Below are 426,707 nucleotides of genomic sequence, written 5' to 3' on the forward strand. Positions count from 1 at the left end.
TCCGGCGATGCCAGGTCCGGGACGGCATCCGGCACATGTTCAGCCGTCACAGGCCGGGAGACACGGGCATGTTCAGGCACAATCCCTCCTGTTATTTAACTGAAACAGCACGCTGATTTTTTAAGCGTAAATAAGGTTGTGCCAGTTGACAGCGACCAGCGGACGAAATCAGATATTTCATCTGATAATTGAAAATAATTAACGCAACCAGTCCCGGAAAAAAAAGAAAAAGAATGAACAGCAGGAATGAAGGAATTAAATAACAGCGCCATCATGATCGTTAATTTATTATTTTTTAATTTATGAGAATAGTGAGTAAATTTTATAAAAAACGAATAATAAGACACCCCGTGCGGTGATGAAAAAACGTGCTAAGAATACGCTCAGAAGCAATAAAACAAACATGCAAACAAAATATCATTTATAATGCCTGCGGTTTTAATACAGGTTCCATTATTATCAGGAGTAAGGTGATGAAAAAATCACCCCTAAATCTGCCCGCCGGTTATTTTGGTATCGTGCTGGGTATTATCGGGCTTGGCTTTTCCTGGCGCTTTGCCGCAACGATCTGGCCCGTCAGTGTTGTGCCCGCCACCACACTTATCCTCCTCGCCATCGTGATTTGGGCGGTACTGATGGTGGCCTTTCTTATCCGCCTGGTGCGCCATCGCCACACCCTGCGGGAAGAGATAACCCATCCGCTGAAAAGCAGCTTTGTGAGTCTGGCCCCGGCAACGTCTATGCTGGTGGCCATCGGCATTGTTCCGTGGAATTATCCCCTCGCATTCGCGCTTTTTGTAGTGGCCGTTACGGTACAACTCGCCTACTCCGCCTGGCAAACGGCCGGGTTGTGGCGCGGTAAACACCCGAAAGAAGCCACTACGCCAGGCTTGTATTTGCCGACGGTCGCCAACAATTTTATCAGCGCCATGGCCTGCGGCGCGCTGGGTTTCAACGATGTCGGGCTCCTGTTTCTTGGCGCGGGGCTGTTTTCCTGGCTGAGCCTGGAACCTGCAATTTTGAGCCGGATGCGCAATCTGGACGAGATGCCTCCCGCAGTGCGTACGTCGCTGGGCATTCAAATGGCGCCGGCGTTTGTCGCCTGTAGCGCCTGGTTAAGCGTCAATGGCGGCGAGGTGGATGTCTTCGCCAAACTGTTATTCGGTTATGGCCTGTTGCAAATGCTGTTTATGATCCGCCTGATCCCCTGGTACAGCGCGCAGGCGTTTAACCCGTCATTCTGGAGCTTCTCGTTCGGCGTCGCGTCGCTGGCCACCACCGCCATTAAAATGGGTCATGCCGCACCCGGCGGCGCGCTTTACTGGATGGCGTTCCCGCTGTTTATTGGCGCAAATCTGGTGATCGCGTTATTGATGGTGAAAACCTTTCTTCTGCTGATTCGCGGCAAGTTACTGGTTCGGGGATAACGACAGCGCGCCAGGTCTGTTCCGCCAGGCGCGCGGGTTTATTAAGGGCGGCGGAACAGCGCAATGCTGCGCCCTTCCAGTTCAAAATCGTGCTCGCTGGTGATAACGAACCCGTGTTTTGCCGTGTCCGCCGTGGTTAACTCCAGCAACCAGCCCCCTTCACCGATCTGCGGAATGCGAAACGGCACCGTCCCTTCGAAGGGATTAAACAGCATCAGCACGTCGTGCCAGATGCCCGGCGTCGTTTGCAGGTCAGGACGGCTGATGTAGACACCCAGCGTCGAGCCCTCATCCCACTGCTCGGGTAGCTGTTCGCCGCCGCCTGCGTTATACCACTGTATAACCAGACCATCGCGCCAGTTTGCCCGGCGCAGAAGCGGTTGCGACGCGCGAAGCGCAATCACCTGACGGGTAAATTCCAGCAGCAGTTCGCCATCCCCTTGCTGGGCATCCCAGTGGATCCAGGAAATGTCGCTGTCCTGGCAATAACCGTTATTGTTCCCCTGCTGGCTGCGACCAAACTCATCCCCGGCCAGCAACATCGGCGTCCCGTGGGAAAAGAACAACGTTGCGAGGAAATTGCGTTTTTGCCGCTCACGCACAACATGAATGCCGTCATCCTCCGTTATCCCTTCGGCACCGTAGTTGTACGAACGGTTATCATTGTGCCCGTCCTTATTCTCCTCGCCGTTGGCTTCATTGTGTTTTTCGTTGTACGACACCAGGTCGTTTAACGTAAAACCATCGTGCGCGGTGATAAAGTTGACGCTCGCCCACGGGCGACGCCCGCGCTGATCGTACAAGTCACCGGATCCCAGCAAACGGGCGGCGAAATCCGTCGATACGTTATCGCCTTTCCAGTATTCCCGCAGCGTGTCACGGTATTTGTCATTCCACTCCGCCCAGCCCGGCGGGAAGCCGCCCACCTGATAACCGCCCGGACCAATATCCCAGGGTTCACCAATCAGCTTCAGTTTCGACAACAGCGGATCCTGCGTCATGGCATCGAAAAAACCACCGCGCTGGTCAAACCCTTCCGGCTCACGACCGAGGATCGTGCCTAAATCAAAGCGGAAGCCGTCGATATGCATGGATTCAGCCCAGTAACGCAGCGAATCCATGATCATTTGCAACACTCTGGGGTGGGACGTATTGACCGTGTTGCCCGTACCGGTGTCATTGATGTAATAGCGGTGTTGATCGGGCAGCGTGCGGTAATAGGAGAAGTTGTCGATCCCTTTAAAGGAGAGCGTTGGCCCCAGTTCATTACCTTCCGCCGTATGGTTGTAAACCACGTCGAGGATCACTTCGATACCCGCGGCATGAAACGCCCGCACCATATCGCGTACCCCCTGAATCCCCCGTGGCCCGTAATAGCGCGTCGCCGGGGCGAAGAAACCGAGCGTGTTATAACCCCAGAAGTTGCGCAGACCTTTGTCCAGTAAATGCTGATCGTCCGGAAACCAGTGCACCGGCAACAACTCAACAGCGGTAATACCAAGGCTTTTGATGTAATCCACCGACGCCGGGTGCCCCATCCCGTCGAACGTGCCGCGAAGTTCTGCCGGCAACAAGGGGTTTAGCTGCGTAAATCCTTTTACATGCGTTTCGTATATCACGGCCTGTGGCCACGCAATGGCGGGTCGCGCCTGATCCTGCCAGTCAAAGGCGAAGGGATCGATAACCCGACAGCGGGGCGTAAACGGCGCGCTATCCTGCGTATCAAACGTCAGGTCTTTATCTTCATGCCCCAGTTCGTAGGCGTAATGGGCAGCGTTCCACTGAATGTCGCCGACAATCTCGCGGGCATAGGGGTCAATCAACAATTTGTGAGGGTTAAAGCGGTGCCCGTTTTGTGGATCAAACGGGCCATGCACCCGGTAACCGTAGAGCGCGCCAGGTTGCAGGCCGGGAACATAGCCGTGCCAAATCTCATGGGTGTTTTCCTGGAGATCCAGCCGGGCTATCTCGTTCTTACCGCTGGGATCATACAAACAGAGTTCCACGCGATGCGCATGGGCGGAAAACAGGGCGAAATTGACGCCTTCGCCGTCGAAGTTTGCACCAAGTTGTTGACCATGCCCTGCCGTGATGTAAAAGCGTTTATCGTCAGACATAGCGTCCTCTTTATCGCCTGTAAAGCCGCACCTGACGCAACAATTGCGAATCGCGCCTTTTTCTTTTATCCACGGACCGACACTGCGCAGCGCTGCGCCGTCACGAGAACAATCATAGACGATAATTCGACTGGCTTAAGGCAAGCCGCCCGACGCCATCACGCACGCCGGGCGGTAAGAGGGTTACTGCTGCTGTTTTTCTTCCGCCGCTTCGACTTCACGGTACCAGCGGGGATGGTGTTTCTTCGCCCAGCGTCGGCTGACTTTGCCTTCAATCATTCCTTTGATTGAACCTTTCACCCAGAACGCCATGTACATATGCACCAGAATAGCGAGTATCAGGACGATCGCCGATGTTGCATGCGCCAAAAGGCTCCAGCGGATCATCCAGATGGGGAAAAAGTGGGCAAAATAAGGCCGCCAGATAATCACGCCCGTCGCCAGTAGCAGCGAAATCATGCTCATAATGGTCCAGAACATCATTTTCTGCCCGGCGTTATATTTGCCGACATCCGCCACCTTGTGCTCATTGCCTTTCAGCACTTCGACAATGCCTTTGATCCACGGCAGATCCTGACGGTCAGGAATGTTGTGATGCACAAAGCGCACAAACATAAACATCAGGATCAGGAAGATAAGCACGCCGAAAAACGGGTGCAAAATCCGCCCCATCTGCGGCGTACCAAAGGTTTGCGTCAGCCATTGCAGCGTCGGGAAAAACAGCGCAATACCGGACAACGCCACCAGGAAGAAACAAATCACCACCGTCCAGTGGCATGCGCGATCAATAAACGTCGTGCGCAGGATCATCTTGCTCTTACTCTTACTCATGCGCATCCTCCTCGTCATCATCCGTCTCTTTATTCGGACCGATACCGATATAGTGGAACAACAGCCCGGCGAAAGTGGTCATGAAACCGACAGCGGCGAGCGGTTTCAGCACGCCTTTCCACAGATTAACCGGCACATCAATCTTCGGTTCAGCAGGCAGATTGTGGTACAGCTCCGGTTGATCGGCATGGTGCAGCACATACATCACATGCGTACCGCCCACACCCTGCGGGTTATACACGCCCGCATGCGGATAACCGCGCTTTTTCAGCTGCGCAACCCGCGCCTCGCCCAGCTCCAGCATCTCGGCTTTGGTACCAAAATGGATAGCGCCTGTCGGGCAGGTTTTTACGCAGGCCGGCTCCTGACCCACGCTGACGCGATCGACGCACAGCGTGCATTTATAGACCCGGTTATCCTCCGGGTTAAGACGCGGAATGTTAAACGGACACCCGGCAATGCAGTAACCGCAGCCAATGCAGTGTTCGGACTGAAAATCCACAATACCGTTGGCATACTGCACGATTGCCCCCGCAGACGGGCAGGCTTTCAGGCAACCCGGTTCAGCGCAGTGCATACAGCCATCTTTGCGGATCAGCCACTCCAGCTTGTCATTCTGCGTGGTTTCGCTAAAACGCATCACCGTCCAGGATTTGGCGCTCAAATCCAGCGGGTTGTCATACACCCCGGCGCAGTAGCCCACCTCATCGCGAATGTCGTTCCATTCTGAACAGGCCACCTGGCAGCCTTTGCAGCCGATACAGGTCGAGACGTCGATCAGTTTGGCGACTTCCGCGCGGAAGTCTCTCGCCTGCGGCGGCGGCGTCAGGCCGTTGGTCGCCGAGCGTTTGATAATGTCTTGTGATTGCATGGACATAATTTCGTTTCCTTACGCCTTCTCGACATTGACTAAAAACGCCTTATATTCCGGCGTTTGCGAGTTCGCATCCCCGACGGACGGTGTCAGCGTATTGGCGAGGAATCCTTTGCGCGTCGCGCCTTCAAACCCCCAGTGGCACGGAATACCGATGGTATTCACCTGACGCCCGTCGATGGTCAGCGTTTGCAGACGTTTGGTGACCACCGCTTTGGCTTTGATAAAGCCGCGTTTCGACATCACTTTCACGGTGTCTCCCGCCAGAATCCCCTTCTCCTGCGCCAGCGTTTCACCGATCTCGACAAACTGATCCGGTTGGGCGATGGCATTCAACCGCGCATGCTTGGTCCAGTGGCGGAACAGCTCGGTGATGGAGTACGTGGTGGCGACATACGGGAAGGCGTCTGCTTTGCCCATATTGGCGATATCATCCTGGAAGATGCGCGCCACCGGGCTTGAGATCACCGCCGGGTGCAGCGGGTTCGTTCCGATGGGTGATTCAATCGGTTCGTAGTGCTCCGGGAACGGGCCGTCGTTCATTTTGTCGATAGAGAACAGACGCGCGACCCCTTCCGGGTTCATGATAAACGGCCCGACATGGCTGTCCGGCGCGGCCTGGCTGTAATCGGCAACGTCCATCCCCGTCCAGCGCTGACCATCCCAGTGCAGCAATGCGCGTTTCGCGTCCCACGGTTTGCCCGACGGATCCGCTGAGGCACGGTTGTAGAGAATGCGGCGGTTGGCAGGCCATGACCATGCCCAGCCCGGCGTGCAACCCAGGCCATAGGGATCGCTGTTATCGCGGTTCGCCATCTGGTTGCCGCGCTCTGTCCAGCTTCCGCAATAGACCCAACAGAAACTGCTGGTAGAGCCGTCGGCGCGTAACTGGGCAAAGCTGCTGAGCTGTTCACCTTTTTTGGCAATCAGTACACCTTTGTCGTCGTACAGATCGCGCAGGGCGCGGCCATTGGCTTCACGGGCGATCTCTTCCGGGTGCGGGTCGCGCGGATCGTGATAATCCCAGGACATATTGAGCAACGGTGCCGGGTTCGCCCCGCCTTCCTGCTGGTAGAGTTCACGCAGGCGCATAAACAGACGACCGAGAATTTTGCCGTCATGCAGCGCTTCTCCCGGTGGTTCCGCCGCTGCCCAGTGCCACTGCAACCAGCGCCCGGAGTTGGCGATGGAGCCATCTTCTTCCGCAAAGCAGGAAGACGGCAAACGGAACACTTCGGTCTGGATGTCCGCCGGGTTAACGTCGTTCATCTCGCCGTGGTTCTGCCAGAAGGTGGAAGACTCCGTCACCAACGGATCAATAACCACCATGTATTTCAGCTTCGCTAACGCGCGGGAAGATTTGTTTTTGTCCGGGAACGCGGCCAGCGGGTTAAAGCCCTGCACGATATAACCGTTGATTTTCCCTTCCAGCATCAGCTCGGCCTGGGTCATCACGTCGTACAGACGGTCCCATTTTGGCAGCCAGTCGTAACCCCAGTTGTTCTCTGCGGTGGCGCGATCGCCCCAGAAACTCTTCATCATGCTGACAAAGAATTTGGGCGTGTTTTGCCAGTAGTTCACTTCATTGAGCCCCAGCGAAGGCGGCGTGATTTGTGAAATATAGGTCTGGTAGTCGGGCTGTTTTTCCGACGGCAGCGGCATATAGCCGGGCAGGTTCGTTGAGAGTAAACCTAAATCGGTATACCCCTGAATGTTGGAGTGACCGCGAAGGGCGTTCACCCCACCGCCCGCCATCCCGATATTCCCCAGCAGCAGTTGCAGCATCCCGGCGGCACGAATGATTTGCGCCCCTGCGGAGTGGTGCGTCCAGCCAAGCGCATAGAGAATGGTTGCCGTGCGATCCGGTACGCTGGTGCTGGCAAGCAGGCTGCACACATGGGTGAAATCTTTCACACTGGTGCCGCACAGACGGCTGACCATTTCCGGCGTATAACGCGCAACGTGGGCTTTCAACAGATTCCATACACAGCGTGGATGGCTCAGCGTGTCATCCCGCAGCGCATTGCCCTGGGCGTCGAGCTGATAGAACCAGCTTGCTTTGTCATACTGGCGTTTTGCCTTGTCGTAACCGCTGAACAACCCGTCATCAAAGGCGTAATCATCGCGGATAATCAGGCTGGCGTTGGTGTAATGACGCACGTACTCATGCTGGATCTGGTCGTGTTCAATCAGGTAACGAATCGCCCCCAGCAAAAAGGCGGTATCTGAACCGGCGCGGATCGGCGCGTAAAAATCCGCCACGGCGGCGCTGCGGTTAAAGCGCGGGTCAACCACCACCACCGTGGCGTCATTTTGGGTCTGGGCTTCAATCACCCATTTAAACCCGACCGGGTGCGCTTCGGCGGCGTTCCCGCCCATGATCAGCACCACGTTGGCGTTTTTGATGTCCACCCAGTTGTTGGTCATCGCACCGCGCCCGAAGGTCGGCGCCAGCGCCGCAACGGTGGGCCCGTGGCACAAACGCGCCTGGCAATCGATCGCCACCATCCCCAGCGCACGGGTAAATTTACCGTCGAGGATCCCCGTTTCGTTGCTGGCTGCGGAAGAGCACAGCATGCCGGTGGTGGTCCAGCGGTTGACCGTTACGCCCTGGGCATTTTTTTCAATAAAGTTGGCGTCACGATCCTGTTTCATTAAGCGGGCAATACGCTCAATGGCGTCATCCCAGCTAATACGCTGCCATTTATCCGATCCGGGTGCGCGATATTCCGGATACTGCAAACGGTTTTCGCTGTGAATATAATCAAGCACGCCTGCGCCTTTCGGGCACAGTGAACCACGGCTGACGGGATGATCGGCATCACCTTCAACGTGGTAAATACTTTCGCGGACATTTTTCGCATTATCGCCAAGACTGTACATCAGCATGCCGCAGCCCACTGAGCAGTAAGTACAGTTATTTCGCGTCTCTTTTGCTTTTAAGAGTTTGTATTGACGTGTTTCCGCCTGAACGGAAAAAGAAGATAAAAATCCGAGAGATGCAACAGTTGTTCCTGCCATACCGCCCGCGCAGATCCGAAAGAACTGTCTCCGGCTGAGATCCATTTAACCTCCAGCTTAAACTTAAGACGTGAAAAGGGACGGAGATTATAAGGATATTTATGCGGCTTAACCATTATCCATTTATGGTTATTTTTGCGGGTAATTCGGGGGAGAGGGTTATTTAACTTAAGTTAGCGGCAGAGGTTATCCTCTGCCGGTTTATTAACGCGTTGCATTAAATATTGCGGTACCGATTCGGGCAATGGCGTCATTACTTTGCGCCAGCGTTGCTTTGGTATCCGTTATATAAATCGTTACGATACGAGGTTTATTTTTGTGTGGCCAGACGATGCTGATAATAGAGCGCGAACCATTGGCGCCGGCTCCGGTTTTATCGCCAATCTCCCAGCCGGCTGGCAACACCGAGCGCAGCAGCGGGTTGGCCACTTTATCGTCGCGCATCCACTGCACCAGTTGCGCGCGGGAGCCCGGCGTTAACACATCCCCCAGCGCCAGCTTTTGCAGGGTCTGGCTCACCGCGAGCGGCGTGGTGGTATCGCGTAAATCGCCCGGAATAGAGCTGTTCAGCTCGGGTTCATAGCGATCCAGCCGCGTGACACTGTCACCCGAAGCCGCAATAAACTGCGTTATCGCCGCCGGGCCGCCGAGCTTTTTCGTCACCAGGTTGGCCGCCGTATTGTCACTGACACTGACGGCCGCGCTGCACAGCTGTTGCCAGCTCATGGTCGCTGGCGCGACGAATTTGTTGGTGACCGGTGAATACTCCACCAGCTCGCTTTGGCTGAACTGGGTGGTGTCATTCAGCGACAATTCACCTTTGTCGGCTTTACTCAACAACGCTCCACACAGCAGCGCTTTATAGGTGCTGTTCAGCGGGAAGCGTTCATTACCGCGATAGCTCACCGTTTCTCCGCTGGCGATATCCACCACCGCAATACCAATACGCGCACCTAAATGCGCTTCCTGCAAGCGGGCAACCGCCGTCAGCGTCGCGCTATCGATGGTGGCGGCATTCGCGGCGCAAACGCCAAACAACAGCAGAGAACAGAGGGATTTCTTCGGGAAAAACATAGGTATAATCCTTTACAGTGTTTAACGTTAGCGACCGGCATAACAGAGTGCAAAGCATGTACAACACCGCAATAGTGTACCGAAATTTTGGCGACCCATTGGTGCGTTTACAAAGTGAAACGCGCGACATGGAGCCACTGGCGGCAGAAAATATGCGCGTCAAAATGACGCTTGCGCCGGTGAATGCTTCCGATTTGATCCCGGTGACGGGCGCGTACCGCCACCGAATCACCTTGCCCGCGATTGCAGGCTATGAAGGCGTGGGCGTGGTCACGCAGGCACCGGCATCTGCGGCGCATTTAGTGGGGAAACGGGTATTGCCCCTACGCGGTGAAGGAACATGGCAGCAGTATGTTGATTGCCCGGCGGCCTTCGCCATTGCCGTGCCGGAGGAGATCGACGATACGCTTGCCGCCAGAGCATATATCAACCCGCTGGCGGCGCTGCTGATGCTGCAACACTATCCCCCCGTCGGCAAACATGTCGTCGTGACGGCGGCAGGGTCGGACTGCGCAGGTTTTCTCGCGCAGTGGGCCTTACAACAGGGCGCACTGAGCGTGACCGGCATTTATCGCTCGGCGATCCATGCTGACAGACTGGCGGCCAGCGGCATCAAACCGCTGGCGGAAACCGAAACCGCCGCCATTGCGCAGGCGGCCAGCAATGCGGAAGTGGTGTATGACGCCACCGGCGGCGCACTGGCGCAACACCTGCTGGACGCCATGCCGCATAGCGGGCAATTTATCAGCTACGGCCTGCTCTCCGGCCAGCCGTTCTCTCTTCGCCAGCGTTTGCCGGTGGTGCACTGGTTTCATGTCCGTCATTATCTTGACGCGCTTCCCGCGCCCCAGTGGCAGGAGACGTTCCGCACGCTCTGGGCGCACCTGCGCCACAGTCGCGTCAGCGACGCCGAACTGTTCGATCTGCACCAGTGGCAAGCGGCCGTGCGCTTCTACCAGACGCCCGGCAGAACCGCCAAACCGCTGCTGGCGATGCGCTAATCCCGATCGGCGGAGTAAGCCACCTCGCGCTGGCGTTCAATCTCCTGCCACCGTGCGGAAAGCGACGCCGTCAGATGGTGGTAAGCGAGGCTGCCAAGCGGCACTCTGAACGGTGGCTGTGGTATTTCCACCGCGCTGATCAGGGCGTCAACCGTGCGTTCAGCGTCGCCTTTAATATCAAATGCACCGCTGGCGATCGCCCGTCGCACCTCGCCCGCCGGTGTTTCATCGTAGACGGCAAGCGGGGGGGCATGATCCAGCCCCTGACCAAACCCGGTCGCTGTCGGGCCGGGTTCTGCGATCACAATATCGATGCCAAAAGGTTTCACTTCCTGGGCAACCGACTCCAGAAACCCTTCAATACCCCATTTACTGGCATGGTAAAGGCTAAAATTCGGGTAGGCCACCTGCCCGCCTTCCGAGGAGATCTGAACAATCCGCCCGCTGTTCTGCGCACGCAACCACGGCAATACTGCGCGCACCAGCTGAATCGACCCGGTCAGATTGGTGGCAATCTGCCGTTCGATTTGCGCATCGCTCACCTCTTCCGCCGCGCCAAACAGACCATAACCGGCATTGCTCACCACATAATCAATATGGCCGCAGGCGGTAAAGGCGGCCGTCAGCGCATCGCGCATGGTGGGCGTGTCCGTCATATCAAAACAGCACACGGTTAACCGTTCACCATAGCGCGCGTGCAGTTCGTCCAGCGACTGTGGGCGGCGAACGCACGCCACAACCTTATCACCCCGCGCTAACAGCTTGCGCGTCATCAACAATCCAAGACCGGAGGAGGCTCCGGTAATCAGCCAGCTTTTCATCGCATACCTCGTCGTTAACTCAACGTCCGTTAGCGTAAGCCGTCGCCGGTGCTATGATAAGCCACAACAATGCGCATGCTATGGTGAGAAACTTTCAACAATGAAACCGCCCGCTCTGAGTGATTTAAACGCCTTCGTGCTGGTTGCCCGGCATCGCAGTTTTCAGCGTGCCGCCAATGAACTGGGGGTTTCCCGTTCCGCACTCAGCCACGCGATGCGTTCGCTGGAAAGTCAGCTAAACGCCCGATTACTGCACCGCACCACCCGCAGCGTCTCGCTCACACAGCATGGCGCAGCGCTGTTGCAACGGTTACAACCGCTGTTGAACGAACTGGACGACGTGCTCGATGCCACGCGTCTTGGTGCGCAGACACTGAGCGGAACATTGCGGATCAATGCCAACGAAGGCGGCGCGCGCTGGTTGTTACAGCATGTCGTGGAAGGATTTCTGCATACGCATCCGCATGTGACGCTGGATCTGGTCACCGAAGGCCGGTTGGTGGACATTGTGGCGGAAGGGTTCGATGCGGGGGTGCGTCTGGCGGAAGCCGTACCTCAGGATATGATTGCCGTGCCGTTTGGCGGCCCGATTCGTTTTATTGCCATTGCCTCGCCGGGCTATCTCAGCCAGGCCGGAACACCGCAAACACCGCAGGATCTGCACCAGCACCGCTGCATTTGCCAGCGCCTTCCTGGCGGCAAGCGCTACCGCTGGGAATTTATGGACCATCACAAACCGCTGTTAGTGGATGTGCCCGGAAATCTGTGTCTGGATAACAGTGCGCTGATGGTTGAAGCGGCGGTCAAAAGCCTCGGCATTGCCTTTGTGCCGGAGCCTTACGCCCGCCAGGCCATCGCACAGGGAGACGCCGTGTGGGTGCTGGAGTCCTGGTGCCCTCCCATTGAAGGGCTGTGCCTTTACTACTCCAGCCACCGCCAGATCCCGGCAACGTTGCAGGCGTTTATTACGGCGCTACGCGAAGCGGGTTAGCCGCCTGTGGTTTACAGCGTGTGAGCGAACTGCAACCAGCCCAGAACAACCACGCCCGCCGCCGAGACGAACAATAACAGGTCTCTGAAACCCGGTCGGTTCTTACGCATGGTGTGCGCGAGCGTGTCGCAGTGCAGCGTATTCTCAGCAAGTTGTTGCTCCAGCGCGGCCAGTTTACGTTCTATCCCCTCCGCTCTGTTTTTTACCGCCGCCAGTTCGCTTTCGCACTGATTCACCTGCCGGGTATGCGTCTCGCTATTCGTTTCCAGTTCATCAAGTTGCTCAACCAGACGTTGATACAGGCGCTGCTGCTGCGCCAGATCGCGCTGAAAAGCACTGAGCTGATCATGGTGTGTTTCCAGCGTTCGGGCGTGCTCTTCAACCTGGTTTGCCTGCGCGAGCTTATCTTCGACCTGCTCTTTCAGATGCTCCAGCAGCAACGTGAAGTTTTCCCGCACGCTCAGATCAAAAGCGCTGTCGTTCGATTCCAGATCCTGCAATTTGTCCACAATTGCGGCATGAAACCCTTTCAGCGCCTGGTTTTTCTCTGCGTTGATCTGCAACAGGCAGCGCAACACTTCCTGCGTCACGCTGAGGCTACCGCCAAGGCTTGCAATCATACCGGCCAAATCGGTGTCATTTTGCGTCGTGATAGAGCCCGTCCAGCGACTAAAAAAACCGCGTTCATTAAAGGCGGCGACTTCGCCCTGCACATCTTTCGTCTTCTCGAACTCGTCGTTCAGACGCAGGAGCAACGCATCAATATTGTGACGAAAGTGGGCAACGGGATGCTGGCGCGCGGGAATGGCTGGCAATAAAGCAGTCACATTACTGTCCTTTTAATTTGGCTAAATCATCGGCAATGGAAAAACGCGTCAGTTTTACCACCCGCGACTGAAGTTGTTGCGTTTGCGCGCGCGTCTCATCAATAAACGCCACGGATGAACGGGCATATGCCGTGATTTCCGTCAGCAGGTTTTCATTGGCTTCCATATTTGCCAGCAACTGCTGATGTGTTTTACGCCCTGCCTCAATAAATTGCGGCTCGGTATTGGCGACCAGCGTTAAGACCTGCGGCACAAATGACGACAAATAGTGGCTGGTCACACCAAAGCCAATCGCGCACAGCAATGAAGAGATATAGGGCGCAAAAGGCGCAAGCGGTGCAAATAACCCCGTAATGCCGGACTCGATAATCGGCTCCAGCGCATCCCAGAAGATCAGAACGCCGCTGGTAATAATGATCTCGGAGGCTTTATCAATCATCTGCTGGCGCGTCATCGTTTTCGCGCCTTTTACCAATGCCATCGCCGACATGCCCAGTTCGTAGATATTTTTCGCCAACTGGTAGATTTTACCGATCGCCTGACTCAGCGCGTTAAGCACGAATTCAAAGATGCCTTTCAGAATCGACAGCGGGGCTTCGATGTACTGCTTAATGACACCCCAGACCGAATCAAGAAAGCGCGTTAATCGAACGCGAAGCAGCGCTTTTGAGGTGATAAACAGATCCACCATTTCATCTTTCAGCGCCTTGATCATGGTGGTGGCAAGCCGTTCGAACACGTCCCATCCGACATTCAGCACGGCTTCTTTCGCCGCGCCGACAGCAAGGGTAGCGGCGCTGTCCAGCTTGTCCTTCATTTTTTTCGCTTCAATGTTGGAACGGGTGCCCTGCTCGTTTTTCAGTTCCTCTTTTTTATTCACCGGCGGCATTTCCGTTTTCAGGATATGCGCTTCAATCGCCGCCGCCGTTTCAACCGAATCGACGCTGATAAATTTTACCGTGCACCCTTCGCTGAACTCGTCAGCCAGCTTATAGGGCGTTCCGTTTCGTTCGGCTTGTTTATTTTCATTTAAATGACCGGCAATCCAGCGCGTGCGTAATTTGGCCGCATCACCAATATATTGCGCCACGCCCTCTTTATTAAAAACGACATACACCCCCGGCGTGTCGGGAACATTTTTCAGCCCATCGGCCACACCGTTTGTGACGGTAAATTCACCATCAAATTTCATGGAGGCGATCGATGAAATACCGTGGCTGAATGTCTTAACAATTAGTTCTTTCCAGTTCACCCCACGGTTGGCGACTGCCAGTACGCTTTGCGCAGACGTTGCTTCCAGGGTGTCTGCCACGGTGACGGCTATTTTGGGGTTGTTCGCCCCCGGTTGAGAATTCCGTTTATTGCGGTAACCCGCCACCAGTTTTCGGGTGACATTATCGACGGTTTTATCAATGATCGCGTTGGCCAGAGGATCCAGCGTCTGTAATTGCGGATACGCTTCCTGAAGCGGTAATGAAGAGAGATCAGACATAGGCTGTGTGAACCTTTATTGTCATTCATGTGTAATCAATGTGCCGTTATGCAAATGGCATAACGAAAATAAGTCCTTCAGCTTACGCCATTTGTTCACGTAACACAGCTATCAGTTCCCGTAGCCCGTCTCCCCCGGATGACGCGTCACCCATCGAAGGAGACCGTTGCTGAAGGTATTATGCTTCCCCGTCCCAGTAATCCACGCCCTCGCCGTTAAAATCCACCCGGCGGAAGGTGTCGCGCCCGTCAACCCGGGCGCGGGCGAGAAATTTATCTGCATCGGGGTACTCGCAAATTTCCGGGCTTTCCAGGGTACTGATGGAGAGGTAACGCAGAAGCTGATCGGACGTATTAATGATCTGATGCGGCCAGTTTTTACCCGGCGGAATGCAGATAACGTCGCCCTCTTTAATGGCGCGGTGCTCATCGCCAATGCGCAAGGTGCCGCTACCGTTAAGCACGATAAACATCTCCTCCTGCGCATGGTGTAAATGGAACGGGCACGCGCGTTTGCCCGGCGGCAAAATATCTATTGATGCGCCAAGCTTGCTGGCAGCGGTGCCTTTGGTCAGCGATCCCCCGCGCGATTCGTACAACGGCGGGCGGACAAAGGTCTCCATCTCAATCTCGTTAAAATTGCGGATAACAAAGGGCGGCAGCGTTTTGTCGTTCATACAGGGTTCCTGAAAAAAGCGTTCCCTTCAGTATTGAAACACCCCATTCTGCCTGTCAATGTCCTCCGCCAGCATGGCGTGGAAGATTTTGGTCGCCAGCGACAGCGTGCGTTGACGCGGCAGACAGAGGTCCACTTTCACTTTTCCCATCAGCGGATCCGCCAACGGTACCGCAACAAAGTGTTCATACCCGGTGCTGTCGTTCACATTCCGTTGCGGCAGGATGATCAGCGCATTCCCCTGCAATGCCAGCGCTTTCTGCACTTCGAGCGAACTGGCGATATAACACAAGTCAAAATGCAGATTCTCCCGCCGGGCGGCAGACTCCAGCAGTTGCCGCACCGAATAGTTGGCCGGAGGGATCGCCAGCGGGTGGTGCACAATCTCTTTCAAGGTCAACGCGCTTTTACCCGCCAGGGGGTGGCGTGCCGACATCAGCACCTTATGTTGTAATTCGCAACTGTGAGTCACCTGCAATTCCGCACTGACCGGCATATAAAAGGTCAGCGCCAGATCCGCCTGCCCGGAGAGAAGCTGTTCAGCGACGTGCGGCGCACTGCCGATCTCGATTTCAAACGACACGCGCGGATGATGCTGGCGAAACCCGGCGATCGCCGGTGCGATAAACGCCGAAATCAGGCTTTCTGCGGCACAAATACGTACCGTGCCGGAGACGACGCTTTGCACCGTGGCGATACGCTCTTTTACCGAATCCAGCTCACGCAACGTCGCGTCCACCGCCTGAGCAAGAAATTCGCCCTCGCGCGTTAAGCGAATACCGCGGGGCGTACGCTCAATTAAGGGCGCGCCGTAGTGATGTTCCAGCAAATCAATTTGCCGCGTGACCGCACCCGGTGCGACAAATAATTTATCCGCCGCATCGCGTAATGACGTCGACTTCGCCACCTGGCTAAAATAGCGCAATGCACGTAATTGCATCCGGCGGCCCCCCCGAAATGTGGTCTCTGAGCGTTTTACCTTATTATGGGTCGCCCGGTTCTGACAATCGTTGCTCACTACGGTAGCAAAATCGATAAATATGCACTGCAATCAGGCATGGCTGACCATTATTGTGCAGACGGCCCTCCTCTTTTCTCGCCAGAAATATAAAACAGTTTATTTATCATCAGGATGTTTTTCGCCCCGCAACACATTATTTATGACATCTGAAACAGAGAAAGCACATTTTAAGTGCACGTCTGTCTGCTTTAATTACCCATAAAAATTACCAGTAAACATCAGGTAAAATAAAACAAATAAATATCAACAAGATAAAAACAAAGATATTATTTTCTTATTGTTCAACCCTTCGCGAAGTGCATACTTTTTTTACGCACCGCCCCCGGACAATTGTGATAGTGATTGCCCTTCCTGCTTGCTATATCTCTGGCTGTGTCTCTCACCGTTTAATTTGACTGAACAGCTTGAGGAAGACCTGAATATGGCAAATGAAACAGAATACAGCGCGCAGAAACCCAAAGCTTCGCGCAAAGAAGTGATTGCCGTTGTCCTTGGCGCGGCCGTGGAATTTTTTGACTTTAGCGCTTATGCCACCTTCGCGGTGATGATCGGTAATGTCTTTTTCCCGTCAGATAATCCCTTTACCCGGCTTTTATTATCGGTTTCCGTTTTTGGCATCGGTTTTATTGTGCGCCCGCTTGGCGCGATTTTTATTGGCAGCTATGCCGATCGCGTTGGGCGCAAACCGGCCATGTTATTGACCATGGTGTTTATGACCATCGGGACTGGCGGCCTGGTATTCCTGCCCGGCTATGAAACCATTGGCATCGCGGCCCCTGTTCTGCTGGTGCTGGTGCGCATGTTGCAGGGGCTGGCCTGGGGAGGTGAAGCCGGCCCGGCCACCACGTTTATTATGGAAGCCGCGCCGCAGGGTAAGCGGGCGTTCTATACCAGCTGGCAGATTGTGGCGCAGGGGCTGGCGGGCATCAGCGCGGGCGTGATTGGTTATACGTTGACGCAGGTGCTGTCGCCGGAACAGTTAGCCGCCTGGGGTTGGCGGATCCCCTTCGCCTTCGGTTTGCTGATCCTGCCGATTGCCATTTACCTGCGCCGCCACTTACGTGAAACGTACGCCTCGGAAAACACCACCGCAACGCAATCCACTGGCAGCCTGCTGGGAGAGGTCTTCAAAAATTACCGGGGGCTGGTGCTGGTGGGTATCTTTATTCTCTCCGGCAGCACTATCACTCAGTATTTCCTCAATTATATGACCACCTACGCACTCAATGAGCTGGCGTTCGCGCCCGGCAGCGCCATGGCGTCCACCATTCTGATTGGCGTCTGCGTGGTGGTGTTTTCACTGGTTGGCGGCTGGATGGCAGATCGTTTTGGGCGAAAAGTGACCATTATTGCACCCCGGCTGATTTTGCTGGTCTTGTTGCTGCCGGGACTGGAAATCATCAATACCTGGCGTAGCGAGGCGGTGTTTTACAGCGTGATCACCGTCTTTGCCGCGCTGCAATGCATCAGTGGTTCCGGCGTGCTGGTCGTGCTGTGCGAAAACTTCCCGAAATATGTCCGCTCCACCGGTTTCTCGATTGCCTTTGCCTTCGGCATCACCTTGTTTGGCGGCACCGCGCAAATCGTTTTCTCGTGGCTCATAAAATGGACCGGCGACCCTGTTTCACCGGGTTATTACCTTATCGCCGCCAATATTCTCTGCCTGTGCGCCACCGTGTTGCTGAAAGAGCGTAAAAAGATGCCGCAACCCGCACTCACGCGTCGCCGCTCCACCGTTCAGCCATAAGGAGGCACACATGACAACAGTAATGACATGGCGGGAATGGGCCGCCCATGATGCCACGGCACTGGCCGAACGCGTCAGCCAGGGCGATATCAGCGCGACAGAGCTGGCGCAGCAAGCGCAGGCGGCGGTAGAGAAAATCAACCCACACATCGGTTCGGTGGTCGAACTGTTTGATGATGCGATTGCCGCTCCCGAGACAGACGGTACCGCGCTGGAGGGCCCCTTCAGGGGCGTACCTTTCCTGATGAAAGATCTGGGCCCCGGCGTTAAACATCGCTTACAGGAACAAGGCTCGAAATTTCTGCAGGGTTATCGCGCCAGCGAAGACGCCTTCCTGACGTCGCAAATTCGCGCCGCCGGGCTGAACATTATTGGTCGCACCACCACGCCGGAGTTTGGCGTGTGCGGTTCCGTGGAAAACCCGGCGATCTACGTCACCCGTAACCCGTGGAACCCGCATTACACCACCTTTGGCTCCTCGGCAGGCGCCTGCGCCTCCGTCGCCGCTGGCGTGGTGCCGCTGGCGCATGCCACCGATGGCGGGGGATCAATTCGTATTCCGGCGGGTTCCCATGGCCTGATCGGCCTGAAAAGTTCCCGCGGCGTGTTGTCGATCGCCCCGGCGCTCTCCGATATCACCGGCTATGTCTCGACGCAGGGTTGCGTCAGCCGCAGCGTGCGCGACACCGCGCGGTTTATTGATAGCTGCCGCGGCGGTGCACCAGGGGAGTTTATGCCTTACTGGGAGAGCAAACAGCCCTACACGGAGATGATTAAGCGGGATCCGCAACCGCTGCGTATCGCCGTTTCCCATGAATGGGGCCAGTACCATGCCGATACGCATTTTGTCGGCGAACTGGAGCGCACAGTACGCTTGCTGGAAGAGCTGGGCCATCAGGTGGAATGGGTCACGCCGTCGGTGAATTTTGAGCAGGCCTTTACGGCACAAACCACCTGTTATATCAGTAACTTTGCCCAGTTCATTCAACGCATGCTGGAAAAAAGGGGACTGACTGCGCCGCCAGAGGATCAGATCGAGCCGATTAATCTCCGTATCTGGCAAAAAGGGGTGAATATGTCCTACAGCGAACGCTGGAAAATGCAGGATGCGTTTAACACTGTGTCGCGGGATTTGGGGCGATTCTTTCAGCAGTGGGATGTGATCCTCACGCCAACCTTCGCCAAACCCACGCCGCTGTTAGGCGAGAAAAAGTACCTCACGCTCAGCGACAACCCGGACGTTATGGACTGGTTTTACACCCTGTGGGCGATCTTCTCTTATACCCCGCTTGCCAGCCTGACCGGCACCGCCGGGATCTCTGTCCCGCTGGCCTGGCAATCTTCCGGCATTCCGCTGGGTATGCATTTCCAGACCCGTCAGGGTAACGACGGTATGTTGTTACAACTCGCCGCACAACTGGAACGCGCGCTGGGCGGCAGTTTTAACACGAACCGCGCGCCGCAGGTTCACGTGAGCGGTTAACCCGGGCATTCGCCGGATGGCGGCAGCGCCATCCGGCACGCAGTTTATTCTCCCGCCCGTCGCTGATACTGCGCAAAGCGCTGCTTCGCATCCTGTTCGGTTTGCTCAAACAGTTGCCCGGCAAGCTCAGGCGATGTCCGCGCCAGCGAGGCATAGCGCACTTCGCCCATCAGGAACTCACGGAAATCCTCTTCCGGCTCTTCAGAGTCGAGCATAAACGGATTCTTGCCCTTCGCTGCCAGTTGCGGATTGTATCGCCATAAGTGCCAGTAACCGGACTCCACCGCCCGTTTGGCTTCACGCATGCTGCACCCCATCCCGGCTTTCAGACCATGATTAATGCAGGCGGCATACGCGATCACCAGCGACGGCCCGGGCCAGGCTTCCGCTTCGGCAAGCGCCCGTAAGGTTTGCGCTTTATCCGCGCCCATGGCGATCTGCGCGACATACACATTGCCGTAGCTCACCGCCATCATGCCAAGATCCTTTTTGCGCGTGCGTTTGCCTTCTGCGGCAAATTTGGCAATCGCCGCCACCGGCGTCGCCTTCGACGACTGGCCGCCGGTATTGGAGTAAACCTCGGTATCAAACACCAGAATATTCACGTCCTCGCCGGAAGCGAGCACATGATCCAGTCCGCCAAAACCAATGTCGTACGCCCAGCCATCGCCGCCGAGGATCCACTGGGAACGCCGGGTGAAATAGTCGCGGTTTTGATACAGCCGGTTAAGCAGAGCGTTATCGCCTTTCTCCTGCGCCAGCAGCGCGCTCAGGTGTTCGCTACGCTCGCGGCTGCCCTCGCCACTCTCTTTATGCTCCAGCCATGCGCACAGCGCCTGCTGCAATCCGTTACTGACCGGCGCGGTCAGCGCTGCGGTCACGTCGCTGGCGATTTGCTCACGTATCGCCCGACCGCCCAGCATCATCCCTAAGCCAAATTCGGCATTATCTTCAAACAGCGAGTTGGCCCAGGCGGGCCCCTGGCCTTTGTGGTTGGTGGTCCACGGGATCGACGGCGCGCTCGCGCCCCAGATGGAGGAGCAGCCGGTGGCATTGGCGATCATCATCCGATCGCCAAACAACTGGGTGATCAGCCGGGCATACGGTGTCTCGCCGCAGCCTGCACACGCGCCGGAGAACTCCAGCAGCGGCGTTTCAAACTGGCTGCCCTTGACCGTGGTTTTGTTAAATGGATTGGCTTTTGGCGACAGTCCCAGCGCATGATCCCAGATAGCCGCCATATGCCGCTGGCTCTCCAGCGGCTGCATACTCAGCGCTTTGCCCTTCGCCGGGCAGATATCCGCGCAGTTGCCGCAGCCGGAGCAATCCAGCGGTGAAATCGCCAGATGGTATTCATACTCTTTCGCCCCCTGCGCGGGCTTACTCAGCAGCGCCGTCGGTGCAGATTCGCGTTCGTCCGTATCGAGCAGCGCCGGGCGCACCGCGGCATGCGGGCAGATAAACGCGCACTGATTACACTGGGTACAACCCTCCGGTTGCCAGACCGGCACTTGCAGGGCGATGCCGCGTTTCTCCCAGGCGGCGGTGCCGGGTGGAAAGGTGCCATCTTCCATGCCGATAAACGCGCTGACCGGCAGTGTGTCGCCATTCTGACGGTTCATTGGCTCGAGGATGTCGCGGATGAAATCCGGCAGCAGCCGGGTATCCGCAGGCCGTTCCTCCTCCAGCGTCGCCCAGCGTTCCGGCACCATCACTTCGTGAATCGCCTCCATCCCCAGATCGATGGCGGCGTTGTTCATCTCGACAACTTTTTGCCCTTTACGCCCGTACGATTTTTCTACCGCCTGTTTCAAATAATCTGAGGCGGTTTGCGGATCGATAATCCCCGCCAGCTTAAAAAATGCCGACTGCATCAGCATATTGAAGCGCCCGCCCAGCCCCAGTTTGCGCGCAATATCCACCGCATTCAGGGTGTAAAAACGGATGCCCTGGCGGGCAATATAACGCTTCATGCTGTTGGGCAGGTTCGCCTCCAGATCCTCGCCAAACCAGGTACAGTTCAGCAGAAAGGTTCCTCCGGGGTTTAACCCCTCCAGCAGGTCATATTTATCGACGTAGGATTGCTGTGAACAGGCGATAAAATCAGCTTTGTGGATCAGATACGGCGAGGTGATGGGACGCTCACCAAAGCGCAAATGGGAGACGGTAATGCCGCCGGATTTTTTCGAATCGTAGGCAAAGTAGGCCTGCGCATACATTGGCGTTTTATCGCCGATAATTTTGATGGCGCTTTTGTTGGCGCTGACCGTGCCGTCTGAACCCAGCCCCCAGAATTTACAGGCGGTGATCCCTTCGCGGGAGACCTGCACATCCTGCATGGGCAACGGCAACGAAGTGTGGGTGACGTCGTCGAAAATACCCACCGTAAAACCGTCCTTCGGCAGCGGTTTTTTCAGGTTTTCAAACACCGACACAATATGCCCCGGCAACACATCTTTGCCCCCCAGCGCATAACGGCCGCCCACAATCAGCGGCGCGTTGTCGTGGTGGTAAAAGGCGTTTTTGACATCCAGGCATAAGGGTTCGGCCTGCGCACCCGGCTCTTTCGTGCGATCGAGCACCGCAATACGCTTCACGCTCTGCGGGATGCTGGCAAAAAAGTGCGCCAGCGAAAACGGGCGAAACAGATGTACCGTCACCAGTCCGACTTTCTCTCCGCTGTCGATCAGCGCATCCACCACTTCAGAAATGGTGTCGCACACCGACCCCATAGCAATGATGATTTGTTCAGCGTCTTCCGCGCCGTAATAATCAAACAGGTGATATTCGCGCCCGGTGATGGCGGCGATCTCCGCCATATAACCTTCAACGATATCCGGCAGCGCCGCATAGTAGCGGTTGGCCGCTTCGCGCTCCTGAAAATAGATATCGGGGTTTTGCGCCGTACCGCGGATCACCGGGTGATCGGGGTTAAGGGCGTTGCGGCGAAAACGGTCCAGCGCTTCAGTATCCAGCAGCGGGGCCAGCTCGTCATACTCCAGAACCTCGATTTTCTGGATCTCATGAGAGGTGCGAAAACCGTCAAAGAAGTTGATAAACGGCACGCGACCTTTGATGGCCGCCAGATGCGCCACCGCCGAGAGATCCATCACCTGCTGCACATTGCTCTCCACCAGCATGGCGCAGCCCGTCTGGCGAACGGCCATCACATCCTGATGATCGCCAAAAATGTTCAGCGAATTGGCCGCCAGCGCCCGGGCGCTCACATGAAACACCCCCGGCAACAGTTCTCCGGCGATTTTATACAGATTGGGGATCATCAGCAGTAACCCTTGCGAGGCGGTATAGGTGCTGGTCAGCGCCCCGGCCTGTAACGCACCGTGCACCGCCCCGGCCGCCCCGGCTTCGGATTGCATCTCCATTAACCGTACCGGCTGACCAAACAGGTTTTTCTTACCGGCGGCGGCCCATTCATCCACGTTTTCCGCCATTGGCGTGGAGGGGGTGATGGGGTAAATCGCCGCGACATCGGTAAAGGCATAGGCGATCCATGCCGCCGCGGCGTTGCCATCCATTGTTTTCATCTTTCCGGACATTGCTCGTTCCTCGAATGTGAGAGGCCTGGTCAGCGGACTATTGCACAGCCTGTGCCAGCTCATTTATTCGTGGAAATACAAGCCATTACTGAGCATCCGACAAACGCGATTGCGTGGAATAAGACAGCGAAAGCGACATCCTGTTGAACAGCCGACAAAGTGTCGGGCAGCGGGCACACACCACCGCCGACAAACACGATTGTTCGGTTTCGTACAAATGGTCTGGCGATTGTTTACTCTTTGCCCTTCCCGCTCAGACATCGAAAAAACAAAAACCAATATAATCAGTTAATTAACAAATATGGCATGGCTGGTATGTTCCCTGCACAAGGGTATGTGGCAAACACACAACCCACAGGAGAGACACCATGACCATGCGTCAATGTGCGATTTACGGTAAAGGCGGTATTGGTAAATCCACTACCACACAAAACCTCGTTGCCGCCCTCGCGGAGATGGGCAAAAAAGTGATGATCGTTGGCTGCGACCCGAAAGCCGACTCCACCCGTTTGATCCTTCACGCCAAAGCGCAAAACACCATTATGGAGATGGCAGCAGAAGTCGGTTCCGTGGAAGACCTGGAACTGGAAGACGTGCTGCAAATCGGTTACGGCGGCGTGCGCTGTGCGGAATCCGGCGGCCCGGAGCCAGGCGTGGGCTGCGCGGGGCGCGGGGTGATCACCGCCATCAACTTCCTTGAAGAAGAAGGCGCGTATGTTCCCGACCTCGATTTCGTGTTTTACGACGTGCTCGGCGACGTGGTGTGCGGCGGTTTCGCCATGCCGATCCGTGAAAACAAGGCGCAGGAGATCTATATCGTCTGTTCCGGCGAAATGATGGCGATGTACGCCGCCAACAACATCTCCAAAGGTATTGTTAAATATGCCAAATCCGGCAAGGTGCGCCTCGGCGGGCTGATTTGTAACTCTCGCCAGACCGATCGTGAAGACGAGTTGATCATTGCTCTGGCGGAAAAACTCGGCACGCAAATGATCCACTTCGTGCCGCGCGACAACATTGTGCAGCGTGCCGAAATCCGCCGGATGACGGTGATTGAGTATGACCCCACCTGCAACCAGGCGAATGAATACCGCACGCTGGCCAGCAAAATCGTCAACAACACCAAAATGGTGGTCCCGACCCCCTGCACCATGGACGAACTGGAAGAGCTGCTGATGGAGTTCGGCATTATGGATGTGGAAGACACCAGCATCATCGGTAAAACCGCCGCCGAAGAGAACGCGGCCTGAGGCCTCCCGATCGAAGGAATAGCGCAATGAGCAATGCAACAGGCGAACGTAATCTGGACATCATCCAGGAGGTGCTGGAGGTTTTTCCGGAGAAGACGCGCAAAGAACGCAGAAAGCACATGATGGTCACCGATCCGGAGCAGGAAAGCGTCGGTAAGTGCATCATCTCCAACCGTAAGTCACAGCCCGGCGTGATGACCGTGCGCGGCTGTTCTTACGCCGGTTCTAAAGGGGTGGTGTTTGGGCCGATCAAAGATATGGCCCATATCTCCCACGGCCCGATCGGCTGCGGTCAGTACTCCCGCGCCGGTCGGCGTAACTACTACACCGGGGTCAGCGGCGTGGACAGCTTCGGCACGCTGAATTTCACCTCGGATTTTCAGGAGCGCGACATCGTGTTTGGCGGCGACAAAAAGCTGACCAAACTGATTGAAGAGATGGAAATGCTGTTCCCGCTGACCAAAGGCATCTCGATCCAGTCGGAGTGCCCGGTGGGCCTGATCGGTGACGATATCGAAGCCGTTGCCAACGCCAGCCGTAAAGCGCTGAACAAACCGGTGATCCCGGTGCGCTGCGAAGGGTTTCGCGGCGTGTCGCAGTCTCTCGGGCACCATATTGCCAATGACGTGATCCGCGATTGGGTGCTGGATAACCGCGAGGGCAAACCGTTCGAATCCACCCCGTATGATGTGGCGATCATCGGCGATTACAACATCGGCGGCGATGCCTGGGCGTCGCGTATTTTGCTCGAAGAGATGGGGTTGCGGGTGGTGGCGCAGTGGTCCGGCGACGGCACGCTGGTGGAGATGGAAAACACCCCGTTCGTGAAGCTCAACCTCGTGCACTGTTACCGCTCCATGAACTACATCTCCCGTCATATGGAGGAAAAACACGGCATTCCGTGGATGGAGTACAACTTCTTTGGCCCGACCAAAATCGCCGAGTCACTGCGGAAAATCGCCGATCAGTTTGACGACACCATTCGCGCCAATGCTGAAACGGTGATCGCCCGCTATCAGGCGCAAAACGACGCCATCATCGCCAAATACCGGCCGCGTCTTGAGGGACGCAAAGTGCTGCTCTATATGGGCGGTTTACGTCCGCGTCATGTGATAGGCGCTTATGAAGATCTGGGGATGGAGATCATCGCCGCAGGCTACGAGTTCGGCCATAACGACGATTACGATCGCACCCTGCCGGATCTGAAAGAAGGCACGCTGCTGTTTGATGACGCCAGCAGCTATGAACTGGAAGCGTTTGTTAAAGCCCTGAAACCGGACCTGATCGGCTCCGGCATCAAGGAGAAGTACATCTTCCAGAAAATGGGCGTGCCGTTTCGCCAGATGCACTCCTGGGATTACTCCGGCCCGTACCACGGCTATGACGGTTTCGCCATTTTCGCCCGTGATATGGATATGACGCTCAACAACCCCGCCTGGGGCCAGTTGACCGCGCCGTGGCTGAAATCCGCCTGACTTTTATCCTGCTATCCCGTCTGTTCACCGATTTGTGGCGCGGGAGGAGAACACCATGAGCCAAACTGTTGAGAAAATACATAACTGCCATCCGTTGTTCGAACAGGATGCCTACCAGACGTTGTTTCGCGGTAAACGGGGAATGGAAGAAGCGCACTCGCCGGAGCGGGTGCAGGAAGTGTTCCAGTGGACCACCACACCGGAATACGAAGCGCTGAACTTTACACGCGAAGCGCTGACCATCGATCCCGCCAAAGCCTGCCAGCCGTTGGGGGCGGTGCTCTGTTCGCTGGGTTTCGCCAATACCCTGCCCTATGTGCACGGTTCCCAGGGGTGCGTGGCGTATTTCCGCACCTATTTTAACCGTCACTTTAAAGAGCCGGTGGCCTGCGTATCAGACTCCATGACCGAAGATGCCGCCGTGTTCGGCGGCAATAATAACCTCAATACTGGCCTGCAAAACGCCAGCGCACTGTACAAACCGGAGATCATCGCCGTCTCCACCACCTGTATGGCGGAAGTGATCGGCGACGATTTACAGGCCTTTATCGCCAACGCCAAAAAAGACGGTTTTCTTGATGCCGCCATCCCGGTGCCGTACGCCCATACGCCGAGCTTTATCGGCAGCCATGTTACCGGCTGGGACAATATGTTCGAAGGTTTTGCCCGCGCCTTCACCGCCGATTATCAGGCGCAGCCGGGCACACTGCCGCGCATCAATCTGGTGACCGGTTTTGAAACCTATCTGGGTAATTTCCGCGTGCTGAAACGCATGATGGAACAGATGGAGGTGCCTTGTAGCCTGCTGTCGGACCCTTCAGAGGTGCTGGATACCCCGGCGGATGGCCATTACCACATGTATTCCGGCGGTACCACGCAACAGGAGATGCGCGAGGCGCCCGACGCCATCGACACGCTGCTGCTGCAACCCTGGCAACTGGTGAAAACCAAAAAAGTGGTGCAGGAGATGTGGAACCAGCCGGCGACAGACGTCACGACGCCGATTGGCCTGGCGGCCACCGATGCGCTGCTGATGACCATCAGCCAGCTTACCGGCAAGCCGATTGCCGATGCGCTGACGCTGGAGCGCGGCCGCCTGGTGGATATGATGCTCGACTCCCACACCTGGCTGCACGGCAAGAAATTCGGTCTGTTTGGCGACCCGGATTTTGTGATGGGGCTGACCCGTTTCCTGCTGGAGCTGGGCTGCGAGCCGACGGTGATCCTCAGTCATAACGGCAGTAAACGCTGGCAGAAAGCGATGAAGAAAATGCTCGACGACTCGCCGTATGGTCAGCAGAGCGAAGTCTTTATCAACTGCGATTTGTGGCATTTCCGTTCGCTGATGTTCACCCGCCAGCCGGATTTTATGATTGGCAACTCCTATGGCAAGTTCATTCAGCGCGACACCCTCGCCAAAGGTGAACAGTTTGAAGTCCCGCTGATCCGCCTGGGCTTCCCGCTGTTTGACCGCCACCACCTGCACCGCCAGACCACCTGGGGCTACGAAGGGGCGATGAGCATCCTGACGACGCTGGTTAACGCGGTGCTGGAGAAGGTGGACAAAGAGACCATCAAGCTTGGCAAAACCGACTACAGCTTCGACCTTATCCGTTAACCATCACAGCCCCGTCGTTGACGGGGCTCAGGGAGGCACTATGCCGGTCATTATCATTCGCCAGCGCGGCGACGATCTCTACTGCTATATCGCCAAACAGGATCTGGAAGCGCGGGTTCTGCACATTGAGCATGACACCCCACAACGCTGGGGCGGAGTGCTTTCTCTGGAGGGTGGACGCCGTTATTACGTGAATGAACAGCCGGGACGCCCTGCGTTTCCGGTCAGTTTGCGCGCCACCCGCGATGCGCTGGTGTAAGGAGGTGTTCCATGTCTGACAACGACAGACTTTTCTGGCGCATGCTGGCGCTGTTTCAGTCTCTGCCGGAGCTACAGCCTGCGCAGATTGTTGCCTGGCTGACCGACGAACGTGACGAGACGCTGACCCCGGATTATCTGGCGTCGCTGAATACGCAGCAACTGGAGGCACGATTCCCCTATGCGCATGCGCTGATGTCCAGAGGGCGCTGGAGCCGGGTAAGAGCGTGTCTGCGCGGCGAATTGCCTGCGCATCTCACGGTGCACACGCCACACGCGCGGCGTCCGCAGTTAATTGTCGCGTTTTGTTCGCAGGATGGTCTGACGATCAACGGCCATTTTGGTCAGGGTCGCCTGTTCTTTATCTACGCCTTTGATGAGCAGGGGTACTGGTTACATGACTTACGTCGCTACCCCGGCAGTCAGGAGGATAAAGAGCCGAATGAGAGCCGCGCGCGCTTACTGGACGATTGCCACCTGCTGTTCTGTGAAGCGATTGGCGGCCCGGCCGCGGCGCGCCTGATCCGCCACAATATTCACCCCATGAAAGTCGCACCGGGTTTTACCCTTCTTTCGCAGTGCGAGGCGCTCAAGACGCTGCTTGCCGGGCAGTTGCCCCCCTGGCTGGCTAAACGGATGGAGCGCGCCAACCCGCTGGAAGCGCGCGTGTTTTAACCCCTTCTCATCCCCCGTTCGCGGGGGATTTTTTTTGACGTCGGCATTACGTCAATTGTCCGTTTTGTCGCAAAGCCAACATAAATTTCCCCTTAAAAATCAATCACTCTCTTCTGGCCTGCGATTTGCAACACCGCCGGTAACCCAATCCATACATGAGGTCACTATGAAGGGGAATGAGATTCTCGCACTGCTTGATGAGCCTGCCTGCGAACACAACCATAAACAAAAAACCGGCTGTAGCGCGCCCAAACCCGGGGCAACTGCGGGCGGCTGCGCCTTTGATGGCGCACAGATCACCTTGTTACCGCTGTCCGATGTGGCGCATCTGGTGCACGGCCCGATCGGCTGTACCGGCAGCTCCTGGGACAATCGCGGCAGCCTGAGCTCTGGCCCGCGTATCAACCGACTGGGCTTTACCACCGATCTTAACGAGCAGGATGTGATCATGGGGCGCGGTGAGCGCCGTCTGTTTCATGCGGTGCGCCATATCGTCAACCGCTATCACCCGGCAGCAGTATTTGTCTACAACACCTGCGTACCGGCCATGGAGGGCGACGATATTGATGCCGTCTGCCAGGCAGCAGCGACCGCCACGGGCGTGCCGGTGATCGCCGTAGATGCAGCGGGTTTTTACGGCAGTAAAAATCTCGGCAACCGCCTGGCCGGCGAGGTGATGGTGAAGCAGGTGATCGGCAGTCGCGAACCGTCGCCCTGGCCGGACGATACCCCCTTTTCTCCGGCGCACCGCCACGATATCGGGCTGATTGGCGAGTTCAACATTGCCGGGGAGTTCTGGCATATCCAGCCGTTGCTCGATGAGCTGGGGATCCGTGTACTGGGGAGTCTTTCCGGCGACGGGCGATTTACCGACATTCAGACCCTGCACCGGGCGCAGGTCAATATGCTGGTCTGCTCGCGGGCACTGATTAACGTTGCCCGCGCGCTGGAACAACGTTATGGCACGCCGTGGTTTGAGGGCAGCTTTTACGGCGTGCGCGCCACCTCCGATGCCTTGCGCCAGTTGGCCGCGCTGACCGGTGATGAGGATCTGATCGCGCGAACAGCGGCGTTAATCGCCCGCGAAGAGCAGCGCGCAGAACAGGCGCTGGCCCCGTTGCGCGCGCGTTTACGCGGTCGCAAAGCGCTGCTGTACACCGGCGGCGTGAAGTCCTGGTCGGTGGTCTCCGCGTTACAGGATCTGGGGATGACCGTGGTCGCAACCGGTACCCGCAAGTCCACCGAAGAGGATCGGCAACGTATTCGCGAACTGATGGGCAACGAGGCCATCATGCTCGACGAGGGCAATGCCCGTACGCTGCTGGATGTGGTGTACCGCTACCAGGCGGACATGATGATCGCCGGTGGACGCAATATGTACACCGCCTACAAAGCGCGGTTGCCGTTTCTGGATATCAACCAGGAGCGCGAGCATGCCTTCGCTGGCTATCGCGGCATCGTCACGCTGGCCGAACAACTGTGTCAGACCCTGGAAAGCCCGGTCTGGCCGCAAACTCACGCGCGTGCGCCGTGGCAATAAGGAGTCGATGATGGCCGAAATCATGCGTAATAAAAAACCGCTGGCAGTTAGCCCCATAAAAAGCGGTCAGCCGTTGGGGGCGATCCTTGCCAGTATGGGGTTTGATCAGACCATTCCGCTGGTGCATGGCGCTCAGGGGTGCAGCGCTTTCGCAAAAGTCTTTTTTATCCAGCATTTTCACGATCCGATCCCCTTACAATCAACGGCGATGGACCCGACATCGACCATTATGGGCGCGGATGAAAACATTTTTACCGCGCTGAATATCCTCTGCCAGCGCAATAACCCCAAAGCGATTGTGCTGCTCAGCACCGGGCTTTCAGAAGCCCAGGGCAGCGACATTTCCCGCGTGGTGCGTCAGTTCCGCGATGATTTCCCGCGTCATAAAGGGGTGGCGATCCTCACCGTCAATACACCGGATTTTTACGGCACGCTGGAGAACGGCTACAGCGCAGTGCTGGAAAGCGTGATTGCGCAGTGGGTGGCGGAAAAACCGCTGCCGGGTCTGCGTAATCGCCGCGTTAACTTGCTGCTCAGCCATTTATTGACACCGGGGGATGTGGAACTGCTACGCAGCTATGTGGAGGCGTTTGGATTACAACCGGTCATGGTGCCGGATCTCTCGCTGTCGCTGGATGGTCATATGGCGAATGGCGACTTTTCGCCCGTCACCCAGGGCGGTGCGTCTCTGCGCATGATCGAGCAGATGGGGCAAAGCCTGTGTTCCTTTGCCATCGGCGTCTCCCTTTCCCGTGCAGCCACGCTGCTGGCGCAGCGCAGTCGCGGCGAGGTGATCGCCCTGCCGCATCTGATGACGCTTGGCAACTGCGACCAGTTTATTCACCACCTGCAACGCCTCTCCGGGCGCGAGGTTCCGGCCTGGATTGAGCGCCAGCGCGGGCAATTACAGGATGCGATGATCGATTGTCATATGTGGCTACAGGGGGCGCGCATGGCGCTGGCGGCGGAAGGCGACCTGCTGGCGGCATGGTGTGATTTCGCTCGCAGTCAGGGCATGGTTCCCGGCCCGGTTGTCGCACCGGTGAGTCAGCCGGGGTTGCAAAATCTGCCCGTTGACAGCGTGACCATTGGCGATCTGGAAGACTTACAGGACCTGTTGTGCGCCACCCCGGCGGATCTGCTGGTCGCCAACTCTCACGCGGCGGATCTGGCGGAGCAGTTCGCTATCACGCTGGTGCGCGCAGGTTTTCCTCTTTATGACCGGCTCGGCGAGTTTCGCCGCGTGCGCCAGGGCTACGCGGGCATGCGCGATACCCTGTTCGAACTGGCGAACACCCTGCGCGAGCGCCATCATCACCTGGCCACTTACCACTCCCCGTTGCGCCAGCACGTTAGCGAACCGCCGATTTCCGGAGGCAACTATGCACTATGTTAACCGCCAGTTCAGCACCATTTGCTCCGGCGTCTGGTCAATGAAAGTGGCCTTTGCCAGCTCCGACTATCACCATGTGGATCAGCATTTTGGCGCAACGCCGAGGCTGGTTATTTACGGTGTGAAGGAGAACGACGTGACGCTGTTGCGGGTGGTGGATTTTTCGGTGCTCGCCGGGCACCAGCAAGAGAAAATCACCAGCCGGATCGCGGCGCTGGAGGATTGCGTGACGCTCTACTGTGTGGCGATCGGCGAAAGCGTCTTTCGCCAGCTGCTGCAAATCGGCGTGCGCGCCGTCCGCGTTCCGGCAGAGACCACTATTGAGGGGCTGTTGCAGGAAATTCAGCACTACTGGTATGACAAAGAGCAGCGAAAAAATACGCGCAACCGCAATCCGCAGCGCTTTGCACAACTCCTGCAGGAGAACGACTGGCAGGATGACGAGGAGCGCTGACCGCCAACTGTGTCGGCTCTGTGACAAAACCAACATAAAACTGCGACACAGCGCGCAGTTTTATGTCAGGAACAAAACTTAACCCTCTGAAAATACGCCACTTTACCTTCTGGTACTGCTTTTGCTTGATACGTCTGACCCGCCGTTGATTGACGCGGTGAAATGCGCCCCGGCGCTTTCCGTCATACATCCTGGGAGCTGAGAGCATGTGGAATTACTCCGAGAAAGTGAAAGATCATTTTTTTAATCCCCGTAACGCCAGGGTGGTGGATAACGCCAACGCCGTTGGCGACGTGGGATCGTTAAGCTGCGGCGATGCGTTGCGGCTGATGTTACGAGTGGATCCGCAAAGTGAAACCATCCTTGAGGCCGGGTTTCAGACCTTTGGTTGCGGCAGCGCAATCGCCTCTTCGTCGGCGTTAACTGAGCTGATCATTGGCCGGACGCTGGCGCAGGCTGAACAGGTGACCAACCAGCAGATCGCCGACTATCTCGACGGCCTGCCGCCGCAAAAAATGCACTGCTCCGTGATGGGTCAGGAGGCACTGCGGGCGGCGATTGCCCACTATCGCGGCGAAACGCTGGAAGACGACCATGAAGAAGGTGCGTTGATCTGCAAATGTTTTGGCGTCGACGAAGGCCAGATCCGCCGCGCGGTGTTAAGCAACGGATTGACCACGCTTGAAGAGGTGATCAACTACACCAAAGCGGGCGGCGGCTGTACCGCGTGCCATGAAAAAATCGAACTGGCGCTGGCGGACATTCTGGCGCAGCACCCGCAGATTGCCGCCCCTGCCGCAGAACAGAAAGATCCGCACTGGCAGGAAGTGGTGGATGCCATCACCGAACTGCGTCCGCATATTCAGGCCGATGGCGGCGATATGACGCTGGTGAATGTCGCCGCGCATACCGTGACGGTCAGCCTGTCCGGCAGTTGCAGCGGCTGCATGATGACCGATATGACGCTGGCGTGGCTGCAACAAAAGCTGATGGAGCGTACCGGCTGTTATATGGACGTCGTGGCGGCCTGAAGCGCCGCTGGTCAACCGAGGGGAAATCACCATGAAACAGGTTTATCTGGACAATAACGCCACCACCCGCATCGATCCGATGGTGCTGGAAGCGATGATGCCGTTCCTGACTGAACATTACGGCAACCCGTCATCCATTCACGATTTTGGCGCACCGAGCCGCGTTGCCCTTGAGCGGGCGCGTCAACAGGTGGCCGACCTGCTCGGTGCGGAACACGCCAGCGAGATTATTTTTACCTCCTGCGCCACCGAAGCCACCTCTACCGCCCTGCATGCCGCAGTCGAACTGATGCCGGAACGGCGGGAGATCATCACAACTGCGGTGGAGCACCCGGCGACCCTGGCGGTATGCGAACATCTGGAGCGCCAGGGCTATCTTATCCACCGCATTGCGGTGAATACCGATGGCGTGCTGGATATGCAGCAGTACCGCCAGGCACTGAGCCCGCGCGTTGCGGTGGTCAGCGTTATGTGGGCCAACAATGAAACCGGCGTCCTGTTTCCGGTTGTGGAAATGGCGGCGATGGCGCACGACGTCGGCGCGTTGTTTCACTGCGACGCGGTACAGGTGGTGGGGAAAATGCCGCTGGATATCGGTCGGACAGCCATTGATATGCTCTCCTGCTCGGCGCATAAACTGCATGGCCCGAAAGGCGTCGGTTGCCTCTATTTACGCCGTGGTTCGCGCTTTCGTCCGCTGCTGCGCGGCGGGCATCAGGAGCGGGGCCGCCGGGCGGGCACTGAAAATATCGCCGGCATTGTCGGCATGGGCGCGGCATGTGAACTGGCGCAGGTGCACCTGCCGGGGATGAACACCATTGCTGCATTGCGCGATCGTCTTGAAAGCGAACTGGTCAGCCAGGTGCCCTCGGTGAGGGTGATGGGCGGCAATGCGCCGCGCGTTCCCGGCACCGTCAATCTGGCGTTTGAGTTTATCGAAGGCGAAGCGATCCTGTTGTTGCTCAACCAGGCCGGGATAGCGGCGTCCAGCGGCAGCGCCTGCACCTCGGGGTCGCTGGAGCCGTCGCATGTGATGCGCGCCATGCATATTCCCTATACCGCCGCGCATGGCAGTATTCGCTTTTCGCTCTCCCGGTATACCCGAGAGAAAGAGATAGAGTACGTCATTGATGCGCTGCCGCCCATCATCGCCCGCCTGCGCGCGCTGTCCCCCTACTGGCAGGACGGCAAACCGCGTCCGGCTGAAGCCATTTTCACACCGGTTTACGGTTAAGGCGGCGTCATGGCAAGCGTAGTGATTAACGATACGACGCTGCGGGACGGCGAACAGAGCCCCGGCGTGGCCTTTCGCGCCAGCGAGAAAGTGGCGCTGGCGCAGGCGCTGTATGAAGCTGGCGTCACCGCACTGGAAGTTGGCACACCCGCCATGGGCGACGAGGAGCGCACGCGCATGCAACTGGTGCGCCGCCACCTGCCCGCGGCCACGCTGATGGCCTGGTGCCGGATGAACCGCGACGAAATTCAGCAAAGCGCCGATCTGGGCATGGATTGGGTGGATATCTCCCTGCCCGCCTCCGACAAACTGCGGCAGTACAAGCTGCGTGAGCCGCTACCGCGTTTGCTGGAACGGCTGGCCACGCTGATTGAGCAGGCACAAGCGCTGGGTTTGCAGGTCTGCATCGGCTGTGAAGACGCCTCCCGCGCCAGCGATCTCACCCTACAGACCATCGCGGAAACTGCACAGCAGGCAGGCGCGCAGCGGCTGCGTTTTGCCGATACCCTCGGCGTGCTCGACCCGTTTACCACCGCCACCCGGATCGGTACGTTGCGACAACACTGGGCGGGCGAGATTGAAATGCATGCGCACAACGATCTGGGGCTGGCGACCGCCAATACCCTGGCGGCGGTACGCGCCGGGGCGACCAGCGTCAATACCACCGTGTTGGGGCTGGGCGAGCGGGCAGGCAATGCGGCGCTGGAGACGGTCGCCCTCGGGCTGCACCGCTGCCTGGGCATCGACTGCGGGGTGCACTTTGCCCGCTTGCCCGCCCTGTGCCAGCAAGTCGCCGATGCTGCCCTGCGCCCGATAGACGCCCAGCAACCGTTGGTGGGCGCACAGGTGTTTACCCACGAGTCCGGCGTGCATGTCGCCGCGCTGCTGCGCAATCGTGACAGTTACCAGGCAATTGACCCGGCACTGATGGGCCGTGAATACCGGCTGGTGCTCGGCAAACACTCCGGACGCCAGGCCGTGGACGGCGTGTTCGCCCGCATGGGCTACCGCCTTGACGCCCTGCAAATCGAGCAGTTGCTTCCGGCGATCCGTCGCTTTGCCGAGAGCTGGAAACGCACGCCCAAAGATTATGAACTGGTCGCCATTTACGATGAGCTGTGCGGCAGCGCAGCGCAACAGGCCGCAGGGAGTTGAGCATGGAGTGGTTTTATCGCATCCCCGGCGTGGATGAACTCGACAGCGCCGAATCCTTTTTTGAATTTTTCTGCGTGCCCTACGCATCACCGGCGTTGCACAGTTGCTGCCTGCGGGTACTGCGTGATTTTCATCAGCGCCTGCGCGACCACGTGCCGCTGCGGAATTTACTCGAAGAGGATCCCCGCGCCCCCTGGCTTCTCGCCCGGCGTCTGCTGGCGGAAAGTTATCAGCACTGCACTGCGGAGCATGGGCAATGACACAAAAATATGCCTTTGGCGAAGAGGTTCGCGTAACACGCGCGATCCGCAACGACGGCACCCTGTTCGGTTACCGGCGCGGCGACTTGCTGGTGCGTCGCGGCAGTACCGGGTTTGTGCGCGAATGGGGAACCTTTTTGATGGATCAGATTATCTACCAGATCCATTTTCTCGACAGCGATCTGATTGTCGGCTGCCGGGAAGAGGAGTTGCTCCCGGCCTCTGCGCCGTGGCACGCCGGCCAGTTTCAGTATGGCGACCACATCGTGTGCCGCTGTGCGTTAGCCATCAATGGCGACGTGGTGATTGCCGCTGGCGCACAGGGGCAAATCGCGGCAACCGGTCAGGGTGATAACGGCGAAAGTTACATTGTCACCTTTATGGCGCGTAGTTTTCAGGTACCTGCCAGCGCCATGATACTGGCGGAGGAACAATGAAAGAGCCTGCATGGGCGCGTTTTGCCAGGCAGCGTCTGGCGTTGTCGCGCTGGCACTGTGAGCCGGACGCCCTTCCCGCCGCACAGAAAGCCGCTTTCGAGGCGGCCTGTCTGCGCCAGCAACGGCTGGAAAGCGCGGTGGTGGAGGCCGCTGGCGGAGAAAACATTCCGGACGCGGTGCGCAGCGCCATCGCCGCCTCCCTGGCGCCTCAGCTTGATGAGGGGCAATTTTCCGCTGCGGACCGCCAGGCGGTGATCCGCCACCATGCGCTGATGGAGATGCAGCTCACCCGCATTGCCGCGTCAGCCCCCCAGCCCGATGACATTCAGGTGCGGGCCTGGTATCAGCAACATCAGGCGCAATTTATGCGCCCGGAGCAGCGCTTAACCTCGCATCTGCTGGTGACGGTCGATAACGATGGCGAAACGGTGCGACGCCAGGTGGCGCGTTTTCATCAGGAAATCGTTCGCGCCCGCACCGCATTCAGCCACCTGGCGCAGCGCTACTCGCACTGCCCCAGCGCGCTGGAAGGCGGTCGGCTGGGCTGGATCAGCCGGGGATTGCTCTACCCGCAGCTGGAACAGGCGCTGTTTGCGCTGAACGAGAATGACGTTAGCGCGCCCATTGAAACCGCGCTTGGCTGGCATTTAGTGTGGTGTGAGCACATCCGGGAGCCCGCGCCAATGGCGGAAAACGAGGCACTGGCAAAAGCGCGGGAACACCTGTACGCCCTCAATCAGCAACAGTGGCAACGCCGCTGGCTGGCGACACTGATTAACGAGGCATCGGCCTGACGCGTTTTTGCGCATCAGGCCGGATACCCGGCGGAGTGCGGTTACAGAATCGACGGTTTGAGGCTTTCCAGCCAGGCATCGACCCGTTCGTCGGTCAGGTCATACTGATTGTCCTGATCGATAACCAGACCCACGAACTTATCCGCTTCCAGCGCCGAGGAAGCGTTAAATGCGTAACCGTCGTTGGGCCACAGGCCAACCACCTGCGCACCGCAGTTTTTCAGCGTGTCATACAGCGGGCGCATACCGCTGACAAAATTATCCGGGTAACCGACCTGATCGCCCAGCCCGAATAACGCCACGGTTTTACCGCTCAGGCTGGTTCCGGCAAGCTGCGCCATAAATTCGCCCCAGGATTCGCTTTCACACCCCGCTTCCAGCCCCGGCAGTTGCCCGTCGCCCAGCGTCGGTGTGCCGAGTAGCAGCACCGGATAAGAGAGAAAGGTCGCCAGATCGGTACGGTTGATATTGACCGGCGCCGCCGCCGCCTCCCCCAGTTTTTGCTGGATCAGTTTGGCGATTTTGCGGGTCTTGCCGGTATCGGTGCCGAAAAAAATACCAATAGTAGCCATTGCATGCTCCTGTCAGGAAAAAGGATTAATCCGCCATCAAAAGGCGGGGATCAGACAGGATATTGCGAAGGCTGTGCCAGGTTTATCGGTGAGCAACCCCTGCACCAAACCGGGTGTGCACGCACCATCGTGATGCTTTTTTCGCCAGCATATTTCCCCGCCAGCGCCCGTCCGCAGGGCATCGACGCGATTAATGCCGTCGAATACCGATCTGGATCAATGTTAACGCCGGTTAATGCCGCAGAAGGTGCACTCTTTGCATGGTTAATTTACGCCCGACGCGTGCGGGTGAAAGTCGACAGGTGGCACAAATTGTCATAACTGCGACACAACCAATGCTGACCCCAGGAGTGCGTGATGACCCTGAATATGATGATGGATGCGACCGCGCCGGAAGAGATAGCCGGGGCGCTGACTCAACGGCATCCTGGCCTGTTTTTTACCATGGTCGAACAAGCGCCTGTGGCGATCTCGCTGACCGATCCCCACGCGCGGATCGTCTACGCTAACCCGGCGTTTTGCCACCAGACCGGTTATGACCTTGAACAGTTGTTACAGCAAAATCCGCGTCTGTTGTCGAGTAAGCAAACACCACGGGAAATTTACCAGCAGATGTGGCAGACGCTGCTGCAACGCCGGGCCTGGCGCGGACAACTGATTAACCGCCGCCAGGACGGTAGCCTCTATCTGGTGGAAATCGACATTACGCCGGTTATCAATCAGTTCGGTGTGCTGGAGCACTATCTGGCGATGCAGCGGGACATCAGCGCCAGCTATGCGCTGGAGCAGCGGTTGCGTAACCATATGACGCTAACCGAAGCGGTGCTTAACAATATTCCGGCGGCAGTCGTGGTGGTGGATGAGTACGATCGGGTGGTGATGGACAACCTGGTCTACAAAACGTTTTGCGCCGACTGCGGTGGTAAAGAGTTGCTCAGTGAACTGAATTTCTCCGCCCGCAAAGCGGAACTGGCCAACGGCCAGGTGTTACCCGTCGTGATCCGTGGCGTGGTGCGCTGGTTGTCGGTCACCTGTTGGGCGCTCCCCGGCGTCAGCGAAGAAGCCGGGCGTTACTTTATTGATAGTGCGCTCCCCCGCACGCTGGTGGTGATCACCGACGACACCCAACAACAGCAGCAACGGGAACAGGGGCGTCTCGATCGCCTGAAACAACAGATGACCACCGGCAAACTGCTGGCGGCGATTCGCGAGTCGCTGGATGCGGCACTGATTCAGCTTAATTGCCCTATCAATATGCTGGCGGCTGCGCGGCGTCTGAACGGCGATGATCACAATAATGTGGCGCTGGATGCCGCCTGGCGCGAAGGCGAAGAAGCGATGGCACGGCTGCAACGTTGCCGCCCGTCGTTGGAGCTGGAAAGCGCCGCCGTCTGGCCGTTGCAGCCCTTTTTTGACGATCTGCGCGCCCTCTATCACACCCGTTTTGATGAGGGTAAAAACCTGCACATCGAGCTCGACTCTCCGCAACTGGTCGGTTTTGGTCAGCGCACACAACTGCTTGCCTGCCTGAGCCTGTGGCTCGACAGGACGCTGGATATTGCCGCCGGCCTGCGCGATTTCACCGCGCAAACGCAAATTTTCGCCCGCGAAGAAAATGGCTGGCTCTCCGTGTATATCAACGACAATGTGCCGCTGATCCAGGTGCGTTACACCCACTCCCCCGACGCGTTAAATGCCCCGGGAAAAGGGATGGAGCTGCGCCTGATCCAGACGCTGGTGGCCCACCACCGCGGTGCGATAGAACTGACCTCACGCCCCGAAGGGGGGACCTGCCTGACCCTGCGTTTCCCGTTATTTCATTCACTGACCGGAGGCTCACAATGACCCAGCGAACCGAGTCGGGTAATCCCGTCTGGCGCTTCGACCTGTCCCAGCAGTTTACCGCGATGCAACGTATCAGCGTGGTGTTAAGCCGGGCGACAGAGATTGGTCAGACATTACAGGAAGTACTATGCGTGCTGCACAACGATGCGTTTATGCAACACGGGATGATCTGTCTGTACGACAATCAGCAATCCATCCTCAGTATTGAAGCCTTGCAGGAAGCCGATCAGGAGTTGATTCCCGGCAGTTCGCTGATCCGCTATCGGCCCGGAGAAGGACTGGTCGGCACGGTGCTGTCACAGGGGCAATCGCTGGTTCTGCCGCGTGTCGCCGACGATCAGCGTTTTCTCGATCGTCTGGGATTGTATGACTACAACCTGCCGTTTATCGCCGTGCCATTGATGGGGCTGCAATCACAACCGATGGGCGTGCTGGCGGCGCAGCCGATGGCACGTTTCGAGGAGCGGTTGCCCGCCTGTACGCGTTTTCTGGAAACGGTCGCCAACCTGGTGGCGCAAACGGTACGGCTGATGATGCGCCCCGCAGCCCCCTCTCCGCGTGCCACGGTGATGAACAGTGAACGCCCGCGCGGCTGTGCGACGGCACGCCCGTTTGGTTTTGAAAATATGGTCGGCAATAGCCCGGCGATGCGCCAGACCATGGAGATTATTCGCCAGGTTTCCCGCTGGGACACCACCGTGCTGGTACGGGGAGAAAGCGGCACCGGCAAGGAGCTGATCGCCAATGCTATCCATCACAACTCACCGCGCGCCGGTGCGCCGTTTGTGAAATTTAACTGCGCCGCACTGCCCGATACGCTGCTGGAAAGCGAGCTGTTCGGTCATGAGAAAGGCGCATTCACCGGTGCGGTGCGCCAGCGCAAAGGCCGCTTCGAACTGGCGGACGGCGGCACACTGTTTCTTGATGAGATTGGTGAAAGCAGCGCCTCGTTTCAGGCCAAACTGCTGCGGATTTTGCAGGAAGGCGAAATGGAGCGCGTCGGCGGTGACGAAACGCTACAGGTGAATGTTCGTATTATTGCGGCGACCAATCGCAATCTGGAAGAGGAGGTGCGGCTGGGAAATTTTCGTGAAGATCTCTACTACCGTCTCAATGTGATGCCGATCTCCCTGCCCCCGCTGCGCGAGCGGCAGGAGGACATTGCCGACCTGGCGCACTTTCTGGTGCGTAAAATCGCGCAGAACCAGAGCCGTACGCTGCGCATCAGCGATGGCGCTATCCGCCTGCTGATGAGCTACAACTGGCCCGGCAACGTGCGAGAACTGGAAAACTGCATTGAACGCTCGGCGGTGATGTCGGAGAGCGGTCTGATCGATCGCGACGTGATTCTGTTTAATCACCGGGAAAATACGCCGAAGCAGCCCCTGCTCAGCACGTCACGGGAAGATAGCTGGCTCGATCACTCGCTGGATGAACGTCAGCGGTTGATTGCCGCGCTGGAAAAAGCCGGCTGGGTGCAGGCGAAAGCGGCGCGTTTACTGGGGATGACCCCGCGCCAGGTGGCGTACCGCATTCAGACCATGGATATCACCCTGCCCAGAATGTGAATGTCGGATTTGTGGCATTCGGCACAATGTCAGCCAAATGCCACAACATTCACAACACAACGCCGACACGTGAAAATTAAATGTATTTTTTTCAATACGTTAAAAGTCCGGCACGCGGTACAGGATTTGCAGCAGGAGGTGATGACTCCGTAACGAAGGTATCCCCATGACTTCCTGCTCATCCGCCGTTGGCGGTTCACGCTGCCGGGCCGTTCAGCCTGAACCCTTATCTGATGTTGTGGCCAGCAAAGTGGCGTTGCATCCCTGCTACTCGCGCAGCGGTCACCACCGTTTTGCGCGCATGCACCTGCCCGTCGCCCCCGCCTGTAATCTGCAATGTCATTACTGCAACCGTAAATTTGATTGCAGCAATGAGTCCCGACCGGGGGTCTCTTCCTCGCTGCTAACGCCAGAACAGGCGGTCGCCAAAGTGCGCCACGTCGCAGCGGCTATTCCACAGTTATCGGTGGTGGGGATTGCCGGCCCTGGCGATCCACTGGCGAACATGAGCCGCACCTTTACCACCCTGGAACTGATCCGCGAGCACTTGCCGGATATGAAATTATGTCTGTCTACCAACGGGTTAATGCTGCCGGATGCGGTGGATCGCCTGGTCGACGTGGGCGTCGATCACGTTACAGTGACCATTAATACTCTCGACCCGGAGATTGCCGCGCAGATCTATGCATGGCTGTGGCTGGACGGCGAGCGTTACAGCGGGCGCGAAGCCGGTGAATTACTGATCGCCCGGCAATTAGCCGGGGTACGCCGCCTGACGGAGAAAGGCGTGCTGGTAAAAATCAACTCCGTGTTAATCCCCGGTATTAACGACCAGGCGCTGGCGGACGTCAGCCGCGAACTGCGTGCCAGCGGTGCGTTTATTCATAATATTATGCCGCTGATTGCCCGCCCCGAACACGGCACGGTGTTTGGTTTGAAGGGTCAGCCGGAGCCGGATGCCACGATGACAGCCCGCGTCCGGGAACAGTGCGGCGAGGTGATGCCGCAAATGACCCACTGCCAGCAGTGCCGCGCCGATGCCATCGGTATGCTGGGGGAAGATCGCAGCCAGCAGTTTGCGCTGATACCCGTCGATGAGTCGCCGCAACCCTGGCTGCCAACGCTCTACCGCCGCACGCAACTGCATGCCAGCATTCTGACCAAAGGCGAGGCTGACGAGAAAGATGCCTGCCTGGTCGCCGTGGCCTCGACCCACGGCGAGGTGATCGACGCGCATTTTGGTCATGCGGATCGCTTTCGCATCTACAGTTTGTCGGCAGCGGGCGCGGTGCTGGTCAATGAGCGATTTACGCCGAAATATTGCCGCGGAAGCGACGAATGTGACCCGCAGGAGGGTGATGCGCTCTTTGAGTTGCTGGCGGATGTGAAAGCGGTGTTTTGCGCGCGCATCGGTTACGCGCCGTGGCAAAAGCTGGAAGCGCGCGGCATTCAGCCCTGTGTGGACGATGCCTGGCAACCGGTCAATACCGCGCTACTGCGTTGGTGGCAACGCTGGCGTCAACAGTGCGCTGCAGAACAGCCTGACCAGGGGGTGGCCTGATGTTGACACGCAACTGGCTACAGCGTTTGTTATGGCTTTATGCCCATGGCGAGGGTTGCTATCCGTTAAAGATGGGGCTTGATGCCGCGCAATGGGCGACATTGCAGGCAGATTTTTCGCCTCCTGCGGGGCAGATCCCTGCGGATTGCCTGCTGCGGCAAACCGTGATGAGCGAACTGAACGCCACCCGAACGGAGGAGTGCCAGCAACTGGCGCAGTGGCTGGCGTACTATATGGCGCCTGATGCGGCGCCGATGCATCTGATCATTGCCAGCGTGTCGCTGGCATTTAATCATCTCTGGCAGGACCTGGGGCTGAGCTCGCGCGAAGAGTTGCGGGAGTTGATGAGCGACTGCTTTCCACGCCTGGTTGAGATGAATACCCAGAATATGCGCTGGAAAAAATTCTTCTATCGCCAGCGCTGTCTGCAAACCGACGGCGAACGGGTCTGCCGCTCCCCCAGTTGTGATGCCTGCTGCGAACGCGCGCACTGTTTTGAACCTGCCTGAATCCTTAACGTAAACAGGCCCGGCGGCGCTACGTTCATCGGGTCTGAATATCTGTGCATCCCCGCGCCGCTGTCCTATTATTTAAGAATAAAAGTAAAATATTTTGCCGCAATCACACGGTTCCGGTAGTCAGGGTGTTACTGTAGCCTATATATTTGGAAAACTTATACAAATGTACACAGGTGTGTGAGGTAGCGAATGTATTCTTTTGTGGCCAGACAGGCGATATTTGATAAACAATTAAACACCGTCGGTTACGAGCTTCTCTTCAGGGACAGTATGGATAACCGTTTCCCGGATATCTCTGCGGAACAAGCCACCACGCAATTAATTGAGGAACAATTTCTCAGCGCCCCTGTCGGACGCAAAAGTGACAACAGCACAGTATATGTTAATTTCCCCTATCAACTGCTGGTTGAAGGTCTGGCGGAAACGTTGCCAAAAGATCGCGTAGTCATTGAAATCCTTGAAGATGCTAACCCGGATGGCAAGCTACTGGAAACGGTAAAACGTTTACATAACGGCGGATTTCGCATCGCGCTGGATGATTTTGTTCCCGGTAGCGAATGGGATTCATTTATGCCGTATGTCAACGTGATTAAATTTGATATAAGGAATTGTTCGCGCGACGAAATAAGCCAGTTTATTCGTTCAAACCGTGATTCATTACGCCATACCGTTTTGCTGGCGGAAAAAGTGGAGACCTATGACGAATTTGAAAGTTATAAGAAAATGGGTTTCAATTTGTTTCAGGGTTATTTTTTCAGCAAGCCAGTGGTCACTAAGCGAAATAAACTGGTGCAAAACCGGGCATTCGCACTGAAATTGATGCAGGAAGTGAACGTAGAATCGCCTAATTTAAATAAAATTGAAGATCTGTTAAAACGCGACGTCTCACTCTCTTTCAAGATTATGCGTTATGCGCAGAATATTCTTTATAACACACGCGGCATCAGCGGGTTTCGCAATCAATCATTACGCGACGTGGTGGTCTACCTCGGGATTAGCGAAATGCGCCGTTTTGTGTTGGTCGCTTGCCTGACCTCGTTTGAAGAGGTGAGCAACACCGAGATCTATTATCTCAGTCTTATCCGCGCAAAATTCTGCGAACTGCTGGCGGCCCGCACCTCGGCAAATAACGCCATTAATGATGCATTTATGGTCGGTTTATTCTCTTTGCTCGATGTGATCCTTGGTCTGCCGCTTGACGAGTTGCTTGAGCAAATCACCGTCTCTCCGGAAGTGGCGAAAGCCCTGCAAAGCAACAGTGGTGAACTGTATCTTTATCTGCGTCTGGCGCGTCTCTATGAACAGCGGATCTGGAAAGAAGCCAACGAAGTGGCGGCGCAATTAGGTCTGTCGAACGCACTGGTCAGCGAGCTGATGAACCAGGCGACAAAATGGGCGGATGAACTGCCAATTAGCACATCGCGTTAATTCTTATTTCCGTTAAACGCGTCTTTGTAATCATTATTTTCAGTATTGAAAAACACTGAAACATTATTTCAATTGCATTTTGTACATTTCCTTCACATTTTTAACACCCCTCCCTACCCCTAATCAAAATTTATTTTTCGCCACGTGCCGTTGCACAAAAATCATAGCGTAATGTGATTAAGATCAGATAAAAAGATCAATATTTTCAGAAATATTGCCGTTATTAATAATACCTTTCTTTACATAGCGTAGGATTATGAAAAAAATAGCGCAGGCAACTGTTCTGACCAAACTGCTCATCGGCTTCTCCATCCTGATTGTGATGATGTTGCTGCTGGGCGTTGTGTCAATTTATCAGCTCAACACCAGTAATCACCATATTGATAAATTCCGCGAAAACCGCATGCCTGGTGTTCGCTATACCCTTGAAATGCGTGGCGTCTTATCCGAAATGCGCTTGCAGCAAGTTCAGTACATCGCCTCTACCACACCGGAATCGCTTGAGCAGCATCGGGGAGAATTGCTGCAAAACCAGGCCACATTCCTGAACGCGCAGCAGCAGTACGCCAAAACCTCCGCCGATGCGCCGCAAGAGATGCGCGCGCTGTTTGCGACGGTCGTCGATAACTTTAAAAACTTTGTCGACGTGAACGCCAAAGTGATCGATGCAGTAAGCAAAGGCAACACGGATGAAGCCTCTAAAATCAGCGGCGCCGTCTCCGCAAAATACCGTACCCAGTTAATGAAGGATCTGGCGACGCTGGTGGATATGGAACTGGCGCTGGGTGATAAAGCGGGTGAAGATTCGCAAGCAGGTTATAACCAGGCCTTATACATACTGAGCGGTTTACTGCTGCTGGCGCTGATTGCCACAGGTGTGATTGCCCTGTTTATCTCTCGCAATCTGGCGCGTCAGCTCGGCGGCGAACCGGCCTATGCGGTCTCGATCATGAAAGCGATTGCCGCCGGTAATCTGAGCGAGGATGTCACGCTACGCGATAACGACAGCCAAAGTTTGCTGGCGACCATTAAGTTTATGAACAGCAAACTGGCGGAGATCATTAACGGCATTATTAACGGCAGCGAATCCATCTCCCATGCCGCCAGTGAGATTGCCGAAGGCAACAACGATCTGTCGCAGCGTACCGAAGAACAGGCGGCGTCGCTGGTACAAACGTCGTCGAACATGCAGCAAATTACGGAGAACGTGAAGAGCAACGCCGAGAACGCCCGTAAAGCCAGCGATCTGGCGCGTGAAACGTCGCAAACCGCAGTTAAAGGGGGCAAAGAGGTGCATGACATGCTGAAACGTATGCATGAAATCTCCGATAGCTCACAGAAAATCGTCGATATTATCTCGGTAATTGAAGGGATTGCCTTCCAGACCAATATCCTGGCGCTTAACGCCGCGGTTGAAGCGGCACGCGCGGGCGAACAGGGTAAAGGCTTTGCGGTGGTCGCCGGTGAAGTGCGCAACCTGGCGCAGAAAAGCGCCGATGCGGCAAAAGAGATCAAACAGCTGATTGAAGGGACGGTGGAAAAAATCACCGATGGTTCACGCTTTGCCGATACCGCCAGCCGCGCGATGGAAGATATCGTGACGTCTGTGAACAAGGTGACCGATATCGTGGCGGAAATTTCCGCGGCCTCGACGGAACAGCACCAGGGGATCAAAGAAATTAGCGTGGCTATCGATCAGATGGACCAGGTGACTCAACAGAACGCCACGCTGGTGGAACAAGCGGCGGTTGCTGCCCAGTCCATGACCGAGCAAAGCGAAATCCTGCGCGATTCCGTACGCTTCTTCCAGTTGGCGCGTTAATGTCCCACAGGCCCGATGGTGCAGGATTGCCATCGGGCCTGTTCTTCCGTTACATAATGATGGTTTTCGGCTCCATAAACGCCGCTAATCCCCAACGCCCCATTTCCCGCCCGATGCCGGAGTGTTTAAACCCACCGAACGGCGCACCGGCCTCATGCGCCAGCGTGTTCACCTGTACACGCCCGGAGACAATTTGCGCCGCCACCCGCTGCGCACGTTCAACGTCGCTACCCAGCACCAGCGCACTCAATCCGTAATCCGTGTCATTGGCGATCGCCACCGCGTGCGCATCATCCTGATAACCGATCACCAATAACACCGGGCCAAAAATCTCTTCACGGGCAATGCGCATCGCGTTATCCACATCCGTGAACAGCGTCGGGCGGACAAACCACCCCTGCCCGCTATTTTCCGGCCGCCCTTCACCGCCGGCCAGTAGTCGCGCCCCTTCCTGCTGCCCAAGACGGATGTACGACTGCACGCGCTGCCACTGTTTCTCACTGACCATCGGGCCGATATCGTGAGACGGATCGTGTGGGTCGCCTGATTTAACCGCCGCGACCGCCTGCGCCAGCGCCGCCTCGTACTCGGCCTTACGTGAATTCGGCACCAGGATACGCGTACCGGCAATACAGGCCTGGCCGCTGTTGATAAACCCCGCCTGTATCGCTAAAGGCACGGCGGTGGCGGGATCGGCATCATCCAGGATCAGGGTTGGCGATTTACCGCCTAGCTCCAGGGTAACCCGTTTAAAGGTGTCAGCGGCATTACGCAGGATCGCTTTCCCCGTTACGGTTGAGCCGGTGAACGAAATTTTTGCGATATCCGGGTGGCGGCTCATCACCTCGCCCACCACCTCGCCGCGCCCGGTGACAATATTAAACACGCCAGGCGGCAGTTGCGCCTGGTGCAATGCACGGGTCACCACCTCGGTTTGCCATGCGCTCATCTCGCTGGGTTTGATCACCGCAGTACACCCCGTCGCCAACGCGGCGGCGAGCTTGCCGCAAATAAATCCCGCATTACTGTTCCAGGGGGTGATAAGCCCGGCCACACCCAGCGGCGTCATCTCCACACGTGCGTGGCCAACCTGTGAGGTAAAGGCAAACTGCTGCAGATCGCTTATCACCTGATCGATAACCGCCACAGGATAGCGCGCCATCCAGACCGCACGGGCGGCAGGCGCGCCATACTCCTGCACAATGGCCTGCAATAATTCCTCCTCGCACGCCGCTAATGCCTCGCGCATTCGCGTCAGCGCCGCGACGCGCTCCCCGACGCGGGTCTGCGACCAGGCCGGAAACGCGGCTTTCGCGGCGGCGATGGCGTTCAGCGCATCGGCTTCGTTTGCCAGACGCACCTGACCGGTGACGTCGCCGGTCGCCGGATTAAACAGGTCAAAACGTTCTGTGCCTTGCGGCGTCACCCATTCGCCGTTTATGGAAATATGTTCGACAGATTGCATGGAAACCTCCTCCTGTAACGTGGAGCCAGTGTGGCACAGCTTTATCGCGCCGATAATCCACGCTATGCTGCAAAGGTTGTTTCGATTTTCGGGATAATCTATGCATCGTTCAGGGTTGATTGAGCTGGAAGTGGTGATGGCGGTCATGCGCCAGGGCAGTTTTCGCGCCGCTGCCAGAGAGCTGGGTATGTCGGCAACTGCCGTCAGTAATGCCATTGCCGGGCTGGAAAGCCGCCTGGATGTGCGGCTGTTTCACCGTACCACCCGCAGTGTCGCGCTGACCGAGGCCGGGCAGCGTTTTGTGGCGCGAGTCGGCCCGGCGTTGCAGGAGATTCGTCATGCCACGGAAGAGATCCACAGCGTCGACGACGCGCCGTCCGGCACGCTGCGCATTAATGTGCCGCAGGCAGTAGGACAGCTTTTCCTTGATGATCTGCTGGTACGTTTTCTTGCCCGTTATCCATTGATGCGCCTCGAAATCGCCAGCGAAGCCCGGATGATCGACATCGTCGCCGAAGGGTATGATGCAGGCATCCGCCTGGCCGAGTCGATCCCGCAGGATATGATTGCCGTTCCCCTGACGCCGGATATCTGTATGCGGGTTGTGGCGACACCGGAATGGTTCGCTGCGCACGGTACACCGCAAACACCGGAGGAGTTGTATCAGCATCAGGGGATTTGCATGCGCATGTCGCACGGCGGAATTTACCGTTGGGAGTTATCGCGCCATGGTCAGCATTACGCGATTGCCGTTCCCGCCCGGCTGGCGACAACTGACCTGTTTACCTCGATCGCGGCGGTGCGCGCCGGGTTAGGCGTGGGTTTCTTGCCAGGGTTCTATATTGAAGACGATCTGCGCAGCGGGCGGCTGGTCAGCGTACTGGATGCGTGGACACAGCCCTTTAAAGGGCTGTGCCTGTATTATCCGGGACATCGCCATATCCCGATGGGGTTACAAGCGTTTATCGCCTTTATCCGCGAAGCGGTTTAATTACTCAAGATGCGCGCGATCCAGGCCGTAGGCTTTGTCCAGCGCACCGGGTAAGGTCTGTTGCAGCACCATTAACCGGTTCCAGCTATTAATGATAGCGATAGCGAATGCCAGTTCCGACACCTCCGCCTCACTGAAATGCTCACGCACTTCCCGGTACAGCGCATCACTGACGCCCTGTTCCCCGAGACGTGTTAACGCTTCGGTTAATGCCAGCGCCGCCCGCTCTTTTGCAGTAAACAGCGGCGACTCGCGCCAGACCGCAACATGATAAAGACGCAGTTCACGCTCGCCGTGCACTTTCGCCTGTTTGACATGCATATCGAGACAGAAGGTACAGCCGTTCAGTTGCGATGCGCGAACATCAACAAGATCTTTAATGGCGGTATCAAGGTTGCTGTTGTGCGACGCCTGACTGGCATCGCCCAGGGTTTTGATCAGTGAAGGTGCGGTCTGGAAGAGATTCACGCGGGTGCTCATAATCATTTGCCTCATTTATTGATTCAACAGCCGCTATACTACTGCTTTATGACATACTAAAAAGATGCAAAAAGCGAGAATCAAGGTAGGACATGAAACCCGGCTACAAAACCATTTACGAACAGTATCGCCACAGCATCACCCGCGGATTGCTGAAACCTGGCGATAAAGTCCCATCGGTGCGCGTGCTGGCAAGCGAATTAGGGGTGGCGCGTAAAACGGTGGAGACGGCGTGGGCAATACTGGTCGGTGAAGGCTATCTGGTCAGCCAGGGCGCACGCGGTACACGGGTTAACCCGGACTTGTCGCTCGGCGGTGAGAAAAAAACCGTGCCGACAGCGCAAAACGGGGATGCCCTCCTCAGTATGGCGGAGACGCTGCGCGATCAAGCAGGATTCTTGCGCCTCGGTATTCCGTCGCTGGATGCCTTTCCCTACAAGAAGTGGCTGCTGCTGAGCGGCAAGGCGGTGCGCTCAATGCAGCCTGTGGAAATGACCAACCCGCCGTTGATGGGCTATGCACCGCTGCGTGAAGCGATTGCCCATTACGTCAATATTTCGCGTGGGCTTTCCTGTTCAGCAGAGCAGATATTTATCACCAGCGGCTATAACCATAACCTGCGGTTGATCCTCAGCGCACTGGGCAGACCCGGCGACAAAGTGCTGTTTGAAGATCCCGGCTACTATTTCGGTCAGCAAACCCTTAAGCGTATCGCCAGCAATCTGCACTTTGCGCCGGTGGATAACCACGGGCTGAATGTCGATTACGTACAGCAGCATCACCGCGATGCGCGCTTTGTTTTTGTGACACCGTCACATCAAAGCCCGCTTGCGGTCACCCTTTCACTGCCGCGTAAACAGCAATTACTGGACTGGGCGCAGCAGAATGAAAGCTGGATTATCGAAGATGATTACGACGGCGAATTCCACTATACCCGCAAGGTCCTGCCTGCCTTAAAAAGCCTCGATACGCAGGATCGGGTAATTTATATGGGTACGTTCAGTAAAACGGTGATGCCGGCACTGCGCATCAGTTACCTGGTGATGCCCCGCGCTTGCGTGGCGCAGTTTCGCGAAACCGGAGAACTGACGGAAAGCGGCCAGCCGGTGCTGACGCAAAAAATCCTCGCCGCGTTTATGGGCGAAGGCCATTTTTTCCGCCACCTGAAAAAAATGCGCACGCTCTATTCGCAGCGCAGAAAAACCATGCTGGCTGCGCTGGAGCAGGTTTATCCGGGGATGTTTGACATTGAAGTGAGCGACGGCGGAATGCACATCATTGCGTTGTTGCGCACCAGCACACTGGACGTCCAGCTGGCGCAAGTCTGGCAGCAACACCAGTTGCAGGTCAGCCCGCTCTCGCGTTGGTATAACCAGACCCACAAGCGCTACGGTTTGATCATGGGGTATACCAATGTGCGATCGGCGCAAGAAGCGGTTGCGCTATTACAGCGCCCGGCGCAGGAAACGCGGGCGCTGCTCAGCGTTGAATAAAGATCATGGCAGGCAACTGACCAGGGATAAATCCCACGCGGTTGCCAGAAGAGATAAGCTGATAACCAGTGTCACCGCTAACGAGATCGTTTTATCTGACATTTCCATCGCATGTCCCTCTGTATGGTGGTATCGCCATTTAACAGGGAAGATCTTAATGATTTCTTACTCTCTCAGAAAAAGTTTAGGTTAGTTGATAGTTTTTGTCTGGTGTCATTTTGTGCGGAAGCACATCGGTATCGTTCATTTGCAGCAAATCGATCTCAATGGCATTGCAGATGGCATCCAGCGGCAGGTCGTTATCTTCTTCGCCAAACGGATCTTCCAGCTCTTCTGCCAGCGTATCCAGCGAAATAAAGGTGTAGGAGATAAGCACCGAAACAAACGGCGTCATAAAGTGCAAATCCACCACCAGCGCAAACGGCAGCATGATGCAAAACAGGTAAACCGTGCGGTGCAGAATCAGCGAATAGGCAAACGGCAGCGGCGTGGTAAAAATGCGTTCACACCCGGAAAGCACGGCGGACATATCGTGCAAGCGCTGCGTGATGCTGTGGAACAGAATGTCCGACAAGGTGCCCTTCGCCCGGCGTTCTCCCAGCCACTCCGCCATTAATAACAGAATGCGGTTAGCCGGTGAATGCGCGTTCAGCACCGTCTGCAGATCCTGCCCGCTCAGATAGTTTGCCAGCACGTCACCCTGCGGCTTGCGGCGCAACGTCATCCGCAGGCAATGCGCAAAAGCGATTTGTAAGCGGATAAAATGCGCCACGCCGTCGTCATCCGGCAGCGTGGTTTTCACCTCCCGCAGCAGCGAACGCGAGGCGATCATCAGTTGTCCCCATAACAACCGTGCTTCGCTATAGCGGGCAAAGCAGGCGTTGTTGCGAAAACCGAGGAAGATAGCAATCGCCACGCCAAGGATGCTGAACGGCGCGACCGTCAGTTTGATCCCCAACGAGGTGTACCAGGGAAGCATCCAGATCACGGCGATAGAGAGCAGGAAGTTCATCACCAGTCGGGATGAGATTTTCGGCAGCACCGAACCGTGCCAGACGAAAAGACGAGTAAGCCAGTGTTGTTCAGGTCGGACAATCATGTTGAGTCGTGTGCAAAGAGAGAGCTGCACTATTAAACGTGATCGCAATCACAGTTGCAAGGATGATAATGAATTGTGACAAATCAGCATGCCAGACGAGGATGTATGGCGCAGAAGTTGCTGAAACCTGTTATACAACTATATAAAAGTATGTTGTAACTAATGACGATAAAACCAACCCGAAACGCGAACGTAGCCGCTCAGAACGCATAAAAAACCCGACCGGAGTCGGGTTCTCGTTTACCTGCAAGCAGTACGCGGGATCAGCACAGCGGTTTCACGGCTTCACGCATGCCTTGCAGCAGGATGGCATCCAGATCCAGTGACACCTGCTCAACCAGACCGGCGACATTGGTCAGATCCTGCTCCCAATGGTCGCTCACCGACAGCACCGCTTTAACCAACTCGCTGGTGCTGATCTGGCGGTCACCATGCTGGCTCCACAGTTGCTGATAACGCTCAATCCAGTGCGCGTCATCCTGCACCGGATAAGCCTGCCCGTTACGCTCGCCGCGATAGAAAGCAATCAGCGCCGCCAGCGCAAACGTCAGGCGCGCAGGCAGTTTACCGGTGGCTTTCTGCCCCGCCAGCAGTTGCGGCAGAATGCGGGTACGGAACTTGGTCATACCGTTCAGCGCAATGGAGAGCAACTGGTGTTTGATGTACGGGTTACGGAAACGCCCGGTCACCGCGCTGGCAAACGATTCCAGCTCATCGCGCGGCAGATCCAGCACCGGGATAATCTCCTGGTAAATCGCTTTTTCGACAAACGCGCAAATTTCGTTGTCGTTCATTGCCTCGCCAACGGTGTCCAGCCCTGCCTGATACGCTACCGGCACCAGCGCCGTGTGCGCGCCGTTGAGGATCGCCACTTTACGCTCTTTGTACGGTTTAATATCGTCAACAATCAGCACGTTCAGCGGGAATTTGTCGAGGCGCAGTTCAGACGCCAGCGTTTTCGGCCCCTGGATCACAAACAGATAAAAGTGTTCCGCCGTGTCGAGGAAGCTATCCTGATAACCCAGTTCGGCTTCCAGTTTCGCCACTTCATCACGCGGATAACCAGTCACGATACGGTCAACCAGCGTCGAGCAGAAGGCGTTGGCTTTATCCAGCCACTGAATAAACTCAGCGCCCAGCGCCCACTCTTGCGCATAACGCAGCACCAGTTCGCGCAGCGCGTCGCCGTTATAATCAATCAGTTCACACGGGATGATCACCCAGCCTTTGTCGACTGCGCCAGAAAAATGGCTGAAACGTTCGAACAGCAGACGGGTCAGCTTCGCCGGGTAGCTCACCGCAGGCGCATCGGCGAATGTGTCGCCGGCATGATAGCTGATGCCCGCTTCCGTGGTGTTAGAGAACACGAAGCGGATATCCGGGTTGTGCGCCAGTTTCAGAAACTCGTCATACTGCGCATAGACGCTGATTTCGCGGTTAACGGAGCGGATCACGCGGGCATCACTCACCGCTTCGCCCTGCTCGTTCAGACCACGAATGATGGTGGTGTAGAGGCCATCCTGAGTGCTCAGGGAAGGCGGGAAATCACTCTGGATCGGGCGAACAACCACCACACCGGCGTTCAGGTCGGTGTGCTCGTTCAGCAGATCGATTTGCCAGTCGACAAAAGCGCGCAAAAAGTTCCCTTCACCGAACTGAATAATACGCTCAGGGTATTCAGCGCCGGGAAAGTTGCGACGGTTTAATGTGTTCACAGTGGGTTCCTTTTTTGATTAGTCATACAACCTGGGAAGATTGGTGTAATAACTTACCAGACTTTTCGACCATGAAACCCTGTTTTGATCAAAATGGGACGTCTTATTGGCGACAATTATAAGAACTTGTAAAAAAATGTCGTAGCCGTCACATTTCCTTGCGGCATAAGCGCATAACGCGGGATCTCCCCGACGCGCTGCCAGCCGCATTGCAGATAGAAATTCTCCGCCCCGCTGCCGGTTGCCGTGTCCAGCACCAGCACCGTTTTAGCGTTGGCCTGCGCTGCGGTCTCAAGGGCATCCATCAAGCGGCGCGCCAGGCCCTGACGCCGGGCTTTTTCGTGCACTAACAGTTTCGAGACATCAGCGCGATGGGGCTGGTTTTCCGGCTGATCGAGGATCAGCTGTACCGTACCGACAATATCGCCAGTCTCATCTTCCGCCACCAGCACAATGCGCTCGCCACGCGTGGTGCTGGCCGCCACGTTTGACCAGAAGCGGAGGGATTTTTCCCGCGAGAGCGGGTGCATAAAGCTCACCGATGCGCCGCCGGAAACACAGTTTTCCAGCACCTCGCACAGGGCATCAATACGTCGGGAAAGGTCATCGCCAGAGAGGGCGCGGATAGAATAAGTGGTCATTTTTCTTCCTTATAAAACAACCACTATCTGATTTACATAAAATTAACACAAGCGCCGCAGTGATAGGATCGGCTTATGGTTTAGCGGGCGCGGTTATTCTGCTGCTTCATCGCATACATTTTTTTATCCGCATCCTTCATCCACGGGTGCAGCTCACCGCTGCCATTATGATCGAATTCGCTCAGCCCCCAGGAAAATGCCAGCTTCCAGGGTTTACCGGAAGAGAGATTCCAGGCTTCAACCTGTTCGACCAGATGCTGCATGGCGATCCAGGCCCCCTGCTCATCGGTGTCGGAAAAGATGATCGCGAACTCATCACCGCCGTAGCGCACTTGCAGATCCGCCTCGCGCAAACTGGCGGTCATCACCGATGCCATCGATTTCAGGGCGTCATCCCCTTCCGCATGCCCCCAGGTGTCGTTAATCGCTTTGAAGTTATCGAGGTCGATCCACGCCAGCGTCAACGGCTCTGCCCGGCGGCGCGCGCCAAAAATGGCGAACTTCGCCAGGCTGTCAAACCCACGACGATTAAACAACCCCGTCAGTTCATCGGTGGTTGCCGCGCTCATGACCGCGAACTCATCTTCGACAATCATGGCGAAATCTTTCAGGCTGTCGAACTCCGCATCGCTGAAGCTACGCGGTTGTTTGTCAATCACACAGAACGCACCCACCACCGCCCCGTCCGGCAAACGCAGCGGATGGCCAGCATAAAAGCGGATGTGCGCATCGCCCGTGACCAGCGGGTTATCGGCAAAACGTTCATCGCGGGACGCATCTTCGATAATCAAAGGGTCAGCGCATAATATCGCATGGCCACAGAAGGAAATTTTGCGTGGCAGGGATTCTTTCGGATAGCCAGCCGCGGATTTGAAATGCAGCGTGGTTTCATCCACTAACGTAATCAATGCCCCAGGAACATTAAACATCCGTTTTGCCAGGCGGGTTAAGCGATCTAACCGATCGGTAACGCCACTCTCCAGGAGTCCCGAGTCGTGCAACGAGGCAAGACGTTTTTCCTCATCGGCGGGAATAGCAGGTATTTTCATAGAGTGCCTATCTCATCATTCTCAGGCTGTTTTTCGCAATGATATGAAAAAATATATCGTTCAACATACGATATACAGCATAAAGTTTAGTCTATAGCGAGCGATTGTCAGTGCGAGTAAATTTGGTTTTTGCCCAACCGCTTCGCCTGGTAGAGCGCGTCATCCGCCGCTTTTAACCATTCACTAACGGTATGCATACCCGGCAAAGCGCTGGCAATGCCAATACTTAGCGTACAGGTAAACGCGTATTCCTGCACGATGGGCATGATTGCCGCCTCATTCATAATCTGCGTCGCCACGACGTGCGCTTCATCAGGCGGTGTATCGGGTAGTAAAATGACAAACTCATCGCCGCCCAGCCGCGCTGGCGTGTCGTTTTTGCGGGTAGCGACATGCAAAATTTTCGACACCGTCACCAGCAACGCATCCCCGACTTTATGACCAAACCGGTCGTTCACCTCTTTAAAATTATCGATATCAATAAACATCAAAGAGGAGTGACCAGGGGTCGTGCGGAGTTTGTCCAGCTCATACTGAATGCGCTTTTCTAACAGACGCCGGTTGGCGATATCCAGCAACGGATCCATCATGGCAATACGCTCAAGCTCACGGCTTTTCACCCGCAGTTTGACGGCCATGCTGTCGGTCAGCACGCTCAGGGCCAGTAAATAGATCGCGATCAGCGGCAAAGTGGCGAACATTGTCCGCTGCGTCACCGCCAGCTCAACGGGCATCCCCTGCGCCAGCCAGGTCAGCAGGAAGATCCCCACCATGGTCAGACCCGCTTTGCGCATCAGGATAAAACCGCCTGCCGATAAACGGTCAGTAAGCAGGACAGTGGCAATCACCACGGAGGGTAGCGGATTGACCGCCATCAGCGCGATCCACAAGCCCCCTGCGCCTGCGTCAATCACCAGGTTTTGATGTTCAATGTTCAGCGGTGTACGGGCATGACGGGCGCGTAAAAAAGCGAAGGTCGGCCAGAGAAAAGCATTCGCAGAGAGCAGGATAATTGTCCATAACGGCCGCTGCAATTCCTGTAGCACGGAAAGAATAGGGAAAAAACAGAGCAACGTTCCGAGGATACGCATCAGGTACATGCGCCTGACAAAACGTCTGCCAGAGATCCGCTCGTTTTTATTCAAATTATCAGACCCGTTCATGGCGCGCTTTTTTCCCGCTACGTATAGCCAATAATAGTATTGACGTTAAAAATTAGTAGCAAGCAATTTAATAAGTTATCGATATTAACTGCGTCAAACATCAGCGGTGTGAATAACGCCAGGAACTATTGCCCCGAGGAAACCTGCGACGGCGCGTCGGCAAAAACGATATCTTTACTGGACGTAGTACAGTTGCGGCCCTGCTTTTTCGAGCGGTAGAGATTTTCATCCGCTTCCGCCAGCAGTTCATTGAACATTTCGGTCAACGCCCAGGCTTCCGTCCTGCCGCTGCTTAAGCCAATGCTCACCGTCAAATGCAGCGTTTGCTGCCGCCACTTGAAGGGGTAATTTTCGATGGAGTGACGCACGTTTTCCGCCAGCGTAAAGCCATCGTCCGGATCGGCGGTGATCGCCACGACCACAAACTCTTCGCCGCCCATTCGCGCCACAATGCCCCGCTCTCCCAGCGCTTCCTGCACTTTACGGGCGAAAGCAGCCAGCACCCTGTCGCCGCATTCGTGACCGTAATTATCATTCACGCTTTTGAAATAATCGATATCCATCAGCATCACCGTCACATGCTTGTCGGCGAATCGCTTATCGTCATTATTCAACGCTTCGTACAGCCCTGAACGGGAGTAGACACGGGTCAGGAAATCAAAATCAGCGCGCAGGGAGACCTGGCGAATCAGGCGGTTAATTTTCTCGACGCTGACGGAGACAATCACCGGGCAAATCGCCATAGTGGCGATGCCCATACGGGCGGAAAACATGTGCGGCATTTCCATGGGGGAACCCAGGAAAATATTGATTGTGCCATTGGCGACGAGCATGATTTCCACCCCGCCGGTCAGCAATGTCACCAGACTTGTCAACGGCAGCGGATAGCGTACGGCACACCAAATCAACGCCGGTAGCGGGAACGCCAGACTGCCTGCGCCGCCAATCACCACCGACGCCAGCACTGACACCATCACCGCACCTATCGGCAGCAGTTGCCGGGCTTTGAACTGCAACGGCTCACGTGGCCAGATCATCGTCAGCATGCAAGGCAGGATCAACACACCGGTGGAAAATTGCTCACTGAACCAGTCCGCCAGCAGCAGTAAAAAGCCTTGTCCGTTGATGCCTACCGAACCAATCGCGCCAAAAAACGCGCACAGCAGCGCGGCAAACATACAGTAGCCAAAGAGCCGGAGGGCATTTATCGGTTCCGGGGCTTTGATCATCTGGCTGCGTTCCCAGGTGATCAAATGGGCCATGGTGATAATAAACACCATATTGGAGAAGTTAATAATCAGCGACGCCGTGCCCCAGGAGGTGGTAATGGCGTCATAGGCCAGCATGGCGATGTAGCTAATCAGGTAATATTGCCAGCGATGCAGAAATGCGTAACGCGCAAAAACCCCCGCCATAACCGCATTCAGCGGCCAGAAAAGCGACAACTCTTCCACCAGACGCATCATCGCGCCCAGGAAATAAAACAGCGTTGTCAGGATAAAAATCACCGCAGCGTTATTCAGCGGTTTTTCTTCCTGAAATGGACGAAAAGGGGTTAAAAAAAATGATCGCATCACATCTTAATCCATATCACGCGCACGGTACTCTGTTCGATACACAGGGGAAATTCCTATAGCTTAGCATGCTTACCTTGCGCGCTTTCGTTCAGCGCGGTGCATTCATCTGCACGACCAGCCAATGGTAAATCACATCCACAATATACTGTTGTTGCATTTCTGTTAATGGATATCCATGAGGAATGTTGTGCCATTTTTCCAGACACCCGCGGCAACAGGTCGCGGTGGCATGCTGGGCGATAAACACCGGGTGCCCCCGCATCGGCGTCTGTTTACCGTCGTTTTGCGGCTGCGCAGGCGCCAGACGGCGGGCAACAAAATCCGCCGCGTGCGAGGCAATCACCTCTGCGCCTTTATCCAGACAATACTGCCGCTCTTTTACGCCAAGGCGAAAACGGGAACGGAACGCAGAGCGTGACAATCGGGTGAACAGCGGCGTTAAATCAGCCATCAGTACACCGACCTCCCCAGTTGTTGCGTTAAGGCCTCCAACACCGCGACGCCTGCCAGCGAATTCCCGGCCTCATCCAGTTCCGGGCTCCAGACCGCAATCGCCATTTCATGCGGCACAATCGCCACAATACCGCCACCGACGCCGGATTTTGCCGGCAGACCAACCCGCCAGGCAAACTCCCCGGCATTCTGGTACATGCCGCTGGTGGCCATCAGCGCATTCACCTGGCGCGCCTGCATCGGCGTAACAATGGGGGAGGAAATGTGCGCAGCGTGCCCTCCCTGCGCCAGAAAGAGAAACGTCTGCGCCAGCTCGACACAGCTCATTTTGAGTGCGCAATAGTGAAAATAGTTCTGCAACACGGTGGAAACATCGTTATGGAAGTTGCCAAACGACTTCATCAGCCAGGCAATGGCGGCATTACGGGCGGAGTGGTCAAATTCCGAGCGGGCGACGGCGCTGTCGTAGGCGATGTCCTGTACGCCGGAGAGTTTACGTACAATTTCCAGCATACGCTGGCGCGGCGCGCTGAGGCGGCTTTGCAGCATATCGCACACCACCAGCGCCCCGGCGTTAATAAAGGGGTTGCGCGGTTTGCCTTGCTCGATTTCCAGTTGCAGCAGTGAGTTAAAGGGCTGCCCGGAGGGATCTTTCCCCACGCGCTGCCAAATCTCCTCTTCGGCATAGTGGTTCATGGCGACCACCAGGCTGAGCACCTTAGAAATAGACTGGATGGAAAAACGTTCGCGGGCATCACCTGCGTAGCAATGTTCTCCCTGCACCGTACTGATAGCAATGCCCAGCTTATTGCCGCTCACCGAGGCCAGCGCGGGAATATAATCCGCCACTTTGCCCTGACCCAGCAGCGGACGTATCTGCGCAAGCACCGCGTCCAGTACGCCATTATCCATTGCCGTTGCCACACTCACCCCTTGCTCACAGGCCAAAAACGGCCTGCGAGTATAACAGAGACGAATGAATCACGTCAGGCCGGCAGGCGAAAACGGGCCACCGCCTGCAGTAACTGATGAGAGTCATTATGCAGTTGTTCAGACGCTTGTGTCGCCGTCGACACCAGTTCCCCGGTGCGCCGGGCGACCGTGTTGAGAGCGTGCAAACGCCGGGTCATCAGATGGATGCTCTCCCCCTGACTCAGGGTGGCGGCGGAGATCTCATTGAGCACGCCGCTTAAGTGTCCCACCAGCCCGGTCACTTTTTGCAGGTTGCTTTCAAGGCGGCTCACCGCCTGCGTACCGTCAGTGATCCCCTGCAAAGAGTGGTTAATCAACTGCTGAATGGTTTGCGTTGAGTGGCTACTCTTACGCGCCAGCAGCCCGACCTCTTTCGCCACCACCGCAAAGCCGCGCCCGTGATTCCCCGCATGTGCCGCTTCAATGGCGGCATTCAGCGCCAGAATATTCGTCTGAAACGCCACGCCATCAATCATATCGACGATGTTGCGCATCTCGGCCGAACGTTCGACGATCTCGCGCATCGACTGGTTAACCGTATCCATCATGCGATCGCCACCTGCCGCGATTTTTTGCGCCTCATCCGCCTGTTGACGGGCTTGCTGGGCGAAGCCAGTGCTGCCTTCAACGTGGGATTCCAGGGTGGCGATATGTTCGGTCACATCCGTCAGTTCCTGCGCCTGTTTCGTCGACTGCTGATAAAGCGACTGGTTACCTTCCGCAAGGTTGCTGATGGTGTTCACCATGGAGGCGGTTGCGTCACTGACCTGCATCACCAGTTGTTGCAGCCCCTGCTGCATGCTGTGAATGCTCAGGCTAAGCTGCTCCACCTCGCGGTTAAAACGCGGTACCGACGGCAGCGCTGTTCCCAGATCGCCCGCGGCGAGGATGTTGATGTGTGCAATCAGCCGACGCAGCGGCGTGATCACCCAGCGTGACATGGCAAACCACACCAGCACCGCAATCACCAGCAACAGCGCGGGCACCAGCACAAAGACATGCTGTAGTTGTCCAAGGTTGGACATTAACGCCTGACGGCCAGTTTCCGCACGGCTTTCGCTGGCCTGCTGGAAACGGGCATAGTTGTCGTTAAAATCCGCCTGGAACGCCTGTGCAGGCACCGCAAAGAAGGCGTCAATCGACTGGGTTTTCACCAGTCCATCCGCCTGCTCTTTCAGCGCGCCGTAAAACAGCTGATAACTGTTGATTAAGCCGTCGTCTTTCGGCGGATCGAGCGCCAGCCAGGCTTGCCAGGCTTTTTGCGACGCATCCAGCGCACTGCGGGTTTCATCCATCAGGCTGCGCCAGCTCCCTTCTGAACCGGTTTCTTTGTCCTGCATAAACCACACGCCTGCGCGGTTAAGCAGATCGCTTGCGGTCAGCAAGGCCACGCGGGCTTCATCCACGCGAACCTGTTGCAGGTGCGCCTGCTGGTTTAACTGTTCATTGTGCTGTGCTTCGCGTAATGACGCGGAAAGGAGAAAAGAGGAGGCGATTTGCAGCGCGGAGAACAGACCGATGATACAGAAAATACCGGCTAACAAACCAAACTGCTGAGGCGTAACACGCCGAACAATACGGCGAAAAATTTGCATTAAGTTCATGATATTCTTCTATAACCACAACGTTGCCGTGAGTCTACAAAAGGATCATGACACCCCCATGACAGCGAGGAGTGGCGCGCCCCACCGCGGCGCGCATGCGGTTACAGACGATCTTTCCATACGGTCTGGATATTGCAAAATTCATGCAAACCGAAGTGCGACAGCTCGCGGCCAAAACCGCTTTTCTTCACGCCGCCAAAGGCCACGCGGGCATCGCTGGCGCTGTAGCCGTTAATAAACACGCCACCGCACTCCAGGTGTTCGGCAAACCAGGCGGCCTGCGCATGATCGGCGGTAAAGACGGTGGCGGACAAACCAAAATCACTGTCATTCGCCAGTGCCAGCGCATGCTCCGCATCGCGGGCAAGGGTGATGGCGGCGACCGGGCCAAACAGCTCCTGGCGGAATGCGGTCATCTCCGGCGTCACGCCAGCCAGTACCGTCGCCGGGTAGTAGTTGCCCGCCCCCGGAACCTTTTCCCCACCGAGCAGCAGCGTAGCGCCCTGCTGGATGCTGGCCTGTACCTGCGCATGCAGCTCATCGCGCAGATCAAAACGTGCCATCGGCCCCAGATAGTGCTCTTCGTTGTCCGGCGCGCCCTGTTTCAGCGCGGCTGCGGCGGCAACAAACTTGTCGGTAAAGGCCTGCGCGATGCCGGATTCAACAATAAAACGTTTCGCGGCAGCGCAAACCTGCCCGGTATTTTGATAACGCCCGGCGACCGCCGCTTTCACCGCCAGATCCAGATCGGCGTCGTTCAGCACAATAAAGGGATCGGACCCCCCCAGTTCCAGTACGCATTTTTTCAGCGCTGCCCCGGCCTGTGCGCCAATAGCGGCACCCGCGCGCACGCTGCCGGTCACCGTGACAGCAGCAATCCGCGGGTCATTGATAGCCTGACTAACACCGTCGTTAGTGGCGTTCACCCAGCCAAATACCCCTTGCGGGATCCCGGCGCGGGTGAAAATCTCGCCCAACAGTGCCGCACACCCCAGCACATTGGGCGCATGCTTCAGTAAATAACTGTTACCGGCCAGCAGGATCGGCACCGCGCCGCGCATCACCTGCCACACCGGAAAGTTCCACGGCATCACCGCCAGAATCGCCCCCAGCGGCCGGTATTCAATGGTGGCGCGGTTATGCTCAACCTGGGTCGGCTCGCTGCCAAGCATTGCCGGACCGTTATCCGCATACCAGTCGCACAGGCTGGCGGATTTGTTCACCTCGGCCCGAGCCTGCAGGATCGGTTTCCCCATCTCCTGGCTGATCCGTTGCGCCATCTCTTCGCCCCGTTCACGCAGCGCCGCGCCGACATCGCGCAGTTTTTGCGCCCGCTCCGCCACGCTTAACACTCGCCACTGGCGATAGCCGTTAGCCGCCTGTTCGATGGCGGCATCCACGTCTGCAGGGCTGGCCCACGGTGTGGCGCTCAGGGTTTCCCCGGTGGCCGGGTTGATGGAAATAGCATGGGTTGTCGGGGTAATGGACATACGGGGTCTCCCTTAAATGTGGTCAGGACTTGCACCAGAGTGGCGGAATTTGTTATTTCTGAAAACTGAATAATATTAACGACACTATTCACAAAGAGAGAATGGTATGGATTTAACCCAGCTTGAGATGTTTAACGCCGTGGCGCAGACCGGCAGTATCACCCAGGCGGCGCAGAAGGTGCATCGCGTGCCGTCCAATCTCACGACCCGCATCCGCCAGCTGGAGTCCGATCTCGGCGTCGATCTGTTTATCCGCGAAAACCAGCGCCTGCGCCTCTCTCCGGCGGGGCACAGTTTTTTGCGTTACAGCCAGCAGATCCTGGCGCTGGTGGATGAAGCCCGCATGGTGGTTGCCGGAGACGAGCCGCAAGGCCTGTTCTCGCTGGGCGCGCTGGAAAGCACCGCGGCGGTGCGCATTCCCGCCACGCTGGCGCAGTACAACCAGCGTTATCCGCGTATTCAGTTTGACCTGTCCACCGGGCCTTCCGGCACCATGATCGACGGCGTGATGGAAGGAAAACTGAGCGCCGCTTTCGTCGACGGCCCGATCATGCACCCGGGTCTGGAAGGGATCCCGGTTTACCGTGAAGAGATGATGATTGTCGCGCCGCACGGTCACCCGCACATTGCGCGCGCGGCGCAGGTCAATGGCGCCAGCATCTACGCCTTTCGCGCTAACTGCTCCTACCGCCGCCATTTTGAGAGCTGGTTTAATGCCGATCGCGCCACACCCGGAAAAATTCACGAGATGGAGTCCTATCACGGCATGCTGGCCTGTGTGATCGCCGGAGCCGGACTGGCGCTGATCCCGCGCAGTATGCTGGAAAGTATGCCCGGTCATCACCAGGTGGAAGCCTGGCCGCTGGCAGAAAACTGGCGCTGGCTGACCACCTGGCTGGTGTGGCGACGCGGCGCGAAAACCCGGCATCTTGACGCGTTTATTGAACTGCTGCAGTAGCGTTAACGCGCGGTGGCGGTTTATTGCATGGCATAACGCAGGTCGGCGATAAGCGTTTTTTCCATAAAAATACTCAAGGGATCGTCGACATAGGGCGCAAAAGCGTGACAGGTCTGATAACCGCAGCGCTCATACAGCTTAACTGCCGCCAACTGCCTGATCCCGGTCTCCAGACGCAACGTATGGCAAAAACGGGCAACCGCCTCCTGCTCCAGCGCGGCAATCAGTTTTTCACCCAGTTGTTGCCCTCGATGCCGGGGATCGATAAACACCCGTTTCATCTCGCCGCTGCCATCGCCGTTCAGCACCACCGCGCCGCACCCCACGGTCGCCCCATCGGTATGGCGGATTTTTCGCAGGATCAGGGTCTGCGCAGGTAAAGCGGCCAGATCAAGCAGATGGTTACTCTCCGCCGGATAGAGCGCGCTCTGGTAGCGATCCAGTTCGTCAATCAGCGCAATCACATCCGGCTGGGAAGCGGTGGCATCGGTAATACTGTACATCGGACACTCCTTATTGTTACTCCCTTGTTAAATTAACCAGCCAGACCCGCATCAACGTCATACGATTAACCTATAGATGATGCAGGCCGTTGCGCAGCCGGGAGGACAGACGGTACCTTACGCGCAGAGCTAACCCTGATAACGGAACCAGAATGAATACGAAAGCCCGTAAGGTGATGATTATTGGCACTGGCAATGTGGGGGCGTCCGCCGCCTACGCCCTGCTGAACCAGACAATTTGCGAAGAGCTGATCCTCGTGGATTTGGACCAACAGCGCGTGGAGGGCCACGCTCAGGATCTGTCGGATGCCGCGGCGTATATGCCGGGCATGATGACCATTTCAACCCGTCCGGTTGACGCGTGTGCGGATGTCGACATTGCGGTGATCACTGTCTCCGGCGGCCCGTTAAAACCCGGCCAGACGCGTCTCGACGAACTGACCAACACTGCGCGGATCGTGCAAAAAATCGTACCGACAATGATGGCAAATGGTTTCAACGGCATTTTCCTTGTCGCCACCAACCCCTGCGACATCATTACCTGGCAGGTGTGGAAACTGTCCGGGTTACCGCGCAACCAGGTGATTGGTACCGGCGTGTGGCTTGATACCACCCGTCTGCGCCGTGCGCTGGCGCAGTCACTGGATATTGGCGCGCAGAGTATCGATGCGTTTATTCTCGGCGAACACGGTGATACCCAGTTTCCGGTGTGGTCGCATTCGTCGGTATACGGTTCGCCCATCGCCGAGGTCTACCGGCGCAAAACCGGCCAGACGCTGGATGTCGATGCACTGGCGGAGAAAGTTCGCCGCCACGGTTTTGAGATCTATGCCCGTAAAGGCTGCACTGAGTATGGTATTGCCGGCACCATTGCCGAGATCTGCCGGAATATTTTCACCGGCAGCCACCGCGCGCTGGCGATCTCCTGCATTCTTGACGGCGAGTATGGTGTGAAAGATGTGGCTATTGGGGTTCCCGCCGTGCTGGCGCAGAACGGTGTACAGCAGATTATTGAGTTACAACTGCGGGATGACGAAGTGGTGAAATTCAACCACTCCGTCGGGGTTATCAAGGCCAATATTGCCCGCCTGCCCTGACGATGCGCGGTTAACTGGCAATGGTTAACCGCCCCGGCAATGACTCAAGCTGCTGGCGGATATCCGCACTGAGCTGCGCATCGGTGATGATATCGGTCAGCGAATCCAGGGTTGCCACGTTAAACAGCGACCACGCACCATATTTGCTGCTGTCCGCCAGCAGGATCCGCCGCCTGGCATTGGCGATCAGATCGTGCTTAAGCGCGGCTTTCTCTTCCGTTGGCGCGGTGATCCCGCGCTCCAGCCCCCAGCCGTTACAGCTGACAAACGCCAGATCCGGCCAGATGTTTTGCAGCAGCTTGCGCCCGTGCTCGCCAATGCAGGACTGGCTGGAATCATCAATACGCCCACCGATAATCGTCACTTCAATCTGTTTAAATTCCGACAGAAACAGCGCAATGTGCAAATCGCTGGTGATCACCCGCAGCGGCAGATGCGTGAGCTGGCGAGCCAGCTCAATCATCGTGGTGCCCGCATCCAGCACAATTGCATCCCCGGCTTTCACCAGTGCAGCGGCGGCGCAGGCAATGGCGTGTTTTTCCGCCAGGTTGCGCTGCATTTTTTCGCTGGTGGTCGGCTGGGAGGGGATAAACCGGTTCAACGTTACGCCGCCGTGGGTGCGACTGATCACCCCTTCCTGATCGAGCTTGATCAGATCGCGGCGAATGGTGGCAGGCGAGGCATCCGTAGCCGCGACCAGTTGATCCACCGTCACCAGATTATGCCCTTTCAGGTAATCCATAATCTGCTCTAACCGGTTATATCCCTTCATATTATTCCCGTGTAATTTGCATTGCTAACTGGATGGATACCGCCATGCTCTCGGCTTTCGCCACACCACGCCAGGCGATATCAAATGCGGTGCCGTGATCCGCTGAGGTACGGATAAACGGTAGCCCGGCGGTGATATTAACGCCATCGTAAAAGCCCAGCAATTTTAACGGAATATGCCCCTGATCGTGGTACATCGCCACCACCATGTCATACATCCCTTCGTGGCACTGCATAAACACCGTATCCGGCGGGCACGGCCCGGTCACATTCACCCCTTCGGCTTTCATCGCCTGCACCGCCGGGCCGACAATGGTGATCTCTTCATCACCAAACAACCCGTTTTCGCCGGCATGTGGGTTGACCCCCGCTACCGCAATCCGCGGATTGTCATAGCCGACGCGTTTCAGGAATGTATCGGCAATACGCACCACTGTTTTCACGCGATCCTGATTCAGGGTGTCGAGGAATTTACGCAGGGCGATATGCGTCGTGATATGAATCACTTTCAGTTTATCGGTGTAGAGCACCATCGCGTAATCTTTGCTGTCGGTCAGTTGTGCCAGCAGCTCAGTGTGGCCCGGATAGTGATGCCCGGCCATAAAGAGCGCTTCTTTGTTCAGCGGCGCGGTGGCAATGGCTTTCACGTCTCCGCTCATCGCCAGTTCGGTGGCGCGTTTAATGCAGCGATAAGCCAGATCCCCGGCCTGCGCCTGCACCACACCAGGTTGCAGGGCATCGACATCCGCCAGCGGTTCGTCAATCACGTTGATAACGCCCGGCGCAAAACGCGCATCGGCAACGCGTTCAATAATGCGCAGTTCCGCACGCGGGGTGATATTCAGCCCAAGAATGCGCTGAAACGTCCGCGCACACCCGACCACCACCACCGGCGAACCGGCTAACTCTCCTTCGACCAGCGATTTGATAATGATTTCCGGGCCAATACCCGCCGGGTCGCCCATCGTTACAGCAATGATATTAGTCACTCGATTTCTCCTCGATAAAATGCAGAACCTTAAGCAAGGTAGTTTCGTCACCAAAGCCACCTGCTTTGGTCATCACCGGTCGTTGCCAAGGACAACCTGAAAAGTATCCCCACGGCACGCAGCCCGCAGCCCGCCCGCGGATGCTAAAACCTTTCGCCCCAAGCGCATGGGCCGCCGCAACCGCCACATCGCCGCCGGAAAGATAGAGCGCGTCCGGTTGCGCTTCGCGCAGAACATCCCGCGTCAACTCCCCTAAAAACGCGCAAATACGCTCACCCAGTTCGCTGCGGCTTACGCCCTGCTGTTCACACAGCGCGGCAATCTGGTGACGCGCCTGCGTATCCGGGCAGGTATGCACCAGACAGTGACGGCCGCTGACCAGGATGCGGACGATGTGTTGTCGGTACTCCGCCGCCGCCGGGGTGAATAACGTGTTGATATCAATAAACACCTGCTCCACGCGGGGATGTTTTGCCGCCCACGCCAGCTGTTGTTGAGCGATTTCGCTCATTGACCCCACCACCGCCAGTACCGTGCGCGGAACACACGGGTTCAGCCGACGCGCCAGCGCATCGCACAACCCTGCGGACCCCACCAACAGTGGGCGCGATGCCGCCGACTCGGCCTGGGCGACAATCTCATCCAGCTCGGCATCGCTTTGCGCATCCACCACCAGCAACAGGGGCGCACTCACCGATGCGTTCGCCAGCGCCGCCGCCACATCAGCGGCGTGCAGGTAACGGATTTCCGCGCGGCTGTGCGCCGCCAGCAACATACCGATGTCGGCGCTGGTGACGGGCGTTTTCGGATCGCTGGCGAACTCGGTGTCCGTCAGCAATCGCTCATGAACAAAGCACTGCCCGTTGCGGGTGATGCGACCCGCCGCCGGAAAAGCCGGCGCGATAATCGCGGCGGAGGCCTTGCAAGCCTGCAACATGGCGGCGACTTCGGCCCCCACATTGCCGCGCAGCGTGGAGTCGATCTTCTTAACCAGCCACTGCGGCGCGCCGTGCGCGACAATCTTTTGCGTCAGCACGGTAACCCGCTGCGCGGCATCGCTGGCGGTGAGCGCCCGGCTGTCGCTGTTATAAATACGGGCCTGCGCAGTGCTGACGTAGTTCGCGCTCAGCGCCACATCCACCGTCATTCCTCTCTGCGCCAGGCTGACACCCGCGTCATTCGCGCCGGTAAAGTCGTCGGCGAGGATGGCTATCTGTTTATCCGAGGTTGGCTCGTTCATCCCTTCTCCGGGTCATTATGCACTGGATATGATTATATTCAATCATGATTGATTATATGTGAGCAAGATCAACTTATTCAGTTTGCGAATAAATTATAAATTTAGGCCATGTAGTGACGGTGATTGACAAGTAATGATTGAACTCAATCACCATAACAGAGACAGGAGAAGGTTGTGGTAACGATTAATAGCACCCTGATAAGTGGCGCAGGCGCGATCCCGGCGATAGCCCCACTGCTTGCAGGTAAAGAGAAAATCTTACTGGTCAGCGATGGCAATGTAATTAAGCTTGCGCCGACGCAGCAGATCCGCGCCCTGCTGACGGCCAACGGTGCAGATCTGCAACTGATTGATAATGTGCCGCCAGAGCCGAGCCAGCATGACGTCGCCAACATTCTGCAAGGGCTGGGCGACAAGATATTTGACCTGGTGGTCGGTATTGGCGGCGGCAGCGTGCTGGATGTCGCCAAGCTGTTGTCCGTTCTCTGCCACCCGGCCTCCCCCGGTTTGCCTGCGCTGCTGAACGGCGACAAACCCACGGCACGCGTGACGTCGCTGTTGATCCCCGCCACCGCCGGAACCGGTTCGGAAGCCACGCCTAACGCGATTCTGGCGATCCCGGAGCAGGACACCAAAATTGGCATTATCTCCCCGGTGATGTTACCGGATTACGTGGCGTTACTGCCGGAGCTGACCACCAGCATGCCTGCGCATATCGCCTCGTCGACCGGCATCGATGCGCTGTGCCATCTGATTGAGTGCTTCACCGCCACCATTGCCAACCCGGTCAGCGACAACGTTGCGCTGATGGGCCTGCGCAAACTGCTGCGCAATATCGAAACCGCCGTCAATGAACCGCACAACCTGACCGCCCGGCTGGAGATGCTGTGGGCCTCGTATTACGGCGGCGCGGCCATTGCCCACGCCGGTACACACCTGGTGCACGCGCTCTCTTACCCGCTCGGCGGCAAATACCATCTGCCACATGGCGTGGCGAACGCCATTTTGCTGGCGCCGTGCATGAACGTGGTGCGTCCGCACGCCGTGGAGAAATTTGCCCAGGTCTGGGATCTGGTCCCTGACGCCGACACCACGCTGAGCAACGAACAGAAATCGCTGGCGCTGGTGGCGTGGTTCGCCGCGCTGGTTAAGCGGCTGAATCTGCCGGACAACCTCGAAGCGCTCGGTGTCCCCCGTGAAGATATCCCGGCGCTGAGTGACGCCGCGCTGAATGTTAAGCGCCTGATGAACAATGCCCCCTGCACCGTAGATCACGCACAGGTGCAGGCCATCTATCAGACGTTGTTTTAACCGTTTTTAACCGTCTGTCGGCCCGGTAAGCGCTGCGCCACCGGGACTAAACAGCGAATCAGGGACAAGTTATGAACAAGCACATTAAAGGCGTGTTGACCGCCATTGTTACACCTTTCGACGCCGACGGGGCTGTTAACCCGAACGCGCTCAAACAACAAATTAACCGCCAGATTGAGGCCGGTAACGGCATTTTTTGCGGCGGCACCAACGGGGAATTTTTCGTGCTGAACGAGCAGGAAAAGGTCGCCGTTACCGCCACCTGCGTAGAGGAAGTGGCCGGACGCTCGCCGGTAGTGGCGCACATCGGCGAAATCTCTACCCGTGAAACCATTCGTCTGGGGCGGCAAATCGAGAAACTGGGCGTGGATGCGGTGTCGGTGATCACCCCCTATTTCGTGCCGCTGAAACAAGATGAGCTGATTAACCACTACACCGCTGTCGCCGACGCGTTAAACGTGCCGGTATTTCTCTACAACATCCCGGCACGTACCGGCAATACGCTCGAACCACAGACGGTTCGTGCGCTGGCGGAACATCCGAACATTATCGGTATCAAGGACAGCGCCGGGAGCTATGAGAGCCTGAGCGGTTTCCTGAATGCGGTGAAAGATGTCGAGGGTTTCGATGTACTGAACGGCCCGGACTCGTTAATCCATCAGGGTTTTGTTGACGGCTGCTCCGCCTGTATTTCCGGGCTGGCGAACGTTGCACCGCAGGCCATTAACGCCATCTGGTCACGTTTCCAGGCGGGCGACATTGCAGGTTCACGCAGTGCGCAAGAGAGCGTCACCGGGTTACGTACCGATCTGTATAAAGTGGCCTTCTCGCCGGCCGCAGTAAAAAAAGCATTGCAAATCATGGGTTATGAGGTTGGCGACAGTCGTTACGCTGTCACGTTTAACCCACAGCAACTTCAACAGATCCGCCAGATAGTGTCGCAGTACCTTCACTAACGGCGGTGTCATTCGTCATAAGAAAACCGGGCGCATACCGCGCCCCGGATTCACACGCCCTGAAGAGAGGCAAAGATGAACACCTTTACATCTCAAGATACCCTGATCATTGTTGGCATTGTGGTGGCTTATATTCTGTTCACCACCTGGTTAACCTTCCGCTTACGCAGTAAAAACAGCGGCGATTTTATGGAAGGCTCGCGTGCGATGCCCGCCTTTATCGTCGGCATTCTGCTGATGTCTGAGTACATTGGCGCTAAATCGACCGTCGGCACCGCGCAGGCGGCGTTCGAAGACGGGTTTGCCGCCTCCTGGTCGGTGATTGGCGCAGCGATTGGCTTCCCGCTGTTCGGTCTGTTGCTGGTTAAACGCATCTATAACACCGGCAAAATCACCATCTCCGGCGCGATTGCCGAAAAATATGGCAACAGCACCAAAAATATCATCTCGATTATCATGATTTACGCCCTGCTGCTGGTGAACGTCGGCAACTACGTGAGCGGCGCAGCGGCCATCTCAACGGTACTGAAAGTGAACCTGCCGATCGCCGCGTTTATTACCGCTATCGTCAGTACCTTCTACTTCGCCTTTGGCGGTATGAAAGGCGTGGCATGGGTGACGTTGCTGCACAGCGCGCTGAAATATTTCGGCATTCTGGCGATCATGGGTTTTGCTCTGTCGAAGACCGGCGGTTTTACCCCGATGATCGAAAACATGCCGAAATACTACTGGACCTGGGACGGTAATTTTGGCCCCAGCACCATTTTTGCCTGGCTGATTGGCACCATCGGCTCCATCTTCTGCACCCAGTTTGTGATCCAGGCGATTTGCTCTACCAAAGATGTTCAGAGCGCCAAGCGTTCCACCTGGGTGGCCTTCTTCTTCTGCCTGCCGATTGCACTGGCGATTGCGGTCATTGGCGTTGCGGCAAAATACCTGCACCCGGAAATCAACAGCCTGTATGCCATGCCGATTTTCCTGCAGGATATGAACCCGTGGGTAGCTGGCTTGGTGACAACGTCACTTGTTGCGTCTATCTTTGTGAGCGTCAGTACCGTGGCGCTGGCGATTGCGTCGCTGGTGGTGAAAGATTTCTACGTGCCTTATCGCAACCCGACCCCGGAGCAGGAATTTAAAGCCACCCGCTGGCTGTCACTGCTGATTGGCTTCCTGCCGCTGATTTTTGTGCTGTTTGTTCCGGAAGTACTGAAACTCTCCTTCTTTACCCGCGCTATCCGCCTCTCTATCTCGGTGGTGGCGGTGATTGCCTTCTATGCACCGTTCTTTAAGAGCACCCGTGGCGCGAACGCCGGTTTGATTGGCGCCTGTGTGGTGACCTCGGTCTGGTATCTGCTGGGCGATCCGTTTGGTATTAACAATATGTATGTTGCGCTGGTGACACCGGCGGTGATCATGGTGCTTGACCGCCTGATCCCTAACAAAGCAGCGCCCAAAACCGTGAGCAACGCGCATACCCCTGTTCGAAATAATGGAGTTTGATATGTCTGTGACTGTAAATCGCGATGGGATGTTACGCCCACAACCGCAGGACGCCCGCGTCACCACGGCGATGCTGCCGTCGTCCTGCCCGCAAAACCACGCGGCGAACATTCTGCCGCTGCCCAACGGCGACTTATTGTGCGTCTGGTTTGGCGGCACACAGGAAGGGATTGCGGATATCTCCGTATGGAGTTCACGGCTGGCAGCCGGTGCACAGCAGTGGAGCGACGCGGTAAAACTGTCGGACGATCCGTCGCGCTCCGAGCAAAACCCGGTTTTGTTCCTCGCTCCGGATAACCTGCTGTGGCTGCTGTGGACGGCGCAAATTTCCGGTAACCAGGATACGGCTATCGTGCGCTACCGCCAGTCTGCGGATTTTGGTGCGAGCTGGGGCGAAACAGGCACGCTGTTGGATCAACCCGGTACCTTTATCCGCCAGCCCATCACCGTGCTGGATAACGGCAACTGGTTGCTGCCGGTGTTTTATTGCCGCACGCAACCGGGCGAGAAATGGGTGGGCAACGACGACATTAGCGCCGTCAAAATCTCTGCCGATCAGGGTAAAAGCTGGCGTGATGTTGTCGTACCGGAAAGCCTCGGCTGCGTACATATGAACATCACCGCACTGGCGAGTGGAACGCTGGTGGCGCTGTTCCGTAGCCGCTGGGCGGACAATATCTACTACAGCCAGTCTACCGATGGCGGTGAAAGCTGGTCAGTACCGGAACCCACGGTATTGCCGAACAATAACTCGTCCATTCAGGTCACCACGCTGGACGACGGCATGCTGGCACTGGTGTTTAACGCGATGAGCGCGGCGGGCGCAACAGAGCGGCGCGCATCGCTGTATGATGAGATTGATGATGGCGACGGACGCAAAGAACCCACGGCGTCCGGTGGACGCAGCGCCTTTTGGGGCGCGCCGCGCGCGCCGATGACGGTGGCGATTTCACCCGACGGCGGGAAAAGCTGGCCGTGGCAACGTAATCTCGACGAGGGCGACGGCTACTGCATGACCAACAATTCGCAGGAAAAACTCAACCGTGAGTTCTCCTACCCGAGCATTAAGCAAGGTGCCGATGGCAATCTGCATATCGCCTATACCTACTTCCGCCAGGCGATTAAATATGTGCGCGTCTCCCCGGCGTGGGTAAAGGAGTAGCCCATGATCCTCGGAAACCTTAACGCCCTGCCGCTGGCAGGGCTTCCCGCCGGGCTTCGGGCGATCCTCGATTTACCCCAGTGTTCACTGGCGGCGCTGCAGGCGCACGATGACGGACGCCTGCAACCGGAGCACGCAGCCTGGTTTTGTAATATCGGCCCGGCGAATACCCGGCCGCAGGCTGAGCGCCACACGGAATACCACCACAAGTGGGCGGATATTCAGGTGGTCCTGGCCGGTGAGGAAATCATTCATGCAGGCACGCAGTATGCGGCAAAGAGCACTGATGAAGAGCGGAAACCGGACCTGTTTATCGCCACCGGCGTCCAATTACCGGTGCGTGTGACGCTGCGCGCGGGTGATTTTGCCGTGTTCCTGCCGGGCGAGCCGCATCAGGCATTGTGCGCGGTTGACCAACCGATGACCGTGCGCAAAGCAGTGTTCAAAGTGCCGCGCGCACTGCTGGAGGAATAAGATGCCGATTGCTGTCGTCACCGGTGCCAGTTCCGGTATTGGCGAAGCCATTGTCAGCTGGCTGCTTGATCACGGCTGGCAGGTGGTCGGGCTTTCGCGTTCGCCGGTTCAGCGCAATACCACGGCCTTTCGCAGTTTGCAGGTCGATTTAAGCGATGACGCCGCCTTGCGCCAGGCGCTCAACGGGCTTGAAACGCCGCAGGCGGTGATCCATGCCGCTGGTATGATGGCCGCCGCCTCGCTTGGTGAACTGGATGCCGCCGCCAGTCAGCGTTTGTGGCGGCTGCATGTGCAGGCCGCAGAAACGCTGGCCAACCATTTTGCGCCTCAGATGCAGCCAGGCGGGCGGATTGTGGTGATTGGCAGCCGTACTTCGCGCGGCGCGGCCGGGCGTTCACAGTATGTGGCGACCAAAGCGGCGCTGGTGGGCATGGTGCGAAGCTGGGCAGCAGAACTGGCGCCGCGCGGCATTACCGCCAATGTGGTCGCGCCCGGCGCAACGCAAACACCGATGCTGAGCGCGCCAGGGCGGGAAAGCTCGCCGCCCAACGTGCCGCCCATTGGGCGTCTGATCACACCGCAGGAAGTGGCGGCACTGGTGGGGTTTGTGTTGTCGGCAGATGCCGCCGCCATCACCGGCCAGGAGTTGGTGATCTGCGGCGGCGCCTCGTTGAAGTGAGCGTGTGTCGGGTGTGTCTGTTGCAAAGGCGTCATCGCCATCCAACGACATGCCCGGCATTAACCGCCAGTGATATCACGTAAAAACACTTTCCCCATCAGGTATAACGTCGCCTGGCCGCCAATCAGCACGCGATCGCCCCGCCACTCGCAGCGCAGATCCCCACCCCGGGCGGAAACCTGTCGCGCCTGCATCACCTGTTTGCCCTGTTTTTCACCCCAGTACGGGATCAGCATGCTGTGGGCCGAACCCGTGACCGGATCTTCCGGTACCGATTCGCCAGGGCAGAAGAAGCGGCTGACAAAATCCACCGACTCGCCCGGCGCGGTCACACAGACCATTTTCCCCAGCGGGATCATGCCTGCGATATCCGGTTGCAGGGCTTCGACCTGCGCCTGGTTTTCCAGCACCACCAGATAGTCGCGCCCAACGCGCACCTCTTTCGCCGCTGCGATGCCGAGCGTGGTAAACAGCAGCGCAGGCGGATTCGCCACCGCGTCGGTGGACCATGCCGGGAAGTCGAGCGTTAACCAGTCACCATTACGCGTCACTTTCAGCTCACCCACAAAACGGGTGCTGAAGCGGATCGCGGTATCGGGGTAATCAAGATATTCGAAAATCACATGCGCAGCGGCAAGCGTGGCGTGCCCGCAGAGGTTAATTTCATATTGCGTGGTAAACCAGCGCAGCTCAAAGCCGCTGTCGTTACGCACAAAAAACGCGGTTTCGGACTGATTATGCTGCTGCGCCATCTTCAGCAGAACCTCATCCGGTAGCCACTCGGTCAGTGGACAAACGGCGGCGGCATTACCGCCAAAGGTGCGATCGCTGAAAGCGTCTACCATATAGAAGTCGATTGTTTGCATAGCATTTCCTCTTTTTTGTTCTCTGTTTTTGAACGCTATTGGATACCGATGCAATGGGTATTTTTCATGTCGCCACAAAATGAGATCTACATCACAAAACGGTTGTATTTTCGCCAGTAAAAGCCTTAAGATCGCCTCCTCTCCCTTTTTCCATCACCTGGCTAAACATTCTTATGACAACGAATACGGTTTCACGAAAAGTTGCGTGGCTACGGGTTGTAACGCTTGCCGTTGCCGCTTTTATTTTTAACACCACCGAATTCGTCCCCGTTGGGCTGCTGTCAGACATTGCGCAAAGCTTCGACATGGAGACCGCGCAGGTGGGGATCATGTTGACCATTTATGCATGGGTGGTGGCGCTGATGTCGCTGCCGTTTATGCTGCTGACCAGCCAGATTGAACGCCGTAAGCTGTTGATTGGCTTATTTGTGCTGTTTATTGCCAGCCATGTGCTCTCCTTCCTGGCGTGGAATTTCGAGGTGCTGGTGCTGAGCCGCATCGGCATTGCGTTTGCACATGCCATTTTCTGGTCGATCACCGCGTCGCTGGCCATTCGCCTCGCCCCGGCGGGCAAACGCGCACAGGCGCTGAGCCTGATCGCCACCGGTACCGCGCTGGCAATGGTGCTGGGTCTGCCGATTGGTCGCGTGGTCGGGCAATACTTCGGCTGGCGCACCACCTTTTTTGCCATCGGCATGGGGGCGTTAATCACGCTGGTGTGCCTGGTCAAATTGCTGCCAAAACTGCCGAGCGAACACTCCGGCTCGCTGAAAAGCCTGCCGCTGCTGTTCCGTCGCCCGGCGCTGATGTGCATTTACCTGCTGACCGTGGTGGTGGTCACCGCCCATTATACGGCGTACAGCTACATCGAACCGTTTGTGCAGAACGTCGCGGGCTTTAGCGCCAACTTCGCCACGGTGCTGTTGCTGCTGCTTGGCGGCGCGGGGATTATTGGCAGCGTGCTGTTTGGCAAGCTCGGCAATCAGCACGCCTCCGGGCTGGTCAGCAGCGCCATTGCGATGCTGGTCGCTTCGCTGGTGCTGATGCTGCCGGCATCCGGCAGTGAAACACATCTGGCGGTACTGAGCATTTTCTGGGGTATCGCCATCATGATTATCGGCCTGGGTATGCAGGTTAAAGTGCTGGCGCTGGCTCCGGATGCAACCGACGTGGCGATGTCGCTCTTTTCCGGCATTTTCAATATCGGCATTGGCGCAGGCGCGCTGGTGGGTAATCAGATAAGCCTGCACTGGTCGATGGATGCCATCGGCTACGCCGGGGCGATCCCGGCAATTGCCGCGCTGGTGTGGTCAGTGGTGATTTTCCGTCGCTGGCCGGTGAAACTGGAAGAACAGACCAGTCCCAGCCACCTGTAAGTCATTACAACGGCGGTGAAATAACCGAATCCATCACCGTGGTTTGCCAGTCAAACCACGGATTCCAGGTCAGCCGGGCGTGAATTTTGTCCGGCTCGACCAGCCCCCAGTCTGAATACCACACTTCGTCTCCCGCCAGACAACGTCTGGCTGCCGCTTCCGGCTGCCCGTTCGCGCACAGTACCACGCTGCCTTTGCGGCCATAGAGCGGGTTTTGCGGGGAGAAGAGTACCGACATATGGGAAAACTGGCTGATGCGTTCTTGCGGCAGCACGTCGGTTTTCACCAGAATTCGCGGCGCATTCGCCACTTCGGCCTGCGGCGCACCGTACCAAATGACCCGGCTCGCGGGGTGGGTAAAACTGCGGTCAAAATGATCGAGGATCCACCGGGTGTTCAGCACCGAATCGTGTTCAGTCAGCACCAGTAGCGCGGGTTTGTCCCAGGCTTTTTGCGCCAGCCACGCCTGCGCGCGCGCCGATGTCCGCCAGAACTGCGCAAAACCATTCGTCGGAACCCGTAAATAGCGCGTGGCGATCTGCTGGGGAAAAATGGCGCTCGGCGGGCGTAGCCAGTCGCGAAACAGCGCAACGGTCGGCGCGAGAAAATCATACCCGGTGCTGGACTTGAAGGCCGGGGAGAATAAGAGCAGCCCCTGCACGCTATCGTGATGCGCCATAGCATAATCCAGAGCCAGATTGCCGCCGGTAGAAAACCCACCAACCCACAGCGAATCCACCTCTTTCGCGAGAATATCCGCCTGCTCCTGCACCACTTCACGCCACTGATCGGCGCTGACATTCAGCAGATCGGCGGGGCGCGTACCGTGCCCTGGCAGCAGTACCGTGCGCACCAGAAAACCTTGTTTCGCCAGTTGCGGTGCAATATCCACAAACGAGCCAGGCCCATCTCCCAGCCCGTGGATCAGCAAAATGCCTTTGCGCGCTGGTAACGCAGGTCGCCACTCCTGCGGCGTGTTTAACTGCAATTCGGCATCTTTATCCAGCGTCTGAAAAGCGCGGTGTGCAGCAACAAACGCACGGGTCTGCTGCTGATAGCTGGCAAAGCTTTTTTGCCCGAGCGGCGCGTCAACTGCCGTACGTTGCTGGCAGCCCACCAGCAACAGAGTGAGCGCCATAATGGCAAACCCGATACGCGTTCCCATTATGCCCCTGCATGAAAGGTGGTGATGATTTCCAGCACCCCGTTAATGATAAATTGCACGCCCATACAGACCAGCAAAAAACCCATCAGCCGGGAGATAGCTTCAATACCGCCCTTGCCCACCAGCCGCATAATCGCGCCGGAACTGCGCAGGCTGACCCACAGGATAACCGCCACAATGGCAAAAATAAGCGGCGGCGCAACGGTGATAATCCACGCCGGGAACTCCGTGCCATGACGGATCGTCGAGGCGGAGCTGATGATCATCGCAATGGTGCCCGGCCCGGCGGTACTGGGCATCGCCAGCGGCACAAACGCGATATTGGCGCCGGGTTCATCTTCCAGCTCTTCAGATTTGGTTTTGGCTTCCGGCGACTCGTGCGGCTTTTGCTGCGGAAACAGCATGCGAAAACCAATAAAGGCGACAATCAACCCACCAGCGATGCGTAAGCCCGGGATCGAAATGCCGAAGGTGTTCATCACCAACTGCCCGGCGTAATAGGCCACCATCATAATGATGAAAACATAAACGGATGCCATCAGCGCCTGCTGGTTGCGCTGGGCGCTGTTCATATTCCCCGCCAGCCCTAAAAACAGCGCGACGGTGGTCAGCGGGTTCGCCAGCGGCAACAACACCACCAGCCCGAGGCCAATCACTTTCACTAATTCCAGCATAAGCACATCACTCCTTGAGGGGTCAAAACGTTCGCAGTATAGCCTTAACGCGGCGGCGATAGCAGGGCCTGCGGGTGGTCACAGCACCAAAAAATAAAGCTATTCAATTGTTTACTCAGGAAATTTTTAACATTTCTCCGTGTTTTAGCAAATAGTGGCATCGGTCAACTCATTCGGTTGACTTATATTTGCCTGAGCAATAATATCTGCCGTGACTAATCTACTTGCCGGGGCAACCATTGTGAAAAGCACGAATGATCTATTTAACGACATCATTCCTCTTGGCCGCTTGATCCACATGGTTAACCAAAAAAAAGATCGTTTACTGAACGACTATCTGTCGCCGCTGGATGTGACGGCCACCCAATTTAAGGTGCTCTGTTCTATTCGCTGCCAGGTATGCATTACCCCGGTAGAACTGAAAAAAGTGCTTTCTGTCGATCTCGGCGCCCTGACTCGCATGCTGGACAGACTGGTGTGTAAAGGCTGGATCGAACGTAATCCGAACCCGAATGACAAGCGTGGCGTACTGGTGCAGTTAACGGCCGACGGCGCAGCGCTGTGTGAGCAATGTCATCAACGGGTCGGGCAAAACCTGCATCAGGAATTAACAAAAAACTTAACGGCAGAAGAAGTGGCGACACTTGAGCATTTGCTTAAGAAAATATTGCCGTAAAACAAAGAGGTATGACGATGTCCAGACGCAATACTGACGCTATTACCATTCATAGCATTTTGGACTGGATCGAGGATAACCTGGAATCACCGCTGTCACTGGAAAAAGTGTCAGAACGTTCCGGTTACTCCAAGTGGCACCTGCAACGGATGTTTAAAAAAGAGACTGGTCATTCGCTGGGTCAATACATTCGCAGCCGCAAGCTGACGGAAATTGCGCAAAAGCTCAAGGAGAGCAACGAACCGATCCTCTATCTGGCGGAGCGTTATGGGTTTGAATCGCAACAAACCCTGACCCGCACGTTTAAGAACTATTTCGACGTGCCACCGCATAAATTCCGTGTCACGGATATGCCCGGAGAATCCCGGTATCTCCTGCCACTCAACCACTGTAGTTGCTAATCGCCTGTTTTAAAGACGTATCGAGGAAAGTATGAAACGTATCGCCTGTGCCGCCGTCACCCTGCTGGTGTTGGTTTCCGGCCAGAGTTATGCGGAGCAATTTAATCATCCCGCGCAGCAGAACGCCCGCGACGCGATGATGTTACCCGCCGCCCAACAAACATCGCCGTATGATTTTAACCATATGGGCGCGGGGAGCGACAAATCCGACGAATTAGGCGTGCCGTATTACAATCAGCGCGGCTAATCGTTTTGCCCCGCATTATGCGGGGCTTTTTTCTGTCCTATCCTGCCTGCACCGCACGACGCAAACGAAAACCAAACACATTGATGTACAGCCCCGCCATCACCAGTAACGCCCCGAGCAGTTGCAGCACCGACAGCATTTCGCCCAGCAGCAACGCCGCGCTCGCCATACCCACTACCGGCACCAGCAAAGACAACGGCGCCACACGCCAGGTTTCATAGCGCCCCAACAGGGAGCCCCAGATACCGTAACCGACAATGGTCGCGACAAACGCCAGATAGACCAGCGACAACAGCGTTGTCACATCAATACTCACCAGGCTTTGCAGGATCGCCGCCGGACCGTCGACGATGAGCGATGCCAGCATAAACGGCACTATCGGGATCAATGCGCTCCACACCACCAGTGACATCACCGCAGGCCGGGATGTGTGCTGCATGATTTTTTTATTGAAGATATTGCCGCAGGCCCAGCTAAATGCCCCGGCCAGAGTGAGGATAAAGCCAATCATCGGCACATGTTGCCCGGTGAGGCTCGACTCAATCAGCACCAGTACGCCGAGAATAGCCAGCGTTATCCCAACCAGTTGTTTCGCCTGTAAGCGTTCGCCAAATACGCCCGCACCAAGGATGATGGTAAAAAATGCCTGTGCCTGTAGAACCAGCGAAGCCAACCCGGCGGGCATACCAAACTTGATGGCGCAAAACAGAAAAGCAAATTGCCCAAAGCTGATGGTCAGTCCATACCCCAACAGTAAAGAGAGTGGGATTTTGGGACGCGCCACAAACAACAGCGCCGGGAACGCCACCAGTACAAAGCGCAAACCTGCCAGCATTAATGGCGGCATATTGTGCAGACCGACTTTGATGACCACAAAATTGAGTCCCCACGCAACCACCACCAGCATCGCCAGCAGGACATCTTTACGCGCCATTCTTCGCCCCTGTATTGTTTAAAATTTTGTAAAAAATTTACGTTAACGCAAAAAAATGTACAGCGACAGATCATTAAATCAGGTAGGTCAGTTAAGGCATTTCGCGACAAACATGCGGGTGTACTTCGCACTTTATGCATGTTATTGCTGTATACATCACAAAAAAATATAACAACACGCATGTCGGGTAAGTAAATGATCTCAACGCAAACACGTTCTACCGCCGCTTTGCTGGCTTCATCGTTGTTACTCACCATCGGGCGCGGCGCGACGTTGCCCTTTATGACCATTTATCTCAATCGCCAGTATGGCATGGCGGTCGATCAGGTCGGTTACGCCATGACCCTCGCGCTGACCATTGGCGTCGTCTTTAGCCTCGGTTTCGGTATGCTGGCGGATAAGTTCGATAAAAAACGCTATATGCTGCTGGCAATTACCGCGTTTATCGTCGGTTTTGCCGCTATCCCGCTGGTCGATCATGCAGGGCTGGTAGTGCTGTTTTTTGCCCTGATTAACTGCGCATACTCGGTGTTTTCTACCGTGCTGAAAGCCTATTTTGCCGATACGCTCACCCCGACGGCGAAGGCGAAGATCTTTTCGCTGAACTACACCGTGCTGAATATTGGCTGGACCGTCGGCCCGCCGCTCGGCACCCTGTTGGTGATGCAGAGCATTAATCTGCCGTTCTGGCTGGCGGCGGTGTGCGCCGCGTTCCCGCTGGTGTTTATTCAGTTCGCTGTCAGGCGTGTAGCACCAGGGGCAGGCACAGACGGCCCGGCAGTCTGGCAACCTTCGGTATTACTGAAAGACAAAGCGCTTGGCTGGTTTACGCTGTCGAACTTCCTCGCCTCGTTTGTTGCCGGTTCTTTCGCTTCCTGCCTCTCCCAGTATGTTATGGCGGTGGCAAGCAGTGATTTCGCCGAGCGTGTGGTCGCCGTGGTGCTGCCGGTTAACGCCGCTGTGGTGGTCACGCTCCAGTATGCCGTGGGGCGTAAACTCAACGCCGCCAACCTGCGCCCGCTGATGGCGACCGGCACGGTATGTTTCATGATTGGTCTGCTCGGCTTTATGTTTTCCGGCAATAACCTGTGGCTGTGGGGGCTTTCCGCCGCCGTCTTTACCCTGGGCGAGGTGATCTACGCGCCGGGTGAATACCTGCTGATCGACAACATTGCCCCCGCGGGGATGAAAGCCACCTACTTCTCGGCTCAGTCGCTGGGCTGGCTTGGTGCGGCAATGAACCCCTTAATCACCGGTATTATTCTGACTACGCAGCCAGCCTGGTCGCTGTTTATTATCTTAATGGTCACGATTGTGCTGGCCTGGCTGATGATGATCCGTGGGATGCAAATCCGCCCGTGGGGCGTGGTGCAAACGCAATAAAAAAACCGGCGCATCACGCGCCGGAGTCAAAGGCTTACCACACCTGATCGGCAATCTGCGTCACCAGGCGAACCTTGTCCCACTGTTGCGCTGGCGTCAGGGTGTTGCCCTCTTCCGTTGAGGCAAAACCGCACTGCGGACTGAGGCAGATCTGGTTGATGTCGACAAATTTCGCCGCTTCCTGAATACGCGCTTTAACGCCCTCCGGGTTTTCCAGTTCACCATTTTTGGTGGTGATCAGACCCAGCACCACTTGCTGTTTACCGGGGCGGACAAAACGCAGCGGCGCAAAGTCGCCGGAGCGGTCATTGTCATATTCGAGAAAGAAGGCATCAACATTGACGCTGCCAAACAGCACTTCCGCTACCGGCTCATAGCCACCTTCCGAAATCCATGTGGAGCGGAAGTTACCGCGACAAACATGCAGTCCGATGGTCAAATCCTCCGGCTTGCCTTCCAGCGCTTTGTTAATCACCTGGGCGTAAATACGCGCCAGTGCATCCGGATCGTCGCCACGCTCGCGGATTTGACGGCGCTGATCGTCAGAGCACAGGTAGGCCCAGACGGTGTCATCCAGTTGCAAATAGCGGCAACCCGCAGCATAAAACGCATGGATCGCGTCGCGCCAGGTGGTCGCCAGGTCGTCAAAATAGGCATCCAGATGCGGGTAGACTGTCGCGTCGATGTCTTTCCGCCCGCCGCGGAAATGCAGCACACTCGGGCTGGGAATGGTCATTTTCGGCTGTGCATTACCGCTGATGCTTTTCAGGTAGCGAAAATCCGCCAGCATCGGGTGATCGCCGAAGCGCAGCTTGTCGGTCACGCGTACGCCGTGCGCTTTGGTTTGCACGCCATTAAATTGAATGCCTTTGTCAGCATCGTAGCGCTCCACCCCTTCCAGACCGTCGAAGAAGTCAAAATGCCACCATGCACGGCGGAACTCACCGTCGGTAACCACATGCAGACCACAGGCGCACTGTTGTTCAACAACATGGCGAATGGCGTCATCTTCCACGCTGCGCAGTTGCTGCGCGGTGATTTCGCCCTGGGCGAACTGCTGACGCGCCTGCTTGATGGCGTCCGGACGCAAAAAACTGCCGACTACGTCAGCGCGGAATGGGGCCTGATGTCGTTGCATACTGCTTCTCCTCGTGCGCCAGGGCAGATGGTTACCCGGCGTGATAATTCATTATTTGAATTTTTAGACTTCTGGATGGCTAAATGTCCAAATAAAATGTCACACCGGACCACTGACAGCAAACGAGAAAAATTCACGGGACATGAAGAAATTTCATCTTCAGTCAATGAAGATGAAAATATCGCCCTTAACCCGCGTCAGCGCCTTCCCCTCGGGCAAAGGTGAAGCCTTCATCTTCCCAGCCGGTGATCCCACCGAGCATGATTTTCACCGCCAGCCCCATCCGCGCCAGTTTCAGCGCTGCGCGATCGGCACCGTTACAGTGCGGCCCGGCGCAATAGACAACAAACAACGTGTCTGCTGGCCACTGCGCCATACGCTCCGGCGTCATCTGGCTGTGCGGTAAATGCAGCGCGCCGGGAAGATGGCGACGGGCAAACGCTTCCGGGCTGCCCACCACATGCAACAACACAAAATCCTGTTCCTGCTGGCTGATGGCGTGGTGCACATCCGCGCAGTCGGTTTCCACGCTCAGGCGGTGCATAAAGTGGCTGGCGGCTTCTTCCGGCGAAGCGGCGGGAATATCGGTCACATAGCTCATAGTGCTTTCTCCGTGTTTGTGTTAACACTACTCTAACCAAAACAACACAACCTCACTGCCCGTCTCTATGCCAGATAACACCAGGATAATGACAACTTTACGACGTACTGAATCGCGCCATCGCGTTATTGCCCTCGCCTACGATGGCCTGTGCACCTTTGAGTTTGGCGTGGCGGTGGAGATTTTCGGTCTGCCGCGCCCGGAGATGGGCGAAAACTGGTACAGCTTTGCGGTGGCGGCCATAGAAGAAGGTGAGCTGCGAGCCACCGGCGGTATTCGTGTCCTGACGGAAGGTGGGCTGGAGCTGCTCGCCACCGCTGACACGATTGTGGTTCCCGGCTGGCGCGGCGCGCAAATGCCGGTACCTGAGACGTTGTGTACCACCCTGCGGGCAGCCAGCCAACGGGGTTGCCGCATCATTTCGATCTGTTCCGGCGTCTTTGTGCTGGCGGCAGCCGGCCTGTTGAACGGGCGTAAAGCGACCACCCACTGGCGCTACACGCCGCTGCTGCGCGAGCGCTATCCGGCCATTGATGTGCTGGAAGATGCGCTCTATTACGATGAGGGAAACGTGATGACGTCTGCGGGCAGCGCGGCGGGCATCGACCTGTGCCTGCATGTGGTGCGGCAAGACTTTGGCATCGAGATAGCCAACCGCGTCGCGCAGCGCCTTGTTGTGCAACCACACCGCGATGGTTCGCAAACGCAGCACCTCACCCGCCCGGTAGCCCGAACCCGGGAGAGTAAGCAACTGGGGCACTTGTTCGATTTTCTCCACCAGCAGCTGGCACAGCCGCATACGGTCGCCTCTCTGGCGCAGCGCACTGGCATGAGCCCGCGCACCTTTTTGCGCCGTTTTCAGGAATCTACCGGAACCACGCCGCAGCGCTGGATTTTGCAGGAACGGCTACTGCGTGCGCAGGCGTTGCTGGTCACGTCACGAATGAGTATTGAGCTTATCGCCGGACATAGCGGATTCGGCAATGCCGCATCATTACGTCACCATTTTCACCAACAGCACGGTATTTCCCCGGCGATGTACCGGAAGAAATTTACGCTTCCTGCGAAATAATTCACACTATTCAGCTTTTATTTAGGTTCATCAGGTTAATATATCTCCATCGCGGCAAATTAAGGTAAGAGAGGTCAGTTCGTACAACCGATGGAGGTTTAATATGATCGGAAATATGCACGTATTTATTGCAGTACTGGGAATTGTATTGTTTTCTGGTTTTCTGGCTGCTTATTTTAGCCATAAATGGGATGACTGATGAACAGCGATAATCCCCCACCGCGACGGCCCTTTACGCAAAACGTAAAGGGCCGTTTCTTTTTCTGGCAAATGAACAAAAAAAACCGCCAGAAAACCGGCGGTCAATGCTTGCATGGATAGATTTATGTTTTGCTTTATACGCTAACTCAAACGTCTGGTTAACGGATCACTCTCAATCTAACATCGCAATCCTCAACGGTATCTAAACGGAAAAGGCCGCATTGTGCCTCCCTCTTCCGGCTTGCTCAGGCCATGGGAGAAATATTCGCGTCAGCGAAACGTTTTGCTGTTGAAATCGTTGAAGATATATCTTTCAGAATGAACTTATTGTGTTACCGTCAGCTTTCCATTCAACAGGCCGGAGGGGTTATCCCCAATATTAAATTTCGATGCCCGGTTTGCAGCAGTCATAAATTTTTATTCACGACATTCTGCCCGGGCCAGCATCGACCTCATGGTGCTATTTGCTCGGTTTGTGGCACGAGATTGACAGCAATGTCCTGTATTCCCGTCCCACGAAGGAGAAGGTGGCCCAAACAGGTAATAGAGTAAGGGCCTCTTGTTGAGGCCCTTTTATTGACATATTCCGTTACGCGTTTTTGGCTTTGCCTAAAGAAAAACCGCTCACCTTCGCAATATGCACGCGTAATATGGTTCCTTTAACGCTGGTCCACCCCGCATTTCCGGTCATCCATGACGGATCTTTAATATGTAAATAATTAAGCGGAATAACGTGATCGTCGTCAACGCGATAATCTTCTGCCAGATCGTCAAAGAATCGGGCGATAGAATTTGTTACCGATTCATCGCCGGGAACAGAGCGAATCGCTTTAGCGGTAAATAAGGCATATTCCTGCCCGGAAACCAGCTCTCCGGCGACAACCTGCCCGTCGACGACCAGTGTGACCACCATTCCCGCGCCTAAATTCGCACAGGATACCAGGTGAGATAAGGCGCTGTCCTGCGTACTGATCGTGGGCGTTACCGCCGCGGGCACTTCACGTTGATTTTCCATTTAGATCTCCGCATCTGGTATTGAAAACCGCCCGCAGGCGGTTGTTATCAGTAGAATTGACGGATGGCCTGCTCAGTTTCCTGCGAAGTGACCAGGTCAGAGAATCGGGCGACGAGGAATGTTTCGCCATCCAGATCCCAGGATTCAATCGGAATTTCGAGAAACGAGCTCTGCTCATTTTTGAACGTGACCGATTTTGCATTATCTTCCACGGTTACGTTTTCAACCTTACCACCGGCGCGAATTACCACTACATTTTTGGTCATGTCGGTTACCTCAGTTGCTCAAATAGCATTCGACATTAACACAGACATTGTTGCAATGCCTGCGTGATGCCACGGAATGTTAAGCTCCAAAATCTGGTCTTTTAATTTGGCTTAATGAGGCGGGTAACGCCACGGGTCGAAATGTGAGGCAGCCCACATTTTAACAATTGAGTAGACTGCCAACCGCGTTTAACGCAGCAAGGAGAGCATGGTTTGCGGCACCTGGTTGGCCTGCGCCAGCACCGAACTGCCCGCCTGCTGGAGTATTTGCGCGCGCGACATGTTCGATACCTCCGTACCATAGTCCGAATCTTGTATCCGGCTGCGAGCCGAGGAGAGATTATTCGCGGCATTGGTTAAGTTGCTGATCACCGATTCAAAACGGTTCTGATAAGCCCCCAGTGCGCTACGCTGCGTATCCACGGCTTTGATCGCGTCATCTATAGCCGCCAGCGGGCTGCCGCTCGTCATGCCGCCAGAGAGAACAAGACCGTGGAGGACATCAAAGCCTTGCGACATCGTGCTGCGCGCGCTGCCGTTGATAAAATCGCCTGACACGTCGCGAATCGCTCCCGAATTCGCGTAGAGGTTGTAACTGTCGCTGCTGCTCATGCTGATGGCGATCTCTTCGCCATCTTCCGTACCCACATGGAAGCCGTAACTGAACGTACCGGAACTGGTGTTCAGCACTTTGATGCCGTTGAAATCCGTTTGCGTGGTCACGCGGTTAATCTCTTCCATGCGTTCGTTTACTTCCGCCTGGATCGAGTCAATGTCTGAGGCGGAGTTCGAGCTGTTTTGCGCCTGGACGGTCAAATCACGGATGCGTTGCAGGTTGTTGTTGATTTCACTCAACGCACCTTCCGCTGTTTGCGCCAGCGAAATGGCGTCGTTGGCATTGCGCGCGGCAACGCCCATGCCGTTGATATTGGAGGTGAAACGGTTGGCAATGGCCTGACCTGCGGCATCATCTTTCGCGCTGTTGATGCGTAACCCGGAAGATAAGCGTTCAATCGACGATCCCAGCGCTGTCTGTGACTTGCTGAGGTTGTTTTGGTTAATCAATGAGAGTGTATTGGTGTTAATGACTGCCATAAGCGGATCCCGCGCTGAATTTTTATCATGTTTTTTGTCAATGTGAACCGGCGTTCCAGTTATGTATCGACAAATTATTTCAGGGCTTTAAGGATTTTCTTATGAAGCGTTGCGGCGGCAGCCAGAGACCCGACCACAAAACAGATCTCTGGCTGTACAGATTACGGTGATGCCGGGTGCCTCCCGGTGAGTCTGCTCCAGCCCGCAAACTCGCCTTATCCCAAAAAGGTACGACTGGCAGCCCCTCCGCGCAGGGGGATTCATCACCACGCCTAACGGTATGTCCCTTGCGTATGTAAGGTCAATGACCAGGCGGGTTATGTAACTTTTTAAAGTGTTATGCGACCGGAATACTGCCTGAAGTGAAAGCCCATAAAGCGACGTGGAATAAAAAAATGGCAGTGGCCGTCTGACGTCCAGTACACACACGCAAGGAAAAGCCGGGCTCAACGCCCGGCCCCAGCATTATTCACTCAATCCCCGGTTTTTCAGCATCGGTTCAATCTTCGGATCGTGCCCGCGCCAGTTACGATAAAGTTCAGCTAAATCAGTGCTGTTCCCACGCGATAAAATCGCATCGCGGAATTTTTGCCCGTTCTCACGGGTTAATCCGCCCTGCTCAACAAACCATTGATACCCATCGTCTGCCAGCATTTGCGTCCACAGATAGGCGTAGTACCCCGCCGCGTAGCCGCCGCCGAAAATATGGGCAAAATAGCTGCTGCGATAGCGCGGTGGCACTGCCGCCAGATCAAGCTGCTCGCGTTGGATCGCCTGCTGTTCGAAGCTCTCCACATCGTTCACTGCCGTACCGTTCGCCAGGCTATGCCAGTTCATATCCAGCAGCGCAGCACTCAGAAGCTCGGTCATGTCGTAGCCTTTGTTAAACTGCGTGGCGCGCAGCATCTTCTCGCGCAGGGCGTCCGGCATTGGTTCTCCGCTCTTGTAGTGGCGCGCATAGCGACTGAACACCTGCGGCTGGCTGGCCCAGTGCTCGTTAATCTGCGACGGGAACTCCACAAAATCACGCGGCGTATTGGTACCGGAAAGGCTGGCGTAGCGCTGATGGGCAAACAGACCGTGCAGCGTGTGACCAAATTCGTGGAACAGGGTGATGACATCATCCCACGAGAGCAGCGCTGTCTGCCCGGCGGCAGGTTTTTGATAATTGCAGACATTGTAAATCACTGGCTTCGTGCCCAGCAGGGTCGACTGTTCAACAAAGTTCCCCATCCAGGCGCCGCCGCTTTTTGAATCGCGCGCGAAAAAATCGCCGTAGAACAGCGCCAGTCCCTGCCCGTCGGCGTCGAAGATCTCCCACACGCGCACATCCGGGTGGTAAACCGGAATATCAAAACGCTCAACCAGACGGATGCCAAACAGTTCACTGGCGGCCCAAAACACGCCCTCGGTTAGCACGGTATTGAGCGCAAAATAGGGGGCGATTTGTGACTCATCTAAATCGTATTTCGCCAGCCGGACCTGTTCGGCATAAAACGCCCAGTCCCAGGCTTGTGCGCGAAATTCCCCTTGCTGCGCATCAATCACCTGCTGAATGTCCGCCAGTTCGCGCTCGGCACGCGCCCGGGCTGCAGGGGCAATATTGCGCATAAACGTTAGCGCGGCCTGCGGCGTCTCCGCCATCTGATCCGCGATTTTCCAGCTGGCAAAATCGGCGAACCCGAGCAATGCCGCCTGCTGCGCGCGCAATTGCACCAGCCGTAGCACTAACGCGCGGGTATCGTTGGCATCACCGTGTTGTGTGCGCAGCCAGCCTGCCATAAACAGATTTTCACGGCGCGCAGCACCGCCAGGGCGGGTTGTTGCGTGGTGTTCAGCAGCGCCAGCAACCAGCGGTTTTCCAGACCTTTTGCCGACGCGGCTTCAGCCGCCGCCGCGATCGCCTCTTCGCTCAGTCCTTCGAGCTGGCACACATCATCCACCACCAGCCCGCCCGCTTTATCCGCCGCCAGCAAGCGTTGATTAAACTGACTGGTGAGCGTGGCGGCTTCGGTATTCAGCGCTTTGAGCGTCGCTTTCTCGTCCGCACTCAGGGTGGCCCCCGCCAGCACAAACCGTTGGTAGGTTGTCTCAACCAGCCGCAGCGACTCCGCATCCAGCGCCAGGCCATCACGCTGCTGCCAGACGGTTTCCACCCGCGCAAACAACGCGTCATCAAGATAGATATCGTTCGCCAGCTCCGCCAGTTCGGCAGAAAACGCTTCATCCAGTTGTTGCAAAAACGCATTGGTGTGCGCCGAGGTCATGGCGAAAAAGACGCTGGTCACCTGGTTTAACAATTGCCCGCTGCGCTCCAGCGCCAGCACGGTGTTATCAAAATCCGCCGCAGCCGGGTTACCCGCAATGGCGGCGATTTCGCCACGCTTTTGTTGCAGGCCTTGATCAAAAGCCGGACGGTAATGTTCCTGCTGGATCATGTCGAACTGCGGCGCCTGGTAAGGCAACGGACTGGCGGCAAAGAAAGGATTAGTGACCGACATATTTCGCTCCTGAATTCGGTAAGTCTCCTCAGAGTAGGCATCCCCCGCGCGCATCGCAATCATTTCTCTTCCTTGCACACAAGCAACGGTTTTTTGCCACACTGTAGGGTGGGACAACTTGCGTTACCGCTCAATAGCGGCGCATGCTATGGTACAACACCACAAAAAGCGTTGAGGAACAGTGAGATGATTATTCTGGTTACCGGGGCAACAGCAGGTTTTGGCGAAGCTATCGCGCGCCGTTTCATTCAAAACGGCCATAAAGTGATTGCGACAGGCCGCCGCCAGGAACGTTTGCAGGAGTTGAAAGACGAACTGGGCGATAACCTCTATACGGCGCAACTGGATGTGCGCAATCGCGCCGCTATCGAGGCGTTTATCACCGCGTTGCCAGCGCAATGGCGTGAGATTGACGTGCTGGTCAACAACGCCGGTCTGGCGCTGGGTCTGGAGCCTGCGCATAAAGCCAGTGTCGATGACTGGGAAACGATGATCGACACCAATAACAAAGGTCTGGTCTATATGACCCGCGCCGTCCTGCCGGGCATGGTGGAACGCAATCGCGGCCATGTGATCAACATTGGCTCCACTGCGGGTAGCTGGCCTTACGCGGGTGGCAACGTTTACGGCGCCAGCAAAGCCTTTGTTCGCCAGTTCAGTCTGAACCTGCGCACCGACCTGAGCGGGACCGCCGTGCGCGTCACCAATCTTGAGCCGGGACTGGTCGGCGGCACCGAGTTCTCGAACGTGCGTTTTAAAGGCGATGATGATAAAGCCGGCAAAACCTACGAAAAAACCACCGCCCTGACGCCGGAAGATGTGACCGAAGCGGTATGGTGGGTGGCGACGCTGCCGAAACACGTCAATATCAATACGCTGGAAATGATGCCGGTCAGCCAGACGTACGCGGGGCTTAGCGTTCACCGTCAGGGATAATCCCCTCGCCCGGCCTGCGGGCCGGGTATGGGATGTGGGTAAAATTAATGGTATGGTAGACAGGTTAACCCTTTAAAAAGTAAGAGCGCATGGCTGCCGAAACGGAACTCAATCCTACCCAACCCGTCAATCAACAAATTTACCGCATCCTGCGGCGGGATATTGTGCATTGTCTGATCCCACCTGGCACGCCGCTGTCAGAAAAAGAGGTGTCTGTGCGTTTTGACGTGTCGCGTCAGCCGGTGCGGGAAGCGTTTATTAAACTGGCGGAAAACGGCCTGATTCAGATCCGCCCGCAGCGCGGCAGCTACGTCAATAAAATCTCGATGACTCAGGTTCGCAACGGTTGTTTCGTCCGCCAGGCGATTGAGTGTGCAGTCGCGCGCCGCGCCGCCGCGATGATCAATGACAGCACCGCTTACCTGCTGGAACAAAACCTGAACCAGCAACGCATTGCCATTGAGCGCAAGCAGTTGAATGACTTTTTCGAACTGGATGACAGTTTCCACCAGAAACTGGCGCAGATTGCGGATTGTCAGCTTGCCTGGGACACCATCGAAAACATCAAAGCCACCATTGACCGCGTGCGTTATATGAGTCTCGATCACGTCTCGCCGCCGGAGATGCTGCTGCGTCAACATCTGGAGATTTTTGCCGCGCTGGAAAAACGCGACGCCGACGCCGTCGATCGCGCCATGACCCTGCATTTGCAGGAAATCAGCGAGTCGGTGAAAACCATTCGCCAGGAAAATCGCGACTGGTTCAGCGAAGAGTAATCTCCCTCCTTTGTCCTCCCGGTCTGGCTAACACGTCATGCTTTTTGGTCATTAAAAAGTGTGACTTTGATCAAAAACAACAACTCATCGCGTCAGAGGCGTATTGATAGTCAGTCCGTCGCGGGGACATCTTCTGCCCCGGATGATTTTGCGGATATCAACAAGGAGAAATCACCATGATGACTTATGATCGTAACCATAACCCCATTACTACCGGCACCCGCGTCATGATTAATGGCACAGGCCGCACCGGGAAAATTGTTGCTATTCATGCTGACGGGCTAAGTGCGGCAGCGCTGCGTCGCAGCAAAACGGTGGAAGTGGAAGGTTGTGAAGGCAAATTCGAACCGGTTGAACTGATTCGCCTGGGCCTGCACTAAGCACGACGTGGTGAGAATGCCGCCGCGGCGGCATTCTACTGAGCATTACAGCGCCGCAGCGTACTGCGCAACCGCCGCTTTTGCCCCTTTCTCCAGCAGTGTCTGATACGCGTTTTGCACCTGCGCGACAAAGGTGGCATCTTTCGGCAACTCGCTACCGAAAATCGCATCGATACCCAGTAATGCCTGCACGCGGGCTTCACCTTGCGCACTGTTGTTCACCGCGCGCTGGATCACCGCCAGCAGCGGATCGCACACCTCAATGGCCTGCCCTTTTTCATCCACGCCGCCCACGTAACGCATCCAGCCCGCAATGCCTAACGCCAGTAGTGAGAAATCGCGCTGATGCACCCGGTGCCAGCGTACAGAATCGAGCATACGTTGCGGCAGTTTCTGGCTACCGTCCATCGCGATTTGCCAGGTGCGATGACGCAGCGCGGTGTTGCTGTAGCGTGCAATCAGCAGATCGGCGTAGTGCGCCAGATCAACCCCCTTCACTTTCAGCGTCGGGGCTTGCTCTTTCAGCATGAGCGCGTGTGCAGCGCGACGATAGTTGTCGTCTTCCATGCACTCATTAATGTGCTGATAGCCCGCCAGGTAGCCGAGATAAGCAAGGAATGAGTGGCTGCCGTTGAGCATGCGCAGTTTCATCTCTTCAAACGGGATCACATCCGCCACCAGTTCCGCGCCCGCTTTTTCCCATTCCGGGCGTCCGGCAACAAAATTATCTTCGATAACCCACTGACGGAACGGCTCACAGGCTACGCCCGCCGGGTCGCGCACGCCGGTCAGTTGTTCGATTTTATCCAGCGTGTCAGCCGTTACCGCCGGAACAATGCGGTCCACCATGGTAGACGGGAACGTAACGTTTGCCTCGATCCAGTCGGCCAGCTCCCCGTTGACAGCGTGGGCATAGGCACAGACCACATTGCGCGTAACATGGCCGTTTTCCGGCATATTATCGCAAGACATCACGGTAAAAGCCGGTAACCCGGCGGCTTTACGGCGCGCCAGCGCTTCGACAATCACCCCGGCGGCAGATTTTGGCTGATGTGGGTTTTGCAAATCGCCCACGATTAAGGGATGGTCGGCCATCAACTGGCCGGTCGCCGGAGAGTGACAGTACCCTTTCTCGGTAATGGTCAACGACACAATCGCCACTTGCGGTTCGCACATTGCCGCCAGTACGGTTTCCAGTCCATCCACCTGTGCGTGCAGCGCGCGTTTCGCAACGCCCACTACGCGGGCAGTCCACGCATCGGCAGACATTTCCGCCACGGTGTACAAATTATCCTGCTGTTTCAGGTCGGCAATCTGCTGCTCGCCGCCAATCAGGTTGACTTCGCAGTAGCCCCAGTCGCTGCCATGTTCCGCGGCGAGGATATCCGCATAGACCGACTGGTGAGCACGGTGAAACGCGCCAAAACCCAGGTGCACGATCCGCGCCTGCAGTGCGTCGCGGTTATAGTGGGGAAGTGTTGCTTTTGCGTTGAGTAACCGGTTTTCCATAGTTGCGACTCGTTAATAGATGAAACGGAAATCCCGCCAGCACAGCGGCCGGGAAACCTGACGTCACCGGCCACTTGCTGACTACATAAACTAGAATGGTAGATAAGGTAAAAAAATATCTGTCATTAACGATACCAATTGTGGATGGCTGAATATTGATTTACGTTAACTTTTGCCTAAGTGGTGTGATACAAAAGCAAAGTTATGTGACAGCATTGTAGTTTAACGGCCAGGTTGTAAACCAGAATATCAGGCGGAAGTCATCCGTGAGGTCCCTGTTTGCTGTACCGCGCTCTGCTCTGTCCACAGAGTGTCGTAATCGTAACCCGTCAGATCTTCCACAATTCGGCGGGTATCCGTGGTCACCGCATTTTTTGCCCCTCCCGCTTTCAGGCGCTCCACCTCCTCAACAAAAATCTTATGCGTCTTTTTGTTGAGGTTGAACGTGACAGCCTGCCAAAGTGCGAGTAGCAACAGTCCTGCCGTGCCGATAAACATCAACATGGCAATCATGTGAATAGCTTCTGGCGGCTGAACCTGACTTCCTTTAACAAACCCGCCATTCTGCAATAAAAGACCGACAATAAACGTCGCAATGGCTACCGTCGTTTTACGCGAGAAAGTCATCACCGCAGCAAACAATCCCTCACGGCGCTGGCGACTCACCATTTCGTCAATATCAGGAATAAACGGGAACACATTCCACGGTGTAAACTCCAGAACACAGCGACCAACCTGATACAAACCAGCCAGAATCACCAATGTGGCTACCGTGTTCAGCGCGGGAATTTGGTAAACAGCGAAGAACCCCCCAAGGCACAGCAACATCAATGAATAGGCAAAAACATAAAGACGCGAAGGCCCAAATTTAATAATGCCAATCCCTGCGATCAATGTTACAGGCAAACCAACGATGCTCATTGAGAGGAGGCTGCCAGCCAATGAAGAAGATACATTCAAACAATACACACAGAAGAAGACAAACACCGTGTTATAAACATCTTTGCCCGTGAATGACAATAAATAAATGGCAAGGTGTTTTCTGAAGGCCCTGATTTTTAACGTTGAACCATACTCTTTGAACAAGCGAGCAAAGGCGCATAGTTTTTGCGAGAAAGTCGTATTGGGCGTTTTTGTTTCCAGTTGAGCGAGCATATCCGGTGTCAACTCACGCTCCCAGGTCACTTTCCATGAAATAAACACACAGACCATAAATAACACCGCAAAAATCACACCGTTAATCAAATAGGCGTTGGCATTATGCTCACCAAAATAACCTATCAAAAGTCCCGGAATAAACGTTGCCAGAAACGTGCCGGATGCGGATAAAAACATACGGCAAGTCGATAGCTTCGTGCGCGAATTAAAGTCTTTGGTCATTTCTGAGGGCAGTGTTTCCCAGGGGATCAGTACCATTGCAGCAATGATTTCGAATGCGAGATAGACAGACAGATAAAATCCGTAACTCATCCCATTCAGCCATAACAAGCTGTATACCAGCATGAGTGGTGCGCCAATCAGCAAGAAGAAGCGGCGACGACCAAATTTTTTGCCGAAATAATTCTTGTAAAAATGATCGGTAAAGCTGCCCATAAACAAACTTACGATGGCATCAACAATACGGGCAATCGCGACAATGGAAGCGGCTTCTACCGGGGACAAACCAACAAAAGTTGTATAGAAAAAGAGTAACCATGCACCAATAACGGTAAATGCGCCCCCACCCATTATATCCGTCATGCCATACCCGATACTCACCGGTATGGTGATTTTTTTGCTTGAAATAGACATGTTCTATCCTCAGAGAAGGTAATTAGAAATTAAAATAATCCCTGGCGTTGTCGTGGCATATATTTCTAATCATGCGAGACAATATCTTGTTATTATCTGGTACTTCTTTTCTTTCTACCCAACCGCCAATAAGGTTGCATAAAATTCGTCTGAAATAATCATGTCGGGTATAGGATACAAGGCTACGAGAATCCGTAAGCATGCCGACAAAGTTCATCAATAGCCCCTGATCGGCCAGGCAAGCAAGCTGGTTCTCCATGCCCCGACGTGTGTCATTAAACCACCAGCCTGATCCAAATTGCATCGGTGATTTAACCCCGCAATCCGCCGACTGGAAATTAGCGATAGTCGTAGCCACAAGATCGTTATAACTGGCATTAAGGTTGTAAAGGATAGTTTTAGGCAAGGCATTGTCTTTTGCCATTGCATCTAACAATCCATTCAAATTTTCTGCCAGTTGATATTGATCTGTTAATGCATCAAAACCTGTGTTAATACCCAGAAGTTGGTGCATTTTGGTGTTGTTATTGCGAATAGCGCCAAAATGGATCTGCATTGCCCAGTTATGTTTTTTATAATGCCGTGCGAGCATGATAAAAATGGCACTATCAAGAATAATACTCTCGTCCTTGCTTAACGTCTGCCCTTCTCTTTTACGCAAAAACAGTGACGAAATCGTCGCCTCACTTGCAGATTTATAATGAATCTCAACGGGCCCATGATCGGAAATGCGACACCCCGTCTGGTGAAAGAAACGGATGCGTTTGCCAATAGCCTCCGAGAAATCAGCAAAAGTAGTAATCGTTATTGCTGTGATATCAGCCAATTTATCAATAAATAGAGAGAAAGTTTTCGCGTTATTGTCAAAGACTTCATCAGGGCGGAAAGTGGGTAATACTTTCACTGGAAAGTCGGGTTCTTCACTTAATCTCTGATGATAATATAAAGAGTCGAGCGGAGAATCGGTAGTGCAAATCACTTCAACATTGGCGCGTTTAATTAACTGCCGCGGTGAAAAATCCGCTCCAGGTAATAAACCATTGCAATGTTCCATGACCTCTTTCCAGTTATGACTATCCAGCAATTCATCACAGTGAAAATAATGATGCAATTCGAGGTGAGTCCAGTGGTAAAGCGGATTACCGAAACTCGCCTCTACCGTTTGCGCCCATGCAGCAAATTTCTCTTCAGCGCTGGCATCCCCGGTAATATACCTCTCCTCAATCCCATTGGCACGCATTGCGCGCCATTTATAATGGTCGCCCGCTAACCATAACTGAGTAATGTTATCGTAATTCTTATTTTCGTATATTTCCCTGGCGTCAAGATGACAGTGATAATCAATGATTGGCAATTCTTTTGCGATATCCTGATATAATTGCACACCGCGAGCATTACCAATCATAAAGCTATCGTTGATAAATTTCATATATAGCCCACATTTATTTATGGTGTTACTTTTATCGTTATCCCCGCCTGCATATATACATGCGGGAATGCCTTAATCCCGCGTTACCAGTTCCACAATGTGCCGTCTTCCAGTCTTGCGACCGGTAAATACGCCGGATCGTAGGGGTATTTTGCCGCCCGTTTTTCATCAAACTCGATACCCAGCCCCGGTTTATCGCCCGGGTGCATATAACCATCGTCAAAACGCCAACTGTGCGGGAAAACCTCGAGCATCTGTTCGGAGTAGCCCATATATTCCTGTACGCCAAAGTTCGGCACCCACAGATCGAAATGCAGTGCAGCGGCGTGACAAATCGGTGACAAATCAGACGGGCCATGAGAGCCGGTGCGAACCTGATAAAGCGAGGCAAAATCGGCAATGCGACGCATACCGGTAATGCCGCCCGCGTGGGTAATGGTGGTACGGATATAGTCAATCAGCTGCTCTTCGATCAGCTGCTTGCAATCCCAGATGCTGTTAAACACTTCACCCACGGCAATCGGGGTGACGGTGTGCTGGCGGATCAGGCGGAAGCATTCCTGATTTTCCGCCGGAGTCGGATCTTCCATCCAGAACATGCGGTACTGTTCGATGCTCTTGCCGAAACGCGCGGCTTCAATCGGCGTCAGGCGATGGTGCATGTCGTGCAGCAGATGCTCATGGAAACCAAACTTATTGCGTACGGCATCGAACAGTTTCGGCGTAAAGTCGAGGTATTTCTCCGTCGACCACAACTGCTCTTCCGGCCACTGCCCTTTGGTTGCCGGCTCGTAAGCCAGGCCTTTGCCTTTTGCCATACCGTAAGTGGTTTTCATGCCCGGCACGCCGCACTGTACGCGAATGGCCTTAAAACCCATCTCTTTATGCCGGGCATAATCTTCCAGCACATCATCAATGGTATGGCCGGTGGTGTGGCAGTAAACCATCACCCCTTCGCGCGACGCGCCGCCCAGCAGTTGGTACAGTGGCATATTGGCGGCTTTGGCTTTGATGTCCCACAGCGCCATGTCCACCGCCGAAATCGCCGACATGGTCACCGGGCCGCGACGCCAGTAAGCGCCTTTATAGAAAAATTGCCAGATATCTTCGATACGATGGGCATCGCGGCCAATAAGTTGCGGGCAAAGGTGGTCTTTCAGGTAGGACGCGACAGAGAGCTCACGACCGTTAAGCGTGGCATCGCCCAGCCCGACAATCCCCTCGTCGGTGGTGATTTTTAAGGTGACAAAATTGCGCCCCGGACAGGTAACAAAAACTTCAGCCCCTACGATCTTCATTCGGTTATTCCTTGCATCGTCTTAACGTGATGCAGGAAATCTACGCTCTTGGACTACTACCATACAAGTAGGTCGATCAAAAAACACGCTTTTGGTCACAAAAAATCGGACGCTTATGCGCGCCCCCATCCGGCAACAATGATCAACATTCCGCACATTGCCACTGCTGCGCCCAGCCAGTCATACACGCTGAGTTTGATACCCTCCACCACGCGCAACCACAGCAGCGCGGTACAGACATACACCCCGCCGTAGGCGGCATAAACCCGCCCACTGGCCGCCGGATGCAACGTCAACAACCAGACAAACAGCGCCAGCGCCAGTGCCGCCGGCACCAGTAGCAGCGGCGTTGCGCCACGCTTCAGCCACAGCCAGGGCAGGAAGCAGCCGACGATTTCACACAGTGCAGTAGCAAAGAAAAGCAGTGTCGTTTTGAACATTTTTGGCACTATTATTCAATATTGGTTGAACCATCATACCCGATAATGCTCTCAGTCAGAGCGCCCGGTATCCCGGATGGCTGAGATCGCATAGAATAGAAACGTACGCCTTTTGTTTCTCACAAATAAGGAAATCGCAATGACAACTACACTTAGCAAACGCCTGTGCCTCACCGCTATGCTGACGCTGGGTGCCATCGTGTACACCACTTCCGCTCTGGCTGAAACCAACCGACTGGTGATCGAATCCGGCGATACGGCCCAAAGCCGTCAACACGCCTCGATGGAAAAAGAGCAATGGAATGACACGCGCAGCCTGCGCACTAAAGTGAACAAACGCGTAGAGAAAGAGTGGGACAAAACCGACGTGGCTTTCGATGCCCAGGATAACTGCCAGAAAAGCACTAACGTGAACGCGTACTGGGAACCGAATACCCTGCGTTGCCTGGATCGCCGCACCGGTCGTCAAATTCAGTAATCGCTTTCGGGCGCGCTCTGCGCCCGCTTCTCTCACCGTAAAAGGATTTCCCATGAGTGACGCCAGCAGCGTTCGTTTACGCCCGCTTGAGCGCGAAGATCTGCGCTTTGTCCACCAGCTTGATAATAACGCCAGCGTGATGCGTTACTGGTTTGAAGAGCCGTACGAAGCCTTCGTTGAACTATCGGACTTGTATGACAAGCACATCCACGATCAGAGCGAACGCCGTTTTGTGGTGGAGTGCGAAGGCGAAAAAGCCGGACTGGTTGAACTGGTGGAAATTAACCATGTGCATCGCCGGGCGGAGTTTCAGATCATTATTTCGCCAGAGCATCAGGGCAAAGGTTTGGCATCAAAGGCGGCCAGGCTGGCCATGGATTACGGTTTTACCGTACTCAACCTGTATAAGCTCTATCTTATTGTTGATAAAGAAAACGAAAAGGCCATCCACATCTATCGCAAGCTGGGATTTATGGTGGAAGGCGAATTGATCCATGAATTTTTTATTAATGGCGAATACCGCAATACCATCCGCATGTGCATTTTCCAGCAGCAATATCTGGCCGCGCACAAAACCGGATCTACGCTGTTGAAACCCACCGCGCAATAAGCGCGGCAGGCATCGGCATCAATAATAGTCGATGGTGTTTTTGATGCTGAATTTGCGTTCCACCGACGGCGTTACGCTGTTATCGATCATCACCAGACTGCAACTGACCGGGTTGTCGTGGCTGTCGTAATCACAGCTCTGTTTCACGTTGCCCAGCGGTTTATCATTCAGCGTACTGACCGCTGTGTAATCGAGCTTCTTGCGCTTATCTTTTGAGGGCGTGGACGCCACCGTTAAGTGCTCCTCTTTCGAGGTGGTGGATTTCCCCAGCGGGTAACCTTCCTCATCGTAGCGGTATTTCACTTCCATATCTTTACCGCGGGCAAGCACGACAAAACCGTTGTCATCCGTATCCCAGGTGACGCCTGCCGCCGGGAACTCCGCCAGTTGGCATTTACCCTGCAAGCGCAGACGCTTCTCCTGAGAATCGGCATCAACATAGTAGTTCGCATCCAATACCAACGACACGCCGCTGTTGTTTTCCAGATCGTGAAGCTCCAGCGTGTCGAAACATCCCTCCTTCGACAGCGTGCCGGTCACGCGTTTGGTCACTTCACCTTTATCGTTGAGCAACGTCTGGCTGAAATCTTTTACCGGGCCACGCAGCGGATCAAAATCAAATTCATTTGAAAAACTGGCCATCTCTGGCGTAAACGATACCGGTCCTTTCGCATCATCACATCCGGCTAATAACACGGCGAGAGAGATGACTAATAGCTGTTTTTTCAACGGGTTCACCACATTTTTCTTCTGTATTGCGCATATATTAGCAAATCCTTTCCGATATAGGGCAGTCTGATCCTGGCTTCTGTGGCCTGTTACGTCGCTTATTCAGACTATTCAGATATTTACCTTTCGCTTACGCGGGAAGTGCTAAGCTTAACGCGGGTTACATAAAAGGAGACGAGGATGCACGCTTCACGTTGGCTTTGTGCACTACTGCTGGGGGCCTGTGTTCCGGCATTTGCCGCACCGGATTCCTGCGAGCGCGTCAAAACGGACATCCAGCAGCGCATTATCAATAATGGTGTTCCGGAATCAGGTTTTAGCCTGAAAATTGTGCCAAATGACCAGGCCGATCAGGCAGGCGCCCAGGTCGTTGGGCATTGTGCCAATGATACCTACAAAATTCTGTACATCCGCAATAGCGGTGCTGCGCCACAGGGCGAACAAGGCACCGACGCGCAGTAAATATAATCCCCCTGAATATCTGGGGGATTACTCTTCGCTTGATCACGGTTAAGACTTCTCTACCCCCTGATGGGTAGGATTATTCCATTATTAGCCTGCTTATTAATTTGGCGGGTAATTTCTTTTTATTATAAATAATAATGGAGTGAGCTATGTCTGAAACCGAACACAGCGGTGGCATAAGCCGACGAACGCTGGTGAAATCCACCGCGCTCGGGTCGCTTGCATTGGCCGCCAGCAGTTTTCATCTCCCTTTCGGCATGCGTTCCGCCGCGGCCGCCGTACAGCAAGCCATGCAACCCGCTCCGGACAAAGTCGTATGGGGCGCCTGCTCGGTAAACTGCGGCAGTCGCTGCGCGCTGCGCTTACACGTCCGGGATAACGAAGTGTATTGGGTTGAAACGGACAATACCGGCGAAGACCAGTATGGCAACCACCAGGTCCGCGCGTGCTTACGCGGGCGTTCGATCCGTCGGCGCATCAACCACCCGGACCGCCTGAACTACCCGATGAAGCGCGTGGGCAAACGTGGTGAGGGTAAGTTTGAACGCATTAGCTGGGACGAAGCCCTTGATACCATCGCCAACAGCTTAAAAAGCGTGGTGCAGAAGTACGGTAACGAAGCGGTCTACATTAATTACTCTTCCGGTATCGTCGGCGGCAACATTACCCGCTCGTCCCCTTCAGCCTCCATTATTGCTCGTCTGATGGCCATGTACGGCGGTTTCCTCAACCAGTACGGCACCTACAGCACCGCGCAAATCGCCTGCGCCATGCCCTACACTTACGGCTCCAACGAGGGGAACAGCACCTCGGACATCGAAAACAGCAAACTGGTGGTGATGTTTGGCAACAACCCCGCAGAGACCCGTATGAGCGGCGGCGGCATTACCTATTATCTGGAGCAGGCGCGCGAGCGTTCGAATGCGCGGATGGTGGTGATTGACCCGCGTTATACCGACACCGCCGCCGGGCGCGAAGATGAGTGGATCCCGATTCGTCCGGGAACCGATGCCGCGCTGGTGGCCGGAATGGCCTGGGTGCTGATCACCGAGAACCTCGTCGATCAACCGTTCCTTGATACCTATTGCGTGGGCTACGACGAGAAAACATTGCCAGCAGATGCGCCCGCCAACGGGCACTACAAAGCCTACATTCTGGGTCAGGGCGATGACGGCATTGCAAAAACACCGCAGTGGGCTGCCCGGATCACCGGTATTCCTGCCGATAAGATCATTAAACTGGCGCGCGAAATCGGCACCGCGAAACCGGCGTATATCTGCCAGGGCTGGGGGCCACAGCGCCAGGCCAACGGCGAACTGACCTCGCGGGCGATCGCCATGTTGCCGATCCTGACCGGAAACGTCGGCATCAATGGCGGTAACAGCGGTGCGCGGGAATCCACTTACACCATCACCATTGAACGGATGCCGATGCCGGAAAACCCGGTGAAAACCTCGATCTCCTGTTTTACCTGGACCGATGCCATTGCCCGTGGGCCGGAAATGACCGCCACCCGCGACGGCGTGCGTGGGAAAGACAAACTGGATGTGCCGATTAAGTTCATCTGGAACTATGCGGGCAACACCCTCACCAACCAGCATGGCGATATCAATCACACCCACGATGTGCTGCAGGATGACAGCAAATGCGAAATGATCGTGGTGATTGAGAATTTCATGACCTCGTCAGCCCTGTACGCCGATATCCTGCTGCCGGACCTGATGACCGTGGAACAGGAAGATATCATTCCCAACGATTATGCCGGGAATATGGGCTACCTGATCTTCCTCCAGCCGGTGACCACGCCGAAGTTTGAACGTAAACCGATTTACTGGATCACCAGTGAAATTGCTCGCCGTTTGGGGCCGGATATTTACCAGCGCTTTACCGAAGGACGAAGCCAGGAAGAGTGGCTGAAGTATCTGTACGCCAAAATGGTGGCGAAAGATCCGCAACTGCCCTCCTACGACGCGCTCAAAGAGATGGGGATTTACAAGCGCAAAGATCCGAACGGCCACTTTGTCGCCTATAAAAAATTCCGTGACGACCCGCAAGCCAACCCACTGAAAACCCCGTCGGGCAAAATCGAAATCTACTCCAGCCAACTGGCAAAAATCGCCAGTAGCTGGGAGCTGGAAAAAGACGAGGTTATCAGCCCGCTGCCGGTGTATGCCTCAACCTTTGAAGGCTGGGACTCCCCCGCACGCAGCCAGTTCCCCCTGCAACTGTTTGGCTTCCACTACAAAGCGCGTACCCACTCAAGCTACGGCAACATTGATGTACTGAAAGAAGCCTGCCGCCAGGAAGTGTGGATCAACCCCATTGATGCGCAAAAACGCGGCATCGCGAATGGCGACATGGTGCGCGTGTTTAACGATCGCGGTGAGGTGCGGATTGCCGCGAAAGTGACGCCGCGCATTATGCCGGGGGTCAGCGCAATGGGCCAGGGCGCGTGGCATCAGGCCAATATGGACGGCGATCGCATCGATCATGGCGGCTGTATGAACACCCTGACCACCCACCGCCCCTCGCCGCTGGCGAAAGGCAACCCGCAGCACACAAATCTGGTCGACATCCAAAAGGTTTAAGGAGTAGCGGATGACTACGCAGTATGGTTTTTTTATTGACTCCGCCCGCTGCACCGGTTGTAAAACCTGCGAGCTGGCCTGCAAAGATTACAAGGACTTAACCCCGGACGTCAGTTTCCGCCGCGTATACGAATATGCAGGTGGCAACTGGCAGGAGGATCAGGGTATCTGGCATCAGGACGTTTTTGCCTATTACCTCTCTCTTTCCTGTAACCATTGTGACGATCCGGCCTGTACTAAAGTCTGCCCAAGCGGCGCCATGCATAAACGCGAAGATGGCTTTGTGGTGGTGGATGAAGAGGTGTGTATCGGCTGTCGTTACTGCCATATGGCCTGCCCGTATGGCGCACCGCAATACAATGCCGCGAAAGGACATATGACCAAGTGCGACGGTTGTTATGACCGCGTCGCGCAGGGCAAAAAGCCGGTCTGCGTCGAATCCTGCCCGTTACGGGCGCTGGACTTTGGCCCTATCGACGAATTGCGCAAACAGCATGGTTCGCTCGCCGCTATCGCGCCGTTGCCGGCATCGCACTTTACCCGGCCGAATATTGTCATCAAACCCAACGCCAACAGCCGCCCGACAGGGGATACCACCGGCTATCTGGCAAACCCGCAGGAGGTGTGAAATGGGAAGCGGATGGCATGAATGGCCGCTGGTGCTGTTTACCGTGCTCGGCCAGTGTGTGGCGGGCGGATTGATCGTCACCGGCCTTGGCTGGATGGCAACCGCCGGGGATCAGCGTACGCAGGCCAGCATTGTGCGCAGCCAGTTTTTGCTGTGGATCGTGATGGGCATTGGCTTTATCGCCTCGATGATGCACCTTGGTTCACCGCTGCGGGCATTCAACTCACTGAACCGTGTGGGCGCATCGTCGTTGAGTAATGAAATCGCCGCCGGGTCGCTGTTTTTCGCCGTGGGCGGTTTCTGGTGGCTGGTTACATGGCTTGGCAAAATGCCTGCTGCGCTCGGGCGCTTATGGCTGGTTGTCAGCATGGTGCTGGGTGTGCTGTTTGTCTGGGCGATGACGCGTGTTTACCAAATCGACACCGTTCCCACCTGGCACAACGGTTACACCACCGCCAGCTTTTTCCTGACGATGCTTATCGGCGGGCCGCTGCTGGGGGCGCTGCTGCTAAGACTGGCGGGGATGCGCTATAACGCGTCGCGTTTTGCGGCGGTGAGCGTTGCCGCCCTGGTGGCAAGCTGCGCAGTGGTGATGTTGCAAAGCGTGCAGTTGGGCGAAATCCACAGTTCGGTACAACAGGCCATCGCGCTGGTGCCGGATTACGGCATGCTACAGGTGTGGCGTTTGGTGCTGGTGGCGCTCGGTCTGGGGTGCTGGATCTGTCCGCTGGTGATGCATAAGCAACCGCAGGTGATCAGCCTGCTGGCCGGGATTGTGCTGGTGATGGCGGGCGAAGTCATCGGTCGCGGCCTGTTTTACGGGCTGCATATGACCGTCGGCGTTGCCGTTGCGGGTTAATCGCGTACGTGCCGGATAGCGGCTTACGCCCTGTCCGGCCTCTATAAACGGTATTGCCGAGATTATCGGGGAGACTATGACTGACGATACCCGTGAAGCATTTATTTTTACCGCCCGCGTGCTGGGCGCACTGTTTTATTACCCGCCGGACAGCGAACCGGCAGCGCCGCTGATTGCCGCGTTTAAACAAGGTGACGGGGTCGAACAATGGCCGCTGCCGCAAGCCGTTCTTCAGCCACTGACTGCGGGTTTTACCATAGCCTGCGATGAACCGTTGCAGGACGCCTGGCAGCGTTTATTGATTGGTCCCCACGCATTGCCTGCACCGCCGTGGGGCTCGGTGTGGCTGGATAAAGAGAGTGTGCTGTTTGGCGACTCTACGCTTGCGCTGCGCCAGTGGATGCGTGAAAACAGCGTCGTTTTCGACAGCGGGCAAAACGAGCCGGAAGATCACTTCGGCGCATTACTGTTGCTGGCGGCGTGGCTGGCGGAGCAAGGCAACCGTGTCGCCTGCGATCAACTGCTGGCCTGGCATCTGCTGCCGTGGGCCGGGCGTTTTCTCACGGTATTCAGCGACGAAGCCAGGCATCCCTTCTGGCATGCGTTGGGGTCACTGGCGCAACTCACGCTGGCGGACTGGCAATCCCGGTTGCTGATCCCGGTCGCACAAAAACCGCTTTTCCGTTAATTACCCTCCCGATCAAACGATCGGGACACCCCTCTGCCTGGCAATTCGTGACAGTGTCACTCTTATACTTCTCTTTTAAGACAATTTTTTAGGCATGGTGTACAGCCGTTACGCCATCCGGGCGGAGGGTTTTTCAGGCTAAAACGCGGTCGGCCACCAGCATGCCGGTTGCCATTTGCAGATTGATGTACTGTGCCAAATCGCGCTGTTCCGGGCGTGGCAGGTATGGCAGTTCACCGACCAGCGGTGCGGGCAGTTTTTTACTCAGTACATTGATGATTTCTGCGTAATGCGCCAGCCCCGGATTGATGCGGTTGGCGACCCAGCCAATCAGCGGCAGACCGTCGCTGGCAATCGCCTGGGCGGTCAGAAGCGCATGGTTAAGGCACCCCTCCTGGATCCCCACCACCATCACGACCGCCATTTGCTCTTGCACAACCCATTCAGAAAGCGGGCGCAAATCATTCATCAGGCTGCGCCAGCCGCCGGTGCCTTCAACCACCACATGATCAACCCGGTCGCACAAATCCGCCAGGCCGTTGGATAACAGGGTGTAATTAATTGGGCAACTGTGCGCAACGCTGCTCTCTTCTTCACTTAACGCGATAGGGTTTACCGCCTGGTAAGGTAACTCCAGCGATGAAACGCTTTGCAGCACCAGCGCATCTTTGTTGCGCAGCCCTTCCGGCGTCTCTTTACTTCCTTTGGCGACAGGTTTGTACCCTGCCACTGTTTTGCCGCTGGCAGCCAGCGCCTGTAGTAGCGCGCGGGACGCCACTGTCTTGCCGACAGAAGTGTCTGTACCCGTTACAAAGAAACGCTTAAGCATGACGAACCCCACCGTTGTTCAACGAAAATATAAACCAGGAAAATAATTCAGTAGGGGAAAGTCTAAGTTAAGTGCACAGGACTCAGCTTGAGGTAGCGCAATTTTTAGGGCAACAGTGCAAAATTGTTACCCCTGCAACAGACGAATCAACAACGATCCGTTATACATCGCGTCTTTTACCAGCGCCGCACCGGCCATGGTGCCCTGGTTGGTGAACTGGGTGCTCTCCACGCTGATGTGTTTACTGTAAGCCGGCAGCGCCTGTTGGCGAATGCAATCGGTAATGGCGGGAAAAAGGATATCTGCGGCTTTGCTGAGCGGCGATCCAATCAATATTTTTTGCGGATTGAACAAATTCACCATGATGGCGAGGATACGGCCAATATTGGCGCCAACGCCGCTAATAATGTCTTTTGCCAGCAGATCGCCCTGCTGCGCCGCCTGACACAGCCACTCCACCGTCAGCGGTTTTTGGTGCAGCATCGAACTCATGGACTGGCTCATACGCCGCTGTGCCAGTTCCAGCACGCTTTCCACGCTGGCGATGGTTTCCAGGCAGCCGTGGTTACCGCAATAACAGCGTTTCCCGTAGGGATCGACCTGGGTGTGGCCGATTTCCACCAGGCTGCTGCTCCCGGCATGCAGTAAGCGCCCGTCGGTGATCACCCCGGCGCCCACGTTATGATCAATCACCACCTGAATCACATCCCGCGCGCCGCGCGATGCGCCAAACAGCGCTTCCGCCATCGTCCAGGCGCTGATGTCGTGCTGCACATACACCGGCACCCCGGTATGATTTTCAAGCACTTCGCCCAACGGCATATCTTTGACATCGTCATAAAACGGCATGCGGTGAACAATGCCGTTTTCCGTATCAATAATGCCCGGTAGCGTGATGGCAATTGCGGTCAGGCGCTCCAGCTTGTTCTGATGGCGGGTAAAAAAACGATCAATATGCGATGTGACGCGTTCCAGCAACGGTAACGCATCAACAAGCGGGAGTTCGAGGCGCTCTTCCACCACCAGTTTGCTGCTGAGATCGCGCAGGGAGAGGAAGATTTCGCCCCGGCTGATGCGCAGCGAAAGATAGTGCCAGGCTTCGGTTTCCACCATCAGTCCCACCGCCGGACGACCCCGGCTGCCGGGTTCCTGAATTTCTGTTTCCTGCACCAGGTGCGCTTCGAGCATTTCGCGGACGATTTTGGTAATGCTCGCGGGTGCAAGTTGCGCCAGCCGGGAAAGGTCGATGCGCGACACCGGGCCAAGCTGATCAATCAGGCGATACACTGCCCCCGCATTGGTCTGCTTAATTTGATCAATATGCCCAGGCTGACTATCAGCAACCACCTCTGACTCCCTTATTTTCGCGCTTCGAAATAAACTCTGGGGCTATGGTGAAGCACTTCACGGGTCGTCGTCAAATTTTTACCCCGGCTTGTGATTTACAGCACATTTTGCAAGGACTTATGTGCAAAAATTATCCGCCCGCCGCCGCAAGCAGGTGTTGCTTAAAACGCGCCGCCGCCGTTCCCTGTTCATGATGTTTTGACCATACCAGCCACATTTCCGACACCGCATCCGGTTCGGTAATCGGCACCCAGCGCATTTCACGCAATTGTACCCGCCGGAAAGAGGCAGGCAGAATCGACACGCCCATGCCCGCCGCCACCAGACCAATAATGGTCATGGCTTCGCCGACCTCCTGCGCAATCATCGGCGTCAGGTGGTAACGGCGCATCAGCCCAAGAATATCGTCGTACAGGCCAGTGCCCACATGCGGATCGAAAAAGACAAACGGCTCCTGCGCCAGTTCCACCAGCGACACCGCCTCACGCGTGGCTAACGGGTGATCGCGGTGGATCATGGCCAACAGCGGTTCACGCAGGATCACCTGCCATGCCAGCGTTTCCGGCAGTTGCGTATTACGCATTAACCCCAGATCCAGCCCCCCTTCGTTTAACGGCGCAATTTGCTCACGGGTGTTGATTTCCCGCGTTTGCAAATGCACATCCGGGTAGCGTTGACGAAACGATGACAGCGTGTCAGAGACGGACTTGATAAAGGGCGCCGATGAGGTAAAACCAATGCGCAACTCCCCGGTTTCCCCCTGATGCAAACGCGCGGCGCGGGCAGCGGCGTCATCCACCTGACTTAAGATTTGCCGGCTATCGGCCAGGAACTGTTTACCCGCTGGCGTCAGAGAAACGCTGCGGTTGGTGCGCGCCAGCAGACGCGCGCCGATCTGCTGCTCCAGAATTTGGATCTGCTGGCTGAGCGGCGGTTGCGAGATATTCAACCGCGCGGCGGCATGGCCGAAATGCAACTCTTCGGCGACGGCAATAAAGTAACGTAGATGGCGCAGTTCGATATTCATATTTAATAAGTCTTATTTGAGATTATTAATATATTAGACAGAATATTACACATTTCATACCCTTATGCCGTGGTAAGCCCGTCACCAAAATCACGGGATGAAAAGCTAAGGATCTCGAGTGAGTCGTACAACAACCGTTGACACCGCGCCGGCAAGCGTCGTTGACGAAAAACCTGTTTCTGTGCCGGGACAGTTTATTAAACGTGGTACCCCCCAATTTATGCGCGTGACGCTGGCGCTCTTCTCCGCCGGGTTAGCAACATTTGCCCTGCTCTATTGCGTACAGCCGATTTTACCGGTGCTCTCCCATGAATTCGGCGTCTCGCCCGCCAGCAGCAGTATCTCCCTTTCTATCTCGACCGCGATGCTGGCAATCGGCCTGCTGTTTACCGGCCCGCTGTCGGACGCGATTGGTCGTAAAAAAGTGATGGTGACCGCGCTGTTACTCGCCTCCTGCTGTACGTTACTGTCGACCATGATGACCAGCTGGCACGGCATTCTGGTGATGCGTGCGCTGCTGGGTCTGTCATTAAGCGGCGTGGCGGCGGTCGGCATGACCTATTTAAGTGAAGAGATCCACCCCAGTTTTGTCGCCTTCTCCATGGGGTTATATATCAGCGGCAACTCCATCGGCGGGATGAGCGGCCGCCTGATCAGCGGCGTATTTACCGACTTTTTTAACTGGCGTATCGCGCTGGCGGCCATTGGTTGCTTTGCGCTGGCCTCGGCGCTGATGTTCTGGAAAATTTTGCCGGAATCGCGCCATTTTCGCCCGTCCTCGCTGCGCCCGAAAACGCTGTTTATCAATTTCCGACTGCACTGGCGCGATAAAGGCCTGCCGCTGCTGTTTCTGGAAGGCTTTCTGTTGATGGGCTCGTTCGTCACGCTGTTTAACTACATTGGCTACCGGCTGATGCAATCCCCGTGGATGCTGAGCCAGGCGGTGGTCGGGCTGTTGTCCGTGGCCTACTTAACGGGAACCTGGAGTTCGCCGAAAGCGGGCGCGATGACCAGTAAATATGGCCGTGGCCCGGTGATGATGGGTGCCACCAGCATAATGTTGATGGGTTTGCTGTTAACGCTGTTCTCGTCGCTGTGGCTGATCTTTGCCGGCATGCTGCTGTTTACCGCCGGTTTCTTTGCCGCCCACTCGGTCGCCAGTAGCTGGATTGGGCCGCGTGCAAAACGCGCCAAAGGCCAGGCCTCATCACTCTATTTGTTCTGCTACTACCTGGGATCCAGCCTGGCGGGCACGTTAGGTGGGGTGTTCTGGCACAGCTACGGCTGGAATGGCGTGGGCGGTTTTATTGCAGCAATGCTGGTTATCGCGGTATTGGTAGGCAACAGACTCCACGCTCGCCTGCAATAATGCCGCGAAAAGCGTAATGACCCCGCCCTTGCGCGGGGTTTTTTATTTGCGCTGTTAGCCCGTTAGAACAACCCTAATACGGACGAAGCGCCCATCAGCTCACGCACGGCATCAAGCGCCATCAGAGCAAAGATTACCCATACAAATGGATTCATGATTATTGCTGCGCTGTGTTGTTATTTGGTGATGTAAATAAGATTTATCTATTATGGTACAAATCCCATTATCGGCAGCATAACTACTACTTTTAGGTGGTTATTGCAGAAAAAAACACAACCAGAGGCATTATGGACAAGCAAAACTATCAACAGCTCACCCGCACGTTTCTTCGCCTGTCGCGCTTTTCGCATCTCGCCGCCATCGCCAGTTGGGACATGTTCGCCATGATGCCGCCAGGCGGAAGCACCGCACGGGGAGAAGCGCTGGCAGAACTCAGCGTGTTGCGCCATCAGATCCTGACCGACAATAAAACCGCTCAGTGGATACAGGCCGCGCAACAAGAAGATCTGGACGATATTGAACAAGCCAACCTGCGTGAAATGACCCGTCATTACCAGGAAGCCGCCCTGTTGCCGGAAGCGCTGGTGGAAGCGCAGTCGCTGGCGGGCAGCAAATGCGAGCACGCCTGGCGTACGCAGCGCCCCAATAATGACTGGGCCGGGTTTTCCGCCAACCTGAAAGAGGTCGTCAGACTGAGCCGCGAAGAGGCACAACTGCGCGCGGACGCCAAAGGCTGCACGCCTTACGACGCCCTGCTCGATAAATTTGAACCGGATATGACCAGCGCCCGCCTGGATGAACTGTTTGGCGATATGAAAACCTGGTTGCCGGACCTGTTGCAGAAAGCCGTTGCAAAACAGGAACAGCAATCGCTGCTTGCGCCGCAGGGGCCGTTCCCCATCGACGGGCAACGTGAACTGGGATTGCAGGCCATGCAGGTGCTGGGTTTTGACTTCAATGGCGGGCGTCTTGATGTGAGTGCGCATCCCTTCTGCGGTGGTGTGCCGGAAGATGTGCGCATTACCACCCGCTACGATGAAAATGAACTGCTGAGCGCGTTGTTTGGCGTGGTGCATGAAACGGGGCATGCGCGTTACGAGCAAAACCTGCCGCGTCACTGGCCAGGTCAGCCCATTGCGCTGGCGCGTTCCACCGCCATTCATGAGTCGCAAAGCCTCTTTTTTGAAATGCAACTCGGGCGTAGCGATGCCTTTTTACGCCGCCTGCAACCTGCCATCGTGCAGCGTTTCGGGATGCAGCCAGCCTTTGAAGAGCGCAACTTTATTGCCTGGAATCAGCGCGTAAAACCGGGGTACATCCGCGTCGATGCAGACGAGGTCAGCTATCCGGCGCACGTGATCCTGCGTTATGAGATCGAACGCACGCTGATGGATGGCGAGATTGAGGTCGAGGATATTCCGGCGCTGTGGAACGAAAAGATGCAGGCATGGCTGGGGCTCTCCACCGAAGGCAATTACCGTAACGGTTGTATGCAGGACATTCACTGGACCGATGGCGGCTTTGGTTATTTCCCCTCTTATACACTGGGCGCCATGTATGCCGCCCAACTGTTCCATGCCGCGCGTAACGCGCTACCGGGGCTGGACGAGGCCATTGCCGCTGGCGATTTCACCGCGCTGTTTGACTGGCTGCGGCAAAATATCTGGCAACATGGCAGCCGCTTCAGCACCGCGCAATTGATCGAAAACGCCACTGGCGAGGCGCTCAACGTGCGCTATTTCCGCGAGCATCTTACCCGCCGTTACCTGTAGTAAACCCGCGCCGGAGCAGCGTTCCGGCGCGCTATTTTTCGCTGTACCTCCCCGCTGTACATTCCGTTACACGCCGATACCAATCACTCACGGAAGTGGTGAATTTTTATGGATATAGTTCTTTCAACGGCCCCGCAGTGGGGTTGAAATGAAGAAACCAATTCGAGGATATCGGGAATGAAAAAAGTATTAGCTCTGGTTGTTGCCGCTGCAATGGGTCTGTCTTCTGCTGCTTTCGCTGCCGACACTGCAACTACAACTCCGGCTCCGGCTGCAACCACGACTGCGACTACCACCACTACCGCCGCACCAGTGAAAAAAGTACAGAAACATCATAAAAAAGCCGCTAAACCGGCTGTAGAGCAGAAAGCTCAGGCTGCAAAAGTTAAGAAACACCACAAAAAAGCCGCTAAACCGGCTGTAGAACAGAAAGCTCAGGCTGCAAAAGTTAAAAAACACCACAAAAAAGCTGCCAAACCTGCTGTAGAACAGAAGGCGCAGGCTGCTAAAAAACACGTAAAACATACTAAACACGTAAAACACACTGCTAAACCGGCTGCACAACCGGCTGCATAAGTAAACGTGATTGAATCCGGCGCTCAACGTACGAGCGCCGTGTTTAACCGGCGCTGACCCTTCGGGCGAAGCGCCGCTTTTCTCTGGAGGGCATATGCTGCGACGTTATCGTTTTGAAGTGATCCTGGCGATGCTGATTATCTGCGCGATCATTGCCGTCCAGTTCTATCTTTACTGATGTAGTGCGCTGATTTTACTCCCACTTTCTTCACGTCCCGTCTATATTTATTAACCTGGGCTTACGTTTAATAATCACAATTCCCCCCACCCGAGTGTGATATGCGAAAAACCGTTGTGCTGTTGCTGGGACCGCTGCTTTTGTTTTCCGCTGTTGGGCATGCTGACGAAGGCGATGATAACGCCATCAACGCCAGCGACGTGAAGACGCTGTTTTTCGGACATGATGATCGTGTCCGGGTCACCACGCCGACCAAAGCGCCATGGGATGCGATTGGTCAACTGGAAACCGCCAGCGGCAACTTATGTACCGCTACACTGATTTCTCCTCACCTGGCCTTAACCGCCGGGCATTGCCTGCTAACGCCGCCGCGCGGTAAAGCGGATAAGGCCGTCGCCCTGCGTTTTGTGTCGCAGAAAGGCGTCTGGCGCTATGAAATTCACGATATTGAAGGTCGGGTCGATTCCTCGCTCGGTCACCGCCTGAAAGCAGACGGCGACGGCTGGATTGTCCCCTCTTCTGCCGCGTCCTGGGATTTTGGGCTGGTGGTGCTGCGTAACCCACCTTCCGGCATTACGCCTCTGCCGCTGTTCGCCGGTGATAAAGAGGCGCTCACTGCGGCACTGAAAGCGACCGATCGGAAAGTCACACAGTCCGGCTATCCGGAAGATCACCTCGATACGTTATACAGCCATCAGGATTGCGTGGTGACGGGGTGGGCGCAAAACACGGTGCTGTCGCACCAGTGCGATACGTTGCCAGGCGACAGTGGTTCGCCGCTGATGCTGAAAACCGATGACGGCTGGCAGTTGATTGCCGTACAAAGCTCAGCGCCTGCCGCAAAAGATCGCTGGCGCGCCGATAACCGGGCCATTTCCGTCACCGGGTTTCGCGATAAGTTAGAAGCGCTGGCGAAAGAGAACGACTAGTTCAACCTTGCCGCTGTAACGGCAGTTGCAAAATGTCGTGCAGCGGTTTTGGCGCACTGTAATAGTAGCCCTGTAGCTGGTCGCAGCCGGCCAGCCGCAGCAGTTTCATCTGTTTTTCTGTTTCCACGCCTTCCGCCACCACCTGCATACCGAGCGCACTGGCGATGCGGATGGTACCGCTCACCAGCACCGACGCCTGTTCATCATCATCAACCAGACCGGCCAGCGATTTATCAATTTTGATGGTGTCGAAATTAAAACGCCGTAAATAGCCAATGCTCGAATACCCCGTGCCAAAATCATCCAGCGCCACCGCGGTACCCAGCGCTTTTAAATTGGCAATCGCCGCACGTGCGCGTTCCGGGTTTTCCAGTACGTAGGTTTCGGTCACTTCAAGCTGTAACCGCCGCGCCGGAAATTGCGTTGTGCCCAGCACGGTGGCAACTTTGTTTTCAAAGTCCGGATCGCGAAACTGTGCCGGCGAGATATTTACCGACAGCTTGAGCGTACTCAACGGCATTAATTGCTGGCAGGCACGCCGCAGCACAAACTGGCCCAACGCATAAATCAGGCCACTGGTTTCGGCCACGGGAATAAAGTCGTCCGGTTTCAGTTCACCGCCCGGACGACGCGGCCAGCGGGCCAGCGCTTCCACCCCAATCATCGTCTGTGTACGGGCATCAACAATCGGTTGATACCAGACATCAAACTCATCGCGCTCCAGCCCTTCACGAATGTCATTTTCGATCAACAGTTGCCGCTCGCGAGCGCTGTTCAGCTCGGCATTGTAATGGGTCACACAGGCTTTGCCGGTCATTTTAGAGTGATACATCGCGATGTCGGCGCGGCGAAACAGTTCCGAACTGGAGCACTCCACCAGCGTCCCGCTGGCGATACCGATACTGGCGCCAATATGAATCGTCCGTTTGCCAATGCGGACCGGCGACATGAGATACTGCAACACGCTTTCGGCAAATTCAGTTGCTTTCTCCGTCGACCACGGCCCGCTGAGCGTCATCGCGAATTCGTCTCCGCCCATCCGCGCCAGCATGCCATCCGTAGGGATCTTCTCCCGCAGCGTCTGGGCAATGGTGACAATTAACCTGTCGCCGACATCATGCCCGTAAATATCATTGATATCTTTAAAGCCATCGAGATCGATAAACACCACGCTAATCAGTTCACTGTCACCCATCGCACTCAACTGCTCCAGGTGTTCAATCAGCGCACGTCGGTTAGGCAGGCGGCTCAACCAGTCCGTCAGGGCGATTTTGCGCGCGATTTTCTCTTCTTTTGCCAGCTTATATAACCCGGCGCTGCTCAGGGCAATAAACAGAAGGATTAACGCAGACGCAAGCATTGCAATGTGGCGGATATCCCCGGCAGCTGCGCGGGCGGCCTGCACGCCAGGCAGACCCGGCGTCCAGCTCAGGTAGCCCAGCAACTCGCCAGCGGATCCGCGCATCGGAATGCTGGCCGCCGTCTCCACGCCTGGCGAATAGCTCAGGTTTTCAATCTGAAAGGTAGCGCCGAGATCGCTCAGGATCCTGGCATTGAGATGTCGGGTAATAATCAAATAGCGGCGGGTTTGGTCATACACCTCAAGGCGGCCCACCATCGGACGGATAAGCCCAATACTGACAAACGCCACCCCCTCGCGGGTTCGGGTAAGACCGGCAAAAACCTCCTGCCCGGCCTGCAATGACTGTGCATGGTTACGGATTAACGCCACCAACCCATCGCCAAAAAAGGCGAGATTCGTTTCGTTAAAGGGTTCGCCGCGAAACGCGCCCCACAACACGCGGAAATGTTCGTCCAGCACGAAGGTGCCATCATAGAGATTATTCACTTTGAACCCCGCCCCCCAGGTCGTGAACAACCACTGAGGATCAAGCTGCGGGCGGTAGGTCTCGCGCACTGCGTCATCCCAAACGGCGTTATCAATCACCAGCGAGCGGGTGCGGTTAATCGCGGTCTGAATCGCGCCTTCTACCGAGAGCGCCGTGCGGTGCCGATCAATTTCATTGGTCTTGGTGCTGATCAGGTGTAACGAGAGATAGAGTAATGCGACAACGGAAATAATCAGGCCAATCCCTGCCATAAAAATCATGATAAACAGGGTTCGGGCTGTGGGGATATTTCGCCAGCTTAACGGATTAAACATTCGCCGCCTCTTCATGGTGGCCCGAAAAAGTAGCCGCAGTGCGTCACGGTAATCTAAGCGTAATACAGCCGACGAATTTCGCTGCCCGCAATAACGGGCAGCGATCACATCAGGCCAGTTTAATCAGTGTCATCCCGACGATTAATAATATCAACCCCAACCAGCCTTTACCGTTCAGGCGCTGACCAAAGAGGATCCAACCCGCTGCCAGCGTGGCGACAACGCCAAAGCCGCCCCACAGGGCGTAAGCGACGGAAAGATCAATGCCTTTTACCGCTTGCGACAGCGCGCTAAACGCCGCCAGCACCGCCAGCAACGATCCGCAGCCATAGGCTTTACGGCGAAAACCATCGGACAATTTTAAAAAGATATTTGCCGCAATCTCCAGCACAATAGCAATGGCCAGCCATGCCCCATGGATCCATTCAAACGGCGACATGTTTACGCTCCTGGCGCACGGCTTTGCGCGTCCCTGATTTAATCAACACAATGCCCAGCACCAGCGTTGTTAGCCCCGCCACTTTTAGCGTCGATAGCGGTTCATCAAATAAGCAAACGCTCAACACGGTAATCAATATTATGCCGATGCCTTCCCATAATGCATACGCCACGCCAAGAGCGATTTTTTTTACCGCGAATGACAAGAAAATATACGACAACGCAATCATTACCAGCATGAAAATAAAACCGCTATGGCTCTCACTTATACTTGCCCATTTCATCGACAGTGTGCCGGTAATTTCCGCAACAATGGCCAGCGCTAATAAGATCCAATAAATCATTTTTTTCTCCTGCTTGAGAATACACTCTTTTGCGGCTTACCGAACCACGGCAAACCGGACCACAAGAAATATCCGCCGCGCGCAAGCGGCCTGTTCAGGCAGAGAGAAAACTAGAGCGCCGAGCGCCAGTATTGTTCGCCCGATAGCGGGCAGCAGGTATTGGGAAGAGAAAAAACAGAAGTGAAAATGCTGAATGGAATATCCATATCATTACAATTATCCGCAAATTGCTTCTCATCGTCGCGGAATAATATGTCCCCAGTCGTTAAACACGGCTTATTTCTATCACAGGCCAGGAATTTACTCAAAAGCTTTGCACTTCTTTACGCCGACAGCAACGCGCCGCGTGATAGACAGCGGCGCGTCTTTCGCTACTCTTGTTCTTTTATGGCGCTGGCCCGTGCTTCTGCCAACAAATTCCACGAGCTGATAAATAATGCGGCAATCATTGGCCCCAGAACAAAGCCATTAATGCCAAAGAATTGCAGGCCACCGAGCGTGGTAAGCAGGATCAAATAATCCGGCATGCGGGTATCTTTCCCCACTAACAGCGGACGCAAAATATTATCAGCCAGCCCCACCACCACCACAAAATAGAGCGTCAGCATTGTCGCCGTTGCAAGTTCATCGGTGGCATAGAGGAAAATCACCGCCGGGATCCAGACAATCGCGGTTCCCACCGCCGGGATCAGCGACAAGAACGCCATCAGCGCAGCCCACAGCAGGCTGCCGTTGAAGCCGGCGAACCAGAAACCCATGCCGCCAAGCGCCCCCTGGACAATGGCCACCACCAGCGTCCCTTTGACGGTAGCGCGCGCCACACCGGCAAATTTCAGAAACAGACGGCGTTTAATTTTTGCCGACAGCGGCATCGCTTCATAGATTTTACGCACCAGATGCGCGCCATCTTTCAATAAAAAGAACAGCAAATAGACCATTAAGCAGAAACTGATGGTAATCCCCAGCGTACCTTTGCCAATGATCACCGCACTTCCGGCCAGGTAACGCCCCACGCTCAGCGCAACACCGGAAAGTTTTTCCCGGATGGTCATCACGGAATCAAAGTCATTCTCCCGCAGATAATTTTTCGCCCATTCCGGCAGATGCGCAATACCGTTGCTTAATAATTGCGGCAGATCGGTGGCATTATTTTGCAGGCGCTGATACAGATTATTTATTTCGACCGCCAGCGACGACAGCACGATCATCATCGGAATAAACACAATCACACAAATCAGCAACACGGTAATCAGCGAGGCGATGCCGTTACGCCCGTGCAGAAGGACCGATAAACGCATGCGCAGTGGATAAAAAATCAATGCCAGAATCACCGCCCAAATAATCGCGGAATAGTACGGCTGGACAAGCGTAAAAAACGCCACGCTGACCAGCAATAGCAAAATGATAAAGAAGAAATTGTTTATTTTTAGCGTCGTCATTCGGGCCATCCATTGGTTACACTGCCCCCAAGTGTAGTGACCTGACCCCGGATTGTAAAAACAATGTCTGCCGCCACAGGCTTTATTGACGCCTACGCGGCAGAATAATTACGTAACGGCAGCGGCTCCACGGAGGATAGCAACTGTCGGGTCCAGGGGTGACGCGGCGCGCTGAATACCTGCTCCACCCCGCCGCTCTCCACGACTTCGCCATCTTTCATCACCGCAATGCGGTGGCTCATATGCTGCACGACGCCCAAATCATGCGAAATAAACACCATCGACACGCGCAGACGATTTTGCAACGCCACCAGCAGATCCAACACCTGCGCCTGCGTGGTCACATCCAGTGCCGAGACCGGCTCATCGCAGATCAGAATGTCCGGCTCGCAGGCCAGCGCCTGAGCAATGGAAATGCGTTGCCGCTGGCCACCGGATAATGTCGTCGGGCGTCGGCTCAGCAGGTCGCGGCTTAACCCCACCAGCGTCAGTAACGTCTCGATGCGGGCAAGACGGGCCGGAGCAGAAAGCGTGGTATGTAACCGCAACGGCTGTTGCAGCAACTGCGCCACCGTGTATTGCGGATTAAAGGAGCCGAGCGGATCCTGCACAATGGTCTGAATGCGTGTACGCAGCGGACGCCGCTGACCTTCGGTTAATGTACTCCAGGCCTGCCCGCCAAGACGGATTTCGCCCTGCTGCGGCGTTTGCAGCGCCAGCATCAGTTTACCCAGCGTGGTTTTTCCGGAGCCGGATTCACCAACAATGCCCAATGTCTCGCCGTAGGCCACCTGCAATGACACATTATTCACCGCCTGCAATACGCCGCCATCCGGCAATGAAAACGCCTGTGAGACGTTATCCACCGCCAGCACGGGCGTTGCACTCCCGGTCACGACATGCTCACGTACCGGCGTATGCGCCAACGGATCGCTCCCGGTCAACCACTGCCCACGCGTGCCCGCACCCGGAATGGCCGCCAACAAACGCTGGGTATAGGGGTGTTGCGGCGCATGCAACACCTGCTGCACCGTGCCACTTTCCACCGCTTCCCCCTGTTGCATCACCACCACCCGATCGGCAATATCCGCAACCACCGACAGGTCGTGGGTGATCAACAGCACGCCATGTCCGGCATCCGCCAGCGCGCGGAAAACGTTCAGCACCTGTTTTTGCACGGTGGCATCCAGCGCGGTGGTCGGTTCATCGGCGATCAACAAACGCGGACCGGCCGCCAGCGCGGAAGCAATTAACGCACGCTGCCGCAAGCCGCCGGAGAGCTCATGAGCGTACTGCGCCATGCGATTATGCGGGTCGGGGATCCCCGCCTGAATCAACAGCGCTGCCACCTGTTGACTGACCTCCACTTTTCGCACCAGCCCGTGAGTCAACAGAGGTTCCGCCACTTCCTGGCCAATACGACGCAGCGGATCGAGCGATGTCAGCGCATCCTGTAAGACAAAACCGATTTCCCGCCCGCGCAGTTGCCGCCAGCGTCGGGTATCGCACTTCAGCAGTTCTTGCACCTGGCCATCGCGTCCTGTCAGGGTTAAGGCACTGGCGTGGATCGCCGCACCGGCGCCTGCCAGTCCTACCAGCGTGCGGGCAGTGACCGATTTCCCCGAACCGGACTCGCCCACCAACGCCACGACTTCGCCAGGATTAACGCTGAATGAAAGTGATTTTACGGCCTCCACCACGCCCTGCGGCGAAGGAAAACTGACGCTCAGCTGCGCCACGCGCAGTAGCGGTTGTTGCAGGATCTCTGTATTCATTCGATACCGCCTTTGGCCATAATGGTTTGCAAACGCCGCCCCAGCAGCGTAATGGCGATCACGGAGAGTGCGACAACGCTGGCGGGTAGCAGGCTGACCCACGGTGCGCTATCGAGGAAATTACGCCCTTCGGAAAGCAGCGCCCCCCACTCCGCCGTGGGCGGCGTAACGCCCAGTCCAAGGAAACTCAACGCCGACGCGGACAGCACCGCGTAACCCATTCCGACCGTTGCCAGCACCAGTAACGGGCGCAGCGTGTTGGGAATGATATGGCGCAGGATAATCGTCAGCGGCGACTCTCCCAGCGCAACCGCATGTTGCACATACCCGGACAACCTAACCTGCAACACTTGCGCGCGCACCAGCCGCGCATAACCGGCAATGCCTGCCAGCCCGACCGCCAGTAACGTATTCTCCGGCCCGCGTCCCAGCACTGCGATCGCCAGCAGCGCCAGCAACAGATCGGGAAAGGCCAGCAGCACATCCAGCAGCCGCACCAGCATCTGGCGCACCGCACGAGGGGCCAACCCGGCGAGAGTGCCGAGAAGAATGCCGCCCGTGCTGGCGATAAGCGTTGCGCCCGCGCCAATACCCAACGACAACGCGCTGCCATACACCACGCGGGCAAAGACGTCGCGCCCGAGTTGATCGGTACCGAACCAGTGCTTCAGCCCCGGCGGTTGTAAAATCGCCCCCAGATCCATGTCGTCCGGCCGGTAAGGGGTAAACAGCGATGGAAAGCACACGGCCACGCTCAGCAGCAGCACCAGCAATAAGGGAATGAGGGTGCCTGGCGCAAGCCACGGGTTGCGGTAACGCGCACGTACGCGGCGGGACGCCGCCAGCAGAAAATCACTCATCGGCGTGGCTCCTTGTTCGCAGACGCGGATCGATCAGCAGATAGAGCGCATCGATAAGCAGGTTGATCACCACAAACAGCAGCGCAGAGAACATCACCACGCCCAGCACCAGTGGCATATCGCGGTTCTCAATCGCACTGAGGGTGACCTGGCCAAGCCCTGCACGACCAAAAACCGTTTCCGTCAGGATCGAGCCGCCCAGCACGCTGGCCAACAGCGTGCCGGTCAGGGTCGATACCGCCAGTGACGCGTGGCGCAGCGCATGACGCAGTCGCAGGCGCGTTTCACTGACGCCACGCGTGCGCACCGTGACCGCAAACGGCTGGGAAAGCGCCTCTTCCAGCCCATCGCGCAGCACCTGGCTGAGCATCGCCGCCAGCGGCAAACTGAGCGTTACGACCGGCAACACCAGCGACATCCAGCCATCATTGCCGGTCACCGGAAACCATTGCAGGCTAAAGCTGAAGAGGCTTAACAACACAATGCCGATCCAGTAAACCGGCGTACTGAGCAACATCAGCTCCAGCCCGGCCAGCAGATTACGCAGGCGCGGGTTGCGCCCGGCGGTCAGCAGCGCATTACTCACCGCCAACAGCAGCGACAACGTTAACGCGCTCACGGCCAACGGAACGGTCTCTTTCAGTGCTCCGCCAATCACCTGCGCCACCGGTAACCGGTACTGATAACTCTGCCCGAGGTTGCCGGTCAGCGCTTCGCCGCAATAGCGCAGATACTGCAACCAGAGCGGCTTATCCAGACCAAACTGGCGGGTCAGCGTTTCGCGGAAACTGTCATCCACAACGCTGTTAGCGCTGCCCATCAGAATCGCCACCGGATCGCCGGGGATCAGCTTCACCGCAATAAAAGTCAGCGTCGCCGCGCCCCACAGCACGGCGAAAATGGTCAGCAGCCGTTTACCTGCGGCCCGCAGCTTAACGTTGGATCCAGACATCATAGAAGTTCGGCTTCGCGTTAGTGGCCCAGCTAATACCCTGCACCTGTTTCGATTTACCCAACTGATACGCCGGAATATAAATCGGCACCGCCCACGCCTGATCAATGATCTGCAGCTGGATGGCGTAATAGAGGCGTTTACGCTCCGCGTCGCTGGCGCCCACGGCGGTTTCCAGTTGACTGTCCAGCGCTTTTACCCGGCTGAAGTTGTTCCCTTTTGGCGGAATGTAGTTGGAGTGAAACACCGTGCGCAGAATGTCCGGCTCCGGGCGAACAAAGTAGTTCGAGATAATGTCATAGTGATTCGCTGCCGTGCGGCTGCTGAGGATGCCGGAATCCAGCGGATCGAGTTTCAGTTCAAAGCCGGCCTGCTTCACCTGATACTGAATCGCCTGGAACAGCGTCACATCCGCCGCTTCCACATCGCTGGAGGCGTAGCTGAACTGCACCGACAAACGCTTGCCCTCTTTCAGCCGATAGCCTTCGCCATCTTTTTGCGTCCAGCCTGCCTCATCCAGCAGGCGATTGGCTTTTTGCAGATCAAACCCCCACTTACCGGCAATCGACGGATCGTAATCCAGCGTCGCAGGCCCGAGGATATTATCCGCCGGTTTCAGAATGCCGAAAAAGGCCGCCTTCACCACGGATGTGCGATCGATAGCGCTCTGGAACGCCTGGCGCACCTTGACATCGCTAAAGATGCCGGTGTCGCTATTCAGATAGAGGACGCGTGGCACACCGGGGTTTTCCCGGGTAATGACGTCCAGTTTCGGGTTATTTTTCACCTGCGCGTAGTTCACCGGTGGAATGGCGTCGATCACCTGCACCTGGCCGCTATTCAACGCCCCCAGGCGTACCGCAGATTCCGGCAGATACTTGAACTCAATACCATCGAGCCAGGCGGGTCCTTGATGACTGGCGTAGCCCGGTCCCCAGTGATAATCCGCGCGCTTGCTCAGACGGCTGCCACTGCCTTTCACAAAGGAGTCAAGAATAAACGGCCCGGAACCCACCACCGTGTTACTGGTGTTGGCGCTCTTTTTCAGGTAGGTCGGTGACTGAATACCTAAATAGGGCAAACTTAACCCCTGCAACAGCGGTGCAAACGGAGACTTATAACGGATCACCACCGTGTACGGATCCGGCGCGGTAATCGACGCCACCGGGCCAAGTAACGATTTGGAATAGCTGGAGGTGGTTTTCGGATCAAGAATACGGTCAAAGTTGTATTTTACCGCTTCAGCATCCAATTTCGTGCCATCACTGAAGGTGACATCCTGGCGGAGATGAAAAGTGTATTCGGTATTGTTGTCGTTAACTTCCCAGCGCTGTGCAAGCCACGGTGTAAAGCGGTTATCTTCCGCCTGGCCCACCAGTGAATCCACCACATTGCGAGTGACCAGCGCGGTGACGGAATAGGCGGTGATTGACGGATCGATAATCGGCGTATCGCTCCCCAGCGCCACATGCAGCACGCCACCTTTCTGCGGTTCGGCGTAACCCGGAAAGGCAACACCAGCCAGAATGACGGCGGAAATAAGGGACAAACTGACAATACGGCCTGCGGTAACGACACGTTTTTTCATCTCTTTTTCTTCCTTTTTGAGTAGTGAAGGCGCGAAGCCATCTTAGGAAGAAAAAAACCACCGGCAAACGATGTAAAACGTATATCCTTTGCCAGAAATTAGCGCTCATCAGCACGACAAACCATGGCTGAGGCGCGCTGTTTACCGGTTTTCTTTCAGATTCGTCTGCTCGATACCTGATTCTCTGCATCTATTCTCTTATTATGCGTTATCACTCGCGTCTGTTCGCATTGTATACATTAATAACAACTATATCAGACATCATATATACCCCATCTAACCCAGAACAATGTTTCAACAACATTATTTGCAGACTATTTAATAATTAAAATATTTTGACACCACTTAATAACAATTTCGCAAAAAGCCATTAACCACATGATTTAAATAGTTAATATTTTTATTTTATTCTCAATGTTGTATTTTTTGATATTGCTGCATATTGTTAATGACGTAGTTACCTCAAAACTGTTTGGCAAAAGACACGGAGTGAATACCCTTGCTGAGGTAGCGCCATGCTCGCTAAAATATATGTTATTAAAGACATTAATCAATTACCGTAAGAAATAATAACCCAGGCTTACTGCACGGGGCATCAACGGGTTTCGCCTGTTTTTACCTGGCATAATTTAAGCCATGCTTAATATATTATTGCCATGCCGTAAAAAGACAACATTGATTCAATAAAGAACAATATTTTCCAATAATACACTGATGCAAAAACGTATTAACCCCGTATAACCACAGCAACAAACTGTTATTCATAAACATAATTGCAATCTATTCCCTGGTGGGAATGGATCACTTTTTCCTCTTTTTCTGGATTATTGTATGACGACACTAAGCTACTCCAATGACGACAAAGATATTGTCAAAAAAGTGATCGCACAATACGGAAACAAAGGCACATTCGCGATTGATGCCAATGACCCCTTACTGGTGCGATTCTATGCCATTCAACTGGCGCTGGCGGGCATCACCCCAAGCAATTACCCGGCATTCAGCCGCCAGTGGAACGACGCGACCCGCTTTAAAAGCAGCGCCGGCAGCCTTGATCAAGCCAGCGTCAACGGCGCGGTGCCGGTTTACAGCATTGTGGATATCAACTCCCTGGATGGCCGGAATTACACCGCCGATGCCCTGGGATCGCTGCCCACCCAGGCGACCAATGTCACGCAAACGTTGGGGCTGTTTGACAGCGATGCCAACAGCGTGGGGGCGGTAAATTACACCAAGTCCTATATTAACGCGGCGGATTGCCATATTCAGGCTAACGGTGTTTATTCCCGCTCTCCGCAGGAAAACACAGAAAACGTCGCCGTAATTTATACCTTTGCGCAGACCATTAATCAGCAAACGGTGTTTGGCGCAGAAGTGATTGCCTCGCAAAGTTATCCCAAAGAAATCATTAATACCTCCCCCACCGACCTGAAACATAATAGCCAGATTAAAATTTGTTTAACCCGCGAGTCTACCGACTGCGATTACTGGCATGATTATAATGGCGTGGTCAGCGTCCCCATTAAAGGTCAGGTTACCTATTTAAATAATATTGACATGAGCGGCGGGCGTCCGGTAAATGCATGGAACGCCATTTACCTTATTCGCACACGCGCGGGCGGCGATCCCATTACCCCGCTCAGTGATGTGAATGTGTTTAACAGTCCCAAAACGCAAATCAACGGCAATAGCATTTCCTGGGATCTTGACTGGCTGAGGTTTAAAACGGTTGATTTTCAATCTGGTGAAAATGTTTATTATATTTTCAAAATGGGGGTTTCCGCTGGCGGGAAAAACGTCGCCAGCTTTATTACCAACGCGCCCAAAAATGTATTACCCGAGCAGCGTTTTCTTAATACATTCACCATAAAGCCAATGCAAATTGTTTATGGCTGCCTGGCCAAAGGTACGCAAATTACGATGCAGGATGGCAGCCAGAAAAATATTGAAACGATTGTGCCTGGCGAATGGGTATTATCCCAGCAACAGCGTTATTTACGTGTCGAAGATGTCATTCGCGGTAATGAATCCGATTGTCGGGTGATTCATTTTACCCCTCAACATGGCGCGCAAAGCCTGACTACCAGCGCCGGGCACCCCATCTGCACCCCCAGCGGCATCATGCTGGCAAAGGAACTGACGTCGCAACACAGGCTGATAACGCATGAAGGGGAATCCGCCATTGATGCCATTGAGACAACAACGGATGAACAGGTCGTTTATAACCTGCATCTGTCGACTGACGATCCCCTTGCCGATGGGCTGGAAGGTCGCAGCACGCTGTACGCCAACGGTGTACTGGTGGGCGACAGCCAGATGCAGTGGCAGTACGAAGAAGAGTACAACCAGCGCCCGGTGAATGTGCTGGATCAATTGCCCGACGAGTGGCGTCAGGATTACCAGAACTACATTACGGTAATGGGAAAATAGCGCCATGTACGAAGGCTATCCTGATTTCCAACAGATCATCACCAGCGACGATCACCTTTTCGTCGCGGCTTACCGGCAGGATGGGGTGTTCTATCTCTACCCACAGAACAGCGCCATCCTTGCCACGGAACCGCCGCCGCTGGCGTTTTCGCTGGATATTATCCGCAGCTATAGCCTGCAGGTGATCTACGGCAAACTGGCGTTTACCTGCCAGTTGCAGTTTGCCGACCAAAAGACGCTGGTGAACTTCAGTCGCCAGCACCCGGACTCCAGCATCCGCGTGCTGCCGGTGTCCCCCGATCAACTGGGCTTCAGCGCGCCGCTTGCGTATCCCTCTACGCTAACCGACGCCCCCTATGACCCGACCTGGTACACCGCACAAGATATTCAGTTTATTGTGCTGCTGGATGTCCATAGCGCGGCGTTGATTGAAAAAGTCCTGCGTGATGATATTACCGGCTTTGGTGCGCGGATGGATGGCGGCGTGATCGGCGTCTCCCCGCGTCTGGACTATACCGTCGACACGAATGTGAAAACGCTGATTACCGTGCTGGCCGACAATGTACCGGGCAGTCAGCGGCGAGCGGACAATCTGGTCGTTTTTAACTACCTGCAACTTGCCGGGTATCTTGCTGAACATCTCACCCGACTTCCGCTCAACATCACGCCGGTGTTCACGTCAACGGATCCGGCGCTCATACGCCTGTTCAGCCAGGCGTTGCTCGACCGGTTGTACAATCGTTACGGACAGCCGTGGTCCGGCCCTGTTGATAGCAACACCACCTGGATTGGCCTGAACATGCCGAATGACGGGCACGATGTCATTGAACTGTTCCGGGAGGAACTGACCCGTCGCCCACTCTGTTTCACCCTTGATCCGTTTGCCGCCGCGCAGCAGATCGCCAAAGTCGACATCAACACCATTCTGCATTATCCCGAACCGCTGCCGATGCCAGACGGCAAGCTGATGTTCGATCTGTTCTACACCTGGCCACCGGGATTGAGCGATCGCGTCAACATTGATGTGCAAATAACGATCCCGCCGGGGCTGCTGTACCCCACGGAGCAAACAAAAACGCTGCTGCTGCAGGCAACAACTACCCATTTAGCCTGTGAGTTTTATAACAACAGCCCGGACGGAGCAGACAGTTATCACTACCAGGTGCGTATTACCTGGTCAACCGATCACGGGCGTCAGTTTCTGATCGGCGAACTCACGCCCTTTACTGGCAGCACGCTGGTGCTGGGTTATAACGCGCTGCCCTGCCCGTTTTTAACCATCAATATCGATCCTGGCTTTGCATCCAGCTGCCGGTTAAGCGGCATCTTCCACAGTCAGGATAAGAACGTTCCCTTGCTGTTAACGGAGAAAGCGCAGTGGTTCAGCTATCCGCGACTCGACAAGGCGGACCACGCGGAGCTTACCGCTGAGCAAGTGTCCGGGCCGGGCGTCGTCCCGTTGCCAACCCCCGTGATGTTAAGCACCACCATTGGTGCCTGGTGTTTCCCGCAGTTTGGCGCACAGCGTGCGCTGATAACCGTCCACTTTCCGGCGACGATGCCCTACGTGGAGCTGCTGTTTCAGGCGCAGGGACGGGACGATGACCAGGCACATGCGTTTACCCACTCGCAACCTACCTTTGAGTATCGCTGGACCGTGACATCAATATTCGCCGCGGGTTTTCGTTACAGGACACGGACTGGCGAGTGGTCGGATTACGTAAGCGGCGATCAAACGATCGATATAGAGGCCTAACCATGACAGCCGAATACCTCAACCCGGAGCAAACATTGCAGGATTTTTTTCTGCTGGAGAGTGCGTTTGCTTTTCACGATCAAACCCAACCGGCGGATGTGTACACCTATGGCCGTTTTACCCCGGATCTGGTACTGGATATGCAGAATACGCCGGTGAGCGCCCTGCACCTGATAACCAGCCCCGGCGGCGGCCTCGCCACGTTTATTTCACCTCAACTCCCCGCAGACAGAGGGGCCATTGCCGCGTGGATCAAACAGCATATTGCGCCAGGGTTGCAGAACGTCCAACTGATGCAATGCGAGAGTCAGATCGCCATTGGCCTGCGGTTTGTTAACAACGCGGACGGCACCTCCAGACGGCTGGAATTCAGCGACGCAAAGCTGGCGCTGACCCATACCGAGAGCAGCCAGTTGGCGGGCGCGATTCAGGGAACGGCGAACCAGGTGTTTCTTAACACCCTCACGACGTTTCTGGTCATTTGCCAGGCGGACGGCGCGCTTGACGCAGACTGGCTCGCCTTTTTACGTCTGGCGGTGACGCAGGGCATCCGCCAGAAACCGGAACTGATTGCGCTGATTAATCAGCAAATTGACGTTGGTGCGATCACATTTACCCACCACTACGTCAATTCATCGTCTGTGGAAACCCGGGCGCTGGTACGCAGCGAACTGGTGAACCTCGCGGCGCTGCTGACCGGTAACACCTTAAAAAACGTCACCAGCATTAGCCAGTTACCCGATCACATCACCTATAACATCACCTACAGCCACAGCGTGCCGCAGCGTTATTTGCTGGAGTACGACCAGGATCTTGCGCCGCTGCTCAGTCAGTTGCCTTTTGACACGATCGTCTCCTACAGCCCATCGCCACTGCCAGAACCCTCAAGGCCGGATAAACCCGTTGAGCACCATCGCTGCACCGTACAACTGGGTTTTAAAGCGAGCGAGTACAAAATAACCGCCATCGAATTACGCTGGGGTAATCAAACGCAGGCCATGCAGTGGCCCGCATTTCCTCCGGTCACACTGGAGAACGAGGGTACCCCCGGCGACATAGCGTTGACGGTCACCTTCGCCGACTACTCCACCTTCACGAAAACGCTGTTCTGGCAGCAGGACATTACCCTGTGGCCAGCCGACATTGGCGTGAATACCGTGGTGTTCGACGCCAGCCATCTGGCAACCGTTTTTGCCAGCATCTCCGGCAACGCCACCTGGGTTCCCGCCACCTCTTCGCTGAAAAAAGTCTCCACCAATTTTCAGTTTTCCGGCAACCAGTGGCAAAGCACCTGGTTGTTGAATACCCATGCCGAAAACCTGAACGGGCGCATTGAATACCGCTGGGAGGGCGTACCGGCGTCACACTGGTCGAAGAAGTACGAGTCAGGTCCACAGCAGTCCACCGTCAGCCCCATCCTGTTGCAGTACATCAAGTAACATCACTGAGAGGAAACGCACATGTTAACGACCGCATTGCAGCAATCTGTCAAAATTCCCGTCAGCAGCTATTTAGGTCTCACTGAATATGCCTATACCTGCTATGCCGACAGTAATGACAAGAACGTTTTTTACGTCGTGCCCGAAATTCCGGTGTTTTCCGCCCGAGACGGGAAACCACAGTTTATGTTCTACAAGTACCGCAGCACCGACCAGCAGGGCGGCTATGCGCAGTTTACCGTTAACCTGCCCCAGCCCACGGAGGAGATGAAAGATAAGATCCGCGCCCTGCTCTATAACAACATTTCGGGGCAACTGCGCGCCAAATCGACGCTGATTGTGAAGTACGTGAAGGCCAATAAAGCCTTTAAAGACGATCCGACCAACAAAACGAAAGAAAAAGACCGCGATACCGCGCTGAAAAACACCGGCTTAACCGCCGAACAGGCCAGTGTCTATGAGGAGTTGTACGATCCCAGCAAAGGCGATGATCAATTCTTAAACCGTCTGATGCCCGATGAAGCGAAAAAGATAAAGCTGCAACAACCGCGTTATACCACCGCGCAGGCCACCTTGATCCTCGATAATAACAAGGCGTTTTACCGGGAGATCCCCACGGTGTTGACCCCATCGGGCCTGGGTGACAACGATACCGTATTTAGCCTGTCGCTGACCGGCGAAGGCGCCACGCTATTCGAACAGGTTCTCAAAGGCTCTGAAAAAAATGCCAGCGTCGGCGTCCGGTTTAATTTCACGCTGGATGCCTCACTCCCGGCGGCAAGCGTTACCGTCAGCTATAGCAGCGAAAAAACCAAAGAGGTGACGCAAACGATCGATCGCCACACCTGGTCTGCCGATGAGAAAAAAATCGAGCAAAAATACCTCGATGCGCAGGCGATCACCTCCAAAGTGGATATTGGCCTGGGGCCAGAGGAACTGGGCATGAGCCCGGAACAATACCTCGCCTGGAAAGAGTCGCTTCGCCTGTGGGGGCAGAAACAGGTTGAGCAGATCCTCAGTAGCCAGACCGGTCTCGATATGAGCCTGAACCTGCTGAACGATGCTGGCGGCTTCGATAAATTCAAAGAGAGCCTGAATGACACCCAAAGTTTCACCCGCGTCTATTCAGAAAATGCCGTGGTGTCCTTTACCATCGCGCCGCAAACGCAGCTCCCCTCGATCCTTTCGCTGTTGCAGAAAGGCGAAAAACTGGACGATTACTTTAAAGAGTACGATCTTGACGACCCGTTCTATAGCCACCTGCAACCGGAGTTCTATGTCACCCGCGATCTGGCGAAATACAATATTGAAAACGTTATCGTCACAGTTAAATATGGCGACAAAGCCTCTACGCTGACCTTCGACAAAGATAACGATAAGCCGAAAAAAACGGATTACTGGTATGTCGACCAGAAACTCGGTCGCGTCTACAGCTACTCCTACGTGGTTAACTTCTCCGGCGTCCATGCCAAACCCTATCATTCCGGGCCTATCGAAGTGGTGGATAGCCTGGTGGAAACCATCAACGTCGCCCAGTGCGGTATCGTCTATGCCGATATTGCCACGCTGATCTCACCGGCGGGCTGGAAAATCTTCGAGCAGGTGGTGGTTAAAACGCAATATTCCGATCTCAAACATGGCATTGAAGAGAACCCGGTAAACCAAATCGTTACCGAGAAAAACCCGCCACAGCCCTATATTTATCCGATTGGTATTAAACAGGAAGAACCGATCTTCTTCACCGCCGACTACCACACCGTCGATGGCAGTAAACTGACCTATGTGCCGCCGGGTTCGGACTCCAGTTCGCAGTTGCCGGATTACGCCACCACCAAAGCCAACCAAATCCAGATCGAGAACGCCCTGCCGCGGCAGCAGAACTTTAACGTTGTATTCCAGATCCCGGAACAAAACGTGGCGTTTATCTCCTTCGACTTGTATATCGACTATCCGCGGTACCATTTTAAAATCACCAAAAATCTGACGGTGGACGAGTTCCCGGAGAACAAGAAAACCATCGTCAAATCACTCACCGTGCAAGTTATGGCGGATGAGGCCGGTAACGAGGCTGCATACAGTTATAAAGCAACCATTGTTTATAACGAAAAACCAGAAAAAACGATTGAGGATAAATTCACCGGCACCACTGTGTTTGTTAAGTGCTAGCGATATTTCCCGCCAGGGTAATGCGCGAATGCATTCCCTGGCGCCTGTCTCTCTTGATTAAGATGGACAACCGCTATGTCCAATATCATTATCCAGAACAATATTGCTTTTATTCCGGCCGCGCTGGAGCGCCCGATATTTTATTATATTGCGGCAACGCCGACGTGCATTCTCCATAGCGATAACACGCCCGCCGTGCAGTTGCAGGTCTTTCGCAACAGCAGCGATCCGGGCGATGTGTATTATGCCATGCTGTCACTGCAAACCCAGTTGACCAGTAGCCAGGCTGCGGCGCAGGCTGCGGCGAGATCCTGCCCGGCAATCCCTGCGGATGCGGTGTTGCAACCCTTGCAGGCGATAGCCTGTAGTGCAACCTTAAACATTCCCGCCATGCTGCCTGAGCAAGTGAACAGAGCCTCACTGAGCAATGAACAAGTGTGCTATCTCTTCGGCAGAATAGAGAAAAAAGAGGATATTGAGGTACTGGTGGCGTTATTACGCTCCCCGCAATCCGCTCCTGTTGCCGTAAGTTATAAAGTGGATTATTTGCAACAGTTACCGCCATCAACGTTTGAGCTGGAGGCAAACTGGCAGGAGGTATACGACTATTTAAAAACCAGCGTAGGATTTAATATCCTTATTTTATCGGTTGATATTGAGGATATTTCTTCAACGCTGATTAGCCAGCGCACCGTCAAGATTAAGACCCGTCAGAGCGACCCCGACAGCCATATTATTCAGGCTGGTGAAGAATTGACGACTATTTTAATCAGTGAATTTTTCACCCCGGTATTTGCCCATCAGGCGCCCGAGACGCCCCCCCGTTTTGGCTTTTATCTGCAGCAGGTCTCGCTGAAGGAGATAGATAATCGGCGTCTGAGTGCGAAGCTTTCGGAAACCACCGCCGTCAAACGCTCCATCTACCCTCAGGCACTCTTTGGCGCGCTGGTTGAAAACAGCGATTATCAACCGCAACGCGTGATCGAAATGATCGACCTGAAGGATGATTTTTTTGCTCACCGAACGGTCAATGTGCATCTGCTCAACCCGGAGCTTGACGATAATATTCTGCTGGTGGTGGCAAACATGACCTATGGCAAGCAGAACCAGGCGCTCAAGTTCAACGCCGGTGCGCCACAGCCGCAGACCTTTTCCCGTCCCAGTATTCTCGATCCAAACACCGGCGAAATGGTCTGGCCGGTCAGTTATCAGTTTACGGTCTATTTCCAGCAGCCCATTGGTGGCCTGGCAAGCGTGAGTTCCGGGCCGATGAGCACCTCGCTGGGGGACGTCTTCCTCGACGTTGAGTCTTTATATGCACGCTATGACTTTACGATAAAAACGCAGTCGCACTTTAACTGGGACTGGTATGACTCGGTGCTGGTCACCGTCATCTGCCAGCATTTACGGCAGAAAAACAATCGCATTGCGAAAAGTTTCCTGCTCGATCAACACACCACGCACGTCAATTACCCGCAGATGCTCCCGGACGCCGATCTCTGGCAGTTTGACGTCACGAAGCAGTACAGCAATGCCGCCAATGCCCCGCATATCCCGGTCACGCTGAACCAGGCTATCGGGCAGGATGTTTTCATTTTTTCGACGCTCTATCCGCAACGCACATTACAGGTTGCCGCCGGGTTTGACTGGCAGGTCGTCAGACAAGCCACGGTGTTTCTCAGTTACAACAGCGGGCCTGACGGTCCCGTGCTCCAGCAGATGCAGATGTTTACTGAAGATGGCGAGAACCCGCAGTCATTCTCCGCCGACCAACTGAACGCCGACTGCCGCACCATTGCCCTGGAAATCCTGGTCGAGTTTCAGCCGGATCACAGCAACGGTAACGATCCGCGCATCAACACCACCACGGATGCTGATTTTATCGATATTGCCAAACTCATTTAAGGAACCGCTATGTTACTACTCAGAGCAAAAACCGCGACCATCGACAACATCACCTTCTTTGCTGATGATTCTGATGACAACCAGTTCTGGTATATGCCCGGCGATATCCACCTCGCTGAGCGCGAGGGGAATCCCATTTTTACCTTGATTAAATACACCGGGGATGGCGCCGATCAGCAAGGTGGTTATATTAACTTTGAGGTGGATACCTCCATACCGGAAAGTGACCTGAAAAGCGCCTTCAGAACCTATTTAAGCAAGCTGAAAGTGACCCCGCCCAACCCGCTCCTGCAACAGGTTCCTTACGACAACGGCACGGTAAACTTTTTCGTACTGGATGCGCAAAACGCCAATGGCAAGCTGGTCAGTGCGCAAAGCCCAAGCCTGTTCGCTAAAAACAGCGCTATTTTTAGCGCAAAACTGACGCCGGAACAGGCGGTGATCCTTGAAGCGGCATTCAGCGAAATGCAGGCACCCGCGGCGGTAGCGTATAACCTGACCTACACCGGCATTACGCCCGCGCTGAAAGTGGAGGTTGAGGGTAAATTTGAAAATATCTACCAGGAATTCGACACCAAATTTGGCGCAAACATTCCGATTCCAATAGAGACGCCTGCCAGCTTCTGGCTTGGCTTCGACAGCGTGATGCAAAAACTTCAGCAGGAGCAGAAGTTAATTATCAAAGTCACCGAAAGCCTGCCCGGCGATGAAGCCGCCAAAGAAAAAGAGTGGGCGCTGGAGTTTGTGAAAGGTGAGATTCTGAAAAGTTTCTTCACCGCCTCGCTGAAACCCAACGAGGATAAAAATACGCAGGCCAAATCCGCCAGCGACTCGATTCTCGACGCGTTGTTCGCCAGTGGCAAGTCCGAAGACGGCAAAGAAGGTAAAGGTGGCCTGCTACCCTGCGCCTCGCTGGAGATCAAGCTGGTGCGCCGGGAAGAGACCAAAACGCTCAACTTTACCTATACCTCTTCCAAAGCCATCACCCAGTCCGCCGTGCCGCAGAATTTTATCGGCAGTAAGCTGCTGCGCGTGAAGAAAGAAAAGCCTTATTTTAAAGAGGTCAATGTTAACGATCCCTTCTTCCAGAAAATTAAGCTGGAGGTGCTCGGGCCGGACGGTTTTAACCAGTACGGGCTGAAAGCCGCCACGGTGGCGGTGAAATACAACAATAATATCTACACCCCGGATGCTTTTACGTCAGATAACGGGAAGTGGGAAAAGGAGATCGCCCGCAGCAAAAATACCCAGGAACTGTTTCAGATTGACAGCGAGTTTGCGTTTAAATCAGCGGCGGTATCCGGCTGGGAAGGCAACACCAGTTACCACCCGGCGTCCCGCAGCGCCTCCACCATGGTGAACCTCGATCCCACGGAAGTCCTGACCTTTAACCAAATCCGCATTAAGCCGGATAAGAAGTTCCCGTGGGATGACTATAACGAGGTGGTGGTTGAACTGCGCTATCAGGATGATGAGCAGACCATCAAGTCGAAAAAGTTCACCTTTTCTGAAGATGAACCGCAAATGCAGATCTTTAAATATCGCTGCCTGACAGAAAAACCCTGGACGGTAAATTACACCATTACCTACTACCTGCTGAACGGTAAAACGCGGCTGTTCAAAGGCGAAGAGAACCCGCCCGCCATCATTATCTCGCCGTTTAAAGAGGAGAATGCCTGATGGTGACGGGCATCACTTCCGTACGGCCTGCGGCGCTGGATGCGCTGGTAGAGGGGTTGTGCCAGCAAGCCCCGTGGCTCGCTGACGCATTACGGGCAGATGTTGCCCGTTTTCTGGAGCCCCGGCTGGCATCGGGCTATCTCTCTGCGGCATTTAATACCAGCCTGCTGGCGTGGAACGGCTGCCCGCTTGAATTTACCACCTCAACCGCCAGGCCTCAGGGTCTGGCGGGTACGTTTGATGCGCAATTGCCGCAGTTCCACTGCGCATGCGGCGACAGCCTGCGCTTTGGTCACTGGCAAGGACGCAAATACAGTCAGCAAGGTGTGAGCACCAAGATCTATAGCGAAGTGCCCGCTGGCGGCGACTGCCCGGTGCATTGGACCCACCAGGGCATGCCCTACAGCACAGCGCAACTGGCGGAAGCGGGCCTGCAACTGCTGATGGTCGGCCACTATCCCGACCAGGCCGACTCGCCGGTTGAGTTCTATTTCCAGTGGCACAGCGCGGAAATCACCCTCGACGATATTGTTGCGGTTGGCGCGCTGTTTGCCTGTGACACCACCCTGCCCGCGCTGATGCCGCTTCTGGCGGCGGCACGGGCGCAAACGCAAAGTGACGGGCATTTCCCGTATACCACCTACGGCTTCAGCGTGGTTTACCAGCAACAACAGCCGGAGAGCTTTACCGTTTTCACCGTCGCACCGCGTTTTTTTGGCAGTAATGCGCGTGTGCCCGATGCACTCAACAGGCTACTGGCGCAGCAGGCGTGCGCCATGCCGTTGCTGCAATCGTTGCTGGATAAGCACATACCTCTGCAATTCAACGTGCTCGGTCTCTCCGTCGACAGGCAGGGCCGCTGCGCCATCAGTTGCACATTCAGCCCGCAGAACGATCGTTTTACCGAGGTGGCGATAAACGTTGCCCCCTCACCACAACCTTCCACGCCGCTGGGTTGTTTATTGCAACGGCAGACCGCGAGCGGGGCTTTTCCTTCGTATGTGCGTACGCCGGATGGCCGCTGGCATCGGGATGAAAACGCCTTTGTTACCGCGCAGGTACTGCGCACGCTGGAATATACCGCTGAAACCGCGCCATACATTGAAAAAGCGCTCGATTTTATCGCCTCCTGCGCATGCCAGCCCGCACGTTACCGCTTCTGGCCTGCGGGTGCGCACCCGGCCTGGATGCGGGGCGATACCCTTGCTCCCGACGTCGACGACACCGCGATCATCACGGAGTTGCTGTACAAATTTGGCCGTATTTCTCTGGATGAGGTCGTGAATACGCTGGCGACGCTGAGCGCATACCAGATCCAGCGGGTGGATCGTCGCCTGGCGGAACCGCAATGCCAGTGGGCGGAGTGCCTGGCCTTTTATAGCTGGATGAAAGAACCCAATACGCTGGCGCAGCTCGATTGCTGCGTCAATACCAATGCGTTGATTTTGATAGCGTGTGTGAGCAAAGCGCAGAACCGCGTGATCCCGGCGTCCGCCCGTATCCTCACCCTGTTCGACAACGCGCTGGCGTGGAGTGAAAACCAGTACGATCGCATCAATCAACTGATCCCTTATTACGCGCATCCCAACGAGTGGCTGGTCACGTTGCACTACGCCGCACGTTGCGGCATTACGCATCTGACGCCGCTTATCGCAGCGTTAGAGAAATGGCGACTTCCCGCCAGCCAGACGGAAATACCGCTGTATCGCCGCCATGACGGGCAGTATCTCTGGACATCCACCGAACTGAACGCGTTCCGGCAATTAGCCCTTTCACACCCCATCAAGGATACCTATGAACACATTCCTCACTGACCTGGTCACCCTCAACAGGGTTATCCTGGCGAATGCGGCGCAACAGTTTCCGGGTGTCGCGAAACCGCAGCTACGCGCTCTGCGCGCGCTACCCACCGATCTGACGGCAGCGGTGAGCACCGAAATCGTCTCGGGCGAAATTCGCTATCAAATCACCACCGCCAAAAAAGAGACCGGCTGGATAATGACCCTCGATTTCGATCTCAATCAGGCGGTATCGACCCTTCCTGATGTGGTGCTGAGTTTCTCGACATTCGGCGATGAAACCGAGATGCGCTTCCAGCAGGTGGAAACAAAGCCCTCCGGCGGCAATAAATATCAGGCGCGGTTGCTGCTGTCGCTGCCGAGCGAACGGGATGCCTTACTGCGGGCGCTGGACAGTTATGATTCGCAGACCACGCTGGTTGTGGCCCTTAAAACCCACGACGGGATGCTCAACACCGTGACCGTGCCAACGGTGTTTTACTTCTCTCAGACCTATTACCCTTATATCTATCAGGGTCTATTACCCCCTCCGCCGGTGCTGCAACTCAAGTTGCTGAACATTCCGTTCAACGCGCACAGCGATCACTATTTCCAGGACTATGTCCACCAGGAATACCTTTTTTACCTTCCGGATCGATTTGCGCTGGCAACCGATGCCGCGAACGATGATAAGCCAATGTTATCCATCTCGTTCAGCGCGCCGGAACATGCAACCTCGCTGGATCAGATCAACGTGACGTTTGATTACTTTATCCTGCCGCAGGTCAATCAGGCGCGCATTGCCAACGCCAAAACCGTGTTTCACGATGAATACGAACAGCCGCGAGGGCAACTGTTTCCTCTGGCTAACGCCCATGCCTTAACCCTGCGGCTTTCGCTACCGGCAGGCATGACAGAGGAGAAAAACGCGCTGATCGACCTGCAAAGCGGTATCGTCGATGCCTTCACCTTGCCGTCATCACAATTTGGACAGATTTGGGATGCGTTGTTCGACACGGCGCAGCAAAGCCTGCTGCTTAAAGGTTTCCTCAAGGTCGAGTTGGTGGGATTTGACCCGGAAAATATCCCGGTGCAGTTAGCGCTCAACGCGAAATACAAAAATAGCCCGCGGGCATTTATTAAGCAGTCCGCACCGGTTGATATCACCAAAACGCTGGAATTCAGAAGCGATAAAGATGCCTTTGATCCCTACGGCCCGAAACCCATTTCCCGCATCCTGATAAGCGTGGGCGGGAAAACGATCGAACTCGATAAAGATCACACCAGCCAGAAAGTGGATGTAAAGGTCTCGGTGCTGGAACAGATCCTCAACCCCTCCAGCAAACTGGTGTATCACTACGATATGCAAATTTATTACGTCAGCGGCAGCAGGAAAGATCTCCCCGACCAGCAAACCACGTTTGAAGTGATCTACGTGCCCTGAGAGCTCGCTTGTGATATTTCCGGCGAATCAGGATCGGCTGACGATCCTGATTCGGCATTTATCGCCGCTGACCGGTCAGCAGCAGGCTGAAGGCCGCGGGCAACACCGTGAGCGTTACCAGCGTCGCCACCATCAGCCCGCCGATGATGGCAAAGGCCATTGGCCCCCAGAATACCTGGTGCGAAATGGGGATCATCCCCAGAATAGCGGCGCAGGCGGTGAGCATAATCGGCCGCGCACGGTGTTCCGCCGCCGCGATGATCGCCTCATCATTCGCCATGCCCTGCTGTACATTGCTGTCGACTTCGCTTATCAGGATCACCGCGTTGCGGATGATCATGCCCGCCAGCGCAATCACGCCCAGCAAGGCGACAAACCCCATCGGCGTCCCCGTCGGCAACATCGCCAGCACAATGCCCGGCAGGCCAAAAGGCGCCATCAACAACGCCAGCAGCATGCGGGAAAAGCGCTGCAACTGGATCATCAGCAGCAGCAACATCACGATAAGCGTCACGGGCAGCACCGCATAGACCGATCGGTTCCCTTTATCCGACTCGGCCACCGCGCCGCCCTCTTCAATCCTGTACCCGGCGGGTAATTGTGCCCGCAGCGTGTCCACTGCCGGGCGCAGCCCTGCCGACACCGCATCGGCGCGCATTCCCGGTGCGAGATCGGTTTGCACCGTAATAAACGGTAGCCGCTGTCGCCGCCAGATAACCGGATCCGCCACACCCCAAACCGGGGTTGCCACTTCGCTCAGGGGAATTTTCGCGCCATTGGTCCCGGACAGCATTAACGTCGATAATGTGCCCACATCCAGCCGCTCACGAACGTTGCCGCGCAGCACCACGTCCACCAGACGATCCTGGTCCCGCACGCGGGTGACGGTCGTGCCGGACCAGACAGTGTTCAACATCTGCGCAATACTTTCGGATGAGACTCCCGCGGCGCGCGCTGCGGTCTGATTCACCTGCAAGGTGATCACCCTTTCCGGCTCACCCGCCGTGAGATTGACCTCCCGCGCCAGCGGCGATGCGCCCACCACCGCAGCCAGACGGTGGGCGTAGCGCTGCACCTGCGCATAATCCGGCCCGCTCACCCGGTATTTCAGCGGCCAGCCAACGGGAGGCCCGAGCTCCAGCGGCGACACACGCGTGGTGATATCGCTAAAGTGCCCGGCCAGCAGGGTCGACAGTTGTTCACGTAAGCGATCCCGCGCCGCCAGGTTTTTGGCCACCACCACCAGTTGCGCGGTGTTTTCGTTTTCCAGTAGCACATCCATCGGTAAATAGAAGCGTATCGCGCCAGAGCCCACATACGCACTGAAGTGATCGATGTTGTCATTGCCAATCAAGGATTTTTCCAGGCGCTCAACCTGTTTTTCTGTTTCCGTTTGTGATGCGTTGGCGGGCAGCGAGAGGCTGACCAGCAGCTCGGGGCGATCGGAGGCCGGAAAAAACTCGCCCTGCATGTGTGTCACGCCCACCATCGACAGCGCCAGCGCCAGTAACGCCGCCCCGATTGTCGCCAGACGATGACGCAGCGCCAGATGCAGCAATCGCCGGTACAGGCAGGCCAGTTTTCCCGCACCGCCCGCGTGCGCCGGTAAACGCACAGGCAGCAGCCACGCGCCGGTCAGAGGTGAAAAGAGAACCGCGACAACCCACGAGCAAAGCAGCGCAATCAGCACCACCGCAAACAGTGAATAGCAGTACTCTCCGGCGCTCGATGCGGCAAAACCGACCGGAATAAAACCGGCAATCATCACCAACGTGCCCGTCAGCATCGGAAAGGCAGTCGTTTTGAATGCCCGGGTCGCCGCCTGCTGGCGCGTATCTCCCGCTTCCAGCCGGGCGACCATCGTCTCAACCGTGATCATCGCATCATCAACCAGCAGACCAAGGGCAATGATCAGTGCCCCCAACGAAATGCGCTGTAAGCCAATGCCCGCCAGCATCATCCCGACAAACGTCATCGCCAGCACCAGTGGGATGGCGGCGGCCACCACCAGCCCCGCGCGGGTTCCCAGAGAGACAAACGACACCGCCAGCACAATCAGTACGGCTTCCACCAGCACCCGAACAAAACCGCTGACGGCGTCGCTGACCACCGCCGACTGGTCTGCCACCTTGACGATCTCGATACCGTGCGGCAACTGTGCTTTCAACTGCGCCATTCTGGCATTCAGCGCCTGGCCGAAATGGAGCATATTGCCGGTCGGTGCCATAGAAATCGCCAGCCCCATCGCCGGTTGCCCATTGACACGAAAGACCGGCGCTGGCGGCTCCGCACGTTGTCTGCTCACGGTGGCGATATCCGTCAGGGGGATGTAGCGGTTATTAATATGCAAGGTCACGGCACGCAGGCTCTCTTCGGATGTCAACGCCCCGCTGACCCGCAGCGCCATATTATCGTTTTCGGTGCGCATCGTTCCCGCCGGCGCGACGGCGTTTTGCGCGGCTAACGCATCGCTTACCTGCTGGATATCCAGTCCCATACCCGCCAGTTGGCGTGGCGAAAAAGCGATCACAATCTGCTCTTTCTGCTCACCCAAAAGCGTGATCTTGCCGATATCCTTCAGCGACATCAGATCGCGGCGGATCCCCTCCAGCCGATCGCGTAACTCGCGGGGCGTATAGCCTTCGGCGGTAAAGCCATACAGCGTGCCGAATGTGTCATCAAACTCATCGTTAACGGCTGGCCCCTGCGCGCCCTGCGGCAGTGACGAGGCCACGTCCTGCATTTTTTTACGGACCTGATACCAGATATCCGCGACCTTTTGCGGTGGCGTATCGTCACGCAGGTTCACATAGATAACCGCACTACCGGCACGGGTTTCACTTTCGAGATAGTCGAGCCACGGCGTCTCTTGCAGCTTTTTTTCCAGTACATCGGTCACCAGCCGGGTGGTGTCGTCAATGGTAGCGCCTGACCACTGCGCGGACACCACGGCAGTTTTGATGGTAAATGCCGGATCTTCATTACGCGGCAGATTTTCGTAGCAGAGGATACCGGCGGCGACAATCACCAGCATAAGAAAGCTCACCAGTTGCTGGTGCGCAAGCGCCCACGCGGAAAGATTGAAGCTGGCGTGGTCTGAACGAGGCGTCATCATTGCGGCTCTCCGGGGATCACTTTTTCGCCCGTGCGCAGTTTGCTGACGCCTGCAGTCACCACTTTATCGCCGGGCGCTACCCCGGTGGCGATAATGGCTAACGAGGCGGTATAGCCCGCCAGCGTGACCGGTCGCAATTGCACCTGCTGGTGGTTATCAATAAGAAAGACGGCAGGACGGTCGTCCAAACGGGCGATCGCCGTTGCCGGAACAGCGTAGTGATCGCCGCCGGAGCCGGTGTCCGCGGGCAATGCCACCGTGACACTGGCACCCAGCGCCATCGCCGCAGGCGGTGTTTGCAGTGTTAATCTGACCCGCCATGTCCGGGTTTGCGGGTCCGCCTGTGGGCTGACATCCCGTACTGTCCCCGTGGTCTGCACCGCCGGGTCGGCCAGCAGTGCAACCGGAAAACGCGCCGCCGTGTCGGCTGACAAGCGTTGCGGGTCGGCAATATCAATCACCACATCACGCCGATCGCTGGTCGCCAGCGTGAAAACCGTCTGGCCTGCGCTCACCACCTGACCTGCCGCTGCACTGACGCCGGTGATCACTCCGTCAGCGGGAGATGTTAATTGCGTCCACGCCAGGTTGTCCCCGGCGTTACGCAGTGCCGCCTGGCTACTTTTCAGTCGTGAGGCGGCGGTCAGCCAGTCCGCGCGAGCGCTGTCAAGCTGAGTGCGGGCTATCGCACCGGAGGGCATCAGCTTCTGCATCCGGCTCAGGTTAAGAGCCGCCACCTGCTCGGAGGCTTTCGCCGCATCCAGGTCGGCTTTCGCACTGGTTAGCTGGTTTTGCCCGGTCGTGCTTTCCTGCCGGGCAAGGACCTGGCCTGCCCGCACGCGATCGCCAATATCAACCAGGCGGCTGACCATGCGGCCATCCAGACGAAAAGCGAGAGTGGTTTCATCATGCGCGCGGATCTCTCCGGTACGCGCGACCGCTTGCCCAAGCGCGGACGGCGCCACCACCACGTAGCGCACCGGCCGCGGCGGCGCGGGTTTCTCTGCTGACTTTTCACCACAGCTCGTCAGCAGCGGAACAGCCATGCTTAGCGCAATCAGCGGAAGAAGTGATAACAGTGAGGCGGTGCGTGCAGCAGTAAAAAGGTGGTGCAGGCACTGACGAAAGTAATCAGTAAATTGTTCAGGCATGACGGCGCTCCGGCACATAAAGAGCGCCATTTCATGCCAGTTAAATCGAGATTTACTGCATTTTTCGTCAAGAGTTTATCAAGACGCCAATTTTCCTTCCTGCGTCGACGCCGCCGGGAGGATCACGCTGATTTGCAACCCGCCTGCCGCCGGTAACGATGCGCTGATGCTCCCGCCATGCGCCAGACATATCGCACGGGCAATGGATAACCCCAGCCCGCTGCCGCCCGAATGCCGTGCACGGGAGGTTTCCGCCCGCGTAAAGCGATCAAACATCACCGGCAGAAAATCGGCATCCACACCGGGTCCGTTATCGCAAAAATCAATCCGGTACTCCTGCTGCTGGCGGGATAAGTGGATGGAGAGATGCCCACCCCGTTGCCCGTAGCGCAACGCGTTTTCCATCAGGATGGTAAAAACCTGCCCCAGGCGGAACGCATCGCCGTGATAAGGACAGGGTTGTATGCCATCAATGGAAACGCCGATCCCGGCGTCGTCGGCCTGCGGTTTCAGCCATGCCGCCTGTTCACGTAACAACTCATCCAGAGAAAAAACTTGTCGGTTGAGCGTCAGTTGGCCCGCATCCGCCAGCGACAGCAAATGCAGTTCGTCAGTCAGGCGACTGAGGTGTTGCAGTTGTTTCATCACCATCCCCAGTTGCTGGGGCGTGGGGTCAAAAACACCATCAAGCATGCCCTGCAAGCGACCAATGGAGGCGGTCAACGGCGAGCGAATTTCATGGGCCATCGCCACGTGCGATGCGCGCAATTCCCGGTCATAGCGCGCCAGTTGCCGGGTCATTACGTTGAAATCGCTGGCAAAACGGATCATTTCCGCAGGCGCATCCTTAACCAGCTCCGCCTGGCGGCCAAACTCCCCTTGCGTCACCTCTTCGGCGGCATCCCGCAGACGGCTGAACTGAATGGACAATGGCCGGGCATATTTCAGCCCCATAAACACAATAAAGGGGATCATCACCAACACCAGCACGCCGACCATTAACCAGTCGGCAGAAGCGATGGTCGGTGTGGAGTAGCTGAGCCCCCACCAGCTGTCCACAATATCGTGGAAACGCGCCGGGTTTATCTGCGGATCCTCCATCAGCACGAGGAATTCGTCACGCAGCGCGGCGGGCATCTTATGCAGGATCCAGTAGTTCTGAATGGCAAAGCGTAACCACATACACAGGGCGATAAGGATCACGGTGCCAATCGCCAGCGCCAGAATGCGCCCGCAGATCCAACGCCAGAGAGACTGATAAGTGGCATTATTCATGGCTGGCGAAACCTGTAACCAATGCCGCGAACGTTGGCTAACACGCCGGTAATGCCTGCGTTCTCCAGCTTTTTGCGCAGGTTGTAAACGTGCGTGTCCACCACCCGTTCCAGCGCTTCGCTCTCCGGCAGACAGTGCTCCAGTAAATGCTGACGGGAAAACGGTCGGGTTGGGTTACCCATCAGTGTCGATAGCAGGGAGAATTCCGTCGGCGTCAGCTCCAGCACCCGGACTTGGCCATCCTGCGTTACCGTGGCGGTAATGGCGACCCTGTCCACTTCCAGCGTATGCCAGCGCAGTACGTCGTCCCGCGTTTCCGCCTGTCGACTGCGGCGCAACACCGCCTGTACCCGCGCCACCACTTCGCCGGGGTGGTAAGGTTTAACAACATAATCATCCGCGCCGTAGCGCAGCGCACCGATGCGATCCGGGGTATCCCCCATGGCAGTCACCATAATGACGGGCACATCGCTTTTACGCCGCAGCGCCGCCAGGACTTCGGTACCGTTCAGGCCAGGCAGCATCACATCCAGCAGGATCAGATCCGGCTTCCAGCGTTGCGCCATTTCAAGCCCCGATAACCCATCGCCCACAATGGTTACCGCGTAGTTTTCTCGACGCAGATAGGCCTCCAGCACGCTGGCGGCATCCGCATCATCTTCAATCACAAGCACTCTTCTGGATAACATCTGCCCACCTTGACCGTTTCTTAACAATTTCCCGACCGTTCATTGATACGCCACGCCCATACTTCTGCACCAGCATACGGCAACCTTTTGGTCAGCCGTATTATCTCTTCACCACCGGGATGCCATGATGATAATGAGAAAAACTGCGCTGTATATGATCGGCCCACTCCTCACCCCCTTTACGACGGGCGCATACGCCAGTGATGCGGCAGCGCCGCAGGATGCCTTTACGCTGGGACTGGGCGGGCAATACGCGCCACAATACAGCGGTTCAGACAAATACGCATTGCAGATTGTTCCCGTGATCCAGGCGCGCGATGGCGCCTTTTTTCTGGATACGGAAAAAGGGATTGGCTATGACCTGCAAACAGCGAATGGCCTCTATCTCGAACACACGCTGGGTTACAACCTCGGGCGGGCGGACAGCCGTTCCGACTGGCGGGACGGTGCAGACAACTTAAAAGGGATGGGCACGATTGATGCCGTCCTCAATACGGCGCTGGCCGTTGGCTGGTCGCTAACCCCCTGGCTGACGGTAGAAGGCAAAGCCACATTGCCGCTGACCGACAGCCAGGGCGTGCAATACCAGACCTCGGTAACACTTTTACCCGTGCAGAGCGCCTACGATACTGTCGCTATTCAGTCCGCCATTCTGTTCGGCGACAGTCGCTACATGAACACGTTTTATGGCGTGAACCGGCAACAAAGCCTCGGCTCCGGCTACAGCCGTTATTCGGCGAAAGGCGGGATGTACGGCATTGATACTCACCTTATCTGGAGCCACCAGTTTGATGCACACTGGGGGGCTACGTTCAGCGCCGGGTATCGCTGGCTGGATAGCGCAGCCGCAGACAGCCCAATCGTGCTGCGGCGCAACGAAGGTTCAGCTGTCGCCGCCTTCACCTATACCTTCTGACAGGAGCGCCAGAGCGTGGACAAAGAGGATTATCAACTGATGGGGATTATCTGGGGATTAAGCGCGGCGGCCTACCTGAGCGCCTGGTATTTCTACGTTGTGTTATTGCCATAGCCAGCCTGCGTACGTTTTTTATCACCTCCGGAACGCCACCCGAGTTTCAACGGCGCGATACCGGTGTCGAGCGGCCCCTTGTCATTCGCGCTTCATGAACGCATGCTGGTAATAGTGGGTGTCGCCAGCGCCAACGCGTGGCGTCATCCGCCCAACAATGCCGGGGCGGGAACATAACAGGCTTTAACCCTAACGTTTCCGGAGGTGGTGATATGCAACTTCACGAACTGATGGCCCCCGAATATTCTGATTATCCTTTTCGGCTGTATAAAAAACTCCATGAGAGTGGACCGCTGATCCAGGCCGGGGAAAACGTCATGATCAGCGGCCATCACGCCATTGTGGAAGCTCTGCTGAACGACAAACGAGCCGGTAAAAACTACATGGAAAGCGTCCGGCTGCGTTTTGGCGATGACGCGACTGCGCTGCCGGTATTCCAGGGGATTAGCCGAATGTTTCTTGTGCTGAATCCCCCGGAGCATGCCCGGCTGAGAGGGCTGGTGATGAAATCATTCAGTAGCAAAGAAATTCACGCCCTCAGAGAAATCGCCTTTACCGTGGCGCATAACCTGGTCGATGCCTTTGCCGGGCGTGACGGTTGCGATTTAGCCCAGCAATTTGCCTTTCCCCTGCCGGTGCGCATTATTTGCCGGATGCTCGACGTACCGGAGACAGACGCCGTCTCGCTTGGCGGTGCGGCCTCGGCGCTGGTGAAAGTGTTTGACCCGCAGATAACGGAGCAGGATCTGCTGAAAGCCACAGAGGCATTCGCCGTGCTTGAGGCCTACTTCAGCGCCCTTATCGTTTCGCGCCAGGGGTGCACCGCCAGCGATCTGGTCTCGCTTTTTTTACGTAGCGAAAATAACGGCGACAAACTGCAGCACGATGAAATTATCGCTAACGTCATCCTGCTGTTTATTGCCGGGCATGAGACCACCTCCAATATGATCTGCAACGCGGTGCTGGCGCTGCATGACAATCCTATGGAGCTGGAGTTACTGATGCAGGACAGATCCCTGTTGCCTGCGGCGGTAACGGAATGTGTACGCTATGACAGCTCGGTTCAGATGGTGTACCGCATCGCGCTTGATGATATCGAGGTACAGGGGCGCATTATTCCGCAGGGTGCCAGCCTGTTTCTGAGCCTGGGCGCCGCCAACCATGACCCGATGGTCTTCTCCTCCCCGGAAGTGCTCAATATCCGTCGCCGTGAAGGGCGAAGCCTCTCCTTCGGCGGTGGCTTACACCACTGTCTGGGCTATCGGTTGGCGCTGGCGGAGATGGAAGTTGCGCTGGAGGTGTTACTTACCCGTCTGCCGAAAATGCGGCCCGTGACGGCTGGCATTCAGCGTAATCGCCGGGCAAATTTACGCGGCGTCAGCGTCCTGCCTGTCACCTGGTAAATATAAACGAACAGAAATTGAGGGGCATATTCACAGCGAAAACGGTGTGATATTTACCCGGCAAAGAAAAAGACATAATTGATGGCCAATACATATTGGCTCCACACTCACTACAAAACAGGATAATAAAACCCCTGCATACTGTTCATCGTTCTCAGGAGGAACAATGAACAGACTAAAATATGCATGTCATTATGCAGAGTACCTTGCTAAAAAAATCAGAGCGGGAATGGTGGATGATAAAACATTCCACATCAGCCGATTGCAACGCGTGATAAACCGAAAACCTGACTTAATTCACCCGAGGACGTTAAGTGAGAAAATCTGTCACCGGTTACTTTTTGATCGCAATCCACTTTATACACGACTGGCGGATAAACTGGCAGTCCGGGAGTATATTCATAGCAAAACGGACAAATTAACCCTGGCGCCGCTGCTGGGTATTTACCGCAGTGTAAAGGAGATTGACTTTGCCCTGTTACCTGACAAGTTTGTGCTGAAATGCAATCATGACAGCGGCAGCGCGGTAATCTGTACGGATAAAGCCGCGTTGGATAAACCCCGCGCGTTGGCCAAACTGAAATTAGCCATGAAGAAGAATATGTATTACAGCACGCGTGAATGGCAGTATAAAAACATCACCCCGGTCATATTATGTGAAACGTACATTGATCTTTTTGCCAACCGCATAAAAGAGACCACGCCAGAAATGTTACGCATACATTGCTTTCATGGTATTGCCAGCATTATTGAAGCCGATATAACGGACAGTGCAGGCAATGAATATATCAACGTTTATGACCGGGCATGGCAACTGCAGCCATTTCAGATGGAGTATCCCAACACGCCTTATGCGGTTTCCCCACCCCCGAGACTCTACCAGGCGCTGGACGCGGCTCAGGATGTGGCTCGCGACATTGATTATTGCCGTGTGGATCTGATGCTACAGAGCGATGCGGTCGTTTTTAGCGAAATCACCTTAAGTCCACGCCGTGGAAAACTCAAAATTACGCCAGCCGAGTGGGATGTAAAACTGGGCGAGATGTGGCAATTACCGGAAACAGACAACAGGCTCAGATGAGCCTGTCAGGGGGAGTCCATTAATCCGTTTTATTTGCAGGCCACGAGAGGGTAAACACCGAGTGATGATTATTGAGCAAGGTATAGGTTACATCGCCACCGTGTGCATTCATGATGGCTTTGACCACTGACAACCCCAGCCCGCACCCTTTTGGGTTAACATTTCGCGCGCGTGAACCTCGCTGAAAGGGCTGAAACAAGAAGCGATGGAAATCGTCAGGAATACCCGGGCCATAATCCTCGATCTGAATATAAGACGATCCTTCCGCGATGCCATTTCTGATGACGATGATTTTGGGTGCGGCATATTTTATCGCGTTATCGAAGAGCACGGTAAGACATTGAATGATGCGTAATGGGTCGCAAACAGCGTGATGCGTCTGGAGCTGTGTGATGATTTGAAATTCATTGCGGGTGAACTCAAGCGAAAAAGCGTCGATCGCGTTCTGAATCGTTTCTTGCAGTTCAACATCGGTTAATTTCAGCGAAAAATCGGTGGTGCCGGAAGAACCGACAATCCGCAGATCGTCGATCAGGTTGGTCAACCCTTCCGTTTGTTTTAATAAATTATTGAATAAGGTGGGACTGGGTTCGAACACGCCATCAACCAGCCCCTGCAACCTTCCTCTTAACACGGTGACAGGGGTGCGGAACTCGTGTGCAATCGCGGCGTTCCAGGATTTTCGCTGGCTATCAAGCGCCTGTAATTTTTCCGCCATCTCATTAAAGTCATTGACTAAGTTGTTAAGCTCACCCAAATGCGAGTAGGCGCAAAATGCCCTCGCCCCCAGGTCGCCCTGAGCAATGCGCCGCAGGCTGGTTGCAACGGAACTTAATGGATTGAGTATTTTCGCTGATAGCCTGATGGTAAAGAAAAAAGAGACAATTAAACTGATGGCTGACGCAACGAAAAGCCAGATCCAGTCAATATATGTCACGCTGTCTTCGTCCCCGACGAGCGTGCCGCCCGGAATATAATCAATAATAAACGCATAGAAAAAATAGGACCCCATGATGGTTATCGCAATCACGATAAGCGTCAGGGAGATCATAAACAGCAGGATCTGTCGGCTGAGGGCCTGATCTTTATTCATTTGTTTTCACCCAGCCGGTAACCGATACCGCGAATGCTTTCTGGCGTCCCTTTTAATCCGCAGTTTTCCAGCTTTTTGCGCAGCTTACTGATGTGACTGTCAACGGTCCGGTCAAGCGCATCGCCCTCCGGCAGGCAGGAGCTTAACAATTCGTCACGCGAGAACACTTTTCTCGGGTTTCTGGCCATACAGGTCAGCAACCTGAACTCTGTTGTCGTCAGATCCAGCGTGACGATTCCCCCTTCGGTGGTGATTTCCACATAAAAATCTTCCGGGTAAATCGTTAAGTGAGGGGTGCGGATCGGCTTTTGATAACTGTTCTCCGCGCTGACGTTAGCGCGACGCAGCACGGCTTCTATCCGGGCGACCACTTCAGCGGGATTAAACGGTTTCACCACATAATCATCGGCTCCCAGCCTTAACCCCATCAATTTATCGACATCCTGATCGAGCGCGGTAACCATAATCACCGGGATGTTGCTTTCCCTCCGTAACGTCGACAGTACGCGCCAGCCATCGACCAGCGGGAGTTGAATGTCCAGCAACACCAGATCGGGTTTGCGTAATCGAAACTGTTCCAGCGCCTGTTCCCCGTCGGCGGCGCGAACCGTTTTCATCCCTGCCCGGTGAATATAACTCACTAAAATATCAGCGATTTCATCATCATCTTCAGCGACCAGAATAATTTTCTCATGGTTCATATGACCTCCGTCTCGTACCAATCCGCGTTATGGGTTTAATGTGCGCTCACAAAAAATAAAAACGTTTTTTTCTCATCATTTTTAAGGGCTTCAGATGCGTAAACGTCGTCATTGCAGATAATGTTCACCCGCGCCGCATCAATAAATTTTTGTTCGTTTTTAACTCACCTTCGCGCGTAATCCGACAGGATTAACAAGGTAAAAATCGTTATAATTTGCATGAGACGTTTTTTTAACTAAAAAGTTTCTTCGCGGTGCTAAAAAAAATGACTTTTCCATCAAATATGCGCTTTGGCATTGTCCATTGTTCATTTCATAAAAACAACAGCCTTCGATCTCTTTCATAAAAACACAGGTTCAGAATGGCGCTCCACACTTCCTCCACACTCAATCAATTATCATTACATACAGCCATACGATAATACGCTTTCATCGCAATGCTATTTGGATGTAATAACTGTGGCGAAATTTTTTACCGCATCACTCTTTTCTTCAGAAAAGATCATTTCGCTGTTTTTTTTCCTGGCAGGCACCTGGTCAATGCTCTATGGCTGGCTGGTTCTGATGCACTCAATTGGCGAGAGGGTCAAATGGACAATGCTGGCGTCACCGTTAACCTACGTGGGCATTTTGCTGACCTGCGCGTTAATTTTGCTGCAAAGAAAGGATGGCATCTTCCGCGAGTTATGTACCATTATTACGGTATTAGGTCTGTTTTTTATTTACCTGATTATTCTTTTCAACATATTGATATGTTCATACCCGACGACCTGCGATTTTATATTTTATTATGAATGTTTTATCGTCGTTTTTTTAGGCATAACACCATTGTATTTTGTTTTCAGGTTATATTGGCGCTAACCTGCGCGTTGAATCAACCTGGATGAGTAGACGTTATTTACGCGTTGGATTGGATATCGATTAATGTCTGACTTCTTTATTAAACGCCCGGTTTTCGCCTGGGTGATTGCGCTTTTCATTACCCTCGGCGGGATTCTGGCGATCCCGCAATTACCCGTGGCGCAATATCCCTCTGTGGCCCCGCCCAGTATCATCATTTCTGTAAGCTACCCTGGCGCTACGCCGCAAACCATGAATGATTCGGTGATATCCCTGCTCGAACGTGAAATTTCGTCGGTGGATCATCTGCTCTATTTTGAGTCAACCACCGATGTGTCCGGAACGGCATCCATCACGGTGACGTTTAAACCCGGCACTGACATTAAACTGGCGCAAATGGATGTGCAGAACCAGATAAAAGCCGTTGAGCCGCGCCTGCCGCAAGCCGTGCGACAAAATGGCATCAGCACGGAGGCCGCTAACCCGGGGTTTCTGATGATGGTGGGGCTGAAATCACCTTCCGGAGAGTATCAGGAGGCCGATCTCAGTGATTATTTCGCCCGCAACGTACTGGAGGAGTTGCGTCGGGTTCCCGGTGTCGGAAAGGTGCAACTTTTCGGCGCGGAAAAGGCGATGCGTATCTGGGTCGATCCGGTCAAACTTTTCGCTTATCGCCTCTCCTTCAGCGACATCACGCTGGCGTTAAATCAGCAAAACATGCAGATAGCGCCCGGAAGCGTGGGCAGTGAACCCGCCCTGCCCGGTCAGCCGGTGACTTACCCATTGAGGGTGCGCGGTCAGCTCACCTCCGTTGCGGCTTTCCAGAACATCACGCTGCGGGCCAATAGCGACGGGTCACGCGTCCGGCTCGGCGACGTTGCGCGTATTGAACGTGGCTTACAAAGCTATGCGTTCGCCATCCGGGAAAATGGTCATCCGGCTACAGCCGCGGCTATCCAACTGGCGACAGGCGCGAATGCCGTTAACACGGCGGCCGGCATCCGGGATCGTCTTGCAACCTTATCCACCGTGCTCCCTGAAGGGATGCAGTTCTCCGTGCCTTTTGACACCGCGCCTTTTGTAAAACTGTCGATTGAAAAAGTGGTTCATACCTTTTTTGAGGCCATGGTGTTGGTGTTTCTGGTGATGCTGCTGTTTCTGCAGAACCTGCGCTACACCTTTATTCCCGCCATTGTGGCACCGGTTGCGTTGCTGGGAACCTTTACTGTGATGCTGCTCAGCGGCTTCTCCATCAACGTTCTCACCATGTTCGGCATGGTGTTGGCCATTGGCATTATTGTGGATGATGCCATTGTGGTGGTCGAAAACGTCGAGCGGCTGATGGCGGAAAAAGGGCTTGCGCCACGGGAAGCGACGCAGCAGGCGATGCGTGAAATCACCCCGGCCGTTATTGGCATTACGCTGGTGCTTACCGCTGTGTTTATCCCGATGGGTTTTGCCAGTGGCTCGGTGGGGGTGATCTACCGCCAGTTTACGCTGTCGATGGCGGTGTCTATTCTGCTGTCGGCCTTTCTTGCCCTGACCCTGACGCCAGCGCTGTGCGCGTCACTGCTTAAATCGGTCAACCATCAGCGTGAGCGGGAAAAAGGGTTTAGCGGGTGGTTTAACCGCCATTTCAACCGGCTTTCTCTTCGCTATGCGTCCGCTCTCCACCGTACGATAACGCGCTCAGGCCGCATGATGGCGCTGTATGCGGTCTTATGCAGCGTCCTTTTTCTGGCGCTTCGTGAACTGCCTTCCGCTTTTATTCCCGATGAGGATCAGGGGTACTTTATCACCTCCGTACAGCTCCCTTCCGATGCAACGCAGGCGCGTACACAGGAGGTGATGCACCGTTACGAGTCGCTTGTCGCCGGGCGGGAAAGCATTCAGAGCAACCTTTCCATATTCGGTTTCAGTTTTTCCGGCTCGGGGCCGAATACGGCGCTGGCGTTTACCGTGCTCAACGGGTGGGATGATCGACATGGCGCAACGGCAGAGGGAGAAGCAAACGCGGTGCAGGCGGCAATGAGCGCCGATCCGGCGGCCACGGTGATGAGTATCATGCCGCCCGCGATTTCCGATATGGGAACCTCATCCGGTTTCACACTTTACCTTGAGGATCGCGCCGGACACGGCTATCCGGCGCTGCAAGCCGCTCTCGAACAGCTGCTTAGCCGCGCCGCCAAAAGCCACATTGTTGAAGATGTTTACCTGGACGGGCTGCCGGAAGGCATCAGCGCCGAACTGGAGGTGGATCGAGAAAAAGCGGAGGCGATGGGCGTTTCCTTTGAGGAGATAAACCAGACCCTCTCCTCGGCGAGCGGTTCGAATTATGTGAATGACTATACGGACAACGGACGCGTGCAGCAGGTGATCGTCCAGGCCGATGCGCCCTGGCGCATGCAGATACAGGACCTGATGAAACTGTACGTGCGCAACAAGAGCGGTGAAATGACGCCGCTGGCGTCGTTTGTGAAAGCCCGTTGGGGTGTATCACCGCAACAGCTCAACCGTTACCAGGGTTATCCGGCAGTCAAAATCAGCGGCAGTGCCGCCGCAGGTTACGCCAGCGGCGCGGCGATGGCGGAGATGGAGACGCTGGCTGCCACGCTGCCTGCGGGCTTTATGATGGAGTGGACCGGCACCTCCTTGCAGGAACGCGCATCCGCCTTACAGATGCCGATGCTGATGGCGCTGTCCGTGCTCACCGTGTTTATGGTGCTGGCCGCACTGTATGAAAGCTGGGCGATTCCCTTGTCGGTGATGCTGGTGGTGCCGCTGGGCCTGGCGGGTGCCGTGACTGCGGTTTATATCGCCGGGATGCCCAATGATGTCTTTTTCCGCGTGGGGCTTATCACTCTGATCGGCCTTTCCACAAAAAATGCCATCCTGATTGTTGAGTTTGCCCGACAGCTTCACGCCAGCGGGATGGGTCTCCATCAGGCGACCATCATGGCTGCGCGCTTGCGTTTACGTCCGATAGTGATGACCTCGCTGGCATTTACCCTTGGCGTGGCGCCGCTGATGCTGGCCACCGGAGCAAGCTCACAGACCCAGCACGCAATTGGTACCGGTGTTTTTGGCGGGATGATCAGCGGCACGCTGCTGGCAATCTTCTTTGTGCCGGTATTTTATGTGGTTGTCATGCGCGGTGTTGCCGCCATAAACCGCCGGAGAAAAGGCCTGTGAAGGCACGATACGGGCGGCGTTATCTGACAATCGGCAAATCGGGATAGTGGGTTGTATACCGGGGCGATAACATTTCACGTTTCATCGCCCAGCTTTGCTGGATCCCCTGCCCGGCAAACCATACGGTACCCCGGCCGGAATGATTCAGACGGTCAATGGCCTGCATCAGCGCATGGCTACCGGGCCGGGGCGGGTATTCATCGAATAGATTGAGCTGCGCGACGCCCTGGCTGAAAAAGTCGCTCAGCATCACCCCTGCTTTCATATAGCGAAAACCCTCTTTCCAGATCGCCTGCAGCGCATGAGTGGCAACACGAATAATGTCGCGGGTATCGTTGGAGGGAACCGTCAGTCGCCCGCTGGCTTGCGGGGCGTAAAACGTTTCATTTTGGGCATGCGGACTGGTGCGCATAAACACGCTTACTGCGCAGCAGAACTGCCTTTCTGCTCTCAGTTTTTCTGCCGCACGTTCAGCATAAGCGCACACCGCCTGATGCATATCACGGTACCCGGTAATGCGCTGGCTAAAGGAGCGGCTACAGATGATCTGCTGTTTGGCGGGGGCGAATTCATCAAATGCCAGGCAGGATTCGCCGCGAAGTTCACGGACGGTGCGCTCCAGTACCACGTTGAAGTGTTTACGAATAACCCATGTCGAGCTGTCGGCAAGTTGCAGCGCATTGTCGATGCCCATCAATGCCAGTTTTTTGCTGATACGCCGCCCCACACCCCAGACTTCGTGCACCGGCACCAGCGCGAGTAATTTACGCTGCCGATGCCGGGATGAGAGATCGACAACACCGCCTGTTTGCTGCCATTTTTTGGCGGCAAAATTGGCCAGTTTGGCGAGCGTTTTTGTGGGTGCAATACCGACACCGACCGTCAGCCCTGTATTTTTTAATACCTGTTTGCGGATCTGGCGGCCAAGCGTCTCAAGCGGCATATAGCTCGCGATACCGGACAAATCAACAAACGCTTCATCAATGGAGTAGAGTTCAACCGCAGGCACCATTTCTTCTAAGGTCATCATCACGCGGTTGCTGAGGTCACCATAAAGTGCGTAATTCGAACTAAAAACAGCCACCTGGTTGCGATGTAACTCGTCCTTAATTTTAAAGTAAGGCGCCGTCATGTTGATGCCCAGCGCCTTTGCTTCCGCCGAGCGCGAAATAATGCATCCATCATTGTTTGACACAACAACAACGGGTTTTCCCCGAAGATCGGGCCGAAAAACCGTCTCGCAGGAGGCATAGAAGTTGTTTACATCAACAAGCGCGAACATGGCTGTGTTTAACTCGCAATAATACTGTATATAAAAACAGTATTATTGCAATGCATGGACAAATCAAGCGCCTCAAAAGATGGCGGTGCGATCGTATTGAAGTTTGAGGAAATTTAGCGGCTGGTAAAAATCAGCCAACGGCAACGCCATCAGAAGACCGGAGTAAGAAGCGGGTGTTAACGCGTTCAATTTATGACTGTGGTAACAAAAAAGCCAGTCGCGATAACTGGCTTTTGGGCACTGTCTTTAATTATGCCAGCCATCCCGTCGCGGCAAGGTAGTCCTTTGATTGCGAGTTCGTGAAATCAATCATTTTGCTCAGGATAGTGACCGGGTCGGTGCCTTTTGCCTTCTCAGTATTGTAAATCTGCATCCGCTGCGCATCGACGTGCAATGCGTTCTGGTAAAACTGACGCTTGTAATCATCGCCAACCTTTTCGCCAGTGGAGGCGAGTTTGATATCTTCCATCCTGTTGGTCTTGATCGACTCACTCAGGTCATAGCAGATATCGCTGCGGCTATAAGCCATATCGTGCGCAAGTCTCTCCGCATCCTGAGCATCGGCCCGTGCATAGCGTAAAATATCTTCCTGTACTGCCGTTCTCGATTGCGTCGCGGTATTACTGTTGGTAGATGCTTGCGCCTTGTCTGCCGATGAAGCGTTCACGGTTTCGGTCGCTTTTGCCATCAGACTTTTGAAATCCTGTTGCTGCTCCGCTTTCCTGCTAACGGTGTTCCATAGCGAGGCAGTACTTCCAATTCCTTGAATAGCCATTTTCTACTCCTTCAGTTAGTCAGCCCCCTTCATTTTAATAATGACAATGCACACTGATGCGATGAAAAACGGGTAGATTAGCGTCCATTTTCTGTTTGTGGTGATGGCGGTTTTTTGCAGCTTCAGTGGTAACACTGATCGGCTCCCGGTAATGAGCTCAAGCGTTTTTTAACGCCACAGATGGCAGACAGACATAATCCAGGCACCAAAAGACCGTGTGAAAAGAAGTGGGCATTACGCAATGGGCAGCCCTTTCCCTCCCGGAGAGTAGCTCCGGAAGGGTTCTTGAAATAACGCGCTAAGAGTCCATCTTCGGGTGGTTTATTCCTCGGCGGGGATGTTGAACCAGGCCACATAAAGTGCAGGCAAAAATAGCAGTGTCAGTACGGTACCCACGATGATCCCCCCCATCATGGCGTAAGCCATTGGTCCCCAGAAAATCTCCCGCGCGATAGGTATCAGGGCCAGGGTTGCCGCCGCAGCCGTTAACATAATTGGCCGCATCCGGTGTTCTGTTGCCTCGACCACGGCCCGCCAGGGCGAAACGCCTTCAGAACGTAGCGTGTCGATGTGTACCACCAGGATGACAGCGTTGCGGATGAGAATACCGATTAGCGCCAGGATGCCTAAAATCGCGACAAATCCTAGCGGGGCATGGCTTAACAGCAACGCGGTTACAACGCCGATTACTGCCAGCGGCGCCACAGAAAAAACTAAAAACAGGCGATGAAAACTCTGCAACTGGATCATTAACAGTGTGGTGATAACAAACAGCATGACGGGCACCACCGTCAGTATCGGCGCCTGCGCCTTTTCACTCCCTTCCACAGCGCCACCAATCTCAACGGAGTAGCCCTGAGGGAGGCTATTTCGGAATGCCGTCACTTCTGGCTCCAGCCTTTGCACAATCGTGGCAGGTTGAATATCACCAAGGACACCGGCTTTCAGGGTGATCGTGGCTGCCCGGTCGCGCCGCCAAATCGTGGGCTGCTCAAGCTGGTAGTCAAACGTGGCGACTGACGATAGCGGTATCTGCTGGCCGTTACTGCTATCAAGCTGCAGATCTTCCACTGTGTGGCGATCGCTCGCCTGGCTCCGCCAACGCACGTCGATAAGATAAATGTCGTCGCGTATCTGAGTGACAAGCTCGCTACTCGCCAGCCCGTTAAGTGCCTGTGCGATGGTCTGTGACGACACTCCCAACTGACGGGCCTTATCCTGCAACACGTTAACCTTCACGACCCGCGCCGGTTCGTTCCAGTCAAACGCAAGGTTGGTCAGCGAGGGATCCTGCCCGATAACTGAAGCCAGTCTCTGCGCCTGTTCCCTTACCGTCTGAATATCCGGACCGGCCACCCGGTACTGAACGGGTTTCCCCACGGGAGGACCAATATCCAGTAATTTGACGTAAGCATCCGTGCCCGGGAACGTGTGGGCAAGATAGGTACGGTAGTCGTGCAGTAAGCGATCGCGGGTTTCAATGTCTTTAGCAACAATCACCATCTGACCAAAAGACACCGACGCAGGTTGAACATCAAAAGATAAAATAAACCGCGGTGCGCCCGTGCCAACATAAGTCGACCAGTGATCAATATCCTGATTATGCTGCAGTTTCTCCCGTTCGAATTTCGCCATTTGCCGACTCGTTTCCTGAAAAGAACTGTTTTGGGGCAGATTCCAGTCAATGATCAGCTCCGGTCGGTCAGAACTGGGGAAAAACTGATGCTGTACCCATGACAGACAGAGTAATGAAACGATAAAGGCCCCACTGACGCCACCCAGTGTCAGCCAACGGTGACGAAGACAACCGCGTAGAATGCGGGAAAATAACCGGTCCGTTCGACGCTTATGCCCGTCGTTCCTGGGGATCTTTTCAGGTAACAGAACGACGCCCAGCAGAGGGGCAATCAACACGGCAACGATCCAGGACACAATCAATGACACGGCAATCACGATAAACAGTGTGAACATGAATTCGCCGGCATTACTGGCATTGAAACCCACAGGAATGAAACTGGCGACGGTGACCAGCGTGCCCGTAAGCATGGGAAACGCGGTTGAGGTATACACATGAGTGGCGGCTTTCCTGAGACTGTCCCCCTTTTCCAGACGCGCCACCATCATCTCCGTTGCGATCATGGCGTCATCCACCAGCAGACCCAAGGCAATGATCAATGCCCCCAGAGAGATACGCTGTAATGAGATGCCCGCGTAATACATGACGAGAAAGGTTATCGCCAGCACAAGCGGAATTGAAATCGCCACAACCAGACCGGCCCGAATACCGAGGCTCATAAAACTGATAGCCAAAACAATGACCACCGCCTCAAATAAGGCGCGGGTAAAACCGGAGATGGCCTCTTTTACCACGGACGGCTGATCCGAGACTTTAGCGACCGATACCCCGACCGGCAGATCGTGCTTTATCGTATCCATCAACGTGTCGAGTGCATGGCCGAACGTCAACAAATTGCTGCCCGAACGGATCCCCACCGCCAGCGCAATTGCCGGTTTTCCGTCGAATCGAAATGCGGTTGTCGGTGGGTCAACATACCCGCGAGTGACGTTAACCAGGTCAGTTAACGGATAAAAACGGTTATTGATATATAAGTTAATTTGCCGCAGGTTTTTCTCAGAGACAAAACCGCCATTGACCCGTAATGCAATACGATCCTGTCCGGCGTCGATAAAGCCGGATTCCGTGACCGCGTTTTGAGCCTGAAGCGCCGAAACGACATCACTCCGGCTCACGCCAAGTTCGGCGCTTTTGCGTGCGTTAAACTCAAGATAGATGGCTTCGTCCTGCGCGCCGAGTATGTCAACTTTTCCGACATTCGCGAGCGCCAGAACACGCTTCTGCACATCATTGACATAGTCACGTAGCTGACGATGGCTGATCCCGTCGCTGGTAAATGCATAGATATTGCCGAACACATCATCAAAACGGTCATTAAAAAAAGGGCCTTGTATCCCGGACGGGAAGTCGCCCTGAATATCGCCCATCATATTGCGAACCCGCTGCCATACCGCACGGACATCTTTCGCGGGGGTATTTTCCTTCAGATCAACGAAGATAACGGTTTGCCCGGCCGTAGTCTGACTGCGGGTATGATCCAGGCTGTCGATCTCCTGCAACTTTTTCTCAATCCGTTCGGTTACCTGTTTTGTCATTTCCTCTGCAGTCGCACCGGGCCATTGCGCCTGGATTACCATGGTTTTGATCGTAAATTGTGGGTCCTCTTCTCGTCCTAATCCCTGATATGAAAAGAAACCCACCACGGCGGAGATAATAATGAAATACCAGACCAGAGAGCGATGTTTCAGCGCCCAGTCCGAAAGGTTAAATGTGTTCACAGCACAGACGTCCTCTGCATGCGGATTTTTTGCCCGGGTTGCAAACTGTTAACCCCGGCGGTGACGACGTTTTCCCCCTCCATCAGTCCACTGACCACCTGGACCCTCTCCTTCTGTGGTGAGACTACGACCTGAATTTTTCGCAGCTCAACCGTCATGCTTGATGGATCGATCACCCAGACAAAGCTGGCGTTCTGTCGTTCGAGAATGGCCGTGGAGGGAATGAATATCGTGTGACCCGTTTCAGGCGGAAAAACCGAAGAGACCAGCGTCACCACAGCGCCAATGCGCAATGACGCCGGAGCATCACGTAAGGCAATTTTCACCCGACGCAGGCGCGTAACGGTATCCGTAGCCGGGCTGATCTCCCTCAGTTCTCCCGTCCATTTCACAGAGGGATCCATCTGTAGGGTCACCACAAACTGTTGGCCTAAGCGGAGTTTCGTCAGTTGCTCTTCAGGGACATCGAAGACGGCATCGCGCAGGTCTAAATCCGCAAGTTGTAATACCGTCTGACCCGCACTCACCGTCTGTCCTGACTCGAGAGATACGGATGTAATAACGCCGTTGAAAGGGGCTTTCAGATCGGCATCCTTCATCTGTTCGGTGGCCTTCAGGAGCCTCGCCTGGGCTTCTCTTACCGCTTCCTTCGCCGTTGCCAGCGCCTGTTCGGCCACGTCACGTTCCTCCATACTGGCGAGTTGTTCCACTGCCAGCGTGCGCTGCCGTTTTGCCGTTAGCCGGGCTGTTCGTAGTGTTGCCAGGCTTTCCTGCACGCTGGCCTGCGCGCTTTGCACCGAGAATGCCAGCGCGAGAGGATCGAGCTGCGCCAGCACTTGTCCGGTGACGACTGCGTCGCCGATCTCCACATGACGGGAGATAATGCGTCCGCCGGTCTGGAAGGATAAAGGCGAGGTGAACCTCGGTTGCACCGTCCCTGCCAGGCTCAGACCGCTGGCGGACTCCGTCAGCGCCGTTGCGGAGAGAACGTAACGCGGCGCGGGTGGCCGGGTCGTTTTGTCATCACACCCTGCCGTCAAAACCAACATGATTGCCAGCGGGCCGTTGAACCATTGCTGTCGTTTCATTTCAATTCCGCTCCCGGATTACGCGCTGTCCCGTTCTCAGAAACTTTCCGCCATCAGTGACCACCCACATGCCCGGTTCAATTCCCGCCGTGACCACAACATCCTGAACGCGATAACGTGCTACCGTAACGTCATGCAGGGAGACTGACCCGTTATCCGCATCCATCACCCATACCGCAGGATGCCCTTGTCGGGAAGTGAGCGCGCCGGGCGGCAATAACATCACCGCCTGCTCTTTTGCCGCAAAGTGGCCTGCGACCGGCGTTCCGATTGCCCACTGTGCTGATGAAGGCAATGTCGCCTTTAAGCGTACGGTACTGTTGTTTTCATCCAGTATTGGCGCCACTTCGCGAACCGTTGCGAGGCATGCATCCCCCTCCGGGAGCAAACTGACACTGACTTCATCGCCCGGCCGTTCATTCAGTAAATGGCTCTCCGGAACCCTGAAGACCGCGTCGAGCGGACCCTCCTGCGCCAAGGTCAATACAGTTTGTGCAGCAGCGACCGTCTGTCCCGTCTCAAGTTGGCGCGAAATGATGACGCCGTCAGCATCCGCCTGGAGATCGGTATACGTCAGAGCGTCTTTGGCTGTATTCAATGCCGCCAGAGCGCTGTCTGCGTCTGCCTGTGCGCGACTTAACGCCTCCCGCGCCTGATCCCATTCAACCTGAGCAATAACATGTGTCTTCAGCAGCGTTTGATCGCGGTTAAAAATATTCTGTTTTAGCTGAAGGGTGGCCTGCGCCGATTGCAGCGTAGCCTGCGCCGCCTCGAGATCCGCCCTTTTTTTGACATTATCGAGACGGGCAAGGATTTGCCCTTTCTTGACATGGCTACCGACATCAACCCGCCGTTCAACCACCCTGCCGTCCGTTCTGAATCCCAGGTTAATCTGAAAACGGGGAGCCACTTCGCCCGATATAACCGCCACGTTCCGGAAGTGGGTCATTTGTAACTGAATCGCGTTAACCGGCTGAGGGGGTGGTGTCATTGTTTTCTTTTGTCCATCACATCCGCTAAGCGCTATCCAGGCTAATCCTGTAATCAGTACCCAAGGCCGTGCCATGCTGCCCCCGCGTCTTCAATGAGAAATCACGATGTCGGAGATCGGGCGGCGCCACCTTGCTTCTACCCTTGCGTTTTCAGCACGGTATCCAAGCGCAACAACCAGCGGGATGACCGATCCGCGCGGTAGTTTCAGCAGCGAAGCAACTTTCGATGCGGAAAAACCTTCCATCGGACAGGAATCGATGCCTTTGGCAGCCGCGCCAAGCATCAACGTTTGAGCGGCAAAAATGCCATTACGGGCTGCCCACTGGCGGCTACCGATATGGCCAACAGGGATAAGAGACAATGCAGGCCGGAACAGCGAGGCGAGACATACCAGCGGTGACCATAATGCGGAGGAGCCTGGCCCGAGGATTTTCTTAAACATGCCAACCTGCTTACGGTAATAAGCTTTCGAGTCCGGCCCTAATGCAGCGGAGCTTTCAACATGTTCAAGCTGAGCATGGGCTGTGCGTAACCCTAATGCAGGGCTCGCGACAATGACGACTAAATCTGCGGCGGTTGCGGCCGCTTTCTGACCATTGCAGACAGCAGCCATGCTGGCTTTCAACGCAGGGTCACGGATCCAGTGCAACTGGTAAGGTTGCATGTTCCCACTGGAAGGGGCATATGCAGCCGCTGCCAGCAATTCATGCATGTCAGTTTCAGGGATCGGGAGAGAGTTAAATTTGCGGATTGCTCTGCGGTACTGATTAACAGCCTGAAAGCATTCCCAGTTGTCTGAGGGGTTATGTGTTGTCATGTTGAAACGGCTCCGAAGATAAGAATGCGCTTGTGCATTCACCCGGCAAATCGTAAGTTAAAACTTATTTTTTAGAAACTCACGTTCCGGAGCCGCTTTGAGCAAAAGAAAAACGTCCGTTAACCCCAGGAAACGTCCCGCACAAGCGCGTTCCCGAGCGACAGTTGAAGCTATTATGCAGTCAGCGACTTACATTTTGACGAAAGTGGGATGGGAGGGGCTGACGACTAACGCCATTGCAGAAAAAGCCGGCGTCAATATTGGCTCGCTGTATCAATTTTTTCCGAATAAAGAGGCGATTATCGCTGAACTGCAGCGCAGGCACGCCGCTGCCACACAGACAGAGTTGTTGCAAACATTAGAGATTTTGCCGCAACAGCGTTCGCTCAGGGACGCACTGCTGCTGATTGTCGAAGGGATTATCACCGAACATCGCATCGCTCCCGCAATGCATAAAGCCATTCACGAAGAGTTACCTGGCTCGGTAAGGCATATCAATGATGATAAGCAAAAGCTGCACATGCTGTTTTCCGAAGCACTTAAGCCATTCATGGCCAATGTGCCCGACCCGGAGCTTTCTGTCTATCTAATGGGGGTTGCACTGCATGCCATCGTCCATACGGTTACGGCTGACCGCCCTGATTTGCTGGAACAACAGAGCCTCGTGACGGAGATCGTTACCCTGTTTGAAAACTATTTGTCGCGAAGCGGTACGCTGGCAATATTAAATTCTGAAGCCGGTAATTTAATCCAGCACTAACAATTTCATGTATTGCCTGGGCGGCATGCCCGTCAGCCGGGTAAAGGCGGTGGTAAAACTGCTGGCGCTCTGGTAGCCCAGGTCCAGCGCAACGCCCAGAATGGTTTGCCCCGCGCTCATCTTTTCTATCGCGACCATGGTCCTCAGCCTTTCCCGCCAGCGAATAAATGACATCCCCGTCTCTTCTGCAAAAAGACGGGATAGTGTTCTCTGGCTGGCGTGCGCCTGAGCAGATAACTGCGCCAGCGTCTGCGTGCAGCCAGGATCATTTCGCAGATGCGTAGTGATGCTGCGCAGCCTTTTATCCCGGCCTTCCGGTATGAACATGTCGGTTTTTAGCTTATTTTTTTTCAGTTGCCAAAGCAGCAATCGACGGATGAGATCTGACTCTTCCTCGCAATAACGCAGGTCCGTTATCTTCCGGGCCTCCTGCACCAGCGCCATCATCAGACCCGACACATTGAACATTTCTGCCGGTGGGAAAACGCCCGTTTCGTCGTCGGACATGAAACGGAGGTTCACCAGTTCGGTCTGGCGGGGATAAATAGCCCGATGAAGCACGCCAGGGGCAATCAGTACGGCGGTACCGGGCATCGCAAGCCACCATCCTGTTTCAGTCTGGATCCGGGCCGTCCCCGTTACCGCCACAGTAAGTTGAAACTCATCATGGTGGTGAAATAACACGTCATCACCGGCCGGGTGGGCACGAATTGATGCATACAAAGGGGGAGCGTCGGGCGCGTTCATAGGGGATACCTGGCGGATTAACGAACAAAAATGTCCGAATCTCAAAAGAATATTCATATTTTTTATCAGAAACTACGCTGTATGAAAACTGATGCGTTTTGTGCTGCGATAAAATGTCACTAAAACCATCTTAACTGTCTGTGGCATAAACATTTTCTGAGGGTAACGATGAATATAAAGATCATCATTGGCAGCGTCCGGCAAGGACGTATTGGACCGCAAATCGCTCACTGGGCGTATAACAACATTCAGAATGCTGGCACAAACGTGAGTGCTGAAATTGTTGATTTATCATTATGGCACCTGCCAATGGATGATGAACCACACCTGCCTGCAACCGGAAAATACCTCAAACCACATACCAAGCTCTGGAGCGAGAAAATCGCCGAAGGTGATATGTTTGTCTTTGTTTTTCCTCAATATAACTGGGGATATCCGGCGGCTTTAAAAAATGCGATAGACCATCTCTATAACGAATGGAAAGATAAACCAGCCCTGATGATCAGCTATGCCAACAGAGGTGGGAGTAAGGCTGCTGCACAGTTCAAAGACGTCCTGGACGGGATACATATGCGCCCATTGAGCACTGCTGTGGAAATTAAACTGTCGGAGCTTACGTTTGACGATCAAGGGCAGATCGCGTGTTGCGACGTTCAGTTAGAAAAATATAACGATTTGGTCAAGAGAGCCGTCGATGAAGCAGGGTCGTTGTTCCGGCAGTAACACATCGTCTGGGTATGCTGACGAAGAGGCCTGCCGGGCATGACTAGCCCGCATGGGTTAACAGACTGGGGTATTTGCCACATCCGCGCCTGACGTCTCCCGATCGCAGTATGAGCAAGAGTGATGAGCAAAAAAACGTTCGACGATAAACTGTCTCTTTCTCTCGCCTGGATGGGATAATATTGTCAATATTATCTCTTTATCACAGGTGGTACTGGTAATGGCGTTGATCCCCAAAAACTACTCGCGGCTGGAAAGCGGCTACCGCGAGAAAGCACTCAAAATCTACCCATGGGTATGTGGACGTTGCTCACGGGAGTTTGTTTATTCAAACCTGCGTGAATTAACGGTTCACCATATCGATCACGACCATACCAATAACCCGGAAGACGGCAGTAACTGGGAGTTGCTGTGCCTGTATTGCCATGACCATGAACACGCGAAGTACACGGAAGCCGAGCAGTACGGCACCACCGTTGTGGCGGGGGAAGACGCGCAAAACGATGTGGGTGCAGCAACCTATAATCCCTTTGCTGATTTAAAGTCGATGCTGACTAAGAAGAAATAGCGCCACTTTATTGTCACGCGGTCTGGTCTCCAGACTGCGATAAATGGCCTTATCCCTTTAACACATCAGAAGCCGTGCTCTCCCTCAACAGGAGAGCACTTACGTCGTGCCGTGTTGAGTTCATCACTGATTTCGCTAATTAGTTATGGTGCTCCCCCTGATGTCTGCTGTTCGTGCTGAAGGCAAAACGTCTTGCGGTATTTTTGCGGAGGAAGTTGGTATTTTTTGTGAAAAGCTCTGGTCAGTGATTGCTGAGAGTCAAAACCAAATTTCATTGCAAGATTTATTAAAGGCTCATTAGATGTGATAAGTTCATCGGCAATCAACTGGAGTTTTCGATCTCTAATATACTGCCCCAGTTTCTGACCCGTTTCGGCAAAAAAGAGTCGTTGTAAATGCCATTTTGAATACCCTGACTTGATGGCAACATTATCAATTTTCATGGGTGACTCAATATTGTTATTTATCCACAAAATCAAGCTTCTTATAAACTCTTTTTTGTTTTTCATAGTGTTAATCTCAATATCGCACTAATGAATACGTGAGCGAGCAGTGGTCATTCGGGTCACGCTTTCGATATATTTTCAACAAGGGGGGAATTTACCCTTATGGCGTGACGGACACCGTCGCAGATAATCCCGCTACCAGCTCAATCCCCGCAGGTAAGGTATCAATGTGAATGCGTACCGGGATGCGCTGCGCAAGCCGCACCCAATTAAATGTCGGCTCCACCTCGGGTAAACCAAGCCCGCCCGTCTCGTCATTATTGTCACCGATCCCATGCCCGATACTCTCAACATGCCCCGTCAGGGTGGGTTCAAATCCCATCAGCGCAATGTGCGCGGTATTTCCCACACGGATATGACGCAGTTTTGTCTCTTCAAAATACCCCACCACCCAGAAACTGTGGGCATCAACGATGGCGACTTTTGTCACCCCGGCGGTGGCATAGTCTCCCGGGCGGAGTCTGAGATGGGTGATATAACCCGCTACCGGCGCCCGCACGATGGCATGGGATAAATTAAGTTTCGCCAGTTCCAACGCAGCCAGCGCGCCATGATAATTTGCCGTTGCGATGTTTGCTGCGCTGTCTGTTTGCTGTAAATCCTCGCCGGAAATCACGCCCTTGATCCGGGTGCGTCTTGTTGCCGCATCCTGGCGCATAACCATCTCATGACGTTTCGCATCAACGTCAGCCTGTGCGCTGGACACCGCCAGCACCAGCCAGTGTGGATCGATTGAATAGAGCACATCGCCACGGTTAACCCATTGGTTATCGCGGACTGCCACATGGATGACCGGCCCGGAAACATCTGGCGCAATCTGCACCACATCTGCACGAACCCGGCCATCGCGGGTCCAGGGTGTCTGCGCATAGTGTTTCCACAGCATAAAAGCCAGAAGCGTTGCCACCACGACTGCACTTAACGTCAGTGCATAGCGACTCAATAGAGACAGAACAGATTTCATGTTAATAACCCCAACGCATTCAGCCCCTGCAAGAGCAGAAAAAAAGTAACGATACAGACAGAGAACCCCATCAGCGGGCGGCAAGGTAAACAGCGGTAGAGCCTGCTGAAAGAGAAAAGCGGCACGAATAACAGGATGCAGACCAGGGTCGCAAGCGCGACGATCAGCAGCCCCGGGAAGTAGACACCCCCGATATTAATGTCATTAATCATGGGGTTGCTCCCTATCCTGCTCCCTCAATGCGCAATAGAGATCAACCAGCCTGCCAACCATCTGGCGCGATGGCTCATGCGTTGCAGACAAAGAGACATCAATTATTGCGACGATACGCTGGTGCAAGGTGCGGGGGTCTGTCGTCCGGGTAAGCAAAGAAAGTACCTCATTAATATCCCTGGCCATTGCACGCTCCACCAGTGGATAGCAACGGCGTAAGTGCATAACAGAGAGGCCAATACGCAGAACGTGCAACAGGTGATTAAGCACCTCTTCTGCTGATTGCTGGCTGCGTGACAGACGTGGCAGTAATAACGCAGTCCGGTCTATCATCAAATTGGTCCAGTGTGCTTCGTCTGGTGTAAATACGCCTTTCACACTGCGCCGGATATCGCGCCGACAGATATCCAGCAGGCGATTGATGGCCGCGTCTGCCTGCACCGTTTGCAGTAAACGCATACTGACCACAGCAAAGCCGGTTGCGGAAAAGAGCGCGATGGCGGTATTGACAGCCGCCGCGAAGTCGCCGCTGTAATGGGGACCTAACTCACACAGCACGGGCAAGGTCAGCGTGATCCCCATGGCCATAAAGGTGGTGGGTGGCCGAGCCTGGAGCGATCCGGCCAGCAAATATGCCGGTGCCAGTACCGCAACCAGCACTGGGAAATCGCTAACCTGCGGAAGAAAAACAAAGCTGTAGAGCAGGCTGATGGCCACGCCCCAGACGGAACCTATAATGTATTTCACAATATGCGGGGCTGGCGTATCGAAGCTGCCAAACAGTGTGCAGCAGACCCCAAGGATAGAAACGGCTGTACCGCCATCAGGCCAGGCCGAATAAATCCAGACCAGACAACCGCTCAGAATGATCGCAAAAGCGCCTAACGCAGCACGTGCCGCAGTAAAGCTGTCACGATGAAAAACATACCCTTTTGCACCCTTACCTTCCGGCTGAACCGACATGGGTTTCGCATGATGGATGGCATCGGAAAGGCGATCGCATTGCTGCAGAAGGGTCACGGCTTCCGTAAGATAACGGACAAAGCTCACCTGCAACGCCTCTTCAAACGTCACGGCACAGGTCGCATGCTGTTCAGCTAACTGCTCACTTCTTTGTTTTAGCTCGCCGGCCATGATTTTTCGCTCCCCCTCATCGTCACAGCGAAGCCAGTGTTGAACATCGCTCAACAGGATCTGCACGTCGGCGGGAAGCGCCTTTGTCATTTGTAAGCGATCGCGTAATTCACAACTCACAATTAACAACCGCGCCAGCCTGTCATGGATGGCTTTTCTGGCCTGCCGGACCGGAACCGCGAGGGCAAAGTCATAGGGAATATGGTGGCTTATGCCTTGCAGAGACTGCAAGGCCAGTGCCAGGCGCAGGCTCCCTGTACGCTCATCAGGTTGACCTGCCAGTGCACCGGCAAGTATCTGCCGTGCTGACCGCAGCGTCTCCGATAGCGTGCTGTTGAACAGCCCGGACAGACGTTTTGGTAAAACATACCGATGAATAAGCGCGGCACAGAAGATACCAATAACGATCTCCTGCACCCGGGTAATGGCAGTATCAAAGATTGTGCCGGGCTCCAGAACAGCAGGAAAACCAATCAGGCTCGCGGTGTAACCGGCTAAAACAAAGGCATAAGCGCGGGGCGTGCGTTCAAGCAGCGATAAGTAAAGGCAGAAAGTGATCCAGCCGCTCAGCATCACGCTGCATAAGATCGGCATAGTCACGAAAGTGGGTACCAGTAAAACGGTGGCCCCGGCGCCGATTATCGTTCCGGCCAGACGATAAAGGCATCGGCTCAGTGAAGCGCCAACCGAGGTTTGCGAAACGATATAGACGGTAATGATTGCCCAGGATGGCCTTTCAAGGCCGATCGATAAGGCGATGTAATAGGCCAGCATCGCTGCGGCAAAGCTCTTGATGGAATACAGCACGGCATTTGCATCGTTCAGCAGAACGGATGAGGTCAGTGCCAGGCTCACCCGGCGAAACGCGTCGCCTGTAGCCCGCAAAGAACGAGAGTGAATGACGTTGATTTTGCTCATGCCGGGGATTATTACCGGCTTGCGCCCGCCATCAAATACTCTATTCTGTCAAAAAATACCTAAATGTTGCCAATAATATGAAATCCACATTCGCGAATACCCTGTTTGATCCTGACTCCACGTCGTGCCCGGCGGTTGCGCGTCATCTTGACTTCATTGATTACGAAGCCGAAGTGCCGGTTCATACCCACCGCAAGGGGCAGTTGATCATTGCGCTGTATGGTGCTGTTATCTGTCGCGCGGAAAACGATATATGGATAGTGCCGCCTCACTGCGCCGTCTGGATCCCCGGCGGCATCCCTCATAGCGCCAGAGCTACCTGGAACGCGCATCTCAATTATTTATTTATCGAACCCGGAGCCGCAGCACTGCCGGAAAAATGTTGCACCCTGGCGATTTCTCCGCTGATTAACGCGTTAGTTGACCGTTTGACTCACGAGCGAGTTGATTACCCACCCGAGAGCCATGCTGCAAGGCTCACCAGAGTGACGCTCGACGAATTGGCCACGATGCCACAGCAGAAATTGAGTTTGCCTGTCTCCGGAAATCCTAAAATACGCACCATGGCCGATGCGCTGGTCAGTCACCCGGAGGATCGCAGTACGTTTAAAGAATGGGCGAAACGGCTGGCGCTCAGTGAACGTTCTCTGGCGCGATTGATGCTGCGCGAGACGGGACTGACCTTTGGACGATGGCGCCAGCAACTTCATTTGATCATCGCACTTCAGGAGTTAGCCAGCGGTGTTACGGTACAAAACGTGGCGGCTAAATTGGGGTATGAGTCCGTTAATGCGTTCATTACCATGTTCAGGAAAGCGATGGGCAGTACGCCCGCGCACTATTTTTCCGAACGAAAAACAAGTACACACCAGGGAGATTCGTCATGACCTTTTCTGGCGCGGCGCGGGCAGCAAAAACACGCCCGGAGGCCGCTTTGAGCTACGGATACTCATGGGCGAGTTTATCGCCAGCCGGGAGCTGGCTTGCATCAACAACCGCGAGCATGTCTGTTTGCTTTTAAAGTAAAGGTGACCACGCCGAAGAGTTGCAGCTCTTCCTCCGACTGGAAAGTGACAGGAGCATAATTGGCGTTATGCGGCATAAGCTGAAGTGATGGACGGGTCCGCAACTCTTTCACCGTAAACTCCCCCGCCACGGCTGCCACAACGATGTCGCCATGCACAGCGGTCAACGACCGATCGACGACCAGCAAATCACCGTCGCTGATGCCTGCACCGATCATAGAATCACCACTGACCCGAACAAAGTAGGTGGCGCTGGGATGTTTAACGACCAGCTTGTTCAGATCCAGGCTCTCTTCAATATAGTCCTGTGCCGGGCTGGGGAAACCGCACGGAACGCGGTCTAAAAATAAAGGGACTTCAATATGTTTTTCTTGTTTATAGGCATAAAGGATGGTCATGATTACCCACCTCATAATACTGTGTTTACATACAGTATTATGAGGGAAGTGGCGGGTCAAGCGGCGTATAACGGCGTAGCGTGAAGTGACTGAAGTCGCAAGGAATTTAACGGGTCGCGCCTTTCCTGTATTCACAGGACTGTTACTAATGGCAGGACTGATGTACGCGCCTTGCTTGCTGCATCGGGCAAAAGCCAGACGAGGTGACGGCATTGACCTGTGCGTGAAGTCATTTATGGGAAGCCTCATCCGCCGGATCGGACGTTGAGCGCAACAGTTCGCAATATTACCGCCACAATGAGGCTTTTATTAACAACACGCCGTGGGCGCGCATGGATATTATTACAGTAACAGTCACAGAATACACTGGAGCAATCCGACCAGGAGCATAAGTAATATTATTACTGCATCAACGTGTAGCCTGGATATTGTTGTCAGGCAAGGCCGCGTTATCAAAAAACCGCAATCAGAGTAGGGATGTTCTGCCACACGGAATAACGTGACTTAATTTATATGATGAATTTTCCCACGAGCAAATAACGGGCCATAAATGTGCGACGAAATAGTGTGAATAAGAAAACCAGCCCCGTAATGCGTACGTCAGTCAGCGGTTAGCGCCAGGCCGGACGATGAAGCGCTCCCTGTGCTTCCCGTCCGGCACAACCGGTCTGGCTGGAGCATCAACGACCACGTTTAGCGTGACGCTCCCAGGTGTCGAGTTTTGCCTGCTCAGATTTCCGCAACGCCACATAACAGGCACCACTGCCGCCATGGTGCGGCAACGCCGTACAAAATGCCTGCACGTCGTCGAACTCCGTCAGCCAGCGCGCAACGTAGCTGCGCACAATGTTTGGGTGTGAATTATCCTCACGACCTTTCCCATGGATAATCAACACATTACGCAGGCCATCTTGCCGCGCCTGATGCATAAAGCGGAACAGCATCTGTCGGCACTGCTCAACGGGCTGGCGTAGCAGATTGAGGCTCGCCTGTTGACTGTATTTACCCAAACGCAGCTTATCCACCACGCCGGTTTGCAGGCCTTCACGCCTGAATTCCAGCGGCGTTGACAAGGGAATGATGTCAAGGAACCCGGTGGTTAAAAAGTTATCCAGTTGCAGCGTATCGATACGCTGCGTCGCGCGCGAATTGCGACTCGGCTGCCAGTGAATATCGGTGCAGCGCTTCAGGGGCTGGACATCCTCCATGGCGTCAAGAAACAGCGATTTGTCGTCAGGGTTCATGGGAAGGTCCTCCGGTTACTTCAGAACAGGTACTATAACGAGCATGGCGTGCGCTCACAATGATCAGGACGCATTTATGGTACACGGGTTAAGTGCTTATAAATAAACGTAACACGCACGCGCGGTAAAAACATTAGCGTTTGTGATGTCTTTAATGCACCTTAACTTATACCGCGCATCGGGGGTTATACCAATTTTAGTTAAATTAACGTGAATTTAATCACCAATTAATAGTGGAAAGATAGTAAAGGGCGGCTATAACTATATTTAAGATGCAAGGATGAACTTGCATAAAATAACGAAAGGAAGCGCTGCTGTGTGTACTGTAGAGCCTGGCGGATGTCGGCAGGCTCTATTTTTTTTATTATTCCCCGGACAGCAAAATATATCATCTATAATTCAACGGACATCGATTTGTTATTATCCACCTTAATATTAGCTATCTATAAATAGACGCCCTTTCGGGGTATGGTTAGCCCCGGTCAGGCATGGTAGATTGATGCCCGTTTGCCATAGTTCAAGGATGCCTGATGCTCACGCTACTCGAAGATAAAATCGCCACCCCGCTGGGCCCGCTGTGGGTGCTCTGTGATGAGTCCTTCCATTTACGAGCTGTCGAGTGGGAAGAACACAGCGATCGCATGGTGGAGTTGTTGAATATTCATTATCGACGCGACGGTTATCAGCGCATCGCTGCCAGTAATCCGGGCGGATTAAGCCGGAAACTGCAGGATTATTTCGCCGGCGATCTGTCGATCATCGACACACTCCCCACCGCAACGGCCGGTACGCCTTTTCAGCGTGAAGTCTGGCAGGCGCTGCGTACAATCCCCTGCGGTCAGGTGATACATTACGGTCAACTGGCGGAAATGCTGGGCCGCGCAGGTGCAGCACGTGCGGTAGGTGCAGCGAATGGCGCAAACCCGGTCAGCATCGTGGTGCCCTGTCACCGCGTCATTGGGCGTAACGGCACGTTGACCGGCTATGCGGGCGGCGTACAGCGCAAAGAGTGGCTGCTCCGGCATGAAGGCTATCTGCTATTGTAAGAAAAGACGCATATTTAGTGCCTTTTTCCCCGAATGTTGTGGTAAAAACCTTTGCGAAATGATGGAATATCAAAGAGATGATGCCCGGTCATCTCTTCTCATTTCTCTCCCCCGTTTCAATAATCGTGAATTGACGTTTTGCCAGGCTTACGTGCTCAATAAAAAGATGTTAAAATTGACCAATATCAATTACGGCGTTGAGCAGACCTATGATCCCGGAAAAGCGAATTATACGACGCATACAGTCTGGCGGATGTGCAATACATTGTCAGGATTGCAGCATTAGCCAGCTTTGCATCCCGTTTACCCTCAATGAACACGAGCTGGATCAGCTCGATAACATCATTGAGCGTAAGAAGCCCATCCAGAAAGGTCAGACGCTGTTTAAAGCAGGGGATGAACTGAAATCACTGTACGCTATCCGCTCCGGTACGATTAAAAGCTACACCATCACCGAGCAGGGTGACGAACAGATCACCGGTTTCCATCTGGCGGGCGATCTGGTCGGTTTTGATGCGATTGGCACCGGGCATCACCCCAGTTTCGCGCAGGCACTGGAAACGTCCATGGTTTGCGAAATCCCGTTTGAAACGCTCGACGATCTGTCCGGCAAGATGCCTAACCTGCGTCAGCAGATGATGCGTCTGATGAGCGGCGAAATCAAAGGCGACCAGGATATGATCCTGTTGCTGTCGAAAAAGAATGCGGAAGAGCGTCTGGCGGCATTTATTTATAACCTGTCCCGCCGTTTCGCCCAGCGTGGTTTCTCACCGCGTGAGTTCCGCCTGACCATGACCCGCGGCGACATTGGCAACTATCTGGGTCTGACCGTCGAGACCATCAGCCGCCTGCTGGGCCGCTTCCAGAAGAGCGGCATGCTCGCGGTAAAAGGCAAATATATCACTATCGAAAACAGCGATACGCTGGCTCAACTGGCCGGTCATTCCCGTAACGTTGCCTGAGTTTTACCCCTCTCTTTTGCACCTTCGCCAGCGCATTAAATTTTTCTGATTTATTGATCTGGCTGAAGGTTTTCCCTGTTTCATTCAGCGCTAATGGGTTATCTTTTATTTACAGACTGTGGTGACAGATGTAAGGAGACCCTGTATGGCTAAGTATCAGAATATGTTGGTCGCCATCGATCCTAATCAGGACGATCAGCCAGCATTACGACGTGCTGTGTATTTGCATCAACGGATTGGTGGCAGAATCAAAGCGTTTTTGCCCATCTATGACTTCTCTTACGAGATGACCACCCTTCTGTCCCCTGATGAGCGCACGGCAATGCGCCAGGGCGTGATCAGCCAGCGCACCGCCTGGATCCGCGAGCAGGCAAAATATTACATCGATGCTGGCGTGCCGATTGATATTAAAGTGGTCTGGCATAACCGCCCTTTCGAAGCCATCATCCAGGAAGTGCTGGCGGGCGGTCACGATCTGTTGCTGAAAATGACCCACCAGCACGACAAACTGGAGTCGGTGATTTTTACCCCTACTGACTGGCACCTGCTGCGTAAATGCCCTTGCCCGGTGTGGATGGTCAAAGATCAGCCATGGCCGGAAGGCGGTAAAGCCGTTGTCGCCGTCAATCTGGCCAGTGAAGAGCTTTACCACAACTCGCTAAATGAAAAGCTGGTTAAGGAGACGCTGCAACTGGCCGAACAGGTTAACCATACCGAGGTGCATCTGGTTGGTGCGTATCCGGTCACACCTATCAATATTGCTATCGAACTGCCGGAATTCGACCCCAGCGTGTATAACGACGCGATCCGCGGTCAGCACCTGCTGGCGATGAAAGCATTGCGGCAGAAATTCGGCATCGATGAAAAACTTACCCATGTTGAGAAAGGCTTACCGGAAGAAGTGATCCCGGATCTGGCTGAACACTTGCAAGCCGGGATTGTGGTGCTCGGTACCGTCGGGCGCACCGGGATTTCCGCTGCATTTCTGGGGAATACCGCTGAGCAGGTTATTGATCATCTGCGTTGTGATTTGCTGGTGCTCAAGCCGGATGAATATCAGACGCCGGTAGAACTTGATGACGATGAAGATGACTAAGTTTATGTAGCAGAAAAAAAGGCCCGGAAACGGGCCTTTTGCATTTGTAAGCGACGATTACAGCGCTTTGAGGATTGCGTCAACGCTGGCTTTGGCATCGCCAAACAGCATCTGCGTGTTCTCTTTAAAGAACAACGGGTTCTGCACGCCAGCGTAACCGGTGTTCATTGAGCGTTTGAAAACGATAACATTTTGCGCTTTCCACACTTCCAGAACCGGCATCCCGGCGATTGGGCTTTTCGGATCGTCCTGCGCGGCCGGGTTAACGGTGTCGTTCGCGCCAATCACCAGAACGGTGTCGGTCTCTGCGAAGTCATCGTTGATCTCGTCCATTTCCAGCACGATGTCGTACGGCACTTTCGCTTCCGCCAGCAGTACGTTCATATGGCCCGGTAGACGCCCGGCGACCGGGTGAATACCGAAGCGCACTTTCACCCCGCGCGCACGCAGTTTTTCAGTGATTTCCGCCACCGGATACTGTGCCTGCGCCACCGCCATGCCGTAGCCCGGGGTGATGATCACAGAGTGCGAGTTTTTCAGCATTTCCGCCGTTTCTTCCGCATTGATTTCACGGTGTTCGCCGACTTCCTCATCGCTGCCAGAAGACGAACCATCCGTACCAAAACCACCGGCAATAACGCTGATAAAGGAGCGGTTCATCGCCTTACACATAATGTAGGAGAGGATTGCCCCCGAGGAACCCACCAGCGCACCGGTAACGATCAGCAGGTCGTTGCTGAGCATAAAGCCCGCCGCCGCCGCCGCCCAACCGGAGTAGGAGTTCAGCATCGACACAACCACCGGCATATCCGCGCCACCAATAGAGGCCACCAGATGCCAGCCGAACACCAGCGCAATAATGGTCATCAGCAGCAGCGCCAACACTTGTACGCCAACGCTTTCCGTGCGGACAAACGTCACCAGCAGCACAAAAGAGACCACCAGCGCCGCCAGGTTCAGTTTATGCCGATGGGGCAACATTAACGGTTTGGACGAAATCTTTCCGCGCAGCTTACCGAACGCAACGATAGAGCCAGTGAAGGTCACCGCACCAATAAAGATGCCGAGGAACACTTCCGTCAGGTGAATATTCACCATGATCGGCGCCAGACCCGCCTCATGATCGAGATAGCTGTTGAAACCCACCAGCACCGCAGCCAGGCCAACGAAACTGTGCAACACAGCCACCAGCTCCGGCATTTCGGTCATTTCGACTTTCTTCGCCAGACGAATACCAATCGCCCCGCCGATCACCATCGCCACCAGGATCCAGGCGACATTGCCGGTATCCGGGCCAAAAATAGTCGCCACCAGAGCAATTGCCATACCGGCGACGCCAAAGTTGTTACCCTGCTGGGAGGTTTCATGCTTGGAAAGCCCCGCCAGACTGAAAATAAACAGGATCGCGGCAACAATGTATGCAGCTGTAACTAATCCTCCAGACATGTGCTACCCCTTAGTTCTTCCGGAACATTTTCAGCATGCGCTGAGTGACGGTGAAACCACCAAAAATATTGATGCTGGCGATCAGTACCGCAATAAAGCTTAAGAAGCTGACCCAGCCGCCATGGCCAATCTGCAACAGCGCGCCCACCACAATAATGCCGGAAATGGCATTGGTGACCGACATCAGCGGCGTATGCAGCGCATGGGAGACATTCCATACCACGTAATAACCGACGACGCAGGCAAGCGCGAAGACGGTGAAATGACCGAGGAACTCTTTCGGCGCAACGTTCGCCAGCCAGCCAAACAGAACGATCGCCAGCGCCATCAGCGCATATTTGCGCCACGGAGAAGTGGGTTTGGCCTCTTCTTTTGGCGCGGCCGCCGCTTTTGGCGCAGCCTGCGGTTGAGCGGAAACCTGAATCGGCGGTGCCGGCCAGGTGACTTCGCCATCACGAACGACGGTCACACCGCGCACCACCACATCGTCAAAATCGACAACCACGTTGCCGTCTTTTTCCGCACACAGCAGTTTCAGCAGGTTAACCAGATTGGTGCCATAAAGTTGGGAAGACTGCGTCGGCAAGCGGCCCGGCAGATCGGTATAACCGATGATTTTAACGCCATTGGCAGTAGTACTGACTTCATTCGGCACGGTGTATTCGCAGTTACCGCCGTTTTGCGCAGCCAGATCGACAATCACGCTGCCCGGTTTCATGGAATCCACCATCTCACGGGTGATCAGCTTCGGCGCCGGTTTACCCGGGATCAGCGCAGTCGTGACGATAATATCGACATCTTTCGCCTGTGCAGCGAAGAGTGCCATTTCCGCTTTAATAAAAGCTTCGGACATTACTTTTGCATAGCCGTCACCGCTGCCCGCTTCTTCCTCAAAATCCAGCTCGAGGAATTCAGCGCCCATACTCTGCACCTGCTCTTTCACTTCCGGGCGGGTATCAAAAGCACGCACAATCGCGCCAAGGCTGTTGGCTGCGCCAATCGCGGCAAGCCCTGCCACGCCCGCGCCAATCACCATGACTTTCGCGGGCGGAACTTTACCGGCGGCGGTAATTTGGCCGGTGAAGAAACGACCAAACTCATGCGCAGCTTCAACAATGGCGCGGTAGCCCGCAATGTTGGCCATTGAACTGAGCGCATCCAGCGCCTGCGCGCGGGAGATACGTGGCACGGAGTCCATTGCCATCACGGTCACGTTACGCGCGGCCAGTTTCTCCATCAGCGCCGGGTTCTGCGCAGGCCAGATAAAGCTTATCAGCGTTGTGCCGGGGTTAAGCAGCGCGATCTCTTCATCGTCAGGCGCGTTAACTTTAAGGATAACGTCCGAATGCCAGACATTGCTGCCATCGACAATCGTCGCCCCGGACTGGGTGAACGCATCGTCATCGAAACTTGCCAGTTTGCCGGCGCCGCTTTCAATCGCGACAGTGAAACCCAATTTCAGCAATTGCTCGACCGTTTTCGGCGTCGCGGCAACGCGGGTTTCATTGGCCAACCGTTCTTTAGGTACACCAATACGCATAGTTTTCCCTTCCATCGGTTTTAGATGATGGTTTGTCAGTCGTCACCGGAACAGCCAGCATCTGTTTAACAGCATTACGGAGTGTGTCCCGGAAAATAAAACAGTAACAAACTTTCTATAACCTACTGAAAATAACGCCTGTGATCCACCGCCGGAAAACAGAATTTGTGCTTTTATCTGCGAAAACCAGCCATCAGTAGGGGCTGGCAAGGTTATTTGCCTTTAATTCGTTATAACAGGCCGATATTCCGCTCAAGCGAAGCGGCAAAACACGATTAATCTCCAGTGCGAAATTGCTTTTTAACAATGCGTTAACTTAAAAAAGTCATAACCTTTATCTGTTTTGCTGGTCAAGCGGCTGTTTTTTCAACATATCACTTAAGGTTATCGTTATTAACCCACCCCATAGCACAGTCAGTGAAAAATGACGCAGACAGTGGCTCTGATTAAATGCAATAATCGTCGACGTTTTCTCAACAACAACACCAGTTTATGGTTTGCGCAAGGCGAAGGACTATTTTTATGAAGCTCAAGTACACCCTCCTGGCGTCAGCACTCCTCTCTGCGGCGACATTGTCAGCCAACGCAGCGACAGAGTTAACACCGGAGCAAGCAGCGGCGGTGAAACCCTATGATCGTGTCGTGGTAATCGGCCGTTTTAACTCTATCGGTGATGCAGTGAACGCCGCATCTAAACGCGCAGATAAAGAAGGCGCTGCAGCATTTTTCGTTGTTGATACTTCAGATGCAGGCAACAGCGGCAACCAACGCGTTACCGCCGATTTATACAAAGCTGATGCAGCAAAAGCTGAACGTCCTGCATTTCGCGTGATTAACGGCGTAACGGAATTACCAAAAGACAAAGCCATAGAACTTGAGCCGTACGATACGGTGACCGTACAGGGCTTCTTCCGTACCCAACCGGAAGTGAATGATGCCATTACGAAAGCCGCCAAAGAGAAAGGCGCCGCCTCTTTTTATATCGTTCGCCAGTTCGACACCAACCAGGGTGGCAACCAGATGATCACCGCTTTTATCTATAAAGCGGACGCCAAAAAACGCGTTATTCAAAGTGCTGATGCCATTCCACGTGACTCCGACGCGGGCCGCGCTGCGCTGGCAAAAGGTGGTGAAGAAGCGAAGAAAGTGGAAATCCCGGGCGTTGCCAGCGATGCCACACCGGGTGTGGGCGTAGGGCGTTTCTTCGAAACACAGTCCACTTCCGGCGGTCGTTATTCTGTCACGCTGCCTGACGGCACGAAAATCGAAGAGCTGAATAAAATTACCGCTGCACAGATGGTGCCGTTTGATAGCGTCAAGTTCACCGGCAACTATGGCAACATGACAGAAGTTTCCTACCAGGTTGCCAAACGTGCTGCGCAAAAAGGCGCCAAGTACTACCACATTACGCGTCAGTGGTCAGAGCGCGGCAACAACGTGACCATCAGTGCGGACCTCTACAAATAATCAGCACTGATGAACCAGGCGGCTACGGCCGCCTTTTTTTTATCTTTTTCCTCTCTTTTTCACAAAATTGTCGCCGTCCTCATTGCATGCCTTTGCGACTCTCCGTAAAATCCCGCGCCTTAGTGATATCCACCATATTTATGCGCCCCGGCAAAATAATTATTCTGGATGAGTGGCTTTTTTGACAGGATAACAATGGAAAAGAAACTTGGCCTTAGCGCTTTGACTGCTCTCGTTTTAAGCTCAATGCTCGGCGCAGGCGTCTTCAGCCTTCCACAGAATATGGCGGAAGTCGCCAGTCCTGCGGCGTTACTGATTGGCTGGGCCATTACCGGTGCAGGGATTTTGCTGCTGGCCTTTGCCATGCTGATCCTGACCCGTATTCGCCCGGATCTGGACGGCGGTATTTTTACCTATGCCCGTGCGGGTTTCGGTGAGCTGGTTGGCTTTTGCTCCGCATGGGGATACTGGCTGTGTGCAGTGATCGCCAACGTCTCCTATCTGGTGATCGTTTTCTCCGCGCTCAGTTTCTTTACCGATACGCCGCAGCTACGCCTGTTTGGCGACGGTAACACCTGGCAATCTATTGTGGGCGCATCGGCGCTGCTGTGGATTGTCCACGCCCTGGTGCTGCGCGGTGTGCAGACGGCGGCAAGTATCAACCTGGCGGCAACACTGGCGAAGTTAGTCCCGTTGGGCTTGTTTGTGGTGCTGGCGGCACTGGCATTTAATGTCGACACATTCAAATTTGACTTTAGCGGCGTTGCGCTGGGCGTGCCGGTCTGGGAACAGGTCAAAAATACCATGCTGATCACCCTGTGGGTATTTATCGGTGTGGAAGGCGCGGTGGTGGTTTCCGCCCGCGCGCGTAATAAACGGGACGTTGGTCGCGCAACGCTGTTGGCGGTACTGGCGGCGCTGAGTGTCTACCTGCTGGTGACATTGTTGTCGCTTGGGGTGGTGCTACGCGCCGAACTGGCGGGAATTCGTAACCCGTCAATGGCCGGGTTGATGGTCAGGCTGATCGGCAGTTGGGGAGAGGTGATTATCGCCGCAGGGCTGATCGTGTCGGTGTGCGGCGCTTACCTGAGCTGGACAATTATGGCGGCGGAAGTCCCGCTGCTGGCGGCGACACACAAAGCGTTCCCTCGCATTTTCGCCCATCAGAATAAAAATAATGCCCCTGCTGCATCGCTGTGGCTGACCAATATCAGCGTGCAGGTCTCGCTGGTGCTGATCTGGCTGACAGGGTCTGATTACAATACGCTGCTGACGATCGCGTCTGAGATGATCCTCGTGCCCTATTTCCTGGTGGGCGCCTATTTGCTGAAAATCGCCAGCCGCCCGCTGCACCAGGCCGTGGCAATCGGTGCATGTCTGTATGGATTATGGCTACTGTACGCTTCCGGCCCCATGCACTTATTGTTGTCAGTGGTGCTGTATGCGCCGGGTTTACTGGTCTTTATGTACGCCCGCCGTACTCATGAAATGACCGAGCTGCTCAAACGCCGGGAAAAAGCGCTGATTGGCCTGTTGCTGATCGCGGCGGTTCCCGCAACGTGGATGCTGGTGAAATAACCCTAGTGGAGGCGACTCCAGCAGAAGATAAGCAACCAGGCGCTGAGGCTCCAGCAGAGCACCGCACAGCCCAGCGCCGGCCAGACCCGCATAAAACCGGTGAAATACCACAGCGATAAAAGATAGATAAAATAGGGAATGATCGCCCACATCCCAAAAACGATCGTGGTGCGTAGCGCCTCAATACCGCGCTCTGTTGCGACAATATAGTGCGCAATCAAGGCGAAGGTGGGAAAGAGCGGGATCAACCCGGCGATATAGTAATTCTTCGTTTTTGCCAGCAGCCCAATCAGCAACACCACCAACGCACCGATCGCTGCTTTAATAATTAACCCCATGATTTGGCCTTTATTACTTCAACAACAAAGACCTACAGCATAACGGAACACGCCCTGTTTAGAAAAGATTAATGGCAGGTTGCAGCAAGGCGGTGTATGTTGACGTTTTTGGTCGATCGCGATGGCTTATGAATAAGATCGTTTTTGTGGAAGACGACCCGGAAGTTGGCGCTCTGATTGCCGCCTATCTGGGCAAACACGATATGGATGTCATTGTGGAACCTCGCGGTGATCGTGCCGAAGAGGTCATCGCACGGGTCAATCCTGAACTGGTGCTGCTGGATATTATGCTGCCCGGTAAAGATGGTATGACGTTGTGCCGCGACTTACGTCAGCAGTGGAACGGCCCGATTGTTCTGCTCACCTCTCTCGACAGTGATATGAATCATATCCTTTCGCTGGAAATGGGCGCCAATGACTATATTCTCAAAACCACGCCGCCCGCCGTGTTGCTGGCCCGTTTGCGTTTGCACTTACGCCAGCGCACCAGCACCAGTACGCCCGCTGAGCCCGCAGCGCCTTCCCTGAAGCAACACAACATTATTCGTTTTGGCACATTATCGATTGATCCGGTCAATCGCCAGGTGCTGCTGAGCGGCGAGGAAGTGATCCTTTCTACGGCGGACTTCGACTTGCTCTGGGAGCTGGCGACCCACGCCGGGCAGATTATGGATCGCGATGCGCTGTTAAAAAATTTGCGCGGCGTGACTTACGACGGGCTTGATCGCAGCGTGGATGTGGCGATTTCTCGCCTGCGGAAAAAACTGCTCGACAGTGCCACAGAGCCCTACCGTATCAAGACCGTACGCAATAAAGGCTACCTGTTTGCCCCGCATGCGTGGGACAACTAAAAAAGCATTTAACCGGGTGTCACTATGAAGAAGCTGTTCGTCCAGTTTTACCTTCTGCTGTTCGTGTGCTTTATCGTGATGACCATGCTGGTGGGCCTGGTGTACAAATTCACTGCCGAGCGCGCAGGTCGCCAGACCCTTGATGACCTGATGAAGAGTTCACTCTATTTGATGCGCAGCGAGCTGCGAGAAATTCCGCCGCATCAATGGGCGAATACCCTGAAAGAGCTGGATCTGAATCTCTCCTTTAATCTGCGTATCGAGCCAATGAACAAATTCACGCTCGATGCGCCGCATGCTCAACGGCTGCGTGAAGGCGACATTGTGGCGCTGGATTCTGAATACACCTTTATTCAGCGTATTCCGCGTAGCCACTATGTGCTGGCCGTAGGGCCGGTACCGTATCTGTTTTTCCTGCATGAAATGCGCCTGCTGGATATGGCGCTGATGGCCTTTATTGCTATCTCCCTCGCTTTCCCGGTGTTTATCTGGATGCGACCGCACTGGCAAGAGATGCTGCGGCTCGAATCCGCTGCCCAGCGTTTTGGCGAAGGCCATCTTGAGGAGCGTATCCATTTTGACAGTGCGTCCAGTTTTGAACGGTTAGGCATCGCGTTTAACCAAATGGCGGACAATATTAATGCGTTGATCGCCAGTAAAAAGCAGCTCATTGATGGTATTGCGCATGAATTGCGAACGCCGCTGGTCCGGCTACGTTACCGGCTGGAGATGAGCGATAACCTTAGTGAAGCCGAGCACGCCGCGCTGAACCGCGATATCGGACAACTGGAGGCGCTGATTGAAGAGCTGCTGACCTACGCCCGCCTCGATCGCCCACAAACCGAACTGAAACTGACCAGCCCGGATTTGCCTGCCTGGTTTAACAGCTATATGGATGATGCGCGTACGATGAATCCGCAGCATCAGCTATTGCTGACCTGCACACCTGGCGATGATTATGGCGCGCTGGATATGCGTCTGATGGAGCGGGTGCTGGATAATCTGGTGAACAATGCACTGCGCTATTGCCAGCAAACGGTCAAAGTCACGTTGCAACGCCAGGGTTCACAGGCCACGCTGATCGTCGAAGACGATGGCCCGGGCATCGCGCCGGAAGAACGTCAGCGCGTATTTGAGCCCTTTGTTCGCCTTGATCCCAGCCGCGATCGCGCCACGGGCGGCTGTGGTCTTGGGCTGGCGATTGTCCACTCCATTGCCCAGGCATTTGGCGGCGAAGTGCTGTGTTCGCAAAGCGAACTGGGCGGCGCGCAATTTACCTTCAACTGGCCCATCTATCATCACATTGTGCTGCCCTGATGAGCAGCAACCGGCGCAGTGGCTGAAGCCCTGCGCTTGTGTTATAACTTAAAAGTATGTTGTAACTAAAGAGGACAGATGATGGCTGCCTTAGACCTTATCGATCGCCTTAATACGACCTTCCGCCAGCTTGAACAGGAGCTGGCCGCCTTGAAAACGGAATTGAATGCATGCCGCTTGATGGCCGGGCGCGTATTTACGCTGCCGGAGATCCCGAAGGGTGCTGAGCACGACCCGCTGACGTGCATTCATGTGCAGCAGCATATTGGTAAACCTGCAGCAGAGCTGGCACTACACCATTACACGCATCTATTTATCCAGCAGCAGTCGGAAAACCGCAGCAGTAAAGCGGCGGTGCGTCTGCCGGGGGTGCTTTGCTACCAGACGAATGCGGCGACGCGCGCCATGCTGGAAACGCGCGTCAGCACCATTAACGCGCTGAAACTCACTTTTGAGCGCATTGTCACCGTGGAGTCGGGCCTTCCCTCCGCAGCCCGTTTTGAGTGGGTGCACCGTCACCTGCCGGGCCTGATCACGCTCAATGCCTACCGGACGCTGACGGTCATTGATGCACCAGCCACCATCCGCTTTGGCTGGGCCAATAAGCACATTATTAAGAACCTCAGCCGTGATGAAGTGCTGGCGCAACTGGAAAAGAGTATGAAATCCCCACGCGCCGTCGCCGCCTGGACGCGGGAACAGTGGCTGGTGCGGGTCGAGCAGGAGTACAACGACATAGCCGCCCTGCCGAAACAGGCGCGGTTGAAGATCAAGCGGCCGGTAAAAGTGCAGCCGATTGCGCGGGTCTGGTATTCAGGGGCGCAAAAACAGGTGCAGTACGCCTGCCCGACCCCGCTGATGGCCTTTATTTCTGAGGAAAATGGCGGAACGGTGCCGGACATTGGCGAGCTACTGGATTACCACGCCGATAATGTTCAGCACCGGTATAAACCTGAGGCGCAGCCGCTAACGCTGATGATCCCGCGGCTGCACCTCTATCTGGCGGGTTAAGCGGGTTTCATGCTGCCAACCATCGATTCCGGGCGCACCCAACTGTCAAACTCGGCTTCCGTCAGGTAGCCGAGCGCCAGCGCCGAGGCTTTCAGTGTGAGTCCTTCTTTGTGCGCTTTCTTGGCGATTTCCGCCGCTTTGTCGTAACCGATATGGGTATTGAGCGCCGTCACCAGCATCAGTGACTCATTAAGCAGTTGATCAATTCGCTCACGGTTCGGTTCAATGCCCACCGCACAGTGCGCATTGAAGCTTTCCATCCCATCCGCCAGTAAACGCACGGATTGCAGGAAATTGTGGATCACCAGCGGGCGAAAAACATTGAGTTCAAAGTTGCCGGATGCGCCGCCAATGTTTACCGCCACATCGTTGCCCAGCACCTGCGCGCACAGCATTGTCATGGCTTCGCACTGTGTGGGGTTGACCTTACCCGGCATGATCGAGCTACCTGGCTCGTTTTCCGGAATGGCGATTTCACCGATACCGCAACGGGGACCAGAAGCCAGCCAGCGGACATCGTTGGCAATCTTCATTAGCGACGCCGCCAGTCCTTTCAACGCGCCATGCATCTGCACCAGCGCATCACAGGTCGCCAGCGCCTCGAATTTATTCGGCGCGGTGATAAACGGTTGCCGGGTGATATTCGCCAGCTCTTCCGCCACGCGTCTGGCATATTCCGGATGGGTATTCAGCCCGGTGCCAACGGCGGTGCCGCCCAGCGCCAGCTCGCCAAGGTGCGGCAGGTTCAGTTCAATGTGTTTGAGATTGTGTTCCAGCATCGCCACCCAGCCGGAGATCTCCTGGCCGAGCGTGAGCGGCGTGGCGTCCTGCAAATGGGTACGGCCGATTTTGACAATATCAGCAAAGGCGATGGATTTTTCGCTGAGCGTCTGCTTCAGCACCTGAAGCTGGGGCAGTAAATGTTCGCGTACCGCAATCACTGCCGCCACATGCATGGCGGTGGGAAACACGTCATTCGAACTCTGGCTTTTATTGACGTCATCATTGGGATGGATTTTACGCTCCATGCCGCGAACGCCGCCGAGGATCTCGCTGCCGCGATTTGCCAGCACCTCGTTCATGTTCATATTGCTTTGCGTGCCGGACCCGGTCTGCCAGATTGCCAGCGGAAACTCGTCGGGATGTTTCCCCTCCAGTACCTCATCCGCCGCCGCAATAATGGCGCCGGCTTTTTCGGCAGACAGCAATCCCAGATCCTGGTTTACCTTCGCCGCCGCACGTTTGGTCAGCGCCAGCGCGTGGATCAGCGAGACCGGCATTTTTTCCGTTGAAATACGGAAATGCTCGAGCGATCGCTGGGTCTGCGCTCCCCACAGCTTATCGGCCGGGACGTCAATCGCGCCCATTGAATCTTTCTCACTGCGATGCGTTGTCATTACTTTCTCCTTGAATACAAAGTGGTGTTGAGTGCCGACATTGCTCACCTGCAAACAAGTCAAAGTATTGATGCTTTTTATTATGTCGTTTAATGCTTTGTGCTTAAAAAAACCGCCCCAAAGGGCGGTGATATTACTTCACGCAGCGCGCGCACTGCCCGGACTGGATCTGCTGGAAGAAGTCGTTGCCTTTGTCATCCACGAGGATAAACGCCGGGAAGTCTTCAACGTCAATTTTCCAGATCGCCTCCATACCCAGCTCAGGGTACGCCACGCACTCCAGACTTTTAATGCTGTTTTGCGCCAGAATCGCCGCCGGGCCGCCAATGCTTCCCAGGTAGAAACCACCGTGTTTTGCGCAGGCGTCCGTCACCTGCTGGCTGCGGTTGCCTTTCGCCAGCATGATCATGCTGCCGCCCTGCGACTGCAACTGATCAACATAAGAGTCCATGCGCCCGGCGGTGGTCGGGCCCAGCGAGCCTGACGCGTAACCTTCCGGCGTTTTCGCCGGGCCTGCGTAGTAAATCGGGTGATCTTTCACATATTGCGGCAACGGTTGGCCGTTATCCATCAGTTCCTTCAGCTTCGCATGGGCAATATCGCGCGCGACCATAATGGTGCCGCTCAGCGACAGGCGCGTGGAGACCGGATATTGCGTCAGCTGCGCGAGAATCTCTTTCATCGGACGGTTGAGATCCACCTTCACCGCCTCACCCTCGCCGGCCTGACGCAGCGCCTGCGGGATGTATTTGCCCGGGTTCTGCTCCAGTTTTTCCAGCCAGATGCCATCGCGGTTAATTTTACCTTTGATATTACGATCCGCTGAGCAGGAAACACCCATCCCCACCGGGCAGGAGGCGCCATGGCGCGGCAGACGGATCACGCGAATATCGTGGGCAAAATATTTCCCGCCAAACTGCGCGCCGAGGCCAAGGTTTTGCGCTTCCAGCAGCAGTTCCTGTTCCAGTTGCACATCGCGGAATGCCTGGCCATGCTCGTTACCTTCCGTAGGCAGCGCGTCATAATATTTGGTTGAGGCCAGTTTCACCGTCTTAAGCGTGGCTTCCGCCGAAGTGCCGCCAATCACAAAAGCGATATGGTATGGCGGGCAGGCGGCAGTACCGAGGGTGCGCATCTTCTCGACCAGGTAATTTTTGAGTTTCGCCGGGGTAATAAGCGCCTTGGTTTCCTGATACAGATAGGTTTTGTTGGCTGAACCACCGCCCTTGGCGATGCAGAGAAATTTGTACTCGTCGCCATCCACGCTGTAGAGATCAATCTGCGCCGGCAGGTTGCTGCCGGTATTCACTTCTTTATACATATCGAGCGCGGCGTTTTGCGAATAACGCAGGTTGTCGTCGATATAGGTGTTATAGACCCCGCGCGCCAGCGCCGCTTCATCACCGCCGCCCGTCCACACGCGCTGCCCTTTTTTACCCATGATGATGGCGGTACCGGTATCCTGGCAGGTAGGCAGAATCCCCTTCGCAGCGATCTCCGAGTTGCGCAGAAACTGCAGCGCAACATATTTGTCATTCTCACTGGCTTGCGGGTCATCCAGAATGTCCGCCACCTGCTGTTGGTGCGCCGGGCGCAGTAAGAAGGAGGCATCGTGGAAAGCATGCTGAGCCAGCAGTGTCAGCGCCTGTGGATCGACTTTCAGGATCTCCTGCCCCTCGAAGTGGGCGACGGAAACATGGTCGCGGCTGAGCAGATAGTATTCGGTGTCATCCTTTCCGAGCGGGAAAGGTTCCTGATAATAAAAGGGTTTGTTCGACATTGTTCTCTCACTTACGACACGATCTGGTTATTGTTCAGGCAGCATATCCCTCTGCCCTCTGGCATAGCGAGTCGCCATATCCTACACAATTTTTTAACAAAAACTGAGACTAGTACGACTTTTTGTCCCCGCTGGTTACTTCGCAAGGGTTTATTGCTTTAATGACGCAATAATGTGTTCAATTGAAAGGGCTTGATAATGCAAAAACTCATTAACTCAGTGCAGAACTATGCCTGGGGAAGTCATACTGCGTTAACGGAACTCTACGGTATCGCGAATCCCGACAACCTGCCGATGGCGGAGTTATGGATGGGCGCCCACCCGAAGAGCAGCTCAAAAGTGGTGGATGCCAGCGGTCAACCCCGTGCGTTGCGCGATGTGATCGACCAGGATAAATGCCGCCTGCTGGGGACTGCCGTTGCCGAACGTTTTGGTGAATTGCCGTTTCTGTTTAAGGTGCTGTGTGCCGATCAGCCGCTCTCCATCCAGGTGCATCCGAACAAGAAAAACTCCGAAACCGGCTTTGCCAAAGAGAATGCCGCCGGGATCCCGCTGAACGCTGCCGAGCGCAATTATAAAGATCCGAACCATAAACCGGAGCTGGTGTTCGCCCTGACGCCGTTCCTGGCGATGAATGCGTTTCGCGAGTTTTCCGACATCGTTTCATTATTGCAGCCGGTTGCCGGTGCGCATCCTGCTATCGCCCATTTCCTGCAAGCGCCGGGCGCTGAGCGCCTGAGCGAACTGTTTGCCGCATTACTGAATATGCAGGGTGAGGAAAAATCCCGCGCGCTGGCGGTACTGAAATCCGCGCTGGAACATCAACAAGGTGAACCGTGGCAGATCATCAAGGCCATTGCGGCGTTCTACCCTGACGACAGCGGCCTCTTCTCTCCGCTGCTGCTCAACGTGGTGAAACTCAATCCGGGCGAAGCCATGTTTCTGTTTGCCGAAACGCCGCATGCCTACCTGAAAGGCGTGGCGCTGGAAGTGATGGCGAACTCGGATAACGTTCTGCGTGCAGGGTTAACGCCGAAATATATTGATATTCCGGAGCTGGTGGCCAACGTGAAATTTACGCCGAAACCGGCGGGAGAATTACTGACCCGGCCCGCCCGCAACGGCGCGGAGCTCGATTTCCCGATCCCGGTGGAGGATTTTGCCTTCTCTCTGCACGATCTGTCACCCACGGAAACCACGCTGACACAACAGAGCGCCGCGATCGTTTTCTGTGTGGAAGGCGAAGCGGTGCTGAGCAAAGGCGCAGAGCGTCTGGTGTTGAAACCGGGCGAATCCGCGTTTATTGCCGCGGATGAATCTGCGGTGGCAGCAAGCGGTACAGGCCGACTGGCGCGCGTGTTTAATAAGTAAGACTAAGTTACTGTATTTTTTAGCAAGGATTGCTAAGCTTGGGGTAACTAACTCAACAGTCCAGGCGGTTTACACCGCCTGGTTTCATTTTTTATGGATAAACGCTATGAAAAAAACGCTGGTTGCCGCAGGAGTGATCGTTGCACTGGGTGTCGTCTGGACCGCAGGCGCCTGGTACACAGGGAAACAACTTGAAGGCCGTCTGGCCGATATGGTCAGTGAGGCAAATGCGCAAATTAAGCGCAACGCACCGGAAGCCAATGTCGAACTGCTGGCGCAGGATTATCGCCGTGGTCTCTTCTCCAGCCAGTTCAACCTGCAAATCAAACCGGTAGACGGCAGTGAAAACCCGTGGCTGAAACCGGGCCAGAGCATTGTGCTGCATGAAGTCGTCGATCACGGCCCGCTGCCGCTGGCGCAGTTGAAGTCATTCAATCTGATGCCGTCGATGGCGTCTGTCCATACTCAGCTTGTTAATAACGACGTGACCAAAGCGCTGTTCGAGATTGCGAAGGGCGAATCACCGTTTACTGCCGACACGCGGATTGGCTACAGCGGGGATACCCGCAGCGATATCAGTCTTCGCCCGCTTAACTCGGAAAAAGACGGCGAGAAAGTGGCCTTCAGTGGCGGCGAGTTCCGCCTCACCGCCGATAAAGACGGTAATGCCATTTCACTGAGCGGCTCCGCTGAGAGCGGCCTGGTGAATGCCGTCAATGAATACGGTCAGAAAGTGCAACTGTCGTTCAACAACCTTAAAACCGACGGTTCCAGCGAACTGGCCAGCTTCGAAGAGCGCGTAGGAAGCCAGAAACTGAGCCTCGATAAGCTCACCATCGCCATTGAGAATAAAGAAATGGCGGTGCTGGACGGGATGAATATCAACGCGAAATCTGAAGTCGCGGCGGACAAAAAAACCATTAACAGCCAGCTGGACTACACGCTAAACAGCCTGAAAGTTCAGGGGCAGGATCTGGGCAGCGGCAATCTGACGTTGAAAGTGGGCCAGATTGATGGTCAGGCATGGCACCAGTTTAGCCAGCAGTATAATGCGCAAACCCGTGCCCTGATGGCGCAGCCGGATGTGGTGCAGAACCCGGAACTGTATCAGCAAAAAGCAACCGAGGCCTTCCTGAGCGCCGTACCGCTGCTGCTGAAAGGCGAACCGGTCATTACCATTGCACCGCTGAGCTGGAAAAATGCCAAAGGTGAAACCACGTTTAACCTTTCATTGTTCCTGAAAGATCCCGCTACCGTGACCGCAGCACCGCAAACGCTGGCGGAAGAAGTCGACCGGAATGTGAAATCTCTCGACAGCAAGCTGACTATCCCGGTGGATATGGCCACCGAGTTTATGACGCAGGTTGCGAAGCTGGAGGGCTATCAGCAGGAAGATGCGGCGAAGCTGGCGAACCAGCAGGTGAAAGGCCTTGCGGCAATGGGACAGATGTTCCGCATCACCACGCTTGAGAACAACAATATCCTTGCCAGCCTGCAATATGCCAATGGCCAGGTCACGCTGAACGGTGAAAAAATGCCGCTTGAGCAGTTTGTCGGTATGTTCGGGCTGCCGTCGCTGCAACAGCCGGATGAAACCCCACCGCTGACACCTGCGGTTCCGCAGCAATAATCCAGAAAGCCCCTCTGTAGAGGGGCTTTTTTCGTTCTTTCAATCAGATACCCACAGTAAAATAGGTATGTCGTGTTGCCGGATTCATTGCCGCCAGCGCTGTACCCTGCAAGAGAATAATGACGCGATTTCGCTTTGCTGGTTGCGCAACATAGCTTTTTACCGCCTTTTCTTCTTATAATGCTCTGCACTTTATCAAAAATAAGAGTGCGACCATGATAGATCCCAACCTGCCACTAACCGATATTCATCGCCACCTTGACGGCAACATCCGTGCCCAAACCATTCTGGATCTTGGCCGCCAGTTCAATTTAACGCTCCCCGCCGACACGCTCGACACCCTGCGCCCGCATGTTCAGGTCACCTCTAATGAACCGGATCTGGTGAGTTTTCTGGCCAAACTCGACTGGGGAGTAAAAGTGCTGGCGTCACTGGATGCCTGCCGCCGCGTTGCGTATGAAAATATGCAGGATGCCGCGCAAAACGGCCTGCACTATGTCGAACTCCGCTTCTCGCCGGGTTATATGGCCATGACCCATAACCTGCCGGTGGCTGGCGTGGTTGAAGCGGTGATTGCCGGGATCCGCGAAGGCAGTCGCGACTTTAATGTTGAGGCGCGTTTAATTGGCATTATGAGCCGCACCTTTGGTGAAGCCGCCTGTTTGCAGGAACTGGAAGCGCTGCTGGCCCATCGGGATGGCATCACTGCACTGGATCTGGCCGGCGACGAACTGGGCTTCCCGGGTAGTCTGTTTCTGCCGCACTTTAACCGCGCGCGCGATGCAGGCTGGCACATCACCGTGCACGCGGGCGAAGCCGCGGGTCCGGAGAGCATCTGGCAGGCGATCCGTGAACTGGGTGCTGTGCGCATCGGGCATGGCGTAAAAGCCATTGAGGATGCCGCACTGATGGATTTCCTTGCGGAGCAGCGAATCGGTATCGAATCCTGTCTGACATCGAATATTCAGACCAGCACCGTCGCGTCGCTGGCGCGTCATCCGCTGAAAACGTTCCTTGAGCACGGTATTCTCGCCAGCATCAACACCGACGATCCGGCGGTTCAGGGCGTGGAAATTGGTCACGAATATAACGTTGCCGCCCCGGCAGCAGGGCTGAGCCGCGAGCAGATCCGCCAGGCACAAATCAACGGGCTGGAGATGGCGTTTCTCAGCGACAGCGAGAAACAGGCGCTTCGCGATAAAGTCGCCGCAGCGTAATGAAAAACCGCTCACGTTTTGGCGTGAGCGGTTCATCTTCAGGTGAGACTCAGCGTGGCGCGGTGTTTCGCCGACTCAATACCCAATTCAATCAGTTCCATGATCCGGATAGCCTGGCTGGCCGGAACCGGGTTTTCCCCGACGCCGTTCAGCGCATCGCGGATCGCGGCATAATAAGCAGGGTAATTTCCCGGCAGCGTTAGCCAGTTCTCTTCCTGACGCTCTTCGCCGTCCACGCGAGTCAACACCCCATCGCGCATGTCATAACCCCAGTCCGCCTGCGGCAGGCGCGCGCCGCTTTTCAGACACTCCTCCTGCGGATCGAGACCGTATTTCACATAACTGCCACGGCTACCGTGCACAATATAGCGGGCAGATTCAGCCGCCGCCAGCAGGGTGCCGTGCAGTATGACTCTACGCAGCGGGTAAGAGAGCACCGCATGGAAATAGTCTGTCGACTGGGCTCCGGGGCGTAACTGCGCCAGATCGACCGTCATGGAAACAGGCAGACCAAACAGGTTAACCGCCTGATCAAGCAGGTGCGGTGCTAAGTCGTACCAGATCCCGCTGCCCGGACCGCCCTGTTCGCGCCAGCGGTTACGCACCTGCGGGCGGTAGCGGTCGAAATGGGATTCAAAATACGCCACTTCACCAAGCGTCCCGTCGGCAAGCAGCGCTTTTAGCGTCAGGAAATCGCTGTCCCAACGGCGGTTGTGGAACACCGACAGCACACGTCCAAGACTGCGCGCCAGCGCATCCAGTTCACGGGCTTGTGACAACGTCACCGTAAAGGGTTTGTCCACCACAACATGCTTACCGGCTTCCAGCGCCGCTTTCGCCAGCGGGAAGTGCGTATCGTTGGGGGTCGGGATGACGATCAAATCGATTTGCGGATCGTTAAACAGGTGTTTAGGCTCCGAAACAACCGGCACTGTAGGCCAATCCGCTTTCACTTTCGCTTCATCGCTGCTGGAAATCGCCGCCAGCTCCATCCCTGCCGTTCCGGCAATCAGCGGCGCGTGGAAGGTTTTACTGGCATAGCCATAACCGATTAATCCGACACGGATATTATCACTCATATTGCGGCCTCTCCTCGTTGGATGAGCTATTTCACACTATCTGCCCGGTGGCGACAACCCGTTCAGTTATTGCCAGGCAGATCGTTTAAATAAACATCGTTCAGCCCTGGTTTCCTGGCCTGGAATCTGCTTAAATCCTGGATCAACGCCTTGCCGCCAACGGGCGGTATCAGTAACATGCGTGGGCTAACATCAGGGAGTAGTAGAAGTATGGTCGCAATCTTCAATCGGATCATTGAATTAATGGGCTGGGTCGTGCTCGGCGTATCAACCATACTGTTGGTTTTCGCCAGCCATATTGATAATTACCAGCCGCCGGAACAAAGCATCGTTGCACAGAAAAAATAGCGTGCTGCGCACGCCTTGCGGCGAGTAAATAAACAAGCAGATGTTTATTGCCAGTCATGGTGAAGATCGTTACTCTTCTACCGGGCGCTGTTCTGGCGCCAGGTTTCATTCGGAAAGAAAACTCTTAATTTAATGGCAGAACAATCAGCGACTATTTACGTCCTGTTAATAATGTTTATTATTCGAACGAATTATACACACCTGTATTTCTGCCTCTTTGATTATATGGATAACCCTCAACATGACCGTCCAGGACTATTTATTAAAATTTCGCAAAATCAGTTCGCTTGAAAGTCTGGAAAAATTGTTTGATCACCTTAACTACACCCTGAGCGATAACGAAGAACTCATCAATATGTACCGCGCAGCGGATCATCGGCGTGCTGAACTGGTCTCCGGCGGTCGTCTGTTTGACATTGGGTGCGTTCCTAAATCCGTCTGGCATTACGTGCAATAACGCCACTGGCAATCAGCGTGTAATGCTTTATACTCGTCGCCCGGCGCAATGAACCTATCGCAATAATGCCCTGAGCGAGGAATGCAGTATGACAACACTCTCCGCAGAAAGAATCGGCGGCTGGTTGCTCGGCCCTCTGGCCTGGTTGCTGGTGGTATTGTTCAGCACGTCGCTGGCGTTATTAATGTACGGAACGGCATTATTGACGCCGCAAACCGTCACCATGCTCGGTACGATGCCCTTTCGCGATGCGCTGCTGTGGTTTGTGTCGTTCGCCTGTGCGATTGGCATCTGGTATTACACCTTCTGGCTGGTGATTGCCTTTTTTAAACGCCGCCGTAGCGTGCCGAAGCATTACATCGTCTGGTTGCTGATTTCCGTTTTGCTGGCGGTGAAAGCCTTTGCTTTTTCACCGGTTTCCGACGAACTGGCCCTGCGTCAGTTGCTGTTTCCGCTGCTTGCCGCCGCGTTAATGGTGCCCTATTTCAAGCGCTCCACGCGCGTTAAGAAGACCTTTATTAACCCGTAATAACCTTACAGTTATCCTGTTGTCGCCCGGTGCTGTTTGACCGATAATAGGCGGCTTTTTTTATTTCAGGCCACATCATGACAGACTATCTGCTGCTATTTATCGGAACGGTACTGGTCAATAACTTCGTGCTGGTGAAGTTTCTTGGCTTGTGTCCGTTTATGGGCGTATCCAAAAAACTGGAAAGCGCAATGGGCATGGGGCTGGCGACCACTTTCGTGATGACGCTGGCCTCCATCTGCGCCTGGCTCATCGATACCTGGGTTCTGATCCCGCTGGATTTAGTCTATCTGCGCACGCTGGCGTTTATTCTGATTATCGCCGTGGTGGTGCAATTCACCGAAATGGTGGTGCGCAAAACCAGCCCGGCGCTCTATCGCCTGCTGGGTATCTTCCTGCCGCTGATCACCACCAACTGTGCGGTGCTGGGCGTGGCCCTGCTCAATATCAACCTTGGGCACAACTTCATGCAGTCGGCGTTATATGGTTTTGCTGCCGCGGTAGGGTTCTCTCTGGTTATGGTGCTGTTTGCGGCGATCCGCGAACGTCTGGCCGTTGCCGATGTGCCCGCCCCTTTTCGCGGCAATGCGATTGCATTAATCACCGCGGGCTTAATGTCTCTGGCCTTTATGGGCTTTAGTGGTCTGGTGAAACTGTAATGAGTGCGATTTGGATAGCCGTTGCAGCCCTGAGCGTGCTCGGGTTGTTATTCGGCCTTATTCTCGGTTACGCCTCCCGCCGTTTTGCGGTGGAAGACGATCCGGTCGTTGAAAGAATTGACGAGTTATTGCCGCAAAGCCAGTGTGGCCAGTGTGGCTACCCGGGCTGTCGCCCTTACGCTGAAGCCGTGGGCAAACAAGGCGAAAAGATTAACCGCTGCGCCCCGGGCGGCGAAGCCGTGATGCTCAAAATCGCGACCCTGTTGAATGTCGATCCTCAACCGATTGACGGCGATGCCGACGCCCAGGAGCCGGTGCGGATGCTGGCGATTATTGATGAAAACAATTGCATTGGCTGCACCAAATGCATCCAGGCGTGTCCGGTGGACGCCATCGTCGGCGCAACCCGCGCCATGCATACGGTGATGAGCGATCTTTGCACCGGTTGCAATCTTTGTGTGGATCCGTGCCCGACGCAGTGTATTGAACTGCGTCCGGTGGAAGCGACCACCCGTAACTGGAAATGGGATTTGCAGACCATTCCTGTGCGCACTATTGCTGTGGAACAACATGCTTAAGTTATTTTCCGCTTTCCGAAAAGACAAACTGTGGGATTTTCACGGCGGTATTCATCCGCCTGAAATGAAAACCCAATCCAACGGAACGCCGCTGCGTCAGATACCGCTGGCGAACCGTTTTGTCATCCCCCTGAAACAGCATATCGGCGCTGAAGGCGAGCTGTGCGTGAAAGTGGGCGACACCGTCCTGCGTGGTCAGCCGCTGACCCGCGGTCGCGGCCGCATGCTGCCTGTACACGCGCCGACATCCGGCGTTATTGCCGCTATTGCACCCCATTCGACGGCGCACCCTTCCGCACTGCCGGAAATGAGCGTGATCATTGACGCCGATGGTGAAGACCGCTGGATCGATCGCGATGGCTGGCAGGATTACCGTACCCATAGCCGTGACGCGTTAATTACGCGTATCCACCAGTTCGGCGTCGCTGGTCTGGGCGGTGCGGGCTTCCCGACCGGCGCTAAGCTCCAGGGCGGCGGCGATAAAATCGACACGCTGATTATTAATGCTGCCGAGTGCGAACCTTACATCACGGCAGACGATCGTCTGATGCAGGATTGTGCAGCACAAATTATGGAAGGCGTGCGTATCCTGGTGCACATTCTTCAGCCGCGTCAGACCATTATTGGCATCGAAGATAACAAGCCGCAGGCCATTTCGATGATGCGTGCCGTGCTGGCGGGCAGTCACGATATTCAGCTGAAAGTGATCCCCACCAAATACCCGTCCGGCGGCGCTAAACAGTTAACGCAAATCCTCACCGGTAAGCAGGTGCCGCACGGTGGGCGCTCTTCCGATATTGGCATTCTGATGCAAAACGTCGGAACCGCTTATGCGGTGAAACGCGCCATCATCGACGGCGAACCGCTGACCGAGCGCGTGGTGACCTTAACCGGCGAAGCGGTCACCCGGCCGGGCAACGTCTGGGCGCGCCTTGGTACGCCTGTTCGTCACCTGCTCGATGTCGCGGGTTTCTGCCCCTCTGCGGAGCAACTGGTCATTATGGGCGGGCCGCTGATGGGCTTCACCCTGCCGTGGCTCGATGTGCCGGTCGTCAAAATAACGAACTGCCTGCTGGCGCCTTCTGCAAGCGAAATGGGCGAGCCGCAAGAAGAGAAAGGGTGTATCCGCTGTAGCGCCTGCGCCGATGCCTGTCCGGCGGATTTGCTGCCGCAGCAACTCTACTGGTTCAGCAAAGGTCAGCAGCACGATAAAGCCACTGCGCACCATCTTTCCGACTGCATTGAGTGCGGCGCGTGCGCCTGGGTCTGCCCGAGTAATATCCCTCTGGTGCAATATTTCCGTCAGGAAAAGGCGGAGATCGCCGCCATCGCCGAAGAAGAACGACGCAACGCTGAAGCCAAAGCGCGCTTTGAAGCCCGCCAGGCGCGGTTGGAGCGCGACAAACTCGCGCGCCTCGAACGCCACAAGCAAGCCGCCGTGCAACCGGGTGCGAAAGATCAGCAGGCGATTGACGCGGCCCTGGCGCGCGTCCGTGAAAAACAGGCTACCGCCACGCAGCCGGTCGTGATTCAGGCAGGCGAGCAGCCGGATAACAGCGCAATGATCGCCGCTCGTGAAGCGCGAAAAGCGCAGGCACGTGCGCGCCAGGCCGAAAAAGCAGAGAACACAGAGCAGGAACCACCGGTGGCGGCAGAAAGCGCCGATCCGCGCAAAGCTGCCGTCGAAGCGGCCATCGCGCGTGCCAAAGCACGCAAACTGGCGCAAAGCGGAACCGCCGAGCCACAACCGACCGTCGCTGAAGAACCTGTAGTGCCCGATGCGCCTGTCGATCCGCGCAAAGCCGCTGTCGAAGCAGCCATCGCACGTGCCAAAGCACGCAAGCTGGCACAAAGCGGAACCGCCGAGCCACAACCGACCGTCGCAGAAGAACCGGTGGTGGCTGATGCGCCCGTCGATCCGCGCAAAGCCGCCGTCGAAGCGGCCATCGCGCGTGCCAAAGCACGTAAATTAGCCCAGACGCAGGCCGCCGTGCCTCAGGCAGCCAATGATGCCCCACGCAAAGCCGCGGTTGCCGCCGCCATTGCCCGGGTTCAGGCGAAAAAGAGTGCGCAACAAGCTGTCAACGAGGATTAAATGGTTTTCAGAATCGCAAGTTCCCCCTATACCCATAACCAGCGTCAGACCTCGCGCATTATGCTGCTGGTCACGCTAGCGACACTGCCCGGCATCGCGGCGCAATTATGGTTTTTCGGCTGGGGAACACTGTTACAAATCGTACTCGCCATTGTGAGCGCCCTGGCGGCAGAAGCGCTGGTGCTGACATTACGCAAACAGCGCGTCGGTCAGATTCTGGCAGACAACTCCGCCCTGCTTACCGGGCTTCTGCTTGCCATCAGTATTCCGTCTCTTGCGCCCTGGTGGATGGTGGTGCTGGGTACCGTGTTCGCAGTGATCATCGCCAAGCAACTCTATGGTGGGTTGGGGCATAACCCGTTTAACCCGGCGATGATTGGTTATGTGGTGTTGCTGATCTCTTTCCCGGTGCAGATGACCAGTTGGCTGCCGCCGTACGACATCGCCCGTACCGCGCCCGATTTTCTCGATGCCATGCAGATGATTTTTTCCGGGCATACCGCCGCAGGCGCAACCATGGAAAACCTGCGTATCGGTATCGATGGCATAAGCCAGGCGACCCCGCTCGATACCTTCAAAACATCTTTGCATGCCGGTCACAGCGTTGAGCAGATCCTGCAATATCCCATTTACAGCGGTGTGCTCGCAGGTGCAGGCTGGCAGTGGGTCAACCTCGGTTATCTGGCTGGCGGTGTGTTCCTGCTGTGGCAGAAAACCATTCGCTGGCATATTCCGGTCAGTTTCCTCGTCACACTGGCTCTCTGCGCCACGCTGGGTTGGATCTTTTCGCCTGCGTCGCTGGCCGCTCCGCAACTTCATTTGCTCTCCGGCGCAACGATGCTGGGGGCGTTCTTTATTCTTACCGATCCGGTGACCGCCTCGACCACCAATAAAGGTCGCCTGATTTTTGGCGCACTGGCTGGTCTGCTGGTGTGGTTGATCCGCAGTTTTGGCGGCTATCCGGACGGTGTGGCTTTTGCGGTGTTGCTGGCCAACATTACCGTGCCATTGATTGACTACTACACGCGCCCGCGCGTGTACGGGCATCGCTAAGGAGCCGGTATGCTAAAAACAATGCGCAAACATGGCCTGACGCTGGCGTTGTTCGCCGCCGGTTCTACCGGGCTGACGGCTGCCATCGATCAGATGACCAAAACCACCATTGCCGGGCAGGCAGCGATACAGCAAAAAGCGCTGTTCGATCAGGTTATCGCGGGCGATAGCTATAATAACGCGCTGCAACAGAGCTGTTATCTGGTTAGCGACCCGGCGCTGGGTAAAGGTCAGCATCATCTGTGGATCGCCAAAAAAGATGAACAACCAGTGGCGGCAATTATCGAAGCCACTGCGCCGGACGGCTATTCTGGCGCTATTCAGTTGCTGGTTGGCGCGGATTTTAATGGCACCATTTTGGGTGTTCGCGTCACCGAGCACCACGAAACGCCCGGTCTTGGCGACAAAATTGAACGGCGTATTTCCGACTGGATCACCCACTTTTCCGGGAAGAAAATAGACGGCGCTACCGACAGCCACTTTGCGGTGAAAAAAGACGGCGGTGATTTCGACCAGTTCACCGGTGCCACCATCACCCCGCGCGCAGTCGTCAACGCGGTAAAACGCACCGGCTTGTACGCGATGACGCTCCCTGAGCAGTTACCCCGTTTGCCGGTTTGTGGAGAGTAAACCATGAGCGAAGTCAAAGACGTTATCATCCAGGGATTGTGGAAAAACAACTCCGCACTGGTTCAGTTGTTGGGGATGTGCCCCCTGCTGGCGGTCACCTCCACCGCAACCAACGCCCTCGGTTTAGGACTGGCAACCACGCTGGTGCTGACCCTCACCAACCTGTTTATCTCTTCCCTGCGCCGCTGGACGCCGGATGAGATCCGAATTCCCATTTACGTGATGATTATCGCCTCGGTGGTGAGCGCCGTGCAGATGCTGATCAACGCCTATGCGTTTGGCCTCTATCAGTCGCTGGGGATCTTTATTCCGTTGATTGTCACCAACTGTATTGTCGTGGGGCGTGCGGAAGCCTTTGCCGCCAAAAAAGGCCCGGCGCTGTCGGCACTGGACGGTTTTTCTATCGGCATGGGCGCGACCAGCGCTATGTTTGTGCTGGGTTCCCTGCGTGAGATCCTTGGCAACGGTACGTTGTTCGACGGTGCCGACGGGTTACTGGGCAGTTGGGCAAAGGTGCTGCGCATTGAAGTGTTCCATACCGATTCGCCCTTTTTACTGGCGATGTTGCCGCCAGGGGCATTTATCGGCCTGGGCATGATGCTGGCTGTGAAGTATCTGATTGATCAAAAAATGAAAAAACGACGCGAAGTAGCAGCGGCCGCCAGTGAAGATCCGCAGGCGTCGCCCGGGAAGGCATAATGAACAAAGCGAAACGGCTGGAAATATTATCCCGCTTACGGGAAAACAATCCGCATCCCACCACGGAGCTGAATTTTAACTCTCCGTTCGAACTGCTGATCGCGGTGTTGCTATCCGCGCAGGCGACCGATGTCAGCGTCAATAAAGCCACCGCCTTGCTCTACCCGGTTGCGAATACGCCGAAAGCGATGCTGGAGTTAGGGGTGGAAGGCGTGAAGCAGTACATCAAGACCATTGGTCTGTTTAACAGCAAAGCCGAAAATGTCATCAAGACCTGCCGCATTTTGCTGGAACAACACGGTGGCGAGGTCCCGGAAGATCGGGCGGCGCTGGAGGCGTTACCGGGCGTCGGGCGCAAAACGGCGAACGTGGTACTGAATACCGCCTTCGGCTGGCCGACAATCGCCGTGGATACGCATATTTTTCGCGTCTCTAACCGTACCGGGTTTGCGCCCGGCAAAAATGTGGAGCAGGTGGAAGAGAAACTGCTGAAGGTCGTCCCGGCGGAATTTAAGGTCGATTGCCATCACTGGCTGATCCTGCACGGGCGATACACCTGCATCGCCCGTAAACCGCGTTGCGGCTCCTGCATTATCGAAGATCTGTGCGAATACGGCGACAAGACGGACTGAGCATTCTCAGAACGGGCGCATCACGGCCAGCAGAATAATCAACGCCAGCGCAATAATCGTCAGTGCGGTGGCTTTCGCTATCATCCCTGCGCCCTTTACGGCTTCGCCTGCCGCCATACGGCGCAACGTTGCTGAGAGAAAACCGTGCAGGCCGGAGAGCAACACCACCAGCACCAGTTTTAACACCAGCCACATATGCGGTAGCTGACCGTGCGCCACAATCATCACTACCCCGGCGACCCACAGTAGCAGCATCGCAGGCGTCGTCACACGGCGACTCCAGCTACGCACATCCCTGAGCAGGCCAGAGACAGTGGTCAAATCCTTCTGTGCAGCGCTCCAGCTTGCTACCACTGCCATCACTAATATTCCGCCAATCCAGACAATCGCCGCAATAATATGCAACGCATTGAGCCACGGGTGAAAATTCATGTTTTAACTCCGAAGAAAAGGACAGACAGAAGTCTGACAGCGCAACCGCGCGCTGTCATGAACAAAGCGCGGCATAATCACAAAAAGTACGACATTTTTGATTTACTGCAGGTCGCCGCCACCAAAAATACGGCCTGAACGTACTGATTTTCCATCATTCATCGATGTGACGACTTTCACATCTTTGAAAGTTGTTTTTTGTCGAGGATTATCCGGAAACAGTCCTGATGAACGCTGATAATCCTCCTCTTATACGCATTTAATGAGATTAATCCTTTTTTTAGAAGAAAAAAATCCTACCGCCCTGTGATAATCGTTACATTGCTAATGCCTTGTTAAAAAAGCGCATCTTCGCCAGAACACTTCGACCATAGAACAAAGTTTAAACAGTCATTTTCCATAGATATAACCAGATACATTTTATAAACCAGTCCAATACACTGCATTACCAGCAAAACAGCAGAATATACACCTTCAACCGGAATGGTGTGGATTGAATGCAGAGGAAAAAACCATGTTTATTGCAATGGTGAAATTTAACTCTGAATAACAATTAAAATTACCGAGCAATGTAACGGCATGGATCTATGTAACAGAATATGTCAAAGGGCTTGCCTGAAAGCGCAGGATAGTGAACATTACCCGCCGTTTCCCCTCCCAATATAACTATAAGCGTGATGAACTCTGGTCATTGCGCGCCGAACACCCCCGTTAATATGGGATGTAAAAAAAGAGGTATATGTGTCGACTGCAAACAAACCAACCGAAAGCGTCAGTTTGAACGCTTTTAAACAACCGAAGGCGTTCTATCTCATCTTCTCTATCGAATTATGGGAACGTTTTGGTTATTACGGCCTGCAAGGGATCATGGCCGTTTACCTGGTAAAACAACTGGGTATGTCAGAAGCGGACTCTATCACCCTGTTCTCCTCCTTTAGCGCACTGGTTTATGGCCTGGTTGCCATTGGCGGCTGGCTGGGCGACAAAGTGCTGGGCACAAAACGCGTTATCATGCTGGGCGCCATCGTGCTGGCAGTGGGTTACGCGCTGGTGGCCTGGTCTGGTCACGACGCAGGCATCGTGTATATGGGTATGGCGGCGATCGCCGTGGGTAACGGCCTGTTTAAAGCTAACCCCTCTTCCCTGCTCTCAACCTGCTACGCAAAAGATGACCCGCGTCTGGACGGTGCATTTACCATGTATTACATGTCCGTCAACGTCGGTTCCTTCTTCTCGATGCTGGCGACACCGTGGCTGGCAGCGAAGTTTGGCTGGAGCACCGCCTTCGGTCTGAGCGTTGTTGGCCTGCTGATCACCATCGTTAACTTCTCCTTCTGCAAACGTTGGGTGAAAAACTACGGCTCTAAACCGGACTTCGAACCGGTGCGTGTTGGCTACCTGCTGGCAACCATCGTGGGTATCGTGGTGCTGGTGGCAATCGCCACCTGGTTGCTGCACAACCAGGGCATCGCACGCATGGTACTGGGCGTGGTCGCACTGGGGATTATCACCATCTTTGCCAAAGAGACTTTCGCACTGAAAGGCGCGGCGCGTCGTAAAATGATCGTTGCCTTTATTCTTATGCTGCAGGCGATTGTTTTCTTCATTCTCTACAGCCAGATGCCAACATCGCTGAACTTCTTCGCCATCCGCAACGTGGAGCACACCCTGTTCGGCATCGCGTTTGAACCAGAGCAATATCAGGCCCTGAACCCATTCTGGATCATCATTGGCAGCCCAATCCTGGCAGCCATCTATAACAAGATGGGCGACACCCTGCCCATGCCGCACAAATTCGCTATCGGCATGGTACTGTGCTCAGGCGCTTTCCTGATCCTGCCGCTGGGCGCTAAATTCGCCTCCGACGCGGGTATCGTTTCTGTGAGCTGGCTGATTGCAAGCTATGGCCTGCAGAGCATCGGTGAGCTGATGATTTCCGGCCTCGGCCTGGCGATGGTGGCACAACTGGTGCCGCAGCGTCTGATGGGCTTTATCATGGGAAGCTGGTTCCTGACCACCGCAGGTGCAAACATTATCGCCGGCTATGTCGCGAACCAGATGGCCATCCCGGAAAATGTGACCGATCCGCTGATGTCACTGAACATCTACGGCAGCGTTTTCCTGCAAATCGGTGTTGTCACTGCGGTGATTGCCGTGCTGATGATCCTGACCGCGCCGAAGCTGAATCGCATGACGCAGAGCGACGACAGCGCCAGCAAAGCGACTGAAACCGCCACCGCTTAACATTCGCGGGGAACACGAAATTTAAAGCCGCTAACGCACGTTAGCGGCTTTTTTTTTATTCCACTGCGTAATAACCTATGACCGAAATCAGCCATAAGGAAACAATAATGAAACTGTTTTACAAGCCAGGCGCCTGCTCCCTTGCCTCCCACATTACCCTGCGCGAAGCCGGGAAAGAGGTCTCCCTGCTCAGCGTCGATTTGATGAAAAAACGCCTTGAGAACGGCGATGACTTTTTCGCTATCAACCCGAAAGGCCAGGTTCCTGCGCTGCTGCTGGACGACAGTACGCTGATCACAGAAGGCGTGGCGATCATGCAATACGTGGCGGACAACGCACCAGAGAGCCAATTGCTGGCACCAGTGGGCGCATTACCACGTTACAAGACGCTGGAGTGGCTCAACTTTATCGCAACGGAGCTGCACAAGGGCTTCACACCGCTTTTTCGTCCGGATACACCGGAAGAATACAAACCCAGCGTGCGCGCATTACTGGAGAAAAAACTGCAGTATGTTAACGACACATTGAGCCATCAGGCGTGGATCAGCGGCGCACACTTCACCGTTGCCGATGCTTACCTGTTCACCGTGTTGCGCTGGGCGCGCGCGGTGAAACTGAATCTGGCTGAACTGACGCACATCGACGACTATATGGCGCGCGTTGCAGCACGCCCGGCAGTGGCTGCCGCAATGGCGGCGGAAGGGATTGCGTAAGGATTTAGCGCAGGTCTGAGAGCTAACGCGTTATCAGACCTGGAGAGAAAGGCGGGATATCCCGCCTTTTTTACAGCTGTGTGGCGCTGAACAGATGCTCGGGTTGCGCAATCCGGTCCTGAGCCGCCACCACCTGCAGTTCATACTCCTGCATCGCTTTGGTGGTGATCATAATTTCGTAGACTGCCGCCGTTACATGCTCCAGCGCCTCACGGATGGTCGCGCCCTGCAACAGTTTCACCAGCAGCAGCCCACTGGTAACATCGCCAACGCCCACTGGCTGCCGTGCGCCAAAATCCACCAGCGGTCGGCTGATATGCCAGGCTTCGTCCGGCGTGACTAACAGCATTTCAAAGCGATCCGCGCTTAACCCGGCGCGCGCCAGGTGTTTCACCAGCACAATCTGCGGGCCCTGAGCAATTAACTCACGAGCTGCCCGTACCGCTTCTTCCACGTTATTGACGGCGTGTTCGCAGAGGATCTCCAGCTCAATGAGGTTCGGTGCAATAATATCGCTGGCCGGTAACGCATGGCGCACATGAAATTCCGCCACGCCAGGGGCGACGATACAGCCTTTTTCCGGGTGTCCCATCACCGGATCGCAAAAATATTTCGCCTGCGGATTCGCCGCTTTCACCTGACGGACGATCCCCAGAATATGTTCACCCTGCTCGGCCGAGCCCAGATAACCACTCAGTACGGCGTCACAGCGCTGTAACTGATCAATGGCGGCAATCCCCTGCACTATCTCAGTCAGATGCGCTGGCGGCATCACGCTGCCGGTCCATTTACCGTATTGCGTATGGTTAGAAAACTGCACCGTATTCAGCGGCCAGACATTCGCACCTAACCGGCGCATAGGAAATTCAGCCGCACTGTTCCCCGCATGACCAAAGACCACATGCGATTGAATGGCGAGAATATTCTTCATGGTTGTTGCCTTGCAAGAATGAGCAATAAAAAGAAGGGAGTGATTTCTCACTCCCTTCGTCCTCAGGTCGGCGATGAATTACTTCCAGCACACCAGACAGTAATTCTTCTTACCGCGACGCAGCAGCGTGTAGCGACCAAACAGGCGATCGCTGTCGGTGAAGACATATTCCGGATCGGACTGTTTTTCACCGTTAATGGTCACGGCATTGGATGCGATGGTTTTACGCGCCTGGCCACGAGACGGTTGCAGTTCGGAATCCACCAGAGCCTGCATCAGATCCGCACCTTTCTCCATCTCAACCATCGGCACGCCATCCTGCGCCAGTTGTTCGAAGTCCGCTTCGCTCAGCGCGCTCAGCGTACCGCTAAACAGACTTTCGGTGATGCGTTTCGCGGCGATGAGCCCCTCTTCGCCGTGCACCAGACGGGTTACCTGCTCTGCCAGAACGTATTGCGCGCGCGGCGCTTTGCCGCTGTTCTTGTCTTCTTCTTCCAGCGCGTTAATTTCCGCGATATCCATAAAGGTGAAGAATTTCAGGAAGCGATACACGTCCGCATCGGCAGTGTTGATCCAGAACTGGTAGAACTTATACGGACTGGTTTTCTTCGGATCCAGCCAGACCGCGCCGCCTTCGGTTTTACCGAATTTGGTGCCATCGGCTTTGGTGATCAGCGGAACAGTCAGGCCAAACACCTGGTTCTGATGCAGGCGGCGGGTCAGATCGATACCGGAGGTGATGTTACCCCACTGGTCGGAACCGCCAATCTGCAATGCCACGCCGTGCAGTTTGTTCAGGCAGGCAAAGTCGTAACCCTGCAGCAGGTTGTAGGAAAACTCGGTAAACGAGATCCCCTGATCGTCCCGGTTCAGGCGTTGTTTTACCGCTTCTTTGTTAATCATCTGGTTAACAGAGAAGTGTTTGCCAATATCACGCAGGAAAGTCAGCACGTTCATGCCGCCAAACCAGTCGTAGTTGTTGGCTGCAATCGCCGAGTTGTCACCACAGTTGAAATCGAGGAACGGCGCGACCTGTTTGCGGATTTTATCCACCCACTCTTGCACCGTATCTTCGGTATTCAGTTTACGCTCAGCGGCTTTGAAACTTGGGTCGCCAATCAGACCGGTCGCACCGCCCACCAGCGCAACCGGTTTGTGACCAGCCTGCTGGAAGCGTTTCAGGCATAACAATGGAACCAGATGCCCCAAGTGCAAGCTGTCAGCGGTGGGATCGAAGCCGCAATAGAGCGCGATCGGGCCCTGCGCCAGTCGCTCTGCTAACGCTTCCTCATCCGTCACCTGGGCCACAAGGCCCCGCTCTTGCAATTGTTTAATCAAGTTACTGCTTGCCATCAAATTCTCCATGTATAAAACGGATTGCACCTTTGCCGGTACACGACTTTTCGCCAGATGCGAAAGGATACTTCATGGGGGGCAGATAGAATAAAGCGCCGGAACACGGAGTGCCAGCGCTTAACGCAACATTTTTCAGGGATTACGGGGCGAGACGATCAATTTTCCATGCGTCATTTTCGCGTTGGTACAAAAAACGATCGTGCAGACGGTTTGCGCCGCCCTGCCAGAACTCCATCTGTTCAATGCTCACACGGTACCCGCCCCAAAAACTGGGTAACGGGATCTCGCCCTGCTGGAATTTTTGCTTCAGCTCAAGGAACTTACTTTCCAGGATACCGCGCGCGGAAATCCGGCTGGACTGTTTGGATACCCAGGCACCGATCTGACTGTCGCGCGGGCGGCTGTGGAAATATTTCACCACCTCCAGCGTCGACAAACGTTCCGCTTTCCCGGTGACCATGACCTGGCGTTCCAGCATGTGCCAGGGAAACAGCAGACTGACGGCCGGATTCTGTTCGATATGGTGCGCTTTACGGCTACCGAGGTTGGTGTAAAACACCAGCCCCTTTTCATCATAATGCTTGAGCAACACAATGCGTTGGTAAGGCTGCCCGGTCTCATCCACCGTGGCGACAACCATCGCGGTCGGATCGGCAAGCTGCGCTTCGCAGGCCTGGCCCAGCCAGCGTTCAAAGAGTTTCAGCGGTTCAGCAGGAAGGTCGCCGCGGCGCAGGCCGCCTTTGGTATATTCACGGCGCAGATGCGCGATTTGCTGCAATTGATCGTTATCAGACATGGCGTTAGCGAGTGTAATCATCAGGTAGGGCTATTATGCGCCCCCCTGTGAAAATCTCAACGCCGCGGATTTTGTAACTGGCAGTTATTCAGCACAATACGGTCGCGTTTATAGACCGTGGCGGTATCCCCTTTAGACCAGAACACGTAGACACCATCGGTATAGCGGGTACCCGAGGCGGATAATCCTTGCTGTAGGGTCAGGACCTTATCATCCCAGACAAAGCTGGCTTGCTGGCGGGGGTTATTGAGTTTGACGGTAAGCGGCTTTTCATCACACTGGTATTCCAGCGTATCGGTTTGCATGCGTTCAACGAACTGGTGGTAATAACTACACCCGGCAAGCAGCGCGGGCAGGCAGGCGATCAACACTTTTTTCATGAGGTATTCCCGGGACTGTCCTGGTCATGGAGGGCGAAACGCCCGCCCTCCTTAAGCTTCGTCAGTCTAGCGGTACACCCGCAATGTGGAATTCAGCTAACTCTGATTCTGGCGCGGTTGGCCGGGAAAATCGCGCCCAGAATCGTTGGCGCAGAGGCGCCGGTTACCGACGGCAAATTACCGGGCAACCCCGCCAGCGTGCGCCAGGCCAGCCAGGCAAACGCCAGCGCTTCCATATCATCGCCGCTGATCCCGGCATCATCCGTCGTACCGACTTCAATGCCTGGCAGCAGCCCCGCCAGACGCGCCATGACCAACGGGTTGCGACTGCCGCCGCCGCACACCAGCAGCCGTTCGCATCCACCGCTCAGCAACACTTGCTCGGAGATGGTGACTGCCGTCAGTTCTGCCAGCGTGGTTTGTACATCGCTCCCGTTGAGCGCCGGGAAATGCGCCAGATGACGCTCCAGCCAGCCGTAGTTGAAATACTCGCGACCGGTACTTTTCGGAGCAGGCGCGGAAAAGTACGCGTCGCTTAGCATGTTTTGCAGCAGCGGCAGGATAACTTTGCCTTCACACGCCCACTGGGCATCTTTATCGTAGGGTTTGCCTTTCTGCCGCCAAATCCAGGCATCCATCAGCATATTGCCCGGCCCGGTGTCATAACCTCTCACCGGCTGTCCGGGGATCAGCAACGACAAATTCGCGATACCGCCAATGTTCAGCACCATACGGCGTTCAACCGGGTGCGCCAGCAGCGCATGGTGAAAAGCAGGTACCAGCGGCGCGCCCTGACCGCCCAGCGCGATATCACGACGGCGGAAATCCCCTACCACCGTCACACCCGTCCGGGCGGCTATCTGGTTGTTATCGCCGATTTGCATCGTATGCGGCGCAATGCCGGTGGGTTCATGCCAGACGGTTTGCCCGTGGCAACCAATGGCGACGATATCTTCCGGGCGCAATTGTTCTCTGTCCATTAACGCCAGCACGGCATCCGCAAACAGCGTGCCCAACTGCGTGTCCAGTCTTCCCAACTGCGACAGCGTAAGCTGCTGGCCCTGGCAGATATTGAGGATCGCCTCTTTCAGCGGCAGCGGAATAGGAAACGTCAGGCTTGCCTGCTGGGCGACCATGGTGTCATCGATTGCCGCCAGCACCACGTCAATACCGTCCAGACTTGTTCCCGACATCACCCCAATGTAGCGACCCGATTTCATACGCCTTCCTTTAATGCATGACAGAGGGGTAACACTCCACCATAAAGCCGGGGGTAAAGCCATCGCGCACAAACACTTTTTAACAATCGAGTCTATTTCAGTTAAGTGAAATTAACATCGCCAACGCTTATAATCGCTTCGTTTAGATCGGGTTAAGCTCTCTGAGATTATTATTTTTGCCGGGATTAGGCAGAAGATATGACCTGTCATGAGTAAAATGCCATATAATTTAGCCATGACGGATGCTCATAAGAGCGTTTCATGGTGAACAGGAGATTCATAAATGATGTTACGTGCACTGACAGTTTCGCTGATTGGTCTTACCCTGGCTGGCTGCGTCAATAACGACACGCTTTCTGGTGATGTCTACTCTGCATCCGAAGCCAAACAAGTGCAAAATGTCACTTACGGCACCATTGTGAACGTACGTCCGGTACAGATTCAGGGCGGCGATGATAACAATGTCATCGGCGCAATTGGCGGTGCGGTGCTGGGCGGCTTCCTCGGTAACACCGTTGGCGGCGGCACCGGGCGTTCTCTGGCAACAGCAGCAGGTGCGGTTGCCGGCGGCGTAGCGGGCCAGTCGGTTCAGGGTGCAATGAATAAAACTCAGGGCGTAGAACTGGAAATCCGTAAAGATGACGGCAACACCATTATGGTGGTGCAGAAACAGGGCAACTCCCGTTTCGCAGCAGGTCAGCGCGTTGTGCTGGCAAGCAATGGTCGTCAGGTGACCGTCTCCCCGCGCTAAGTCAGGTTGCAGTGTGACCACATTGCAGTTTGTTTCACAGCGAAAATATGAAAAAGCCTTGCGAAAGCAAGGCTTTTTGGTGTCAGTCTCGCGACTGTAGTTCGTTGATATTGTGCTCGAGCCGGGCAATCATCTTAATCAACAGATCCAGTTCTTCGGTCGAAATTCCCGAGAGAATTTCCCCCCGCGTTTTCCGAATAACCGTTTCCATCTCTTCAATGATTGGCGAGGCTTTTTCTGTCAATTTGATCCGCTTAGCCCGGCGGTCGTTGGCACATGTCTGGCGGGAAATAAGCCCCTTATCTTCCAGTTGGTCCAGCGTACGCACCAGCGAGGGCTGTTCGATGCCAATCGCTTTTGCCAGTTGAATTTGCGACTGATCGGGCGGCAACTGATGAATATTATGCAGCGTTACCCAGTGAGTCTGCGTTAATTCCAGAGGTTTCAGGCGATGGTCAATCAAAGCGCGCCAGACGCGCACTAAGCGTGCCAGATCAGAACCTAATGGCGATTCCAATTTCATCTCCTTATAATTAGCTTGCTAAGTTATTATACTCATTTTAGAATAGTTTGCAGTATTTATATTGGCAAAACAAATGTATTGCTGCACTCGTCAGGGCTTACGCTAAGGATCCCCCGCTTTAGCACGGCGTCGTTTTTGGCCGTTTTTACCGTACACCGCCTGCCCGGCGATTCGCCCGACTGCACAGGACATAAACGCGTGAAGTTAACTTCCAGCACCCCGGAATTACCCCTGCAGGACCTGATTTTTGGCGCATCGGTTTACTTTCCTCCTCTGTTTAAGGCGGTGATGCTGGGCTTTTTACTCTGGCTTGTTGCCCACCGCCTGCTGCGCGACTGGATCTACGCCGGCGATATCTGGCATCCCATCCTGATGGATCTTTCACTGTTCGTTATAGCGCTTAGCCTCTCCCTTGGCCTGTTGATTGTGTGGTAATTATGAGTCTGAAATCGCTAAAATATTTTTCCACCTTACTGGTGCTCGCCGTGGCGATTGTCGCCGCCTGGTGGATGTGGAATTACTACATGCAGTCGCCATGGACCCGGGACGGCAAAGTGCGCGCTGAACAGGTCAGCATCACGCCCCAGGTTTCCGGCAGTATTACGGAACTCAACGTTCACGATAATCAGCCCGTAAAAGCGGGCGACACGCTCTTTCGCATCGACGAAACGCCATACCACATTGCGGTACTGAATGCCGAAGCCCAGCTGGCAAAAGCGCAAACGGAGCAGGCAAAAGCCAATAACGAAGCCAACCGTCGCCGCCACCTCTCGCAAAACTACATCTCTGCGGAAGATCTCGATACTGCCAATATTAGTGTAAAAGCGGCGCAAGCGAGCGTCGCTGCCGCCGAAGCACAACTCGCGCAGGCAAAATGGCAGTTGACGCAGACCACGGTCAAAGCACCGGTCGATGGCTGGGTCACCAATCTGACCACACGCAACGGCAACTACGCTACCGCCGGGCAACCGGTATTTGCGCTGGTGGATAGCCACTCATTTTATGTGGTGGGGTATTTTGAAGAGACCAAACTGCGCCATATCCGCACCGACGCACCGACAAAAATCGTGCTTTATAGCGGCAATGTTACGTTACAGGGTCACGTCGAGAGTATCGGCCGTGCCATTTACGATCAGAGCATCGAAACCGATAGCGGGCTGGTGCCGGACATTAAGCCCAACGTGCCCTGGGTGCGGCTGGCGCAGCGCGTACCTGTACGCATTCGTTTCGATACGCTACCCGATGACCTGACGCTGGTTTCCGGCACCACCTGCACCGTGTCGATAGGCGTTCCCTGATGAAATCCCCCTTCGCGCTCTGGCACAACCTCCCGTGGGTAAAAGCCACAACAGGTCAGTGGCGCTACGCGCTGCGCAACGGTATCGCTATGTGTCTGGCGCTGACGGTGGCCTACTATCTTGATCTTGATGAGCCCTATTGGGCCATGACCTCCGCCGCCGTAGTCAGCTTTCCAACCGTCGGCGGCGTGATCAGCAAAAGTCTTGGGCGTATTGCCGGTAGCCTGCTCGGCGCGTGCGCTGCGCTCATGATTGCTGGTCAGACGCTGAACGATCCGTGGTTGTTTCTGTTTGCCATGTCCGGCTGGATTGCGCTTTGCACCTGGGTCTGCGCGCAGTTTGCCAATAATGTCGCCTATGCTTTTCAACTGGCGGGTTATACGGCGGCAATCATCGCGTTTGCGATGGTCAATATTACCGACATTACCGAACTGTGGAACATCGCGCAGGCGCGCGTTTGCGAAGTGATGCTGGGGATCCTGTGCGGCGGCATGATGATGATGATCCTCCCCGGTACTGCCGATGGGCCCGCACTGCTCATGGCGTTGAAGAAAATGCATGCCCGCCTGCTGGAACATGCCAGCCTGCTCTGGCAACCGGAAACCACCGAGGCGATTCGTAGTGCCCACGAAAGCGTGATAGGGCAAATCCTCACCACCAACTTGCTGCGTATTCAGGCGTTCTGGAGTCATTACCGCTTTCGTCGACAAAATACGTTGATGACCTGGTTATTGCACCAGCAACTCCGTATGACCAGTGTGATCTCCAGCCTGCGCAGAATGCTGTTAAACTGGCCCGATGCCCCCGGTCACTTGCGCCCGGTGCTGGAGCAACTGCTGGCTGCGCTAGCCCATCCGCAAACCGATGCACTGACCGTGGCGCGTATTATTGCCCCTCTTGCCCCCACCGCTACGGCTGATTACCGCCACCGGGCATTCTGGTTACGATTACGCTATTTTTGCCGTCTGTACCTGCTCAGTAGCCGCTGGTTGGCCCGTGTGGAGAATGCGTCCCCCATCAGCGTCTATACCCCGCCGCGCAGCCCCGGGCTGATGCGTTACACGGATAATGTCGAGGCGTTGCTGAGCGGAGTACGGACGTTTTTCGCCCTCGGTCTGGTTGGCGCATGGAGCATTACCACCCAGTGGGAATACGGCTCTGCGGCGTTGACGTTGGCGGCCATCAGTTGCGTACTTTACTCCGTTTCACCTGCGCCTTTTAACTCGCTGACGCTGCTGTTACGCACCTTATTGCTGCTCTCGCTGTTCAGTTTTGTGGTGAAATTTGGCCTGATGGTGCAAATCAGCGAGTTGTGGTCCTTTTTGCTGTTTCTGTTCCCCTTGCTGACCACAATGCAACTGCTGAAATTACAGATGCCAAAACGGGCCGGATTATGGGGGCAGTTGATCGTCTTTATGGGATCGTTCATCGCCGTCACCAATCCACCGGTATACGACTTTGCCGATTTTTTAAACGACGTTCTGGCGAAGATCCTCGGCGTTGCCCTGGCGTGGCTGGCATTTGCCGTGTTGCGCCCGGGCTCGGATGCCCGCAAGAGCCGCCGCCAGATTCGTGCGTTACGGCGAAACTTTGTCGACCAGCTTAGTGGAAGGCCGCATCTGAATGAGCATGAATTCGAGTCGGTGGTGTATCACCATATCAGTCGGCTCAGCAACAGTCAGGATGCGCTGGCGCGACGCTGGTTATTACGCTGGGGCGTGGTGTTGCTGAACTGCTCGCATGTGGTGTGGCAATTGCGCGATTGGGAAAGCCGTTCCGATCCGCTGACCCGGGTACGGGATCGCTGCATTGCATTGCTGAATGATGTGATGAGTGAGCGTGGCGTTCAACAACGAACGCTGTCCGCCACGCTGGCAGAGCTGCAACGGATTTGCACCGCACTTGGCGCGCACCACCAGCCCGCAGCACGCGAACTGGCTTCCGTTATCTGGCGCTTGTATTGCGCACTGTCGCAGCTGGAGCAGGCTCCGGCCATCGGGACGCTTACTTGATCACCCCGCAGGCATAACGCGCTCCGCCGCCGCCCAACGGTTTCGGTTGATCGGACATATTATCGCCGCCAACATGCACCATCAGGGCTTTGTCCTTCACGTCAGAGAGTTTTTTCAGCCGCGGCGCCACCACCGCCTGTGTAGCTTTACCGTCATTATTCACCACCAGCACCGGGAGATCCCCTAAATGCCCGGCGCCTTCCGGTCCTTCATGCTTGCCGGTATGGTGAGGGTCAAGGTGACCGCCTGCCGCTTCCGCAGCGGAAGGTTTCCCCTCTTTTGCCGCAGGTTCACAGCTGCCTTTGGCGTGGACATGAAAACCATGCTCGCCGGGCGGCAACGCTTTCAGATTCGGGGCGAATTCCAGGCCTTTGTCCGTTTCGCTGATCTTCACCGTGCCGATAGATTGCCCGATGCCCTGGGCAGTGACGAGATGCATATTCACTTCTTCACTGGCAGCCTGCGCGCCTGCGCAGACTAACAACGCCAACATGGCCAGACTAAAACGCTTCATATGACCTCCTTTGATTCACTTTTACCCTGTAAGTCTAAACCAGGGTAAAAGATTTCACCGGAAAGTCGCCGTTTCAGCCATCACGGCACATCAAAGCCCAGCGCGGCTTTGCGGATGCGGAACCACTGCTGGCGGGTCATCTGCAGCCTCTCAGCCCCCAGCGCAGAACGTACGCGCTCAATTTTACCGGAGCCGATAATCGGTAACGGTTGTGACGGCAGACGCATCACCCAGGCATAAACCACCTGTTCGATGGTTTCGGCATTCAGCTCCTGCGCCACCGTCGCCAGGACATCCCGCAACGTCTGGCATTCCGGATCGTTGAACAAGCGTCCACCGCCCAGGCAAGACCAGGCCATAGGGCGGATGCGCAGTTGTTGCAATTGATCAAGGGTGCCGTCCAGCAACAGCGGCTGATGCACCGGAGAAAGTTCCACCTGGTTGGTGGCAAGGGTAAACGGCAGACGTGATTGCAGCAGCGCAAATTGCGCAGGAGTAAAGTTGGAAACACCAAAATGGCGAACTTTCCCACTTTGATGCAGCGTCAAAAATGCTTCCGCAACCTCATCGGCATCCATCAACGGATCCGGGCGATGAATCAGCAGCAAGTCGAGATAATCCGTGGCGAGGTTCACCAGCGACTGTTCGGCGCTACGAATAATGTGGTCGCGATCGGTAATATAATGACCAATCACATGTTCCGGTTTTGCCGTGGTGGCAATACCGCACTTGCTGACAATCTCCATTCGCGAGCGTAAGTGCGGCGCGAGTTTCAAGGCTTCGCCAAATGCCGCTTCACATTGATAACCGCCGTAGATATCGGCGTGATCAACGGTGGTTACCCCTAAATCGAGGTGGGATTCAATAAAGCTCGCCAGCTGCTGGGGAGTAAACTGCCACTCCATTAAACGCCAGTAGCCCATGACAAAACGGGAGAACTCCGGACCTTGCGGCGCAAGGGCAATACGTTGAACCATAACGGTTTCCTCAAAGGTAATTTCCGTTGATTATACGCATTCAAGGGGTCAAAACAGTGAAGGTTGCTGTGGTTCTTCTGCCGGAAGGGATTTGTTCGCACGCATTTTGCGCAGAAAGCGTTGATGACACAGTCGCAGAACCTCCTGCTTTTGTGTATCGGTCATTTGTTGCCAGTTGAATCGCTCATCCCGGCTGCGCATGCAGCCGCGGCAATAGCCTTTTTCATCCGACTGGCAGATGCCGCGGCACGGGCTCTGGATAGGGAAAAACTCCAGTTGTTCTGGCACTGTCGTCTCCTGCAATACACGCGTTATCTCTACTATTGAAGACTGCATACCGGCAACGCGCAACCCGAAAAGCGCATTGTTTGCCACTTGCAACAGACCAATCGGTCTAGTACATTGTCGCCATGAACAGACACACCGAACACGATACACGCGAACATTTACTGGCTACCGGCGAGCTGCTCTGCATGCATCGCGGGTTTACCGGAATGGGCCTGAGCGAGTTACTGAAAACAGCGGAAGTGCCGAAAGGCTCTTTCTATCACTATTTTCGCTCCAAAGAGGCGTTCGGTGTGGCTTTGCTTGAGCGACATTATGCGGGTTATCACCAGCGGTTGATCACCCATTTCGCCAGCGGTCCCGGAAACTACCGCGACAGGCTGCTGGCCTATTACCAGGAAACGCTCAATCAGTTTTGTCAGCAGGGCATTATTAGCGGCTGCCTGACGGTGAAGCTCTCTGCTGAGGTGTGCGATCTGTCAGAAGATATGCGCACAGCGATGGATAAAGGCGCAAGCCGTATCATCGTTCTGCTCAGCGAAGCGCTGGAAAAAGGCCGTGCAGAGCGAAGTCTGACCTTTGCCGGTGAGGCATTAACACAGGCGCAAGTTTTGTACTCGCTCTGGCTGGGTGCGAACCTGCAGGCGAAGATTTCCCGTAGCGCCCTGCCGCTGGAAAGTGCGCTGGCGCATGCGAAAACCATTATTGCGACGCCTTAGCTACTCGGGCGTTTTTATTTCACCTTTCACTAGTCGACCGGTCTATTCAGGAGTTGTTATGTCCAGTAAGTTATTCACGCCGCTGAAAGTGGGCGCAATTACCGCACCGAACCGTGTTTTGATGGCGCCGCTGACGCGCTTGCGCAGCATCGAACCCGGCGATATCCCCACTCCGCTGATGGCGGAGTATTATCGCCAGCGCGCCAGTTCCGGGCTGATCATCAGCGAAGCGACACAAATTTCTGCTCAGGCAAAAGGCTATGCCGGCGCACCGGGTCTGCATAGCGCAGAGCAAATCGCTGCGTGGAAAAAAATCACGGACGCCGTGCACGGAGACAACGGCCGTATCGCCGTACAACTGTGGCACACCGGCCGTATCTCTCACACCAGTTTGCAACCTGGCGGACAAGCGCCAGTTGCACCATCGGCCATCAGCGCCGGGACGCGCACTTCGCTGCGCGATGCCAACGGCAACGCCACACGTGAAGATACGTCGATGCCGCGCGCACTGGAAACCCGTGAAATCCCGGGGATCGTTGACGACTTCCGTCAGGCTGTGGCCAACGCCCGTGAAGCCGGTTTTGACCTTGTAGAACTGCATTCCGCTCATGGTTATTTGCTGCACCAGTTCCTGTCGCCTTCCGCAAACCACCGCACAGATCAGTACGGCGGCAGCGTGGAAAATCGCGCCCGCCTGGTGTTGGAAGTGGTGGATGCGGTGAGCAAAGAGTGGAGCGCTGACAGGATTGGTATCCGCGTCTCGCCTATTGGTTCCTTCCAGAACACCGACAATGGCCCGAACGAAGAAGCCGATGCGCTGTATCTGATTGAAGAATTGGGTAAACGCGGTATCGCCTACCTGCATATGTCCGAGCCAGACTGGGCAGGCGGTGAGCCTTATACGGACGCATTTCGCGAAAAAGTACGTGCGCGCTTCCATGGCCCAATCATCGGCGCTGGCGCTTACACCGTAGAGAAAGCCGAAGACCTGATCGGAAAAGGTCTGATTGATGCGGTCGCCTTTGGTCGCGCTTACATCGCCAACCCTGATCTGGTGAAACGCCTGCAATTGAAAGCAGAACTGAACCCGCAACACCCGGAAACGTTCTATGGCGGTGGCGCAGAAGGCTACACCGATTACCCCGCGCTGTGATCCTCTGATTGTTCATTGATAGCGGCGGCTTTCCGCCGCTATACTAAAACAGTGTTTCTGACCGGAACGGTAAATCATTTAAAAAGAGGACATTATGCGCTTACTTCACACCATGCTGCGCGTCGGCGACCTGCAACGCTCCATCGATTTCTACACCAAAGTGCTGGGCATGAAGTTACTGCGTACCAGTGAAAACCCGGAATACAAATACTCGCTGGCGTTTGTGGGTTACGGCCCGGAAACCGAAGAAGCCGTGATTGAGCTGACCTACAACTGGGGCGTGGACAGCTATGAGCTGGGTACAGCCTATGGCCACATTGCCCTGAGCGTGCCCAACGCCGCAGAAGCCTGTGAAGCGATCCGCAAAAACGGCGGCAACGTGACCCGTGAAGCGGGCCCGGTCAAAGGCGGCACCACGGTTATCGCCTTTGTTGAAGATCCGGATGGATACAAAATCGAGCTGATCGAAGAGAAAGATGCCGGCCACGGTTTAGGCAATTAATGCTATCGGGCGCGCTTTGCGCCCGCTGTTTTACATCCCTTCGTAAAATTTGCCATAATGCGCTGCCCTTTTTCCGTCTCAAGAGATCCTGATGTCCGATAACGCTCAACTTGCTGGTCTGTGCGACCGTTTTCGCGGTTTCTATCCTGTTGTGATTGATGTTGAAACCGCAGGGTTTAACGCCAAAACCGACGCGCTGCTGGAAGTGGCCGCCATTACCCTGAAAATGGACGAACAAGGCTGGTTGATGCCTGACAGTACGCTGCATTTCCATGTTGAGCCATTTGAAGGGGCGAACCTGCAGCCGGAAGCGCTGGCGTTTAACGGCATCGATCCGACTAACCCGCTGCGCGGTGCGGTGAGCGAACACGATGCGCTGCACGCGATTTTCAAAATGGTGCGCAAGGGCATTAAAGACCAGGGATGTAACCGCGCGATTATGGTTGCCCATAATGCCACTTTCGATCATAGCTTTATGATGGCCGCTGCCGAGCGCGCATCATTAAAACGCAACCCGTTCCATCCTTTTGTCACTTTCGACACCGCATCACTGAGTGGGCTGGCGCTGGGCCAGACGGTACTCTCTAAAGCCTGTGCCGCTGCGAGCATTGCCTTTGACGCCACACAGGCGCACTCCGCACTGTATGACACCGCCCAAACCGCTCTGCTGTTTTGTGAAATAGTCAATCGCTGGAAACGTCTTGGCGGTTGGCCATTACCGCTGGCTGAAGATCCTCAACCATAAATACCAGAAATATTCTATGCCGGTTGCATTCAGTGACCGGTTATTAACACAGTTAATCGAAATTAGATAAACACATATCGTTTTCTTAAATTCCCCTTCATATTCTTTTTCTGCCAACCTAACCATTATTAACAGACAAAAACGCCACAAAAGCCTGCGCAAGCTTCGTGAAAAAACTCGCTATTCACCTTTAGCAGATTAACTCTCTCATTTCACTTAACGGCATAAAAATATCATTAAGACAGCCGATGATATTTTGGCGCACCTGAATGCTGTGAGAAATACATATATTAATCATGAATGAATTAATCCATCACGTAGATGCTGGGTTATTTTTAATTTATTTCAAGGTGAGCATAGAAGGACCCGCTAATACATTTTGATGAAGGTGAAATAATGCACAAGTTCAATATTATTCTTGTTCTGTTTTTTATCCCTATGGCTTTTCCGGCTGCGGCCGAAATGCAAGATCGCATGTTTAACCGGGATCAGGTTTCTGCCGGGATTACCGTGGGTACCCTGGGCGGCCTGACCCATGAAAGGGTTTATGCGCCCGATCAAGGGGGGCGAAAACTCAGCCAACTCGACTGGCGTTACCGCAATGCTGCTGTTGTTCAGGGCTCTCTGGAATGGAACGCCATGCGGTGGTTCTCCTTAGGCGTATCAGGTTGGTCAACATTTTCCAGCGGAAACAGTCATATGAATGATTACGACTGGCAAAACGCTGCGCAGAATTCGTGGACCGATCGCAGCTCGCACCCTGATACGCAGCTCAACTTTTCCAATCACTTTGATGTGAATGTGAAAGGCTGGATGTTTAACACCCCCGGATGGCGTCTGGGATTAATGGCGGGGTACCAGGAGAACCGCATCAGCTTTCACGGTAAAGGTGGAAGCTACAGCTATAATAATGGTGCCAATACCGGCTCCTTTGATCCCAACGAAATCAATATTGGCTATAAGCAACACTATCAGATCCCCTATGTCGGTCTGACCGGAAGCTATCGTTATAACGATATTGAACTTTCCGGGACATTGAAATACAGCGCCTGGGCACGAACCACCGGAAATGATGAGCATTATCTCAGAGACCTGACGTTTATTGATAAAACAAAAGAACAGAACTTCTTTTCACTTGCTGCCAGCATGGGTTATTACGTCACAGAGAATATGAAGCTCTATATTGAAGGCACCTGGAATCGGGTGGCAAATAAGAAGACTGACGTCAATGTTAATAATTACAGCCAAAATATAAGCGCAGATTATAAAAATGGTGGCGGTATTGAAAGCTATAATATGCTAACCACCGCAGGGCTAATCTATACCTTCTGACCGTAAAAAAGGGTTCATGCCGGAACATGAACCCTTTTAGCAACGTGAACCGCGTGCGGCTTACTCCGCGCCCTGCTCGCCCTTGTGTTTAGCGGCAGCTTCTTTGATCAGCGTCTGCAACTCACCGCGTTGATACATCTCAATCAGGATGTCGCAGCCGCCAACCAGTTCGCCATCCACCCACAGTTGCGGGAAGGTTGGCCAGTTAGCATATTTCGGCAGTTCTGCGCGGATATCCGGGTTCTGCAGAATATCAACATACGCGAAACGTTCACCACAGGCAGACAGCGCCTGCACAGCCTGAGCGGAGAAGCCGCAGCTTGGCAGCTTCGGAGAGCCTTTCATGTACAGCAGAATCGGGTTTTCAGCGATCTGGCGCTGGATTTTTTCAAGTGTCGTGCTCATTGTCTTGCTTCCTTCAACTTCTACGGCAGATGGTGGACATTGTAACGGTTCAGGCAGCCAACAGAAAATAACATTTTGTTCACTGGTGATGATTTTACGCCCATGCCTGAAAAGTTGCCTCCAAAATGTGACTTAACACAATTCGGATTTCGCCTGTTGCTTAACTCTTAACCGCCATAGAAACGTTTTGCTGCTTTTTTTTGCGCTTGCTAACGAAACGCAGCTATAGATGCAAAAACACTCTTAACTTTTGTGCTTTTTATGGATTAGAATCGACGGGTTTTGAAATCATACGCACGCATTGTTAAATGCCTGCTCTAACAGGGGATTGCTCAGTGGCGCGAATACCAAAATCTTCGATCACGCTCTGTGCTTTGTTGTTCACCACGCTTTCTTTCACGCCATTGGCTAACGCCTCTGAACAGGCGCGAGCGTCGGCCGTGCAAAAATCGCATCTGGCGAAAGCATCCGAACGTAAGAAAAAAACCACATCGCAAAAGACATCAAAGAAAAACAGTCGCAACGCAGAAACCAAAACAACGAATAAAAAAACGACGGAGACCAAAAAAGCTCCGGCAACGAAGAAAGTCACCACCAGCAGCAAAGCCAGCCAACTCTCTACGCGTCGTAATAAATCCAGCCAGACCAAAACCGCAGCTGTCACCTGGACCGAAAAATGTACGCCGCGCAAAGGCCACAAGCCACACTGCGTTAAAGTCAAAAGCACCAAATCGGCCGCGCTTGCCGATGTGCACAAAGTCCGGATCCAAAAAGCGCAGAAAACCGCCATGTCCAAGCTGATGAATCAGATTGGCAAGCCGTACCACTGGGGCGGCACCTCGCCTAATACCGGTTTCGACTGCAGCGGGCTGGTCTATTACGCCTATAAAGATTTGGTGAAATTCCGCATTCCCCGTACGGCAAATGAGATGTATCACCTGCGTGATGCCTCGCCGGTGAATGTCGCAGAACTGGAAAGCGGCGATTTGGTCTTCTTCCGCACCCAGGGTCGCGGCACAGCGGACCACGTTGGCGTTTACGTGGGGAACGGCAAGTTTATCCAGTCACCGCGCAGCGGTCAGGATATTCAGGTGACCTCGCTGAGTGAAGATTACTGGCAGCGTCACTACGTCGGCGCCCGCCGCGTGGTCACACCGAAAACCATCCGTTAATCCGGTTACCTGTCGCCACGGCGGCAGGTAACTCTCTCTTTTGTCACCCCTTTCTATTTGCTACTCTATCCACACACTCAGTAGGGCTATTGGGTGTATTAAAATAATGAAGGAGAGTAGCAATGTCGTTCGAATTACCTGCATTACCGTATGCGAAAGACGCCCTGGCGCCGCATATCTCGGCCGAAACACTGGACTACCACTATGGTAAGCACCATCAGACCTATGTCACCAACCTCAATAACCTGATCAAAGGCACCGCCTTCGAAGGTAAATCGCTCGAAGCCATTGTTAAGAGCAGCGAAGGCGGCGTGTTTAACAATGCCGCGCAGGTCTGGAACCACACCTTCTACTGGCACTGTCTCGCCCCGAACGCGGGTGGCGAACCGACAGGCGCGCTGGCTTCGGCGATGGCGAAGTCCTTCGGTAGCTTCGCTGAATTCAAAGCACAGTTTACCGACGCGGCGGTCAAAAACTTTGGTGCAGGCTGGACGTGGCTGGTGAAGAAGGCGGATGGCGAACTGGCAATTGTGTCAACATCTAACGCGGGTACACCGCTGACGACGGATGCCACGCCGTTGCTGACCGTTGATGTCTGGGAACATGCCTATTACATCGATTACCGTAACGCCCGTCCGAACTATCTGGAGCACTTCTGGGCGCTGGTAAACTGGGACTTTGTGGCGAAAAATCTCGCTGCATAAATCTCACCAGGAGGGGGAAACCCCTCCTGATTATTATTCTGCTGCTGCGCAGGCACGTTCTGGCTGAGCACGTCCCGAAAAGAGCACCACCAACAGGCCAAGACCCGCGATAATCGCCCCCATCACCGGCACAAAGCTATAACCCAGACCACCGGATATCACCGCCCCACCGGCTGCGGCACCCAATGCGTTCCCCAGGTTAAATGCGCCAATGTTCACGGAAGAGGACAGGCCCGGAGCTTCATGCGCCACACGCATGACCCGCATTTGCAACGGCGGCACCACGGCGAAAGTCGCTGCCCCCCAGACCACCATGCTGACCGCCGCGCCGATCGCGCTCTGTGCAAGAAACGGGATAGCCAGCATGATGGCAATCAACAGCACCAAAAAGCCTTTAAGCGTACCGGTCACGGACCGATCCGCCAGTTTACCGCCAAGATAGTTGCCGATGGAGAACCCAACGCCAATCAGTACCAGCATTGCCGTAATAAAGACGGGTGTCGCATCGGTAATGGTTCGCAGAACCGGTGAAATATAGGTATAGAGCGTGAACATCGCCCCTGCCCCCAGCACCGTGGTCAGCAGCGCGGACAAAACCTGCGGGCGCATCAGCACCGCCAGCTCTTTACGCACCTCCGGGCGTTCCCCGGCGCCGCCTTTCGGCAGCGAGAAGAACAGACTCAACATCGCCACAATACCCAGCGCTGCGGTAGCCATAAACGACATGCGCCAGCCAATGGTTTCACCCAGCCAGGTCGCAGCCGGCACACCGCCGATATTGGCGATGGTTAGCCCCATAAACATGGTGGCGACGGCGCTGGCTTGCTTTTCTTTGGCGACAACGCTTGCAGCAACCACCGATCCCAGGCCAAAGAATGCGCCGTGATTGAGACTGGTTACGATACGCGCCAGCATCAGGGTGGCGTAATTCGGCGCAATCGCCGACAACACGTTACCCAGCGTAAAAATCGCCATCAAAAAAATCAGCGCGTTGCGTCTGCCACGATGAGAAAGCAGCAACGTCATTAACGGTGCACCGACCATTACGCCGACAGCGTAGGCGCTAATCAGCATCCCCGCCGCCGGGATAGAAACGTCAACGCCGCGGGCAATCACCGGCAGTAATCCCATTGGGGAGAACTCGGTCGTACCGATGCCAAAGGCGCCAATCGCCAGGGCGAGCAAAGGGAAATTCATTTTCATAAACTGACTCCGGAAAAGCCGTGTCGCTTCGGGACACTGTCGCAGAAGTCAAAAGTATGACATCAATCACAAAAAACTGCCGTTAGCGGAATGACAAAAGAGTATTGCAGAATTGATAACAATGCGGGGAAACGAAAACGGAGGGAGAAACCGGTTCCCCCTCGCGCGGGATCAATGCAGTGCAGCGGTCAGGGCGCCGAAAACGATCAGGCTCAGCACGATGACGGTAGTGAACAGTGAATACTTCAGGTCGGTGCTCATCAATTTTCTCCGTTTTAATTTCCACACAAAAAGTGAGATAGCGCATTTTTGCACAAATAAACGTAAAAATCTTGCAGGAATTAGCACGTCAGACGTTTTATCACTTCCCCTTTTGCTCAAGATCAGACAAAATTCGACGCTAAATTTATTAGCGTACCGGCCATTGACTCCCCTCCTGACGTCCAGTGTCTTTTTCCCGGCGTACCGCACCCCCGATCATGGGTACAGGGTGATTGAAGGCAAACGTTTACCTTATGTATTATCAGGAGCTTGAGATATGGTCTGGAGTGACATCTGATGGCAACGATCAAAGACGTAGCGAAGCGAGCAAACGTTTCCACCACAACCGTATCACATGTAATTAACAAGACACGTTTTGTCGCCGAAGAGACGCGCAATGCCGTGTGGGCGGCGATCAAAGAGCTGCATTATTCACCGAGCGCCGTGGCGCGCAGCCTGAAGGTGAATCACACCAAATCGATTGGCCTGCTGGCCACCAGCAGCGAAGCAGCCTATTTTGCCGAAATCATTGAGGCTGTTGAGAAGAAATGCTTCCAGAAAGGCTATACCCTGATCCTCGGTAATGCCTGGAATAACCTGGAAAAACAGCGCGCTTATTTGTCGATGATGGCGCAAAAGCGCGTAGATGGCCTGCTGGTCATGTGTTCCGAGTATCCGGAATCCTTACTGAGCATGCTGGAAGAGTATCGCCATATCCCGATGGTCGTTATGGACTGGGGCGAAGCCAAAGCCGACTTTACCGATACGGTGATTGATAACGCCTTTGAAGGCGGTTATATGGCCGGGCGTTATCTGATCGAACGCGGTCACCGCGATATCGGTGTGATCCCGGGTCCGCTTGAGCGCAACACCGGTGCGGGTCGTCTTGCCGGTTTTATGAAAGCAATGGAAGAAGCCACCATTTCCGTACCGGAAAACTGGATCGTTCAGGGCGACTTTGAACCCGAATCCGGTTATCGCGCCATGCAGCAGATCCTTGCGCAGACGCATCGCCCGACGGCCGTCTTCTGCGGCGGCGATATTATGGCCATGGGTGCGCTGTGCGCTGCGGACGAAATGGGATTGCGCGTCCCGCAGGATATTTCGGTGATCGGTTATGACAACGTGCGTAACTCCCGCTTCTTCACGCCATCACTGACCACAATACACCAGCCGAAAGATTCGCTGGGTGAAACCGCATTTACCATGCTGCTTGACCGTATTGTGAATAAGCGCGAAGAGTCGCAATCCATCGAAGTGCATCCGCGCCTGATCGAGCGCCGCTCGGTCGCCGATGGTCCGTTCCGCGATTACCGCCGTTAATCCCCTTTTGCGGGAGCCCTTATTCCGGCTCCCGCAGCCATTCCCGATTCAGCGTTTCACTGTCCCCCAGGTACTCAAGAAGCCAGTTCAGTGCAGGTGATGCCTCGTTCTGCTGCCACGTCAGGCAACAAGCGGCATCCGGGAAGGGATTTTCCAGTTCCAGCGCCACCCACTCCCCACGATCGAGCCAGGGTCTGGCAAAATGCGCCGGGACCATTCCCACGCATAACCCTGCTGACAGACAGGCTTCGGATGATTTCCAGTCCGGCACCATCACCCGTTTCTGATTATCCAGTAGCCAGGTAATACGCTTCGGTAACGAGCGCGACGTATCTTCCTGTATCAGCGAAGGCCAGTTACGTAACGTCTCATCGCTTAACGGGCCAGGTAGCGCCGCCAGCGGGTGTCGGCGAGAAACCACACATTTCCAGCTCAGCATACCCATATCGCGAAAAGCATAGCGCCCGCCGACAGGAATGGCTTGCGTTGCGCCAATAGCCAGTTCAACACGCCCGTCGGCCAGCGCATCCCAGACGCCGTTAAACACTTCCTGGTAAACCTGTAGCTCCACATCGCTAAAGTGACGATAAAAATCGACGATCAACTGCCGCGTGCGTTCGGGCCTGACAATGTTGTCCACCGCAATCGCCAGTTGCCCGCGCCAGCCATTGGCAATCTGCTGGCACTGTTGGCGGGTGACCTGCATTTTTTTGATAACAGAACGTCCTTCTTTCAAAAACCAGACGCCAGCGGGAGTTAACTCCACATCGCGGTGACGTCGTTCAAACAGCGGAACCGCCAGCCACTCTTCCAGTTGCCTTACGGTATAGCTGACGGCAGAAGGAACACGGTGCAACTCCTGAGCTGCACCGCTAAAACTGCCGTTACGTGCGACAGCATCTACCACTTCCAGCGAATATTCTGACCACATAATCTGCCTGCAAAAAATTTGAAACCACTGCGCAAATATTAGCGTTTCACAAGGAGGAATGCACTCCTTACACTCGACAACCCTGATAACCTGCACAAAGAAGAGATACCACAATGCAACCTGGCAAAGGATTTTTAGTCTGGCTCGCGGGATTAAGCGTGCTGGGCTTTTTAGCCACCGACATGTACCTGCCCGCTTTCAGCGCCATTCAGCAAGATTTAGAGACCTCCTCCGCGGTGGTCAGCGCCACATTGAGCCTGTTTCTGGCCGGGTTTGCCGTTGCACAACTGCTGTGGGGACCGTTATCGGATCGCTATGGACGCAAACCGATTTTGTTAACCGGTCTGGGGATTTTCGCCGTTGGCTGTCTGGGAACATTATGGGTGCGGGACGCCACGCTGTTACTGGTGCTGCGTTTTGTACAGGCTGTAGGGGTCTGTGCTGCAACCGTAAGCTGGCAGGCGCTGGTCACGGATTATTACCCGTCACACCGCGTTAACCGCATTTTCGCCACCATTATGCCGCTGGTCGGGCTGACACCCGCACTGGCCCCCCTGCTCGGCGCGTGGATCCTTGCGCATCTCAGTTGGCAGGCAATCTTTGCCACGCTGCTGGTGATTACGTTGGTGTTGATGATCCCGGCGTTACGCCTGAAACCGTCAGTAAAGGCAACAGCGCATGATGAGCAGCCACTGACCTTTATGGATCTACTGCGTGCCCGCGACTATCGCGGCAATGTGATTATCTATGCGGCCTGTTCCGCCAGTTTCTTCGCCTGGCTGACCGGCTCACCGTTTATCCTGCACGAGATGGGGTATGGCCCCTCTGCGATCGGCCTTAGCTATGTACCGCAGACCATTGCGTTTCTGGTGGGGGGTTACGGTTGCCGCGCTGCGCTACAGAAGTGGCAAGGCGAGCGACTGCTTCCCTGGTTGCTAAGCGCGTTTGCCCTGAGCGTGATTGCCACCTGGGCGGTCGGCTTTATGCCGAACGTGTCGCTGACCGCGCTGTTGATCCCGTTCTGCTTTATGGCAATGGCCAATGGCGCCATTTATCCCATCGTGGTTGCCCAGGCATTACGCCCTTTTCCGCAGGCAACCGGACGTGCCGCCGCGTTGCAAAATACCCTGCAACTTGGGCTGTGCTTCCTTGCAAGCCTGGTGGTCTCATGGCTTATCGCCACGCCGTTGCTCACTACCACCAGCGTCATGCTGTCGATGGTGTTGCTGGCGACGCTGGGATACCGTCTGCAGCGGCAACCGCATCGCGGGTATGCGAAAGAAGCCACCACACCGGCGTCTTCACGGGGATAGTCGCTTCGGCGATTATCTCTAAGTCACTGATTAGCATGCTAACAGTTTTCTGTTGAATCACCTGATATTGAAGCCTATACTAAATTTCGCTGTTTTATAAATACGATAAATATTATGAAGTAACGGGCGTCGGATTACGCCCGTTTCACCATGGAAGGCCTTTCGGCAAGGGTTCTCTCCCTTCCTCTGTTCTACGTCGGATATCAGCCTCACGGCGAAAACCGTGAGATTTCTCACAAGCCCGAAAAAGCGTCTACGCTGTTTGAAGGTTCTGATCACTGGTTAGTGATGGAGAAGTTATGAGTTCATCGTGTATAGAAGAAGTCAGCGTACGGGATGATAATTGGTTCCGTATAGCAAACGAACTGCTGAGCCGCGCCGGTATCCAGGTTAATGGCCCCGCAGCATCAGATATTCAGGTGAAAAATCCTGATTTTTTCAAACGCGTTTTACAGGAAGGTTCGCTCGGACTCGGCGAAAGTTATATGGACGGCTGGTGGGATTGCGATCGGCTGGACATCTTCTTCACCAAAGTTCTCCGCGCCGGCCTGGAAAGCCAACTCCCGCACCACCTGAAAGACACTCTCCGCATTGCCGGAGCAAGATTATTTAATCTGCAGAGTAAGAAACGGGCCTGGATTGTCGGTAAAGAGCATTACGATCTCGGTAATGACCTGTTTACCCGCATGCTGGATCCACAGATGCAATACTCTTGCGCCTACTGGAAAGAGGCCGACACCCTTGACGACGCACAGCACGCTAAACTGAGGCTTTGCTGTGAAAAACTGCAGTTAAGACCGGGCATGCGTGTGCTGGATATTGGCTGCGGATGGGGCGGGCTGGCGCAATTTATGGCGCAGAATTACGGCGTCAGCGTGGTGGGCGTCACCATTTCCGCCGAGCAACAAAAGCTGGCGCAACGGCGGTGTGAAGGCCTGGATGTGGAGATCCGCCTGCAGGATTACCGCGACATGAATGACCAGTTTGATCGCATTATTTCTGTCGGTATGTTTGAACATGTCGGGCCGAAAAACTATGCGACCTATTTCAGCGTGGTGGATCGTAATCTCAAACCCGATGGCATTTTCCTGCTGCATACCATTGGCTCTAAACGTACCGATCACAATGTTGATCCGTGGATTGACCGTTACATTTTCCCTAACGGTTGTCTGCCTTCCGTACGCCAGATTGCCGACGCCAGCGAAGCGCATTTCGTGCTGGAAGACTGGCATAACTTTGGCGCCGATTATGACCGCACGTTGATGGCGTGGTATACGCGTTTTCTTACCGCGTGGCCGGAGATTGCCGATAACTACTCCGAACGGTTTAAACGGATGTTCAGCTACTATCTGAACGCCTGCGCAGGCGCGTTTCGCTCGCGGGATATCCAGCTCTGGCAGGTGGTCTTCAGTCGGGGTATTGAACGGGGATTGCGCGTGGCGCGCTGATCCCCGCCATAAAAGAAGGCCGCACGGCAAATGTGCGGCCTTTTTTATTTTCCCCGTCGGGAAGCCATTACTCTTCGCTAATCGCAGCAGAGACAGCAGCAGCCTCTTTCGCCGCCAGTACGCGCTCAACGGTATCGACAACCGCCTGCGTTTGCGGATCGATTTCAATATTGACGCGCTGCCCCAGTTTTTTGGCTCCGAGCGTGGTGCGTTGCAGCGTCTCCGGGATCAGGTGCACGCAGAAACGGCTGCTGGTCACTTCCCCCACCGTCAGGCTGATGCCGTCAATACCGATAAAGCCTTTATACAGGATGTATTTCATCAATGCCGGATCCGACACCTTGAACCAAATCTGGCGATTATTTTCCGAGGTGAGGATTTTGACGATTTCCGCAGTGGTCATAATATGGCCAGACATCAGATGCCCGCCAATTTCATCACTGAACTTCGCCGCGCGTTCCACGTTTACCGCATCACCAATGCCCAACTCGCCCAGGTTGGTAATACGCAACGTTTCTTTCATTAAATCGAAACTAATATGACTGCCGTCGATGGCCGTCACGGTCAGACAACAGCCATTGTTCGCGATGGAAGCACCGGTTTCGATGCCCTCAAGCATATGCTCAGGAAGTTCAACGACGTGGGTGCGGAAATTGGGTTTATCATCAATAGACACCAGTTTTGCCGTGCCCTGTACAATACCAGTAAACATACCTACCACTCCTGTTCCCATTCATACGGCGTTACCGTGTTCTTTACGCACAATAACAGGTGGAAATTGCCCTTGCCAGTCTCAATCCCGCCGCTGCGCGTTTTCCCGGACGGATGACGATAAGATGAACAACGGGCTGCGTGCGGCAAGAAAGCATTGATGCAGGGTTAACATGGCAAAAGCGGGGCTTAACAGGTAATATTTGAACACATGCCGCATTTATCGCAGTGCGGCATCGTTTTTAGCACAAGGAAAAACTCCTTCCTGAACAGTTGTTCCATTCTCTCTTATAACTACAAAACAATATAAAGGTGTTCTCGTGCAGAAGTATGTTACAGAAGCGCGTCAGTTACTGGCACTCGCCTTGCCGGTCATTGTTGCGCAGGTCGCCCAGACTGCAATGGGCTTCGTTGATACGGTAATGGCGGGTGGCTATAGCGCCACGGATATGGCCGCTGTCGCTATTGGTACCTCTATCTGGTTTCCCGCAATTCTCTTCGGCCACGGTCTTTTACTGGCAATGACGCCGGTGATTGCCCAGTTAAACGGCTCCGGACGTCGCGATCGCATCGCCCATCAGGTCGGTCAGGGTTTCTGGCTGGCGGGCATTGTGGCGGTGTTGATCATGATTGTGCTGTGGAATGCCGGTCATATCATCCATGCGATGCATAACATCGACCCGATTCTGGCGGAAAAAGCCGTGCGTTTTTTACGTGCGTTGATGTGGGGCGCGCCTGGCTATCTCTTTTTCCAGGTGATGCGTAACCAGTGCGAAGGCCTGGCCCGCACGCAGCCAGGCATGGTGATGGGCTTTGTCGGCTTGCTGGTGAATATCCCGGTGAACTATATCTTTATTTACGGTCACTTCGGCATGCCGGAACTGGGCGGCGTCGGCTGCGGCGTGGCAACCGCATCCGTCTATTGGGTGATGTTTCTCTGCATGCGCATGTATGTAAAACGCGCCCGCGCCATGCGTGATATTCAGCACGCCCAGCGTTTCGCTAAACCCGATCCCGAGGCGCTAAAACGCCTTGCGCAACTGGGGCTGCCCATTGCGTTGGCACTGTTTTTCGAAGTCACGTTGTTTGCGGTGGTGGCCCTGCTGGTATCGCCGCTGGGCATTGTTGATGTGGCCGGTCACCAGATTGCGCTTAACTTCAGTTCGCTGATGTTTGTTCTGCCGATGTCACTGGCCGCAGCGGTGACCATCCGGGTGGGCTTCCGTCTGGGGCAAGGTTCAACACTGGATGCCAAAACCTCGGCGCACACCGGGTTGATCGTCGGCGTGTGCATGGCGGCGGTTACGGCGGTGTTTACCGTGCTGATGCGCGAACAAATCGCCCTGCTCTATAACAAAAACCCGGAAGTGGTGACGCTCGCCTCGCACCTGATGTTGCTGGCGGCGATTTACCAGATCTCTGACTCCATTCAGGTGATTGGCAGCGGTATCCTGCGCGGTTATAAAGATACGCGTTCAATCTTTTTTATCACCTTTACCGCCTATTGGGTGCTGGGGCTGCCGTCTGGCTATATTCTGGCGCTGACCGATCTGGCGGTCGACAGAATGGGCCCGGCCGGTTTCTGGATGGGCTTTATTATTGGCCTGACGTCTGCAGCGATCCTGATAATGCTGCGGATGCGCTTTTTGCAGCGCCTGCCTTCAGCAACGATTTTGCAGCGCGCCGCGCGTTAAAATGGCCGTAGCCGCCAGCTGGCGGCTACTTTCACAGCGTTTTGCTCAGTTGTTCCGCAATCACGTGAATTCAGGAATAAATTTGCCATTTTCCGCTTGCCACTTCTCCGGCCTGCCGCTAATATTCGTCCCCGTTGTCAACCACAACACTGCGTTCATAGCTCAGTTGGTTAGAGCACCACCTTGACATGGTGGGGGTCGTTGGTTCGAGTCCAATTGAACGCACCATTCCTTCTCAGTGCGTCCGTAGCTCAGTTGGTTAGAGCACCACCTTGACATGGTGGGGGTCGATGGTTCGAGTCCATTCGGACGCACCATTCTTAAGTTTCCTTTTCTTTATCCCGCTGCCTGAAGCAGCAGACCGCAAGCGGCCTGCCACACACTTTATGCCGTCAGGGTCTGCATATCGATCACAAACCGGTATTTCACATCGCTTTTCAGCAGACGTTCAAACGCCTCGTTAATCTCGTCCATGCGGATCACTTCCGAATCAGCGGTAATATTGTGTTCGCCGCAGAAATCCAGCATTTCCTGCGTTTCGGCAATCCCACCGATGCAAGAGCCGGCGATAGAACGGCGCCCTATCAGCAGCGGTACGGTGTTAACGGTAGGCTCAATGTCCCCCAACAACCCGACAAACACCAGCGTACCGTCCAGCGTCAACGTGGAAATATAGCCGTTAATGTCGTGGGTATAGGGCACCGTATCGATAATCAGCTCAAACTGCCCTTTCACTGCCTCCATCTGTTGCGCATCGGTAGAGAGCACCACATGGTGCGCTCCCAGGCGACGGGCATCCTCCTCTTTACCCGGCGAACGGGTAAACAGGGTCACTTCCGCCCCAAGCGCGTGCGCCAGTTTCAGCGCCATATGTCCTAAACCGCCCAGGCCGATAACCGCAACTTTGGTGTCTTTTTTTACCCCCCAGCGACGCAGCGGCGACCACGTGGTAATGCCCGCGCAGAGTAGCGGCGCAACAGCTTGCGCATCCAGGTTCTCAGGAATGCGCAACACGAAATCCTGAGAACAGACAATCGACTGCGAATAGCCGCCAAACGTCGGGCGGTGATCGTGGCGGTCAATACCGTTATAGGTCTGAATATTGCCCTCTTCGCAATACTGTTCCAGACCCTGCTTGCACGGCGAACATTCACGACAGGAATCGACCATACAGCCGATACCGACTAAATCACCGGCTTTAAATTTGCGTACGTCGTCGCCAACCGACACCACGCGGCCGATAATTTCATGGCCCGGTACGATGGGATACTGGCTGAATCCCCAATCGTTACGCGCCTGGTGCAAATCAGAATGGCATACGCCACAGTACAAAATGTCGATAACCACGTCATCGGCACGGGGATCGCGACGCTCAAAATGAAAAGGCGCCAGCGGGGCTTTATTCGACTGCGCGGCATAACCGAGGACTTTCATGGTCATGATCTTTCTCCGTAGATTTTTCAGGCTTGAAACAAGGGAACATGCCCTTGTTGTTGCATAAACGCTCAGCGTCAAGTATGGCGCATTGCAGTATCTGCCGCGCAGTCGCAAGGCGCTTTGCACTTTCTGTCATTGGAGAAAAAGAAAAGCTCTCCGCAGAGAGCTTGATATCAAAGGACTTTACTCAGGAATGCGGCAGTGCGGGGGTTGGTCGGTGCGTTGAAAATCTGTTCCGGCGTGCCCTCTTCCTGGATCACGCCCTGGTCAATGAAGATGACCCGGTCCGCCACCTCACGGGCAAAACCCATTTCGTGGGTCACAATCACCATCGTCATCCCTTCGTTAGCCAGCGCTTTCATCACCTGCAAAACGTCGCCCACCAGCTCCGGATCCAGTGCGGAAGTCGGCTCATCAAACAGCATGATCGACGGATTCATCGCCAGCGCACGGGCAATGGCCACGCGCTGTTGCTGCCCACCGGAAAGACTGGAAGGCCAGGCGTCACGTTTATCACTCAGACCGACTTTGGCCAGCAGATTTTCCGCCAACTCCACGGCCCCCGCGCGCGCCATGCCTTTCAGGCTCATTGGTGCCATGATCAGGTTTTCCAGCACCGTCATGTGCGGGAACAGGTTAAAGCGCTGAAACACCATCCCGACGCTTTCCCGCAGTTTGTTCAGGTCGGTACTGGTCTCATGAATGGCATAGCCATTCACCTGTACTTCGCCTTCACTGACGCTTTCCAGCGCATTCATGCAGCGTAAAAACGTACTTTTTCCGGAGCCGGATGGCCCGATGATGCACACCACTTCCTGCGGCTGGATGTCGCAACTGATACCGCGCAAGACATGACTTTCGCCGAAATGCTTATGCAAGTTATTAATGTGAATCACTTTTACCAAACCTCTTTTCCAGTCGGTTAACCATCTGCGCCAGCAGGAAGGTGATGACCCAGTACACCAGTGAAATGGTCAGGTAGGGTTCCCAGTAGGTGGCATACGCGCCGGATACGGTACGGGCAGCATACGCGAGGTCCGCCAGACCGATTGCCGAGGCGAGTGACGAATCCTTCACAATGGCAATCGCATTGTTTCCCAACGGCGGCAAAATGCGGCGGAACGCCTGCGGCAGGATCACCTTACGCATGGTTTTCCACCACGGCATCCCCAGCGCACGCGAGGCTTCCATCTGCCCTTTATCAATCGACTGGATCCCGGCGCGGAAAATTTCCGAAACATACGCGCCCGCATTCAGGGTGATGGCGACAATGCAGGAGAGAAAAGCACCGTAATCGGAACGCAGCGCGCGCGCCACATCGCTGCTCATCATGCCGCTGGTGACCAGGATGCCGTCACGCGGATTAATAAACAGCGGTACCAGCGCAAAATGCACCACCATGATCTGCACAAACAGCGGCGTGCCACGAAATGCGCTGACGTAAAAACGCACCGGGAATTGCACCAGATAGCGCAACACGAACTTCCACGGGCCATGCCCGGCGTGCGCCATTCTGCCGAGGCCAAGCGTCAGCCCCCAAAGCGTGCCTAAAATAACGCAGATAATGGTGCATTTGATGGTCATCCAGGCACCCTGCATAAACAGCGGCGCATACTCCTGGATAATCTCCCAGCGGAATGCTGACATAAGTAATCCCTGAAAAAATGACGGCTATCGGAGAGACTCGCGATAGCCGGAAGAGAAAGAAAACGTTAATTACTGCGCGGGCAAAGCAGGCACATTCTCGTCAAACCAGGTTTTGTAGATTTTTGCATAGGTGCCATCCGCAACAATCTTCTTCAGACCGCTGTTGATTTTGTCCTGCAACGCCGTGTTGCCCTTGGCTACCGCGATCCCAAAATATTGACGCTCGAATTTGGCGTCCGGTACCAGTTTAAACTGCTTTTCCGGATGCTGTTTGATGTAGTATTTCACGACGCCCACATCGCCCACCGCGGCGCTCACGCCATCTTCAAACAGCTCCTGCAGCATCAGCGGCGTATTATCAAAGCGCTTAATGGCCGTGCTGTTTTTCCCCAACACATCGGAGACGACGATATCGCCCGTACTGGAGTTCACCACGCCGACTTTCTCCTCTTTCAGCGACGCCAGAGAGGTCACTTTCGAGGTCGCCGGGACAACAATCGACTGCTCAGCCGGGAAGTATGGCGCAGAGAAGTCCACCATCTGTTTACGTTTATCGGTAATGGTAATGCCGGAGATGATGATGTCGCGATCGCCGGAGCCCAAGGTCGCGAAGATCCCTTCCCATGGGGTGTTGATCAGCTTGATATTGAAGTTTTCTGCTTTCGCGATGGCTTTAATGAGGTCGATATCGAACCCTTCCAGTTGTTTCTGGTTATTTTCGAACTCGAACGGGCGGTAAGTCCCGCCTGCGCCGACAACGTAAGTTTCCTGAGCGGCAAACGCACTGCTGGCCAGCGCGGCAAAAAGACAACCGGCCTGAATCCATTTCTTAAACATATAACCACCTTTTTATGCAGATAATATGCATAAAAATACATATGTCGCTCTGTGTATGCAATCGTTATTATCGCAGTGGAAAAGAATAAAGCGCCGTAATGTGTTAAAAACGACGCAGTGAGTACGCCAGCCGTTCAAACGTATCAACGGAGGACCACGCGATGAACCACGCTGTACCGGATATTGCTTTCCTGCATGAACTCGCCGACGCGGCAGACAAACAGACGCTACCGCGTTTTCGCTCCCAGCTGAACCTGCATGTCGGCAGCAAGCCGAAAGAGGGTTTCCGCTTTGACCCGGTCACTGATGCCGACCGCGAAGCCGAGCGCGCAATGCGTGACCTGATCACCTCCCGCTATCCCGATCATTCTGTGATGGGCGAAGAATTTGGCCTGACCGGTTCCGGCCCATTGCAATGGGTTCTGGATCCGGTGGACGGTACGCGCCCGTTTCTGTGCGGCATTCCGGTATGGGGAACGCTGATTGGACTGACTGTTGAAGGTCGTGGCCACATGGGTATGATGAGCCAGCCGCTAACCGGAGAGCGTTTCTGGGCCGATGGTCAACACGCCTGGCGCAGCGGCCCCCAGGGGACAGCGCAAATGCAAACCCGTCGGGGGATCCCGCTGGAACAGGCGATTTTGCATCTCACCTCCCCTGAACCGATTGCCCGCCACCCACAGGTTAACTTCGCTGCGCTGGAAGCGAGCACGCTGATGATTCGCTACGGCGGTGAGTGTTATGCGCTGTCGATGCTGGCCGCCGGGCAAATCGATTTATGTCTGGAATACGGGTTGCAGCCTTATGACATCGTCGCGCTGGTGCCCATTATTGAACAAGCTGGTGGCGTGGTGACCACGCTGAGCGGCGGTCGCCCGGAGGCGGGCGGTAATATCCTGGCGTCCGGCTGCCCACAACTGCACGAGCAGGCATTGCGCCTGCTAAACAGCTAACGCGCTAAACCGTTACAGCTTTAGCCATTTACTGCAGATACTCTCGACTGAAATAGCAAGCGAAACGGTAGTAAAATGCGCCATTCCTGCTCTCGCCTTTGCCTGTTTTGCGACAAAGGCGTGATTTTTGAGGGGAATCCGCCGAAACCTTTTTGTGCGAACTTAACACGTTGATAACACTTCGTTGTGAAACTGCACAGATGATTTTTGAAACGCTGTTTTTGTTTTCCTTTTGTCTATAAATCATCGTATAATGCCGCTCTATTCACTCTTGAATGGTTTCAGCTGATTGAACTGTAAAATATATAACGTACATCACTTATTTCCCCATTGGGCTGAAACTCAGGCACACATTACTCTGCACGCTTTTTTGATGTCACCTATCCTTAGGCTGTGGCATCGCTCTTTTCGCAACACAGGTTTGACTCCGGAGCCGTGCGCTACCCGGAGCGTGATTTCCATATCCTTCTCAACTCAAACTTAAAGACCAGAACTGTCATGAAAAAGACCAAAATTGTTTGCACCATCGGTCCGAAAACCGAATCCGAAGAGATGCTGGCGAAAATGCTGGACGCAGGCATGAACGTTATGCGTTTAAACTTCTCTCACGGCGACTATGCGGAACACGGCCAGCGCATCAAAAACCTGCGCAACGTGATGAGCAAAACCGGTAAAAAAGCGGCGATTCTGCTGGACACTAAAGGTCCGGAAATCCGCACCATCAAACTCGAAGGCGGCAACGATGTTTCGCTGAAAGCGGGCCAGACCTTCACCTTCACCACCGATAAATCCGTTGTGGGTAACGCTGACACCGTTGCGGTGACTTACGAAGGTTTCACCACCGACCTGAACGTCGGCAACACCGTGCTGGTGGACGATGGTCTGATCGGCATGGAAGTGACCGCCATCGAAGGCAACAACGTTATCTGTAAAGTGCTGAACAACGGCGACCTCGGTGAAAATAAAGGCGTTAACCTGCCTGGCGTTTCCATCGCCCTGCCGGCGCTGGCTGAAAAAGATAAGCAAGACCTGATCTTTGGTTGCGAACAAGGCGTTGACTTTGTTGCCGCATCCTTCATCCGTAAACGTTCTGACGTGGTTGAAATCCGCGAGCACCTGAAAGCGCACGGTGGCGAACACATTCAGATCATCTCCAAAATCGAAAACCAGGAAGGCCTGAATAACTTCGACGAAATCCTCGAAGCCTCCGACGGCATCATGGTTGCGCGTGGCGACCTGGGCGTTGAAATCCCGGTTGAAGAAGTGATCTTCGCGCAGAAGATGATGATTGAAAAATGTATCCGCGCGCGCAAAGTGGTCATCACTGCGACCCAGATGCTGGACTCCATGATCAAAAACCCGCGTCCGACCCGCGCTGAAGCAGGCGACGTGGCGAACGCCATTCTCGACGGCACCGACGCAGTCATGCTGTCGGGCGAATCCGCAAAAGGTAAATACCCGCTGGAAGCAGTGACCATTATGGCCACCATCTGCGAACGTACCGACCGCGTGATGACCAGCCGCCTGGACTTCAACAACGACAGCCGCAAACTGCGCATCACCGAAGCGGTATGCCGTGGTGCGGTTGAGACTGCAGAGAAACTGGCCGCGCCGCTGATTGTGGTTGCGACCCAGGGCGGTAAATCCGCACGCGCAGTGCGTAAATACTTCCCGGACGCCACCATTCTGGCGCTGACCACCAACGAAGTGACCGCGCGTCAGCTGGTGCTGAGCAAAGGCGTTGTCGCGCAGCTGGTGAAAGAGATCTCCTCTACCGATGATTTCTACCGTCTGGGTAAAGAAGTGGCGCTGGAAAGCGGTCTGGCGGCTAAAGGCGACGTTGTGGTAATGGTTTCCGGCGCGCTGGTTCCAAGCGGCACCACTAACACCGCCTCTGTCCACGTTCTGTAATATAGTCAAACATTACAGACTGATTAAAAAAGCGCCCTTGCGGCGCTTTTTTTATATTCCCGAAACCAGCCAAAATAAAAAATCAAATCGGATTTCACTATTTAAGCCCGGCATTATCTAAGATGAATCCGATGGAAGCCTGCTGTTTTAACACGCGTTTTTTAACCTTTTATTGAAAGTCGGTGCTTCTTTGAGCGAACGATCAAATTTAAGGGCATTCCCATCAAAAAAATATTCTCAACATAAAAAACTTTGTGTAATACTTGTAACGCTACATGGAGATTAACTCAATCTAGAGGGTATTAATAATGAATCGTACTAAACTGGTACTGGGCGCGGTAATCCTGGGTTCTACTCTGCTGGCTGGTTGCTCCAGCAATGCTAAAATCGATCAGCTGTCTTCTGACGTTCAGACTCTGAACGCTAAAGTTGACCAGCTGAGCAACGACGTGAACGCAATCCGTTCCGACGTTCAGGCTGCTAAAGATGACGCAGCTCGCGCTAACCAGCGTCTGGACAACCAGGCTCACTCTTACCGTAAGTAAGAGTACCTGTGTTGAAATGGCGCACGTAGTGCGCCATTTTTTTTGCCTGCAATTCCCCTTCCCCTTTCTTTATCTACTGCGTTATCGACCGCTGTTCCGTTTCCGTATTCATTGCCGCCGCGTCTGCACTGTTCTGCACCGATAACACACTTTCCGGATTCACCGCTGTGGATTTTCCCGCCGCTATAGCAACCGGATAGCCCGCGCGACGATTCAGCGCTTTCTCAATCAGATTCTTGTCGCCACCGGCCTGGTTAATAAACGTTGCCAGCGTTGGAGAAAGCTGGATAGGCACCCGCTGGGTATCCTCCTCCACCGTTTGCGATAACGGGCGATGAACTTCAATGTAGTGCCTGCCATCAGGCTCCACGGCATATTTCACCGGCTCGTTGATAATGGTCACGCGTGTCCCTGCAGAGACCTGAGCAAACAACGCCTGAATATCCGGCGCGCTCATCCGCATACAGCCAGAACTGACCCGCAGGCCGACGCTGTCAGGCGCATTGGTGCCATGAATGAGGTATTCGCCATGACCAATGCCCAAACGCAACGCAAAGCGCCCCAGCGGATTATTGGGCCCTGCGGGTACCACTGGCGGTAGTTCAATGCCATTGGCCAGTGAGCGCGCACGTATGCCGACCGTTGGCGTCCAGGTTGGGTTGGGGATCTTCTGACTGACACGGGTCACGGAAACCGGCGTTTCCAGTCCTTGTTGACCAATACCGATCGGGTAGACCTGCACACTGTTTTTCCCCGGCGGGAAATAGTACAGCCGCAGTTCAGCCAGATTCACCACGATGCCTTCACGGGGCGTATCCGGTAACAGCATCTGCGACGGAATGGTCACCACCGTACCGGGACGGGGAACCGGCGCAATCGTGTCATTCGCTTCCAGGATCAGCATCGCTGCGGTATCAAAGTGCCGGGCGATGGCCTGCAGATTTTTATCTCCTGCCTGTACGGTGTATGTCTGATTTTGACCAATGATGCGGCTACCGTCCGGCGGCAGAGGATACTCCGCCGCACGGGCCAACGGGATAACGCTAAAAGCGCCAAAAAGGCACAGAGAAAGAAGAGACGCGCGTTTCATGCCGAAGTTCCTGTATTCACTGGCAAGATGCCAGAATGCTGAAAGTCCATGCGAGGTGGAAATCACCTCGCATCACAGGATGAAAGCTGTCTTTTGAGTTTAGCTAATGTTTGCCGCTTTGTTGCGTATCGCGCGGATCATTGCTTCAAGCCCTTGCGAGCGGGAGGGAGTGAGATGCTGGGTTAATGACAACTGTTCGAACCACGGGCGCACATCGAAGGCCACAATATCCTGCGCGGTCATCCGCTGATAGAGCGCAAACACAATGGCAATCAACCCTTTAACGATAGCGGCATCGCTGTCGCCGGACAGTTCAATCACCCCGGCGTCGTTGCGCTGCATGACGATCCACACCTGGCTCTGGCAACCCTGAATAATATTGTCCGGGTTATGAGCCTCCTCGCTCAGGTCCGGCAGGCGTTGTCCCAGTTCAATAATATAGAGATATTTCTCTTCCCAGTTGGCGCAGCGAGCAAAATTGCGCAACAACTTCTCTTTATCCGGTAATACAGCCATGTTCGCCTCTTACGTTAGCCCAGCAACTGATGAATACGTTTCAGGCCAGCAACCAGACGATCCACCTCTTCTTCCGTATTGTACATAACCAGCGATGCGCGACACATGGCAGGCACTTTGTAAAACGCCATTAATGGCATGGCGCAATGGTGCCCGGTACGTACCGCAATACCGTAATTATCGAGGAAACTCCCCACGTCATAGGCATGATGTTTCCCCAGATTAAAGGCGATCACCCCCTGACGCTGCGCCGGGCCATACAGGGTTAAATCCGGCACCTCTGCCAGTGCAGTTAATGCGTAACGCATCAGCGTCTGCTCATATTCGCCAATGGCGTCCAACCCACATCGGGTAACGTAATCAATGGCTGCGCCAAGGCCGATAATGCCACCGGTATTTGGCGTACCGGCTTCGAAACGCCACGGGGCTTTTGCATAGGTCGTGCCCTCCGTCAGGCTGACGGTGGCGATCATTGAACCGCCCCCTTCCCACGGTGGCATATCCTGCAGGATTGCCTCTTTCACATACAACACGCCAATCCCGGTCGGCCCGTACAGCTTATGGCCGGAGAAGACATAAAAATCGCAATCCAGCGCCTGCACATCCACTGAATGATGCATCACCGCCTGGGCGCCATCCACCAGCACTTTCGCGCCGTGCTGATGCGCCAGCGTAATCATCTCCGCCACCGGGTTTTCGGTACCCAGCACATTCGACACCTGGGTTATTGCCAGCAAGCGGGTACGATCGTCAAACAACGTTGGCAGCACGTCGAGTTGCAAGGTGCCATCCTGATTGAGCGGAATAACGCGCAGTTGCGCGCCAACGCGTTCACAGAGCATTTGCCACGGCACAATATTGGCGTGGTGCTCCATGGCGCTGATAACGATATTGTCGCCCGCGCGTACCTGACTGTTGCCCCAGCTATTCGCCACGAGGTTGATACCCTCGGTCGTACCACGCACAAACACCAGTTCTTCCGGCAACCGCGCGTTAAGAAACGCAGCCGCCTGCACGCGTACATTTTCCATCCGCTGCGTGGCTTCTGCACTCAACGTGTGAATGCCGCGGTGCACCGCAGCATAGCCGTGGCGGAAAAACTCCGCTTCAGCATCAATAACCTGATTCGGTTTTTGCGCGCTGGCGGCGCTGTCGAGATATGCCAGCGGTAGTCCGTTCACTTCACGCAGCAGTACCGGAAAATCGGCACGCACGGTGTTGACGGGAAAACTCATGCTACGCCCCCTGCCAGACGCTGGCTGATTCGCGCCAGCACCTGATGTTTCAGCGCCTCGTCGTTGATGGCTTCCGTCAGTTCAGCGGCAAAGGCATGGATAATCATTTTTTGCGCCGCCTGTCGGTTGATCCCGCGTGAGCGCAAATAAAACATCTGCTCATCATCGATACGCCCGATGGTCGCACCGTGGCTACATTTCACATCATCGGCGTAGATTTCCAGTTGTGGCTTGGTATCCACTTCCGCCAGACGACCGAGCAGTAAATTGTTGTTGGTCATCTGCCCGTCGGTTTTAATGGCGTGTTGCGCCACATTAATTAAACCGTTAAAGACCGCCCTGCCTTTGTCGCTGACGATGGTTTTATGCAACTGGCGGCTATTACAGTAGCCCTTATTATGCTCAAGCCAGGTGCGCGTATCGCACACTTCCGATTTCACCGGCATTGCCAGACTGTTGATATTGAGCTGCGTGTTTTCGCCATTCAGTTGCGTACTGGTGTTATGTCGCAGCACCGCGCCACCGAGCAAGAAACTGTTGCTCTTTGCCGAACCATTGTCCGCAAGCCAGATATCATTGTGTGCAAAGTGGTAGCTCGCCGGGTTTTCAAACGCCAGCTTCACATGATGCAGATGCGCATTCGCCGCAACGCTCATCGTTAGCCGCGAGCCGGTAAAATGCGGGTTGTCGTTGAGGCTGACATAATGCTCATAGACGGTCGCTTCCGCACCCTGCGCCAGCGCAAGATGATGGCGATAATGCGCCGTGTTCATCTCATCACCGGGCACACCCTGGGTGATATGCATTAAGAGCAACGGCTTAGAAGGCCGTAGGTCTTTCGCTACCTGAATCCAGGTTACGCCCTGCGCCAGACTTTCGGTTAAATGCAAAAAGACTTCCGGCTGCACCGGTGCAGGCAGTTGCTGGCGGGCATCGTTAAACGTCACGTCAAAGCCGGAGCCAGCGGTATCGTCGCTCAGCGCCGCATTAAATACGCCATCAACAAACACTAAGCGCACCGCATCAACCGGCAACGCCAGTGCGTCGCGCTGTTGCTCGCTGACCGCCCCTGCCGTCGCAACAAACTGGCTGTTTAGCAGGCCATCCAGCGGCGTGTATTTCCAGTTTTCCTGTTTGCGGGTAGGCAGCCCCAGCCGCAACATCTGCTGCAGGTGCTGCTGCGCCGCGTCAGAGCGCGCACCACCCAGCTTTTCGAACAGGTGGTGCCACTGTTGCAGTGCGTTACTGCTGTTCGGTAAGCCAGCCATAGCCCTGCTCCTCCAGTTGCTTAACCAGCGTGAAATCACCCGATTTCACGATGCGCCCCTGATATAACACATGCACAAAGTCGGGTTTGATGTAATCCAGAATGCGTTGGTAATGCGTCACGATGATAAACGCACGCTTTTCGTCGCGCAGGGCGTTAACGCCATCAGCCACAATTTTCAATGCATCAATGTCCAGACCGGAGTCCGTTTCATCCAGAATGCACAGATCCGGCTCCAGCACCGCCATTTGCAGGATGTCGTTACGCTTCTTCTCACCGCCGGAGAAACCGACGTTAACCGAGCGGGTCAACAAATCTTCCGGCATTTTCAGCAGTTTGATTTTGTCTTCCATCAGATCCTGGAAGTCAAAGCGATCGAGCGCCTCTTCACCACGGTACTCACGCACCGCATTCAGCGCCGTTTGCAAAAAGAACTGGTTACTCACACCGGGGATCTCCACCGGGTACTGGAAAGCCATAAACACGCCTTCGCCCGCACGGTCTTCCGGCGACAGTTCCAGCAAATCTTTGCCTTTAAACTCGACGCTGCCACCCACAACTTCGTAATCTTCACGCCCGGCCAGGGTCGCAGAAAGCGTACTTTTCCCGGAGCCGTTCGGCCCCATGATCGCGTGCACTTCGCCGGGGCGAACCTCCAGGCTCAGACCACGCAGGATCTCTTTGTCTTCTACGCTAACCTGCAAGTCTTTAATACTTAACATTTATTATCCCTTAATCCTTAACCGACGCTGTGTTCAAGGCTGATGGCCAGCAGTTTTTGCGCTTCAACGGCAAATTCCAGCGGCAGCTCGGAGAACACGTCTTTACAGAAGCCGTTGACGATCATCGAGATAGCGTCATCTTCGCTGATGCCACGTTGCAGGCAGTAAAACAGTTGATCTTCACCAATGCGCGATGTGGTCGCTTCATGCTCTAGCTGGGCGCTGTTATTACGGCACTCCACATACGGGAAGGTATGCGCGCCGCTGTCCGGGCCAATCAACATCGAGTCGCACTGCGTGAAGTTACGCGCATTGGTCGCCGTCGGCATGATCTTCACCAGCCCGCGATAGCTGTTCTGACTATGCCCGGCCGAGATCCCTTTCGAGATAATCGTCGATTTGGTGTTCTTACCGATGTGGATCATCTTGGTGCCGGTGTCCGCCTGCTGATGCCCGCTGGTCAGCGCCACCGAGAAGAACTCGCCAATGGAGTTATCGCCGCGCAGGATGCAACTGGGGTATTTCCAGGTGATGGCCGATCCGGTTTCGGACTGGGTCCACGACATTTTGCTGTTGTCGCCCTCGCACAGGGCGCGTTTGGTAACAAAGTTGAGGATCCCGCCGGTGTTGTTATCCCCGGGGAACCAGTTTTGCACCGTCGAATATTTCACTTCGGCGTCTCGATGGATGATCACTTCCACCACCGCGGCATGAAGCTGGTAACTGTCGCGCACCGGCGCTGAGCAGCCTTCAATATAGCTGACGTAACTGCCTTCATCCGCGACCAGAATGGTACGTTCGAACTGTCCGGTTTTTTCGGCATTAATGCGGAAATAGGTCGACAGCTCCATCGGGCAACGCACGCCTTTCGGAATGTAGATAAAGGTACCGTCAGAGGCGACGGCGGCATTCAGCGCGGCAAAAAAGTTGTCGTTGGAAGGAACGACAGTGCCAAGGTACTTTTTCACCAATTCAGGGTGATCGTGGATCGCTTCGCCAAAGGAGCAGAAAATGATGCCCTGTTCAGACAATTTTTCCCGGTAGGTGGTCGCTACCGATACCGAGTCAAAAATGGCGTCCACCGCCACTTCCTTGCCTTCACGCACCGGAACGCCGAGCTGGTTGAAAGCCTCTTCCACCTCTTCTGTCAGCCAGGCATTAGCGCCGGTTTGCTGAACCGCCCCCGGCTGGGATGCGCAGGTGTCGTCGCAATTACCGCAAGAGGGCGCAGAGTAATAGCTGTAATCCTGGTAATCGAGTTTATCGTAGTGCGCTTTCAACCAGTGCGGCTCTTCCATCTCCAGCCATGCATGATAAGCATTCAGTCGGAATTCAAGCATCCACTCAGGTTCGTTACGTTTTGCCGAGATCGCCCGCACCACATCTTCATTGATGCCTTTAGCCAGCTCATCGGTGCTCAACCGGGTAAAAAAGCCCTCTTTATAATTGAGGTTGCCGCCGGTCCAGATTTTGACATCGTCAGTTGCTTCAGTATTACGAGACATAGTACCGCCTATACCCCAAAACTTTCGCCGCAGCCGCATTCATGCTGGGCTTTTGGGTTATGAAATTTGAAGATCTGATTTAACCCTTCACGTACATAATCCACTTCGGTGCCGTCGATGAACGGCATCGCCTGCAAGGGTACGTAGAGACGCGCGCCATCAGACTCATACAGTAAATCGTCGGCCGTCGGCTCCATTACGGTATCTAATACATAACCGAAACCGGCACAGCCGGTCTGCTTAATGCCAAGCCGAACGCCAAGTACACCCGCCTGTTTACTGGCCAGCGCACGGATATGTTCTGCGGCCGCCGGCGTCATGGTCAGCCCGCGCCATGCAAAATCTTGCGGATTAAATGATTCCATCGCTTTACCTCACGTCACCAGATCTGAAGAGCATAATGCTATGTTAGTGATAATGATTATCACTTCAACCCGTATTCCGCAGGGTTATTCCCCGCCAGCCCCTTTTTTCGGCACTTGCTATAAGCATAGACTCTGCGGAAAGGCTTTACAGCCAGGTAAAAAATTGTTTAATAAATTGATAAATAATGACTTTAGGCAAGCCATGGCGGGTAAGCCGGTGAAAAAGAAAAGATGTATAGGCAATACCTATTTTTGAGATAGGATTTTAAAAATTCTTTGCCCCAGAAAGCTTTCTGCATTTCAAAAGGTTAGCGGCATCACAAAACAGGGAGCAAAGGCACGGGTGCCACCGCGGGTGACAATATCTTTTCCGGTTCCTGAATATAATCCACGAAGGCTTTCCCTCTTTTAGGTAGATGTTTTTTGCTTCAATGAGGCTTTGACAATTCGCACCGTCGGTCAGATCCGGATAATTTGTCTGGACAGGGTCATCCTCCCAATCGCAAACAAATCCATTAGTTTCCTGTTTTATTCCCTGGCCGCATTTTTTGCCTGCCATAACACAGCAGAATGGGATTTTACCGTCTTCACCGCTGGTTAATAACTCAGCTATGATAATCGTTGTTAATTACCCGAGCCCGATGCACTGGGCCATCAAACACGGAGAGTATTGGTGATGACGCAGTCAATGATGTCGTATTCAGATACAGGTACAGGATTTCCCGTTTTATTAGGCCACAGCTACCTGTTTGATAAATCCATGTGGTCACCGCAAATTGACACGCTGACCAAATATTTCCGCGTTATTGCGACGGATTTATGGGGCCACGGGCAGTCGCCGGACCTGCCCGCATCGACATCGTCCATGGCCGACATCGCCAACGATCATTTAGTCTTGATGGACGCGCTCGGCATCCATGAATTTGCCGTGGTGGGTTTATCCGTTGGCGGAATGTGGGGTGCCGAACTGGCCGCCGCCGCCCCGGAAAGAGTCAAGGCATTGATGTTGTTTGACACGTTTGTGGGCGATGAGACGCAAGCGGCAAAAGACCGCTATTTCATGATGTTAGATACCATCAACTCGCTGGGCAGTATTCCCGTGCCGCTACTCGAATATGCGGTTGCGCAATTCTACTCCAGATATGCCAGGCCGGAAGATACCCAACAGCTCACCGCCTCGCTCTCCGCACTACGTTCCGAACCCTTACGCACCAGCATTGTGCCGCTGGGCAAACTGATTTTCGGCCGCCCGAATCGCCTGGCTTTACTGGAGACCATCACCTGCCCGACGCACGTTGCCACCGGGGCGCTCGATTTACCTCGTCCTGTCACCGAAGGACGGCTGATGGCGGAAAGATTAGGTTGTGACTTCACCCTGATCCCCAATGCCGCACATATCAGTAACCGTGAAAACCCGGAAGTGGTGACGCAACTGATTGTCGATTTCCTGAGGCAGTACGGGTAACAAAACGGTTACCCGCCGCAGATAACGGCCTAGAGCTTAATCACGTTCAGGCCGTAATCTGCCGGATCAACAATGTCCTCCAGCACACCGATTTGCGCTAAGTCGCTTCCCGACACCACGCTGCTGATATTGCTTTCAGGAAAGCGCAGATTTTTGACAATATGCACCACGCCCGGTTTACCTTTGCGGTCGACATCCATAATCCAGGCCAGGAAACCACCCGCGTATTTCGCCAGACTGCCTATCGGGTAAAACCCGTAGACCTGCAAATACTCGACGATGATCTCGCGATCATACTCGCTGTCTGCCTGGTAAATGTGGCGGCAGGCCGCCAACGGCGTTCGGGGAGGCGCGCCATTACGCGCGTTAGTCAGCTTATTAATCGCTTTAATAACCGATAACAGACGCACCAGCGAAGAGAGTTGCCCACCCTGTTTACCCGCCGGGTAACCCCTACCATCCAGCCGCTCATTGGCATTTTCAATCACGTCACGGCATGTCAGCCCTGGCGTCCATCCCAGCTCGCGAAACCGGTTCAGTAACGTCCCGACATGCGTACGCAGCATCACTTTCTGCGCCGGATCCATGTTGACTTTGAGCGAAGGTAACGCTGCACTCACCAGCAACGGTTTACCCAGCGTGTGCATAATGGCGCCCAGCGTCGCCTCACGCACATGTGGATCGTGCGGATCTCGCAGGGTCAACATATCCGCCAGTTTTGCTGCAACCTGCACTGCGTGACGAACCCAGTCAGGTTCATCACGCAGACAACTCAGCGCATAGAGCAGGGCTTTGCGATCCTGTTTCAACAGGTAGAGCAACGTGTCCACACAATCATAAAAAATCCGGATGGGCAGCAGATCGTGCGTCTTCATATACATCAGCGCGACCTGCAACCGGTGCGCCACTTCCATAACTCCCTGCTCCATCGGTGACTGACGCGCGCGTTTCTCCCGCTCTTGCGTCTCCCGTTGCAGGATCTTCTGCTCTCGTTGACCAGGGATAAATAAAGGGGACTGAGAGATCATAGTGCCGCGCATTCCGGTACGGTAAGCCGCCTCTCTTTCCGCTTCGTTCACATAACGGAACAATGCTTCCGACTGAGACGACGACAGATTGACAAACTGGATGCCCACGGCCGCATAGCCATTGTTGCCAAACGGGCGTATATGCCGGACGCACCCCTGGGCATAAAAATGCTCTCCGTCAGGAAACGACAACGTAACGCCAGGAATAACCTGCCCAACGTCAAGCGCAATGCTTTCAAATAAATCAATTTCGACCATGCAGCCGCCAACGGACAAATTACGTAAGCGCCCGGGAATAGTCAGCATATGCAGATAAACCTCAATCCCCACGCGTGCCTGCATGCCAAGAATAAACGGGATACGTATCGCGCCACGATTTTCTGTGACAAAAACAGATTCCGGTAATTGGCATTCGAGCCGATAACGCATGCTGTCTGTTTTCATCAACTGGGCGGGGATATTACTCAGGCTATATGTTTCCCGCTCGATAACATCCACGCCTTTTAACGCTTCCAGGTCAAAGCTCAATCCGCCGTCCGCAAGATACGCATTTATATCTGCGCCCGCGTATTCGACTTCGAGTGTGATGCGATTTGTTTCCTGGTTCAGTTCTGCAACGTCAGCCTCTAATGCGTAGGGCATATCCTTAGCATAAACTGACAGCATATACGGATGCTGCAGTAATGAACGAATAACATTACCCGGTGGGAGAGAATAGTGTTCCGCCATGCTATATCCCTTTCATACGAAGTTACGCAGCCAAAGCAAAAATGTCACAATTGCTGTTTTTTTACTTATTATCGCCTGAATACAAATATCCTGAATACATCTTTAAGATGCTGTTCAAATAATTTAAGACTTTTCCAAAGAAAAAATAAAAACCACCCTTCCAAAACAACCGAAAAATGGGCTGCCTAAGCGGGCTATATATTGTGAGTCGGTGCAACGTTTCTTTTCTTAACAAAAACTTGCGTTGTATACAAGAAGTTATTTATTTAGCACTCACTGTTTTTTATCCAGGAAAACAACAGGATAAACCAAATCATCCGTGAGGAATCAGTAAATTCTCATCCTAAAGTAAAACTAAAAAGCACAAAATACCAGTATAATTTATAGATTTAAGCGATCATTTTCTTAACAGTGATAGATAGAGGCTATCAAAAAGAGACAATCGATCATTTAAAACAATTTTCAATAGTAATGAATCGGCATGTAGAATCGAAAAATTATATGTTTGCGAAACGCTGTTTCTGTCAGTGAGGAGCTTTATTGGAATAATGAAAACAAAAACTCTGGAAATTAGCGGCAAGAAACTGCGGATGACCGCCGAGTTTCAACCCATCATTCGCCTTTCAGGTAATAAAATCTTTCGTTATGAAGCGCTTGCCAGATTTTTCAATGCCGAAGGCTTTTTAATTCCCACGCAGCAGATCATCGATGAAATAGAACAGCTTGGTGCTATTCGTGAGGTGACGAATTTTATATTCGACACTGTCTGTCACTTAATTAAATTGAAGCATGACTTAACTATCTCCTTCAACCTCTCTCATCTTTTGATCAATGACGGAGAATACCTTAGCAGGCTTTACCAGCAGTGCTTACTCAATGATGTCCAGCCACAGAGCATTGAAATAGAAATAAGTGAAAAGATAACCAAAGCGCAGCTTATTGAGAGTTTACCTTTTTTAAAACAAGCCAAAGAATATGGTTTCATGATCTCACTGGATGATTTCGGCGCCGGGAATCTGCAAGTCGACAGCCTGAAATTGTTTAATTTTGATACCATTAAAATCGATCGTTCGATTATCGACGGTATCGCCGAAGACGAAAAGAAACTGTCAACATTGCAAGACTTTATCGACCAGTTAATTTCAACTGACGTGACCATCATCTGCGAAGGTGTGGAAAGATCGTCGGACCTGGCGTTGTTAAATCAATACAGCCCTATCGGGATTCAGGGGTATATCTTTTACCGCCCCCTGACCTTCACCCAGCTCCGGCTACTTGAGGGGTTCTGAGTCGTTTCAGGACGAAACAGCCTGTTCAGGGTGAACAGGCTGACGCGGTGTCACAAACGCAGCAGGTTAACGCTTAGCAGCGGGTCCTTCGGGTTCAACAGCTTTTGCACATTCGCGCCGTAGCGCTCGCGATCGGCGACCAGAGTCGTTTTGGCCACCGACAGTTGCGTGACGGTGGTTTTCAGCGTGGTGGGTTTTAAATGACTAAACGGTGTAGCTTTCTCTTGCTTCATCCCCTTCGACGCTTGTGACAACAAGGTCTGGAAATTCAACACGTAGCCTTTGCTTTACTGCGCCAGCGTTCCCTCTTTCAGCGTGCAGATAATCGCCTTCTGATTTGTATGATTGCTATCAGAGTAGAAGAACGCTTTTTTCCCCGACGCAATCTGCGTGATGATATGAATCGCTACCCAGTTCGTCTCTTTATTCGCATCGTTGCTATCGGTGTACATTAGCGTTCGTCCGCTGTATTGATCGGAGATCTCATAAGGCTTCTCCTGCGGATTTCCGTAGTGACGACCATTGACAGTTAACCCGGACGTGTCAACAACAGCGGTGTATTCATCACAGAGCAAATTGATACCGGCAGCCGAAGAACACGCAGTGAAAAGGGCAAAACAGCCGCCCACAATAAACCTGACCATAAGCATCCCGTATGAGTTTTTGTTGGCAAAATAATAGTACAACGCCCCGAAAACGGGGCGTTTGCAAGACACATTAGTTATAGAGCGATGGCTCGCCGACAGGGCGGGTTTTGAAGCGACGGTGGATCCATAAATACTGTTCCGGCGCCCGTAAAATTTCGCGTTCAATCACTTTGTTCATATAGCTGGCGGCGGCAAACTCATCCTGCGACGGATAATCACTCAGCGCCTGACCAATATGCAAAGAGTAGCCTGAACAATCCTCTTTACGCACCATGGTCACCGTCAGCATTTTGGCGCCGGAAAGGCGTGATAACACAAAGGTACCATTGGTGGTGGCGGCATTTTGTACCGAGAAGAACGGCGCAAAAATACTGCCCTTGCGACCATAGTCCTGATCCGGCGCAAACCATACGGCTTCCCCCTGTTTCAGGGCATTCACGAGACCTTTCAGGTTACGGCGATCGATCATGGATTTATTCGAACGCATGCGCCCGCGCGTCTGCACCCACTCCATTAGCGCATTATTATGCGGGCGATAGGTGGCCATCATCGGCTGACACAGCCCCATGACACGCCCCCCCAGTTCCAGCGACATAAAATGCACACCAACCACCATCACACCGCGCTGGCACGCCTGAGCTGCCTGCAAGTGCTGGAAACCCTCCACGTCAAACCAACGGCGTACGCGCTTATCTGGCCAAAACCAGGCCATCCCGGTTTCGATCAACGCCATACCCAGCGATTTAAAGTTCTTCTCAATGAGCACTTCGCGCAGAGCGTCATCCATCAACGGGAAACAGAGTTCAAGATTGCGACGGGCAATGCGCTCGCGGCGCTTCAGGAAAGGCCGGGCGGAACGCCCAAGGCCCGCGCCGAGGCGGGCAAGAACAGGATAAGGAAGCTGTACCAGAAGCCAGAGAAAACCCAGTCCGGCCCATGTCACCCAGTGTCGGGGGTGTAAAAAAGTCAATTTAAACGTTGCCATCATTGTTACCTAAAAGCCCAATTCAGTAGCGCTTAAGGAGACAATGAATCGCTTCATCAGGTCTTTACGCGTTACAGCTATTCGCATACGGCACTACCGAAGCGATACATCCAGTGGAGCGCAATATAGCACGAAGAGTCAAAAAGCTATGTAAAGAATAATGAATAAAATATGAAGTTTTGCGCTGGATTACAGCCTCCGGGTATGCTTAAACAACCGCCGTGGTCAGACGTGATGAGCAGCACAAACGCGACTGTTCATCAAAGATATCAATCTGCCAGACCTGGTGCCGTTTGCCGGTATGCAGCGCGCGGCAAACCCCGCGCACGCGCCCGCTGCGCACTGAACGCAGATGGTTGGCATTGACTTCTACGCCAACCACGTTCTGCTCACCTTCCGTGCATAAATACCCCGCCACGGAACCCAGCGTTTCCGCCAGCACCACCGATGCGCCACCGTGCAGCAAGCCAAAGGGCTGATGAGTTCGATTGTCCACTGGCATTGAGGCTTCAAGCGCATCCTCACCGATGCGCTCAAAACGAATATCCAGCAAACCCACCATATTGCCATCGCCCATAGCATTTAGCGCTTCCAGCGTCACTGCGCGTTTCCAGATCATCCCAATATCTCCAGTAAAGCCTGTAACGGATGGCGTACGCCATTCCCTTCAACACGTTTCACCTGGCTACGGCAGGAGTAACCTGTCGCCAGGCAGCGATTACGCGGCAAACGCTGCATCGCCTGATGCCAGGAGAGCTCGTAAATACCGAGTGAATTTGCATGATTTTTCACTTCATGACCGTAAGTCCCGGCCATACCGCAGCAACCAACGCTGACGTTTTCCAGCTTCGCGCCAAATCGCGCAAAGATCGACGCCCACTGACCCGGTGCGGTGGGCAGTGCGGTCACTTCGGTGCAATGGCCGAACAGATACCAGGGTTCGCCGCTGGTAGCCGGTGCGTCTTCGCTGCCAAGGGCCGTCGGTAACCATTCATGCACCAGTTGCACGTGGAAATCCCCGCGTTTATCGCCCAGCGCCAGTTTGTACTCATCGCGGTAACAGAGCACCAGCGCCGGATCAACACCCACCATTGGCATCTCCAGTTGCGCCACGCGATTAAGAAAGTCCGCCGTTTTCTGCGCGGTTTTCGCAAAGCGATTCAGGAAGCCTTTAATGTGTTGCGCTTTACCGTTAGGCGAGAAGGGTAATACCACCGGCTGGAAACCCAGTTTTTCCACCAGACGAACAAAATCAGCCACCACTTGCGCATCGTAATAGCTGGTAAACGGATCCTGCACCACCAGCACGGTTTTCGCTTTTTGCGCTGCATCCAGCTGTTCAAGCTCCTCCAGCGTCATATTGGCCGTACGGTGCCCGACCATCTGCCGTTGCAACGATGGCACCGACAATAACGGTAAATCCACCATGCCAATATGTTTTGCTGACAGCGAGCGCACCCAGGGCTGACTCATGAAAAAGTTAAACGTCTTTGGCGCGCGTGCCATCAGCGGCGCATAGCTTTCAACGGTCGCGACCAGATGATCGCGCACTGGGCGCAGATAGCGGCTGTGGTAAATCTGCAAGAAGCGCGAACGGAACTCCGGCACATCGATTTTGATCGGGCACTGCGTGGAGCAGGCTTTACAGGCCAGACAACCCGACATGGCCTCTTTCACCTCGTGGGAGAAATCATACTCACCGCGGCGTGCATGCCAGCTATTGCGGGTACGCTCAATCAGCGTGCGCAGGCTGGCGCGTTTTTCAGGCAGTTCTTTTTCCAGCTTGACCGGATCGATACCCCGATCCGCCAGCAAACGTAGCCACTCGCGCACCAGCGTCGCCCGGCCTTTCGGCGAATGGATGCGGTTGGCGGAAATCTTCATCGACGGGCACATCGGGCTTTTCACGTCGAAGTTAAAACACAAGCCGTTACCGTTACACTCCATTGCACCGCGCCATGAGGAGCGTACAGCAATCGGGATCTGCCGATCGAGCGTGCCGCGCTTGGCATCATCCACCTGTTTCATCGGCGCATCGACGCCTTCCGGCGGGCAAATTTTGCCAGGATTCAACCGGTTCTGCGGGTCAAACACCGCTTTCACTTTCCGCAGTTCGCCGTAAAGCTGTTCACCGAAGAACGCCGGGCTGTATTCGGCGCGGAAACCTTTCCCATGTTCGCCCCACAGCAGACCACCATATTTTGCCGTTAGCGCAACCACGTCATCGGAAAGGGTCTTCATTAACATTTCTTGTTGCGGATCGCACATATCCAGCGCCGGACGGACATGCAGCACCCCGGCGTCGACATGGCCGAACATACCGTAACTCAGACCATGGCTGTCCAGCAGTGCTCTGAACTCCACAATATAATCCGCCAGATGTTCCGGCGGCACGCAGGTATCTTCGGCAAAAGGAATCGGCTTAGCGGCCCCTTTCGCGTTCCCTAACAGACCAACGGCTTTTTTACGCATCGCATAGACACGTTCAATACCCACCAGATCGTCGCAGACCTGCCAGCCAATCACCCCACCCTCGCCATCGGCCATCAACGCATCGAGGCGCTCGCAAAGGGACTGTACCTGGCTATCGATGAGCGGCTGGTCATCACCGGCAAATTCGACGATATTCAGGCCAAGCAGGGTCTTATCCGGCACATCGGTAATCAACGCGCTTACCGAATGCCAGACGATATCCTCCCGCGCCAGATTGAGCACCCTGGAATCAACGGTTTCCACCGACAACGCCCGGGCTTCCACCATAAACGGCGCATTACGCAGCGCGGAATCAAAAGAGTCGTACTTGACGTTCACCAGGCGGCGCACTTTCGGCAGCGGGGTGATGTCGAGCCGGGCTTCGGTAATAAACGCCAGCGTCCCTTCTGAACCAGTAAGAATGCGCGTGAGGTCAAACTCGGTCATCTCGTCGTTAAAGACGTGGCGCAGATCGTAACCCGTCAGGAAGCGGTTCAGTTTTGGGAATTTATCAAGAATTAATTGTCGGTTATCACGGCAACGCTCCAGCACGGTTTTATAGATACGCCCAATAGCGGTATTGGCCGCGCCCAGCGTTTCCGCCAGCGCCACGGGCATAGCCTGTGTATCCAGAATATCCCCGCCCAGCAGCACAGCGCGAACGCCCAGAACGTGATCGGAGGTTTTTCCGTACACCAACGACCCCTGACCGGAGGCGTCGGTATTGATCATCCCGCCCAGCGTCGCGCGATTGCTGGTCGACAGTTCCGGCGCGAAAAAGAAGCCGTAAGGTTTAAGATATTGATTGAGTTGATCTTTGATCACCCCCGCTTCGACGCGCACCCACCCCTCTTCCGGGTTGATCTCCATGATGCGGTTCATATAGCGGGACATATCGACGATGATGCCCTGGTTTAACGCCTGACCGTTGGTGCCCGTACCGCCGCCGCGCGGGGTAAACACCAGCGACTGGAAACGCGCTTCGGACGCGAGGCGGGTAATAAGCGCAACGTCTGACGTAGAACGGGGGAAAACGACGGCATCCGGTAATAGCTGGTAAATACTGTTGTCTGTCGCCATGGTCAGCCTGTCGGCATAACTTGTGGCGGTATCACCTGTAAAACCTTGTTGCTCCAAAGCCTGCAAAAAATTCAGCACCAGCTGAACGACGCCGGGTGCCTGGGAAATCTGTGGGATCATTATGCTTGACCCTGCCTGACGGTGAGTGTTGTAAAAGGTTAATCGTTTGCTTTCAGCATTCATCGTTGTATCACATTTTTTTCTTATGCGCCCATGAGAATTACAGGCAGAATCAGACTGTCCAAAATCGCTGAAATCATTAATCATTATCTCTGTTGATTTCCTGATACACCGAATTTTCGGCCATCCAATAAAGGTGAGTTATACATATGGTTGATCTACGTCAGTCCAGGGATGTACCGCAAATCATGCTGTCGGTACTGTTTTTAGCCATCATGATTATCGCCTGTCTGTGGGTTGTTCAGCCCTTCATTCTGGGGTTCGCCTGGGCGGGCACGGTAGTGATTGCCACCTGGCCGCTGCTGTTGCGCCTGCAACGTCTGCTGTTTGGTCGCCGCTCGCTGGCAGTACTGGTGATGATGCTGCTGCTTATTCTGTTGTTTATTATCCCTGTCGCGCTGCTGGTTAACAGCCTGGTGGACTCCAGCGGTCCGGTGATCCACGCGGTGACGAGCGGAGCGATGTCGCCGCCGGAACTGGCCTGGCTGCACAGCATTCCGCTCGTTGGCGACAAGCTTTATGCCGGCTGGCACAACCTGCTGGATATGGGCGGCAGCGGCATTATGGCGAAATTGCGCCCTTATGTTGGGGCAACGACCACATGGTTTGTCGGCCAGGCCGCACACATTGGTCGCTTTATGCTGCACTGCGCTCTAATGCTGCTGTTCAGCGCCCTGCTCTACTGGCGTGGCGAACAGGTGGCGCAGGGGATCCGTCACTTTGCCGTACGGCTGGCGGCCAAACGCGGCGATGCCGCAGTAGTGCTGGCCGGGCAGGCGATCCGTGCCGTAGCGCTGGGCGTGGTGGTTACCGCACTGGTGCAAGCCGTGCTGGGCGGGATTGGTCTGGCCGTCTCCGGTGTGCCTTACGCCACCCTGTTTACCGTGGTGATGCTGATGACCTGCCTGGTGCAACTTGGGCCGCTGCTGGTGCTGATCCCGGCGATTATCTGGCTCTACTGGAGCGGTGATTCCACCTGGGGCACGGTGTTGCTGGTATGGAGTTGCGTGGTGGCAATGCTGGATAACGTTATCCGTCCGGTGTTGATCCGTATGGGCGCCGATCTGCCGCTCATCCTGATCCTCTCCGGTGTGATTGGCGGCCTGGTGGCCTTCGGCATGATTGGTTTGTTTATTGGCCCTGTATTGTTGGCCGTTTCCTGGCGTCTCTTTTCCGCCTGGGTCAACGAGGTTCCCGAGCCAGAGACAAATGACAACGCGCTGAATGCTGTGCAAAATTTAGACAACGAATCCTGAGTGAAAATAAGGCGGGAGAAAGCCCGCCTTAAATGATTATTAAGCAGCACTTATCATTCACCTGCTTTATTTCTGAGCATACCCCTTCAGAGCCCGCAAAATGCGCCATTTGGCGCATATATTCTTTACGTACGTTTAACTAATGAGACGAATCTGATCGACTCAAAAATGCCACATGCCTACTATTAGCCTCAAGGTTATAGATCAACATCTTGATTTATAAGCATGGAAATCCCCTGAGTGAAACAACGAATTGCTGTGTGTAGTCTTTGCCCATCTCCCACGATGGGCTTTTTTTTATCCTCAACCCGTCGGGCCGCAGCCGTGCAGCGGCAGCCCGAACAATTCACGAGGGTTATTTGCTGTCGTTTACTTCGCAGTGACTTCGCATCTTCCACTGTTGCGGCAACACCCGGGTTTCTCCGTTCACGTTGACAGTTACCCGACCGCGAATGTCTGCTGACGATGCGCCAACCTGTAGCTCAAACTCACCTGCCTCTACAATGCGTTTCCCATCACGACGGGTAAAATTCAGCATATCCACGGGTAAGGTAAAGGTCAGCGTCGCCGATTCCCCTGGCGATAACGCAACCCGCTGAAAAGCTTTCAACTCCTTCACGGGCCGGACCATCGAGGCGACGTTATCGCGCACATAGATCTGAACCACCTCGTTGCCGCTGCGCTCACCCACATTTTTTACCGCTACCTGCAGGCGAATATCACCTTCAATCGGGACTTCCGCGGTGAGCAAGACAGGCTGACCATACTCAAACTGCGTCCAGCTTTGTCCATACCCAAACGGATAACGGGAACCAAAATGGAAGGCGTAGGGCGTTCCCCCGCTTTTCAGCTTGTGGTTGTAGTAATACGGCATCGCACCTGCACTTTTCGGCACACTCACCACCAGACGCCCTTGTGGCTCGGCGCGCCCGGTCAGCACATCGGCAATCGCATGACCGCCTTCCTGACCCGGAGCCCAGGCCATCATCCATGCCGCCACGCGCGTCTCCAGTCCTTGCAGGTTGTACGGACGGCCCCCCGTCATCACTACCACCACCGGTTTACCTGTTGCCACCAGCGCCTCCAGCAGTTGTTGCTGCACGCCAGGCAACGTCAGGCTGTCAGTGTCGGATCCTTCTCCTACCGTTCCGCTCTGGAACAACCCGGCCAGATCGCCCACACAGGCGATCACCACATCGCTGTCCTGCGCCACGCGCACCGCTTCCGGAATCAATCTCTGATCCATTGACACCGGTGATTGCTGCATCGGCTTACCTGAGGCATCGCCCGGAAATACCGGCGCGCCCGCCATGCGTTTTTCGATAATGTGGCAGCCTTTTGCATAGCGCACACGCTCTTCGCCCAACTGCTGACGTAGCGCCGCCAGCGGCGTTGTCACCTGCGTGGTCTCTTCCAGCATATCGCTGATAATCAGATGAACCGGGAAGCTATAACCGCTGAGTAACGCCAGCGGATCGTCTGCTGTCGGGCCAACCACCGCTACGCGTGGCGCACCGTTGAGCGGCAAAATACCGTTGTTTTCCAGCAGCGTGAGCGAGCGTGTCGCCACTTCCCGCGCCACCTGACGGGTATCGTCTGATTGCAAGCGGATGCCTTGTTCATCGGTATACGGATGTTCAAACAGACCAAGGCGGAATTTTACTGTCAGCACACGAGCGACGATCTCATCCACTTTGGCCATCGACATCAGTCCGCGTTCAACCGCCTGCGCCAGATGGCGCGCGCAATCATCTTTCGGCAGTTCCACATCCAGACCCGCATTGAAAGATAACGCCGCGGATTCGGCGGCATCGTGAGAGACCCCATGATGCTGATGCAGCAGACTGACGCCGCCATAATCGGCAACAATGATGCCGTCAAACCCCCACTGCTCCCGCAGCAACGTGGTCAGCAAAAAATGATCGCTGTGACCGGGCTGATTATCGATATCGTGATAGGCAGGCATAAGTGAACCGGCTTTCGCCATTTTGACCGCCATCTCGAAAGGCAGTAAAAACGTGTCGTTCAGTTCGCAAAAACCCAGATGCACCGGCGCGTGGTTACGCGCCCCTTCGCTGAAAGAGTGGCCAACATAGTGTTTGAGCGTGGCCAGCATATCGCCCTTCTCACCCTGTAACCCTTCAACATAGGCGCAAGCCATCAGCCCAACCAGCCAGGGATCTTCACCGAATGTCTCTTCGGTGCGCCCCCAGCGCACATCTCTGGACACATCCAGCACCGGCGCCAGCCCCTGTTTGCAGCCCGTGGAACGCGCCTCCTGTCCAATATGCCAGGCAGCACGTTTGATTAATTGCGGATCCCAGGTCGAGCCGTAATTCAGCGATGACGGGAACAGCGTGGCGTCTTTGCACAACAATCCCACCAGGCACTCTTCATGGAACAGTGCGGGAATCCCCAGTCGCGTCTCTTCCACCAGCGTTTTTTGCAGGCGGTTAGCCGCACGCACGCCACTTTTTGCCTCCACAATGTGCGTACCCAGCGGGCGCGTTATCTGCCCGACGCCCCGCTTTAATCGCTGCGCCAGCGCCGCCTGAGCGCTCACGCCGGCGAATTCATCACTGAGGTCGGTGCGCTCGCGGTGCTCGCCATGTTCATCCAGCACCAGCCATAAGGCATGCATTTGTGCAAATTTTTCCTCTGGCGTCATACGCGCCAGTAAATCCGCCACACGTTCTGAAACAGGTCGGTTTGCATCTTTATAGAGTGCGGTCATCGGCTGACTCCTGTGTTACTGAAATCCGGGGAGGCCTGCGGCTCAGTCGCGCCTTCGCTGATATCGCGTTTACGCATCAATTGCTGAGCAATGGTGTCGGCAAGCTGGCTGTTGAGTTTGTAGCGGGTAAGTAGCAACACCATACAAATAAACAGCAGGCAAGGAATGAGGGTGAAGAGCGCATTGATGGTGGTGAGTACCGTTGGGCTTTGCAGCGCCTGATTAGGCGCATAATCCACGGCACCCAGTACCCATCCCACCACTGCGCCGCCGAGAGCGAGGCCAAATTTGATCGCGAACAGCGCGGTAGAGAACACCAACCCATCCAGACGTCGCCCGCTACGATGCTCTTCGTAATCCACCACATCGGAAAACATGGTCCACTGCAGCGGTGTCGTCAGGTTTTGAATAAAACTGAACACAATGTTCAGGCCAAAGATCAGCCATATCTGGGAAGGCGGGATAATAAAGATCAGCGCGGCAAAAACCACAAAGGTGATAATCGTCCATTGATAGGCGCGGACACGGTCGAATCTGCCCAGCAAACGGGCAGACAACAGTGCGCCAGCGAGAGCGGCAAGCATACCGGAAACAATAAAGGTGAAGACCATATCCGGGCGCTGTAAGACATATTTGACGTAATACATGGTGGCCGAGCCGCGCGTCACCACGGCGGTTAACAACAAGATATTGAACAGAAACACAATGCGCCACTGACTGTTCGCCGCCAGCAGTTTCAGGTCACTCAATAGCGAACCGGTACTGTCACTGCGCGGCGTAAACCGCTCGCGGGTCATAAAGAAGCAGCCGAAAAACAACACAATCCCAAGTACGCCCATCATGCTCATGGCGTAAAAATAACCCTTTTGATCGTTACCGCCGCCAAGATGCGATACCAGCGGTAAGGCGATAACCGTGACAATCAACCCGCCAATAAATGACAGACCAAATCGCCAGGACTGCAACGAATGACGCTCATGAGGATCCATCGTCAGCGCGCCGGGCATTGCGCAGTACGGAACATTAATCGCGGAGTAGATAAAGCTCAGGATCGCATAGGTGACGCAGGCATAAATGATTTTTGCCGTCGCGCCGACATCCGGTACATAGAAAGTAATAAGGCAGCTCACACCAAACGGAATGGCGAACCACAGCAGCCACGGACGGAAGCGGCCATGCCGGGTTTGCGTGCGATCAACCAGCGCGCCAATGCAGGGATCGACAAAGGCATCGATAACGCGCACCACCAAAAACATGGTGCCCATGATCGCGGCGGGTAAACCAAATACATCGGTATAGAAGTAAGCGAGAAACAGTGTTGCGGTTTGCCAGACAAGGGCGCTTGCCATATCGCCCAGGCCGTAACCTATTTTGTCTGTAGTACGCAGGACAGAGGGAATTATCATTTTTATCAGCCTTGTGAGGTTAAAAAGTCTTTCAACCTGGCGCGAAACTCGCATCGCGCCGCTCACTACAGGCTCAAGTATTGGAAGAAGAAAACCGGCTCACAATTGCAATAATTGCCAGGCTTTTTACGATTTTTAGTTATTGTGATCGAAGACGACTTCGCGTTTGAAATAAAAAAAATCCCCGACGTTATGTCGGCATCTGCATACCAACACACGAAATAAAACCGTTACTAATCATTAAATTATAAATTTAACTGATTATTTAACCAGTATTTTCTAGTGCATTTTTTCTCAAACCAGGCTAATTTTGGCGTCCCAGCCCCCCACACAGCACCCCACAGGACACCAGTAAGGAACGACATATGGCTTTTTACACGGTAGAGAAAAGAATCAAGTCAGACGGCACCCTGCGCTACCGGTGCACTGTTGGGGTGAAAAAAGCGGGGAAATATATTTATCGTGAAAACAGAACATTTGGAAAATTGTCGCTCGCAAAAGCCTGGGGAATGAGTAGGGTCACGCATATTGAAAGCAACGGGCTCCCTTCCGATGACCGGTCATCAGAGTTAACTCTGGGAGAACTTATTCAAAAATACACAAGCCACCCGAATATAAAGTACGGCCGTTCAAAATCGGACGTACTAAAACTGATCTCCAGATCCCACATAGCGAGCACTCTTGTTTCTGATTTGTCACCAGCAGCCCTCATAGAGCACTGCGAACAGCGCCGTGCCAGTGGTGCAGGTGCTGCAACGGTAGCACAGGATCTGGCTTATATTGGCTCTGTCCTTAAAGCGGCTAAACCGATTTTTAATATTGATGCAGACCTGCAGGCATATAGCCTGGCCCGGTTAAACCTTACGCAAATGAAAGTTATAGGGCCAACACAGAAGAGAAGTCGGCGCCCCACGCGCGAGGAATCGGAACAGATTATTGCTGGCTTAAGAAACAGAGAAATGACCTCCTATAAAAAAGTCCCTTTCTCTGACATTTTTTTATTTTCCATACTAACCTGCATGCGCATTGGGGAAGTGTGCAGAATTCAATGGGAAGATGTCGATATGGAGCAAAAGGCTGTTTTGGTCAGAGACAGAAAGGATCCGAGAAAGAAAGCCGGAAACCATATGCTGGTACCATTACTTGGGGAATCCTGGGAGATACTGCAGAGGCAACCCAAAATCTCAGAGAGAGTATTCCCCTTTAACAGTCGAAGTGTTACACAAACATACCGCCAGGTACGAGATAAGCTGGGCATAGAAGATTTACGCTATCACGATTTACGCCGAGAGGGTGCCAGCAGGCTATTCGAATCAGGTTTTACCCTTGAAGAAGTAGCTCAGGTCAACGGACACAAATCACTGAATGTCCTCTGGCAAGTTTATACCGAACTATTCCCTAAATCGCTGCATGTGAGACTGGAGCAACTGAAAAAAGAAAGGCTCTGACAGGCAGCTCTGTGCCAGGAGCAGACGTTGGCAGTTCAATCCTCACAGGCATCCTGACGGAGAAGACGCATGCGGCACACGTCCAGAATTTCATCAGCAAGAGTGGAATTATCCGGACAGGCTCGGGATAGTACCAGGGCACCGACAAGATGCGCTATGGTATCTATCAGGTCTGCGCGCGTTTCATGTTCATTTTCTAAAACTGCCAACTGACGTTCAATTCCGGCGGCAAACGTCTCCCTGATTGATTCAGACTGCCGGGCTGTATCGGCACCAAGTGCCGACATCACGCAGCCCTTTCCCATATCATCGCGATGGGGTCGGGAGAGGTAGTATTCAATAAATCTTTCCCGGTCCACACCTGCCGTGCTTTCTGCAGAACGCGTAAAACCGCAGTTCATTGCCTCCGCCATCAGGTCAGCCTTAGAGCCAAAGTGCTTATAGAAACCGCCGTGGGTTAACCCTGCCGCTGACATCAGTTCCGCAACGCCCACGCCATCAAAACCGCGTTCACGAAAAAGTTCTGAAGCCGTTTCAACAATGCGTGTCCGGTTTTCCCGAACCTGCTCTTTTGACACTTTCATGCTTTGCTACGCCTCTCAAAAATAGGGTCTAAGTATACATTGATGATGATCATAATCAAACTAGTTGACTTTATAGATTATGATCATCATCATTAAATTGACCTTTGACCCACCACTTAGCAAGAGAATAAACATGACGACATTATTTCAACCTTATGATCTTGGGCCAATAACACTTGCCAATCATATCGTGATGGCACCGCTGACGCGTAACCGGGCCGGAGCCGGTTTGGTTCCCAACGAACTGGCGGCGACCTACTATGCCCAGCGCGCAACAGCAGGCTTGTTGATTACTGAAGCCACACAGATCTCCGCACAGGCGCAGGGCTATCAGGATACGCCGGGTATCTATACACAGGCTCAAATCGATGGCTGGCGCAAAGTGACTGATGCGGTGCATGCTAAAGGTGGGCGCATATTTGTACAGTTATGGCACGTAGGACGAATTTCGCATGTCGATTTACAGCCGGGTGGTGCGGCACCGGTCGCCCCGTCCGCCATCCGTGCCGGGACCAAGACCTTTGTGAACAACGGTTTTACGGACGTCTCTGAACCACGTGCGCTCGAGCTGCAGGAAATACCGGGGATTATCGACGATTTCAGAAAAGCTGCCGCCAATGCCATTGCCGCCGGGTTTGACGGCGTCGAGATCCACGGTGCAAATGGTTATCTGCTGGAACAATTTCTGAAAGATGGCGCAAACCAGCGTAATGATGAATACGGCGGCTCTGTCGAAAATCGTGCGCGCCTGCTGCTGGAAGTCACGGCGGCCGTAAAGGATGAGATCGGCGCAGAACGCACTGGCGTACGCATTTCACCGGTTTCACCTGCTAATGCGATTTTGTGCAGTGATCCGCAGCCACAATATGACTACCTCGCTGAACAACTCGATGCATTAGATATTGTGTACCTCCATGTGGTTGAAGGTGCTACGGGCGGCCCGCGAGATGTATCACCGTTCGATTACGACGCACTACGCCAGCGCTTTAAAAACACCTGGATCGGCAACAATGGCTATGACCTGGCGCTGGCGTCCACTCAACTTGCGCAAGGCAAAGCCGATCTGTTCGCGTTTGGTCGCCCGTTCATCTCCAATCCGGATCTGGTCGAAAGACTGAAGACGGGCGCGCCTCTGGCCCCACTCAATCCTGAAACACTTTATGGCGGCGGCGCGCAAGGCTACACCGATTATCCGTCGCTTGCTGAGACCAGCAAGTAGATCTGTGGTGTCACGGTTCTACATACATCGCGCAGTGCGAATTCTGTTTACACATTATGAAAGAAGACCAACATGACTAAAGTTTCAGTTCTCATTACAGGTGCCTCCACGGGTATTGGTGCTGTCTACGCTGAACGGTTTGCCCGCCGGGGTCACGACCTTGTTCTGGTTGCACGTGACAAAGCGAAGTTAGAGATACTGGCCGAGCGCCTGCAACAGGAAAATGACATTTCTGTCGACGTTCTGCCTGCCGACCTCACGCGAGCGAGTGATTTAGCCCAGGTCGAAGCTCGCCTGCGTGAAGACACACAGATTGGCATTCTTATCAATAACGCGGGTATCGCGCAGTCCGGTAGTTTTACAGAGCAGACGCCTGAATCCATAGAAAGTCTCATCGCACTCAACGTCACTGCCCTGACAAGGCTTGCCAGTGCCGTGGCTTCTCGGTTTGTAAAAGCCGGAAAGGGGTCGATCGTCAATATCAGTTCTATCGTCGGACTCGCCCCGGAATTTGCCATGACGGTGTACGGCGCAACCAAAGCCTTTGTTCTTTTCCTGTCTCAGGGAATGAATGCAGAGCTGTCATCTAAAGGCATATATATTCAGGCTGTGCTCCCTGCCGGCACCTACACGGAAATTTGGGACCGTGCGGGTATCGATATCAGTAACTCGGCAAAATTCATGGAAGTTGGCGAGTTAGTGGATGCCGCACTGGTTGGCTTTGATCGCCGTGAGCTTGTCACCATCCCACCACTACAGAAGGCTGAACACTGGGACACTCTCGATACCTCGCGTCAGACTCTGCTTTCTGACATCAAACAAGATGAAGTTGCTGAACGATATAAAGCACTTTAGTCAATGAGGTACGCTCAGCAGAACGCCCTTTGGGCTGTTCTGCTGAGAAGCAAACCCAACCCCCATCCATTACAGCGTGACGTCTCATCAGCGATGAGAATTCTCAAATAAATCGTGAGGCCTTATTCAGTATGACAAAAAAACGTGTAGCACTGGTTACCGGTGCGTCCTCAGGTATCGGCGAAGCGTCTGCTATTAAACTTTTAGCGGCTGGGTATACGGTATATGGCACGAGTCGGCGTGGCTCCATGGCGGGAAAGCATCCGTTTCCCTTGCTGACGCTTGATGTAACAGACGACGCTTCTGTCAGGGCCGCCATTGAGGAGTTACTTCGTATGGAGGGCCGCATAGATCTTCTGGTGAACAATGCTGGCTTCGGGATCGCTCCGGCGGCGGCGGAAGAAAGTTCTGTCGAACAGGCAAGACTTATGTTCGACACCAACTTTTTGGGCATCGTCAGGTTGACCCGGGCGGTGATCCCTCACATGCGCCGCCAGGGCAGCGGGCGCATTATTAACATCGGCTCGATACTTGGGGTCGTTCCGTTTCCGTATGTGGCACTTTATGCTGCCAGTAAGTATGCGGTCGAGGGGTATACGGGGGCACTGGATCATGAATTACGCACGCAGGGTATCCGGGTTTCTGTCATCGAACCTGCTTACATGAAAACGCAGTTTGAAGCCAATACGATAGAGCCGGACGCCAGGCTTGAAGAGTATGACCTGATCCGGGCTAAGCTGGCGAAAGTGCTTAGCAAGGCCATGACCGAAGCGGAAAGCCCTGAGATAGTAGGTGATGTTGTGGTTAAAGCCGCTCAGGCTTTACATCCAAAAGTGCGATACACGGCGGGAACGCTGGCCGGTAAATTGAATTTTCTCCTCAGGTTCGCGCCTGCCTCATTCCTGGATAAGGTCGTGCGTAAAAGTCTTCAGCTGGATGCGAAAGGTTAAAAATGAAATTTTCTCAACTGGCTGTTCTGACTGCGGTGTTGTTTTTCATCCTGGCCACAGCATGGATGTTTTTCCCGGAACAGCTTTTAACGCAATGGGGCATCGAGCCCACGCCGGGTACCGACGTTATTTGTCGCCGCTCGGCTGCATTTTTTGCAGGAATAAGCGTTATGTGTTTCCTGGCCAGAAATGCCGGGCCTTCCCCGGCCCGTTATGCTCTGGCCGCGGGTATCAGCACAATAGCGATTATTTCAGCCGTGCTGGGCATCGCTGAATGGCGCGAAGGGCATGTTAGCGGGCAGATCCTTTTTGCCGTTTTAATCGAGCTGTTCCTGGGTACCGCCTTTTTACTCAGCAACAAGCCCCCTGTGAAAAATGTTACTGGCAAATACTAAAGGGTAAAGAACAAATGAAAAGCAGGACGATGAAAGCCTATACGTTTAAACGTTATGGTAAATCCCCTGACCCGGGATTCGATGACGTGGATTTTCCTTCCCCCGGTGCTGATGAAATCCTGGTGAAGGTACACGCTGTTGGCCTTAACCCGATTGACAACATGATCCCAACCGGAATGTTTAAGCCGGTATTGCATTTTAAACTCCCTGCGACGCTGGGCAGTGATTTGGCCGGTGTCGTCGTTGCAGTGGGGGCTCGTGTGACCCGTTTTATCCCGGGTGACGAAATTTTTGCCAGTATTTTCGATACGGGAATGGGCTCCCTGGCCGAATTTGTTGTGGTTCCTGAAAGTCTCGCTGCTATTAAACCGGCAAATCTGGATTTTGTGCAGGCAGCTTCACTTCCGATGGTGAGCCTCACATCCTGGCAGGCGTTCACAGAGCGAGCGAATCTGCAGCCTGGACAGAAGATTTTCATCCCGGCAGGTTCCGGAGGAATTGGGAGCTTTGCGATCCAACTGGCTAAGCACCTTGGTGCGAAGGTGGGAACAACAACAAGTTCAGTGAACGTCGAGTGGGTAAATCGTCTTGGCGCAGATGAAGTGGTCGACTATAAAAATCAGGAATTTGAAAACGTACTGAGTGGCTACGATATTGTTCTGGGCACTGTCAGAGGGGATGCAATTGAAAAGTCCACTCAAATTCTTAAACCTGGCGGAAAGATTATTTCTCTCATCGGGCCGTTAGATGCCGCTTTCGCACAGGCCCGGGGATTGAACTTTTTACTGCGTTTTGTGTTCGGGCTGATGAGTCGTAAGATTATACGTCTTACGAAAAAACGAGGCCTGACCTATTCATTTCTCTTCGTTCGACCTGACGGCGCTCAATTAACTCAAATAAGCAAACTCACAGAAGCGGAACACATCATCCCTGTGATCGACAAGGTTTTTCCCTTTGCAGCGACAAAGGATGCTCTTGACTATCTTGCCCGGGGACATGCGAAGGGCAAAGTTGTTGTTATGATGCAAGAGTGACAACAACGACGGTTTGCGTCTGCCCACGATAAGAGACAACAGCTAAAGTCTGTTGCCTCAGGAACTAAATCCGCTGCCTCATGGAAGAGATGCGGCATGTCCGCTGTTCGCTCATAAGGGACAACCATACTCAAATCTCCCACATTGCAGGAGATTTGAGTATGAACACGTCACCGTGGAACAAAGACCGTATCATCGGCCAAAAAAGACCATTTAAGATATCTCATATCTGGGGGATACGAATCCGGCTTGAACTGGAAGGTAAAACGCGCGATTTAGCTCTGTTCAATATGGCCCTGGACAGTAAGCTACGGGGCTGTGATCTGGTCAAACTAAAAGTATCTGATGTTGCATATGGTAGCTCTGTTTCAAGCAGAGCAACGGTGTTGCAACAGAAAACCGGTAGCCCGGTGCAATTTGAGTTAACCAAGGGGACAAGAGAAGCTGTTGCAGCATTGATAAAGCTTGGCAAGCTGCACAGTAAAGACTACTTATTCCAATCCCGGGTCGGTTCTTGCCAACATATATCAACTCGGCAATACAACCGAATTTTTCATGGGTGGGTAGAAAAACTTGATCTCGAAGCTTCGCTTTACAGCACACATTCCATGAGAAGAACAAAACCTTACCTGATCTACAAGAAAACCAAGAATCTTCGGGTGATCCAACTATTGTTGGGTCATAAGAAACTGGAAAGCACAGTCCGTTATTTGGGCATTGAAGTCGATGATGCGTTAGAGATCTCTGAATCGATTGAAATATAGGGTCGTCAGGGTTGCAACAGCAGCCCTGTGCCAAGAGCGGAAGTTATTTACACCTTGCTATGCAGTTTACGGCCAGCCGGTCAGTTCGTCATCTCAGGTTCATTTCAATGAGTTGTAAACTTTGAAGCCGGGATTTTTTTCAAAAATCTCAGCAACAAAATCCATGAACACAATCGCCCGTTTTGGTAAAAGTCGATTAGCAACATAAACGGCCTGAATGGGAACGGGAGGTGCAGTGTAATCCGTCAGTAATAATTGTAAGTTGCCATTTGCCAGTCCCTCCCCGAACAACCATTCCGGGCCCTGTGCGATCCCAACCCCGGCATTGACAAATTTCTGCACTGCTTCGGGTGAATTGACCCTGAGCCGACCAGAAACAGGAACATTGATATCCTGAAATCTCCAGGTAGCCCCTGTTGTTAGCAAGGTATAGATCAAACAATCATGTTTTTTTAAATCCTCTGGGGTATTAGGGGTTCCGTGTTTAGCCAGGTACTTGTTACTGGCAACACAGACTCGCTCATACATACCAAGTCTGCGGGCACGCATAGCACTGTCCTCGAGGTGTCCAATGCGGATTGCCAGCTCAGCCCCTTCGTCAACGAGATTGATATAGCGGTCATTAATTTGTAGCTCAAGTGTTAGCCCAGGGTAGCGTTCTAAAAAATCTGGGATGTGCGGGACTAAGAATGTGTGAGCCAGTGCTGTAGGGCAGGCAACGCGTAATAGCCCTGTGGGTGTAACATTTTCTCTGAAAGAAGACTCTGACTCTTCGACGGCTTCCAGGATACGTCTTGCTTCCAGATAATAACGTTCTCCTTCAGGCGTCAGGGAAAGCTTGCGGGTTGATCGGTGAAGTAATCTGGTCTGCAAATGCTCTTCGAGGGTTGCAACATGACGACTCACGTTCGGTTGCCCTAAGCCTAAGTCCCTACCGGCCGCGGAAAAACTGCCTGTTTCAGCGGTACGGACAAAGCATGTCATCAAAAGTAATCTGTCCATCCTGAAACCCACCTATGCTTTTAACGCATGAAAGATATTTAAAAATACAATCTTATCACTATCCGGGCATGAGCATACAGTGGCTATCAAATCGGCCATTCGCCGATTAGTTGTTAAAACTAACAGGAGATTTTTACATGTCCAGATTACAAGGTAAACGCGCACTTATTACGGGTGGAACAAGTGGTATCGGGCTTGAAACAGCGAAGCTGTTTGTTGCAGAAGGTGCACGTGTAATTGTTACAGGTGTTAACCCTGATTCTATCGCAAAGGCGAAAGCAGAACTGGGTAATGATGTATTAGTCGTGAGCGCCGACTCCGCTGATGTGAATGCACAGAAAGCTCTGGCTCAAACGGTTAAGCAACACTTTGGTGAACTGGATATCGCTTTCCTGAATGCGGGTATATCAATGTATATGCCAATCGAGGTATGGACAGAAGAGATGTTCGACCGTATTTATGATATCAACGTTAAAGGCCCTTACTTCCTGATGCAGGCACTGCTGCCGGTGTTCGCAAGCTCCGCATCAGTGGTCTTTAATACATCTGTAAATGCGCACACGGGGCCAGTGAACTCTTCCGTTTATGGCTCAACCAAAGCGGCATTACTGAACATGTCAAAAACACTTTCTAACGAGTTACTTTCTCGTGGAATTCGTATCAACGCAGTGAGCCCAGGCCCGGTTGACACACCGCTTTACGATAAGGCGGGAATTCCAGTGGAATATCATGATCAAGTGATGAAAGATATCGTTGCAACCATTCCCGCAGGTCGTTTTGGTAAGCCTCAGGAAGTCGCGCAAGCAGTACTTTACTTCGCATCTGATGAATCGGCCTGGACCGTGGGTTCAGAAATCATCATCGACGGCGGCGTTTCAATCTAAGCCACCAAAATAAGATTTACAATTCATCAAGCCCGCCACCTTTTATGGCGGCGGGCTATTATTTTATCTGGAGTCTGAGATGTCTACCCATGACCTGACACTGATTAGCCACCCACTATGTCCCTTTGTGCAGCGTTCAGCGATCATTCTTCTCGAAAAAAATGTGCCATTTGGACGTGTAAATGTAGACCTGTCGGCGAAGCCTGACTGGTTTCTTGCTCTGTCACCCACTGGCAAGGTACCGCTACTTAAAGTGCGTCGTGCAGACGGCGAAGATGCCATTATTTTTGAAAGCATGGTGATCTGCGAGTACCTTAATGAAACGCAAGACGGTGATTCGATGTATGCTGACGATGCATTAGAAAGAGCCAGACAGCGCGCATGGATAGAGTTCTCTACATCAATGCTTGGAAATGCATGGCAATTTTTAAATGCGACTGATCAGGCCATTGCAGACAGCAAACGCGCTGTGTTCCGTGAGCAACTTGAACGTATTGAATCTGAATTGAGTTCAGGGCCTTATTTCTCGGGTACCAGATTCAGTATGGTTGATGCGGTCTATGCGCCTGTTTTCCGTTACTTCTCCATCATCGATGCATCAGTCTCTGAGGCGATTTTTGAGGGACTTCCGCAGGTTTCCGCATGGAAAGCTGCACTTGCGAAAAGGGAAAGCGTAAAAGCCGCTGTATCATCAGATTATGCAGAACTTTTCCAAAATCATCTTCGTCAGCATTCTGCAATTCTCGCTGCCTGAAGATATTTACTGGGAAACCGTGACCTGCTCCGGATTGATTATCAGATGCCAATATTAGTCCTGGATACCGGTTGTTAAGACAAATGCGAACTTCCGCTGTTCGCTCACAGCAGCCCCTCTGTTGCAGGTACTTCCGCTCCGTGCCAAAAGCGGAAGTTACTTTCCGCCTACCCTATTATCAAAAGGAAGAGTAACCAAAAAAAATATTACCTACGCTAGGGTGATTCCGGAAGAATAAGTGAGTTGAGCACATGGTCCTGCCAGATCCCATTTATTTTGAGATAAGAATTAGCGTATCCCTCGTTCTTAAACCCCAAGCTCTCAAGCGTTTTGCTACTACGACTGTTGTCGGGAAGGTGGTTTGCCATTATGCGATGAATTTCATATTTTTCATGAACATACTTAATTGCCATTTTGAGAGACTCATGCATGAGTCCTTTTCCCTGATGAGCATCATCGATTGAAAACCCCAAATAACATGCTTGAAACACACCATAAACAAAGTTGGTAAAATTGATGTTACCAACTATTTTTTCTTCTCCTTTTAATGTGAAAACCATCATTAAGCTTTTCCTTTCATTGAATTCTTTTAATGAACTCTTAATTCGTTCCGATATATTTTTTAAAATGAAATACTGTTCATCTCGCAATGGTTCAAAAGGCGCTAATTTAGCTTTATTAGTAACCAAGAATTGCTGGAATTTTTCTGCTAAATCCTCTGTCAGCAGATAAACATCCGTTCTTTCTGTTGAAAATAACTTCATACCCCCTCCCTTGCAATTATCAATATTAGATTGATTTTAATAAAAATTGGTAACCCACAGATATCATATACTCACATATCTGCTCATCGCTGTGAGTTCAACGGGTCGATGCAACACTATCTTAATCAAGATGTTGTCAGTCATACAACCAGCGCCCCACTTTGGCCGATTCAATAATCATTGCTACCGTTAGTGGTTTTATTTCTGTCTCTGGTTTTTTCTGCCAGAATGGATACTCATATTCGATATAATTACGGGTATCCATGCCACTGTAATCAATATTGAAATGAGTGAACACGTCCAAGAGCATATCTTCCGCATCTTCAGGAACCAGCCGGAAATCATCGTTAAGTGTCCAGTCTTTGGTGATTTGCTTATATCCGGGCTTAAACCAGTGCTCTCTGATAGGATAGCGCTCCATCAGATAATCAATTACTTCCTTTTCAAAATCACGATCGGCCATTAGAAATACGTCCATTGAATGCGGTCCTGAGTTCGGGCAATGAGATTGTATTGTGTCCGTGTTTTGCTCATCACCTGTTGGATAGCCACCAGGGCCATCGCGTACCCAACGTAAGGAATATACCTACCAACAAAGGTAGCAATCTTATTCGAGGGAACCATTTTAAGGGAACGGAGTTTTCCAACTGGTGCCAGTGGCCGCCAGCCGAACGGGAAACGGGCATCTCTTAAAATCTTCCTGCTGACGATCGAGGCAATGCTGGTTCCCGGTGTATTTTGACCTGCCGCCAGCTTTCCAGAAACCGGTATGTATGGCTGACCGATAAGAACCGTTGCCGCAGATGCGACATCTAAACCGAAACTGTCTGCAAAGTTCTCAAGGAAGATAAGGTTAAACAGCTCACCAGCGGATACATTAGTGTGCCCGTGATAAAAGTACGTTCCATTAAGCTCTTCAACTGTATCCATCAGTATTTATCCTGTGTAAAACTTGGCCTAAAAATACTGACCGATAATTAATGCTTAGTCCAGCCACGACGATGGCAATTCGGAATGTTGCGCACCAGCGCCCAGCCATAAGATCGTCCCTCAGGCGTTCACCAAAAGTCTGAGTCGGCCAGTAAAATTAACCCAGCGCGTTCAGGATCATATTGCCGTTCGTGAAAATATACTCGTAATACTTCCCGTTCTGCTGGCTGTGCCAGCGCCAACGGATGCCGATCTGCCTGCCGTAAAAGGCTGAATAGTCATACCACCCGTATTTGATGTACATATCTGTGCCGCCGCTACCGGATGATAACTGGTTTATCCAGTCGCGCGGCGGCGGGCAGTGATTGGACGGGTTAACCACAGCGCTCACCCCATTCATGCGGGTGTTTGTCAAAACACCATTTTTAAACTCAGCCTTAGTCCACATCTCATCAGCGCTACCCGTAGTCCAAACGCTATACGGCAATTCGTCCTGCGTATCGATAGTGACGATATCCAGACTCGACCAGTTAACATCCGTATTATCGGAAGTGAGGCTTTCTTTCAGGGGAATAAACAGCCTGTTTATTTTCCAGGCGTTCTGCGCTGCGCTTTCTGAGGTTCGTGAAAGGGTCAGCGTTGGAATGGTAGCACCAGCGATGTCATAATCAGCCGTCGGATCCGCATAAGCGATATCAGGGAATACTTTCTTAAACATCCCCCCGTCGTTCACCCAGGCTGCAACCACGGATTTAAACTCGCCTCCTTCATTAATATTCAAGTCGGTAACAGGGGCGAAATGCCCCCCTGTAGTTTTGCGGAAAATAGGCATGAATCAGCTCACCTCAACCTGGTACCAGATATGGCCGGCGGCATATCCGCTCGCGTCAGCCGGTGCAGCATCGGTCGATATGGTGTAACTCACCCCGATATTTTGCCGTGCCATTACAGCATCGGCCACGTCCGAGAGGTTATTTCCCACCTCAAGGTAATCCCCCGAGCCATTTAATGACCAGTCACTAAACACCGGCGTGGCCGCCATCACATCCTCACAGTACGCGGCTCATATCGATAAGATACTCGCTAACGAACCGGGCCTGCATGTCGTTAAGCCCGTATTTATCAGGGTTTAAAGTCCATCCATCGGCGGTGTTTTCAGGTGGCGGGCAATTTGAATCAATTTGAGGCATCGGAATTTTTGTACTGTTTTGCGCATACATAGTGCACAATTTTTTTTGCGTACCGTTTTTGCGTACCTGCATACTGCCTTTGCGTACCCAATCCAGCTTTTTGGCTCTCTTCCTGATTGCCTTTTCTGTTACGCCGTATTGAGCACCTATTTCACGGAGGCTCATGACCCCGGCCCGTTATGCCGATTCAATGGCCTCCCAGTCCAGTGTCGCCATAACACCCTCTAGTTTTTATTCGACTAAAGATCGATAATGTTGATAAATTTCGGGGAACTCACAACAAAGCATACGTTTTATGGCTTTGAGTGAAGGATATTTTTACGCAGGAGAGAAATTCATGAGCAAAGAGCCAGATCTGATGGAGGTATTCATTTCCAGGCCCAATTGGTTACCTGATCAATTAAAATCTGCTTTAGGCAAGTTTGACGATATGCTCCCAGACTTGATGATGTATGGAAACACCATTGGAATCAGTCAACCATGCTTGCAGACTCCTTTTGATGATATTGTTGAGCTTATGACTCGATGCGAATGTGTAATTATATTCGCCTTACCTCAAATATACATCAAATCTGGCTCCATTAAAGAAAACACTGTTGATGATGTTGTTCTACCCACCGAATGGAACCAGATAGAAACAGCAATCGCTCTATCATTAAAAAAACCCACACTCGTCTTGCTACATAAAGATGTTTCAGCCAGAGGGTTGTTAGAGAGAGGCGCGGCCAATGTATTTATTCACACGGTGGACATATCAAATGACGACTGGCCTCGTAGTATCAAACCTGTATTAGAGATCTTAAAAGCAAGAGCTTTTAAAGAAAAAAATAAGTGACTGATACTGAATCCAGCGATGGGATGATGCGATTTCCCTATCTGAGGCACTGATTACGGATATAGTTAACCTGTCCAGAGATGGTGTTTATTCGCGTTCTGAGGGTGAAATAATCCCGTTGTACGGAGTCTGTAAGTCGGGTGCTGGTTTCATCGTCCATGCCGACGGTACCGGGCGCTCCGTCATTTCCAAAGATGGCGTTGAGACCTAACCGACGCTTGTCAAACTTATCCCCAGTGTTATCGCAGGCACTCAGTGAATGCCTGCTGTGCTGTAATGCCTTATCTAGAACGCATGATGATTCGGACAAGATAAAGTCCGCTCGGTCCGAAACTGGCTGCAAGCATAAAAATCATGCCATATATGTTGGACTGCTCTATCCCAGGAACTGTCATATAGTCCGCCAATGGTGAATACATAATAACCCAATATTGAACCAGGCTAAATAGCAATATTAAGACCAGCAACAGCACGGCACTCTTGAAAGTGAAAAAAATCCATTTCCTGACTCCTATTATACTCTTTGAATTAAAAGCATTTTTGTAATCATTGACATATTGCGACATTTGAAGCCATCCCGAAAATCATTTAATTATGTGGCAGATTATAACCTCGCTTTCCTATTTGAAAGAAACTTTATAGCTCTTAAGTCTTCACCTAAGACACTGTGTTTTGATGTATTCCTGCAGAATTATCAGGGCTGTTTGGTCGCTGATAATCCCGGACCTGATACCGAGAACGTTTCGTCCAGCAACATCAGAGATGTTCGACGGTGGCATCATGGCCCACGCTGGAGGTGCTGGCGGTTTCAGTTGAGGCTGACACTGGACATTTGCCTTTGACGAGCACCCGACCACCATTATCAAGCTTGCGCTGCAGAGCATCATTTTCAGCTTGTGCATTGGCTAATTCCTTCGTGTATTTCGTGTCCAACGCAGCGACATCACGTTGGCGAGTCTGCATGTCAGTGATTGTGTCGTTCGCCAGCGTCAGTACACTGGTCGCTTTGTCTCGCTGGCCTTTGTAGGTAATGGCGTTGTCGCGGTAGTAATTGACTGCCCAGGCCAGCGAAACGATAAGCAGAAGAATCACGCCACCAGCAATTGCAGCAACTCGGCGCATCACACACCGTCCAGGCAGAGCGCTTTTTCTTTACTGCGGCGGGTAACCAGCCCCGGCAGTTTTACGCCATCTGCATACACCCATCGGGGGAACTGCTGGCAAGCATCTGCCTCCTTACCCTGTCTTAGCATCCAGAACAGCGTTGATTTCTGCATGGCGCCGCGGCCGACGTTAAAAATCAGCGACGTGACAGCGGAAAATGTGTTGTCACTGAGACGAGCACCAGCAGCGTAGGTGTTAACGCACTTCTCAGCCTGCAGGATGTTCTTTTCCCAGTCGGCGGCGATCTGCGCATCAATTTTGCGCGTTCCGGCTTTCACCCCATGAGTGTTGCCTATGCCATCAGTCAGGACGCCCGCGGGACAGACGTACTGATCACGTAGGCAGGATTCGGCATTGCCGATTAACTCCAGTCCGCGATCATTGGTACGCACCTGCCCATTGCTCAGAATGATTGCGATGATTGCGATGATTGCCGCCACCGAGCAGACAGCACCACCAGCAATTTTTACTTTGCTCATCACTGGCCCCTGGCGGCTTTTCGCCGATCCTCTTTGATTTTGAAATACAGATTCGTCAGGTATGTAAGCAGACCGAACAGCAGACTACCCAGAACACCAATGGCGGCCCATTGCGACGGCGTCACTTTATCCAGTAGCTGGAGCACCCAATACCCTCCGTTAGCTCCGGCAAAACCGTAGCTCACACCGGTTGATAATTTGTCCATTCGATACATGCTCTCACCTCGCTATTTGCGGAGGCTGTGTGCGTGAAAGGGTCTGGCCTTCGGGCGCTTATGGAAAGTGTCAGTGGAGATTGAATCCCGAAGCCAGAAATGAAAAAGGCCACCCAGATCAGGTGACCGGCAAAAAGGATTACGGGCTATATGCATAGGTATGGTGTATGGTTGCAGCCCATTCATCAGGAAATACTCTATGCCACAACGCAAAGACTCAAAAAACAATCGCAACTATCTTATCAAATGCACCTGCCCTCACTGCTCTAAGCAGTCAGAACACAGCTTCACCCGAGTCCAGAAAGGCTCAGCACTCATGTGTCCCCATTGCAGCAAGATCTTTAACCAAGACAGAGCAGCTATAGCTTAAGCACATAAAGCTTACTGTATGCACCGGTCGGGCTATCACCGATCGGTCATGACTGCTGCTGCGAATCATCTCATATTGTGGGAATAAAAAAGCTGCCCGGGGCAGAACAAAATGTAATATCCGATTAAACAGGCCGTTATGTTCTTTTCCCTTCTGTAAACAACAGTTCTGACACTTCAGCAACAGTTTGATTGAGGCGGTCTGTTTCAAGTTCAACGCCGATCGCGCGACGGCCAAGTTTCACCGCTTCTTTAAGCATGGAACCTGAACCCATGAAGAAATCAGCGATGAGATCACCGGGTTTGCTGCTGGCGTTGATAATATCCATCAACATGTCAGCAGGCTTTCGCATGGGGGTTTACCTGGGTAGAACTGCACAGGTTTGTAAGTCCATACATCCGTATATGGAACCGCCGCGGTGACAGCGAACTGCCGCCGGAGCGATTTGTATTCTTCCAGCAGTTCACCATATTTGTGATTCAGCGAATGGTACGTAACCGCCAGTTGATGATGCGGCTGTACCAGCTCATTACGCTGATGTTTGTCAGCGGCTATCGAGCCATCAATTCGTCGGCCTCTGCGGTCGTGCATTCGGTATGCTGGAACCAGCTCTTTCTGGTCGCCATCATCACGCGAAGCTCATCAATTGTGATGCTGCGTTTTCCGCATCTTGCTGCGTGGCAAATGCACGCGACAGAATCCAGCGCCACAGTACATCCAACGCGGCCTTGTAGAGCTGCTGGAATTCGGTTTCGTTCATGTTGCCAAAGGCGATACTGAGGGGATGTTTGCGGAGAGTTCCGTCTGGCAGCTCGATGGCGTCATAATGCCCTGCTTCTACTGTCACCCACGCGCGGTACGCATCGAAGGATTTGCAAAGGCTGATACCGTTTGTAACGCGGCGACCTGCGACAGATACTGTTCGGCAGCATCCATCAACGCGGCTTCATTGCCACCATAGGAAGCGAGGAATTTCGCATACCCGGTAACCAGTCGGCGTTCATTCGACGAGATAGTGCCACCAGTGGGTTCCCAGTATTCGAATCCGGGGTTTAGAAGTGCGAAGAATTTGCGGTGAAAAGTCGGATTGCGTACCAGCCTGATGTCGGCTGACAGCACCACACCGAGCTTACATTTTGAATGCAGAAAATCGCTGGTCTCTGGCGTTGCCGGGAGCAGGATTCCTGAATGATTGATAAGTTGTAGCTGCGCCATAATGTCCCCATCTGGCGCATAAGGTTGTCAGTTGTTCAGGCTGACAACTGGAATTATGAACAGGTATTTTCGATAAATCAAACGCAAGGGACTGAAAATATTTTCTCTTTTCAGCAAATAGTGCTTGCCATGCTGGCTGAAAAAATCAGGTCTGCGTAACGATAACCCCTGGGGTAACTCAGGGGTTATTTCTTATTGAGCGCAGCCAGGTCGACGTTGGCTTTATCCACCTCTTCCTGCGGTTTGGCTGCTAAATTCCAGTCAGTCATTCGCGGTACCATAGTCATTAAGCATCTGCATAAGCACTACTCTCGGACTTTCTTTTGATGAAATCCTGAAATTGCTTCCCAATACAGAAATGATGGTTGCAGATGACATTAAATTACCCCTGTATGAAAAACGGGCAATTTTACCGATATTCTGGCGCGTAACCTGAGAAAGCAGGTGACCACACTCGGTTGTGAGATCCACGTTCACTTCCTCTGAATCTATCTCGTTTTTTTCAGTGTAACCAACTGACTTTATGCATGAAGACGGTAAGTCCGTCACACTATCACCGACTTTAAAAGTGAAATCACCTTTATCAGCAAACACTGACAGCGGAAAAAGCGCAGCAATAAAAAGCATTATCCTAATATTCATATCCCCTCCATTCTGGAGGGGATTATATCAGGCTGCGGTCTCTTTAGCTGAACACATCTCAGGCAAATTAGCCCTCACCAGCACCTCGGAGAACAGAGGCAGTACGGCATTGCCTCAGGGGGCCGCTTGTTTATCCTTCGCATACTTCGTGCCGGTGTAGTCCCGGCTGATGATGTACCACTCGGAGAATCCTTGGCGTATCAGTCTTCACCGGCTGGCTACCAGTATTTAAATCAAAATGTTAGGAGAAGAAACTGCGGTGAATGCCGGATTGCGCACCAGTCAGACGTCAGTACAAAGCATCACGTCGGGATCAGCATTCCTGATGAATACTTGATTAGTTGTAGCTGCGCCATAATGTCCCCATCTGGCGCATAAGGTTGTCAGTTGTTCAGGCTGACAACTGGAATTATGAACAGCGATTGCTGGAAAATCAATTCGACTCGGGCATTTCTATATTATGATCGATATCCAAAATTTCTCTCTTATGAAGCTCATTAATCAACCAGAACGCACCCAGCGTCGTACAACAGAAAGTGGCTGTTGTTAATTTACATATTTTAATTCTATTTAACTCAAGACCTGCTGGTAGTTCTCGCATTAACCTTACAGAATCGATACCATCATTTATCATGGGTTGTACGCGTTCCGGATTTAAGAACCCACCATGATTTATCTCTTCAATTTTAACTTTTTTGATTCCATCTGTGACTTCATTTATCATCACATCCGTGACTACAAAATCAAGATCATGGGCGTATTTGTTCCGGATTTTATTCATACTTACTATACAATCGGCTATGCTTACCGGCATACCTAAAGCCACAGCAGTCTCAATGTTAGCGGAGAAAGATCGCTTCACTTTAACGTAGCGTTCAGTATTTTCAGGGCGAAGTAACTCAATAACCACTGTAATTAAGTTCTCTAGAATTAGATTTAACTTAATAACCGCAGATGATTCATCATCCATATTGGCAATTGGTACTATTTTATTTACATCTAAGAAAAAGCCTAACTTATGATTTATTCTAACCATCCCTGACAACTCCTTCTGAGATCTTTTAGGCATCTGCTCTATGCGGCTAAACTTCATGTTTACCTCCAATTAATGATAATAAACACTAAATCAACACTTGATTCAATTTCATCAAAAAATGCTAGAGAAGTATAATAGCTTTAATATGTGATGGCTTAAACTTCTTTATCTTGCCCAATGCACATAACCAGCAAATTTACCGCCCCCCCTTCAGCGAACAACGACTGCATCTTAAAAAAGTCCTTAACTAAGAAAAAAGTGAAGCTAAACTTCTATTACATCTGTGATTATCAATTCGGAAAAATCAAACATGATAGTGGTTGTACCCCGAAGATAACCGTCCGTAAAAATACCTTCCCAGTCATAAACACCATGGATACCGCAAGCTTTATACATCTCAATTATCTTATTCCTATCCAGACACTTATAACCATAAAAGAAACTCTTACCCGACTTCGGCTTAACGTAAAAAGGATATCTTAACGCATGCCAATCCCGACCACTCTCTAAGGTCGAACTAACAGCTACAGGAAAATTTAAACTAAGCAATTCAGCTATACGAGGCTGTTCACTTAAAGGAACGCTGTAATCTGCAAGCAATGCCTGTGGGGATAGTTCACATCTATACACAAGAGGGGGGGTATCATTCCGATTTTTGTAAAGCGCGTGATTTCTCGCACCAGCAAAATTATCAGTGAACCAGCAGGCAGCGATATCACCAGCCTCACCAGTACCTTTAAATCGGGTATCGAAATTGTCAAATTTTTGTCTGGAACCATGGAATAGTTCTTTTATTTTTCGCATATAACCCCCTCACATATACCTAGAGGATTATATGCTTGCTGTTTTTGAGATGAAAATAATATTCATCTCTCGCAATAACGCCTCCTCATTCGTAAGGCCTATGATGTATGAGTTCTCCTTTGCAAACGGCCTCGCGAATGTATTTCTCGGTGGTACTTCGGTCTTGGCATCGTTACGCCCTCCCCTTAAAACCGTGCTTAGCCTGAATTTCGCGGATTTTTGCGAGCTGTTGCGCCTGCGTCAACGGCTTACCGCCCAGTTTCGGAAGCTGTTTTTTCGGCTCAGAAATTTCTTCGCCACTGCGCATCTGGCGAAGCACAATAACCGGAAGGTTGCAGAACTCACCGGGCGCAGCATAGAAGACGTTAGCGCGTGCCGCTTGCAGCGAAACATTGAAGTTAACTGCTGGGACAAATTCGACCCGGAGCGCGCGCATGAGACTGATTAACCGCAGCAGCAAGACATCGCCGCTGGCCCGCCAGGCATGCGACGCGGCACTGGCTTCACACGTTGAAAAATTTGGCGAGTATGGCCGACACGATAAAACGACAACTTACACAGTTCTTGTTGAGGGCGTGAAGGTGACAGTCGAGGTGGTAAATCGACCATCAAGCTATGTTGCGACAGCGCTGAACGGCAGACGTCGCCTGCGCTCTCTGATTAACCGGGATTTGAAAACAAATCGGGAGGAAGTATGAAAATCAGATACAAAGACTATGGCTCATTGGCAAACCCTGAAGTCACAGAAGGACGCTGTGGCCTGTTTTTAGTGTGAGGTGAATATGAATACTATGTTTTTACTGATGGCTGAATATGAAACAGCATCGATCCCTCTTGCCGATGTATGCGAAAAATACTTTGGCATGAAGCAGGCTACCGCCGATAAAAAAGCTGCCCTGGGGCAATTGCCAATCCCAACATTCCGGGCTGGAGAAAGCCAGAAGGCTCCCAGGATGATTCATATTCAGGATCTCGCCGATTACATTGAGAAACAAAGGGCGGCAGGAACCGAGCTTTTTAGACAGATGAACAGTTAGTAACAAAGCCGGGCTAAGCCCGGCTTTTCGTATTATTTAAGACTGTTAATTCACATTTATTCATAGTCCGGCACCCCATTAGCTCCCCACGATGCCATAACTATTTAATAAATAACTAATAAACCCCGACGTTATGTCGGGGATTTTCATTTAGCCGTTATTTTTTCAGCTCAGCAAGACTCAACCAGGTCTGAACGACGGTATCCGGGTTCAGGGAAAGGCTGTCAATGCCTTCATCCATCAACCATGCGGCGAAATCTTCATGGTCGGACGGCCCCTGCCCGCAGATGCCCACATATTTGCCCTGTTTTTTCGCCGCGCGAATGGCCATTGAAAGCAGCGCTTTCACCGCGTCATTGCGCTCGTCAAACAGTGCCGACACCACACCGGAATCACGATCGAGGCCAAGGGTCAGCTGCGTCATGTCGTTGGAACCAATCGAGAAGCCATCGAAATATTCGAGGAACTGCTCCGCCAGCAACGCATTCGACGGGATCTCACACATCATAATGATTTTGAGTCCGTTCTCGCCGCGTTTCAGCCCCTGACGCGCCAACTCGTCCACGACGGCTTTCGCTTGTTCAACGGTACGCACGAACGGGATCATGATTTCAACGTTGGTCAGCCCCATATCGTTACGCACGCGTTTCACCGCTTCACACTCAAGCGCGAAACAGTCACGGAAGCTGTCGGCAACATAACGACCCGCCCCACGGAAGCCAAGCATCGGGTTCTCTTCTTCCGGTTCGTAGCGTTCGCCGCCAACAAGGTTTGCGTATTCATTCGATTTAAAATCGGACAAACGCACAATCACACGTTTTGGCCAGAAAGCCGCGCCCAGCGTGGAAATCCCTTCCGTCAGGCGACCGACGTAGAACTCAACCGGCGAATCGAACCCTTTCATCATCTCGCGGATTTCGCTTTGCAGCTTCGGCTCCTGGTCATCAAACTCCAGCAGCGCACGCGGGTGCACGCCAATCATACGGTTGATGATAAATTCCAGACGCGCCAGGCCAACACCTTCATTTGGCAGGCAGGCAAAATCAAAGGCGCGATCCGGGTTGCCGACGTTCATCATGATCTTCAGCGGCAGGTCCGGCATGGTGTCCACACTGGAGCTTTTCACGCTGAAATCCAGCAGATCGGCATACACGTAACCGGTATCCCCTTCGGCGCAGGAGACCGTCACTTTCTCACCGGTCTTGATGCGCTCGGTTGCGTCACCGCAACCCACTACCGCCGGGATCCCCAGCTCACGGGCGATGATCGCGGCATGGCAAGTACGGCCGCCGCGGTTGGTGACAATCGCCGCTGCTTTTTTCATGATCGGTTCCCAATCCGGGTCGGTCATGTCCGTGACCAGCACGTCGCCCGGTTGGATCAGGTTCATTTCGCTAATGTCCTGGATCACTTTTACCGTGCCCGCGCCAATGCGATGCCCGATAGCACGGCCTTCAGAAACGATTTTTCCCTGTGCATGCAGGGTATATCGTTCCATCACCTGGCCGCGCGAACGCACCGTTTCAGGACGCGCCTGCACAATAAACAGTTTGCCGGTATGACCATCTTTTGCCCATTCAATATCCATTGGACGGCCATAGTGCTTCTCGATTTGCACCGCCTGTTTCGCCAGCGCCTGCACTTCCTCGTCGGAGAGTGAGAAGCGGTCGCGATCGCCCTGCGGCACATCTTCGATTTGCACCTGCTTGCCATGTTCCTGCGTCGGCGCATAGATCATGCGGATTTTTTTCGAACCCATGGTGCGGCGGACAATCGCCGGGCGATTGGCAGCCAGCGTTGGTTTGTGCACGTAGAATTCATCGGGGTTAACCGCACCCTGCACCACCATCTCACCCAGCCCCCATGCGGAGGTGATAAACACCACCTGGTCGAAGCCGGATTCGGTATCAATGGAGAACATAACGCCGGATGAGCCGATGTCAGAACGTACCATCCGCTGGACGCCAGCAGACAGCGCCACACCGCGGTGATCATAGCCCTGATGCACACGGTAGGAGATGGCGCGATCGTTAAACAGGGAAGCGAACACATGCTTAATCGCCACCAGCACCGCGTCATAGCCTTGCACATTGAGGAAGGTTTCCTGCTGCCCGGCGAAGGAGGCATCCGGCATATCTTCGGCGGTGGCCGATGAACGGACCGCGAAGGAGGCTTGCGCATCGTCTTCCGACAATGTTGCGTAAGCATCATGAACGGCCTTTTCCAGCGCTGGCGTGAACGGCGTGTCGACCACCCACTGGCGGATCTGCGTGCCGGCTTTTGCCAGTTCGGAAACATCATCGATGTCCGTTTTATCCAGCAGTTCATAAATACGTTGGTTCAGCCCGCTTTGCTCAAGGAACTGATTAAACGCATCGGCGGTGGTTGCAAAACCGTTCGGTACGGATACGCCGACACCGGACAGATTAGTAATCATCTCACCAAGGGAGGCATTTTTGCCTCCAACTCTGTCTACATCATTCATGCCGAGTTGGTCATACCAAAGCACCAGCGGAGACGAGTCATTGTTGGACATCGAAACAATCCTTTTGTGATATATGAATGGGTAAAACACCAGACTACCCATTAATCCTGGCATAATTAATTCCGTTGAAAAAACGGTGAATCGTGTAAGCAATTACGATTTCTGGTTTTTCGGACAGATTCCCATCAATCTGCCACCCGCTGTAATAGCCATTCTTAAGTAAAACCTTATTTTTCATGTAACAATAAAAAAATTGAACCGTACTTTTCATTAAAAACAAAAACACCATTTCATTTTTTAAAATGAGAAAAAGGAGATACGCAATATCGATGTTTTAATTTATGCTTTCAGAGAATTACGCATGATATTCAGGATGGATTAAATGGACAGTTCTGTAGATCGCCACGTGTTTTATATTTCTGATGGAACCGCTATCACCGCCGAAGTATTAGGCCATGCGGTCATGTCACAGTTCCCTGTTGCCGTCAGCAGCATAACGCTGCCGTTCGTGGAAAACGAAAGCCGCGCCAGAGCCGTCAAGGAACAAATAGATGCTATCTATCAACAGACCGGCAACCGCCCGCTGGTGTTCTATTCCATCGTCATTCCGGAAATTCGCTCTATTATTTTGCAAAGCGAAGGATTTTGTCAGGACATCGTGCAGGCGCTGGTGGCCCCGTTGCAGCAGGAATTAAAACTCGATCCCACACCGATTGCGCATCGTACGCATGGGCTTAATCCAGGTAATTTAACTAAATATGACGCCCGAATTGCAGCAATTGATTACACTCTCGCTCACGATGATGGTATTTCACTGCGTAATCTCGATCAGGCGCAGGTGATTTTACTGGGTGTTTCCCGTTGCGGTAAAACACCAACCAGCCTCTATCTGGCAATGCAGTTTGGTATTCGCGCAGCAAATTATCCTTTTATTGCCGACGATATGGATAACCTCATTCTCCCCGCCGCACTGAAGCCATTGCAACACAAATTATTTGGTCTGACCATTAATCCGGAGCGTCTGGCCGCGATTCGTGAAGAACGCAGAGAGAACAGCCGCTACGCGTCATTGCGCCAGTGTCGGATGGAAGTGCAGGAAGTGGAAGCGCTTTACCGCAAGAACAATATCCCTTGTCTCAACAGTACCAATTACTCGGTGGAAGAGATCGCCACCAAAATGCTCGACATTATGGGGCTGAATCGCCGCATGTACTAACAGGCTAGTACATGAGTTCAATGTGCGCTATCATATGCGGCAATCATGTGATGCGCATCACAGTCAGACTTGTAATAAGCCGGGATTGGTTTAAGGTGATGCGCATTACTTCCGGCATTTCTGCCCATGAAGCACACCTTTTTTGAGATTTCTGATGAACAAAACCGATGAACTTCGCACTGCGCGCATCGACAGGCTGGTGACGCCATTTGAACTGGCGCAGTTGCACCCTGTCAGCGCAGAAGTTGCGGAGCACGTAACAGAGTCCCGTCGCCGGATCGAAAAAATCCTCAATGGCGAAGATCGCCGTCTGTTGGTCATTATTGGCCCCTGCTCCATCCACGACCTTGACGCGGCAATGGATTACGCCCGCCGCCTTCAAGCATTACGGGAAAAACATCATGCGCATCTGGAAATCGTGATGCGCACCTATTTTGAAAAACCCCGCACCGTTGTGGGCTGGAAAGGGCTGATTTCCGATCCGGATCTTAACGGCAGCTATCGGGTCAATCACGGCATCGAACTGGCGCGCAAATTACTGTTGCAGGTGAATGAGCTTGGCGTCCCTACGGCGACAGAGTTCCTCGATATGGTGACAGGTCAGTTTATCGCTGACCTGATCAGTTGGGGAGCCATTGGTGCACGGACCACGGAAAGCCAGATCCACCGGGAAATGGCATCCGCGCTCTCTTGCCCGGTAGGCTTCAAAAATGGCACCGATGGCAATACCCGTATTGCGGTGGATGCCATTCGTGCCTCGCGCGCCAGCCATATGTTCCTCTCGCCGGATAAGACCGGACAGATGACCATCTACCAGACCAGTGGTAATCCGTACGGCCATATCATTATGCGCGGGGGGAAAAACCCCAACTACCATGCCGAAGACATTGCGAATGCCTGCAATACGTTGCGCGAATTTGATCTGCCGGAACATCTGGTGGTGGACTTCAGTCATGGCAACTGCCAGAAACAGCATCGCCGCCAGCTGGATGTCTGCGACGATATTTGCACGCAGATCCGTAACGGCTCAACGGCGATTGCAGGCGTGATGGCGGAAAGTTTCCTGCAAGAAGGGACACAAAAAATCGTGAGTGGTCAACCGCTGGTGTATGGGCAATCCATTACCGATCCTTGCCTGAATTGGGAAGACAGTGAACGCCTGCTCGCCAGGCTGGCTGACGCGGTGGCGACACGTTTTTGAGCCTCTCCCGCCGTTCGCGGCGGGAACCCCCTCTTTTCCCCCCTACGTTTTCCAGGGGGATCTCCGGCAAAGCAGTGAAGCAGCCCTTGCCTCTCACGCCAGAATATTGATAATGATTCTCATTGTTAATACAAATTTTGCTTTGAGCTGAGATGTCGCATATGGATAGCACGACGATCCCCCCGGTCACCCCCCAGGAAAATGCCACCCACATCATTCCGACCGATCGCCGCATCAGCAGTCAGGAGTTGCTGGGCGACGAAGGGCGTGTTGTTATTGAACACAAAGGTCAGCACTATTTGCTACGCCAGACCCACGCAGGAAAGCTCATCCTCACCAAATAACAGACCGTTAGCTTGAGCAGCTCACTTCCAGCCGTTTACCCCAGTCCGGTGGGCGATTGACATACTCATCGTGGCGATCGATAAAGGGCTGGCGTAGCGCTTCATGCAATTGTTCCAGCTCTGCAGTATTGCCCTGCTCTGCGGCTTCTATGGCGCGTTGTGCCAGCCAGTTTCGCAAAACCATTGCCGGATTGGCGCTTTTCATCAGCTGTTGCCGCTGTGCATCCTCAATGTTTTCCGCCTGGAGACGCGCGCGGTAATCCGTGAACCAGCGATCAAACGCTGCACGATCGATAAACTCATCACGCAGCGGCGAACTGGCGCTGTGCTGTTCCGTCAGGCTCAGCATGCGGAAAGTACGGGTATAATCACTCCCTTCCCGCGCCATTAATGAGAACAGCCCATCCAGCAACAGGTTATCGCCTTGTTGCTGACTCACGAACCCCAGCTTGCGGCGCATTAACACGCCATACTCCGTCAACAGTGCATGCTGATACTCATCCAGCGCGGCATTCAGTGCTTCGACAGCAATAAACGGCGACAGCGACTGCGCCAGACGCTGGAGATTCCACAACGCAACGGCGGGCTGATTATCGAAACTGTAACGCCCCTGATAGTCCGAGTGATTGCAGATAAAGCCCGGCTGGTAATCATCCAGAAAGCCAAACGGACCATAGTCAATCGTCAGTCCGAGGATCGACATGTTATCCGTATTCATCACGCCATGGGCAAAACCCACCGCCTGCCAGCGGGCAATCAGCGTCGCCGTACGCCGCACGACGTCACGGAACCAGACAACATATTTATCACCTTCATCTTGTAATGCTGGCCAGTGATGGCGGATCACGAAATCCGCCAGTTGCTGCACTTTTTGCGGCTCACGGCGATAGTAGAAGTGCTCAAAATGGCCAAAACGCACGTGACTTTCGGCAATGCGCATCAGCATCGCGCCCGATTCCCGTCGCTCACGCATCACCGGTGTCTCGCTGGTCACGATACTGAGCGCGCGCGTAGTGGGAATACCGAGGTAATGCATCGCCTCCGATGCCAGGCTCTCACGGATTGTCGAACGCAATACCGCACGGCCGTCGCCCATGCGTGAATAGGGTGTCAGGCCTGCCCCTTTCAAATGCCAGTCGCGGGTGGTGCCATCCTGCAGTTGCTGCTCTCCGAGCAGGATGCCGCGCCCGTCGCCCAGTTGCCCGGCCCAGACACCGAATTGATGTCCGCTATAGACTTGTGCCAGTGGCGACATGCCCGGTAGCAGCGTTTCGCCGCCCCAGACGCCCGCCCCGGAAACAGGATGGAAAAGCGCATCCGGTACGCCCAGCTCGTGCGCCAGCGGTGCGTTGCGCCAGATCAATCGCGTGTTATCAAGCGGCGTCGGTGACAGCGCGCTATAAAATTCTGGCAACTCGTCGCGCCAGCGGGTAGTAAAAGACAGGGTCATGGTTCCTCCTGCTTTTAGTGTAGTGCCTTCAGCGACGATTAAACACGGGGGAAAAGCAGGGCTATGGATGTACCAGCGACGTGATCATCGATACGGTCACCGCTGGCCACAATGCGCCTTGCATGGCGCTAAACTGGAAGGGAATGGCCTTTTTTAACGCAAACTCATTATCAATACCGGTAATCATAATCGAACGACAGTAAGGTTCAATTTGCGAAACGATCGCCCGCATAAATGGCTCAAATGAGCGGGAAGATAATCGTTGATGAACGAAGTTTTTATCTAACGCCACACCTTTAAACAGGCCATCGAAAATGGCTTTGGTCGACGCGGCGCCAGAACCAAAATTTGCCAACACTAACGGATATCGTTTCGCCAATAGAGACAATATCTGATTTTCTTTGCCCATATTCAGACCGGGATAGTTCTCATTGATGGTAAATTCCAGGAAAGGGAATTTATCCACGCAGGCAGCAAGTTGTTCATCCGTCAGCAGGGCATCAACAATAAGCGGGGAAATATTTATCCAGGCAATTAACTGATGTTGTATAAAAAAGAGTTGGCAGGCTTCAAGCAACGCCAGTTGCTCGGCGAACAGCGCCAGCGTTTCGTCTGCCGTCAGGCGTGGCAGGACCAGCTCTGTAGGGGCGCGGACAGTACTGTCGCTCCCCACAAAGTTAACAATAATTTCCAGCCCCTGAAGCATTCCGTTACCATTTTTCGCAGGCAGTAATAAAAGCTCGGAGCGATATGTGTCATCCAGCGATACAATCATTGTGCCAGTCCCGCATTAAGGGTGATGTCCGGCATTCTTAAACCCAGGTAAACATAATTCAAATTTGTTGATTTTAATGAGATTAACTTCATTTTTTTCCATTTAATATTCAGATTCTCCTTAATCCCTATTAACTTTTAGCGGGTTAAAAACTAATAACCCGCGTTTCCAGAGCCCAGTGTACGACAAAATTAATTAATATTATAAATATTAATTAGCGGAAACATCCTGGTTTAATAAACGCGAATGTTCAAAAACAAAAGAGAAGCGATTGCTCAGATTGCTTGCGCACCTTCTCTCTCTTTACCAGGCACAAAACGAACGAGCGATAACTCAAATCCGCCGCGCCTGCCAGAAATTCTTCCGCCAGTAAACATTATCAAGAGAGGAACGCATCACTCCCCGACTGGTCGATGCATGAATAAACGCGTGATCGGTATCATAAATGCCAACATGCAACCCATTTTCGCCGGAACCGGTTTTAAAGAACACCAGGTCGCCGGGCAGCAAATCGTCTTTATCGATCCTGGTGCCAATTTCCGCCTGCTGACGCGTTTCGCGCGGGAGCTGGAGAGCGAACTTATCGCGGAATGTCATCATCACGAAGCCAGAGCAGTCAATACCCGAACGACTGGTTCCACCATAGCGATATGGCGTACCGTTCCATTCGCTAAGCTGATCATTCAGGTTAGCAATAACGGTAATCGAATCGGACAATCTCGGGTTAGGTGGCGGTGCGCGATGCGAACTACATCCTGCAAGGAATAGCGCTGCGGCCACAAGAAACCAGATACGCATTCTGGATCAAGCCTCATTCTTTCTTTTTCTCGGAATAATCTACCGTGGGAGTCCAATGTGTGGCAAGTCACGTTTTCGTCACGTCACGGGGATCAGCATCGAATGGCCTTCGATTTCCAGCCGTCGGAAGGGCACGCCGTAGGCCGCCTCAAGCATTGATGGCACTAATACATCCTGCCCTGCACCGCTGGCAATCAGCTTACCGCTGTTCAACAACCATGCCTGGTGGGTATGCCGTAATGTGTGGTTAAGGTCATGACTACTCATCACCAGCGTAATGCCTGCCGCCACCAGTCCGCAGAGCAGCTTATCCAGCGCGGCTTGTTGTGCAATGTCGAGGCCATTCATCGGCTCATCCAGCAACAGAAGCTGCCCGGACGGATTACCGCCCGGGTGGATTTGCAATATCACGGCGGCAAGACGCACACGTTGCCATTCTCCGCCGGAAAGCTGATTCACCGCCCGTTCCAGTTTGTCGCTCAACCCCAGTTTCCCGGCTATCTCCAGCAATATGGCGCTTTGCGCGCCAGCGGGCTGATGCAACGACAGGTAATGCCAGACAGGCATGGCAAAAGGCGGCGTTTGCTGCTGGGCAAGATAAGCGCGATGGCGCGCCAGTTGCGACGCAGGCCAGCGTTCCAGCGGCTGTCCATCGAACAGCACGCACCCCTGTCCACCAGACAATCCCGCAAGGCGGGTCAATAAAGTGCTCTTTCCAGCACCGTTAGGCCCTACCAGATGCAGGATCTCCCCGCGACCAATGGTTGCCGTTATCGGCCCCAGTCGCCCGGCAGCGCCCACATCCTGCAGTTGCAACAGCATCGGTATTATTTCGCCAGCGCGTATTTAATGGCGGCCTGCAAGACCGGGTCTTCCGGTGTCATATCCGGCGAGAAACGTTGGATCAGTTGACCATCGCGACCGATGAGGAATTTTTCGAAGTTCCACAAAATGTCGCCCGGCTCCTTCGGCGCGCGCCCTTTACTTTCCATACGCTCATAGAATCCACTGCCTTCAGGCGCAACAGCCACAGGCGCTGCAGCAATCAACTTTTTGTAGAGCGGATGGCGCGCTTCACCGTTGACCTCAATTTTGCTGAACATCGGAAACGTCACGCCATATGTGGTGCTGCAGAACGTTTTGATCTCTTCTTCGGAGCCAGGCTCCTGGCCGAGGAACTGGTTACAGGGGAAGCCGAGCACGCTGAAACCCTCGTCACTCAACGTTTTCTGGATATTTTCCAGTTGCTCATACTGCGGCGTCAGTCCACATTTCGAGGCAACGTTCACCACCAGCAGCACATTGCCGCGGTAACTTTCGAGCGTGGTGTGTTCACCATCAATGGTCGTGACTTCAGTATTCAGAATATCCTGTTGCATAGCGTACCCTTTGTTGATGTTGTGGTTGTCAGGCTTAACGCCCAACTTTTAATAATAGCCAGATAAACACCGGCGCGCCCAGCGTGGCGGTTACGACGCCTATCGGTAACTCGGCGGCGCTTAAGGCAAGACGGGCGACAATATCGGCAAAGAGCAGCGCCGATGCGCCAGTCAATGCGCAGGCGGGCAGCAGCACCCGGTGATCGGTCAGACCGCATAACCGTAAGATATGGGGGATCACCAGGCCGATAAAACCTATCGCACCGGCAAGCGCGACGCTGACGCCCACCATCCAGCCCGTGGCGACCACCAATACGTTGCGCCATAACCATAATGGCAACCCCAGTTGTCGTGCCGATATGTCACCCAGCGCCAGCACGTTAAGCGGCGCCGACTGCAGGCAGATCCACCCCATAACGGGCAGCAGCGCAATCATCAGCCAGCTCTGTTGCCAGTCAACGCCGCCAAAACCGCCCATCATCCAGTACATTAACTGGCGTAAATCGAACGAGGTTGAAAAATAGACCGCCCAGGTGGTTAATGCTGTGCAAATAATGCCAAGTGCGACACCGGCCAGTAACAACCGACTGGTGGAAAGATGTCTGCGTGCAAAACGCAGCAGGATAAGCGTGACGATAAGCGCGCCAGCGATAGCGCAGACACCCAACGCCCAGGTGGGCAGCATGCCGCCACCGAGCAGTACGGCGGCAATCAGGCCAACACCGGCGCCGCTGGAGACGCCCAGCAGACCCGGTTCAGCCAGCGGGTTTTCAAATAATGCCTGCATAACAGCGCCGGAGAGCGCCAGCGCCGCACCGACCAACAGTACCGCCAATGTGCGCGGCAGACGAATTTGCCAGACGAAGAGTTGCCCTCTGGGGGTGAACCAGGCGTTGGGCGCTATCCATTGTTCACCCGCGCAAAGGCTGAAAACGAGCGCGAGCAGTAAAAGCAGCGATAATCCGCACAGCCAGCGGCGGTTGCGTTGCTGTTGGTGATGAGCGTATGCCAGCATGTTTTCCGTTAAACCCGTCAGTCAGGTGACTGATTCTAAGGTTGATAGGGCGTGCTGAAAAGAAAAAAGGCCGCATGGCGGCCTTTTTAATTAGTTCATATCACTCAGCTTTGGGCGAAGCGTTTTCGACACGGCTTTTTAACTTCTGGCCGGGTCTGAAGGTCACCACGCGCCGGGCTGTAATGGGAATATCCTCGCCCGTTTTCGGGTTACGTCCCGGACGTTGATTTTTGTCGCGCAAATCGAAGTTGCCAAAGCCGGAGAGTTTTACCTGCTCACCGTTTTCCAGAGCACGACGGATCTCTTCGAAAAACAGCTCTACCAGCTCTTTTGCGTCCCGCTTGCTAAGCCCTAGCTTATCAAACAGATATTCTGACATTTCAGCTTTTGTAAGCGCCATAGGTTCAATCCCTCAATGATGCCTGGAATCGCTCTTTTAATGCCTCTACACATCTGGCAACGGTAGCGGCAATCTCCTCTTCTTCGAGTGTACGGCTGGTATCCTGAAGGATCAGGCTAATGGCAAGGCTCTTATACCCTTCCGCTACACCCTTACCGCGGTACACGTCAAATAAGTTTACGCCAACTACCTGATTTACGCCAACTTTCTTACATTCGCCCAAAACATCTGCTGCGGGCACATTTTCGGCGACGACGACAGCGATATCGCGACGGTTTGCAGGGAAGCGAGAAATCTCCTGAGCCTGAGGAACCACGCGGTCTGCAAGCGCATTCCACTCCAGTTCAAACACCAGCGTACGACCATTGAGATCGAGCTTACGTTCCAGCTCCGGATGGACTACCCCAATGAAACCAATACGTTTATCTTTCAGATAAATCGCGGCGGACTGCCCCGGATGCAATGCCGGATTCGCTTCTGCGCGGAACTCAATCGCCGATAATTTGCCCGTCAGCTCCAGAACAGACTCCAGATCGCCTTTCAGATCGAAGAAATCAACGCTGCCTTTCGCCAGATCCCAGTGCTCTTCGTAACGATTACCGCAAATTGCGCCTGCCAGCATCACATCCTGGCGGATGCCGAGGTTTGCCTGAGTATCAGGAACAAAACGCAAACCGGTTTCAAAAATGCGCACGCGGCTCTGCTGACGGTTCTGGTTGTAGACGATAGTGCCCAGCAGACCGGTCCACAGTGACAAGCGCATAGCCGACATTTCGCTGGAGATCGGGCTCGGCAGGATCAGGGCCTCCTCACCCGGATGGATCAGCTGTTGCAGTTTCGGGTCGACGAAACTGTAGGTGATCACTTCCTGGTAGCCTTTATCGTTCAGCAGCGTTCTCACGCGCTTAAGTGATAGATTCGCTTCGCGGTGCTCACCCATGATCAGGCCAGCCTGCACCGGCTCATCCGGAATATTGTTGTAGCCGTACACACGCGCCACTTCTTCTACCAGATCTTCTTCGATTTCCATATCGAAACGCCAGCTCGGCGCGACGGCCAACCACTCATCCTGGCCTTCAGTCACTTCGCAGCCCAGGCGGTTCAGAATGTCGCTCACTTGCTCATCGGCAATGTGATGACCAATCAGGCGATCCAGTTTGCTGCGACGCAAGCGGATGGTCGCACGTTTCGGCAAGGTTGCTTCGTTGGTCACATCAATGACCGGACCTGCTTCACCACCACAGATGTCGAGCAACAAGCGGGTTGCACGTTCTATCGCTTTGTACTGCAGTTGCGGATCAACACCACGCTCATAGCGATGGGACGCATCCGTGTGCAAACCATGGCGACGTGCGCGGCCGGTAATAGAGAGCGGATTGAAGAAAGCGCATTCCAGCAGAACATTCTGCGTTTCATCGTTCACACCGGAGTGCTCACCGCCGAAAATACCGCCCATCGCCAGCGCTTTGTTGTGATCGGCAATGACCAGCGTATCGGCATGCAGTTTGGCTTCGCTACCATCCAACAGGACCAGCGTTTCACCCTCTTTTGCCATACGCACCACGATGCCGCCGTCCAGACGATCGCGGTCGAAGGCGTGCATCGGCTGACCCAGCTCAAGCAGAACGTAGTTGGTGACGTCCACCACCGCATCGATAGAACGAATCCCGCAGCGACGCAGTTTCTCTTTCATCCACAGCGGCGTTGGCGCTTTCACGTTAATGCCCTTCACCACGCGACCGAGGTAGCGCGGGCAGGCGTCAGCAGCCTCTACCGTAATCGGCAGCGTGTCGTCGATTGTTGCAGCAACCGGCGCAATCTCAGGTGCTACCAGCGGCGATTTGTTCAGTACCGCCACATCGCGCGCCACGCCAATAATACCAAGGCAGTCAGCACGGTTCGGCGTCACGCTGATTTCGATGGTGTTATCATCGAGTTTCAGGTATTCACGAATATCGGTGCCAATCGGCGCATCCGCCGGCAGCTCGATAATGCCGCTGTGATCGTCAGAAATACCCAGCTCAGAGAAGGAGCACAGCATGCCTTCTGACGGCTCACCACGCAGTTTTGCCGCTTTGATTTTGAAATCACCCGGCAACACCGCGCCGACGGTTGCAACGGCTACTTTCAGCCCCAGACGGCAGTTTGGCGCGCCGCAGACGATGTCCAGCAGACGATCGCCGCCAACATTGACTTTTGTTACGCGCAATTTGTCAGCATTTGGATGCTGAGCGCACGCCATCACTTCGCCTACGACGACGCCGTGAAACGGCCCGGCAACCGGCTCAACACCGTCTACTTCGAGGCCTGCCATCGTGATTTGGCCCGACAACGCTTCGCTATCAATGGCCGGATTGACCCATTCGCGTAACCACAGTTCACTGAATTTCATTGTTTTGCCTGCCTTTATTTAAACTGTTTGAGGAAACGCAAATCGTTTTCGAAGAATGCGCGCAAATCTGTCACGCCGTAGCGCAGCATGGTAAGACGCTCCATCCCCATACCAAATGCAAAGCCGGAGTAGACTTCCGGATCAATGCCAACATTGCGCAGCACGTTCGGGTGCACCATACCGCAGCCCAGAACTTCCAGCCATTTGCCGTTTTTACCCATCACATCCACTTCCGCAGACGGTTCAGTAAACGGGAAATAGGACGGACGGAAACGAATCTGCAGATCTTCTTCAAAGAAGTTACGCAGGAAGTCGTGCAGCGTGCCCTTCAGGTTGGTGAAGCTGATGTTTTTGTCGACAATCAAACCTTCCATCTGATGGAACATCGGGGTATGCGTCTGATCGTAATCGTTACGATACACGCGGCCAGGCGCGATAATGCGGATCGGCGGCTGCTGGTTTTCCATGGTGCGGATCTGCACGCCAGAGGTCTGGGTGCGCAGCAAGCGGGTCGCATCGAACCAGAAAGTGTCGTGGTCAGCACGCGCTGGGTGATGGCCCGGAATGTTCAGGGCGTCGAAGTTGTGGTAATCGTCTTCGATTTCCGGACCTGTCGCGACGGTAAAGCCGAGCTCACCGAAGAAACTTTCAATGCGGTCAATAGTACGGGTAACCGGGTGCAGGCCGCCATTTTCGATACGACGCCCTGGCAGAGAAACATCAATGGTTTCCGCCGCCAGACGCGCGTTCAGCGCTGCATTTTCGAGATCGGTTTTACGGGCGTTCAACGCCTGCTGAACCTGCTCCTTTGCTTCATTGATCACGGCCCCGGCAGCCGGGCGCTCTTCCGGCGGCAGCTCACGCAGGGTGGTCATTTGGAGGGTCAGATGCCCTTTCTTACCCAGATATTCGACGCGAACGTTGTCCAGCGCGGCGACATCCTGGGCATCGTTAATGGCTGCCTTCGCACCGGCAACCAGCTCTGCGAGATGTGACATGGTTTTCCTCGTTATATGACGATATTTACACGCGGCAGATACAAAAAAAGCCTCCACAAGGGAGGCTTTCTGGCGCTGTTTTCCGTTTCTTCTTTCACGCGCTAGCCTCCTGAGTTCAGGTGCTAAAGTAAAAAAAGAAGCGGAAAATAGCAGCATTCATGCTTGCGTTACCTTAACCGGGTAAGTGAGCTGTGATGGCTTATTGAAAGCGTATCACGGCGAAATGTCAATGCATTGATAATGTTAAAGCAAAAGAGGGAGCCAGGCTCCCTCTCTTAAACTGGCTTACGCCAGAGCTGCTTTCGCTTTTTCAACCAGGGCAGTGAATGCCACTTTGTCGAATACGGCGATGTCAGCCAGGATCTTACGGTCGATTTCAACAGAGGCTTTTTTCAGGCCGTTGATGAATTTGCTGTAAGAAATACCGTTCTGACGTGCTGCTGCGTTGATACGTGCAATCCACAGTTGACGGAACTGACGCTTTTTCTGACGACGGTCACGATAAGCGTACTGACCAGCTTTGATAACAGCCTGGAAGGCAACACGGTAAACGCGAGAACGCGCGCCGTAGTAACCTTTAGCTTGTTTCAAAATTTTCTTATGACGTGCACGTGCAATCACACCACGTTTTACGCGAGCCATGGCTCTCTCCTGTATCTATATTCTAATTAAAAAGTTAAAGGTTAACGACTTATGCGTACGGCAGGCACGCGATTACCAGGCCCAGATCGCCTTTGGAAACCATGGCTTTCGGACGCAGGTGACGTTTACGCTTGGTAGCTTTTTTGGTCAGAATATGACGCAGGTTAGCGTGCTTGTGTTTAAAACCACCTTTACCGGTTTTTTTAAAACGCTTCGCAGCACCGCGTACGGTCTTGATTTTTGGCATTTTTTAACTTCCACTTCGCATTGTTAATAAACGAAACATAGGCGAACTAAACCCGCAGGCTTGTGGCCCACAGGTTTAATTACTTGATAGCCTTACTGTTTCTTCTTCGGAGCAAGCACCATAATCATCTGGCGGCCTTCGATCTTCGTAGGGAAGGATTCGACCACTGCCAGTTCATTCAGATCGTCTTTCACGCGATTAAGCACTTCCATACCGATCTGTTGGTGGGCCATCTCACGACCGCGGAAACGCAGCGTGATCTTGGCCTTATCGCCCTCTTCGAGAAAGCGAATCAGGCTGCGGAGTTTTACCTGATAGTCGCCTTCATCTGTACCAGGTCGGAATTTAATTTCCTTAACCTGAATAACTTTCTGCTTCTTCTTCTGTTCCTTAGAAGATTTGCTCTTTTCATAGAGGAACTTGCCGTAATCCATTATACGGCAAACGGGCGGCTCGGCGTTAGGGCTGATTTCAACTAAATCTACCCCGGCTTCTTCAGCTTTTTCCAGAGCTTCTCTCAGACTCACAATACCAAGCTGCTCGCCTTCCAGACCTGTTAAGCGAACTTCCAGGGCACGAATCTCGCCATTGATACGATTGGGACGCGCCGTTTGAACTCGTTTTCCGCCTTTAATACCTTATTCCTCCAGTTGTTGAAGACTGCGGCTGCGAATCTCATGTTGCAGCTTCTCGATAACTTCATTTACGTCAAGGCTACCCAGGTCTTTACCACGACGGGTACGCACGGCAACTTTACCGGCTTCAACCTCTTTATCACCACAAACCAGCATATAAGGGACACGACGTAAAGTGTGCTCGCGGATTTTAAAGCCAATCTTCTCGTTTCTCAAGTCTGCTTTTACACGAATGCCCGCATTTTGCAGTTTACGCGTCAATTCGTTAACGTATTCAGCCTGAGAATCGGTAATGTTCATCACGACAACCTGCACCGGGGCAAGCCATGTCGGGAAGAAACCGGCAAACTCTTCGGTCAGGATGCCGATAAAGCGCTCCAGTGAACCAAGAATTGCACGGTGAATCATAACCGGCACCTGACGTTCGTTGTTTTCGCCCACATAGGAGGCGCTCAGACGAGACGGCAGAGAGAAGTCGAGCTGTACTGTTCCGCACTGCCATGCACGATCGAGGCAGTCATACAGTGTAAATTCAATTTTCGGGCCGTAGAAAGCACCTTCACCCAGTTGGAATTCAAACGGGATGTTGTTTTCTTCCAGCGCAACCGCCAGATCCGCTTCCGCACGGTCCCACATTTCATCGCTACCAATGCGTTTTTCAGGACGCGTTGACAGTTTGACGACGATTTTTTCGAAACCAAAAGTGCTGTACATATCATAGACTAAACGGATGCACGCGTTCACTTCATCGCGAACCTGCTCTTCCGTACAGAAGATATGCGCATCGTCCTGCGTAAAGCCGCGAACACGCATCAACCCGTGCAGCGCGCCTGATGGCTCGTTACGATGACAGCTACCGAACTCTGCCATACGCAGCGGCAGATCGCGGTAGGACTTCAGACCCTGGTTAAAGATCTGTACGTGTCCCGGGCAGTTCATCGGCTTGATGCAGTACTCACGGTTCTCGGAAGATGTCGTAAACATGGCATCTTTATAGTTGTCCCAGTGCCCGGTTTTTTCCCACAGCACACGGTCCATCATGAACGGGCCTTTCACTTCCTGATACTGGTACTCTTTCAGCTTGGAGCGTACGAACGTTTCCAGCTCACGGAAGATAGTCCAACCATCGTTATGCCAGAAGACCATACCCGGCGCTTCTTCCTGCATATGGTACAGGTCGAGCTGTTTACCGATTTTACGGTGGTCGCGTTTAGCGGCCTCTTCCAGGCGTTGCAGATAAGCATTCAGTGCTTTTTTATCTGCCCACGCGGTGCCGTAAATACGCTGCAGCATTTTGTTATTGCTATCGCCGCGCCAGTAAGCGCCCGCGATTTTCATCAGTTTAAAGTGATGGCAAAAACGCATATTCGGCACATGCGGACCGCGGCACATGTCGATGTATTCCTGGTGATGATACAAGCCCGGCTTGTCATCATGCGCGATGTTCTCATCGAGGATGGAGACTTTGTAGCTTTCGCCGCGTTTGACAAAAGTCTCACGGGCTTCATGCCAGCTCACTTTTTTCTTGATGACATCGTAGTTGCTCTCGGCGAGCTCGTGCATACGCTTTTCGAGCGCGTCGATATCTTCCTGGGTCAACGTGTGGTCAAGGTCAATGTCATAGTAAAAACCATTGTCGATAACCGGACCGATAGCCATTTTGGTGGTTGGCCAGAGCTGTTTAATGGCGTGACCCAACAGGTGCGCGCAGGAGTGGCGGATAATTTCCAGACCTTCGTCATCTTTCGCGGTGATGATGGCAAGGTTTGCATCGCTGTCGTTCACATCAGAAGCATCGACCAGTTCACCGTTTACACGCCCGGCGATACAGGCTTTCGCCAGTCCCGGACCGATATCCAGCGCAACATCCATTGGGCTTACAGCATGGTCGTAATGGCGTTGACTGCCATCAGGAAGCGTAATTACAGGCATTTCATTTCCTTATTTGCAGTGGTGCCCCACACGAAAGAGCACATACAAAACTAAATAATATATTTATATCAGCACGTTAAATGTGTTTCTTTGCTTCACTCTGCAAATTGTGCGCCTCCGAATGTACAAAAATCCGACAGGCACCCGCATTCACGGGCTGATAACGCCACTCAATAGTACACGGCATCGGGGTGACATAAAAGCGTGAACAGAATCATAATCCTGGTCACAGTGACATCGCTTAGCGCAGCGTTAACGGAAGATGTCCGCTGGCTTTATTTGTAAGTTATCCGCGGCAGAGAAGATTACATATTTACAACAATGACAATTCCAGGTGAAATTGAAGTGTGTTGCTGTGAATTCTGGCAATCAGAATGAAAGGGCATTTTAAAAATCGTTTATGTAATCTGAGGTTTATCTGATTTTAAGGCGCTATCCCACTGACTGCCAGACAGCCAGCATGGGTGGCTATCATCAACGCCTAACTTACTGATAAAGAATGGAAATAATATATCCGGTTCTTGTTATCGCGCTGGTCGCGATCATTATATTTTCGTTTTATAAGCACTACAGCATGAAGTCGTCCAGGAACCTTCCCGGCCGTCATAAAAAACGCCATTAACCAAAAACTGACTCAAAAAGGCACGCGTCAAGCGTGCCTTTTTCAGATCGCCTCAGGCCTGATAACCTAAGGCGCGGATCACCTCTTCCATCGCTTCCTGAGTCAGCGCTGAACGTTTAATCTTTTGGTTTGCCAGCCTGGTTCTGACCAGGCCCGCAATCACGATATGTTTAGGCTCCTGCCCGAGGTCACGCATTTCCAGTACCACTTTACCCACCACCCGACACATTTCCTCATATAACACATCGTCTTTTGCCTTCCCCATTACGCCTCCGTTTAGCGTCATTTTTATTAGTAAATTTACGTTTGCAGGTGTATCTAATAAAGAAACTAATGCTTATAGCATTTCCCCGCGTTTAGCATAGGGTGAGAGAGGCTCTTTGTAACGTGTAACGTTTTACTCTCTTCCCCTTCCGCTGCGTGCGGATTTCACGCCGGAAGGGCATTTTTTAGCGCACCGCGAAATTCCCCCGTTAATTTGCGTTAAAGATCATCAGCCAGCCTGCCGATTAATGATTCATTAGCGATCTGAATGAATCAACCACGGTAATGCAAGCGATCAACTACAACGAAATGACGGGGCTGAATCTGACCATCAGACCAGCCACAGCATCGACGCTTCAGGAATCGATTGAGCGGTTGTCGTCGGGCTTACGGATTAATAGCGCCAGGGATGATGCGGCGGGACAGGCTATTGCCAACCGCATGCGCGCCAGCGCTAACGCCGACAGTGTCGTGTCCCGCGGTCTGGATGACGCCATCAGTATGGCGCAAACCGCCGATAGCAGCCTCAGTACCGTCAGCGAGCTGTTGATCCGTGCCAAAAGTCTGGCCATTCAGGCCGGAAATAGCACCTTATCTGAGGGCGATCGTCAAAGCATTCATAACGAATATCAAAGTATTCTGGAGAATATCCAGTCAATTTCTGAAGGCACGGAGATCTTCGGTCGCTATCCGCTGGCAACCGATGACCCGGAACTGCCCCCGGAGTTGATTGGCAATGTGCCGCCATTGAGCGTTAAATTCCCTGCTCAAGGAGTCAATTACACCTTCAGTTCCGGTATTGTGTCGCTGGCGTATATTCCGGCCGGGTCGAAAAACATCGCTATTACCATTGATTCATTGGGTCTGGATGATGACATTCAGTTATTCACCCGCGATGGCAAGCATCTGGCGGGAACGCCAATCAACGGCACCACGGCGGACTATACCTGGAAAAGTCGTGGCATCACCAGTTCAGCCAAAGCCACCAGCAAGGTGCTGACAGAAGCGAATGGTTTCCAGCGTGGCGCAACCTATGATGACTCGATGCTGATCGAAGGCGGCGCTTCATGGGCGCTCAACGGCAGCGAAACCCTCGCTTATAACGGCATGACCATCAGCTACAGTGGCGACGGTGACCGTTATGAGCCGGGCAAAGCGTACAACGATGGTAGCAACGGTTCGAACAGGCTTGAACGCCTGAAAATCGATAATGTCACGGAAGATCTGGTGGTAATGGTGGCGGGTAGTGGTTCGTTTACCAGTAATCTGACGTGGGGTGATCTGCCGGAACCCACCATTACTCCGGCGGAACCGCCAAAGCAAAGCCGTCCCTGGGAGGTGGTGACCAGCGCCAGCTATGGCGATGATGTACAAGCTACTACCATGCCGACCACGCCATCGGACATAAAGTCGCTGGGGCTAACCAATACCGAACTGCGTTCAACGGCTACGGCCAGTATCGCCATGGGGGCGCTCGATAAGGCGCTGGATAAAGTCAGCAGCTATCGTGCGCAATATGGCGCGTTTATTAACCGCTTCGAATCCAATAAATCCCTACTCGCGCAGCAGAGTATTGCGACCCAGGCGGCGAAAAGCCGAATTGAAGATGCCGATTACGCCATGGAAGCCAGTAAACTGGTGAAAGCACAAATATTGCAACAAGGACAGGACGCGGTATTGAAAGTGGCCAACCAGTCGGCTGAAAATATGCTTTCGCTTCTGCGAGGTTAACTGATGGGAAATGTTAAATAATCTACCTTGTGTTATTCACGTCAATTTTCGTCAATAACCCATCAGATTTATCTAACAAGATTTACAATTCGATTATTAATACAAAAAAACCGGTACAACATTATCCGGTTTTTTCAAAGTTAATGAATTAACTGAGAATGTAATTAATTCCACTCACCGGCAACCAGCGTATGTGCGTCGAATGCAGCGGCATTGGTATTATGTGCAGTCTGTGCAACTGGCACCATGTTGGAACCCGCTTCAATGTTGGTGATGTTAGTGTTGGTCTGGCTGGCAGTCGTATTAACGGAATCCGCAGCGAAGACACCAAAGGAGAGTGCAGACAGCACTACAGCCGCGGCAGCAGTATTGATTTTTTTCATGATGAATTTCTCTTTCTTGAATAAACATATGACTGTTTGGGTGTGTTTTTTACCCGTGCGATTAGTGTAGATCTGGATCACACTTTTGCACAGTCAATTTATTTATCCATTCGTGTCAAATAAACTGAATATGTTTCATTTGAATTAATTGTGAAGAAAATAAGGAGGGAAAATATTTACTTAAATCAAATTTAATACGCAACGTGAAAAATAGCACGAATGAACAAATTAAAACAAGGGGCCGATATTTCCGGCCCACTCAATTACATTTTATAGCCTAACGTTACCGTGGTTCTGCGATCGGTATGATCCGGCGCAGTTGACGGCGGCTGGGAGTTCCAGGTCAGGTTATAAGCGACTTTCAGCGCGAAATGCGCGTTGATAGCCACGTTCAGCGCCGTCTCGGAGTTCACAGTGGTATCATCCGCACCAAATACGGAAACGCCCTGGGTGAATTTCGTGTTGTCGCTAATTTGCCACGCATAAGTACCGGATGCATAACCCAGTGCTGTGGTTTTGGTATCGCCATCAGTGTACTTGTCGTAACGCACACCCGGACCAAATTCAAAGCGCAGGCTGTGTACCGGGCCGTTCAGGATCTGGCGACCATAACCGGCAGTAAACACATCACGATCGCTGTAGCCGTTGTAGCGGTCAGTCAACCAGCTCGCCTGGCCAAACAGATAATCGTAATCCGTCAGGTTATAACGGCTACGACCACCTACAGCGTATTTTTCAGACGAACGTTCATCGTTTGCCGAGGTGTTGCTGGCATTACCCCACAACGACCAGGCCGTTCTGCTACCGTACCAGGTCAACGTGGAGTCGGCAGTCAAAGAGGAACTCTTTGTGTTGCCGGACTGAGCAAGATAGCCACCGTTCACGCTACCTTCGAACGGTTTTTTTGCAGTTGCAGGGTCATCCATGACAGTAAAAATGGTGTCATCGGCGACAGCATTCATCGACGCAAGCACGCCCACAGCCATAAACAGTGCGGGTACTGTCTTCAAAAGCTTCATTTATTAAGAGTCCGTACAGCAAAAAAAGAGACCAACACGGTCCCGGAATCTTTCATAAGGATCAACGACAACGGTCCAAAGAAAGGTAACAAATTATAAAAAGGCCGGTTAAACATATCAATGAAATCTTATTTGATTTTTTGAATAAGAGAGATCTCAAAAAAGAGAATTTGGTTATTAATCGCCACCGTTCCCTGACTCAAATTCAGTCTGAAAATCATACTGTTATTTACTTTCCCTTCTGCGCAATCAGTGCCAGGCTTAAAGCAGCCAGATAAAAAGGAGGTAATGATGGTCCCGGTATATACGCTGACGTTAGCGCCCTCTCTGGATAGCGCAACGCTCACGCCACAGATTTATCCTGAAGGTAAGCTCCGTTGCAGCGCCCCGGTTTTTGAACCCGGCGGCGGCGGTATCAATGTTGCCCGCGCCATTGCACATCTGGGCGGTCGGGCCACCGCGCTGTTCCCGGCAGGCGGTGCAACCGGTGAACACCTCACCGCACTACTGGCCGATGAAAACGTGCCGACTAGCGTCGTAGAAGCCAAAGACTGGACGCGGCAAAACTTGCACGTGCACGTTGAGTCCAGCGGTGAGCAGTACCGCTTCGTAATGCCTGGCGCGGCCCTGAGTGAAAGTGAATTTCGCCAACTGGAAGAGAAAGTGCTCGCCATCGAATCGGGCGCCATTCTGGTGATCAGCGGCAGTCTGCCGCCGGGGATCCAGGTAGAGAATCTCATACAGTTGATCAAAGCCGCGCAACGCCAGGGTATTCGCTGCATTGTTGATAGTTCAGGAGAGGCGCTCGCCGCCGCCCTGTCAATTGGTCATATTGAACTGGTAAAACCGAATCAGAAAGAGCTCAGTGCGTTAGTAGGCAGGGAGCTCACTCAGCCCGATGACGTACGTATTGCCGCTCAGGAGATTGTGAACAGCGGCAAAGCGCTACGCGTTGTGGTGTCGCTTGGGCCACAGGGTGCGCTGGCCGTCGATGCCAACCAGTGCGTGCAAGTGGTGCCGCCCCCGATGAAGAGCCAAAGCACCGTTGGGGCCGGGGATAGCATGGTCGGCGCAATGACCTTAAAGCTGGCGCAAAACGCCCCGCTCGACGACATGGTGCGTTTCGGTGTTGCCGCCGGGAGCGCCGCCACCATTAATCAGGGCACGCGTTTGTGCGCGCTGCAAGATACGCAAAAAATTTACGACTATCTGCGCAATAACTGACAATGTCCCCTCTTTCGCATGGAAGAGGGTTTTGCCAACAGCACAGCGGCAGTCGACAAATCGCCTTCGCCGACTATGCTAAAAAAACTTTCAGGATAACAATGAGGTGAAAGATGAGCAGTGATGGCATCACCCGCTACGTCGTAACGGTCAAATTTCACGAACAGACCCTGACGGAAATCAACGAACTCAACAACCACTTTACACGTGCGGGTTTTCTCCTCACCATGACTGATGAAGAAGGAAAAGTGCACGACCTCGGTACGAACACCTTTGGGCTTATCAGCGCACTCAGTGAGCAGGACGTTAACGCGCTGGCAAACGGACTGGCGGTAAGCGCAGTGGGGAACGAGGCCGGCATCACCGTTTATACCTGGGAAACCTGGCAAAAAGACGAACGATAAGTGCCTGGCGGCCCCGTTCGTTGCTCAGGTGTGCGTTACATCGTATCTTTTTTAAGCTTTAGTGCGCTAACCTTATGATCCGGCTGATTACATGGGAGAGACATCATGTGGCAAGCGATAAGTCGTCTGTTAAGCGAGCAACTGGGCGAAAGTGAGATTGAGCAGCGCGACGAGCTGCCGGGTGGTGAGATTCATGCCGCGTGGCACCTGCGTTATGCCGGGCGCGATCTCTTCGTGAAGTGCGACGAACGTGAACTGTTGCCCATTTTTACCGCGGAGGCGGACCAGCTCGCTTTGCTGGCTCGCAGTAACACGGTGCGGGTCCCGGATGTGCTGGCGGTGGGAAGCGATCGCGACTACAGCTTTCTGGTGATGGAGTATCTGCCCGCCCGTCCACTGGATGCGCACAACGCTTTCCTGCTGGGTCAGCAACTGGCGCGTTTGCATCAATGGAGTGATCAGCCGCAGTTCGGCCTCGACTTCGATAACGATCTCTCCACGACTCCGCAACCCAATGCCTGGCAGCGTCGCTGGTCAACTTTTTTTGCCGAACAGCGCATTGGCTGGCAGCTGGAGCTGGCGGCGGAAAAAGGCCTCGAGTTTGGCAATATTGACGCCATTGTTGACCATGTTCAGCAGCGTTTATCGTCACATCAACCGCAACCTTCACTGCTTCATGGTGATTTATGGTCGGCGAATTGCGCACTCGGCCCGGACGGTCCCTATATCTACGATCCGGCGTGCTACTGGGGTGACAGGGAGTGCGATCTGGCAATGCTGCCGCTGCATCCGGACCAGCCGCCGCAGATCTACGACGGTTACCAGTCAGTTTCTCCGCTGCCGAATGACTTTCTTGACCGCCAGCCAATCTATCAGCTCTATACGCTGTTCAACCGGGCGATCCTGTTCGGGGGCGAGCATCTGTTGAATGCGCAAAAAGCGCTGGAGCGCGTATTAGCCGCATAAAACACATTTACGATACCCGGGCCCGGTAAGCACAATAGCGCCACCGGGCACTGTTGCGTCACAAAAAGCCAAGCAGCTTAAAGAAGAAGTAACCCGCGACAATGATAATCACCGGCAGCACATACAGTGGAAAAAGCTGTAGCAGAATGGTGTGATGCGGTACGACAATGCGCGCTTCAAGCTGCGCACGGGATAACCCCTCCTCACCTTTGGCATTCTCAAGGATCGTCTGATCCTCTAAGCCTTCACGCAGAAAACGCACCTGACGGCTCATGCGCGCCCCCGAGGCTTGCAATGCCAGCCCCACAAAGATCAACACAAAGATTATCCAGAACATGATATTGAGGCTTTGGTGGAAATCCGGCGTCGGCGAGTTGTACCAAAAGAGGTTAAGAAACGGCGTATTGAAACGCATCATTTCAATCATCACATGGGCAAAATCAAGCATCACCGCGTTAATACCGGCCTGCTTTTCACTGTGGTCGTACATAAACTTCAGTACGGAAATAATCGTTGAAATGACGGCTGGAATGAAAATCACCCAACCCAGAACGCGTTTCAGTATTGCGATGCGTCCAGCTTGTTGATACGTCATGGATTCCCCTTGTGAGTGACGCACTGTTTGCGCCTAAGTCTACCTGCTGAGAATCATTTTCGCCTGATCTTTAAAGGCGGTATGATGCCTCTTTGTACATAATCCGTACTTTCCCCGGATAAGCCGCGTTAAAAAGAGAGGTGTTATGTCTGCCCCGCATCAAATTCTTGCTGCCATTTTTGATATGGATGGATTACTTATCGACTCAGAGCCACTCTGGGATCGCGCTGAACTGGATGTCATAGCAAGCCTTGGGGTCGACATCACACGGCGTAGCGAATTACCAGACACGCTGGGTTTACGCATCGATATGGTCGTCGAACTCTGGTATGCGCAGCAACCCTGGAATGGTCCGAATCGCCAGGACGTCACCGATCGCATTATCCAACGGGCGATTTCATTGGTGGAAGCGGAGCGGCCTCTGCTTGCCGGCGCGCGCGATGCCGTCGCCCTGTGCAAAGCCAATGGCCTGATGGTGGGCCTGGCGTCCGCCTCGCCATTGCACATGCTGGAAAAAGTCCTCAGCCTGTTCGACCTGCGAGATCACTTCGACGCGCTGGCCTCCGCAGAAAAGCTGCCCTACAGCAAGCCGCATCCGCAGGTCTATCTGGATTGCGCGGCCAAACTGGGCGTCGACCCACTCTGTTGCGTTGCGCTGGAAGATTCTGTCAATGGCATGATCGCCAGTAAAGCGGCGCGCATGCGCTCAATTGTCGTGCCGGACGCCGAACATCGGGACGATCCGCGCTATGTGCTGGCCAACGTCAAACTCACCAGTCTTACCCAACTGACACTCGCAGATCTGTTAGGTTGATGCCGTCGGGGCAGTAATCTGCTGTCCCGATATTATTTTTGAAACATCATTTCATTTTTATTTGTATTTTCCTCACCGCCCTTCTATTCTGATCTCCAGGCGCTGTGCCCTCTCACTACAATAATTACGCCGGAGAACTCATGATACTGGATGCCTTTAAACTTGCGGGTAAAGTGGCCATTGTGACCGGGTGCGATACCGGTCTGGGCCAGGGGATAACGTTAGGGCTGGCGGAAGCCGGATGCGATATCGTCGGCGTGAACCGTAAAATCCCGCACGACACGGCGCAGCAGGTGCAGGCGCTGGGTCGTCGCTTTCTGGCAATACAGGCAGATTTACGCCACCAGCAAGCCCTTGAAGGCATCGTCGCCGAGACAGTCGCGAAAATGGGGCGCGTCGATATTCTGGTCAATAACGCCGGAACGATCCGCCGCTGCGACGCCCTTGATTTCAGCGAGAAAGACTGGGATGAGGTGATGGATCTGAACCTGAAAACGGTGTTCTTTCTTTCGCAGGCCGTGGCGCGGCAATTCATTGCACAAGGCGATGGCGGCAAAATCATTAATATCGCCTCGATGCTCTCTTTCCAGGGCGGGATCCGCGTGCCCTCTTATACCGCGTCCAAAAGCGGTGTGATGGGCTTAACCCGCCTGCTGGCCAACGAGTGGGCGCCGCACCGTATCAACGTCAACGCCATTGCACCGGGTTATATGGCAACCAATAACACCCAACAACTGCGGGAAGACGCAGAGCGCAACCAGGAGATCCTTGAGCGCATTCCCGCCGGACGCTGGGGTGAACCGGCCGATTTGCAAGGTGCTGCAGTATTTTTGGCCTCACGCGCCGCCGAATACATCAACGGTTACACCCTCGCCGTCGATGGTGGATGGCTGGCGCGTTAAATTTGACCGGATTGTGACAAAGAGTTACACCGTCACCTCTTCCGCCTACTGTACAAACATCCTATACTGTATGCATCGACAGTTGAGTGAGTTTGATCATGACGGCGGAAGGACACCTGCTTTTTTCCATTGCTTGCGCGGTGTTTGCCAAAAACGCCGAGCTGACGCCCGTCCTCGCGCAGGGTGACTGGTGGCACATCGTACCCTCCGCCATTCTGACCTGCCTGCTGCCGGATATTGACCACCCAAAATCTTTCCTCGGTCAGCGTCTGAAGTGGGTATCGAAACCCGTTGCCCGTATGTTTGGCCACCGGGGATTTACCCATAGCCTGCTGGCCGTGTTTATCGCGCTAACGCTGTTCTACTTAAAGGTGCCGGATAGCTGGATAGTCCCGGCGGATGCCCTACAGGGTATGGTGGTAGGCTATCTGAGTCATATTCTGGCCGATATGATTACCCCCGCCGGAGTCCCCCTGCTGTGGCCCTGCCGCTGGCGCTTTCGTTTGCCATTACTGGCGCCGCAAAAAGGCAACCAGCTTGAGCGCGTACTCTGTATGGCACTGTTTACCTACGCCGTGTGGATGCCGCAGACCCTGCCCGAAAACGGTGCAGTTCGTTGGTCATCGCAGATGATTAATTCACTGCAAAACCAGTTTAATCGCTTTATTCATCAGCAATCCGGCCATTAATCAGCCGGTAATTCCGCTTTTGGCATAAACCATTCCATTTGGATATAAGAGCACCCCGGCACTTCTGCTAACCTTGCGCCACGGGATCAACCGCCAGGGTGATCCGAATAATGATATCAGGAGAACGGGGATGAACTTTCCATTAATCGCGAACATCGTAGTGTTCGTGGCACTGCTGTTTTTGCTGGCGCAGACTCGCCACAAACAGTGGAGTCTGGCAAAAAAAGTATTGATCGGTTTAGGTCTCGGCGTGGTCTTTGGTCTGGCGCTGCAGGCGATTTACGGATCCGATAACCCGGTACTGAAGACATCAATCCAGTGGTTCAATATTGTTGGCAACGGTTATGTACAACTGCTGCAAATGATCGTTATGCCGCTAGTTTTCGCCTCCATTTTGAGTGCCGTTGCGCGTCTGCATAACGCCTCGCAACTGGGCAAAATCAGCTTCCTGACCATCGGTACGCTGCTGTTTACCACGCTGATTTCCGCGCTGGTCGGTGTGCTGGTCACCAATCTGTTTGGTTTAACGGCCGAAGGCCTGGTGCAGGGCACGGCGGAAACCGCGCGCCTCAATGCCATTCAGAGCAACTATGTGGGTAAACTGGCGGATCTGACCGTCCCGCAGTTGCTGCTCTCTTTCGTGCCGAAAAACCCGTTTGCCGACCTGACTGGCGCAAACCCAACGTCGATCATCAGCGTGGTTATTTTCGCTGCCTTCCTCGGCGTGGCTGCGCTTAAGCTGCTGAAAGACGATGCGCCGAAAGGCGAACGTGTTCTGAGCGCCATTGACACCCTGCAAAGCTGGGTGATGAAGCTGGTTCGTCTGGTCATGCAACTGACACCGTACGGCGTGCTGGCGCTGATGACCAAAGTGGTCGCAGGCTCCAACATTCAGGACATCATCAAACTGGGCAGTTTTGTCATCGCGTCTTATCTCGGGCTTGGCATTATGTTTGTGGTGCACGGCTTACTGCTCGGCGTCAACGGCGTCAGCCCGCTGAAATTTTTCCGCAAAGTGTGGCCGGTACTGACCTTCGCCTTCACCAGCCGCTCCAGCGCCGCGTCGATTCCGCTGAATGTCGAAGCGCAAACCCGTCGACTCGGCGTGCCGGAATCCATCGCCAGCTTCTCCGCATCCTTTGGCGCCACCATCGGCCAGAACGGTTGTGCGGGCCTTTACCCGGCGATGCTGGCGGTAATGGTTGCACCGACGGTAGGCATTAACCCGCTCGATCCGGTATGGATTGCCACGCTGGTTGGGATTGTGACGGTAAGCTCCGCCGGTGTGGCGGGGGTTGGCGGTGGCGCGACATTTGCTGCGCTGATCGTACTGCCGGCGATGGGTCTGCCGGTCACGCTGGTTGCACTGCTGATCTCGGTAGAACCGCTGATCGACATGGGACGCACCGCGCTCAACGTGAACGGTGCAATGACCGCAGGCACGCTCACCAGCCAGTGGTTAAAACAGACCGACAAAGCCGTACTGGACAGTGAAGAAGACGCCGAACTGGCACATCGCTAAGTCCGAATAACACAAAGGCGGGGGATCTCCCCGCCTTTCTCATTTCTACGCCCGCGCGGCCTGTTTCACTCACGCTGCGCCACGCCATTTCCGCCGTTACTCGTCGTCGATTTCCCCTTCCTGGCGCATCTGCATTGCCCAGCGTTGAGCGGATTCCGGCACGCTAAATACCGGTGATCGACGAAACGTTTCCCCCATCAACACAAACGCCACATATTTGCCACGTAACAGCCAGACGTCACGATAGCCCTCTACTTTCAGGGCATGATCGGGAGGTGCCGGCTCGACGCGCGGTACGTAGCTGATAACACGACGGTTTTGTTGACGAAAAGGTTTCATAGGCGATGCGTTCACTAAATACGAATTTCACAACCGGGAAAATCCTATGATAGCTGATTGTCGCCCTGTACGTCGCGCCTGGCGTGACTTTCTCTTATTTTTCGCAGGGTTCCCGCCTCCCGCCTCGTACAGCCATCGCCAGGGCTGTGTTCTATAGTTAGGGGGTTTTGACGTAACAACGACCATTTTTCAGCAATGAAAACAGGAGACGAGTTCAATGTCGCATAATGAGAAAGACCAACATCCTCGCCAGTCCCCGGTTCACGATCCGCGTGAATCGCAACCCGGACTGGATTCCCTTGCCCCCGAAGACAATTCTCACTGCCCTTCCCCTGAGCCCAGCGCCCCCGGCGAACAGCCCACCGCGCCAGGTAGCCTGAAAGCCCCGGATACCGTCAATGAGAAACTCGACGCGCTGGATCCGTTTCGTAAGGGCGGCGAGAATTTTCCCCTAACCACCAATCAGGGTGTACGTATTGCCGACGATCAAAATTCACTGCGCGCCGGCACGCGCGGTCCCACGCTGCTGGAAGATTTTATCCTGCGCGAGAAAATTACCCACTTCGACCACGAGCGAATTCCGGAACGGATAGTTCATGCCCGCGGTTCCGCCGCACACGGCTATTTTCAGCCCTATCGCAGCCTGAGTGAGGTCACAAAAGCGGATTTTCTCTCCAGCCCGGAGAAACTCACCCCGGTCTTTGTCCGGTTCTCTACGGTGCAGGGCGGTGCGGGCTCTGCGGATACCGTGCGGGATATTCGCGGTTTTGCCACCAAGTTCTATACCGAAGAGGGGATCTTCGACCTGGTCGGTAACAATACACCGGTGTTTTTTATTCAGGATGCACACAAATTCCCCGACTTTGTTCATGCAGTGAAACCCGAACCACACTGGGCTATCCCCCAGGGTCAGAGCGCGCACGACACCTTCTGGGATTATGTTTCGCTCCAGCCCGAAACATTGCATAACGTGATGTGGGCCATGTCCGATCGCGGTATTCCGCGCAGTTACCGAACGATGGAGGGATTTGGCATTCACACCTTCCGCCTGGTGAATGCCGAAGGTAAAGGCACTTTCGTGCGTTTTCACTGGAAACCGCTGGCGGGCAAAGCCTCGCTGGTGTGGGATGAGTCGCAAAAACTGACCGGACGCGATCCCGATTTTCATCGTCGGGAACTTTGGGAAGCGATTGAAGCCGGGGATTACCCGGAATATGAACTCGGATTGCAACTGATCCCCGAAGAAGATGAGTTTAACTTTGATTTTGATCTGTTAGATCCCACCAAACTGATCCCCGAGGAACTGGTGCCAGTGCAACGTGTCGGGAAAATGGTGCTGAACCGTAATCCGGATAACTTTTTCGCCGAAAATGAACAGGCAGCGTTCCACCCTGGTCATATCGTGCCGGGTCTGGATTTCACCAACGACCCGCTATTGCAGGGGCGTCTGTTCTCCTATACCGACACGCAAATCAGCCGTCTTGGCGGGCCAAACTTCCATGAAATCCCCATTAACCGCCCCACCTGCCCTTACCATAATTTCCAGCGCGATGGCATGCATCGCATGGAGATCGACAGCAACCCGGCCAACTACGAGCCGAACTCGATCAATGACAACTGGCCGCGTGAAACGCCTCCCGGCCCGAAACGCGGCGGTTTTGAAACTTACCCGGCACGGGTGGAAGGCCAGAAGATCCGCGAACGCAGCCCGTCCTTTGGCGAGTATTACGCGCATCCGCGCCTGTTCTGGCTGAGCCAGACGCCATTTGAACAACGCCATATCGTTGATGCCTTCAGCTTTGAGCTCAGTAAAGTGGCACGCGCTTATATTCGCGAACGGGTAGTTGATCAACTGGCGCATATTGATGTCACGCTGGCGCAGGCGGTGGCGGAAAACCTCGGTCTGACGCTGAGCGATGAACAGCGCAACACCGCTCCGCCAGCGGATGTTAACGGCCTCAAGAAAGATCCAGCGTTGAGTCTGTATGCCGTCCCGGACGGGAAGGTAAAAGGCCGCGTGGTCGCCGTGCTGTTGCATGAAAATGTCAGTGCAGCGGATGTACTGACCATATTACAGGGACTGAGCGCACAGGGTGTCCATAGCAAACTGCTCTTTTCGCGGATGGGTAGCGTCACCGCCGATGACGGATCCGAACTGCCGGTTGCCGCGACCTTTGCCGGTTCGCCGTCCCTTACGGTCGATGGGGTGATTGTGCCCGGTGGCGATGCCGGGGGGCTGTTGCAAAATGGCGATGCCAAATACTACCTGCTGGAAGCCTATAAACACCTGAAAACCATCGCCCTGTTTGGCGATGCGCGTCAGTTTAAAACCCTTCTGGGGGTAGATGCGCAAGGCGAGGAAGGAATTGTTGAAGCAGACAGTGCATCGGCCACGCTGATGGATGATTTTCTCACCCTGCTGGCCACGCATCGCGTGTGGTCACGGATGCAAAAAATCGACAGCATACCCGCATAATGTGGTGGCGAAAAAAACCGGCCATCCGGCCGGTTTTTCTTGCTCAGGCTGAAAAGAAAAAAATTACTGCTTAGGCGCTTGCGGATCGGTGTCGTACTCCGCGCAAGTCTGATAACCGGAGTTCATGACGTGGCCGGTCTCATCCAGTGCAACAAAGTAGGTTTCTGTTTTACCGTCACGTTGACCCAGAATATACGTCTGGCACGTACCACGTGCATGGATCATGGTTACTTCGGATGAAGGACGACCGGCAACCTGCATAACCTGCTGGCGGCTCATGCCTTTTTTCACATCTTTCACCACCGGTTGGCTCACCTGATCTTTCGCGCGATCGTAGGCAGTACACCCTGCCAGCATCGTCAGTACCGCCGCTGCACCCAGAATTCCCGCGATGTTCTTGTTCATATTCCATCCTCTTGTTTATCCGCTTGTGTATCAGCGTGTTATCTAAGCCTGGAATATAAAATTGCATTTTTCAACTATACGACGACGATGGCATAACTTTCGGAAAGTTCTAATAAAACGCGGATAAGCAACTAAAATGCCGTAAATTGCGACACTCAAATCTGTGATCCTTGTCGTTTTACCGCCAAAGGGTTACTTTGAGCCCATCATCTATTTGCAACCTGCAAAGCAGGATTACATAACGGAGGGGTAAATGACTCTGCAACAAGAGATTATTCAGGCGTTAGGCGTGAAACCCGCAATCAATGCCGAAGAAGAAGTTCGCCGCAGCGTAGACTTTCTGAAAACCTATCTGAAGACCTATCCCTTTTTGAAATCGCTGGTGCTCGGCATCAGCGGCGGCCAGGATTCCACCCTGACAGGCAAAGTGTGTCAGACGGCGATTTCTGAACTGCGTGAAGAAACCGGCGATGCCGCCTATCAGTTTATCGCTGTCCGTCTGCCTTATGGCGCACAGGCGGATGAACAGGACTGTCAGGACGCCATCGCGTTTATCCAGCCGGATCGCGTGCTGACGGTTAACATCAAAAGCGCGGTGCTGGCCAGCGAACAGGCGCTGCGCGAGGCCGGCATCGAGCTGAGCGATTTCGTGCGCGGCAACGAAAAAGCGCGCGAAAGGATGAAAGCGCAGTACAGCATTGCCGGGATGAGCAAAGGCGTGGTAGTCGGTACCGATCACGCAGCTGAAGCTGTCACCGGCTTTTTCACCAAATACGGCGATGGCGGCACCGATATCAACCCGATTTTCCGTCTGAACAAGCGCCAGGGTAAACAATTGCTGGCCTGGCTGGGTTGCCCGGAACATCTGTATAAAAAAGCCCCGACGGCTGACCTGGAAGACGATCGTCCGTCGCTACCTGATGAAGCCGCGCTGGGTGTGACCTACGAAAATATTGATGACTATCTGGAAGGCAAAACGCTGGATGCCGGCACGGCGCATATTATCGAAGGCTGGTATCTGAAAACCGAGCACAAGCGTCGCCCGCCCATCACGGTATTCGACGACTTCTGGAAAAAGCAGTAATCCTTCAGGGCGGCGCAGGCCGCCTCTTTTTTAACCGGACCTCACCTGCTACACTGGATAAGTAAACAGTATCAGGAGTCAGTAGTGGTCAGGCGTCTTTCCGCTCCGCGTCCCGAGTTTGACGCCGCGGCAATCTATCAATATCCCGAACATCTGCGCCCGTCGCTTGAGGCTATGCCCAGGCTACCCGGTGTCTATATTTTCCACGGTGAAAGCGACGCCATGCCGCTCTATATCGGTAAAAGCGTAAATATCCGCAGCCGTGTCCTTTCCCATTTGCGAACCCCGGATGAAGCGGCCATGCTGCGCCAGTCGCGCCGTATCACCTGGATCTGCACCGCCGGGGAGATGGGTGCGTTGTTGCTGGAAGCCCGGTTGATTAAAGAGCAGCAGCCGCTGTTCAATAAGCGTTTGCGGCGCAATCGCCAGCTCTGCTCGCTGCGCTTAAGCGGCGAGAAGCCGCAGGTGGTCTATGCAAAAGAAGTGGATTTTTCAACCTCCCCCGACCTGTACGGCTTGTTCGCCAACCGACGCGCAGCATTGCAGGCGTTACAGTCGATCGCAGACGAAGAGAAGCTCTGTTATGGCCTGCTCGGTCTGGAGTCGCTGACGCATGGTCGTCCCTGTTTTCGCGCCGCGCTGCACCGCTGTGCAGGCGCCTGCTGCGGCAGAGAGACACTCCAGGCGCACCAGATGCGTTTCGCCGCCGCAATGGCGCGTTTGCAACTGGTGTGCTGGCCGTGGCAAGGCCCTGTCGGACTCAAAGAGCAAGGTGAGACGATGACGCAATACCACATCATCCATAACTGGCTGTGGTTGGGGTCGGTCACTAACCTGGACGATGCCGGGGCGCTGCTGCGCACCCCGGCTGGATTCGATCATGATGGCTACAAAATTCTCTGTAAGCCGCTGCTGGGTGGCGAGTATGAGATAACCGAACTGGCGTTAGTGACCCGGCAGCCAGGAGATCTCACTGAACAATAACTGTCCTTCAGGTTTGAGCAGGCGCAGGGTATGCCGCCCTTCCTGCCAGCATGCCCCTTGATCCGCCGTCAGTAACTTATCGCCCAGTTGCCATGCGCCACTGAGAACAAAAACCACGCCGCCACGCGCACCAAAGGTGGTGAAAGTGCGATCGGCAATGCGCACTTTCGCACGACAGCGATCGCGGCGGGTGAGAATATTAAAATCCATCGACATCTGGCCGTCTGTCAGCTCCGCTTTTACCGGCTGCTCGCCGGCGAACGTAAAAGGCTGATGGCGTTTGAGGGTATGGCAAAAAGCACTGCCACCATCCAGGGTGACTTCCCCGCCCTCAATCAGCGTGATCACGCGATCAACCCCTGGAAATTGCGGGAATTCACCGTTACTGGCAAGCGATGCAATACTGGCGCGCCAGTTAAAATCCCGCGTCGCCGGTGGAAAGCAACAAATTTCGCGGGTTTCGCCCGCACCGTTACGCCAAAGGTTTACCGGCATTTTGCGGATATCAAAGTATTCCATCATCCCTCCTGAATGGCGCAGCATCTCGCCTGCGCCGCTGCTTCTGTGGGCAGCGTGCATACTTGTTATTGTTTAAATTGCCATGCACGGGTTATCGGCAGCCTAAATGATTTGCCTTAGGCCACTGCGTAACCAGACATGTAAAAAAGTATAAATCTCAGATAAGTGACACCGCCAGCGAAGGGGAGCCTGATGAGAATACCGCGCCGGTGGCGGCTGGCAAGAGGGAATGTAAGAAAAACCGCCGGCTCTGCCCACCACGTAAAACGTTGGATGGGCAAAACCGGCGGTCTTAAGAGGGGGCTGAATTACTCAGCGGGTTCAGGAGGCATTTTACCTTCCGGCGCCGGACGTTCTGTCAGACGCTTCTCAAAATTAGCATTGAACTGCTTTTTCTGCTCCGGAGTCAGAATATTGTAAATCTTGTTCTGAGTTTCCATATGCGCCAGCATGCCGGCTTTGTGCTGCTCTTCCATTTTGGCGATTTGCGCTTCCGCTTTCGCTTTATCGAAGCTGTCGCTGGCAATCAGGTCATGCATGGCACGCATCTCTTCCACCGGCGGGCGTTTCATTGCATCGCGCTGGCTTTTCATAATGTCGCGGATCTGCTGTTTCTGCGCATCGGTCAGATTCAGATCTTTAAACATCATTTCGTGCGGCCCCTTCGGTCCCTTGTGATGCATCATCGGTCTGCCGTCTGCAGGCGCCGTCGTCGTGTCAGCAGCGTGTGCCAGGTTAGCGGCGCCGAAAGCCAGGGTAGAGGCAACAAACAGGGCGGTTAATTTACGCATAATTTTATTCCTTACTTCGGTTTTACTTACGGCGGTTGCCGTGTTGACGCTATTTACTTTACCGTCTTTATCGTCAATTAATCAGAGCGACGGTAAAACAATGAAAGTGTAAATAACGTTTTTACGTCAAATAAGGAGGAAATAAGGATAAACCGTGGAGAGTTGAGAATTAAATATTCAACACACTGATTCAGAAGGAATTATGAAGAAGTATAAATCAGGCTCACTTATAAATAAAGCCGTCAACCAGGATAAATCCGTAATTTATTCATAATAGTGATAAAAATAAGCCCCACGATTGCGGGGCTGAATAATTACTCTATTTTCTCCAGCATTAATCCCGCCCGTAAACCAATGGCAACATTCGGGTTGGGGAACAGGACATACTCCTGTTGATGCTGCACCACATAACGCTCACCACGATCTTCCGCCAACAACGTGCCGGCCTCAAAAGGGGTAAAGTTGAGCGTCTCCGCCGACATATACAGTTTGAACGCTTCACTGCGGCGGGTCAGTTGCTGCACCACCCGATAACGCAACGGCGGACTTTCGGTATCCGGCGCAGGCTCCCCGGCTAATAATGCCGCCAGCGCCCAGGCGGTTCGCTGGAACTGGCTTAAGTCATTTTCCCCAAAAGGCAGCGCCTTACCCAGCTCCAGCGTGCAGGCCAGCGCGTCAAACGTTTCGCAACTGTAATGGGTAAAGGTCCCCCCAGGCGACTGATGAAACACCAGCGCCTCCATGCCCGCGCCGCCGAGCCACTCGAGAAACAGCTCATCCCAGGGTTCCATTCGCACCGGAAGTACCCCAAACCGTATATGGTGCGAACCGCGAATGGCAGTATGTAAATCGAGATGCCAGCGCACCCCGTCGCCGTCAGCGAAGAAGTGCGTCAGCGCCCGCTCCAGCTGCGCCGCACGCATCGTTTCATCACTGGGAGGCATTGATTGCCAGCGCCCGCCGAACAGGCGATTAAGATCGTTTTTCAGATAGCGTTTACCCTGCGCCAGCGCTTGCGGATTGCCGAGCACCACCAGCAACCGCCAGGTCAGCGGTTGGGTACCGGCAAACAGGTTCTTTAGCAGAATATCCAGCATCTCCACCGGCGCAGTCTCATTGCCGTGAATGGCGCAGGAGATCACCAGCGAGCGTCCACAAGGCTGCGGCGGCACCAGTTCCAGGATCCCTTGCTCATGCCACAGCCAGTGAATTCCGCCTGACTCCCCTGACATTTTACGCGGGATGTCGCCCGATAAGGTTGCGGCAAGAAAGTTATCCATACGGCCTCCTGTTAACGCTGGAATGGATAAACGGACCCCAGATGTAACAACTGCGTCAACCGATCCAGCGCTTCGCGCCCTTCACGCAATAACTGCGGATCAGCCAAATCAGCCTGTGTCAGACGATCGCGATAATACCGATCGACCCAGTTATTGAGGGTCGTAAACAGACTGTCATTCATCATTACCGCCGGGTTAACCGCCTGCTGCTCGGCGTCGGTCAGCACCACGCGCAGACGTAAACACGCCGGCCCCCCGCCGTTAGCCATACTTTCCCGCAGATCGAAGACCTGCAACTCGCTCACCGGGTTATCCTGCGCCAGCAGTGCATTCAGATAACGCCAAACGCCCGCGTGTGTCTGCGACTCCTGTGGCAATACCAGCATCATGCTGCCATCGTCACGACTCAGTAGCTGGCTGTTAAACAGATACGTTGCCACTGCATCCGCCACCGACACCGCGCTGTCCGGCACCTCAATGGCCATAAATCCCGGTACCCGCGCCTGCAACTCCGCCAGCAAACGCGGCTGGTCGACAAAAGCGTGTTCGTGGCAAAACAGAACCTGTCGGTTCGACACCGCAATCACATCATTATGAAACACACCCTGATCGATGACGTCCGGGTTTTGCCGGGCGAACAGCACCTGCTGTGGCCTGACCTGATTGATACGGGCGATCGCCTGGCTGGCTTCCCGTGTCTGGCGCGCCGGATAGCGCGCAGGCGCAGTTTGCGCACTCTCTTCCCGGCCGTAGACAAAGAGCTGCACGCCCGGCTCGCCATAATCGCCACCAAAACGGTTATGGTTTGCCGCGCCTTCGTCGCCGAACATCGCCACCTGCGGCAACGCCGGATGCACGGAAAAATGCGCGTCATCACGAAAGATTGCGCGTAACACGGCTTCGGTCGTGGGCGCTTCTATGGCACGGTGGAATTTATTGTTCAGACTGGCGACAGTAAGATGCACTTTCCCATCGAGGGAATCCGCTGACGGGCAGATCGTCGCCGCATTCGCCACCCACATCGCCGATGCGGAACTGGCAGCGGACAACAGATGCGGTGCCTGCGCAGCCGCTTTTGCCAGCACCTGCTCATCGCTGCCGCTAAAGCCCAACTGGCGCAATACCGGCAAGCAAGGGCGCTCATGCGGTGGGATCACCCCTTGCGGAAAGCCCGCATCCGCCAGCGCCTTCATTTTCAACAACCCCTGTTTTGCCGCCAGCCGTGGGTTTGACTGCTGAAAACGGTGTCTGGTCGAGGCTTCGTTACCAAATGACAGCCCTGCATAGTGGTGCGTTAAACCGACCAGACCGTCAAAATTCACCTCACGCGCTTTCATGGCTGCTCCTCGCGGGAAAAATCCAGACCGGGACTGAGCGTCTGCGGCAGCGTTAAATCCGCCGTTTCAAGGCTCGCCATCGGCCAGGCGCAGTAGTCTGCGGCATACCATGCGCTGGCGCGGTGGTTACCGGATGCGCCAACGCCGCCAAAGGGCGCGGTACTGGCTGCGCCAGTCAGCGGTTTATTCCAGTTAACGATCCCGGCGCGCGCTTCCAGCAAGAGCTGGTCGAATTTTTCCCGATCAGGGGAGATCAACCCGCAGGCCAGACCATAGCGAGTGTCGTTTGCCAGCGCGATGGCGTCCTGATAGGCATCGTAGCGCCATACGCACAGCAGCGGGCCAAAAACCTCTTCATCCGGCACCTGCTCCACGCCGGTCATATCAATAATCCCCGGCGTCAGCAAAGAGGTGCCTTCAGCAAGCATGCGCGGCGCAAGTAGGGTTTTCCCTCCACGTGCTTCATGCGCTTGCCAGGCCTGATAGACGTGCTGCGCCGCCTGTTGCGAAATCAGTCCCCCCAGGAACGGTTGAGGTTCCGCGTTCCAGGCTTGCGGGATCAGACGCGCACTCACCGCCACCAGGCGTTCAAGGAAGGCATCACCGGCCGCCGACCGCTTAACCAGCAAGCGGCGGACACAGGTACAACGCTGCCCGGCGGTGATAAATGCCGACTGGATCGCCAGGTGCACAGCGGCATCAATATCGTCAGGATCTTCAACAATCAGCGGGTTATTGCCGCCCATCTCCAGCGCGAGGATCTTCTCCGGTTGCCCGGCAAGCTGGCGGTGCAACTGGTAACCGGTATGCGCGCTGCCGGTAAACAGCAAGCCGTCCAGCCCCGGTAAGGCACTCAGCGCTTGCCCGGTTTCGCGCCCACCCTGTAGCAGGTTGAGCACCCCGGCAGGTAACCCCGCCTGCTCCCATAATTTCACCACCGCTTCGCCGCTCCACGGCGTCAGCTCACTGGGTTTAAACAGCAGCGTATTTCCCGCCAGCAACGCCGGAATAATATGGCCATTCGGCAAATGTCCCGGAAAGTTATAGGGGCCAAATACTGCCAGCACACCGTGCGGGCGATGGCGAAGCGTGGCCGCGCCATCGGCCATTTCAGTATGCTGTTCTCCGGTACGGGTGTGGTAAGCCTTCACCGAAATCGCGGCTTTATTGATCATCGCGGTGACTTCCGTTAACGCTTCCCAGCGCGGTTTCCCCGTTTCACGGGCGATGATCTCCGCCAGCGCCTGTTTGTTGGCCTCCAACAGCGCGGCAAATGTTTCCACTATCGCCTGCCGTTCGCTGAAGGGCTGCCGCGCCCACTGTGGAAACGCCGCTCGCGCCGCCTGATACGCCTTTTCAACCTGCGCGGCATCGGCATCAAAACCGTGCCACAGTGCTTCGTGACTCACCGGATTGGTCTTCACACGGCGTTCGCCCTGACCGGTTACCCAGTCGCCATTAATCCAGTTACTCATTTTGTTTTCTCCTCGGCGCAAAGGCGGACCAGTCGTACGGTGTCGCCCGGCTGGCATTTCAACGCATCCAGCTCTGCTGGTGTGAGCAACAACCGCTCTGTGGCGGGGTCGGCTTTAATAAGCATGGCCCGGAATTGCTGGTATTGCTCATTGGCAACAATACAGGCAGGCCATTCGCCTGGCGCCCGTTGCCCCTCGCCTGTTTCCACCAGACGGCTTTTGCGGATCGCCCGCACGTGGTCGATATCGCACTCAAGCGTTGGCCCACCGTCGAAAATATCGACGTAATTGCGGTAGCGAAAACCCTCTTTCTCCAGAACGGCCCGGGCAGGCGCGGTTTGCGGATGCACCTCGCCAATCACCGCCTGCGCTTCTTCGCTGAGAAAATGGGTATAGATCGGATGCTTGGGCATCAGCTCAGCAATAAACGCCTTTTGCCCGGTACCGCACAGATAATCCGCCCGGCTGAAGGCCATCGAAAAAAAGCGCTTGCCCAGACTTTCCCAGAACGGGGAATAGCCGTGTTCGTCAATCACCCCACGCATCTCGGCCACCACTTTTTCATTAAAGCAGTCGCGGAACGCCGCCATAAACAGAAAGCGGGATTTGGACAACAAATAACCGTTCCCCTCTTTACGCCAGCCGGGGTCAAGAAACAGCGTGCAAAGTTCACTGCTGCCGGTGTGGTCGTTACTGAGAAACAGCGTGGGCAGCGCGTTATAGACGTTCAGCTCTTTCGATGCATGCACCTGCGTGCCCACCCGGTAGTTATACCAGGGATCGTTGAGGCCAACGGCGACTTCGATGGCGCAAATCCCCGCCACGTCTCCGCTTTGCGTATCTTCCAGCACAAACACATAACCCTGCTCTCTTTTCGGCAGTTCGCCGGCCCAGGTCTGGCGGGCGCGCTCAATGCGCGCGGACAACGTGGCTTCATCCACCGGTAATGAGGTCAATCCGCCGCCGGTTTTCCCGGCGAGAGACATTAACGCAGATAAATCGCCGCTGGCGACAGGACGGATCACCATCATGATGAGGACCCCGCAATGAATTTTTCACAGGCGCGGGCAAAGCGCGCAAGCCCGGTGCGGATCTCCTCCTCGCTGATATTCAGCGCAGGCGCGAAACGCACCACATTCGCCCCGGCAATCAGTATCATTGCCCCTTCGGTTGCCGCCAGTTGCGCAATCTGTTTCGCACTGCCGGTATGCTCCGCAGCCAACTGGCAGCCGATCAACAACCCCAAACCGCGGATCTCGCTAAACAGGTGATAGCGGTTATTCAATGCGGTCAGTTGTTCCGTCAGCCACTGATGGCGCTGCTTAACCCCATCGAGGGTTTCGCGGGTGTTGACGATATCCAGTACCGCGCCCGCCACGGCCCCAGCCAGCGGGTTGCCACCATAAGTCGTGCCATGGGTGCCCACATTCATCACGCGGCCAAACTCTTCAGTGGTGAGCATTGCGCCAATCGGGAATCCGCCACCCAGCGCCTTGGCCGTGGTGAGGACATCCGGCGTGACGCCATAGTGCATATAGGCATACAGCTCGCCGGTACGGCCAACGCCGGTTTGCACTTCGTCAAAGATCAACAGCGCATGATGGCGGTCACACAGTTCGCGCAGCCCCTGCAAAAAGGCCGTCGTGGCCGGTAAGACACCGCCCTCGCCCTGTATCGGCTCCACAATCACGGCGCAGGTGTCGTCATTGATCAACTCTCGGGCGGAGGCTAAATCGTTGTAGACCGCATGGCGGATTTCCGGCGGCAGCGGCGCGAAATCCTGCGAATACGCAGGCTGCCCCCCGGCGCTAACGGTAAACAGCGTGCGACCGTGGAATGCATTCTTGAAGGCCACAATACCGCTCTTCTGCGGGCCTGCGGTGTCGTGCGCATATTTGCGTGCCAGCTTCAGCGCCGCTTCATTGGCCTCGGCACCCGAGTTACAAAAGAAGGCGCGATCGGCAAACGTCGCGTCCAGCAACCGCTTCGCCAGCTTCAGCACCGGCTCATTGGTGTAGCCGTTACCCGTATGCCAGAACTTCGCCGCTTGCTCGCTTAGCGCCTTGCAAAGCGCCGGGTGCGCATGACCCAGTGCGTTGACCGCAATACCGCCAGCGAAATCGATATACTCTTTCCCTTGCTGATCCCATAAGCGTGAACCTTCACCGCGAACCGGGATAAAAGGCGCTGGCGCGTAGACTGGCAACATCCATTGATCAAAATTTTCACGCGTAATTGACATAGACATAGCGACCTCATCCGGTAAATGAATAGTTGATTAAATGTTAATAAATATGAACTCTTTCGCTGTAAATGTAGATTGCACAGTTCATGCCAGCTAGCTGTAAAAATGCATAAACGGCGTTCAACAACATTATTTCAATGACTTACAACCTGTCGCTATTCATTTTATTTGCATAAAAAGTGAATAAATTGACATCAGAGAGTGATGGCAGGCGGGATGATGCGAGGGTTTATGCAATAAGAATAATTAATACCGGAACTGTGATCATCAGCGAAATTAATTTTCATCACCTGCCCTGTTTTAGAGCAACCTGCCCATAAACAGGGCATCCGGGGTGTTTTTTGTTCAAAGACGTGGGCGAATCAGGGGCTGAGCCAATAAGTGGCAGTTGCGAAACATAAACTCTGCTAACATCTTTGCATCTTTCACTCTGCTAAGTGGCTGCGACTATGAAATTCGTCTCTTTTAATATCAATGGCCTGCGCGCCCGACCTCACCAACTTGAAGCGCTTGTGGAACAGCATCAACCGGATGTTATCGGACTGCAGGAAACGAAAGTGCACGACGATATGTTTCCTCTCGAAGAGGTGGCGCGCCTTGGATACAACGTGTTTTACCACGGGCAGAAAGGCCACTATGGGGTCGCACTACTGACCAAGGACACCCCGATTTCGGTACGCCGTGGTTTTCCGAATGACGGTGAAGAAGCCCAACGCCGCATTATCATGGCGGAGGTCCCTTCGCCACTCGGCAATATCACCGTGATCAACGGCTACTTCCCGCAGGGCGAAAGTCGCGACCATCCGCTGAAATTTCCGGCAAAAGAGAAGTTTTACCAGGATCTGCAACAGTTCCTTGAAACCGAGCTGAAAAAAGAGAACCCGGTGTTGATCATGGGCGACATGAACATCAGCCCGACGGATCTGGACATTGGCATTGGTGAAGAGAACCGCAAACGCTGGCTGCGCACCGGAAAATGCTCATTCCTGCCGGAAGAGCGTGAGTGGATGGAACGACTGAAAGGCTGGGGACTGGTGGATACCTTCCGCGAAGCTCACCCGGACACCCAGGATCGCTTCTCGTGGTTCGACTACCGCTCCAAAGGTTTTGATGACAACCGCGGCTTGCGTATCGATTTGCTGCTGGCAAGCCAGCCGCTGGCCGAACGTTGCATCGAAACCGGAATCGACTACGACATCCGTAGCATGGAAAAACCCTCCGATCATGCACCGGTGTGGGCCAAATTTAAGGTCTGATCCGAATGTCACCACCGCGCCCACTCAACCCGTGGGTCACGACACAGTGGCTGGATGATGTTCTCCGCCAGCGCCAGACACCCGCCAGCCTCGTCGGAGAATGGCGGTTGCTGGAAGTGGGCTGTGATCACGGAGCGGCGTATCGCAGCGGGCACATTGCCGGTGCGGGGTATATCGACACCCATGAGGTGGAAAGCCTGCCGTTGTGGAACGTGGTGCCGCCGGAGACCCTGCGCACGGTGTTAGCACGACACGGCCTGCGGTTTGATACGCAGGTTATCCTGTATGGCCGCCAGAATTACGCGGCGGAACGACTGGCGCATATTTTATTGTATGCCGGCGTCCAGAATGTGCGCCTGCTGGATGGCGGCTGGCAATGCTGGCAACAGGCCGGGCTGGCGCAGATTGCAGGTTCTCCACCAATGGTGACGCCCCAAAATTTTGGTGTACCTCTCCCCGCGCAACCGCAGTTGCTGCGCAATCTGGCGCAAACCCGCGCGTTGCGCCAACGTGGTGATACCGTGCTGGTAAGCGTGCGCAGTTGGGCAGAGTTCAGCGGTGCGGTAAGCGGCTATGACTATATCGCCACTGCCGGCGATATTCCGGGTGCACGCTGGGGGCATGCAGAGGGTACGAACCAGTATATCCACGCCTACCACAACCCGGATGGCACCCTGCGCCCGCCGCAGGAGATCGCCGCATTGTGGGCGAAAGAGGCGATCTGCCCGGCTCAGGGCGTGGTGTTTTATTGCGGTACGGGCTGGCGTGCCTCGCTCGCGTTTCTGGTTGCCTGGTCGCTGGGGTGGCAGGATATCGCCGTGTATGACGGCGGTTGGTTTGAGTGGAGTCAGCAGCATTAATGGGAACAATCTGGCAATGACAACAGTAAAAGCGCTCGATGTGGTGGCAGCGATTATTGAACGCGACGGCAAAATTTTGCTCGCTCAGCGCCCCGCGCAGGCGGATCAGGCCGGGTTATGGGAATTTGCCGGTGGGAAAGTGGAGCCCGGCGAAAGTCAGCCGCAGGCGCTGGCGCGCGAACTGCGTGAGGAACTGGGTATTGAGGCAGAACCGGCGCGCTATGTCGCCAGCCACCAGCGGGAAGTCTCCGGCCGCCTTATCACACTGCACGCCTGGCATGTGGTGACATTCAGCGGTGAACCGCTGCGGCATTACCACAGTGCGTTGATATGGTGTACGCCCGCCGAAGCCCTGCAACACGCGCTGGCTCCGGCGGACATCCCTCTGCTGGAAGCCTTTATGGCTTCACACGCCGCCAGACCAGCGGATTAGTCGACAGGGCTTTTTCATCACGCTGGCATTGCAGCAGCACGCCTTCCGTCTTGATCACCGCCCCTTCCGTATAGTTTTGATTGCCATACACGCAGCACTGAAGACAGGGCTGCGTTGTTTGCGTCTGCCCGCCGGAACTGAACACTTCCGGCGGGATATTCACTTCAACGCCGGGCGACGGTAAACGCTCAGCCAGCACACTACCGGATGCGGCAACCAGTACCACCGCAGCGATCCACCTGAAACGGGTCATAACCTGTCCTTTCTGATTGACTCCACTTATTACTATAACGGATCTATTTCGCAGGACTTTAATTTCCACCATCATCGCTTTTAGTTATGACACAGAGGCGGTTATTAATTTGCCTGGTGAGCGAATTTTTCCCTTGCGGCCTGCCGCATTGCGGATGTTATAGTCCGAAAGCGCCGTTTTTTTGCGCACAACAACACAAAATTCCCACCTATACGATAAGAGAAATTTATATCTATGGATCAGACCCACTCTCTTGAATCATTTCTCACTTATGTTCAACAACGCGATCCGCACCAGCCCGAGTTCTCCCAGGCCGTTCGTGAAGTCATGACAACCCTCTGGCCCTTCCTTGACGCGAACCCACGCTACCGCCAGTTTTCACTGCTGGAACGGCTGGTGGAACCGGAGCGCGTCATTCAGTTCCGCGTGGCCTGGGTTGATGACCGTAACCAGGTGCAGGTTAACCGCGCCTGGCGTGTACAGTTCAGCTCTGCCATCGGCCCGTACAAAGGCGGAATGCGTTTTCATCCTTCGGTGAATTTATCCATCCTCAAGTTCCTCGGCTTTGAGCAAACGTTCAAAAACGCCCTCACCACCCTGCCGATGGGCGGCGGTAAAGGCGGCAGCGATTTCGATCCGAAAGGCAAAAGCGATGGTGAAGTGATGCGCTTCTGCCAGGCGCTGATCAGCGAGCTGTATCGCCATCTGGGGGCGGATACCGACGTTCCGGCCGGGGATATCGGCGTTGGCGCGCGTGAAGTGGGCTTTATGGCCGGGATGATGAAAAAACTCTCCAACAACACTGCCTGCGTCTTTACCGGCAAAGGGCTCTCGTTTGGCGGCAGCCTGATCCGCCCGGAAGCCACAGGTTATGGACTGGTGTACTTTACCGAAGCCATGCTCAAGCGCCACGGTCTGGGTTTTGAAGGGCTGCGCGTCGCCGTTTCCGGTTCCGGTAACGTGGCGCAATACGCTATTGAAAAAGCGATGGCGTTTGGCGCACGGGTGATCACCGCGTCCGACTCTGCCGGTACGGTGGTGGATGAAGCGGGATTTACTGCAGAAAAACTGGCACGCCTGTGTGAAATCAAAGCCAGCCGCGATGGACGCATTGCGGATTACGCCCGAGAGTTCGGTCTGCCCTATCTCGCTGGTCAACAACCCTGGTCCGTGCCGGTGGATATCGCCCTGCCATGTGCCACGCAAAATGAGCTGGATACCGACGCCGCCCGCGTGCTTATCGCCAACGGCGTAAAAGCCGTAGCGGAAGGAGCCAACATGCCAACTACCATCGAAGCCACGGAGCTGTTCCTTGACGCGGGCGTGCTGTTTGCGCCGGGCAAAGCCGCCAATGCAGGGGGCGTCGCCACCTCAGGTCTTGAAATGGCGCAAAACGCCGCCCGCCTGGGCTGGAAAGCAGAAAAAGTGGATGCCCGCCTGCACCATATCATGCTTGATATTCACCAGGCCTGCGTGGAGTACGGCGGAGAGGGTAAACAGACGCACTATGTGCGCGGTGCCAACATTGCGGGCTTTGTCAAAGTCGCCGATGCGATGATGGCTCAGGGTGTGATTTAACCCTGCTTCCGCAGACCGGATAGCGGCATCAATGCCTTATCCGGCCTGCGGTGCTACGAAACCGTCGCCTCTGCCGGAGGCGGCTGTTTTTTCCCCCGGCTTTTCGCAAAGGTTTTCTTCTTCTTCTCTCCACCAGGCGCCACCAGACCACGAAACTGACGCACCGGCGTATTGCGCGCTTGGTGAATCAACTCGTGCAGCGTGCCGACCAGCGGTTGCATAAAGTCCTGATAGCGGCACTCTTTTTCACTGATTTGCGTCAGCACCGACTCCCAGTGTGCGGTCATGTCCGGGCGCGCCGCCATTTCCGGCAGCGAGTGGATCAGCGCCCGTCCGGGATCGGTCGAATGAATATAGCGCCCCTTCTTCACCAGAAACCCACGTTTAAATAACAGCTCAATGATCCCGGCGCGGGTAGCTTCTGTGCCCAGACCATCGGTCGCGCGCAGGATCTTTTTCAGCTCCTTGTCCTGTACAAAACGCGCAATCCCGGTCATCGCGGAAAGCAGCGTGGCGTCGGTAAAATGGCGCGGCGGCTGAGTCTGACGCTCCACCACTTCGCCCTTTTCACACAGCAGCTCATCGCCTTTTGCAACCACCGGCAGCGGTGTGCCGTCGTTCTCTTCATCACGCTCTTTTGCGCCTAACAACGTGCGCCAGCCCGCTTCCGCGAGGAACCGCGCTTTGGCAATAAACTTACCGTTGGCGATATCGAGATCGATCTGGCATTTGCGGAATACCGCATCCGGGCAGAATTGCATCAGATACTGACGGGCCACCAGGTTGTAGATATTGGCTTCGTTGTCGGTGAGATTCACCTTTGAGGCGCGCGCGGTAGGAATAATGGCATGGTGCGCATCGACTTTTTTATCGTCCCAACAGCGGTTGCGGGTATCCGGGTTCACCACCGGTTGCGGCAGTAAACCCGGCGCGTGCGCGCCAATGGCGTTCATTACCGCATGCCGTCCGGCATAGTGCTCTTCCGGCAGATAACGGCAGTCCGAACGCGGATAGGTAATCAGCTTATGGGTTTCGTACAGCTTCTGGCAGATATCCAGCACGGTCTGCGCGCTAAGCCCGTAACGCTTTGCGGCTTCAATTTGCAGTGCCGAAAGGGAAAACGGCAACGGCGCCAGTTCTGATTCCCGTTTATCGTTATAAGCTGTAACAAAAGCGGGCTGACCGTTGATGCGGTTGACCACATGCTCCGCCAACGGCCGATGCAACAAGCGCCCCTCTTCATCCTGATAGGGTTCGCAGGCATCGCTCGGCTGCCATAGCGCAGTAAACCGTTCCCCGGCGGGCGTAACGATATGCGCTTTAACCTCGAAGAAATCTTTCGCGACGAAGTTTTCAATCTCTTCGTCGCGACGCACCACCAGCCCCAGCACCGGCGTCTGCACGCGCCCCACCGACAGCACGCCCTGATAACCGGCATTACGGCCGAGCAAGGTATAGGCGCGGGTCATGTTAATGCCGTACAGCCAGTCCGCACGCGCACGCGCCAGCGCCGACACGCACAGCGGAATAAACTCGCTGTTCGCCCGCAGGCGCTCGATCGCGCGTTCCACCGCTTGTGGGTTCAGATCGTTAATCAGACAGCGCTGCACCTGCTGGCGTTTTTCCGGGGCCAGTTGCAAGTAGTCAATCACTTCATCGACCAGCAGTTGCCCTTCACGATCCGGGTCACCTGCATGTACCACCTGCTCCGCGTCGGCCAGCAGACGCTTGATGACGTTGATTTGTTTCAACACCGATGGGCGTGGCTGCAACTGCCACTTTTCCGGCACGATCGGTAAATCCGCCAGATTCCAGCGCGCATAGCGACTGTCGTAGGCATCGGGCTGCGCCTGTTCCAGCAGGTGACCAATGCACCAGGTCACCACCTGGCCATTACCGCACTCAATATAGCCGTCGCCTTTGCGATGCGGCTTTGGCAGCACATCGGCAATGGCGCGGGCCAGACTGGGCTTTTCGGCAATAAATAACCGCATCGAATTAACGGATCTCAATCATCGGACGACCACCGCGGGCGCTGACCAGCTCGCCAATGGCGCTTAGCTCAATGCCGTATTCCGCCGCCGTCGCTTTCACCTCAGCTTCGGCGTCCGGCAACACGGCGAGCAGCAAACCGCCGGAGGTTTGCGGATCGCACAGCAGATCGCGCACATCCGCAGACATCTCGCCCATCAGGTGCCCGTAACTGGCAAAGTTACGTTGGGTGCCGCCCGGTACCGCACCCTGTGCGATATAGGCTTCCACGCCCGGCAATTTCGGCACATCCTGATACCAGACCTGCGCCTGTACGCCCGCGCCCTGGCACATTTCGCTCAGGTGACCGAGCAGGCCAAAGCCGGTGACATCGGTCATCGCTTTCACCCCCTCAATGCCGGCAAAGGCCGCCCCGGCGACGTTCATCCGGCACATCACCTCTGTCGCCAGTCCTTTGTGTTCGTCTTTCAGCAGGGATTTTTTCTCGGCGGTGGTCAACACGCCAATGCCCAGCGGTTTGGTGAGGAACAGTTTGCAGCCCGCCTGCGCAGTGCTGTTTTTCTTCACCCGCTCCGTCGGCACCACGCCGGTCACCGCAAGGCCAAAAATCGGTTCCGGCGCATCAATGGAGTGACCGCCCGCCAGCGCAATCCCCGCCTGCTGGCAGGCAAAACGCCCGCCGTCGATCACTTCCCGTGCGATCTCAGGCGCCAGTTTGCTGATTGGCCAGCCAAGAATCGCGATCGCCATAATCGGCTTACCGCCCATAGCGAAGATATCGCTGATGGCGTTCGTTGCCGCAATGCGGCCGAAATCGAAGGGGTTATCGACAATAGGCATGAAAAAATCAGTGGTGCTGATAATGCAGGTGCCGTTACCCAGATCGTACACCGCCGCATCATCGCGTGTTTCGTTGCCAACAAGCAGGTTCGGGTCGAGAAACTTCGCCTGTTCGCTGTGCAGAATGGTATCCAGCACTTTGGGGGAAATTTTACAACCGCAACCGGCTCCGTGGCTGTATTGCGTTAAACGAATAGCTTGCTCGCTCATGGACATCTCCTGTCATTGCAATCCCGCTATGGTAGCGCCCAAACGGTAAGGTGATAAGTCTGGCAATCTGAATTCGCGCGCTGTTGCTCATTAAGCGTACGAAACCCGCCGCGGTCACGCCTGTTTTTCCGTCGCGTCTGCCTTCATCGGCCATTTTGCGAGCGACGCCAAATTAATCCCTCACGAATTGTGGCAGAAATATGACAGAGCCCGAAAGGGCCATGGATGTTATCCAACACCAAGGAACCATAGCTAATGAAAAAAAATATTCTCGCATTTTGTCTTGCCAGCCTGCTGTCTACCAGCGCACTGGCGTTAGTACCTCCAGGAAACGACGCGACCACCAAACCCGATCTTTACTACCTGAAAAACGCCCAGGGTATCGACAGCGTTGCCCTACTGCCGCCACCGCCGGAATTGGGCAGCATTGCCTTCCTGAACGATCAGGCCATGTATGAGCAAGGCCGTTTGTTACGTAATACCGAGCGGGGTAAACTGGCTGCTGAAGACGCCAATCTGAGCGCAGGCGGCGTGGCGAATGCCTTCTCTGCCGCGTTTGGCTCGCCAATTACCGAAAAAGAGGCGCCGCAGTTGCATAAGCTGCTGACCAACATGATCGAAGATGCCGGTGAGCTGGCCACCCGTGGCGCCAAACAGAAATACATGCGTATTCGCCCGTTTGCCTTCTACGGCGTACCGACCTGCAACACCAAAGAGCAGGATACGCTGGCGAAAAACGGTTCCTATCCTTCCGGCCATACGTCGATCGGCTGGGCAACCGCGCTGGTGCTCGCCGAGATCAATCCGCAAAGGCAGGATCAGATCCTGAAACGCGGTTACGATCTGGGGCAAAGTCGGGTGATTTGTGGCTACCACTGGCAGAGCGATGTGGATGCTGCGCGTATTGTCGCCTCAGCGGTCGTGGCGACACTGCACACTAACCCGGCCTTCCAGCAGCAGTTGCAGAAAGCGAAAAACGAATTTGCCGCTCAGCGCAAATAAACCTTAAGGATGGCCCGGCGGCGCAACGCTGACCGGGCCAGTAAACCCCGATCTGGGTTCAGAAACGTGTCACAAACGGTGTGGTATCCGGTACGCTGACCGTGGTTGAGGCTTTTAACTGCGGGGTGCCAAGATAGAGGAAACCAACAATTTTATCCTGTGCGCCGCAGTCGAACGCTTCGCGCACCACCGGGCTGTCGGTCAACGGGCCGGTACGCCAGATCCCATTAAATCCCTGTGCCAGCGCAGCCATTTGCATTGCCATCACTGCGCAGCCTGCCGAGAGCAGTTGCTCCCATTGCGGGACTTTGTGATGTTCCTGACATTTTGCCACCACGGCGATAATCAGCGGCGCGCGAAACGGCGAGGTGCGTGCTTTTTCAATGCCCTTCTCATCCTGACCAGCTGCAATCGCCCCTTTCTCCAGCGTCTGGCTGAAGCGCTCGCGCCCTTCTCCCTCAATAACGAAGAAATGCCACGGTTGCAACGTGCCGTGATCCGGCGCACGCATACCTGCGCGCAAAATGTTATCCAGTTGTTCACCCACCGGGGCCGGTTCCGCCAGCCGGGAAGCACTGCGACGGTTGACGAGCAGTTCAAGTGCATCCATTAGTTAAACTCCTGTATTGAAATTTGTTCATAAAATTAACACGGGCGTAGAATTTGTTACAGCGCCGGAGGCGATTCCTGCTGACAAGTGGCAGCAGGGTAATTAGGATAACCACACTTTGCCGCTCAGGGCAGCGGTGGGCGTTAACTACCAGGGAGAATACATGCGAACCCTTTGGCGTTTTATTGCCGGTTTTTTTAAGTGGGCCTGGCGATTGCTGAACTTTATCCGCAATCTGGTGCTGAATCTGTTTTTTATCCTGTTGGTGCTGGTCGGTGTGGGCATCTGGATGCAACTCAGCGCTGGCAAAGCCGAGCACAGCAATCGTGGGGCTTTGCTGCTGGACATTTCCGGCGTGGTCGTCGATAAACCCAGCACCAGCAGCCGCCTGGGCGCGCTTGGTCGTCAGTTCTTTGGCGCCAGCTCCGATCGTCTGCAAGAGAACTCCTTGTTCGATATCGTCGAAACCATTCGCCAGGCGCAGGCCGATCGCAATATCACCGGTATTGTGATGGACCTGAAGAACTTCGCCGGGGCCGACCAACCATCCATGCAGTATATCGGCAAAGCGCTGCGTGCATTCCGCGACAGCGGCAAACCGGTCTACGCCGTGGCGGATAACTACAGCCAGGGCCAGTATTACCTCGCCAGTTTCGCCAATAAAATCTGGCTCTCACCGCAGGGCGTGGTCGATCTGCACGGTTTCGCCACGAATGGCCTGTACTACAAATCGCTGCTGGATAAGCTCAAAGTCACCACCCATGTGTTCCGCGTCGGCACGTATAAATCCGCCGTTGAACCGTTTATTCGTGACGATATGTCGCCAGCCGCGCGCGACGCGGATAGCCGCTGGATTAACGAGCTGTGGCAAAACTATCTCAATACCGTTGCCGCTAACCGCCAGATCACCGCTCAGCAGGTGTTCCCGGGTGCGCAAGCGATGCTCGATGGTCTGCGTAAAGTCGATGGCGACACCGCAAAATATGCGCTGGATAATAAGCTGGTGGACGAGTTGGGTTCCGCCGCCGATGCGGAAAAAGCGCTGGTGAAACAGTTTGGCTGGAGCAGTGAAGATAAAAACTTCCGCGCCGTCAGCTTCTATGATTACCCGCTGAAAAACCCCAGCGATGTGGGCGATACCGTGGCGGTGATTTTTGCCAATGGCGCCATCATGGACGGTGAGGAAACGCCGGGGAACGTGGGCGGCGATACCACCGCTTCGCAAATCCGCGATGCGCGTCTGGATCCGAAAGTGAAAGCCATTGTGCTGCGCGTTAACAGCCCTGGCGGCAGCGTCAGCGCCTCTGAAGTTATCCGTTCAGAACTGGCGGCAGCAAAAGCGTCCGGCAAACCTGTGGTGGTTTCGATGGGCGGAATGGCGGCATCCGGTGGTTACTGGATTTCGACTCCGGCGAGCTACATTCTGGCAAACCCGAGTACGCTGACCGGTTCGATTGGTATCTTCGGCGTTATTAATACGCTGGAAAACAGCCTCGACAGCATTGGCGTGCATACTGATGGCGTGGCGACATCGCCGTTGGCGGATATCAGCATGACCAAAGCGTTGCCGACGGAAGTGCAGCAGATGATGCAGATCAGTATCGAAAACGGCTACAAACGCTTTATCACGCTGGTCGCCCAGTCGCGTAACAGCACGCCGGAACAGATCGATAAGATAGCTCAGGGTCACGTCTGGACCGGTCAGGACGCGAAAGCCAACGGTCTGGTTGACGGGCTGGGCGATTTTGATGACGCGCTGGCAAAAGCCGCTGAACTGGCAAAACTCAAACAGTGGCACGTGGACTATTACGAAGAAGAACCGAGCTTCTTTGACCGGGTAATGGACAGCATGTCCGGTTCCGTTCGCGCCATGCTGCCGCAGGCATTACAGGCTTATCTGCCTGCGCCTCTGGCCAGCGCCGCGCTGGAAGTAAAAAATGAAACCGATAAGCTGGCGGTGTTCAACGATCCGCAAAATCGTTATGCGCTCTGTCTGAACTGCGCCAATATCCGTTAACATATCCCTACGCGTCCCCTCCCTACGGAGGGGATTTTTTTGATGCCGCAAGAACCGATAATCATGCAAAAAAAATCCATTTACGTTGCTTACACTGGCGGGACCATTGGTATGCAACGCTCCGAACACGGCTATGTGCCGGTTTCTGGTCATCTGCAACGCCAGCTGGCGCTGATGCCTGAATTCCACCGTCCGGAAATGCCTGACTTTACCATCCACGAATATGATCCGCTGATGGACTCCTCCGATATGACGCCGGAAGACTGGCAACATATCGCGGACGATATCAAAGCGCATTACGATGAGTACGATGGGTTTGTCATTCTGCATGGTACCGACACCATGGCCTACACCGCGTCGGCACTGTCGTTTATGCTGGAAAATCTCGGCAAACCGGTGATTGTGACAGGGTCACAAATACCGCTGGCGGAGCTGCGCTCAGACGGTCAAATCAATCTGCTTAACGCGCTGTACGTCGCGGCAAATTTCCCGATCAACGAAGTGTCGCTGTTCTTCAATAACCGTCTGTTCCGGGGTAACCGCACCACCAAAGCCCATGCCGACGGTTTTGATGCTTTTGCTTCACCGAACCTTGCTCCGCTGCTTGAGGCTGGCATCCACATTCGCCGTCTCGGTACGCCGCCCGCCCCGCACACCTCCGGTGAACTGGTGGTGCATCCGATTACGCCGCAGCCGATTGGCGTGGTGACCATCTACCCAGGCATTTCCGCCGATGTGGTGCGTAACTTCCTGCGTCAGCCGGTTAAAGCGCTGATCCTCCGCTCGTATGGCGTGGGTAACGCGCCGCAAAATGGCGAATTCCTCCGCGAACTGCAAGAAGCCAGCGCGCGCGGCATCGTGGTGGTGAACCTCACGCAGTGCATGTCCGGCAAGGTGAATATGGGCGGTTACGCCACCGGCAACGCCCTCGCCCATGCTGGCGTAATAGGTGGTGCGGATATGACGGTGGAGGCCACGCTGACTAAACTTCACTATCTGTTAAGCCAGGATTTGGACGCCGACGCGATCCGTACTGCGATGACGCAAAACCTGCGTGGTGAACTGACACCGGACGAGTGAGGAGAAAGCCATGACGCAACGCGCACTGCTGCTGGTGGATATTCAGAATGATTTCTGCGCGGGCGGCGCACTGGCGGTTGCCGACGGCGACAGCACCGTGGATGTCGCCAACGCCATGATGGCGTGGTGTGGCGCGCGTGGCGACGCCGTGGTCGCCAGCCTCGACTGGCACCCGGCGGATCACGGCAGCTTCGCCAGTCAGCATAGCGTTCCACCCTTTAGCCAGGGCAAGCTGGATGGATTAGCGCAAACCTTCTGGCCGGATCACTGCGTGCAGAACAGCGCTGGCGCGGAACTGCACCCATTGCTCAGGCAACAGGCTATTGATGCGGTATTCCACAAAGGTGAAAACCCGCTGCTTGACAGCTACAGCGCGTTTTTCGATAACGGTCACCGGCAGAAAACCTCGCTGGACGGCTGGTTGCGTCAGCATGGCGTCAGCGAGCTGATAGTGCTGGGATTAGCCACCGATTACTGCGTCAAATTCACCGTACTGGATGCCCTGCAACTGGGCTACCAGGTCAATGTGATCACGGATGGCTGTCGTGGCGTGAATCTGGATCCGCAGGATAGCCCGCAGGCATTTATGGCAATGGCCGCGGCCGGCGCCACGCTCTATACGCTGGCGGACTGGCAGGAAACGCAGGGCGAATTGTAGTCGACCCTGTTTCAGGCGGAAGTGAGCTTCCGCCCGATCTTAAATGCACATATAAACGTTAAAATGCAAAAAATAGTCAAAATTAATGCATTTCTGTTCTTCCGTTATCCCATCAATACTAATACCCCATAACTTCATTAAGTTGCCAGCAAAAAACTGCATTTACCGTGCACTTCGCGGGCTGTCACAGCGCTGCTCAGATCGTTTTTTAATCGATTTAACTCACAAATTTATTGCATTTATCTTGATAAAAAAACCATTTGATCGAATGTTGTTAACATTCTCAAAACAACTGAATGAATGCTGGAGACGTATATGACCCTTTTTAGCCATTAAGCCGTGGGAGTCGGCCTCCACCACGCAGGAATGCGTTGTGATTGCCTTGATTCCTGACAGACGCGCATCCGCAGACGGTACGACACGTACCACGTAGAAACAGACGCTAAGTCCCCCTAACAGTCGGCGTAATAATCCAACGCTGGCAGGAGCCCTTTATGCTTTCACTATTAGGTTACGGCATGATTGTTGTCTTTATGGTGCTGATCATGACCAGGAAACTTTCCGCGCTGGTGGCGTTAACGCTTATTCCAATTATCTTCGCCATACTCGCCGGTTTCAGTGCAGAAATGGGATCAATGATGATTGACGGGCTAAAGAAAGTCGCGCCCACCGCCATTATGGTTATTTTCGCGATCCTTTATTTCAGCACCATGTTTGATACCGGATTGTTTGATCCGATTATTCGCTTATTTATCCGGATAATTAAAGGCGACCCGGTTAAGGCGGTTATTTGCACGGCAATTCTGGCGGCGATGGTTTCGCTGGATGGCGACGGTTCCACCACCTATATGATTTGCGTCACCGCCATGCTGCCTCTGTTCAAACGCATTCGCCTCGATCCGCTGGCGCTGACCTGCGTGGTGTTCTTATCCGGCAGCATCACCAACCTGCTTCCCTGGGGCGGACCGCTCGCCAGGGTCGCGGCGTCATTAAAGGTGGAATCCAGCGAGCTTTTTATTCCGTTAATTCCCGCGATGATCGTCGGTTTTTTGGGCGTACTCGCCCTGGCCTGGTTTATTGGCATGCGTGAGCGTCAACGTCTGGGTACGTTGTCGATTAACACCGGCAGCCTCGGGCGAAAGTTTGCCGTCGAAGAAATGCCAGCCAGCTATGTCACCACCACGCCCGATGATAAGGAGGCGTTGCGGCGGCCAACACGGTTCTGGATTAATGTCCTGTTAACAACGGTATTAATGGGATCGCTGGTGCTGGAGCTACTGCCGCTGGCGGTATTATTTATGATTGCCTTTGCGTTGGCGCTGCTGATCAATTACCCGCAGCTTGACGCACAGCGTCAGCGCATTGCCGCCCATGCGCCAGCCGCTCTGAATCAGACATCAATATTCCTGGCGGCGGGGATCTTTGCCGGTATTCTGTCGGGTACGGGGATGGTAACGGCAATGTCAGGAACATTACTTGATATTTTACCCGACCGCCTGGGTCCCTATCTTGCGCCAATTACCGCCTTACTCAGTTTGCCCGGCACCTTTTTTATGTCGAACGATGCATTTTATTACGGAGTCTTACCCGTGATTGCAGAAGCGGCAAAAGCCTATGGTATCGATCCTGTGGAAATCGGCAGAGCGTCACTGGTGGGCCAGCCGGTACATCTTCTCAGCCCTCTGGTCGCATCCACCTATTTGCTGGTCGGGCTGGCAGGGGTCGAATTTAGCGATCATCAGAAGTACACCTTTAAATGGGCCTGTTTACTGTGCATGATTTTTTTGGCGTGCGGTTTACTGTTCGGCCTCTACCCGCTTTATTCAGTCTGATTCGGACGCGGGCAGGTTTGCACTTGCCCGCAGGTTCATATCAGCCCCTTTTCCGCCATTGAAAATATTGCCTGCGAGCCAATGACCACATGATCCAGTACCACAATATTCAGCAAGCGCATCACCTTCTGAATATCTTTGGTTATCTGGTAATCGGAACGGCTTAATAACGGATCGCCAGAGGGGTGGTTATGCGCCAGAATAACGGCGGCGGCGTTCAGATGCAGCGCGCGTTGCGCAATGATACGCGGGTGCACCTCCACGCTGTTGATGGTGCCAAGAAATAACTTTTCGAAGCCAATTAGCGTATTTTTACTGTCCAGAAACAGCACGGCGAACACTTCCCGCTCATCCGTTTCAAGACGCAAGCGCAGATATTGTTTGACCTCTTTCGACCCGGTGAGTTTGACGCCAGGCTCTCTTAACTGGCGATCCAGGATCTCTATCGCCGTTGCTACAATTTGACGCTCATCATCTGTCATTTACCGCCTCGGTTGTTCTCAGGTGCCACCCGGCCACACTTTTTATCAGGATAATCAGAGAGTCATGATTGCATTTAAAATTTTAAAAATGCAATAATAACGGGATTGATCTGCATCCAGATGCACCCTACACATGCATAAGGCCGCTTCTATGAAGGTTAGCTCACTGACGGAACGTATTTCAGACAAAATCATTGGCATGATTGACGGCGGGATGTTGTCTCCGGGCGCGCATTTGAGCGTACCTAAGCTGGCGGAGAATTTTGATGTATCCCGTTCCCCGGTTCGGGAAGCCTTACTGTTTCTGGAATTTAAAGGCATCCTCAACCAGAAAAAAAACCGCGGTTTTTTTGTTAACGACAATTATCAGCCGCAGGCGCAAGCCAGCACGCTACGCAATACCGACAGCGACTTGCCGAAAGAGTATTACCAGATCGCTGAAGACTGGCTACAGGACAACATCGAATCCGAAGTCACCGAACAGTATCTCCTGCGAACCTATAACTTATCCAAAACGCAGTTAACGATCATTTTGAGCCGCGGAATGAGTGAAGGATGGGTTGAACGCAAGCAAGGGTACGGCTGGCGCTTCCTGCCCGTCGCCAAAACCCGGCAGGCACTGGAGCAAATCTTCAGCTTTCGCATGGTGATCGAGCCAATGGCGATACTGGAGCCCAGTTATAAAGCGCCGCAGGACAAAATTGCCGAACTGAAAAAAGAGCTGCAAATGCTGCTCGATACCGGGATAGAAAAACTCTCCCCGGCCCTGTTACAACTTGCCGGCTACCGCTTTCACGAAACACTGATCGGTTTCTCGAACAATCCCTACTTCGAAATCTCCCTGCGTAATGTCAACCGCATGCGCCGTTTGCTGGACTATCGCATTATGGATGACCGCAACCGCTACTATTCCGAAGTGAAAGAGCACCTGCGCATACTGGAACTGATTGAGTCCGGTCAGTTGATTGAAGCGTCCTACACCATGAAGCAGCACCTGGTTCAGGCGCTGCACAATAAAAGCCGCATCAACTTCCAGCAATCCCTTCCTGCTTAATACCGTTTCCCTCTGCAAAACGCGACGCGCAGAGGGAAGCGCATTTCCAAAGTGCATTTATTAGCAACCTGCTATTTTCCTTTTTCGCTCTTTAATTGATTTTGCTTTGTTTTTTTGTTGGTGTGATCCGGATCGCTTCTAAAAATATGCATTTGTAATTTAATAAATGCACATTAAAAAGGAGTCGATCATGCCCTCTTATGCTTACATTGGCTGCCGGACGTCCCAGAGACGCGGCGCGCGGGGACGCGGAATTAAGGTCTTTAAAATAGACGAAACGGGCGCATGGAGCCTGTTGCAAACCCTCTCATCGTCACAGGAAAACCCGTCCTGGCTGACGTGCAACGCGGCGGCGACGCGCCTGTATGTGATCCACGGCGACGGTAATCGTGTCAGCATCTACAAACGGAATAACCTGACAGGCGAGCTACTGTGGGTTGCCGATCAAACGACCGGACCGGCCAACCGGCATCCCGGACTGGATCCGTTGCGCAGAAATAACCCGGTCCATGCGGTGCTCACCCCTGATGAAAAGTACCTGCTGATCGCCAACCATGAATCAGGCAACATCGCCTGCCTGGCCGTGGAAAACGAAGACTCGCTTTCCGCGCCGCTGACGTTTACCCATATTGCCGGTCAGCCTGCCGCACCGGGTGAGGCAGAGAATCTTTCACGTCCCCACGAAATTATCTTCGCGCCGGATAATCAGCATTTCGCGTTACCTATTCAGGGCCGTGCAGCCGGCATGGGCATTGATATGCTGCAAATTTATCGTTACCAGCGTGGAGAAATCATCAAGACCGATGAAGTGAAACTGGCGACAGGAAGCTGGCCGCGGCATGTCGACTTCCACCCAACCGGGCGCTGGCTCTACTGCCTGACAGAACTGGCGAATATCCTTAACGTCTTCGATTACAACGCCGCGCAGGGAAAAATCACACTCAAACAGACCCTCAGCAGCTTGCCTGACGGCTGGCGACCCCGAAGCGATGCCAGCGAAGTGGAGGTTCACCGTGACGGCCATTTTCTGTATGCGGCCAACCGTGGACATGACAGCATCGGTATTTTCAGGATTAATCAGCAAGACGGTACGCTAACCGCAACGGAGTGGGTTCATTGCGGGGGCAAGACACCGCGCTTTGCCACGTTCTCCCCCGATGGCCTCTATTTCTACAGCGCAAACGAAGAGTCCGATACGCTATGCGAGTTTAGCGTTGACTCCTTGTCCGGCATGCTGCGGGAGACGGGGAAAACGATCCTGGCGGAAAGCCCAACCTGTATCTGCTTTGTATAACGCACCACCGCAGTGACGGCTCACTGCGGCAAACGTTGCCCCCCGGTGAGATGGTCAATCAACGACTTTACCGCCGGGGAGGCATCGCTATAGCGGCGGGTTGCCACCAGCAACTCGCGTTTTGCCCAGCGTTCATCCAGCGGTATGCATTTAAGCGCCGGGTGCAAGCTAAAATGATCCACTTCACTGACTGGCAACAGGGCAATGCCCAGGCGCTGACGCGCAAGCCCGGCCATGCACTCAAAACTGCTTACCCGCAAGTTAATATCCAGCACAATTCCCGATTTTGCCGCCTCCCGTTCGAGAATACGGCTGACGGTGCTGTCTCGATGTGCGCCGATGATTTTCTCTCCGGCACACTCGCTCAGACTGAGCGTCTCATGCCTCGCCAGCGGGTGATCGATAGCGACAAGCGCCGCCAGACTGTCGTGCCGCCATTGCCATACCTCCAGCCCGACTGGCGTCGTCCAGCTGGAAAAGAACCCCACATCTGCGCTGCCATCGAGCAGCCCCTGCACGACACCCATTCCGGTGCGCTCTTCAATGTCGATATCGGTTTGCGGGAATGCCGCCAGATACCGGTTTAACGCCAGCGGCAAGTGATGCATTAACGTCGCCTGAATCGCGCAAATACGGATATGCCCGCGAACGCCTGCGGCATAGTCGCCCAGATCCTCTTCCATCTGTGTGAGGTTTTTCGCTATCTGCCTGGCGTGAAACAGGAGCGAATGCCCGGCGGGCGTCAGTTCGATGCCGCGTGGCAAACGCAGAAGCAGCGGTGTGCCAACCTGTTGCTCCAGTTCGGTAATGCGCTTGCTGACCGCAGAGACTGCCATATGTTTGCGCCTGGCGGCCCGGGTCAGGTTCTGCTCTTCGGCAACCGCAACAAACAGTGATAGCGTGGTCAGATCGTAGCGCATTATTTCCCTCATGCAGAATGGACAGTCTGGTGGATAACATACGGCAGAATGCCGCCGTGCAGTAAATAACGAAGCTCCTGGGAGGAGTCGATGGCCGCCTGCAATGCCAGCGTGGCGATCGGTAAGCCTGTACGGGAAACCGTCATCACCACGCTTGTGTTATCGACACTAAGCGTATCCAGCCCGGCAAAATCGAGCTGTTCGCTGCCATCCAGCGCCGGGAGACGATCCGCTTCACCCGGTAAAAAAAGCAACGGAACAATACCCATGCCTATCAGGTTCGTTCGGTGTATACGTTCAAAGCTGCGGGCGACCACGGCCTTGATCCCCAGTAGCGCTTGCGCCTTTGCCGCCCAGTCCCGGCTCGAACCGGCCCCGTAACGTTCACCCGCCAGCACCACCAGCGGTATATTCTCCTGTCGCCAGCTTTGCGCGGCAACATAAACGGGCGCAATGTGTTGCAGGTTGCTCTCCCAGGCGCATCCTCCCTGCGTCTGATACGCTGGCGGCAACAAACGATTTATGATCGCTTTATGGGTAAAAGCCCCACGGATCATCACTTCATGATTGCTGCGCCGCGTAGAGTAGAGGTTAAGATCCGCAATCGACTCGCCCTGCTCAAGCAACCATTGACCCGCAGCACTGTGGGCGGAAATGGCCCCGGCCGGAGAAATATGATCGGTCGTCACATCATCGCCAAGCCAGAGAAAAGCGCGCGCCCCGTTTAACGTGAGCGGCGTCGCCGGATCCCGCGCTTTCCCCGCCAGATAGCCAGGGCGGCGAAGATAAGTTGAGGACGCGTCCCACGGGAAAAACGTACTGCCCTGCGCGACAATATTCTGCCAGTGCGGTGTACCCTGCCAGACGCGCGCGCGCCGCCGCTGATAGTGCTCGCGCGTGACGAATTGCGTGACCAGCGCTTGCACGTCGTCATCGGTGGGCATCAGATCGGACAGGTAGAGAGTTCGCCCTTGCCGGTCTGCGCCCAGCGGTGCGCGGGCAATGTCATACTGGATATTACCGAGCAGCGACCAGGCAATGACCAGCGCGGGCGAGGTAAGGTAACCGTGTCCTATTGACGGGTTAACACGCCGGGGGAAATTCCGGTTGCCAGAAAGCACGCACACCGCCTGAAGCCCTTCCTGAACCAGCTCTTCTATCGCGGGTTGCAGCGCCCCGGAGCTGCCAATGCACGTCATGCACCCATAGCCGGTCACATGAAAGCCCACGTCGCCCAACGCCTGCAATAATCCGGCCTGTTCGAGGTAATCCGTGACGACGCGGGAACCGGGCGAGAACGATGTTTTGACCCACGGTTTCGGCATCAGGCCTGCTTTTGCCACATTGCGGGCGAATAGCGCCGCCTGCACGATAAGCCGGGGGTTCGCCGTGGTCGTGCAACTGGTGATAGCAGCAATCGCGATAGCGCCATTCACCACGGGTTCTGCATAGCGTGCATGTTTCCACCGTCGCTGGCCCTCGCCCGGCGACAGCGTCTCGCAGAAGCTGTGCGCGACCCGGTGCAGAGCGACCTGCTGGTGCGGGTTAACCGGACCGGCCATCGCAGGCGAGATGTCCGTCAGCGCGATCTCAATAACGGCGTGATAGTCCGGTTGCGGTGCATCCGCATCGTAGAACAGGTGCTGACGCGCCAGATAAGCCCTGCTGAGATCGCAATGCGCTTCACTGCGCCCGGTGAGACGCAGATATTCGTCGCTGCGTCGGTCAAAAGGGAACAGCACCACGGTGGCACCATATTCCGGCGCCATATTCGCAATGGTTGCGCGCGACTCCACCGACATCTGCGACAACGCCGGACCGGTGAATTCCACAAATTTGCCGACCACACCGTGCTGTCGCAACAAGCGGGTGATATGTAACGCAAGGTCGCTGTCCGTCACGCCGGCAGACAATTTGCCGGTTAAGCGGATGCCGACTACGTCCGGGAATCGCAGCGTCACCGGTTCACCGACCAGCGCGGCCTGTCCTTCAAGCCCGCCAACACCCCAGCCCAGAATGCCTAATGCATTGATCATCGGCGTATGGCTATCGGTCGCAATCATGCAGTCCGGGTGGAGCAGCGGAACGTCCCCTCGCCGGTCGGTACTCACCACCTCAGCAATATTTTCCAGATTCATAAGATGAATGATGCCAGTGCCGGGTGGAATAACGCGGAAGTTATCGAGCGATTGCTCAGCCCAGCGAATAAAACGGTAACGCTCCTGGTTGCGATGAAAGTCGACGCGCAGATTTTCCTCCACCGCATCCGGGCTGGCGTAACGCTCCACAATCACCGAATGATCGATGGTCAGCACCGCAGGAATGCGTGGGTTGATTTTACGGGCATCGCCGTCCAGTTCAGCGGTGAGATCGCGCATCGCGGCGAAGTCAGCCAACGCGGGCAAACAGGTGGTGTCGTGGAACATCAGCCTGTCCGGATAGAACAGTACTTCGCCGGGGGGTTGCGCGCCGGACACATAGCGCAAAAAAGCTGGCAGGGTATCTGGCGCGCGCCGGGCAACGTTCTCCAATAACAGCCTGATTGACCACGGCAATCTCTGTAGCACAGAAAGCGGTAATAACCGGTCAAGTGCGACAATATGGAAATCGGAAGCATTAAAGCTGAAGGGAACCAGAGGGACGGATGTTTTCATTATGCGCGCCTTACGTCTTTCGCTATTTCGTCGTAAGACATAACCTGTCATAAAGACAGCGGAATGAAAATTACGCATTCGACAAGGCAGCGTTCGTCGTTCACGAACGCTGCCAGCCGGTTAACGTAAGGCAATATGCTCAGCAATGATGTGCTGTAGCGAACCGTCTTGTCGCCACTCCGCCAGCCACGCGCCAAGGAATGGAAATGACGCAATGTGCTGTTTCGCCACGCAAATCGCCTGCTGTATTTCGGTAAAGTTATCCGCTAATACCCGGTAGCCGGCGGTTTCCCTGGCTGCTTTTTCCAGCGGTTGGCGTATTCCTGCCGCCATATCGCCTTCGCCTTGCAGAAAGTGGTCGATCGCCTCCTGCGATGACGGTAGCCGGTTGAGGGTCGCGTGTTGCAAATTACGCGAAAGCCAGAGATCGTAAGCGGCGTTTTTGCCGACGTTGATCACCACGCCCGGCTGATCCATCCCGGCGACACTGTGCAGCGAATTCCCCTCCTTCACCAACAGCGTTCCCTGAATAGTGATGTACGGCGTAGTGAAATACAGTTGCTCCGCACGTTTGGGATCGATAGCCAAAAAAGCGATATCCCAACGGTCACTGGCAGCATCCTCCACCACCTTGCCCGCCGCCGGATAGGTTACCCACTGGGGCACGCGGTGCAGGCGGGCGGCTATTTTTTTGGCGAGTTCAACGGTAATGCCCCCCGGTTCACCCTGCTCTGTTGTGGTAGCCAGTACCGCATTGCCGAGGTTAATGGCGAAACGTACGGGTAAATCAGCTTCTGCTGGCATCAGGTTCTCCTGTTATTGCCGCGTTTTCGGTTTGCTCGCCGGGAAAGTGCAGACGCTGAATTTTCCCGGCTACAAAAAGATAGCAACACAAGTTAAGGAATGCGCAGATGCCAACGAAAATGAGCGCCCCGTTAAACGAACCGGTGTCTTTGATGATGTAAGCGATGATGATAGGCGTAAAAATGCCGGAAATATTGCCAATCATATTAAACAGCCCGCCACTTAACCCCACGGCTTCTTTAGGCGAGAAGTCGGAGACCACACACCAGCCCATCGCGCCAAAACCTTTGCCAAAAAACGCCAGCGACATAATGGCGACCACTATCCAGGCCGAATCCACGTAGTTGCAAATCACCATGCTGACGGCCAGCAACATGCCAATGACAATCGGGGTTTTGCGTGCAGCGGATAAGCTGAACCCGGACTTGAGCATATAATCAGACAGCACCCCGCCCAGTAACGCGCCAGCGCATCCGCACAGCGCGGGTAAAGAGGCGACAAAACCGGCTTTCAGGATTGTCATACCGCGATCGTGAACGAGATAAACCGGGAACCAGGTCAGGAAAAAGTACGACAACACGGTGAAGAAAAATTGCCCCATATACACCCCCAACGCCAGTCGGTTGGTGAGCAGTTTGCGGGTATACCCTTTCGCGGATTTGTCATTTTTCTGCGTGACTTTCATATTCGTCAGGCCACCGCCGCTCTGAATATATTCAAGCTCTGCGCTGTTCACCAACGGGTGGACTTTAGGGGTATCCGCCAGCGCTTTATTCATGACCAGCGAGACGATGATGCCCAATCCGCCCATAAACCAGAACACCGACTCCCAGCCATAGTGATAAGAGAACCACCCCATTGTGGGTAAGAACACCACCAACGCAAAGTATTGCGCCGCCGTGGTGAACCCCGATGCTTTGCCGCGCTCTTTGGCCGGGAACCAGGCGGCAAGAAAACGGGAGTTGGCCGGCAAGGTGGGCGCTTCAATTAAGCCCATCATAAAAATGAAGCCAAACATCAAAATGCGCGTCACCCAGACGTTTTCAAACGAGGAACTAAAGCCGACAAGAAACACAAATGCTGACCAGGTAAAGACCCCGGTCACCAGGACCTTTTTAGAACCAAACCGATCCAGCAACCACCCGCCCGGATATTGCCCCAGCACGTAGGCCCAGGTAAATGTTGAAATAAGATAACCCAGGGCAATAATATCCAGCCCTGCAGATTTCACCATGTCCGTACCGGCAATAGAAAACGTTGCACGGTCGCCATGGTTCAGCGCGATACTAAAAAACACCATCAGTAAAATAACGTACCGATAGTGCGACGGTTTATTTTGTGAGGTCTCAGAGTTTGCTCTTTTCATTTATATTGGCCTTATGCAAAGCTAATTAAACCGATAGAATTCTTCAGCATTGGCAACGAATAACCGGTGCCGACAATACGCATTAGCCGCCCATTCATTAATTCTTGTCAGAATAAGCGCATCATCCGGCATGGCTTTGTTTGCTGAAGTGAGATTCGGGTGCGGCCAGTCACTGCCATACAGCACGCGTTCTGTGGCTTCGGATAAAAAAGCCTGCATGACCGCTGACATATCGCCGACATCCGCGACATTGGACTGATGGTAAAGCGCGGAGAGCTTCACCCAACAGTTGCCCTTATTGATTAATTCCCATGCAAAACGCCATGCCGGATGCGTTAACGGGTTGGGTTGCGGTAAGCGAAAGTAGTGATCAATCACGATTCTGTTAGGGATTTTCTCAATCAGCGGCTTTAACGCCAGCAAGACATCCGCTGGCGCATGCAACTGAATATGCCATCCCCGTTCTGCAACCCGATGCGCCAGCGGAAGCATCATTTCAGGCGTCGTGACCGCTTTTGCACCGAAATTAAAACGAATCCCCGTCACACCGGCGGCATCAAGCGTGTCCAGTTCGCTATCGCTCGTCGCAGTTGTAATCACCGCTTCACCACGCGCAGTCCCGCCGAGAACGCGTAAGGCCTCCAGTAAACACCGGTTATCATCGCCATAGGACGAGGGCTGAACGATAACGCTGCGTTGCAACCCGAGTCGTTGCCTGAAACACTGATAATCCGTCACGGTCGCCTCGGGTAGATTACGCGTATCGCCCGGCGCCCATGGAAAGCGATGGTCAAAAATATGGTGATGGCAGTCGCAGCTTTTTTCAGGCAATACGATGCCAACAGGATGTGAAATAACGGTATATTTCACCTCCGGTTGTTTATTTACGCTGTTCACAATGTGCCCTGTAAAAATAATGTCGCGCGATCGTTTTTATTATTTCAGCAACGACTTAAGTTTGTTGACCGCGGCTTGCGGGCTGCTTAATACCGGGCAGGAAACCGCAGACTGAACCTGCTCAAGCGCAATGGCCATGGAAAAGTGCGCCAGTAAAATCACATCCGCATCGCTGATTGTTGCGGCTTTCTCTGCCAGCAGACGGTTGTGTAAATCCGGGTTATTTTTTTCCAGGGCCTCACGCGCCCCGGCAAGCACAATACTGCGCAGCGTCGCGTGCGGATTGATGCGCGCGGCCATCCCGGCAAACTCGGCTTCCATGCCCGCCACGGCGGGGCCAAACGTCGCCAGCATGACAATACGGTTTCCCGTCTTCAGCGCTTGCTCAAACATGGCGTCGTTTGGCTTGAGAACCGGAATGGACTGCCCTGCGGCGCTGGCGTCGATCGCTTCGCCAAATGCAGAGCAGGTAAACAGAATGGCGCATGCGCCCATCGACTGACTGTATTCCACTAAATCGTCAATACGCTGGTATAACCGCGCATCCAGTTTTTCGACACGGCGGCGATCGACAGACAGGGCGTCATCCAGCAAATTGCTGACCGATGCCTCCGGCCATTGGTGGGCAAAAGCATCGGCAATCGGCCCCATTGCCAGGGGAGTTGCATGGACCAGCACAATACGCTGCTGCATCAGGATATCCTTAAAAAAGGCGCCATCCACGGATGGCGCCATGAACATCAGGCGCGGATTGCCGCCGCCACTTTCTCAGAGAAGGCTTTTGTGCCGCACTTGCCGCCCAGGTCAGGGGTACGGTTTTCCGGATTTTCGAGCACGTCATCCACCGCACGGCTGATCTCTTCTGCGGCTTTCAGGAACTGAGGTTGATGGTGTTTTTCCGCATACCATTGCAGCATCATCGCCACCGACAGGATCATGGAAACCGGGTTGGCCTTGTCGAGATTCTGAATGTCCGGTGCCGAACCGTGCTGAGCCTGCGCGCAACAGTGGGTATCGCTGGCCATGATCGAACCCGCCAGTCCCAGGCTGCCGGAGAGTTCGCTGGCAAGGTCGCTGATGATGTCGCCATAAAAGTTGGTGGCGACCAGCACGTCAAAACGTTCAGGATTACGCACCAGATGCGCGGTGGATGCATCCACCAGCAGATCGTCCAACTCCACTTCCGGGAACGCTTTGGCAACGTTGCGCACGCACTCAAGGAACAGTCCGTCGGTCATATGGAAGCTGTTCGCTTTGTGGATCGCTGTCACTTTTTTACGGCGCTGCATCGCCAGCTCAAATGCCTTGCGGGCAATACGCTCAGAACAGTGGCGCGTGATTTTACGCGTGGAGAGCGCCATGTCCGGGCTTGGCATCACCTCCCCCCAACCGCGCGTCATATTGCGGTCCGGGTAAAAGCCCTCGGTCGCCTCACGCATGATCACCAAATCCATCGACTTTCCTTCTTTCATGTTGGAAGGCAGGAAAGCGCGCGTGCGGGCCGGGCGAACGTTGGCGTAAAGATCAAGCCCGATGCGGAACCCGGCGGAAACGTTACGTCCCCCTTTTTCCGGCGCGGGATAATCGGCATGCGACTGCGTGCCCAGAATGATCCCATCGTAGGTTTTCGCTTTTTCAAGCGTCTCATCGCGTAGTGTGGTGCCGAACTTTTCCAGGCTCCTGAAGCCCACGTCATCATAATCAAAGGTAAACCCAAGGCCGCGTGCAGCATCCAGCGCCTTCAGCACCGTTACTGCGGAAGAGGTAATTTCCGGACCGATCCCATCACAAGGTAAAACCAAAATACGCATACAAACTCCAGTCTGCTGGTTAACTATTGATTGCATTTTTATATCAATAAATGCATTAACAGCAAATTGATGAAGATCACATTTTTAACACATCAACCTGTCGCCCCTGGATTTCCCCCCTCCGCCACACCGCCCTTCCATTTGTGTATTAACAGATATGACATTGCGGTAAGACGCGGAAAAGTTAGATAAAAGTTAAATACAGTCCTTCAATCGCAAGACTTTTTGTGATCTAAAACACATTTCAACTTATGAATATATTGCACTTATTATTCAATAAAAGCAGTATTGAGGTAAATTTCATCACCGGAAAAATGACATGATAAAGCTGGGCGTCATCGCAGATGACTTTACAGGAGCAACAGACATCGCCAGTTTTATGGCGGAAGCGGGTTGGCAGGTCATTCTGTTTAATGGCGTGCCGGCGGGAACCGTTCAGCCTGAAGAGGCCGACGCGATTGTTATCGCCTTAAAAAGCCGTTCTATTGCGCCAGAACAGGCGATCGAACAGGCCGTCGGGGCGGGAAAATGGTTACTGGAAACAGGCTGTCAACGGCTGTTTTTCAAATACTGTTCGACCTTTGATTCGACCGTAAACGGCAACATCGGACCGGTTACGGATGCGCTGATGAAACTCGTCAATGCCTCAATGACCGTCCTGTGCCCGGCCGTACCGGATAACGGGCGCACGATTGTGCATGGTCACTTGTTTGTTAAAGGCCAGCTACTGAACCAGAGCGGCATGGAGCACCATCCGGTGACGCCGATGGTGAAATCCTCCATTAAGACGCTAATGGAAGAGCAATCCGCCGGGCTGTGCGGCATTGTTCATCTGGATACCGTCAAAAACGCACCTGAAAATATTGCCCATCAACTGGAGCAACTGGCGTTCAACAAAAATAAGTACGTGGTTTTCGATGTTCTGGATAATCAGGATTTGTTGGTCGTCGCGCAAAAAACCCGTCATTTCCGGCTGGTCACCGGCGCTGCCGGGTTAGGCAACGCCATCGCCCGACTGGATGTGAGCGATCATCCGGTTAAGCAGAATGCGTTACCGGTACCGAAAACAGGCAAGGCAGTCATTCTGTCTGGCAGTTGTTCCTCCATGACCAATCAACAGGTCAATTTCTACTCGCAGCACGCAGATGCGCTGGCGCTGGACATTGAAAAGATCGTTAAAGACGAAGGCTATCTGCAGTTGGTCGCCGGGTGGGCTATCCGACATGCCGACAAGGGTTATGCGCCGTTGATCTACGCCACGCAACCACCACAGCTGATTGAGGTGATTCAGAAACACTATGGTGCCGCGCAGGTCAGCGAAAAAATTGAAGGTTTCTTTTCGCAGCTGGCGGACAGACTGCACCAGGAGGGATTCAGCAAATTTATCGTCGCCGGCGGCGAAACGTCCGGTGCGGTGACGCAGGGGCTTCACCTTACCGGAATGGTGATTGGTCATGCGGTTGCGCCAGGAGTGCCGTGGACAAAAAGCCGGGATGGCGATCTCTGGATCATTCTTAAATCCGGTAATTTCGGCACACCTGATTTTTTCTTAAAAGCTCAGGAGAGTTTTCAATGAGTGAGTATCAATTACGTAATGATTTAGTCCGTTACGCGCGCTCCCTGTATGCGCGTGGGTATAGCAGCGGTGGTGCGGGCAATATCAGCCTGAAACTGCCCGATGGGAACATATTGGCAACGCCGACCAATTCAAGTTTTGGCGACCTGGATGCAGACCAGTTGAGCAAGGTCACGATGACCGGGGAACTCATTTCCGGGCAGAAAGCGTCAAAAGAGATGTTAATGCATCTGGCGATGTACCGCCAGCGCCCCACTTGCGGGGGTATTGTGCATCTGCACTCGCCCTGGCTCACCGCATTGTCCTGCCTGAGCGATCTGAATGATGAAAACGCGCTACCGCCTATTACGCCGTATTATGTTATGCGCGTGGGGAAATTACCGGTGATCCCTTATATTCGCCCGGGTTCGCCCAAAATTGCCGACGAGGTAGAAAGATTAGCTGGCGAACATAACGCCATGTTACTGGCGAATCACGGGCCTATTATTTCCGGGAAAGATATTCGTGAAGCCTGTTTTAATGCTGAGGAACTGGAGGAAACAGCAAAACTCTATTTTATACTGAAACCACACGGCATGCGTACGCTTAGCGATGATAACGTTGCCGAACTTAATGCAACATTTGCGATGAAATAATCGCCCACTTTTAAAAAAAATAAACCAGAAAGTCTGCGTGCTAAGCCGCGCAGACCCGTACTCTACAATTCTAAAAACAGACAGGACAATAATATGTCTCTTATGCTTATCGTCGGCATTGTGATGTTCGGCGTTTTGACCTGGTGTTTATTAAAGAACACATTTCCTCCGGCCGTCCTTTTTATTATTCTGCCGACCCTTGCGGCAGTCGTATGCGGGTTCGGTTTTAAGGCGCTAAGTGAATACGTTGCCAGCGGCCTGAAGTCGGTGGTTGGCACTGCAACGCTGGTTGCTTTCAGCGCCATGTTCTTTACCCTGATGAAAGAAGCCGGGGTATTTGATGTTATTGTGCGATTCATTCTGCGCTTTGTCTCTGAATCCGTTTTTTCAGTATTGCTCGCAACGCTGATTATTTCCTCTATTTGTAGCCTTGATGGCAACGCTTATGCGACCCTGTTAGTAACGGTGCCTGCGCTGCTGCCGATCTATGAAAAGATGAACATCAGTAAAAAAACGCTGCTGCTGCTCATTACCGTTGGCGTCGGCGTGACCGGCATTACGCCATGGGGCGGTTCGTTAAATCGCGCAATCGCCGTGACCCATCTGAATATACTGGATGTGTATTACAATCTGCTGCCATTACAGGGGGTGTTATTCTTGCTGGGGGTGGTTTTATGTTGGTATATGGCAAAAGTGGAGGTCAAAAATAACGCGGGCATCGATCATGCGGCCTTCCTTGCGTTGCGCAATGATTTTCTGCTTAGTAAGAAAATACAGAATAAGTGGTTACTGCGCTTTAATTTCTCACTGGTGATCGCCACTATCGTAATACTTGTCGGTGGGTGGGTAGCGGGAAATTATCTGTTTATGATTGCCTTTTCGATTGCGACGGTGATTAATTTCCCGAACCCCAAAGATGCACAGCAAAAAATTAAAGATTACGCCCTCACTGTTTTCCCGATTATTGTTATCTTCCTGACCATTGGCGTGTTTGTGGGGATCTTACAAAATACCGGCATTATTACCACGCTGGTCACGTCGATGGCTGCGGTATTACCCGCCAGCCTGGGGCCGTATCTCTACCTGATGCTGGCGGCGTTTAGCGTGCCAATCGTAATATTAATCGGCTCAGATGCCTTTTATTTTGCGCTACTGCCGCTTGCTGTTGGGCTGGGGGAGACATTTCATGTTTCACCGATGCATGTCACCATCGCCATGCTGATTACCGAACAGATTGGGTTGCTGCTGAGCCCGGTCATACCCGCCACACATCTGGGGCTCAATCTGTTGTCTCTGCGGGTAGATGAGCACATCAGACATTCTATCTTCAAAGTGTGGACATTAAGCGTACTGGCGCTTATCGCGGCGATCGCCACGGGGATCATTCCTGTTTAAGCGTTGGTTTTGCCCCGCCTGACCTTTCCTGGCGGGGCACAGTGCGGTTATGACTTAAACGTCGCTATCGGTTTTGGCGCAATGCCAAAATCTTCTTTCAGTTGCTGCTTGCTCTTCATCACCATCTGCCCGTTAGTATCGATAGTCATGTGCTGCGCATCGGTGTTATTTCGCGCCTGCCACAGCATCACCAGTTGCAAGCTGTTCTCTTTTTGCTCCGGCGTCAACGCGACGCCATCCGGCCATTTGCCTAATTCTACGGCGGTCACCAGACGCTGATAGATCTCCGGTGTCATACTGTTAACGATTTGATCAACACTCATCCTGTTTAACTCCAATGGAATAATCGCTGAATCGATTTTTCAACCGCGTGTCTGGTCTCCATTTTCCTCATCGGTGAAGCTCAACGACGCGGAGTTGACGCAATAACGCTCACCGGTAGGTTGTGGGCCGTCCGGGAACACATGCCCGAGATGCGCGTCACATTTCCCGCAGCGAATTTCCACCCGCTGCATACCGTGAGAATAATCGTTGATATAGCGGATGGCCTCTTCGCTCACCGGTTCGAAAAAGCTCGGCCAACCGCAGCCGGAATCGTATTTGGTCTGAGAATGAAACAGCGCGGCATCGCACACCAGACAGTGATACACGCCGTCGCGTTTGTTATGCAGCAGACGCCCGGTAAACGGCGGCTCAGTGCCGTGATTTTGCGTCACATAAAACTGCATTTCCGTCAGATCTTTTTTCAGGTCGTTTTCAGAAGAATTATTCGCCATTTGCTCACATCTCACGCTAAAAACTCGACAACTTTTCAGCCCAATTCTAACAAAACATTAACACTCAGGTGTTAACTTTTGTTCTAAACTTAGCAGTTGCGTTAAAGCAGCCGGGGAATTGTGAGTAGCTTCACATTTTTATCCTGTCTGACCTTTAAAATTCCGGGCGGCGTCCCCATGTGTGGACATGCTCAAAGGAAGAGTGAGGCGAGTCAGTCGAACAAAGGTTATGCGGAGGATTGATTTGTCGCAATGATTGACACGATTCCGCTTGACGCTGCGTAAGGTTTTTGTAATTTTACAGCCAACCTTTTATTCACTAACAAATAGCTGGTGGAATATATGACTATCAAAGTAGGTATCAACGGTTTTGGCCGTATCGGTCGCATTGTTTTCCGTGCTGCTCAGGAACGTTCTGACATCGAAATCGTTGGTATCAACGATCTGTTGGACGCTGAATACATGGCGTACATGCTGAAATATGACTCCACTCACGGCCGTTTCAACGGTACCGTAGAAGTGAAAGACGGCCACCTGGTTGTTAACGGCAAAACCATCCGTGTTACTGCTGAGAAAGACCCGGCTAACCTGAAATGGAACGAAATCGGTGTTGACGTTGTTGCTGAAGCGACCGGTATCTTCCTGACCGACGAAACTGCACGTAAACACATCACCGCTGGCGCGAAAAAAGTTGTTCTGACTGGCCCGTCCAAAGACAACACTCCGATGTTCGTACGCGGTGCTAACTTCGAAACTTACGCTGGCCAGGACATCGTTTCCAACGCATCCTGCACCACCAACTGCCTGGCTCCGCTGGCAAAAGTTATCAACGACAACTTCGGTATCATCGAAGGTCTGATGACCACTGTTCACGCGACCACTGCAACCCAGAAAACCGTTGACGGCCCGTCTCACAAAGACTGGCGCGGCGGCCGCGGCGCAGCACAGAACATCATCCCGTCCTCTACCGGTGCTGCTAAAGCAGTAGGTAAAGTACTGCCGGAACTGAACGGCAAACTGACTGGTATGGCGTTCCGCGTTCCGACTCCGAACGTATCCGTTGTTGACCTGACCGTTCGTCTGGAAAAAGCAGCGTCCTACGAAGAAATCAAGAAAGCCATCAAAGCCGCTTCTGAAGGCGCGATGAAAGGCGTTCTGGGTTACACCGAAGACGACGTTGTTTCTACCGATTTCAACGGCGAAATCTGCACTTCCGTGTTCGATGCTAAAGCGGGTATCGCACTGAACGACAACTTCGTGAAACTGGTTTCCTGGTACGACAACGAAACTGGCTACTCCAACAAAGTTCTGGACCTGATCGCTCACATCTCCAAATAAGTTGAGATGAGAACATGATCTGAAAGAGCGACTTCGGTCGCTCTTTTTTTGTTTTGAAGACAGAGGATTGCGTTAATGATTAATAAAATTTTTGCACTTCCGGTAGTCGAACAAATTACCCCCGTTCTTTCCCGCCGCAAAATGGACGACCTGGATGTGATCGTCGTCGACCATCCGCAGGTAAAAGGCTCCTTCGCCCTGCAGGGCGCGCATCTGCTCTCCTGGAAACCGCAAGGTGAAGAAGAAGTGTTGTGGCTGAGCGGCAATACCCCGTTTAAAAAAGGCGTCGCGCTGCGTGGCGGCGTGCCGGTATGCTGGCCATGGTTTGGCCCGGCAAAAGAGCAAGGACTGCCTGCACACGGTTTTGCGCGTAATCTGCCATGGGTGCTGAAGGCCCATAACGAAGACGCTGCTGGCGTGGTGCTGACATTTGAACTGCAAAGCAGCGATGCCTCTCGCAAATTCTGGCCGCATGACTTCACGCTGTATGCCCGTTATAAGCTGGGCGCAACCTGTGAAATGGAGCTGGAAGCCCACGGTGAATTTGAAACCACGTCGGCCCTGCATACCTATTTCAACGTTGGCGATATCGCGGCGGTGAAAGTCAGCGGGCTGGGCGATCGCTTGATTGATAAAGTGAATGACGCAAAAGAAGATGTGCTGGCCGACGGTGTACAGACGTTCCCGGACCGTACCGATCGCGTCTATCTGAACGCAGAGGCCTGCAGCGTGATTCATGACGATGCGCTGAATCGCAAGATTGAAGTGATCCACAGCCACAATGCCAACGTGGTGGCATGGAACCCGGGTCCGGCGCTTTCCGCCAGCATGACTGACATGCCGGATGACGGCTACAAGACCTTCGTGTGCGTGGAATCGGTCAATGCGACCGTACCGCAGAAAACCACCGAAGAGAAACCGTCCCGCCTGGCACAGACCATTCGCGTGGTTAAACGTTAATCACTGCGCTTACCCTCTCCCGGCGGAGAGGGTAAAAAACGCGTTACACCACATCCAGCGGCGTTTTACGGTTTGGCGCCGGGAAGGCGTTATCCAGTCGGGACAGATCATCCGGACTCAACGTAATGCCCAGCGCCGCCGCATTTTCTTCCACGTGCGCAACGCTTGCCGCTTTCGGAATGGCGATCACGCCCTGATGACTGATAACCCACGCCAGCAAAATTTGCGCCGCACTTGCGCCATGCGCCCGGGCAATATCCTGCACCACGCGGTTTTCCAGCAGGCCGTCCCGCAGACGTCCCGCCTGCGCCAGCGGGCAATATGCCATTACCGGCATCCCTTGTTGCTGGCACCACGGCAGCAGATCGTATTCAATACCGCGCGATCCCAAATGATATAGCACCTGATCGGTGGCGCACGCGCTCCCTCCGGTCACGCGGGAAAGCTCCTGCATATCGCCATAGTCAAGATTGGAGACGCCCCAGCGGCGAATTTTCCCCTGCTGCATCAGCGTTTCCATCACGTCGACGGTTTCAGCCAGTGAATAGTTACCGCGCCAGTGCAGCAGATAGAGATCGAGATAATCGGTCTTCAGACGGCGCAAGCTGGCTTCGCATGCGGCAATGGCTTTCTTGCCACCGGCATTCCACGGGTAGACTTTGGAAACCAGAAAGACCTTGTCGCGCAGGCCGCCCTGTAATGCGTCGCCAACCACCTCTTCCGCCCCGCCGTCAGCATACATTTCCGCCGTATCAATAAGCGTCAGTCCCCGTTCGACGCCCGCACGCAGTGCATCCGCCTCGGACTTGCGCAGCCGCGCATTTTCGCCCATATACCAGGTTCCCTGGCCCACGGCGGGAAGAGTAACCTGACCTGTAAACGTGACGTTTTTCTCTGCCATACCATCCTCCTGCGATAAACGCACCAGCGTAAAGCAAAACAGGGCCACAGGCCCTGTTTTGATGCACAGATTGCACTGTTAAAGTGCACAATCAGAAACGGTAGGTCACCCCTGTGGATAACAGCCCCGCCCAGGACTTATCCACCATCGGGCTGTCTTTGATTTCATCAGACAGATGCGTGTAGCGCCCGGTACCGTACACGCTCCAGCTATCAGAGAGCCGGTAGCTCACGCTCAGCTCCAGATAAGGGCTCCAGCCATTGTCCGGATCGTAGCTGTTCAGACCGCTACGGCGCGCTTCGGCGCGGGAAACGCCGTAGTAATATTCATTCTGTTTGTCGCTCGCCCACTCCACGCCAATACCCGGCGTTAACGTCAGGTCGCCATTGGTGTAGCGATAGAGCCATGCCGCATCCCAAATGATACCGTTGCTGTTATCCAGTGTATCGCCGGCAAGCGTCGTGCGCAGGAAGCCGTATGGCGTATTGTGGATATAAGAGAGCCCCGCCATGACCGTGGCTTTACGGCTGTCCAGCTGGCGCAATTGATTGTTATCGCTGTCTTTCGGCTTGAAGCGCCACGGGGAGTAAAACGCGGTGATGGAGAGTTTGTCGGCGTCGTCATTCCACAGGTAATAACCCCCGCCCAAACCACGGAACCAGAAATTATCACTCTCATAGGTGATAACGGGGACCGGGAGAACCTCTCTGTCGTACTGTTTATACGGGGATTCAACAACACCGACCCCCGCGCCAAGAGAAAAGGTATTTTCTGAGTTAGCCGCAAATGCGGTGCTTGCAGTCAGCACACCCAGTGCCAGGAGTTTGATTTTGGTCACAGTCCTTCCTTTCCGTAGTCAAATAATTGCGCGAGAAGTTTAACCGCGCTGCACATCGACCCCAAATTTTTTTACCTAATCATTACAAAACTAAACCCATTACTCTGCGGTCATTAAATGACAGGCAGCTTGCAATTATATGACCGGCATAAGACGCCGCCACTTGACGCTTATCTCAAAAGCAGTTTTTTTTGGATGAGTTATTGATATGTCATTGAAATTGTTTTTTGACGGCATGCAAGTTTTGCAAAGCCATCTACGCTTAATTTAAGAAGACGTTTTACCTGACACGCACCTGGTTAATGACTGGCAACCTGGCATAAGGGTTGCTGTATGACATTCAGCGTCGTTCAGTTAACGCTTCCGGGAGCCTCTACTACTCATATGAACGGCTCTTAACCTGTGCTAAAAAAACGAAAGGACGGCATGCCATGAATATATTCGATCACTATCGCCAGCGCTATGAAGCTGCCAAGGACGAAGAGTTCACACTGCAGGAGTTTCTTGCAATATGTAAGCAAGATCGCAGTGCCTATGCTAACGCGGCAGAGAGGCTATTGATGGCCATTGGTGAGCCAGTGATGGTTGACACTGCCCAGGAGCCACGGCTTTCCCGTCTCTTTTCGAACCGGGTCATTGGACGCTACCCGGCGTTTGAAGAGTTCTATGGAATGGAAGAAGCCATTGAACAGATCGTTTCTTACCTCAAGCATGCTGCACAGGGACTGGAAGAGAAGAAACAGATCCTTTATTTACTTGGCCCGGTGGGTGGGGGTAAATCGTCACTGGCTGAACGCCTGAAATCGCTGATGCAGCGTGTGCCCATTTACGTGCTGAGCGCAAATGGCGAGCGCAGCCCGGTCAACGACCATCCTCTGTGCCTGTTTAACCCCCAGGAAGACGCGCAGATCCTGGAAAAAGAGTACAACGTTCCACGGCGCTATCTCGGCACCATCATGTCGCCGTGGGCGGCAAAACGCCTGCATGACTTCGGTGGCGATATCAGTAAATTCCGGGTAGTTAAAGTATGGCCGTCGGTTCTGGAGCAGATAGCGATTGCGAAAACGGAACCCGGTGACGAAAACAACCAGGATATTTCGGCGCTGGTGGGTAAAGTGGACATCCGCAAACTGGAAAACCACGCGCAAAACGATCCTGATGCCTACGGTTACTCCGGCGCACTGTGCCGCGCCAACCAGGGGATCATGGAATTCGTCGAAATGTTTAAAGCGCCCATCAAGGTGCTGCACCCGCTGCTGACCGCCACGCAGGAGGGGAACTATAACGGGACCGAAGGGATTTCCGCCCTGCCCTTTAACGGCATCATTCTTGCCCACTCGAACGAATCAGAATGGGTGCAGTTCCGTAACAACAAAAACAATGAGGCGTTCCTCGACCGTGTTTACATCGTCAAAGTGCCTTATTGCCTGCGTATCTCGGAAGAGATCAAAATTTACGAAAAACTGCTTAATCACAGTGAGCTGTCCCACGCGCCTTGCGCGCCGGGCACTCTGGAAACACTGGCGCGCTTCTCGATTCTGTCGCGTTTGAAAGAGCCGGAAAACTCCAGCGTTTACTCAAAAATGCGCGTCTATGATGGTGAAAGCCTGAAAGACACCGACCCGAAAGCGAAGTCTTACCAGGAGTACCGCGACTACGCCGGGGTGGATGAAGGGATGAACGGTCTGTCGACGCGTTTCGCCTTTAAAATCCTCTCCCGCGTCTTCAACTTCGACCATGTTGAAGTGGCGGCGAACCCGGTGCACCTGTTCTATGTGCTGGAACAGCAAATCGAGCGCGAACAGTTCCCGCAAGAGCTGGCGGAACGTTACCTGGAGTTCCTGAAAGGCTATCTGATCCCGAAATACGCCGAGTTCATCGGCAAAGAGATCCAGACGGCGTACCTGGAGTCCTATTCCGAATACGGGCAGAACATCTTTGATCGTTATGTCACCTATGCGGACTTCTGGATCCAGGATCAGGAGTACCGCGATCCGGATACCGGTCAGCTCTTTGACCGTGAAGCACTGAACGCGGAACTGGAAAAAATCGAGAAGCCCGCCGGGATCAGCAACCCGAAAGACTTCCGTAATGAAATCGTCAACTTCGTGCTGCGCGCCCGTGCCAATAACAGCGGCCGCAACCCGAACTGGACCAGTTACGAAAAACTGCGCACGGTTATCGAGAAAAAAATGTTCTCGAACACCGAAGAGCTGTTGCCGGTGATTTCGTTCAACGCCAAAACCTCAACCGACGAGCAGAAAAAACATGACGACTTTGTCGATCGTATGATGGAGAAAGGCTACACCCGTAAGCAGGTTCGCCTGCTGTGCGAATGGTATCTGCGTGTACGTAAATCATCATAACAACGCACAGGCCGCGTCACGGGCGCGGCCTGGCAGCAAAGTTGGCATACGCAGCGGGAGGGAACTATGACCTGGTTCATTGACCGGCGTCTGAACGGCAAAAATAAAAGCACGGTTAACCGCCAGCGATTTTTACGCCGTTATAAAGCGCAAATAAAACAGTCGATTTCCGAGGCGATCAACAAGCGCTCGGTGACCGACGTGGAGAACGGCGAATCCGTCTCCATCCCGACAGAGGATATCAGCGAACCGATGTTTCATCAGGGGCGCGGTGGTTTGCGCCATCGTGTGCATCCGGGTAACGATCATTTTGTTCAAAACGACCGTATCGAACGCCCGCAGGGCGGCGGTGGCGGTGGTGGCAGCGGTCAGGGTGAAGCCAGCCAGGACGGTGAAGGACAAGATGAATTCGTTTTCCAGATCTCCAAAGATGAGTACCTCGATTTGCTGTTTGAGGATCTGGCACTGCCGAACCTGAAAAAAAACCAGCAACGGCAGCTCAATGAATTTAAAACCCACCGTGCCGGCTACACCGCCAACGGTGTACCGGCGAATATCAGCGTGGTGCGTTCGCTACAGAACTCGCTCGCCCGCCGCACGGCCATGACGGCCGGTAAACGCCGCGAACTGCGAGAACTGGAAGAGAGTCTGGATACGGTTGCCAAAAGCGAACCTGTGCAACTGCTTGAAGAGGAGCGATTACGCAAAGAGATTGCGGAACTGCGCGCGAAGATCGAGCGTGTGCCGTTTATCGATACCTTTGACTTACGCTACAAAAATTACGAAAAACGCCCTGAGCCCTCCAGCCAGGCCGTCATGTTCTGCCTGATGGACGTGTCCGGATCCATGGATCAGGCCACCAAAGATATGGCCAAGCGTTTCTATATTCTGCTCTATCTGTTCCTGAGCCGGACGTATAAAAACGTTGAAGTGGTCTATATCCGCCACCACACGCAGGCGAAAGAAGTGGATGAGCACGAGTTCTTCTACTCACAGGAAACCGGCGGCACGATTGTCTCCAGCGCCCTGAAGTTGATGGATGAAGTGGTCAAAGATCGTTACGACCCGGCGCAGTGGAATATCTATGCGGCGCAGGCGTCTGACGGTGATAACTGGGCGGATGACTCGCCGCTGTGTCACGAAATCCTGGCGAAGAAAATTCTGCCTGTGGTGCGTTACTACAGCTATATCGAGATCACTCGCCGTGCGCACCAGACGCTATGGCGCGAGTACGAACATCTGCAAACGATGTTCGATAACTTCGCCATCCAGCATATCCGTGATCAGGAAGATATTTATCCGGTGTTCCGCGAGTTGTTCCACAAACAGAGCGCCAATTCTGGTAGCTAGTCTATATAAATCAGCCAGTTAATCCTATTTTCCTGGCTGATTTCCTTCATTTTGAATGTTAAAAATGTCGAATAAGATCAGAAGCTTATGTCTGGTTTTTGGGAATGATTTTCCGATAGAGACAAGGGATTTAAAATCAGTCGAGTTATCTCACATACGCAACGAGTTAGTTTGACTTTTCATCATACCCGCTCAAAAAACTCACCCGGTCATTCAACGACTTGCTGTTCCTTACTGCTGAATATTACGAAGGTTTCTGAGTTAAATTGTGGTGCAGCAACGTCCGCTATGAGCGAGGAGCAGACGTTGATTAGATTATGGAGCTAGTGAACATCGAGAAATATACCCAAAATCATGCTCGTTGATTTTGGGCTTTAGATACTTTTCACATCAACATAACCCGCTTCCAGGCAGCAGATAAAATTGCGTCAGAAGCTTAATTTATCCTGCTTCTTTGCCTGCAACTCCTTAACAATACCTAAAAAGGCAAGCCCGACGGGAAAAAGAGATCCCCACAGGACGGCGTTCCAGCCGTAGAGACTGAGCAGGGCTCCTGAAGAAAATGACCCTACAATCATCACCCCAAACACGACAAAATCGTTCAGGGACTGGACCTGGGTTTTCTCTTCGGGACGGTGATATTCAATGATCTTCGCCGATGCGCCGGTGAAACCAAAATTCCAGCCAAGACCCAGCAAAATCAGCGACAACCAGTAGTGAATAATATCAGTGCCACCGAGTCCGGCCAGGACAGAGCATGCCGTGATAAGCAGGCCCGCAGCGGCGATACGCATGGCGCCAAAGCGGTTAATTAATTTGCCGGTGAAAAAGCCCGGACCGTACATGGCAATAACATGCCACTGGATACCGAGATTGGACGCCTGCTGAGAAATACCGTGCATGTGCATCGAGAGTGGTGCTGCCGTCATCAGGAAGTTCATCACCATATAGGTTACCGCACCGCTGAATACGGTTCTGGCAAACCCTGGCTGTCGGACAATCTCGCGCAAAGGTCGTCCACCCGTTTTTACTGCGCTGGCAGGTTCTGTGGTTTTCACGCCTTTAAGAATGAACGCTGATATAACGGCCACGAGCGCCTGGGCGGTGAACGTGACGGCAAAGGTATGAGGCGGCCAGAGGTGCATCGTTCCGGAAACCAGCATGGGGCCAATCACACCGGCAATCACTCCGCCTCCCATCACAAGCGACAGGGCCCGGGCCCGACGTTCGGGCGTAACGCCGTCCGTTGCGGCAAAACGAAAGCTGAGCGCGGCCGCCGCATAGGCACCGCCAAGAAAAGCAGCAATGCAGAATAACAGGAATGAGCCTACAACGACGGCCAGGGCAGCAGTCAGGCCGGTAATAACCCCTGCGCCGGTGCCGACCATAAAGGCGGCTTTCCGGCCTTCTTTTCGCGCCAGTGAACCTAACGGCAGAATACAGGCTGCCATCCCCAGAACAAACATGGTAATGGGCAGTGTGGCCAGCGAACTGGCTGGCGCAATGGCGTTACCCACAATTGCCCCTGTAGCATAAAAAACCACAGAGTTAGCGCCGGCGAGAGCCTGTGCGGCAGACAGGCGGATGATATTATTTTTCTGGTCTGCAACAGGCAGGAAATGTTCAGCGGGCATGTGATTAATTATCCTGATTCATGGTGAGCACTATCCGGTATCGCGCCTGACCCTGCTTAAGTCGGTTGAGCGCCTCATTTGCCCTTTCAAAGGGCAGCAACTCTGTGACAGGCAACGTCTGAAAGAGGTGGCTGAACTGCAGCGCGCGCTCGGTTTGCGCCGGTGTGCTGACGAAAGACCCTGTCAGGGTCCGTTCAGCGCCGATCATCATACCCGGCATGATCTGCAGCGGCGTTTGTCCGGTACCCAGCAGGATCGCTTTTCCCCGAGGGGCCAGGTCGGACAGAAGGGCTGATACCGTTTCTGAAGCCGGTGCCGTTGCCATAATAAAATCCACACCGCCGTCTTTTTTCAGGCGTTCTGATGCGTTTTCCTTAAGTGTATCGATGTAGCGATGCGCACCCAGCTCAATGGCCGCGCGTTCTTTTTCGCTACCCCGTGCCACCACCGTAACGTCAAACCCCATTTTACGGGCGTATTGAACGGCCATATGGCCAAGGCCACCCATTCCGAGAATCGCCACTCTGTCGCCCGCCCTGGCGCCAGAATTACGCAGCGCGTTGAAGGTTGCGGTACCGGCGCAGAGGATCGGCGCGGCATGTACGGAAGAGAGTGCGGAGGGGATGGCTATCAGCGCGGTGTGCCGCATGACGACGTACTCTGCGTAGCCGCCATCGCAGCTGAGTCCAGGCGTAAGCTGGTTTTCACAAAGATGAAAAAGCCCACTGCGGCAGGGGTTGCAGTGCTGACAGTACCCCCCCAGACGTCCGACGCCTACCCGCTGACCGGTTTGCCAGATATCGGGTACCCTATTCCCCTTCCGGGCAATAAACCCGACAATTTCATGTCCTGGTATACGGCCGGGCTGGCCCGCCTGCGGCGCTTTTTCCGCGTCCCGGAGATCGGCACCGCATACGCCGCATGCTTCAATTCTGATGAGTACCTCATCCGGGCCGGGAGCGGGTACCGGCCGCTCTGTCATTTCCAGCACCCCGGGGGCGACGATCTGCATAGCGCGATATTTTTTATTCATAAATTGCACCGGAAAAACTAGGGGTATCAGATGGCAAGGGCGACGAGAAAACGGGATACCATGTTATAGGCGGCGACAGTGGCAACCGCTTCCACGGTCTCTTTTTCACCTAACAAGCTTTTCAGCGCCCCGATGACGTTCTCCTCAACCACGACGTTCCGGGTGGACTGGTCCGTAAGATGTATCAGCAACGTTTCGGTGTCATTAAAGATGTGTGGTGCGGAGGATAACCGCAGGGCTTCGGCTTTTTCAGCAGTGCCGCCTGCATCCAGATAGGCAGGGTAGTGCACGTTCCATTCAAATTCTGCTTTATTCAGGAGCGCAACGCGCAGCATGATCAGTTCCCGGTATTCAAGGCTGAGTGAAAATTCCTGACGTACCCGTACCATCAGTTCGTTCCAGCCCGTGGCCAGGGGAGCACTCTTCAGTAATACCCGGTCAATACCTATCAGTTTTCCACCGGGCCGACGGGCCTTTATCGCGTTGAGAAGATAGCCGTCAACGGGCTCTTCATCCTGCCAGGGAGTTACTCTTGGTGTGGTCATATCATTTTTTCCTGTAGAACAGAACAATCCAGCCGCATCAGCTCAGTATTAAGTCACCTTCGATCAGCATATTCTGGGCCAGTAACCACCGGTTCAGGGAGGAGTCAATCACCCGCTGATGGACCCCTTCAAACTGATGCACCGTGCCGCCACCGCTGACATGGATGACATACACAAGCCTGCCGGAAGCATCCTCTGCGGGCCTGTCACCGGAGGTCGGTATACCCTTTGGAAGGTGCCCGTCAGTATGTATTTCAAGATGCGTAAGGGCGAGACCTTCAGCCCTGGCTTCGAGAATAAAGGCGGCCATCATGCAGGCATTAAACGCAGCGAGCATCAGCTCCTGGGGATCAGGAGCCAGCCCTTCGCCACCCAGCGAAACCGGTTCATCGGAATCGATAACATGACTTTGCAGGGCAGGCGGAGCGTTGTCTGCGGAAAAGGACTGGCAGAGCGTCCGGCTGGCCATGCCCCCCTGCCACGAGGTGACAAGGTCATAATGCGCGGTCTGGATTTGCATAATTACTCCAGTGCCGCACGCGGGGAAGCGCGTGCGGCATGGTCATCAGGCGTTACGGCCAGCCATCACGCCACCATCAATATCCCAGATAGCGCCGGTGACCCAGCCAGTCTTGTCAGAAAGCAGGAAAGCAACGGTTTCCGCGATGTCGGCCGGGGTACCCACGCGACCGATCGGGTGGAAGCTGTCAAAGCTGCTCATCACGTCCTTCACGTCGTCTTTCGGAATGAAGCCTTCGTAAATTGGCGTGTGAACAACGGCCGGAGAAACTGCATTCACGCGGATCCCTTTTTCACCCAGTTCAATGGCCAGGTTTTTGGTCAGCGTGTGCAGACCCGCTTTTGCCATTGAGTAAGCTGAAGACGGTGTGGCACCGATGGCCTGCTGTGCCCACATGGAGCCGATATTAACGATGGAGCCTTTGATACCGGCCTCGACCATATTGCGCACCACGTCACGGGTAATAAAGAACGTCGCGCGGTTAATGTTCATGTACATGTCATAGTCTGACGCTTCATGTTCGGTGAACGGTTTCGGGAAAAATACGCCAGCAGCATTGACCAGCAGGCTGATATCCTTGTGTTCGGCATTGATGGTATTCACCACGTGCTGCATACCTTCTTCTTTCATCAGGTCGGCAACGATGATGGAAACCTGACCGTCTGCAGCCAGCGCCTGGCGGGCCTGCTCGGCTTTGTCCTGACGATTGCCAACCAGCACAACGCTGCCACCGTTTTTCAGAACCAGCTTCGCCGTTTCGAAGCCCATACCGCTTGTACCACCGACCACTAACAGTTTTTTACCGGCAAAAGATGCGTTCATCGCTAACCTCTTTAAATTCATATGGTTGTCATTGATGAAAAGCCGCGCTCCTCATCGTGTGAAATCAGAATGCCACCCGGGCCCCTGATTGACGACTGAGAAGAAATTGCGACTCAGGAAAGAAAATCTTTCTCGCTGGCGTATACTGAGGAAAATAATAAATCAGGATAACCTCAATGCGATCGCTAAACCGACTTAAATGGCTGCATGCTTTTGAAGCCACCGCCAGGCACGGCAGCTTTACCGGCGCGGCACAGGAACTTGGCGTAACGCCCGCCGCAGTAGGCCAGCTGGTACGCTCGCTGGAAGACTGGGTCGGACACCCGCTTCTTCACCGCACCCGCTCAGGAAAAGAGCGTCTGACGCTGGTTGACGAGGCGCAGGAGGCACTGCAGGACATCACGCTGGGGCTCGACAAACTGGAAACTGGATTAAATAAGCTTCGTGGTCGCCGGTCGCGCTCGGTGGTGGTGGTGACGGCATCGCAGGTACTGGTGATGAACTGGCTAATGGATCGCCTGAACCGGTTTTCGGAAACGCACGAAAATATCGATCTGCGGCTTAACGTCACGGAAAAACTGATGGACGTGTCGCACGGCGAGGCGGATATCGGTATTCGCTGCGGCCAGGGCGACTGGCCAGGCGTGAATAAAACCTGGCTGATGGATGAGGAAGCGGTACTGATCTGCAGTCCGCACCTGGTGCCGTCCGGGAAAATGGCCTGCAGTGAATGGCTCGCCACGCAAAAACTCATTCATGATGACACGCCCCATCCCGGGGCCGATTTTCCGTCATGGAATGATGTCCTGTTGGCGGTTGGTGCCCCCGAAGCGCTGGAAAGCGGGCTGCATATTAACTCCACTTCAGCTGTGATCCTGTCGGCCCTGAGTGGCAGGGGCGTGGCCATCGTGCGATACGCTCTGGTGAAAAAGCTTATCGAAACCGGACAGCTGGTCCAGCTGCATCCTGACCATCGGTGGCCGCTCAAGTGGTCTTATTATGTGGTGACCCCGCAGCAAAAAGTCATGCGTGATGAAGTGAAAGTTTTCCACGACTGGCTTCTTCAGGATGTCGTCTCGGATCGTTCATAAACTGCCCGCTCAGGCATTACGCTGCTCCTGCAATCACGCCGGGCGCGTAATGCTTATTCCCTGCCAAACCACGACATAGAATTTCTTCGCTGCTCCGCAAGATTATCTGATTTGTTGAAGCTGTCTGGCTTTCTGATAATCGCCCTCAACGAAAGGTAATACAGACCGGATTTTTAACCGGGCGTGTTACTTCAACCCTGAGCGAAGGAGAGAACGATGGCTTATCTGCAAATCACCCTGGATATCAGTAATGAAAACCGTGCGGCAGCCGCGGGGGTATACCAGAAATACAAAACCCCGTTTCTGACCACCATCGAGGGTGCCACCTCTAAAGAGCTGCTTGTCCGTGACGAGGATGTCCAGGTGCTGCACGGCTTTACGACTGTGGCGCAGGCGCAGGCATACCTTAGCAGTCCGCTGTTCACGCAGGATGTCGTTGCAGGATTAAAACCCTATTTAAACAGCGCGCCTGACGTACGTATTTTCGACGTCATGTAATGATTTTTCTGAGACAAAAAATAACCGGAGTTTTCAATGTTCTTAAACTGGAATGAATATCGCAGTGGCCTGCTCGCCACCATCGGCAAATTTGCCAAACTGCAGCCAGAGTTTATGAAAGGCTTTCAGCAGATGGATAAAGGGGCGTCAGAAAACAATCACCTCGATCCCAAAACCCATGAACTGATTGCACTGGCCGTGGCCGTCACCACCCGCTGTGACGGTTGCCTGGCCGTTCATGTGGATGCTGCGGTTAAGCACGGTGCCACGCGCGAAGAGATCGCCGAAGCGCTGGCCGTTGCCATTAACCTGAACACTGGCGCAGCGCTGACGTATACCGCGCGTGCTCTGGATGTTTACGATAATCTGCCGAACAAATAGGCCTGCAGATGGCCCCTGCGGGGCCGTCTAATCATTCACTATGATGTTACTGAATTCTGATTTTTCGCAGCGTGCGGTCGTTACTCCGGACGATTATCAGTGGATACCTTCTCCCCAGCCCGGCGTTAAGCGCGTGATGCTTGACCGGATTGGTCGTGAGCAGGCCCGCGCAACCAGCCTTGTCCGGTATGCGCCCGGATCCGAATTTCCAGCACACAGCCATCCCGGCGGAGAGGAGATTCTGGTGCTCGACGGTATTTTTACCGAAAACGGGGTCGACTATCCTGCCGGCTGGTATCTGCGCAGCCCGGACGGTTCTTCTCACCAACCCTCAAGTCGCGACGGCACAACCATTTTCGTCAAGCTGCGCCAGATGTCTGTCGGTGAGCGCCAGCCGGTCAGGATAAATACGCAGGAGGCAGCTAACTGGCACGGTCAGCCGCAAAGACAAGTCTGCCCTTTATTCTCCGGCACTTCAGAAACTGTGCTGCTTAAGAAGCTTGCCCCGGGTGAGCGGATCTTCTGTGCACCGCTTGTTGGCGGAGCAGAGATCCTTCTTCTGCAAGGGGAACTCCATGCGCCGGAAGGTTGCTATGGGGCAGGAAGCTGGCTGCGGTTTCCGCCGGGTGATATGCCTGCTCTTATAGCCACCGCCTCTGGCGCACTTTTTTATCTGAAAACGGGACATCTCAGCCCGACAACCCTGACCGGAGCGACATTATGAAGCAGAGCGCTGTTATCATTGGTGCGGGCATAAGCGGCCTTTATGCTGCCACGCTGCTTGAAAAAGCGGGTGTTGATTATGTGATCCTTGAGGCTCGTGACAGAACGGGCGGGCGCGTGCTGTCAGGCCTGGAACTGGCGGGCACCCCCGCTGGCATTCATGTAGATATGGGGGCTGCGTGGTTCTGGCCTGGTATTCAACCGGACTTCGCGCAACTGATCGAGCAGCTTAATCTTCCGGTAATCGCGCACGGCCGTCCGGGTGACATGCTCTACGAACGCCAGCTGGATTCGCCCCCCGAACGCTATCCGGCATGGGAGAGCTCCCCGGCGTCTTTCAGGCTGAAGGGAGGAATGCAGGCGCTGACGGCGGCACTTAAAAGTCAGATCCCGGCTGAGAAGATTAAAACCGGCTATCAGGTGGTGGCGGTTTCCCGGGCTGGCAAGGAAGTGCAGATCCATACCCGGTCCGAAGGCAGTAAAAAAGCCGTATTTTCCGGTGAGCATGTCTTCCTCGCTTTGCCTCCTGCCCTGGCAGCTAACATAGATTTCAGACCGGTGATGCCGGAACAGGTGCTGTCAAACTGGCGGAAAATCCCGACATGGATGGCTCCCCATGCAAAATATGTCGCTGTATATAAAACAGACCTATTGCATGAGCGGCAGCTTTCAGGGAATGCAGGAAGCCGCGTGGGGCCAATGGTAGAGATCCATGACGTATCCGAGCCTGATTCGGGAAAAACGGCGATTTTTGGTTTTATTGGTGTACCGGCAAAATCGAGATGGACTGTCAGCGAAGCTGTTCTCAAAAGCCTTTGCCGGGAGCAGCTCGTACGCTTATTTGGACAGGATGCGGCAGAACCTGAAGCTGAGTATATAAAAGACTGGGCAGCCGATCCGTTTACTGCAACGGAATTTGATCTCCTGCAGGAGGTCGGGCACGCAATGCCTGAGCAACTTCCCGCCAGGGGAGAGTGGTCCGGTGAGATAACAGGTATCGCCAGTGAATGGTCGCCGCAATTCTCGGGCTATCTGGCAGGCGCTATTGACTCTGCATTAACGGGTGTTCAGCGCTGGTTACAACATAAATAACCCCCATGAAAATGGTTTGTAGCCTTTCGAACCGGAGAGGGGTTGTTGAAAAAACATGCGTATCCGGTTTGATAATACGTCTGCTATGGCCTCTGAAAGGTCCGCTTTTGGCACAAAGCGGCTTTTAAGATAACGTGCATTGATATGGGATGTCAGGGGCGGAGGTTCCCCCCTCTCGTGCCGACCAAAATTCCCCCGAAAAACCAGCCTCTTGAGGCTGGGTTTTTATGTCTGCGATTTGGGAAAGGTAAAATGAAGACAAAACCCCTGACGAATTAAACCACCCAATTATCTTTTTTTACCCGGTTAATAGTGTGTACGTCAGCATGCCGAAAACCGATACGTCGTTCAGCGTTTTCCCCTTGAGGCCTCTCCGTCATCCGTAATAAGCGCGCTGCCCATCTATTTCGCAAACCGACTGTGACCGTCATACAGTTCCCGCACCTTATCTCCGTCGTCTGGTTGTCGTGCCAGCATCCCGCATAACCGGCCCTTTCCCGCCTCACCCCGATCCGCACTGTTTTGTGACCTGTTTCACAACGCCCCCGATCTATTGGTCTAAAGCATGAATTGCCGTGCAAAATCGCAGCTATTTCCCGGCTTGCGCAAAAATTAATGTGGCACATTTTAATCATTGCAAATCGTGGCGCAGACTGGCGCAGCGATGACTGAACAGAGACAAGGTGAGAGATAATGCTTGATCTGGAGGACTTGAAGGTCTTCATACAAGACGCAGAAATGAAACTTTTCATTGACAGCATCTGGGACACGCTCGGTGAAACATTCACCCAGACACAGTTGATTCTGCCGCCGGAAATGGCCATGCCCCGCCGGGAACTGTCGTTCCATGACCACGTGAAGCTGCTGGGTTATCTGTGCTGGTTAATCACCAACTCCGGCGCGGAAGGCGACATCATCGAAATCGGCGTCTGGAAAGGCAAATCCAGCGCGTTTATGAATGAGATCTGCAACCGTCAGCGTCGCATCATCAGTATCGACCCGATGGAACTGACCAACCAGCCTCTGGAGCTGGGCTTCTATCACAAACATATCTTCCCGGAAGTCAATTTAATCCGCGGCTACTCCGAGCGAAGCATTGAGCGCGTACTGGAATTCGCGCCAAAAACCGTTTTGCTGCATATTGATGGTGGTCACCTCAAGCAGCATGTGCTGGTGGATTTTCTGCTCTACTCCCCCACTGTCGTCAGCGGCGGATTCATCGTGTTTGATGACTATCGCGACCACAGATACTCTCCGGAAGTCGGCCCCGCGGTTGATCTGCTGCGTGCAGGTGGTTTCTTTAACGGGTTCGATGTTATTGGTAGCGTTCCGGGTTTTGAAAACAGCTACCTTTTGCAGAAAAAATAAACAGTACACACAAAGCGTTGTTTGTAGTGCTTGTATTTTTTGCCGCCTGTTCAGGCGGCTTTTTTATTCTCATCATCCGTTGCGTGGATTATCCTTGATGCTCTTCAACTGTATCGGGAGATATTCATGTCTGAGATTGCCAGCCGTAACGTCCACCAGCATTTGTTGACCCTCCTTAAACAACACAACGCGCGTTTTCACGTGGTGGAACACGATGCTGTCGGCAAATGCGAAGAAGTCAGTGAAATTCGCGGGACAGCACTGGGCCAGGGCGCGAAAGCGCTGGTATGCAAAATCAAAGGAAACGGCGTCAAAAAATATGTTCTGGCGATACTCGCCGCGGATCTTCAGGCCGATCTCTCCCGCCTGGCGCAGCACTTTGGCGGGCTGAAAGCCTCACTGGCAAGCCCGGCGGAAGTGGACGAATTAACCGCCTGCGTGTTTGGCGCGATCCCGCCCTTCAGCTTTCATCCGGCGCTGCAACTGGTTGCAGATCCGATCCTGTTTCAGCGTTTTGACGACATTGCCTTTAACGCCGGGCTGCTGGAAAAATCCGTCATTCTGAATACCCAGGATTATCTGCGTATTGCTCAGCCAGAACTGGTCGATTTTCGCCGTCTCTGACACCGCTCGTGCGGCTACGACCCTCAGCAAACCTGGCATGAAGCAGCGTAATCACAACCCGTGATTACGCAGTAAGGTTCCGTTTCTGGCAACTGCCTGAATTTCATCTGCCGACAGAAAATTGTCTGTTTCATCACGCATTTGCGCGTAGAGTAAACAGGTTTCATTTTTGGCAAGGAACCTCTGTATGTTTGATACCACGCTGTTTATTTTGCTCGCGCTGGCCGCACTCGGTTTTGTCAGTCACAACACCACCGTCGCCGTTTCGATTCTTGTGCTGATTATTGTACGCATCACACCGCTAAACACCTTTTTCCCGTGGATTGAAAAACAGGGACTGACGATCGGCATCATCATCCTGACCATTGGCGTGATGGCACCGATAGCCAGCGGATCGCTGCCACCATCGACGCTGCTGCACTCTTTTGTTAACTGGAAATCACTTATCGCGATCGCCGTTGGCGTGTTTGTTTCGTGGCTGGGCGGGCGCGGCGTCACGCTGATGAGCTCACAACCGTCGCTGGTGGCGGGATTACTGGTGGGGACCGTGTTAGGTGTGGCCCTGTTCCGGGGGGTGCCGGTCGGGCCACTGATTGCGGCGGGTCTGGTGTCGTTGCTAATTGGCCGGCAGTGACGCACGCCGTTGCCCGCGTTTAACGGCAAACTCCAGCGCGCTGCACAGCAGGTAATACACCAGACCGGTAAAAATAAATAACGCGGCCGGATACACCTGCACCCGGTTATTCACCTGCCCGGCAACGGTGGTCAACTCCGGTACGTTAACAATAAACGCCAGCGAGGTGTCCTTCAGCAGGGCTATCAGCAACCCGACGTAGGACGGCAGTGCATTACGTAGCGCCTGCGGTAACAACACCCGCCGCAGGATAGCCACGCTGCCAAACCCGCTGCTGAGCGCCGCTTCATATTGTCCTTTCGGCAACGCGCCCAGCGCCGCCAGCGTGGAGTACATCACCGAGGCGGAGGTAAACCACGCCAGCGCCAGCGTCACGGTCACCGCCCCCGGCAAATCAGCACCGGTCAGCCACGGTAACAAGAACCATAACCAGAAGATGACAAAGATCAGCGGAATACCGCGGATAATCTCCGCCCACAGGAACAAAATTTTGCGCGGCCAGCCGGGAAAACGCCATGCGAGACACGCCAGCAACATGCCACCAGGGAAAGCCAGCAGCGCCGCGCCGGCGGTCATCAGCAACGAGAGCAGCACGCCACCCACCTCACCTTGCGCCGCACGCCCCCACAGTAAATAGTCGAGGTTATCGGTAATCACCGAAATGTTAGCGATCACGGCGCACCTCCGCTGTGCGTTGCCGCATACGCCAGCTACGCGGCGCATTGAACAGTAAACTCATGACCAGGCCCAGCGCCAGATAGAGCGCGCTGCCGATGGCAAACGCTTCCAGCGCATGCGCGTTGTAGCTTTCAATTTGCCGGGTCTGATAGGTCAGCTCGGCAAAGCCAATACCGGTCGCCAACGACGAGAGTTTCATCAGGTTGAGATACTGTCCGACAACGGGCTGCCAGGCGTTGTGCAACCCCTGCGGCAGTAGCACCCAGCGAAACAGCGCCAGTTTGCTGAAGCCCTGAGATTGCGCGGCTTCAACCTGCCCGCGCGGCACCGCCAGCAACCCCGCCTGGATCTCCTCCACCAGAAACGCGGCGGTAAACAAACCCAGCGCCCAGGCCGACGAAAGAAACTCCGGCGTCAACCACCAGACATCACCCGGCAGGATACTGAATGCATGATCGTCATTCACATACTGACGAAAACTCTGCGGCAACAGGTTCCATGCGGCGAAATACCAGAACAGCAGTTGCACCAGTAGCGGCGTATTGCGAAACAGCGATACCCATACCGCCACGGCGCCGCGTCCCACCGTTCCCCCCGCCAGCCGTAGCGCCAGCAGCAGTACCGTGAGCAGGGTTGCCAGCGCCATACCGGCGAGCGTCACCCAGACGGTGGTCAGAAAGCCGGACGTGATCCATTGTGCGGGTTGCCCGGTCAGCACACCCGCCCAGTCAAGGTGCAACCCCATCACAACTCCTTGCTATCGGCATGCAGTGGATTGAGCACTTTCTGCAGAAAGCGTTGCGCGCGGGGATGCTGCGGTGCAGAGAAAAACTGCGCTGGCGTCGCCTGCTCAAGGATTTCGCCACCGTCGATGAAGATCACCCGGTCGGCAATTTCACGGGCAAACTGCATTTCATGCGTCACCACGATGAGCGTGATGCCACTGTGCGCCAGCGATTTCATCACCTGCAGCACCTCGCCAATCATCTCCGGATCCAGCGCCGAGGTCGGTTCATCAAACAGAATGATATGCGGATCCGCCGCCAGCGTACGGGCGATCGCCACCCGCTGCTGTTGGCCACCGGACAACTGCGCCGGATAGTGCAGGGCTTTGTCCTGCAACCCGACACGCGCCAGCAACGCCAGAGCGATGTCCCGTGCCTGGGCTTCGGTTTTGCCATGAATGCGCCGTAGCGCGAGGGTAATATTGTCCAGCGCGTTAAGGTGCGCATAGAGATTGAATTGCTGAAAGACGAAGCCAACGTGGCGGCGCAGCTCGCGCAATCCTCGCCCTTTTAGCTGGCTGGTCGGCTGACCATCAACGTAGATCTCGCCACCGCTGAGGGTTTCCAGTTGGTTAATCAGCCGGATAAGCGTGGACTTGCCGGACCCGGAAGGCCCGCACACCGCCAGCACTTCACCTGCGGCGACCTGCAAGTCAATGTTATTTAATACGGTGTTATCGCCATAGCGTTTACTCACGCGGCGAAACGCGACCGTGCCTTTTTCCACGGGCAACACCTCCGTGGCCGTAGCCACAGAGGCGGAGAAGAGACCTGCCAACATATTACTTCGCTTCTATCGTAAAGCTGCGCGGAGCCGGCGTTTTGGTTTGCGGACCAAACCAGGTATCGTAGATTTTCGCGGCTTCACCGTTTTTCTCAAGGTTAACCAGCTCATCGTTCACCGCTTTCAGCAGTGCGGGTTCACCTTTACTGACGCCTACGCCAATCTCTTCTTTCGACAGCAGATCCGGCAGGATTTTGAATTTGGCCTTGTCCGGCGCTTCCGCCAGCAAACCGGCAAGAATGGTGCTGTCCTGGGTGATCGCCTGCACGTTACCGTTACGCAGCGCGGTTAAGGCCAGCGGAATATCGTCATACGCCAGTACGCGGGATTGCGGGAAACGCTGATGCAGTGCCTGCTCGCCAGTCGTGCCTTTCACCGCGCCAATGCGCGCTTTGCTGTACGCATCCAGTTTGTCTGCTGCCGTAGCGGGCACCAGGAACTGCTGTCCGGTAACAAAATAGGGTGTTGAGAAGTCGATCACCTGCGCACGTTCAGGCGTGATGGTGATATCCGCAACGATCAGATCCACTTTGCCGGATTGCAACAGCGGAATACGGTTCGCCGGGTTGGTCGCCACCAGTTGCAGTTTTACGCCGAGGCTTTTTGCCAGCGCTTTCGCGAAGTCCACATCATAACCGACGATATCGTGGGTTTTCGGGTCGATGGCACCAAACGGCGGGTTCGCATCGAAGGTGGCGATTTTAACCACGCCAGCGGCTTTGATATCGGCCAGTTTGTCCGCATGTGCGGAAAAAGAGAGCGCTGAAAGCAGCGCCAGTGCGCTAAATGCACCGATTTTTGTTGTGTGTAATGAGGTTGCCATGCTGATCCTTACGCCCTGTTATTGTGTTGATTTCAGCGCTAAATTCACACAACCCCATTCATCAGACAAATATCAAAAAGTGCATTGATTATCTGAAAAAGTTATTAAAACCATTTCACCCATACTAACAACTTATCTTTCATCACCTGCCAGCATAAACCTGCCTAACCCTTACAAAAATAAAGGAATAGGCAGCAGGAAATGTTACGCGCCCCCCAGGCCGCTCAGGTAACGACCCGGCGTCTGCCCGAGCCCTTTTTTAAACATGGTGATAAACGCCGTCGTCGAGTCATACCCTAACGTGTGTGCTATTTGCTGTACCGACTGGCCGCCAATCAGCAAGCGCAGCGCAAGGATCAACTGCATTTGATGCCGCCAGCGACGAAAGCTTAAACCCGTCTCTTTCACCACCAGCCGCGCCAGGTTTCTCTCGCTCATAGCGAACGTCTGCGCCCACTGCGTCAGCGTTTGTCTGCCAGCCGGGTCGGCTTCCATGCTCTCCACCATCTGATAAATCTTCGGGTGCGACGACACCGGCAACTGTAGCTGCATTTGCGGTTGTTCCGGCAACTCATCAAACAGCACCTGCACCAGCCGTTGCGTGGCGGGCTGCCGCCGCTGCGCAGGAGAACGTGACGCCAGGGCGACAATAAGCTCACGCACCAGCGAGGAGGTTTTTAATGTGCAGCAGTGCTGCGGCATCACCACCGACCAGGGTTCGATAAACAAAAAATAGAGTTGCGCCCCCGGCGTGGCGCGGTTGCTGTGGGGAACAAGACCCGGTAACCACATTGCATGATGCGGCGGCACCATCCAGCGAGCATGCTCAACCTCACAGGTGATCGCCCCTTTCAGCGCCAGAATCAGTTGCCCCTTGCGATGACAGTGCGCCGGGATCCGCTGCTCATCTTCATTGACGGTAATGCCGAATGCCACCGCCGCCTCCTGCTGGCTATCAGGATCGTAACCGCCAAGGCCGAGTCCGTGCATAAATTTGTCCGAATTTAGCGATAAACTGTCATTTTAGCTTGATTCAAACAGGAGAAAAAATCGTTATCGTAAGCCTCTGTTTTTCATTCTGAGAACCCAATGACCCTTTCTCTTCCTTCCCGTGGTAAACAAGGCGCCCTGCTGATTGCCGGGATCCTGATGATAGCGACCACCCTCCGCGTCACCTTTACCGGCGCGGCTCCGTTACTGGATGCCATTCGCGCAGAATATGGGCTCACCACGGCGCAGACCGGTCTGCTCACCACCCTGCCGCTGCTGGCCTTTGCGCTGATATCGCCGCTGGCGGCTGGCGTCGCCCGTCGTTTTGGTATGGAACGCAGCCTGTTTGCCGCGCTGGTGCTGATTAGCGCCGGGATTGCCCTTCGCTCTCTCCCTTCTCCCGTTCTGCTGTTTGTTGGCACCGCGATTATTGGTTGCGGTATTGCGCTGGGAAACGTGCTGTTGCCGGGAATGATCAAGCGTGACTTCGCCGGACATGTGGCAAAACTCACCGGCGCGTATTCCCTGACCATGGGCGCAGCCGCCGCACTGGGTTCCGCCGCCGTCGTGCCGCTGGCGGAACAGGGCGCAGGCTGGCAGGGCGCATTGCTGGCACTGATGGTATTTCCGTTGCTGGCGATGGTGCTCTGGTTACCCGCATTACGCTATGGCGCTGCCGCCAACCTGAGCCAATCCGGTGCATTGCACAGCCGCGGGATCTGGCGATCGGCGCTGGCGTGGCAACTTACGCTGTTTCTGGGGATCAACTCGTTAATTTATTACATCGTGATTGGCTGGTTACCGTCGATTCTGACCACGCTGGGCTTTAGCGAGATGCAGGCGGGTTCGCTACACGGTATTTTGCAGTTAGCCACTGCCGCCCCCGGCTTGCTGGTACCGCTGATCCTGCCTCGTCTGAACGATCACCGTGGGATCGCCGCGCTGGTGGCGCTGATGTGCGCCGCTGGTTCGCTGGGATTGTGGTTGCTGCCCGGCCATGCGGCGCTATGGGTCGTGGTGTTTGGCTTCGGATCCGGCGCCACAATGATCCTCGGGCTGACGTTTATCGGCCTGCGCGCCCACTCTGCGCACCAGGCCGCCGCCCTTTCCGGGATGGCGCAATCGGTCGGGTATTTGCTGGCCGCCTGCGGGCCGCCGTTAATGGGGAAAATCCACGACGCCAGCGGTGACTGGCATATTCCGCTGCTGCTCTGCGCGCTGTTATCGGTGGTGATGGCGGTGTGCGGCGCGCTGGCGGGTCGTGATCAGGAAGGGGTTAACCCGTAAGGCGCGCATAAAAAAACAGGCCCGCAGGCCTGTTCTTCTTATTATTCGCACGCCGCGTGCAGCATCGCCTGCACGAGCGGTACCGGTCGCCCGGCAAGCGCAGCGCGCTCATGCTGGAACAGCGTCGCAACATAGAACGGGTGCGTCACCAGTTCCACCGCGCGGATTTCACCCTCTTCATCCCAGCCGGTCACCCGCAGGTTGCCGCTTTCCAGTTCGTGGGCAAACTCCGGCGATACCCCAAAATTGCACCGGTAGGCCTCTTCAATCATCTCGCGACCATACGCGCGGGCAATCAGCGTATTGGGCCGCAGCTCAATGTTGCCGGTTTGATCCACCAGCGCGCAACTGAGCGCGGAGATAACCATCCGACCTTCGTGGTCAGTTTCCGCGTGCGCCGCATCGCCCCAGCCCAGTACATTGCGGGCATACTCAATCACCGCATGCTGGAAACCGCCGCAGGTGGCGAGGAACGGAATGGCGTTTTCCCGCGCAAACTGGATGGCGAGAAACGCGCCGCGGGCATTTTTATAAGGACTTCCAGGGACAACCCAGATGGCATCATAGCCCACCAGGTCTTCATAACTGTTGATTTCACTGGTCGGTAGCCAGTCGTAGTCTGCGGTGATCTCCAGCACGGCGGCGGCATCGTCAATCGCCAGCGGGATAGCCTGGTGCGCGACAACGTCATGGTTATAGTCGCCAATTAACGCGATGCGGAGAGTTTTCTTCGGAGGGATATGCTGCATGAAAGTGTCCTTATGCCGGAGCCAATAACGAGTAACATAAGGAATATCACATTAGCCGTCTTTTAATGTCATCACAACACCTTAAAATCGGCAGGCCTGTTATTGCATCTGATATGAAAAATCGGATTTACCGGAGTTAATCACAGTGGCGGAACCCGTGCAGCAGACTAAAATCCTCGTCAGCGCCTGTCTGATGGGCTTTAAAGTGCGTTACAACGGCAGTGAAAAAGCGGCATTACAGGAGACGTTGCAGCACTGGCAGCAGGAGAACAGGCTGGTCATCCACTGCCCGGAGCTGGCTGCGGGCCTGGCGGTTCCGCGACGACCGGCGGAAATCGTCGGCGGCAACGGGGCCGATGTGATGCGCGGTAGCGCACGGATCCTCGAAAATAACGGCCACGATGTGACGGCGCATTACCAACTGGCGGCATGGCTGGCGCTACAGGCGGCACAACACGCGCAGTGCAGCGCGGCGCTGTTGACCGATGGCAGTCCCACCTGCGGCAGCCAGTTCATTTATAACGGTGCCTTCAGCGGCACGCAGCAACCCGGAAAGGGGGTGGCCGCTGCGCTACTGGAGCAACATGGCATCCGCGTTTTTTCCGCAGAGCAATTACCGGCGCTGGTCGTCTGGGTTAACGAAAGGGAGAAAAGTCAGTGATCCAATGCAAACGCGTGTATGACGCCGCATCCGACAGCGATGGTTACCGGGTACTGGTCGACAGACTGTGGCCGCGCGGCGTGAAAAAAACAGACCTGCCCTACGATGAGTGGAATAAGGATCTGGCCCCGTCGACGGCGCTGCGCAAAGCCTTCCACGGCGAGGCGCTCGATTTTGCCGCCTTCAGTGAAAGCTATCATCAGGAACTGGCGGCGTACCAGGACCAAGGGAAACAACTGGCAGCGCGGGGTAAAAAAAGCACCGTCACGCTGTTATACGCGGCGAAGGACACGCAGCAAAACCACGCTGAAGTGCTGGCGAAATGGCTGCGTTCGCTGGTTTAGTCGATGACGCGTTCCAGCACGTCCTGCGGCTGGCTGTCAGGCATCAGCGGCATCAGGTGTTCTGCACGGACAAACGCAAAACCGTGCTGGCCGTCAAACGATGTGACATTGCCGGTCACCAGCCACAGCGCGCGGGTGGCGTTGCGCGGCAATTCGGTCATCACGCCATTGACCGGGTTCAACATGCGTTCACCCGGCTGACACAGCCCGAACAGTTCAACTGATTTACCGATATTGCCCCGTCCATTGGCAGTTTGGGCACCGATCACCATTGCCAGGCTGCCCGGTCGTAACTGGAACATACTTCTCTCACGTATTCGCTAAAAAATAAGATAATTCTTAATTGGAAGTGTACCCTGGCAAGGCGGTTATTGTCACGATCCGGATGGCAACCCATTGCGAAACCATCATGCCCGCCCCTTTCACCTTTGCCGAAATGACGTCGCCACAGACCGGTTGTGAGCGAAGATGACACGCGGCATCTCCATGATTTCTCCATCGTTACTGCACTTTTGCCCCCTATAGTGTGCCCTGTTCTCACCCATGACCAGAGAACATCATTCCGTAATCAATGAGTTTTTTGCCCCGCTTCATCAACGGGGCTTTTTTTGTTCTCCTCCGATTTGAATGATCCCCCAGCCTGATGTATACAAAAATAACCTGCTTCATGGTTTAATACCGCGCACTCGAAATATCCTGTATCAATGTGTATGGCGGGTCTGTACACAGGAGCCCAACGTCATGTCGGATTTTATTCTTGCTCGTGTCTCTGAGACCCTTTCAAAAGAGCAATCACTGGAAAGCCTGGTTCACCAATTGCTGGAAATGCTGGAGATGGTGACGGATATGGAATCCACTTACCTGACCAAAATTGACGATGACGCCCGCCTGCAACACATTGTTTACTCTCGTAATACGAAGCAGCTCAATATCCCGGAAGGCTTCTCCCTGCCGTGGGGAGACAGCTTGTGCAAGCGCGCGCTGGATGACGGCTGCCCGTTCAGCAATGATGTGGCGACGATGTGGGGAGATTGCGAAGCGGCGAAAGCACTCGGCATCACCACCTATTTAAGTACGCCAGTGCAGCTGGCAGACGGCTCGCTGTACGGCACATTGTGCGCCGCCAGTAATGCAAAGAAGTCGCTCAGCGTGCGCGGCGAGCAAGTGTTGCATCTGTTCGCCGGTCTGATTGCGCGCACCATTGAAAAAGAGCATCTGGTTAATCAACTGCGTGAAGCCAATGCCGCGTTAATTGCCCACTCGTATACCGATGCGTTGACCGGTTTGCCAAATCGCCGGGCGATTTTCGATAACCTGGCAGCGCTGTTTGCACAGGCCCGCAACCGCAAGCGCTACATCCTTATTGCGTTTATCGATCTGGATAATTTTAAAGTCATTAACGATCAACTCGGCCACGAAGCAGGAGATCAGTTCCTGATCGAAGTGGGACAGCGGATTGCGCAGGAACGCGATAAAGACGATATTGCCGGTCGCCTCGGTGGCGATGAGTTCCTGATAGCCTGCCTTGGCGGTCCGCTCGAGGAGCCACAAAGGCTTCATCTCACATCGCTAAAAAAGAGTCTGGATAAGTCGATTAGCGGGCAATATATGCTGGGGAAAATCCACATTTTCTACCCTGGCGCCAGCATTGGCGTGATTGAAATCAACCCGAATCTCACGGATGAAGATGGTGCGTTGCGCGCCGCAGATGAAGTGATGTATCAGGTAAAAAATAACAAAGAAAAAAAACCCTTTCAGCGCCTTAACTAAGCAGATTTGAGGTCGCGAATGGCTTGAGAAAAATCTCATTTTCTTCTATTTCTTATACAATTGATTTCTGGCGATTATCGCCAGTGAAGGAGTTTTCGTGAGAAAGACAACTATCATTATGCTTATTGTGGCGATCGTCGCCGTTGCCGGAACGCAATTCGGCTGGTGGTAATACTGAGCAGTTAATTTTTGCGTCTTCACTTCCCGTGCATATGATGGCGTCATCCGAGCAGAACACCGTTGTCTCATTTATTTGGGCAGGAGCTCGCTATGTTCACTGGTCTGAAAAAAAGCGAAAGCAAACGGCATGCAGCGCTGGAACTGTTGAGTAAACAAGATAAACCCCGCGATGCAGCGCTTGCTGAGTTTGCAAATCTGGCATGTGAAGTCATGGGTGTCGATGGATGCTTTATTAGTACATTCGACGACGATTACCAATATATTAAATATGTTAAAAACATTCCCATCGACCATGTCCAGATTTGCATCGAACAGACGATGTGCCAATATTCCCTGCGGGCGTGCCAGACGGTTATTTGCTCCGATACACGGGTTGATGATCGATTTAATTACCAGCCGCTGGTAAAAAGCGGCGATATTATTTTTTACGCCTCCGCGCCAATGATCAATAAAGACGGCGTGGTCCTCGGAACATTGTGTGTCAGTCACCCGGAGACCTATGTTCCCTCCTCCAGGCAGGTAACCAACTTTCATCGCGTTGCTTCTCTCGCCGCCGTCTTTCTGGAATCCTGTTACGCCGCCGGTCTGGTGGATGCGCTGACCGGTCTGCCAAACCGACAGTTTTTGATGAAAGAGATGGAACGGCTGACGCACGAGAAAGTGAGCGGCAGCTATGGGTTGGTGATCTTTGACTGCATCGACATGGCGCGCGCTTATGAGCTGTCACGCTATCTGGGGCTTGATGCGCTGGAAAAGTTGCTACAAAGCTTTGGCCCCTCGCTACGTTCGAAGCTGAAGCTGGAAGAGCCCGTTATGCTGTACGCCTTTACGACCGCGCGCTACGCCGTGCTGGTGGATATTGACCACGCAATGAAGCTGGTGAAACGGACCAAGCGTTTGCCCTGTATTCAGGCCAAGGTCGCCGGCGATATCGATATCAATCTGAAGATCCATGCCGGTTACGTTAAGTTTTCCCCGTTGGAAGATAACGCGCAGGAGATTGTGCGCCAGGGCATTAGCGCGCTGCACGAGTCGATCCGCCAGGATATCCCGGTGTTGCAGTTCAACCCCATCCTCGATCACAAGCGCAATAAAGATTTCAAACTCCTGTATGATCTTAGCGAAGCCATTAAGTCCCCGAATCAACTTTACCTCGTTTATCAACCTAAGATTTCGCTACGAACCGGGAAAACCGAAGGTGTGGAAGCGTTGCTGCGCTGGAAGCATCCGCAACTGGGGAATATCTCTCCGGCAGTGATCGTGGCGCTGGCGGAAAAGACCACGTTAATGATGGATCTCACCCAGTGGGTCATCAAAACCGTGATTGCTCAGCTTAAGGTCTGGAAGCAACACGGTATCCTGTTGCCGGTCTCGATTAACGTGACGGTCAGTGACTTTTCGCGCCCCGGTTTTGCCGATGAACTTCATCAGAATCTCCTTTCCGCAGGGCTCTATTCGTCGGACGTGCGTATTGAGTGTCTGGAAACAGAGAAAGTGCTGGAAAGCGACCCGGCGCTGGAAGAGCTGGACAGGCTCAAGCTGCTGGGCTTTACCATCCTGCTGGATGACTTTGGCGCCGGTTACAGCAACATCAGCTACCTGCGCCGCATTCCTATTGATGTGATCAAACTTGACCGTTCGCTGGTCAGCCAGGTCACTACCGACCCCGGCAGCCGAATCATCGCCCGTAACGTCATTATGATGCTGAAAGAGTTGCAATATGTGGTGCTGGCGGAAGGGATCGAAGATCTGGAAACCGCACGCATGCTGGGTGAGTACGGTTGTGATGAGGCTCAGGGCTACTTTTTCTCGCGCCCGCTCTCACCGGAAGAAATTCCGGGCTGGCTGGGAGACAGCAAACCATTCCGCCTGCTGGCAAAGATGGCCGCTGAACAGCATCAGTATGGTTCCTGACCGCTGGCATTGCCTGACTGTTCTCTTTCTCAGCAGTCGGGCGATGTCACAAAAATGTCATAAAGACCTTATTCTATTTCACCTCAATACGTTATCCCCACTTTCGTCTTTTTATCCCCTGTAACACCGTTAAAGCCTCCCTGAGAACGTGTCGATATTCAGGTGTGCGCTCTGTTTTTGCGCCTCACCAGACAATGGGAAGTAACGCGTTATGAAACTCAACCACCTTACTATCGGGCAACGGCTCGGATTTCTGGCAACCCTGCTTTTGCTGGCAACGCTGTTTATTGGCATACGTGGCTTGTCCATCAATGCCAGCGGATTAGTGCAAAACCAGCACATTATGGCCACGGAGAAGGTGGTTGCGGACAGCATTGATACTGCCCGCAACGCGCAGGTACAGTTCAAAATCCAGGTACAGGAGTGGAAAAATACCTTGCTGCGCGGTGCACAAAGTCAGGAAGTGTTTGATAAATACAAAAATGCCTTTGTCGAGCAGAGCCAAAAAACGCAGGCGTTACTCAAAACCCTGAGTGAACTGCTGCCGGAAATAGGCCTTGCCAACACCGAAGCACTGAAAACCATCACGCTGCATGCCAGCCTTGAGCAGCAGTATCTCGCCGCATTACAGCAGTACACGATTGGTGATGCCACCAGCGCTCAGCGCGTTGATCACCTGGTCACCGGTATCGATCGTGAACCGACGCGGATGATCGATGAGATGGTCGCCACTACGCTCAAACAGGCAGCTGTTATCCGCCAGCAAACTGATGAACGTAACCTCGATCACTTCCAGCAAACGCGCCTGATGTTGATCATCGTGATGACATTGACCCTGCTGGTCGGTTTGTTAATTACCTGGTGGCTGGTGCGCAGCATTACCCAACCGCTCGCGCAGGCGGTGTCAGTCGCCCGCAATGTGGCCTCCGGCGACCTGCAATCCTCTTTCACCATCAGCGGGCGGGATGAAACCGCAGATCTGATGCGCGCTCTGCAAGAGATGAACGGCAACCTGACGCGGATTGTCGCCGGGGTGCGTTCCGGAACAGAGACCATTGCCGGCGCGTCGCAGGAAATCGCCACTGGCAGCCGCGAGCTCTCTTCCCGTAATGAGGCGCAAGCCAGCGCACTGGAACAAACAGCCGCGTCGATGGAAGAGCTGACTTCGGTAGTGAAAAACAATGCCGAGAACTCGCGTGTCGCCAGCGATATCACCCGCGAGGCCTTCCGCGTCGCGAATCAGGGCGGAGAAGTGGTCGAGCAAGTGGTGAGCACCATGGGTGAAATTAACCAACTCTCCACGGAGATCAGCAGCATTATCGGCGTGATCGACAGCATCGCTTTTCAGACGAATATTCTGGCGCTGAACGCAGCGGTGGAAGCGGCGCGGGCCGGGGCAGAAGGACGCGGTTTCGCCGTTGTCGCCGCAGAGGTTCGCGCGCTTGCGCAGCGCTCCGCCACCGCCGCAAAAGAGATTGGCGCATTGATCCAGCGTTCGGTGCACCGTATTGATGAAGGTCATTCACTGGTGAAAAACGCCGGTAACGCGATGGGAGAAATCGTGCAGAGCGTTGAACGCGTCAGCCAGTTAGTGGAAACCATTTCACTGGCCAGCAAAGAGCAGAGCGTGGGTATTGACCAGGTGCATGTCGCCATTACCCATATGGACGCCGCCACCCAACAAAACGCCACGCTATCGCAGCAATCATCCGCTGCCGCGCACGCCATGCAACAACAAGCAGAGAATTTGCTTGAGATGGTGCAAATCTTCAAGCTGCGGGCGCAACATAACCCGCTGTAATCCGCATTAAACCTCGCTTCCGGTATTTTGCCGGAGCGGGGTAATATTGCGACCCGATGAATTAATACGCTGATCATCAATTTTCTCAATCTATCCGCAGAAAAATTTGCGTTTGATTGCGTTTTGCTCGCAGGTTATAAAGTACGCATGTGATGGATATACGATTTAACAAGCTCAACATTCTTCGCTGGCAGTTTTGATGTCGAAACTGCCATCCTTTATTTCCTTTTCTACTCACTCTTTTTTCCCCGTATTAACGTCCATTTTTTCAGTTTTTGATCCCGCTAACGTTTTTTTAAAGAAAGTGAGAATCTGTTATTTTATTAACTGAAATAACCCAGGCACGGTTAACAGAAAATATATTCCGCCTGGACAACGAGTGGAGAAATCAGCGCACTGACTTATACAGATGGCATCCTGCAATGCTACGGCCGGATCGCGATGTAAAAAACGCCACGCCCGTGAAGAGCGAAGAAAGAGGTAAAGCGCTCGGGTGAAGCGCTTTATTGACAGGTGGTTAGTGGGTGCGCAAGAGCATGCTGATTGCATCGTGCTCAGACAATCCGTGCCCCTTAATGGAAACTTCCATCGCTTCATCTTGCGTTTGGTTAAATAATGTCTCGTCACCGCTGGCATGCAGATTACCGGACACGACGTCTCCCATTTCGACATCGTATTTCCCGAGCAGCTCAGCAATAGCAAACTCGCCCTCTTCGTCGCGAATAACGATGAAGCCAATGCGGTGTTCATGATGAACGACAGTACCTTTCATAAGAAAAATCCTTTCGCTGGTAGGGATCACAGATTAGCTGAATATAGTAGTTTCGGGAATGGTCGCCGCCATTTTTAGTGAGGCTGCAAGCGCTCAGGCAACAGCTTTTTGATCCCGTGCACAAATATCTGTCCGGGTAACCCATGCAATGGCGACCACGGTGTGTCGAATGACAAAAAACTTTCATAATAAAAATTATCTTTCAGGGACATACTATAATAAAAACATCTACATTTTATAGGGTTAAAATGAGCAATCGCATTTACACTTTTGTTACCCACTGTGCTTTTTTCTTCCATGCGGAGAAATAATTTCCGGTGCTAAAGTGAAATTTAATGCACGCTCGATATCTCTATTTTATGCCTGTATTGCAAAAGGATATGGCCCCCAAAATAATGCACTGAGTAAATAGTATCGTAACCCAATAGGGTAACTACAATATATCAGCAGACCCTGACCTCTCTCGAGAATACTCACTATGCGCAACAATGAGCCAGTCACACAAAAAGAGTACGTTTTCGATAATAATGCAACGCTGATGTCTACTACCGACCCCGCCAGCTATATCAATTATGCCAATGACGCGTTTATAAAAGTCAGCGGTTTTTCTATGGAGGAGGTCAAAGGAGAGCCGCATAACCTGGTGCGTCACCCGGACATGCCCAAAGAGGCATTTGCCGATATGTGGGCAACGCTCAAGCAGGGAGAACCGTGGACCGCGCTGGTGAAAAACCGCCGTAAAAATGGCGACCATTACTGGGTTCGCGCCAACGCAATCCCGGTGATACGTGCTGGCAAAGTGCAGGGATATATGTCTGTTCGCACCAGGCCAGGGCCGGAAGAAGTGGCGGCAACAGAGGAAGTGTATCGTCAATTCCGTGAGGGGCGGGCAAAAGGCAAGCGTTTTCACAAGGGATTGATTGTCCACACGGGTCTGATGAGCTGGCGCTCTCTGTTCGTCACCATGCCCCTGCGCTGGCGGTTACGTTCGGCACTGATCGTCACGCTGTTGCTCAGCCTGCTTGCGGTATGGAGCAGCGCATTAACAGCGGGTCACCAGGGAATATTCACCGGTTTTATGACTGCGCTGCTGCTGTTGATCGATCTCTGGCTGGAGTATCAAATTGTCCGTCCGGTTGAGCGGCTTTGCCAGCAGGCGTTGCAGGTGGCAAGCGGTGCAACGCATCAGGTCGAGCAGCTCAACCGTGTGGATGAAGTGGGCGTCACGCTCCGCGCGATCAATCAGCTTGGGTTGATGTTTCGCTGGCTGGTTAACGATGTCAGCGGCCAGGCACAAAACGTACTCAAATCGTCTGATTCACTGCGGGCAGGCAATGATGACCTGAGCCGCCAGACTGAACAAGCCGCGTCCAACGTGCAGCAAACCGCAGCCACCATGAATGAAATGACCGCCACGGTGCGCAGTAACCGGGAAACCGCCGCCGAAGTTACCCGCCTGTCCGAAAGCACCTGCGATGCCGCCCTCCAGGGGGGCCAGGTGATGAACCATATGATTGAGATGATGGCCGCTATCGCAGACAGCTCCAGGCAGATTGCCAGCATCACCAGCATTATTGACAGCATTGCCTTCCAGACGAATATCCTGGCATTAAACGCTGCAGTGGAAGCCGCTCGTGCCGGTGAGCAAGGTAAAGGGTTTGCCGTTGTGGCAGGTGAAGTGCGTAGCCTCGCACAGCGTAGCGCCCGCGCCGCCAGCGAAATCAAAGAGCTGATTGAAAACAGCGTAACCCATGTCAGCTCAGGCAGCGGGCTGGCAGATGATGCCGGAAAAACCATGAAGGAGATCGTGGCGCAGGTGCAAAATGTCACCACTCTGATTGCGCATATTAGCGCCGCGACGGCGGAACAAGCTACCGCGCTGAGTGAAGTGAGCCTGGCGGTGGAAGACCTGGATAAAATCACGCATCAGAATGCAGAGCATGTGCTGGAAAGCGCGGAAGCATCCGGACGCCTTAACCAGCAGGCCATTCGACTGGCCGAAGCCATTTCCGTATTTAAGTGAAGCCAAAGCGATGTAAACCTGGATGCAGCACACATTTTCCCGCTATCTACAGGGGGAATATAGGCACAGTTCCCATGAGGATATTCCTATGAAAAAGTTACTGATCTGTTGTCTGTTCGGCAATACCGCCAATGCGTTGGCCAGAAAGATGCAAAAAGCCGCTGATGCGCAGGGGCACCAGATGTTGATAAGCGCCGTTGGCGTAAGTAATTTTGCCAGTGTTGCGCCGGCTTTTGACTGCTATCTGGTTGCGCCGCATATTCAATATAAGCTGGATGAGTTGAAAGAGGCGATTGATGATGCCGCGCCTATCGCGGTGATCGAAAGTTATCCTTTCGCTTCGATGGATGGCGAGAAAGTGCTGGAGTTTGTCATGGCGCACATGCCGGCAATGACGGCATAAAGAAGCCTTAAAACCACGTCTGCGGACGTGGTTTTTGTTTCCGGGTGGCGAGTTCAGCCTCGCTGGCTTAAGCTTAGCCAGCAAAAAAACCACAGGAGACATGGATGAAAATCAAGGACCTGGCGATCGTGTTTTCAGGTGCGTTGTTACTGCAAGGGTGTTCAGCATTTGACAAGCATCATGGCATTAACTGGGGGGAAGGTCATTGCCCTGCCCCGACAGCTGAAACGCTCTCTTCCGGAAACCTGCGCATTGAGGATGGCAAGACGCTTAAATGCCAGTTAAAGCCTTATGTCAGCAATATGGCCTGCCAGGGGATCACCGATAAAACCAATGCCGATGGCATTTTTTGCCAGAACGGACGCGGGCAAAATATGTTGTTTGTGTTTGATGAAAAAGGCGTGTTGCAACGGCACGGCAACCTGTAGCGGCAATAAAAGCGAAAGAGGCTTCCCCCCGCAGGAAACCTCTTTTGTATCTGGTCAGGATTGCAGCGTGGCCAGGCGCGCCGCGAACCCCACAAAAATCAGGCCGATCAGGGAATTCCCCAGACGGGTTAATTTTTGCCGTGTCTTCACCCATTGCGTGACATAGGAACCGGAAACGATCAGGAAACTGAAATAGCAGACGCTGATAATTTCCAGCGTACTGGCAAGAATGAAGAAAGCCGTTCCGGGGCGGGTATAAGTAATGTCGATAAATTGCACAAAAAACGACACGTAAAACAGGATCGCTTTCGGGTTCGTCAGGCTCAGCACCAGCGAGCGTTTGAAAATATCGCCTTTATGCACGTCATGCGCCCCCTCTTCCCGCACCTTGCGCACAAAGGTGCTGTACAGCATTTTGATGCCGAGGTAGAGAAGATAAAACGCCCCCAGATAACGGATAATATTGAACAGCACGGGTGTGGTTTTGATAAGCGTAGCGACTCCCGCATACGCGAGGAACATCAATACCGCATCACCGATAAACACGCCGCTCGCCGCGACATAACCGTTTTTCAACCCACCTGCGATGCTGGTCTTCAACACGAAGAAGGTATTCGGCCCCGGCACCAGGATGATAAAAATAGCGCCAATAAAATAGGACCAGTAACTGATAACTCCATACTCGGCAAACACACATCCTCCTGAAAAAACACCACAACAACATAACCGGCGCTAACATACGCCATATGGCGGTGAACATAAAGCGCAGTGCGAAACCGGGGAGTGAAGCACCAGGCACAGATGGCGGAAATGTATCACTGACGTCCTTTCAATATGTTCCAGCGTTTTCCTGCCAGGCATTGAGTTTTTTGAAGGATAATTGGCAGGAAAATGTTACGTCGCAATCAATCTGCCTAAAGAAAGGTAGGCCGTGAACACTCATATCAGTAATGATGATCTGGATCATTGAGTGCTTTAACAATTGATGAGATTAGTTATTTTCAACGTATTAAATTCACAGCACAAGAGATAGAGAAACGAAGTATTTAATTATTCGCTCACGACTGAAATAAAAGTATCAATCGGTTTGTTATCTGCAAAGCGGAATCATTGATTCTCTTTGAGTGGCGGCACTCTAAGGTTACGGGTAAAAAATGGAAAACTTCAAGCTAAGACTAAAAAATCATATTGAGCATGTCAAAAACGTTGGTATCCATTGCACAACCGAAGAAACGACGAAACAAGCACTGATCCTCCCCTTTTTAGATATTCTGGGTTTTAACTCATATGATCCACAAAAAGTACGAGCTGAGTATGGTGCTGATTTTCCTGGAGTAAAATCCGGTGAGCGGGTCGATTACGCTCTTTTCTGCCAGGGTGTGCCCGTAATGTTTATTGAGGCAAAACCTTACAAAGAGAAAATTGATAACCACTGCCCCCAATTATCCCGCTACTTTAACTGCACTCCCGAAGTCACGATATCCGCAATTACTAATGGGCAAGAATGGCGTTTTTTTACTGATTTACAGGAAAAAAACATTATGGATCCAACGCCCTTCCTCAGAATTAGTATGGATGACATAACCGATGCTGATGCAGAGCAACTATTCAGGTTTCGACATGATAAATTCAAGCCCGAAGCGCTTCGTACCCTTGCGGAAGAGAGTGTATATATTTCTTCATTCTCAAAAGTTATCAGCTCAAGTTTAAAAGATGTTGATTCTGAATTCGTGAGATACGTGGCTTCCCGCGCGAATATTGGTCGACAGCTCAATCAGCGATTCATTGACTCAATCACACCGCTGGTCAGAGAAGCTGTCCAGCGCTCAGTAAGTGCAATGGTTGTTTCTGGTTTGTCGGCACACCAGCCAATCAGAGAAGAGTTAGCAAGCCAGGGAATAGATGAAACCATATCTATTGATGAGAAAGCAGATCATATTGATCCGGACAATCCCAACATTATCACAACCCATAACGAACGCTCATTGCTTGAAAAAATAGTCTCCATTATTGGTCCCGAAAAAGATCTTCAACCCAAGGATACCGAGTCGTACTACAGTATTCTTTATCAAGGGAAAACAAACAGGTGGATAGTCCGCTATTACGATAAGAAGAGTCGATCTTCTATACAATTACCGATTGAATTGACGCCAATTGCGGTCAATGAAGTCTCCAGGGCAGGTCTGGAGCATGATGGAACAAGAATTTATCTCGATCGCCCGGAAGACGTGCTAAGGATATCAGGTCTGATCCTCGATTCATTTCAGTATGTGATAAATGACGAGAATTTTAAAAAGAAAAAACTTAACGCTTAAACACCTTCATTAAATCCCGCCACGTGCGGGATTTTTGTACGAATCAGTAAAAATCACACGATTAAAGATTATAACCACACAAAAACATTTTATATCAACCAGTTAACATCATTATTTACGAAGCAGAACGACTTGCCGGTTGATTGGCCACCCACTTGAATACTGACTGTATATACAGTATAAATATGCGGTTAATTAACCAGTAAAAAAGGAATCATCGATGTTTGTTGAGCTAATCTATGACAAGCGTAATGTTGAAGGATTACCGGGTGCGAAAGAAATTATCCTTAGCGAGCTGACCAAACGCGTGCAACGCCTCTTTCCTGATGCTGAGGTGCGTGTTAAGCCGATGCAGGCAAACGGTCTGAACAGTGATGCCAGTAAGAACGATCGCGAAAAGCTGAACCGGATGCTTGAAGAGATGTTCGACGAGTCGGATATGTGGCTTGTACAGGAATAACGCTGTTCGACAGGCAAAATACGCGCGGGTTTCAATACTATCATGAAGCTTATGTAAATTTCAGACGAGTGGCGTTTCAAGCGATAACGGCACGCAGAGAATCAGCAACACCAACATCACGTGATGGGAGAATGCCATGTTCAGCGGACTCAGCACCAACGAAACCCAACGGCTTGCCGCACTGGAATTGCTCAAACGCGAAGATAAAGAACGCGACAACGTGCTGGGTGAGTTTGCTGAATTTGCGCGCCGGTTAATGGGCGTTTCCGGTTGTTTTGTCACGATTATTGATGACGCATTTCAATACATCAAATACGTGAACAACGTCCCCTTGCTTGCCGGGTGCGTGCCGCTTGAAGAAACAATGTGCCGCCATTCTCTGTCTCTGGATCAACCGGTTATCTGCCTGGATGCCCGTCAGGATGCGCGTTTTTCGGAACATCCAGTAGTACAAAACGGCACGGTTATTTTTTATGCCGTCGCGCCAATAAAAACCCGTGAAGGGCATACATTAGGTACGCTATGTCTGAGTGAGTCTTCCCCGGTTACCCCTTCCCGCGAACAGATCGATGATTTCTTGCGCATTACTGAATTCACCGCGGCTTACCTTGAGTGCTGGTACTCCGTGGGGAAAATAGACGCCTTAACGTATCTGCCGAACCGGCAAACATTACTCAAAGAAATTGAACGTATTGCTGCCAGAGCGACACCCGAAGAGTACACGCTCATCCTGTTTGACTGCATTGATATGTCCAGAGCATATGAGCTCTCGCGCTACCTTGGCCTTACGGCAGTTGAAAGCATGCTGAAAAGTTTTGCCACGTTATTGCAGGTACGCCTCGGGCTTGACGCGGGGTTAACGCTTTACGCTTTCTCCACAGGGCGCTATGCCATTTTGGTAAATAAGAGCCTGTCTGCCACGCTGCTGGATAAAGCCGCTCATTTGACACAAACACACGCCAGAATTACCGGCGATATCGAAATTCCTCTGAAAACTCACGCCGGGTTTATTCACTTTGTACCAGGCCAGACGGCCGGGCAGGACACGTTACGTCAGGCCATCAGCGCGCTGCACGAAGCAATACGTCAGGATATTCCGCTTCACGCATTCGACCCGGAGATGGATCAAAAACGGAACCACGATTTCAGGATGCTGTACGACCTGGGCGAAGCAATAAAGTCGGATGAGCAACTTTACCTGGTTTACCAACCGAAGATCAGTTTGCATACCGGAACAACCGTAGGCGTAGAAGCACTCTTACGCTGGGAGCATCCGGTGCTCGGGAATATTCCTCCCGCAACGCTGATTGCCCTGGCTGAACGCACCAGCCTGATGGCGGGGTTGACGCAGTGGGTTGTGGACAGGGCCATTAAACAGCTCGTCGAATGGCGACAAAACAACATCACGATGCCGATCTCGGTCAATGTCTCCGTCAGTGATTTGTCAAAACCCGGCTTTGCGGATGCGCTTGAAGAAAAAATCTTCAGGGCCCGGCTGACTACCGCCGACCTGCGGGTTGAATGCCTCGAAACCGAAAAAGTGCTGGAAAGCCCGATCGCCCTTGATGAGCTGGACATGCTCAAAGTCCGCGGGTTTAAAATTCTGCTCGATGATTTCGGTGCAGGTTATAGCAATATTAGCTACTTGCGAAAAATCCCTATCGATATTATCAAAATTGACCGCTCATTAATTAGCCGGGTGGCCAATGACAAAGGCAGCCAGATCATCGCTAAAAATATTATCAGCATGCTGAAAGAGCTGGATTATATCGTGCTTGCCGAAGGTGTTGAGGATGCAGAAACCGCAGAAATATTGAAGGATTTTGGCTGTGACGAAGCACAGGGTTACTATTTTTCCAGGCCACTTCATCCGACGATGATCCCGGACTGGTTGAGCTCGTCCCCGCAATAAAATAATAGGGCCACGGTGGTGGCCTTATTGCCCCATATTGGTCTTATCTGCACTGTGCCTGTTCCCGTAAACAGACTGTCTTACAATCGTTCAGGCTAATTTCAAAATTCCTGCACATTTATACATCACTATAGGCGACCCGATGAGGAATTAGCCTCTTTTGTAGGGAAGGAATACAAGATGAGACCGATGAAAAGACTGGCGATTGCTATCACATTGTTTGCTGCCGGCTCAGCCACAGCCCTTGCCGAGCCAGGTTTTCAGCCGCATGGCGGGCATGGTTTTCCTGATGGAGGACGCCGGGATGATATCCCCCGTCCAGGCGACAGGTTCAGCATTCTTCCGGACATTGCCACTACAGTATTGCTGGGTGGATTAACCTACTATCTGGTGAACGGTATTTACTACCAAAGACAGGGTACGCAGTATGTGGTGGTTGAAAAACCGTCATCCACGCCCTCCCCATCAGGTGCACAGGTGCTGGACTTTAACGGCAAACGCTATTACGTGCGTGACGGTCATTATTATGCGCGCGATATTGATGGTAACTATTTTGAAGTTCCGCGACCGAGCGGGCTCTGACTATTCTGTAACGGCGCAGGTTTCGGCGCCGTTACAAAAACGTATATTTGTAAGGCATTTTCATCGTCTCACAGCCCGGAACCTGAAATAAAAAAACCTGCCCGTGGGCAGGTCGCTAATAGCGGGCATTAAGGAAATTGAAGATTTCAACTTTGGATCCTGCGGAAGAATTGCTCAGTTGATTCCCGGACGTGCTCATCGGGGTTTTCGGCAATATCCCCCTCACCTGACGAATGCCGGACATAACTACTGTGCCCATGTATCAAAGCTGGAGAAGAACCTACAGAGCCAGCCACTGAGCAAAATGACAGAAACAACAAAAACCACGCCGTTCTCAACGATTTACCCATCATTCACAATCCGTGCGTTGTTGACATCGAAAAACATATTGAAGCAGTCAACGTAAAATGCGGTATGCGATGATTAAACCTATCCAGGAAGCTGTGAACAGCTGCATATCCGTTCATTATCACAGGTCACGAAAACTCATCATAAAAAACGGGAACCAACAGACGGATGACATGTTCGCGCTCATCGCGTCGCTAAACTCTCAGCATTTCAGCAGATTAGCACCTTCCATCAGGATGAATGAGCCTCATGGACATCAACTGAACCCGAAGAACAAAGAGATAGTTATCAACCTGTTCTTCGGTTAAAGGGAAACCGGGCGAAAGATTGTGTAGCACAACGTATTGGTTCATCGCGTTTATTTTTTGTTCTTGTTTGGGTGAGGGATTATGGTTATCAAATAAGGGACTGGCATGTAATAAAAGAACCAACTGTGTTTGCCGGTACTCAATGATTTTCTGAATACTATCTGAGCGAGTAATGTCCCAGGTGACAAGAATAATATCGGCTTCATCGGCTACGGCCTGCCAGTTATCCTGAATCCAGCAGGGAAACTTTCTTGCCAGCAGGTTTGCACTTTCAGCATCGCCAGCGGAAAGAAAAACGTGCGCATGAGGGTAAAGGCGGAACAATTCGACCAGGAAAGTTTCCGTCAGATCATCTATCCCAAGTATGCCTATTCGCACCATATCGCCACCTTTTTGCCGTTAAGCTCATTTAAATAAACAATGTTGCTCTCGCGGATAACGCGAGTGAGCGCCTTTACCCGGGTTTATTTGCCATTTCGCCAGGTAATGAAGATTGCCAGCCACCGCCCAACGCCCTGAATGCCGCCACTGCTGCGCGGGCTGATTCTGTCTGCGCCTGCGCTCTTGCATCGGAAGCCTGGAGAAGCGTTTCGTCGTTATGCAGTACGTCAATCAGGCTGGTCGTTCCTTGCTGAAATGCGATGAAAGATGATTGCCGGGCGCTGGCAAGGGCCGTTTCACCGCCGGTCAGTGTAACTGCCTGCGTCTGGCGATTGACCAGGGCCGAGAAGGCGTTTTCAACGTCTTCCGTTGCGCGTAACGCTGACAGACGATAAGCGGCAAGTGCTTCTGCTTCCTGGCCTTTCGCCTGTTCTATTTGCGCGTTAATTCGACCAAAGTCAAAGAGCCGCCAGCGTAATCCCAGCACACCTGCAGACTGGCTGGCACCCGCAGTGAAAAGATTATTGCCTGACACTGCCGTTGCGCTGCCAAGCAGCGCGTTAAGGGAAAACGTTGGATAATACTCGCTGACAGCGACGCCGATACGGGCACTTGAGGCGGCCAGATGACGCTCGGCCACCATAATATCGGGTCTGCGGCGAAGCAGGTCAGCCGGGGTGCCCATTGCGGTAATTGCTGGTGTATGAGGAATAGCCCCCGGTGAAGCCAACTGCGCGCGATGCGTCCCGGGAGGCGTACCCAGCATGACGTCCAGCGCATTCATGGCGGCATCAAGCCCGTTGCTCAGAACCGGTACTGTTGCCTTTACCTGTGCCAGTGCACCTTCTGTCTGATGGACCTGATATTCTGGTGCCAGCCCTTTGCTGTGCAACAGCTGAATTTTTTCCAGCAGTTGTTGTTGTGTGATGACCCGTTTATTCGCAATATCCAGACGGGTCTGTAATCCACGCAGGGTGATATAGATATCCGCAGTTTGTGCTGCGACAGCAAGACGTGTTGCGGCGACATCCGCCTCCGAAGCCTGGTAATCGGCCAGTGCAGCCTGACGAGCACGACGCAGGCCGCCAAACAGATCTAATTCCCAGCTTGCATTGAGATCGGTTTCATATGAATTGCCGTAGCGATTATAATCCGGCGTTGAACTGACCACCTGACCCAATGGTGTTTCAACCGACTGCCCGGCGCGCGCCGCTTGCCCACTGACACTTCCGTAAGGTAGCAGTGCCGCTGTTGCGGCTCCGAGCCCTGCACGGGTTTGTACCATTCTGGCGGAGGCCTGGGCGAGATCGAGGTTTTGCGCGAGCGCATCTGAAACGAACTGACTTAACAGGGGATCGCCGAAGCCCTTCCACCATGTTGCGACATGGGTGGGTTCGGATACTCTGCGCTGCGCTAGCGCCTGATAGTGTTCCGCAACGGGTGCCTCAGGGCGAGAATAGTCGGGTCCGACGGTACAGCCTGCAAGAATGCAGGCACTGACTATCAGTACAAGAGTACGTAGGGGAAACATGAATAACCCTTGAGTGGAATTTAATTTGTGACCACATTACCAAATGGTCACTCGTTGTCAATCGGGCTTCATTACGCTAAGCTGAAAAAATGACTAAACATATGAACGAAAACCCGTTACGAGGCCCCTCGGATCATAGTGTCCGCGATCAAATTGTTGAGGCTGCCACTGAGCATTTCGGCCACTATGGTTATGAAAAAACCACCGTCTCCGACCTCGCTAAAGCGATAGGCTTTTCAAAGGCCTACATCTATAAATTTTTCAATTCCAAGCAGGCAATCGGTGAAGTGATCTGCGCTAACCGGCTGGCGATGATCATGAACATTGTCAGCGCTGCAATTGCGGATGCGCCGACCGCTTCTGAAAAAATAAGGCGATTATTCAAAGGCCTGGTTGAATCCGGCAGCGATTTATTCTTTGAAGACCGTAAGCTGTACGACATCGCAGCGGTTGCCTCCCGTGAGAAATGGCCTTCAACAGAAATTTATGAGCAACGTCTGCGGCAAGTCATTGTGCAAATCCTCCAGGAAGGGCGCCAGGCGGGAGAGTTCGAAAGAAAAACCCCTCTTGATGAAGCTGCGGAAGCCACTTATCTGGTCATTCGACCTTATGTCAGCCCGGTGCAATTGCAGGATAACCTGGCCACAGCGGCGGCAGATGTGGTGTTGCTGTCATCGCTGGTATTGAGGAGCCTGTCACCCTGAGTTGTGACTATTGACAAAATTGGTCACTGGTTTGAGAATGCGGATCCTGTCCTGTTAAATGAATAAGGGTACCCATGCTCAGGCTTAAACCTGTCACCTTTGCTGTTTGCCTGTTGCCGTTTGCCCTTGTGGCCTGCGGCGACGCGTCCGACAACAGTGATCCTCGCAGTCTGCCACCTCTCGTCAGGTCTGCAACTGCGATGAACGCAACCGATTATTCCCGTGCTTTCACGGGCGTGGTCGTTGCACGTATCCAGAGCGACCTTGGCTTCAGGGTACAAGGCAAAATCCTTGAACGGCTCGTCGATACCGGTCAGACCGTGAAACGTGGCCAGCCGCTAATGCGTCTGGACCCCGTGGATCTGAGCCTGCAGGCTCAGGCTCAGCAACAGGCTGTCGCTGCAGCGAAAGCACGTGCCCGCCAGACAGCGGATGACGAATCGCGATATCGCGGTCTGGTTACTACCGGAGCTGTATCGGCATCCGCCTACGATCAGATTAAAGCCGCTGCAGATACGGCCAGAGCTGATCTCAGTGCCGCCCAGGCGCAGGCGAATGTGGCGCAAAACGCCATGAGCTACGCAGTTCTGGTGGCTGATGCTGACGGGGTGGTGGTGGATACGCTGGCCGAACCAGGTCAGGTGGTCAGTGCCGGACAACCGGTTATCAGGCTTGCCAGAGCCGGGCAGCGCGAAGCGGTCGTCCAGTTACCGGAGACGCTACGCCCGTCCGTAGGAAGCCAGGCACAGGCTTCTCTGTACGGCAGCGATAAACAGCCCGTTTCCGCGACACTACGGTTACTCTCTGATGCAGCCGACCCGCTGACGCGCACGTTTGAGGCACGGTATGTGCTCGACGGCCCATTGTCTGGCGCACCCCTGGGGTCCACTGTCACCATCTCTATTGCGCAGAGCAGAGCATCTCAGCCGTTGCTGCAGGTGCCTTTGGCCGCCGTTTTTGACGCGGGTAAAGGCCCGGGCGTCTGGAGCATTTCAGGTAATCCCGCCAGAGTGGCATGGCGTCCCGTACAGATCGTCAGCCTCGGAGATGATGCGGCAAGCGTGACCGGCAGCCTTAAGCCCGGCGAACAGATCGTGGCGCTGGGCGCTCATCTGCTGCATGACGGTGAGACTGTCCGACTGGCGAAGCAAAGCGACGATAGTGCTGCCGGGAGCCGTCCATGAATAGCGGGCGGTTCAATCTTTCGGCGCTCGCCGTTCGCGAGCGTTCAATTACGTTGTTTCTCATCCTGTTGATTACTGTTGCCGGTATTATCTCGTTCTTTGCCCTGGGACGCGCTGAAGATCCGCCGTTTACCGTCAAAGAGATGACCATCATTTCTGCCTGGCCTGGGGCGACTGCGCAGGAAATGCAAAACCAGGTGGCCGAGCCGCTGGAAAAACGTCTCCAGGAACTCAAGTGGTATGACCGTAGTGAGACGTATACGCGCCCCGGCCTTGCTGTCACCCTGCTCTCTTTGCGTGACAGTACGCCAGTCTCTCAGGTGCAGGAAGAGTTTTATCAGGCACGTAAAAAACTCAGCGACGAGGCCAAAAACCTGCCAGAAGGGGTGATGGGGCCAATGATCAATGATGAGTTCTCTGACGTTACCTTTGCGCTCTTTGCACTCAAGGCAAAAGGAGAGCCACAGCGTCTGCTGGTTAGGGATGCGGAGTCGCTACGTCAGCGTCTTCTCCATGTGGCAGGTGTGAAGAAGGTCAACATTATCGGTGAGCAGGCTGAACGGATATTTGTCTCATTTTCTCATGACCGTCTGGCAACACTGGGTATTTCTCCGCAGGATATTTTCTCCGCGCTGAACAGTCAGAATGTGCTGACATCTGCAGGCTCAGTAGAGACCAGCGGGTCACAGGTGTTTATCCGTCTGGATGGCGCGTTTGATAAACTTGAGAAAATTCGTGAAACGCCGGTTGTGGTGCAGGGAAAAACGCTGAAGCTCTCTGATGTGGCGACGGTAGCGCGTGGTTATGAAGATCCGGCTACCTTCATGGTCCGCCATCAGGGCGAGCCTGCACTCCTGCTGGATATCGTGATGCGTGAGGGCTGGAACGGTCTGGCGCTGGGTAAAGCGCTGGATGAGGAAGCCAGCAGAATCAATGCGGACATGCCGCTCGGCATGACATTCACAAAAGTCACCGACCAGTCAGTTAACATCAGCTCCGCCGTAGACGAGTTCATGATTAAGTTTTTTGTCGCTCTGCTGGTGGTAATGGTGGTCTGCTTTCTCAGTATGGGCTGGCGTGTGGGCGTGGTGGTTGCGGCTGCTGTGCCGCTGACGCTGGCTGTCGTCTTTGTGGTTATGGCGGCTTCAGGCAAAAATTTCGACCGTATTACTCTGGGTTCGCTTATTCTGGCGCTCGGTCTACTTGTGGACGATGCCATCATTGCCATTGAAATGATGGTGGTGAAAATGGAGGAAGGCTACGACCGTATCAAAGCCTCAGCTTATGCCTGGAGCCACACTGCTGCGCCCATGCTGGCCGGTACGCTGGTGACGGCCGTCGGCTTTATGCCCAACGGTTTTGCGCAATCCACAGCGGGCGAATACACCAGCAATATGTTCTGGATTGTGGGCATTGCATTGATTGCGTCCTGGGTGGTGGCGGTGGTGTTTACACCTTACCTCGGGGTGAAAATGCTGCCAGACATCAAAACGGTTGAAGGCGGACATGCTGCTATCTACAACACCCGCCGCTACAACCGTTTTCGTCAGTTATTAACGCGGGTCATCGCGCGAAAATGGCGGGTTGCAGGTTCCGTCATTGTGATATTGATGGTCGCCATTCTCGGCATGGCGCTGGTGAAAAAACAGTTTTTCCCGACGTCTGACCGGCCGGAAGTGCTGGTGGAAGTTCAGATGCCTTACGGTACTTCCATTGAACAAACCAGCGCAGCAGCGACGAAGATCGAAGACTGGCTGAAGCACCAGAAAGAAGCAAAAATCGTGACGGCTTATATCGGGCAGGGTTCACCGCGTTTCTATCTCGCCATGGCGCCAGAACTGCCCGATCCCTCTTTTGCGAAAATTGTTGTCCTGACCGACAGCCAGGAAGCGCGCGAGGCGCTCAAGTTTCGTCTTCGCCAGGCTGCGGCTGACGGGCTGGCACCCGAGGCGCGGGTTCGCGTAACCCAACTGGTGTTTGGCCCCTATTCACCCTATCCGGTTGCCTTCCGTGTGACAGGGCCGGATCCGACCGTATTACGTGACATCGCGGACAAGGTGCAAACGCTGATGCAGGCCAGCCCGCTGATGAGAACGGTTAATACTGACTGGGGATCACGGGTGCCGACACTGCATTTCACCCTGAATCAGGACCGCCTGCAGGCGGTGGGGCTGACGTCAAACGCGGTGGCTCAGCAGCTTCAGTTCCTGCTTTCGGGTGTTCCGGTCACCGCTGTGCGTGAAGATATCCGTTCAGTGCAGGTCATGGGACGTGCTGCCGGCGATATCAGGCTTGATCCTGAAAAAATAGCGGCTTTCACCCTGGTTGGCTCCGCCGGGCAGCGTATTCCTTTATCGCAGGTTGGCGAGGTGGAAGTGCGCATGGAAGATCCTGTGTTGCGCCGTCGCGATCGTACGCCAACCATTACCGTGCGGGGAGATATCGCCGAATCCTTACAGCCGCCGGATGTTTCCACTGCGATGATGAAGCAGCTTCAGCCCATCATTATGACGCTACCGGATGGTTATCGTATCGAGGAGTCGGGTTCTATTGAGGAGTCCGGGAAAGCCACCGCAGCGATGGCACCATTATTCCCGATCATGATAGCCATGACGCTGCTGATCATCATCCTTCAGGTGCGCTCGATGTCGGCGATGGTGATGGTCTTTATGACCGCGTCTCTGGGACTTGTGGGGGTGGTGCCGACCTTACTGCTCTTCAACCAGCCCTTTGGCATCAATGCGCTGGTTGGTCTGATTGCTCTGTCAGGGATTTTGATGCGTAACACGCTGATCCTCATCGGGCAGATTCATCATAATGAGCAGGAAGGACTTGCCCCCTTTCATGCGGTCATTGAGGCAACGGTACAGCGTTCCAGACCCGTATTGCTCACGGCGATGGCGGCCATTCTGGCCTTTATCCCGTTAACACATTCGGTGTTCTGGGGAACCCTTGCCTACACCCTGATCGGCGGGACACTGGGTGGGACCATTATTACGCTGGTGTTCCTGCCCGCTATGTATGCCATCTGGTTCCGCATAAAGAGCCCGGATTCAACCTCGTCAACGGTAAACCATTCCGCTTCTGAGGGATTAAAAAATGTCTGAACATAAAGTCGTTCTGATTACTGGCGTTTCATCAGGTATTGGCAGAGCGGCAGCCATGGCCTTTAAAGCCCGAGGTTGTCAGGTATTTGGTACCGTCAGGGACATCAACACCGCTTCCCCGTTGAATGGTGTTGCACTGACAGAAATGGATGTACGCGATGAACATTCGGTGCAAGTGGCGATTGAAAGTGTGATAGCCAAAGCCGGACGAATTGATGTTCTGGTTAACAGTGTGGGTGTGTCCCTGATTGGTGCTGTTGAGGAAACATCTGTGGAGTAGATCACAAAACTCTATTCCTGTCTTTTTTACCCGCCCATTACTGGGGATCCCTCAGCACTGAAGCGGGTTTTGTTTTTTCGTCTGCTTATTTGAGATAGAGCGATGAATCAATCTCTTGTTTCTTTTCTTTTAAGAAAGAATCAAGAGAATCTACAGATGTTTTATAAATTGGAGCATTAGCCGGAATGTCTACTGTTTTTTTACTGATAACTAATGTAAACGAAGGTTGATACTCACTACGATACCTTACCGCTACTGTTAGTTCTAATTTGGCGGGGTTTTTTAAGCTCAGATTTTCAGCTGTAACTTTATCCTGGCCTTTATTTCCGCTGTTAATAAGGTCTGATAATTTACCCAATTTACCTTTCAAAGCATCCTTGTAATCACCAGCATTAGCCTGTTGGAGCAGCTCCTCATCCGGAAAAGCCTTATCATTGAAATTAAGCACTAACGAAACAATCTGATGTTCGTCATAGACTTCACCTAACTTTACAGCCCCACCGGCAACAGGGATGATATGTTCATTTTTGAAACGAAGCTCCCCAGAATTAATAAATGACGCCAGAATCAATGCGGCCCCAACAATCGTGCTTCCTGCAATTACCGATCTCATTATTTATCCCCAAAAAAGTGATTTTCAATAAAATTATATCGCATATGTTCACTATATTAATAAGGATATTTTCTTACCGACATGTTGGTATATCCTACCTCGTGTTGACGTTCATCCAGTTTAGGGGAAGATTTTTTGAGGGCATAAAAAACGGGAACCGTCCGGCTCCCGTTCTTGTTTAACCCGCGAGGCGGATTACATGTTCGCGATCATCGCGTCGCCAAACTCTGAGCATTTCAGCAGCTTAGCGCCTTCCATCAGACGTTCGAAATCGTAGGTCACGGTTTTGGCGTTAATCGCGCCGCTCATGCCTTTCACGATCAGGTCAGCCGCTTCTACCCAGCCCATGTGGCGCAGCAGTAGTTATTGATGTTATGGCTAATTCATTGATAAATATGTAGAATTCGCGTATTTTTATATTGAGTTGGTGGATTTGTACCGATTTCTAAACCTATGATTATTAAACGTTGTTTTTAAGTTTTGATAACCACTTTTTGCCCTATGTAGTCCCACATCTACGCGTTATGTTCGACCAATCAGGGATTTTAAATCAGGCGCATTATCAATAAATAATCAACGGCTTATTTGATTTTTTCGCCAATAATCTACTAATTTCATTTCATGTAATTCAACAAGTTGCCACTAATAATAGTTATCAATGGCGAAGGTTTTGCTGGCAAAAGCTCTGCTATGAACGAGTAATGGAAGTCCGCAATTGCTCCAACTGATATGGCGTGTGTTAATCAATAGGGAACAGGTCAGAATTCTTTCACAGGTTTTATTAGTTTCGGTTATGGCCAAATTCCCGCGAGAGCAGTATTTGTTTCCAGTGGCTTTCGCGGCGGTTAATCTCCCCGTCATCAGCATTGGGATCAACAACTTCGAGGATCGCAAACGTGATATTCTGTAACCTTTTTTCATCGCCAGTATCGAAAGCTTCCTTTAGCCCTATATTACCACCATGCCCGGAACCAAAATAATATTCCCATCGCGCCCATATCCCCTCCCTTCCATCGGCTTTTCCCACATAGAGCTTTCCTCCGTCACGATCAGTTAATACATAGATGCCTTTGACCATAGATAATGCGGTGCGCCAAGATTCCAAGTTAAGCCTGAGGATCGCTCCGATGCTGTTCCGGTCTAGCACAATGTGACGGTAACCCGGGAACTCACCGAAGCTCATACGTACCGGGGAGATAGCGCTGACTATCAATTCATTCTGAATACTTTCCCCCCGGCGGATGAAGTTGCGGGCTGTATTTTTAAAGCTGATATACATCCGCCCCACGTATTCTTCAGTCTCGGGGATTTTCTGAAGGTAGTACTGATAATACATTTCATCACGGTTAGAGTAGGTTTTCTTTCCTGCGTTGCCTTTTTGTTGAAACGCTCCCGCGAACAGCCAAGTTTCAGTACGCGGGATCCTGATTAGTGAAACGACATACTTGCGGCTAAATTCTAACCGTTTCTGCCGGCACTGCCAGTCGTCGAAAACCTCTTCCCGGAATTTAACCAGCGGATCCTCTTTGTGGTCATTCATTTGCGCAAGGTGGACTTTGGTGGTTCCAGGTGTCAGATCCGGAAGTGCCATCCTCAAATAATCAAAAAGTTTCAATACTTCTCCTAAATGATAAGTTAAGTCTATTGACTCTTTGCCGTGACTTTACACACCTGCATTACAGCTGGGCTGTTGCCCATGAAACTGCATGATACTAAGTTAGCAATGCCCACTCCTGCAGCGAAGTGGATAATACTTGCCAACAGCCAGGTCTTGAGCGTTCTGCAGCCCCTCACAGAAGATGAGTCTCTTACGACCTATTCAATTCCTTCTTCCACATACAGAATAAAGTAAATTCATCTTTTTTTGCCCAGCGAAGGCAACCCTCCATGTAAGGTCGTACCATCGGATTTATTGATATTTTTCAGGGTTGCATTCTTACTTTTTTTCCCTGTTTCGGCATGGAAATCCTTCATTGCACGGCGAGCGTCACGGATTAGCATAAGCTCGCGCTCAGTCGCATTTTTGTGGTATTTGCCAATATGGAAATCAGGTCTGAACATTGAAAACCATCTACCACAAACAGGGCACTGAACATCTTTATAGTTGATCATGGGATATCTCAAACTAGTCGTGATGGGATATTATGACGCTTTAAGTGATCCGTGGCATGCTCTCCATTGATTAATTTCTCTCTAGACCTAAGCGGCCAGTTTTTTTGTCCAGAACCTGATCTTTTCGATGACATTCCCTTTTGTAGCACGTAAGCTTTTGTCAATGGTCGTTCTGAGCCATCTGAACGACGGCTTAGAGCGAGGAGCATAAGTCAGTTATGATTCCCACCATTGATTAGAGCTGAATGGACACCACATTATATTAACACAGTGCAGACCAGAGTGTATCCAAAAATGAGAAGTTTTGATGAGGGCCATGAATTATTTTTGTATAATAATCAAGATTTATCATGTAGTTAATATAAAGGTTCATTTCAGGCACTTTAAGGTTAATAATGTGCTGAAAATAATAACTTATTTTGGAGGCATTAATGAACTGGTTGATTTCGGCAAACCCCAAAGTTTATGATCATGAGTCCTCATTTAATGATTTTAATAGTATAGACTGGCGTCAAGGTAGAACTAATTATTCTGTTGGTGATATCGTTTATATTTACGTTTCACGCCCAGACATGCATCTAAAATACAAGTGCATTGTCAAGGCTGCTGGGCTCACCAGTAACAATATCAGGGATGATAAATCATATTGGCATGATAAAGATAAGTATTATAATTCACTCAATGGGTGTTATGTTAGATTAGACTTACTGAATAAAACTTCTTCTTCAGAGCTCAGCCTTCATCAGTTAATAAAAAATGGAATGAAACAAGCTCCACAGTCACCAATGAAATTAGAGAATAATTTTGAGTTACTGGAATATATTCAGAGCATTTTTGAAAGTGAAGAAAATGAAGTCTTAACACTGGAGGATGTCAATAATATTTTTTATGGAAAGGTATCAGATTCTCTTAAGGATAATCAAGCTGCCAGACTAGCTCGTATATCTACAATCGATAAAAAACCAACAAAAAAAGTAGTAATAACAGAAATATATTCCCGTAGTCCCGATATTGTTGCAATAGCGTTACTGCGTGCAAAAGGAATTTGCGAACGTTGTAATAAAAAAGCTCCATTTAACAGAAAGTCTGATAATACACCATTTCTAGAAGTTCACCATGTGCAAAGCCTCTCCAGTGGTGGGGCTGACTCATTAGATAATGTGCTAGCTCTATGCCCTAATTGCCATAGAGAACTTCATTATGGGTGATCGGCTCCCGTTGATTAAATCATCGATATATCAGAAACGTCTGCTTTGGGCTGTGAGTTCATCTGTAGGAATTCATCACACTTAACTACCAGCAGATCTGAATAGAGTGTCGTGTACCGGGAGACAGCATATCGCGTTTCATTTGCCACTGTTGCCGTATGCCCTGCCCGGCAAAGTATAAAGTGCCTCGACCGTCTTTTTTATTTAACTGATCCAGAACTTCCATAAACTTTTCACTGTTCGCGCTCGGCGCGTTATCGTCAAATAAGTTGAGCTGCGTGACACCCTGGCTGAAAACCGGAAATCTCAAAAAGTGCGTGGAACTAAAACAGGTGTGCTTACAATAGCTGCCGGAGGTGCTGTGCTGGCAGAGAAGTTCATCTGGCACGCTGTGTCGCGCGCCGTGGGAAATCCTAAATATCAAAGACAAGAATTAATGGCACCTTGATAAGGTGTTTTTAACGTTACTACATTATAGGTCGTCCATCGTTAAATCTATTTCACTATCAGAATAGATATATGGCATATTGCTGAAATAATCACTTGGATAAATTTTCTTCCTTTTCAAGTCAAAGCCCACACCTTCGTTATCCATTTTCCAAAATTTCAGTTTACGATTATCTGACATCATAGCTTTCATGACTGTATAAATAGTAACATCAGGACATTTAAATCCAAATATTACAGATTTGATAGGTGGCAATGAATTTCCAATACCTAAAGGGCCAAAAATTCTCCATTCAGATTCATATCTCCACTCCCCAGATTTTGTTAACAAACAAACCTGTTTTAAGCGAGTATCATTCTCAGGATTATTGAGCCATTCGTTGATTTCGCTTGTTAAAATTTTTCTAGAGCCACCATAGATAACCTCATGAACATGTTCACCTTTTACTGATCTCATATCATATTCAATACAAATCCCTTTGTGTTGGTTTGCATAATGAGACCACATTAATGGGCTATCAAACTTTCGGCTAAGACACAGCACACCTTTTTTAAAGGTGTTAACTATTTCATCTTGGATCACCCCTATATAACATTTCTCCAAGTAACCACTTCGCTGTTTCGTCTCAAACTCGGTCGCTGAATACTCAAAATCAGAGAGCGCTTGTTCAACTTCTGTGTTTGCAAGAAGATAAGCTCTTTGCGCTGTTTTTTCCTTTGGGAATTTCAATTTGTGCAAACTGTTAGTAAACTGCTTTTCAGTTTTTCTTAAGATTAACTTTGAGTAAACACCTCTTAAATCAGCCAATTCCAAGTCATTAACAATAATAGGGCGACAATCCAAAGGATCATTGAATTGCGATGGATCTGCATAATAGACTTGCAGCATACAGAGAAGGTTAAGGGTATTCTCGCTGAAGGTTAAATATTTATAAAGATGCTCCGGTTTATTAGCCATCAAAGTCATTCCTGAAGGAAAATTTTTTTTACTTTACATTAAGCAAATCACTAAATCGAGTTGTATATCTTAGCGATAGCATTTCGCGCTTCATCTGCCACTGGGGTTGTATCCCCTGACCTGCAAAATATAACGTTCCGCGCCCGTCTTTTGCGTTGAGTTGATCCAATACCTCCATCAGTTTTTCGCTATTCGCGCGTGGGGCGTTATCGTCAAAAAGATTAAGCTGCGCCACGCCCTGGCTAAAAAAGTCGCCCAGCGTAACACCTGCTTTCTGATACCGATGGCCGTCTTTCCAGATACTGTCCAGACAGCGCGTTGCGGCGCCGATGATATCCCGGCTGTCCTGCGTTGGCGTTAACAGCTTCACGGATGCGCTGTTGCCATAGTACGGTTCGTTAAGTGCAAAGGGTGATGTTTTGACAAAAGCGGATATGAACCGGCAATACTGGTGCTCACTACGTAATTTTTCAGCAGCGCGTGAAGCATAGCTACATATGGCCTGGCGCATTTCGTGATATTCAGTGATGCGGCCGCCGAATGAGCGGGAGCAGACAATCTCCTGCTTTGCCGGTGCGAACTCCTCCAGTCCGAGGCAGGATTCCCCGCGCAGTTCCCTCACAGTTCGCTCGAGCACGATATTAAAATACTTACGGATAATCCAGGTGCTTTACTCTGAAAGCTCCAGCGCAGTTTTTATACCCATCGCATTGAGCTTTTTGCTGATGCGCCTGCCAATGCCCCAGACATCCTCCACCGGCACCATCGCCAGCAAACGGCGCTGACGGTCGACATTTGACAAATCTACAACGCCACCGGTTTGCTTCTGCCATTTTTTTGCGGCGTGGTTGGCCAGCTTCGCCAGGGTTTTGGTTTGAGCTATGCCGACACCAACGGTCAGATGGGTACGCTTCAGAACAGTAGCGCGTATCTCGCGCCCAAAGTCGGTTAAATCACGGCAATTGCGAACACCGGTCAGGTCACAAAATGCCTCGTCGATTGAGTATATTTCGACGCGAGGGCTCATCTCCCCCAGTGTCATCATCACACGGTTTGACATATCCGCGTACAGCTCGTAATTGCTGCTGAACGCAACTATGCCGTGCCGCCTGAACGCTTCTTTCTGCTTGAAGTAAGGCTCGCCCATGACGACAAGTGGCTTCGCTTCGGCGCTACGCGCAATCACACAGCCGTCATTGTTCGAAAGAACGACAACAGGACGCCCTTTCAGATCCGGGCGAAATACCGTCTCGCACGAAGCATAGAACGAGTTCACATCGCATAACGCAAACATAATCAGCTCGCTGCTTTAACGATAAAAGTCACCACACCGAAAATGTCCAGCGTATCTTCGCTCGTCACCCTGATTGGGCTGTACGCGGAATTCATTGGGTTGAGCTGAATCGTTGGCCTGAGCTGAAGGCGCTTCACTGTAAATTCGCCGTCTACTGCTGCGAACACAATGTCGCCATGCCGGGCGGTTTGGGAGCTGTTAACCACCAAGAGATCACCATCGCTGATGCCACCATCGATCATGGAATCGCCTGCCGCTTTTACAAAATACGTAGCGCTTGGGTGATGGATTAATAGCTCATTTAAATCAATACGTTGAACGACATAATCCGCCGCCGGCGACGGAAACCCACGCTGTACGAGATCGCTGAAAAGCGGTAACGCAATGCTGTTTACCCTTGTAACGGGCCAGCGTTTGGGGGATATCTCAAACATGAAATTCAGCGATATCTGGGATGACCATCTTCACATTGTTCAGGAGAAAACCGGGAGTAAGATCGCCATTCCCCTCGAGCTGAGGTTAAACGCAATAAACTGGAGCTTACGTGACGTAATTGCGCGGTGTCAGGATTATGCAGTAAGTCCATATCTGGTTCACTTTTTCCGAGCCACTTCTCAAGCTGAACGAGGTGCACAAGTAAAGTCTAATACATTAACGATGAATTTCAGCAAAGCCAGGGATAAGGCAAATATAGATTGGGGGGATGGAACTCCGGCGACTTTCCATGAACAGAGATCCTTATCGGAACGGTTATATAAGGAACAAGGTGTGGATACCAAGAAGTTGCTGGGGCATAAATCCCAGCAACAAACAGACCGTTATAATGATGATAGAGGAAAGGATTGGTCTTATATCTTAAGTTGAAGAAATACAATACCATTGTATATAAAGATTAATTATTTCCACGATGTATCTGCAAGAAGTCGCACTTGATTTTTAGAAAGAAGCTTATTTATTGGGAAGTCTGTAAAAAGCCCATGGGACTCGATCGCCATTTTTATTTGCTTCCCCTGCGAACAAAATGAATAATAAAACATCATTATTAGCTCATAATTAGATAGTTGTGATTTTAGAAAATAAAAATAATCATTCTTAGCTTCTTCTGATATATCTGCACGCTCTACGAAGTGAACGATACTTACAAAATACCTATAATAATGAGCAAGTAAATGCGTACGCGCCGAGAAGAATGAATTACAAACTTGTTTATAATGCAGAGTCGCCTTTTTAGGGTCATCCAATAATTTCATGTTTTCATCATTTTTTATGATATTCAGTAAATCCTCATAATACTTAACAAAAACAATCCTCCCGGAATAATGTTCAAAATGGGTAGAACCCTTCTCTTTTGAATCGTTTGATACTGTATCTTTAAAGACCATATCAGCAATAATATTCTGAAGATTATTTATCAAATGGAAAAAAGTATTTTCAAAAGAAGCTAGTTTTTCTTTCTTTTCCTTACATTCCATCTCTTTTTCAAGCCGAGCTATCTCCTCTTTTTGAAGCTGAAGAGTTTGATATACCCCCCAAAATGCCAATGCTGAACACAAAGCTGTTACGGGGCCAAAAGTGTCGCCCAAACTACCTAAAGAACTAACTAGAGCAATTTTAGTTTTATGAAGAAAAATAATCAGTACCGCATAAAATATGAAAAATATAAGTAACCATAAAAACTTGTTATTAATTTTCATTTTTGGTCTCGTTTTGATAACTTGTTTTGATAAAATTTTGATAACCGTTCAAAAACTAATAATAAAAAACGGGAACCAACCGGCTCCCGTTCTTGTTTAACCCGCGAGGCGGATTACATGTTCGCGATCATCGCGTCGCCAAACTCTGAACATTTCAGCAGTTTAGCGCCTTCCATCAGACGTTCGAAATCGTAGGTCACGGTTTTGGCGTTAATCGCGCCGCTCATGCCTTTCACGATCAGGTCAGCCGCTTCAACCCAACCCATGTGGCGCAGCATCATTTCTGCAGACAGGATCACGGAACCCGGGTTCACTTTGTCCTGACCTGCATATTTCGGCGCTGTACCGTGGGTCGCTTCGAACAGTGCGCACTCGTCACCGATGTTCGCGCCCGGGGCGATACCAATACCGCCAACCTGCGCCGCCAGGGCGTCAGAAATGTAGTCACCGTTCAGGTTCATACAGGCGATAACGTCATACTCAGCCGGACGCAGCAGGATCTGTTGCAGGAACGCATCGGCAATCACATCTTTAATGATGATCTCTTTGCCGGTTTTCGGGTTTTTGATTTTCTGCCACGGACCGCCATCGATCAGCTCACCACCAAACTCTTCGCGCGCCAGCTGGTAGCCCCAGTCTTTAAACGCACCTTCGGTGAACTTCATGATATTGCCTTTGTGCACCAGCGTCACAGAGTCGCGATCGTTGGTGATAGCGTATTCAATCGCCGCACGCACCAGACGTTTAGTGCCCTCTTCGGAACACGGTTTAATACCGATACCGCAATGTTCCGGGAAGCGAATTTTCTTCACACCCATCTCTTCACGCAGGAATTTAATCACTTTTTCCGCATCGGCAGAGTCCGCTTTCCACTCAATACCGGCGTAAATGTCTTCCGAGTTTTCACGGAAGATAACCATATCGGTCAGTTCAGGGTGTTTAACCGGGCTCGGCGTGCCCTGGTAGTAACGTACCGGACGCAGGCAGATGTAGAGATCCAGCTCCTGACGCAGTGCAACGTTCAGAGAACGGATACCGCCGCCAACCGGCGTCGTCAGAGGGCCTTTGATGGCAACACGGTAATCACGAATCAGATCAAGTGTTTCAGGCGGCAGCCAGACATCCTGGCCGTAAACATGGGTAGATTTCTCACCGGTGTAAATTTCCATCCAGGAAATTTTACGCTCGCCCTTGTAGGCTTTTTCCACTGCGGCATCAACCACTTTCAGCATTGCCGGGGTCACGTCAACACCGATACCGTCGCCTTCAATGAACGGGATAATCGGGTTATTCGGAACGTTGAGCTTGCCATTTTGCAGGGTGATCTTGCTACCTTCCGCCGGAACAACTACTTTGCTTTCCATTCACCTCTCCTTCGAGCGCTTCTGGTTGTTTTGCTCGTTGACTTCAAGCCGGGGCGCTCAGACTGCGTCCGCTCACCTGTTACGTGAATCACACAGAGCAAACCGTTTTTTGTTAATGAATTGTAATGAGCCCATCAATACTAACCGATAGTTGGGTTCCATGAAAGGCAATCGTGATTCAGCTATAATGCGGCAATTGATAATCACTGAAAATACCATGAATAAAACTTCTTTTAGAAATCACCGGGTTGAGCGATTCAGCTCACGACAAGCCACCAGACCCGAACGGAAAAACCAGCCAAAACGTGTGATTTTATTCAATAAACCCTACGATGTTTTGCCGCAGTTCACGGACGAGGCCGGACGCAGCACGCTGAAAGATTTTATTCCCGTCGAGGGCGTTTACGCCGCCGGGCGGCTTGACCGCGACAGCGAAGGATTACTGGTGCTGACCAACGATGGCGCATTACAGGCGCGCCTCACGCAACCTGGCAAACGCACCGGCAAGATCTATTATGTGCAGGTTGAAGGTGAACCAACCGAAGAGGCCATCACTGCGCTGCGTAATGGCGTTGACCTGAACGATGGTCCGACGCTTCCCGCTGGTGTTGAACGGGTCGGTGAACCAGACTGGTTGTGGCCGCGTAACCCGCCAATCCGTGAACGGAAGTCCATTCCCACCTGTTGGCTGAAAATCACCCTCTACGAAGGGCGTAATCGCCAGGTGCGGAGAATGACGGCGCACGTCGGGTTCCCTACTCTGCGGCTTATCCGTTACGCTATGGGGACTTACACGCTGGATAACCTCGCCAACGGTGAATGGCGGGATGCTTAACTTTTAAGGGAGTAATGATGCTGAAACCCCACGTAACCGTTGCCTGCGTCGTACACGCGCAGGGGAAATTTTTAGTGGTTGAAGAGACGATTCGCGGCAAAGCCCTGTGGAACCAGCCAGCAGGCCATCTGGAAGCCGACGAAACACTGGCGCAGGCCGCCGCCCGCGAACTGTGGGAAGAGACAGGCATTCGCGCTGAACCGCAGCACTTTCTCAGAATGCATCAGTGGATAGCGCGCGATCGCACGCCGTTCCTGCGTTTTTTGTTTGCTATCGAGCTTAACGAAATGTGCGCCACTGAACCCCACGACAGCGATATCGATCGCTGCCATTGGGTCACGGCAGAGGAGATCTTTACGGCGACAAACCTGCGCTCGCCGCTGGTTGCGGAAAGCATTCGCTGTTATCAGCACTGCCCGCGTTTGCCGCTGGAAACCATCGCAGCATTTAACTGGCCGTTTACAGGGGATGCCTGAGCCGCCAGCCCGTGATAGAATACGCCGCCCTGAAGTTCTACGTCGTGAGTATTCTATGTCTGATAGCCCAAAAAAAGTGATCGTCGGTATGTCCGGCGGTGTCGACTCTTCCGTTTCCGCTTACCTGTTGCAGCAACAGGGTTATAAGGTGGAAGGCCTGTTCATGAAGAACTGGGAAGAGGATGACGGCGAAGAATACTGCACCGCGGCGGCGGATCTGGCCGATGCGCAGGCCGTTTGCGACAAGCTCGGCATCGAGCTGCACACCGTCAATTTCGCCGCAGAATACTGGGACAACGTCTTCGAGCATTTCCTGGCCGAATACAAAGCCGGGCGTACGCCGAACCCCGATATTCTCTGCAACAAAGAGATCAAATTTAAAGCGTTCCTTGAGTTTGCCGCTGAAGATCTCGGCGCGGACTATATTGCCACCGGTCACTACGTGCGCCGCGCCGATGTGGACGGCAAAAGCCGCCTGCTGCGCGGTCTGGATGGCAACAAGGATCAGAGCTACTTCCTGTATACCCTGGGTCACGAGCAGATCGCACAAAGCCTGTTCCCGGTCGGCGAGCTGGAAAAACCGCAAGTGCGTAAAATCGCCGAAGAACTGGGCCTGGCAACCGCGAAGAAAAAAGACTCTACCGGCATCTGCTTTATTGGCGAACGTAAATTCCGCGAATTCCTTGGCCGCTACCTGCCGGCGCAGCCCGGTAAAATCCTCACCGTCGACGGTGAAGAGATCGGCGAGCACCAGGGTCTGATGTACCATACTCTTGGCCAGCGTAAAGGCCTGGGTATCGGCGGGACCAAAGAGGGCAGCGAAGAGCCGTGGTATGTGGTCGATAAAGACGTGGAAAACAATATCCTGATTGTTGCGCAAGGCCATGAGCATCCTCGCCTGATGTCCGTGGGGCTTATCGCACAGCAACTGCACTGGGTGGATCGCGAACCACTTCAGGGCACACTGCGTTGCACAGTGAAAACCCGTTATCGTCAGGAAGATATTCCCTGTACCGTGACCGTGCTGGACGACGATCGTATCGACGTGCGTTTTGACAATCCGGTTGCGGCCGTCACGCCAGGCCAGTCCGCTGTGTTCTATAGCGGCGAAGTGTGCCTGGGCGGCGGCATTATTGAGCAGCGTCTGCCGCTGCCCCTGTAACACAGAGTAAGTAAAACCGGACTGGCGAAAACCCGCGCAATGGTTGCGACGCGGGCCAAAAAAGGAGTGAGTGTGGCGAAGAACTATTACGACATTACCCTGGCGCTGGCAGGCATTTGCCAGTCTGCACGTCTGGTGCAACAACTGGCGCACCAGGGGCATTGTGACAGCGACGCACTGCATGTCTCGCTGAACAGCGTTATTGATCTGAACCCGGACTCCACGCTTAGCGTCTTTGGCGGCAGCGAAACCAATCTGCGCACCGGGCTGGAAACCCTGCTTGGCGTACTGAATGCCAGCAGCCGCCAGGGTCTCAATGCTGAACTGACCCGCTATACCTTAAGTATGATGGTGCTGGAGCGTAAACTTGCCGGTAATAAACAGGCAATGGATACGCTCGGTAATCGCATCGCCAGTTTGCAACGCCAGCTTGAGCACTTCGATCTGCAATCGGACACGCTGCTCAGCGCCATGGCGGCAATTTATGTTGATGTCATCAGCCCACTGGGACCGCGTATTCAGGTCACCGGTTCACCCGCGGTGCTGCAAAGCCCGCAGGTTCAGGCAAAAGTCCGCGCCACGCTGCTGGCCGGGATCCGCGCTGCGGTGCTCTGGCACCAGGTCGGCGGCGGTCGCCTGCAATTGATGTTGTCCCGAAATCGCCTGTCGACCCAGGCCAAAAACATTCTCGCTCATTGTTAACCTCCCGGAGTTGTGACTTATGGAATTATCCTCACTGACCGCCGTTTCCCCTGTCGATGGACGCTACGGCGATAAAGTCAGCGCGCTGCGCGGGATCTTCAGCGAATACGGTTTGCTGAAATTTCGTGTCCAGGTAGAAGTGCGCTGGCTGCAAAAACTGGCGGCACACGCGGCGATCAAGGAAGTTCCTGCTTTTGCTGACCACGCAAACGGTTTCCTCGATAAAATCGTCAGCGACTTCAGTGAAGAGGACGCGCTTCGCATTAAAACCATCGAGCGCACCACTAACCACGATGTCAAAGCGGTCGAATATTTTCTGAAAGAAAAAGTGGCGGAGCTCCCTGAGCTGCATGCGGTTTCCGAATTTATCCACTTCGCCTGCACCTCAGAAGATATCAATAACCTCTCGCACGCCCTGATGCTGAAAACCGCCCGTGATGAGGTGATCCTGCCCTACTGGCGCCAGCTTATCGATGCGGTAAAAGCGCTGGCGGTGCAGTATCGCGATATCCCGCTGCTCTCCCGCACCCACGGTCAGCCCGCCACGCCATCGACCATTGGTAAAGAGATGGCGAACGTCGCTTACCGTATGGAACGCCAGTTCCGTCAGTTAAACCAGGTGGAAATCCTCGGCAAAATCAACGGCGCAGTGGGCAACTATAACGCCCATATCGCGGCTTACCCGGAAGTGGACTGGCACCAGTTCAGCGAAGAGTTTGTCACCTCCCTGGGGATCCAGTGGAACCCGTACACCACGCAGATCGAGCCGCACGACTATATTGCCGAGCTGTTTGACTGCATGGCGCGTTTCAACACCATCCTGATCGATTTTGACCGTGATATCTGGGGTTACGTTGCGCTGAACCACTTCAAGCAAAAAACCATTGCAGGTGAAATTGGCTCTTCCACCATGCCGCACAAAGTCAACCCGATCGATTTTGAAAACTCCGAAGGCAACCTTGGCCTTTCTAACGCGGTATTGCAGCATCTGGCCAGCAAACTGCCGGTGTCCCGCTGGCAGCGCGACCTGACCGACTCCACCGTGCTGCGTAACCTCGGCGTGGGCGTGGGTTATGCGCTGATTGCCTACCAGTCAACGCTGAAAGGCGTGAGCAAACTGGAGGTGAACCGCGATCGTCTGCTGGACGAACTGGATCACAACTGGGAAGTGCTGGCAGAGCCGATCCAGACCGTGATGCGCCGCTACGGCATTGAGAAGCCTTACGAAAAACTCAAAGAGCTGACCCGCGGTAAACGCGTTGACGCGGAAGGCATGAAGCAGTTTATCGACGGCCTTGCCCTGCCGGAAGACGAAAAAACCCGCCTGAAAGCGATGACCCCGGCCAACTATATTGGTCGCGCCATCACCATGGTCGACGAGCTGAAATAATCGACCGCAGGCCGTTCACCCTCTTTTCCCCGGAAAAGAGGGTTTCTTATTTCTACGGTTTAATAAATGTTTATCCCTCCTGCACCACAATCAGCGTTAGACTGAATTCATCAAATAATTAAGGAGAGTTCTGACGATGCGCATACTGGTTGTGGAGGACAATGCCCTGCTGCGTCACCATTTAAAGGTGCAGCTACAGGAGCTGGGACATCAGGTGGATGCGGCGGAAGATGCCAGGGAAGCCGATTACTTTCTTAATGAACACATTCCCGATATCGCCATTGTCGATCTCGGTTTACCGGACGAAGATGGGCTGTCGTTGATCCGTCGCTGGCGCAGCCATGACGTCACCCTGCCCGTTCTGGTGCTGACCGCCCGTGAAGGCTGGCAGGATAAAGTTGAAGTGTTAAGCGCAGGCGCGGATGACTACGTAACCAAACCGTTCCACATTGAAGAAGTGGTCGCCCGCATTCAGGCGCTGATGCGCCGCAACAGTGGCCTCGCGTCGCAGTTGATCTCAATGCCGCCGTTTCAGGTGGACCTTTCCCGTCGCGAATTATCGATCAACGACGATGTGATAAAACTCACAGCGTTCGAATACACCATCATGGAAACGCTGATCCGCAACAGCGGTAAAGTGGTAAGCAAAGATTCATTAATGCTCCAGCTCTACCCCGATGCAGAGCTACGCGAGAGCCATACCATTGATGTGCTGATGGGGCGTTTACGCAAAAAAATCCAGACACAGTATCCGGAAGATGTGATCACCACGGTGCGCGGTCAGGGCTATCTCTTCGAATTGCCTAAATGAGGCGCGTGTTGCGACATCTCCTGCCGCTTTCCCTGCGGGTCCGCTTTTTACTTGCCACCGCAGCGGTGGTGATGGTGCTCTCCCTCGCGTATGGCATGGTGGCGCTGGTGGGTTACAGCGTCAGTTTCGACAAGACCACCTTCCGTCTGCTGCGTGGAGAGAGCAACCTGTTCTATACGCTGGCAAAATGGGAAAACAATCGGCTCAGCGTTGATCTCCCGGAAAATCTCAATCTGCAAAGCCCGACCATGGCGCTGATCTACGACCAGAACGGCAAACTTATCTGGTCCCAGCGTGATGTCCCCTGGCTGGAAAACAGTATCGAACCTGACTGGCTGCGAACAAATGGCTTTCATGAAATTGAGGCGGATGTTGATGCCAGCAGCACACTGGTGGATGACGACCATTCCATTGCTGAAGAGTTGAAAGAGATCCGCGAAGACGACAGCAGTTCTGAGATGACACACTCTGTCGCGGTCAATATCTACCCGGCCACCAACCGTATGCCGCAATTAACCATTGTGGTGATCGATACCATTCCGATTGAGCTGAAACGCTCTTATATGGTGTGGAGCTGGTTTGTCTATGTGCTGGCCGCTAACCTGTTACTGGTGGTTCCGCTGTTGTGGCTGGCGGCGTGGTGGAGTTTACGCCCCATTGAAGCGCTGGCCCGTGAAGTCCGCGAACTGGAAGAGCATCACCGCGAACAGCTTAATCCGGAGACCACCCGCGAGCTGACCAGTCTGGTGCGCAATCTTAACCGCCTGCTGAAAAGTGAGCGCGATCGTTATGACAAGTACCGCACCACGCTCACCGACCTCACTCACAGCCTGAAAACGCCGCTGGCGGTATTGCAGAGCACGTTGCGATCGTTACGCAGTGAGAAGATGAGCGTCTCCGATGCCGAACCGGTGATGCTGGAGCAGATCAGCCGTATCTCGCAGCAGATTGGTTACTACCTGCATCGTGCCACGATGCGCGGCAGTAGCGGCCTGCTCAGCCGGGAGTTGCATCCCGTTGCGCCGCTGCTCGACAGCCTGACCTCGGCGCTGAACAAGGTCTATCAGCGCAAAGGCGTCAACATTACCCTCGATATCTCGCCGGAAATCAGTTTTGTTGGTGAGAAAAATGACTTTATGGAAGTGATGGGTAATCTGCTGGATAATGCCTGCAAATATTGCCTTGAATTTGTTGAGATTTCAGCCCAACAAACAGACGACACGCTGCATATTATCGTTGAAGATGATGGTCCCGGCATTCCCACTGCCAAGCGCGAAGTGGTCTTTGATCGCGGGCAACGCGCCGATACGCTGCGCCCGGGCCAGGGCGTCGGGCTTTCCGTTGCGCGGGAGATTGTCGACCAGTATGAAGGGCAGATAATCACCGCAGAGAGTTTACTGGGCGGCGCAAAAATGGAAGTGATCTTTGGCCGACAACAGACGGCGATCGCTGGCGACTGAACGCTATCGGCATTACTATAATCCTTTATTCAGCCACTGATAATTTGCCGGAAACGCATATGGACTATCACGTAGAAATAGACTGGCCAGACTTTATTCAACGCTACTGGCAAAAACGCCCGGTAGTGCTGAAACGTGGGATTAAGAATTTCATCGATCCCATCAGCCCGGACGAGCTGGCGGGGCTGGCAATGGAAAATGAGGTGGACAGCCGTCTGGTCAGCCATCTCGACGGTAAATGGCAGGTGGGTCATGGTCCTTTCGAAAGCTATGATCACCTGGGCGAAAGCAACTGGTCGCTGTTAGTGCAGGCCGTCAACCACTGGCATCAACCGGCTGCCGCGCTGATGCGCCCGTTCCGCGTGCTGCCGGACTGGCGTACCGATGATCTGATGATCTCCTTCTCGGTGCCTGGCGGCGGCGTAGGGCCACATCTCGATCAGTACGACGTGTTTATTATTCAGGGTACCGGTCGCCGTCGCTGGCGCGTAGGCGAAAAAACGCCGATGAAACAGCACTGCCCACACCCGGACTTACTGCAGGTCGATCCGTTTGAGGCGCTCATTGATGAAGAGCTGGAGCCGGGCGATATTCTGTATATCCCGCCGGGATTCCCGCATGAAGGCTATTCGCTGGAGAACTCGCTGAACTACTCCGTGGGTTTCCGTGCCCCCAGCGGCCGTGAATTGATCAGCGGCTTTGCGGACTATGTTCTACAACGCGAACTGGGCGGCCAGCGCTATAGCGATCCGGAGGTTCCGCAGCGCGCCCACCCGGCGGATATTCTGCCGGAAGAGCTGGATAAGCTGCGCGATATGATGCTGGGACTGATCAACCAGCCGGAGCAGTTTAAAGAGTGGATGGGCGAATTTATTTCCCAGTCCCGCCACGAGCTGGATATCGCGCCGCCGGAGCCCCCTTATCAACCAGATGAAATTTACGATGCGCTGAAACAGGGTGACAAACTGGTGCGTCTTGGCGGTTTACGCGTGCTGCGTATTGGTGAGGATGTGTTCGCCAACGGCGAACGGATCAACTCGCCGCACCGTCCGGCGCTTGAAGCGCTGGCAAGTCATATCGTATTGCAGGGTGAGACGTTCGGCGATGCGCTGGACGATCCCTCTTTCCTCGCGATGCTCGCCGCGCTGGTCAACAGCGGTTACTGGTTCTTCGAAGATTAATACCTGACTGTCTGCTTATCCGGCCTGCGATATCTCTCACACAGGCCGGATAAAGCATTTATGCCGATCCGGCAACGCAGACTACTCCCCTTTCGCCGTCAGCTCAGCAATTCGCACAATCACCTGTACGGCTTTCTCCATGCCTTCCAGCGTCACAAACTCGTGCTTGCCGTGGTAGTTATAACCGCCGGTAAACAGGTTCGGGCAGGGCAACCCCATAAAAGAGAGCTGCGCACCGTCGGTACCGCCGCGGATCGGTTTCAGATCCGGTTCAATATCGCAGTCGCGCATAGCCTGCCGGGCGATTTCGAGAATATGCGGATGTTCAACCACTTTCTCGCGCATATTGTAGTAGCTGTCTTCAATCACCAGTTCGATATAACAATCCGGGTGCAGCCCTTTACCCACTTTTTTGGCAATCTCCATCATCTTACGTTTACGTGTTTCGAACATCTTGCGGTCAAAATCACGGATGATGTAGTGCATGTCGGCACGTTCAACGGTGCCTTTAATACTGGTGAGATGATAGAAGCCTTCGTAGCCCTCGGTATTTTCCGGGCTCTCCTCTTCCGGCACCAGCGCATGAATACGGCTGGCCAGCGTCAGCGCGTTAACCATTACCCCTTTCGCCGTCCCGGGGTGGACGTTATTGCCGACGATTTTGATGTTCACCGACGCGGCGTTAAAGTTTTCAAACTCCAGCTCGCCAACGCCGCCGCCATCGACGGTATAGGCCCATTTTGCGCCGAAGCCTTCCACATCGAAATGTTTCGCGCCCTTACCCACTTCCTCATCAGGGGTAAACGCCACGCAAATATCGCCGTGGGGAATATTTTTCTTCTTCAACACCGCCAGCGCCGTCATGATCTCCGCCACACCGGCTTTATCATCCGCGCCAAGCAATGTTTTGCCATCCGTGGTGATCAGCGTCTGCCCAAGTAACTGGTGCAGCACCGGGAACATCACCGGCGACAGGATCTCATCGCCAATTCCCAGTGCGATATCGCCACCGCGATAGTTTTCAAGGATTTGCGGATTCACATTCTTGCCGCTGCAATCCGGCGAGGTATCCACATGGGAAATAAAGCCAATAGCGGGCACGGGCGTTTGCACATTCGACGGCAACACGGCCATCACCGTGCCTTTATCGCTTAATGTGACATTTTCCAGCCCCATTTCCGTCAGTTGGTTCTGAAGTAAACGCAGGAGTTTCCACTGCCCGTCAGTGCTGGGCACCTGCCGGACGCCGGGCTTTGATTGAGTATCCAGAGAAACGTACTGCAAAAAACGCTCTAATAATTTGTCCATGAAGCCACCCCCACAAAATGTCACAACATTATCAATAAGCGTGAAAAGACAAATATTGCGTCAGGTCACTTTTACCCCGTAAACGAGAATATTTTCAAAATTACGGCCCACGTAATTAACCGTAGCCCGGAAATTCCCCCTCCGTTCGACGAAAATACGACAACGATTGGCGATTTCACCGCTTTGCCGTAGAATGCCAGCCCTTAATCGTGCACAACCCAAAGGTGGTTAACCACAAACCCCGCATCCGATAAGCCTTTCGATGCGTCGACATGGGACAGAGTCAAAAATTGAACACACAACCGCGTTCGCGTTCACCGCTTGTGCAGCTGGCGGGTATTCGCAAAAGCTTTGATGGCAAAAATGTCATTTCCGATTTTAACCTCACCATCAATAACGGCGAATTTCTGACGCTGCTGGGTCCTTCCGGCTGCGGTAAAACGACCGTTCTGCGCCTGATCGCCGGGCTGGAAAGTGTCGATGTCGGCCATATCCACCTCGATGCTGAAGATATCACTCACGTTGCAGCGGAACACCGCCACGTCAATACCGTTTTTCAGAGCTATGCGCTCTTCCCCCATATGACGGTGTTCGACAACGTGGCCTTTGGTCTGCGGATGCAAAAAACCCCGGCTCAGGAGATAACCCCACGCGTGATGGATGCGTTGCGGATGGTGCAACTGGACACCTTTGCCCAGCGTAAACCGCATCAACTCTCCGGCGGGCAACAGCAGCGTGTCGCCATCGCCCGCGCAGTGGTCAATAAACCGCGTTTACTGTTGTTAGATGAATCGCTCTCCGCGCTGGATTACAAACTGCGTAAGCAGATGCAAAACGAACTAAAAGCGCTGCAACGTAAGCTGGGTATTACCTTTGTTTTTGTCACCCACGATCAGGAAGAAGCCCTGACCATGTCAGACCGCATTGTGGTGATGCGCGAAGGCCGCATTGAGCAGGATGGTACGCCCCGTGAAATCTATGAAGAGCCGAAGAACCTGTTTGTCGCCAGCTTTATCGGCGAAATCAATCTATTCAGCGCCACGGTGATTGAGCGTGTCGATGCACACCGCGTGCGCGCCAGCGTCGAAGGCCGCGAATGCCATATTCACGTTAACTTCCCGGTGGAACAAGGCCAGCCGTTGAACGTGCTGCTGCGCCCGGAAGATTTGCGCGTCGAAGAGATCCACGATGTGGGCGACGCAGAAGGTCTGATCGGCTACGTTCGTGAGCGCAACTACAAAGGGATGACGCTGGAATCCATGGTGGAGCTGGAAAATGGCAAAATGGTGATGGTCAGTGAGTTCTTTAATGAAGACGATCCGGATGTTGACCACTCGCTGGACCAGAAAATGGCCATAACCTGGGTAGAAAGCTGGGAGGTCGTACTGGCTGATGAAGAGTACCAGTAAATTCCAGAATGGGGTGATCGCCACTATCGTCGGTTGGCTTGTGCTGTTTGTTTTCCTGCCGAATGTGATGATCATCGTCACCAGCTTTCTGACCCGCGACGATGCCCATTTCGTCCAATGGGTTTTCACGCTGGATAACTATACGCGTCTGCTCGATCCGCTCTATTTCGACGTGCTGCTGCACTCCCTGAACATGGCGGCGATCGCCACGCTGTCCTGCCTGGTATTGGGCTACCCTTTTGCCTGGTTCCTGGCGAAACTGCCCGCGAAGGTGCGCCCGCTGCTGCTGTTTCTGCTGATTGTTCCCTTCTGGACCAACTCACTTATCCGCATCTACGGGCTGAAGATTTTCCTCAGCACCAAAGGGTATCTCAACGCCTTCCTGCTGTGGCTGGGTGTCATTGATGAGCCGCTGCGCATTATGTTTACCCCGGTCGCGGTGATTATCGGTCTGGTCTACATTCTGCTGCCGTTTATGGTGATGCCGCTCTACTCCAGCATCGAGAAGCTCGATAAATCGCTGCTGGAAGCGGCAAAAGATCTCGGGGCCGGTAAACTGCAAACCTTCATTCGCATTATTATCCCGCTGACGATGCCGGGGATCATTGCCGGTTGCCTGCTGGTGATGCTGCCGGCCATGGGGCTGTTCTATGTTGCGGATCTGATGGGCGGGGCGAAAAATTTGCTGGTCGGTAACGTGATTAAAAGCCAGTTCCTCAATATTCGTGACTGGCCATTCGGCTCCGCTACCAGCATCACGCTGACCGTGGTGATGGGGCTGATGCTGCTGGTGTACTGGCGTGCAGCGCGATTGCTGAACAAAAAAGCAACGGATTTAGGCGAATAACGTTAACTGTCATTGGATGAACCATGATGCTGGCATGCGCTTTACGTCGCGGTAAATGGCATGCCATTCAAGGCACTATCCGTGCCTTGTTGCCATTAAACTGCGGTGTCTGTCAGTAAAGTTTTTGCTCAATATTGTCACCCGCATCAACGACCCGCCAAATCTTCCAGTGTCCATTTTCCTTACGGGTCCAAACCTGCAGATGCGCATGTTCGCTATTCTGCTGCCCAAGCCAGACATCCAGTTTCATACTTTGCCCATCCAAAGACGCCGGAGAAACGTTTATAGTTTTCTCCCACTCGGGGAACGCATCCTGCGCGTAGGTAAAATAATCGGCCATCAGTAACTCTTGCTCCGGCATCGAATAAATTTCATCCATACGCTTAAGTAACGTCGCCGATACCCATTTATGCATTTGTTCCATTTTGATGATGTTATCTGGCGAAACATCGTGATTAATTTCGTGCAGATAAAATGTGTAGAACGCCGTAACATTTTTCTGAATATCGGTCTCTGTTGTGGCGCTGGCAAAAGGGAGATAAGCCACCAACAGTAATGAAATGAGCAATCGCATCCGTTTTTCCTGTCAATCACATAAGAGGGGTGGCGGTTTCAATCGCCCGACGAGTGAACGTTGCACAATACCCGGTAGATTTCAGGCCCGCATGTTTCACCATGCAATCAACGGCGGCATTTTTATTCCATCCCATAAAAATTCCTTTAAAAATAATGTGCATAAACGCCGGGATATTACATCAGGTCAGGCGACAACAAACGAGTGGAATCTCATGTTAAGCAGGAACCGCCCCCTCAACACCGGCTCGCAATAACGGTACGGGTTGTCCAAAACAGGTAAAGTTCGTCGTTTATGCGGGAGTTTTTCCCGATCGCAAAACAAATTGTTGTAAAATGCGCGGCCTCAAGCGACTGTCGACTGCCAGACAGTGTTGGTGAAATGGGTTGGAGGTGGCAAAAAGTGATAATTTTCAAATCACTGGAATCGAACAATTGGCTTAAGAAAAAGGTGGAATGCGCATGATTGGTCGACTGCTGCGCGGCGGTTTTATGACCGCTATTTACGCGTATCTGTATATTCCGATCATCATTCTGATCGTCAACTCGTTTAATCAATCGCGCTTTGGCATTAACTGGCAGGGGTTCTCTACCGAGTGGTATCACCTGTTGATGAACAACGACAGTCTGCTGCAAGCCGCGCAACACTCGCTGACGATGGCCGTACTCTCCGCCACCTTTGCCACCCTGATTGGCTCGCTGACAGCCGTTGCACTCTATCGCTACCGTTTTCGCGGTAAACCGTTTGTCAGCGGTATGCTGTTTGTGGTGATGATGTCGCCGGATATCGTCATGGCCATTTCGCTACTGGTGCTGTTTATGCTGCTGGGCATTCAGCTCGGGTTCTGGTCATTGCTGTTTTCGCATATCACCTTCTGCCTGCCATTTGTGGTGGTGACCGTCTTCTCGCGCCTGAAAGGCTTTGATGTGCGCATGCTGGAAGCCGCCAAAGATCTGGGGGCCAGCGAAGTCACTATTCTGCGCAAAATCATCCTGCCGCTGGCGATGCCTGCCGTCGCGGCTGGCTGGCTGCTGAGCTTTACCCTGTCGATGGACGACGTGGTGGTTTCGTCCTTCGTTACCGGTCCGGGCTATGAAATTCTGCCCTTAAAAATCTATTCCATGGTCAAGGTGGGCGTGTCGCCGGAAGTCAACGCGCTGGCCACCATTCTGTTAGTGCTGTCGCTGGTACTGGTGATTGCCAGCCAGCTGATTGCTCGTGATAAAACCAAAACTCAGGGGACGTAAGATAATGAAAAAATGGTCACGCCACCTGCTGGCAGCGGGAGCTCTCGCCATCGGCATGAGCGCCGCGCATGCGGACGACAACAAAACGCTCTATTTCTACAACTGGACCGAGTATGTGCCGCCCGGCCTGCTGGAGCAGTTCACCAAAGAGACCGGCATCAAGGTTATCTATTCGACCTATGAATCGAATGAAACCATGTACGCCAAGCTCAAAACCTACAAAGAAGGCGCATACGACCTGGTCGTGCCGTCCACCTACTTCGTGGATAAGATGCGCAAAGAGGGCATGATCCAGAAGATCGACAAAACGAAGCTGACCCACTTCAATAACCTCGATCCACAGATGCTCAACAAACCGTTTGACCCCAATAACGACTACTCCATCCCTTATATCTGGGGCGCCACCGCGATTGGCGTAAATAGCGAGGCTATCGATCCGAAAACCGTGACCCGCTGGGCCGATCTGTGGAAACCGGAATACAAGGGCAGCCTGCTGCTGACGGATGACGCCCGCGAAGTGTTCCAGATGGCGCTGCGCAAGTTGGGTTACTCCGGCAACACCACCGATCCCAAAGAGATTGAAGCGGCCTATAACGAGCTGAAAAAACTGATGCCAAACGTCGCAGCGTTCAACTCGGATAACCCCGCCAACCCCTATATGGAAGGCGAAGTGAATCTGGGAATGGTGTGGAACGGTTCAGCGTATGTGGCGCGTCAGGCGGGGACGCCACTGGATGTCGTCTGGCCTCAGGAAGGGGGGATTTTCTGGATGGATAGCCTGGCGATCCCGGCAAATGCGAAAAACGTCGACGGGGCGCTGAAGCTTATTAACTTCCTGCTGCGCCCGGAGATTGCCAAACAAGTGGCGGAAACCATCGGCTACCCAACGCCAAACCTGGCCGCGCGTAAGCTGCTGAAACCGGAAGTGGCGAACGATAAGTCCCTCTACCCGGATGCGGAAACCCTCAGTAAGGGCGAGTGGCAAAATGATGTCGGCAGCGCCAGCGCCCTTTACGAAGAGTATTACCAGAAGTTAAAAGCCGGGCGTTGAGTCCGTATCCGATAGCGCTGACGCTTATCCGGCCTGTGGGGATCCCAGGCCGGATGAGGCACTGCCCTAACGTTTTAACGCCAGTCTTAACCCTGGCTGCGCGTTTTCCGCCGCCAGTTGCCAGCCATGCGCCAGCGCAATCTCGTGGCAAATCGCCAGCCCTAACCCTGCCCCGCTATCCCGCCGGTGCGCACCGCGCCAGAAGCGTGAAAACAGCAATGGCAACGCATCCTGCGTCACGCCCGGCCCATAATCCCGCACCGTGATACACCCGGCAGTGATTTCTGTACGCACATCCGACTCGGCAGGAGCATGCTGAATGGCATTCTCCATCAGGTTTTTGAGCAAGGTAAACAAGGCGCCACGATCGGCATGCCACACCACCGCATCATCGCTCACGACAAGCGACAGGCTGACATGTGCCTCTTCCGCAATCGGCTGTAAAAATTGCAGGCTATCCCGGGTCACTTCCGCCACATCAAGCGGAACAAAATGGTAGCTCAGCGGCTCACTGGCTTCGGCGAGCAGCAGAAGTTGCTGAACCTGGCGCGCCAGATGTTCCACCTGCATCAGCAGCGGTTCACGCACACCGGCGCGGTCATCCATCAACTCCAGTTCTGCCCTTAATAACGTCAGCGGCGTTTTTAATTCATGAGCGGCTTTCGCCAGAAAATCCTGCTGACTGCGATACCCCTTCTCCAGCCGCGCCAGCGCCTGGTTAAAGCTGTCGATGAGCGGGAGGATCTCCCCCGGCATGCCCTGGGTTTGCAGGCGGGCATCCAGCGATCGCGGGGAGATCATTGCCGCGTCCGCAGATGCCTGACGCAAAGGTCGGAGGGAATATTTCAGCGTGATCCACGCGCAAAACCCAAACACCACCAGCAGCACAAGGCTGAAAAGCTCAATGCCAAAGCGGATAAACGGCAGCGCAAACCCGCGGTGCAGGAAATCGATGATCCGCGAACTGGCCGTCATCTGAATAAACCCGCGTCGGCCCTGGTGGCTATACTGTGCGGTCACGCCATCATACACCACGCCATTACGCGTAAAGCTAAAGCTCCCTTCCTGCGGCGCGGTAATGTGTGCTATCGGCGGCCAGGCCTGCGCCCCCGGCGACATCAGCACAACATGCCCTTTCTCGTCGAGGATCCGGTACGCGACATCCTCAGACAGACTCTGATAAATCCACAGCGGGTACTGATCGCCCTGCGTGAACCCGACCGGATTCCCGTGTTGGTCAAACTGCAATGCCCTCGCCAGCGCTTGCGTATAGTCCGTCAGATCCATTCCCGGCAAGCGCTCTTTGACCACCATGCCGGTCAGTATCAGCAGACCAATGCTCAATAGCGCACCGGCGATAAACGCCAGTAAAATCTTCAGCGCCAGACTATTCAGCCAGCGCTTTTTCACGGATGGCATAGCCCAGCCCTCTGAGGTTGACAATCTGTAAGCGGGAGCCAATCGCATGCAGCTTGCGCCGGAGTCGGTGTAAGGCAACATCCAGCGCATTTGGCGTAACCGTCTCGCTTAGCCCCCATCCGGCGGACTCCATCCGGTTGCGCCGCACCACGCCGCCCTGTTTACGCACCAGCGCCAGCATGATCTGCAACTCGGCAGGCGCCAGCGCGATACTCTGCTGCCCGCACTGCATGACGCCGGACTCGGGCAATAAGATGATGTCTCCCCATGCCGGGTGCAGCGACTGATGCTCCACAGGACGACGCAACAACGCGCGCACGCGGGCCACCAGTTCCTCCATCGCAAAGGGTTTGGCGAGATAATCATCCGCCCCGGCTTCCAGCCCTTCAACGCGATCGTGCAGGGCATCGCGGGCGGTGAGGATCAGGCACGGAACCGCGATTTGCGCCTGGCGCAAACGTTGTAATAGCTGTAGACCATCGCCATCGGGCAACCCCCGGTCGAGCACCATGCCCTGGTAGGAAACCTGCCGGACAGCCGCCCAGGCCGTATCGGCGCGGCTGACGAGATCGGCGGCGATACCGGCCGACGCCAACCCTTTGGCAATCAGCCGAGCCAGATGCTCGTGATCTTCAATTAACAATATTCGGCTCATCAGAACGCGTACATGTAGCTCATAAAGAGGCGGTTTTCGTTGGTCCTGTCCACCAGCGGGCTGTCCTTAATGTCCGACGCCAGCAGCGTCGCTTGTACATCCACCATGAAAATATGGTGTTCGTGAAATTGCCACCGTCCATTGAGGCCAATCTCGGTGTTCAGCGCAGCGCGTCCCTGCCAGGCAGGCCGCCATGCACGCGCCTCATCATCCCGTACGCCGTAGTAGTAATCCACGTAGTGGCTGTCATAGCGGTTGGCGACAATACGCGGCGTCAGTGTAAACCCTTCGCCGAACTGCCAGCCTCGCTCCGCCCCCAGGCGTAAGCGCTGCCCTTTACTGTTGCCGGAAAGGTCGTGCGTCCAGTCAGCGAACACATTCACCAGCGGGTTCTGCCACTCCGCGCCCGCGCCGCCCCAAAACCCGCCTTTGCGTTTAGCCATCCCGTGCAGAATGGCGGCATCATCAGCCGCGTAACCTGCGCCATCATAGCGGACGATTAGACCGGTTGTTAGCCGCTGAGTTTCACCGAACGGTAGCGCGGGTAATTTGAGCTCCGCAGAGAGTCCGGCAAAGCGAAAGTGGTCGTTTTCATAGTGTAAAACGGGGAGCGGCGTGTATTCGCGATCCATACCGGTGTAGGGCTTTTGTGTACTCGCCACGCCAACGCCCAAACCGAACTGGCTGGCGTCGTCAGCCGCAGCATTAAAGGACACAGACAGCAAACCCGTAAGAATAATGTGACGTGATACAACAGCCATGATAACGCTCCTGTTGGCAATGAAAGCGCATTATCAGTAGCGTTTGCTTACGGGGAACTTACTGGCGGAAGAAATGCCGGATAAGGCAAAGCCGCTATCCGGCAAGGGGGTTACATCACGGTTTTCGCCGTGTCGACAATGTTTTCGACACTGAAGCCATACATCGCGAATAACTGCTCAGCCGGCGCCGACTCACCAAAGGTGGTCATGCCCACTACCGCGCCGTTCAGGCCCACGTATTTGTACCAGAAGTCCGCAATACCGGCTTCAATCGCCACACGTGCAGAGACGGCTTTCGGCAGAACAGATTCACGGTACGCCGCATCCTGTTTGTCGAACGCGTCGGTGGACGGCATGGAG

Annotated in this window: 403 protein-coding genes, 2 tRNA genes, 1 other RNA gene, 13 pseudogenes and 1 other annotated feature; of the genes and pseudogenes, 208 read left to right on the plus strand and 211 right to left on the minus strand. The window is 53.9% G+C overall.

What is annotated here, in order from left to right; translation table 11 throughout:
- The first annotated feature begins 473 nt into the window (after positions 1 to 473).
- Positions 474 to 1,427: a dicarboxylate transporter/tellurite-resistance protein TehA gene (tehA, locus tag ACQ3G7_RS13145; RefSeq protein ID WP_430890144.1), complete on the plus strand. Its 954-nt coding sequence runs from the start codon at positions 474 to 476 to the stop codon at positions 1,425 to 1,427.
- A gap of 41 nt (positions 1,428 to 1,468) precedes the next feature.
- On the opposite strand, the gene glgX is transcribed toward tehA, so the two are convergent.
- The 5 genes from glgX to bla form a co-directional block, all read right to left on the minus strand.
- Entirely contained in the window at positions 1,469 to 3,544 is a 2,076-nt protein-coding gene (gene glgX, locus ACQ3G7_RS13150) for a glycogen debranching protein GlgX (RefSeq protein WP_430890145.1), read from the minus strand.
- A 183-nt stretch (positions 3,545 to 3,727) separates the two neighbouring features.
- Positions 3,728 to 4,375 (minus strand): formate dehydrogenase-N subunit gamma, encoded by a 648-nt coding sequence (gene fdnI / locus ACQ3G7_RS13155; protein WP_430890146.1) that lies wholly within the window; start codon positions 4,373 to 4,375, stop codon positions 3,728 to 3,730.
- Positions 4,368 to 5,252, minus strand: coding sequence for a formate dehydrogenase subunit beta (gene fdxH / locus ACQ3G7_RS13160; protein WP_263096641.1), 885 nt, complete (start codon positions 5,250 to 5,252; stop codon positions 4,368 to 4,370). The genes fdnI and fdxH overlap by 8 nt, the downstream gene beginning before the upstream one ends.
- A gap of 12 nt (positions 5,253 to 5,264) precedes the next feature.
- Entirely contained in the window at positions 5,265 to 8,315 is a 3,051-nt protein-coding gene (gene fdnG, locus ACQ3G7_RS13165) for a formate dehydrogenase-N subunit alpha (RefSeq protein WP_430890147.1), read from the minus strand.
- A 159-nt stretch (positions 8,316 to 8,474) separates the two neighbouring features.
- On the minus strand, positions 8,475 to 9,344 hold the full coding sequence (gene bla / locus ACQ3G7_RS13170) for a class A beta-lactamase (RefSeq protein WP_430890148.1): 870 nt from the start codon (positions 9,342 to 9,344) through the stop codon (positions 8,475 to 8,477).
- Between the two features lie 56 nt (positions 9,345 to 9,400).
- On the opposite strand from bla, the gene ACQ3G7_RS13175 reads away from it, so the two are divergent.
- Positions 9,401 to 10,345 carry a zinc-dependent alcohol dehydrogenase family protein gene (locus ACQ3G7_RS13175; protein ID WP_430890149.1) on the plus strand — a complete coding sequence of 315 codons (945 nt, stop codon included), beginning with the start codon at positions 9,401 to 9,403 and terminating at the stop codon, positions 10,343 to 10,345.
- On the opposite strand, the gene ACQ3G7_RS13180 is transcribed toward ACQ3G7_RS13175, so the two are convergent.
- Positions 10,342 to 11,166, minus strand: coding sequence for an SDR family oxidoreductase (locus tag ACQ3G7_RS13180; protein ID WP_430890150.1), 825 nt, complete (start codon positions 11,164 to 11,166; stop codon positions 10,342 to 10,344). The two genes, ACQ3G7_RS13175 and ACQ3G7_RS13180, sit on opposite strands and share 4 nt — an antisense overlap.
- A gap of 100 nt (positions 11,167 to 11,266) precedes the next feature.
- Here ACQ3G7_RS13180 and ACQ3G7_RS13185 point away from each other — a divergent pair, with 100 nt between their 5' ends.
- The gene (locus ACQ3G7_RS13185) at positions 11,267 to 12,157 is read left to right on the plus strand and encodes a LysR family transcriptional regulator (protein WP_430890151.1); all 891 of its coding nucleotides are present in this window, start codon (positions 11,267 to 11,269) and stop codon (positions 12,155 to 12,157) included.
- An 11-nt stretch (positions 12,158 to 12,168) separates the two neighbouring features.
- On the opposite strand, the gene ACQ3G7_RS13190 is transcribed toward ACQ3G7_RS13185, so the two are convergent.
- The 4 genes from ACQ3G7_RS13190 to ACQ3G7_RS13205 form a co-directional block, all read right to left on the minus strand.
- The gene (locus ACQ3G7_RS13190) at positions 12,169 to 12,984 is read right to left on the minus strand and encodes a hypothetical protein (protein ID WP_430890152.1); all 816 of its coding nucleotides are present in this window, start codon (positions 12,982 to 12,984) and stop codon (positions 12,169 to 12,171) included.
- Position 12,985: 1 nt separating this feature from the next.
- On the minus strand, positions 12,986 to 14,476 hold the full coding sequence (locus tag ACQ3G7_RS13195) for a GIY-YIG nuclease family protein (protein WP_430890153.1): 1,491 nt from the start codon (positions 14,474 to 14,476) through the stop codon (positions 12,986 to 12,988).
- 178 nt (positions 14,477 to 14,654) lie between these two features.
- Positions 14,655 to 15,152, minus strand: a complete 498-nt coding sequence (locus tag ACQ3G7_RS13200; protein ID WP_430890154.1) for a cupin domain-containing protein — start codon at positions 15,150 to 15,152, stop codon at positions 14,655 to 14,657.
- A gap of 27 nt (positions 15,153 to 15,179) precedes the next feature.
- The gene (locus tag ACQ3G7_RS13205) at positions 15,180 to 16,091 is read right to left on the minus strand and encodes a LysR family transcriptional regulator (protein WP_430890155.1); all 912 of its coding nucleotides are present in this window, start codon (positions 16,089 to 16,091) and stop codon (positions 15,180 to 15,182) included.
- 502 nt (positions 16,092 to 16,593) lie between these two features.
- Between ACQ3G7_RS13205 and ACQ3G7_RS13210 the strand changes: the two genes are divergently transcribed.
- Both ACQ3G7_RS13210 and ACQ3G7_RS13215 read left to right on the plus strand, forming a co-directional pair.
- Complete coding sequence (locus tag ACQ3G7_RS13210; RefSeq protein WP_263096658.1) at positions 16,594 to 17,919, plus strand: MFS transporter; 1,326 nt, start codon at positions 16,594 to 16,596, stop codon at positions 17,917 to 17,919.
- A 10-nt stretch (positions 17,920 to 17,929) separates the two neighbouring features.
- Positions 17,930 to 19,402 (plus strand): amidase, encoded by a 1,473-nt coding sequence (locus tag ACQ3G7_RS13215; protein WP_430890156.1) that lies wholly within the window; start codon positions 17,930 to 17,932, stop codon positions 19,400 to 19,402.
- Between the two features lie 44 nt (positions 19,403 to 19,446).
- On the opposite strand, the gene nifJ is transcribed toward ACQ3G7_RS13215, so the two are convergent.
- Positions 19,447 to 22,959, minus strand: coding sequence for a pyruvate:ferredoxin (flavodoxin) oxidoreductase (nifJ, locus tag ACQ3G7_RS13220; protein ID WP_430890157.1), 3,513 nt, complete (start codon positions 22,957 to 22,959; stop codon positions 19,447 to 19,449).
- 368 nt (positions 22,960 to 23,327) lie between these two features.
- Between nifJ and nifH the strand changes: the two genes are divergently transcribed.
- The 14 genes from nifH to nifM all read left to right on the plus strand — a co-directional run bounded on the left by nifH (position 23,328) and on the right by nifM (position 36,533).
- On the plus strand, positions 23,328 to 24,209 hold the full coding sequence (gene nifH / locus ACQ3G7_RS13225; RefSeq protein ID WP_263096662.1) for a nitrogenase iron protein: 882 nt from the start codon (positions 23,328 to 23,330) through the stop codon (positions 24,207 to 24,209).
- A gap of 26 nt (positions 24,210 to 24,235) precedes the next feature.
- Positions 24,236 to 25,684, plus strand: coding sequence for a nitrogenase molybdenum-iron protein alpha chain (nifD, locus tag ACQ3G7_RS13230; protein ID WP_263096663.1), 1,449 nt, complete (start codon positions 24,236 to 24,238; stop codon positions 25,682 to 25,684).
- Between the two features lie 55 nt (positions 25,685 to 25,739).
- Entirely contained in the window at positions 25,740 to 27,302 is a 1,563-nt protein-coding gene (gene nifK, locus ACQ3G7_RS13235) for a nitrogenase molybdenum-iron protein subunit beta (protein ID WP_430890158.1), read from the plus strand.
- A 40-nt stretch (positions 27,303 to 27,342) separates the two neighbouring features.
- Complete coding sequence (gene nifT, locus ACQ3G7_RS13240; protein WP_263096666.1) at positions 27,343 to 27,561, plus strand: putative nitrogen fixation protein NifT; 219 nt, start codon at positions 27,343 to 27,345, stop codon at positions 27,559 to 27,561.
- A gap of 11 nt (positions 27,562 to 27,572) precedes the next feature.
- Positions 27,573 to 28,235, plus strand: coding sequence for a NifB/NifX family molybdenum-iron cluster-binding protein (locus tag ACQ3G7_RS13245; protein WP_430890159.1), 663 nt, complete (start codon positions 27,573 to 27,575; stop codon positions 28,233 to 28,235).
- Between the two features lie 166 nt (positions 28,236 to 28,401).
- On the plus strand, positions 28,402 to 29,775 hold the full coding sequence (nifE, locus tag ACQ3G7_RS13250) for a nitrogenase iron-molybdenum cofactor biosynthesis protein NifE (RefSeq protein ID WP_430890160.1): 1,374 nt from the start codon (positions 28,402 to 28,404) through the stop codon (positions 29,773 to 29,775).
- 10 nt (positions 29,776 to 29,785) lie between these two features.
- Complete coding sequence (gene nifN / locus ACQ3G7_RS13255; RefSeq protein ID WP_430890442.1) at positions 29,786 to 31,171, plus strand: nitrogenase iron-molybdenum cofactor biosynthesis protein NifN; 1,386 nt, start codon at positions 29,786 to 29,788, stop codon at positions 31,169 to 31,171.
- Positions 31,158 to 31,622 carry a NifB/NifX family molybdenum-iron cluster-binding protein gene (locus ACQ3G7_RS13260; RefSeq protein WP_430890161.1) on the plus strand — a complete coding sequence of 155 codons (465 nt, stop codon included), beginning with the start codon at positions 31,158 to 31,160 and terminating at the stop codon, positions 31,620 to 31,622. The genes nifN and ACQ3G7_RS13260 overlap by 14 nt, the downstream gene beginning before the upstream one ends.
- Positions 31,623 to 31,828: 206 nt before the next feature.
- Positions 31,829 to 32,653: a Fe-S cluster assembly protein NifU gene (gene nifU, locus ACQ3G7_RS13265; RefSeq protein WP_263096670.1), complete on the plus strand. Its 825-nt coding sequence runs from the start codon at positions 31,829 to 31,831 to the stop codon at positions 32,651 to 32,653.
- A gap of 31 nt (positions 32,654 to 32,684) precedes the next feature.
- Positions 32,685 to 33,887: a cysteine desulfurase NifS gene (nifS, locus tag ACQ3G7_RS13270; RefSeq protein ID WP_430890162.1), complete on the plus strand. Its 1,203-nt coding sequence runs from the start codon at positions 32,685 to 32,687 to the stop codon at positions 33,885 to 33,887.
- A 9-nt stretch (positions 33,888 to 33,896) separates the two neighbouring features.
- On the plus strand, positions 33,897 to 35,042 hold the full coding sequence (nifV, locus tag ACQ3G7_RS13275) for a homocitrate synthase (protein WP_430890163.1): 1,146 nt from the start codon (positions 33,897 to 33,899) through the stop codon (positions 35,040 to 35,042).
- Positions 35,043 to 35,044: 2 nt separating this feature from the next.
- On the plus strand, positions 35,045 to 35,302 hold the full coding sequence (locus tag ACQ3G7_RS13280; protein WP_430890164.1) for a nitrogenase-stabilizing/protective protein NifW: 258 nt from the start codon (positions 35,045 to 35,047) through the stop codon (positions 35,300 to 35,302).
- A complete protein-coding gene (locus ACQ3G7_RS13285; RefSeq protein WP_430890165.1) occupies positions 35,299 to 35,739 on the plus strand; it encodes a nitrogen fixation protein NifZ in 441 nt (146 codons plus the stop codon). The genes ACQ3G7_RS13280 and ACQ3G7_RS13285 overlap by 4 nt, the downstream gene beginning before the upstream one ends.
- Entirely contained in the window at positions 35,736 to 36,533 is a 798-nt protein-coding gene (nifM, locus tag ACQ3G7_RS13290) for a nitrogen fixation protein NifM (RefSeq protein ID WP_430890166.1), read from the plus strand. Before ACQ3G7_RS13285 ends, nifM begins: the two co-directional genes overlap by 4 nt.
- Before the next feature lie 41 nt (positions 36,534 to 36,574).
- On the opposite strand, the gene ACQ3G7_RS13295 is transcribed toward nifM, so the two are convergent.
- The gene (locus ACQ3G7_RS13295) at positions 36,575 to 37,105 is read right to left on the minus strand and encodes a flavodoxin (protein ID WP_430890167.1); all 531 of its coding nucleotides are present in this window, start codon (positions 37,103 to 37,105) and stop codon (positions 36,575 to 36,577) included.
- Between the two features lie 357 nt (positions 37,106 to 37,462).
- Between ACQ3G7_RS13295 and nifL the strand changes: the two genes are divergently transcribed.
- From nifL to ACQ3G7_RS13325, 6 genes are all read left to right on the plus strand, one after another.
- Entirely contained in the window at positions 37,463 to 38,950 is a 1,488-nt protein-coding gene (gene nifL / locus ACQ3G7_RS13300; protein ID WP_430890168.1) for a nitrogen fixation negative regulator NifL, read from the plus strand.
- Positions 38,947 to 40,518 carry a nif-specific transcriptional activator NifA gene (nifA, locus tag ACQ3G7_RS13305; RefSeq protein ID WP_430890169.1) on the plus strand — a complete coding sequence of 524 codons (1,572 nt, stop codon included), beginning with the start codon at positions 38,947 to 38,949 and terminating at the stop codon, positions 40,516 to 40,518. Before nifL ends, nifA begins: the two co-directional genes overlap by 4 nt.
- Before the next feature lie 166 nt (positions 40,519 to 40,684).
- Positions 40,685 to 42,079 carry a nitrogenase cofactor biosynthesis protein NifB gene (gene nifB / locus ACQ3G7_RS13310; protein WP_430890170.1) on the plus strand — a complete coding sequence of 465 codons (1,395 nt, stop codon included), beginning with the start codon at positions 40,685 to 40,687 and terminating at the stop codon, positions 42,077 to 42,079.
- The gene (locus ACQ3G7_RS13315; RefSeq protein ID WP_430890171.1) at positions 42,079 to 42,588 is read left to right on the plus strand and encodes a nitrogen fixation protein NifQ; all 510 of its coding nucleotides are present in this window, start codon (positions 42,079 to 42,081) and stop codon (positions 42,586 to 42,588) included. The genes nifB and ACQ3G7_RS13315 overlap by 1 nt, the downstream gene beginning before the upstream one ends.
- Positions 42,589 to 42,786: 198 nt before the next feature.
- Positions 42,787 to 44,025: an EAL and HDOD domain-containing protein gene (locus ACQ3G7_RS13320; protein ID WP_430890172.1), complete on the plus strand. Its 1,239-nt coding sequence runs from the start codon at positions 42,787 to 42,789 to the stop codon at positions 44,023 to 44,025.
- Positions 44,026 to 44,281: 256 nt separating this feature from the next.
- Entirely contained in the window at positions 44,282 to 45,847 is a 1,566-nt protein-coding gene (locus ACQ3G7_RS13325) for a methyl-accepting chemotaxis protein (RefSeq protein ID WP_430890173.1), read from the plus strand.
- 49 nt (positions 45,848 to 45,896) lie between these two features.
- Here ACQ3G7_RS13325 and ACQ3G7_RS13330 read toward each other — a convergent pair whose 3' ends face one another.
- The gene (locus tag ACQ3G7_RS13330) at positions 45,897 to 47,312 is read right to left on the minus strand and encodes an aldehyde dehydrogenase family protein (protein ID WP_430890174.1); all 1,416 of its coding nucleotides are present in this window, start codon (positions 47,310 to 47,312) and stop codon (positions 45,897 to 45,899) included.
- Positions 47,313 to 47,412: 100 nt separating this feature from the next.
- On the opposite strand from ACQ3G7_RS13330, the gene ACQ3G7_RS13335 reads away from it, so the two are divergent.
- Positions 47,413 to 48,303, plus strand: coding sequence for a LysR family transcriptional regulator (locus tag ACQ3G7_RS13335; protein ID WP_430890175.1), 891 nt, complete (start codon positions 47,413 to 47,415; stop codon positions 48,301 to 48,303).
- Here the strand turns inward: ACQ3G7_RS13335 and ACQ3G7_RS13340 are convergent, their stop codons facing one another.
- A complete protein-coding gene (locus tag ACQ3G7_RS13340) occupies positions 48,304 to 48,783 on the minus strand; it encodes a carboxymuconolactone decarboxylase family protein (RefSeq protein ID WP_430890176.1) in 480 nt (159 codons plus the stop codon).
- Between the two features lie 92 nt (positions 48,784 to 48,875).
- Between ACQ3G7_RS13340 and pdxR the strand changes: the two genes are divergently transcribed.
- Positions 48,876 to 50,276 (plus strand): MocR-like pyridoxine biosynthesis transcription factor PdxR, encoded by a 1,401-nt coding sequence (gene pdxR, locus ACQ3G7_RS13345; protein ID WP_430890177.1) that lies wholly within the window; start codon positions 48,876 to 48,878, stop codon positions 50,274 to 50,276.
- A gap of 184 nt (positions 50,277 to 50,460) precedes the next feature.
- Here pdxR and ACQ3G7_RS13350 read toward each other — a convergent pair whose 3' ends face one another.
- The 10 genes from ACQ3G7_RS13350 to sad all read right to left on the minus strand — a co-directional run bounded on the left by ACQ3G7_RS13350 (position 50,461) and on the right by sad (position 62,039).
- The gene (locus ACQ3G7_RS13350; RefSeq protein WP_430890178.1) at positions 50,461 to 51,375 is read right to left on the minus strand and encodes a bestrophin family protein; all 915 of its coding nucleotides are present in this window, start codon (positions 51,373 to 51,375) and stop codon (positions 50,461 to 50,463) included.
- A gap of 263 nt (positions 51,376 to 51,638) precedes the next feature.
- Positions 51,639 to 53,090, minus strand: coding sequence for a tagaturonate reductase (locus ACQ3G7_RS13355; RefSeq protein ID WP_430890179.1), 1,452 nt, complete (start codon positions 53,088 to 53,090; stop codon positions 51,639 to 51,641).
- Between the two features lie 116 nt (positions 53,091 to 53,206).
- Positions 53,207 to 53,731: a GNAT family N-acetyltransferase gene (locus ACQ3G7_RS13360; RefSeq protein ID WP_430890180.1), complete on the minus strand. Its 525-nt coding sequence runs from the start codon at positions 53,729 to 53,731 to the stop codon at positions 53,207 to 53,209.
- Positions 53,732 to 53,811: 80 nt separating this feature from the next.
- Positions 53,812 to 54,780: a sensor domain-containing diguanylate cyclase gene (locus tag ACQ3G7_RS13365; RefSeq protein WP_430890181.1), complete on the minus strand. Its 969-nt coding sequence runs from the start codon at positions 54,778 to 54,780 to the stop codon at positions 53,812 to 53,814.
- Positions 54,781 to 54,887: 107 nt separating this feature from the next.
- Complete coding sequence (locus ACQ3G7_RS13370) at positions 54,888 to 55,880, minus strand: sensor domain-containing diguanylate cyclase (RefSeq protein WP_430890443.1); 993 nt, start codon at positions 55,878 to 55,880, stop codon at positions 54,888 to 54,890.
- Between the two features lie 188 nt (positions 55,881 to 56,068).
- Positions 56,069 to 57,517 carry a GGDEF domain-containing protein gene (locus ACQ3G7_RS13375; RefSeq protein ID WP_430890182.1) on the minus strand — a complete coding sequence of 483 codons (1,449 nt, stop codon included), beginning with the start codon at positions 57,515 to 57,517 and terminating at the stop codon, positions 56,069 to 56,071.
- 91 nt (positions 57,518 to 57,608) lie between these two features.
- Positions 57,609 to 57,971, minus strand: a complete 363-nt coding sequence (locus tag ACQ3G7_RS13380) for a DUF4186 domain-containing protein (protein WP_430890183.1) — start codon at positions 57,969 to 57,971, stop codon at positions 57,609 to 57,611.
- Complete coding sequence (gene glsB, locus ACQ3G7_RS13385; protein ID WP_430890184.1) at positions 57,971 to 58,897, minus strand: glutaminase B; 927 nt, start codon at positions 58,895 to 58,897, stop codon at positions 57,971 to 57,973. Before glsB ends, ACQ3G7_RS13380 begins: the two co-directional genes overlap by 1 nt.
- Before the next feature lie 62 nt (positions 58,898 to 58,959).
- Positions 58,960 to 60,549 (minus strand): methyl-accepting chemotaxis protein, encoded by a 1,590-nt coding sequence (locus ACQ3G7_RS13390; protein WP_263096699.1) that lies wholly within the window; start codon positions 60,547 to 60,549, stop codon positions 58,960 to 58,962.
- 101 nt (positions 60,550 to 60,650) lie between these two features.
- A complete protein-coding gene (gene sad, locus ACQ3G7_RS13395) occupies positions 60,651 to 62,039 on the minus strand; it encodes a succinate-semialdehyde dehydrogenase (protein WP_430890185.1) in 1,389 nt (462 codons plus the stop codon).
- 106 nt (positions 62,040 to 62,145) lie between these two features.
- On the opposite strand from sad, the gene ptrR reads away from it, so the two are divergent.
- Positions 62,146 to 62,997, plus strand: a complete 852-nt coding sequence (ptrR, locus tag ACQ3G7_RS13400) for a putrescine utilization regulator PtrR (RefSeq protein WP_430890186.1) — start codon at positions 62,146 to 62,148, stop codon at positions 62,995 to 62,997.
- A gap of 20 nt (positions 62,998 to 63,017) precedes the next feature.
- Here the strand turns inward: ptrR and ACQ3G7_RS13405 are convergent, their stop codons facing one another.
- Positions 63,018 to 63,500, minus strand: coding sequence for a GNAT family N-acetyltransferase (locus tag ACQ3G7_RS13405; protein WP_430890187.1), 483 nt, complete (start codon positions 63,498 to 63,500; stop codon positions 63,018 to 63,020).
- A 152-nt stretch (positions 63,501 to 63,652) separates the two neighbouring features.
- Between ACQ3G7_RS13405 and ACQ3G7_RS13410 the strand changes: the two genes are divergently transcribed.
- Positions 63,653 to 64,597, plus strand: a complete 945-nt coding sequence (locus ACQ3G7_RS13410) for an L-lactate dehydrogenase (RefSeq protein WP_430890188.1) — start codon at positions 63,653 to 63,655, stop codon at positions 64,595 to 64,597.
- Between the two features lie 10 nt (positions 64,598 to 64,607).
- Here the strand turns inward: ACQ3G7_RS13410 and ACQ3G7_RS13415 are convergent, their stop codons facing one another.
- Genes ACQ3G7_RS13415 through dtnK form a run of 3 tightly spaced genes read right to left on the minus strand, consistent with a single transcriptional unit; the run spans position 64,608 to position 67,597 of the window.
- Positions 64,608 to 65,369 carry a DeoR/GlpR family DNA-binding transcription regulator gene (locus tag ACQ3G7_RS13415; protein ID WP_430890189.1) on the minus strand — a complete coding sequence of 254 codons (762 nt, stop codon included), beginning with the start codon at positions 65,367 to 65,369 and terminating at the stop codon, positions 64,608 to 64,610.
- A gap of 1 nt (position 65,370) precedes the next feature.
- On the minus strand, positions 65,371 to 66,357 hold the full coding sequence (locus ACQ3G7_RS13420; RefSeq protein ID WP_263096706.1) for a D-threonate 4-phosphate dehydrogenase: 987 nt from the start codon (positions 66,355 to 66,357) through the stop codon (positions 65,371 to 65,373).
- Complete coding sequence (gene dtnK / locus ACQ3G7_RS13425; protein WP_430890190.1) at positions 66,350 to 67,597, minus strand: D-threonate kinase; 1,248 nt, start codon at positions 67,595 to 67,597, stop codon at positions 66,350 to 66,352. Before dtnK ends, ACQ3G7_RS13420 begins: the two co-directional genes overlap by 8 nt.
- A gap of 174 nt (positions 67,598 to 67,771) precedes the next feature.
- Here dtnK and ACQ3G7_RS13430 point away from each other — a divergent pair, with 174 nt between their 5' ends.
- The 6 genes from ACQ3G7_RS13430 (at position 67,772) to ACQ3G7_RS13455 (ending at position 73,679) form a co-directional block, all read left to right on the plus strand.
- Positions 67,772 to 68,908 carry an iron-containing alcohol dehydrogenase gene (locus tag ACQ3G7_RS13430; protein WP_430890191.1) on the plus strand — a complete coding sequence of 379 codons (1,137 nt, stop codon included), beginning with the start codon at positions 67,772 to 67,774 and terminating at the stop codon, positions 68,906 to 68,908.
- 71 nt (positions 68,909 to 68,979) lie between these two features.
- Positions 68,980 to 69,864 carry a dihydrodipicolinate synthase family protein gene (locus tag ACQ3G7_RS13435; RefSeq protein ID WP_430890192.1) on the plus strand — a complete coding sequence of 295 codons (885 nt, stop codon included), beginning with the start codon at positions 68,980 to 68,982 and terminating at the stop codon, positions 69,862 to 69,864.
- A 75-nt stretch (positions 69,865 to 69,939) separates the two neighbouring features.
- Positions 69,940 to 71,364 carry a sodium:solute symporter family protein gene (locus ACQ3G7_RS13440; RefSeq protein ID WP_430890193.1) on the plus strand — a complete coding sequence of 475 codons (1,425 nt, stop codon included), beginning with the start codon at positions 69,940 to 69,942 and terminating at the stop codon, positions 71,362 to 71,364.
- Between the two features lies 1 nt (position 71,365).
- The gene (locus ACQ3G7_RS13445; RefSeq protein ID WP_430890194.1) at positions 71,366 to 72,526 is read left to right on the plus strand and encodes a sialidase family protein; all 1,161 of its coding nucleotides are present in this window, start codon (positions 71,366 to 71,368) and stop codon (positions 72,524 to 72,526) included.
- Positions 72,527 to 72,529: 3 nt separating this feature from the next.
- Positions 72,530 to 73,000, plus strand: coding sequence for a NanQ anomerase/TabA/YiaL family protein (locus tag ACQ3G7_RS13450; protein ID WP_430890195.1), 471 nt, complete (start codon positions 72,530 to 72,532; stop codon positions 72,998 to 73,000).
- Position 73,001: 1 nt separating this feature from the next.
- Complete coding sequence (locus ACQ3G7_RS13455; protein ID WP_430890196.1) at positions 73,002 to 73,679, plus strand: SDR family NAD(P)-dependent oxidoreductase; 678 nt, start codon at positions 73,002 to 73,004, stop codon at positions 73,677 to 73,679.
- Positions 73,680 to 73,738: 59 nt separating this feature from the next.
- On the opposite strand, the gene ACQ3G7_RS13460 is transcribed toward ACQ3G7_RS13455, so the two are convergent.
- Entirely contained in the window at positions 73,739 to 74,545 is an 807-nt protein-coding gene (locus tag ACQ3G7_RS13460) for a PhzF family phenazine biosynthesis protein (protein ID WP_263096715.1), read from the minus strand.
- A gap of 173 nt (positions 74,546 to 74,718) precedes the next feature.
- On the opposite strand from ACQ3G7_RS13460, the gene ACQ3G7_RS13465 reads away from it, so the two are divergent.
- Positions 74,719 to 75,921, plus strand: a complete 1,203-nt coding sequence (locus ACQ3G7_RS13465) for a sugar transporter (protein ID WP_430890197.1) — start codon at positions 74,719 to 74,721, stop codon at positions 75,919 to 75,921.
- Positions 75,922 to 75,925: 4 nt separating this feature from the next.
- Here the strand turns inward: ACQ3G7_RS13465 and ACQ3G7_RS13470 are convergent, their stop codons facing one another.
- Positions 75,926 to 77,086 (minus strand): alpha/beta hydrolase, encoded by a 1,161-nt coding sequence (locus tag ACQ3G7_RS13470; protein ID WP_430890198.1) that lies wholly within the window; start codon positions 77,084 to 77,086, stop codon positions 75,926 to 75,928.
- Entirely contained in the window at positions 77,086 to 77,760 is a 675-nt protein-coding gene (locus tag ACQ3G7_RS13475; protein ID WP_430890199.1) for a MarC family NAAT transporter, read from the minus strand. The genes ACQ3G7_RS13470 and ACQ3G7_RS13475 overlap by 1 nt, the downstream gene beginning before the upstream one ends.
- A gap of 241 nt (positions 77,761 to 78,001) precedes the next feature.
- On the opposite strand from ACQ3G7_RS13475, the gene marR reads away from it, so the two are divergent.
- The 3 genes from marR to marB are packed head-to-tail and all read left to right on the plus strand — an operon-like array spanning position 78,002 to position 79,084.
- Positions 78,002 to 78,436: a multiple antibiotic resistance transcriptional regulator MarR gene (gene marR / locus ACQ3G7_RS13480; RefSeq protein ID WP_263096719.1), complete on the plus strand. Its 435-nt coding sequence runs from the start codon at positions 78,002 to 78,004 to the stop codon at positions 78,434 to 78,436.
- 17 nt (positions 78,437 to 78,453) lie between these two features.
- Positions 78,454 to 78,837 carry an MDR efflux pump AcrAB transcriptional activator MarA gene (marA, locus tag ACQ3G7_RS13485; protein ID WP_139109669.1) on the plus strand — a complete coding sequence of 128 codons (384 nt, stop codon included), beginning with the start codon at positions 78,454 to 78,456 and terminating at the stop codon, positions 78,835 to 78,837.
- Positions 78,838 to 78,868: 31 nt separating this feature from the next.
- On the plus strand, positions 78,869 to 79,084 hold the full coding sequence (gene marB / locus ACQ3G7_RS13490; protein WP_263096720.1) for a multiple antibiotic resistance protein MarB: 216 nt from the start codon (positions 78,869 to 78,871) through the stop codon (positions 79,082 to 79,084).
- A gap of 37 nt (positions 79,085 to 79,121) precedes the next feature.
- On the opposite strand, the gene eamA is transcribed toward marB, so the two are convergent.
- Positions 79,122 to 80,018, minus strand: a complete 897-nt coding sequence (gene eamA, locus ACQ3G7_RS13495; protein ID WP_430890200.1) for an O-acetylserine/cysteine exporter — start codon at positions 80,016 to 80,018, stop codon at positions 79,122 to 79,124.
- A 195-nt stretch (positions 80,019 to 80,213) separates the two neighbouring features.
- Between eamA and ydeE the strand changes: the two genes are divergently transcribed.
- Entirely contained in the window at positions 80,214 to 81,401 is a 1,188-nt protein-coding gene (ydeE, locus tag ACQ3G7_RS13500) for an efflux MFS transporter YdeE (protein ID WP_430890201.1), read from the plus strand.
- 34 nt (positions 81,402 to 81,435) lie between these two features.
- Here the strand turns inward: ydeE and ACQ3G7_RS13505 are convergent, their stop codons facing one another.
- Positions 81,436 to 82,539 (minus strand): cobalamin-independent methionine synthase II family protein, encoded by a 1,104-nt coding sequence (locus ACQ3G7_RS13505; RefSeq protein ID WP_430890202.1) that lies wholly within the window; start codon positions 82,537 to 82,539, stop codon positions 81,436 to 81,438.
- A 187-nt stretch (positions 82,540 to 82,726) separates the two neighbouring features.
- Positions 82,727 to 83,140, minus strand: a complete 414-nt coding sequence (locus ACQ3G7_RS13510) for a rhodanese-like domain-containing protein (RefSeq protein WP_430890203.1) — start codon at positions 83,138 to 83,140, stop codon at positions 82,727 to 82,729.
- A 67-nt stretch (positions 83,141 to 83,207) separates the two neighbouring features.
- Between ACQ3G7_RS13510 and ftrA the strand changes: the two genes are divergently transcribed.
- Together ftrA and mgtS are read left to right on the plus strand one after the other, a co-directional pair.
- Positions 83,208 to 84,212, plus strand: coding sequence for a transcriptional regulator FtrA (ftrA, locus tag ACQ3G7_RS13515; protein ID WP_430890204.1), 1,005 nt, complete (start codon positions 83,208 to 83,210; stop codon positions 84,210 to 84,212).
- Positions 84,213 to 84,315: 103 nt separating this feature from the next.
- The gene (gene mgtS / locus ACQ3G7_RS13520) at positions 84,316 to 84,411 is read left to right on the plus strand and encodes a protein MgtS (protein WP_430890205.1); all 96 of its coding nucleotides are present in this window, start codon (positions 84,316 to 84,318) and stop codon (positions 84,409 to 84,411) included.
- Positions 84,412 to 85,002: 591 nt separating this feature from the next.
- Here mgtS and ACQ3G7_RS13525 read toward each other — a convergent pair.
- The 4 genes and pseudogenes from ACQ3G7_RS13525 to dcp all read right to left on the minus strand — a co-directional run bounded on the left by ACQ3G7_RS13525 (position 85,003) and on the right by dcp (position 89,290).
- Positions 85,003 to 85,428, minus strand: a complete 426-nt coding sequence (locus ACQ3G7_RS13525; RefSeq protein WP_263096731.1) for a GvpU-like protein — start codon at positions 85,426 to 85,428, stop codon at positions 85,003 to 85,005.
- A gap of 47 nt (positions 85,429 to 85,475) precedes the next feature.
- Positions 85,476 to 85,694 carry a hypothetical protein gene (locus ACQ3G7_RS13530; RefSeq protein ID WP_263096732.1) on the minus strand — a complete coding sequence of 73 codons (219 nt, stop codon included), beginning with the start codon at positions 85,692 to 85,694 and terminating at the stop codon, positions 85,476 to 85,478.
- Between the two features lie 189 nt (positions 85,695 to 85,883).
- Positions 85,884 to 86,789 carry a flagellin N-terminal helical domain-containing protein gene (locus ACQ3G7_RS13535; RefSeq protein ID WP_430890206.1) on the minus strand — a complete coding sequence of 302 codons (906 nt, stop codon included), beginning with the start codon at positions 86,787 to 86,789 and terminating at the stop codon, positions 85,884 to 85,886.
- A gap of 465 nt (positions 86,790 to 87,254) precedes the next feature.
- Positions 87,255 to 89,290, minus strand: a pseudogene (gene dcp, locus ACQ3G7_RS13540) (peptidyl-dipeptidase Dcp).
- Between the two features lie 186 nt (positions 89,291 to 89,476).
- On the opposite strand from dcp, the gene ydfG reads away from it, so the two are divergent.
- From ydfG to ydfZ, 3 genes are all read left to right on the plus strand, one after another.
- Positions 89,477 to 90,226, plus strand: coding sequence for a bifunctional NADP-dependent 3-hydroxy acid dehydrogenase/3-hydroxypropionate dehydrogenase YdfG (gene ydfG, locus ACQ3G7_RS13545; RefSeq protein ID WP_263096736.1), 750 nt, complete (start codon positions 89,477 to 89,479; stop codon positions 90,224 to 90,226).
- An 89-nt stretch (positions 90,227 to 90,315) separates the two neighbouring features.
- Positions 90,316 to 91,002 (plus strand): GntR family transcriptional regulator, encoded by a 687-nt coding sequence (locus ACQ3G7_RS13550; protein WP_430890207.1) that lies wholly within the window; start codon positions 90,316 to 90,318, stop codon positions 91,000 to 91,002.
- Positions 91,003 to 91,178: 176 nt separating this feature from the next.
- Positions 91,179 to 91,382 carry a putative selenium delivery protein YdfZ gene (gene ydfZ / locus ACQ3G7_RS13555; RefSeq protein WP_263096738.1) on the plus strand — a complete coding sequence of 68 codons (204 nt, stop codon included), beginning with the start codon at positions 91,179 to 91,181 and terminating at the stop codon, positions 91,380 to 91,382.
- A gap of 45 nt (positions 91,383 to 91,427) precedes the next feature.
- Here the strand turns inward: ydfZ and ACQ3G7_RS13560 are convergent, their stop codons facing one another.
- The 5 genes from ACQ3G7_RS13560 to ACQ3G7_RS13580 all read right to left on the minus strand — a co-directional run bounded on the left by ACQ3G7_RS13560 (position 91,428) and on the right by ACQ3G7_RS13580 (position 97,849).
- Complete coding sequence (locus ACQ3G7_RS13560; protein ID WP_430890208.1) at positions 91,428 to 92,891, minus strand: mannitol dehydrogenase family protein; 1,464 nt, start codon at positions 92,889 to 92,891, stop codon at positions 91,428 to 91,430.
- A gap of 249 nt (positions 92,892 to 93,140) precedes the next feature.
- On the minus strand, positions 93,141 to 94,682 hold the full coding sequence (locus ACQ3G7_RS13565) for an MFS transporter (protein WP_430890209.1): 1,542 nt from the start codon (positions 94,680 to 94,682) through the stop codon (positions 93,141 to 93,143).
- A 22-nt stretch (positions 94,683 to 94,704) separates the two neighbouring features.
- Entirely contained in the window at positions 94,705 to 96,111 is a 1,407-nt protein-coding gene (uxaC, locus tag ACQ3G7_RS13570; RefSeq protein ID WP_430890210.1) for a glucuronate isomerase, read from the minus strand.
- Between the two features lie 83 nt (positions 96,112 to 96,194).
- The gene (gene rspA, locus ACQ3G7_RS13575) at positions 96,195 to 97,409 is read right to left on the minus strand and encodes a starvation-sensing protein RspA (protein WP_430890211.1); all 1,215 of its coding nucleotides are present in this window, start codon (positions 97,407 to 97,409) and stop codon (positions 96,195 to 96,197) included.
- 113 nt (positions 97,410 to 97,522) lie between these two features.
- Positions 97,523 to 97,849: a YnfA family protein gene (locus tag ACQ3G7_RS13580; RefSeq protein WP_263096743.1), complete on the minus strand. Its 327-nt coding sequence runs from the start codon at positions 97,847 to 97,849 to the stop codon at positions 97,523 to 97,525.
- 139 nt (positions 97,850 to 97,988) lie between these two features.
- Between ACQ3G7_RS13580 and ACQ3G7_RS13585 the strand changes: the two genes are divergently transcribed.
- Both ACQ3G7_RS13585 and speG read left to right on the plus strand, forming a co-directional pair.
- Positions 97,989 to 98,327, plus strand: coding sequence for a DUF1283 family protein (locus ACQ3G7_RS13585; protein WP_263096744.1), 339 nt, complete (start codon positions 97,989 to 97,991; stop codon positions 98,325 to 98,327).
- Positions 98,328 to 98,379: 52 nt separating this feature from the next.
- A complete protein-coding gene (speG, locus tag ACQ3G7_RS13590; RefSeq protein WP_061495590.1) occupies positions 98,380 to 98,937 on the plus strand; it encodes a spermidine N1-acetyltransferase in 558 nt (185 codons plus the stop codon).
- An 18-nt stretch (positions 98,938 to 98,955) separates the two neighbouring features.
- Here the strand turns inward: speG and ACQ3G7_RS13595 are convergent, their stop codons facing one another.
- On the minus strand, positions 98,956 to 99,666 hold the full coding sequence (locus ACQ3G7_RS13595) for a YnfC family lipoprotein (protein WP_263100904.1): 711 nt from the start codon (positions 99,664 to 99,666) through the stop codon (positions 98,956 to 98,958).
- Between the two features lie 180 nt (positions 99,667 to 99,846).
- Here ACQ3G7_RS13595 and ACQ3G7_RS13600 point away from each other — a divergent pair, with 180 nt between their 5' ends.
- The 5 genes from ACQ3G7_RS13600 (at position 99,847) to dmsD (ending at position 104,894) form a co-directional block, all read left to right on the plus strand.
- Positions 99,847 to 100,128: a DUF1161 domain-containing protein gene (locus ACQ3G7_RS13600; protein WP_263096746.1), complete on the plus strand. Its 282-nt coding sequence runs from the start codon at positions 99,847 to 99,849 to the stop codon at positions 100,126 to 100,128.
- A 152-nt stretch (positions 100,129 to 100,280) separates the two neighbouring features.
- The gene (gene ynfE / locus ACQ3G7_RS13605; RefSeq protein WP_430890212.1) at positions 100,281 to 102,719 is read left to right on the plus strand and encodes a selenate/tellurate reductase subunit YnfE; all 2,439 of its coding nucleotides are present in this window, start codon (positions 100,281 to 100,283) and stop codon (positions 102,717 to 102,719) included.
- A gap of 10 nt (positions 102,720 to 102,729) precedes the next feature.
- Positions 102,730 to 103,347, plus strand: coding sequence for a DMSO/selenate family reductase complex B subunit (locus tag ACQ3G7_RS13610; RefSeq protein WP_263096747.1), 618 nt, complete (start codon positions 102,730 to 102,732; stop codon positions 103,345 to 103,347).
- Position 103,348: 1 nt separating this feature from the next.
- Positions 103,349 to 104,206, plus strand: coding sequence for a dimethyl sulfoxide reductase anchor subunit family protein (locus ACQ3G7_RS13615; protein WP_430890213.1), 858 nt, complete (start codon positions 103,349 to 103,351; stop codon positions 104,204 to 104,206).
- 76 nt (positions 104,207 to 104,282) lie between these two features.
- On the plus strand, positions 104,283 to 104,894 hold the full coding sequence (gene dmsD / locus ACQ3G7_RS13620; RefSeq protein ID WP_430890214.1) for a Tat proofreading chaperone DmsD: 612 nt from the start codon (positions 104,283 to 104,285) through the stop codon (positions 104,892 to 104,894).
- Positions 104,895 to 105,027: 133 nt separating this feature from the next.
- Here the strand turns inward: dmsD and bioD are convergent, their stop codons facing one another.
- From bioD to ynfL, 3 genes are all read right to left on the minus strand, one after another.
- The gene (gene bioD / locus ACQ3G7_RS13625; RefSeq protein ID WP_263096750.1) at positions 105,028 to 105,723 is read right to left on the minus strand and encodes a dethiobiotin synthase; all 696 of its coding nucleotides are present in this window, start codon (positions 105,721 to 105,723) and stop codon (positions 105,028 to 105,030) included.
- A gap of 126 nt (positions 105,724 to 105,849) precedes the next feature.
- On the minus strand, positions 105,850 to 107,070 hold the full coding sequence (mlc, locus tag ACQ3G7_RS13630; RefSeq protein ID WP_263096751.1) for a sugar metabolism global transcriptional regulator Mlc: 1,221 nt from the start codon (positions 107,068 to 107,070) through the stop codon (positions 105,850 to 105,852).
- A gap of 130 nt (positions 107,071 to 107,200) precedes the next feature.
- Positions 107,201 to 108,097, minus strand: coding sequence for a multidrug efflux transcriptional activator YnfL/SxtR(Kp) (gene ynfL / locus ACQ3G7_RS13635; protein WP_430890215.1), 897 nt, complete (start codon positions 108,095 to 108,097; stop codon positions 107,201 to 107,203).
- Between the two features lie 118 nt (positions 108,098 to 108,215).
- Between ynfL and ynfM the strand changes: the two genes are divergently transcribed.
- The gene (ynfM, locus tag ACQ3G7_RS13640; RefSeq protein ID WP_430890216.1) at positions 108,216 to 109,466 is read left to right on the plus strand and encodes a multidrug efflux MFS transporter YnfM/SxtP(Kp); all 1,251 of its coding nucleotides are present in this window, start codon (positions 108,216 to 108,218) and stop codon (positions 109,464 to 109,466) included.
- 62 nt (positions 109,467 to 109,528) lie between these two features.
- On the opposite strand, the gene ACQ3G7_RS13645 is transcribed toward ynfM, so the two are convergent.
- Complete coding sequence (locus ACQ3G7_RS13645) at positions 109,529 to 109,621, minus strand: KPN_01571 family protein (protein ID WP_263096755.1); 93 nt, start codon at positions 109,619 to 109,621, stop codon at positions 109,529 to 109,531.
- Between the two features lie 132 nt (positions 109,622 to 109,753).
- Between ACQ3G7_RS13645 and ACQ3G7_RS13650 the strand changes: the two genes are divergently transcribed.
- The 4 genes from ACQ3G7_RS13650 (at position 109,754) to ACQ3G7_RS13660 (ending at position 112,921) form a co-directional block, all read left to right on the plus strand.
- Positions 109,754 to 111,238, plus strand: a complete 1,485-nt coding sequence (locus tag ACQ3G7_RS13650) for a carboxypeptidase M32 (RefSeq protein WP_430890217.1) — start codon at positions 109,754 to 109,756, stop codon at positions 111,236 to 111,238.
- Positions 111,239 to 111,415: 177 nt separating this feature from the next.
- Positions 111,416 to 111,814 (plus strand): acid resistance repetitive basic protein Asr, encoded by a 399-nt coding sequence (gene asr, locus ACQ3G7_RS13655; protein WP_061495553.1) that lies wholly within the window; start codon positions 111,416 to 111,418, stop codon positions 111,812 to 111,814.
- Between the two features lie 94 nt (positions 111,815 to 111,908).
- Positions 111,909 to 111,992: a small membrane protein YdgU gene (gene ydgU / locus ACQ3G7_RS24790; RefSeq protein WP_088237474.1), complete on the plus strand. Its 84-nt coding sequence runs from the start codon at positions 111,909 to 111,911 to the stop codon at positions 111,990 to 111,992.
- A 101-nt stretch (positions 111,993 to 112,093) separates the two neighbouring features.
- Entirely contained in the window at positions 112,094 to 112,921 is an 828-nt protein-coding gene (locus tag ACQ3G7_RS13660) for a trypsin-like serine peptidase (RefSeq protein ID WP_430890218.1), read from the plus strand.
- A gap of 1 nt (position 112,922) precedes the next feature.
- Here ACQ3G7_RS13660 and ACQ3G7_RS13665 read toward each other — a convergent pair whose 3' ends face one another.
- The 8 genes from ACQ3G7_RS13665 to ACQ3G7_RS13700 form a co-directional block, all read right to left on the minus strand.
- Positions 112,923 to 115,085, minus strand: coding sequence for a putative bifunctional diguanylate cyclase/phosphodiesterase (locus ACQ3G7_RS13665; RefSeq protein ID WP_430890219.1), 2,163 nt, complete (start codon positions 115,083 to 115,085; stop codon positions 112,923 to 112,925).
- Positions 115,086 to 115,194: 109 nt separating this feature from the next.
- Positions 115,195 to 115,524 (minus strand): multidrug/spermidine efflux SMR transporter subunit MdtI, encoded by a 330-nt coding sequence (mdtI, locus tag ACQ3G7_RS13670; RefSeq protein WP_430890220.1) that lies wholly within the window; start codon positions 115,522 to 115,524, stop codon positions 115,195 to 115,197.
- The gene (gene mdtJ, locus ACQ3G7_RS13675) at positions 115,511 to 115,867 is read right to left on the minus strand and encodes a multidrug/spermidine efflux SMR transporter subunit MdtJ (protein ID WP_430890221.1); all 357 of its coding nucleotides are present in this window, start codon (positions 115,865 to 115,867) and stop codon (positions 115,511 to 115,513) included. The genes mdtI and mdtJ overlap by 14 nt, the downstream gene beginning before the upstream one ends.
- A 371-nt stretch (positions 115,868 to 116,238) precedes the next feature.
- Positions 116,239 to 117,306: an AI-2E family transporter gene (locus ACQ3G7_RS13680; protein ID WP_430890222.1), complete on the minus strand. Its 1,068-nt coding sequence runs from the start codon at positions 117,304 to 117,306 to the stop codon at positions 116,239 to 116,241.
- Positions 117,307 to 117,398: 92 nt separating this feature from the next.
- Entirely contained in the window at positions 117,399 to 119,081 is a 1,683-nt protein-coding gene (locus ACQ3G7_RS13685) for a dipeptide ABC transporter ATP-binding protein (protein ID WP_430890223.1), read from the minus strand.
- Positions 119,078 to 119,941, minus strand: a complete 864-nt coding sequence (locus ACQ3G7_RS13690; RefSeq protein WP_430890224.1) for an ABC transporter permease — start codon at positions 119,939 to 119,941, stop codon at positions 119,078 to 119,080. The genes ACQ3G7_RS13685 and ACQ3G7_RS13690 overlap by 4 nt, the downstream gene beginning before the upstream one ends.
- Entirely contained in the window at positions 119,934 to 120,896 is a 963-nt protein-coding gene (locus tag ACQ3G7_RS13695) for an ABC transporter permease (protein WP_430890225.1), read from the minus strand. The genes ACQ3G7_RS13690 and ACQ3G7_RS13695 overlap by 8 nt, the downstream gene beginning before the upstream one ends.
- On the minus strand, positions 120,874 to 122,481 hold the full coding sequence (locus ACQ3G7_RS13700) for an ABC transporter substrate-binding protein (RefSeq protein WP_430890226.1): 1,608 nt from the start codon (positions 122,479 to 122,481) through the stop codon (positions 120,874 to 120,876). Before ACQ3G7_RS13700 ends, ACQ3G7_RS13695 begins: the two co-directional genes overlap by 23 nt.
- A gap of 831 nt (positions 122,482 to 123,312) precedes the next feature.
- Here ACQ3G7_RS13700 and ACQ3G7_RS13705 point away from each other — a divergent pair.
- The 8 genes from ACQ3G7_RS13705 (at position 123,313) to ACQ3G7_RS13740 (ending at position 137,079) form a co-directional block, all read left to right on the plus strand.
- Positions 123,313 to 124,911 (plus strand): hypothetical protein, encoded by a 1,599-nt coding sequence (locus tag ACQ3G7_RS13705; RefSeq protein WP_430890227.1) that lies wholly within the window; start codon positions 123,313 to 123,315, stop codon positions 124,909 to 124,911.
- 4 nt (positions 124,912 to 124,915) lie between these two features.
- A complete protein-coding gene (locus ACQ3G7_RS13710) occupies positions 124,916 to 126,667 on the plus strand; it encodes a hypothetical protein (RefSeq protein ID WP_430890228.1) in 1,752 nt (583 codons plus the stop codon).
- 2 nt (positions 126,668 to 126,669) lie between these two features.
- Entirely contained in the window at positions 126,670 to 128,106 is a 1,437-nt protein-coding gene (locus ACQ3G7_RS13715) for a hypothetical protein (protein WP_430890229.1), read from the plus strand.
- 21 nt (positions 128,107 to 128,127) lie between these two features.
- Positions 128,128 to 130,272, plus strand: a complete 2,145-nt coding sequence (locus ACQ3G7_RS13720; protein ID WP_430890230.1) for a hypothetical protein — start codon at positions 128,128 to 128,130, stop codon at positions 130,270 to 130,272.
- 75 nt (positions 130,273 to 130,347) lie between these two features.
- Positions 130,348 to 132,177 (plus strand): hypothetical protein, encoded by a 1,830-nt coding sequence (locus tag ACQ3G7_RS13725; protein ID WP_430890231.1) that lies wholly within the window; start codon positions 130,348 to 130,350, stop codon positions 132,175 to 132,177.
- A 9-nt stretch (positions 132,178 to 132,186) separates the two neighbouring features.
- The gene (locus ACQ3G7_RS13730; protein WP_430890232.1) at positions 132,187 to 133,857 is read left to right on the plus strand and encodes a hypothetical protein; all 1,671 of its coding nucleotides are present in this window, start codon (positions 132,187 to 132,189) and stop codon (positions 133,855 to 133,857) included.
- Complete coding sequence (locus tag ACQ3G7_RS13735; protein WP_430890233.1) at positions 133,857 to 135,671, plus strand: hypothetical protein; 1,815 nt, start codon at positions 133,857 to 133,859, stop codon at positions 135,669 to 135,671. Before ACQ3G7_RS13730 ends, ACQ3G7_RS13735 begins: the two co-directional genes overlap by 1 nt.
- Positions 135,652 to 137,079: a hypothetical protein gene (locus ACQ3G7_RS13740; RefSeq protein WP_430890234.1), complete on the plus strand. Its 1,428-nt coding sequence runs from the start codon at positions 135,652 to 135,654 to the stop codon at positions 137,077 to 137,079. The genes ACQ3G7_RS13735 and ACQ3G7_RS13740 overlap by 20 nt, the downstream gene beginning before the upstream one ends.
- A 58-nt stretch (positions 137,080 to 137,137) precedes the next feature.
- Here the strand turns inward: ACQ3G7_RS13740 and ACQ3G7_RS13745 are convergent, their stop codons facing one another.
- From ACQ3G7_RS13745 to ACQ3G7_RS13760, 4 genes are all read right to left on the minus strand, one after another.
- Positions 137,138 to 140,191: an efflux RND transporter permease subunit gene (locus ACQ3G7_RS13745; RefSeq protein ID WP_430890444.1), complete on the minus strand. Its 3,054-nt coding sequence runs from the start codon at positions 140,189 to 140,191 to the stop codon at positions 137,138 to 137,140.
- Positions 140,191 to 141,345 (minus strand): efflux RND transporter periplasmic adaptor subunit, encoded by a 1,155-nt coding sequence (locus ACQ3G7_RS13750; RefSeq protein WP_430890235.1) that lies wholly within the window; start codon positions 141,343 to 141,345, stop codon positions 140,191 to 140,193. Before ACQ3G7_RS13750 ends, ACQ3G7_RS13745 begins: the two co-directional genes overlap by 1 nt.
- A 78-nt stretch (positions 141,346 to 141,423) precedes the next feature.
- Positions 141,424 to 142,620, minus strand: a complete 1,197-nt coding sequence (locus ACQ3G7_RS13755; RefSeq protein ID WP_430890236.1) for a sensor histidine kinase — start codon at positions 142,618 to 142,620, stop codon at positions 141,424 to 141,426.
- Positions 142,617 to 143,309 carry a response regulator gene (locus tag ACQ3G7_RS13760; protein ID WP_430890237.1) on the minus strand — a complete coding sequence of 231 codons (693 nt, stop codon included), beginning with the start codon at positions 143,307 to 143,309 and terminating at the stop codon, positions 142,617 to 142,619. Before ACQ3G7_RS13760 ends, ACQ3G7_RS13755 begins: the two co-directional genes overlap by 4 nt.
- 127 nt (positions 143,310 to 143,436) lie before the next feature.
- On the opposite strand from ACQ3G7_RS13760, the gene ACQ3G7_RS13765 reads away from it, so the two are divergent.
- The 3 genes from ACQ3G7_RS13765 to ACQ3G7_RS13775 all read left to right on the plus strand — a co-directional run bounded on the left by ACQ3G7_RS13765 (position 143,437) and on the right by ACQ3G7_RS13775 (position 146,823).
- A complete protein-coding gene (locus ACQ3G7_RS13765) occupies positions 143,437 to 144,225 on the plus strand; it encodes a MipA/OmpV family protein (protein WP_430890445.1) in 789 nt (262 codons plus the stop codon).
- Between the two features lie 326 nt (positions 144,226 to 144,551).
- A complete protein-coding gene (locus ACQ3G7_RS13770; RefSeq protein WP_430890238.1) occupies positions 144,552 to 145,742 on the plus strand; it encodes a cytochrome P450 in 1,191 nt (396 codons plus the stop codon).
- Positions 145,743 to 145,908: 166 nt separating this feature from the next.
- Complete coding sequence (locus ACQ3G7_RS13775; protein WP_430890239.1) at positions 145,909 to 146,823, plus strand: ATP-grasp fold amidoligase family protein; 915 nt, start codon at positions 145,909 to 145,911, stop codon at positions 146,821 to 146,823.
- A 19-nt stretch (positions 146,824 to 146,842) separates the two neighbouring features.
- Here the strand turns inward: ACQ3G7_RS13775 and ACQ3G7_RS13780 are convergent, their stop codons facing one another.
- The gene (locus tag ACQ3G7_RS13780) at positions 146,843 to 147,916 is read right to left on the minus strand and encodes an ATP-binding protein (RefSeq protein ID WP_430890240.1); all 1,074 of its coding nucleotides are present in this window, start codon (positions 147,914 to 147,916) and stop codon (positions 146,843 to 146,845) included.
- Positions 147,913 to 148,617: a response regulator gene (locus ACQ3G7_RS13785; protein WP_263096785.1), complete on the minus strand. Its 705-nt coding sequence runs from the start codon at positions 148,615 to 148,617 to the stop codon at positions 147,913 to 147,915. The genes ACQ3G7_RS13780 and ACQ3G7_RS13785 overlap by 4 nt, the downstream gene beginning before the upstream one ends.
- Positions 148,618 to 149,541: 924 nt before the next feature.
- Here ACQ3G7_RS13785 and ACQ3G7_RS13790 point away from each other — a divergent pair.
- Complete coding sequence (locus ACQ3G7_RS13790; protein ID WP_430890241.1) at positions 149,542 to 152,649, plus strand: multidrug efflux RND transporter permease subunit; 3,108 nt, start codon at positions 149,542 to 149,544, stop codon at positions 152,647 to 152,649.
- 19 nt (positions 152,650 to 152,668) lie between these two features.
- Here ACQ3G7_RS13790 and umuC read toward each other — a convergent pair whose 3' ends face one another.
- The 6 genes from umuC to ACQ3G7_RS13820 all read right to left on the minus strand — a co-directional run bounded on the left by umuC (position 152,669) and on the right by ACQ3G7_RS13820 (position 160,958).
- Positions 152,669 to 153,931 carry a translesion error-prone DNA polymerase V subunit UmuC gene (umuC, locus tag ACQ3G7_RS13795; protein ID WP_430890242.1) on the minus strand — a complete coding sequence of 421 codons (1,263 nt, stop codon included), beginning with the start codon at positions 153,929 to 153,931 and terminating at the stop codon, positions 152,669 to 152,671.
- A gap of 250 nt (positions 153,932 to 154,181) precedes the next feature.
- The gene (locus ACQ3G7_RS13800) at positions 154,182 to 154,706 is read right to left on the minus strand and encodes a hypothetical protein (protein WP_430890243.1); all 525 of its coding nucleotides are present in this window, start codon (positions 154,704 to 154,706) and stop codon (positions 154,182 to 154,184) included.
- 321 nt (positions 154,707 to 155,027) lie between these two features.
- Positions 155,028 to 158,060 carry an efflux RND transporter permease subunit gene (locus tag ACQ3G7_RS13805; protein ID WP_430890244.1) on the minus strand — a complete coding sequence of 1,011 codons (3,033 nt, stop codon included), beginning with the start codon at positions 158,058 to 158,060 and terminating at the stop codon, positions 155,028 to 155,030.
- Positions 158,057 to 159,148, minus strand: a complete 1,092-nt coding sequence (locus ACQ3G7_RS13810; protein WP_430890245.1) for an efflux RND transporter periplasmic adaptor subunit — start codon at positions 159,146 to 159,148, stop codon at positions 158,057 to 158,059. The genes ACQ3G7_RS13805 and ACQ3G7_RS13810 overlap by 4 nt, the downstream gene beginning before the upstream one ends.
- Position 159,149: 1 nt before the next feature.
- Positions 159,150 to 160,139: an efflux RND transporter periplasmic adaptor subunit gene (locus ACQ3G7_RS13815; RefSeq protein WP_430890246.1), complete on the minus strand. Its 990-nt coding sequence runs from the start codon at positions 160,137 to 160,139 to the stop codon at positions 159,150 to 159,152.
- Between the two features lie 90 nt (positions 160,140 to 160,229).
- A complete protein-coding gene (locus ACQ3G7_RS13820) occupies positions 160,230 to 160,958 on the minus strand; it encodes a nitroreductase family protein (RefSeq protein WP_430890247.1) in 729 nt (242 codons plus the stop codon).
- A 97-nt stretch (positions 160,959 to 161,055) separates the two neighbouring features.
- On the opposite strand from ACQ3G7_RS13820, the gene ACQ3G7_RS13825 reads away from it, so the two are divergent.
- Entirely contained in the window at positions 161,056 to 161,718 is a 663-nt protein-coding gene (locus ACQ3G7_RS13825; protein ID WP_430890248.1) for a TetR/AcrR family transcriptional regulator, read from the plus strand.
- Here the strand turns inward: ACQ3G7_RS13825 and ACQ3G7_RS13830 are convergent.
- On the minus strand, positions 161,704 to 162,522 hold the full coding sequence (locus ACQ3G7_RS13830; RefSeq protein ID WP_430890249.1) for a helix-turn-helix domain-containing protein: 819 nt from the start codon (positions 162,520 to 162,522) through the stop codon (positions 161,704 to 161,706). The two genes, ACQ3G7_RS13825 and ACQ3G7_RS13830, sit on opposite strands and share 15 nt — an antisense overlap.
- Before the next feature lie 111 nt (positions 162,523 to 162,633).
- Between ACQ3G7_RS13830 and ACQ3G7_RS13835 the strand changes: the two genes are divergently transcribed.
- Both ACQ3G7_RS13835 and yajD read left to right on the plus strand, forming a co-directional pair.
- Positions 162,634 to 163,188: an NADPH-dependent FMN reductase gene (locus tag ACQ3G7_RS13835; protein WP_430890250.1), complete on the plus strand. Its 555-nt coding sequence runs from the start codon at positions 162,634 to 162,636 to the stop codon at positions 163,186 to 163,188.
- A gap of 220 nt (positions 163,189 to 163,408) precedes the next feature.
- A complete protein-coding gene (gene yajD, locus ACQ3G7_RS13840) occupies positions 163,409 to 163,756 on the plus strand; it encodes an HNH nuclease YajD (protein WP_263096798.1) in 348 nt (115 codons plus the stop codon).
- 143 nt (positions 163,757 to 163,899) lie between these two features.
- On the opposite strand, the gene ACQ3G7_RS13845 is transcribed toward yajD, so the two are convergent.
- The 4 genes from ACQ3G7_RS13845 to ACQ3G7_RS13860 all read right to left on the minus strand — a co-directional run bounded on the left by ACQ3G7_RS13845 (position 163,900) and on the right by ACQ3G7_RS13860 (position 167,491).
- Positions 163,900 to 164,274, minus strand: coding sequence for a helix-turn-helix domain-containing protein (locus ACQ3G7_RS13845; protein WP_430890446.1), 375 nt, complete (start codon positions 164,272 to 164,274; stop codon positions 163,900 to 163,902).
- 88 nt (positions 164,275 to 164,362) lie between these two features.
- Complete coding sequence (locus tag ACQ3G7_RS13850; protein WP_430890251.1) at positions 164,363 to 165,226, minus strand: HlyD family secretion protein; 864 nt, start codon at positions 165,224 to 165,226, stop codon at positions 164,363 to 164,365.
- Positions 165,223 to 165,438: a DUF1656 domain-containing protein gene (locus ACQ3G7_RS13855; protein WP_430890252.1), complete on the minus strand. Its 216-nt coding sequence runs from the start codon at positions 165,436 to 165,438 to the stop codon at positions 165,223 to 165,225. Before ACQ3G7_RS13855 ends, ACQ3G7_RS13850 begins: the two co-directional genes overlap by 4 nt.
- Complete coding sequence (locus ACQ3G7_RS13860; RefSeq protein WP_430890253.1) at positions 165,431 to 167,491, minus strand: FUSC family protein; 2,061 nt, start codon at positions 167,489 to 167,491, stop codon at positions 165,431 to 165,433. Before ACQ3G7_RS13860 ends, ACQ3G7_RS13855 begins: the two co-directional genes overlap by 8 nt.
- Before the next feature lie 77 nt (positions 167,492 to 167,568).
- On the opposite strand from ACQ3G7_RS13860, the gene ACQ3G7_RS13865 reads away from it, so the two are divergent.
- A complete protein-coding gene (locus ACQ3G7_RS13865; RefSeq protein ID WP_430890254.1) occupies positions 167,569 to 168,378 on the plus strand; it encodes an AraC family transcriptional regulator in 810 nt (269 codons plus the stop codon).
- Between the two features lie 101 nt (positions 168,379 to 168,479).
- On the opposite strand, the gene umuD is transcribed toward ACQ3G7_RS13865, so the two are convergent.
- Positions 168,480 to 168,914, minus strand: coding sequence for a translesion error-prone DNA polymerase V autoproteolytic subunit (gene umuD, locus ACQ3G7_RS13870; RefSeq protein WP_430890255.1), 435 nt, complete (start codon positions 168,912 to 168,914; stop codon positions 168,480 to 168,482).
- A 680-nt stretch (positions 168,915 to 169,594) separates the two neighbouring features.
- On the minus strand, positions 169,595 to 170,158 hold the full coding sequence (gene smrA, locus ACQ3G7_RS13875) for a DNA endonuclease SmrA (protein ID WP_430890256.1): 564 nt from the start codon (positions 170,156 to 170,158) through the stop codon (positions 169,595 to 169,597).
- 530 nt (positions 170,159 to 170,688) lie between these two features.
- On the opposite strand from smrA, the gene ogt reads away from it, so the two are divergent.
- The 3 genes from ogt to uspE all read left to right on the plus strand — a co-directional run bounded on the left by ogt (position 170,689) and on the right by uspE (position 173,262).
- Entirely contained in the window at positions 170,689 to 171,204 is a 516-nt protein-coding gene (ogt, locus tag ACQ3G7_RS13880) for a methylated-DNA--[protein]-cysteine S-methyltransferase (RefSeq protein ID WP_430890257.1), read from the plus strand.
- A gap of 209 nt (positions 171,205 to 171,413) precedes the next feature.
- Complete coding sequence (gene fnr, locus ACQ3G7_RS13885; protein ID WP_044176765.1) at positions 171,414 to 172,166, plus strand: fumarate/nitrate reduction transcriptional regulator Fnr; 753 nt, start codon at positions 171,414 to 171,416, stop codon at positions 172,164 to 172,166.
- A gap of 145 nt (positions 172,167 to 172,311) precedes the next feature.
- Entirely contained in the window at positions 172,312 to 173,262 is a 951-nt protein-coding gene (gene uspE / locus ACQ3G7_RS13890) for a universal stress protein UspE (RefSeq protein WP_263096806.1), read from the plus strand.
- Positions 173,263 to 173,319: 57 nt separating this feature from the next.
- On the opposite strand, the gene pntB is transcribed toward uspE, so the two are convergent.
- Positions 173,320 to 174,708: a Re/Si-specific NAD(P)(+) transhydrogenase subunit beta gene (gene pntB, locus ACQ3G7_RS13895; protein WP_263096807.1), complete on the minus strand. Its 1,389-nt coding sequence runs from the start codon at positions 174,706 to 174,708 to the stop codon at positions 173,320 to 173,322.
- 10 nt (positions 174,709 to 174,718) lie between these two features.
- Entirely contained in the window at positions 174,719 to 176,248 is a 1,530-nt protein-coding gene (gene pntA / locus ACQ3G7_RS13900; RefSeq protein ID WP_430890258.1) for a Re/Si-specific NAD(P)(+) transhydrogenase subunit alpha, read from the minus strand.
- 522 nt (positions 176,249 to 176,770) lie between these two features.
- Here pntA and ydgH point away from each other — a divergent pair.
- Positions 176,771 to 177,715: a DUF1471 family protein YdgH gene (gene ydgH, locus ACQ3G7_RS13905; RefSeq protein WP_430890259.1), complete on the plus strand. Its 945-nt coding sequence runs from the start codon at positions 176,771 to 176,773 to the stop codon at positions 177,713 to 177,715.
- A gap of 195 nt (positions 177,716 to 177,910) precedes the next feature.
- A complete protein-coding gene (locus tag ACQ3G7_RS13910; protein WP_430890260.1) occupies positions 177,911 to 179,293 on the plus strand; it encodes an amino acid permease in 1,383 nt (460 codons plus the stop codon).
- A 2-nt stretch (positions 179,294 to 179,295) separates the two neighbouring features.
- Here ACQ3G7_RS13910 and ACQ3G7_RS13915 read toward each other — a convergent pair whose 3' ends face one another.
- Entirely contained in the window at positions 179,296 to 179,631 is a 336-nt protein-coding gene (locus ACQ3G7_RS13915) for a GlpM family protein (protein WP_263096812.1), read from the minus strand.
- Between the two features lie 128 nt (positions 179,632 to 179,759).
- On the opposite strand from ACQ3G7_RS13915, the gene rstA reads away from it, so the two are divergent.
- The 3 genes from rstA to tus all read left to right on the plus strand — a co-directional run bounded on the left by rstA (position 179,760) and on the right by tus (position 182,810).
- Positions 179,760 to 180,482 (plus strand): two-component system response regulator RstA, encoded by a 723-nt coding sequence (gene rstA / locus ACQ3G7_RS13920; RefSeq protein WP_430890261.1) that lies wholly within the window; start codon positions 179,760 to 179,762, stop codon positions 180,480 to 180,482.
- Positions 180,483 to 180,506: 24 nt separating this feature from the next.
- On the plus strand, positions 180,507 to 181,799 hold the full coding sequence (gene rstB, locus ACQ3G7_RS13925; protein ID WP_263096814.1) for a two-component system sensor histidine kinase RstB: 1,293 nt from the start codon (positions 180,507 to 180,509) through the stop codon (positions 181,797 to 181,799).
- Between the two features lie 81 nt (positions 181,800 to 181,880).
- Positions 181,881 to 182,810 carry a DNA replication terminus site-binding protein gene (gene tus / locus ACQ3G7_RS13930; RefSeq protein WP_430890262.1) on the plus strand — a complete coding sequence of 310 codons (930 nt, stop codon included), beginning with the start codon at positions 181,881 to 181,883 and terminating at the stop codon, positions 182,808 to 182,810.
- Here tus and fumC read toward each other — a convergent pair.
- On the minus strand, positions 182,807 to 184,207 hold the full coding sequence (fumC, locus tag ACQ3G7_RS13935; protein WP_430890263.1) for a class II fumarate hydratase: 1,401 nt from the start codon (positions 184,205 to 184,207) through the stop codon (positions 182,807 to 182,809). The two genes, tus and fumC, sit on opposite strands and share 4 nt — an antisense overlap.
- Positions 184,208 to 184,340: 133 nt before the next feature.
- On the minus strand, positions 184,341 to 185,987 hold the full coding sequence (fumA, locus tag ACQ3G7_RS13940) for a class I fumarate hydratase FumA (RefSeq protein WP_263096817.1): 1,647 nt from the start codon (positions 185,985 to 185,987) through the stop codon (positions 184,341 to 184,343).
- Between the two features lie 198 nt (positions 185,988 to 186,185).
- On the opposite strand from fumA, the gene manA reads away from it, so the two are divergent.
- The 3 genes from manA to add all read left to right on the plus strand — a co-directional run bounded on the left by manA (position 186,186) and on the right by add (position 190,205).
- Positions 186,186 to 187,358, plus strand: coding sequence for a mannose-6-phosphate isomerase (manA, locus tag ACQ3G7_RS13945; protein WP_430890264.1), 1,173 nt, complete (start codon positions 186,186 to 186,188; stop codon positions 187,356 to 187,358).
- Positions 187,359 to 187,464: 106 nt separating this feature from the next.
- Positions 187,465 to 188,988 carry a YdgA family protein gene (locus ACQ3G7_RS13950; RefSeq protein WP_263096820.1) on the plus strand — a complete coding sequence of 508 codons (1,524 nt, stop codon included), beginning with the start codon at positions 187,465 to 187,467 and terminating at the stop codon, positions 188,986 to 188,988.
- A 215-nt stretch (positions 188,989 to 189,203) separates the two neighbouring features.
- Positions 189,204 to 190,205, plus strand: a complete 1,002-nt coding sequence (gene add / locus ACQ3G7_RS13955) for an adenosine deaminase (RefSeq protein ID WP_430890265.1) — start codon at positions 189,204 to 189,206, stop codon at positions 190,203 to 190,205.
- Between the two features lie 38 nt (positions 190,206 to 190,243).
- On the opposite strand, the gene ACQ3G7_RS13960 is transcribed toward add, so the two are convergent.
- Complete coding sequence (locus ACQ3G7_RS13960) at positions 190,244 to 191,284, minus strand: oxidoreductase (protein ID WP_430890266.1); 1,041 nt, start codon at positions 191,282 to 191,284, stop codon at positions 190,244 to 190,246.
- Between the two features lie 210 nt (positions 191,285 to 191,494).
- On the opposite strand from ACQ3G7_RS13960, the gene blr reads away from it, so the two are divergent.
- From blr to nth, 10 genes are all read left to right on the plus strand, one after another.
- Positions 191,495 to 191,632, plus strand: a complete 138-nt coding sequence (blr, locus tag ACQ3G7_RS13965) for a division septum protein Blr (protein WP_430890267.1) — start codon at positions 191,495 to 191,497, stop codon at positions 191,630 to 191,632.
- Between the two features lie 241 nt (positions 191,633 to 191,873).
- Positions 191,874 to 192,089 carry a transcription modulator YdgT gene (ydgT, locus tag ACQ3G7_RS13970; protein ID WP_263096902.1) on the plus strand — a complete coding sequence of 72 codons (216 nt, stop codon included), beginning with the start codon at positions 191,874 to 191,876 and terminating at the stop codon, positions 192,087 to 192,089.
- 88 nt (positions 192,090 to 192,177) lie between these two features.
- Positions 192,178 to 192,618, plus strand: a complete 441-nt coding sequence (locus ACQ3G7_RS13975) for a DUF2569 domain-containing protein (RefSeq protein ID WP_263096903.1) — start codon at positions 192,178 to 192,180, stop codon at positions 192,616 to 192,618.
- A gap of 77 nt (positions 192,619 to 192,695) precedes the next feature.
- Positions 192,696 to 193,277, plus strand: a complete 582-nt coding sequence (gene rsxA / locus ACQ3G7_RS13980; RefSeq protein WP_017456621.1) for an electron transport complex subunit RsxA — start codon at positions 192,696 to 192,698, stop codon at positions 193,275 to 193,277.
- Entirely contained in the window at positions 193,277 to 193,855 is a 579-nt protein-coding gene (gene rsxB, locus ACQ3G7_RS13985) for an electron transport complex subunit RsxB (RefSeq protein WP_263096905.1), read from the plus strand. Before rsxA ends, rsxB begins: the two co-directional genes overlap by 1 nt.
- Positions 193,848 to 195,950, plus strand: a complete 2,103-nt coding sequence (gene rsxC / locus ACQ3G7_RS13990) for an electron transport complex subunit RsxC (protein WP_430890268.1) — start codon at positions 193,848 to 193,850, stop codon at positions 195,948 to 195,950. Before rsxB ends, rsxC begins: the two co-directional genes overlap by 8 nt.
- The gene (rsxD, locus tag ACQ3G7_RS13995) at positions 195,951 to 197,003 is read left to right on the plus strand and encodes an electron transport complex subunit RsxD (protein ID WP_430890269.1); all 1,053 of its coding nucleotides are present in this window, start codon (positions 195,951 to 195,953) and stop codon (positions 197,001 to 197,003) included.
- Positions 197,004 to 197,012: 9 nt separating this feature from the next.
- The gene (rsxG, locus tag ACQ3G7_RS14000) at positions 197,013 to 197,633 is read left to right on the plus strand and encodes an electron transport complex subunit RsxG (protein ID WP_430890270.1); all 621 of its coding nucleotides are present in this window, start codon (positions 197,013 to 197,015) and stop codon (positions 197,631 to 197,633) included.
- A gap of 3 nt (positions 197,634 to 197,636) precedes the next feature.
- Entirely contained in the window at positions 197,637 to 198,332 is a 696-nt protein-coding gene (locus ACQ3G7_RS14005) for an electron transport complex subunit E (protein WP_430890271.1), read from the plus strand.
- On the plus strand, positions 198,332 to 198,964 hold the full coding sequence (gene nth / locus ACQ3G7_RS14010) for an endonuclease III (protein WP_263096910.1): 633 nt from the start codon (positions 198,332 to 198,334) through the stop codon (positions 198,962 to 198,964). Before ACQ3G7_RS14005 ends, nth begins: the two co-directional genes overlap by 1 nt.
- Before the next feature lie 6 nt (positions 198,965 to 198,970).
- Here the strand turns inward: nth and ACQ3G7_RS14015 are convergent, their stop codons facing one another.
- Positions 198,971 to 199,396, minus strand: coding sequence for a CopD family protein (locus tag ACQ3G7_RS14015; RefSeq protein WP_263096911.1), 426 nt, complete (start codon positions 199,394 to 199,396; stop codon positions 198,971 to 198,973).
- A 741-nt stretch (positions 199,397 to 200,137) separates the two neighbouring features.
- Here ACQ3G7_RS14015 and dtpA point away from each other — a divergent pair.
- Entirely contained in the window at positions 200,138 to 201,640 is a 1,503-nt protein-coding gene (gene dtpA / locus ACQ3G7_RS14020) for a dipeptide/tripeptide permease DtpA (protein ID WP_430890272.1), read from the plus strand.
- 107 nt (positions 201,641 to 201,747) lie between these two features.
- Positions 201,748 to 202,353, plus strand: coding sequence for a glutathione transferase GstA (gstA, locus tag ACQ3G7_RS14025; protein WP_430890273.1), 606 nt, complete (start codon positions 201,748 to 201,750; stop codon positions 202,351 to 202,353).
- Between the two features lie 70 nt (positions 202,354 to 202,423).
- Here gstA and pdxY read toward each other — a convergent pair whose 3' ends face one another.
- The 5 genes from pdxY to anmK all read right to left on the minus strand — a co-directional run bounded on the left by pdxY (position 202,424) and on the right by anmK (position 207,036).
- Positions 202,424 to 203,284: a pyridoxal kinase PdxY gene (gene pdxY, locus ACQ3G7_RS14030; protein ID WP_263096914.1), complete on the minus strand. Its 861-nt coding sequence runs from the start codon at positions 203,282 to 203,284 to the stop codon at positions 202,424 to 202,426.
- 78 nt (positions 203,285 to 203,362) lie between these two features.
- Positions 203,363 to 204,637 carry a tyrosine--tRNA ligase gene (gene tyrS, locus ACQ3G7_RS14035; protein WP_430890274.1) on the minus strand — a complete coding sequence of 425 codons (1,275 nt, stop codon included), beginning with the start codon at positions 204,635 to 204,637 and terminating at the stop codon, positions 203,363 to 203,365.
- 142 nt (positions 204,638 to 204,779) lie between these two features.
- Complete coding sequence (gene pdxH, locus ACQ3G7_RS14040) at positions 204,780 to 205,436, minus strand: pyridoxamine 5'-phosphate oxidase (RefSeq protein ID WP_263100913.1); 657 nt, start codon at positions 205,434 to 205,436, stop codon at positions 204,780 to 204,782.
- 56 nt (positions 205,437 to 205,492) lie between these two features.
- The gene (gene mliC, locus ACQ3G7_RS14045; RefSeq protein ID WP_263096916.1) at positions 205,493 to 205,816 is read right to left on the minus strand and encodes a C-type lysozyme inhibitor; all 324 of its coding nucleotides are present in this window, start codon (positions 205,814 to 205,816) and stop codon (positions 205,493 to 205,495) included.
- A gap of 92 nt (positions 205,817 to 205,908) precedes the next feature.
- Positions 205,909 to 207,036 carry an anhydro-N-acetylmuramic acid kinase gene (anmK, locus tag ACQ3G7_RS14050; protein WP_430890275.1) on the minus strand — a complete coding sequence of 376 codons (1,128 nt, stop codon included), beginning with the start codon at positions 207,034 to 207,036 and terminating at the stop codon, positions 205,909 to 205,911.
- Positions 207,037 to 207,319: 283 nt separating this feature from the next.
- On the opposite strand from anmK, the gene slyB reads away from it, so the two are divergent.
- Positions 207,320 to 207,787: an outer membrane lipoprotein SlyB gene (slyB, locus tag ACQ3G7_RS14055; protein ID WP_430890276.1), complete on the plus strand. Its 468-nt coding sequence runs from the start codon at positions 207,320 to 207,322 to the stop codon at positions 207,785 to 207,787.
- A gap of 82 nt (positions 207,788 to 207,869) precedes the next feature.
- On the opposite strand, the gene slyA is transcribed toward slyB, so the two are convergent.
- The gene (gene slyA, locus ACQ3G7_RS14060; protein WP_263096918.1) at positions 207,870 to 208,310 is read right to left on the minus strand and encodes a transcriptional regulator SlyA; all 441 of its coding nucleotides are present in this window, start codon (positions 208,308 to 208,310) and stop codon (positions 207,870 to 207,872) included.
- 198 nt (positions 208,311 to 208,508) lie between these two features.
- Here slyA and ACQ3G7_RS14065 point away from each other — a divergent pair, with 198 nt between their 5' ends.
- Genes ACQ3G7_RS14065 through ACQ3G7_RS14075 form a run of 3 tightly spaced genes read left to right on the plus strand, consistent with a single transcriptional unit; the run spans position 208,509 to position 211,620 of the window.
- Positions 208,509 to 208,745, plus strand: a complete 237-nt coding sequence (locus ACQ3G7_RS14065; RefSeq protein WP_430890277.1) for a DUF1656 domain-containing protein — start codon at positions 208,509 to 208,511, stop codon at positions 208,743 to 208,745.
- A 2-nt stretch (positions 208,746 to 208,747) separates the two neighbouring features.
- Positions 208,748 to 209,608 (plus strand): efflux RND transporter periplasmic adaptor subunit, encoded by an 861-nt coding sequence (locus tag ACQ3G7_RS14070; protein ID WP_430890278.1) that lies wholly within the window; start codon positions 208,748 to 208,750, stop codon positions 209,606 to 209,608.
- Complete coding sequence (locus ACQ3G7_RS14075) at positions 209,608 to 211,620, plus strand: FUSC family protein (RefSeq protein ID WP_430890279.1); 2,013 nt, start codon at positions 209,608 to 209,610, stop codon at positions 211,618 to 211,620. Before ACQ3G7_RS14070 ends, ACQ3G7_RS14075 begins: the two co-directional genes overlap by 1 nt.
- On the opposite strand, the gene sodC is transcribed toward ACQ3G7_RS14075, so the two are convergent.
- The 3 genes from sodC to ACQ3G7_RS14090 all read right to left on the minus strand — a co-directional run bounded on the left by sodC (position 211,613) and on the right by ACQ3G7_RS14090 (position 213,399).
- Positions 211,613 to 212,134: a superoxide dismutase [Cu-Zn] SodC gene (gene sodC / locus ACQ3G7_RS14080; protein ID WP_430890280.1), complete on the minus strand. Its 522-nt coding sequence runs from the start codon at positions 212,132 to 212,134 to the stop codon at positions 211,613 to 211,615. The two genes, ACQ3G7_RS14075 and sodC, sit on opposite strands and share 8 nt — an antisense overlap.
- 80 nt (positions 212,135 to 212,214) lie before the next feature.
- Positions 212,215 to 213,111 (minus strand): aldo/keto reductase, encoded by an 897-nt coding sequence (locus tag ACQ3G7_RS14085; RefSeq protein ID WP_263096924.1) that lies wholly within the window; start codon positions 213,109 to 213,111, stop codon positions 212,215 to 212,217.
- 48 nt (positions 213,112 to 213,159) lie between these two features.
- The gene (locus ACQ3G7_RS14090; RefSeq protein ID WP_263096925.1) at positions 213,160 to 213,399 is read right to left on the minus strand and encodes a DUF1289 domain-containing protein; all 240 of its coding nucleotides are present in this window, start codon (positions 213,397 to 213,399) and stop codon (positions 213,160 to 213,162) included.
- Positions 213,400 to 213,521: 122 nt separating this feature from the next.
- On the opposite strand from ACQ3G7_RS14090, the gene ACQ3G7_RS14095 reads away from it, so the two are divergent.
- The 5 genes from ACQ3G7_RS14095 to ACQ3G7_RS14115 all read left to right on the plus strand — a co-directional run bounded on the left by ACQ3G7_RS14095 (position 213,522) and on the right by ACQ3G7_RS14115 (position 217,847).
- Positions 213,522 to 214,115 (plus strand): TetR/AcrR family transcriptional regulator, encoded by a 594-nt coding sequence (locus ACQ3G7_RS14095; RefSeq protein ID WP_263096927.1) that lies wholly within the window; start codon positions 213,522 to 213,524, stop codon positions 214,113 to 214,115.
- Positions 214,116 to 214,173: 58 nt separating this feature from the next.
- The gene (locus tag ACQ3G7_RS14100; RefSeq protein WP_263096929.1) at positions 214,174 to 215,268 is read left to right on the plus strand and encodes an alkene reductase; all 1,095 of its coding nucleotides are present in this window, start codon (positions 214,174 to 214,176) and stop codon (positions 215,266 to 215,268) included.
- A 94-nt stretch (positions 215,269 to 215,362) separates the two neighbouring features.
- Positions 215,363 to 215,770, plus strand: a complete 408-nt coding sequence (gloA, locus tag ACQ3G7_RS14105; protein ID WP_430890281.1) for a lactoylglutathione lyase — start codon at positions 215,363 to 215,365, stop codon at positions 215,768 to 215,770.
- A 91-nt stretch (positions 215,771 to 215,861) separates the two neighbouring features.
- A complete protein-coding gene (gene rnt / locus ACQ3G7_RS14110; RefSeq protein WP_430890282.1) occupies positions 215,862 to 216,515 on the plus strand; it encodes a ribonuclease T in 654 nt (217 codons plus the stop codon).
- A gap of 396 nt (positions 216,516 to 216,911) precedes the next feature.
- A complete protein-coding gene (locus ACQ3G7_RS14115) occupies positions 216,912 to 217,847 on the plus strand; it encodes an omptin family outer membrane protease (protein ID WP_430890283.1) in 936 nt (311 codons plus the stop codon).
- A 60-nt stretch (positions 217,848 to 217,907) separates the two neighbouring features.
- Here ACQ3G7_RS14115 and ACQ3G7_RS14120 read toward each other — a convergent pair whose 3' ends face one another.
- Complete coding sequence (locus ACQ3G7_RS14120; protein WP_263096934.1) at positions 217,908 to 218,252, minus strand: Grx4 family monothiol glutaredoxin; 345 nt, start codon at positions 218,250 to 218,252, stop codon at positions 217,908 to 217,910.
- A gap of 335 nt (positions 218,253 to 218,587) precedes the next feature.
- On the opposite strand from ACQ3G7_RS14120, the gene ACQ3G7_RS14125 reads away from it, so the two are divergent.
- Positions 218,588 to 219,424 (plus strand): C40 family peptidase, encoded by an 837-nt coding sequence (locus ACQ3G7_RS14125; protein WP_430890284.1) that lies wholly within the window; start codon positions 218,588 to 218,590, stop codon positions 219,422 to 219,424.
- Between the two features lie 122 nt (positions 219,425 to 219,546).
- Complete coding sequence (gene sodB, locus ACQ3G7_RS14130) at positions 219,547 to 220,128, plus strand: superoxide dismutase [Fe] (RefSeq protein WP_430890285.1); 582 nt, start codon at positions 219,547 to 219,549, stop codon at positions 220,126 to 220,128.
- 33 nt (positions 220,129 to 220,161) lie between these two features.
- Here the strand turns inward: sodB and ACQ3G7_RS14135 are convergent, their stop codons facing one another.
- Both ACQ3G7_RS14135 and cydH read right to left on the minus strand, forming a co-directional pair.
- On the minus strand, positions 220,162 to 221,331 hold the full coding sequence (locus tag ACQ3G7_RS14135; RefSeq protein ID WP_430890286.1) for an MFS transporter: 1,170 nt from the start codon (positions 221,329 to 221,331) through the stop codon (positions 220,162 to 220,164).
- A 171-nt stretch (positions 221,332 to 221,502) separates the two neighbouring features.
- Complete coding sequence (cydH, locus tag ACQ3G7_RS14140; protein WP_094192965.1) at positions 221,503 to 221,592, minus strand: cytochrome bd-I oxidase subunit CydH; 90 nt, start codon at positions 221,590 to 221,592, stop codon at positions 221,503 to 221,505.
- Positions 221,593 to 221,889: 297 nt separating this feature from the next.
- Between cydH and purR the strand changes: the two genes are divergently transcribed.
- Positions 221,890 to 222,915 (plus strand): HTH-type transcriptional repressor PurR, encoded by a 1,026-nt coding sequence (gene purR, locus ACQ3G7_RS14145; RefSeq protein ID WP_134318267.1) that lies wholly within the window; start codon positions 221,890 to 221,892, stop codon positions 222,913 to 222,915.
- Here purR and punR read toward each other — a convergent pair.
- Positions 222,912 to 223,846 (minus strand): annotated as a pseudogene (gene punR / locus ACQ3G7_RS14150) (DNA-binding transcriptional activator PunR). The gene purR and the pseudogene punR overlap by 4 nt on opposite strands.
- A 113-nt stretch (positions 223,847 to 223,959) precedes the next feature.
- Here punR and punC point away from each other — a divergent pair.
- Positions 223,960 to 225,159: a purine nucleoside transporter PunC gene (gene punC, locus ACQ3G7_RS14155; RefSeq protein ID WP_430890287.1), complete on the plus strand. Its 1,200-nt coding sequence runs from the start codon at positions 223,960 to 223,962 to the stop codon at positions 225,157 to 225,159.
- Positions 225,160 to 225,458: 299 nt separating this feature from the next.
- The gene (cfa, locus tag ACQ3G7_RS14160; RefSeq protein WP_430890288.1) at positions 225,459 to 226,607 is read left to right on the plus strand and encodes a cyclopropane fatty acyl phospholipid synthase; all 1,149 of its coding nucleotides are present in this window, start codon (positions 225,459 to 225,461) and stop codon (positions 226,605 to 226,607) included.
- A 67-nt stretch (positions 226,608 to 226,674) separates the two neighbouring features.
- On the opposite strand, the gene ACQ3G7_RS14165 is transcribed toward cfa, so the two are convergent.
- Positions 226,675 to 227,319: a riboflavin synthase subunit alpha gene (locus ACQ3G7_RS14165; RefSeq protein WP_430890289.1), complete on the minus strand. Its 645-nt coding sequence runs from the start codon at positions 227,317 to 227,319 to the stop codon at positions 226,675 to 226,677.
- 319 nt (positions 227,320 to 227,638) lie between these two features.
- On the opposite strand from ACQ3G7_RS14165, the gene mdtK reads away from it, so the two are divergent.
- The 3 genes from mdtK (at position 227,639) to ACQ3G7_RS14180 (ending at position 229,329) form a co-directional block, all read left to right on the plus strand.
- On the plus strand, positions 227,639 to 229,012 hold the full coding sequence (gene mdtK / locus ACQ3G7_RS14170; RefSeq protein WP_430890290.1) for an MdtK family multidrug efflux MATE transporter: 1,374 nt from the start codon (positions 227,639 to 227,641) through the stop codon (positions 229,010 to 229,012).
- Positions 229,013 to 229,163: 151 nt separating this feature from the next.
- A tRNA-Val gene (locus tag ACQ3G7_RS14175) sits at positions 229,164 to 229,240 on the plus strand.
- Between the two features lie 12 nt (positions 229,241 to 229,252).
- Positions 229,253 to 229,329: transfer RNA gene (locus ACQ3G7_RS14180), tRNA-Val, on the plus strand.
- A gap of 67 nt (positions 229,330 to 229,396) precedes the next feature.
- Here the strand turns inward: ACQ3G7_RS14180 and ACQ3G7_RS14185 are convergent.
- The 4 genes from ACQ3G7_RS14185 to ACQ3G7_RS14200 form a co-directional block, all read right to left on the minus strand.
- On the minus strand, positions 229,397 to 230,452 hold the full coding sequence (locus tag ACQ3G7_RS14185; RefSeq protein ID WP_430890291.1) for an NAD(P)-dependent alcohol dehydrogenase: 1,056 nt from the start codon (positions 230,450 to 230,452) through the stop codon (positions 229,397 to 229,399).
- A 170-nt stretch (positions 230,453 to 230,622) separates the two neighbouring features.
- Positions 230,623 to 231,345 (minus strand): amino acid ABC transporter ATP-binding protein, encoded by a 723-nt coding sequence (locus tag ACQ3G7_RS14190; protein ID WP_263100916.1) that lies wholly within the window; start codon positions 231,343 to 231,345, stop codon positions 230,623 to 230,625.
- Positions 231,332 to 232,096 (minus strand): amino acid ABC transporter permease, encoded by a 765-nt coding sequence (locus ACQ3G7_RS14195; RefSeq protein WP_263096958.1) that lies wholly within the window; start codon positions 232,094 to 232,096, stop codon positions 231,332 to 231,334. Before ACQ3G7_RS14195 ends, ACQ3G7_RS14190 begins: the two co-directional genes overlap by 14 nt.
- Positions 232,097 to 232,165: 69 nt before the next feature.
- Positions 232,166 to 232,933: a basic amino acid ABC transporter substrate-binding protein gene (locus ACQ3G7_RS14200; RefSeq protein WP_430890292.1), complete on the minus strand. Its 768-nt coding sequence runs from the start codon at positions 232,931 to 232,933 to the stop codon at positions 232,166 to 232,168.
- A gap of 161 nt (positions 232,934 to 233,094) precedes the next feature.
- Here ACQ3G7_RS14200 and ACQ3G7_RS14205 point away from each other — a divergent pair, with 161 nt between their 5' ends.
- The 4 genes from ACQ3G7_RS14205 to ACQ3G7_RS14220 all read left to right on the plus strand — a co-directional run bounded on the left by ACQ3G7_RS14205 (position 233,095) and on the right by ACQ3G7_RS14220 (position 236,342).
- Positions 233,095 to 233,886: an inositol monophosphatase family protein gene (locus ACQ3G7_RS14205; RefSeq protein WP_430890293.1), complete on the plus strand. Its 792-nt coding sequence runs from the start codon at positions 233,095 to 233,097 to the stop codon at positions 233,884 to 233,886.
- 289 nt (positions 233,887 to 234,175) lie between these two features.
- Complete coding sequence (gene ynhH / locus ACQ3G7_RS14210; RefSeq protein ID WP_430890294.1) at positions 234,176 to 234,370, plus strand: protein YnhH; 195 nt, start codon at positions 234,176 to 234,178, stop codon at positions 234,368 to 234,370.
- A gap of 14 nt (positions 234,371 to 234,384) precedes the next feature.
- Positions 234,385 to 235,797, plus strand: coding sequence for a pyruvate kinase PykF (gene pykF / locus ACQ3G7_RS14215; protein WP_430890295.1), 1,413 nt, complete (start codon positions 234,385 to 234,387; stop codon positions 235,795 to 235,797).
- A 308-nt stretch (positions 235,798 to 236,105) separates the two neighbouring features.
- Complete coding sequence (locus ACQ3G7_RS14220) at positions 236,106 to 236,342, plus strand: major outer membrane lipoprotein (RefSeq protein WP_007374746.1); 237 nt, start codon at positions 236,106 to 236,108, stop codon at positions 236,340 to 236,342.
- A gap of 73 nt (positions 236,343 to 236,415) precedes the next feature.
- On the opposite strand, the gene ldtE is transcribed toward ACQ3G7_RS14220, so the two are convergent.
- From ldtE to ACQ3G7_RS14260, 8 genes are all read right to left on the minus strand, one after another.
- Positions 236,416 to 237,432, minus strand: coding sequence for a L,D-transpeptidase LdtE (gene ldtE, locus ACQ3G7_RS14225; protein ID WP_430890296.1), 1,017 nt, complete (start codon positions 237,430 to 237,432; stop codon positions 236,416 to 236,418).
- A 99-nt stretch (positions 237,433 to 237,531) separates the two neighbouring features.
- On the minus strand, positions 237,532 to 237,948 hold the full coding sequence (gene sufE, locus ACQ3G7_RS14230; RefSeq protein WP_430890297.1) for a cysteine desulfuration protein SufE: 417 nt from the start codon (positions 237,946 to 237,948) through the stop codon (positions 237,532 to 237,534).
- Between the two features lie 14 nt (positions 237,949 to 237,962).
- Positions 237,963 to 239,183, minus strand: a complete 1,221-nt coding sequence (sufS, locus tag ACQ3G7_RS14235; RefSeq protein WP_430890298.1) for a cysteine desulfurase SufS — start codon at positions 239,181 to 239,183, stop codon at positions 237,963 to 237,965.
- Positions 239,180 to 240,451, minus strand: a complete 1,272-nt coding sequence (gene sufD / locus ACQ3G7_RS14240) for a Fe-S cluster assembly protein SufD (RefSeq protein ID WP_430890299.1) — start codon at positions 240,449 to 240,451, stop codon at positions 239,180 to 239,182. Before sufD ends, sufS begins: the two co-directional genes overlap by 4 nt.
- Positions 240,426 to 241,172: a Fe-S cluster assembly ATPase SufC gene (gene sufC, locus ACQ3G7_RS14245; protein WP_263096970.1), complete on the minus strand. Its 747-nt coding sequence runs from the start codon at positions 241,170 to 241,172 to the stop codon at positions 240,426 to 240,428. Before sufC ends, sufD begins: the two co-directional genes overlap by 26 nt.
- A gap of 17 nt (positions 241,173 to 241,189) precedes the next feature.
- Complete coding sequence (gene sufB, locus ACQ3G7_RS14250; RefSeq protein WP_263096971.1) at positions 241,190 to 242,677, minus strand: Fe-S cluster assembly protein SufB; 1,488 nt, start codon at positions 242,675 to 242,677, stop codon at positions 241,190 to 241,192.
- An 8-nt stretch (positions 242,678 to 242,685) separates the two neighbouring features.
- Positions 242,686 to 243,042: a Fe-S cluster assembly scaffold SufA gene (gene sufA, locus ACQ3G7_RS14255; RefSeq protein WP_430890300.1), complete on the minus strand. Its 357-nt coding sequence runs from the start codon at positions 243,040 to 243,042 to the stop codon at positions 242,686 to 242,688.
- Between the two features lie 265 nt (positions 243,043 to 243,307).
- Entirely contained in the window at positions 243,308 to 243,601 is a 294-nt protein-coding gene (locus tag ACQ3G7_RS14260; protein WP_430890301.1) for a CPCC family cysteine-rich protein, read from the minus strand.
- A 132-nt stretch (positions 243,602 to 243,733) separates the two neighbouring features.
- On the opposite strand from ACQ3G7_RS14260, the gene ACQ3G7_RS14265 reads away from it, so the two are divergent.
- Positions 243,734 to 244,507 (plus strand): alpha/beta fold hydrolase, encoded by a 774-nt coding sequence (locus ACQ3G7_RS14265; protein WP_430890447.1) that lies wholly within the window; start codon positions 243,734 to 243,736, stop codon positions 244,505 to 244,507.
- 29 nt (positions 244,508 to 244,536) lie between these two features.
- Here the strand turns inward: ACQ3G7_RS14265 and ACQ3G7_RS14270 are convergent, their stop codons facing one another.
- Entirely contained in the window at positions 244,537 to 246,177 is a 1,641-nt protein-coding gene (locus ACQ3G7_RS14270) for a PilZ domain-containing protein (protein ID WP_430890302.1), read from the minus strand.
- Between the two features lie 635 nt (positions 246,178 to 246,812).
- On the opposite strand from ACQ3G7_RS14270, the gene ACQ3G7_RS14275 reads away from it, so the two are divergent.
- Positions 246,813 to 247,553, plus strand: coding sequence for an EAL domain-containing protein (locus ACQ3G7_RS14275; RefSeq protein WP_430890303.1), 741 nt, complete (start codon positions 246,813 to 246,815; stop codon positions 247,551 to 247,553).
- 50 nt (positions 247,554 to 247,603) lie between these two features.
- On the opposite strand, the gene ACQ3G7_RS14280 is transcribed toward ACQ3G7_RS14275, so the two are convergent.
- From ACQ3G7_RS14280 to ydiJ, 5 genes are all read right to left on the minus strand, one after another.
- Positions 247,604 to 247,786 carry a hypothetical protein gene (locus ACQ3G7_RS14280; RefSeq protein WP_430890304.1) on the minus strand — a complete coding sequence of 61 codons (183 nt, stop codon included), beginning with the start codon at positions 247,784 to 247,786 and terminating at the stop codon, positions 247,604 to 247,606.
- 54 nt (positions 247,787 to 247,840) lie between these two features.
- Entirely contained in the window at positions 247,841 to 248,197 is a 357-nt protein-coding gene (locus tag ACQ3G7_RS14285) for a hypothetical protein (RefSeq protein ID WP_430890305.1), read from the minus strand.
- A gap of 73 nt (positions 248,198 to 248,270) precedes the next feature.
- Positions 248,271 to 249,188 (minus strand): kdo(2)-lipid IV(A) palmitoleoyltransferase, encoded by a 918-nt coding sequence (gene lpxP, locus ACQ3G7_RS14290; RefSeq protein ID WP_430890306.1) that lies wholly within the window; start codon positions 249,186 to 249,188, stop codon positions 248,271 to 248,273.
- Positions 249,189 to 249,393: 205 nt separating this feature from the next.
- Positions 249,394 to 249,804, minus strand: a complete 411-nt coding sequence (gene menI / locus ACQ3G7_RS14295) for a 1,4-dihydroxy-2-naphthoyl-CoA hydrolase (protein ID WP_061495231.1) — start codon at positions 249,802 to 249,804, stop codon at positions 249,394 to 249,396.
- A complete protein-coding gene (gene ydiJ, locus ACQ3G7_RS14300) occupies positions 249,801 to 252,857 on the minus strand; it encodes a D-2-hydroxyglutarate dehydrogenase YdiJ (protein ID WP_430890307.1) in 3,057 nt (1,018 codons plus the stop codon). Before ydiJ ends, menI begins: the two co-directional genes overlap by 4 nt.
- A gap of 209 nt (positions 252,858 to 253,066) precedes the next feature.
- Between ydiJ and ydiK the strand changes: the two genes are divergently transcribed.
- Both ydiK and rprA read left to right on the plus strand, forming a co-directional pair.
- On the plus strand, positions 253,067 to 254,173 hold the full coding sequence (gene ydiK / locus ACQ3G7_RS14305; RefSeq protein WP_430890308.1) for an AI-2E family transporter YdiK: 1,107 nt from the start codon (positions 253,067 to 253,069) through the stop codon (positions 254,171 to 254,173).
- Positions 254,174 to 254,366: 193 nt separating this feature from the next.
- Positions 254,367 to 254,474, plus strand: an RNA gene (rprA, locus tag ACQ3G7_RS14310) — antisense sRNA RprA.
- Between the two features lie 54 nt (positions 254,475 to 254,528).
- Here the strand turns inward: rprA and ACQ3G7_RS14315 are convergent.
- The gene (locus ACQ3G7_RS14315) at positions 254,529 to 256,907 is read right to left on the minus strand and encodes a glycoside hydrolase family 3 N-terminal domain-containing protein (RefSeq protein WP_430890309.1); all 2,379 of its coding nucleotides are present in this window, start codon (positions 256,905 to 256,907) and stop codon (positions 254,529 to 254,531) included.
- A complete protein-coding gene (locus tag ACQ3G7_RS14320) occupies positions 256,904 to 258,313 on the minus strand; it encodes an MFS transporter (protein ID WP_430890310.1) in 1,410 nt (469 codons plus the stop codon). The genes ACQ3G7_RS14315 and ACQ3G7_RS14320 overlap by 4 nt, the downstream gene beginning before the upstream one ends.
- A gap of 365 nt (positions 258,314 to 258,678) precedes the next feature.
- Between ACQ3G7_RS14320 and ACQ3G7_RS14325 the strand changes: the two genes are divergently transcribed.
- On the plus strand, positions 258,679 to 259,761 hold the full coding sequence (locus ACQ3G7_RS14325) for a site-specific integrase (protein ID WP_430890311.1): 1,083 nt from the start codon (positions 258,679 to 258,681) through the stop codon (positions 259,759 to 259,761).
- A 35-nt stretch (positions 259,762 to 259,796) separates the two neighbouring features.
- Here the strand turns inward: ACQ3G7_RS14325 and ACQ3G7_RS14330 are convergent, their stop codons facing one another.
- Entirely contained in the window at positions 259,797 to 260,345 is a 549-nt protein-coding gene (locus tag ACQ3G7_RS14330) for a TetR/AcrR family transcriptional regulator (RefSeq protein WP_430890312.1), read from the minus strand.
- 133 nt (positions 260,346 to 260,478) lie between these two features.
- Here ACQ3G7_RS14330 and ACQ3G7_RS14335 point away from each other — a divergent pair, with 133 nt between their 5' ends.
- The 6 genes from ACQ3G7_RS14335 to ACQ3G7_RS14360 all read left to right on the plus strand — a co-directional run bounded on the left by ACQ3G7_RS14335 (position 260,479) and on the right by ACQ3G7_RS14360 (position 265,562).
- Positions 260,479 to 261,564 (plus strand): alkene reductase, encoded by a 1,086-nt coding sequence (locus tag ACQ3G7_RS14335; RefSeq protein ID WP_430890313.1) that lies wholly within the window; start codon positions 260,479 to 260,481, stop codon positions 261,562 to 261,564.
- 72 nt (positions 261,565 to 261,636) lie between these two features.
- Positions 261,637 to 262,419, plus strand: a complete 783-nt coding sequence (locus ACQ3G7_RS14340) for an SDR family NAD(P)-dependent oxidoreductase (protein WP_430890314.1) — start codon at positions 261,637 to 261,639, stop codon at positions 262,417 to 262,419.
- Positions 262,420 to 262,550: 131 nt separating this feature from the next.
- Entirely contained in the window at positions 262,551 to 263,369 is an 819-nt protein-coding gene (locus tag ACQ3G7_RS14345; protein ID WP_430890315.1) for an oxidoreductase, read from the plus strand.
- A gap of 2 nt (positions 263,370 to 263,371) precedes the next feature.
- The gene (locus ACQ3G7_RS14350) at positions 263,372 to 263,764 is read left to right on the plus strand and encodes a hypothetical protein (RefSeq protein ID WP_430890316.1); all 393 of its coding nucleotides are present in this window, start codon (positions 263,372 to 263,374) and stop codon (positions 263,762 to 263,764) included.
- Positions 263,765 to 263,778: 14 nt separating this feature from the next.
- Entirely contained in the window at positions 263,779 to 264,798 is a 1,020-nt protein-coding gene (locus tag ACQ3G7_RS14355; protein ID WP_430890317.1) for an NADP-dependent oxidoreductase, read from the plus strand.
- Positions 264,799 to 264,959: 161 nt separating this feature from the next.
- Positions 264,960 to 265,562, plus strand: a complete 603-nt coding sequence (locus tag ACQ3G7_RS14360) for a site-specific integrase (protein ID WP_430890318.1) — start codon at positions 264,960 to 264,962, stop codon at positions 265,560 to 265,562.
- 99 nt (positions 265,563 to 265,661) lie between these two features.
- Here the strand turns inward: ACQ3G7_RS14360 and ACQ3G7_RS14365 are convergent, their stop codons facing one another.
- Positions 265,662 to 266,564: a LysR family transcriptional regulator gene (locus tag ACQ3G7_RS14365; protein ID WP_430890319.1), complete on the minus strand. Its 903-nt coding sequence runs from the start codon at positions 266,562 to 266,564 to the stop codon at positions 265,662 to 265,664.
- Positions 266,565 to 266,701: 137 nt separating this feature from the next.
- Between ACQ3G7_RS14365 and ACQ3G7_RS14370 the strand changes: the two genes are divergently transcribed.
- Together ACQ3G7_RS14370 and ACQ3G7_RS14375 are read left to right on the plus strand one after the other, a co-directional pair.
- On the plus strand, positions 266,702 to 267,448 hold the full coding sequence (locus tag ACQ3G7_RS14370; protein WP_430890320.1) for an SDR family oxidoreductase: 747 nt from the start codon (positions 266,702 to 266,704) through the stop codon (positions 267,446 to 267,448).
- A 79-nt stretch (positions 267,449 to 267,527) separates the two neighbouring features.
- Positions 267,528 to 268,202 carry a glutathione S-transferase family protein gene (locus ACQ3G7_RS14375; RefSeq protein WP_430890321.1) on the plus strand — a complete coding sequence of 225 codons (675 nt, stop codon included), beginning with the start codon at positions 267,528 to 267,530 and terminating at the stop codon, positions 268,200 to 268,202.
- A gap of 215 nt (positions 268,203 to 268,417) precedes the next feature.
- On the opposite strand, the gene ACQ3G7_RS14380 is transcribed toward ACQ3G7_RS14375, so the two are convergent.
- From ACQ3G7_RS14380 to ACQ3G7_RS14405, 6 genes and pseudogenes are all read right to left on the minus strand, one after another.
- Positions 268,418 to 268,966 carry a GNAT family N-acetyltransferase gene (locus ACQ3G7_RS14380; RefSeq protein ID WP_430890322.1) on the minus strand — a complete coding sequence of 183 codons (549 nt, stop codon included), beginning with the start codon at positions 268,964 to 268,966 and terminating at the stop codon, positions 268,418 to 268,420.
- A 136-nt stretch (positions 268,967 to 269,102) separates the two neighbouring features.
- Positions 269,103 to 269,429, minus strand: coding sequence for a DUF1493 family protein (locus ACQ3G7_RS14385; RefSeq protein ID WP_430890323.1), 327 nt, complete (start codon positions 269,427 to 269,429; stop codon positions 269,103 to 269,105).
- Positions 269,429 to 269,896, minus strand: a complete 468-nt coding sequence (locus tag ACQ3G7_RS14390; protein WP_430890324.1) for an STM2901 family protein — start codon at positions 269,894 to 269,896, stop codon at positions 269,429 to 269,431. Before ACQ3G7_RS14390 ends, ACQ3G7_RS14385 begins: the two co-directional genes overlap by 1 nt.
- Before the next feature lie 157 nt (positions 269,897 to 270,053).
- The gene (locus ACQ3G7_RS14395) at positions 270,054 to 270,728 is read right to left on the minus strand and encodes a hypothetical protein (protein WP_430890325.1); all 675 of its coding nucleotides are present in this window, start codon (positions 270,726 to 270,728) and stop codon (positions 270,054 to 270,056) included.
- Positions 270,729 to 270,731: 3 nt separating this feature from the next.
- Complete coding sequence (locus ACQ3G7_RS14400) at positions 270,732 to 270,938, minus strand: hypothetical protein (RefSeq protein ID WP_430890326.1); 207 nt, start codon at positions 270,936 to 270,938, stop codon at positions 270,732 to 270,734.
- Between the two features lie 187 nt (positions 270,939 to 271,125).
- A pseudogene (locus ACQ3G7_RS14405) lies at positions 271,126 to 271,251 on the minus strand (hypothetical protein); the annotation flags it as partial.
- 130 nt (positions 271,252 to 271,381) lie between these two features.
- On the opposite strand from ACQ3G7_RS14405, the gene ACQ3G7_RS14410 reads away from it, so the two are divergent.
- Positions 271,382 to 271,921: a hypothetical protein gene (locus ACQ3G7_RS14410; protein ID WP_430890327.1), complete on the plus strand. Its 540-nt coding sequence runs from the start codon at positions 271,382 to 271,384 to the stop codon at positions 271,919 to 271,921.
- Positions 271,922 to 271,958: 37 nt separating this feature from the next.
- Here ACQ3G7_RS14410 and ACQ3G7_RS14415 read toward each other — a convergent pair whose 3' ends face one another.
- The 5 genes and pseudogenes from ACQ3G7_RS14415 to ACQ3G7_RS14435 all read right to left on the minus strand — a co-directional run bounded on the left by ACQ3G7_RS14415 (position 271,959) and on the right by ACQ3G7_RS14435 (position 273,779).
- Positions 271,959 to 272,264, minus strand: a complete 306-nt coding sequence (locus ACQ3G7_RS14415; RefSeq protein ID WP_430890328.1) for a lysis system i-spanin subunit Rz — start codon at positions 272,262 to 272,264, stop codon at positions 271,959 to 271,961.
- 351 nt (positions 272,265 to 272,615) lie between these two features.
- Positions 272,616 to 272,823, minus strand: a pseudogene (locus ACQ3G7_RS14420) (Rz1 family lipoprotein).
- Positions 272,753 to 273,043: pseudogene (locus ACQ3G7_RS14425) on the minus strand (lysis system i-spanin subunit Rz); the annotation flags it as partial. The pseudogenes ACQ3G7_RS14425 and ACQ3G7_RS14420, both read right to left, overlap by 71 nt.
- Positions 273,043 to 273,564 carry a lysozyme gene (locus tag ACQ3G7_RS14430; protein ID WP_430890329.1) on the minus strand — a complete coding sequence of 174 codons (522 nt, stop codon included), beginning with the start codon at positions 273,562 to 273,564 and terminating at the stop codon, positions 273,043 to 273,045. The gene ACQ3G7_RS14430 and the pseudogene ACQ3G7_RS14425, both read right to left, overlap by 1 nt.
- Positions 273,564 to 273,779: a class II holin family protein gene (locus ACQ3G7_RS14435; RefSeq protein ID WP_430890330.1), complete on the minus strand. Its 216-nt coding sequence runs from the start codon at positions 273,777 to 273,779 to the stop codon at positions 273,564 to 273,566. The genes ACQ3G7_RS14430 and ACQ3G7_RS14435 overlap by 1 nt, the downstream gene beginning before the upstream one ends.
- 199 nt (positions 273,780 to 273,978) lie before the next feature.
- On the opposite strand from ACQ3G7_RS14435, the gene ACQ3G7_RS14440 reads away from it, so the two are divergent.
- On the plus strand, positions 273,979 to 274,149 hold the full coding sequence (locus ACQ3G7_RS14440; RefSeq protein ID WP_430890331.1) for a YnfU family zinc-binding protein: 171 nt from the start codon (positions 273,979 to 273,981) through the stop codon (positions 274,147 to 274,149).
- Positions 274,150 to 274,285: 136 nt separating this feature from the next.
- On the opposite strand, the pseudogene ACQ3G7_RS14445 reads toward ACQ3G7_RS14440, so the two are convergent.
- From ACQ3G7_RS14445 to ACQ3G7_RS14470, 6 genes and pseudogenes are all read right to left on the minus strand, one after another.
- Positions 274,286 to 274,677: pseudogene (locus ACQ3G7_RS14445) on the minus strand (DNA methyltransferase); the annotation flags it as partial.
- A 100-nt stretch (positions 274,678 to 274,777) separates the two neighbouring features.
- Positions 274,778 to 275,367, minus strand: a pseudogene (locus ACQ3G7_RS14450) (DUF1367 family protein).
- A 258-nt stretch (positions 275,368 to 275,625) separates the two neighbouring features.
- Positions 275,626 to 276,006 (minus strand): SecDF P1 head subdomain-containing protein, encoded by a 381-nt coding sequence (locus ACQ3G7_RS14455; RefSeq protein WP_430890332.1) that lies wholly within the window; start codon positions 276,004 to 276,006, stop codon positions 275,626 to 275,628.
- A 27-nt stretch (positions 276,007 to 276,033) separates the two neighbouring features.
- Positions 276,034 to 276,201: pseudogene (locus ACQ3G7_RS14460) on the minus strand (DNA cytosine methyltransferase); the annotation flags it as partial.
- A gap of 238 nt (positions 276,202 to 276,439) precedes the next feature.
- The gene (locus tag ACQ3G7_RS14465) at positions 276,440 to 277,099 is read right to left on the minus strand and encodes a hypothetical protein (protein ID WP_430890333.1); all 660 of its coding nucleotides are present in this window, start codon (positions 277,097 to 277,099) and stop codon (positions 276,440 to 276,442) included.
- Positions 277,100 to 277,306: 207 nt separating this feature from the next.
- Positions 277,307 to 277,846, minus strand: a complete 540-nt coding sequence (locus ACQ3G7_RS14470) for a hypothetical protein (protein WP_430890334.1) — start codon at positions 277,844 to 277,846, stop codon at positions 277,307 to 277,309.
- Positions 277,847 to 277,877: 31 nt separating this feature from the next.
- Here ACQ3G7_RS14470 and ACQ3G7_RS14475 point away from each other — a divergent pair, with 31 nt between their 5' ends.
- The 3 genes from ACQ3G7_RS14475 to ACQ3G7_RS14485 all read left to right on the plus strand — a co-directional run bounded on the left by ACQ3G7_RS14475 (position 277,878) and on the right by ACQ3G7_RS14485 (position 278,883).
- Positions 277,878 to 278,294, plus strand: coding sequence for a hypothetical protein (locus ACQ3G7_RS14475; RefSeq protein WP_430890335.1), 417 nt, complete (start codon positions 277,878 to 277,880; stop codon positions 278,292 to 278,294).
- A complete protein-coding gene (locus tag ACQ3G7_RS14480; RefSeq protein ID WP_061495109.1) occupies positions 278,281 to 278,544 on the plus strand; it encodes a DUF4060 family protein in 264 nt (87 codons plus the stop codon). The genes ACQ3G7_RS14475 and ACQ3G7_RS14480 overlap by 14 nt, the downstream gene beginning before the upstream one ends.
- 84 nt (positions 278,545 to 278,628) lie before the next feature.
- The gene (locus ACQ3G7_RS14485) at positions 278,629 to 278,883 is read left to right on the plus strand and encodes a pyocin activator PrtN family protein (RefSeq protein WP_061495107.1); all 255 of its coding nucleotides are present in this window, start codon (positions 278,629 to 278,631) and stop codon (positions 278,881 to 278,883) included.
- A 157-nt stretch (positions 278,884 to 279,040) separates the two neighbouring features.
- Here the strand turns inward: ACQ3G7_RS14485 and ppsA are convergent, their stop codons facing one another.
- Positions 279,041 to 281,419 carry a phosphoenolpyruvate synthase gene (gene ppsA / locus ACQ3G7_RS14490; protein WP_430890336.1) on the minus strand — a complete coding sequence of 793 codons (2,379 nt, stop codon included), beginning with the start codon at positions 281,417 to 281,419 and terminating at the stop codon, positions 279,041 to 279,043.
- 331 nt (positions 281,420 to 281,750) lie between these two features.
- Here ppsA and ppsR point away from each other — a divergent pair, with 331 nt between their 5' ends.
- From ppsR to hemP, 3 genes are all read left to right on the plus strand, one after another.
- Positions 281,751 to 282,584, plus strand: coding sequence for a posphoenolpyruvate synthetase regulatory kinase/phosphorylase PpsR (ppsR, locus tag ACQ3G7_RS14495; RefSeq protein WP_430890337.1), 834 nt, complete (start codon positions 281,751 to 281,753; stop codon positions 282,582 to 282,584).
- A 154-nt stretch (positions 282,585 to 282,738) separates the two neighbouring features.
- Positions 282,739 to 283,785: a 3-deoxy-7-phosphoheptulonate synthase AroH gene (aroH, locus tag ACQ3G7_RS14500; protein ID WP_430890338.1), complete on the plus strand. Its 1,047-nt coding sequence runs from the start codon at positions 282,739 to 282,741 to the stop codon at positions 283,783 to 283,785.
- A gap of 152 nt (positions 283,786 to 283,937) precedes the next feature.
- A complete protein-coding gene (gene hemP, locus ACQ3G7_RS14505; protein ID WP_430890339.1) occupies positions 283,938 to 284,129 on the plus strand; it encodes a hemin uptake protein HemP in 192 nt (63 codons plus the stop codon).
- 7 nt (positions 284,130 to 284,136) lie between these two features.
- Here the strand turns inward: hemP and selO are convergent, their stop codons facing one another.
- The 15 genes from selO to fumD all read right to left on the minus strand — a co-directional run bounded on the left by selO (position 284,137) and on the right by fumD (position 297,679).
- Positions 284,137 to 285,579, minus strand: a complete 1,443-nt coding sequence (gene selO / locus ACQ3G7_RS14510; protein ID WP_430890340.1) for a protein adenylyltransferase SelO — start codon at positions 285,577 to 285,579, stop codon at positions 284,137 to 284,139.
- 61 nt (positions 285,580 to 285,640) lie between these two features.
- Positions 285,641 to 286,354 carry an EAL domain-containing protein gene (locus tag ACQ3G7_RS14515; RefSeq protein WP_430890341.1) on the minus strand — a complete coding sequence of 238 codons (714 nt, stop codon included), beginning with the start codon at positions 286,352 to 286,354 and terminating at the stop codon, positions 285,641 to 285,643.
- 333 nt (positions 286,355 to 286,687) lie between these two features.
- On the minus strand, positions 286,688 to 287,152 hold the full coding sequence (locus ACQ3G7_RS14520; protein ID WP_061495093.1) for an NlpC/P60 family protein: 465 nt from the start codon (positions 287,150 to 287,152) through the stop codon (positions 286,688 to 286,690).
- A 78-nt stretch (positions 287,153 to 287,230) separates the two neighbouring features.
- A complete protein-coding gene (gene btuD / locus ACQ3G7_RS14525; RefSeq protein ID WP_430890448.1) occupies positions 287,231 to 287,980 on the minus strand; it encodes a vitamin B12 ABC transporter ATP-binding protein BtuD in 750 nt (249 codons plus the stop codon).
- Positions 287,980 to 288,531, minus strand: coding sequence for a glutathione peroxidase (locus ACQ3G7_RS14530; RefSeq protein ID WP_430890342.1), 552 nt, complete (start codon positions 288,529 to 288,531; stop codon positions 287,980 to 287,982). The genes btuD and ACQ3G7_RS14530 overlap by 1 nt, the downstream gene beginning before the upstream one ends.
- A gap of 34 nt (positions 288,532 to 288,565) precedes the next feature.
- Positions 288,566 to 289,546 carry a vitamin B12 ABC transporter permease BtuC gene (btuC, locus tag ACQ3G7_RS14535; protein WP_430890343.1) on the minus strand — a complete coding sequence of 327 codons (981 nt, stop codon included), beginning with the start codon at positions 289,544 to 289,546 and terminating at the stop codon, positions 288,566 to 288,568.
- Positions 289,547 to 289,646: 100 nt separating this feature from the next.
- Positions 289,647 to 289,946, minus strand: coding sequence for an integration host factor subunit alpha (gene ihfA, locus ACQ3G7_RS14540; protein ID WP_006820203.1), 300 nt, complete (start codon positions 289,944 to 289,946; stop codon positions 289,647 to 289,649).
- A 4-nt stretch (positions 289,947 to 289,950) separates the two neighbouring features.
- Positions 289,951 to 292,338: a phenylalanine--tRNA ligase subunit beta gene (gene pheT / locus ACQ3G7_RS14545; RefSeq protein WP_430890344.1), complete on the minus strand. Its 2,388-nt coding sequence runs from the start codon at positions 292,336 to 292,338 to the stop codon at positions 289,951 to 289,953.
- 14 nt (positions 292,339 to 292,352) lie between these two features.
- On the minus strand, positions 292,353 to 293,336 hold the full coding sequence (pheS, locus tag ACQ3G7_RS14550; protein WP_061495084.1) for a phenylalanine--tRNA ligase subunit alpha: 984 nt from the start codon (positions 293,334 to 293,336) through the stop codon (positions 292,353 to 292,355).
- Positions 293,337 to 293,376: 40 nt separating this feature from the next.
- Positions 293,377 to 293,501 (minus strand) — a sequence feature (Phe leader region).
- A complete protein-coding gene (gene pheM / locus ACQ3G7_RS14555) occupies positions 293,452 to 293,496 on the minus strand; it encodes a pheST operon leader peptide PheM (protein WP_001386830.1) in 45 nt (14 codons plus the stop codon). It overlaps the preceding feature by 45 nt.
- 120 nt (positions 293,502 to 293,621) lie before the next feature.
- A complete protein-coding gene (rplT, locus tag ACQ3G7_RS14560) occupies positions 293,622 to 293,978 on the minus strand; it encodes a 50S ribosomal protein L20 (protein ID WP_013366084.1) in 357 nt (118 codons plus the stop codon).
- Between the two features lie 49 nt (positions 293,979 to 294,027).
- Positions 294,028 to 294,225 carry a 50S ribosomal protein L35 gene (rpmI, locus tag ACQ3G7_RS14565; protein WP_001124225.1) on the minus strand — a complete coding sequence of 66 codons (198 nt, stop codon included), beginning with the start codon at positions 294,223 to 294,225 and terminating at the stop codon, positions 294,028 to 294,030.
- 92 nt (positions 294,226 to 294,317) lie between these two features.
- Positions 294,318 to 294,860, minus strand: a complete 543-nt coding sequence (gene infC, locus ACQ3G7_RS14570) for a translation initiation factor IF-3 (protein ID WP_071532057.1) — start codon at positions 294,858 to 294,860, stop codon at positions 294,318 to 294,320.
- A gap of 3 nt (positions 294,861 to 294,863) precedes the next feature.
- Positions 294,864 to 296,792: a threonine--tRNA ligase gene (gene thrS / locus ACQ3G7_RS14575; RefSeq protein ID WP_430890345.1), complete on the minus strand. Its 1,929-nt coding sequence runs from the start codon at positions 296,790 to 296,792 to the stop codon at positions 294,864 to 294,866.
- A gap of 674 nt (positions 296,793 to 297,466) precedes the next feature.
- A complete protein-coding gene (fumD, locus tag ACQ3G7_RS14580; protein WP_430890346.1) occupies positions 297,467 to 297,679 on the minus strand; it encodes a fumarate hydratase FumD in 213 nt (70 codons plus the stop codon).
- Between the two features lie 284 nt (positions 297,680 to 297,963).
- Between fumD and ACQ3G7_RS14585 the strand changes: the two genes are divergently transcribed.
- Positions 297,964 to 299,409, plus strand: coding sequence for a flagellin N-terminal helical domain-containing protein (locus ACQ3G7_RS14585; RefSeq protein ID WP_430890347.1), 1,446 nt, complete (start codon positions 297,964 to 297,966; stop codon positions 299,407 to 299,409).
- A 164-nt stretch (positions 299,410 to 299,573) separates the two neighbouring features.
- On the opposite strand, the gene ACQ3G7_RS14590 is transcribed toward ACQ3G7_RS14585, so the two are convergent.
- Both ACQ3G7_RS14590 and ACQ3G7_RS14595 read right to left on the minus strand, forming a co-directional pair.
- Entirely contained in the window at positions 299,574 to 299,792 is a 219-nt protein-coding gene (locus ACQ3G7_RS14590) for a hypothetical protein (protein WP_430890348.1), read from the minus strand.
- A gap of 263 nt (positions 299,793 to 300,055) precedes the next feature.
- On the minus strand, positions 300,056 to 300,811 hold the full coding sequence (locus ACQ3G7_RS14595; RefSeq protein WP_430890349.1) for a DUF481 domain-containing protein: 756 nt from the start codon (positions 300,809 to 300,811) through the stop codon (positions 300,056 to 300,058).
- Positions 300,812 to 301,102: 291 nt separating this feature from the next.
- Here ACQ3G7_RS14595 and pfkB point away from each other — a divergent pair, with 291 nt between their 5' ends.
- The 3 genes from pfkB (at position 301,103) to ACQ3G7_RS14610 (ending at position 303,405) form a co-directional block, all read left to right on the plus strand.
- Positions 301,103 to 302,035, plus strand: coding sequence for a 6-phosphofructokinase II (pfkB, locus tag ACQ3G7_RS14600; RefSeq protein WP_430890449.1), 933 nt, complete (start codon positions 301,103 to 301,105; stop codon positions 302,033 to 302,035).
- A gap of 113 nt (positions 302,036 to 302,148) precedes the next feature.
- On the plus strand, positions 302,149 to 302,439 hold the full coding sequence (gene ghoS / locus ACQ3G7_RS14605; RefSeq protein ID WP_430890350.1) for a type V toxin-antitoxin system endoribonuclease antitoxin GhoS: 291 nt from the start codon (positions 302,149 to 302,151) through the stop codon (positions 302,437 to 302,439).
- A 105-nt stretch (positions 302,440 to 302,544) separates the two neighbouring features.
- On the plus strand, positions 302,545 to 303,405 hold the full coding sequence (locus tag ACQ3G7_RS14610) for a fructosamine kinase family protein (protein WP_263097003.1): 861 nt from the start codon (positions 302,545 to 302,547) through the stop codon (positions 303,403 to 303,405).
- 58 nt (positions 303,406 to 303,463) lie between these two features.
- Here ACQ3G7_RS14610 and ACQ3G7_RS14615 read toward each other — a convergent pair whose 3' ends face one another.
- Positions 303,464 to 304,000 (minus strand): YniB family protein, encoded by a 537-nt coding sequence (locus ACQ3G7_RS14615; protein ID WP_430890351.1) that lies wholly within the window; start codon positions 303,998 to 304,000, stop codon positions 303,464 to 303,466.
- Between the two features lie 145 nt (positions 304,001 to 304,145).
- Between ACQ3G7_RS14615 and hxpB the strand changes: the two genes are divergently transcribed.
- The 4 genes from hxpB (at position 304,146) to ACQ3G7_RS14635 (ending at position 307,927) form a co-directional block, all read left to right on the plus strand.
- Entirely contained in the window at positions 304,146 to 304,814 is a 669-nt protein-coding gene (gene hxpB / locus ACQ3G7_RS14620; RefSeq protein ID WP_430890352.1) for a hexitol phosphatase HxpB, read from the plus strand.
- A gap of 140 nt (positions 304,815 to 304,954) precedes the next feature.
- Positions 304,955 to 305,716, plus strand: coding sequence for a 2-dehydro-3-deoxy-D-gluconate 5-dehydrogenase KduD (gene kduD / locus ACQ3G7_RS14625; protein WP_430890353.1), 762 nt, complete (start codon positions 304,955 to 304,957; stop codon positions 305,714 to 305,716).
- A gap of 98 nt (positions 305,717 to 305,814) precedes the next feature.
- Positions 305,815 to 306,405 carry a metal-dependent hydrolase gene (locus ACQ3G7_RS14630; protein ID WP_263097008.1) on the plus strand — a complete coding sequence of 197 codons (591 nt, stop codon included), beginning with the start codon at positions 305,815 to 305,817 and terminating at the stop codon, positions 306,403 to 306,405.
- Positions 306,406 to 306,535: 130 nt separating this feature from the next.
- Positions 306,536 to 307,927, plus strand: a complete 1,392-nt coding sequence (locus ACQ3G7_RS14635; RefSeq protein WP_263097010.1) for an L-cystine transporter — start codon at positions 306,536 to 306,538, stop codon at positions 307,925 to 307,927.
- A gap of 96 nt (positions 307,928 to 308,023) precedes the next feature.
- On the opposite strand, the gene cedA is transcribed toward ACQ3G7_RS14635, so the two are convergent.
- Positions 308,024 to 308,281, minus strand: coding sequence for a cell division activator CedA (cedA, locus tag ACQ3G7_RS14640; protein WP_430890354.1), 258 nt, complete (start codon positions 308,279 to 308,281; stop codon positions 308,024 to 308,026).
- A 202-nt stretch (positions 308,282 to 308,483) separates the two neighbouring features.
- On the opposite strand from cedA, the gene katE reads away from it, so the two are divergent.
- The gene (gene katE, locus ACQ3G7_RS14645; RefSeq protein WP_430890355.1) at positions 308,484 to 310,742 is read left to right on the plus strand and encodes a catalase HPII; all 2,259 of its coding nucleotides are present in this window, start codon (positions 308,484 to 308,486) and stop codon (positions 310,740 to 310,742) included.
- Positions 310,743 to 310,805: 63 nt separating this feature from the next.
- Here the strand turns inward: katE and osmE are convergent, their stop codons facing one another.
- On the minus strand, positions 310,806 to 311,147 hold the full coding sequence (osmE, locus tag ACQ3G7_RS14650) for an osmotically-inducible lipoprotein OsmE (RefSeq protein WP_061495056.1): 342 nt from the start codon (positions 311,145 to 311,147) through the stop codon (positions 310,806 to 310,808).
- A 253-nt stretch (positions 311,148 to 311,400) separates the two neighbouring features.
- Here osmE and nadE point away from each other — a divergent pair, with 253 nt between their 5' ends.
- A complete protein-coding gene (gene nadE, locus ACQ3G7_RS14655; RefSeq protein ID WP_430890356.1) occupies positions 311,401 to 312,231 on the plus strand; it encodes an NAD(+) synthase in 831 nt (276 codons plus the stop codon).
- A gap of 84 nt (positions 312,232 to 312,315) precedes the next feature.
- Complete coding sequence (cho, locus tag ACQ3G7_RS14660; RefSeq protein ID WP_430890357.1) at positions 312,316 to 313,215, plus strand: excinuclease Cho; 900 nt, start codon at positions 312,316 to 312,318, stop codon at positions 313,213 to 313,215.
- On the opposite strand, the gene ves is transcribed toward cho, so the two are convergent.
- The 7 genes from ves to astC form a co-directional block, all read right to left on the minus strand.
- Positions 313,177 to 313,734 carry an environmental stress-induced protein Ves gene (gene ves, locus ACQ3G7_RS14665; protein WP_430890358.1) on the minus strand — a complete coding sequence of 186 codons (558 nt, stop codon included), beginning with the start codon at positions 313,732 to 313,734 and terminating at the stop codon, positions 313,177 to 313,179. The genes cho and ves overlap by 39 nt on opposite strands.
- 308 nt (positions 313,735 to 314,042) lie before the next feature.
- Positions 314,043 to 314,525, minus strand: coding sequence for an ATP-independent periplasmic protein-refolding chaperone Spy (gene spy, locus ACQ3G7_RS14670; RefSeq protein WP_263097017.1), 483 nt, complete (start codon positions 314,523 to 314,525; stop codon positions 314,043 to 314,045).
- Between the two features lie 314 nt (positions 314,526 to 314,839).
- Positions 314,840 to 315,805 (minus strand): succinylglutamate desuccinylase, encoded by a 966-nt coding sequence (gene astE, locus ACQ3G7_RS14675; RefSeq protein WP_430890359.1) that lies wholly within the window; start codon positions 315,803 to 315,805, stop codon positions 314,840 to 314,842.
- A gap of 11 nt (positions 315,806 to 315,816) precedes the next feature.
- Complete coding sequence (astB, locus tag ACQ3G7_RS14680) at positions 315,817 to 317,142, minus strand: N-succinylarginine dihydrolase (RefSeq protein WP_430890360.1); 1,326 nt, start codon at positions 317,140 to 317,142, stop codon at positions 315,817 to 315,819.
- Positions 317,139 to 318,617, minus strand: a complete 1,479-nt coding sequence (astD, locus tag ACQ3G7_RS14685; RefSeq protein ID WP_430890361.1) for a succinylglutamate-semialdehyde dehydrogenase — start codon at positions 318,615 to 318,617, stop codon at positions 317,139 to 317,141. Before astD ends, astB begins: the two co-directional genes overlap by 4 nt.
- Positions 318,614 to 319,648 carry an arginine N-succinyltransferase gene (gene astA, locus ACQ3G7_RS14690; RefSeq protein WP_430890362.1) on the minus strand — a complete coding sequence of 345 codons (1,035 nt, stop codon included), beginning with the start codon at positions 319,646 to 319,648 and terminating at the stop codon, positions 318,614 to 318,616. Before astA ends, astD begins: the two co-directional genes overlap by 4 nt.
- Positions 319,645 to 320,865 (minus strand): succinylornithine/acetylornithine transaminase, encoded by a 1,221-nt coding sequence (gene astC, locus ACQ3G7_RS14695; protein ID WP_430890363.1) that lies wholly within the window; start codon positions 320,863 to 320,865, stop codon positions 319,645 to 319,647. The genes astA and astC overlap by 4 nt, the downstream gene beginning before the upstream one ends.
- A gap of 446 nt (positions 320,866 to 321,311) precedes the next feature.
- Here astC and xthA point away from each other — a divergent pair, with 446 nt between their 5' ends.
- Genes xthA through ACQ3G7_RS14710 form a run of 3 tightly spaced genes read left to right on the plus strand, consistent with a single transcriptional unit; the run spans position 321,312 to position 323,411 of the window.
- Complete coding sequence (gene xthA, locus ACQ3G7_RS14700) at positions 321,312 to 322,118, plus strand: exodeoxyribonuclease III (protein ID WP_263097023.1); 807 nt, start codon at positions 321,312 to 321,314, stop codon at positions 322,116 to 322,118.
- A 5-nt stretch (positions 322,119 to 322,123) separates the two neighbouring features.
- The gene (locus ACQ3G7_RS14705) at positions 322,124 to 322,978 is read left to right on the plus strand and encodes a sulfurtransferase (protein WP_430890364.1); all 855 of its coding nucleotides are present in this window, start codon (positions 322,124 to 322,126) and stop codon (positions 322,976 to 322,978) included.
- A gap of 16 nt (positions 322,979 to 322,994) precedes the next feature.
- Positions 322,995 to 323,411 (plus strand): pyrimidine (deoxy)nucleoside triphosphate diphosphatase, encoded by a 417-nt coding sequence (locus ACQ3G7_RS14710; RefSeq protein WP_430890365.1) that lies wholly within the window; start codon positions 322,995 to 322,997, stop codon positions 323,409 to 323,411.
- Here ACQ3G7_RS14710 and ACQ3G7_RS14715 read toward each other — a convergent pair.
- Positions 323,377 to 323,664, minus strand: a complete 288-nt coding sequence (locus ACQ3G7_RS14715) for a DUF1496 domain-containing protein (RefSeq protein WP_061495037.1) — start codon at positions 323,662 to 323,664, stop codon at positions 323,377 to 323,379. The genes ACQ3G7_RS14710 and ACQ3G7_RS14715 overlap by 35 nt on opposite strands.
- Before the next feature lie 234 nt (positions 323,665 to 323,898).
- Here ACQ3G7_RS14715 and gdhA point away from each other — a divergent pair, with 234 nt between their 5' ends.
- On the plus strand, positions 323,899 to 325,242 hold the full coding sequence (gdhA, locus tag ACQ3G7_RS14720; RefSeq protein WP_430890366.1) for an NADP-specific glutamate dehydrogenase: 1,344 nt from the start codon (positions 323,899 to 323,901) through the stop codon (positions 325,240 to 325,242).
- A 53-nt stretch (positions 325,243 to 325,295) separates the two neighbouring features.
- Here the strand turns inward: gdhA and ACQ3G7_RS14725 are convergent, their stop codons facing one another.
- Complete coding sequence (locus tag ACQ3G7_RS14725) at positions 325,296 to 327,236, minus strand: DNA topoisomerase III (protein ID WP_430890367.1); 1,941 nt, start codon at positions 327,234 to 327,236, stop codon at positions 325,296 to 325,298.
- A 4-nt stretch (positions 327,237 to 327,240) separates the two neighbouring features.
- A complete protein-coding gene (gene selD / locus ACQ3G7_RS14730) occupies positions 327,241 to 328,284 on the minus strand; it encodes a selenide, water dikinase SelD (protein ID WP_430890368.1) in 1,044 nt (347 codons plus the stop codon).
- Between the two features lie 255 nt (positions 328,285 to 328,539).
- Here selD and phoC point away from each other — a divergent pair, with 255 nt between their 5' ends.
- A complete protein-coding gene (gene phoC / locus ACQ3G7_RS14735) occupies positions 328,540 to 329,286 on the plus strand; it encodes an acid phosphatase PhoC (protein WP_430890369.1) in 747 nt (248 codons plus the stop codon).
- A gap of 58 nt (positions 329,287 to 329,344) precedes the next feature.
- Here phoC and ACQ3G7_RS14740 read toward each other — a convergent pair whose 3' ends face one another.
- Positions 329,345 to 329,896, minus strand: a complete 552-nt coding sequence (locus ACQ3G7_RS14740; protein WP_430890370.1) for an NAD(P)H nitroreductase — start codon at positions 329,894 to 329,896, stop codon at positions 329,345 to 329,347.
- Positions 329,897 to 330,059: 163 nt separating this feature from the next.
- On the opposite strand from ACQ3G7_RS14740, the gene sppA reads away from it, so the two are divergent.
- The 4 genes from sppA to ACQ3G7_RS14760 all read left to right on the plus strand — a co-directional run bounded on the left by sppA (position 330,060) and on the right by ACQ3G7_RS14760 (position 335,483).
- Positions 330,060 to 331,913, plus strand: a complete 1,854-nt coding sequence (sppA, locus tag ACQ3G7_RS14745; RefSeq protein WP_430890371.1) for a signal peptide peptidase SppA — start codon at positions 330,060 to 330,062, stop codon at positions 331,911 to 331,913.
- Between the two features lie 63 nt (positions 331,914 to 331,976).
- Positions 331,977 to 332,993 (plus strand): asparaginase, encoded by a 1,017-nt coding sequence (ansA, locus tag ACQ3G7_RS14750; protein WP_430890372.1) that lies wholly within the window; start codon positions 331,977 to 331,979, stop codon positions 332,991 to 332,993.
- 10 nt (positions 332,994 to 333,003) lie between these two features.
- Complete coding sequence (gene pncA, locus ACQ3G7_RS14755) at positions 333,004 to 333,651, plus strand: bifunctional nicotinamidase/pyrazinamidase (protein ID WP_430890373.1); 648 nt, start codon at positions 333,004 to 333,006, stop codon at positions 333,649 to 333,651.
- 494 nt (positions 333,652 to 334,145) lie between these two features.
- Positions 334,146 to 335,483, plus strand: a complete 1,338-nt coding sequence (locus ACQ3G7_RS14760; RefSeq protein WP_430890374.1) for a CitMHS family transporter — start codon at positions 334,146 to 334,148, stop codon at positions 335,481 to 335,483.
- A 35-nt stretch (positions 335,484 to 335,518) separates the two neighbouring features.
- On the opposite strand, the gene ACQ3G7_RS14765 is transcribed toward ACQ3G7_RS14760, so the two are convergent.
- On the minus strand, positions 335,519 to 335,965 hold the full coding sequence (locus ACQ3G7_RS14765) for a JAB domain-containing protein (protein ID WP_430890375.1): 447 nt from the start codon (positions 335,963 to 335,965) through the stop codon (positions 335,519 to 335,521).
- A gap of 151 nt (positions 335,966 to 336,116) precedes the next feature.
- Here ACQ3G7_RS14765 and ACQ3G7_RS14770 point away from each other — a divergent pair, with 151 nt between their 5' ends.
- Together ACQ3G7_RS14770 and ACQ3G7_RS14775 are read left to right on the plus strand one after the other, a co-directional pair.
- On the plus strand, positions 336,117 to 337,019 hold the full coding sequence (locus ACQ3G7_RS14770; RefSeq protein ID WP_430890376.1) for a GntR family transcriptional regulator: 903 nt from the start codon (positions 336,117 to 336,119) through the stop codon (positions 337,017 to 337,019).
- A gap of 190 nt (positions 337,020 to 337,209) precedes the next feature.
- Entirely contained in the window at positions 337,210 to 338,313 is a 1,104-nt protein-coding gene (locus tag ACQ3G7_RS14775; RefSeq protein ID WP_430890377.1) for a lactonase family protein, read from the plus strand.
- A 20-nt stretch (positions 338,314 to 338,333) separates the two neighbouring features.
- Here ACQ3G7_RS14775 and ACQ3G7_RS14780 read toward each other — a convergent pair whose 3' ends face one another.
- The 7 genes from ACQ3G7_RS14780 to ACQ3G7_RS14810 all read right to left on the minus strand — a co-directional run bounded on the left by ACQ3G7_RS14780 (position 338,334) and on the right by ACQ3G7_RS14810 (position 346,765).
- Entirely contained in the window at positions 338,334 to 339,233 is a 900-nt protein-coding gene (locus tag ACQ3G7_RS14780; protein ID WP_430890378.1) for a LysR family transcriptional regulator, read from the minus strand.
- An 8-nt stretch (positions 339,234 to 339,241) separates the two neighbouring features.
- Positions 339,242 to 341,887: an aconitate hydratase gene (locus ACQ3G7_RS14785; protein ID WP_430890379.1), complete on the minus strand. Its 2,646-nt coding sequence runs from the start codon at positions 341,885 to 341,887 to the stop codon at positions 339,242 to 339,244.
- A 120-nt stretch (positions 341,888 to 342,007) separates the two neighbouring features.
- Complete coding sequence (locus ACQ3G7_RS14790; RefSeq protein ID WP_430890380.1) at positions 342,008 to 342,691, minus strand: ABC transporter substrate-binding protein; 684 nt, start codon at positions 342,689 to 342,691, stop codon at positions 342,008 to 342,010.
- Entirely contained in the window at positions 342,675 to 344,057 is a 1,383-nt protein-coding gene (locus ACQ3G7_RS14795; RefSeq protein WP_430890381.1) for an MFS transporter, read from the minus strand. Before ACQ3G7_RS14795 ends, ACQ3G7_RS14790 begins: the two co-directional genes overlap by 17 nt.
- A 21-nt stretch (positions 344,058 to 344,078) precedes the next feature.
- Positions 344,079 to 344,954, minus strand: coding sequence for an amidohydrolase family protein (locus tag ACQ3G7_RS14800; protein WP_430890382.1), 876 nt, complete (start codon positions 344,952 to 344,954; stop codon positions 344,079 to 344,081).
- 39 nt (positions 344,955 to 344,993) lie between these two features.
- Positions 344,994 to 345,647: an aspartate/glutamate racemase family protein gene (locus ACQ3G7_RS14805; protein WP_430890383.1), complete on the minus strand. Its 654-nt coding sequence runs from the start codon at positions 345,645 to 345,647 to the stop codon at positions 344,994 to 344,996.
- Positions 345,648 to 345,694: 47 nt separating this feature from the next.
- Positions 345,695 to 346,765, minus strand: coding sequence for an isocitrate/isopropylmalate dehydrogenase family protein (locus ACQ3G7_RS14810; RefSeq protein WP_430890384.1), 1,071 nt, complete (start codon positions 346,763 to 346,765; stop codon positions 345,695 to 345,697).
- A 319-nt stretch (positions 346,766 to 347,084) separates the two neighbouring features.
- On the opposite strand from ACQ3G7_RS14810, the gene otnK reads away from it, so the two are divergent.
- The 3 genes from otnK to ACQ3G7_RS14825 all read left to right on the plus strand — a co-directional run bounded on the left by otnK (position 347,085) and on the right by ACQ3G7_RS14825 (position 350,371).
- Positions 347,085 to 348,341, plus strand: coding sequence for a 3-oxo-tetronate kinase (gene otnK / locus ACQ3G7_RS14815; protein ID WP_430890385.1), 1,257 nt, complete (start codon positions 347,085 to 347,087; stop codon positions 348,339 to 348,341).
- A complete protein-coding gene (otnC, locus tag ACQ3G7_RS14820; protein WP_430890386.1) occupies positions 348,338 to 348,976 on the plus strand; it encodes a 3-oxo-tetronate 4-phosphate decarboxylase in 639 nt (212 codons plus the stop codon). The genes otnK and otnC overlap by 4 nt, the downstream gene beginning before the upstream one ends.
- A gap of 93 nt (positions 348,977 to 349,069) precedes the next feature.
- Positions 349,070 to 350,371, plus strand: coding sequence for an SLC13 family permease (locus ACQ3G7_RS14825; RefSeq protein WP_430890387.1), 1,302 nt, complete (start codon positions 349,070 to 349,072; stop codon positions 350,369 to 350,371).
- 47 nt (positions 350,372 to 350,418) lie between these two features.
- Here ACQ3G7_RS14825 and ACQ3G7_RS14830 read toward each other — a convergent pair whose 3' ends face one another.
- The gene (locus tag ACQ3G7_RS14830; RefSeq protein ID WP_430890388.1) at positions 350,419 to 350,694 is read right to left on the minus strand and encodes a YeaC family protein; all 276 of its coding nucleotides are present in this window, start codon (positions 350,692 to 350,694) and stop codon (positions 350,419 to 350,421) included.
- Positions 350,695 to 350,733: 39 nt separating this feature from the next.
- Positions 350,734 to 351,147, minus strand: coding sequence for a peptide-methionine (R)-S-oxide reductase MsrB (msrB, locus tag ACQ3G7_RS14835; RefSeq protein ID WP_263097037.1), 414 nt, complete (start codon positions 351,145 to 351,147; stop codon positions 350,734 to 350,736).
- A gap of 342 nt (positions 351,148 to 351,489) precedes the next feature.
- Between msrB and gapA the strand changes: the two genes are divergently transcribed.
- Together gapA and ACQ3G7_RS14845 are read left to right on the plus strand one after the other, a co-directional pair.
- Complete coding sequence (gene gapA / locus ACQ3G7_RS14840; protein ID WP_263097038.1) at positions 351,490 to 352,485, plus strand: glyceraldehyde-3-phosphate dehydrogenase; 996 nt, start codon at positions 351,490 to 351,492, stop codon at positions 352,483 to 352,485.
- Positions 352,486 to 352,560: 75 nt separating this feature from the next.
- Positions 352,561 to 353,445 carry a D-hexose-6-phosphate mutarotase gene (locus ACQ3G7_RS14845; RefSeq protein WP_430890389.1) on the plus strand — a complete coding sequence of 295 codons (885 nt, stop codon included), beginning with the start codon at positions 352,561 to 352,563 and terminating at the stop codon, positions 353,443 to 353,445.
- Between the two features lie 43 nt (positions 353,446 to 353,488).
- Here the strand turns inward: ACQ3G7_RS14845 and ACQ3G7_RS14850 are convergent, their stop codons facing one another.
- On the minus strand, positions 353,489 to 354,346 hold the full coding sequence (locus ACQ3G7_RS14850) for an aldo/keto reductase (protein WP_430890390.1): 858 nt from the start codon (positions 354,344 to 354,346) through the stop codon (positions 353,489 to 353,491).
- A 91-nt stretch (positions 354,347 to 354,437) separates the two neighbouring features.
- A complete protein-coding gene (locus ACQ3G7_RS14855) occupies positions 354,438 to 355,184 on the minus strand; it encodes a MipA/OmpV family protein (RefSeq protein ID WP_430890391.1) in 747 nt (248 codons plus the stop codon).
- A 431-nt stretch (positions 355,185 to 355,615) separates the two neighbouring features.
- Between ACQ3G7_RS14855 and yeaG the strand changes: the two genes are divergently transcribed.
- Positions 355,616 to 357,550 carry a protein kinase YeaG gene (gene yeaG, locus ACQ3G7_RS14860; RefSeq protein WP_061495010.1) on the plus strand — a complete coding sequence of 645 codons (1,935 nt, stop codon included), beginning with the start codon at positions 355,616 to 355,618 and terminating at the stop codon, positions 357,548 to 357,550.
- Positions 357,551 to 357,616: 66 nt separating this feature from the next.
- On the plus strand, positions 357,617 to 358,900 hold the full coding sequence (locus tag ACQ3G7_RS14865; protein ID WP_430890392.1) for a YeaH/YhbH family protein: 1,284 nt from the start codon (positions 357,617 to 357,619) through the stop codon (positions 358,898 to 358,900).
- A 428-nt stretch (positions 358,901 to 359,328) separates the two neighbouring features.
- Here ACQ3G7_RS14865 and ACQ3G7_RS14870 read toward each other — a convergent pair whose 3' ends face one another.
- From ACQ3G7_RS14870 to ACQ3G7_RS14890, 5 genes are read right to left on the minus strand one after another with little or no spacing between them, the layout of a single operon-like run.
- Positions 359,329 to 360,534 (minus strand): MFS transporter, encoded by a 1,206-nt coding sequence (locus tag ACQ3G7_RS14870; protein ID WP_430890393.1) that lies wholly within the window; start codon positions 360,532 to 360,534, stop codon positions 359,329 to 359,331.
- A gap of 4 nt (positions 360,535 to 360,538) precedes the next feature.
- Positions 360,539 to 361,567 (minus strand): alcohol dehydrogenase catalytic domain-containing protein, encoded by a 1,029-nt coding sequence (locus ACQ3G7_RS14875; protein WP_430890394.1) that lies wholly within the window; start codon positions 361,565 to 361,567, stop codon positions 360,539 to 360,541.
- A 26-nt stretch (positions 361,568 to 361,593) separates the two neighbouring features.
- A complete protein-coding gene (locus tag ACQ3G7_RS14880; protein ID WP_430890395.1) occupies positions 361,594 to 362,112 on the minus strand; it encodes a carboxymuconolactone decarboxylase family protein in 519 nt (172 codons plus the stop codon).
- 37 nt (positions 362,113 to 362,149) lie between these two features.
- Positions 362,150 to 362,632, minus strand: coding sequence for an OsmC family protein (locus tag ACQ3G7_RS14885; protein ID WP_430890396.1), 483 nt, complete (start codon positions 362,630 to 362,632; stop codon positions 362,150 to 362,152).
- Positions 362,633 to 362,677: 45 nt separating this feature from the next.
- Positions 362,678 to 363,454, minus strand: coding sequence for an SDR family NAD(P)-dependent oxidoreductase (locus tag ACQ3G7_RS14890; protein ID WP_430890397.1), 777 nt, complete (start codon positions 363,452 to 363,454; stop codon positions 362,678 to 362,680).
- Positions 363,455 to 363,630: 176 nt separating this feature from the next.
- On the opposite strand from ACQ3G7_RS14890, the gene ACQ3G7_RS14895 reads away from it, so the two are divergent.
- The 8 genes from ACQ3G7_RS14895 to ACQ3G7_RS14930 all read left to right on the plus strand — a co-directional run bounded on the left by ACQ3G7_RS14895 (position 363,631) and on the right by ACQ3G7_RS14930 (position 369,865).
- Positions 363,631 to 364,545 (plus strand): LysR substrate-binding domain-containing protein, encoded by a 915-nt coding sequence (locus ACQ3G7_RS14895; protein ID WP_113228093.1) that lies wholly within the window; start codon positions 363,631 to 363,633, stop codon positions 364,543 to 364,545.
- A 216-nt stretch (positions 364,546 to 364,761) separates the two neighbouring features.
- Positions 364,762 to 365,043 (plus strand): hypothetical protein, encoded by a 282-nt coding sequence (locus ACQ3G7_RS14900; protein WP_076738132.1) that lies wholly within the window; start codon positions 364,762 to 364,764, stop codon positions 365,041 to 365,043.
- Positions 365,044 to 365,079: 36 nt separating this feature from the next.
- Complete coding sequence (locus ACQ3G7_RS14905; RefSeq protein WP_113228092.1) at positions 365,080 to 365,424, plus strand: carboxymuconolactone decarboxylase family protein; 345 nt, start codon at positions 365,080 to 365,082, stop codon at positions 365,422 to 365,424.
- Positions 365,425 to 365,464: 40 nt separating this feature from the next.
- Complete coding sequence (locus ACQ3G7_RS14910) at positions 365,465 to 366,148, plus strand: cupin domain-containing protein (protein WP_113228091.1); 684 nt, start codon at positions 365,465 to 365,467, stop codon at positions 366,146 to 366,148.
- Entirely contained in the window at positions 366,145 to 367,239 is a 1,095-nt protein-coding gene (locus tag ACQ3G7_RS14915) for a flavin monoamine oxidase family protein (RefSeq protein WP_113228090.1), read from the plus strand. The genes ACQ3G7_RS14910 and ACQ3G7_RS14915 overlap by 4 nt, the downstream gene beginning before the upstream one ends.
- A 738-nt stretch (positions 367,240 to 367,977) precedes the next feature.
- Positions 367,978 to 368,607 carry a class I SAM-dependent methyltransferase gene (locus ACQ3G7_RS14920; RefSeq protein ID WP_263097049.1) on the plus strand — a complete coding sequence of 210 codons (630 nt, stop codon included), beginning with the start codon at positions 367,978 to 367,980 and terminating at the stop codon, positions 368,605 to 368,607.
- Positions 368,608 to 368,733: 126 nt separating this feature from the next.
- Positions 368,734 to 369,231: a YbaK/prolyl-tRNA synthetase associated domain-containing protein gene (locus ACQ3G7_RS14925; RefSeq protein WP_430890398.1), complete on the plus strand. Its 498-nt coding sequence runs from the start codon at positions 368,734 to 368,736 to the stop codon at positions 369,229 to 369,231.
- Between the two features lie 187 nt (positions 369,232 to 369,418).
- The gene (locus tag ACQ3G7_RS14930; RefSeq protein WP_263097051.1) at positions 369,419 to 369,865 is read left to right on the plus strand and encodes a DUF441 domain-containing protein; all 447 of its coding nucleotides are present in this window, start codon (positions 369,419 to 369,421) and stop codon (positions 369,863 to 369,865) included.
- Here ACQ3G7_RS14930 and ACQ3G7_RS14935 read toward each other — a convergent pair.
- The 5 genes from ACQ3G7_RS14935 to ACQ3G7_RS14955 form a co-directional block, all read right to left on the minus strand.
- Positions 369,848 to 370,540: an amino acid ABC transporter permease gene (locus ACQ3G7_RS14935; RefSeq protein ID WP_430890399.1), complete on the minus strand. Its 693-nt coding sequence runs from the start codon at positions 370,538 to 370,540 to the stop codon at positions 369,848 to 369,850. The two genes, ACQ3G7_RS14930 and ACQ3G7_RS14935, sit on opposite strands and share 18 nt — an antisense overlap.
- Positions 370,530 to 371,288, minus strand: coding sequence for an amino acid ABC transporter permease (locus ACQ3G7_RS14940; protein WP_263097053.1), 759 nt, complete (start codon positions 371,286 to 371,288; stop codon positions 370,530 to 370,532). The genes ACQ3G7_RS14935 and ACQ3G7_RS14940 overlap by 11 nt, the downstream gene beginning before the upstream one ends.
- Entirely contained in the window at positions 371,288 to 372,109 is an 822-nt protein-coding gene (locus tag ACQ3G7_RS14945; RefSeq protein WP_263097054.1) for an amino acid ABC transporter ATP-binding protein, read from the minus strand. Before ACQ3G7_RS14945 ends, ACQ3G7_RS14940 begins: the two co-directional genes overlap by 1 nt.
- Before the next feature lies 1 nt (position 372,110).
- On the minus strand, positions 372,111 to 372,935 hold the full coding sequence (locus ACQ3G7_RS14950; protein ID WP_263097056.1) for an ABC transporter substrate-binding protein: 825 nt from the start codon (positions 372,933 to 372,935) through the stop codon (positions 372,111 to 372,113).
- Positions 372,936 to 373,139: 204 nt separating this feature from the next.
- Positions 373,140 to 373,925 carry an AraC family transcriptional regulator gene (locus ACQ3G7_RS14955; RefSeq protein ID WP_430890400.1) on the minus strand — a complete coding sequence of 262 codons (786 nt, stop codon included), beginning with the start codon at positions 373,923 to 373,925 and terminating at the stop codon, positions 373,140 to 373,142.
- Positions 373,926 to 374,024: 99 nt separating this feature from the next.
- Between ACQ3G7_RS14955 and ACQ3G7_RS14960 the strand changes: the two genes are divergently transcribed.
- Positions 374,025 to 375,212, plus strand: coding sequence for a CynX/NimT family MFS transporter (locus ACQ3G7_RS14960; RefSeq protein WP_430890401.1), 1,188 nt, complete (start codon positions 374,025 to 374,027; stop codon positions 375,210 to 375,212).
- A gap of 41 nt (positions 375,213 to 375,253) precedes the next feature.
- Here ACQ3G7_RS14960 and ACQ3G7_RS14965 read toward each other — a convergent pair whose 3' ends face one another.
- Positions 375,254 to 375,961: a CTP synthase C-terminal region-related (seleno)protein gene (locus ACQ3G7_RS14965; RefSeq protein WP_430890402.1), complete on the minus strand. Its 708-nt coding sequence runs from the start codon at positions 375,959 to 375,961 to the stop codon at positions 375,254 to 375,256.
- A 193-nt stretch (positions 375,962 to 376,154) separates the two neighbouring features.
- On the opposite strand from ACQ3G7_RS14965, the gene ACQ3G7_RS14970 reads away from it, so the two are divergent.
- Together ACQ3G7_RS14970 and ACQ3G7_RS14975 are read left to right on the plus strand one after the other, a co-directional pair.
- Positions 376,155 to 376,622, plus strand: a complete 468-nt coding sequence (locus ACQ3G7_RS14970; protein WP_430890450.1) for a 2-thiouracil desulfurase family protein — start codon at positions 376,155 to 376,157, stop codon at positions 376,620 to 376,622.
- The gene (locus ACQ3G7_RS14975; RefSeq protein ID WP_430890403.1) at positions 376,619 to 376,966 is read left to right on the plus strand and encodes a DUF488 domain-containing protein; all 348 of its coding nucleotides are present in this window, start codon (positions 376,619 to 376,621) and stop codon (positions 376,964 to 376,966) included. The genes ACQ3G7_RS14970 and ACQ3G7_RS14975 overlap by 4 nt, the downstream gene beginning before the upstream one ends.
- Here ACQ3G7_RS14975 and ACQ3G7_RS14980 read toward each other — a convergent pair.
- Positions 376,963 to 377,268: a hypothetical protein gene (locus tag ACQ3G7_RS14980; protein WP_263097062.1), complete on the minus strand. Its 306-nt coding sequence runs from the start codon at positions 377,266 to 377,268 to the stop codon at positions 376,963 to 376,965. The genes ACQ3G7_RS14975 and ACQ3G7_RS14980 overlap by 4 nt on opposite strands.
- Positions 377,269 to 377,707: 439 nt before the next feature.
- Here ACQ3G7_RS14980 and ACQ3G7_RS14985 point away from each other — a divergent pair, with 439 nt between their 5' ends.
- From ACQ3G7_RS14985 to ACQ3G7_RS15000, 4 genes are all read left to right on the plus strand, one after another.
- Positions 377,708 to 378,736, plus strand: coding sequence for a sensor domain-containing diguanylate cyclase (locus ACQ3G7_RS14985; protein ID WP_430890404.1), 1,029 nt, complete (start codon positions 377,708 to 377,710; stop codon positions 378,734 to 378,736).
- A 118-nt stretch (positions 378,737 to 378,854) separates the two neighbouring features.
- Positions 378,855 to 378,908, plus strand: coding sequence for a hypothetical protein (locus tag ACQ3G7_RS14990; RefSeq protein WP_071890698.1), 54 nt, complete (start codon positions 378,855 to 378,857; stop codon positions 378,906 to 378,908).
- Positions 378,909 to 379,006: 98 nt separating this feature from the next.
- A complete protein-coding gene (locus ACQ3G7_RS14995; RefSeq protein ID WP_430890405.1) occupies positions 379,007 to 380,830 on the plus strand; it encodes a sensor domain-containing diguanylate cyclase in 1,824 nt (607 codons plus the stop codon).
- A 211-nt stretch (positions 380,831 to 381,041) separates the two neighbouring features.
- Complete coding sequence (locus tag ACQ3G7_RS15000; RefSeq protein WP_430890406.1) at positions 381,042 to 382,631, plus strand: methyl-accepting chemotaxis protein; 1,590 nt, start codon at positions 381,042 to 381,044, stop codon at positions 382,629 to 382,631.
- A 517-nt stretch (positions 382,632 to 383,148) separates the two neighbouring features.
- Here the strand turns inward: ACQ3G7_RS15000 and ACQ3G7_RS15005 are convergent.
- Positions 383,149 to 383,403 (minus strand): hypothetical protein, encoded by a 255-nt coding sequence (locus ACQ3G7_RS15005; RefSeq protein WP_263097067.1) that lies wholly within the window; start codon positions 383,401 to 383,403, stop codon positions 383,149 to 383,151.
- Positions 383,404 to 383,881: 478 nt separating this feature from the next.
- Here ACQ3G7_RS15005 and ACQ3G7_RS15010 point away from each other — a divergent pair, with 478 nt between their 5' ends.
- The 3 genes from ACQ3G7_RS15010 (at position 383,882) to ACQ3G7_RS15020 (ending at position 386,257) form a co-directional block, all read left to right on the plus strand.
- Complete coding sequence (locus tag ACQ3G7_RS15010) at positions 383,882 to 385,426, plus strand: methyl-accepting chemotaxis protein (RefSeq protein WP_430890407.1); 1,545 nt, start codon at positions 383,882 to 383,884, stop codon at positions 385,424 to 385,426.
- Positions 385,427 to 385,514: 88 nt separating this feature from the next.
- Positions 385,515 to 385,829, plus strand: coding sequence for a PTS sugar transporter subunit IIB (locus tag ACQ3G7_RS15015; protein ID WP_430890408.1), 315 nt, complete (start codon positions 385,515 to 385,517; stop codon positions 385,827 to 385,829).
- A gap of 104 nt (positions 385,830 to 385,933) precedes the next feature.
- Complete coding sequence (locus tag ACQ3G7_RS15020; RefSeq protein ID WP_430890409.1) at positions 385,934 to 386,257, plus strand: hypothetical protein; 324 nt, start codon at positions 385,934 to 385,936, stop codon at positions 386,255 to 386,257.
- Positions 386,258 to 386,311: 54 nt separating this feature from the next.
- Here the strand turns inward: ACQ3G7_RS15020 and leuE are convergent, their stop codons facing one another.
- Positions 386,312 to 386,950, minus strand: a complete 639-nt coding sequence (leuE, locus tag ACQ3G7_RS15025) for a leucine efflux protein LeuE (RefSeq protein WP_263097072.1) — start codon at positions 386,948 to 386,950, stop codon at positions 386,312 to 386,314.
- Positions 386,951 to 387,411: 461 nt separating this feature from the next.
- Here leuE and ACQ3G7_RS15030 point away from each other — a divergent pair, with 461 nt between their 5' ends.
- The 4 genes from ACQ3G7_RS15030 (at position 387,412) to ACQ3G7_RS15045 (ending at position 391,526) form a co-directional block, all read left to right on the plus strand.
- Positions 387,412 to 388,572 carry a type I restriction endonuclease gene (locus ACQ3G7_RS15030; RefSeq protein ID WP_430890410.1) on the plus strand — a complete coding sequence of 387 codons (1,161 nt, stop codon included), beginning with the start codon at positions 387,412 to 387,414 and terminating at the stop codon, positions 388,570 to 388,572.
- Positions 388,573 to 388,792: 220 nt separating this feature from the next.
- A complete protein-coding gene (locus ACQ3G7_RS15035) occupies positions 388,793 to 389,032 on the plus strand; it encodes a DinI family protein (RefSeq protein WP_263097074.1) in 240 nt (79 codons plus the stop codon).
- A 136-nt stretch (positions 389,033 to 389,168) separates the two neighbouring features.
- Entirely contained in the window at positions 389,169 to 390,944 is a 1,776-nt protein-coding gene (locus ACQ3G7_RS15040; RefSeq protein WP_430890411.1) for an EAL domain-containing protein, read from the plus strand.
- Positions 390,945 to 391,124: 180 nt separating this feature from the next.
- Positions 391,125 to 391,526: a DUF6515 family protein gene (locus ACQ3G7_RS15045; protein ID WP_430890412.1), complete on the plus strand. Its 402-nt coding sequence runs from the start codon at positions 391,125 to 391,127 to the stop codon at positions 391,524 to 391,526.
- A 566-nt stretch (positions 391,527 to 392,092) separates the two neighbouring features.
- Here the strand turns inward: ACQ3G7_RS15045 and ACQ3G7_RS15050 are convergent.
- Together ACQ3G7_RS15050 and ACQ3G7_RS15055 are read right to left on the minus strand one after the other, a co-directional pair.
- Entirely contained in the window at positions 392,093 to 392,563 is a 471-nt protein-coding gene (locus tag ACQ3G7_RS15050) for a hypothetical protein (RefSeq protein ID WP_430890413.1), read from the minus strand.
- Positions 392,564 to 392,636: 73 nt separating this feature from the next.
- Positions 392,637 to 394,094 carry an efflux transporter outer membrane subunit gene (locus ACQ3G7_RS15055; RefSeq protein ID WP_430890414.1) on the minus strand — a complete coding sequence of 486 codons (1,458 nt, stop codon included), beginning with the start codon at positions 394,092 to 394,094 and terminating at the stop codon, positions 392,637 to 392,639.
- An 89-nt stretch (positions 394,095 to 394,183) separates the two neighbouring features.
- Between ACQ3G7_RS15055 and ACQ3G7_RS15060 the strand changes: the two genes are divergently transcribed.
- The 4 genes from ACQ3G7_RS15060 (at position 394,184) to ACQ3G7_RS15075 (ending at position 399,369) form a co-directional block, all read left to right on the plus strand.
- The gene (locus ACQ3G7_RS15060; RefSeq protein ID WP_430890415.1) at positions 394,184 to 394,798 is read left to right on the plus strand and encodes a TetR/AcrR family transcriptional regulator; all 615 of its coding nucleotides are present in this window, start codon (positions 394,184 to 394,186) and stop codon (positions 394,796 to 394,798) included.
- Between the two features lie 74 nt (positions 394,799 to 394,872).
- Positions 394,873 to 395,982, plus strand: a complete 1,110-nt coding sequence (locus ACQ3G7_RS15065) for an efflux RND transporter periplasmic adaptor subunit (RefSeq protein WP_430890416.1) — start codon at positions 394,873 to 394,875, stop codon at positions 395,980 to 395,982.
- Complete coding sequence (locus ACQ3G7_RS15070) at positions 395,979 to 399,089, plus strand: efflux RND transporter permease subunit (protein WP_430890417.1); 3,111 nt, start codon at positions 395,979 to 395,981, stop codon at positions 399,087 to 399,089. The genes ACQ3G7_RS15065 and ACQ3G7_RS15070 overlap by 4 nt, the downstream gene beginning before the upstream one ends.
- Entirely contained in the window at positions 399,082 to 399,369 is a 288-nt protein-coding gene (locus ACQ3G7_RS15075; protein WP_430890418.1) for an SDR family NAD(P)-dependent oxidoreductase, read from the plus strand. The genes ACQ3G7_RS15070 and ACQ3G7_RS15075 overlap by 8 nt, the downstream gene beginning before the upstream one ends.
- 85 nt (positions 399,370 to 399,454) lie before the next feature.
- Here ACQ3G7_RS15075 and ACQ3G7_RS15080 read toward each other — a convergent pair whose 3' ends face one another.
- The 4 genes and pseudogenes from ACQ3G7_RS15080 to ACQ3G7_RS15095 all read right to left on the minus strand — a co-directional run bounded on the left by ACQ3G7_RS15080 (position 399,455) and on the right by ACQ3G7_RS15095 (position 402,094).
- On the minus strand, positions 399,455 to 399,982 hold the full coding sequence (locus ACQ3G7_RS15080; RefSeq protein WP_430890419.1) for a hypothetical protein: 528 nt from the start codon (positions 399,980 to 399,982) through the stop codon (positions 399,455 to 399,457).
- Positions 399,983 to 400,177: 195 nt separating this feature from the next.
- Positions 400,178 to 400,345 (minus strand): annotated as a pseudogene (locus tag ACQ3G7_RS15085) (NADP-dependent isocitrate dehydrogenase); the annotation flags it as partial.
- A 418-nt stretch (positions 400,346 to 400,763) separates the two neighbouring features.
- Entirely contained in the window at positions 400,764 to 401,597 is an 834-nt protein-coding gene (locus ACQ3G7_RS15090) for a GIY-YIG nuclease family protein (protein ID WP_430890420.1), read from the minus strand.
- Positions 401,598 to 401,836: 239 nt separating this feature from the next.
- On the minus strand, positions 401,837 to 402,094 hold the full coding sequence (locus ACQ3G7_RS15095; RefSeq protein WP_430890421.1) for a hypothetical protein: 258 nt from the start codon (positions 402,092 to 402,094) through the stop codon (positions 401,837 to 401,839).
- 431 nt (positions 402,095 to 402,525) lie between these two features.
- Between ACQ3G7_RS15095 and ACQ3G7_RS15100 the strand changes: the two genes are divergently transcribed.
- On the plus strand, positions 402,526 to 403,302 hold the full coding sequence (locus tag ACQ3G7_RS15100) for an HNH endonuclease (RefSeq protein WP_430890422.1): 777 nt from the start codon (positions 402,526 to 402,528) through the stop codon (positions 403,300 to 403,302).
- 80 nt (positions 403,303 to 403,382) lie between these two features.
- Here the strand turns inward: ACQ3G7_RS15100 and ACQ3G7_RS15105 are convergent.
- Positions 403,383 to 403,597: pseudogene (locus ACQ3G7_RS15105) on the minus strand (DUF4113 domain-containing protein); the annotation flags it as partial.
- Between the two features lie 48 nt (positions 403,598 to 403,645).
- Here ACQ3G7_RS15105 and ACQ3G7_RS15110 point away from each other — a divergent pair.
- Positions 403,646 to 403,750, plus strand: a pseudogene (locus ACQ3G7_RS15110) (SOS response-associated peptidase); the annotation flags it as partial.
- A 24-nt stretch (positions 403,751 to 403,774) separates the two neighbouring features.
- Here the strand turns inward: ACQ3G7_RS15110 and ACQ3G7_RS15115 are convergent.
- From ACQ3G7_RS15115 to ACQ3G7_RS15125, 3 genes and pseudogenes are all read right to left on the minus strand, one after another.
- The gene (locus ACQ3G7_RS15115; protein WP_430890423.1) at positions 403,775 to 404,707 is read right to left on the minus strand and encodes a DUF2971 domain-containing protein; all 933 of its coding nucleotides are present in this window, start codon (positions 404,705 to 404,707) and stop codon (positions 403,775 to 403,777) included.
- A gap of 28 nt (positions 404,708 to 404,735) precedes the next feature.
- Positions 404,736 to 406,001, minus strand: a pseudogene (locus ACQ3G7_RS15120) (Y-family DNA polymerase).
- A gap of 2 nt (positions 406,002 to 406,003) precedes the next feature.
- Positions 406,004 to 406,435 carry a translesion error-prone DNA polymerase V autoproteolytic subunit gene (locus tag ACQ3G7_RS15125; protein ID WP_430890424.1) on the minus strand — a complete coding sequence of 144 codons (432 nt, stop codon included), beginning with the start codon at positions 406,433 to 406,435 and terminating at the stop codon, positions 406,004 to 406,006.
- Between ACQ3G7_RS15125 and ACQ3G7_RS15130 the strand changes: the two are divergent.
- Positions 406,377 to 406,865: pseudogene (locus ACQ3G7_RS15130) on the plus strand (tyrosine-type recombinase/integrase); the annotation flags it as partial. The gene ACQ3G7_RS15125 and the pseudogene ACQ3G7_RS15130 sit on opposite strands and share 59 nt — an antisense overlap.
- A gap of 32 nt (positions 406,866 to 406,897) precedes the next feature.
- Here ACQ3G7_RS15130 and ACQ3G7_RS15135 read toward each other — a convergent pair.
- Both ACQ3G7_RS15135 and icd read right to left on the minus strand, forming a co-directional pair.
- Positions 406,898 to 407,695 (minus strand): putative phage abortive infection protein, encoded by a 798-nt coding sequence (locus ACQ3G7_RS15135; protein ID WP_430890425.1) that lies wholly within the window; start codon positions 407,693 to 407,695, stop codon positions 406,898 to 406,900.
- Between the two features lie 113 nt (positions 407,696 to 407,808).
- Positions 407,809 to 409,059, minus strand: a complete 1,251-nt coding sequence (icd, locus tag ACQ3G7_RS15140; RefSeq protein ID WP_430890426.1) for an NADP-dependent isocitrate dehydrogenase — start codon at positions 409,057 to 409,059, stop codon at positions 407,809 to 407,811.
- Positions 409,060 to 409,246: 187 nt separating this feature from the next.
- Here icd and rluE point away from each other — a divergent pair, with 187 nt between their 5' ends.
- From rluE to ACQ3G7_RS15180, 8 genes are all read left to right on the plus strand, one after another.
- Entirely contained in the window at positions 409,247 to 409,894 is a 648-nt protein-coding gene (gene rluE / locus ACQ3G7_RS15145; RefSeq protein WP_430890427.1) for a 23S rRNA pseudouridine(2457) synthase RluE, read from the plus strand.
- A 17-nt stretch (positions 409,895 to 409,911) separates the two neighbouring features.
- Positions 409,912 to 410,370, plus strand: a complete 459-nt coding sequence (locus tag ACQ3G7_RS15150; protein WP_430890451.1) for an NUDIX domain-containing protein — start codon at positions 409,912 to 409,914, stop codon at positions 410,368 to 410,370.
- Between the two features lie 55 nt (positions 410,371 to 410,425).
- Positions 410,426 to 411,532, plus strand: coding sequence for a tRNA 2-thiouridine(34) synthase MnmA (gene mnmA, locus ACQ3G7_RS15155; RefSeq protein WP_430890428.1), 1,107 nt, complete (start codon positions 410,426 to 410,428; stop codon positions 411,530 to 411,532).
- A gap of 72 nt (positions 411,533 to 411,604) precedes the next feature.
- Positions 411,605 to 412,234 (plus strand): high frequency lysogenization protein HflD, encoded by a 630-nt coding sequence (gene hflD, locus ACQ3G7_RS15160; RefSeq protein WP_263097087.1) that lies wholly within the window; start codon positions 411,605 to 411,607, stop codon positions 412,232 to 412,234.
- A gap of 19 nt (positions 412,235 to 412,253) precedes the next feature.
- Positions 412,254 to 413,624, plus strand: a complete 1,371-nt coding sequence (purB, locus tag ACQ3G7_RS15165) for an adenylosuccinate lyase (protein WP_430890429.1) — start codon at positions 412,254 to 412,256, stop codon at positions 413,622 to 413,624.
- Between the two features lie 136 nt (positions 413,625 to 413,760).
- Positions 413,761 to 414,435 (plus strand): two-component system response regulator PhoP, encoded by a 675-nt coding sequence (phoP, locus tag ACQ3G7_RS15170; protein WP_061494923.1) that lies wholly within the window; start codon positions 413,761 to 413,763, stop codon positions 414,433 to 414,435.
- Positions 414,432 to 415,895: a two-component system sensor histidine kinase PhoQ gene (phoQ, locus tag ACQ3G7_RS15175; RefSeq protein WP_430890430.1), complete on the plus strand. Its 1,464-nt coding sequence runs from the start codon at positions 414,432 to 414,434 to the stop codon at positions 415,893 to 415,895. The genes phoP and phoQ overlap by 4 nt, the downstream gene beginning before the upstream one ends.
- A gap of 59 nt (positions 415,896 to 415,954) precedes the next feature.
- On the plus strand, positions 415,955 to 417,076 hold the full coding sequence (locus ACQ3G7_RS15180) for a ribosomal protein uL16 3-hydroxylase (protein ID WP_430890431.1): 1,122 nt from the start codon (positions 415,955 to 415,957) through the stop codon (positions 417,074 to 417,076).
- 81 nt (positions 417,077 to 417,157) lie between these two features.
- Here ACQ3G7_RS15180 and pepT read toward each other — a convergent pair whose 3' ends face one another.
- Positions 417,158 to 418,384: a peptidase T gene (gene pepT, locus ACQ3G7_RS15185; protein ID WP_430890432.1), complete on the minus strand. Its 1,227-nt coding sequence runs from the start codon at positions 418,382 to 418,384 to the stop codon at positions 417,158 to 417,160.
- Between the two features lie 272 nt (positions 418,385 to 418,656).
- Between pepT and potA the strand changes: the two genes are divergently transcribed.
- Positions 418,657 to 419,793: a spermidine/putrescine ABC transporter ATP-binding protein PotA gene (gene potA, locus ACQ3G7_RS15190; RefSeq protein WP_430890433.1), complete on the plus strand. Its 1,137-nt coding sequence runs from the start codon at positions 418,657 to 418,659 to the stop codon at positions 419,791 to 419,793.
- Complete coding sequence (gene potB / locus ACQ3G7_RS15195; protein WP_430890434.1) at positions 419,777 to 420,640, plus strand: spermidine/putrescine ABC transporter permease PotB; 864 nt, start codon at positions 419,777 to 419,779, stop codon at positions 420,638 to 420,640. The genes potA and potB overlap by 17 nt, the downstream gene beginning before the upstream one ends.
- A 112-nt stretch (positions 420,641 to 420,752) precedes the next feature.
- Here the strand turns inward: potB and ACQ3G7_RS15200 are convergent, their stop codons facing one another.
- Entirely contained in the window at positions 420,753 to 421,214 is a 462-nt protein-coding gene (locus ACQ3G7_RS15200) for a DUF3828 domain-containing protein (RefSeq protein WP_430890435.1), read from the minus strand.
- A 461-nt stretch (positions 421,215 to 421,675) separates the two neighbouring features.
- Between ACQ3G7_RS15200 and potC the strand changes: the two genes are divergently transcribed.
- Both potC and potD read left to right on the plus strand, forming a co-directional pair.
- Positions 421,676 to 422,461 carry a spermidine/putrescine ABC transporter permease PotC gene (gene potC, locus ACQ3G7_RS15205; RefSeq protein WP_430890436.1) on the plus strand — a complete coding sequence of 262 codons (786 nt, stop codon included), beginning with the start codon at positions 421,676 to 421,678 and terminating at the stop codon, positions 422,459 to 422,461.
- 4 nt (positions 422,462 to 422,465) lie between these two features.
- Positions 422,466 to 423,512 (plus strand): spermidine/putrescine ABC transporter substrate-binding protein PotD, encoded by a 1,047-nt coding sequence (gene potD, locus ACQ3G7_RS15210; protein ID WP_430890437.1) that lies wholly within the window; start codon positions 422,466 to 422,468, stop codon positions 423,510 to 423,512.
- A gap of 66 nt (positions 423,513 to 423,578) precedes the next feature.
- On the opposite strand, the gene ACQ3G7_RS15215 is transcribed toward potD, so the two are convergent.
- The 4 genes from ACQ3G7_RS15215 to ACQ3G7_RS15230 form a co-directional block, all read right to left on the minus strand.
- Positions 423,579 to 424,931, minus strand: a complete 1,353-nt coding sequence (locus ACQ3G7_RS15215) for an ATP-binding protein (protein WP_430890438.1) — start codon at positions 424,929 to 424,931, stop codon at positions 423,579 to 423,581.
- The gene (locus ACQ3G7_RS15220; RefSeq protein ID WP_430890439.1) at positions 424,900 to 425,586 is read right to left on the minus strand and encodes a response regulator transcription factor; all 687 of its coding nucleotides are present in this window, start codon (positions 425,584 to 425,586) and stop codon (positions 424,900 to 424,902) included. The genes ACQ3G7_RS15215 and ACQ3G7_RS15220 overlap by 32 nt, the downstream gene beginning before the upstream one ends.
- Positions 425,586 to 426,347, minus strand: coding sequence for a MipA/OmpV family protein (locus ACQ3G7_RS15225; RefSeq protein ID WP_430890440.1), 762 nt, complete (start codon positions 426,345 to 426,347; stop codon positions 425,586 to 425,588). Before ACQ3G7_RS15225 ends, ACQ3G7_RS15220 begins: the two co-directional genes overlap by 1 nt.
- Before the next feature lie 110 nt (positions 426,348 to 426,457).
- A partial coding sequence (locus ACQ3G7_RS15230) for a transketolase-like TK C-terminal-containing protein (RefSeq protein WP_430890441.1) occupies positions 426,458 to 426,707 on the minus strand: 250 nt, incomplete at its 5' end.

The organism is Kosakonia sp. N21, assembly GCF_050587465.1.
In the GTDB taxonomy this organism is placed as follows: Bacteria; Pseudomonadota; Gammaproteobacteria; order Enterobacterales; family Enterobacteriaceae.

Coding starts and splice junctions, on each gene's coding strand:
- tehA (WP_430890144.1), top strand. CDS start 474: ATGAAAAAATCACCCCTAAATCTGCCCGCCGGTTATTTTGGTATCGTG.
- glgX (WP_430890145.1), bottom strand. CDS start 3,544: ATGTCTGACGATAAACGCTTTTACATCACGGCAGGGCATGGTCAACAA.
- fdnI (WP_430890146.1), bottom strand. CDS start 4,375: ATGAGTAAGAGTAAGAGCAAGATGATCCTGCGCACGACGTTTATTGAT.
- fdxH (WP_263096641.1), bottom strand. CDS start 5,252: ATGTCCATGCAATCACAAGACATTATCAAACGCTCGGCGACCAACGGC.
- fdnG (WP_430890147.1), bottom strand. CDS start 8,315: ATGGATCTCAGCCGGAGACAGTTCTTTCGGATCTGCGCGGGCGGTATG.
- bla (WP_430890148.1), bottom strand. CDS start 9,344: ATGTTTTTCCCGAAGAAATCCCTCTGTTCTCTGCTGTTGTTTGGCGTT.
- ACQ3G7_RS13175 (WP_430890149.1), top strand. CDS start 9,401: ATGTACAACACCGCAATAGTGTACCGAAATTTTGGCGACCCATTGGTG.
- ACQ3G7_RS13180 (WP_430890150.1), bottom strand. CDS start 11,166: ATGAAAAGCTGGCTGATTACCGGAGCCTCCTCCGGTCTTGGATTGTTG.
- ACQ3G7_RS13185 (WP_430890151.1), top strand. CDS start 11,267: ATGAAACCGCCCGCTCTGAGTGATTTAAACGCCTTCGTGCTGGTTGCC.
- ACQ3G7_RS13195 (WP_430890153.1), bottom strand. CDS start 14,476: ATGTCTGATCTCTCTTCATTACCGCTTCAGGAAGCGTATCCGCAATTA.
- ACQ3G7_RS13200 (WP_430890154.1), bottom strand. CDS start 15,152: ATGAACGACAAAACGCTGCCGCCCTTTGTTATCCGCAATTTTAACGAG.
- ACQ3G7_RS13205 (WP_430890155.1), bottom strand. CDS start 16,091: ATGCAATTACGTGCATTGCGCTATTTTAGCCAGGTGGCGAAGTCGACG.
- ACQ3G7_RS13210 (WP_263096658.1), top strand. CDS start 16,594: ATGGCAAATGAAACAGAATACAGCGCGCAGAAACCCAAAGCTTCGCGC.
- ACQ3G7_RS13215 (WP_430890156.1), top strand. CDS start 17,930: ATGACAACAGTAATGACATGGCGGGAATGGGCCGCCCATGATGCCACG.
- nifJ (WP_430890157.1), bottom strand. CDS start 22,959: ATGTCCGGAAAGATGAAAACAATGGATGGCAACGCCGCGGCGGCATGG.
- nifH (WP_263096662.1), top strand. CDS start 23,328: ATGACCATGCGTCAATGTGCGATTTACGGTAAAGGCGGTATTGGTAAA.
- nifD (WP_263096663.1), top strand. CDS start 24,236: ATGAGCAATGCAACAGGCGAACGTAATCTGGACATCATCCAGGAGGTG.
- nifK (WP_430890158.1), top strand. CDS start 25,740: ATGAGCCAAACTGTTGAGAAAATACATAACTGCCATCCGTTGTTCGAA.
- nifT (WP_263096666.1), top strand. CDS start 27,343: ATGCCGGTCATTATCATTCGCCAGCGCGGCGACGATCTCTACTGCTAT.
- ACQ3G7_RS13245 (WP_430890159.1), top strand. CDS start 27,573: ATGTCTGACAACGACAGACTTTTCTGGCGCATGCTGGCGCTGTTTCAG.
- nifE (WP_430890160.1), top strand. CDS start 28,402: ATGAAGGGGAATGAGATTCTCGCACTGCTTGATGAGCCTGCCTGCGAA.
- nifN (WP_430890442.1), top strand. CDS start 29,786: ATGGCCGAAATCATGCGTAATAAAAAACCGCTGGCAGTTAGCCCCATA.
- ACQ3G7_RS13260 (WP_430890161.1), top strand. CDS start 31,158: ATGCACTATGTTAACCGCCAGTTCAGCACCATTTGCTCCGGCGTCTGG.
- nifU (WP_263096670.1), top strand. CDS start 31,829: ATGTGGAATTACTCCGAGAAAGTGAAAGATCATTTTTTTAATCCCCGT.
- nifS (WP_430890162.1), top strand. CDS start 32,685: ATGAAACAGGTTTATCTGGACAATAACGCCACCACCCGCATCGATCCG.
- nifV (WP_430890163.1), top strand. CDS start 33,897: ATGGCAAGCGTAGTGATTAACGATACGACGCTGCGGGACGGCGAACAG.
- ACQ3G7_RS13280 (WP_430890164.1), top strand. CDS start 35,045: ATGGAGTGGTTTTATCGCATCCCCGGCGTGGATGAACTCGACAGCGCC.
- ACQ3G7_RS13285 (WP_430890165.1), top strand. CDS start 35,299: ATGACACAAAAATATGCCTTTGGCGAAGAGGTTCGCGTAACACGCGCG.
- nifM (WP_430890166.1), top strand. CDS start 35,736: ATGAAAGAGCCTGCATGGGCGCGTTTTGCCAGGCAGCGTCTGGCGTTG.
- ACQ3G7_RS13295 (WP_430890167.1), bottom strand. CDS start 37,105: ATGGCTACTATTGGTATTTTTTTCGGCACCGATACCGGCAAGACCCGC.
- nifL (WP_430890168.1), top strand. CDS start 37,463: ATGACCCTGAATATGATGATGGATGCGACCGCGCCGGAAGAGATAGCC.
- nifA (WP_430890169.1), top strand. CDS start 38,947: ATGACCCAGCGAACCGAGTCGGGTAATCCCGTCTGGCGCTTCGACCTG.
- nifB (WP_430890170.1), top strand. CDS start 40,685: ATGACTTCCTGCTCATCCGCCGTTGGCGGTTCACGCTGCCGGGCCGTT.
- ACQ3G7_RS13315 (WP_430890171.1), top strand. CDS start 42,079: ATGTTGACACGCAACTGGCTACAGCGTTTGTTATGGCTTTATGCCCAT.
- ACQ3G7_RS13320 (WP_430890172.1), top strand. CDS start 42,787: ATGTATTCTTTTGTGGCCAGACAGGCGATATTTGATAAACAATTAAAC.
- ACQ3G7_RS13325 (WP_430890173.1), top strand. CDS start 44,282: ATGAAAAAAATAGCGCAGGCAACTGTTCTGACCAAACTGCTCATCGGC.
- ACQ3G7_RS13330 (WP_430890174.1), bottom strand. CDS start 47,312: ATGCAATCTGTCGAACATATTTCCATAAACGGCGAATGGGTGACGCCG.
- ACQ3G7_RS13335 (WP_430890175.1), top strand. CDS start 47,413: ATGCATCGTTCAGGGTTGATTGAGCTGGAAGTGGTGATGGCGGTCATG.
- ACQ3G7_RS13340 (WP_430890176.1), bottom strand. CDS start 48,783: ATGAGCACCCGCGTGAATCTCTTCCAGACCGCACCTTCACTGATCAAA.
- pdxR (WP_430890177.1), top strand. CDS start 48,876: ATGAAACCCGGCTACAAAACCATTTACGAACAGTATCGCCACAGCATC.
- ACQ3G7_RS13350 (WP_430890178.1), bottom strand. CDS start 51,375: ATGATTGTCCGACCTGAACAACACTGGCTTACTCGTCTTTTCGTCTGG.
- ACQ3G7_RS13360 (WP_430890180.1), bottom strand. CDS start 53,731: ATGACCACTTATTCTATCCGCGCCCTCTCTGGCGATGACCTTTCCCGA.
- ACQ3G7_RS13365 (WP_430890181.1), bottom strand. CDS start 54,780: ATGAAAATACCTGCTATTCCCGCCGATGAGGAAAAACGTCTTGCCTCG.
- ACQ3G7_RS13370 (WP_430890443.1), bottom strand. CDS start 55,880: ATGTACCTGATGCGTATCCTCGGAACGTTGCTCTGTTTTTTCCCTATT.
- ACQ3G7_RS13375 (WP_430890182.1), bottom strand. CDS start 57,517: ATGCGATCATTTTTTTTAACCCCTTTTCGTCCATTTCAGGAAGAAAAA.
- ACQ3G7_RS13380 (WP_430890183.1), bottom strand. CDS start 57,971: ATGGCTGATTTAACGCCGCTGTTCACCCGATTGTCACGCTCTGCGTTC.
- ACQ3G7_RS13390 (WP_263096699.1), bottom strand. CDS start 60,549: ATGAACTTAATGCAAATTTTTCGCCGTATTGTTCGGCGTGTTACGCCT.
- sad (WP_430890185.1), bottom strand. CDS start 62,039: ATGTCCATTACCCCGACAACCCATGCTATTTCCATCAACCCGGCCACC.
- ptrR (WP_430890186.1), top strand. CDS start 62,146: ATGGATTTAACCCAGCTTGAGATGTTTAACGCCGTGGCGCAGACCGGC.
- ACQ3G7_RS13405 (WP_430890187.1), bottom strand. CDS start 63,500: ATGTACAGTATTACCGATGCCACCGCTTCCCAGCCGGATGTGATTGCG.
- ACQ3G7_RS13410 (WP_430890188.1), top strand. CDS start 63,653: ATGAATACGAAAGCCCGTAAGGTGATGATTATTGGCACTGGCAATGTG.
- ACQ3G7_RS13415 (WP_430890189.1), bottom strand. CDS start 65,369: ATGAAGGGATATAACCGGTTAGAGCAGATTATGGATTACCTGAAAGGG.
- dtnK (WP_430890190.1), bottom strand. CDS start 67,597: ATGAACGAGCCAACCTCGGATAAACAGATAGCCATCCTCGCCGACGAC.
- ACQ3G7_RS13435 (WP_430890192.1), top strand. CDS start 68,980: ATGAACAAGCACATTAAAGGCGTGTTGACCGCCATTGTTACACCTTTC.
- ACQ3G7_RS13440 (WP_430890193.1), top strand. CDS start 69,940: ATGAACACCTTTACATCTCAAGATACCCTGATCATTGTTGGCATTGTG.
- ACQ3G7_RS13445 (WP_430890194.1), top strand. CDS start 71,366: ATGTCTGTGACTGTAAATCGCGATGGGATGTTACGCCCACAACCGCAG.
- ACQ3G7_RS13450 (WP_430890195.1), top strand. CDS start 72,530: ATGATCCTCGGAAACCTTAACGCCCTGCCGCTGGCAGGGCTTCCCGCC.
- ACQ3G7_RS13455 (WP_430890196.1), top strand. CDS start 73,002: ATGCCGATTGCTGTCGTCACCGGTGCCAGTTCCGGTATTGGCGAAGCC.
- ACQ3G7_RS13460 (WP_263096715.1), bottom strand. CDS start 74,545: ATGCAAACAATCGACTTCTATATGGTAGACGCTTTCAGCGATCGCACC.
- ACQ3G7_RS13465 (WP_430890197.1), top strand. CDS start 74,719: ATGACAACGAATACGGTTTCACGAAAAGTTGCGTGGCTACGGGTTGTA.
- ACQ3G7_RS13470 (WP_430890198.1), bottom strand. CDS start 77,086: ATGGGAACGCGTATCGGGTTTGCCATTATGGCGCTCACTCTGTTGCTG.
- ACQ3G7_RS13475 (WP_430890199.1), bottom strand. CDS start 77,760: ATGCTGGAATTAGTGAAAGTGATTGGCCTCGGGCTGGTGGTGTTGTTG.
- marA (WP_139109669.1), top strand. CDS start 78,454: ATGTCCAGACGCAATACTGACGCTATTACCATTCATAGCATTTTGGAC.
- marB (WP_263096720.1), top strand. CDS start 78,869: ATGAAACGTATCGCCTGTGCCGCCGTCACCCTGCTGGTGTTGGTTTCC.
- eamA (WP_430890200.1), bottom strand. CDS start 80,018: ATGGCGCGTAAAGATGTCCTGCTGGCGATGCTGGTGGTGGTTGCGTGG.
- ydeE (WP_430890201.1), top strand. CDS start 80,214: ATGATCTCAACGCAAACACGTTCTACCGCCGCTTTGCTGGCTTCATCG.
- ACQ3G7_RS13505 (WP_430890202.1), bottom strand. CDS start 82,539: ATGCAACGACATCAGGCCCCATTCCGCGCTGACGTAGTCGGCAGTTTT.
- ACQ3G7_RS13510 (WP_430890203.1), bottom strand. CDS start 83,140: ATGAGCTATGTGACCGATATTCCCGCCGCTTCGCCGGAAGAAGCCGCC.
- ftrA (WP_430890204.1), top strand. CDS start 83,208: ATGCCAGATAACACCAGGATAATGACAACTTTACGACGTACTGAATCG.
- mgtS (WP_430890205.1), top strand. CDS start 84,316: ATGATCGGAAATATGCACGTATTTATTGCAGTACTGGGAATTGTATTG.
- ACQ3G7_RS13525 (WP_263096731.1), bottom strand. CDS start 85,428: ATGGAAAATCAACGTGAAGTGCCCGCGGCGGTAACGCCCACGATCAGT.
- ACQ3G7_RS13530 (WP_263096732.1), bottom strand. CDS start 85,694: ATGACCAAAAATGTAGTGGTAATTCGCGCCGGTGGTAAGGTTGAAAAC.
- ACQ3G7_RS13535 (WP_430890206.1), bottom strand. CDS start 86,789: ATGGCAGTCATTAACACCAATACACTCTCATTGATTAACCAAAACAAC.
- ydfG (WP_263096736.1), top strand. CDS start 89,477: ATGATTATTCTGGTTACCGGGGCAACAGCAGGTTTTGGCGAAGCTATC.
- ACQ3G7_RS13550 (WP_430890207.1), top strand. CDS start 90,316: ATGGCTGCCGAAACGGAACTCAATCCTACCCAACCCGTCAATCAACAA.
- ydfZ (WP_263096738.1), top strand. CDS start 91,179: ATGATGACTTATGATCGTAACCATAACCCCATTACTACCGGCACCCGC.
- ACQ3G7_RS13560 (WP_430890208.1), bottom strand. CDS start 92,891: ATGGAAAACCGGTTACTCAACGCAAAAGCAACACTTCCCCACTATAAC.
- ACQ3G7_RS13565 (WP_430890209.1), bottom strand. CDS start 94,682: ATGTCTATTTCAAGCAAAAAAATCACCATACCGGTGAGTATCGGGTAT.
- uxaC (WP_430890210.1), bottom strand. CDS start 96,111: ATGAAATTTATCAACGATAGCTTTATGATTGGTAATGCTCGCGGTGTG.
- rspA (WP_430890211.1), bottom strand. CDS start 97,409: ATGAAGATCGTAGGGGCTGAAGTTTTTGTTACCTGTCCGGGGCGCAAT.
- ACQ3G7_RS13580 (WP_263096743.1), bottom strand. CDS start 97,849: ATGTTCAAAACGACACTGCTTTTCTTTGCTACTGCACTGTGTGAAATC.
- ACQ3G7_RS13585 (WP_263096744.1), top strand. CDS start 97,989: ATGACAACTACACTTAGCAAACGCCTGTGCCTCACCGCTATGCTGACG.
- speG (WP_061495590.1), top strand. CDS start 98,380: ATGAGTGACGCCAGCAGCGTTCGTTTACGCCCGCTTGAGCGCGAAGAT.
- ACQ3G7_RS13600 (WP_263096746.1), top strand. CDS start 99,847: ATGCACGCTTCACGTTGGCTTTGTGCACTACTGCTGGGGGCCTGTGTT.
- ynfE (WP_430890212.1), top strand. CDS start 100,281: ATGTCTGAAACCGAACACAGCGGTGGCATAAGCCGACGAACGCTGGTG.
- ACQ3G7_RS13610 (WP_263096747.1), top strand. CDS start 102,730: ATGACTACGCAGTATGGTTTTTTTATTGACTCCGCCCGCTGCACCGGT.
- ACQ3G7_RS13615 (WP_430890213.1), top strand. CDS start 103,349: ATGGGAAGCGGATGGCATGAATGGCCGCTGGTGCTGTTTACCGTGCTC.
- dmsD (WP_430890214.1), top strand. CDS start 104,283: ATGACTGACGATACCCGTGAAGCATTTATTTTTACCGCCCGCGTGCTG.
- bioD (WP_263096750.1), bottom strand. CDS start 105,723: ATGCTTAAGCGTTTCTTTGTAACGGGTACAGACACTTCTGTCGGCAAG.
- ynfL (WP_430890215.1), bottom strand. CDS start 108,097: ATGAATATCGAACTGCGCCATCTACGTTACTTTATTGCCGTCGCCGAA.
- ACQ3G7_RS13645 (WP_263096755.1), bottom strand. CDS start 109,621: ATGAATCCATTTGTATGGGTAATCTTTGCTCTGATGGCGCTTGATGCC.
- ACQ3G7_RS13650 (WP_430890217.1), top strand. CDS start 109,754: ATGGACAAGCAAAACTATCAACAGCTCACCCGCACGTTTCTTCGCCTG.
- asr (WP_061495553.1), top strand. CDS start 111,416: ATGAAAAAAGTATTAGCTCTGGTTGTTGCCGCTGCAATGGGTCTGTCT.
- ydgU (WP_088237474.1), top strand. CDS start 111,909: ATGCTGCGACGTTATCGTTTTGAAGTGATCCTGGCGATGCTGATTATC.
- ACQ3G7_RS13660 (WP_430890218.1), top strand. CDS start 112,094: ATGCGAAAAACCGTTGTGCTGTTGCTGGGACCGCTGCTTTTGTTTTCC.
- ACQ3G7_RS13665 (WP_430890219.1), bottom strand. CDS start 115,085: ATGTTTAATCCGTTAAGCTGGCGAAATATCCCCACAGCCCGAACCCTG.
- mdtI (WP_430890220.1), bottom strand. CDS start 115,524: ATGTCGCCGTTTGAATGGATCCATGGGGCATGGCTGGCCATTGCTATT.
- mdtJ (WP_430890221.1), bottom strand. CDS start 115,867: ATGATTTATTGGATCTTATTAGCGCTGGCCATTGTTGCGGAAATTACC.
- ACQ3G7_RS13680 (WP_430890222.1), bottom strand. CDS start 117,306: ATGACGACGCTAAAAATAAACAATTTCTTCTTTATCATTTTGCTATTG.
- ACQ3G7_RS13685 (WP_430890223.1), bottom strand. CDS start 119,081: ATGAATACAGAGATCCTGCAACAACCGCTACTGCGCGTGGCGCAGCTG.
- ACQ3G7_RS13690 (WP_430890224.1), bottom strand. CDS start 119,941: ATGAGTGATTTTCTGCTGGCGGCGTCCCGCCGCGTACGTGCGCGTTAC.
- ACQ3G7_RS13695 (WP_430890225.1), bottom strand. CDS start 120,896: ATGATGTCTGGATCCAACGTTAAGCTGCGGGCCGCAGGTAAACGGCTG.
- ACQ3G7_RS13700 (WP_430890226.1), bottom strand. CDS start 122,481: ATGAAAAAACGTGTCGTTACCGCAGGCCGTATTGTCAGTTTGTCCCTT.
- ACQ3G7_RS13705 (WP_430890227.1), top strand. CDS start 123,313: ATGACGACACTAAGCTACTCCAATGACGACAAAGATATTGTCAAAAAA.
- ACQ3G7_RS13710 (WP_430890228.1), top strand. CDS start 124,916: ATGTACGAAGGCTATCCTGATTTCCAACAGATCATCACCAGCGACGAT.
- ACQ3G7_RS13715 (WP_430890229.1), top strand. CDS start 126,670: ATGACAGCCGAATACCTCAACCCGGAGCAAACATTGCAGGATTTTTTT.
- ACQ3G7_RS13720 (WP_430890230.1), top strand. CDS start 128,128: ATGTTAACGACCGCATTGCAGCAATCTGTCAAAATTCCCGTCAGCAGC.
- ACQ3G7_RS13725 (WP_430890231.1), top strand. CDS start 130,348: ATGTCCAATATCATTATCCAGAACAATATTGCTTTTATTCCGGCCGCG.
- ACQ3G7_RS13730 (WP_430890232.1), top strand. CDS start 132,187: ATGTTACTACTCAGAGCAAAAACCGCGACCATCGACAACATCACCTTC.
- ACQ3G7_RS13735 (WP_430890233.1), top strand. CDS start 133,857: ATGGTGACGGGCATCACTTCCGTACGGCCTGCGGCGCTGGATGCGCTG.
- ACQ3G7_RS13740 (WP_430890234.1), top strand. CDS start 135,652: ATGAACACATTCCTCACTGACCTGGTCACCCTCAACAGGGTTATCCTG.
- ACQ3G7_RS13745 (WP_430890444.1), bottom strand. CDS start 140,191: ATGACGCCTCGTTCAGACCACGCCAGCTTCAATCTTTCCGCGTGGGCG.
- ACQ3G7_RS13750 (WP_430890235.1), bottom strand. CDS start 141,345: ATGCCTGAACAATTTACTGATTACTTTCGTCAGTGCCTGCACCACCTT.
- ACQ3G7_RS13755 (WP_430890236.1), bottom strand. CDS start 142,620: ATGAATAATGCCACTTATCAGTCTCTCTGGCGTTGGATCTGCGGGCGC.
- ACQ3G7_RS13760 (WP_430890237.1), bottom strand. CDS start 143,309: ATGTTATCCAGAAGAGTGCTTGTGATTGAAGATGATGCGGATGCCGCC.
- ACQ3G7_RS13765 (WP_430890445.1), top strand. CDS start 143,437: ATGATAATGAGAAAAACTGCGCTGTATATGATCGGCCCACTCCTCACC.
- ACQ3G7_RS13770 (WP_430890238.1), top strand. CDS start 144,552: ATGCAACTTCACGAACTGATGGCCCCCGAATATTCTGATTATCCTTTT.
- ACQ3G7_RS13775 (WP_430890239.1), top strand. CDS start 145,909: ATGAACAGACTAAAATATGCATGTCATTATGCAGAGTACCTTGCTAAA.
- ACQ3G7_RS13780 (WP_430890240.1), bottom strand. CDS start 147,916: ATGAATAAAGATCAGGCCCTCAGCCGACAGATCCTGCTGTTTATGATC.
- ACQ3G7_RS13785 (WP_263096785.1), bottom strand. CDS start 148,617: ATGAACCATGAGAAAATTATTCTGGTCGCTGAAGATGATGATGAAATC.
- ACQ3G7_RS13790 (WP_430890241.1), top strand. CDS start 149,542: ATGTCTGACTTCTTTATTAAACGCCCGGTTTTCGCCTGGGTGATTGCG.
- umuC (WP_430890242.1), bottom strand. CDS start 153,931: ATGTTCGCGCTTGTTGATGTAAACAACTTCTATGCCTCCTGCGAGACG.
- ACQ3G7_RS13800 (WP_430890243.1), bottom strand. CDS start 154,706: ATGGCTATTCAAGGAATTGGAAGTACTGCCTCGCTATGGAACACCGTT.
- ACQ3G7_RS13810 (WP_430890245.1), bottom strand. CDS start 159,148: ATGAAACGACAGCAATGGTTCAACGGCCCGCTGGCAATCATGTTGGTT.
- ACQ3G7_RS13815 (WP_430890246.1), bottom strand. CDS start 160,139: ATGACACCACCCCCTCAGCCGGTTAACGCGATTCAGTTACAAATGACC.
- ACQ3G7_RS13820 (WP_430890247.1), bottom strand. CDS start 160,958: ATGACAACACATAACCCCTCAGACAACTGGGAATGCTTTCAGGCTGTT.
- ACQ3G7_RS13830 (WP_430890249.1), bottom strand. CDS start 162,522: ATGAATATTCTTTTGAGATTCGGACATTTTTGTTCGTTAATCCGCCAG.
- ACQ3G7_RS13835 (WP_430890250.1), top strand. CDS start 162,634: ATGAATATAAAGATCATCATTGGCAGCGTCCGGCAAGGACGTATTGGA.
- yajD (WP_263096798.1), top strand. CDS start 163,409: ATGGCGTTGATCCCCAAAAACTACTCGCGGCTGGAAAGCGGCTACCGC.
- ACQ3G7_RS13850 (WP_430890251.1), bottom strand. CDS start 165,226: ATGAAATCTGTTCTGTCTCTATTGAGTCGCTATGCACTGACGTTAAGT.
- ACQ3G7_RS13855 (WP_430890252.1), bottom strand. CDS start 165,438: ATGATTAATGACATTAATATCGGGGGTGTCTACTTCCCGGGGCTGCTG.
- ACQ3G7_RS13860 (WP_430890253.1), bottom strand. CDS start 167,491: ATGAGCAAAATCAACGTCATTCACTCTCGTTCTTTGCGGGCTACAGGC.
- ACQ3G7_RS13865 (WP_430890254.1), top strand. CDS start 167,569: ATGAAATCCACATTCGCGAATACCCTGTTTGATCCTGACTCCACGTCG.
- umuD (WP_430890255.1), bottom strand. CDS start 168,914: ATGACCATCCTTTATGCCTATAAACAAGAAAAACATATTGAAGTCCCT.
- smrA (WP_430890256.1), bottom strand. CDS start 170,158: ATGAACCCTGACGACAAATCGCTGTTTCTTGACGCCATGGAGGATGTC.
- ogt (WP_430890257.1), top strand. CDS start 170,689: ATGCTCACGCTACTCGAAGATAAAATCGCCACCCCGCTGGGCCCGCTG.
- fnr (WP_044176765.1), top strand. CDS start 171,414: ATGATCCCGGAAAAGCGAATTATACGACGCATACAGTCTGGCGGATGT.
- uspE (WP_263096806.1), top strand. CDS start 172,312: ATGGCTAAGTATCAGAATATGTTGGTCGCCATCGATCCTAATCAGGAC.
- pntB (WP_263096807.1), bottom strand. CDS start 174,708: ATGTCTGGAGGATTAGTTACAGCTGCATACATTGTTGCCGCGATCCTG.
- pntA (WP_430890258.1), bottom strand. CDS start 176,248: ATGCGTATTGGTGTACCTAAAGAACGGTTGGCCAATGAAACCCGCGTT.
- ydgH (WP_430890259.1), top strand. CDS start 176,771: ATGAAGCTCAAGTACACCCTCCTGGCGTCAGCACTCCTCTCTGCGGCG.
- ACQ3G7_RS13910 (WP_430890260.1), top strand. CDS start 177,911: ATGGAAAAGAAACTTGGCCTTAGCGCTTTGACTGCTCTCGTTTTAAGC.
- ACQ3G7_RS13915 (WP_263096812.1), bottom strand. CDS start 179,631: ATGGGGTTAATTATTAAAGCAGCGATCGGTGCGTTGGTGGTGTTGCTG.
- rstA (WP_430890261.1), top strand. CDS start 179,760: ATGAATAAGATCGTTTTTGTGGAAGACGACCCGGAAGTTGGCGCTCTG.
- rstB (WP_263096814.1), top strand. CDS start 180,507: ATGAAGAAGCTGTTCGTCCAGTTTTACCTTCTGCTGTTCGTGTGCTTT.
- tus (WP_430890262.1), top strand. CDS start 181,881: ATGGCTGCCTTAGACCTTATCGATCGCCTTAATACGACCTTCCGCCAG.
- fumC (WP_430890263.1), bottom strand. CDS start 184,207: ATGACAACGCATCGCAGTGAGAAAGATTCAATGGGCGCGATTGACGTC.
- fumA (WP_263096817.1), bottom strand. CDS start 185,987: ATGTCGAACAAACCCTTTTATTATCAGGAACCTTTCCCGCTCGGAAAG.
- manA (WP_430890264.1), top strand. CDS start 186,186: ATGCAAAAACTCATTAACTCAGTGCAGAACTATGCCTGGGGAAGTCAT.
- ACQ3G7_RS13950 (WP_263096820.1), top strand. CDS start 187,465: ATGAAAAAAACGCTGGTTGCCGCAGGAGTGATCGTTGCACTGGGTGTC.
- add (WP_430890265.1), top strand. CDS start 189,204: ATGATAGATCCCAACCTGCCACTAACCGATATTCATCGCCACCTTGAC.
- ACQ3G7_RS13960 (WP_430890266.1), bottom strand. CDS start 191,284: ATGAGTGATAATATCCGTGTCGGATTAATCGGTTATGGCTATGCCAGT.
- blr (WP_430890267.1), top strand. CDS start 191,495: ATGGTCGCAATCTTCAATCGGATCATTGAATTAATGGGCTGGGTCGTG.
- ydgT (WP_263096902.1), top strand. CDS start 191,874: ATGACCGTCCAGGACTATTTATTAAAATTTCGCAAAATCAGTTCGCTT.
- ACQ3G7_RS13975 (WP_263096903.1), top strand. CDS start 192,178: ATGACAACACTCTCCGCAGAAAGAATCGGCGGCTGGTTGCTCGGCCCT.
- rsxA (WP_017456621.1), top strand. CDS start 192,696: ATGACAGACTATCTGCTGCTATTTATCGGAACGGTACTGGTCAATAAC.
- rsxB (WP_263096905.1), top strand. CDS start 193,277: ATGAGTGCGATTTGGATAGCCGTTGCAGCCCTGAGCGTGCTCGGGTTG.
- rsxC (WP_430890268.1), top strand. CDS start 193,848: ATGCTTAAGTTATTTTCCGCTTTCCGAAAAGACAAACTGTGGGATTTT.
- rsxD (WP_430890269.1), top strand. CDS start 195,951: ATGGTTTTCAGAATCGCAAGTTCCCCCTATACCCATAACCAGCGTCAG.
- rsxG (WP_430890270.1), top strand. CDS start 197,013: ATGCTAAAAACAATGCGCAAACATGGCCTGACGCTGGCGTTGTTCGCC.
- ACQ3G7_RS14005 (WP_430890271.1), top strand. CDS start 197,637: ATGAGCGAAGTCAAAGACGTTATCATCCAGGGATTGTGGAAAAACAAC.
- nth (WP_263096910.1), top strand. CDS start 198,332: ATGAACAAAGCGAAACGGCTGGAAATATTATCCCGCTTACGGGAAAAC.
- ACQ3G7_RS14015 (WP_263096911.1), bottom strand. CDS start 199,396: ATGAATTTTCACCCGTGGCTCAATGCGTTGCATATTATTGCGGCGATT.
- gstA (WP_430890273.1), top strand. CDS start 201,748: ATGAAACTGTTTTACAAGCCAGGCGCCTGCTCCCTTGCCTCCCACATT.
- pdxY (WP_263096914.1), bottom strand. CDS start 203,284: ATGAAGAATATTCTCGCCATTCAATCGCATGTGGTCTTTGGTCATGCG.
- tyrS (WP_430890274.1), bottom strand. CDS start 204,637: ATGGCAAGCAGTAACTTGATTAAACAATTGCAAGAGCGGGGCCTTGTG.
- pdxH (WP_263100913.1), bottom strand. CDS start 205,436: ATGTCTGATAACGATCAATTGCAGCAAATCGCGCATCTGCGCCGTGAA.
- mliC (WP_263096916.1), bottom strand. CDS start 205,816: ATGAAAAAAGTGTTGATCGCCTGCCTGCCCGCGCTGCTTGCCGGGTGT.
- anmK (WP_430890275.1), bottom strand. CDS start 207,036: ATGAAATCGGGTCGCTACATTGGGGTGATGTCGGGAACAAGTCTGGAC.
- slyB (WP_430890276.1), top strand. CDS start 207,320: ATGATGTTACGTGCACTGACAGTTTCGCTGATTGGTCTTACCCTGGCT.
- slyA (WP_263096918.1), bottom strand. CDS start 208,310: ATGAAATTGGAATCGCCATTAGGTTCTGATCTGGCACGCTTAGTGCGC.
- ACQ3G7_RS14070 (WP_430890278.1), top strand. CDS start 208,748: ATGAGTCTGAAATCGCTAAAATATTTTTCCACCTTACTGGTGCTCGCC.
- ACQ3G7_RS14075 (WP_430890279.1), top strand. CDS start 209,608: ATGAAATCCCCCTTCGCGCTCTGGCACAACCTCCCGTGGGTAAAAGCC.
- sodC (WP_430890280.1), bottom strand. CDS start 212,134: ATGAAGCGTTTTAGTCTGGCCATGTTGGCGTTGTTAGTCTGCGCAGGC.
- ACQ3G7_RS14085 (WP_263096924.1), bottom strand. CDS start 213,111: ATGGTTCAACGTATTGCCCTTGCGCCGCAAGGTCCGGAGTTCTCCCGT.
- ACQ3G7_RS14095 (WP_263096927.1), top strand. CDS start 213,522: ATGAACAGACACACCGAACACGATACACGCGAACATTTACTGGCTACC.
- ACQ3G7_RS14100 (WP_263096929.1), top strand. CDS start 214,174: ATGTCCAGTAAGTTATTCACGCCGCTGAAAGTGGGCGCAATTACCGCA.
- gloA (WP_430890281.1), top strand. CDS start 215,363: ATGCGCTTACTTCACACCATGCTGCGCGTCGGCGACCTGCAACGCTCC.
- rnt (WP_430890282.1), top strand. CDS start 215,862: ATGTCCGATAACGCTCAACTTGCTGGTCTGTGCGACCGTTTTCGCGGT.
- ACQ3G7_RS14115 (WP_430890283.1), top strand. CDS start 216,912: ATGCACAAGTTCAATATTATTCTTGTTCTGTTTTTTATCCCTATGGCT.
- ACQ3G7_RS14120 (WP_263096934.1), bottom strand. CDS start 218,252: ATGAGCACGACACTTGAAAAAATCCAGCGCCAGATCGCTGAAAACCCG.
- sodB (WP_430890285.1), top strand. CDS start 219,547: ATGTCGTTCGAATTACCTGCATTACCGTATGCGAAAGACGCCCTGGCG.
- ACQ3G7_RS14135 (WP_430890286.1), bottom strand. CDS start 221,331: ATGAAAATGAATTTCCCTTTGCTCGCCCTGGCGATTGGCGCCTTTGGC.
- cydH (WP_094192965.1), bottom strand. CDS start 221,592: ATGAGCACCGACCTGAAGTATTCACTGTTCACTACCGTCATCGTGCTG.
- purR (WP_134318267.1), top strand. CDS start 221,890: ATGGCAACGATCAAAGACGTAGCGAAGCGAGCAAACGTTTCCACCACA.
- punC (WP_430890287.1), top strand. CDS start 223,960: ATGCAACCTGGCAAAGGATTTTTAGTCTGGCTCGCGGGATTAAGCGTG.
- cfa (WP_430890288.1), top strand. CDS start 225,459: ATGAGTTCATCGTGTATAGAAGAAGTCAGCGTACGGGATGATAATTGG.
- ACQ3G7_RS14165 (WP_430890289.1), bottom strand. CDS start 227,319: ATGTTTACTGGTATTGTACAGGGCACGGCAAAACTGGTGTCTATTGAT.
- ACQ3G7_RS14185 (WP_430890291.1), bottom strand. CDS start 230,452: ATGACCATGAAAGTCCTCGGTTATGCCGCGCAGTCGAATAAAGCCCCG.
- ACQ3G7_RS14195 (WP_263096958.1), bottom strand. CDS start 232,096: ATGTCAGCATTCCGCTGGGAGATTATCCAGGAGTATGCGCCGCTGTTT.
- ACQ3G7_RS14200 (WP_430890292.1), bottom strand. CDS start 232,933: ATGTTTAAGAAATGGATTCAGGCCGGTTGTCTTTTTGCCGCGCTGGCC.
- ACQ3G7_RS14205 (WP_430890293.1), top strand. CDS start 233,095: ATGAACCACGCTGTACCGGATATTGCTTTCCTGCATGAACTCGCCGAC.
- pykF (WP_430890295.1), top strand. CDS start 234,385: ATGAAAAAGACCAAAATTGTTTGCACCATCGGTCCGAAAACCGAATCC.
- ACQ3G7_RS14220 (WP_007374746.1), top strand. CDS start 236,106: ATGAATCGTACTAAACTGGTACTGGGCGCGGTAATCCTGGGTTCTACT.
- ldtE (WP_430890296.1), bottom strand. CDS start 237,432: ATGAAACGCGCGTCTCTTCTTTCTCTGTGCCTTTTTGGCGCTTTTAGC.
- sufE (WP_430890297.1), bottom strand. CDS start 237,948: ATGGCTGTATTACCGGATAAAGAGAAGTTGTTGCGCAATTTTGCTCGC.
- sufS (WP_430890298.1), bottom strand. CDS start 239,183: ATGAGTTTTCCCGTCAACACCGTGCGTGCCGATTTTCCGGTACTGCTG.
- sufD (WP_430890299.1), bottom strand. CDS start 240,451: ATGGCTGGCTTACCGAACAGCAGTAACGCACTGCAACAGTGGCACCAC.
- sufC (WP_263096970.1), bottom strand. CDS start 241,172: ATGTTAAGTATTAAAGACTTGCAGGTTAGCGTAGAAGACAAAGAGATC.
- sufB (WP_263096971.1), bottom strand. CDS start 242,677: ATGTCTCGTAATACTGAAGCAACTGACGATGTCAAAATCTGGACCGGC.
- sufA (WP_430890300.1), bottom strand. CDS start 243,042: ATGGAATCATTTAATCCGCAAGATTTTGCATGGCGCGGGCTGACCATG.
- ACQ3G7_RS14260 (WP_430890301.1), bottom strand. CDS start 243,601: ATGGCAGGCAAAAAATGCGGCCAGGGAATAAAACAGGAAACTAATGGA.
- ACQ3G7_RS14265 (WP_430890447.1), top strand. CDS start 243,734: ATGTCGTATTCAGATACAGGTACAGGATTTCCCGTTTTATTAGGCCAC.
- ACQ3G7_RS14270 (WP_430890302.1), bottom strand. CDS start 246,177: ATGCCCTACGCATTAGAGGCTGACGTTGCAGAACTGAACCAGGAAACA.
- ACQ3G7_RS14275 (WP_430890303.1), top strand. CDS start 246,813: ATGAAAACAAAAACTCTGGAAATTAGCGGCAAGAAACTGCGGATGACC.
- ACQ3G7_RS14280 (WP_430890304.1), bottom strand. CDS start 247,786: ATGAAGCAAGAGAAAGCTACACCGTTTAGTCATTTAAAACCCACCACG.
- ACQ3G7_RS14285 (WP_430890305.1), bottom strand. CDS start 248,197: ATGGTCAGGTTTATTGTGGGCGGCTGTTTTGCCCTTTTCACTGCGTGT.
- lpxP (WP_430890306.1), bottom strand. CDS start 249,188: ATGATGGCAACGTTTAAATTGACTTTTTTACACCCCCGACACTGGGTG.
- menI (WP_061495231.1), bottom strand. CDS start 249,804: ATGATCTGGAAACGCGCAGTGACGCTGGAAGCGCTAAATGCTATGGGC.
- ydiJ (WP_430890307.1), bottom strand. CDS start 252,857: ATGATCCCACAGATTTCCCAGGCACCCGGCGTCGTTCAGCTGGTGCTG.
- ydiK (WP_430890308.1), top strand. CDS start 253,067: ATGGTTGATCTACGTCAGTCCAGGGATGTACCGCAAATCATGCTGTCG.
- ACQ3G7_RS14315 (WP_430890309.1), bottom strand. CDS start 256,907: ATGACCGCACTCTATAAAGATGCAAACCGACCTGTTTCAGAACGTGTG.
- ACQ3G7_RS14320 (WP_430890310.1), bottom strand. CDS start 258,313: ATGATAATTCCCTCTGTCCTGCGTACTACAGACAAAATAGGTTACGGC.
- ACQ3G7_RS14325 (WP_430890311.1), top strand. CDS start 258,679: ATGGCTTTTTACACGGTAGAGAAAAGAATCAAGTCAGACGGCACCCTG.
- ACQ3G7_RS14330 (WP_430890312.1), bottom strand. CDS start 260,345: ATGAAAGTGTCAAAAGAGCAGGTTCGGGAAAACCGGACACGCATTGTT.
- ACQ3G7_RS14335 (WP_430890313.1), top strand. CDS start 260,479: ATGACGACATTATTTCAACCTTATGATCTTGGGCCAATAACACTTGCC.
- ACQ3G7_RS14340 (WP_430890314.1), top strand. CDS start 261,637: ATGACTAAAGTTTCAGTTCTCATTACAGGTGCCTCCACGGGTATTGGT.
- ACQ3G7_RS14345 (WP_430890315.1), top strand. CDS start 262,551: ATGACAAAAAAACGTGTAGCACTGGTTACCGGTGCGTCCTCAGGTATC.
- ACQ3G7_RS14350 (WP_430890316.1), top strand. CDS start 263,372: ATGAAATTTTCTCAACTGGCTGTTCTGACTGCGGTGTTGTTTTTCATC.
- ACQ3G7_RS14355 (WP_430890317.1), top strand. CDS start 263,779: ATGAAAAGCAGGACGATGAAAGCCTATACGTTTAAACGTTATGGTAAA.
- ACQ3G7_RS14360 (WP_430890318.1), top strand. CDS start 264,960: ATGAACACGTCACCGTGGAACAAAGACCGTATCATCGGCCAAAAAAGA.
- ACQ3G7_RS14365 (WP_430890319.1), bottom strand. CDS start 266,564: ATGGACAGATTACTTTTGATGACATGCTTTGTCCGTACCGCTGAAACA.
- ACQ3G7_RS14370 (WP_430890320.1), top strand. CDS start 266,702: ATGTCCAGATTACAAGGTAAACGCGCACTTATTACGGGTGGAACAAGT.
- ACQ3G7_RS14375 (WP_430890321.1), top strand. CDS start 267,528: ATGTCTACCCATGACCTGACACTGATTAGCCACCCACTATGTCCCTTT.
- ACQ3G7_RS14380 (WP_430890322.1), bottom strand. CDS start 268,966: ATGAAGTTATTTTCAACAGAAAGAACGGATGTTTATCTGCTGACAGAG.
- ACQ3G7_RS14385 (WP_430890323.1), bottom strand. CDS start 269,429: ATGGCCGATCGTGATTTTGAAAAGGAAGTAATTGATTATCTGATGGAG.
- ACQ3G7_RS14390 (WP_430890324.1), bottom strand. CDS start 269,896: ATGGATACAGTTGAAGAGCTTAATGGAACGTACTTTTATCACGGGCAC.
- ACQ3G7_RS14395 (WP_430890325.1), bottom strand. CDS start 270,728: ATGCCTATTTTCCGCAAAACTACAGGGGGGCATTTCGCCCCTGTTACC.
- ACQ3G7_RS14400 (WP_430890326.1), bottom strand. CDS start 270,938: ATGGCGGCCACGCCGGTGTTTAGTGACTGGTCATTAAATGGCTCGGGG.
- ACQ3G7_RS14410 (WP_430890327.1), top strand. CDS start 271,382: ATGGCTTTGAGTGAAGGATATTTTTACGCAGGAGAGAAATTCATGAGC.
- ACQ3G7_RS14430 (WP_430890329.1), bottom strand. CDS start 273,564: ATGAGCAAAGTAAAAATTGCTGGTGGTGCTGTCTGCTCGGTGGCGGCA.
- ACQ3G7_RS14435 (WP_430890330.1), bottom strand. CDS start 273,779: ATGTATCGAATGGACAAATTATCAACCGGTGTGAGCTACGGTTTTGCC.
- ACQ3G7_RS14440 (WP_430890331.1), top strand. CDS start 273,979: ATGCCACAACGCAAAGACTCAAAAAACAATCGCAACTATCTTATCAAA.
- ACQ3G7_RS14455 (WP_430890332.1), bottom strand. CDS start 276,006: ATGAATATTAGGATAATGCTTTTTATTGCTGCGCTTTTTCCGCTGTCA.
- ACQ3G7_RS14465 (WP_430890333.1), bottom strand. CDS start 277,099: ATGAAGTTTAGCCGCATAGAGCAGATGCCTAAAAGATCTCAGAAGGAG.
- ACQ3G7_RS14470 (WP_430890334.1), bottom strand. CDS start 277,846: ATGCGAAAAATAAAAGAACTATTCCATGGTTCCAGACAAAAATTTGAC.
- ACQ3G7_RS14475 (WP_430890335.1), top strand. CDS start 277,878: ATGCTTGCTGTTTTTGAGATGAAAATAATATTCATCTCTCGCAATAAC.
- ACQ3G7_RS14480 (WP_061495109.1), top strand. CDS start 278,281: ATGAGACTGATTAACCGCAGCAGCAAGACATCGCCGCTGGCCCGCCAG.
- ACQ3G7_RS14485 (WP_061495107.1), top strand. CDS start 278,629: ATGAATACTATGTTTTTACTGATGGCTGAATATGAAACAGCATCGATC.
- ppsA (WP_430890336.1), bottom strand. CDS start 281,419: ATGTCCAACAATGACTCGTCTCCGCTGGTGCTTTGGTATGACCAACTC.
- ppsR (WP_430890337.1), top strand. CDS start 281,751: ATGGACAGTTCTGTAGATCGCCACGTGTTTTATATTTCTGATGGAACC.
- aroH (WP_430890338.1), top strand. CDS start 282,739: ATGAACAAAACCGATGAACTTCGCACTGCGCGCATCGACAGGCTGGTG.
- hemP (WP_430890339.1), top strand. CDS start 283,938: ATGTCGCATATGGATAGCACGACGATCCCCCCGGTCACCCCCCAGGAA.
- selO (WP_430890340.1), bottom strand. CDS start 285,579: ATGACCCTGTCTTTTACTACCCGCTGGCGCGACGAGTTGCCAGAATTT.
- ACQ3G7_RS14515 (WP_430890341.1), bottom strand. CDS start 286,354: ATGATTGTATCGCTGGATGACACATATCGCTCCGAGCTTTTATTACTG.
- ACQ3G7_RS14520 (WP_061495093.1), bottom strand. CDS start 287,152: ATGCGTATCTGGTTTCTTGTGGCCGCAGCGCTATTCCTTGCAGGATGT.
- ACQ3G7_RS14530 (WP_430890342.1), bottom strand. CDS start 288,531: ATGCAACAGGATATTCTGAATACTGAAGTCACGACCATTGATGGTGAA.
- btuC (WP_430890343.1), bottom strand. CDS start 289,546: ATGCTGGCATACGCTCATCACCAACAGCAACGCAACCGCCGCTGGCTG.
- ihfA (WP_006820203.1), bottom strand. CDS start 289,946: ATGGCGCTTACAAAAGCTGAAATGTCAGAATATCTGTTTGATAAGCTA.
- pheT (WP_430890344.1), bottom strand. CDS start 292,338: ATGAAATTCAGTGAACTGTGGTTACGCGAATGGGTCAATCCGGCCATT.
- pheS (WP_061495084.1), bottom strand. CDS start 293,336: ATGTCACATCTCGCAGAGCTGGTTGCCGGTGCGAAGGCAGCCATTAAC.
- rplT (WP_013366084.1), bottom strand. CDS start 293,978: ATGGCTCGCGTAAAACGTGGTGTGATTGCACGTGCACGTCATAAGAAA.
- rpmI (WP_001124225.1), bottom strand. CDS start 294,225: ATGCCAAAAATCAAGACCGTACGCGGTGCTGCGAAGCGTTTTAAAAAA.
- thrS (WP_430890345.1), bottom strand. CDS start 296,792: ATGCCTGTAATTACGCTTCCTGATGGCAGTCAACGCCATTACGACCAT.
- fumD (WP_430890346.1), bottom strand. CDS start 297,679: ATGGGGAAGGCAAAAGACGATGTGTTATATGAGGAAATGTGTCGGGTG.
- ACQ3G7_RS14585 (WP_430890347.1), top strand. CDS start 297,964: ATGCAAGCGATCAACTACAACGAAATGACGGGGCTGAATCTGACCATC.
- ACQ3G7_RS14590 (WP_430890348.1), bottom strand. CDS start 299,792: ATGAAAAAAATCAATACTGCTGCCGCGGCTGTAGTGCTGTCTGCACTC.
- ACQ3G7_RS14595 (WP_430890349.1), bottom strand. CDS start 300,811: ATGAAGCTTTTGAAGACAGTACCCGCACTGTTTATGGCTGTGGGCGTG.
- pfkB (WP_430890449.1), top strand. CDS start 301,103: ATGGTCCCGGTATATACGCTGACGTTAGCGCCCTCTCTGGATAGCGCA.
- ghoS (WP_430890350.1), top strand. CDS start 302,149: ATGAGCAGTGATGGCATCACCCGCTACGTCGTAACGGTCAAATTTCAC.
- ACQ3G7_RS14610 (WP_263097003.1), top strand. CDS start 302,545: ATGTGGCAAGCGATAAGTCGTCTGTTAAGCGAGCAACTGGGCGAAAGT.
- ACQ3G7_RS14615 (WP_430890351.1), bottom strand. CDS start 304,000: ATGACGTATCAACAAGCTGGACGCATCGCAATACTGAAACGCGTTCTG.
- hxpB (WP_430890352.1), top strand. CDS start 304,146: ATGTCTGCCCCGCATCAAATTCTTGCTGCCATTTTTGATATGGATGGA.
- kduD (WP_430890353.1), top strand. CDS start 304,955: ATGATACTGGATGCCTTTAAACTTGCGGGTAAAGTGGCCATTGTGACC.
- ACQ3G7_RS14630 (WP_263097008.1), top strand. CDS start 305,815: ATGACGGCGGAAGGACACCTGCTTTTTTCCATTGCTTGCGCGGTGTTT.
- ACQ3G7_RS14635 (WP_263097010.1), top strand. CDS start 306,536: ATGAACTTTCCATTAATCGCGAACATCGTAGTGTTCGTGGCACTGCTG.
- katE (WP_430890355.1), top strand. CDS start 308,484: ATGTCGCATAATGAGAAAGACCAACATCCTCGCCAGTCCCCGGTTCAC.
- osmE (WP_061495056.1), bottom strand. CDS start 311,147: ATGAACAAGAACATCGCGGGAATTCTGGGTGCAGCGGCGGTACTGACG.
- nadE (WP_430890356.1), top strand. CDS start 311,401: ATGACTCTGCAACAAGAGATTATTCAGGCGTTAGGCGTGAAACCCGCA.
- ves (WP_430890358.1), bottom strand. CDS start 313,734: ATGGAATACTTTGATATCCGCAAAATGCCGGTAAACCTTTGGCGTAAC.
- spy (WP_263097017.1), bottom strand. CDS start 314,525: ATGCGTAAATTAACCGCCCTGTTTGTTGCCTCTACCCTGGCTTTCGGC.
- astE (WP_430890359.1), bottom strand. CDS start 315,805: ATGGATAACTTTCTTGCCGCAACCTTATCGGGCGACATCCCGCGTAAA.
- astB (WP_430890360.1), bottom strand. CDS start 317,142: ATGAAAGCGCGTGAGGTGAATTTTGACGGTCTGGTCGGTTTAACGCAC.
- astD (WP_430890361.1), bottom strand. CDS start 318,617: ATGAGTAACTGGATTAATGGCGACTGGGTAACCGGTCAGGGCGAACGC.
- astA (WP_430890362.1), bottom strand. CDS start 319,648: ATGATGGTGATCCGTCCTGTCGCCAGCGGCGATTTATCTGCGTTAATG.
- astC (WP_430890363.1), bottom strand. CDS start 320,865: ATGTCTATGTCAATTACGCGTGAAAATTTTGATCAATGGATGTTGCCA.
- xthA (WP_263097023.1), top strand. CDS start 321,312: ATGAAATTCGTCTCTTTTAATATCAATGGCCTGCGCGCCCGACCTCAC.
- ACQ3G7_RS14705 (WP_430890364.1), top strand. CDS start 322,124: ATGTCACCACCGCGCCCACTCAACCCGTGGGTCACGACACAGTGGCTG.
- ACQ3G7_RS14710 (WP_430890365.1), top strand. CDS start 322,995: ATGACAACAGTAAAAGCGCTCGATGTGGTGGCAGCGATTATTGAACGC.
- ACQ3G7_RS14715 (WP_061495037.1), bottom strand. CDS start 323,664: ATGACCCGTTTCAGGTGGATCGCTGCGGTGGTACTGGTTGCCGCATCC.
- gdhA (WP_430890366.1), top strand. CDS start 323,899: ATGGATCAGACCCACTCTCTTGAATCATTTCTCACTTATGTTCAACAA.
- ACQ3G7_RS14725 (WP_430890367.1), bottom strand. CDS start 327,236: ATGCGGTTATTTATTGCCGAAAAGCCCAGTCTGGCCCGCGCCATTGCC.
- selD (WP_430890368.1), bottom strand. CDS start 328,284: ATGAGCGAGCAAGCTATTCGTTTAACGCAATACAGCCACGGAGCCGGT.
- phoC (WP_430890369.1), top strand. CDS start 328,540: ATGAAAAAAAATATTCTCGCATTTTGTCTTGCCAGCCTGCTGTCTACC.
- ACQ3G7_RS14740 (WP_430890370.1), bottom strand. CDS start 329,896: ATGGATGCACTTGAACTGCTCGTCAACCGTCGCAGTGCTTCCCGGCTG.
- sppA (WP_430890371.1), top strand. CDS start 330,060: ATGCGAACCCTTTGGCGTTTTATTGCCGGTTTTTTTAAGTGGGCCTGG.
- ansA (WP_430890372.1), top strand. CDS start 331,977: ATGCAAAAAAAATCCATTTACGTTGCTTACACTGGCGGGACCATTGGT.
- pncA (WP_430890373.1), top strand. CDS start 333,004: ATGACGCAACGCGCACTGCTGCTGGTGGATATTCAGAATGATTTCTGC.
- ACQ3G7_RS14760 (WP_430890374.1), top strand. CDS start 334,146: ATGCTTTCACTATTAGGTTACGGCATGATTGTTGTCTTTATGGTGCTG.
- ACQ3G7_RS14765 (WP_430890375.1), bottom strand. CDS start 335,965: ATGACAGATGATGAGCGTCAAATTGTAGCAACGGCGATAGAGATCCTG.
- ACQ3G7_RS14770 (WP_430890376.1), top strand. CDS start 336,117: ATGAAGGTTAGCTCACTGACGGAACGTATTTCAGACAAAATCATTGGC.
- ACQ3G7_RS14775 (WP_430890377.1), top strand. CDS start 337,210: ATGCCCTCTTATGCTTACATTGGCTGCCGGACGTCCCAGAGACGCGGC.
- ACQ3G7_RS14780 (WP_430890378.1), bottom strand. CDS start 339,233: ATGCGCTACGATCTGACCACGCTATCACTGTTTGTTGCGGTTGCCGAA.
- ACQ3G7_RS14785 (WP_430890379.1), bottom strand. CDS start 341,887: ATGAAAACATCCGTCCCTCTGGTTCCCTTCAGCTTTAATGCTTCCGAT.
- ACQ3G7_RS14790 (WP_430890380.1), bottom strand. CDS start 342,691: ATGCCAGCAGAAGCTGATTTACCCGTACGTTTCGCCATTAACCTCGGC.
- ACQ3G7_RS14795 (WP_430890381.1), bottom strand. CDS start 344,057: ATGAAAAGAGCAAACTCTGAGACCTCACAAAATAAACCGTCGCACTAT.
- ACQ3G7_RS14805 (WP_430890383.1), bottom strand. CDS start 345,647: ATGCAGCAGCGTATTGTGCTGGTCCATGCAACTCCCCTGGCAATGGGG.
- ACQ3G7_RS14810 (WP_430890384.1), bottom strand. CDS start 346,765: ATGCGTATTTTGGTTTTACCTTGTGATGGGATCGGTCCGGAAATTACC.
- otnK (WP_430890385.1), top strand. CDS start 347,085: ATGATAAAGCTGGGCGTCATCGCAGATGACTTTACAGGAGCAACAGAC.
- otnC (WP_430890386.1), top strand. CDS start 348,338: ATGAGTGAGTATCAATTACGTAATGATTTAGTCCGTTACGCGCGCTCC.
- ACQ3G7_RS14825 (WP_430890387.1), top strand. CDS start 349,070: ATGTCTCTTATGCTTATCGTCGGCATTGTGATGTTCGGCGTTTTGACC.
- ACQ3G7_RS14830 (WP_430890388.1), bottom strand. CDS start 350,694: ATGAGTGTTGATCAAATCGTTAACAGTATGACACCGGAGATCTATCAG.
- msrB (WP_263097037.1), bottom strand. CDS start 351,147: ATGGCGAATAATTCTTCTGAAAACGACCTGAAAAAAGATCTGACGGAA.
- gapA (WP_263097038.1), top strand. CDS start 351,490: ATGACTATCAAAGTAGGTATCAACGGTTTTGGCCGTATCGGTCGCATT.
- ACQ3G7_RS14845 (WP_430890389.1), top strand. CDS start 352,561: ATGATTAATAAAATTTTTGCACTTCCGGTAGTCGAACAAATTACCCCC.
- ACQ3G7_RS14850 (WP_430890390.1), bottom strand. CDS start 354,346: ATGGCAGAGAAAAACGTCACGTTTACAGGTCAGGTTACTCTTCCCGCC.
- yeaG (WP_061495010.1), top strand. CDS start 355,616: ATGAATATATTCGATCACTATCGCCAGCGCTATGAAGCTGCCAAGGAC.
- ACQ3G7_RS14865 (WP_430890392.1), top strand. CDS start 357,617: ATGACCTGGTTCATTGACCGGCGTCTGAACGGCAAAAATAAAAGCACG.
- ACQ3G7_RS14870 (WP_430890393.1), bottom strand. CDS start 360,534: ATGCCCGCTGAACATTTCCTGCCTGTTGCAGACCAGAAAAATAATATC.
- ACQ3G7_RS14875 (WP_430890394.1), bottom strand. CDS start 361,567: ATGAATAAAAAATATCGCGCTATGCAGATCGTCGCCCCCGGGGTGCTG.
- ACQ3G7_RS14880 (WP_430890395.1), bottom strand. CDS start 362,112: ATGACCACACCAAGAGTAACTCCCTGGCAGGATGAAGAGCCCGTTGAC.
- ACQ3G7_RS14885 (WP_430890396.1), bottom strand. CDS start 362,632: ATGCAAATCCAGACCGCGCATTATGACCTTGTCACCTCGTGGCAGGGG.
- ACQ3G7_RS14890 (WP_430890397.1), bottom strand. CDS start 363,454: ATGAACGCATCTTTTGCCGGTAAAAAACTGTTAGTGGTCGGTGGTACA.
- ACQ3G7_RS14895 (WP_113228093.1), top strand. CDS start 363,631: ATGCGATCGCTAAACCGACTTAAATGGCTGCATGCTTTTGAAGCCACC.
- ACQ3G7_RS14900 (WP_076738132.1), top strand. CDS start 364,762: ATGGCTTATCTGCAAATCACCCTGGATATCAGTAATGAAAACCGTGCG.
- ACQ3G7_RS14905 (WP_113228092.1), top strand. CDS start 365,080: ATGTTCTTAAACTGGAATGAATATCGCAGTGGCCTGCTCGCCACCATC.
- ACQ3G7_RS14910 (WP_113228091.1), top strand. CDS start 365,465: ATGATGTTACTGAATTCTGATTTTTCGCAGCGTGCGGTCGTTACTCCG.
- ACQ3G7_RS14915 (WP_113228090.1), top strand. CDS start 366,145: ATGAAGCAGAGCGCTGTTATCATTGGTGCGGGCATAAGCGGCCTTTAT.
- ACQ3G7_RS14920 (WP_263097049.1), top strand. CDS start 367,978: ATGAAACTTTTCATTGACAGCATCTGGGACACGCTCGGTGAAACATTC.
- ACQ3G7_RS14925 (WP_430890398.1), top strand. CDS start 368,734: ATGTCTGAGATTGCCAGCCGTAACGTCCACCAGCATTTGTTGACCCTC.
- ACQ3G7_RS14930 (WP_263097051.1), top strand. CDS start 369,419: ATGTTTGATACCACGCTGTTTATTTTGCTCGCGCTGGCCGCACTCGGT.
- ACQ3G7_RS14940 (WP_263097053.1), bottom strand. CDS start 371,288: ATGGGGTTGCACCTTGACTGGGCGGGTGTGCTGACCGGGCAACCCGCA.
- ACQ3G7_RS14945 (WP_263097054.1), bottom strand. CDS start 372,109: ATGTTGGCAGGTCTCTTCTCCGCCTCTGTGGCTACGGCCACGGAGGTG.
- ACQ3G7_RS14950 (WP_263097056.1), bottom strand. CDS start 372,935: ATGGCAACCTCATTACACACAACAAAAATCGGTGCATTTAGCGCACTG.
- ACQ3G7_RS14955 (WP_430890400.1), bottom strand. CDS start 373,925: ATGCACGGACTCGGCCTTGGCGGTTACGATCCTGATAGCCAGCAGGAG.
- ACQ3G7_RS14960 (WP_430890401.1), top strand. CDS start 374,025: ATGACCCTTTCTCTTCCTTCCCGTGGTAAACAAGGCGCCCTGCTGATT.
- ACQ3G7_RS14965 (WP_430890402.1), bottom strand. CDS start 375,961: ATGCAGCATATCCCTCCGAAGAAAACTCTCCGCATCGCGTTAATTGGC.
- ACQ3G7_RS14970 (WP_430890450.1), top strand. CDS start 376,155: ATGGGCTTTAAAGTGCGTTACAACGGCAGTGAAAAAGCGGCATTACAG.
- ACQ3G7_RS14980 (WP_263097062.1), bottom strand. CDS start 377,268: ATGTTCCAGTTACGACCGGGCAGCCTGGCAATGGTGATCGGTGCCCAA.
- ACQ3G7_RS14985 (WP_430890404.1), top strand. CDS start 377,708: ATGTCGGATTTTATTCTTGCTCGTGTCTCTGAGACCCTTTCAAAAGAG.
- ACQ3G7_RS14995 (WP_430890405.1), top strand. CDS start 379,007: ATGTTCACTGGTCTGAAAAAAAGCGAAAGCAAACGGCATGCAGCGCTG.
- ACQ3G7_RS15000 (WP_430890406.1), top strand. CDS start 381,042: ATGAAACTCAACCACCTTACTATCGGGCAACGGCTCGGATTTCTGGCA.
- ACQ3G7_RS15005 (WP_263097067.1), bottom strand. CDS start 383,403: ATGAAAGGTACTGTCGTTCATCATGAACACCGCATTGGCTTCATCGTT.
- ACQ3G7_RS15010 (WP_430890407.1), top strand. CDS start 383,882: ATGCGCAACAATGAGCCAGTCACACAAAAAGAGTACGTTTTCGATAAT.
- ACQ3G7_RS15015 (WP_430890408.1), top strand. CDS start 385,515: ATGAAAAAGTTACTGATCTGTTGTCTGTTCGGCAATACCGCCAATGCG.
- ACQ3G7_RS15020 (WP_430890409.1), top strand. CDS start 385,934: ATGAAAATCAAGGACCTGGCGATCGTGTTTTCAGGTGCGTTGTTACTG.
- ACQ3G7_RS15030 (WP_430890410.1), top strand. CDS start 387,412: ATGGAAAACTTCAAGCTAAGACTAAAAAATCATATTGAGCATGTCAAA.
- ACQ3G7_RS15035 (WP_263097074.1), top strand. CDS start 388,793: ATGTTTGTTGAGCTAATCTATGACAAGCGTAATGTTGAAGGATTACCG.
- ACQ3G7_RS15040 (WP_430890411.1), top strand. CDS start 389,169: ATGTTCAGCGGACTCAGCACCAACGAAACCCAACGGCTTGCCGCACTG.
- ACQ3G7_RS15045 (WP_430890412.1), top strand. CDS start 391,125: ATGAGACCGATGAAAAGACTGGCGATTGCTATCACATTGTTTGCTGCC.
- ACQ3G7_RS15050 (WP_430890413.1), bottom strand. CDS start 392,563: ATGGTGCGAATAGGCATACTTGGGATAGATGATCTGACGGAAACTTTC.
- ACQ3G7_RS15055 (WP_430890414.1), bottom strand. CDS start 394,094: ATGTTTCCCCTACGTACTCTTGTACTGATAGTCAGTGCCTGCATTCTT.
- ACQ3G7_RS15060 (WP_430890415.1), top strand. CDS start 394,184: ATGACTAAACATATGAACGAAAACCCGTTACGAGGCCCCTCGGATCAT.
- ACQ3G7_RS15065 (WP_430890416.1), top strand. CDS start 394,873: ATGCTCAGGCTTAAACCTGTCACCTTTGCTGTTTGCCTGTTGCCGTTT.
- ACQ3G7_RS15070 (WP_430890417.1), top strand. CDS start 395,979: ATGAATAGCGGGCGGTTCAATCTTTCGGCGCTCGCCGTTCGCGAGCGT.
- ACQ3G7_RS15075 (WP_430890418.1), top strand. CDS start 399,082: ATGTCTGAACATAAAGTCGTTCTGATTACTGGCGTTTCATCAGGTATT.
- ACQ3G7_RS15080 (WP_430890419.1), bottom strand. CDS start 399,982: ATGAGATCGGTAATTGCAGGAAGCACGATTGTTGGGGCCGCATTGATT.
- ACQ3G7_RS15095 (WP_430890421.1), bottom strand. CDS start 402,094: ATGATCAACTATAAAGATGTTCAGTGCCCTGTTTGTGGTAGATGGTTT.
- ACQ3G7_RS15100 (WP_430890422.1), top strand. CDS start 402,526: ATGAACTGGTTGATTTCGGCAAACCCCAAAGTTTATGATCATGAGTCC.
- ACQ3G7_RS15115 (WP_430890423.1), bottom strand. CDS start 404,707: ATGGCTAATAAACCGGAGCATCTTTATAAATATTTAACCTTCAGCGAG.
- ACQ3G7_RS15125 (WP_430890424.1), bottom strand. CDS start 406,435: ATGTTTGAGATATCCCCCAAACGCTGGCCCGTTACAAGGGTAAACAGC.
- ACQ3G7_RS15135 (WP_430890425.1), bottom strand. CDS start 407,695: ATGAAAATTAATAACAAGTTTTTATGGTTACTTATATTTTTCATATTT.
- icd (WP_430890426.1), bottom strand. CDS start 409,059: ATGGAAAGCAAAGTAGTTGTTCCGGCGGAAGGTAGCAAGATCACCCTG.
- rluE (WP_430890427.1), top strand. CDS start 409,247: ATGCGGCAATTGATAATCACTGAAAATACCATGAATAAAACTTCTTTT.
- ACQ3G7_RS15150 (WP_430890451.1), top strand. CDS start 409,912: ATGCTGAAACCCCACGTAACCGTTGCCTGCGTCGTACACGCGCAGGGG.
- mnmA (WP_430890428.1), top strand. CDS start 410,426: ATGTCTGATAGCCCAAAAAAAGTGATCGTCGGTATGTCCGGCGGTGTC.
- purB (WP_430890429.1), top strand. CDS start 412,254: ATGGAATTATCCTCACTGACCGCCGTTTCCCCTGTCGATGGACGCTAC.
- phoP (WP_061494923.1), top strand. CDS start 413,761: ATGCGCATACTGGTTGTGGAGGACAATGCCCTGCTGCGTCACCATTTA.
- phoQ (WP_430890430.1), top strand. CDS start 414,432: ATGAGGCGCGTGTTGCGACATCTCCTGCCGCTTTCCCTGCGGGTCCGC.
- ACQ3G7_RS15180 (WP_430890431.1), top strand. CDS start 415,955: ATGGACTATCACGTAGAAATAGACTGGCCAGACTTTATTCAACGCTAC.
- pepT (WP_430890432.1), bottom strand. CDS start 418,384: ATGGACAAATTATTAGAGCGTTTTTTGCAGTACGTTTCTCTGGATACT.
- potA (WP_430890433.1), top strand. CDS start 418,657: ATGGGACAGAGTCAAAAATTGAACACACAACCGCGTTCGCGTTCACCG.
- potB (WP_430890434.1), top strand. CDS start 419,777: ATGAAGAGTACCAGTAAATTCCAGAATGGGGTGATCGCCACTATCGTC.
- ACQ3G7_RS15200 (WP_430890435.1), bottom strand. CDS start 421,214: ATGCGATTGCTCATTTCATTACTGTTGGTGGCTTATCTCCCTTTTGCC.
- potC (WP_430890436.1), top strand. CDS start 421,676: ATGATTGGTCGACTGCTGCGCGGCGGTTTTATGACCGCTATTTACGCG.
- potD (WP_430890437.1), top strand. CDS start 422,466: ATGAAAAAATGGTCACGCCACCTGCTGGCAGCGGGAGCTCTCGCCATC.
- ACQ3G7_RS15215 (WP_430890438.1), bottom strand. CDS start 424,931: ATGCCATCCGTGAAAAAGCGCTGGCTGAATAGTCTGGCGCTGAAGATT.
- ACQ3G7_RS15220 (WP_430890439.1), bottom strand. CDS start 425,586: ATGAGCCGAATATTGTTAATTGAAGATCACGAGCATCTGGCTCGGCTG.
- ACQ3G7_RS15225 (WP_430890440.1), bottom strand. CDS start 426,347: ATGGCTGTTGTATCACGTCACATTATTCTTACGGGTTTGCTGTCTGTG.